Source organism: Kushneria avicenniae, assembly GCF_900112585.1.
In the GTDB taxonomy this organism is placed as follows: domain Bacteria; phylum Pseudomonadota; class Gammaproteobacteria; order Pseudomonadales; family Halomonadaceae; genus Kushneria; species Kushneria avicenniae.
On the sequence record NZ_FOLY01000002.1, the window covers coordinates 229,585 to 688,232 of the forward strand.

Below are 458,648 nucleotides of genomic sequence, written 5' to 3' on the forward strand. Positions count from 1 at the left end.
CCTGCTCCCAGCCCAGCCGCCTGTAGTTTGTGGTGATGTTGGCCAGCTCCAGCAGCGCGGCCTGCTCGGTGGCCTGCATGGTCGCCTCGGTAATCTCCCCGCTGGCAAAAAAGTGTCTGGTGTAGGCCACACAGCCCATTTCCAGACTTTCCAGCGCCAGAGGGCGAGTGCCGGCACCCACGATCAGTTCGGTTGAACCGCCGCCGATGTCGGCCACCAGACAGTTGGCGGTCTCTTCCTGCCAGGCCGTCGAGGCGCCCTGATAGATCAGGCGCGCTTCCTCGCGTCCGGAAATGGTTTCGATGCGCTGGCCCAGGCACTGCTCGGCGCGAATAACGAAGTCGATGCTGTTGGCCGCCGAGCGCAGGGCGTTGGTGCCGACCACTCTTAGCCGGTTGACCCGGTGTTCGTCGATGATGGTGCCAAACTCTTCCAGACATTTCAGGGCGCGCGCCATGACGTCTTCATCAAGCCGGCCCTGATCGTCCAGACCGGCGGCCAGCTGTACCTTGCGGCTGCACTTTTCAAGCTCGGTAAAGTGGCCGTTGTCGACATCGACAATCAGCAGGTGGAAGCTGTTGGAGCCCAGATCCACGGCTGCCAGGCGCAGCGGGCCGGAAGAAGGTAATGTATGAGAGTAGGTCATGAGCCTGTATCCATGGCGTTGCTGCTCTTGCGGGCCCGGCGCATCAGGCCGCTCCGGTCAGTGGTCGGTTCGCCAAAGAGTGGTGCCAGGCTGATATCATGTCAATGGCCCGCACGGGCCGGCTGGGTGATGACACGATATGGATGAGGACAGGCATGAGCAGCATTGTTGAACTCGATGACCATCGTTTTGATCAGGAGGTCGCCGACAGGCACGAGCCGGCGCTGGTGGTAATGACAGCGGACTGGTGTCGTCCCTGTCGCACGCTGATGCCGGTGCTCGAGGAGGTGGCCGGCCACTATGTCGATCGGGTCACGATCTATCGTGTCGACATCAATGCCTCGCCGTCGCTGGCGGCGCGTCTGGGGGCCCGCGGCGTGCCGACGCTGTGTCTTTTTATCGATGGGACGCTGGAAACGACGCGCGTCGGGGCCCTGTCACACGATCAGCTGCATCAGCTGCTTGATGAGCATCTCTAGAGACGGCTTTGGTCGATAATGCCTGAAAGGGCGGTTTTCGATGCGATAAAAGGGCTTGCGTCGACGATCAGCGTTGTCTAACATCGGTGCGTTCGCCTGATTTCAGCTGCCTGTCGGCCACCGAGCGAGCCAGCAGGGTCTTACCGCTTTTCTCCCAGTCTGCCACGCCATTTTTCAAGCAGACGAACGGACCCTGATGCTGTCGGTGCTGAATTCTGGTTTTACCGTCATGTTACTTCTTTCCTTCGAACGAGGCGCTTTTCGGGGATATCTCCATTGCCGGGGTTTTAAAAACCATCGGGCATAGGGACCCCGCGGGCTCTGACGACAATTCAGGCGGTATTCAAGATACCGTTTCCTGTCCCGGCCGCATCTCTTACAGCCATGCTGACTAAAGCGATTTCCGAATCAAGCCGATGAATCTAACCGAACTCAAGCAAAAGACTGTTCCCGAGCTGTTGGAAGTTGCCCAGGAAATGGGCATCGACAATCTGGCTCGTTCGCGCAAGCAGGACATCATCTTCGCCATCCTCAAAAAGCACGCCAAAAGCGGTGAGGACATCTACGGCGATGGCGTACTCGAAATCCTTCAGGATGGCTTTGGTTTCCTGCGCAGCGCCGACTCTTCCTATCTGGCCGGGCCCGATGACATTTATGTCTCGCCGTCCCAGATTCGTCGCTTCAATCTTCGCAAGGGCGACTCGATCGCCGGCAAGATTCGCCCGCCCAAGGAAGGGGAGCGTTACTTTGCGCTGCTCAAGGTCAATCAGATCAACTTTGACCGCCCCGAAAATGCCAAGCACAAGATCCTGTTTGAAAACCTGACGCCGCTGTTTCCCCAGGAGCGTCTGGTCATGGAGATCGGCAACGGCTCCACGGAAGACATCACGTCTCGCGTTATTGATCTGACTTCTCCGATCGGCAAGGGCCAGCGCGGCCTGATCGTCTCGCCGCCCAAGGCGGGCAAGACGATGATGCTGCAGAACATCGCCAACTCGATCACCCGCAACAATCCCGAATGCCACATGATTGTGCTGCTGATCGACGAGCGTCCCGAGGAGGTCACCGAAATGTCGCGCACCGTGCGCGGTGAAGTGGTGGCATCCACCTTCGATGAGCCGCCGGCGCGCCACGTCCAGGTCGCCGAGATGGTCATCGAAAAGGCCAAGCGTCTGGTCGAGCACAAAAAGGATGTGGTCATCCTGCTTGACTCCATCACTCGTCTGGCGCGTGCCTACAACACCGTGGTGCCCAGCTCCGGCAAGGTGCTGACCGGCGGTGTCGATGCCCACGCCCTTGAAAAGCCCAAGCGCTTTTTCGGTGCGGCCCGTAATATCGAAGAGGGCGGCAGCCTGACCATTCTGGCCACTGCGCTGGTGGATACCGGCTCCAAGATGGATGAAGTCATCTTCGAGGAGTTCAAGGGCACCGGCAACATGGAAGCGCATCTGGACCGCAAGCTGGCCGAGAAGCGTGTCTACCCGGCGCTCAACATTCGCCGCTCCGGCACGCGTCGTGAAGACCTGATCGCCTCCGAGGATGAAATGCAGCGCATGTGGATTCTGCGCAAGCTGCTCAATCCGATGGAAGATGTGGCGGCCACCGAGTTTCTGATCGACCGGCTGAAGGACAGCAAGACCAACCTTGAGTTCTTCGAGGCCATGAAGCGCCGCTGATTCATTCGGTGGTGTCACGGGCGTCCACAGGCGGCGTCTGCATGAAGGGGGCAGCATGCTATGCTGCCCCTTTGCTTTATCAAGGGAGCAGGACCGGGCATGAAGTATCGCGATCTGCGGGAGTTTATCCACGAGCTCGAGAAGATGGGGGAGCTCAGGCGTGTGACCGCCGAGGTGGATCCCCATCTGGAAATGACCGAGATATGTGATCGCGTGCTGCGCGATGAAGGGCCGGCCCTGTTGTTTGAAAACGTGCGCGGCAGCCACATGCCGGTGCTGGCCAATCTGTTTGGCACTCCAAGAAGGGTGGCGCTGGGCATGGGTCAGGACAGCGTCGAGGCGCTGCGTGAGGTCGGGGAACTCTTGTCCTTTCTAAAGGAGCCCGAGCCGCCGAAGGGCTTTCGCGATGCCTGGCAGAAGATGCCCATCTTCAAACAGGTGATGAGCATGGGCCCCCGGCATGTCAAAAAGGCCGCCTGTCAGGAGGTCGTGCTGGAAGGTGATGAGGTCAATCTCGATGCCATTCCCATTCAGCATTGCTGGCCGGGTGATGCTGCGCCGCTGGTGACCTGGCCTTTGGTGATTACAAAGGGGCCTCACAAGGAGCGCCAGAATCTGGGCATCTATCGTCAGCAGAAGCTGTCGAAAAACCGCCTGATCATGCGCTGGCTGTCTCATCGAGGCGGAGCACTGGATTTTCGCGACTGGCAGCAGGCTCATCCGGGCGAGCCCTTTCCCGTGGCAGTGGCGCTGGGTGCCGACCCGGCGACCATTCTGGGCGCGGTGACGCCGGTGCCCGACACACTGTCCGAATACGCCTTTGCCGGGCTCCTTCGCGGGTCAAAAACCGAGCTGGTCAAATGTCATCACTTTGACCTCAGCGTGCCGGCCAGTGCCGAAATCGTGCTGGAAGGGTATATCTATCCTGACGACATGGCGCAGGAAGGCCCCTTCGGCGATCACACCGGCTACTACAACGAAGTTGATACCTTCCCGGTCTTTACCGTCGAACGCATGACCCATCGGCGCGATCCCATCTATCATTCCACCTATACCGGTCGTCCGCCCGACGAGCCGGCCGTGCTGGGCGTGGCGCTCAATGAGGTTTTCGTTCCCATCCTGCGTCGTCAGTTTCCTGAAATCGTGGATTTCTATCTGCCGCCCGAAGGGTGCTCCTATCGTCTGGCCGTGGTGTCGATGAAAAAGCAGTACCAGGGGCACGCCAAGCGCGTGATGATGGGGGTCTGGAGCTTTCTGCGTCAGTTCATGTACACCAAGTTCGTGATCGTGGTCGACGATGACGTCAACACCCGCGACTGGAAGGATGTGATCTGGGCCATCACCACGCGCATGGACCCCTCCCGCGATACGGTCATGGTGGACAACACGCCGATCGACTATCTCGATTTTGCCTCTCCGGTCAGCGGTCTGGGCTCCAAGATGGGGCTGGATGCGACCACCAAATGGCCGGGCGAGACCCAGCGTGAGTGGGGTACGCCCATTGCCATGAGCGATGAGATCAAGGCTCGGGTGGATGAGCGCTGGGCCAGCTACGGCATCGATCCCTGAGCCACCGCGGCCCGGGAGTTACTGACACAATGCACTGCTGCATTTCTACCGATTGAAGGAAGCACCATGTCTGCCAGGACGTTGACCTGCAGGGTCGAGACCATGGAAACGCTATCGGCCGATGTCTATCGCCTTTTTCTGCGTGGTGACCCGCAACAGATCCTGTTCGCCCCGGGGCAGTATCTGACGCTGGCGGTACAGGGCAATCAGCTGCCGTTTTCAATTGCCAATGCGCCCAACGGCGAGGGCATTCTGGAACTGCACATTCAGTATGTGGCGGGCAGCGACAACTCCCGGGCGCTGTTCGAGCAGCTTCACGTCGGCGCCGACATCGAGGTGTCACTGGCCGGGGGCGAGTCCGTACTGGAGCTTGACGACCCGCGACCGCTGCTGCTGATCGCTGCCGGTACCGGCTTTGCCCAGATGAAGTCCATCATCGAGGCGTCGCTGGCACTGCATCCCGAGCGCCCCATTCATCTGTGGTGGGCAGCGCGCGCGCGCAGCGAGCTCTACATGGAATCGCAGGCACGCCACTGGGCCGAGCAGCATGAGCACTTCAGCTTCACGCCGGTGGTCGAACTGCCGGGAGAAGAGGACTTTGACGGCGTGGTCGAGCGCATCGACAATGCCCTGCATGACCGGGTGCAGCGCGCCGATGAGGCCAGCATCTTCATTGCAGGCTCGCCCGGGATGGTATACGCCGTGGTGGATACGCTGGCGCGGATCGAGCCCATGGCGAAACGGATGTTTTCCGATGTCTTCAGCTATGCGCCCCGGGTACAGGGGGAGGTCGACGGCTCATGAGTCAGTCGCCCATTCTGGTCACCGGAGGCGGGCAGCGACTGGGCCGATACTGTGCCGAACGCCTGCATGATGATGGCCATCCGGTCATCATTACCTACCGCCGTGAGCGGCCGGCCATCGAAGCGCTGCGGGCCCGGGGCATTACCGCGCTGTACGCCGATTTTTCCAGCGAGGCGGGCATTCTGGACTTCGTGGCGCGGCTGAAGGCGCAGACCGGCGCGCTTCGGGCCATCATCCACAACGCCTCGCACTGGCAGCGCGATGAGGACAGCCCCTCCTGCGGCGAGGATTTTGCCCTGATGTTTCAGGTTCACATGCAGGCGCCGTATCTCATCAACCTGCATGCCCATGCGCTTTTGATGGCCTGCCCGGAGCCGATGCGCGACATCATCCACATTACGGACTACAGCGCCGCGCACGGATCAAGACAGCACATGGCCTATGCCGCCACCAAGGCCGGACTTGAAAACCTTGCCCTGTCGATGGCCGGACGCTTTGCGCCCGATATCAAGGTCAACGCCATCGCCCCGGCGGGCATCATGCTCAACGCCGAGGACGGCGACGATTATCTGGCACATCTCAATCGCCGCTCGGCCCTGCCTGCCGTGCCCGGGCCGAGGGTCATCTGGCAGGGCGTACGCTATCTGCTGGATAGTCCTTTTGTCACAGGGGCCACATTGCCTGTTGACGGCGGGCGTCATGTGAAGTGAACTGGCCATGGCGAGCGATTCGCCGGACAACAATCACATGTTCAAAACATCGGTGTTTCAACGACCGTGACAGGTGGCCATCATGACATCGCCGTCGACGCTATTGAAGGATCGTGCATTGCTGGTCGGTATTGTGGCAGGAGTTGTCATCATATCGCTGGCGGCAGCGCTACCGGCGCTGTTTATATGGAAGGAGTTTGTCATCTGAGCGCGGTATGCTGGTCTCGGATGATTGACTGCGGCGCTTCAGGCGCTGCATCATCGAATCAGAAAGTGTTCATCAGGATAACTCGACATGTTGCAGTCCATGTTCAATGACACGCTGACACCGCCGGCTCCAAAGGCCGCAGCGGCGTTTTTGTGTGTCCTGAGCATGTCCGGTTATCCCGTGGGCTATTGGTTTAGAGACAGGCACGCCTGATTTTTCAGGGCGTGCCGGTACCTACCGTGCTGCCCACCCTCAAAAACCCCGGTTGGCAGCACGCCACCGGGGTTTTTTGTTTTTCGCGTTACGACAAACGACCCGACAGACATGAGAGGGCGCATCATATGACCATGACCGATCAATACTATCCGATGGCTGACTGGCGATTTAATCACACGCTGGCGGTGCTTCGAGCGCTGACCGCCGGCGTGCTGGCACAGGGCGCTCCACACTCCCCCTTGTTACGCTGTTGAAGGATAGAAACAACGCCATGAACGCCTTGACCAATATTGCCGAATCCGCCACCACGCCTGCCGTGCAGGATGACAACGCCGATGGCCCGAGCGTTGCCCAGCCCCTGCCGGCGCCCGCAGCACTCAAGGAAGCCATCGGGCTCGAGCCCGTCATGAAAGCGCAGATCGCCGGACATCGTCAGGCGATCCGGGAGATCCTCGAGGGGCGCGATTCGCGCCTGCTGGTCGTGATGGGGCCCTGTTCCATTCATGATCGTGACAGCGCGCTGGACTATGCCAGACGTCTGAAACAGCTGGCCGACGAAGTAGGCGACAGCATGTTGCTGGTCATGCGGGTCTATGTCGAAAAGCCCCGTACGACCGTGGGCTGGAAGGGGCTGGCGTATGACCCGCACCTCGATGGCAGTGACAACATGGCTGAAGGCCTTGCCAGCACACGTCGACTCATGCGCGACATCACCGAGTTGGGACTGCCGATTGCCTGTGAGCTGCTCCAGCCCATGCTGAGCGCCTACATGGATGATCTCATCAGCTGGGCGGCCGTCGGCGCCCGCACCACCGAATCCCAGATCCACCGTGAAATGGTCAGTGCCCTGCCCATGCCCACGGGGTTCAAAAACGGCACTGACGGTGGCATTCAGGTCGCCATCGATGCCATGGGCACCAGCCGCCACGGCCATCGCTATCCGGGTTTTGATGACCAGGGCCGCCCGGCACTTTTGAGATCCCGTGGCAATCCTGATACCCATCTGGTTCTGCGCGGGGGGCATCATGGCGCCAACTTCGATGACAAAAGCGTCGAAAAGGCAGCTTTTGACCTCAGGGCGGCAGGCGTTTCAAGTGCCATCATGGTGGACTGTTCCCATGCCAACAGTGGCAAGGACCCCGCTCGGCAGCCGCTGGTACTCAATGAGGTCATTCGCCAGCGTCTCAATGGCATGTCCTCGCTGGTCGGCGTCATGCTCGAAAGCCATCTGGAAACGGGCAAGCAGCCCCTGGGCGCTGAACTGCGCTATGGCGTTTCCATCACCGATGGCTGTCTGGGCTGGGCGGAAAGCGAGCATCACATACGTTTTGTGGCGAAGCGGTTATCCGAACAGCCGGTTTGAGGCAGCCGGCATTTGCCCGGGGCAGCGTCGGGCCGCCCCGGGCCATCAGGGTGTCAAATCCCTGTCATGATATCGTCGTAATCTCGGCCATCGATCAACCCACGGGAGATGATGGCATGAGTCAGGAAATCGAAAATCATGACAACCACAATGATAGCGATAACCGCCCCTTTTCATCGGTCATGGCGCGCTACATGTCGCGTCGGCGCATGTTGCAGGGAAGCCTGGGTCTGGCGGCTGCCACACTCTTTACCGACTTTGGCCTCGGGGGCGTCATCCGTCAGGCCGGCGCCGAGCCGCGACGCCGGCTGACACTGGGCTTTGACTCGCTGCCCGGCAGCATGACGGATGGCATTGTGGTTCCCGAAGGCTATATCGCTCAGGTCCTTGTGCCCTGGGGCACGCCGATGGATGGTAGTACAGCCGGATGGCAGCAGGACATGCACATGACACCAGCGTTCCAGGCCCGTGCCATGGGCATGCATCACGATGGCATGTATCACTTTGCCCTCGATACCCAGCATGCCTCTCGTGATTTTCTGCTGGCGATCAATCACGAATATATTGATCAGAGTGTGCTCTGGGCACCACAGAACGGTCCGACCAATAATGATGAGGGCGCTCGCCCGGCCGATGAAGTCCGTACCGAGATCAATGCCCATGGCGTCGCAGTGGTACGCCTGCGTCGTGATGATCAGGGCCATTGGGCGCCGGTCGTTGATGACAGTCGCAATCGTCGCATTACCTCGGCGACGCCCATCGAACTGTCCGGCCCGGTTCGCGGCACTCCCTGGGTGATAACGGCCTGGTCACCCGATGGAACACGCATTCGTGGCACCAACAACAACTGCGCCTGCGGTTATACCCCCTGGGGGACCTACCTGACCTGTGAGGAGAACTGGCCCGAGGTGTTCATCAATCGTGGCGAGCTGACAGCCGATCAGGCCCGTCTGGGCATCAACGGCGAGCGTGGCCGCTACGGCTGGGAAAGTGCCGATGATGGCGAGCAGGGGGAATTCAGCCGTTTCGACAATACGCCACAGGGCGACGATCCTGCCCGGGACTATCGCAACGAAGCCCGTGGTTTCGGCTATATCGTGGAAATCGACCCCTACGACGCTGACAGCACCATCTACAAGCGCACGGCACTGGGGCGTTTTCGTCATGAGGGCTGCTGGCCCGGTCGAGTTGTCGAGGGCATGCCGCTGACCTTCTATACCGGTCATGACAGCCGCAACGAATACATCTACAAGTTCGTGACGAACAAGCGCTGGCAGCAGAGCGATGCCAACCGTCCCGGTGAGACCTATGATCGCCAGGCCATCGGTGCCAGCTACCTGGACAACGGCACGCTGTATGTGGCCCGTTTTGATGCCGATGGCGAAGGGGAGTGGCTGCCCCTGACCGTGGATGCCGTTATCCCAAAGGGCGAGCACAAGGGCCGGCGGCTGGGTGAGCTGTTCGAGGACCAGGCCGGCATTATCATCAATACCTGCGACGCCGCTGATCTGATGGGGGCCACCCCCATGGACCGCCCGGAGTGGGGAACGGTTGATCCGCAGTCGGGCATGGTGTACATGACGTTGACCAACAACTCCAGGCGCACCGATGAAGAAAGCTCGGCCAGCTTTACCGGTGACGGCAGCGATGTGTCTGCCATGGGCAGCGGTTATGCCACGGCGCCGGTCAATGCAGCCAATCCTCGTCCGGACAATACCTATGGTCATATCATCCGCTGGCAGGAGCGTGAGGATGACCCCACCCGTATGCGCTGGGAGCCTTTCGTATTTGGCGGCAGCCCCGATGATCAGGACGCCACCAACCCTTCCGGCCTGACCGACGTCAATGCCTTTGCAAGCCCTGATGGCCTCTGGTTTGACGAGCGTGACAATGGTGAAGGAATTCTCTGGATCGAGACGGACAACGGTCTGGACAAGGGGCGTGAAAACGCGGTGGCGAACATGACCAATGATCAGGTACTGGCCGTGGTGCCGGGCGCCATGAGTGAAGAGGGCAAGCCGGCCATCAATGCCCGAAATCAGGCGCAGCTCAAGCGTTTTGCCATTGGTCCCAACGAGGCTGAAGTCACCGGAATTTTTGCAACGCCTGACCGTACGGCACTGTTTATCAATATTCAGCATCCCGCCAACTGGCCGGCAGCCGATACCGACGATGCCACACAAACAGCACAGGGACAGGTGCGCCCGCGCTCATCGACCGTGGTCATTCAAAAGCGCGATGGCGGCAGAGTCGGTGTCTGACTTTCGATGAAGCCTTTCGATGCAGTCTTCCGGTAAAAGCACTCGGGCCGCTTATGCGGCCCGAGTATTGTGATGAACACTGAAGGGTATTGTCAGGGCCGTGCCGCGTAGGCGTACAGCAGGGTCTCCTGCGCGCTGATGGCAGCCTCATCCTTGCCCGGGCAGCGCTTTTCATAATGGCCGTCCGGCTGCAGCGTCCAGCTCTGGCAGTTGTCCAGCATGTAGGTATCGAGATCCTTTCTGACCCGCTGGGCAATCTTCTTGTCCAACAGCGGAAAGCAGGTTTCCACGCGCTGAAACATGTTGCGCTCCATGAAGTCGGCGCTGGAGCACCATACCTCCGGTTTGCCACCGTTATGAAAGTGAAAGACCCGGGTATGCTCCAGAAAGCGGCCCACGATCGAGCGTACCGTGATGTTGTCGGAGACGCCGGGAACGCCGGGGCGCAGACAGCAGGTGCCCCGGATGATCAGCTGGCAGATGACGCCGGCCTGGGAGGCGCGGTACAGCGCCTGAATCAGCCTGGGTTCGGTCAGGGAGTTGCACTTGATGGTCAGGGTGGCCTTGTGCCCCTTACGGGCGTATCCGGCTTCCCGATCGATCAGCTCCACCAGACGCTTGTGCAGCGTAAAGGGCGCATGCAAAAGATGCTCGGTATGGCGCGGTTCACCCATGCCGGAGAGCTGCTGAAAGACATGGTGGACGTCCTCGCACAGCGTCTCCCTGGCGGTCAGCAGGCTGTAGTCGGTGTAGAGCTTTGCAGTCTTGGAGTGATAGTTGCCGGTACCCATGTGGGCGTAATGACGAATGCGGCCCTCTTCACGGCGCACGATATGCAGCATCTTGGCGTGGGTCTTGTAAGCCATGACGCCGTAGATCACATTGGCGCCGGCCTCCTGAAGCCGTGAGGCCAGCGCGATATTGTCGGCCTCGTCAAAGCGGGCGCGCAGCTCGATCACGACCGTGACTTCCTTGCCGCTGCGGGCGGCATCCACCAGGGCGCTGACCACGCCGGAGTCGACGCCGGTGCGATAGAGCGTCTGCTTGATGGCCAGCACGGCAGGGTCCCGAGCCGCTTCGGCCAGCCAGTTTTCGATGACGCCGAACGACTCCCACGGGTGCAGCAATAAGATGTCCTGCTGCCCCACGATACTGAACATGCTCTCGTCCTTGCGCAGTGCCTTTGGCGTACCTGGCGCAAACGGCGTATAGCGCAGATCAAAGCGATCACTGTCGCCAATCATGGCCATCAGGCGGCTCAGGTTGACCGGGCCGTCGACCAGATACAGATCTTCCTGGCCGAGCTGGAACTGTCTGAGCAGAAAATCGCTCAGATGCGTCGGGCAGTTGTTGGCGACCTCAAGACGCACGCCATCGCCATAGCGGCGGGCCAGCAGCTCGCTCTTGAGGGCCGTGGCCAGATCCGAGACTTCCTCGGTATCCACTGAAAGATCGGCATTGCGGGTCAGGCGGAACTGGTAGCAGCCGCGGACGGTCATGCCGGGAAACAGCTCCTCGGCATGCGCGTGAATCATCGAGGAGAGGAAAACATATTCCTGACGTCCTTCACGCTCGAGCTCCCGCGGCAGCCTGATCAGTCGGGGCAGGGAGCGGGGCGCCGGGATGATCGCCATGCCACCCTCGCGGCCGAATGCATCGCGCCCTTCCAGCTCGACGATGAAATTGAGGCTCTTGTTGACCAGCCGTGGAAAGGGGTGGGAGGGGTCCAGTCCGATCGGACTGATGACCGGCATGATCTCATCATCGAAGTAGCGGTTGACCCACTCTCGCTGCGCCTTGTTCCAGACGTGGCGGCGCAGAAAGTGAATGCCCTGTTCGGCCAGTGCCGGAATCAGTCGGGTATTGAGAATGTGATACTGGCGCTCGACCTGCTCATGGGCAGTCTGTGACAGCTCGTTGAAGATGCTGGCGGTCGAGTGACCATCCATGCCGATCTCTTCATTGCCATAGGCGAGCTGTCGTTTAAGACCAGCCACGCGAATTTCAAAGAATTCATCCAGGTTGGAGGAGAAAATCAGCAAAAACATCAGCCGCTCCAGCAGCGGATGCGACTCGTCCAGGGCCTGCTCCAGTACCCGGATATGAAAGCGCAGCGTCGACAGTTCGCGGTTGAAATAGAGACCGGCATCGTCAAGGCTGCGCTCGGCGTTGGCGGCAGCGCGGGCTCGAATGCCGGCGTGGGTGTGATTGACTCTCAGCGCCGGAGTGGCGTCGTTGTCGGCGGATGTGCCGGTGTCCGACGTTTGGGAGGAAGGTAATTCAGACATCGGAAACTCTCCGGCAAATGGCATGTGGCGCCTCGGAACAGGCCGTATGCTCAAGTTTGAGAAATTCTCATGACATTTTCATGACATCTTCCGTCAGCTGCTCCCGGGAATCCGGGCGGCGCGCCCGGCAAACCGGGTCAGGATGCCGTCGGCGCTGGCGCGTTTGAAACCGCGCAGCGATGCCATCATCACGGTTTTCTTATCCCGCCAGCCGTTGGCAAAAGGGTCCTGAGGCATAGCGTACTCGCCGCTGGCCTGGTAGACGAAAGTCGGGACACGCAGCGCCTGCCCGACGCGATACAGTACATCCTGTCCGCACGCCCGGTGTGATCATGATGGCATCCGCCCCTTCCGTGATGTTCATGGCAGCCTCATGCAGTGCTTCATTACCATTGGCCGGGTGCAGCTGACAGGGGAGTCTGTCCGCACGCTCGGGATTAATGCTCGATCAGGATCTCGATCGTACGGTCGTTGAGAACATACCCGCTGTCATCAGAAATGCCGTCATGACCGTGCAGAGTATAGGCATCAAGGGCAACGTCTGTGATGATGCCGGATTCGGGGCGGCATCCTGGATCAACTGATTGATGGAAAGGCGTTCGACGCCCGGCATTGATAGGGTGGCGTCGCGGCGATTGTCCCCTTCCTGAACGAAAACAGGCAGAATCAAGTCATCCACCGTCAGCGTGGTTTCGTGCATCAAACGGCGCGAAAAGTCGTCATGACGCATGCGACGCATATGGGTGGCAGAACATCTACGTGATGGAATGGTGGTCACGAAGGGATGCCTCGAACGCGGAAATGACGTGAATAACTACAATGGCAACCGCTGGCCGATCCGGCAATGGCGACAATGGTCGCCCTGATCGATCAGGTTCGGCACAGTGCCGGTCAACAAGCCTCGCCCGGCAGGGTGGCTATCATGTATCTGATGGGAGCAGCAGCATGAAAAAGCGTGTAGCGGTCGTGATTTCCGGGTGTGGCTGGCTGGATGGCACCGATGTGCAGGAGCTGACGATGGTGCTGCTGCGCCTGGATCAGATGGGGCTTGAATGGAGCTGCTTTGCACCGGATGTTGCGCAGCATCATGTGATCGATCATACCAGCGGCGAGCCCATGGCCGATGAACAGCGTCAGGCCATGGTGGAGTCATGCCGCATGGTACATGAGCGCATCTATCCGCTGGATCGGCTTGAGGCGAATGCGTTTGGTGCAATCATCATTCCCGGCGGGCATGGCGCCATCAATCAACTGAGCGATTTTGCCGTCAGCGGTTCCTCCATGCAGGTGCTCGAGCAGCTGGTCTCCCGGCTCCACGAGTTTCACGAGGCGCGCAAGCCCATCGCGCTCATCGGCATGGCGGCGCTTCTGGTGCCGCGACTCTTCGAGCAGGCCATTCCGGTGACGCTGGGTCAGAGTGCGGCGCTTTCCGGGACCGTCAGCGCCATGGGTGGGCTGCACAAGAGTGCCGGCGTCGGCGAGATCGTGGTGGATATCGAGCACCGCGTGCTCACCACACCCGGCTGGCTGGTGGGCACGCGGCCCTCGGACATCGCGAAGGGGATTTTCAAGCTGGTGGAGCGGGTAGGGACGCTCATGGAGCAGCCGCGCTGAGGCGCGGCGACTGCTCAACTGCCGGTATCGTTCATCTCGACATCGTCGCGACCGCCGCGCGGGCGGCGGATGAGACGGGCAAAGAGAATGCCGACCTCGAACAGAAACCACATCGGGCCTGCCAGCAGCGTCTGGGAGATTATGTCAGGCGGCGTCAGCACCATGCCCACCACAAAGCAGGCAATGACCACATAGGGGCGCTTGGCCGACAGCGCCTGTACCGTGGTGGCGCCGGTGAGCACCAGCAGGAAGGTGGCGACCGGAATCTCGAAGGCCAGTCCAAAGGCCATGAAGAGCTTGAGCACAAAGGACAGATAGGCGTTGATGTCGGTCATGACCTGCACATTGGCCGGTCCAGCCGTGGTGAAAAACTGAAACAGCAGCGGAAACACCACGTAGTAGGCAAAGGCCGCACCGCCATAAAAAAGCAGCACGCTCGAGCCCAGAATGGGGAGTGCCAGCTTTTTCTCGTGCGCGTAAAGGCCCGGGGCGATAAAGGCCCAGGCCTGGTAGAGCACAAAGGGAATGGCCAGAAACAGCGAGACGATCAGCGTCAGCTTGAAGGGCGCCAGAAAGGGCGAGGCAACTTCCGTGGCGATCATCTGTGAGCCGGGCGGCAACAGCGCCATGAGTGGCTCGGCCACAAAGGTATAGATCTGGTTGGAAAAGGCATACAGCGCTGCAAATGCCACCACGATGACAATCATGGCGCGCAGAAGACGTGAGCGCAGTTCAATAAGGTGATCGATCAGCGGCGTCTGCGACTGATTATCGTCCTGTTGGCTCATCGATCGTGTTTATCCCTGTCATGGCTGTCCGACTGCGATTCCCGTGAAGACGCAGGATCGGAAAGTGTCTGCTCATCGGATGCCGTATCAAAAGCCGGCGCCGGGGCGGTGGACGGGTCGGCAGTGCCGGCGTGACGATCCAGTGCGGGCTCGGTTGATGGCGCCACGGCACGCTCGCCCTGATCCGGCCCGGACTCGGGGCGTTCATCCTCCCGGGGAGATGAGCGCTCGCTGGAGAGCGCCCTGTCCGACAGCTTCCGACTGCTGGCGGACGGATCATCTCCCAGGCTTTCGATATCATCCCGGGCCTTTTTCAGCCCTTGATCGAAACGATCCTGCTGGCTTTTCATCTTGCGCTGCAGCTCTTCGGCTTCGAGCTGGGAGGTAATCTCCTGCTGCATGCTGGAGACCGTGCGCTTGATCTTGCCCAGCCACAGTCCGGCCGTGCGCGCTGCCGTTGGCAATCGCTCGGGGCCCAGCACCACCAGGGCGATGGCGCCGACCACGATCAGCTCGGGAAAACTGATATCGAACATGACGGCTTATTTCCGGGTATCTTCTTTTTCGCGCGTGTCCGTATGGCCATCGATGGTGTCGTTGCCCTGGGTCTCGTCATGCTTGACGCGCTGCTGAGGCTTGTTGCTCGTCTCGTCGTCTTCATTGACGGCCTGCTTGAACCCCTTGATGGCGCCGCCCAGATCGCCGCCCAGATTGCGAAGCTTCTTGGTTCCAAAAATCAGGATGATAATGCCCAGAACGATCAGAAGCTGCCAGATACTGATACCACCCAACATGGCGTTTCTCCATTGTGCCCGTGTCGGACACGTGTGTTGATAAATCCGGTGCCGACTGCGGCGACACCCATCATTTTAATGGTATGACAGACAAAAGAAACAAATGTTACCCCTGCGTGCGCGAGGCCTTTTCCTCGAGCCCTGAAATGCCCTGACGGCGTGCCAGTTCCTCAAGCACGCTGCGATGGTCCAGACCCAGGTGCGACAGCATGACCAGCGAGTGGAACCAGAGATCGGCCGTCTCACGGATCAGTGCCTGTCGGGCCTTGTCATCACCATGCTCGGCATCGCGGGCCGCCAGGATGGCTTCGACGGCTTCCTCGCCCACCTTTTCCAGAATCTTGTTGAGACCACGCTGGTGCAGCCCTGCGACGTAGGAGGTGCTGGCGTCACCGTGGCGTCGGTCGGCGAGATTTTGATCGAGCTGATCGAGGATAGTGTCCATTGAGAAGGGTTCCTGATTGTACATGCCGGACGTATTCAGGACGATGGGAGCTTATATCATCACCGCCCGCAATGTGTCGATGTTATCGGTGGGGCTCAGCGCCAGATGACCAGTACCAGTCCGATACCGGCGGCGGCGAGGATGCTCCAGTGCTGCTGCATCGCCCACTGGGAGATGGGCTGCCAGGCCAGGGCACCGGCAATCAGGGCCAGTCCGATCCTGATGCGACGCGCGCCCTTGCGTACGCCCGAGAAGGAGCTCTGGAGCGTCATGAGTGCCGCGGTCTGCTGTTCGCGATGCTTGCGCTCGTGATCGACCTGGGAGAGCGCCTGATGCGCCAGTACCGGCAGCTGGGGAATGCGCTGGGCCAGATCCGGTGCCTGTCGCTTGAGCTCCTCCCAGAACCCCCTGGGCCCGGCCCGCTCGTGCATCCAGCGCTCCAGAAAGGGCTTGGCGGTGTGCCACAGATCAAGTTCGGGGTAGAGGGTGCGCCCCAGCCCTTCGATGTTGAGCAGCGTTTTCTGCAGCAGGACCAGCTGCGGCTGCACTTCCATGTGAAAGCGTTGCGCCGTCTGGAAAAGCCCCATCAGTACCTGGCCAAAGGAGATGTCCTTGAGTGGTTTCTCGAGGATGGGCTCACAGACCGAGCGAATGGCAGCAGCAAACTCATTGGCACGAGTGCCTTCGCCGACCCAGCCCGACTCGATGTGCAGCATGGCCACTTCGTAATAGTCCTGGCGGAAGAACGCGATGATGTTGCGCGCCAGGTAGTCCTGATCCTCGCGGGTCAGGCTGCCCACAATGCCACAGTCGATGGCAATATAGCTCGGGTCGCTCGGGTTGCTGATATCGACGAAGATATTGCCCGGGTGCATGTCAGCGTGGAAAAAGTTGTCGCGAAACACCTGGGTGAAAAAGATCTCCACGCCGCGCTCGGCCAGCAGGCGCATGTCGACGCCCGCGTCCTCAAGCGCATCGGTGTCGGCCACCGGCACGCCGTTGACCCGCTCCTGGGTCATGACGCGCTTGCGCGTCAGCGGCCAGTAGATGGTTGGGACGTGCAACAGGGGGGAGTGCTGAAAATTGCGCTTGAGCTGGGAGGTGTTGGCCGCCTCCTTTTGCAGATCCAGCTCGTCAAAGAGCGTTGATTCGTAGTCCTTGACCACCTCCACGGGGCGCAGGCGCCGCGCTTCGGGCCAGACCTTCAAAAGCACCCTTGCAAAGGTATATAAAAGCGCCATGTCGTTGCGCATGACATTGTCAATGCCGGGGCGGATGACCTTCACCACGACCTCTTCACCGGAGTGAAGGCGCGCGGCATGGACCTGCGCGATCGAGGCCGAGGCCATCGAGTCGGCCTCGAAGTGGTCAAAGAGCTCGCCGACCGACGCGCCCAGCTCCTCTTCGATAATGGTACGGGCCGTATCGCTGTGAAAGGGCGGCACCTGATCCTGCAGCCGCTTGAGCTCGACGGCGATATCCGGTGGCATCAGATCACGGCGGGTCGAGAGCATTTGCCCGAACTTGATGAAAATGGGGCCCAGATCCTCCAGCGCCAGTCGCAGGCGCTCGCCACGCGTTTTGTTTCCTTTCGGAAACAGCCTGATGGGCGCAATGCTCATCAGAAAGCGGGCATAGCCCGGCAGGCGGTCGGTCGGAATCAGGCTGTCGAGCCGATAACGGGTCACCACCCAGGCAATACGGATCAGGCGCCATAGCGTCATCAAGAGTGTTGCCCTCGCAGACGACGGTTGAGACGTTCAAGCCGGGCTTCCAGCCGATCCGTCGCAATTTCGAGTTCGGTCAGGTGTTCGCGGGCCACATCAAAGCGAGCGCGGCCGGCGAGCCACTGGCCCTCTTCAAGGATGTACTCGCGCAGATCCTGCTCAAGGCTTCTGGACGAGTGGACGCCGAAATGCCCCAGACGCCGCAGCCCGGTGGCCAGACTGTGGGCCGGCGCGTCACCGAACCATTCGGCGAAGGCGCCTTCCCAGTCGATGTCGAGATCCATCAGCAATTCACGGGCCTGCATCAGAAGACCGAGCTGACCGCGCACCACCAGCCGATGGCTGGTCATGAGCGACTGGATCGGCATGCCGCCCAGCAGAGCGCCCAGCGTATCGGCATCGATCTCGATGGTCGTGTCGGCGTCCCGGTCTTCACCATCGGGCAGCGAGGCAAGCGTCAGGCCGTGAATATGAAAGATGACCAGCACTTCGATCCGGGGCGACTCGAGTCTCAGCAGCAAGCGCTGCCCGGCCATGGCCGCCAGACGTGACGGCGCCGCCGGGTCACGCGCCAGCAGGCGATTGACGCTTTTTTCGATACCGGCCAGCAGTACAGGAGTTAGAAAGGACATCAGTGCGGTTGCCCTTGAGGTATGCAATGACGAAAAGTCATGAGATACGCGTGTGTCATGCCATTGACCCTGTCGGGAAAGCGGCCCGGCGGGTGATGGCGAACATGAGACACCACCCGCTCAGGGCGTTCAGAACTTGATACCGCGGTGCAGGGCGACCACACCGCCGGTCATGTTGGTGTACTCGACGCGCTCGAGTCCTGCATTTTCCATCATGGCCTTGAGGGTCGGCTGATCGGGGTGCATGCGAATCGACTCGGCCAGATAGCGATAGGAGTCGGCGTCGTTGGCCACCCATTTGCCGATGCGGGGCAGGACATGAAAGGAGTACTGGTCGTAGACTTTCTCGAACACCGCGTTGACGGGTTTCGAGAACTCCAGCACCAGCAGTCGTCCGCCCGGCTTGAGCACGCGCGTCATGGACGCCAGCGCGGCATCCTTGTCGGTGACGTTGCGAAGGCCAAAGGCCATTGTGATGCAGTCAAAGGTGTTGTCGGGGAAGGGCAGGGCCTGAGCGTCGGCCTGCACGATTTCCACCTGCGCGCCGATGCCGCGGTCCATCAGGCGGTCGCGACCGACCTGCAGCATGGAGGCGTTGATGTCGGCCAGTACCACTCGACCTGAAGGGCCTACCCGTTCCACGAATTTGGCGGTGAGGTCACCGGTGCCGCCGGCAAGGTCCAGCACGGTATGGCCGCGACGCACGCCGGAGCGCTCCATGACCACGCGCTTCCAGAAGCGATGAATGCCCATCGACATCAGATCGTTCATGACATCGTAGCGGCGTGCCACGCTGTCAAAGACCTGCTCGACGCGGCCGGCCTTTTCCTCGACAGGGACTTCCTCATAGCCGAAGTGCGTTGTCTGCTTGTCCATGCGATCCCCTGTCAGCGTTTTCAAAATCGTGTGTTCCGGTATCGGTGGCGGCGCTGCCTGCCCTTCGGGGCGGGTGCGTGATCAAGCCGGTCGGGAGGGGCGCGCCTGTCGACAGCCATTGTAGCTTTCAGGACGTCATTTGTCCTGACGCCCATATCGGCTGCCCTTACTGTCGCTGCAGTGGTATGCCCAGCGGCTCGCGCGAGGCATTGGCCTTCTTGAGTTCATGAAGATAGTCGTCCCACCACAGCTCGCGGTTTTCGATCATCTCCCACAGATAGGCATAGGTATACAGCCCGCTGTCGTGGCCGTCATCAAAGTGCAGCTTGAGCGCGTAGTTGCCCACCGGTGTGATGTTTTTAAGACCCACGTATTTCATGCCGGTCTGCAGCACGGCCTGCTCCGGGCTGTGGCCTCGCACCTCGGCCGAGGGCGAGTACACTCGAAGCATTTCGGCACCCAGGCGAAAGCTCTGCTGCTCACCGTTGATGTCATAGGTCAGCGCCAGCTCGCGGCTGCGCTGATGATAGTGAACGCCGGTTGGCATGGGGGCACTCATGGCATGTCTCCATGATATTGAGTATCACATCGATGATGTCGGTCACACCGGGCCGCCGACATCAGGTCAAAAAAAGCGGGCGGCCCGTGTTCGGGCCGCCCTCCAGGATACGCTGTTGGCGTCAAACGATAAAGATGCTCAGAGGATGTAGCGCGACAGGTCCTCATCGCGGGCCAGTTCACCCAGACGCTCGTCCACGTAGGCGCCATCGATCACCAGCGGGCCTTCCATGTCGCTGCCGTCAAAGAGGGCCTCTTCCAGCAGGCGCTCCATGACCGTATGCAGACGACGCGCGCCGATGTTTTCGGTGCCCTCGTTGACCTGCCAGGCCGTCTGCGCAATGCGCTCGATGCCATCGTCGGTAAACCGGATATCGAGACCTTCGGTCTTCATCAGCGCCTCGTACTGGCGCGTCAGCGAAGCAGAAGGCTCGGTCAGGATACGCTTGAACTCGTCTGGTGACAGCGCTGACAGCTCCACGCGAATCGGCAAGCGACCCTGCAGCTCCGGAATCAGATCCGAGGGCTTGGAGAGGTGGAACGCGCCCGACGCGATGAAGAGGATGTGATCGGTGTGCACCATGCCGTGCTTGGTGGAGACGGTTGACCCCTCGATCAGCGGCAGCAGGTCGCGCTGCACCCCTTCGCGAGAGACGTCGCCACCGCTGCCGGATTCGGCACGCTTGGCCACCTTGTCGATTTCGTCCAGGAACACGATGCCGTTCTGCTCGACCGCCTCGATGGCACGCGCCTTGAGATCCTCGTCGTTGACCAGTCTGGAAGCCTCTTCATCACGCACCAGCTTGTAGGCTTCCTTGACGGTCAGACGACGGCTCTCCTTGTTCTGCTTGCCCATGTTCGAAAACATGCTGGAGAGCTGGTTGGCCATGTCTTCCATGCCGGGAGGCGCCTGAAAATCCATGCCCTGGCCGGCCGGCGACAGTTCGATATCGATCTCCTTGTCATCAAGCTTGCCTTCACGCAGCTGCTTGCGAAAGGTCTGACGCGTGGCGCTGTCGCGCCCCTTGCCGCTGTCGTACTCGCTGCCACGGGCAGGCGGCAGCAGGGCGTCCAGAATGCGCTCCTCGGCGGCATCATCGGCCTTGTGACCGACCTGCGACTTGGCCTGTTCGCGGACCAGCTTGATGGCGGCTTCCACCAGATCGCGGATGATCGATTCGACATCGCGACCGACATAGCCGACCTCGGTGAACTTGGTCGCCTCGATCTTGATGAACGGTGCGTTGGCAAGCTTGGCCAGCCGACGGGCGATTTCGGTCTTGCCCACACCGGTCGGGCCGATCATCAGAATGTTCTTGGGTGTGACTTCCGGACGCAGCGTCTCATCAAGCTGCATGCGACGCCAGCGGTTGCGCAGGGCGATGGCCACGGCGCGCTTGGCATCGGCCTGACCGATGATGTATTGATCCAGCGCGTGCACGATCTCGCGCGGGGTCATATGGTTGCTGCTGGCGTTCTGCGGGGTGTTGGAGGTCTCGGTCATGATCAGTCCAGTGCTTCGAGCGTCACGTTGTGGTTGGTGTACACACAGATATCTGCCGCAATCGCGAGGCTCTTTTCAGTGATTTCACGCGCGGACAGGTCGGTATTCTGGACCAGCGCCCGCGCTGCGGCGTTGGCATACTGACCGCCCGAACCGATGGTGATGATGCCGTGTTCGGGTTCCAGCACGTCGCCCGTGCCCGTGATGATGAGGGAGGCATTGCGATCGGCCACGGCCAGCATCGCCTCGAGCTTGCGCAGCGCGCGGTCGGTGCGCCACTCCTTGGCAAGCTCGACGGCGGCCTTGGTCAGGTGGCCCTGGTATTTTTCCAGCTGCGCTTCAAAGCGCTCGAAAAGGGTGAAGGCATCTGCCGTCCCGCCGGCAAAGCCGGCCAGTACTTGGCCGCGATGGAAACGACGGACCTTGCTGGCATTACCCTTCATGACCGTATTACCCAGCGAGACCTGTCCGTCGCCTGCCAGGGCGACCTGTTCGCCGCGGCGAACGGAAACAATCGTGGTCATCGGCGCTACTCCAATGCGTGGGTGACATGCACCTGGTGACTTGCGCGCAGACGGTGCAAAAAGCGCAAAAACGGTCTGCGTTGTGAAAACTTTCCACTGAAGTGCGGGCGTTCGTGGCGCAAATCAAGCCATGACCGGCAGGGAAATTGTCCGAAGTGTGCATGCTGACCTGGTCAATGGTGGCTCCCGACCGTCTGGAGAGCGTCCACCGCATACAAAAAGGGCGCCGGCTGCATGGCAGCGGGCGCCCCTTGTGTCGGCAGCCGGGGGTCAGCGCTGCTGAATCTGCATCGGGTCGATGCCGCGGGTCTGCATCAGGCCCCGGGCGCGGGCAAGCTCCCCGGAATCCTGATAGGGACCGGCCTGCACGCGATACCACGTGGTGTTGTCCGCCGTCTGAACCTGGGTGACCTGCATGACAAGGCCCAGATCGCGCAGCTTGCCGGCCATGTTGTTGGCATCACTTTGTGACTTGAACGATGCCGCCTGCAGCATATATCTGGCGCCGGCACTGCTCGAGCTCTGCTGCTGGGCAGAAGCGCTCTGCTGGCGGCTGGACGTCTCATGACGCGAGGCCATCTGCTGGATGGCATCTTTGCTGTCGGCGCTGCTCTTCGGCTCGGGCTTGCTGGACGAGGCGCTCTGTTGTGACGAGGACGCCTTTTGACCCTCGGGATTACTGACCGAGGCACTGCCGTTGCTGCCCGCGATGCGTCGTGCGTGCTGTTCCAGCACGGCGCCTTCGGTGCCGGGCCGCGGCGGCGAGCTGTAGTCTTCCACGTTCGGCGCGATCACTTCCGACTCGGGCAGCAGGGTGTAGAACTCGAACGTCGGCATCTGCCCTTCCTCGGACGGCTGCTGGGCGTTCTCGCCTTCCTGCTTTTGAGCGTTGGCATCGGTGCGCTTTTTGGTGACCACGGCAGCCACCTGATCACGCTTGGGCGGCGCATCGCTTTGAAAGTACTGCGCGACAGCAAAGCCGGCGATGATGCCTACCAGCGCCCACAGCCAGCCGGGGATATGGAAACCGTCGCCGCTGCCGCTGCGTTTTGCCTTGTTGCGTGACGTGGCGCCCTTGCCTGAGGGCGCCGCCTTCTTGCTCTGGCGCTGTGCCATTTACATCTCCCGGGGGGCCGAAACGCCCAGCAGGTCGAGCCCGTTACGCATGACCTGACGTACGGCCATGCCCAGCGCCAGCCGTGCGTTGCGCAGGCTGTCGTCCTCGACCATGACCTTGACGGCGTTGTAGCAGGTGTGGAATTCGCTGGCCAGATCCTGCAGATACACGGCGATCTGCTGCGGCTCGCGCTGCTCGGCGGCACGGCGCACCGTTTCGGGCCAGCTGCCCAGACGGTTGATGAGGTCACGCTCGCGGGCATCCTCGAGCAGGTGCAGCGACGCGCGCGCCAGCGTTGCATCAAAGGGCTGGCCCTGGTCAATGGCTTTTGCCTCGACGCTGCAGACGCGGGCATGCGCGTACTGGGCGTAATAGACCGGGTTGTCGCTGGATTGTGAACGCGCCAGATCGATATCAAAGGTCATCTGCGAGGTCGCGGCGCGCGATACCAGGAAGTAGCGCGTGGCGTCACGGCCGACCTCATCGATGAGATCGCGCAGGGTGACGTAGCTGCCGGCCCGCTTGGAGAGCTTGACCTCCTGACCCGAGCGGGTGACCAGTACCATCTGGTGCAGCACGTAGTCCGGCCAGCCCTGCGGAATGTCGGCGTTGAGCGCCTGAAGACCGGCGCGCACGCGGGTGACCGTCGAGTGGTGGTCGGCGCCCTGTTCGTTGATGACGGTGGTAAACCCGCGCTGCCACTTGTCCAGATGATAGGCGACGTCAGGCAGGAAGTAGGTGTACCCCCCTTCGCGCTTTCGCATCACGCGGTCCTTGTCATCCCCGAAGTCGGTGGTTCGAAGCCACAGGGCCCCGTCGGACTCGTAGGTATGGCCGCCCTGGATCAGGCGCTCGACGGTCGCCTCGACCCTGCCGCTTTCGTAAAGGGCGGATTCCAGGAAAAAGACATCGAAGCCGACGCCGAAGGCCTTCAGATCAAGATCCTGCTCGTGACGCAGCCATGCCACCGCAAAGGCGCGAATGGCGTCCATGTCATCGGAGTCGGCAGCGGCCGTGACCTGGCGGTCATCGGCAGTGACGGTTTCGCCCTGCATGTAGGCGCGTGCCACGTCCTGAATGTACTCACCGCGATAGCCGTCGGCGGGCCAGGCCGGGTCGTTGGGCTCGATGCCCTTGATGCGGGCCGCCACCGACAGGGCCAGATTGTCGATCTGGGCGCCGGCATCGTTGTAGTAGAACTCGCGCGTGACCTCAAAGCCGTTGGCTTCCAGCAGACGGCACAGGCTGTCGCCCACCGCGGCGCCGCGGCCATGGCCCACGTGCAGCGGCCCGGTCGGATTGGCGGACACAAACTCGACCTGCACCTTCTGACCAGCCCCGTCACGGTTGCGGCCAAACGCGTCGCCGGCGTCGAGGATGTCGAAAAGCACCTCGCCGGCGGCGCTGGTGTTGACGAAGAAATTGATGAAGCCGGGGCCGGCAATCTCGACCTTCGAGATGGCCTCGGAGGCCGGCAGGGCGGCGATCAGGCGCTCGGCCAGATCGCGTGGCTTCATGCCGGCAGGTTTGGCCAGCATCATGGCCAGGTTGCTGGCATAGTCGCCGTGGGCCCGGTCACGCGCGACATCGACACGAATGTCGGGTCGGGTGTCGACGGGCAGGGCGCCTTCGGCCTTGAGGGCCTCCAGCGCCGTGTTGAGCAGTAGGGTGATCGTCTCTTTCATGCTGGCATCTATGGTCGTGGATGACTGGCCCGACGCATTCGGCCAGGTCTTGAGTGCGCTTCCCGTGATGACACATTCCTGCCGGTAGTGTTGACAGAATGGGCGATGGCAGGCGCTTTGGCGCCCGCCATTATCGTTCAACCGCGGGCCGTGTCAAAACCGGTATTGTGTCCGACGTGTATCGGGCCGTGCGTTGCCGCCGTCCGGCTCAGTACATTTCCTGCGGATCGATATCGATGCTGTAGCGCAGACGACGGGCATCGCTTTGCTGCGACATCCAGTCATCCAGCCAGGCGCCGGCCTCGTGCAGGGCGCTGCGGCGGTCAGCGCTGAGTAAAAGCTGAGCGTGATAGCGGTTCTGGCGCCGCTCCATGGGCGCCGGCACCGGCCCCAGACAGTGAACGGCCAGTCCGCGCTCGGCAAGCCAGGTCCGCATGGTCTCACCGGCACGGGTGAACAGATCAATGACGGCCTCCATGCGGGCACTCTCGCCGCGCATGAGCGCCATGTATCGAAACGGTGGCAGTCCGGCCAGACGGCGTTCGGTCAAAAGCGATTCGGCCAGGGCGTCATAGCCCTCTTCCACCAGCAGCCGCAGGCTCGGATCCTCGGGATGCAGGGTCTGGATCAGAACCCGCCCCGGATGCTGGGCACGGCCAGCGCGGCCGGCCACCTGGGTCAGCAGCTGCGCCGAATGTTCGAGCGCACGAAAGTCGGCGCTGTAGAGTCCGCCATCGGCATTGACGACCACCACCAGCGTGACGTGCGGAAAATGATGGCCCTTGGCCAGCATCTGGGTGCCGACCAGCAGGCAGGGCTCGCCCTGACGTATTTCATTGAGATGCTGCTCCAGCGCGTCGCGCCGGCGCGTGCTGTCACGGTCGATGCGCAGGATGCGGGTGTCACTGAAAGCCTCCTGCAGGGCTTCTTCGGTGCGCTCGGTGCCGGCACCCTGTGGACGCAGATCGGCACTGCCGCATTCGGGGCAGGCATCCGGGACGCCGCGCTGCTGCTCGCAGTGATGACAGATCAGGCGATGCGGGTCCCGGTGCAGGGTCATGCGGGCATCGCACTGCGGGCATTCGGCCAGCCAGCCGCACTGATGACAGGCCAGCGTCGGCGCAAAACCACGGCGATTGACGAATACCAGCACCTGACGCTGGGCTTCCAGATGCTCCCTGATGGCCGCCAGCGCCTGCGGTCCGAGGCCGCCACGCTGCGGCTTGCCGCGCAGATCCACCAGCGACAGGGTCGCAGGGGCGGCGTTGCCGGCACGGGTGTTCAGCCGCAGGTGGCGATAGTGGCCGTCCCGGGCACGGGCCAGGCTCTCGAGCGACGGCGTGGCGCTGCCCAGCACGATGGGAATGCCGTGGCGCTGGGCGCGTGCAATCGCCAGATCGCGGGCGTGATAGCGCAGGCTGTCCTGCTGCTTGAAGGAGCCGTCGTGCTCTTCATCCACGATGATAACGCCGGGACGTGCCAGCGGCGTGAAGACCGCCGAACGGGTGCCGATCAGCACGGCGGCGCGTCCGGAGCGGGCAGCTTCCCAGCTGTCGAGGCGCTCGCTGTCATTGAGCCCCGAGTGCAGGGCGATGACCGGGGCGTTGAAGCGTTTTCGAAAGCGCGACAGCGTCTGTGGCGTCAGGCCGATCTCGGGCACCAGCACCAGTGCCTGACGGCCCCGATCCAGCACTGCCTCGATCAATTGCAGATAGACCTCGGTCTTGCCACTGCCGGTGACACCGTGCAAAAGAGACACCTGAAACCGGTCCAGATCCTGATGCAGCTCGGCCAGCACGCCGGACTGCTCGCGGTGGAGCGGCAGGGTGGGCTCGGCAAGCGTTGTGGCATGGCGCTCGTTGAGCGGGGCCGCCACGCTCTCTTCGCGACAATCGATCAACCCCTTGTCGCGCAGGGCGTTCAGCTGCGCCCGGTTGAACCCCAGCGCGGTGATCGCCGAGGCCACCAGCCCGCGCGGATGCTGGGCGATGGCGGCGAGCAGCTCGGCCTGGCGGGGGGCGCGGGTGACGGTCTCACCCGGCGAGCGCCCCTGATCGGTGATCGACCAGCGGGTCCGGGTGCGCGCCTCCAGCGGCCGGCCCTGACGCAGCAGGGAGGGCATGGCCCCGATGAGCGTGTCGCCCAGCGAATGCTGGTAGTAGCGCGCGGCAAAGCGACACAGCCACAGCCAGTCTCCGGGCAGGGGACTGCGATCAATCAGGGCTTCGATGCGGCGCAGACGGTCGGGTGGCACGTCGCTGTGGTCTCTGATGTCGATCACCACGCCAATCACCGAGCGCTGCCCGAAGGGCACACGCACCCGCACGCCGGGAACCCAGCCGTCATCGGGCGTTTCACGATCGGGCAGGTAGTCGAACGCTCGCTTGAGCGGCGAGGACACGGCCACTGCCAGAATCACGCGGTCAGGTCCGGACGGGGACACGTTCGGCTTGCTCCAGAGATAAAAGGGGTGACACCGGCGCGCAGCCCGAAGGTGCGACACTCGGCGCGGCAGGGTAGCACGTTCCCGGTCTCGACCGGGACATCGCAGGCGCTGTAGTGGCTGTGTACCCTGATGGCGTCAGGGCCTGTCAGCTTGTAGGGGCAGGGCTTTTTGGGTAGGCTGCGCCGGATTGATCGTTGGTTTTCAATCGGATAAATATCATGTCTCAGGACAATAAACAGGCAGCACTGGATTATCACGCGCACCCGATTCCGGGCAAGCTGAGCATCGAAATCACCAAGCCCACCACTTCCTCGAAGCATCTCGCCATGGCCTACAGCCCGGGCGTGGCCGAGCCGGTACGTGAAATCGCCCGCGATCCCGAAACGGCCTATCGCTATACCGGCAAGGGCAACCTGGTCGCCGTAATTTCCAATGGCAGCGCCATCCTCGGTCTGGGCAATCTGGGCGCACTGGCCAGCAAGCCGGTCATGGAAGGCAAGGGCGTGCTGTTCAAGCGCTTTGCCGGGATCAACGCCATCGACATCGAGGTCGACAACGCCGATCCCAATGCCTTCATCGAGACCGTGGCCAATATCGCCTGCAGTTGGGGCGGCATCAACCTGGAAGACATCAAGGCACCCGAGTGCTTCCGGATCGAGCGTGAGCTCAAGGCGCGCTGCGATATTCCGGTCTTTCATGATGACCAGCACGGCACGGCGATCGTGACTGCGGCCGGACTGCTCAACGCTCTGGAAATCGCTGGCAAGACGCTGGGTGATGCTCGCATCGTCTGTCTGGGCGCCGGCTCTGCCGCCATCGCCTGCATGGACCTGCTGATCGCCTGTGGCGCCGCGCGCGACAATATTCGCATGCTCGACAGCAAGGGCGTCATTCACGACGGGCGTGACGACCTCAACGAGTTCAAGGCGCGCTACGCGGTCACTACCGAGCAGCGCAGCCTGGATGACGCCATCGACGGCGCCGATGTCTTTATCGGTCTGTCCGGCCCGGATCTGTTTGCCCCCGATCAGCTCGGGAAGATGGCCGCCAATCCGGTGGTGTTTGCCTGCTCCAACCCGGACCCGGAGATTCATCCCGACACCGCACATGCCACTCGTAACGATGTGATCATGGCCACCGGTCGCTCGGACTATCCCAATCAGGTCAACAACGTGCTGGGCTTTCCCTTCATCTTCCGTGGCGCGCTGGACGTTCGCGCGCGCGACATCAATGAAGAGATGAAGGTTGCGGCCGTTCATGCCCTCAAGGACCTCGCTCGCGAACCGGTGACCCGCGAAGTGCTGGCCGCCTACGAGCTCGAAACGCTCGAGTTCGGTCGGGGCTACATCATCCCCACGCCGATGGATTCGCGCCTGCTGGGCCGGGTCTCCTCGGCGGTAGCCCGTGCCGCAGTGGCTTCCGGAGCGGCCACGAAGGCCTATCCGTCCCACTACCCGCTGACCGGCGTCGAGGATGTCTACGGCGGCTGATTCCATGCTCCGTATCGCGTCAAACAAAAACCCCGCACCAGTGATGCGGGGTTTTTTTATACCAGCTGACCGGCGTCAGAAGTCGTAGACCACCGAGACGGCCGTGGTGGTATCGGTCTTGTGTTCGGCGTCTTCAGGTGGGTCGTCATTGAAGTCGACATCGTAGGACAGACGCATCGCCAGGACGTCATTGATGGCGACCGTCAGCGAGGTCTGGGAGCGCATGATGAGATTGAGCCCGGTGGCTTCCAGCACCAGATCCTGACCGAAGGTGGCGGTATCCGAGACCTGCCAGCGATAGTTCAGGCCGCTATAGGCCAGCGCTCGATATTTTTTCTCATCGCTATCGGTATAGCTGTCGCGGCGCACGCCCGGGCCGGCCTCGATCGACAGCGACTGCGGCGGCCCGCTGAGCAGCTGGCGGCCGTAACCGCCGGCCAGCGTGCTCTGGGAGTTGTAGCCAGCAAAACGGTCCTTGCGCCAGCGCGCCAGGCCAAAGAGGTAGTTGTCATCGTCGAGGTCATAGCGCGTGCGCCCGCCGAGATTGTAATTCTCGGCCGAGGTATCGTCTTCATCACTGGCGCTGTTGATGCCGGCATAGAGATTCCACGACCAGGGGCCGCGGTACCAGGTAAGATCGGCATTGGTACGCAGGCTGGAGCTGTTGCTGTTGCCTGACAGTTTCGTATAGCCCAGCGAGTATTCGCCGTCGAAATCCTCGTCGGCCTGACTGGCGCTTTCAAGCGTTGAGTAGCCGGCAAAGTTTTCGTTGTCGGCGGCCAGACTCTGCCCGGTGGGCAGCAACGTGATCAGAAGCGGTAAAACAGGAACAAAAAGACGTGTGTAGCGTGAACCCATGATGATGGAAATCTCTTGAATACCGAAGCGCTGCGAGGGCAGCGGTTGTAATTCCTGACGGCAGGGCGCTGCCGCCACGCGGTCTGATGACAGCAATGGCGCTGCGCGATGGCAGTGTGCCCGGAAGTAGCGAAGCCTACATGGGAAATCGCGTCATGTTTTGTGAGAAGTGATCACGGTGATGGAGAGAACGTTGAGCGGCGTTAGAAGTTGTAAACCACCGAGGCCGCTGTCGTGCGGTCGGTATGAGCGTCCGCCTCGCGCGGCGGATTGGAATTGCTCTTGATGTCGTGGGACACCCGCAGCGACAGGCTCGAGTTGATGGCCACCGAGATGGCTGAATAGGAGCGGATCGTCACGTTGTCATCGGCGCCTTCCACCGAAAACTGCTGAATGAAGCTGGCCGTATCCGACAGCGTCAGTGCGTAGTCGGCTGCCAGGTAGCCCAGAAGCATGTGTCGCCTGCCGCCGTTTTCGTAATCATCAAAGCGATAGCCCGGGCCGGCCTCCAGCGACAGGGCCTGAAGGTCATTGTCAAAGAGCTGGCGGCCATAGCCGATGATGGTCGTGAACTGATTGTTATAGCCCGAGAAGCGCTCCTTTTCATAGCGCGCCAGCCCGAAGAGGTAGTTGGGCGAATCTCCCAGCGAATAGCGCTCGCGCTGGCTGACCAGATACTGCTCGGCCGTGGTGTTTTCCTGGTCGCTGACGTTTTTGACCTCGGCGCGCGTCGTGTGCGTCCAGGCCTGGTCGTACCAGGTAATGCGGCCCTTGCCCAGCAGTGTGGTGGTATTGGTATTGCCGGACAGCGCCGTATAGCCCAGTTCGATGGCGCCCGAAAAGGGCACTGAGTCGTCGCTGGGCGGGGGCGGTGCGTAGAAAAGCGAGTCGGCGGCCCGGGCGCTGCTGTGCCAGCAGGCAAGCGTTACCAGCACGAGGGGAACGAGACACCGACGAAAAGGTGTCAGTGAGCGGGTCGGGACAATCGATGCGGATGCCATCAAGGCATCGCCATGCAAGTCAACAGATAAGCGCGTGGTCATGGTGTTTCACTGCGGTTTGAAGTCCTGCCCGGGCAGAGTGCCCGGACAGGGAGGCGCAATCAGGATCAGAAAATGGCGTCGTAGCTGCCGGTGCCCTGAGAGCCGCTTTCCGATTCAAGTTCAGGGCGAATCGAACGCTGCTGATAAGGCGGCAGATTGTCCTTGCGGAAAATCTCGGTAATGCCGCCGCCGTCTTCATCGTGGAGGCGCTTGCCGGTATCCGGATCGATGCGCACCGTCACGATGTCGTCAGGCGCGCTCGGGGCGGCTTCCGGTGTTCCCTTGAGGACCGTGCCCATGTAGTCCTTCCAGATCGGCAGGGCGGCCTGAGCTCCGTATTCGGCAATGGTCTCGTTGGTGTCCTTGCCGACCCAGACGCTGGTGACCACGTTGTTGTTGAACCCGGAGAACCAGGCATCACGCTGATCGTTGGTGGTACCGGTCTTGCCCGCGATGTCGTCACGGTTGAGCGACAGCGCGGCACGACCGGTGCCACGCTCGATGACGTCGCGCATCATGGTACGCAGCATATAGACCGACTCGGGTGAGGCCACCCGCTCGGCGATCGGATAGGTGCGATCGTCGATGGTGACCGTAGCGTCCATCGGATCACAGTCGCGACAGGCCGCCGGCGGGTTGGTCTCTTCCATCAGATTGTGGCCGTCCTCGCCCTGGCTGACGCGCTCGATGAACCACGGCTTGATGCGAAAGCCCCCGTTGGCAATCTCGGCGTAGCCGCGGGCGATCTCCAGCGGCGTCAGCTCGGCCGTACCCAGCGCCAGCGACAGGCCATGTGGCAGGCGGTTGCGCTCAAAGCCCATGTTGACCAGAAAATCGATGGTGCTGTCCAGCCCGATCGACTGCAGGGTGCGGATGGTCACTAGGTTGAGCGAGCGATACAGGCCCACGCGCAGGCGGGTCGGGCCGCCGAAGCTGCGTTCGGAGTTCTCCGGGCGCCAGGCGTCCTGATTGCCGATGCCGGCCTGCACGATCGGCGCATCGTTGACGATGGTGGCCGGGGTCATGCCGCTTTCAAGCGCCGCCAGATAGATGAAGGGCTTGAAGTTGGAGCCCGGCTGACGACGGGCCTGGGTGACGCGGTTGAACTTGCTGCTGGCGAAACTGAAGCCACCCTGCAGCGCCTTGAGGGCGCCGGTCTGCGGGTCCAGCGATACCAGCGCGCCCTCGGCCTGCGGCATCTGTGCCAGGCGCCAGCCGTCACCGCGGGTGCGCGCCATGATACGTACCAGATCGCCGCGTTTGGCGATCTGGCCGGCGCTGCTCGGCGCGGCCGCCCGACCGCGCGGGCTCAGGTAGCGTGCTGCCCATTCAAGGCCGGGCCACTCGATGGTGATGACCTCGTCATTGTCATCGAGCACGCGCATGGTGCGTCCATCGGTATCGATCACGATGGCCGGCTGCAGCGGCCCTAGACGCGGCGTGGCATCCAGCACGCGCTGCCAGTTGCTGACATCGCCGTCGATGCCGGGCACGGAGGTCTTGCTGCGGGCGGCGGCCTCGCGGGCGGTGCTTTCGACTTCCGGCGACTCGGAAAGCTCCTCTTCAAGGCCGGCACGGTCGGTGCGGTCCTGAGCCTCTGACAGACTGGCCGGAATGTCGCTCTGCTCGGCGCCGCGCCAGCCATGGCGGGTGTCGTAATCCACCAGGCCGTTGATCAGCGCATTGCGGGCAGCTTCCTGCATCCTGCTGTCCAGGGTCGTGACGATGCGATAGTTGCCGGTGTAGGCGTCATCACCGAAACGTTCGACGGCGTACTGGCGGGCCATCTCGGCCACCCAGGGCGCCTGGACGTCGGGCTGGCTGTGATGGCGTCGGGTTTCGATCGGCGCCTGCACGGCGTCCTGATAGGTGTCCTGATCGATCATGCCCAACTGATGCATGCGCAGCAGCACCCAGTTGCGGCGAATCAGCGAGCGCTGCGGGTTGCTGATCGGATTGAGACTCGACGGCGCCTTGGGCAGTCCGGCAATGGTGGCCAGCTCCGGCAGGCTCAGCTGGTCAAGCGGCTTGTCGAAATAGGCCTCGGCCGCCGCACCCACTCCGTAGGCCCCCTGGCCCAGGTAGATCTTGTTGACGTAGAGCTCGAGGATCTGCTGCTTGGAGAGGATCTGTTCCATCTGCAGCGACAGCAGGATTTCGCGGATCTTGCGGGTAAAGGTCTGATCCAGGGTGAGCAGATAGTTGCGCGCTACCTGCATGGTGATGGTGCTGCCACCGGAGCGAATGCGACCGCTGGTTCCCAGTTCGAGGGCCGCACGCATCAGGCCGCGCGGGTCCACGCCCGGGTGCTGGTAGAAACCGGCATCCTCGGCGGCCAGCAGCGCATTGATGAAGTTCTGCGGGATCTCGTCGCCCTTGACCAGCTGGCGGCGCTGGGAGCCGAACTCACCGATGAGCTTGTCATCGCTGGTATAGACCCGCAGCGGCATTTCGAGCTGGTAGTCCTGCAATTGGTGAACGTCAGGCAGGCTGGGAGCAAAGTAGAGCGCAGCGCCAGCTACAGAAAGCAGGATGCCTGCCGTTATGGCCAGCAGCAAAAAGAAGAGATGAAAGACCAGGCGCTTGATGAACGTCATGTAACACGTGTTCCGTCAATGAGGCGGGCTTGGGTCCGCAGGACATCGGTGACCGGCTGGTGTCGTTGTCGAAGACCGCGCGGGAAAATGGCATTGGCAAGCCGGGCATTATAAGTAGCCAGTGCCAGGGCGACCAGCGTTAATGGATAGTCGAGCACAGTCGTCGTGCTTTTAAAACCGTTTAAAGCGTGCGTAAACCCCGTTGTTTGCGTCTTCACGGCGCATTTCGACACGTTATAAACAACATCCGCATAAAGCGGGTCATGGGCTGGAGAGCTGACGTGCTGGGGTTTGGACGTGCAACAAAGGGCATGATCGGGGTGGATATTACCTCCGCCACCGTCAAGCTGCTTGAACTGGAACATTACAGTGATCACTGGCGGGTGGCCTCCTGGGCCGTACGCCCGCTGGTGGATCGCGCCGTGGTGGAGCGGCGCATTCGTGATACCGATCAGGTGGTCATGGCGCTGTCGCGAGCCCTTGACCATGCCGGCCCCCGTGCCCGTCGGGCCGTGGTAGCGCTGCCCACCGGTGCCGTGATTACCAAGGTGCTGAGCATGCCGGTGTCATTCAGCGACAACGACATCGCCCAGCGCATTGCCATGGAGTCGGACAAGCACATTCCGTTTCCGTTCAATGAAGTCACGCTCGATTTTCAGCGTCTGGGCGTCAACGCCCGCTATGACGATCAGCAGGACATCCTGCTGGTGGCCTGTCGCCGCCAGGACATGCAACTGCTCACCGATGTGCTGGACCAGGTCGGGCTCGAGCCCGCGGTGGTGGACGTCGAGATGTTCGCCATGGAGCGCGCCACCCGATTTGTACTCTCCCGGCTGACGCAACAACCCGATCACGGCACCGTACTGATCGACATCGGTGCCAGCATGACCGCCTTTCATATCGTGCATCGCGGGCGCATCGTGCATACCCGCGACAACGTCATGGGCGGTCGTCAGCTGACCGATGAGATTCGCCAGCACTACCGACTGACGTTTGACGAGGCCGGACGTGCCAAGAAAACCGGAGACCTGCCGGAATATCGCCAGCGTATCCTGTTTCCCTTTCGCGAGTCGCTGGTACAGCAGATCATGCGCTCGCTGAAGCTTTACTACACCACGGCGGGCGCCTGTCGTATCGAGCGCATGATCCTGGCCGGCGGCTCCAGCGTCATCGAGGGGCTGGCTGAGCGCCTGGCCGAGGAGACCCGGCTCGAGGTGGTGCCGGCCAATCCGTTTGCTTCCATGCGTGTGGCCGGTCAAATCGACAATGCCAGTCTCACGCTGGACGCACCGGCCATGATGACCGCCTGCGGCCTGGCCATGAGGTCGCTGGCATGAGCAACGTGATCGAAACGCCCGGCGATGTCTGCATCGACATCAACCTGTTGCCTTGGCGCGAGCGGGTGCGCGAGCGTCAGACCCGACGATTTCACCTGTGGCTGTTGCTCAGCGTGCTCGCCGGCGTGGGGATCGGTTTTTTGTGCCAGAACTACCAGCAGTATCGGCTGAGTCATATCGAGGACGATATCGCCCATATCCAGCAGCGTACGGCCGAGCTCGACCACGATATTACCCAGGGGCGCGCGCTGGATGAGCAGCGTCATCAGATGCAGGCGCGCATCGAACTGATTCGCCAGCTGCAGTTTTCACGGCCCCAGACGGTAGCGCTCTTTCAGGCGCTGACCGATACCCTCAATGATGGCGTGGTCTATGACCGGATCCAGCGTCATGACGGTCAGCTCGACATCAGCGGGCTGGCGGCCACCAACCGTCAGGTCTCCGATCAGATGCGCTCGCTGGCTGGCGCCGCGGTGCTGGGCGAGCCCCTGCTGCTGGACGTGCGCGCTGACAGCGAGCGCACCCGTCAGCGGCGCTTCAACCTGCAGGTGCCCGAGCGCGCCCTGCATGACGCGCCGTCAATCCCGGAGGCGCAGCCATGATCCCCATCGACTGGCGTCTTGAGTGGCAGCGCCTGCGTCAGGCCCGCTTTTCCGAGCTGAGTCTTGAAGAGGGCGGCAGCTGGCCCTGGCTTTTGCAGGTGGCTGCCTGCGCGGTGGTGGTGGTCATCGTGGCACTGGGGGCGCGGTGGTACCTGGCATCTCCCGTGGCGGATGAGGTGGCGGATGCCCGTGCCGAGGTGGAAACGCTGAAATCGCAGTACGCCACGCGGGCGTTTCAGGCGGCCAACCTGCCACTGCTGGAGCGGCGCATGCAGGAGCTTGATGTCCGCATGGAGACGCTTTTGAGCATGCTGCCCACGGACAGTGAAGTGCCGGCGCTGCTGGATGACATCAGCGATGCGGCCCGCGGTCAGAATCTGGAGATCGATTTTGTCCGGCTGGCACCGGTCGAGGCGCATCCCTTCTATGTGACCCAGCCGCTGGACATTCAGGTGCGCGGCGATTACCACCGGCTGGCCTCTTTTGTGTCGCGGGTGGCGGAGTTGCCGCGTATCGTGACGCTGCACGACTTCACCCTGGCGCTCGCCGATGGTGATACCGGCGGGGCGCTGGTACTGGCGCTGCAGGCCGAAACCTATCGCTATGAGCCCGAGGCGCAGACGGACACGGCATCAATCAAAGCGGTGTCGCCATGAGTATGCGGTCGCTGATCATGCTGGCACTTTGTCTGGGGCTCTGGGGCTGCGGGCAGGACAATACGGCTCAGCTCGACGACGAGCTCGACACGCTGCGTCACCGCCCTGTCGGGCATCTGGACGCCCTGCCGGCGCAGCCGGTGTATCAGCCCCTGCGCTATGACGACCACCAGCGTCGCAGCCCCTTTGCCACGCCGCCCGGAATGGTGACCGAAGCGCCTCGCGCCGCGTCGGTGACACCGGCCGTGCCGGACCCCGACCGCGCGCGTGAGCCGCTGGAGGGGTATGCGATCAACGCGTTGAAGCTGGTCGGCATTCTGAGTGTGGACGGGCGCACGATCGCGCTGATTCGCACGCCGGAGGGGCGTGTCGTACGCCTTATGCGTCAGCAGCATATCGGTGAGAACAGCGGACGGGTCACGCGTATCGGCAGTGACCATATCGAGATTACGGAACTCACGCCGGATGGCAGCGGCGGTTTCAGTGACGTCAGCCGCACGCTGACGCTGGGAGCAAAGTCATGACCCCAAGGGATTACCCACGCTATCCTGCCCGGATCCTCATCTCGCTGCGCCCCATCGCGGCCTGTATGGGGGCGCTACAGCTGCGGCGCTGCGCTGCGGTGCTGATGTCGGGGCTTTTGCTGATGCTGGTCGCATCGTTTTCAAACGCTGCCTCGCTGACTGATGTCGCGGTGCGGTCGTCAGGTGCCGGGCAGGAGGTGGTTCGGCTGACCTTTGACGGCGCCATCAATGTGCCGCAGTCCACACTTTTGAGCGCGCCGCAGCGGCTGGTGCTGGATTTCGACGATACCGGCAGTCGCCTGTTTTCGTCCCGGGTGCCACTTGGTGGTGAGCGTGCCAGTGATGCCGAAGTGCGCGTTTCCGGCCGTCATCTGCGTGTCATTGTCGCTTTGACACGGCCGACCGGCTGGCAGTTTGCGGCGGTGGGCAACGTGCTGGAGGTCCGGCTTGGCGATGGCAATCAAACCGCCGGTTCGGGGCAGGCGGGCAATCTTCTGCAGCGTATTGCTGCTGTAGAGGCCAGCGGGGCGCGCGCGCGCGCCGACAACGACAGCACGTCGACCGCCTTCAGCGATGCCCGTGCCCGAATCGAGAATATCGACTATCGCGCTGCCGGACAGGGCGCCGGCGAGCTGGTCGTGACGCTGGATCGTACCGGCATTTCGCCTCAGCTGGATGTTCAGAATGATCAGGCGCGTGTGCGTCTGAGCGGCGTGCGGCTGACCCCGCAGTGGCAGCGCATCGTGGATGTCAGCGACTTCGCTACGCCGGTGTCCCGCGTGACGCCTTCGCAGGCAGGAGATGACGTGGTGCTCACGCTTGCCATGGCACCGGGCGCGGTGGCCATGGCGACCCAGCGCGGCCGTGAGGCGGTGATTCGGGTGTCGCCCGCCGGCTCTGCCGCCGCCGACCGACAGCAGTCGCAGTTTCCCTTCGATGGCCGACGCATCTCGCTGAACTTCGAGGATATTGATGTGCGCACGGTGCTGTCGATTCTGGCCGATGAGGTCGGACTCAATCTGGTGGTCAGCGACAGCGTCAGTGGTAACGTGACAATCAATCTGCGCCAGGTCCCCTGGGATCAGGCGCTGGATCTGATCCTGCAGACCCGCGGGCTTGCCAGCCGGCGCAGCGGTAATGTGCTGCTGGTAGCCCCCGGCGAGGAGCTGGCCGGCATGGCGCAGCGCGTGGCTCAGGCCGATCAGGGCGTTGCAGCAAACGAGGCGCTGACCACGGACTATCTGCAGATGCGCTACGCCAAGGCGGTCAACATGGCTGCGTTGTTGCGCGGTGACCAGGGGCTGGGGCTGTTGTCCGAACGCGGTCACGTCTCGGTGGATGAGCGCACCAACACGCTGCTGGTGCAGGATACCCGCGAGCGCATCGACGAGATTCGTCGCACCATCGATCATCTGGATGTGCCGGTGCGACAGGTCCAGATCGAGGCGCGCATCGTGATCGCTCGTGACCGGGTGGTGAATCAGCTGGGGGTGCGCTGGGGGCTGTCGCGTCCGGGGACACCGTCAAGCGGCATCAACGTGGCCGGCGCCTCAAACGGTATCGCACCCAACGGCGGGCTGAGCGTGGATCTGGGCAGTGCCGTGGCGCCCACCACCGGTTTCAGCTTCGGTTATCTCTCCGGCGATGTGCTGCTGGATCTGGAGCTCAACGCGCTGGAATCCGAGGGCAAGAGTCAGACGATTTCCCAGCCCAAGGTGATCACGGCCAACCAGCATCCGGCGCTGATCAAGCAGGGCCAGGAAATCCCCTATCAGCAGGGCGGTGACAACACCCTGACCGGCACCACCGTGCAGTTCAAGGAGGCGGTGCTGTCGCTGGAAGTGACGCCGCAGATCACGCCCGACAATCGCATCATCATGGATCTGATCGTCAATAACGACGATGTGTCCAACAGTCAGTACAACGGCGTGCCGGCCATCGATACCAATCAGATTCAGACCCAGGTGCTGGTCAACGATGGTGAAACGGTCGTACTTGGCGGTATCCTCTCTACCGAGCAGGTCAACAATCTGTACAAGACCCCCTTTCTGGGTGACCTGCCGGGCCTTGGTCGACTGTTTCGCTATACCGAACAGTCCAATGAAAAGGTAGAATTGCTGGTGTTCATTACACCAAGGATCCTTGAGGACACCCTGACGGTGCGCTGATGCAGGCTTTACCCAATCTGTTTCTGATCGGTCCCATGGGGACCGGCAAAAGTACCATCGGTCGCGCGCTGGCCGCCGAGCTGCAGCGCGACTTCTTCGATAGCGACCACGTTATCGAGCAGCGCTGTGGCTGCAATATTCCCTGGATTTTTGATGTCGAGGGGGAGGCCGGGTTTCGTATCCGCGAAACCCAGGTCATTGATGAGATCACCCGTCGACAGGGCGTCGTGTTGGCGACCGGCGGTGGCGCAGTCATGCACCCGACCAATCGGCGCCTGCTGCGCGAGCGGGGCGTGGTGATCTATCTCTCCACGACCGTCGAGCAGCAGCTCCGGCGCACGGCCCGTGATCGCAACCGGCCGCTGCTACAGTGCGAGAACCCCGAGCAGCGCCTGCGCGATCTGCTTGAACAGCGCGACCCGCTCTATCGCGAGACCGCGACCCTGATGGTCAGCACTGATCGGCGCAGCCCGCGCTCGGTGGTCGCCGAGATTCGACGGCGCACCCGCCGCTACGCTGGCAGCACCGCCTATGATTGTCCCTCGAGCCTGTCGGGCTATTCATTCTAGCCTTGCCCCGCCCGTGACGGTGTCTTCACCGTCATTGATGCCTACTGATAACGGATGCCAGAGATGCAGACCCTCGCGGTAGAACTACCGGATCGTCACTACCCCATTCATGTCGGTCCCGGCCTGCTTGACGATGTATCGCTTCTGACCCCGCATCTGGCCGGGCGTCAGGTCATGATCGTCACCAATGAGACCGTGGCGCCGCTGTATCTCGACCGACTGAAAACCGCGCTTGCGGATTACGATGTGAAAGAGGTGGTACTGCCCGACGGCGAGGCCACCAAGAATCTGGAGCACGTTGAGCGCATCTGGGATGCCCTGCTGGCGGCCGGCTTCAATCGGCGCGCGACCCTGATCGCCCTCGGCGGTGGCGTCACCGGCGACATGACCGGCTTCGCAGCGGCCTGCTATCAGCGCGGCATCGCCTTTATCCAGATGCCTACCACGCTGCTGGCACAGGTGGACTCCTCGGTGGGGGGCAAGACCGGCGTCAACCATCCCCGCGGCAAGAACATGATCGGTGCTTTCCATCAGCCCCGCGTGGTGATTGTGGATACCGATACGCTAAAGACGCTGCCGGCACGCGAGCTGACGGCAGGACTTGCTGAAGTCATCAAGTATGGCCTGATTCGTGATGTGGATTTCATGGCGTGGCTCGAGGACAACATGGCCGGCCTTCGCGGGCTGGACGCCCCGCTTTTGACCGAGGCCATTCTCAGAAGCTGCGCCGTCAAGGCCGGGATCGTGGTCGAGGATGAGACCGAGCAGGGCGTGCGCGCGTATCTCAATCTGGGACATACATTCGGCCACGCCATCGAAACGGCGATGGGTTATGGGAAGTGGCTGCACGGCGAAGCTGTCGGGGCCGGCATGATGATGGCCACGGCCCTGTCGCACCGTCTCGGCTGGCTGGATGATACCGCCGTCGAGCGCGTGGCGGCCCTGCTCGAGGCGGCAGGTCTGCCGCGTCATGCACCGGCCGATGTCAGTGCCGAGCGCTTTCTGGAGCTGATGCATCTGGACAAGAAGGTCATGGATGCGCGCCTGCGGCTGGTACTGCTCAAGGCCCTCGGCGACGCCTGTATTACCGACGAGGTCGATGACGCGCAGGTTCACGAGCTTCTGGCGCAGTGGGAACGACAGTAACCCTGTCAGCAGGCGTGGTGTCCTGATCGATGGCCGGTGCGACAGCGCGCCGGCCATTTTTTTGTCTCTACTTTGGTAGTATGACTACAACGTCTGAAGCTTTCATTGCTGAAAGGTTCGGGAGGCAAAAGCGGTCACCGATAGTAATGGTTATCATTAACCGGTGGCGCTCTAAGACCAAGGTCTTATTGTATCGCCGGCCTGTCGATCAGGATTCCTTTCCTTTCAATTCTGTAAGCTTTGCCTTGCCGGTATCCGGCCCTCTAGTCTCGCCCGATGGTCCCCGACCGGCTCCATGTCGGCCGTGCAGTTTCCCATCATGACACCAACCGCGGGAGAGGAAAGGTGCTGACCCTTATCGGCCTTGCCATCATTATCACCATCGTGACCCTTTTACTGTTTGAAAAGGTCATTCCGATCATCGCGCTCAGCGCCATTCCCTTTATCGGGGCGCTGCTGGCCGGCTTTGGTATCAATGAGATCTCGGAGTTTTTTCAGCAGGGTGTGAACAAGGTGGCAGGCGTTGCCTTCATGTTCATGTTCGCCATCCTGTTTTTCTCCATCATGAAGGAGCGCGGGCTTTTTGATCCCCTGATTACCGGTATGGTGAAGCTCACCCGCGGCAACGTGGTAGCCGTGGCGGTGATGACGGCGCTGGTCTCGGCCTGCGTGCACCTGGACGGTGCCGGCGCCGCCACCTTTCTGATCGTGATGCCGGCGCTGATTCCGCTCTATCGCCGGCTGGGCATGAGCCCCTACCTGATGCTGACCCTGATGGCGACCAGCATGGGGCTTTTGAACATGGTGCCCTGGGGCGGACCGATCGGACGTGCCGCAGCCGTGACCGATATCTCTCCTGACGAGCTCTGGCACGGGCTGATCCCGGTACAGCTGGTTGGCGTAGTTCTGGCCGTCATCGGTGCAGCGCTACTGGGGTGGCGGGAAAAGCGGCGCATTGAGCGCCTTGGCGGAATGGAGGCGGCCATCGCGCACAACTACCCGCCGGGCAGCAGCATGGATGTGGCTTCCAGCGGTACGGCGACCGATGCGGTGGCTGACGATGCTGAAAGCGAGGGTGAAGCTTCCGGAGTGGCGCAGGGCATGCCGCGCTTTTACTGGATCAACGCTGCGCTGACGCTGGTCACGGTTGTATCGCTGGCGCTTGGGCTGATGGCGCCCGCCTATATCTTCATGATCGCGCTCTCGGTGGCGCTGCTGCTCAACTACCCGAGCCTGTCCGAGCAGTCGCGTGTCATCACGCAGTACGCGCCGCAGGCCTTCAACATGGGCGCCATCATTGCAGCGGCCGGTGCCTTTCTGGGCATTCTCAACGGTACCGGCATGCTGGAAGCGATCGCGCTGGACGTGACGCGTATCCTGCCCGGTCAGGCCGTGGGGCTTCTGCACATTCTGGTCGGCATCATGGGCGTGCCGCTGGAGCTTCTGACCAGTACCGATGCCTACTATTTTGCGCTGCTGCCGGTCATTCAGCAGATTACCGCCAGTGCCGGGGTAGACCCGATAGCGGTGGCGCATGCGATGTCGATCGGCAGCATTGTGGGCACCTTCATCAGCCCGTTTTCCCCGGCGCTGTGGCTGGCACTGGGACTGGCCGGTCTCGAGATGGGCCGCTATATCCGCTACGCCTTTCTCTATCTGTGGGGCTTCAGTCTCATCATGATGATGTTCGGCGCGCTGTTCGGTCTGTATTGACCCCTCATCGACAGCGTTTTTGGGACGGTAACGATCATGGCCCGGACATCGCGTCCGGGCTTTCTGTGTCTGGCAAGAGAGACCGGTAAATGCCCTATAGCCAAAAAAGGCATGGCTCATGCATAAACGGCATGGGGTGGCACGCACTTTTATAGGGCGAAAAAAACGTGTTGGCGCCATGGGGGTGCAGACCTAACGTCTTGAGAAGGCTGTCTTTTTTGATCGGGAAAGGGGTGTCGTTCTGCAAAAATGAGAGATTTTTGACGGGCTTATGAGAGTGGCAGGGGGTTTGCCTCGAAGACCGACTATCGTATGCTCGAATCAGCTCTTTTCCCACCTCGGGCGCTCAAAAGGCGCTGTCTGAAACAAGAACAACCGGGCAGAGTATCCTTCTTTTAGACCCATTACAACCGTGTCAATTTCTTGATGCTTCGCTTTCTAGCGTTTACGGAGAGGCATGTTCATGACAAGAGGTCTTCATCGGCCCGACGAGTTCCGTGACAACTGCGGCTTTGGCCTGATTGCTCACATGGAAGGGCAGGCAAGCCATGACCTGCTGGCCACGGCCATCGAATCCCTGACCTGCATGACCCATCGCGGCGGCATCAACGCCGACGGCAAGACCGGTGACGGCTGTGGCCTGCTGCTGGGCATGCCCACCGGCTTTATGCGCGATATTGCCCGGGAGTCCCTGCAGACCGAGCTGGGCGACAATTTTGCCGTGGGCGTGGTGTTCTTCCCCGACGACGACGATCGTGAAATGAAGGCGCGAGGCGTTGTCGAGGAAGAACTCGCCGCTCGTGGCCTTGTCTTCCATGGCTGGCGCGATGTGCCGGTGGATTCAAGCGTGTGTGGACCGCTGGCGCAGTCCTGCATGCCGCGTATTCGGCAGATGTTCGTATCGCCCGCCGACGAACGCCACGGTGATCTCGACTTCAACGTCGATCTTTATATGGCGCGTCGGTTTGCCGAGCAGAAACTCAAAAGCGAGGAGGAGTTCTATGTCTGCTCGCTCTCCTCGAAAGTGGTCTCCTACAAGGGTCTGATGATGCCGGCGGATCTGCCGACCTTCTATCATGACCTGGGCGATGAGCGCCTCGAGACCTCGATCTGCGTCTTTCACCAGCGCTTTTCGACCAACACTGCGCCGCGCTGGCCGCTGGCCCAGCCGTTTCGTTTTCTGGCCCACAACGGTGAAATCAACACCATCGAGGCCAACCGCAGCTGGGCCAACTCGCGCAAGGAGAACTTCGCGACCGAACGGCTCAAGGAAATCGAAGGCCTCGAGGAGATCGTCAATACCACCGGCTCCGATTCTTCCAGCATGGACAACATGCTCGAGCTGTTGCTGACCGGCGGCATGGAACTCTACCGCGCCGTACGTCTGATGGTGCCGCCGGCGTGGCAGAACGTCGAGACCATGGACAGCGAGCTGCGCGCCTTTTACGAATACAACTCCATGCACATGGAAGCCTGGGACGGCCCGGCCGGTATCGTGCTGACCGACGGTCGCCACGCCGTGTGCATGCTCGACCGTAATGGTCTGCGTCCGGCGCGCTGGGTGATCACTGACAATGGCTATATCACGCTCTCCTCTGAAATCGGCGTGTGGGACTACAAGCCGGAGTCCGTAGTGGCCAAGGGTCGCGTCGGGCCGGGGCAGATCCTGTCGGTGGATACCCACACCGGTGAAGTGCTGCACACCGCCGATGTCGATGATCGTCTCAAGCGGGCCTGGCCCTACAAGCGCTGGCTCAAGGATAACGCCCACTATCTGGAGTCGGCGCTGACCGAGCTTGCCGAATTCCAGCCGGTGGACGACAAGCAGCTGCTGGCGATGGAGAAAATGTTTCTCGTGACCAACGAGGAGCGTGATCAGGTACTGCGGCCGCTGGCCGAGACCGGCCAGGAAGCGGTCGGCTCGATGGGCGACGATACGCCCATGGCGGTGCTGTCGCGTCAGCCGCGACTCTTGAGCGATTTTTTCCGCCAGAAGTTTGCCCAGGTCACCAATCCGCCCATAGATCCGCTGCGTGAAGCGATCGTCATGTCGCTGGAGACCTGCCTGGGTGCCGAGCGCAGCGTTTTCCAGGCCACGCCCGATCACGCCCATCGCCTGATCCTGACCACGCCGGTACTGTCGCCGCGCAAGTTCACAGCGCTGACCGAGCACGAGGACCCGGCCTTCGCCAGCTGCCGTTTGCCGATGATGTACGACGGTGAGGCGATTAGCCTGAAGGAGGCCATCCTGCAGCTGCGCCAGCAGGCAGAAGAGAAGGCGCGCGCCGGCTGCGTGGTGCTGGTGCTCTCCGACAGCGGCCTCGAGAAGGGGCAACTGCCGATCCATCCGGCACTCGCCGTGGGGGCAGTGCATCAGCATCTGGGCCGTCTGGCGCTGCGTCCGAAGATCAATATCGTGGTCGAAACCGGCTTTGCCCGCGACGCGCATCAGATGGCAGTGCTCTTTGGCGTGGGCGCCACGGCGGTCTATCCGTGGCTGGCCTATCAGACCATGGCGGACATGTATCGCAGCGGCGAGCTGACCGGCAACCCGGCAGATGGTCGCGAGAACTATCGCCGCGGTCTACAGAAGGGGCTTTTCAAGATTCTCTCCAAGATGGGCATCTCGCACATTGCCTCCTATCGCGGTTCGCAGCAGTTCGAGGCGGTCGGGCTCTCTTCCGAGATCATGGATCTATGTTTTCACGGCATGGCCTCGCGCATCGAGGGCACCGGCTTTGCCGAGCTGCAGCTTCAGCAGGAGCTGCTGGCCCGCGATGCCTGGACGGCGCGCAAGCCGATCCGTCAGGGTGGCATCTACCGCTATGTGCATGGCCACGAGTACCACGCCTACAACCCGGATGTGGTCAAAAAGCTGCAGGAAGCCGTGCAGGAGAGCAGCTACGAGAAGTGGAAGGTGTTTGCCCAGCTGGTCAACGAGCGTCCGGTGGCCACTATCCGCGACATGCTGAAACTCAAGTTCGGCGCCGAACCGATTTCGATCGACGAAGTCGAGCCGGTTGAAAACCTGCTGCCGCGCTTTGACAGCGCCGGCATGTCGCTGGGGGCGCTGTCGCCCGAGGCGCACGAATCGCTCGCCCAGGCGATGAACGAGTCGGGCGGTCGCTCCAACTCGGGCGAGGGCGGTGAGGACCCGGCGCGCTACGGCACCATCCGCTCCTCCAAGATCAAGCAGATCGCCTCCGGGCGCTTCGGTGTGACGCCGGCCTATCTGGTCAATGCCGAGGTCATGCAGATCAAGGTCGCTCAGGGCGCCAAGCCCGGCGAAGGGGGTCAGCTGCCGGGCGGCAAGGTCAACGCGCTGATCGCCCGGCTGCGCTACGCGGTGCCCGGCGTAACGCTGATCTCGCCGCCGCCGCACCATGACATTTATTCCATCGAGGATCTGGCCCAGCTGATCTTCGACCTGAAGCAGGTCAACCCGGCCGGTCAGGTGTCGGTCAAGCTGGTCTCCGAACCCGGCATCGGCACCATCGCCACCGGCGTTGCCAAGGCTTACGCCGATCTCATCACGGTGTCGGGCTATGACGGCGGCACCGCGGCCAGCCCCTTGACCTCGATCAAGCACGCCGGCTCTCCCTGGGAGCTGGGTTTGCCCGAGGTGCATCAGGCGCTGCGCATCAATGGCATGCGCGGGCGGATTCGGCTACAGACCGACGGCGGTCTCAAAACCGGACTGGATGTCATCAAGGCCGCGATTCTGGGCGCCGAGAGCTTCGGCTTTGGCACCGCGCCGATGGTGGCGCTGGGGTGCAAGTTCCTGCGTATCTGCCATTTGAACAACTGCGCTACCGGTGTTGCCACTCAGCACCAGGGTCTGCGTGATGAGCATTTCCGCGGCACCGTGGACATGGTCAAGAACTACTTCCGCTTTATCGCCGAAGAAGTGCGCGAGCTGATGGCGATGCTGGGCGTGCGTCAGCTCACCGATCTGATCGGGCGAGTGGATCTGCTCGAGAAGATCGAGGGCGAGACCCGTTCGCAGCGCGCGCTCGAGTTCGAGTCGCTGTTGCATAACGATTTCGTGCCGGATGACGCGCCACAATTCTGTCAGGTGGAGCGCAACGTGCCCCACGACGGTGGCGAGAAGAACCTCGAAATCATGGACCTGACGCGTGACGCGCTCGAGGATCAGAGTGGCGGTGAATTCCATCTCACCACCACCAACTGTGACCGCTCGATCGGCGCGACGCTCTCCGGGGCGATCGCCAAGCGCTATGGTGAGGCCGGCCTTGAAGACACGCCGATCACGCTGCGCCTCAAGGGCGTGGCCGGTCAGAGCTTCGGCGTGTGGAACGCCCGCGGGCTCAACATGTATCTCGAAGGCGATGCCAACGACTACGTCGGCAAGGGCATGAACGGCGGCCGGCTGGTGATTACCCCGCCGAAGGAGAGCCGTTTTGAAAGCCGTCACACGGCGATTATCGGCAATACCTGCCTGTACGGCGCCACCGGCGGCACGCTCTACGCGGCGGGCACGGCCGGCGAGCGCTTCGGGGTGCGCAACTCCGGGGCCTTTGCCGTCATCGAGGGCGCCGGCGATCACTGCTGCGAGTACATGACCGGCGGTGTCATCACGGTGCTGGGCCGAACCGGACTCAACTTCGGAGCCGGCATGACCGGCGGCTTTGCCTTCGTGCTCGATCTGGATCGCGAGTTCGTGGACAGTTACAACCACGAGCTGGTCGAGATTCAGCGCGTCAACACCGAGTACATGGAAGCCTATCGGCGCTATCTGCGTGAAACCCTCGAGGCGTACGTTGCCGAGACCGGGTCCGCCTGGGGGCAGGAAATTCTCGAGGATTTCGCCGAATTTGTCCGCTATTTCTGGCTGGTGAAGCCCAAGGCCGCAAGCCTTGGCAGTCTTCTTGCCGAATCCCGCCGCCGGCCCGAATAAGGAGTGACCTGAAATGGCAGAACAGCTCTCCAACGATTTTCAGTTTATCGACGTGGGTCGTCAGGACCCGCGCAAAAAGGAAGCCCACCTGCGCGTGCAGGAGTTCGGCGAGATCTATGAAGAGTATCGCCCGCGCGATGCCGCAAGCCAGGCACATCGCTGCCTGCACTGCGGCAATCCGTACTGCGAGTGGAAGTGCCCGGTCCACAACTATATTCCCAACTGGCTGAAGCTGGTCACCGAAGGGAATATTCTGGAGGCCGCCGAGCTGTCACACCGCACCAACTCGCTGCCGGAGGTGTGCGGACGCGTCTGTCCGCAGGATCGCCTGTGCGAGGGTGACTGCACGCTCAACGATGGTTTCGGGGCGGTCACCATCGGTTCTATCGAGAAGTACATCACCGATACCGCCTTCGCGATGGGCTGGCGTCCGGACATGACGGGCGTGGAGTGGACCGACAAGCGCGTAGCGGTCATCGGGGCGGGCCCGGCGGGTCTGGGCTGCGCTGATGTGCTGGTACGCAACGGGGTCAAGCCCGTGGTTTATGACCGCTATCCGGAAATCGGCGGGCTCTTGACCTTCGGTATCCCCGAATTCAAGCTCGAAAAACACGTCATGCAGCGCCGTCGCAAGGTGTTCGAGGAGATGGGCGTCGAGTTTCGTCTCGGCGTGAACATCGGCACCGATGTCGCCATCACTGAGCTGATGTCGGAGTTCGATGCCGTGTTCATGGGCATGGGCACCTACAAGTACATGGAAGGCGGATTCCCCGGCGAGCAGCTCGACGGCGTCTACAAGGCGCTGGACTATCTGATCGGCAACGTGAACCATAATCTGGGCTTTGCCAGCGCCGACTTTGACTTCGTCTCGCTCGAGGGCAAGCGGGTCGTGGTGCTGGGTGGTGGCGACACGGCGATGGACTGCAACCGTACTGCGCTGCGTCAGGGCGCCGAAGAGGTCACCTGCGTCTATCGTCGTGACGAGGCCAATATGCCCGGCTCGCGTCGCGAGGTGAAAAATGCCCGCGAGGAAGGCGTCGAGTTTCTCTTCAACCGCCAGCCCATTGCCGTGGTCGGCGAAGAGGGCCGGGTCGAGGGCATCAAGGTCGTACGCACCCGCATGGGCGACCCGGATGAAAACGGACGCCAGCGTGCCGAGGTCGTGCCGGACTCCGAGGAGATCATCGAGTGCGAGGCGGTCGTGGTGGCCTTTGGCTTCCAGCCCCATGAGGTGGACTGGTACAGCGACCATCGCGTCGAGATTGATGATCGTGGTCGCGTGCTGGCCCCGGAAAAGGGCGATATGGAGATGAAGCGCTTTGCCTATCAGACCAGCAACGAGAAGATCTTTGCCGGTGGTGATATGGTGCGCGGCTCGGATCTGGTCGTGACCGCCGTGTTTGAAGGCCGCCAGGCCGCGGAAGGCATTCTGGACTATCTGCAGGTCTGATCAGGGCCAGGCAGTGCAAGGGGGCGCCGGGCCTTGTGTCGGCGCCCCCTTTTTGTCTTGAAACCGCCGGTGTTCGTGCCCACGTCGGTGGTATGTGCGTCCCTTAATCTATACAGTGGCGCCCTCGCAACACACCGCAACGAATCACCAGGGGTAAAAAACATGATCAGGCTGGAACGCAATATTCTGGATCAGGCCAATAATCATCTGCGTGAGCTGGAAGATCATGTCATGGGCAACGACGACGGTGATCAGGACAAGGCACTGGATACCTGCAGCCAGCTCAAGGCGCTGCTGGCGCTGGCCGAGATCAACGACAGCGGCATGTCCGATGAGTGCGCCGGCATGCTCGAGGAGATCGAGCGCCGCTCGAAGCTGGTCGTCTCCAGGCTTCAGGATAGCCGCTTCAGCATTTAAGGTCTTCGGCAGGCCTTTTGAAAACGGGCGCCCCGCTAGCGGGGCGCCCGTTTTTTATGCGGCGCCATGACTGTATTTTAAAAGAGAGCGTCGATTCAACACGGGTGAGCCGGGTCATGACCAGCGTTTGCCGGGTATTGAAGCATTCAGGAGAGAAGAGCGTGGCAATGACCTTCAGAGCGTGCGGGCCGGAAGATGCACTGGAAGTGGCGAGCATCGGGCGCGACACCTATCGCCAGACGTTTGAGGGCCATTATGACCCTGACGTCATGGCGCAGTATCTTGACCAGGCTTTTAATCCTGACGCCGTGACCAAAGAGCTTGACCATCCACAGTCGAATTTCTGGCTTCTGGAAACAGGCGGCCATGTGGCCGGGTATCTCAAGATGAATCAGGGGCTGGCCCAGACCGAGGCGCAGGAAGAGGGCGGTATCGAGATCGAGCGGATCTATCTTCTCAAGGCGTTTCAGGGACAAGGGTTTGGGCGAGCGCTGTTCGACAGGGCAATGGACTTTGCCAGAGCCTGCGAAAGCCGGTTTGTCTGGCTGGGCGTCTGGGAAAACAATCACAGGGCGCTGGCGTTTTACCAGTCGATGGGATTCAGGATTGTAGGGGCCCACGACTTCCGGATGGGAGAGGTCGTGGATACCGACTATATCATGCGTCTGACACTCTAGCGCCCGTCGACCTGCAGGTGCTCATCGCTCAGGCGATCTCGATGCGCCCGATCAGGGTCTCTTCACTCTGCTCCGAGGTGTCGGCCAGCACCCGGCGGGCCTCATGGAGCTTTTCCGGGTCCATGTTGAGCTGCAGGACCCCCTGAACCTTATCCGCATCAAGGTAATACACCACGCCCTGCTCCTGCGGGGTGGCCCAGTCCTCGATGGTATCGAGTGAGCTGTCGAGCGTGCCGACCGCCCTGTAGGCCATGTCGAACACGGTGGAGTAGAAATAGGGCGTGTGGTCGTAGGTCTCGCTGCTGCCGGCCATGATGTGGCCCACGGTCATGCCGGACTGGTTGGCGTGATCGACGTGTTCGATGCGCCGACGGCCCAGAATCCGGTCCGGATAGCAGGCCACATCGCCGGCGGCGAAGATGTTCTCGTCAACAGTCTGCAGACGCTCGTTGACGACCACGCCGCCATCCACTTCCAGGCCGGCGGTTTCTGCAATCTCCACGTTGGGCGTCACGCCCAGCCCGAACACCACCGCGTCGGCTTCCAGCGTGCTGTCATCATCCAGTGACAGGGTCACATGGTCGCCATTGACCCGACCGCTCTCGACGCTGCGACCGCCGAGCAGCTTCACGTCGTGGTCCAGATAGCTCTGATGGTAGCGGCTGGCCAGCGACGGCGGGAACATCTTCCCGCCCAGCACCTCTTCGGGATAGACCAGCGTCACCTGCGTGTCGTTTTGCACCAGCGCCGCGGCGATCTCGGTACCGATGTAGCTGCCGCCAACCACCACGATGTGACGCTGACTGCCGGCCAGTTCCCGCAGTCGGTCATAGTCGCGCACGGTGCGAAAATAGAGCACGCGATCACCGGCAGGCAGGTCTTCAAGCGTCACGGGCGTGCCGCCGGTGGCCAGCAGCAGTTTGCCGTAGCCGTGAACCTCGCCCGAAGCCGTGGTGACGGTCCTTTCATCGCGATTGATGCTTTCAACACGCGTATCGATGTAGAGCGTGGTGTGCTCATCCTCTTCCGGCGTCATCCAGATCTTTTCGTAGGTGAAATCGGGATCGGTCCAGAGTTTCTTGGACAGCGCTGGGCGCGTGACGGGGCCGTCGGGCTCGGCGCCCAGAATGGCAATGCTGCCCGTTTTATCGTGCTCTCGAATGCCGTCGACGGCATTGGCGGCCACCATGCCGGCCCCGATAATCAGATAATCATGGCGTTGCATATCGACTCCCTGTCGTGAAATGCGTTGAGTGCAGTTCCAGCCTCCGGCCGGCAAACCTGATAGTTCAAGCGTAGTTCAGGACAGACGGGCATGTCGGGCTCAAATCAGATCGAGCGGGGCGTCAGCCCCTCCATGATGATGGCCTGAACGTTGCTGACGGCGCTTTCAAGAAACACCGGGTCTTCCAGCGTGCGCCCGGAGATGGCCTCGATCTGGGCAGCAAAGTCGGCGTAGTGCTGGGTGGTGGCCCACAGCAGATAGAACAGATGCCAGGCATTGACCGGGGCCAGATCGCCGCGCGCGACCCACTGCGCGATCACGTCGGCCTTGTCATCGACCAGCGTGCGCAGGCTGCCCTGGAGCATGCCGCTCAGGTGCGGTGCGCCCTGTACCATTTCCAGACAGAAAAGCCGTGAGGCTTCGGCGTGATCACGCGAGAGCTCCAGCTTGAGGCGAATGTAGTGGCGGATTGCGGGCAGAGCATCGGCATCGGACTGCAGCGCCTGAAAGGGTGTGATCCAGATGTCGAGCATGTCACTGAGCACCGCGGTATAAAGCGCTTCCTTGGTAGGGTAGTGATAGATCAGATTGGTCTTGGAAACGCCGGCCCGCTCGGCCACCTGATCCAGGCTGGTGCCGTGCAGACCAAATTGCGAGAAAAAGTGCAGTGCCGCGCGGCGCATGCCGGCGCGGCGCTGTTCGATGGCGCTACGGTGTTTGCTTCCGGCGCCGCGGCGTGAAGGATCATCTGTCATTGGGGCGTGGCTCGGGGTCGCCTGTGAAGGTGCCAAGATATCAGACCCGGCCGGCAAAACGATGATGGCGCAACAATTTGGTTTATACCGTTAAGCTATGGCCAAGTGGCTTTTGCGAAGTGACTGCTTCGCGCTGACGCAGTGTGGCGCCCTTGTCTGCTGTGCAGACGATCGCACGAAACGCTTTGCGCGGCCCGGTCGGCTTCCGGGGGTATTTCGATCCCGCAGGAGCATCACGACGTTCGGAACGGTAGAATGCGCGCCGGATCGCTTACCAAGACAAGGCTGGAGAAGACAAGCAATGGCACAATCCTGGTTTCCACGCTGGCAGCCGGCCGATGCGAGCAGGGGTGGACTGGTCGCACCCGATGAGCGCCTGAGCGCCGGTCAGACGCTGGTCATGGGCATTCAGCATGCGGTCGCCATGTTCGGCTCAACCGTGCTGGCGCCGCTTCTGATGGGGTTTGATCCCAACCTTGCGATACTCATGTCGGGCATCGGAACGCTTTTGTTCTTTCTGGTCGTGGGCGGGCGCGTGCCGAGCTATCTGGGCTCGAGCTTTGCCTTTATCGGCGTGGTGATCGCGGCCACCGGCTACGCCGGCAGCGGCGGTAATCCCAATATCGGCCTGGCGCTGGGCGGTATCATTGTCTGCGGGGCGATCTACGCCCTGGTGGGGCTGGTGGTCATGGCGCTGGGCACACGCTGGATCGAGATACTGCTGCCGCCGGTGGTGACGGGAGCAATCGTCATGACCATCGGCCTCAATCTGGCGCCGGTGGCGGTGTCGAGCGTGGCCGACTCAAGCTTTGACAGCGTCATGGCGCTGGTCACGATTCTCTGCGTGGGGCTTGCGGCGGTGTTTACTCGCGGCATGCTGCAGCGGCTTCTGATTCTGGTCGGCCTGGTGGCGGCTTATATCATCTACGCCGTGGTCACCAACGGTCTGGGCTGGGGCACGCCGATCGACTTCTCGGTCATCTCGCAGGCGGCCTGGTTTGGTCTGCCGACCTTCACGACCCCTGAATTCAGCGCCCATGCGATGGTTTTGATCGCGCCGGTAGCGGTGATTCTGGTCGCCGAGAATCTGGGGCATATCAAGGCGGTCGGCGCAATGACCCAGCGCAATCTGGACCCGTATATCGGCCGCGCGTTCGTGGGCGATGGGCTGGCCACCATGCTCTCCGGCTCGGCCGGGGGTACCGGTGTCACCACCTATGCCGAAAACATCGGCGTCATGGCCGTAACCCGCGTCTACTCGACGCTGATTTTCGTCGCTGCGGCCGGTTTTGCGATCCTGCTGGGCTTTTCACCACGTTTCGGGGCGATCATTCATACCATCCCCGGGCCGGTGCTGGCCGGCACCTCGATCGTGGTCTTTGGACTGATCGCCGTGGCCGGCGCGCGTATCTGGATCGAAAACAACGTCGATCTGGGCGATAACGCCAATCTGATCGTGGTGGCCGTCACGCTGGTGCTGGGCGCCGGCAACTTCTCGCTGAGCCTTGGCCAGTTCACGCTCGATGGCATCGGCACTGCCACCTTTGGCGCCGTGATCCTGCACGCCATCCTCCGCCGCGGCACGTCGCGCAGGGCGCTGGAAAGCGACCACTGATATCGGCGCTGACCGGCGCTGTCATGCTGCCGGCATGGCAGCGCCGGGATGTCATCACGCGTTGTGCTTTCGTTTTCAGGGCCTGGTCGCGTTAGGCTTGTGAGGTAACGATGACAGGCGAGGGCGCTCGATGAACGAACAGCCGGATGACGAACGACCGCTGGCCATGACGCGCGAGGTGCTTGAAGCGGATCGTCTGCGCGCCCACTACGAGCAGCACCACCCGCAGGAGGCGCTGCTGTCCAACGATACCTTTCGTGACTCGATCAATGACATGCTTGCCCATCGCCCGCCCTGTGCCGAACAGGTCGACGGCGTTTATCTGTTTGCCTACGGCTCGCTGGTGTGGAATCCGTGCATCGAAATCGAGGAGCGCCGGCGCGTACGCCTTGAGGGCTATCATCGCGATTTCTGTCTGAATCTGGAACACGGTCGTGGCACGCCCGAGTGCCCCGGGTTGATGCTGGCACTGGTGCCCGGCGGTGACAGTGAGGGCATGGCGCTGCGTATCGGGGAGCAGCATCTGGCGCACGAGCTGCTGCTGGTCTGGCGTCGCGAGATGCTGACGGGTGCCTATATGCCGCGCTGGGTGACGCTGGCCACCGAGAAGGGGGAGCTGCCCGGGATTGCCTTCATTGCCAATCCTGATCACCCGCGCTATCTGCCCGGGCTTTCGGATGCCGACATCGTGGGCCGGTTGGCCAGCGCCACCGGGGTGCTTGGGAGCTGTCTTGAGTATCTCGACAACACGGTCGCCGGGCTGGCGGATCTGGGCATCGAAGACGCCTATCTGGGGCGCATTCAGCGCGCCGTGCATGCCTGTCACCGAACGACACGCACTCGTTAGCATCGGTGCATATTTATCGCAGATCGAGCGATTTCCTGCTGTACTTGCCAGTCATGGCCATGGATTCCTGACCCCGGAGCGTGAATGAAAAAGCCGCAGACCCTGTTTTTCAAGGATGATGGCCATATCCCCAACAGCCGTTATCCCGTACTGCTGTATCGCGACATGGCCGCTGAAGATGGCCGGTCGCTGGTGGAAACGCTCGAAGCGTTGTTCGAGCACAACGACTGGCCGGTGCAGTGGCGCGGCGGCGTGTTCGACTATCACCACTTTCACAGCACGGCCCATGAGGTACTGGGCGTATATGACGGTGCCGCCACACTGCGTCTGGGCGGCGAGCAGGGTGAGGATATCGAGGTCAGTGCCGGGGATGTGATCGTGCTGCCGGCCGGCACCGGCCACTGTCGCATCAGCGCCAGCAACGATTTTGCCCTGACGGCGGGCTATCCGCGCGGGCATGGCGACTGGGACATCTGCCGTCACGGTGACTATACGCCGGACGTTCAGCGTCATATTGCCTCCCTGCCGCGGCCGGCGCTCGACCCGGTGGCCGGTGAGGCCGGCGGCGTGGTCAGCGACTGGACCTGACCCCACAACCGCGCGCTGCCGCAGCGGAGCGCATTCGTTTACTCCAGGAGGATATGTCGTTGACGAACGAGCATCGCCAACGCGCCAGCGCGGAAGATCGGGAAACGCAGGACAGCAGTGCCATCGTGTTTGAAGGGGTGACCAAACGCTATGGCGATGGGACGGTGGCGGTCGAGTCGCTTGATCTGACCCTGCCGGCCGGGGAGCTGACCGTGCTGGTCGGACCGTCCGGCTGTGGCAAGACCACCACACTTCGCATGATCAATCGACTGGAGACCCTGAGCGCCGGGCGTCTTTTGATCGGTGAGCGGGACGTGATGTCGGTGGATGCCACTCGGCTGCGCCGTCAGATCGGCTATGTCATGCAGCATTCGGGCCTTTTTCCCCACAAGACAATTGCCGACAACATTGCCGTCGTGCCGCGGCTTCTGGGCTGGGACAAAAAGCGCCTCCGCGAGCGGGTGGCAGAGCTTGTCGAGATGGTCGGCCTCGATGAGGCGCTTGCCGCGCGCTATCCGCATCAGTTGTCCGGCGGTCAGCAGCAGCGCGTGGGACTGGCGCGGGCACTGGCCGCCGACCCGCCGATTCTTTTGATGGATGAGCCCTTTGCCGCGGTCGACCCCATTGTGCGCGCCCGTTTGCAGACCGAATTTCTCGATCTGCAGCGCCGGGTTCAGAAGACCATCGTGATGGTGACCCACGATATCGACGAGGCGATGAAGCTCGGCGATCGCGTGGCGATTTTTGCCCAGGGGGGCAGGCTGGCCCGGTTTGATACGCCCGCCCGGATTCTGTCGACACCGGCCAGCGACTTCGTGGTGGATTTCATCGGCGCCGATCGTGAACTGCGCCGTCTGGCACTGGAGCGCCTCGACAGTCTGGAGCTGGACGCCGGGTTGACGGCGCCGCGCGACGAGATCGTGGCGCGGGCGCGCAGCTATCTGCAGCAGGCTGGCAGCAGCGGTATCGTAGTACTCGATGAGCATCGCGCGCCGCTGGGCTGGCTGGACTGGGACACCCTCAAGCAGGCCGATGACCGCGCGCGTATCGATTCATTGGCCCTGAAACCCTGGCGCCATCGTCTTTATCTGCACGACAATTTGCGCAGCGCGCTCAACGCGCTGATCAGCGCACCGGGCGAGGTCATGCCGGTGCTCAACGCCCAGGGGCGCTATGTGGGCGTGATCGATCAGCTGCAGCTGACAGGGCGGTTGACATGAACTGGGGCTGGGTCGCGTCCAACACGCATCAGATCACGGCGGCGCTGTTGCAGCACGTGCAGCTGGTCGGTCTGTCGCTGCTGTTCGGCTTTCTGATCGCCTTTCCGCTGGCTCTGCTGGCGGTGCGCTGGCCACGGCTTTACGGCCCGTCGCTGGCCGTCACGGGGGTGATGTTTACCATCCCGTCGCTGGCGCTGTTTATCCTGTTGATGCCCTTTACAGGGCTTTCAATGGCGACCTCGCTGATCGGGCTGACGCTTTATACGCTCCTGATCCTGTTTCGTAATATCGTTCAGGGGCTGCGCGGCGTATCGCCCAGCGTACGCGAGGCGGCGCGGGCGCTGGGCTATACCCGGGCCCGGCGTCTATTTGCCGTGGAACTGCCGATCGCGCTGCCGGTCATCGTCGCCGGTATTCGTATCGCGGCGGTGACCATTATCGGCATGGTGACGGTGACTGCGCTGATCGGGCAGGGTGGCCTGGGCCAGCTCTTCATCACCGGCTTTACCCTGAGCTTTACCACGCCGCTGATCGTCGGCTTCGTTCTGTCAGTGGCGCTGGCGGTGGCGGTGGATCTGGCGCTGGTGGCTGTCCTTTACTGGCTGACGCCCTGGCAGCGGGGGATACGCTGATGAACAGCGATTTCATGAGCCTGATGGCGGGGGTGATTCACTTTTTCTCCCAGCCGATGAACTGGCAGGGCCCGGGCAGCATTCCGGCTCACATCATCGAGCATGTCACCTATGTGCTGATCTCGACGCTGATCGGCGCGGCGATCGCGCTGCCCGTCGGTATCGGGCTGGGGCATAGCGGGCGTGGCGGCCTGATGGCGATCAATATCTCCAATATCGGGCGCGCCATTCCTTCCTTCGGGGTGATTATTCTGGTCTTTCTGCTGGTCGGTTACGGCGTGATCCCGGTGATCGTGGCGCTGGTCGCGCTGGCGATTCCCCCGATGGTGACCAACAGCTATGTGGGCATGCGTGAGGTGGACCCGACCGTACGTCAGGCCGCCGTGGCGCTGGGGATGACCGGCTGGCAGCGGCTGTGGCAGGTGGAGCTGCCGATCGCTCTGCCGCTGATCATGGCCGGCGTTCGCACCTCGGCGGTGCAGGTCATGTCGACGGCCACGCTTGCCGCCTATGTGGGGCTGGGCGGTCTGGGACGCTATCTGATCGATGGCCTTGCCGTGCGTGATCTGGCTCAGGTACTGGTCGGTGCGATTCTGGTGGCGGTGCTGGCCGTGGTCACCGAACTCCTGTTTGCAGGACTGCAGAAGCTGATCACGGCCAGGGGATTGCAATAGCCCAATAACGGCAATGGCAGGATGCACGCGGCGCCGGTCTGGGCCAGAATCGAAAGACTCACAATGGACACAAGGGAATGAACGTCATGACCAAAGGGATCGGGACCATGTCGATGGGGCGTGGCTGGAAAATGGGGCTCGGGGCGCTGGCGCTGGCGGCGCTGGCCGGCTGTTCCGGCGGCGATGATAACAGCACCGAGCAGGACACCGCTCAAGACAACGGCAATAATCAGGCGAGTCTCACCATCGGGTCGACCAACTTCCCCGAGCAGCTGATTCTGGCCAACATCTACGCTGATGTACTCAGAAACGATGGGGTCAACGTGACCACGCGGCTCAATCTGGGCTCGCGCGAGGTGGTCTTCCCGGCGCTCACCAACGGCGAGATCGATCTGCTGCCGGAGTATTCCGGGGCGCTGATGACCTATCTCGACCAGGACGAGGCCCACGCTGACGCCCGCAGCAACGATGACGTCATGTCGGCCCTGCGTGAAGTACTGCCCGAAGGCATCGAGGCGCTGGACGCCTCGCCGGCCGAGGATCGCGATGCGCTGGTCGTCACGCGGGAGACGGCTGACAGATACAACCTCAAGACCTTCTCTGATCTGGCGCCGGTCTCCGATGAGCTGACCCTGGGCGGACCGCCGGAGACGCAAACGCGTGACGTCGGCATTCCGGGGCTCAAGCGGGTCTACAACATCGAGTTTGCCAACTTCCGCTCACTGGATGCCGGCGGCCCGCTGACCCGGGGGGCGCTGGCCAATGGCGATATCGATGTGGCGCGGATGTTCTCCTCGCAGGGCGCGATTGCCGAAAACGACTGGGTCGCGCTCAGGGATGACAAGGATCTGGAGCCGGCCCAGAACATCGTCCCCGTGGGTCGCAGCGAGGCATTGACCGATGAGATACGCGAGTCTCTCAATCATGTTTCAGAAGCCTTGACCACGGAAGAACTGCAGGACATGAACCATCGCGTCGAGATTGACAAGGCCGACCCGGCGCAGGTGGCCGGGCAGTGGGTCGATGAGCATATGGACAGTGAGCAGCAGAGCGCCAATTAAGCATCGACCTTTCTCGATGCCTTGCTGACAACGCCGCCCTTCGAGGCGGCGTTGTCGTATCTGCAGGACAGAGGGCTGCACCGTCATCACCCGAAAAAAGACCAGGTTGCACCACGGACAAGGAAAAAAACACATTGCGGCGGACGCCGGGACAGAAAAAAGCAGATCGCAGGGGCTGCCATGCTGAAGATCAGATGACAGCAGTGCTGCGGTGCTGATGTCACTGCTTCTTTCATGACGCATCCACGACGCCCAGGGGTTCAGGAGGTGACATGCAGCTCAACGATCCGCGTCTTTTCCGCCAGCTCGCCTACATCAACGGACAATGGACGGCCGGCGGCCGCAATCAGGACGAGCCCGTACTGGACCCGGCCAACGGCGAAATTATCGGGCACTGCGCGCTGCTGGACGCCGAACAGATCGCCGGCGCCGTCACTGCCGCCGAAGACGCCTTTATCAGCTGGCGAGCGCTGTCGGTAGAGGCGCGCGGCACTCGACTGACCCGGTGGTATCAGCTCCTGCATGAGCACCGTGAGGATCTGGCCCATCTGATGACGCTGGAGCAGGGCAAACCGCTGCGCGATGCTCGCGGCGAAGTGGACTATGGCGCGAGCTTCATCCAGTGGTTTGCCGAGGAGGCCCGCCGCGCCTATGGCATGACGATCCCGAGTCATATCCCCAACGCCATGCTGGGCACGCTCAAGGAGCCGGTCGGGGTCTCGGCGATGTTCACACCCTGGAACTTCCCGCTGGCGATGATCACCCGCAAGGCAGGGGCGGCGCTGGCAGCGGGCTGTCCGGTGATTGTCAAACCGGCCAACGAGACCCCGTTCACGGCGCTGGCCCTGGCAGAACTTGCCGAGCGCGCTGACATTCCACCGGGTGTCTTTAACGTGGTCACCGGGGAGCCGGCGACCGTCTCCGAGGTGCTGTGTACCGATAGCCGGGTGCGCTCGATCTCGTTCACCGGTTCCACCCGCGTGGGCAAACTGTTGATGCGTCAGAGCGCCGGTAGCGTCAAGCGCATGTCGCTGGAGCTGGGCGGCAATGCGCCCTTTATTGTCTGTGAGGATGTCGATGTGGACGAGGCTGCCCGCGAGGCGGTGGCGGCGAAATTCCAGACCGCCGGGCAGGACTGTCTGGCGGCCAATCGCATCTTCGTGCATCGGCGCATTTACGACCGCTTTCTGGAACGTTTTGCCGTGCACATGAAGGCGCTACGGGTCGGCAGCGGCATGATGGAGGTCGATATCGGCCCGCTGATTCACCGTCGCGCCGTCGAGGCGGCTCAGGCCCTTGTCGAGGACGCGCTCGACAAGGGCGCGCGGCTGGTAGCCGGTAACCAGTCGATGGCGCCGGGGGCCAACTTCTTCATACCCACGCTGCTGGCCGACATCACTTCCGAAATGCGTGTCTTTCGTGAGGAGACCTTCTCGCCGGTGGCGGGCGTGTGCGCTTTCGACGATGACGAGGCGGTCGTGGCGGCGGCCAATGATACCGAGTACGGGCTGGCGGCCTATGTCTACAGCAACGACGTCAAACGCATCTGGAAGATGATGCGCGGACTCGAGTACGGCATGGTCAGCGTCAATACGCTGAAAATGACCGGTGCTCCGATTCCCTTTGGTGGGATCAAGCAGTCGGGGCTGGGCCGCGAAGGTGGCGCTCAGGGGCTGGAGGAGTATCTGGACACCAAATACTTCTGCTTGGGCAACATGCCGGGCCCGTCAGGAAGCTGAGCCGATGCCGCTTGACCGGGGCGCCTTGAAGCGCTCCGACACAGGCGCCAGGGTAGAACGGTTTTAGAGCAAGACACTCTGGCGCACCTGCCTTCACCGATCGAGCCTCCCATGATCTGCGAGCCTGTCACCCTGCATGATATCTATCTCGCCCGTGCCCGGATCGCGGGTCAAGCGATGAGGACGCCGCTGGTGAAGTCTGTCTCGCTCTCAGAGCGTTTCGAGGCCGAGGTCTATCTCAAGCTCGAGACCCTGCAGCCCAGCGGCGCCTTCAAGCTGCGGGGAGCGCTCAACGCCATCGCTGCGCTGGATGAGGCCACGCTGTCGCGTGGTGTGACCACGGCTTCGACCGGCAATCATGGTCGGGCGGTCGCCTGGGCGGCCTCCCGGCTGGAGACGCGCGCCATCATCTGCGTCTCCGGCCTGGTGCCGGCCAACAAGATCGCCGCCATCGAGGTGCTGGGTGCCGAGGTTCGAACGGTCGGGCGCAGTCAGGATGACGCCTTTGTCGAGGCGCGGCGGCTGGTCGCGGAGGAGGGAATGACGCTGATCGAGCCCTTCGATGATCCGTTGACCGCGGCCGGGCAGGGCACCATCGGTCTGGAGCTGATGGAAGATGTCCCTGAACTGGACCGGGTGCTGATGGGGCTTTCCGGCGGTGGCCTGCTGGGCGGTATCGGTCGCGCCGTGCGCGCCATCAACCCGCAGGTGCGCGTCACCGGCGTGAGCATGACAGAAGGCGCGGCGATGATCGAAAGCCTGGCGGCCGGTCATCCGGTGATGGTCGAGGAGGTCGAGACGCTGGCGGATTCGCTGGGCGGCGGCATCGGGCTTGAAAATCGCTGTACCTGGTCGCTGGTTCGAGAGGTGATGAGCGATCACTGTCAGGTCAGCGAGCGCGCCATCGCTGCCGCCATGGTGCACTTTCTGGACGTCGAGAAGATGCTGGTGGAAGGGGCGGCAGTCGTCGGGCTGGCGGCGCTCGAAGAGCATGCCATCGATATTCGCGGCGAGAAGGTCGCGCTGATCGTGTCGGGGAACGGCGTAGACATGGCCACCTGGCAACGGGCAAAAGCCATGATCGATACCAGCACCATTACGCAGGAGACCGGGAGCGAACATGGAGCTTTATAACCGCACGCAGATTCAGGAGGTCGTTGAGCTCGACCAGGCAGCGCTTGAGGCCGTGGAAGCCGGTTTCCGCGCGCTGGGGCAGGGCCGGGTAGTACAGCCGCCGATTCTCTCCATGGCGATCGAGGAGTCCAACGGCGAGGTCGACGTCAAGACCGCTCATATTCGCGGCAATGAGCGCTTTGCCATCAAGGTCAGCCCCGGCTTTTTTGATAACCCTTTGATCGGCCTGCCGAGTCTCAACGGACTGATGATCGTTTTCTCGGCAAAAACTGGTCTGGTCGAGGCCGTGCTTTTTGACGAGGGCTATCTCACCGACATCCGTACGGCGCTGGCCGGTGCCATTGCCGCGAAGCATCTCGCGCGCAAGGACAGCCGGCGCGCGGCCGTCATCGGCGCCGGGGTTCAGGCCGAGCTGCAGGTGGCCGCGCTCAAACTGGTCCGTGATATCGATACCGTCGATGTCTGGGCGCGCGACACCGACCGTGCCGAGGCGTATGCCGCACGCATGCGCGCGCGCTTTGAAGGGCTCACCGTCAACGTGCACGGTGACATTGAAAGCGCCTGTCGTGAGGCGGATGTCATCATCACCACCACGCCGTCGAAGTCGCCGCTGCTCAAGGCCGAACACCTGTCCAACGGCGTACATGTCACCGCGATGGGCTCTGACAGCCCGGAAAAGCGCGAACTGGACGTGTCGGTGATGACGCGCGCCGACGCCTTCGTGGTCGATACCCGCGCACAGAGCGAGACCAACGGCGAGCTCAAAGTCTGGGCCGGTAATACGGTGCCCTTTGAGGCACACGAGATGGGTCAGGTCATCGCTGCCGGGTCGTCACCGCGCATCGGGCGTGATCAGATCACGGTGTGTGATCTGACCGGCACCGGCGTACAGGACACGGCGATTGCCGGGTTTGCGCTGAAAAGGCTGACGGCGTAGCGCACAGCGCGTTCGGAAGCGGTCCGTCAGCGTCAGGCGAGCGCTTTGTTGACTGGCGCACCCGGCCGCGCCTTGCCAGGGTGTCATGACTGTTTCATCCGTCAGGAGAACTCATGCGCATTCTGTTTACGGGCGGTAGCGGCAAGGCCGGCCGCCACGCGACCGCCTATCTTCGCGACCAGGGGCATCAGGTCACCAATCTGGATTGGGCGCCATGCAATGTGCCCGGCATCGCCACTCTGACCACCGACCTGACCGATGCAGGCCAGGTCTTTAACGCCTGCCGGGCCTACGCCAGCCTTGATGAGCTGGAGCCGGGCACTGGCGTGCCGCACTACGATGCCATCGTTCACTTTGCGGCTATCCCGGCCATCCTGCACCGGCCGGATAACGAGACGTATCGTATTAACACGCTGGGCACCTACAACGTGCTGGATGCCGCCACCATACTGGGCATCCCCAAGGTCATTTTTGCCTCCAGCGAAACCACCTACGGCATCTGTTTTGCCGATGGCGAGGTCAAGCCGGACTATTTGCCGGTGGATGAAGCGCATCCCACCGTGCCGCAGGACAGCTATGCCATGAGCAAGGTGGTCAACGAGGTCACCGCGCGCTCCTTTCAGGCGCGCTCCGGCATCGATATCTATGGCCTTCGCATCAATAACGTGATCGAACCTCACGAGTATCGCGAGCTGTTTCCGGCGTTCATGGAGAATCCCGCTCTTCGTCGGCGCAACATCTTTGCCTACATCGATGCGCGTGACCTGGGCCGAATGGTCGACTGCTGCCTGCAGACGAGCGGTCTGGGTTATGAAGTGTTCAACATGGCCAATGATGATCTATCGGTAAGTCTGACCAGCGCCGAGGTGATCGAACGCTTCTACCCGGAAGTGCCCCTCAAGCGAGAGATGGGCGAGTTCGAAACCTTTTACAGCAATGAAAAGGCGCGCCGACTGGTCGGTTTCGTGCCGCAGCACTCCTGGCGGAATGAGCTGGATCAGTAGCTCCGGCATGGTAAATGGGGCCGTACCACAGGGATGCTGTGAGCCCGGCTTCCGAGCTAACGAAACAGGGAGGGCGCGCGATGGCGTCCTCCCTGTTTTTCTGCCGGCTTGAACGCTTTGCTTTCCGATCACCGAGCGGCGGTCAGTGGTGCTGACTGACCTTATTTCCGTCTTGAGCTGCCCGGGACTGGTGCCACGCCCGGGCCGGTCACCTCGCCGATCTTGTGCCACTGACGGCCATCACGCTCAAGTAGCTCGCTCGCGCTCTGGGGGCCTTCAGAGCCGGCCTCGTAGCCTTCGACGCTGTTATCCTCGGCCCAGGCATCGAGGAAGGGCTGTACGGCGCGCCAGCTGTTCTCGATCGTATCCACACGCTGAAACAGCATCTGATCGCCGGTCAGACAGTCATAGATCAGGGTCTCGTAGCCGGTCGCCGCCGGCAGATCGAAGAAGTCCTTGTAGGCGAAGCCCATCTTGACGGTATCCATTTCAAGCTCCGGTCCCGGGCGCTTGGCCTGGAAGTCGAACCACATGCCCTCGTTGGGTTGAAGCTGAATGATCAGCCAGTTGGAGTTCATTTGCGCCACATCGGTACCGCGAAACTGAGCATAGGGGGCGGGTTTGAAGCAGATGGCGATCTCGGTATCACGCGCGCTCAGGCGTTTGCCGGTGCGCAGATAGAAGGGCACGTTCACCCAGCGCCAGTTGTCGACCATCATCTTCATGGCGACATAGGTTTCGGTGTTGCTGTCCTCGGCGACATCGGGCTCGTCGCGATAACCGGGCACATCGCTGTCATTGACGTGGCCGGCGCGGTACTGGCCTCGCACCGAGTTATGGTGCACTTCTTCCCGCGGCCAGGGGCGCAGGGCACCCAGCACCTTGGCCTTTTCGCTGCGCAGCGCGTCAGCGCCAAAGGCGGCCGGCGGTTCGATCGCGACCATGGCGAGCAGCTGGAACAGGTGGTTGGGCACCATGTCCCGCATGGCGCCGCTCTTTTCGTAGAACTTGCCGCGGGTCTCGACGCCTACGGTTTCGGCAGCCGTGATCTGGATATGGTCGATGTAGTGATTGTTCCAGAAGGGCTCGAACAGCACATTGGCAAAGCGGGCGACCAGAATGTTCTGCACGGTCTCCTTGCCCAGAAAGTGATCGATCCGGTAGATCTGCTCTTCCTTCATGACTTCCAGCAGCTGCGCGTTGAGCGCTTTCGCCGATTCCAGATCGTGGCCGAAGGGCTTTTCCACCACCAGGCGGCGATAGCGGTTATCGCCTTCCTTCATCAGATCGGCCTTGCCAAGTCCGGTGGCAATGTCGCCGAAAAAGCGCGGCGCGGTGGCGCAGTAAAACAGGGCGTTATCGCTGTCGGCCTGCTCGAGATGGCTTCTGATCTGTTCAAAAACGTCCGATTGGGTGAAATCGCCCTGCAGATAGTGAATGCGCTGGGCAAAATCCTGCCAGTGGTCTTCATCGAGTTCATGACCGCCGCCTTCGGCGTGCTTGTCGGCGGCCTTGTCGGCGATAAAATCCTTCAGGTGCGTGCGAAAGCCGTCATCGTCGTGCTCGGCAATATCGACCCCGACGATGGTCATGCCGCGGTCCAGCAGGCCGTCGCGGTCCAGGTTATAAAGCGAGGGGACCAGCAAGCGCTTCACCAGATCGCCACTGGCACCGAAGATGAACATGGTGGTGTTATCGGCCGGAGGGGCATTTTTGGGCTGCTGACTGTCGGTCTGGGTCATGAACTCGCCTCATGCATTGCGTACGTATGGACGGGGCGGCGCGGTGCGCCCTTTTATAAAGCGTAATGCAAATGCGAGGTTATGCCTCATCGATCAATCGCCTGAAGGGTCAGGTGTCGCGATCGGCGGGATCCCTGGCGCTTTGAGAGTGTTCGGGAGGCGACGCATCGTCACCGTTCATGCGATCCAGTCGGGTGCGCAACTCGCGGACTTCCTCGGTCAGTTCACATATCTGGTGATAGAGCGCCCGGGTCATGTCACGCTGGGCGCGTGCCTCGCGGGACTCACGCTCGCTGTCATCGGCAATGAAGATCGAGCTGATGTAGGCAGCAAAGCTGCCGAATAGCCCCACGCCGCCAATCATCAGCAAAACGGCGACCACACGGCCCAGGGTGGTGATCGGATAGTAGTCGCCGTAGCCCACGGTCGTGACGGTGACGATCGCCCACCACAGCGCGTCCTCGGCGGTTTCGATCGGGCTTTGCGGGTTGGGGCTTTCCACCATCAGCATGGTGATGGCGCCAAAGGCCACCAGCAGCACGGTGGCAGTAGCGGCCGAGGCGAATACACCCTCGGCGCGGTTGCGAAACAGAAGGCGCCAGATCATCTCCATCGATTTGACCGCTCGCAGCACTCTGAGCACCTGCACCACCCGAAACATGCGCGCGCCCTGAAACAGGCCGGCCGGAATGCACGCCAGCAGATCGATCCAGCCCCAGCGCATATAGGCCAGTTTGCTCTCGGCGCGCACGAAGCGCTGGCAAAAATCGATGAAAAAGAAGAAGCAGACGATGTAGTCCATGTACTGGAGCAGGCGGGCAAGCTCGGGAGGCAGCCTGAACAGCAGACTGGCCGCCATGGCAGCGATCACATAGATCGACAGGACAAGAATGAACAGCTGAAAGGGGGTGACGCGCTCTTTCATCGAGGATTTCCGTCACGGCTGATCGGGATAATGGCCTCCCGCGGCGCTGCCAGCGCCGTGGGAGGCCGTCAGACAGGGTCTGGTTCAGCGAGAGAGGCCGGTGGTCTCTTCAAGCCCCAGATGAATGTTCATGTTCTGAACGGCGGCGCCGGCGGCGCCCTTGCCCAGGTTATCCATGCGCGAGACGAGCGCCAGTCTTTCGTCGTTGCCGAACACGCACAGATCGACGCGATTGGTGCCGTTGCAGGCTGTCACGTCAAAGAAACCATTGTCGAGTGCCTCGCTGTCCTGCGCGGCCATGACGTTGACGAAGGAAGCGTCGTCATAGTGGGCCTGCCAGGCTCGGGTAATGCTCTCGACAGTCGTGCCTTCGGGCAGATGCGAGCGCTGAAGCGGAATGTTGACCGACAATCCTTTCAGGAAATGGCCCACGATCGGGGTAAATACCGGCGAGCGCTCGAGACCGCCGTGAATGCGCATCTCCGGAAGGTGCTTGTGGACAAGCGTCAGAGCGTAGGGGCGCGGGGCATCCAGAGAGCCATCCGTTGCGGCCTCGAACTCGGCAATCATCTTCTTGCCGCCGCCGCTGTAGCCGGTCAGCGAAAAGGCCGAGAAGGGATAGTCCGGCGGCAGCAATCCGGCATCAATCAGCGGGCGCACCAGCATGATGAAGGCGCTGGCATGACAGCCCACGTTGGCGATGCGCTTGCTTTCGCGGATGCGCTCGCGCTGGCCCGGCGTCATTTCCGGCAGGCCATAGGTCCAGTCGGGGTCGGTACGAAATGCGGTGCTGGCATCGATCAGGCAGGTGTCCGGATTGTCCACCAGCGAGGCAGCTTCCCGCGAGGCCTCATCCGGCAGACAGAGAAAGACGACATCGGCCTGATTGATCAGGCGTGCGCGCTCGTCACGCTCCTTGCGGCGATCGCTTGCGATGCGCAGCACTTCGATATCGTCGCGCGTCTGCAGATAGTCAAAGATTCTCAGGCCGGTCGTGCCTTCCTGACCATCCACAAATACCCTGAACGTCATGGTCTACCTCGCGCAAGTGATGATATGCAGTCGTTGATTCATGACATTGTACGCCTTCAGCACACATGTGCACCCGACGTTGCGCTGGTCCTGTCCCGGGGGATTGATGATGTGATCAACATCTCCACAAGACAGGCGACGACACCGCATGGCATGACCCCCTGAACTGGTATTGACCTGCTGAAACAAAAAGCGCCTGTTGAAACATCGCCGTGACTTATGGTGAGTCTTTTGGAATCGCATTCATTCGAGGATGACGGGCATGTCGCTGCCAAAAGAAGGGTAACCATGTCATTTCAGTGACCTGGTGAGACAACAAAACGGCCGATCGCTGGTCTACAAGGACTGGTTTATAACATTGGTGACCGGGTCGTCGGTGCCTTTAAACCGGCAAATCCGTATTCAACGACTTGAAAGGCGCATCCTTGAAGGTATGGCAGTGTCAGAGGTTACACAAAGAGGTTGCACAACGAATGACCATCAAAACGACATTATTGACCCGTCACCCGCCGGGCAAGAGTTGCCCGGCGCATGATTAACCGGAAAAAGTGCTTTCAAAGTGCCTGTTTTCCCATTTTTTTGACTGATCAGGACGCTTTGTCTCATCACTCCTTCGCTTTATCCCGTACTCGATAGCTCCATACCTTTGTATCGGCATCACTCATGTCGCTTGTGCCATTTGCACTCTTTGCGCTGCGTTTTTGCGCCAGAAATGATTAATGCATCGATCAGACAGGAAGCAGATGGAGGGGATGTTCATAATGTCACCATGAGTAATGCTTACGTAACCAAAGGTAGTCATCAAGAGATGAGTCATTGTCTGCCGCCCCCTGACGACAGCCTGTCCATCGAAGCGCTCGACAAGCTGAATATTGCCGCACTGGTCTACCGGTGTGATGAACACATTACGCTTGAAGGTGCCAATCATTCGGCCAGAAGGCTCTTGAGCCATTTCGCACCGCTTGAAGGTGGCGAAGAGCCCTGGCAGTGGTGTTCCGGACAGGAGAGTGGCCATCCTGCCCGCTACTGGTGCTGTGGTGATGAAGCCTCCGATCGTGAGCAGACCCCCCGTGTGCGCTGGCTTCGCTTTAACGAGGGCGGGCGGCGCATGGCGCTTGCCCTGACCGGCTGTCGGCTTGACGGCGATGGCACATCGAATCGGGTCATGATGGTGCTGCAGGATTGTACCCGTCAGATTATTCAGCACGAAGAGCTCAAGCGCAGCCAGGAGTGCATCTCCAGCATTATCAACGCTACGCCCATGGGCATCTGCGTTCTGACCGAGGATGGCCGCTTTGAAATGGTCAACCCGGCCTACTGCCGCTTTCATGGCTATGAAGAGCACGAGCTGGTCGGGCGGCCCTTCTCGATGGTCGTGCCCTACAGCAGTCATCAGTATCTGCGACGCCAGCATCAGGGGGCGCTTGGCAGCCGCCACGGCCATGTCCAGCAATTTGGCGAATGCGAGCTGGTATCGCGCAGCGGCGAGCGACACACGGTCATTGTCGAGAGCGTGCGCATTGAAGGTGAGGACGGTCGTCCGCGCGACGTGATCTTTCTGGTCGATATCAGCGAACGCAAGAAGCTCGAAATGGCGCTGGAAGAGAAGAACGTGCGCCTTGAGTATCTCGCCACCCATGATGAGCTGACCGGCATTCGCAATCGTCGCTTCGGCGTCAGCAGTCTTGAAGCCGCGCTCGAACAGGCCGAGCGTCAGGGCCTGGACATCAGCGTGGCCCTGCTCGACATCGATCACTTCAAGCGGGTCAACGACGATCATGGCCATACCGTCGGCGATCGTGTGCTTCAGCAGTTTGCCGAGGTGCTGTCACGTCAGCTGCGCGTCAGCGATATTCTGGTGCGCTGGGGTGGAGAGGAGTTTCTGCTGATTCTGCCGGGGATTGATATGGATGGCGCTCGTCAGGCGCTTGAGCGGCTGCGCCACTCCCTGTCACTGGAGTATCTGAGCCCGCGTGGCCTGCAGGTGACCTTCTCGGCAGGCATCATCAATGCGCGCGGCATGAACAGTAACGCCCTGTTGGAGAGCGTGGATCAGAAGCTCTATCAGGCCAAGGGGCGAGGGCGCGATCGGATTGTCTTCTGAAGACCGGGACAGTTGGGCGGGACTCGACTACGTTTGCCTATAGCCATACAGGGACAGGACCTGATCACGTTCAGGGTCGTTAACGGTAAACGGGGGCGCGTCATGAAAAGGGCTTTTTCCGGCAGCATCATGCTGGCAGCAGCAGGTCTGGCACTGGGAGGCTGCAGTCAGCAGCCGGAAGTGTCGTCGGCACCACAGGTCATGTCCGTGGCCCAGAGCTGGGAGGGCGTGCTGCCCTGTGCGGACTGCGAAGGCATCGACACCCGACTGACGCTGGTCTCTTCCGGCATGACGGGCTTTGGCTCGACCTACACGCTTCAACAGCGCTATCTGGGCAGCGGCAATGAACAGGACGTGCAGACACGCACGGGGGACTGGGTGGTGGCACGCGGCAATCAGGTCGACCCGCAGGCCAGAATCTATCGACTCGATCCGGAAAGCGATGACAGCTGCATGAGTTTTCAGGTCATCGGCGAGGATCGTCTAAGGCAGCTGAACTGCAACGGCCAGCCCATCAACACCACGCAGAACATTGAACTGCGTCGTGTGGCCGAGCCGATGCAGCCCGCCTCGGGGTCGGCGGCGCAGTCCATGCCCTATCGTCAGTAACCAGTACAGCGTCAAGGCGTGCTTTTCGGTAAAAAAATGCTTACTACTTAGCAAGTCGAGCGGATATATCTCCCAGAAGCTGCTCCCATTGCTCGACAATGGGAGCCTGCTCGAAACGTGTCACGCTGCGAAGACCGCTTTCTGACATGGCCTCACGTGTACTTTTGGAACGCATCAGCTCCTCTAATGCCTGCGCCAGGGCGTCAACATTGCTGTTTTCTACCAGAAAGCCGTTTTGGCCATGTTCGATGATTTCATCCGGGCCGGTATCACAATCAAAGGAAATGCAGGGCAGGCCATGAGCCTGGGCCTCTATAAGCACCATCCCAAAGCCTTCGAAGCGTGAGCTGAAACAAAATATCGAAGCATTCCTGTAGTAACTGGCAACATCCTTTGTGGCTGGCGGCATCTCGACACTGTCTTCTACACCAAGTGTTCGTGATAATTGTTCCATTGCTGGCTTGGTATCTCCATTGCCAACAATTTTTAGAGTCCAGCCTTCCTGTATGAGGTCTTTCGGTAACCTTGACCATGCTTCCAGCAAAAGATCATAGCCCTTTTGCGAGTCAAACCGGCCTACATTTAAAACAACCTTGCTGTCAGCATTATAATTGACATCGGGGACATTGAATGGGAGAGGGTTATAGATGGTTGTCACATGACCCTTGACTCTGGATCCCTGAAGCCAGTATTGACGGTCGCGCTCAGTCAACACGACGATGCTATCCACCATTTCAGCCAGTTTCTGACGGATCTTTCTTTTTTTGCTGCCGGCAGGGTCTACATTGAAATTGATATGCTCCCAATGCATCTTGTAGATACTTTTTCCCTTGAGAGCGATGGCTGCCATGAGCCCAAGCACATGTTCGGTGTCAATAATCAGGTCGTAATCATGACGCTCAAAAAAATATCTGATTTTTACTATTGAACTTGCAAAACGCCAGGACCGCTTTATAGATAGCGGTATTAGCCCGTTTCTTGAAATTCTGTCCTTGAAAAGCTGATAAAGTTGAACACCTGGATCAAGTTCATAAGCGGGTTCCAGGCCTCTCGAAAGACTAAGAATATCGATATCGTGTCCCCGGGAAGCCAATGCGTTAACAATGCTGCTAATGACGCGTTCCGCCCCTGTTTGATAAGAAAAATCATTAGCAAATACGCAGATCTTCATCCTATGCCCCATGATCGATCGATGTTAGTGTGATAATCGTAACAATATGTGATCAAAACGCTATGCATAAGTGATCTTTAACGTAAAGAATGGCTAATTTTTCAATTGGTGACCGGGTTGACAAAAAGAAAAAGTAAATCTTGCACCTTCATGATAAGCCGATTCGCATGCACTTTTGATGCAGATCAATGCTATTGCCGACTGAATAAATTTTAATTTATCGTCACCGATATCGGTGCAACGCGTACTATCCAGCTGTTCTAAAAGTTCTCGTATATAAAGAAAAGCTGCAGCTTTGATTGATCGAGGTGATTTGCAAAATCTGGAACAGTATATGATTTATTTATTTATTTATTTGGCTGGCTATATGGATGAAACTGGGAATTCAGTGTTGAGTATTGGCTTTCGCCATGCCAATGGTAGGAGCTTTGAATTAATTGTCTTAAAAAATTAAGCGCTTTTTTGACTTGTATGGCGGAAAGATACTATCGATGTTTGACTACGATAATATTAAGTGCAGATCAGCGGTTAATAATATCAGCTGTTCTGAAAGCAAAAAAACCGGCCACTGAGGCCGGTTTTTTTACATCTGGCGGAGAGGGAGGGATTCGAACCCTCGGTGGGCGCGAACCCACTCCGGTTTTCGAGACCGGCGCCTTCGACCACTCGACCACCTCTCCGAAGGCCGCATATGGTACTGATCTCGTAGCGCCTTGTCCATGCCCGGGTGGCGAGATACAGGTCTGGCCAGCAGGGCCCTGACGCCAGTGGCTCAGATTTCGTCGAAATCATCGAAGCCACCGGCATCACCGCCATAGAACGAGTCATTATCGTCGAAACCGCCCTGATCAACTCCGCCGGTATTTTCCTGCGGTGAATAATCGGTTTGTTCGAAGCCGCCTTGGCCGTCACCACTATCTCCCGGCGCCTGGGTGTCCATTGACTCGCCATGATCCGTGCCGGCTGGATCTTCAATGACATCGACGATCTCTTCGCTGTTGTGATGGCCGAACATGCCCATCAGCATGTTGCCCAGCATCACCCCGCCGGCCACGCCCGCGGCCGTCTGCAGGGCGCCGCCCAGAAAGCCACCGCCGCCTCGCATGGCATTGCCGGGCGCGCTGGAGGCCGGGCCATTGGTCTGCCAGTTCTGACCCGGGCCGCTGCTGCCTGGTCGCCCTGATACACCGGGTGTCTGGCGACGCTCGGCGGCGGGCTCATCGCGCTGGTCGGCGCCGAAGATACCGGCCAGAAAGCCGCCGCTGCTGCGTTTTTCGCTTTTCTGCCTTTCGAGCGCTTCGACCCTGGCGTTGAGCCGTTTGATGGCTGCTTCCTGAATCAGAATGGTCTGCGCCATATAGTAGGGCGCGCCGGGCTGCTCGCTGACATGGGTATCGATACGCCGCTGGGCCTGTGCGTCGCGCTCGCCGGTCTGCGCCTCGGCCTCTTTCAGGCGGGAAAAAAGATCGTCGATCATTTCCTGTTCACTGCGTGCCATGGTGGCGCTCCCTGTGTGATGCATGAGATCAATGACTGCTTTGACCCCCGTCCGGGGCGAAGGTGCCCGGTTCAGGTTCGATCGAGCGTGCGTACCAGCGCTGGCAGGTCCTTCATGTGCAGCAGCTCATGAGCGCGTGCGGGCGTCTGTTCATCTTCGGGGAAGTGATTGATGTGCGCCACGTGCATGCCGGCCTCCAGTGCCGCCGTCACCCCAACGGGGGCGTCATCAATCACCAGACACTCTTCGGGCGAGGCCCCCATGGCGTGGGCGGCATGCAAAAAGAGACCGGGGTCCGGCTTGAAGTGGCCGACTTCATAGGCCGAGAAGAGATGATCACCGAAAAAGCGTCCGAGGCCGGAGACCTCCATGGACTGGCGAATCTTGTTGAGCGGGCCGTTGGAGGCCACGCAGCAGAGATATTCCGGCTGCAGCACTTCAAGGGAGGCCTCGATGCCCTCGATCACCAGCAGATTGTCCTTGAGACCGGCCATCAGGCGGGCTCGCATGCGCGCTTCGGTGTCCTTTTTCACCGTTTCGTCAACGGTGCCATGGCGCCGTTCGAGTTCCGCCACGATATGGGCATAGACCACGCCGCGAAATTCGTTCATATAATCATGGGCCTCGAAGGGTAGACCAGCCTCGGGCAGGGACTGCGCCAGCACCTCGGCGAGCAGCGGCTCGCTGTCGACCAGCGTGCCGTCGCAGTCGAAAATCAGACATTTGATACGTGCCATGGGGGCTCCTGAACCTGTGCTCTCGGGAATGTCGTGACGTTTGAAGGTATCGCTTGCAAAGTGTCGGTGTGGCTTGAGTCCTGACAGCTTCGGGTGCATCGTCGCAAAACACAATGCCGGAAAGGGAGAACCCTCTTGTCATCAACCATCGCGCTCATGGGCGAATGCATGATCGAAATGCATGGCCGGCCGGGACAGTCGGTCCATCAGACCTTCGGCGGCGACAGCTTCAATACGGCGGCCTATCTGGCGCGTCTGGCGGGCGATACCCTGGATGTGCAATACGTCACGGCGCTGGGCAGTGACGGTTTCAGCCAGGCCATGCGCGAGCGCTTTGCCCGGGAGGGCGTGGGCACCGACAATGTCAGGACTCTGGAGGCGCGTCTGCCGGGGCTTTACTTCATCGAAACCGATGAGGCCGGAGAGCGGCGCTTTCACTACTGGCGAAGCGAGGCCGCAGCACGGTTCATGCTCGATGGTGAGAAGGGCGCACAGCTGATCCAGCGCCTGGCGCACTGCGACACGCTCTATTTAAGCGGCATCAGTCTGGCCATTCTGACCGAGGAAGGACGCGAGCGGTTGCTGGCGGGGCTGCTCGGACTACGTGAGCAGGGCGTCAGGATCGTCTTTGACAACAACTATCGCCCCGGGCTCTGGCAGGATGTCGAATCGGCCCGGCAGGCACATCAGGCACTGCTGGCGCAGGTGGATCTGGCCATCGTCACCTTTGAAGATGATCAGGCCCTGTTCGGTCTTGAAACGCCCGAGGCGCTCTTTGCATTTTACCGCGACCAGGGCGTGAGCGAAATCGTGATCAAGCGTGGTGCCGAGAGCTGCCTGATCGAGCATGACGGGGTGCGTCACGAGGTCGACGGAGAGCGTGTCGAGAAGGTGGTGGATACCACTGCAGCGGGGGATTCCTTTAGCGCCGGCTATCTGGCCTGTCGCCTGACCGGTGGCGATGTCGAGCAGGCCGCGCGGTGGGGCCACCGGCTGGCAGCTACCGTGATCGGCCATCGCGGTGCGATCATTGATGCCGAGTACATGCCTGACATGCCCTGACGTCTTCAAGAAGGCATGTCAAAACGGTATGGGCGTGACATGAAAACGGGAGCGCTCCGATGGAGCGCTCCCGCAGTCGTTCCTGCGTCTGCCGGCAATGTGGCCGTTTCGGCAGGTTCGAGCCTCAGGCGCCTTCCTGCATGTGGGCCTCGATGAACCACAGGTTGCTGTCGAGCGTTCGTGAGACGCCGGTCAGCAGGTCGGAGGAATCGGCATCGCCAAGCTCGTCGGTGTCATCAATGGACTTGCGTACCGTGGCACCCACCCCGGCATAGTGATCTGCCAGCGCTTTGAGGTGATCCTCGATGCGATGAATGTCGGCTGGATAGGTCTCAAGGCTGGTGTTCTGAGAGACCTGCTGTACCGTACCCAGTGCCGTGCCGCCCAGCTGGACCAGACGTTCGGCGACCTCATCAACGTGGGCATCAATGCCGCTTCTGAAGCCGTCAAGCATTTCGTGGACGGCGATAAACTGCGGTCCCTTGAGGTTCCAGTGCGCCTGCTTGATCACCAGCGCCAGATCGATCAGTTCGGCCAGCCTTGCGTTCATGACGGCCACAACCTTCGCACGCTCTCCTTCAGGGAGATCGTTGCGCGTTGGGTAAAGCCTGGTGGCGGTTTTCTGATTGGCTTCCTTGATGTTGCGTGTAGTGGCACCGCTCATGAGTCACATCCTTTTGTTCAGACCGGTTAAACACAGCCCGCGCCTGCGGGCAGCCTGGCATATCGCCATGACCTGCCAGGCTTCCTTCAAATGAATTTTGGTACGTTCTGCCTTGATATCAAGGTCGGATTTACAAATCCACCGATTGTGTGTCAGTCCAGAAGCGTTGGCAGCCACATGCTGAACACAACAATGACCATAAAGAACGCGCACAGTGTTGCGACTGTGGGCACATGAAAATCCAGCACGGGTCGGGGCATGACCTCGCTGCGAGTGCGACGATGCGTCACGGCACTGGTAATCAAGGCGACGGCCAGCATGGTGATGGCGCCGGTCACGTTCCACCAGAACCAGAAAAGCTCCGGCACGAACAGCCACAAAAAGGCATTGAGGCCGACACCGGCCACCAGTCCGAAGTTGGCGCCCGTTCCATTGATGGGCCTGATCAGGATGGCGGCCAGAAAGGTCGCCAGCATCGGGCCAAAAAAGAGCGATCCCACCTTGTTGATGGCCTCGATAATGGTGGGTGCAATGTTGCCGGTAAAAAAGGCCATTGCAATGCAGACCACACCCCAGAACACCGAGGTGAGCCGGGACAGGCGCATGTAGCGCTGTTCGTCGATCTTTCGACCGCGCACAAACAGATCTTCCACACTTGCCGCTGACAGCGAATTGATCGCCGAGCTGACCGAGGACATGGCCGCTGAAAAGATCGCGACGATCAAAATGCCGGTCAGCCCTGCCGGCAGATAATCGCGCATGAAAAGCGGCACCATCAGATCCGGTTCATCGGCGGGGATCAGTGCGCGAAATTCTGGATGCGTGACGGCCAGCGTCCCCAGCACCAGCCCGAGCAGGCAATAACACAGCGTGACCGGAAAGCGCAGTAGCCCGTTGGCCAGCAGGGTGTGACGCACCGTGCGGGCATCGCGAGCGGACAGCAGACGCTGGGCCTGACTCTGGTCGGCGCCGTAATAGGCAGCGTAGAGAAAGAGCCCGCCGATGACCATGGGCCAGAAGCCGAACCCGTTACTGTCCTGTCCGATACCGATGTCATCAAAGCGCACGGTTTCAAGACGCGCCGGGTCCACGTTGGCCAGAAAGGCATCCCAGCCGCCAAGCAGCGACAGGGCAAACAGCAGACAGACCACCAGACCGATGACCAGCAGCACCATCTGAATGACGTCGCCGTACACGACCGCCTTCATGCCGCCCTGACAGGAATAGATCAGCGTGACCACGCCGATGATGACGATGGTGGCCCACAGCGGCAGTCCGATGGCGTGGGTGAGAATCAGGGCGATGGCATAAACCATCACACTGGTCGCGAAGGCACGCGACAGCTGAAAGACCAGACTCAGAAGAATGCGGGTGCTGCGGCCGAAGCGTTTTTCCAGATAGCTGTAGATGCTGACCACGCCGGCGGCATAAAGCGTCGGGAAAAAGAGGACAATGAGTACGATCATCGCCAGCGGTACAGCGAACTCGTAGGTCAGCCAGATCAGTCCGCCGCCTTCTTTCATGCCGACAAAGGCGGGCGCCGAAATGAAGCTGACCGCCGACAGCTGTGTAGCGGCGGCCGATAGCGACAGCGGAAACCAGCCAAAGCCGCGGCTGCCCAGAAAGTAGTCTTCTCCCGAGTGCTGATCCTTGAAAAGCTGACCCAGCAGTAAAAAACTGCCCAGATAGACCGCGATGACCACGTAATCCAGCCAGACCATGCCACCCTCCCGTACCGGCCAGCCCGGTGGCGCTGGCGGTTATCCGTATTGGTGTTGTTGTTTGGCGTCGATACCCAAAGCGAGCGCTTTGGGTATTTACATTAGGTCAGGTGCATGAGGCTGGCGAGTCGGCGATACAGGTCGGGCCAGGATCCGGCAGGAAAGGTCAGGAAGGCGAACGCTCGATGCCGCGGGTAAAAAGATAACCGTCAAAACTCGGGTCATCGGTATCGGAATGAGTGAAAAGTGTGTGCATGACATGCTCAATGTGGTCCCACATCGCGTCATGCGCGCCGACGCTGTCGCGTTTTTTAAGGCAGGCGAGAATACGGTCGTGATCGGACAGCCAGCTGCGGCGGTAGGAGAAGTCCATGATGCGCCCGTGCAGCCGTCGCCACATGCGGCTGCGGTCGCGCTGCTCCCAGAGCCGATCAACGGCGTCTTCCAGCAGGGTGTTCTGACTGGCCCGTGCAATCAGCAGATGAAAGGCCCGGTCAGCCTGGTCGGCGGCGTTGGTCAGTTCCTGTCCGCCAGTAGAGCTCTCCAGCGCCTGGCGCTCTTCGGCCAGCAGTGCCGACAGGGCGCGAATGTCGGCGGGTGTGACCAGCTCGGCTGCGGCTGATGCCACGGCACTTTCCAGGACCTGACGCGCCTTCAAAAGCTCGAAGGGCCCGATATCTTCTGCCGGCGCGGGCATCGTGATGGCGGTAGAAGAGGCCGGCCGGGCATTACCACTGGAAGCACTGACATAGGTCCCCGAGCCCTTGCGCACCTCTACGCGTCCGGCCAGCTCGAGCATGATAAAGGCCTCGCGCACCACTGTACGGCTGACGTCAAAGCGTTCGGCATATTCGCGCTCCGTGGGCAGTCGGTCGCCGGGGGTATAGCCGTCACGGTCGATCTGCTGACCGATCTGCTCGCCAATGATCTGATACTGTCGGCGCATCCCCACCTCCCTGATGTTTCAAGCCTGTGAGCGGTCACGACCTGTGCTTGTTTCGATGCTCATTGTGGCATGCCAGTTTTACCACGATGTGCTGATAGAGCCTATCTGACAATACTTTAAAGTCCGATGTGAAGCTTTATGACGCCGATGTATACCAATGTCTATTTGGTATGCCAATCACAATACAGGTAGCCTGGCGACATTGATGAACACAGGCAGAGTCATACTCATGAAGATTGTGGATGCACGCGTCATCGTGACCTGTCCGGGTCGTAACCTGGTGACACTGAAAATCGAAACCGATGACGGCATTCATGGCATCGGGGACGCCACACTCAACGGTCGTGAACTGGCGGTCGTGGCCTATCTCGAGGAGCACGTGGCGCCGGCGCTGATCGGACGCGATCCATCCTGTATCGAGGATATCTGGCAGTTTTTCTACCGCGGTGCCTACTGGCGGCGTGGGCCGGTCACCATGTCCGCGATCGGTGCCGTGGACATGGCGCTGTGGGACATCATGGGCAAGGCGGCCGGTCTGCCGCTTTACAAACTGCTGGGCGGCAAAAGCCGTGACCGGGTCATGGTCTATGGCCATGCCACCGGCCATGACATCGAAGGCTGTCTCGAAGAGGTGGCCCGTCACGTCGAGCAGGGCTATCGCGCTGTACGCGTACAGTGCGGCATTCCCGGCATCGCCTCGACCTATGGCGTGGCCAAAAGGGCCGGCGAGCGCTATGAACCGGCGGATTCGAGCCTGCCCAGTGAAAACGTATGGAGCACCTCGAAGTATCTCAATCACGCGCCGAAGCTCTTTCAGGCGGTGCGCGAGCGCTTTGGTGACGACCTGCACGTGCTGCACGACGTGCACCACCGCCTCACCCCCATCGAGGCGGCGCGACTGGGCAAGGAGGTCGAGCCCTATCATCTGTTCTGGCTCGAAGACTGTGTGCCGGCTGAAAACCAGGGCGCCTTCCGCCTGATTCGCCAGCACACCACCACGCCGCTGGCCGTGGGCGAGGTGTTCAATTCGATCCACGACTGCCGCGAGCTGATCGAGTCGCAGTCGATCGACTATATCCGCGCCACCCTGACCCATGCCGGCGGGATCACGCACGTACGTCGTATCGCGGCGCTGGCCGAGCTCTATCACGTGCGCACCGGATTTCACGGACCGACCGATCTCTCGCCGGTCTGCATGGGGGCGGCGCTGCATTTTGATACCTGGGTGCCCAACTTCGGCATTCAGGAGCACATGCCGCACAGCGAAGAGATTGAAGAGGTCTTCCCGCACGCCTATCGCTTCGAGGATGGCCACTTCACGCCTGGCGAGGCCCCCGGACACGGCGTGGATATCGACGAGGGTCTGGCGGCGAAGTACCCCTACAGGCGCGCCAGCCTGCCGGTCAACCGCCTCGAGGACGGCACGCTCTGGCACTGGTAGAGCGATGAGTACGGGCTGCTACGCAGCCGATGATTTCACCGCTGGATTTGATCAGGACCCGCGTCCTGGAGGAGCAAGGTATGTCGATGCGTCAAATGTCACGTCTGCGTCTGTCACAGTTGATTGGTGCCGGCGTTCTGGCTGCCGGGGTTCTGGCGATGGCCACCCCGGTACAGGCCGCCGATTACACGCTGAAATTCGGGCACCTGGCCAACGAGCAGAACATCTGGAACAAGGCCGCCATGCACTTCAAGGAGGTGGTCGAGAAAAACTCCGACGGCCGCATCGAAGTGCAGGTCTATCCCAACGAACAGCTGGGCAACGAGATGGACATGATCAACTCCATCCAGCTGGGCACGGCCGACATGACCATTACCGGCGAGAGTCTGCAGAACTGGGCACCCAAGGCCGCCATGATGGCCGTGCCCTATGCGTTTCGTGACAGCGAACAGCTTGAAAAGGCGGTCGATGGCGACATCGGCAGCGAAATCGAGGCCCAGATCACCGAGCGCACCGGGCTGGTACCGCTGACCTGGTTTGAGCGTGGACCACGTGAACTGACGTCCAATCGTGAAATCAGGACACCTGATGACCTGCAGGGGCTGCGTCTTCGTGTCCCCAACGTGCCGCTGTTTGTCGATACCTGGCAGGCGCTGGGCGCCCGCCCGACGCCCATGGCCTTCAGCGAAGTGTTCACCTCGCTGCAGCAGGGCACGATCGACGCTCAGGAAAACCCGCTGTCACTGATCGAGAGTGCCAGCCTCTCCGAGGTGCAGAAATACGTCAACATGACCAATCACGTCAGAAGCTGGATCTATGTCGTGATTGGCAAGCGCAAGCTCGACAGCATGCCGGACGACCTGCAGAAGGTGGTGCGTGATGCCGCCGGCGACATGCAGAGCTATGAGCGCAACCTGTTCGCCGAGGATCAAAAACGCCTTGAAAAAGCGCTCAAGGACAAGGGCATGACCTTTGTCGAGGTCGACACGAAAGCCTTTGCCGATAAGGCCATGCCGGCCGTCAAGAAGGCGCTCGATCCCGAGCAGACCGAGCTTTTCGAGCGCATTGAAAAGCTCTGAAGCCCTCCAGCCACGGCCTGAATGCGGATTGCCATCCCCCTTTGACTGGCGCCAGAGGGGGATGACAGCAGGGAGACATACAACGTGAGCGATACTGAAAAGCGAGCCAGCGACGCCCTTGAAGCGCTCGACGTGCTGGGGCGCGTACCGCGACTGGGCGGCGTGTTCGGTACCCTGGTAACCCTTCTGGATCGAGCGCTGGCCACGATCGCCGGTCTGACGCTGATCGCGATCGCCGGTGTGGTCATCGTACAGATTCTGGGACGTCTGATTCTGCCGGCGGCGCCGGTATGGACCGAGGAGCTGTCGCGTTATCTCTTTATCATGATGATTGCTGTCAGCGCTGGCCTGGTCATGCGCCGCGGCAAGCACATCAGTCTGGAACTCTTTCATCATCGCTTCGGCGTCAGAGGTGCCTGCTGCTATCAGCTGCTGATCAGCGTGGTGCTGGTCGGCTTTGCCTGGCTGATCGTGCCCTATGCCTGGCAGTACGCCAGCATCGGGGCCTTTCAGACCTCACCGGCCCTCAAGGTCTCGATGCAGTGGGTATTTGGCGCCACCGTGGTGCTGTTTGCCATGGTCATCCTGTACGGCGTGATCGGTGTCATTGAAGCCGTGGCCGGGCTCCTGGGCCTGTCCCGTCACGACAAGGCAGCGCCTGGCGGCGAGCGGAGGTAACACCATGGAAGTATTGATGCTGTTTGCGGTGTTTTTTGTCCTGCTGTTCGCCGGTATCCCAATTGCCTTTGCCCTTGGCATCTCCTCGGCGGCCTATCTCTTTACGGCCGGCATTCCGCTGACCATCGTGCCGCAGCGCATGTTTGCCGGCATGGATTCGTTCGTACTGCTGTGTATTCCCGGCTTCATTCTGGCCGGTAATCTGATGAACGTGGGCAACATTACCGAGCACATCGTGCGCTTTTCCAACGCGGTGGTCGGCCATATCCGCGGCGGTCTGGGCCTGGCCAACGTGGGCGGCTCGATGATCTTTGGCGGCATCTCCGGCACGGCTGTGGCCGATGCGGCAAGCGTGGGCGCGGTCATGATCCCCGGTATGGCGAAATCCGGCTATGACAAGCCCTTTGCGGCGGCCGTCACGGCGGCGTCTTCAACGATCGGCCCGATCATTCCCCCCAGCGTGCCGATGATCATCGTGGGCTCGCTGTCCGGCATCTCGGTCGGGCGCATGTTCATGGCCGGCGTGGTGCCGGGCATTCTGCTGGCGCTGGGGATGATGATTACCGTCTACGTGCTGGCGGTCAAAAGGGGCTACCCGAAGGAGAGGCGTGCCTCGCTCAAGGAGATTCTGAGTGAAGGCAAGAGTGCGTTCTGGGCGCTGCTGATGACCTTCATCATCCTCTACGGCATCATTGGCGGCTTCTTTACGCCTACCGAAGCCTCGATCGTGGCCTGCATCTACGCCCTGGTGGTGGGGATGTTCGTCTACAAGGGGCTGAACTGGCGCAACCTGCCGGGACTTTTTGTCGACGCGGCCCTGACCTCGGCGGCACTGATGATGCTGGTGGGGCTGGCCAATCTGTTTGGCTGGATCCTGACCAGCGAGCGCATTCCGCAGATGATCGCCGACGGCATTCTCGGCATCAGCGACAATCCGCTGGTGGTCATTTTGATTCTCAACCTGATCCTGCTGTTTGTCGGCACCTTCATGGAAACCATCGCCGCACTGATCATCCTGTTCCCGGCGCTGCTGGGCGTGGCGACCGGCGTCGGGGTCGATCCGGTGCACTTTGGCATCATGGCGGTGCTGAATCTGATGATCGGACTGACCACACCGCCGGTGGGCATCTGCCTGTTCGTGGTCTCCGGCATCGGCGAAATCCGCATGAGTCAGGTGGCGCGCGCCATCATTCCGTTTTTGTTGTGCAATCTGGCAGTACTGGTGCTGGTGATGTACATCCCGGCCATCTCGCTGTGGCTGCCCGATCTGGTCATGGGGCCGGCAGGATAACGCGGCGCTGATCATTTCGGCGCTGCCGAGCAAGGAGAGAAAGTGATGAGTCCATCCGAGGCCCGTGACACGATTGATGTCGTCCGCATCGACTCAAAGCATGCGCCGGAGCGCATCGGCATCGTGCACCTGGGGCTGGGCGCTTTTCACCGGGCCCATCAGGCCCAGGTGGTGGAGCAATGCATCGCCCGCGGCGAACGCGACTGGGGCATCTGCAGCGTCAATATTCGCGGCAACCGCGCGCTGGTCGAGACCCTGCGTGACCAGGGCTTTCGCTACCATCTGGCTGAATATACCGACCGCGCCCATGTCACCCTGCGCGAGATTGGCGCCATCAACGAGACGCTGTTTACCGGCACGGACTCGCAGGGCCAGCAGGGCGAGGATCTTTCAGTACTGCTGGATCGCTTGAGCAACGTCGATACGCGCATCGTGACCCTGACGGTCACCGAAAAGGGCTACTACCTGAGCCCCAGCGAGGGCACGCTTTTAAGCGATGATCCGGCCATTGCTGCCGATATCGCTCACCCTGAAGCCCCTCGTACGGCGCCGGGCATTCTGGTCGAGGCGCTGGTCCGTCGCCGGCAGGCCGGCCTCGCGCCCTTCACCGTACTGTCGTGTGACAACATGCCGGACAATGGCGAGCGCACCCGGCGTGCCGTGGTGGCGCTGGCCCGGCGGCGGGATGCCGCACTGGCCGAGTGGATCGATACAGGCGTGGCCTTTCCTTCCAGCATGGTGGATCGCATCGTGCCGGCGATGGACGAGGAGGCCTTTGGTCGTCTGCGGCGGCTTGGTGGTGACGACCCGGCGGCCGTGATCAGCGAGGCCTTTCTACAGTGGGTGATCGAGGATCACTTCCCGCAGGGCCGGCCCGACTGGGCCCACGCCGGCGTCGAGATGGTCGAGGACGTCGCGCCCTTTGAGACCATGAAGCTTCGCATGCTCAACGGCGCGCACTCGCTTCTGGCCTACACCGGTCCCTTGATGGGTCTGGAGACGGTGGCCGAAGCGGTCACCGACCCGCTGATGCAGCGGCTTCTGCGCCGCTACATGCGGGAAGAAGCGGCGCCGACCCTGTCGATGCCGGAGAGCGTGTCGCTGGAAGACTACGCTGACGCGCTGATGGCGCGCTTTGGTAACGACAGTCTGCGCCACCGGCTGCACCAGATCGCCATGGACGGCTCACAGAAGCTGCCCCAGCGTTGGCTGCGCGGCGCCGAGGAGCGTCTGGCGGCCAGCGATGACGAGCAGGCGCTCAAGGCCACCGTGTTCGGCGTGGCGGCCTGGATTCGCTACACCCGCGGCGTGGACGAGCAGGGCCGGAGCTATCCGGTCAGCGACCCGATGGCAGATCAATTGACGCAGTGTCATGCCCTTGAGCGCAGCGCGGATCGAGCGGCCGCCGTGATGGGGCTCGAGTCGATCTTCTCGCCAGCGCTGGTCAGCGCGCCGCGCTTTGGCCAGCAGGTACAAAAGGCGCTGGAGGTCATTGAGCAGCTCGGCATGCGCGCAGCGCTTGAGCAGCATCTGGCGAACGTCTGAACGGGTTTCGGGGTTTGCCGGGCAGTTTTCACGGTTTTACGGTACAGGGAGAAAAAGGGCATGGAACATACCTGGCGCTGGTTCGGCCCGAATGACCCGGTGACGCTGGCCGAGATTCGCCAGGCCGGCGCAAGTGGCATTGTCACGGCACTGCACGGTCACGATCCGCAGTCGCCCTGGTCGGTCGAGGAAATTGCCGAGCGCCAGCGCCTGATCGACGCCGCGGGGCTGTCGTGGTCGGTGGTGGAAAGCGTGCCGGTGCCGGAATCGATCAAGCAGGCGCTGGATCTCCCGGCCCGCGATCGCGCCATCGAGGTGTTCTGCAAAACGCTGGAAAACCTGGCGGCCTGCGGCATCGATACGGTGTGCTACAACTTCATGCCGATTCTGGACTGGACGCGCACCGAGCTTGAATGGCCCACCGAGACCGGTGGGCGAGCGCTTCGCTTTGATCAGACCGCTTTTGCCGCCTTTGAACTGTTCATTCTTGAGCGCCCGGGCGCGCAGGCGCTCTATAGCGAGGCCGAAATCGAGGCGGCTCGCCGATGTTTCGAGGCCATGGATGACACCGGGCGTGAACGGCTGGTGACCACGCTGATTGCGGGGCTGCCGGGGGCGGATCAGCACTACACGCTGTCACAGTTTCTCGAGCACTTGAAGGCCTACGAGACCATCGATGAGGACCGGCTGCGGGCCAATTATCGCCACTTTCTGCAAGCGGTGGTGCCGGTGGCCGAACGGTTGGGGCTGCGTCTGGCCGTGCATCCGGATGATCCGCCGCGCCCGCTGCTGGGGCTGCCGCGAATTGTCTCGACCGCCGAAGACGCCCGCTGGGTGCTGGAGCAGGTCAAGAGTCCGGCCAACGGCCTGACGTTTTGTACCGGCTCCTACGGGGTGCGTGAGGACAACGATCTTGTCGCCATGGCGCGCGAGTTCGCACCGCACATTCATTTCATCCATCTGCGCGCCACGCGCCGTGATGCCGATGATCCCTCAAGCTTTATCGAGGCAGAGCATCTCGACGGCGATGTCGACATGGTCGGGGTGATTTGCGAACTGGTGAGCGAGGAGCGGCGTCGTGCCGGGCACGGCGGCGCCCGCCTGCCGATGCGGCCTGATCACGGCCATCAGCTCTGCGATGACAGAGCGCGTCAGACCAACCCCGGCTATCCGCTGATCGGGCGCTTGAAGGGGCTGGCCGAACTGCGCGGCGTGGAGTGCGCCGTGCGCGCGCTCACCTGATCGGCCACGAGGATTCGTTGCCCTGTCGTTCAGGAGGACAGGGCAGCGGATGCTCGGCGCCACAGAGCGCGAGGCGCCCGGGCAAGTCGACGCAGGTGCCGGGTGCGATGACGTCGCAGCGCCTTTTCCGGCAGGCGGTACTCCATGCCTTCCTCGATGGTGTAGCGGCAGGGGTTGCAGAGCCCGCAGGGCGCCTGATCGATCGGACTGTAGCAGAACCATGATTTTTCCAGCGCCTTGATAAAACCGTGGCGTTCGGCCTCGGCCTTCATCTGCATCTTGGAGATCTGCAGCAGGGGGAAGTCGAAAAAACGGAAGATGGCTTCGTCGCCCTCGGCGCGATCATCGAAAGTCCAGCTGCCGTTCCCGGTGGCCACCACCCGGCCCTCCAGAAAGTGATAGGCCTTGTCATCGACGTGGACGCTCAGCTCAAGGTGGTTGATCCCCTTGCTGCTGGCATAGCGGGCCAGCCAGTCGTACTGGCTGCCCAGATGCGCCTGCTGCGTCAGCCGGTGATACGCCGCGCTCAGCTCGGTATCTTCTGCAATTTCAGTGACCGGTGTGATTCGAAGTGGTTCGATCCGGGCTGCTGCTTTCGGATCAATGCCGGCCAGAGTGGCACGTACCTCTGAAATGGCCTGCAGTTCGCGCAGGCTGGAGCCCCGACCCAGATCGACGATGTAGTGAGGGACGACCGTTCTCTTTTCGATCGTCGCCGCCGAGAGGACTCGATAAGTCGAGTCCCAGCCGCCCGTCCACAGCACATCGATCCGGGATTGCATAAGTCGTCCTTTAGCTGAATTTAATAAAATTGCGCAGACGCTATCGCATCTTCCGCTACGGTTATTATGCTGATTCGCGTATTTTCGAGCGGACAGACAAAGGGGATTCGATGGCAACATACGGATTCATTCAGACAGGCGCTCGCCTGCGGGTCTATGCTCTGAGTGACCGATGCACTGATGCCTGTTTGCCTGTCAGGAGGTCTGATGAACCCTGCACCCCGCATAATGACGCTGCTCTGTCTCTCACTGGTGGCCCTGCCGGCCTGGGCGGCGACGCCGATGGCCGTCGAGGACGGGATTCTGATCGTCATGCTGGGGCTGGTCTTGATCGCCATCGAGGCCATTACACCGACCTTTGGTGTGGTGGGGTTGCTGGGGCTGCTGGTCTTTGTCATCGGTGCCTCGATGATGGTCAACGCGGGCCTTCTGCCCGGCGGTGACAGCATGCTCGGCATGGCGATGGTCATCGGCGCGGCGCTGCTGCTCGGGGGCTTTCTGCTGTGGGTCGTGATGCGCTTTTTGCGCTTTCGCCGTATCACGCCGATGGGCGGACGCGAGGAGGTGATCGGTGCAGTCGCCGAAGCCACGCGCCATTTTACCGAGCACCATCAGGGCGACTATCACGGCTATGTTCACGTCCGCGGCGAGCGCTGGCAGGCGCGCAGCACTACTCCCGTGGCCGAAGGTGAGCATCGCCGTATCAGCGAGGTGCACGGTCTTGTGCTGATACTGGAGCGCGAAGCGGTCCTGCCGGCCAGTCCTGCCCCCTCAACGAACAAATAATTCTGTCCGATCCAGCCTGGGAGAAGTTGCATGCTGACCTATCTGATTCCCATTGTTGTCGTGGTGTTTCTTCTGGCCGCCTCGGTCAAGGTGCTGCCCGAGTACAAGCGCGGCGTGGTGTTCTTTCTGGGGCGCTTTCAGGGCGTGAAGGGGCCGGGTCTCTTTCTGATCCTGCCGGTGATCCAGAAAATGGAGTCCGTGGACCTTCGTACCGTCACGCTGGACGTGCCGGGACAGGACGTCATTTCCCGCGACAACGTCACCGTACGGGTCAATGCCGTGGTCTATTTCAAGGTGGTGGATCCGGAAAGGGCAATCATTCAGATCGAGAATTACGGCATGGCCACCAGCCAGATCGCGCAGACGACGCTGCGCTCGGTACTGGGCAAGCATGATCTTGACGAGATGCTCTCCGAGCGTGACCGGCTCAACGATGACATCCAGGTCATCCTTGATCAGCAGACGGAAGCCTGGGGCATCAAGGTATCCAACGTCGAGATCAAGCAGGTTGATATCAGCGAGGACATGGTGCGTGCCATTGCTCGTCAGGCCGAGGCCGAACGTGAGCGTCGCGCCAAGGTCATCGCAGCCGAAGGCGAGATGCAGGCCTCTGAAAAACTGGTGGAAGCCGCCGAAATCATGTCGAAAAATCCGGCCGCCCTGCAGCTTCGCTATCTGCAGACCATGAGTGACATGAGTAACAAAAATGCCTCGACTATTGTGTTCCCGCTGCCGCTGGAAATCACAAAAATCTTTGAGCAGATGCGCGGCAGGGACTGAGCGTTCGACGCTGTCCCGGATCTGAAATCGTGCCGCAGTGATCACTGATTTAACCTATGCTGTATGACGTCGTATCAGGAATCATCGAGGGAGAGTGTCACGTGCAAAAGACAACCACACTAAGCGCCGCCGTACTGGCAGGTATGCTGAGCATCACACCGGCCATGGCTGATCAGCAGACGCCTGAAACCGACAATATCAACGAGGTGCCGGCCGGCAACTACACGATCGATCCGCTGCACTCCAAGATCACCTGGGGCGTGGATCACTATGGCTTTTCCCGCTACGAAGGCCAGTTCGTGGATCTTTCCGGTTCGCTCAGACTCGGTGAAGACCCGGCCGACAGCAACCTGAAAATCGAGATTCCGCTGGACAAGGTGCTGACCGGCAGCGGTCTGACCGAGCATTTGCAGGGAGAGGATTTCTTCAACAGTGCCGAGCACGGCACGGCGACCTTTACCTCTACCAGCATCGAAATCGATGGGGATGACGAAGCCACGATCACTGGCGATCTGGCGCTCAACGGTCAGACTCATCCGGTCGAGATCGAGGCCGAATTCAATCGGGGCGGCGTCTACGCCTTTGACGAGAAATACCACATTGGTTTTAACGGGGAAGCCACCATCAAGCGCAGTGATTACGCCATCAACTATCTGATGCCCGAGGATGACAAGCAGGGCATCAGCGATGAGGTCACGCTGCGCATCGAGGCCGAGTTCGTTCCTGAAAAGGCTCAGTAAGGTCTGCCATCAGGGTGCGAGGCTGATGTTCAGGGCCTGTGATCGAGGGTGATCACGGGCCCTTTTGGCATCAGGCATCGGTTCCCGACAGGTTATTTCGGGATGCACGATGTGTCTGCGACTGTTAGACTTCGCCGCCATTGATGACCTCAACAGCTGGTTAAAGCAATGATCCCGATGCCTGTCACGACCCTCTGGCGCCTTACGCCACCCTGAGCCTTTCAGGGATCACCGCTCACCCGAGCGGCGCACTCGCACGAGTGCTGTCGTGACGTCTCTGGCGTCAATTCTCCTTGTGTTTCAAAAATCAATGTCACCATGCCTACATGGATCGCCCATGGCGTTCATGCATTGGTCATGGCGCTGACATGACCATGATGGCGTTGCCGCATGGTATGACATTCTTATCGCGAGCGGCCGGCGCGATATGGACATGATGTGACCGGCCGCTTCGTCCAGTAAAGGCAGAAACGTTCGGGACAGGACGAAATGCTCGGGACAGAACGGGACGTTCGGCTTCAATCACGACCGGCGCTGGCAGGGCGCCACGGATTTTCAACGACAAAAGGAAGCGATGAGCATGATGGGCTCAATAAAACAGAACTGGTTTTCCAACGTGCGCCCGGATGTGCTCTCGGGACTGGTGGTCGCGCTGGCGCTGATTCCCGAGGCGATTGCCTTTTCGATTATTGCCGGCGTTGACCCGCAGGTCGGGCTCTACGCATCGTTCTCGATAGCGGTCGTGATCTCGATTGCCGGCGGACGCCCGGCGATGATCTCGGCGGCTACCGGGGCCATGGCGCTTTTGATGGTGACTCTGGTACGTGATCACGGCCTTGAGTATCTCTTTGCCGCGACCATTCTGACCGGTCTTTTACAGATCCTCTGGGGCGTGTTGAAGCTGGGCAGTCTGATGCGCTTTGTCTCCCGGTCGGTGGTGACCGGCTTCGTCAATGCGCTCGCCATTCTGATCTTCATGGCGCAGCTGCCGGAAATTACCGGCGCCAACGCTACGCCGACCGTCTATGCCATCATGCTCGGTGGCCTGGCCATTATCTATCTCTTTCCGTACGTGCCGAAGGTCGGCAGGGTCATTCCTTCGCCAATGGTCTGTATCGTGGTGATGACGGCGATCTCCATGATCATGGGGCTCGATGTGCACAAGGTCGGCGATATGGGCGAGCTGCCCGACAGCCTGCCGGTCTTTCTGATTCCCGATATTCCGCTCAATCTCGATACCTTCCTGATCATCCTGCCCTATGCCCTGACGCTCTCGGTGGTGGGGCTTCTGGAGTCGATGATGACCGCCACGATCGTGGACGATCTGACCGACACGCCCAGCGACAAGAACCGCGAGTGCCGCGGGCAGGGCATTGCCAACGTGGCGACCGGCTTTCTGGGTGGCATGGCCGGCTGCGGCATGATCGGTCAGACCGTGATCAACGTGAAATCCGGTGGGCGCACCCGGCTCTCCACCATGACCGCCGGCATCGGACTTTTGATCATGGTGGTCTTTCTGGGACCGCTGGTGGCACAGATTCCGATGGCCGCGCTGGTGGCCGTCATGGTCATGGTCTCGATCGGTACCTTTGACTGGGGCTCGATTCGCGACCTGCCCAGAAAGCCGCTGACCACCAACATCGTCATGCTGGCCACCGTGGCAGTGACCGTAGTCACCCATAACCTGGCGATGGGCGTACTGGTGGGCGTGCTGCTGGCGGCCCTGTTTTTTGCCAACAAGATCAGCCGTATCCTGCAGATCGACAGTGTGGTCAGCGATCACGAGGGCGTGCAGCAGCGGGACTATCACGTGCGCGGTCAGGTCTTTTTTGCCTCGACCACCCGCTTTGCCGATGCCTTTGACGTCAAGGAAGGCGTGGACCGTGTCTGCATCAATGTGACCCACGCTCATTTCTGGGACGTGACGGCTGTCGAGGTGCTCGATCGGATCGTCATGAAGTTCCGCCGCGAGGGCATCGAGGTCGAGGTGGCAGGCCTCAACGAGGCCAGTCAGACCATGGTCGATCGCTTCGGCGTGCACGACAAGACCGATGGCATCATGGAGCCCGGCGGCCACTGAGCGGCAGTTTCCTGATCCCGGAGGGCGTCAACGCCTTTCGGGATGAGCCACAATCGAACCAAGATATGCGTTTCGGGAGAGTCTCATGAGCAGAACCATCATTGCCTGCTTCGATGATCAGGCGCGTGCCGACTGCGCCATCGGCGATTACGCGGCATGGGCGGCGCGCCAGATCGAGGCGCCGCTGTGTCTTTTGCATGTGCTGGAGCAGCGCGCCATGACGCATGAGGACTATTCCGGTCAGATCGGACTGGGCACTCGCGAGCGAATGCTGGAAGAGCGTACCGAGGAGGAAGGCCGGGCTGCCCGTCAGGCGCGTGAAGAGGGCAAGCGCATGCTCGAGGCGCTGAAGGCGCGCCTTGCAGATGATACGCTGACGCTGGACGTGCAGCAGCGCCACGGCGCGCTGGCGCCCACGCTGCGCGGGATCTGCACCAGCGAGGATCTGCTGGTGCTGGGGCGCTGCGGCCGCGACCACAACCACGGTGACGGGACGGCCTCGCTGGGGGCCCACCTGGAAGACCTGGCGCAGCATCTGGATATTCCGATGCTGATCGCCCCGGCGCACTTTCGTATGCCGGCGCGCGCCATGGTCGCCCTTGATGGCAGCGAGCGCGGGCTCGAGCAGCTCTCGCGCCTGGTGGAGCGCGGCTGGCTTCGGGGGCTGGAAACCCATGTGGTGCATGTCGGCGAGCCGGCCAACGCTACGCCTGCCGAGCGTGGCGCTGAATTCCTGAAGGCGGCAGGGCTCGATGCCCGCGCGGTCAGTCTGGAGGGCGATGCCGGGCGCAAGCTGCCGGCCTATGCACGCGAGCAAGAGATCGATCTCGTGGCGATGGGCGCCTACGGCCACAGCTCGCTGCGCCGCTTTCTAATGGGCAGTACGACTCACACCCTGCTGGAAGCCATGCCCAGTGCCGTGCTGTTGATGCGACACCTTTGAGGCTGCGGCCCCGGTCCCACAGCGGCACCGGTCCAATTCGAATCAAAAAGAGGCGCCCCGATGGGCGCCCCTTTCAATACTGACAGATCGCGTCGACAGGCATTGCCGAAGGCTTACTGACCAAGCGTGACCATATCGCCCTTGAAGGCCACTTCCGTGACCACGTTGCCGGCGCGGCACTCATAGCGCTGGCTGTCCGGATTGGCGCGCTGCTCGTAGTAGCTGGTGATATTGACGACGGCGTTGGCGCCGACCTGACGGGCACGCTCCTGCAGGGCCAGCAGCGACTGAAGCGCGGCCAGACGGCAGGACTCATCATCGGTACGCAGTGCTGCCCGCACCTTGTTGGAGCTGAAATAGCCGCCGCGGCGCGTCTGGATCGCCGGATGCTGCTGATCGGCAAAATAGAGCCGAATCGAGGGATCAAGCTTTTCCTGCGCCTCGGGCTGGGTCATGACGTCGGCCAGCGGCTGCATCAGAAAGGTATTACGTGCCTGTGCCGGGCCTGCCGTGGCCAGCATGATCAGGGCGCCTGTCATGGCGGCGGCCATGGAGATTTTAAAGGGCAGGTGGAAGGTCATCGAACGTCCTCCGGGAGGTATCAAAAAGGCAGGGGGCACAATGTAGCCTTTCAGGCAGGTTTGCGAAAGACCGCGCATGGGCGCGGCCGTCATCCTCAGCCTGACAGCGGCTTTCGAAAGGCCTGAAAACAGTGCTGATTTCGGGGCAGTGCCACGACCCTATGGGCGTCCAGCCCCGGTACCCGGATGGGCTCGAGCTGCGCGAATGCCGGAATATCCTCGGGGCTTACCCGGTTGTAGGGCGGATGATCGTTCCAGCCCAGCAGCAGCAATCCACCGGGGCGCAGACAGTCCACACAGGCGGTAAAGGCCTGATCGACGTCGTCCGGCTCGTTCAGACCCCAGCCGAGCACGCCGTTGCACAGTACGGCGTCGAGCCCCTCATGAGGGATGTGATCGCTCAGCGACGTCAGGTTGCCCACAATGTGGCGATCGCCGCCAAAGGGGCGCTTGGCCGCGTCCAGATCGATGGTCGTGACCTCGGCATCTCCCAGCAGTGACGGGTAGTGATGGGTATACCAGCCACAGCCCACCATCAGCACGCGCCGAATACTGTCATCACGCGCCAGCGCCGGCAGGATGGCGTTTTCAAACATGATGCGGTCACGGTAAGGGTAGCGCAGCCGTACACCATGGTGATCCAGTGTGCGAAGGGTCGTGGCCGTCCAGCCATACAGCGCTGCCTTGAAACTCATGTGGCGTCTCTCTGATTATTGTCATCCCTGATACGAAACACATACTGGCAGCTTTCTACCTGACTTTGGCCTGAAAAGGCACAATCAGAACAATTTTTCAGAAAAGCCCGCCATTGACGGCGATGACCTGCCGGGTCACATAGCTGCTGTCATCGGAGCACAGGAAGCTGATCACGCCGGCGACCTCTTCGGCCTGGCCCATACGCTGCATGGGCACGATTTTTTTGATGTCCACATCGACATCGTCGGTCATGTCGGTATTGACCCATCCGGGGGCAATACAGTTCACCGTGATGTTCCTCTTGGCCAGCTCCAGCGCCAGCGACTTGCTGGCCGCGATCAGCCCGCCCTTGGCGGCACCGTAGTTGACCTGGCCGCGATTGCCGATCACGCCGGCCGCCGAGGAGAGCACCACGATACGCCCGCCGCGGCGGCGCTGGATCATGGGCATCACCAGCGGCCTGAGTACGTTGTAAAACCCGCCCAGATCGACATTGAGCACGCTGTCCCACTGCATATCACTCATGCCGGGAAAGGGCGCGTCCTGGTGGAAGCCGGCGTTGAGCACCACGCCGTAATAGGCGCCGTGCTCGGCGACATCGGCTTCAAGACAGGCACGCGCCTCATCGCGCGATCCCACGTCAAACTGCAAAAGCCGCGCACTGCGCCCCATCGCAGTGATCTCGTCTGCCACGGCGCGTGCCTGCGCCTCGCTCTGGCGGTAGTGAACGACGATATCGAAACCGTCGCGGGCCAAGCGCAGGGCAGCGGCCCGTCCGATGCCGCGACCGGCGCCGGTAATCAGGATGGTCTGTGACATGTCATCTTCCGATAGCGTGATGGAGAGAAAAAAGGGCAGGCCGCCGACTATACGGCGTCGGCCTGCAGAACGCTCAGGCTCGCCCGGGCCAGCCAGTCGTGCTCGGGAGAGGCGCCGGGCCGGTAGAGACGGCCTTCAAAGGTGCCCAGGCCGCTGGCGGCGACGGTATCGACTCGCACCATTACCTCCAGAGGCGCATCGGGGACCAGATCATCAAGGCGAGCCTCGAACCGGCGTGCACCCAGCAGCATGCCCTGGCGGGGCGTGCCGCCCTCGCGGGGCTGCAGGGTCGACCAGGCCGCCGAGGCCTGGGCCATCCACTCCAGCGCTACCTGAACGGGAATGCCGTGATCGTCGGCGAACAGTGACGAAGCCGACGGTATCACAGCTGCGACGATGTGTTCGGCATTGGCCGCGACCACATGATCAAGCAGACACATTGGCCCCTGATGCGGTACCAGCGACGCCACGGGCGGCCAGGCAGCAGCGGACTCAGACATCACTGCGTTCCAGAATCAGGGCCGCATTGTTGCCGCCGAAGGCAAAGGCGTTGGACATTGCCACACGGGGCTGTCCGGTCGTTTCGGCATCCACCAGCGATAGCGGCATCAGCGTGTCATCGAGTGGCTGATCATGCACGTGACGCGGCAGAAAGCCGTGTTCCAGCGCGAGCCAGCAGAAGGCGGCCTCGAGCGCACCGGCCGCGCCCAGGGTATGTCCGGTCAGCGCCTTGGTCGAGCTGGCGGGTGGTTGATGATCGCCAAAGACATCATGAAGGGCCAGCGCTTCCATGGCATCGTTGTGCGCCGTGGCGGTGCCGTGCAGGTTGAGATAATCGACATCACCGGGGCTTCGCCCGGCCATGTCCAGCGCCTGGCGGATGGCGGCGATGGCGCCCACGCCGTCCGGAGCAGGTGCCGAAATGTGGTGGGCATCCGAGCTTTCGCCGTAGCCGGTCAGCTGAATGCCGTCGGGGTCGCGGGTAACGATGAACAGTGTCGCCGCCTCGCCGATATTGATGCCGCGTCGTTCGGCCGTGAAGGGCTGACACGGCGCGTCGCTGACCGCACCCAGCGCGTCAAAGCCGTGTACGGTCAGGTGACACAGGGTATCGGCGCCGCCGGCGATCACGGCATCTGCCTGACCGGAGCGCAGCAGACGTCGCGCCGCGCTCAATGCCCGGGCACCGGAGCTGCAGGCCGTGGAAATGGTCCAGGCAGGCCCTGCAAGCCCCAGATGGTCGCGAATGAAGTGGGCCGGTGCGCCGAGCTCCTGATGGGCGTAGCGGTAGCGCTCGTCAAAATCGTTGCCGGGCCCGGTGCGGGCAATGGCTGCCTCGGTTTCCGAAATGCCCGAGGTGCTGGTACCCATGACCACCGCGATGCGATGCGGCGCGTATCGTGACAGCACCTCGTCAAGCTGCGGGCCGAGCGCCTTCAGCGCGGTGGCGATCAGCCGGTTGTTGCGACTGGCAAGCTCGATCGGCCAGTCATCGGCGGTGACCAGCGACGTCGTGACATCACCCAGCGCCAGTGGCCTTCCGGGGGTATAGCGTTCGCTGTTGACCAGCCCGCGTCGCCCCGTAGCGAGGGCGTCGACAAGGGTGGCCCGGTCATCGCCGAGGCTGCAGATCACGGCGGGTTCAGAGAGTCGGCAGCCGTTGATCGTCATGGGGTGCCTCCGGCATCCGGCGTGTCTCCGAAGGGCGTAATGACCATGCGATAGCCGATCTGGAAATCGGTCAGCACGTCATGGGCCTGGCTGACGGGGCGCTCGATGGTATCGATCCGGGCCACGAGGGTGTCACCTTCAAGAATTTCGCGAACCCGGCCATGCTCAAAGCCCTGATCACGTACCTGCCATGCACTGTTCTGGAAGGCCGTTTTCAGGTCCGATTCGGGGCGCAGGCTCCACTCCAGGCGCTGGGCAAACCACTCGGCGGGAAAGGGCGGCTGATCCATGATCGACCGGGTATAGCGCGCGCCCTGATCGTCGCGCACCAGAGTGAATAGACGCTGGCCGGTGGGCGTGGCGATTACGACACGCAGGCCCTCATTATCGAGCCGAATGACCGCCAGCAGCGTTTGTGCTTCGCGGGCGTTGTCAAAAGGCGTGATGGTCAGTCGGCGCTTGAGCGTCTGCGTCTCGCCCTGCCAGCCGGGAGCGGCCTGGGGCGCCATGGCCGGCGCGCTGCAGCCGACCAGAAGGGTCAGCACCAGCAGGAGCGCGCAGGGCCACAAGCGGCGGGTGAGAGGCGAGTGTGGCAGGAAGGGCAGTGCTGTCATGCGGCGTGTCCACACAGTTGGGCCAGGGTGTCGAGGTGTCGACGCGGCTGGCTGACGAAGGGGTTGTCGTTATCCCAGGCGTAGCCTGCCAGCACGGCGCTGATCATGCGTCGCAGATAGGCCGGCGGCTCGGGATGGAAAATGATGGCCGGCAGCCGGCCGTCGTACCAGGCCTCCACAAAGGCGCGAAAGGTATCGATGCCGTGGCGCAGCGGCTGCTCGAAATCGTTTTTCCAGTCGACGCTTTCGCCTTCAAGCTGCGCCCTGACCAGCGGCACGGCCAGACAGGCCGAGCGTACTGCGACGGTGACGCCGGAGGAGAATATGGGATCGAGAAACTCACCGGCGTTGCCAAGAATCGCGTATCCCGGGCCGGTCAGACTTTTGACGTTGCGGCTGTAGCCGCCCAGTGACGCAATGGGACGATGGGGCGTTTCAATATCGAGCCAGTCGCCCAGCTCGTCAAAGGCCGTGAAACAGGCCTGAAAACCCTGCGTCTCGTCCGTCTCGAAACCGGTCAGGCGCGAGAGTTCTTCGGGCGAGCCGACGAAGCCGGTCGAGGCGCGGCCGTTGGCAAAGGGAATGACCCAGTACCAGACGCTGGCACGGCCGTGCAGGCCGATCTGGATCTTTGTGCGGTCGAAGTCCTGACGCTCGCAGGCCTCCGGTCTGAGCGACAGGTGGGTAAAAAGGGTCTTTCGCGGCGTCAGGTGAGACGTCTTCAGCGTGCCCTCCAGTCGCGCCAGGACCTGCGCAAGGCCGCTGGCATCAAGCACGAAGCGCGCCTTCAAGCGCCAGGCGCTGCCCTGCTCATCGGTAACGGTCAAGGCTGGCGTGTCGGGATGAGAGGCGAAGGCAGTGACGCGCTGACCGAAGCGTACCTCGGCGCCGCGGGCACAGGCAGCCTCGATCAGGCGCTGATCGAAATCGGCGCGCTCGACCTGCCAGGCCTGCCCCGTACCCTCGCTCGACTTGTCGCGAAAGTCGATGTCCACCCGCTCGCTGCCGCGGACAAAGCGGGCGCCGTTTTTCATCTGGTAGCCGGCTCTGTTGATCACCTCGGAAAGCCCGACGCTTTCGAGATCCATCAGACACTGCGGCAGCAGGCTTTCGCCGATGGAAAAGCGCGGGAAGTGCGATGCCTCGAGCACCAGCACCCGCAGGCCCGCCTCGGCCAGCATGGCGGCGGCCACGGCGCCGGCAGGCCCGGCGCCGATCACGGCCACATCAGTCTTTTGTTCGGGCAGCTCGCTCCCGAAGGATTGCGACGGGGAAGTTGTCATGGCGTTATCCATGGTCATTGTTGTCAGGCGTTGTCCGGTCTTCAGGGAGACGGTGCTGCACCAGGGCCGTGAGCAGCCAGACGCTGGCCAGGCCGATCAGGGTTGTCATGCCGATGTGGTGCAGCACCGGCGTGGCACTGAAGGCCAGAAGCCCGAAGGCCAGCAGGCTTGAAATGATCGACAGCGTGATCGCAAGCCAGGCGTGATGCGCTCTGGGATGTTCCTGCATGAAAATGCCGGCGTCCAGTCCGATGCCCAGCACCAGCAAAAGTGCCAGCTGATGAAACAGATTCAGCGGCACACCCAGCAGCGCGTAGAGAGTGAGCACGGTCAGAATCGCGCCGCCGGCGGGAGCGATGACTCGCCAGGTGCGCCACCGATAGCGCAGCGCCAGCAAAAGCGTCAGCAGCACGAGCGCACCGGCTACCCACTGCGCGATCTGTCGGCGCAGCTTGCCCAGCACCGTGCTGATCTGTTCGACCCGGTCGACCAGCTCAATGTGCTCGTCGCTGCGCGCCAGGCTTGCCAGCTGCTGGCGGGCGTGGTCATCGACGCCGCTCAGGGTGATCATGCCGGCCACCATGTCATGGTCGATGCGGCCAAGCCACAGGCGCTGATCGTTCTCGCCCAGCGGGCTTTCAAGCCAGTGCTCCGGCATCAGAGGCGGTGACTGATCCACCATGGTCATGGCGCGCTCATAGAGCGCCGGTGGCAGCCCTGCCGAGGCATAGACCTTATCGAGCTGCTGTTTATAGAGGTTGCGGGTGCGTTCCAGGTTGGCACTCTGACGCGCTTTCGAAGGCACATGGTCGGCCAGACTGGCATGACTGCCCAGGTGGCCCTCTTCGACCAGCCCGTCCAGCATGGGATCAAGTGATTCAACCCGGCCGAGAAAGCCCTCACTGTCGTGCGCCATGACCAGCAGATAGACGGTACCGGTATCCCGCCCGAGTTCGCGTTGAATCAGGGCCTCATCGTTCAGCAACTGGCGTGATGAGGTATTGATCAGGCGCAGGCTGTCGTCGCTCTGCAGTCGCCCTCCGGCGATGGCCACCGCCACCAGTGCCAGCACCAGCGCCAGGCGTGGCCCGAGTCGGCCCCGCAGTCGGGCGAGCAACTGCCAGAGCCTGGCGGCCAGCGCCTGAGTGCCGGGCGTGGTGCGCACGCGGGTCAGCGGCAGCCACAGCACTACGGTCAGCCAGGCGCCTATCAGGCCGCAGCCGGCAAACACGGCCATCTGGCGAAGCCCCGGCATGGGCGTGAAGGCCTGCACCACATAGGCCATGACGCTGGTCACGAGGCCGAGCGCCAGCCCCGGCAGCATGCGACGCATCCGAAAGCGATCGCCTGCCAGCGTGCGGGCACACTGCAGATGCAGCGCGTAGTCGATGGCGACCCCGATCAGGCTGCTGCCAAAGGCCAGGGTCAGCAGATGAATGCCGTTGAACCACCAAAGCGTGACGGCCAGCGCAAACACGGCGCCGGTAATCAGCGGCAGCAGCAGGGTGGCAATGGTGGTCGGCGAGCGAAACACCATCAGCAGAATGAGCAGTACGCCGATCAGCGACCCCAGACCGATGGTGCTGATCTCGCTTTTGGCCTGGTGGGCGCCGTCGGCGGCGTGAAAGACCATGCCGGAGCGCCACAGCCGCGCCTCGGGATGGTCTCCTTCAAACTGCGCGATGGCATCGGTCAGGCGATCCTGCAGCCCGGTATCCCAGGCACTGCCCGCAAGCGTTGCGGTCATGACGACCAGCGCCTGGCCATCGACCTGTAGCGTGACCAGATCGCCCCGGGTGTCGAAACGGGTGGAGAGCTGACTGTCGAGCCAGCGATTGAGCAGCCCGAAGGGGTCGCGTACCGGATGCTGATCAAGCCCGGTAGGCATGACCAGCGAGGCCAGCGCCTGACGTTGCAGCTCGTCGGTATCGCCGCTGTCGAGGGTGGCGCGCAGGTGGTCATCAAGCAGCCGATAGCGCGATGGTCCCAGCACCGTCAGCAGGTCGTCGAGCTGATAGTCCCCCGGGCGATAGCGCAGCTGACTGACGACATCGGCATTTTCAAGATCACTTGCCAGTGCGTCGGCCGCCTCACCCGGGTTATCAGCCTTTAAAAGCACCACGAAGCGATGGGCAAAGGGCGTGCTGAGCTGATCGTTGGCCCGGTCAATCTCATCGGACTGATGAGTATCGGGCAGCAGCGCCGTAATGCGGGTATCGAGACTTGCCCCGCGCAGCAGCTGGGCGCTGCTGAAGGCCAGACAGGCCAGCAGCACCAGACACCACAAAAGGGCCGGCAGGCGCGTTGCGCGCATCACGGTTACGGTGCCTGTCGCGAGGCAGTGTGGGCGACGGGATCGCCTTCATCCGGAGGCAACAGATGGATGTCGAGCCGGTCACCGTCGGCCATGGCCATGCGGACCTGCTCGAGGCGATCGTCGCCGCGCATGTCGATGCTGTCGAGATAGCTGGCCAGTGCCTGCTGTCGAGGGGTCAGCCTGGCATGCCAGTCCTTCTGATCTCCCTCGAGGGTGACCTCAAAGCGGTCGGACAGGGCGGCGAGCTGACCGTTGAGGAGCTGCATGATCAGAGTGGCGACCCCGGCCGGATCATCCTCGACCGGCTTGCCGTTGCGCTGAATGCCCTGATCCGAAAGCTCCATGGTCTCCTGCACCGGTGACTCCAGCGCCCAGACCACGCGGTCGCTCTGTTCGAAGCGGTAGCGACCGCGGCCGTCAATCTGCGTGTCCAGATCGGCCAGATAGCGGGTCTGCTCGAAGCGGCCGGCCACGTCGCCCTGAGCGGCCAGATGATCGGCCAGCGCCTCAAGTGTCAGGGCGTGTGCCGGCAGGGCAGCAAGCCAAAGCGCAAGCGAGGCAGCAGGTACAGACAGTGATCGTAAGCGCGTGCGACAAGACATGTAACTCAGGCTCCTGAACCGACAGGACAGCGGCTGTCCATGGTTAATGGGGGGGGCGTACGTTGTGCTGCTCGGACTGCCAGAACGAATAAAAGTTGAACCACTGTAGCGGATAATGACAGCAGAAATACTCAAGGCGTGTCACGAAGTGCGCCATGGTGTCTGTCATCCATGCTTCGCGCGCCTTGCGCGACAGCGTTCCGGCATCTCCGAGCAGTTCAAAATGCACGTGATGCGTTTGTCCCTGACGGGCGCAGACCAGCAGGTACAGCGGGCAGCGCAGCAGCGTGGCCAGCCGGAAGGCGCCTTCCGGAAAGGGGGCACTACGACCCAGAAAGTCAATCCAGCGCCGTCTGGCGCCCGTCTCGATGGGTTCACGGTCGGCGGCGATGACCACAAAGCCACCTTCGGCGACACGCGCTTGAAGGCGCTGCGCCGTGCCGGGGCCCATGTCGCTGACCTCGATCATCTCGACCGACAGGGGGCGATCGATCCCGGCGAACAGGGAGTTGAAGCGCTGGGCATGCTGCGTATGCATGACCACGCTCATTTTCAGATCACGGCGCAGCCGCCCCAGCGCCTGACAGACCTCGTGGCTGCCCAGGTGTGTGACCACGATGATGCCGCCATGGCCGGAATCGATGGCATTCCTGAGCGTTTCGCGCTGCTCGACCCGGATGGATTCGGGGGGAATACGCCCGTAAAGGGCCAGCACCTTGTCCAGAATGGCTGTCCCGAAGGTCGTGAAATGGCGCACGGTGGTCAGGCGCGGCAGCGACACTGAAGGGCAGAAGGTTTTCAGCCGGCGCTGATACTCCCTTGAGGCGCGTCGGGCAATCGGCCGGCGCAGCCAGTAATAGAGCCCGACGAAAAACAGCACCCCCTGATAGGCGCGTGCGCCGAAACGGTCGTAAATGGCGAGCATCAGCCGGATGCCACCGAGCGAGCCGGACTCGCTGATGGCTGACCAGTGACGTGTGGTGCGTCTGCGCTGCGATGATGTCATGAGGCACCCCTGTCGTGCGTGTCATGTAATGCCTGCCAGCGCCGATACAGCAGCCGCGGCAGTCGGATCAGCATGCCCAGCGTCAGGCGCAGATGCATGCGCGCCATCAGGACATTGTCACGAAACAGGCGAAAATGAGATACGCCGTCAGAGGGATAGGTCACCCGCACCGGCAGGTTATCGACCGGGTGGCCGGCCCAGAACCAGCGCACCAGCACCTCGGTATCAAACTCCATGCGATCGCCACAGCCATGGCGCGCCAGCATGGCATTGACGGGTACCAGCGGATAGAGGCGAACGCCGCACATGGTATCGCGCAGTACGGTGGACAGCGTATTGAACCAGACCCACACGTGAGTGATGTAGCGACTGATGAAGCGGTGCAGCGGCACGCTGTGATCAAAGCGCGGATAGCCGATCACCAGCCGTTCGGGCGCACGCCCGGCCATCTCGATAAATGGCGGCAGGCTTTGAGGGTCATGCTGACCGTCGGCATCGACCTGCAGAGCGTGGGTAAATCCGAGCGATCGAGCATGCGAGAGGCCGCAGCGCACGGCATTGCCCTTGCCCCGATTGCGATCAAGGCGCAGCAGATGGACATCGGGTGACTGCACCAGCCGGTCCAGTTCTCTGGCACAGGCGGTATCGCTACCGTCATCGACGAGCACGATGGGTAGATTCAGGCAGGCAAGCCCTTCACAGGTCGCTGCGATGGCGTGTTCATGGTTGTACACGGGCACCAGCACGCAGGGGGAAAATGCGGTGCCATCACGATCAGGATTCATGAAGACTCTCGAGGATCATCGGTTGCAGACGCGACTGACAGCAGGCGCAGTTGCAGATGCTGGCCGCGATGTGAGGTCACGCTGACGTTCAGGGCGTCATGCTGGCGAGTCAGCGTCATGACGGCGCGATCTCCGGGGAGCAGCGGTGCGGGAAAGCGCACCCGGCGCATGTCACGCCACTGGCCCCGGGCCCCGAACAGGCGCTCCGCCTGCTGTCGGGCCCAGTGGATCAGGGCAATACCGGGCACGATCGGGCGCTCCGGGAAGTGACCCTTCAGTGCGGCCAGGCGCTCGGGGATCTCCAGCGTGATCCGGCGCTGATCGGGGGTGGGTGACTCGATGTCCAGCCAGCGGGGCTGGCGGCGATCATCAAGGTCATCAAAGAGATGGCGCGCCATGGTATGGGTCAGCTTGCCCTGGGCGTTGACCGGCAGTGTCTCCACAAAGCGCCAGAAACGTGGCAGCACCACGGGCTCAAAGGCGTCGGCCAGATGCTGTCGCAGGGCGCTGATGAGCGCGCGACGCGTGTCATGATCCCGGGCGATGCCTTCCCGGGCCATGGCGATGACCGCCCCGATGCGCCCGCCCGAGTGATCGATGGTCAGACAGCGAGCGGCCAGCACGCCGGGAAAGGCCTCGATGTAATGGGCCAGACCCTCCAGCGATACGCGCTTGCCTCCCACCTTGACGATACGATCGGCGCGGCCGTGCAACGTAAAGCGCGGCGGATGCGTCTGGAGCAGGTGGATGTGATCGGCCTGTTCATGCCACTGCTCCGGGTCGGGCAGGCGGTTCGAGCGCAGCAGCGTGCGCTCGCCGTCGCAGCGAAGCCTGACGTCATCAAGCGCCTGCCAGGTGGTGTCCTGACTGGGCCGGCGCCAGGCAATGGCACCGCTTTCCGAGCTGCCGTAGATCTCGGTGAGCTCGCTGCCCATCAGCCTCTCTGCCTGTACCGCGGCGTCATGATCCAGCGGGGCGGCGGCACTGAAGAGGCGTCCCGGACCGTGATCCGGCATGCCGATTGCGGCCCCGGGCAGGCGGGAGAGCTGCGGCGGTGAGCTGATCAGGGCGCTGACCGGCATCTTCATGAGCCACTCGGCCAGCGTTTCGGGCCAGGTCACGATCGAAAGCCCGAACGGGTGCGAGGTGGCCAGTGCTCTCAGAAGCCCGGCCGTCAGTCCCCAGGTGTGCTGGTGGCTGACCTGACTGATCACGACGCCTTTGCCCAGTGGCCAGTGTCGCTCAAAGGCGGCAACCTCCGATTCCAGCTGGCCCAGCGTGCGAAAGATCGGCGTGGGCTCGCCGCTGGAGCCGGAGGTGAACAGCACCACGGCGTTATGATCCGGTGACAGCGTCGATGCGAGTGTGAATCCTGTTGCCGGCGGCGGTGCCGGCGGAGCCTCCGGCAGCTCACCCAGCAGAATCAGATGGCGCCGGCGCAGATGGTCCACGGTTTCGGGGAGATTGTCGCCGGGCAGCCAGACCCGACGCCCGGCATGCCAGAGTCCCAGCAGGGTGGCAGTAAAGCGCCAGGGATCGCTGTCGTAAAGCGCTACGTCCCGGTCCTCGGGCAGTGACAGGCTCGCCCAGGCTCTAATGGCCTCGCGCAGCTCACCGCGGGTACGCATTGTCTGGCCGGAGCAGGCCACAACGTCAGAGTCGGCGCCCGAAAGCCAGGGACAGCGCGTCAGCGAGGGTGGCAGATCCCGATGAGCGTTCATGCCTGTACCTCCCGGCGTCGAACGAGCTGTCGCACCAGCCACTCTCCCAGCATCAAAAGCGCTGCCAGCGCATAGCTGATGGCGCCAGTGTACATCTGCCAGACGTGCAGGGGCGCCCACAGCGCCAGGATAAGCGCCGCAAGCGCGTTAAGGCTCATGAAAACGCCCCATAGCCAGGTAACCCGGCGAGTGTAGCGCACCCCGCTGGTGGGCAGGTCAGGCTCTGAAAGACGCGCCAGCCGCTCGATCAGAGGGGTGGTGCGAAGGCTGCCCAGAAAGAGCAGCGCCAATGAGGCGTTGATCATGACCGGATAGAGGCGTACGCCCAGCTCTGCCTGACTGCTGATCAGCAGCACCAGCAGTGCTGCCAGCACCAGTGACCAGCGACGGCGGTGTTCGCCCATCAGCCAGTGAGCCCCGGCCAGCACCATGAAGATGATCAGGAGCGCTCGAGTGCCCCAGAGCGGCAGGACGATCCACAGAGCCGCGGGAAACAGCACCATCGACAGCATCGATGACCATTGGCGGGGGCCGGGGCGTTCGGCAGGCGTGACTCCCATCGTGAACCTCAGTCGCTGCGACGTTCGGCGACCAGCGCGCTGAGCTGTCTCAGACTGGCAAAGTGCTCGCGGTTTTCTTCGGCATCGCTGTCAAGGCGAATGCCGTAGCGCTTTTGCAGCGCCAGTCCCAGCTCCAGCGCATCGATGGAATCAAGCCCCAGCCCGTCGCCGAATAGTGGGGCGTCAGGCTCGATATCGTCTGCTGTAATATCTTCAAGTTCCAGCGCCTCGATGATCATGTTGGCGACATCGCGTTCAAGCTCGGTCAATTCGGTATTGGCCATGTATGTTCTCCAGAGATCCCTTGTTGTTGATGAACAGACGAATACGCCGCCGGAGCATCGTCAACCCCGTCCAGGCGGGTGCCATATGATGCCAGAACCGGCCGATTTTCGGGACGCTATCTGCCATGTGCTGTTCAGGATTCGCTGGTGACCTGCCAGCAAAGAGGCGGCGCCCGTGTGATCAGCTCGCAGCGACCCATCAGCCAGTCGGTGAGTCGTGGCGGCGTCACGATGGGTGTCGATGTTTCGGGCATATCAACGGGATTCGCCTCCAGACACAGGGCATCAGGTGCGTTCGCGCGCGAAAGCTCCATCAGCATGGCGGAGGGGCGCTGCGGTGCCTGATCCGGAATGCGATAGCGCGCGGGGACCGGTGAGTCGGTCAGCACCAGCATGACGCTGTCGCATCCATCGCATAGATAGCCCCGCGCCTCGCTCAACAGCGCCTCGAACTCCTCACCGGCGGCGGCCAGGGCCGCCATCGAGGCGTGGTTGTCAAAGGCGATCGAATAGACCCCCAGCACGGCGTTGTGCACCGAAAGGCCGAAGCGGGCCGGCGAGAGCGGCTCGCCCTCGAACAGCGTATCGAGCATGTCCAGTGGGCGATGGCCGTCGCCGTGACGCGAGGCGTGCAGCACGGGTGTGCCTGCCCGCTCATGGGCGCCCATGTCGCCAAGCAGCGTACAGACGGCGCGTCCCAGCGGCGTCAGGCGCCGTCGCAGCAGGGCCGGTACGCTGTTGGCCGCCGGCTTTTCATCGGTCATGACCCACGCCGGCATCTCCTCGCCGGCGCGCTCGGGAAGCCAGGCGCGCCAGCGATGGAGATAGAGCGTGGGGTGTGCCGTATCGGCATGGGGTGAACGGTCCATGCAGGCCTCCCGAAAAATGACATCTGATTGTAAGCGGCAGGCGTGGTTTCATAAACCGCAAGTATGACAAACGTTATCGATGCCCGTGACGCCGCCCTTCAAGGAAGGACCATCACAATGGCATGGCAGCATTGATCCAAAACGGGTGAGATACTGTCCTGATTCAGGCCCTGCAAGGCTTTATACGGAGTTTAAAATGGCGCTTTCTACAGACGATCGCAATCGCCGACGCTTCATGCGTCGTGCCCTGGCCCTGCTGCCTGCTGCCGGCATGGCGGGGGCGTTGACCGCCCCTGAGCGGGCACAGGCCGGCGAGTCGCGCGAGCGATCCGAAGCGCTCGACATGACCGCCCGCAACAACGTGATCTACTGGGGCGCTGACCCGACCGGCAAGCGCGACAGCTCGGCCGCCTTTGTGCGCGCCGTGCGCTCCAGCATCGTTAACAGTCTCTACGTGCCACCCGGTCGCTATGCGATTGGACAGACGGTCGATCTCAAGGGCAAGAATCTCATCGGCCCGGGCCGACGGCGCAACGGACGTGAAAAAAACGCCATGCTGATGCCCTTTCACTCATTGGGCGATGGTGTCATGTTTACCGGTCATGGGCCGGTAATGCGTGACCTCAGCTTTTCCAACGGTGATAGCAAAAGACGATGGAAAGGCACTTATATTGATAGCCACGGCTATAACACCGTCCTTGAAAACATCCATTTCTCTTCCGCCAGTCTGGCCATCCGGGTCAGAGAGATCATGGTCAATTACAGCCTGGTGCGTTGCACCTTCATCGGCCTGAGTGTGGGAGTGCAGGTTGATGACGAAAAGGGTGAGAATTCCACGACCGCTCGCTTTATCGGCAATGAATTCAACTACTCCGATAACGGCATCATCTTCAAGAAAAATGTCTACGGAGCAACCTTTCAGGACAATATCTTCGAGGCCATGAAGGGCGATGCCATTCTTGCCGGGTTAATCTATCGCTCCAGCTTTATCGGCAACTGGTGGGAGGGCCGTAATGGCGGTGAATCGCCCTGGCCCTGCGTACGTATCACCAATAATCAGCAGTTCATGGGGTGCTTTGCCACTTCCAATACCTGTGTCTATGGCTGGGATAACGTTTTCAAAAGCGATAAGCACAGTGGCAGCATGGGCGGCGTGTCGCTGGATGGCGGCGAGGTTATCGTTCGCAACTCGACCGGCAATGCGCTGCGTCTGACGCCGGATTCGCTGCGTGCTGAAGCCGATGCCTGGAAGCCGGCCACGCCGCTGGTCATCCAGTCGAGTCACTCCGTCCATACTCACCAGACCAATCCGATCGTGTTTCGCCACAGCGGTCCCGATGGTGCTGTGGTGTTTGATACCGACCCCGAGACCAAAAACAAGGGCGTCTGGGATGGTGCCCTGCGTTTTGCCACGCAGGTCGATGGTGACGACAAGCTCCTGTATGACGATTACCGCGTCAATCGCGGCCGTCCGGGCCTGATCGGGGAAACGTCACTGATTGATAAAAAGGGAAAGGTGCGTCACGCCCTGACCGGCGTTGCCCAGTTCGTTAAATGGCGCAAGGGCGGCGATGGCCCCGGCTGCGACTTCTTCGCTCGCTGCGAGGCCGTTGACAAGGGGCAGGTCGAGTTCTCCTTCCCTGATGGCGAGGTAGAGCTGCGCGATCCGATCATTACGGTCACGGTAGAGGATGCCGGGATCCTTCATGACGGCATCGAATATCTGTCGGCCTATTCCGGTTCGAGTAAATATCAGGCCTGGAAGGGGTTCCGGGTCCGCTTTGTCGATCGCCAAAGCGGACAGCCGGCGCTGCCGGAATGCTTCACCCTTTCAATCTTCCATCCCCGCTGAGGGAAGGCCCTGTCCGGCGTCGTCAGACACTCTCATTGACCGGCGCCGGTCGGGGCTGATCGCAGCGCTCGGGCAGTGCGCCCGGTCGCAGGCGTCGAGACAGCACATCCACGGTCATGTTGATCACGGCGGTGACCATTAAAAGGGCAACGGCCTGGTCAAACATCAGATATTCAAAGCTTGAGTCGATGTGAAACCCCAGCGTGACCACGCCCAGCATCCCCAGAAGCGCCGTTTCGCGCATGATGACCTCGGCGCGATAGAACAGCAGCGCCAGAATACCGGGATAGATGCGCGGCATCAGCTCATGGCTGTAGAGATCAACGCCCTTGATGCCGGGCAGGCCGGGGGTAATTCCGTCAGCATGGCGCGCGGCCAGAAAGGCGATCAGAGCGCCGTTGTGCAGTGACAGTGCGATCCATGCCGGCAGCAGCGACGGGCCGGTCAGCAGCAGCAGAATAAAGGCCAGCAAAAGCTCCGGCGTTGAGCGCATGACGATCAGCGTGCCGCGACCCATGGTGCGTGTGGCGCGGTTCCCAAAATGGCGGCTGACCAGCGGCCACGCCAGCAGGCAGACCAGCAGCGAGCCCACCGTACTCATCAGCCCGAGCAGCAGGGTATTACCGATGGCGGGCAGCAGATTCGGCAGTCCGGTAAACCAGGCCGGCAGCGCCCCGAAGTCGCCATCCAGCAGCGGCTGCGGCCAGATGTCATGGCTGATGAACTGCCAGAGCAGGGTCGGATTGACGCTGGGCCAGGGGCCCAGCAGAAAGGCCGTACCCACCAGCCAGGGCAGCAGCAGTCGACGATGGGCCCACCAGTGCAGCAGAGCGATCAAAAGATAAAAGGCCCAGAGCAGGGCGCCGCCCTCATGATAGCGCCCCTGGCGAAAGGCGCTTTCCAGGTAGTAGCCCAGCGTCGGCAGGCCGACAAAGCCCAGCAGCACGCTGGCGCGCAGGGCACATTCGAAACGATAGCGGGTATATCCCGACAGGCGTTGCCAGGCCAGAGGCAGCTCGGTGTAGACAAAGCGTGACAGCCGGTCGGTGTCGGGCGACAGCATGCGCGCCGGGCTGCGATCGATCTGGGCGAGAATCTCGGCATAGACCTTGGCAAAGGTGGCGGCGTAGGGCAGGGCGATGGCCGCCAGCGCCGTGATGGCGGAGAGGCCGAACACCTGAAGAAACAGCAGCGCCCAGAACAGCTCGTGAATGGCGCGTACGAAGGCACACAGGGACCGCACCAGCCGGGAGCGCATGAAGATCAGCGCCAGCGGAAACCCGAGCACCATGCCCAGCGCCACGCCCCACAGGGCAAAGGTAATGGTCAAAAGCAGGGCGTGCAGAGGCGATTCGGTGGCCGTCACATCGGGGAGCATCATCCCCTTGAGCATACGCCATAACTCGGTCCAGGGATCGCGCGTGGTGATCGATAAATCGGCCAGCGGCAGCAGCACCACCATGATGGCCACCATCGCCAGCGTCAGGCGTAGCAGTCGCGCTCCGATATTATCGCTGCGCAGCCAGTTGAACCCGCTGGCGGGGGCCTCATTCCGGGACATAGAGCACATCAAGATCGTCTGTGGTCAGGTCACGGGAAGGGGCGTCGATGGTAATACGACCGTCGTTCAGACCAATGATGCGGTCAAAGTGTTCCAGCGCCAGCTCGCGCTGATGCAGGGCCACCACACAGGTGGGATGACGCGCCTTGATCAGATCGAGCAGTCGCATTCCCTGACGCGGATCGACGCTCGAGACCGGCTCGTCACCCAGAAAGACGGGTCGGTTCTGATACAGCGCTCGCGCAATCGCCACCCGCTGCTGCTGACCGCCGGAAAGCTGATCCACCTGCCGATGCAACAGCCCGTCGAGCCCGAGCGTTTCGGCCAGCGCACTGATCTCCTGCCAGCAGGCCCGGTTGGGACGCAGAAGATTGATCAGGTTCTGCCAGCGAGAAAAATGGGCCAGCCGGCCCATATAGATGTTGTGATAGGCCGAAAGCGTCGGTACCAGTGCATTGGCCTGGGGGCACCAGGCGCTCTGGTCTCCAAGCTGGACCCGCAGGGCGTCCAGAAGGGTCGACTTGCCAACGCCGCTGCGACCCAGCAGGGCGATACGCTCGCCCTGAGAGATGTGCAGCGTCAGCTCGGGAAAGACCACATGCTGATCGTGACCCAGTCGGGCATGATCGAACCCGGCAAGCATAGGGCCGGCATAGGGCTCGGCAACGGTGGCGTACGGCATGAGGTTATCGCAGCAGCCCCAGTGCTTCACCGACGTTCTCGATGGGCGTGTAGTCATCATTGGAGGCCGGGATAAACCCTTCACGCGGGAAGCTGGCCAGAAGATCGGGGTCGGTCATGTCCAGCAATGCCTTCTGCACATGCTCTGTAGTGTTGGCGCCGTAGTGGCCATCGACATCGCCACGGATGGTCCACTGATAATCCGGGTAGCTCGGCGTTGACCAGATGACGTGGACCTTGTCGGTGTCCACGCGGCCATCTGCCACGGCAGCGTCCCAGACAGTGTAGTTGAGCGCGCCGATATCAAAGGCCCCCGACTCGACCAGCGCCATGGTGCGGGTGTGATCGCCCGAATAGCCCACGCGGGAAAACACTTTTTCTGGCGCCTCATTGAAACGCTCACGCAGGTAGTAGTCGGGCATCAGGCGACCGGAAGTCGAAGTCTTGGCGCCAAAGGTAAAGGTCTTGCCCTTGATCGCCTCTGTCAGCTCGGACTGATCGGTCTGTAATCCGGTATCGGCGTTGGCAATGAAATAGGTCTTGAATTCGGCGTCTTCCTTGCCCTGTGCAATGGCTTTCGAGCCGGGCACGATCCGGCGTGCCTGTACGCCGGTCAGTCCGCCAAACCAGGCCAGCTGGACCTGGTCGTTGCGAAAGGCACTGACCGCAGCGGCGTAGGATTTGACCGGGACATACTCGACATCCAGGCCCGTCTGCTCGGAAAGATAGTCGGCCACCTTGTCAAAGCGCTCGACCAGCCTTGCTTCGTCTTCGTCGGGAATGGCTGTAAATCGGAAGGTGTCGGCAGCGGCGGTGGTGCTCAGCAGCACGAGAGAGAGGGCAAAGAGCCTGCGCATCGGGGAAACTCCTCAGAAGCGTCGAGTAGGGGAGACCGCGAATGTTATCACGCTCCGCTGCTTATATACGGTACTACTTATGTGTTTGTGGCGTCAGGGCCATCGGGCAGACATGAAAAACCCCTCTCGCAGGAGAGGGGCAGATCGTAGCGGCAGTAGGAATGCTTTCAGCTGCCGATATTCTTGAGCGGTTTGCCGCTCATCAGATTTTTCTCGATCTTTTCCAGCGAAATCCCTTTGGTTTCGGGAATCAGCAGCAGGGTGAAGATGATGAAGACCACGTTGAGCACCGACAGGATACCAAACGTCATGGCCCCGCCGATGGCGGCAATCATGACCGGGAAGAACTGACCAATGGCGAAGTTGCCGACCCAGTTGGCGACCGTGGAGCAGCTCAGGCCGAAGTCACGGCCGTTGAGTGGCTGAATTTCGGCGCACAGGGTCCAGATCAGCGGTCCTGCCGACATGGCAAAGCCGGCCACAAAGATCAGCAGCGACGCCATGCCAGTGTACTGCAGAAGGGTCGTGGTGGGGCCGATAACCAGAATCGAGGCCAGAACGGCCATGCTGGCGGCCATGACGGTAAACCCGGCATAGAGAATCGGCTTGCGGCCCAGACGATCGACAAAGCCGATGGCAATGAAAGTGGCCAGCACGTTGACCAGACCGGTCGCCACGGTACTCCAGAGCTGGGCGGCGGTGCCTTCAAAGCCGGACATCTGGAAGATCTGTGGGGCAAAATACATGATGGCGTTCATGCCGGTGAACTGCTGTACCAGCTGCAGGCAGATGCCCAGCATCACCGAACGGCGGAAATTGGGGTTTTCCTTGAACATCTGGAAGCCGCGACTTTTCTGTTCGGCGTTGATGCTCTCCTCGATTTCCCCCATCTCGTAATCGATTTCGGTCTTGCTGCTGCGCAGCTTGTTGAGCACTTCGCGCGCTTCTTCAAAGCGGTCGCGCGAGGCCAGCCAGCGCGGGCTATTGGGGACCATGAGAACGCCGATGAACAGCATGGCGGCCGGAATCATCAGAACGCCGAACATCCAGCGCCAGCTCTCGATATAGCTGAAGGCCAGGTTGGACATGAAGGCGGCGAGAATACCGATGGTTACCATCAGCTGATAGAAGGAAATGGTGGTGCCCCGGATACGCTCGGGCGCCACTTCGGAGAGATACAGCGGCGCTGTAAAGGACGCCACACCTACCGCCAGGCCCAGCAGGATACGGGCAACGACCAGAATGTGCGGGCTGGTGGCCGCAACCGCCACCAGAGCGCCGACGAAAAACAAAAGCGAACTGTAGAGCAACGCCTTTTTACGGCCAAAGCGCTGCGAGATGGCGCCGGCACCCAGGGCGCCCAGCGCGGCACCGACCATCATGGAGCTGACGATCCAGCCTTCCATCAGGGTAGAGACATGGAATTCGTTGACGATAAAGGGCAGGGCGCCCGAAATGACCCCGATATCCATGCCAAAAAGAAGTCCGGCCAAAGCGGCCAGACCACAGCTCAGCCATACCATGGGGACAATATCGGCATTCCTGACAGCATCAGGTTTCGCCTGAGCCTGCTGGGCAGCGCCTGAGCTGCCCCCCGCGTGACCTACCATGTCATTCTTCCTTGTTCAGCGACAGTAAGAGAGATTTGCTTAATCGTGTCAGCCATAAGCTACCAGCGCCGCTGTCTGTGTACTGCGCCATTATGGGCATTTGAGGTCACATGCAGAGGGCGGTCCCCGGTGGGAAACCGTACTTTTGCGGTATCGAAAGGCGTGATCGCCGGTCGGCGGCTGGTGGCATCATGAATCATACGCACCATAATAAAATCGTTAAGGCAGGGTAAGGCCAGCGATTATCATGTCCTGTTAGACCAAAGGTGTATATCGCGGCCATAATGAGGCCGCCTTATTGCGCGGCAGGCTCTGAAAATCTCATCCCCAATGCGCAATAGTGCTGATATCATTAGGGCTTTATGCAGCCTGGATGTTGCCGAACTATCCTGTCACATGGCACACGGTCCGGATGGCACGTGACCATGACCGTGCAGACGGGCTGCCTGCCACGCCAGAGGTGCGGCGACAACAGTGCCTGCACCTGCAGGGGCGGATGAGAGCGCCGATGTCTGCTGCCCTGATGCAAGAAGCAACGTATTGCGAGGATGATGCCCTGATGTCTAACGTTGTCGGAAATCTACCAAACCGGGAAGGGAGCACGGCATGAGTGTGAATGACGACAACAGTACTGCTGTCGATCTGGCGCTTTTCGGTGCGCTGGGGGATCTGGCCCTGCGCAAGCTGTATGTCGCGCTTTACCATCTGGATCGCGAAGAGCTGATGGCGCCGGAGACCCGCATTCTGGGTCTGGCCCGTCAGGAGTACGATAACGATGCTTTCCGCGCTCGCGTTCGCGATGCACTGGAAACCCGGGTACGTGCCGATGAGCGTACCGAGGAGAGCATGAATCGGTTTCTGGCGCGGCTGGATTATATCGAAATCGACTTTTCCTCCCCCGAGAGTTACAACCGGATTGCCAAATGGCACGGCAACAGCCCGCGACCGCTGACCATCTATCTGTCGGTACCGGCGCGCCTTTATGGCGATATCTGCGCCAACCTGTCCAAAAGCGGCTGTCTGGACGATGAATCGCGCGTGGTGGTTGAAAAACCGATCGGCTATTCGCTGCAGACTTCCGAGGAGATCAACGACGCCATCGGCGCCGTCTTTGATGAAAGTCGCATCTATCGCATCGACCACTATCTGGGCAAGGAAACGGTGCAGAACCTTCTGGCCCTGCGCTTTGCCAACCCCCTGTTCGGTAGCCAGTGGAACCAGAGCCATATCTCCCACGTGGAAATTACCGTGGCGGAGACGGTTGGCATCGAGGGGCGCTGGGGCTATTTCGATCAGGCCGGTCAGCTGCGGGACATGGTGCAGAACCATCTGATGCAGCTTTTGTGCATGATCGCCATGGACCCACCTTCCAATCTTGATGCCGACAGCATTCGCGATGAAAAGGTCAAGGTGCTCAAGGCGCTGCGCCCGTTCGAGGGCGCGCGTCTGGATACCGATGTGGTCCGGGGTCAGTACATTGCCGGTACCATCAACGGTAAATCAGTGCCGGGCTATCTCGAGGAAGAAGGCGCCAACGTTGATTCGCGCACCGAAACCTTTGTTGCCTTCAAGACCGAGATCCAGAACTGGCGCTGGGCGGGTGTGCCCTTTTATCTGCGTACCGGCAAGCGCATGCCGGAAAAACTGTCGCAGATCGTGATTCACTTCCGGCCGCAGTCGCACTACATCTTTGACAATGATCAGCGAAACATGGCGGCCAACAAACTGATCATCCGCCTGCAGCCTGATGAGGGAATTGCCCTGCAGGTGCTGACCAAGGACAGCGGTCTGGACAAGGGTATGCGCCTGCGGACCGGTCCGCTGCATCTGGATTTTCATCAGGCTTTCCCGTCGGCACGTATTCCGGACGCCTATGAGCGGTTGCTGCTCGAGGTCATGAAAGGCCAGCAGTACCTGTTCGTGCGCCGCGACGAGATCGAATACTCATGGCGCTGGATTGATCGCCTGATCCAGGGCTGGGAAGCACGTGATATCGTGCCCAAGCGCTATCCGGCAGGCTCATGGGGGCCGGTCTCCTCCATCGGGATGATCACTCAGGACGGACGCAGCTGGTATGAAGACTATTGATCATGAAAACGACTGATGATTATGAAAACGACTGAGGCAGACACGCGTATTCGAGTGGCTCATGATCTGGCGGTCAGCGTAGCCGGCGCGCTCAGGGAAGATCTCGAGCAGCAGGAGCGAGTGACACTGGTGCTGTCGGGCGGCAGCACGCCAAAGCCGTTCATGCAGGCGCTGAGCCGGATGGAGCTGCCGTGGTCGCGGGTTGACATTACGCTGGCCGATGAGCGCTGGGTGCCGACCGATCACGAGGACAGTAACGATCGCTTCGTGCGGACTCACATGCTGATCAATGCCGCCGCCGAGGCCCGCTTTCAGCCGCTGGTCAACGATGAGGCAACGCCCGAGGCTGGCGCCGAAGAAGTCGGTCAGCGCCTGGCCGCCCTGACCTGGCCTGCCAGCGTGGTCGTTCTGGGCATGGGCGGCGACGGACATACGGCATCGCTGTTTCCGGACAGCGAGCAGCTGGCTGACGGTCTTGAAAGCGAGGCAATGGTGATCGCCGCTCATGCACCCAGCGTCGGGCAGCCGCGTATTTCGCTGACGCGTGAGCGCCTCATGCGTTCACGTCGTCGCTATCTCCATCTCAATGGTGGCGACAAGAAAGCGGTACTGGCACGTGCCATGTCCGGCAGCGACTGTCTTGAATTGCCGATCCGGGCATTTCTTGATGCGCCGCTGGCACTTTACTGGGCGCCATGACACGATAAAGCATGTTTCGACAGAGCGTCGGACAAACCAACAGGACCGGGTCGAGGACGGCAGTCGTCGGCCTGTTTGGCACGGCGTATATCGCCGGGGTGACGATCAGGAGGTTTCATGGCATCGGACAAGCAGCTCCCGTCCACACGTACGACCGAAATTGACAGTATCTGTCAGCGGACCACGGTGATTCCGGTGCTGACCATTCATCGCATTGAAGACGCCGTACCGCTGTGTCGTGCGCTCTATGAAGGCGGTCTCACTGTACTGGAAGTGACCCTGCGCACCGACTGCGCCATGGAAGCGCTGTATCGCCTGCGTGACGAGCTGCCTGAAGCCAGTATCGGGGCCGGTACGGTCCTGACGCCTGCTCAGTACCGCCGTGCAGAGGATGCCGGGGTCGATTTCGTGGTCACGCCCGGCACTACTGATCGTCTGTACGAATATGGCATTCAGAGCCCGGTACCGCTGCTGCCCGGAATCTCGACGGCGACAGAGCTTCTGACCGGCTGGCAGTATGGTTATCGCCGCTTCAAGTTCTTCCCGGCCGAGGCCAGCGGCGGTGTTGCGGCGCTCAAGGCGCTGGCCGGCCCGCTGGGCGACGTACAGTTCTGCCCGACCGGCGGCATCACACCTGACAATGCGGCCAACTATCTTCGTCTGCGCAACGTCATGTGCGTGGGCGGCACCTGGGTGACACCTAAGGAACTGATCGAGAACGAAGACTGGGACGGCATTCGCGCCATCGCCCGTGAAACCGTCGACACCATCAAGCACTGACCCTATCGAATATCACAACGACAGGATACTCCTGTCGCTACCGGCTCTCTCGGCAGCCTCGGCTGTTGCTTTGCCCGTCTCCCTTGAGGCGGGCTTTTTTTGTACTGCAGGGCCTGTTGGCTTAAAAAAACGGTACACAGAACTGTGCGGGCCGACAGGGGCGTGGCGCCGAGGTTAATGACGTCTGTCTTACTGAATGGAGGGGGAGTTGAAGAGAAGGCGCAGGCAACTAGAAGACGGCCCATTATTACAACTGGGCCGTCCTGAGGGCTCACGAGGGGAGGCGCGCATGACAGGCGCTCAGGGCACCCGATAGGCGCGTACGGCCTCCAGCAGGGCAAACCACTCCTGGCGACTCAACGTCAGGCCGGCATCACCGGCCAGCGTCTGCAGCCTTTCGGGACGTAGTGTCCCCACAACGGCTCTGGGTTGTCCCGGGATGGTGTGAAGCCAGGCCAGCGCAATGCCGGCAGGACTCACCTGATGGGTTTCGGCCATTGCCCTGAGCACCTGACCCAGCTGATTTTCGAAGATGCGTCCACCCCACAGCGGCGAGCCGGCCAGGCCTGACATGTTATCTCTCAACAGGCTGTCCCACAGGCCGTCAAACAGCATCTGGCTGCGGGCGACCGACATCTCCATCTGCTGACAGGCCAGCGGTGTCTGCATCGCAGACTGCAGATGACGCCACTGGGCGGGCAGGAAATTGGCCACGCCGATTCGGTAGGCTCGACCGCTTGCAATAATGGCATCCAGCGCCTGCCCAGTGGCTTCCACGTCCATCAGCGGATCGGGGCGCATGAGCATGAGCGTATGGAGCTGCTCCAGCCCCAGCTGCTTCAGAACGCGATCCACGACCTCGTCAAGATATTCCGGGCGGGTGTCATAGTACTTGGCCCCGAAGCGGTCATCGTTTTGCCGTGCCGGCACCACGCCGACACCCATGTCGAGCTTCAACTGCCGGGCACTGCTGCCCGGCAGTTGTTGGATCGCTCGGCCCAGCAGCACTTCCTGGTCTTTTGCGAGGTCACTGTGATCGAATTCACACAGACCCTCTTCAAGGCGTTGTTGAAGCCAGCCGGCAAGGGCCTCCGGCGTTTTCAGACTGTCGTAGTACGGCAGCTGACGCAGGCCGATCACGAAAGGGGCTGATGTCGTGCTCATCAGGGTTATTCGCCGTTTGAGGATTCAGGGCTGATATGCATGGACAGGACATGCTGGGCGCCGGGTGCAAGCCAGACCGGGTCCAGACGGGTGCAGGCCGGTTCAACGCAGAGAAAGTTCAGACGCTCGCGCGCCGGAATGTCGTCCGGAAGTTTGTCGCCCGGGTGCCAGACCACGCTCGAGTCGCTGCCCTGCTTGGCGATGCGCAGACGCCGATGGCCGTCATCAAGCACCAGCGGTCGGCTGGAGTGATGAATGCGATCCAGCGCACCGCGAATGCCCAGAACGCCGGTCTGTTCTGCTTCGGCATAGTCGGCCAGCTTGTCGAGATAGCGCGCGCCGCCCAGTCCTTCGATGCGACACTGGTGCGTATCGGGGACAGCGAAATAGGCATGCAGAGCCTGGGTCAGGCGCACCGGGGTTTCACCGGTGTGCTCGGTGACAAGCTCCATGGCAAGGCGCTGGGCATTGGCATGAATGATCAGTCGCGGCGAGAGCATCTCGTGCAGTCGGGTTTCGGGGGACAGATGAACTTCCACGCCGCCTTCCACGTCATCGTCAACGGCATCAATACGCCAGCTGGCGGTGCGTGCCAGACCGTGCATCGGGCCGTTACCATCGTCGGGCTCTCCGAACCAGGGCCAGCACAGCGGCACGCCGCCGCGCAGGGCACCCGGCGGCGCCTTCGGCGTCGAGGTCGTCCACAGCCAGCCGCGCTCACCGGCCGGCGCGTAGTGCAGCAGATGACCCCCGTGTCTCGAGATAATCAGCTCTCCCCAGTCATCGTTGATGACCAACAGCGAGCGACCCTCCCAGGTGGCGTCACGCTGCCCACGAGTGGCCGACAAAAGCTCGCTCAATGCATCCGGGATCATGTCACCTCCTCGTTGTGCAGTGCTTCGGCAGCGCCCAGCAGTCCGGTCCATTTGGCGGTCACTACCCAGGTCGCGATATCGGCATTGTAGGGGCTCATTCGCCCCTTGTCGGCAAAGGCCTTGCGAAAATCGCTGATTCGAAGGATGTCGAGAATACGCGGCAGAATACCGCCACACAGATAGACGCCGCCGCGGGCGCCCAGCGTCAGGGCCGCATCGCCGGTGGCATCGCCAAGAATCTTGCAAAAACGCAGCACGGCCTGGTGGGCCACCGTGTCCTGTTCCTTGCGCGCGGCTTCACTGACGCAGGCCGGTGTGCTGAGGTTGCATTCATGACCTTCGAACTCACACATGGCGGTATAGATGTCCAGAAGCCCCTGACCGCACAGCACGCGCTCGATCGAAACACGGCCGTATCGATCCCGGAACCACTGCAGCAGGCGAATCTCGAAGTCATCGACCGGGGCAAAGCTGGCATGGCCGCCTTCGGCCGACAGGGGAATCCAGAAGCGCTGACTCGGCGCAAGACCCGCCAGACCCAGGCCGGTGCCCGGGCCAATGACAAGACGAGCACGACCGGGCTCGCTGTGCCCGTTGCCCAGATTGACCAGATCCTCGTCCGGGATATGGGGCAGACCCAGCGCCATGGCGGTAAAGTCGTTGATGACCTTGAAATTATCCAGCCCGAGACTCTGTTTCATGGCGTTTTTTGAAAAACGCCATGGATTGTTGGTCATCTTGATTTCGTCATCATGTACCGGGCAGGCAAAGGCCAGACAGGCTTCGCTCGGGCGTTCGGCGTTGATGCCGTCAAGGTAGGCGTTGACCGCATCATCAAGGTTGGCGTAGTCGGCACAGGCCAGCGTCTGGATGTCATGCAGATCGAAGGCGCCGGGGGTCACCAGGGCGAAGCGGGCATTGGTGCCACCGATATCGCCGACCAGGGCGGGGCGTGTCATGGCGAAGGATACTCCTGAAGTTCTACAAGTCTTTGAAACAAATCCTGCTCGTTGATGCCGCCAGAATATCAGTCATTGTAGCGACTCGCTGATGCGAGGTGGTCGCACAGCATAAAGCATCTTTTGCCGTCGGGACTTTACCGGGTTGCGCCTTGTTTGACACGATTCACCTGTTTTGCCGAATACCCCGGGCAGCGTTTCGGCCACGGGCTGTCGTATCGAGCGTATGCAGAACTGCTCTCATGACGATGAGCTCTGGCATAAATGGCCGCGCCGGGCCAGACTGTTTCGACAGTCGGCCGGCATCGAACATCATGGTATTGATGCATGCTCGATCGATGGAGGGCATCAATGTCAGCGCTGCTTGATAACAGGCCATTGAGGTCAGAAGAAATGGCCCCACGTTAGAATTTCAAGAGCCGAAAACCGAGAGAATTGCGGCTCATTAACCTGTCGGTGATGAGCTTTATCCAATATCGCAGGAGGAGACAACATGACGCTTCGTGTCGCAATCAACGGGTTCGGACGTATCGGGCGCAATACCTTTCGTGCACTGTACGAAAGTGGCTATCGCGACCGTATCGAAGTCGTTGCCATCAACGATCTGGGCGACCCGGCGCTGAACGCGCTGCTGCTGGAAAACGACACCACGCACGGTCATTTCAATGCTGAAATCACTCATGATGATGAAAGCTTCACCGTCAACGGTGACCGTGTTCGCATTCTTTCCGAGCGTGATCCGGCCAAACTCCCCTGGGGCGATCTGAACGTCGATCTGGTCATGGAATGCACCGGCATCTTCACCAAGCGCGAGGCTGCAGCCAAACACATTGAAGCCGGCGCCAAACGTGTACTGATCTCCGGGCCGAGCGGCGACGCCGACGCCACCATCGTCTTCGGCGTCAACGAAAACGTGCTGGAGGCCGGCCACACGGTTGTGTCCAACGCTTCCTGCACTACCAACTGCCTGGCGCCCGTGGCCAAGGCCCTCAATGATACCGTGGGTATCGAGACCGGCCTGATGAACACCATCCACGCCTATACCAACGATCAGAATCTGTCTGACGTCTATCATTCAGACCCCTTCCGCGCACGCAGCGCGACCCAGTCGATGATTCCGACCAAGACCGGTGCTGCCTCGGCCGTGGCCAAGGTGCTGCCGGAGCTCGACGGCAAGCTGGACGGCTTTGCCATTCGCGTCCCGGTCATCAACGTCTCCGTGGTGGATCTGACCTTCACCGCCTCGCGTGAGACAAGCCGCGACGAGATCAACCAGATCATGCGTGATGCTGCCGAGAAGTCGGGCGTGTTGAACATCAACGAGAAGCCGCTGGTCTCGATCGATTTCAACCATAACCCCAGCTCCTCGACCTTTGACACCAACCACACCCGTGTCAACGGCAAGCTGGTCAAGGTCATGGCCTGGTACGACAACGAGTGGGGCTTCTCCAACCGTATGCTGGATACGGCGCTGGCCATGGGCAAAACGCTCTAGGTCTTGCATCGTCACAGGTCTCACATCGTCAATGACGGTCGTGTAAAGGGACGCCTTCGGGCGTCCTTTTTTGACCGCTGCGTTTTTTGATTTCACGGTCTCACGGAGGAGACATGACACAGACACTGCTGGCTTTTGATGTCTACGGCACATTGATCAATCCGGGCGCCATGGCTGACCTGCTGCGTCCGACCCTTGGCGACAGCGCTGAGGCCGTTGCCGCTCAGTGGCGCGCCAGTCAACTGCAGCTGGCCTTTCGCCGCGGACTGATGGGACGCTACGTCGAGTTTTCGGTCTGTACGCGCGATGCGCTTGACGTTGCCCTTGCCGCGCAGGGCGTCGAGGTCGATGCCAATACCCGGGATGAGTGGATGGATGCGTATTCCCGGCTGCCCGCCTTTGAAGAAGTGGACGGGGCGCTGGCGTCCCTGGTGGCTGCCGGCTATCGCTGCGTGGCCTTCTCCAATGGCACCGAGCGGGCCATGCACGAGGTGCTGGGCAATGCAGGGCTTGACCGTCACTTCGAGGCACTGGTCAGCGTTGACGACGTGCGCCGCTTCAAACCTGATCCCGTGGTCTATCACCATCTGACGCGTCGCATGAATGTGGCCCATGACCATGCCAGACTGGTGTCGAGCAATAACTGGGACATCCAGGGGGCTCGTCACGCAGGACTGAAGGCTGCCTGGATTCATCGCGACAAGACGGCACTGATCGAAGACCCGGCCCTGGCACCGGACATTGAAGTTGAAAGGCTTGATGAGCTTGCCCGTGAGCTTGAAAAAGGCACCTGATCATGAGGGTTTATCAGAAGGTTTTGATGTTCTGATATGGCATGAATGACGACGTCAAACGTCATGAAACTGTCGCATTATGGCGACAATTTAATTGACAAATAACGCGTGTTCTGATCAGTTGGTTATGTTAAGGTTGCGCTCTAAAACGAATAATTTGTCAATCCTGATTTATCTGTTTGCGTGCATAAACGCACCCGAAATGACTGCCGTTCAGTGGCAGCAACAGGTCAGCCAGCCATGCCATATGTATCCGGAAAACAATGTGTCAGCGGTGTGCATCAGCTTCTGGGATCAACACTGAAGGATGCACGCCGGGAGCGGCAGGGACGTATTGTCGGTATCGATCAGACACGGGAGCATCCGGTCATCGATGTGATCTGGCAGGGTCAGCCCCGTGCCGAGCGCATCATCATCACCTGCGATCAGCTTCGTGATCTGGTTCGGGCCAGTATTTCACGTGCGGCAGCACAGACACAGAAGGCAGCCCCAAAAGAAGTACAGACCGGGTCGGATGATCACGCCACGGCAGAACTTGCCGAGCAGCGTCGGGCCTGATCGTTTCTGAAAATTCTGTAACCAGTACCTGTCTAAAAACCCTGTCATTAGAAGGGGCCCTGCCATGATCGGCAGGGCCCCTTTTGCATGTTATCGGCCTCATACATCGATACGGTGATATCGCTTTGTAAACTGTCTTCTTATACTGGTTTTCTGGAACAGGACATAATGAATCGATAACAATGCAGGGGGAATGTCATGAGAACCATGTTTCTGGGACTTGGCATGGGGATGCTGCTGGCCAGCGTCAATACGTGGGGGAATGAAGGCACGCTGGGGCAGATGGGCCCGAAAGTCGAAACGCAGACGCTGACCTACAGTGTGGACGGTGAGCAGTACACCGGCTATCTGGCCCGGGATACTCGCAAGGACGGCAAGCGCCCGCTGGTGCTGGTGGTCCATGAATGGTGGGGCCTGAGCGACTACATTCGACAGCGCACCGAACAGCTGGCAGCACTGGGTTATGTGGCCTTTGCCGTCGACATGTACGGCAGCGGCAAAACGGCAGCCCATCCCGACGAAGCGGGCAGCTTTTCAAAAGCCGTCATGAGTGACTGGCCCGGCGCTCGACACAATCTCGAAACGGCCATCGATGCGCTCGAGGAGACACCGGGTGTGGATGCCTCGCGCATGGCCATCATCGGCTATTGTTTCGGTGGCGGTATCGCGCTCAATGCCGCGCTTGATGGCATGCCGTTCAAGGCCGCCGTCAGCTTTCACGGCAGCCCCGGGCAAGTGGTGGAAACGCCCAGCCACTTTGATGGACGGGTAATCATCCAGAACGGCCTGAACGATCAGATGGTAGCGCAGTCGGCGCTTGAATCCCTGCTGGATACCTTCAAGGGTGTGGAAACCGACGCCACGCTGATCCAGTATCCCGGCGCCATGCACGCCTTTACCAATCCATATGCCGATGCAAAGGCCAGTGAGTTCGACCTGCCGCTGGCCTACAACGCGGCGGCCGACGCTGCCAGCTGGCAGGTCATGCTCAACGTTTTCAACAAGGTGTTTGCCGCGCCACAGAGCAGCACCAAGTAGGGCGACCACCCATAAAAAAAGGGGCCGGTACGATCGTTATCGTGCCGGTCCCCTTGTCTGTCAGAACGCGTTTACTGCGGCAGGGACAGGATGCGCCGCGCCAGGTGGATCATGCCCGGATCGCCGGTGTTCTTGGCGCGAATGTCGGAGAGCTTGACCACCGGCAGCCACTGATCGCCTTCCGGACGAGTTTCGGTCATCTTGACCACCATGTTCATGGGCTTGAGACCGACATCGTTGGTGAAATTGGTGCCAATGCCGAACGACATGCCGATCCGGCCTTCACAAAAGCGCGTGATCTTCTCGACCTTGTGGGTGTCGAGCGCGTCGGAAAAGATGATGGTCTTGCTGCGCGGGTCGATTCCGTAGTGCTCGTAGTGATCGATGGTGGCCTTGGCGAATTCGATCGGGTCGCCGCTATCGTGACGGATGCCGTCAAAGAGCTTGGCAAACATCTTGTCGAAGCCCTCGAAAAAGACCTGGGTCGTGAAGGTGTCCGACAGTGCGATGCCCAGATCGCCCCGATACACCTCGACCCAGTGCTCCAGCGCGAGGGTATTGGCCATCTTGAAGCCGAAGCGGGCGGCGTGAAACATGAACCATTCATGGGCATGCGTGCCCAGCGGCTTGACGCCATGACGATGGGCCATGTGCACGTTGCTGGTGCCGGTAAAGGTGCTGCCCCCGTAGCGCTTGAGGGTGCTCACCACCAGATCATGTACTTCATAGGAGTGACGCCTGCGGGTGCCGAACTCGGCGATGCGCACGCCCAGCTCGCCGTAGTGCTCGATCTTTTCCCGCGTGCGTTGTGCCACCCGCTCGTCACTGTCACGCGGCTCGCCGAGCATCTCGTACCAGATCTGGCTGATCAGCGTCATCAGGGGCACTTCCCACAGGATCGTGCGATACCACAGTCCCTCAATGGTCACGCTCAGCTCGGTGCCGGTCTGTTCGATGGTGACCTCATGGGGCTTGTAGCGAAAGCCCTCGAGGAAATCGTGGTAGGTCGGGTCGAGATAGGGGCAGGTGACTTCCAGAAAATGGCGCTCTTCGCCTGTAAGCCGCAGCGCTGCCGTGGCGTCTACCTGCTCCCTGAGCCGCTCGCCAAAGCCCGGTGGAAAGTCATGCTCGCCACGATTGATAAAGCTGTAGCGCGCATGGGCGTTGGGAAACAGTTTCACCACGGCGTTTTGCATGGTGAACTTGTAGAAGTCATTATCAAGAATCGAATGCAGCATTGCGCGAGTCGGCATCTCTGTTGATGGCCATTTAAATGATAGCTTGACAGCATAGCGCAGCCGCTACGCTGACTCCATCCCGAAGCGTGGACGCCCAGGCGCCTGACCCGGACACGTCAGGGCCTTCTATTGTGTACCCTTGTCATGCACCCGGCTGGAGAAACGCCATGAGTCTCGATATTCGCGATATCGGCGCAATGGCCGATATCGACGCGCAGCAGTGGAATGCGCTGGCAGGCGTGGATTACCCCTTTATTCGTCATGAGTTTCTCAACGCCCTGGAAATGACCGGCGCGGTATCGTCCCGTACCGGCTGGACCCCGCATCATCTGACCCTCTGGCAGGATGACCGGCTGGTAGGCGCCATGCCGCGCTATTTAAAGGATCACTCCTGGGGCGAATATGTCTTTGACTGGCAGTGGGCCGATGCCTGGGAGCGTGCCGGCGGCACGTACTACCCCAAGCAGCTCAGCGCCATCCCCTTCACGCCTGCCACCGGGCCGCGCCTGCTCTTGTCAGGCGATGTCGATACTGACGCGGCGCTGGCCGCCATGGCCGAGCATCTTGAAAGCGCCGGGCTGCAGTCGTGGCACCTGCTTTTTCCCGAAGCCTCGCTTGCGCAGCAGTGGCGCCGATGCTGGCCCGAGCTACTCCAGCGCAGCGGCATGCAGTACCACTGGTTTGATCGCGACTATGGCGACTTCGAGGGTTTTCTGGCTGCCATGACCTCCAAACGACGCAAGGAGGTGCGCCGGGAGCGGCGCCGTGTGGCAGAGCAGGGGCTGACCATGCGTCGCCTGACCGGTCGTGAGATCGATCGCAGCGCCATTCAGCACTTCTATCGCTGCTATCAGATCACCTATCTCGAGCACGGGCAGCGCGGCTATCTGGATATCGAGTTCTTCTACCGTCTTGTGCAGGACATGCCCGAGTCGCTGGTACTGGTTCAGGCGCTGGACGAGACGTCGCGTCCCGTCGCCGCCGCGCTATGTCTACGGGGTTCGACTACGCTCTATGGACGCTACTGGGGCAGCGAGGTCGAGACCAGCTGCCTGCATTTTGAGGCCTGCTACTATCAGGGGATCGAGCACTGCCTGGCGACCGGTCTGTCGCGCTTTGATCCGGGCACCCAGGGAGAGCACAAGATCGCCCGGGGCTTTGAGCCGACCGTCACCTGCTCGCTGCACTGGCTGGCACACGAAGGGTTTCGCGACGCCGTGGCCGACTTTCTGGCGCGTGAAGAGACCGTCATGGATCAGATGCGTCTTGACGCGGCGACCATGCTGCCCTTTAGGCAGGCGCACTGATCCCCGGTGGCGACCGACTATTCGTATTCACGTCATGGAGAGATGATGAAAACCCTGTATCGCAGTATGTGGATGGCGGCCAGTCTGGCCCTGGTCGGCGGTGGCATGGCGTCGATGGCGCAGGCGCAATCGCCGTCACAGCAGGCGCCTCAGCAGCAGCCGGGTGATATCACCGAACACGAAAGTCAGACGCTGCTGGAGACGCTCAGAAACAGCGGTGACTTTAATACCCTGGTGCAGGCCATCGACAAGGCTGGCATGAGCGATATGCTCGACGGACACGGGCCCTACACCATGTTTGCGCCGACCGATGAAGCCTTCGCGCAGCTGCCGGCCAAGGAACGCCAGGCACTGCTCGGCGGTGATCACAACGAATGGCTTCGAAAGGTGCTCAAGTATCATCTGCTGCCGGGGATCGTGCCAGCCAGCGAGTTCGAGACGCTGGGTCGCCCCCAGGCGCTGGCAGGACAGCTCAGCCTGCGAGTGGACAACGGCCACTACCGCGTCAACGATGTGCCCGTTGAGCGCGAAGAAATTCGGGCGCACAACGGCATTGTCCATCCCATTGATGGCGTGTTGATGCCCTGGGATGCTACCGGCCTGCGCCCGGACGCCTGATATGCAAGCATGTCAGCCCAGCGGTCCTCGCATCAGCGGTGACAGCGCCGCATCGGGGGCATTGATCAAAAGGGCAATGCCCAGCAGGGTGATCAGCACGCCGCCCAGAAGGGCAAGGGTATAGCCGATGCCCAGTGGCCGTCGGGTGCCGGTCCGCTGGAAGAGATGGGCCATACGCACGCGTGCCAGCACGGTCAGGGTGGCCAGCAGTGAGGTCGACAGTGCCGTGCCGATCGACATGGATAGTACCGACAGTACTCCGGCCCACCAGAAGCCCAGCATGGCCGCCACCCCCAGCACCATGACCGCACCGCTGCACGGGCGCAGCCCGATCGAGACGATGGCAGCCAACATCTCGCGCCAGTGTCGGCCGCTGGTCATCGGATCGATATGATGAGCACCGCTACAGCAGTGACAGGCGTTGCTGCCGGCATGATGCAACGGCGTCATGACGCTGGCACCGGCGGGCTGTGTCGGGGTCAGGCGGAGGGCACCGGGCTGAAGGGGGCCGGCAGCAGGCGCTGAAGCGCTTTCCGACCTGAGTCGTTGCAGGCCGCGCCCGGCACGATATACGAGCCAGAGCCCCAGCGCCGTGACGGCCACAAAGCTTGCCTTCTCGATCCAGACAGTACCGGCCATGGCGTCGCGGGTCAGCCAGCCAAGCCCCAGCACCAGCACCGTGACCATGGCAATGGCCACCACGCCCTGGAGCAGGGCGGCGCTGGCAGTCATGACCAGCCCGCGCGTCAAAGCCGCACGATGGGTCAGCAGGTAGGTCGCCACCACCGCCTTGCCATGGCCGGGCCCGAGGGCATGGAAAACCCCGTAGCCCAGACTCAGGAGCATCAGATCCAGCCAGTCGCCGATACCCTCGCGTCGCGACAGCGCCATCATGGCGCTGGCCAGTCCCCGATGCAGCGTGCGCTGCAGGGCGATGATGTCCGCGACCAGTGAATGCCACAGCCCCTGACCGACGCCTGAAAACAAGAGTGTCGCCAGTGCGACCACGGCCAGCATGATACAGAGAGGTTTTATCCAGAGCGGCTTTACGGTGACTGGCACTTGATCACTCCGGTATCCGAGAACAGTTTGCCGATCCCGTCCGGCGCGTCGTCCGTCACATCGATGGCCGATACCCTGGCCACGACCGCCGGGTCCGGGTCGGCATGCACGATTTCGGCATGACACTGCGAGGGCGCGTTAAGAAGCTGAATGGGATGTTCGACCCGGTCGTCGTATAAAAATTCGATGAAGTAGGTGCCGTCGTAGATCTGCCAGCTCAGCGAATCGCTCAGCGGCTGCGGCTCGGCCAGCGTCAGGACAAAGGAAAACTCGACGCGGTTGTCATCCAGACGCGTGGTGTAGTCCTCGATGCCGCCCAGCGCCAGTTCCCGGTCGCCGTCATGGACGTGGGTCAGATAGTGCTGGGTGGCCAGATTGGCCGCGATCTCATGGCCCAGGGCGTCCAGCCGCTGCGCCATGCTGGTGTTGCCTTCCACGTTTTCCAGCCCTTCCACCATGGTCAGGCTCTGAAAAGGGTCCATCTTCCAGGACTGCTCGAGCGCCGTGACGCGCTGTTGATCATCGACCATGACCGTCACGCGGTAATCCACCCAGCCGTGAGGGTGCGCAGTAGCCGAGCTGGTTACCCACGACATGGCAAGTCCTGTCAGCAAAACAAAAACGTATTTCAAACGCTGGAAGTTGGTAGACACGAGAAGGCCTTTTCGGATCATCGAAGCGACATGTTGCATGGGTCATGGGGGAAGGCGCGAACCTGATATCGCCTGAATGAATTCTGGAGGTTAAGGCCTGTTTAAAAAATCCGGGACGTCGGGTTTGATACAGGGTCAGTCATGATGCTCGCCGGCAGCGTCCATGGGTAGATGGTGGATAGTGTCTTATTGCGCGTTACCGTGCTACCGACATATACCGGTTTGTCGAGTGTTTTCGTTTGGTAAAGATGGAGACAGGTGGCGACTCTCCGGTTTTATGAGGGGCATCTGATTGTGCGTAAAGATGCGAGGATTGTTCATCAATATGCTGTAAACAGTGTTTTTTCTGTCAATAAACTTAATCCAGATCAATCTGTTTAAAAAAGTTACAAAATTGGCAGGAGCGCTTTTAAAAGGGCTTTGACGCTGCTGTCAGTTCACGTTATATCTTGCTCATGGTTCCGGCTCAGGCGTGATGCTCCGGCACCTTTTTTCTGATGGATTTATCAGGTAGCGGTGGTGCCGGATGCACAGCCGACCATGAGCGATCGTTTATCGATAGGGAATGTCGATGGAAACGATGTCTGTACAGTGTCCGGGTGGTGCCGTCCAAAAGCGTCGGCGCCCTGAAGGGCTGCCCGCTGTATCGCTCAATGGTTCGAGACACTTCGGCGTCAGCGCACTTCGCGAGGAGGTTGCGCATGTCCCATTCAGCCGTTGATGCCACTCAGGCACACGCCACTCAAATCACAACAACCACAGCACCCGCCACTTCGGCACCTGCTTCCCTCGCACAGCATAGTGTCTCTGCCGGTCAGAGCGAGCCGGCTGATCCCGTATTATTTGTGACCTCGGAGCTGGCAGATTTCGTCAAGGTCGGCGGCCTTGGCGATGTCTCGGCGGCGCTGCCGCGTGCGCTTCTCAATCACTACGACATGCGTGTGCTGATGCCTGCCTATCGGGAGGTTCTCGAGAGCATCTGGCCGGTTCATGTCATCGGCCATCTGCCCGGTCTTGCCGACATTCCCGCCTGCGATCTTGGACGTATCGAGCTGCCCGAAGGGCTGACGGTCTATGTCCTGCTCTGCCCGGAACTCTATGAGCGCCCCGGAAGCCCCTATCTCGACGAACAGGGCCGCGAATGGGAAGACAATGCCATTCGCTTCGGCCGGCTATCGCTGGCGGCGGCGCAGATGGCGATGGAGTCTTCAGGGGAGCGTTTCGAGGATCAGGGCTGGCATCCGGATCTTCTGCACCTGCACGACTGGCAGACCGGTCTGGCTGCCGGCTATCTGCGCTGGAACAATGATGATACGCCCTGCGTCTACACCATCCATAATCTGGCTTATCAGGGGCTTTACGGTCCGGAATATCTGAGCCGGCTGGGGGTGCCCGAAAGTGCTTTCACGCCTGAAGGACTTGAGTTCTATGACCGGCTCTCCTTCATGAAGGCCGGCATTATCTACAGCGATCACATCACCACGGTCAGTGAAACCTACGCCCGCGAGATCACCACGCCCGCCTTTGGCTGTGGGCTGGAAGGGCTGCTGTCGGACTGTGCCGGGCAAAAGCGTCTCAGTGGTATCGCCAACGGCATCGATGACAGCTGGGACCCGCAGACGGATGCCTATCTGGCCTGTGCCTTTGCCACCAATGACTGGGCCGGCAAACGAGCCAACACCGATCACGTCCGACGCATGTTCCGCCTGGCGGTGAGTCACGGCCCGCTGTTCGCGGTGGTGTCACGTCTGGTGCATCAGAAGGGGCTTGATCTGACCATTGCGGCAGCCGAGTCCATCGTGCGCGCTGGCGGCCAGCTGGTGGTGATCGGCTGCGGCGAGCCGGCCATCGAGAATGCCCTGCGCAATCTCGAGGCGCGGTTCCCGGGTGCCATCGGCGTTCACATCGGCTTCAGCGAGCGTGAGGCGCGCTGCATCTTTGCCGGCAGCGATTTCCTTTTGATGCCGTCACGCTTTGAACCCTGCGGCCTGTCGCAGATGTACGCCCAGCGCTTCGGGTCGCTGCCGATCGCCCACCGTACCGGCGGACTGGCCGATACGATCGAGGACGGTGTGACCGGTTTTCTCTTTGACGAACTGTCGCAGCAGGACTTCCAGAAGGCCATCGACCGCGCCTTTCGCATCTTTGGCTGCACCGAACTGTTCTATGCCATGCGTCGCGCTGCCATGGCCATCCACTATCAATGGCGACTGTCGGTCACGCCCTATAGACGCCTCTATCACCAGCTGATGGTGCCTGCAGGGGCAGCTACCCACTCGTTAAGACATGTGAGCGTATAATGGCGACAGCATTTTCCAGCGCTTGCCCACGTGAGCGCGATGCCCTGTCGCGCCTTGTGCAGGCCCGACACGACGATCCGTTTCGCTGGCTGGGGCCGCACGAGGAAGGGGGCCAGACGCTGGTGCGGCTGCTGCTGCCCGGCGCTGTCGGCGTTGAACTGATCGATGCCGTACATCAGGTGCTGGCAGTGGCCGAACCCGGCGAGGGCGGTCTCTTTCTGGCACGCATCCCGCAGGATGTGCGTTATCGCCTGCATATCACCTGGCCGGATGGCGTCACTCAGATCAGCGAAGACCCCTATCGATTTGCGCCCATGCCGGGCGAGCTGGATCTTCATCTTTTCTGCGAGGGTCGCCACCGCGAGCTGGCACGCGTGTTCGGCGCCTGCTCGGCAGTGGTCGATGGCGTAGAGGGCGTACGCTTTACGCTCTGGGCGCCCAATGCCCGCCGTGTTTCGGTCGTGGGGGATTTCAACGGCTGGGACGGGCGTCGCCATGCCATGCAGCGTCACGAGGGCAGCGGCATCTGGGCCATTTTCCTGCCGCACCTCAAGGCCGGCGAGCGCTACCGGTTCGAGCTTCTGGATAACGAGGGCTGCCTTCGCCACAAGGTGGACCCGCTGGCGCGTCGAACCGATGCGGAGGCACTGGATGTTTCCGTGGTGGCCGGCAATCGCGCCTTCAGCTGGCATGACCATGCCTGGCTCAGGCGCCGTGATGCCAGCAATATTCGAACGGCGCCGCTGTCCATCTATGAGCTGCATGTCCTGTCCTGGCAGCACGATCAGAGCGGCAACACGCTGGAGTGGGACGCTCTGGCATCGCGGCTGATCCCCTGGGTGGCCGACATGGGCTTTACCCATATCGAGCTGATGCCCGTCAGCGAGCACCCCTTTGTCGGTTCATGGGGCTACCAGCCCATCGGCATGTTTGCTCCGACGGCCCGCATGGGCACCCCTGACGCCTTCGCCCGTTTCGTCAACGCCTGCCATGCGGCGGGCATCGGTGTGATTGTGGACTGGGTGCCGGCCCATTTTCCGGCAGATGAGCATGGGCTGGTGCGCTTTGACGGTACCGCACTCTACGAGCACGAGGACCCGCGCGAAGGGTTTCATCCCGACTGGAACACGCTGATCTACAACGTCGGGCGCAATGAGGTCAGGGGCTTTCTGATTGCCAGTGCGCTCGAATGGCTTGAACACTTTCACATCGACGGGCTGCGCGTGGATGCCGTGGCCTCGATGCTCTATCGCGACTACAGCCGTCCTGAAGGGGCCTGGCGGCCCAACGTTCACGGCGGCCGTGAAAATCTGGAAGTCATCGATTTTCTGCGCGAGCTCAACACCACCATCGCCGAGCGCTGCCCGGGCGTCATGATGATCGCCGAGGAGTCCACGGCCTGGCCGGGCGTGACGGCGCCGGTGGCGACCGGCGGACTCGGGTTTACCTTCAAGTGGAACATGGGCTGGATGCACGACACGCTCTCCTACATGTCGCGCGATCCGCTCTATCGCGCCTGGCATCATGGGGATCTGACCTTTGGTCTGCAGTACGCCTTCTCCGAGCATTACATTCTGCCGCTGTCCCACGATGAAGTGGTGCACGGCAAGGGCTCATTGCTGACCCGCATGCCCGGCGACGAAGTGCAAAGGCTTGCCGGTCTGCGGGCCTATCTGGCCTTCATGTGGGCGCATCCCGGCAAAAAACTCGTGTTCATGGGCACCGAGCTGGGTCAGTGGGACGAATGGAATCATGATCAGGAGCTTGACTGGGGGCGTCTGGATGAGGCCGGGCCTCGTGGACTGTCACGCGCCATTGCCGATCTCAACCGCATCTACGTCGAGGACCCTGCGCTGCATGTCTGCGATGGCGAACCGGCCGGATTTTCCTGGGTGGTCGGCGATGACAGCGACAACAGCGTCATCGCTTTCATGCGTCACGCCGAGACCGGGCAGGCGCCTCTGCTGGTGATCTGCAACCTGACGCCGGTCGTTCGCTATCAGTATCGCATCGGCGTTCCGGTCATGAGTGTCTGGCGCGAGATATTCAATAGTGACAGCGTCTTCTACGCTGGAAGCAACCAGGGCAACGGCAGTGCTGTCCATGCACACCCCGAGCCCAGTCATGGCCATCCGGCGTCGCTGCTGTTGACGCTTCCACCATTGAGTACGCTTTACCTGCGTCAGGGAGACTGGCCAACATGAGTGCTTCCACATCGAAACCCACCCACCAGCGATTCTCCTGGAGCTGTCATTACGGGGCAGCCGTACAGGATGATCAACGCACCCGCTTTACCTTCTGGGCCCCCGGCCTGGAGTCGGTAACGCTGGAGCTGTCACGCTCGCCGAACGAGGCCGTCGAAAGCCTTGCCATGAAGAAGGGCCGCGACGGCGACTTCACCCTTGACACTGAATGCCCGGCCGGGGCGCACTATCGCTATCGCATCAGCGACGAACTGGCCGTGCCCGACCCGGCCGCGCGCGCCCAGCACGAGGACGTGACCGGCCCCAGTGTGGTCGTGAATCCCGATGCCTACGCCTGGCAGAACGTGCTCTGGCAGGGCCGCCCCTGGCATGAAACCGTGATTCTGGAAATCCACGCCGGGGCGCTGGGCGGCTTTGAAGGCATTCGCCAGCGGCTGCAGGGCTGGGCCGCCATGGGCATTACCGCCATCGAGCTGATGCCCATCAACGAATTTCCCGGCGCGCGCAACTGGGGCTATGACGGCGTGCTGCCCTATGCCGTGGAAGCCTCCTATGGTACGCCGGAGCAGCTCAAGGCTCTGATCGATCAGGCGCATGGCCTGGGGCTGATGGTCTTTCTCGACGTGGTCTATAACCACTTCGGTCCCGACGGCAACTATCTGCCGCACTACGCCCCTGACTTCTTTACCGGTGAACGAACGCCCTGGGGCGATGCGATCGATTTCAACCAGCCACAGGTGAAGGACTTTTTCATCGACAACGCCCTGATGTGGCTTGAAGAGTATCGCTTTGACGGTCTGCGCTTTGATGCCGTGCACGCCATCGACAACGACGCCTTTCTGCGCGAGATGAGCGAACGGATCAAATCAGGCATCGGCGAGATGCGTCACGTGCACCTGATGCTTGAAAACGAGCGCAACAGCGCCTCGCTGCTGGAAAACGCCTACACCGCCCAGTGGAACGACGACGTCCACAACGTGCTGCATGCGCTGCTGACCGGCGAGCATGAAGGCTACTACGCTGACTACTGCGACCATGCCACCGACAAGCTTGCCAGCGCCCTGCACGGCGGCTTCATCTTTCAGGGCCAGAATGACCGTCGCGGCCACTCGCGCGGTGAGCCCAGCGGCCATCTGTCGCCCACCTCCTTCATCGCCTTTTTGCAGAACCATGACCAGGTCGGTAATCGGGCGATGGGTGAGCGCCTCGTCTCGCTGGTCGAGCAGGAGAAGCTCGAGGCGGCCACCGCGCTGCTGCTGCTGTGCCCGATGATCCCGATGCTGTTCATGGGCGAGGAGCACGGGGCGAAGAGCCCGTTCCTGTTTTTCACCGATCATCGCGATGAGCTGGCCGACGCTGTGCGTGAGGGCCGACGCAGTGAATTTGCCGATTTCTCCCATTTCAAGGACGAAGCCACGCGCGCGAAGATCCCTGATCCCAACGCCGTCTCGACCTTTGACCAGTCCGTGCCACCGGCCCCTGAAAATGACGATCCCGAGTCGGCCATGTGGCACACCCGCTACATGACGCTACTGGATATTCGCCATGCCGAAATCGTGCCGCGTCTGCCGGGCACGCGGCCCATGGGCGCCGTGGCGCTGGGTGAGGGCGCGGTGCTGGCCCATTGGCGCATGGGGGATGGCACCGTCCTGGGGATCGCCGTCAACCTGGGCGACCAGCGCGTCAGCATCGACGCTCCGGAAGGGCAGCGGCTTTATGAACTCGGCGAATCGGATGATGCCCATACGCTGGCACCGGGCGCGGTTCGTGCCTGCCTGAGCAGCCATCTATGAACCGTACACTGAGCGCGCTGGCCGAAGCCGCCGGTATCGTCATCGACTGGCAGGACAGTCAGGACCGGCCACAGCGACTGGATGACGCCACTATCAAGGGCGTGCTGGAAGGGCTGGGCTACGCCACCGGCTCGTCTGACGACATCGAAGAGAGTCTGGCCGCCATCAGGCGACTGCATGACCCCGACAGCGTGGCTGACTGGCCGCCCCTGATTGTCGGCGAAATCGATCAGGCCATCGAACTGCCCGGCTGGGTCGCGGCAGGCACCGCCTACATCCTGATCGACGAGCAGGGCAGCATTTCGCACGGGCATGCCGACCCGCGCGGACAGCTGGAAGCGATTACCACGCCAGGCTACTACCGCCTGCAGATCGAGGGGCAGGAGCGGCGCCTGGCCGTCGCGCCGCACCGATGCATGGATGTTGCCACGCTTGCCGGCGATGGCGAGCAGTCCATGGCTGGCCTTGGCGTACAGCTCTACAGCCTGCGTCGCGATCAGGACGGCGGCATCGGTGACTGTGAGGCGCTGGGCCGGCTAGCCGAACATGCCGGCCGCGAAGGGCTGGATGCGCTGGCCATCAGCCCGGTGCATGCCCTGTTCCCGCATCAACCCGAGCGCTTTTCACCTTATTCGCCCTCGACGCGGCTGGCCTTCAACCCGCTCTACGTCGCTTCCAGCAACGTGGCAAGCGACGATGAGGCCGCATCGCTGGTGGATTATGACCACGTCAGTCACAGGTGCTGGCAGACGCTCGAGCGTGATTTCACCGTGCTCTCCAGTGAGGACCGACAGGCGCTGGCCGCCTTTCGCCAGCAGGGCGGCGAGACCCTTGAAAATCACTGTCGCTTCGAGGCCATCAGCGAGGCGCTGGGACCGCTGCATGAGTGGCCGGAGGCCATGAAGGACGTTAAAAGCGACGCGGTAGCAAGCTTTTGTGATGAGCATGCCGACCGCGTCACCTTCTACGCCTTTGCCCAGTGGCAGATCGCTGGCGAGCTTGAAAACGTTCAGCGGCGCGCGCTTGAGGCCGGCCAGCGCATTGGACTGATTGCCGATATCGCGGTGGGCGTGGACCCGCATGGCAGCCAGGCCTGGAGCCGGCCGGAGGAGATGCTGGGTCAACTGCGCATCGGCTCGCCACCGGATGATTTCAACGCCAATGGTCAGGAGTGGGGCGTGACCGGGTTTTCGCCCCAGGGACTGATTAAATACGGCTTTGACGGCTTTATCGCCACGCTCAGGGCATGCCTGCACGGTGCCGGCGGTCTGCGGATCGATCACATCATGGGACTTTCGCGCCTGTGGCTGATTCCGGAAGGCGCTTCACCGACTGAAGGCGCCTACGTGCGCTATCCCGAGCAGTCGCTGCTGCGACTGATCGCGCTGGAATCCTGGCGCCATCGCGCCCTGATCATCGGCGAGGATCTGGGCACGGTAGAGCCCGCATTCCGTGAGCGGCTGGACAAAAGCGGCATTCTCGGCATGGGCGTTTTGTGGTTCGAACGCGATGAAGAGACCTTCACCCCTGCCGTTGACTACCCGTCACGGGCGGTTGCGATGACCAGCACGCATGACCTGCCGACCGTGGCCGGCTGGCGTGTCGGGCGTGATCTGGACTGGCGCATCGAGCTCGACATGCTCGGCGAGGGGGAAACGCCGAAGCAGCAGCGCGAGATGCGCGAGCAGGACATCGTCGCACTGGCACAGACCCTTTCCATCCAGCCGGATGCCGACAGCGAGACCTGGCTTGAAGCCGCAGCCCGCCACATCGGTGCCACGCCGGCACCGCTGGTGCTGCTGCAGCTCGAGGATCTGCTGGGTCTTGAAGAGCAGCCCAATCTGCCTGGAACGCTGGATGAACACCCCAACTGGCGCCGTCGGCTGCCATTGAGCGTTGACGAGATGTTCGAATCTCCCGCCGTTCTGGCAAGACTTCGAGCCATGACCACCGCACGCGCAGGAGCAGGGCTGAATGAGTGAACTATCCGTTGGTGCACCATCAGAAGTGCCGGGTCAGCAGCCGCTGCTGTCGTGTCAGCGCCTGCAGTTTCACAAGGACTTCACGCTCGAGGATGCCGAGGCGCTGGTGGATTACTTCGCCGGACTCGGGGTCACGCATCTCTACGCCTCGCCGCTGTGGGCGGCCCGCAGCGGCTCGACCCACGGCTATGACGGCGTCGACCCTACCCGGCTCAATCCCGAGATCGGTGACGAGGCGGCACTGACCCGTCTGGTGGGCAGGCTCAGATCCCGCGGCATGGGGCTGATCGTTGATTTTGTGCCCAACCATCTGGCTGTGGGTGGCCGGGAAAACCCGTACTGGCTGGATGTGCTGCGCTGGGGGCCGTCCGGTCGCTTTGCCGACATGTTCGACATCAACTGGCGCGATAATGGCGATCCGACGCTGGAAAACCGGCTTTTGGTGCCGTTTCTGGGTGAGCCCTATGGCCAGGCACTGGTGTCGGGTGACATGGCGCTGACGCTTGATGAGACCACCGGTCTGTTTCAGGTCGATTATTTCGAGCACTGCTTCCCCATTGATCCGCGCTGTCATGCGCTGATGCTGCTGGAAAACGGCATGGGTGAGCAGGCGCGGCGCTTTGAGGAGATCGAAGAGGCCATCTCCCTTGAAGAGGGCGCCGAGCGTGCCGGCCTTGCACTGGCCGAGCACGTGCGCACTGACAAGGGACGCGCGGAGCTTGAGGCGCTGCTGGCGCGCTACCATCCGGAAACGCCGGAAGGCGCCGAGCGTCTTCACGTGCTGCTGGAGCAGCAGCACTACCGGCTGGCCTGGTGGCGCACGGCCAATGACAGCCTCAACTGGCGACGCTTTTTCGACATTACCGAACTCGGTGCTCTGCGCGTCGATGATCCGGCCGTGTTTGCCCAGACCCACGTCTATCTGCTCGAGTTGATCGAGCGGGGGCTGGTGGATGGGGTACGTCTTGATCATGTCGATGGTCTGGCTGACCCGGCCGGCTACTGCCGTCTGCTGCGGGCCCGCGTTGACGAGGCCGCCACCCGGCGTCCCGGCGGGGCCCCCGAGATGCCGATTCCGATCTTCGTGGAGAAGATTCTGGAGGGCAACGAATCGCTGCCGCTGGACTGGGGCGTGACCGGCACCACCGGCTATGAATTCATGAACGCGGTCTCAAAGCTTCAGCACGACCCGGAAGGCGAGGCGCCGCTCAAGGCGCTGTGGCACGCCCTGTCGGGACGCGAGCACAGCTTTGAAAAGGAAGTCGCCCGCGCCCGTCGCGAGATCGTGGATACGGCACTGGTGACAGAGTTCGAGCGTGCCGTGAGGGCGCTGTCCGATGTGGCGCGTCATGACCCCATGACCCGGGACACCACGCCGGACATGATTCGCCGTGTTCTGCGTGAGCTGGCCGTACAGTTCCCGATCTATCGCACCTACGCCGACGATCAGGGGCTGGCACCGCGTGACGAGAACTTTTTTGCTCATGCCGTGGAGGCGGCACGCGACGGCCTGACGCCGCCGGATCAGGCGGTTCTGGATCAGGTCTACGACTGGCTGGGAGGCGAGGCGCCCGGCGATGACGACGAACCGGGCTGTCGCCTGCGCCGCAACGCCATCGTGCGTTTTGCCCAGCTGACCTCGCCACTGGCGGCCAAGGCTGTGGAGGATACGGCCGGCTATCGCAGCGCCGTGCTCATCTCGCGCAACGATGTCGGCTTTGACGGCGCCCACTTTGCCGCCTCGAGCGAGGACTTCCATCGCTTCAACGCCTGGCAGGCGCGGCACTTCCCCGCCACGATGGTGACCACGGCCACACACGACCACAAGCGTGGCGAGGACGTTCGTGCACGACTGGCGGCCCTGTCGGAGTGGGGCGATCGCTGGGCAGAGCAGGTGCGGGAGTGGCTGACCACCTCGTCATCGCTGCGCAGTGCCGGTGATGCGTCCGGTGCGCTGGCCGGCCCGTCCGCGGCGGAAGAGATGATGCTCTATCAGATCATCGCCGGGGCCTGGCCGCTGACGCTCTCTCCCGATGACGCCGCAGGGCTTGAAGCATTTGCCGGTCGCATCGCCGACTGGCAGGAAAAGGCGCTGCGCGAGGCCAAGCTGAACTCGCACTGGCTCTATCCCGACGAGACGCATGAAGCCCAGTGCCGCGAATTTGTCATGACGCTTCTGACCGATGAGCGGGGCACCGCGCTGCGCCACTCGATCTTTGATGTCGTGACCACGATCAGCCCGGCGGGTGCGCTCAACGCACTGGTACAGACCCTGCTGCGCATGACGGTACCGGGTGTGCCGGACTGTTATCAGGGCACAGAGCGCTGGGACTTCTCGCTGGTCGATCCGGACAATCGTCGCCCGGTCGATTTCAACGTGCGCCGCGAGCAGCTCTCACAGGAATCACCTCTGATCGAGCTGATCGATCACTGGCGAGACGGGCGCATCAAGCAGGCGCTGATCACGCAGGTGCTGCATCTGAGACAGCGCATGTCGGACACCTTCCTGCACGGCGACTATCAGGGGCTCGAGTTTGAGGGCGAACGCGCCGGACAGTTGATCGGCTTTACGCGCGAGCATGAAGGGCAGGCGGTGATGGTGATCGCCACCCGCCATGGCGGCTCGCTGCTGGAGGAAGATGCACTGCGTATCGCGCCGTCGCGCTGGGGCAATACTCATGTGAAGTATTCAGCGCAGGATACCGCCGGCTGGCAGTCGCTGATGACCGGCGAGAGCGTTGATCCGCGCGCCCCGGTGGGCGAGCTCATGGCATCCCTGCCGTTTTGCGTGCTGTATCGCGAGATGTCGACGATCACGTCAAATCACGAGCAGGCACTGGAAGCCGACACAACGCAGGCCGGCGTGGCCCGCAGCGATCAGCCGATGTCATCTTGATTACCGGCGCTGACAGCAGTCGGCGCCTTTCAGACAACACGGGTCTGCCGGACAACAGGGGCATGGCCCATCAAGGAGAATGGATTCCATGGCAGACGATCAGCTTCGTATTCGCTTGCTGGCCTACCGCATCTGGGAAGCCGAAGGCTGCCCCGACGGTGAGGCCGAGCGGCACTGGCACATGGCCTGTCGCATGGTTGCCGCCGAGCGCATTACCGATGTCCCCCAGGACGCTCAGCCGCGTCCCGCACCCCGCAGCAAAAAAACGGCCGAGCCGGTTGCCGCGTCCGCCAGCGTGGCGGACGCGTCCGAAGCCACCGGTGAAGCTACAGCCAAAAAGCCGGCGGCCAGACGCGCCAGTACGGCCAAACGGCGCAGCAGCACTGAAAAGACTGCTGAAGGCAAGGCAGCAGGCGCCAAAACAACCGCCTCCAAATCGACCACCACTCGAAAGACAACAGCAGCCAAAAAGGGCAGTGCTGCCAGATCGGCAACAACGACCGCACGCAAGAACAGCAGCAACGACGACAAGTCGGGTCAGTAATCGTGCTCTGCACGGCCTGAGTTCCTGTATTTCCCTTTCGGGAGTAACGCATGACGACAACACCAATTCATCCCGGTGCACCGACGCCTGGGATCAACTCCGGCGGACGCGAATCACCGCTCAATGCAGCCACCGGGCAGCAGCGCAGTCGGGTTCGTGAAGGTCTGCCCTATCCACTGGGCGCCAACTGGGACGGTCTGGGCGTCAACTTCGCCCTGTTTTCGGCGCACGCCACCAAAGTGGAGCTATGTCTTTTCAGCGATGACGGGCAGGAGGAGCTCGAGCGCATCGAACTGCCGGAATTTACCGACGAGGTCTGGCACGGCTATCTGCCGGACGCGCGTCCCGGTCAGCTCTACGGCTATCGGGTATATGGGCCCTACGAGCCTGAAAAGGGCCATCGCTTCAATCACAACAAGCTTTTGATCGACCCCTGTGCGCGCCAGCTGGTCGGCGAGCTTCAGTGGGATGATGCGCTTTATGGCTACACTATCGGTCACGAGGATGGTGACCTGAGCTTTGACGAGCGAGACAGTGCGCCGTTCATTCCCAAGTGCCGTGTTATTGACCCGGCCTTTACCTGGGGGCGCTCGCGCGAGATTCATGTGCCCTGGGATCGCACCATCTTCTATGAAGCCCATGTGCGCGGCCTGACGATGATGAACCCGAAGGTCAGCGAATCGAACCGGGGCACCTTTACGGGGATCAGCGACCCGGCCGTGCTGGATCATCTGCGCAATCTGGGCGTGAGCTCGCTGGAGCTGATGCCGATTCACGCCTTTGCCGATGATCGCCATCTGCAGGAGAAGGGGCTGCACAACTACTGGGGCTATAACACCCTGGCCTTCTTCGCGCCGCACCCGTCCTATATGGCGACCAACACCATCAGCGAGTTCAAGCAGATGGTGGCCTGCTGCCACGCCGCGGGTATCGAGGTCATTCTGGATGTGGTCTACAACCACACCGCTGAAGGCAACGAGATGGGGCCGACGCTCTCCTGGAAGGGCATCGACAATTTCAGCTACTACCGTCTGATGCCGGAGGAGAAGCGCTACTACATCAACGATACCGGCACCGGCAATACGCTGAATCTGTCTCATCCGCGCGTGTTGCAGATGGTGACCGACTCGCTGCGCTACTGGGCCGACGAGATGCGCGTCGACGGCTTCCGTTTCGACCTGGCGACCATTCTTGGCCGTGAGCCGCACGGTTTTGATGAAGGCGGCGGTTTCCTCGACTCCTGCCGTCAGGACCCGCTGCTGTCGCAGTGCAAGCTGATCGCCGAGCCGTGGGACTGCGGCCCGGGCGGTTATCAGGTTGGCGGTTTCCCACCGGGCTGGGCAGAGTGGAACGACAAGTTCCGCGACAACATGCGCGCCTTCTGGAAAGGCGACGAGGGGCAGCTGGCCGAGTTCGCCACGCGTCTGACCGGCTCTGCGGATCTGTTCAATCATCGCGGTCGCAAGCCGTACTCGTCGGTCAACTTCATTACCGCGCACGACGGCTTCACCCTGCGCGATCTGGTGACGTACAACGACAAGCACAACGAGGCCAACGGCGAGGACAACAACGACGGTAGCGACGACAACCATTCCTGGAACCACGGGGTGGAAGGCGAGACCGACGATCCGGAGATCCGTGCGCTGCGTATGCGTCAGATGCGCAATATGCTCGCCACTCTGATGTTCTCGCAGGGCACGCCGATGCTGCTGGCCGGTGACGAGTTCGGGCGCACCCAGGGCGGTAACAACAACGCCTACTGTCAGGACAGCGAGATTGGCTGGGTCAACTGGGAGTTCTCTCAGGAAGGGCGTGATCTGCTGGCCTTTACCCGCCACATCATCGCCCTGCGTCGGCGCTATCCGATGCTGCATCGCAGCCGCTTTCTCACCGGTGACTGGAACGAGGAGCTCGAGGTTCGCGATGTGAGCTGGCTGACGCCCGATGCCGAGGAGATGGATGTTGCCAACTGGGAGTCGGAGCACTCCCGCACCATCGGCGTGCTGCTGGACGGTCGTGCCCAGCCGACCGGCATCCGTCGGGCGGGCTCACACAGTACGCTGCTGATGATCGTTAACGCCCATCATGAGCCGGTCAGCTGGACACTGCCGGAAGTCTCCTCCGGCAGGCACTGGATCTTCCGGCTCAACACGGCCGAGCCCGATCTCAGAGAGGGCGGGTACTACGAGTTCGGCAGCACCTACGAAGTCGAAAGCCGGTCGATGGTGCTGCTGGAGCTGGTTCGTGACGACAGCGGTGCAGGCCGCAACGGGTAATCAAACCATGTCGCCGATGGCAGGTTGCCATCGGCGGATTGCCGCCAGCCCTTCGCATCGTTGAAGTGCGACGGGCTGCGCCCAGGGAGAGGAGCGAGCAGCAATGTCAATGGTGCAACGCAATACATCCCCCAGTGGTGCGCAAGAGGACGCACCGGTCATGCAGGCCGCAATGTCCGATCGCATCGCCATCGAAGAGATCAGCCCCGGTGTCGAGCAGGGGCGTTTTGCCGCCAAGGCCATTGCCGGACAGCCGGTCAATGTCACTGCGGTCATCTTTGCCGACGGTCATGACGTGCTGGCTGCGCGCGTGCGCTGGCGCTGCACGCAGGAAGGGGCGTCATCGGGTGCTTCCGAAGACGGCTGGCAGCGCGAGACGCTGACGCTGGTCAGACCGCTGGGTAACGACCTGTGGGAGGGTACCTTCACGCCCACCACGCCGGGCACCCATGAGTTCGTGATCGAAGCGTGGTGGGACCTTTATGGCACCTACCATTATGAACTGAGCAAGAAACACGCCGCTGGCGTGCCGATCTCGCTGGAGCTGCGCGAAGGCCATGACCATGTGGTCCGGGCGCTTGAGCGCGCCGTCTCGGGCAGCGAGCAGGCCGAACAGCTTGAATCGTTGATGACGCGGCTCAAGGCCACCAGCGATGAGAACGAACAGATCGCACTGCTGCTGGCCCGCGATACCCTGACGCTCATGCAGCAGTGTGATCCGCAGCGCCATCTGAGCACAAGTGCAGCCATGCCGCTGGAGGTTGATCGCACGCTGGCGCAATTCGGGAGCTGGTATGAGCTCTTTCCCCGCTCGGAAAGCCCGACCCCCGGACAGCACGGCACCTTCAACGATGTGCACGCCCGACTGCCGATGATCCGGGACATGGGCTTTGACGTGCTCTATTTTCCGCCCATTCATCCCATCGGCCATACCCACCGCAAGGGGCGCAACAACACGCTGACCCCGGGCCCCGAGGATCCGGGCAGCCCCTACGCCATCGGCAACGAGCATGGCGGTCACGAGGCCATCCATCCCGAGCTGGGCTCTCTCGAGGATTTCCGAGCGCTGGTGGCGGCCGCCCGTGAGCACGAACTCGAGATCGCGCTGGATTTCGCCATTCAGTGCTCGCCGGATCACCCCTGGCTTGCCGAGCATCCCGGCTGGTTTGCCTGGCGCCCCGACGGCACGATCCGCTACGCCGAGAACCCGCCCAAGAAGTACGAGGACATCGTTAACGTCGACTTCTACGCCGAGGACGCCGTGCCGGCGCTGTGGCTGGCGCTGCGCGATGTGGTGCAGGGCTGGGTCACCGAGGGCGTGAAGATCTTCCGCGTGGACAACCCGCATACCAAGCCCTTCCCGTTCTGGGAGTGGCTGATTGCCGATATCCGCTCGCGCGACCCGGACGTGCTCTTCTTTGCCGAAGCCTTCACCCGCCCGGCCATCATGGCGCGCCTGGGCAAGATCGGCTTCAATATGAGCTACACCTACTTCACGTGGCGCAATACCAAACCTGAGCTGACCGAGTATCTGACCCAGCTCAACGCGTCGCCGCTGCGCGAGTGCTATCGGCCCAATTTCTTCGTCAATACGCCGGACATCAACCCGACCTTTTTGCAGGGCTCGGGGCGACCGGGCTTTCTGATCCGGGCGGCGCTGGCGACCATGGGTTCGGGGCTCTGGGGCATGTACTCGGGGTTCGAACTCTGCGAAGCGGCGCCGGTGCCGGGCAAGGAGGAGTATCTCGACTCCGAGAAGTATCAGCTGAAAGCGCGGGATTACTTTGCCCCCGGCAACATCAGCGCCGAAATTGCTCGACTCAACTGGATTCGACGCCAGAACCCGGCGCTGCAGAGCCATCTCGGCATTCGTTTCTACACCATCGATAACGACCGCATCCTCTATTTCGCCAAAGCCACGCCCGACATGAGCAATGTGGTGCTGGTGGCGATCAGTCTGGACCCCTTCCACGCGCAGTCCGGTCACTTCGAGCTGCCACTGTGGGAGTTCGGGCTGGAGGATCACGCCGACACGCATGGCGAGGATCTGATGACCGGTCATCGATGGACCTGGCATGGCAAGTGGCAGAGCACACATCTGACACCGCAGATGCCCTTTGGCATCTGGCGCCTTCGCCTGGCGCAGTAATCCAGCAGCAGGCCGGGCCGGCGAGCACATCATGCTTGCGGTCCGGCGCGGAGGCGGGGCGGCAACTGTCCCGCCAGGCATGACGCCACATGACCGCCTGCGGCCGTCGGCCGGGGCGAGGAGGACACTGTCTCATGATGAATGCCAGCGATGTATCCGGTTCGTCCCAGCAGGCCATGGCGGCCGGAGAGGGCGAGCCCGCCTTTATCAACGATCCGCTGTGGTACAAGGACGCGGTCATCTACCAGGTGCACGTCAAGTCCTTTTATGATGCCAACAATGACGGCATCGGCGATTTTCAGGGCCTGATCGAGCGGCTCGACTACATTGCGGGCCTTGGGGTCAACACCATCTGGCTGCTGCCGTTTTACCCGTCGCCGCGACGCGATGATGGCTATGACATCTCTGAATACTGCGCGGTCAGCCCGGACTACGGCACTCTCGAGCAGGCACAGGAATTCATCAAGGCCGCGCACGACCGCGGGCTGCGCGTGATTACCGAGCTGGTCATCAACCACACTTCCGATCAGCATCCGTGGTTTCAGCGCGCTCGCCATGCGCCCAAGGGCTCTCCCGAGCGCGAATTTTACGTCTGGTCGGACAGCGATACCCATTACAGCGGCACCCGCATCATCTTTCTGGATACCGAGACTTCCAACTGGACGTGGGACCCGGTCGCCGGCCAGTACTTCTGGCATCGGTTCTATTCGCATCAGCCCGACCTGAACTTTGATAATCCCGTCGTATTCGACGAGGTCATGAAGGTCATGCACTACTGGCTGGAGATGGGGGTTGACGGTCTGCGTCTGGACGCCATTCCCTATCTGGTCGAGCGCGAAGGCACCAACAACGAGAACCTGCCCGAGACCCATGAGGTGCTCAAGCGCATCCGGGCGGTAATCGATGAGCATTTCCCCGACCGCATGCTGCTGGCCGAGGCCAATCAGTGGCCCGAGGATACGCGTCCCTATTTCGGCGAGGGCGACGAATGCCATATGGCGTTCCACTTCCCGCTGATGCCGCGCATGTACATGTCGCTGGCCCAGGAGGATCGCTTTCCGATCACCGATATCCTGCGTCAGACCCCGGAGATTCCCGAAAACTGTCAGTGGGCGGTCTTTCTGCGCAATCACGATGAGCTGACGCTTGAAATGGTCACTGACCGCGAGCGCGACTATCTCTGGAACCATTACGCCTCCGATCGTCGCGCGCGCATCAACCTGGGCATTCGACGCCGTCTGGCGCCGCTGCTCGAGCGTGACCGCCGTCGTATCGAGCTGCTCAACAGCCTTTTGCTGTCGATGCCGGGCACGCCCACGGTCTATTACGGCGACGAGATCGGCATGGGCGACAATATCCATCTGGGCGATCGCGACGGTGTGCGCACGCCCATGCAGTGGACCATGGACCGCAACGGCGGTTTCTCGCGCGCCGATCCGGCCAGCATGGTGCTGCCACCGATCATGGACGCCCTGTACGGTTTCCAGACCATCAACGTCGAGGCGCAGAATCGCGATCCGCACTCGCTGCTCAACTGGACGCGGCGCATGCTGGCGGTGCGTGGTCAGCAAAAGGCCTTCGGTCGCGGTGTCATGAAGCTCCTGTATCCCAATAACCGGCGCATTCTGGCCTACATCCGCGAATATACGCACGAAGAGACGGGCGAGGTCGACACCATCCTGTGCGTGGCCAACGTGTCACGCTCGGCGCAGGCGGTGGAGCTGGATCTTTCCAGCTGGGAAGGTCATGTGCCGGTGGAAATGCTCGGCGGCAGCAGTTTCCCGCCCATCGGACAGCTCAGCTACCTGCTGACCCTGCCGCCCTACGGTTTTTACTGGTTCCTGCTGGCACCGGAAACTGCCATGCCGCACTGGCATACGCCGGCTCAGGAGATGATGCCGGATCTTCTGACGCTGGTGATCAAGCAGCGTCTGGACGAGATCGGTGCTGGCAAGACACGGTGGTCTCTCGAGCACGAAAGCCTGGTGCAGTATCTGCCGCGCCGGCGCTGGTTTGCCGCCAAGAACAGCACGATCGATCAGGTCAGGCTGGCCTGGGCGGTGAGTATGGACGGCGCGGTCGTCAACGATCATGCGGTGGATACGCCCGCGGTGCTGCTGGCCGAGATCGAGGTGCAGGCGCATCAGGGCAGCGAGCCCTCATCCCGGGAGCGCTATGTGCTGCCACTGGGCATGATCAACGAGGACGAAAGCGCGCTGTTGCCCCAGCAGCTGGCCATGGCCCGCATTCGTCGCGGTCGGGACGTCGGGCTTTTAACCGATGCCTTTGCCATGCCGGGCTTTCCTCTGGCGGTCATCCAGGCGCTGCGGGCCGGTGCGGTGCTGGATCTGAGCCGCAGCGTGGTGGAAATGGACGCCGATGCTCCGCATCCGGGCGAGATTCATTTCCGCTCCACCTCGCTTCTGAGCGACATGGAGATGGTGCCGCACGCGGCCGATCTGCGCTATCTGAGCGCCGAGCAGTCCAACAGTTCCGTGATCATCGATGACCGGATGGTGCTCAAGCTGATCCGGCGCACCGAGCGTGGCGTCCATCCCGAGGCGGAGATGGGGCGCTATCTGACCGAGCGCGGCTTCACCCATACGGCGCCCATGCTTGGAGAGGTCACCCGTGTCGATGATCAGGGCGTGCCGCATGTCCTGATGGTGCTGCAGGGCTATATCGACAACCAGGGCGACGCCTGGGAGTGGACGCTCAACACACTCGAACGTGCCATTCGCGATATCAGCGATATGGTGCAGGCCGACCAGCACGATGCCTATGATCCGCTGGCCACGCTGACCGGCTTTGCTGGTCTGCTGGGACAGCGGCTGGGTGAAATGCACACCCTGCTGGCCATGGAGACCACCGAGGCTGACTTTGCGCCCGAGATCGCTGATGAGGCCCGCACGAGCGAATGGGCCGACAGCGTCTGTGCCCAGATCGAGCGGGCCATGGACATTCTGGCCGACCACAAGACCAGTGCCAGCGAAGCGGATCAGCAGCTGGCCGACTGGCTGTTGCAGCGTCGCGAGGCGCTTCTCGAAATGGCGCAGTCGTTTGCCCATGACGCCCGGGGCAGCCTCTGCACGCGGACCCATGGCGATCTGCACCTGGGACAGATCCTGGTCTCGCATGACGATGCCTACATTATCGACTTCGAAGGCGAACCTGCCCGCTCGCTTGATGAGCGCCGCATGAAGAGCAGTCCGCTGCGCGATGTGGCAGGTGTCGTGCGCTCGTTTGACTATGCCTCGGCCATGGCGCTGGACAATGCCCATCGGGCCGATGTGGCGCACGATCGCGAGGCGGTCAGCCAGGAGGTCATCGAGGATTATCGCCACCGCGTCACCCAGTCGTTCCTGCTGGCCTACCGTCAGGCCACCCACCAGGTCGCACACGAATGGGCATTCGAGCATGGTGCCAGCGCGGCGCTGTCGCTGTTCACGCTGGAAAAGGCCGTCTACGAGATCGCCTACGAGGCGGCCAATCGACCGGCATGGCTGAGTGTCCCCATGCGCGGGCTGGTCGCACTGTTTGACGAACTGAGCCCGGAATCGGGTGATGACATGTCCCAATCAGGGGAGGGTCACCATGACGACTCGCAGTAAACCAGACATTCGCAGCGCGTCAACTGACACGATATCCCTGCACCCTGACGCCGCTCAGGCGCTGGTCGAGGGCTCTCACGGCGATCCCTTCGCTGTGCTCGGGCCGCATGAAGTAGATCACGCCATGGTGGTGCGCGCCTTTCTGCCGCGTGCCATCGGTGTGGAGCTGCTCGAGCGCGACAGCGATCGCGTCATGACGCGTCTTCAGCCCGGACAGGTACCGGATCTGTTCGTGGGTCGCCTTGACCGGCTGGCGCCCTATCGGCTTCGCATCCGCTGGCCGCACGGTGAGGAGGTCGTCGAGGACCCTTATGCCTTCGGCCCACTGCTGGGTGAGCTGGACCTCTATCTGATCGGCGAGGGCAATCACCGTGAGCTGGGCACCTGCCTCGGCGCTCAGATGATGACGGTCGACGGCGTGGACGGCGTGCGTTTTGCCGTCTGGGCGCCCAACGCCCGACGGGTATCGGTGGTCGGCGAGTTCTGCATGTGGGACGGGCGGCGCTATCCGATGCGTCAGCGCCAGCCTACCGGCGTCTGGGAAATCTTCATTCCTGGTCTTCCTGAAGGCAGCGTCTATAAATACGAGATTCTGGGGCAGGAGGGGCTTTTGCCCCTCAAGGCCGACCCGGTCGCACGAGCCACTCAGGCCCCGCCTGAAACCGGCTCGGTCGTGGCCGCACCGCTGGCCCATGACTGGCAGGATCAGACGTGGATGGCGACGCGCGCCAGTCGCCATGCGGCGGATGCGCCCATTTCGGTCTACGAGGTGCATGCCGCTTCCTGGCGGCGTCACGGCGGGGATGAAGGCGAGCTCTACAGCTGGAGTGATCTGGCACGCTGGCTGATCCCCTATGTGCAGGAGATGGGATTTACCCATATCGAACTGCTGCCGATCATGGAGCACCCCTTCGGTGGCTCCTGGGGCTATCAGCCGCTGTCGCAGTTCGCGCCCAGCGGGCGCTTTGGCAAGCCGCAGGAATTCGCCGCCTTTGTCGATGCCTGCCACCAGGCCGGGATTGGTGTCATTCTTGACTGGGTGCCGGCGCACTTCCCGACCGACCCGCACGGTCTGGCCCGCTTTGACGGTACAGCGCTTTACGAGTATCAGGACCCGCGAGAAGGCTTCCATCAGGACTGGAACACCTACATCTACAATCTGGGGCGTCACGAGGTTCACGGCTTCATGCTGGCCTCGGCGATCTACTGGCTCAAGCACTTCCATGTCGATGCCCTTCGAGTGGATGCGGTGGCCTCGATGCTCTATCGCAACTACTCGCGTCAGGAAGGAGAGTGGATTCCCAACCGTCACGGCGGTCAGGAAAACCTGGAGGCAATCGACTTTCTGAGCCATCTCAACGAGGTGGTCGGTGAGGAGGCCCCCGGCGCCGTCATGATTGCCGAAGAGTCCACGGCGTGGCCCGGCGTCAGCCGACCGGTATCGGAAGGCGGTCTTGGCTTCAGCTACAAGTGGAACATGGGCTGGATGCACGACACCCTGAGCTACATGAGCGAGGACCCGCTGTATCGCCGCTACCATCACGGCGAGCTGACCTTCTCGCTGGTGTATGCCTTCTCCGAGCACTTCATGCTGCCGATCTCTCACGACGAGGTGGTACATGGCAAGGGATCGCTGATCAACAAGATGCCCGGTGATCGCTGGCAGCAGTTCGCCAACCTGCGCGCCTGCCTGTCATTGATGTGGACCCATCCCGGCAAGAAGCTCCTGTTCATGGGCTGTGAGCTGGCCCAGTTCCGCGAGTGGAGCCATGACCGTGAGCTGGACTGGTTTCTGCTGGCCCATGCCGAGCATCAGGGCATCTCGAATCTGGTACGCGATCTTAACGCTCTCTATACCCTGGAGCCGGCGCTGCATGAGCAGGACTGCGTGCCCGAAGGGTTTGAGTGGGTGATCGGCGATGATGCCCACAACAGCGTACTGGCCTGGCTGCGCTGGAGCCGTGACGGCCAGCCCGTGCTGGTGGTCCTCAATCTGACCCCCAATGAACTGTCGAATTACGGCGTCGGCGTGCCGGTGGCAGGCTACTGGCAGGAGTGCTTCAACAGCAACGCACGGCTCTATGGTGGCACCGGTACCGGCAACGACGGTGGACGTGAAGGGGAAGCGCGCGAAAACCACGGTCAGCCGTTTACGCTGTCGCTGCATCTGCCGCCGCTGGGCGCCGTCATGTTCAAGCCCGGCAGCACTGCCCTGGAATAGGTCTCGTGCCTGGACGGGACGCCAGCGTCGCACATGGCGTAGCACTGCTACGCCATGTGCGACAAAACGGGCATCGCGAGCGGGATTTAAAACTTCTTTAATATAGGAGAAGTCTTATAAAGACAGGAGCAGCCGCCTTGTCATGTCAGCCGCTGGTGGCTGTTTCCGATCAAGGAGACGGGAGGTCGCCATGCACCATCATCGACATTATCCCCTTGTCGATATCGCCATCTTCACACTGGTGATTCTGCTTGCACTTCTGCTTCTGTTCGGCGGGGATACTCTGACGCCTGATCGAGGCGATAATCTGCCCGCCTGGTGCGAGCACCATGACGGGCATTGTCCCGGCGTTTCAAGCGACCCGGTACGTAGTTTCAAGGGCTAGTTTACTGCGACTGGTCACCGTCCAGTGCTTCACCAGCGCGCTGCAGCAGACTGGACGTGGCTTGACGAGTATCCTGCCAGGCACTGCTGGCAGCATCACTGGTCTGTTGCCATGTCTGTGATGCCTGCTGACGCGCTTCCTGCCACCAGTCATTGCTCCAGGTCGGCTGCTGCTTGAGCGCGTCGCGATCAAGGTCGACGATCACGTTGTATTGCAGGTCGTTCAGGTCGGTGTCGTTGCTGGTTTCGACCGTAAAGTCGCCGCGCTGGATAACATAGCCCTGATCCTGCGGATCAAAGCTGTCGTCGTCGGTTTCGATCACGATGGCCTGAAGGGACATGTCATCGCCAAACAGCAGGTCTTCCACTTCGCCAATGTTTTGATCTTCATTTTGAAGGTGTACCTGAGCATCCATCAGCTTGTCGGCCGAGTAGAGGCCATCAGTGGTCTGCTGGTCGGCCTGGGCAACGGCAGCGGCGCTCATCATGGCGGCGCCGGCAAGAAGGGAACGATATCGCATGAGTGTCATCCTTGTGTCATGTTTCCCGAAAATCATGGCACTCGAGCGGTGGTTCTGCCCGCCATGACCGTCGAATGCCAGTTTCACTTAAGTTTTTGTAACCAATCGGTTACGACGATTTGAGCGGGTCATGGCCCCAGTTCATCAGAGAGTAGCGCCAGCGCGAAGTCTTTTTATCTTCCTTTTTGGGCGGCTGTTTGAGATGACGCGCCACGTACTGATTGACCTTTTTCATGTGGCCGTAGTCGTCATCAAGCTCTGCCTTGCGCTTTTTCTTGATCTCGACAATGCGCCGACCGGACTGATGACCGGTGGATTCGCCATCGCTGCTGTCGCCGACCGATTTTGATTCGTCGGTTTCGAGCCACTCTTCAAGTTCCTTCGGCGCCATGTTGACGCTTTCCTTGAAGTCCTGATAGATCGCTTCGTTGTCATCGCTCATGGTGTGTCCTCCCTGACACGGCTGAATGAAACGGTGCTGGCAGCAGGATGACTCAGGCCTTGCGCAGTTCCTTGTGCAGCTTGAGCACGCGGTCGCCGTCATCCTGCTTGATCATGTAGGCCGGCTCATCCTCGGTTGCGTTGCGGGTGACATCGCTGCCCTTGATGCGCCGAGTGACCTTTTCGGTGTACTTGCGGGTGATCTTGCCTTCGGTCCAGTTGTCACCCCATTTCCATTTCACGCGCTGGCGCTGGCGGTAGTGTTCACTCATGTCGACGCTCCCTGTTGGCTGTTCCGTGACAGCAATAGCCTGGCGCGCGCCAGAGGTTTGTACAAGAAAAACAGACGCGCCGCCCGGCTTGTACAACACTGGGCGGCGCGTTTGTATAATCGGGGACGTAATGAACGGGGTCACTCCCGGCGGACGTCCTCTTCCGGCGATCGGCCCGCTTCGGTAAAGGCGTTTTTCCCGATGTCGTGAGCATCGCGCGCCACGGTATCGGCCGCCCAGGCGCCACGCTTGCCCATCGGACGCGGTTTGCCGGTGGTCGTGTCCTCGCCGGTCTGACGCTCCAGCTCACAGTTCAACGCCGCGCCCAGCAGCACGATAAAGGCCGACAGCCAGAACCACAGCAGCAGCACCATCACCGCACCGATGGTGCCGTAGGTCTGGTTGTAGCTGCTGAAGTTGCGCACGTAGATGGAAAAGCCGATCGACCCCAGCGCCCACAGCAGGGTGGCGGTCACGGAGCCGACGCTGAGCCAGCCCACGCGCGAGGGCGCCCGATCCGGCCCGTAGCGGTAAAGAATGGTGATGGCGCTGATCACCAGCAGCAGCAGGATGGGCCAGCGGATGTAGGTCAAAAGCGTGGACAGCGTGTCCCCAAAGGGCAGCCAGGCAATCAGGGGCGGCAGCAGCGCAATGGTGCCCAGCGTCACGATCGTCATCACCATCATCGCGCCGGTGAGCACCCAGGTCACCAGGGTAAGCTTGATCAGGCCGCGCTCTTCCTTCTCGCCGTAGACGATGTTCAGACCGGCCATCAGACCGCGCATGCCCTTGGAGGCGCTGTAAACCGTAAATACCAGGCCCGCCACGGCGGTGATGCTCATGCCGGTGCCGGCATTGTTGTTGACCGACAGCGCCTGCTGTCGAATGATACTGGCGGCATCTTCCGGCAGCACGCTGCTGAGCATTTCGATCTGGCCCTGTACCTGTTGCGGATCAAAGGCCAGACCCCAGATCGAAATGAAGGCAGCAATGGCCGGGAAAATCCCCAGAAAGGCATAAAAGGCGATGCTGGCGGCAATCAGGGTGGCGTGATTGGCCTCCACCTGGCGCTTGACGCGCAGCAGGGTGTCCTTCCAGCCGCGCCCGGGAATGGTCAACGGAGAAATGGAATCCCGTCCCCGGTTATTGGCATGAGGCTTGTTGGTCGTGTCCTGCATGGTTTGTTTCCCCGGTCGAACGGTTCAGGTGGATGCTTGAAGTATCCGGGTGCCTGGCAGATAAATGAAATACCCTTTGAATGGGCTCTCCCGGTGTCATGACAACAATGCCATCATTGGGAGCCGAGCCGGGTTGCGACATGGGCGGGCCAATGCGTCCGACATGTCGACACCCTCATCACGTCATGCCTCAAGGGTCACGTTCTTGGTTAGTGTAGAGCGCAGGGAAGGTTTCAACATCAAGATCTCGCGGGTGCTTCGGGAAGCCACCGAGCATGGGCTGGACCTGTATCTGTTCGTGCCCGGCGAGATCGATCTGCATCGCAATGTTGTCCCGGAAAGCAGCTTTTATCATAACGCCATCCATCTCAAGCGCACCTACTACAGCAATCAGCGGCATCTGCCGCTGGCGCACAGCCGTCTGGCACGGCGGGATCGCAGTACGCCGGAGCGCTATCGCCTGAGCCTGAGTCTGTATGCCTATCAGTACGTGATTGCGCTGGAACGTCTGATCGCACCGCTGGAGGGCGATCAGCAGCGCGTCAGCGTCGAGGCGCTTGAAGAGGTGATCGAGCTTGCGCGCAGTGTGCCCCGACGCATGCGTCGCAATCGCCCCGGTGAGGACAATCAGCTCAAGTACTTCATCAACATCGACAATTACATGTCCTGGATTACCGAGCAGCGGCTTTTAAAGCTGGTGTCGTGTCTGGTAGAGGAAGAGGGGCCGAAGCAGCAGGCGCGCGACTCGCTGCTGGAGATCTGTCGGTTTGAAAACCGCTACCGTCAAGAGCACCAGTACAACTCGAGCCGCGCCGCCCAGAGCCCGTCACGCATCTCCAACAAGATGCGCCTGCTGCGCCGTCTGATCGAATATCCCGTGACCCTCAAGCAGAAGACCCGCGAGCTGGGCGCCTGGGAAGAGCGGGGCGTCAAGGCGCTGGCGACCGGTGTGGTGATGCTGGTGATTTCGGTCATGATGCTCGAGGCGCGCAATCTGGTTGGCGACCTGACCCTGCGTTTCGTGCTGATACTGGCACTTCTGTACGCCATGCGAGAGGTGTTCAAGGAGGATCTGCGCAACACGCTGTGGCGCTGGCTGCGTCGGGGGCGTGCCAAATGGATGCGCCAGTACTTCGACGTTCACAGCAATGAAACAGTGGGGCAGCAGCGCGAATGGCTCGACTACGTGCGCTTCAAACGCCTTGATAACGATATTCGTGCGGCCCGGGGCGGCAGCGTGACCCAGCGCGAAGAGGTTATCCTGCAGTATCGCAGCCGCTCGAAAATGCTGCCGACGCGCTTTCTCAGCGGCTACGAGGAGACCCGCGAAATCATGATGCTCGATCTTTCCGTCATCGCCAATCTGCTTGAAGACAGCCATCATCATGTCTATCAGCTCGAGGATGACGAGATCAGTCGGGAAGTGGTCGAGCGGCGCTATCAGCTCAACCTGATCGCGCGCAGCATTCGCGGTTCGCGTCAGACAACCTTGCAGCGCTGGAAAATCAACATGAGCCGCTCGGGGATCGTGGATATCGAGGAATCCGCACCCTGACGGCAGGTCATGTTTCCCCTTACAAGGAGGCTTCAATGCAGGACAATATGGATCAGGTCGTACGCACCCCTCAGGAACAGGCAGACGTGGATCAACAGTGCCGCAATCTGGCGCTTTACGAGTATGAAAGCTGCCCCTTCTGCCGTCGCGTGCTGCACGAGATCGAGCGGCTGTCGCTCAACATCGAGCTTCGCAACACTCGTGAGGATCCAACCGCCCGCGAGGAGCTGCGCGAGGGGGGCGGCCGGACCACGGTTCCCTGTCTGCGCATTACTCAGGAGACGGGCGGCGCACACTGGATGTATGAATCGGCCGATATCGCGGCCTGGCTGCGTCAGCAATTCGGTTGATATACCGTTATCGAAAGCTTTTCTTTAGCGAACTTAAATCCTTACATTCCTTTACAAAATGTTGGCTGACGCCTGTGACGCACTGTCTATGCTGTCAAAAGGCGCTGACACAGGCATCAGAACTCGCCGGCGCCATCATGCAGAACAGGAGGTTGGCATGGCAGAGTCAAAGGGCAGCAAGGCCGAAGGCATGATTGACAAGCTTGGCGGCAAAATCCAGAAGGAAACCGGCAAGGCCACCGGCGACAAGGATCACATCAAAAAGGGTGAAAAGGATCTGGCCAAGGGTGAGCGCAAGGTGAATTCCGACAGCAACAGCAAGAATTGATCGTTGCTGGCGGTATCTTTTGAGTCAATGACGATGACATTGGCAGTACGGCATAACCGTCTACACTGAATCATGCGTGTCACGGATACGCGGATACCGAACAGAGAGTCCGGTATCGTATTTTCTACACGGAGGTAACTGTCATGGCTACAGGTTCCAAGTCCGACAAGGCTGAAGGCGCACTCGACAAGGTCAAGGGCAAGGTCAAGAAAGCCGTAGGCAAGGCGACCGACAAGCCCGGCACCGAAGCTGAAGGCAGAGCCCAGCAGTCGAAAGGGCACGCCGAAAGCGCCAGGGGTAATGCCAAGGACGCTCTCAAGAAGTAATGCTTTTGACATCACGGGTTAGTCAGGGGGCCGCTCATTGAGCGGCCCCTTCTACTTTTCGCTCCATCTTTGGTATTCAATGTGCGCCCGACGCTATGGCTGGCCCGGCCTGCATCGTACAATCGCGGTTTTATTTTCTGGAGAAGCCCCATGGCCCAGGCAAGCGCACGTCACATTCTGGTCAACAGCGAAGCCGAGTGCGAAGCGCTCAAGACTGAAATCGAGCAGGGCAGGGACTTTGCCGAAGTGGCTCGTGAACACTCGAAATGCCCCAGCGGCAAGCAGGGTGGCGATCTGGGCACCTTCGGTCGCGGCCAGATGGTGCGTGAATTCGATGAGGTCGTCTTTACCGGAGATCTCAACAAGGTGCATGGTCCGGTCAGGACCCAGTTCGGCTATCACCTGCTGGAAGTGACCGGCCGCAGCTGATCAGGCCCTTGCGCCGTTGGATGTATTCGGGGCTGCCTGTCATGGCAGCCCCTTTTTCATGGCCACGCTGGCGCAATGGCGGTGCGAGCGCGACACCATGGAGCGGCTGGTTTATCCTGCCTGCTGTGAAACGACCCCGGTCGTATTATTTGATGAACCCTTCGGCACTCCGGTGCTGATTGACCGCAGGACGGTAAGGAAGCGCTCATGAAAGACTGGCTGAAAACGCTGCCCAAGGCGGAGCTGCATCTGCACATCGAGGGCACGCTGGAACCCGAGCTCATGTTCGAGCTGGCTGCCAGAAACGATGTGGCACTGCCTTACGCCTCCATTGAAGAGGTCCGCGCCGCCTACAACTTCACCAATCTGCAATCCTTTCTCGATCTCTACTATCAGGGCATGAACGTCCTGCATACCGAGCAGGATTTCTATGATCTGGCGATGGCCTATTTCGAGCGCGCGCACGGCGACGGCGTGGTTCATGTCGAACTGTCGTTCGATCCGCAGCCGCATCTGGCACGTGGTGTGACCATGCGGACCCTGTTTGCCGGTCTGGGCCAGGCACGCGAAGAAGCCTCGCGCCGCTTTGGCCTGTCAACGGCCCTGATCATGAGCTTCCTGCGCGATCGCAGCGCGCAGGAGGCAATGGACGTCCTCGAGCAGGCCGCGCCCTGGTATGATCAGATCGACGCCGTGGGTCTGGACAGCGCTGAGCTTGGCAACCCGCCGGAGAAGTTTACCGCCGTGTTCGAGCAGGCGCGCGAACTGGGCATTGCACGGCTGGCCCATGCCGGGGAAGAAGGGCCTGCCGCCTATATAAGCGGCGCGCTGGATGCGCTGGATGTCTGTCGTATCGATCACGGCGTGCGCTGTCTCGAGGACGAAGCGCTGGTGGCCCGGCTTGCCAATGAGCAGATCCCGCTGACGGTCTGCCCGCTCTCCAACGTCTATCTGAAGGTCTTTGAACGTCTTGAAGACCACACGCTGCCGGGGCTGCTTGACCACGGCCTGTGCGTGACGCTCAACTCGGACGATCCGGCCTATTTTGGCGGCGGCATGCTCAACAACTTCATGGCCTGCCATGAGGCCTTTGACTGGGATGAAGACGCCTTCCGCGTGCTGGCGCGCAACGCCATTGAAGCCGCCTTCATGGACGAGACTCGTCGTGAAGCGCTGTTGAAGACCCTGGCCGAGTGCTGATCACACACCTGTCTGGTGAATGAGCCAGATTGCGGTGCTGATGGTAAAAAAGGCGCCGGTCGTGGCGGCCAGCAGAGCCGCCGCGCAGAGCCCATCCATGGCAAAGCGCGTCCCGAAGATGGGATAGACGCTCAGCATGGGCGCGCTTGCAATCAGCAGCGCGCCGATCATCAACTCGGTGTTGTCGATGGGGAATAGCTGAAAGAACAACAGCACCAGCAGCGGATGAACCACCAGCTTGGCCAGCGTAATCTGCGCCACATCGCGGTACATGCCCTGTACTCTGAGCCCGTAAAGCGTTCCGCCAATCACGAACAGCGCCGCCGGTGCCGAAGCATTGGCCAGCATGTCGAGCGCCTTGTAAAGCGGCGCCGGCACGTTGATGCCGGTCAGCGAGATCGTGGCGCCGGTCACGATGGCAATGATGATCGGATTGCGGATCAGCTGGCGTAGCGTGGTCAAAAGCATTCGAGAAATCGACAGGCCCTGCTGTCGGCCCGCCTCGGCCAGCGCCAGACTCAACGGGATCATCAGCATGTTTTCGATCAGCATGCACAGCGCCAGAGCCACGCCGGCGGTGGGGCCGATGACCATGACCGCAATCGGATAGCCGATAAAACCGCTATTGGCCGTGCCCATGCCCATGGCCATGATGGCACCCTGATCGAGCGATTGACCCTGCAGCCGCGTCAATCCCAGCCCCAGCAGCAGGACCGACAACGAGCCCAGCCCATAGGCCAGCAGATAGTGGGCATTGAAGACATCCGTCAGCGCTTGCTGGCTCAGCGCGCGTACGATGAGCGCCGGCAGGGCCAGCGTGACCACGAAACGCCCCACGCCGTGCACGTGATCGCGTGCCACCACGCCCCCCATGACGGCAAGATAGCCCAGCGCGATCAGCATGAAGATGGGGGCGGTAATGGCAAGAACTTCCAATCACGCGTCTCCAGGATGGGGTGTCATGGCCGCCTGTGTCTGGCGCTCTGGCCACGGCTCGGACAATGGATGATGGCGTGCGGGGTTGTATTGACTTGATGCCGACGTCAGACAATGGTGATCGAATCACTTTCATGGAGGAGCCTACCATGCAGGCACGTCAGTTATATCACAATACACTGCACTGTTTTCCGGTCGGATTGACCGATGAGCAACAGCAGCTGGTGCATGCCGAAATTTCCGCTGTGGTCCATGATGGCGAGCGTCTGATTCTGGGCAGTGACAAGCCGATCCCCGGGGCCGAGCGCTCCTCTGTTTTTGCCATTGATATTGATGATCAGGGGCGTCCGCAGGAAGAGACACTTTCCTACTACACTCAGCCGCTGATTCGTCAGGCGATCAAGTATGAGGATTTCGCCTTGACCGTGGATGGCCGCCATGTACTGGCCACCACCGGCTTTGATCGCATTCATCCGGAAGACCACTCGCTCAACGATTATAACCACCTGCTGATCTGGCCGCTCGGAGACCCTGACCGGGTACAGGTGGTGGACCCGGACCCGCGCGACGGTGTCGAGGGGTCGCTCGAGCTGCGCCAGCGTCTGACGGCCGCTATCGGCATGCCCTATTACAAGATTGAAGGCCTGGCGGCCATTCCTGGCGATAAAGGTGATGGCCTGTTGCTGTTCGGCGTGCGTGAACAGGGGCAGCACTTTGATGATTTCAACTATGTCTGTCGCGTGGTCGGTGCCCACTACCGGACCAACGAGCAGGGGCAGCTGATATTTGTTGACGAGATGCGCGAGCACTACGCGTTCGACCCCGGGCAATTCGAGGCCGTTGAGCACCTTTGTGGTCTGTCGAGCCTTGAATATGACCCGTATAACCACCGGCTTTATCTGATGACCAGCTTTGAAAACGAGCAGGGGGGTATCGACAGCATCGGTGGCTATCTCTGGGTGATCGACATGGCGGATTTTGCTCGGGGCAGGGCACCATCGCTGGTGGAAGATGAAACCGGTGGCCCGTTGGTGTTTACCCACAAGGCCGAGGGGCTGGCGGTGCTGGATCACGACCGTTTGTTTGTCGCCTATGACAATGACCGGGAGCTGGCGCTGGGTAATGACCCAGAGCGCGAGCAGAAGTATGCCTGTGAAGCCCCCTGGACGCTTTTGAGGATGATCCAGTAACGCTGGGGTCAACCGCAGCGTTCGGGGCTGATACCATGAGCGCCGTCCCTTCGTTTTATTTCCCTACGGTGTCACCATGAAAATCGTCATGCGCTACTTTTTCAAAACCGTGCGGCTGGTGCTGGCGCCTGTCATGATCGCCCGCGACCGCTTTGGTCGCCCCGAGCCGATCACCCGCCCCCCGCAGGCACAGGCCGAGGTGGATCGCGCCTGCGAGCAGCTGTCCCTGTATCAGTTTCGTACCTGCCCCTTCTGCGTGAAGGTGCGCCATGAGATGCATCGACTGGCGCTGCCGATCGAATTGCGCGACACCCAGCATGACGATGCTGCCCGCCAGGCGCTGAAGGCCGGCGGCGGACGCGTCAAGGTGCCGTGTCTGGCCATCGAGGGTGAAAATGGCCAGACCGAATGGATGTACGAGTCCGACGCCATCAAGGGCTATCTGCAAAAGCGTTTTGAGCCCGAGACCGCCACGGCGTAACGTTCAGTGGTTCCTGCATGATAAAAGGCCTCGATTCGTCGGGGTCTTGTTGCGTTTAAAACATGATTCCTGACGCTTCGACCTTTCCGTTGTTGCTGGCTTTTTTGCAGCTCTGAAATTGCAAGGGCCATATTGGCATCAGGTCAGATCCATCGAACAAAATCCTGCCTTTTGATAAATGTTCTGAATTGTTGGACATTTACAATACATAAGTAAGACAAATTGAGAATGGTCTGCTTTTTTCGCCACGATAGACTTGGCGATTTCCTTTAGCCATCTCCTTTTTGTCTCTATAAGGCAATGTCATGAATGCGCTGACTCTGGTGTCGTTTTTCTTTTTTACTGCGCTGGTCGCCTTTATCACCTGGCGTCTGACGCGCCATGATGATCATCGCCATTCCAGCAGCTACTTTCTGGCCGGTCGCAGTCTGACCTTCCCGATCATTGCCGGCTCGCTTTTGATGACCAATCTGTCGACCGAACAGATGGTCGGGCTTAACGGCGCCGCCTTTACTGATGGGCTTTCGGTCATGGCCTGGGAGGTGGTTGCAGTAGTCACGCTGGTCACCATGGCCATGTTCTTTCTACCCCGCTTCCTCAAAAGTGGAGTAACGACCGTGCCGGAGCTTCTGGCACTGCGCTTTGATCGTACAACCCAGCTATTGGCCAATATCATTTTCGTGGTCGCCTACGCCGCCATCCTGTTGCCCAGCATTCTTTACTCCGGGGCGCTGGGCTTGATGGGGCTTTTGGATCTTCAGACGCTGACCGGCATCGAATCCAACGCGGTATTGCTGGTGTTGACCATCGTGGCGGTAGGGGTTGGCGGGGCCATTTATGCCTTGTTCGGCGGACTTCGCTCGATCGCAATTTCCGATACCATCAACGGCGTAGGACTGTTGATTGGCGGGCTGATGATCGTCTATTTCGGCCTTGACGCGATCAGTAACGGCCATGGCATTCTGGCGGGATGGGAAATGCTCAAGACCAGCCATCCAGAAAAGCTGCGCTCCTGGGGTACCGAGAATCAGTCGGTGCCTTTCTCTACTATTTTTACCGGAGTGCTGCTTTTGAACATGTTCTATTGGTGCACCAACCAGCAGATCATTCAGCGAACCTTTGCTGCCAAAACGCTGGCGGAAGGACAAAAGGGCGTCCTTTTGACCGGCCTGCTCAAGCTGCTTGGGCCGCTGTATCTGGTGCTGCCAGGCATCATTGCCTTTCACATGTATACCGGCGAAAGCGTCAAGGCCGATGCCGCCTATGGGCAGCTGGTGCATGACGTGCTGCCGGCACCGCTGACGGGCTTTTTTGCTGCGGCGATGGTGGGCGCCATCCTGTCGTCTTTCAACTCGGCGCTGAACTCCACGGCCACGCTGTTCAGTCTTGACGTCTACAAGGCTCGACTGAAACCGGATGCCACGGATGCTCAGGTCGTGCGCGCTTCAAAATGGTCGGGCTGGCTGATGGCCATCGCCGCCATGAGCATTGCACCGCTGATGGCCAGTCAGGAAAGCCTGTTTGTCTACGTACAGAAGGTCAATTCACTGTATTACGTGCCGCTGCTGGCGGTCATTCTGGTCGGCTTTTTGACCCGTCGCGTACCGGCCATGGCCGCCAATCTGGCACTGGTGCTGGGCTGTGTGATCATCGCTGCCTTCTATTTCGTACCGCCGCTGACCGGCGTGGTCGACATCGTCTCCAACTTCCATTTCATCGCGATTGTCATGGTGCTGCTGGTGCTGATGATGCTGGCGATCGGCAAAATGATGCCGCGTACCGAACCCTGGGTACAACAGGACGCCGGCGCGATCGACATGACGCCCTGGAGCAAGGCCTGGCCGGCCAGCATCGCGCTGCTGGTATTGGTAGTCGCCATCTATCTGGCCTTTGTTTAGCCTTTTCATGCAGCGCCTGTAGATCGCAGGCGCTGATTCAGTCTCCACTGATGCTTGGCCCACAGTGCACAGCCCTCGCCTCGGGACCCGAGGCGAGGGCTGTGCGTTATTCGGCTATCGGTGCCATGGCGTGATCGACCAGACACTGACGCCGGCGGGAGGTAGCGTTGCGCCGCCAACCAGGTAGCCCGAGTCAGGTATCAGACGATCCGGTAGATGGCGGGGCTCGGGCGCATAGTTGAAGGCAAAGCAGAGCGCGCGGCGACGACGCAGCCTGATCCCCTCGGGCAGCAGGGTAGTGCCGATATTCGCTTTTCGGCACGCCTCGTTGAAAATCGCTACCATGCTGTCCTCATCCAGCCAGGCGGTGAGATAGGTGACGCCCTGATGGTCGGTCACCGCCGGCATACCATCCTCGAAGCGATGCGCAACGCGCGCCTTCTGGCGGTTCTCATCCAGATGCTCGCGCCAGCGCAGGCCGTGGCCTTTCGGACTGCTGGGCAGGTTCAGGCGTGGGTGGGTACCGGGGCGCAGGCCATCAACCTGATCGACCGTGATACCGGTCAGCGGAGTCAGTGACCCGGGGGCCAGCTGTGCCGGGATCTGAAAATCAACCGTGCGCGAGCCGGAACGTGCCCCGATGATCAGCCGCGTGCCAGCGGTTCGTGCCGCACTGAGTCTTTCGGCCAATGCCTCGTCGGCGATGACCTGACAGGGCAGGACGACCATGGCATAGCCATCAAGCGCGGCCGTCGGCGGGATAATATCGACATCCAGACCCAGCCGGCGCAGGGCGCTGTACCAGCTCAGATGCAGCTCGAGGGCATCAAAGTCGGCGGCGTGCGGTTGAATCTGGCAGGCCCAGACGGCGCTATAGTCAAACATCAGCGCCACCGATGCCGGGGTCGTGGTGATGTTTTGCTGCGCCAGCCCTGGGAGTTCATCACGCACGGCCAAAAGCTCCTGCCAGGCCCTGGATTCACTGCCGTCGGGGCGCAAAAGGCCGGCATGCATCTGCTCCTGAGCGAAGGGGGCCTGACGCCAGCGGAAATAGGACACCACTTCAGCGCCATGGGCGAAGGCTTCATGGCTCCAGAGCCGTACCATGCCGGGCAGCGGTGCAGCATTGCTGACTGCCCAGTTGACCGGCCCGGGCTGCTGCTCCATGACCCACCAGCGCCCCTGACACATCGCTCGGTAAAGGTCATGGTGAAATCCGGCGAAATCCGGGTGGCCCTGCTGGCGGTAGCGATCCCGGGTGGTCTCATCATGCGCACCGCGCTCCAGAAAGCCCAGCGGGTAGCTGTCCCAGCTGGCGATATCGAGATCGCGGGCGACGTCGAAATGATCAAACTCCGTAAAAAGGCCCATGAAGTTATGAACAATATCCACGGACACGCCGGCGCCACGCAGGGTATCGACCTGTAACCGGTTATAGGTCACCACCAGATCCGAACAGTAACGGCGATAGTCGAGCACGATGGCCGGGTGGGGTTCGGTCACGGTACCGACCGGCGCCTCGACCTGATCAAATCCGGTAACTTCCATGCTCCAGAACACGCTGCCCCAGGCATGGTTCAGCGTCTCGACATCGCCATAACGCTTCTCGAGCCAGTGGCCGAAGCCTTCGCACGCGGCCGGCGAGTAGCTGAGGATGGTGTCATGACAGCCGTATTCGTTGTCGGTCTGCCAGGCGATGATGGCCGGATGGTTCGCGTAACGCTCGGCCATCAGCCGAACAATGCGCTCGCTCTGGGTGCGATAGACCGATGAGGCGAAGCAGTAGTGACGACGTGACCCGAAACCCCGGGGCCGGCCATGCTCATCCACGGCGAGAATCTCCGGGTGGGCATCGACCAGCCATTTGGGCGGCGTCGCGGTGGGTGTGCCCATGACGATGGAAAGGCCGGCGTCGGCCAGCGTGGCCACGGCCTTGTCCAGCCACTCAAACTGCAGCTCGCCCGAGCGTGGCTCCAGTCGGCTCCAGGCAAATTCACCGATGCGTACCACGCTGATGCCGGCCTCGACCATGGCGCGTGCATCGTCGGCCCAGCGCTGTGACGGCCAGTGTTCGGGGTAGTAGCAGACACCTAATTGCATGAGGGGCTCCATGGAGATGAGTGGGTAATGGGGCTTTCACATCAGATCCGGACATGATGGGCGTGAAAGCTCTGAAAATGGCTTTGAGTGCGTCAGGTCACGGCGTATGGACAAGGTAATGCGCGTCAGGGAGTGATGTTGACCCCGGGGCGCAGTTCGGGGGGGCGTCCTGACAGTTCGAGATCAGTGGCCGTACGCGCCAGCACATGTTCAGTGGCTTCACGAGCCGCGTCGGGCTGGCGCATGCGAATGGCTTCCAGCACCCGGCGGTGCCGCTCCAGGCTGTCGTCAAGGCGATCAACGCGATGGTGGGAGCGTTGAATCAGGGCCACAATCGAGGGGCGCAACAAAATGCCCATCTGGCGCCATACCAGATTGTGACTGGCGCGATAGATGGCGTCATGAAAGGCCACATCATGATCGATATGAGCGCTGCGCTGCGCCGGGTCATGGGCGGTATCACACATGCCGTTGAAGGCGCTTTCAATCTGCGCCAGATCCAGCGCCGTGGCCGCACGGGCTGCCAGTTCGCTGACATAGGGCTCGGCCGCCAGGCGAAAGGCAAACACTTCATTTACCAGTCGCGGATGTGGGGTTTCCAGCCTGGAGAGCCAGAGACTCATGTTGGGATCAAGCAGGTGCCATTCCGAAATATCACAGACCACGGTTCCGCGACCGGCGGTGCGCTCGATCAAACCACAGGCGCTTAGCGTTGCCAGAGCATTGCGAATCCGATTGCGACTGACGCCGAAATGCTCACAAAGATCCAGCTCGCGGGGGACGGTATCACCGCAGGCCCATCGGCCTGACAGGATGGTATGTGCAAGAGCGGCAGCCAGTGTCGCGGCATCGGCATTGGCGGGCGCATGGGGCAGGGACTGTCTATCGGACACGAGCGTCTCCAGATATCAGATATAAATATAATAATGTCTGATATTTACCTCAACGCCTGTCTGACAATGGACCTATAGACATTGGTTGGGTGCAGCAAGCACGAAAAGTGGTTTTAGAAGAGGTGGCCTTACGAGAAACGAAAGCCCCGGTTTGCCGGGGCCTTTTATTGGCGGGTTAAACTTCCTTGTAAAGCTCGCTGCCTTCCTCCTTGAACCGCTCGGCCTGCTCGCTCATGCCGCGCTTGAGGGTTTCCTCGTCGGTGGTGCCTACAAGTCCGCGCTCCCGGGCGTGATCTCGGACCTCCTGGCTGATCTTCATCGAGCAGAACTTTGGCCCGCACATGGAGCAAAAGTGCGCCACCTTGGCCGAGTCCTTGGGCAGGGTTTCGTCGTGATATGCCCGCGCGGTATCCGGATCAAGCCCCAGATTGAATTGATCCTCCCAGCGAAACTCGAAGCGCGCCTTGGAAAGGGCATTGTCGCGGCGCTGCGAGGCCGGGTGGCCCTTGGCGAGATCCGCGGCGTGGGCCGCGATCTTGTAGGTGATGATGCCGGTCTTGACGTCATCCCGGTTGGGCAGGCCCAGATGCTCCTTGGGGGTGACGTAGCAGAGCATGGCGCAGCCGTACCAGCCAATCATCGCTGCACCAATACCGGAGGTGATGTGGTCATAGCCCGGGGCGATGTCGGTGGTCAGCGGCCCCAGGGTGTAGAAGGGCGCCTCATCACAGCACTCGAGTTGCTTGTCCATGTTCTCCTTGATCAGGTGCATCGGCACATGCCCAGGCCCCTCGATCATCACCTGCACGTCGTGGCGCCAGGCGATCTGGGTCAGCTCACCCAGGGTTTCCAGTTCGGCGAACTGGGCGGCGTCGTTGGCATCGGCAATCGAGCCCGGGCGCAGGCCGTCCCCCAGCGAAAAGGCCACGTCGTACTGCTTGCAGATCTCGCAGATCTCTTCAAAGCGGGTGTAGAGAAAGCTTTCTACATGATGGGCCAGACACCACTTGGCCATGATCGAGCCGCCGCGTGACACGATGCCGGTGGTGCGGCTGGCGGTCATCGGTACATGGTGCAGCCTGACGCCGGCGTGGATGGTGAAGTAATCCACCCCCTGTTCGGCCTGCTCGATCAGCGTGTCACGAAAGATCTCCCAGGTGAGGTTTTCGGCCACGCCATTGACCTTCTCCAGTGCCTGATACAGCGGCACCGTGCCGATCGGCACCGGCGAATTGCGGATGATCCATTCGCGGGTCTCGTGAATGTTCTGACCGGTGGAGAGATCCATGATGGTATCGGCACCCCAGCGGATGCCCCAGGTCATCTTGTCGACCTCTTCTTCGATCGAGGAGGTGACCGCCGAATTGCCCAGATTGCCGTTAATCTTCACCAGGAAATTGCGGCCGATGATCATCGGCTCACTTTCCGGGTGATTGATGTTGTTGGGAATGATGGCGCGCCCGCGGGCCACTTCCTCGCGCACGAATTCCGCCGTAATCTCTTTCGGCAGGCGGGCGCCAAAGCTCTCGCCACTGTGCTGATGACCCAGAATACGCTCGACCTCGTCAGTGCCGAGCTGCTGGCGGCGCTGGTTTTCGCGCAGAGCGATAAATTCCATCTCGGGGGTGACGATACCCTGGCGGGCGTAATGCAACTGGGTCACGTTCTGGCCTGCCTTCGCGCGGCGCGGCGTGCGCGTCAGGGCAAAGCGCAGGGTTGACAGGCGCGGGTCCTCGGCGCGGCGCTGGCCGTACTCACTGGTCGGGCCGTCCAGCCACTCGGTGTCATCGCGCTCATCGATCCAGGCGCGGCGCAGGTCCACAAGACCGCGACGGATGTCGATCTCGGCATCCGGGTCGGTGTAAGGGCCGGAGGTGTCATAGACCAGCAGCGGCGGGTTCTCTTCGATGCCGTCACTGGTCGTGGTGGGCGAGAGGCTGATCTCGCGCATCGGCACCCGAATATCCGGTCGCGAGCCTTCGATGAAGACCTTGCGCGAGGCGGGCAGTGGGGCAATGGCGGCACCATTCACCCGGGCGGTATCGGCCAGAAAGGTCGGGGATTTCCGGTCGCGGCGCGCAGAGCGTGCGCCGTGAGCGGCGGTGGTATCGGTCATGGTGTGCTCCAGAGCGTGACATCAGTCAGCCGGCGCACCGCGTAGGTAGAGAAGGGGAGATGTTGCGAGATGCCATGATGGCAGCGCGGACCCTTCGCTTGATCCCTACGCCGGTATTAGCCGGATCAGGTTCATCGGGATCCACCGTGGTATCGCAGAGCGACACAAGGTGATCTCAGCCGGTTCCACCGGCACCCCGTCAAGCAGCAATGGCCAGGCCATTGCCGGGTCAGTCTGTGCTGTCCGGCGCCGGACGGTCAAGTGCCATCAATCGGCATTTAACACCGGTTAAGGGCGTCGCATTCAGCACTATCTGCCAGAAGGCCGTTTCAAGATGCGGGGCTTTGCGGAAAGTGATGATCAGCTGAAAAAATGGTTGCCGGTCCCCAACACGTAGCGTATTCAGGCCATTGCCGCCTACTCTTTGGACAGCTCCTCTTTCCCAATACCCGCTCGCGGCAAAATTTGCTTTGCCGCCTTTATAATCGATGGGATAGTTTTGTACGGGGTGGCTGCATAATCACTGTTATATCCCAAGGAGAACCATGGCACATTTAAATGAGAAAGAAGGTTCTATTGTTAGTCATTGCCCTAGTTGTCGTGGTGGCCGAAGTACTTTCGAGTGGCACGTTAACGGCCGTGAAATTGGAGCGCATGAGAGAAGGGAAGAAGATCGTTACTGGGGAGACTGTGTTGTCTCCTACAGGGTTTTTAAATGCGCTGGCTGCGGAATGGGGGCGTTTGGCGTCATAAAAATGGGAGGTGGAGGGAGCTATCCTGGCTCGTATAACCGTTTATTGAAATTCTTTCCCGAAACAAAGCAACGCCTATCAATTCCAAGTTCAGTGCCACAGGGAATAGCTACGGAATTTCGTGAAGCTGAGACATGCTTGGAAAATCAGTGTATTAGGGCTTCTGCAGGACTAGTCCGTTCTGTACTTGATAAGACACTACGCGCCAATGGCTATAAAACTAAGAAGGAATTCAATCTATACAAACAAATTGAGGCAGCTGCTGAGGATGGTGTCATAACGCAAGCGAGAAAGCGTAGAGCTCATGATGAGGTTCGAGTTTTGGGTAACGACGTTTTGCATGACGATTGGCACGAAATTCCGGAGGAAGATGTAGAAGCAGCAAGACATTATTGCCAGAGAATACTTGAAGATTTCTATGACGATCGTGAATCCGTTCTAATTCTTTTAAGGGAGGCAGGAAGGGTTCCAGAAGAAGATCGCGAAACAGAGGAAGTGAGTGAGAACTAACAAAAGCATGTTGCCAGACAGGTTTTTCATTGTACTCTGAATCAGCCGAAAATTCGGGCGTTAATAATACGAGGGGCCTTCTGTGACAACAGAAACACCGCAGCAAAGAATAATGAGGCTTCAGTATGCTGCAGATGCAGTAATAATGCATAAGACTTCGGATAGCTTTAAAAATCTTATCGAGAACAACAAAAACTTGTTTTGTGGGTTTAGAATAATATATTCCACAGATGCTCTGGAAGAAAAATTTTCGCATTCATCTTTGAAAAAGATAGAGCAACATTGCCCAACGTTAAAAAAATATTTCTATGGCACAGGACTGTTATTCTATTCAGAAAAGCTTTATGAAGAAATCAAAGCAAAAGGGCGCATTGAAATATCGCTTGATTATTCGCTTAGTTTTGATTCCAATGTTGCAGAGAAATTTAGAATATGGGAGAGAGGCGGTTCTTTAGACAAGGATGAAAAGCGATTTGAAGGACTTGTCAGGTTCATAAAGGAGGGGGAAGGACAGGGTTTTAATTTTGATTATTCTTTTTTTATAATCGAGAACTTGATTGATTCAATGAAACTAGAAAATCACAGGCCATTCAATACTATCAGAGCATTGAAGAGGTTTGATTACTTGGAATATGAAAAAGAATTTTTTGATGTTCGTAATCCAAGATTTTATGAGAGTAAAGAGTGTTCTGGGCAAAGGGCGATAAGGACATTACATGCTTTTCATTCTAGCAGTGAGGTTAAAGGCTTTCTAAATAGAAGAATGGCACTTTATCTTATTCTTCTCAAGGCTATTATTTTGAAGGAGCAAAAAAATCTTTGCTTGAGTAAGAAGATTGAATTATTAATTGAGTTTTCTTTAGATGCTTTGGGTGCCTTTGCAAAAACCGAAATTTATTTTGCGTGGAAATTGCTGAAGCACGGTAAAAGTTTCCGTTTTTTTGATCCTGTTGCTCAGCTGGGCAAAAAATCGCTTCAGAAAATAAAGGGGATGTCTTGGGATTTGTTCGCTATAAGATACCAAGAGACACTCGCAAGCAAGTCAAATGTCGGTGATTTTTATGTGCCCTTCTTTGCGTCTTTTGATAGCAGGTTTGTCGAGCTTGCAAAAGCATGCCCTATTAGAGCGGTCATAATAGATGATATCGGTAAGCGCGTTATAACTATTTATTTAGATGAATGCGAATTCATGGTTGATTTGAGCAAAGCAATTTCTCCCGAGCTAAATCACCGGCTGCAAGATCCGTGTGAGAAGATAAAACGCATGTCGAGGAAGCCAACGACAGCAGATTTAAAGATAAAAGCCGATGAGTTAGAGTTAGCCTTAGATAAGTATTGTTAATAAGTCAAAGCACTCAGACGCAGCTAGGTTGCGCTAGTGTTTGAGGCGTTGGGTATTAAAGGGGGAGAAACATGCTCTAACCCAGCTGTCTATAGTCTCCGATCTTCCCGAAATTGAAAAAGAAACAAAATCCCAAGCCTTGGCGACTTGAGCTGACGTTACGCACTTAAATATTGATACCGTCGAGCAAGCTGTACGTGACGGCCGCCACATCCCTATCTATCGCCAAGGACTCCAGTAAAGGCCTCACCTTCGTTCCTGCCATGAGGAAGGCCGCTCAGCCCGCAGCATCAAGCCCCATCTGCCAAAACGCGGCTTCAAGACGCGTGGCATCACGAAAGGTGGTGGTCAGCTGAGCGAAGCGAGCCGGTGACACTTCGGCGAGGCGTTCATCCAGCCACAGGCGCTCCCGACGTACGGCTTCCAGATAGTCCTCATCGCGATACATGTCGATCCACGCCTGGTAGGGGTTATCAACGGTCACGGTCTGTGAGCGCGTGGCGATCCACTCGGCCACCTCGGCGTAGCCGATCAGGCACGGCGCCAGTGCCACGTGCAGATCCAGCAGGTCGCCGCGGTGGCCGCAGTCCAGCACGAAGCGGGTGTAGGCCAGCGTTTCCTGCGCCTCGGGCAGGTCGTGAAGGCTTGCCTCATCGATGCCCCACTCCCGGCAATAGGCCACGTGCAGGCCCATCTCGGTATCCACGATGGTCTTTAAATTGTCCAGCGAGTGACGAAGCTCGTTCATGTCGCGGCTTTTATACACCGCCAGCCCCCAGGCGCGGGCAAAGTGGATCAAAAACAGATAGTCCTGCTGCAGATAGTGTTGAAAAGCCGGAGTGGGCAGCGTCGCCTCGCTGATGCCGGCCACGAAGGGGTGCTGGATATAGGCCTGCCATTGATCGCTGCAGGCGTTTTTCAGCGTGTCGAAATTCTGAAGCATGTGGCGTCTCCGTAAAGGCAATGGTTGAAGGGGCCAAAATAACTCATGAGCAGGTGTTTTGGGGACGTGTTGTCAGGCAGGCAGCGGCACGAAAATGCCGAGTCGTCTTATAATGTGGGCTTTAACGATTCATGTTCTGACGCCGCCAATCGGTGCCAGTGATCACAGGGAGAGGGCATGTCCCGCACGGATTATCCGGACAGCAGCGACGTCAAAACGTCCGGTGAAGAGACACCGTTCATCGAGCGCGGTGATCGCAGCTATCGTCCCACCATGCTGGCGCTGTTTCTGGGCGCTGCTTCTACTTTCGCACTGCTCTACTGTGTGCAGCCCATGCTGCCGATTTTGTCCGAGGCCTTCGGGATCGACCCGGCCAGTACCAGCCTGGTGCTGTCGGTGTCGACCGGCATGCTGGCGGTGGGGCTTTTGATCACGGGGCCGCTGTCGGACGCTATCGGGCGCAAGAAGATGATGTCGCTGGCGCTTTTAAGCGCATCAACGCTGACCATCGGGGCGGCGTTCATGCAGCACTGGGGCACGATTCTGGTCATGCGGGCACTGGCAGGATTGTCCATGGCGGGGCTGTGCGGCGTGGCGATGGCCTATCTCAACGAAGAGATTCACCCGAGCTTTATTGGCGTCTCGATGGGGCTTTATATCGGCGGCAACGCCATCGGCGGCATGAGCGGACGCTTGATCAGCGGCGTGATGGTGGATTTCGTCCACTGGCGGGTAACGCTGGCCACCATGGGCATCATCTCTCTGATCAGCGCGATCGCCTTCATGAAAATGCTGCCGGCCTCGCGCCATTTCGAACCCCGGCGGCTCAGTATGGCCAATCTGGTGGGCGCCTTTCGACTGCACTTTCGTGATGCCGGGCTGCCGTGGCTGTTTCTGGAGGCGTTCCTGCTGATGGGTAGCTTCGTGACGCTGTTCAACTATATCGTCTATCGGCTGCTGGACGCGCCGTATCACTTCAGTCAGACGGTGATCGGGCTGTTGTCGATTGTCTATCTCTCGGGCATCTACAGCTCGGCCTGGGCCGGCGGTCTGGCTGACCGGCTGGGGCGACCGCGTGTGTTCTGGATTTTTGTGGTCGTGATGCTGACAGGGCTTGCGCTGACGCTGGCCTCACCGGTGGTAATGATCATGATCGGCATGCTGATCTTCACCTTCGGCTTTTTTGCCGCGCATTCGATCGCCAGCGGCTGGGTCGGGCAGCGGGCCACCCAGGCCCGTGGTCAGGCCTCGTCGCTGTATCTGTTCAGTTACTATCTCGGCTCGAGTCTGGCCGGCACGCTGGGCGGTGCCTTCTGGACGATGGGCGGCTGGAACGGCGTGGCCGCCTTTATCGCCGCGCTGCTGTTGATCGCGCTGCTGGCGGGACTGCGGCTGCGGCGACTGATCGAAGACGCCGCAGGGTAGCGGCGTCTTCGGCGGACGATCGCGGCACAGTGCAGGGATGTGTCTTACAATTGTGAGCATTAATGTTTCATTTAACGACAGGACACTACACCCATGACTGCGCGCAAAGTGAGACATCTGCATACCGCCATTCGCGATGATATTGGCGATCTGATCACGCATCGCCCGCTGCCCGGACCCTCGATCGACTATCTCGATCCCTGGCTGTTTCTCAATCATCACGGGCCGCAGGTGTATCGTGAAAACAATACCGGGCTGCCGTTCGGCCCGCACCCGCATCGTGGCTTCGAGACCGTGACCTTTATCCTCGATGGCTCGCTGGCACATTCGGACAGCGACGATCATCAGAGCATCATCGAGGCCGGCGGCGTTCAGTGGATGACCGCCGGGCGCGGACTGGTGCACTCGGAAATCTCGCCCGAGGCCTTTCGCCGCGAAGGCGGGCGCATGGAGATTCTCCAGCTCTGGATCAATCTGCCCGCCGAGCTCAAGATGACCGAGCCGCGCTATACCGGGCTGCAGGCCGATGAGCTGGTGCAGGTCGAACTCGATGAAGGCCGTGGGCACATGACGCTGATTGCCGGTGATTTCGACCAGCAGGGCAGCACCTTCCGCGGCCCGATCGAGACACTGACGCCCACCTTCATGTCGGTGATCACCATCAGTGAAGGCTCGCTGCTTCATCTGCCGGTACCCGAGGATCATGAGATATTCTGCTACGTGGTGCGCGGTAACATCATGATTTCTGAACAGGCGATTCGGCCCTGTCACCTGATCGAATTCGAGACGCAGGGCGATTGCGTCGAGATTCGTGGGTCAGGAGATGCCACCCTGCTGTTTGGTCACGCCCCGCGGCTGAAAGAGCCGATGGTCTCCCATGGCCCGTTCGTGATGAATACGCGTGAGGAGATCGAGCAGGCCGTCAGCGACTACCGCGCCGGCCACTTCGGTGGGCTCACGGCCGACTGATGTGTTGAAGGAACGACCTGTCAAAATGCCCGCAGCCATCGCTGCGGGCGTTTTTATATCGATGCGATAGAGAGGCTTACCAGGCCCAGTTCATCAGCGGCGAGGGAATGCGCCGCCGCTCGAGCTCGCGCCAGCCGCGCGCGCAGCGCACGATAATCCACACCGTGATCAGCGGGTAAAGCAGCAGTCCGACGCCCAGCGGTGACAGGATCGTCGCCAGCACCATGTACAAAAGCCCGATCCAGAAGGTGCGAATCAGGAAGGTATAGTGATCACGCAGCCAGTCTGGAGCGCGGCCGCGATAAATGTAGGCGATGACCAGCCCCGCCAGCGCCGTGATGCCGGTCAGCAGGCTGGCCAGATAGAGGGCATAGCCGATGCGCACCATCATCGGGTCGTCATCGCGGGCGGGGTCTTCATGAAGTACCGGGTCCCTGTCGGTCACGAAAGGCTCCTCGAAAAGGCAAGAGATTTTCATCATAACCCGACAGGGGCAGAACTGTCCGCGCAGACCCGAATCAGCGCCCTTGCGGCGAGGGCATCACGCCGTGCGGAATCGAGCAGGGCGGTGCCGCTGGCTGGCCGACAATCGGGCGCTGGACATTCCCCTGCCGCCGGGGCGGTTTTATCTGATTCTCTACCACGAGCGCCCCCTGACGCCGGCCGCCGAACAACTGGCGCAGCCGTGTGAATACGAAAGCCGCGCTGGAGCCATGGGCCCGGCCGGTGGACTCGGCTAGAATCAGCCCTTTGGGTGCATTCAGGAGACCATGCCATGCCCTCGTTCGATATCGTGTCCGAATTTGACAAGCACGAAGCGACCAATGCCGTCGACCAGGCCAACCGCGAGGTGCAGACGCGCTTTGACTTTCGCGGCGTGGACGCCAGCTTCACGCTGGAAGGGGAGAAGGTATCGCTGGAAGCCGATGCCGACTTTCAGCTCAAGCAGATGCTCGATGTTTTGCGCGCCAAACTGATCGCCCGCGGCATCGATGCGCGCTGCATGGACGAGCAGGCGCCGGTGCTGTCCGGCGTCAAGGCACGTCAGGAAGTGCAGCTCAAACAGGGGCTCGAGCAGGTGGACTGCAAGGCGATCGTCAAGCAGCTCAAGGAGTCAAAGCTCAAGGTGCAAAGCGCCATTCAGGGCGACAAGGTGCGCGTGACCGGCAAGAAGCGCGATGACCTGCAGCAGGCCATTGCGCTGCTGAAAAGCGAGGAGGGCCCGGACCTGCCGCTGCAGTTTGATAACTTCCGCGACTGATCCCGGATCCGCCTCCTAGAGCTTGCGGCCGCTGCGTCCCTGCTTGTAAAACCGTCGCGCCCGCCAGCCGGGCGCGTTTTCGCGCTGGCCGGGCGTGCGCCGATAGCGCTTGTACTCCCACTGATACTGCATGGGGTCCAGCGCAACGGCGGCCTCGACGCTGGCATTGACGCCACGCGCCGACAGCGCGTCATCCTCCTGGGCGTAGACGCGCTCATCGGCTTCCAGAAAGTGAATATCAAACCCCTGGCGATCCTCGCGCCGTCTGGCGACGCCCGTGACCACACGTGCATCGGTACGCGAGACCAGCCGCGGCAGCAGGGTGGCGGTGTAGGCCGGATAACCGAAAAAGTCGGCAAATTCACCGCTGCCCCAGTTCGGCACCTGATCCGGCAGAATGCCGATGGCCTCGCTGCGCTTGAGCGCCTTCAACAGTGCCGCCACGCCTCGGGAAGTGGTGGGGACCAGCTGGGCCCCCATCCGCTCGCGACCGTGTCGAATGACCGGGTCGAGCGCGCTCATCTTGGGCGGCTCATACATGGCGGTGAACGGAAAGTGGCTGGAGAGCCAGAAGTTGAGAATTTCCCAGTTGCCAAAGTGCGGCGCCAGCACGATCACGCCACGGCCTTCGGCGCGGGCATTATCAAGCAGGTCACGACCGTGGACCTCGATGATCGAGCGGGTCACCGCCTTCGGCTCGCCCTGCCAGGCAAACCCCAGCTCCATCATGGTGGCGATCGAGTGGCGCAGGCTGTCGTGAATCTGTGCTCGGCGCGCCTCGTCGCTGGCCTCTGGAAAGGCCTGACGCAGGTTCATGCGGGTGACGCGGCGCTCGCGCACGCCGATCAGGCTGTAAACGGGTTCAAATCTCGAGGCCAGACGCCACAGCGTGCGCGGCGTGCGCCGTGAGAGCACTTGCCAGAGACGCATGATCAGGCGCGCCTGCCAGTTGTCTTTTGTCGTCATTGCTACGCTTTAATGGTGTTGGAATCGACGGGGAGTATAACCAGTTGAATCGGTGCCTTCATGGTCAGGAGGGGGCAATCGCTTATGATCCCTTCGTATCCGACCCGTCGGGGTGGTCTGATGGGCTGCCCGTTTCGTTGAGGACAGAGTGGCGGTGGCAGAGCGTGTGATGCGTCATCTCCATTCGCGATTTGTGAGGACTTCATGGCTCGTCCACTGCTGACGCTGATACTGCCGCCGCTGCTGGGGCTTTTCATTCTGGCCCTGGGCAACGGGTTTCTCTCGACGCTGGTGACACTGCGACTGGACAACGCCGGGGCGTCGGTCGAGACCATTGGCTGGGTTTCCTCGGCCTACTATGTGGGGCTGGCGCTGGGGGCGGTACTCAACGACCGGCTGTTGCTGCGTATCGGCCATATTCGCGCTTATGCCTGTTTCGCTTCTCTGGTAGCGGCGGCGGCCCTGGCTCAGGCGCTGTGGCTCAACGCCGGCTGGTGGTTTGCCATGCGTCTGGTGGGCGGCTGGGCCACGGTCGGGGTCTATCTGGTCATTGAAAGCTGGCTTCTGACCAGCAGTGATGCGGCTCGGCGCGGACGTATTCTGGCCTTCTACATGATCTCGCTCTACGCCGCGCTGGCGCTGGGGCAGCTGCTGCTGGGCCTTTTCAAGGCGCCCTTTGACGCCATGCCCTACGTGGTGATCGGCATGCTGGCGACGCTGTCGCTGCTGCCCCTGTGTATCATTCCCCGCGTGTCACCGCTGCTGGAACATGCCGTACCGCTGCCACCCTGGCGTCTGGTGCGGGTCACGCCGACCGGCGTCATGGGGGTGTTCGGCTCGGGGTTGATCGTGGCGGCACTTTACTCGCTGCTGCCGCTGTATCTGCAGCAGGCGGGGCTGTCGGTCGAGCGGCTGGGGCAGTTCATGGCGATGGTCATCGTGGGCGGCATGGCGCTTCAGTACCCCATGGGGCGCTGGTCGGATCGCAATGATCGCCAGATCGTGCTGATCATTCTGGGCATGGCATTGATTGCCCTGTCGCTGGCACTGCCGATGGCGGCGGCCATCAGCGAACTGGCACTGGGGATCGTGCTGTTTGTGTTCGGCGGCGTGGCGTTTTCGCTCTATCCGGTGGCGATGAGCCACGCCGCTGACCGGGCCCCGCCTCAGGCATTGGTGGGCATGAGCCAGGGGCTTTTGCTGATCAATGCGGTGGGCTGCACGATCAGCGCGCCGATACTGACCGGCCTGATGGGCCGCACGGGAGACAATGGTCTTTTCTACGGATTTGCCATCATCTCCACGGTCATGGCGCTCTTTTTCATGTGGCGGCGCAGCGTGCGCCCGGCACCGCAGCCGGTCGCGCCCTTTGCCGCGCACCCGGTGCAGTCCGTAATGGGAGCCGAGCTTGAAGTGACCGAGGAGATGGTGACCGGCGCCGAGATCCAGGCAGAAAAGGACGAGGCCGAGGTGGCTGCACATCAGGACAACGCGCGCTTTGACGCCGAACATGCCATTGATGAGTCGCGCCCGTGACAAGCGGCGCGCTCGATCAGATATCGAAGGCGAGGTGTCGGTCATGAAAGCGCAAGGTGTTGCGGCCTTCGCGCTTGGCCCGATACATGGCCTTGTCAGCCAACTGCACCAGCGTCTGGACGTCGCGGGTGTCGCTGCCCAGTATCGCAATGCCGATACTGATGCCCAGTCGAACCTGCTGGCCGTTCTGCAGCGTCAGGGGCTGATTGATGCTGTTGATCAACCCCTGTGCGATGACGGCGAGATCGTCCCTTGGGGTGCGATGGTCGAGAAGCACCACGAATTCATCGCCGCCCAGTCGGGCCGAAAAGTCATGCTGGCGTGATATCGCGCGCAGTATATCGGCGATCTGTCTGAGGACTTCGTCGCCGGCATGGTGACCATGGGCATCGTTAATCTGCTTGAAATGGTCGAAATCAAGCATCATCAGAGCATGGCGATGATCAGGATGAAGGCGGTGATAGCGTTCGATGACGCTTAGTCGGCGCTCAAACCCCAGTCGATTGCCAAGCCCTGTCAGCGGGTCAGTGACGGCCAACTTCTCGGCGGCTTCAGCGGCGCGCCGGCGCTCGGTAATGTCGTGGGCCACGCCCTGTAGACGTCCTTCCTCCAGACGGCTGACCATCACATTGACCCAGCGCCGTTGATCGCCCTTGCCTACAGCCATTTCCCACTCACGGACGCTGTCCCGGCGCGCTCTTCGGGTAGTGAGTTCCCGTAGCGTAGGGCCGCCTTCACTGATCAGTGTCGTAAAGACCCTGGGCTGCGCTTTGATATCAAACGGCTCGCCGGCCATGAACAGGCGGCAAAAGGCCGGGTTGGCCGACAGCAGTCGTCCCTGGTCATCCAGTTCGAAAATGCCGACCTCGACGTTGTCGAAGAGCGTGCGGTAGCGCCGTTCCTCGACTTCCCGAGCCAGTCGTTGCCGTCGCTCCTCGCTCAGACTGTTGACCAGCCGGTCGATCATGGTATTAACGCTGGTCACCAGTCGCCCGATTTCGTCGCGACGATGGCCGCCAGGCGTGGCCAGCTTCTGGCCGGTTTCGGCTTCCAGCGCATGCAGCTTCTGCGAGATATCACTGATAGGGCGGGTGACGAAATAAAACACCACCAGAATCACGCTGAGTCCAATGCATAAAAGTTGCAGCAGCAGTGCGACAGAAAGAAAACGGGTCGCTTCATTGATCTGGCCATCGATCCAGTCCTGATCCGGCACCAGTGTCAACTGACATACCGTCCTGTCCGGTTCGAAGGGGGAGGCAATCTGGCGGGTCAGCGGTGTGCCACTGCTGTGATCGGAGTTCGTGATGTGATCGGCCAGCAGGCTGCCATCGTTTCTTGAAAGGCTCGCCCGGCGCACGATGCGGTTGCTCAGAAGTCCCTGCGTGACCTCACTGGCCAGCTGGGTATCCTCCAGAAAGCAGGCAATCTGAGCTGTACGCTCAACGGTGGAAACCAGCCCTTCCAGACGCGTTTGCTGAATATCCTTTTCGGATTCGGCGCGAAAATGTACTGCCAGGTGTAAAAAGCAGACGCCAAGAAGACCGACGATCAGCATGATGGCGGCAGCTGCCCGGAGGGCAAGACGGCTGTGAGCGAGCGTCGACAGGCACTTCATGACCTATTCTCGCAGTGTCATGAGAACACGCATGCTGGCCGGTACCTGATCACTATCGATGTAACCAAGAGCGTTTGTATTGTGCGTAATGATGTCAACGAGCTCTATGGTGCTTGCGGCCTGCTGCGGAGGTGAACTCTGGCCGGAGAAGACCAGACGTGCCCAATAGGAATTGATTTCGGCCATCTCCTTGTTGACCAGCGATCGATAAAAACGTGCCCGTAGGGGCGTTTGATCGATCGGCAGTGCCACACTGCCGTCCGGCAGCTTGCGATAGCGTCCCATGAAGATATTGATGGCTTCGCTGCGATTGATCTGTTGTACGTCGCTATCACTGTTGATGACGATGGCAATGTCAGCCCTCGCGGCCGCGGCGCTCAGCAAAAGAGTGAACAGGATGATGCGCATGACGCGGGTCATGGAGATATCCCTAAAAGATGAAATCCAGCCCGAGGCTGACCATGGTTGACCAGCCGCCGTTCCAGCTGTCGTCAGTGTTACGCCAAAGCAGGCCGGGAGAGTGTGTATGAATGCGATCGACCTGAGTCTTGATCGCCAGATCGTTGGCTACGTCATAGCGCAGACCGACCCCCCAGGTGCGCTGCTCGATATTGGAGTTCAATGGGTCGTCGCGATCGTCATGCGTTCTGACAGCTGACAGGACGGTATAGGGTGACAGATCGTTGAAGCGCCAGGCGGCCGAGACAAAGGCTGAATCTACCCAGATTTCATTTCTGATCAGTATGTCGCGATTCCATATGGCCTGAAGCTGCAAAGGACCCGGATTATAGATGGCCCCCACCGAATAGACTTCAAGCTGTTCAAACCCGGTCGCTGCATTAAAAAAGCGTCGGGTATTGAAGCCGGGAATCTGGGCCACCTGATCGGCCAGTGTTCCGCCATAGTCCACATCGGATTCGATTCGGGTATAACCTGCGCGAAACCGCCAGGCGCCTGTTTCATAGTTGAGATGGCCACCGTAAATGTGGTCGGCATCAAAATTGGCGTACAGCTCGTCCGATAAATAGGCGCGGCTGTTGGTGCGCCCAGTGAAAAATCGCGCCCAGATCAGATCGCTGCCCATCGGACGTTTGAACGTCACATCGGCACCATCGATATAGGTCAATTGCAAAACGCCAAAATGATCCACCGGTGGCCGAATCCATGGATAGGCGTAACCGACGTAGCGTGAATCCGACACCAGATCGACATCCCACCCCAGCCGGCCGACGCGAAACTGAAATCCCGGGTCCGGTGAGTAGCGCAGGAAGGCCAGCATCAGTTCGGGGCTGAAATCCCCGCTGCTGTGATACTGACTCATGCCCTGTATGACGCCGGTCAGCTTCTCATCGAATCTGATATCGGCCTGCAGGCCCAGGCGTGTATCGATTCTACTGCTCCAGCCTTGTTCTGCGCCTTTGGGCTGACCGATATCGCGCACAAAATCGGCATGCTCCTGATTGCTGTGCAAAAGTCCCAGTGTGCCGAAGCCGCTCAGGGTTACCCGGTCGTCAAGAAAGCGGGTCTGTGCCTGTATGTCAGCACTGCCTGTCCATAAAAGCACTGCAAGCAGAGGCAGAATGCGTTTCATCGATTGATGATCTCGCCATTTTTGGAGGTGATTCAGCCAACAGAACCCGTATTGATACGAGCAGCATATGTCGGCTGTGATGGCATCAACTTTAATGGCAGGACCGGAACGAGAATTCGATGAAAAGCGTCCATCCGGCAGGCTTTATCTGAAGGTCATGATAAAGGCACGATCATTATCAATGGGCCGGATCGACCACGCCGTTGATCGAGGCGTTGCGCCGGAACCAGCCGGCAATGCTGGCCCGCGGCAGGCGGGTCGGCAGCACCTCATGAGGTACGGTGTCCGACAGGAAGCAGGCCAGGGTGCCGGCTTCCGGGCGTACCCGGGCCATTTCGCGACTCGGCGCCTGTGGGTCGAAGCCGTCCGGGCCCTGCTGCTGGCTTTCGAACATCACCATCTCGCCGCCGCCATCGACGGGCCAGTCGCGGTTGAGATAGGTCACCGTGGAAATCACCCGATTGGCACGCCCCTGGAAGCTGTCCACGTGACGCTTGTAAAAGGCGCCCGGCGGGTAGCGGGCAAAATGAGCCTCGAACTCGAAAAGGCCGATAAACAGCGCCCGGTTGATCAGCTCGCGAAGCTCTTCCAGACGCTGAAGATAAACCCGCTGGGCGGGGCTTTCGTGATTGAGCCAGCGAATCGCATCGCCGCGAATGCTGGCGGCCAGCTGATGCTCCTTGAGTCGGCCAATACCGGCATCGGCCAGTGCATCGTCGGCTTCAAGCTGTTCGAGATCAGACAGCAGGGCATCGATCAGCGCCGGTGAGAAAAAGTCACGCTGACAGCTGAACCCCTGTTCGATCAGATCCTCGATGAGGGCATCAACGCGCTCGGGGATCAGCGGCGAGGCTGCCAGCAGGGCCCGGGTCTCATGGTCGAAATCATTGCGAACGGTGCTCATGTCGGACGCCTTCGTGACGGTCGAGGAGGGAGATGGCGAAGTATCGAGCTTTCAGGGTAACGGTCAAGGCCGATATCCACCTGAAAGGCCACGTTGAGGAGCTCGACGACCATCATCGCCGAAAGACCCCAGAGCGTATGCTCGAGAATCGAGTAGCTGGGCACATACCAGCAGGTCTCGTCATCGCGGATGACATCGGTGTGCTGGCGCGGGTCGGTCATCAGTCGGGCCAGCTCGACCTCGAAAATGGTGTCGATTTCGTCCGGGTTGGGGGTGAAGGTGGTGTCGGGCTCGATCAGGCCCACAAAGGGCGTCACGATCATGCCGTTGGCCGAGAAACGGTCCGACAGCCGGCCCAGCAGACTGACCCGCTCGGAGGGCAGGCCGATCTCCTCGAAGCTTTCCCGCAGGGCACAGGCTTCAAGGCTTTCGTCTTCCGGGTCCAGCTTGCCGCCGGGGAAGGCCACCTGACCGGCATGAGAACTCAGGCGTGCGTTGCGCCGCGTCAGCAAAAGCGTTGGCGCGTCGTGATTGATGATCGGCATCAGCACGGCCGCGCGGGGATGACGGCCATCAATCTGCGCCGGCCGATGATCCTTGAGTCGATGTTGGGCCTTTCGCAGCATGACAGACACCATCCTGAAGAGAGATCAGAGCATCATGGCGAAATCGCCAATCGACACATGAGATGATCAAACGTAGTGTAAAGCGTTCGGCCACTCGCCGTAAGTGACGAGGACAGCATGAATTTTTGCAGCCATTGCGGCGCGCCAGTGCGCTTTGCCATCCCGGCAGACGATGATCGTCCACGCTATCTGTGCGATAACTGCGGCACCATCCACTATCAGAATCCACGTATCGTGGCCGGCAGTCTACCGATCCTGAAGGATCAGGTATTGCTGTGTCGCCGCGCCATCGCCCCGCGAAAAGGGTGCTGGACCCTGCCGGCCGGGTTCATGGAAAACGGCGAAACCACGCCCGAGGCCGCCATTCGCGAAACCCGTGAAGAGGCCTGCGCCGAGATCGAGATCGGTGGGCTCTATACCATGGTTGATCTGCCCCACATCAATCAGGTCTACATGATCTATCTGGCACGGCTGCGTGACGACCTGACCCCCGCCTTCGCGGCCGGTCCGGAAAGTCTCGAAGTGGCGCTTTTTTACGAAGAAGAGATTCCCTGGTCCGAGCTTGCCTTTTCGACCATCACGAAAACGCTCGAGAACTATTTCCGTGATCGAGCGCGGCTCGAAGATGAGGTGCGCGATGTTCACCGCCTGGCGCACTACGCGCTGCATACCGACGTGATCCGTCGCTGGTAGCCTCCGGGGCAGGTCGCATCGTCCGCTGGACGACCTGCTGGCAGATGATGGCATAATTGCGGCTTTTCCCAGGGGCCGGCTCGGCCGACAACGATATAGATCACGATGCTCAAATGGATTTCAATCGCGCTGGTCGTCGCACTGGCGGCGCTGCAGTATCAGCTCTGGCTGGGAGATGGCGGTCTTCTGGAACACAGCCGCGTCAAATCACGCGCCGATGAACTGCAGGAGAGCAATCAGCTGCTGACGGATCGCAACGACCGCCTGGCCGCCGAGGTGGTGGATCTGAAAAACGGTCTCGATGCGATCGAGGAGCGCGGTCGCAACGACCTGGGCATGATCCGCAACGACGAACAGTTTTTCTGGGTGCCCAGTGAGAAGGCCAGTCACAACCCCACGAAAGTGGCGCCGCCGGGGGCTGACCAGAGCGCCGACGAAGCTCGTGACGACTTTACCGGGAGGCAGGGATGAGCGCCCCGCAGTGGCTGATCGTCCCGGCGGCCGGGCGCGGTACGCGCATGCGCGCGGCCTGTCCCAAACAGTATCTGCTGCTCGAGGAGCAGGCGGTGCTGGCCTGTACGCTCTCGCGTCTGCATGAGGCCTTTCCCGAGGCAAATCTGCTGCTGTGTCTGGACCCCGAGGATCAGTGGTTTCATGACGCCATGGTGCCCTTTGCGACATGGCAGCGTCTGGATGGCGGCGACGAACGGGTGGATTCGGTGCGCGCCGGTATCGACTGGCTGGCCGGAGAGGCTTGCGATGACGACTGGGTGCTGGTCCATGACGTGGCGCGTCCCTGTGTGACGGTCGCAGATCTCCATCATCTGCTGGCATCGATCGAGGACGACCCGGTGGGCGGTCTGCTGGCCGCTCCGGTAACCGATACCCTCAAGCGTCAGGACAGTGATCAGCGCGTCCATGAAACCGTACCGCGTCAGGGCCTCTGGCGCGCTCTGACGCCGCAGGGGTTTCGCTATGGCGTGCTGCGCGAGGCCTTCGAGCGCGCCGGCCATGACCGGTTTCTGATGACCGATGAAGCCTCCGGCGTCGAGCAGCTCGGTCATGCGCCCAGGCTTGTGACCGGACGCAGTGACAATCTGAAGATTACCCATCCCGAGGACCTGGCGCTGGCGGCACAGATTCTGTCTGCCCAGCGCGCCAGTTTCCATCCATCCCTGTCCGACAAGGAGCCCGGCCATGAGCCTGTCTGATCCTTCCATGCTCGCTCGGCTGCGTATCGGTCACGGTTTTGATGTGCATCGCTTTGGCGAGGGCGATCATCTGATGCTCGGCGGCGTACGTGTGGCGTTCGACCACGGCTTTGTGGCGCACTCCGATGGCGATGTGGTGCTGCACGCCCTGAGCGATGCCCTGCTGGGCGCGGCCGCGCTGGGCGATATCGGCAGGCACTTCCCCGATACCGACGAGCAGTGGCGCGGCGCCGACAGCCGCGCGCTGCTGCGTCACGTGGTGTCACTGATCAAGGCAGAGGGGTTTGCCCTGATCAACGTCGACGTCACCATTCTGGCCCAGGCGCCCAGGATGGCACCGCATATCGACGCCATGCGCGAGGTGATTGCTGGCGACATCGCGCTTGAAAGATCCTGCGTCAACGTCAAGGCCACGACCACAGAGAAGCTCGGTTTTACCGGACGCGGCGAGGGCATTGCCGTGGAAGCCGTGGCGCTTCTGGTGCGCGTTGACGAGGCCTCATGACCCTGGAAACAAGCGGGGTGCCGGTGCTGCCTGACTGGGCCAGAAGTCTCGGTACACCGCCGCACTCGGGACGATTTCGTGAATTTCCCGAAGCCTTTCGGGTCGAAGAGCAGATGGCCTTTACGCCCGAGGGCGAAGGCGAGCACCTGTGGTTGCACTGTGAAAAGCGCAACCTGTCCACGGCGCAGCTGATTCGTCATCTGTCGCACCGGCTGGAAGTGGCGCCGCGTGATATCGGCGTGAGCGGTCTCAAGGACCACACCGCGCTGACGCGTCAGTGGGTGTCGGTAGCCCTGCCCGGGCAGGCCACGCCGGCAGCACTGTCCGAGCTGGTCGAAATGGAGGGCCTGCGGCTTCTAGGCTTCGGTCGGCATCCGCGCAAGCTGCGGCGTGGCGTTCATCGGGCCAACCGGTTTGCGCTGTATGTGACCGGCGATGCCGTGGCGCAGGGCTCGCTCGAGACGCGCTGGCATGCGCTTGTCGCGCACGGTGTGCCCAACTATTTCGGGCCGCAGCGCTTTGGGCATCAGGGCAGCAACCTTGCGCGGGCCCGGGCACTGATGGCGCGAGGCTGGAAGAAGAAGCAGGACCGTGACGGTCTGCTGCTTTCGAGCGCGCGCAGCTTTTTGTTCAACCAGGTGCTGGATGCCCGTATCCGACAGGAGAGCTGGGCCAGCGGTCTGGAGGGCGATGTGTTCAATCTCGAGGGCAGCGCCAGCCGGTTCGCCGGCGAGACGCTTGATGATGCGCTGCAAACGCGGCTGGCCGCGCTGGATATTCATCCTACCGGTCCGCTATGGGGGCGCGGCGCCAGTGAGGTCAGCGGTGAGGCACAGGCGCTTGAGCAGACCATCGCCGAGCGTGAATCAACGCTTTGTGACGGCATCGAAAAAGCGGGCGCGACGCCCATGCGACGTGCTATGCGCCTCGCACTTCAGTCGCCGGCGCTTGAGCGTGACGGTGACGGCATCTGGCTGCATTTTTCGCTGGCGCGCGGCGGTTTTGCCACGGCCGTACTGCGTGAACTGTTTCAACATCCTGCGCTCTAGCGTTGTGAGCCGCCACGGCGACGAGCCGGATCAAATTTCATTCACTGTCATGCCACAAGGCACAGGGACGTCCAATGCGCAGACTGCTTCTCTCCAACGATGACGGTGTCCATGCCCCGGGGCTCAGGGCGCTGCATGAGGCACTGACTGATCAGGCCAGACTGCGGGTGATTGCCCCTGACCGCGACCGCAGCGGAGCCAGCAACTCCCTGACGCTGTCCTATCCGCTGTCGCTGACGCCGATGGACAGCGGCTTTTACAGTGTCGATGGCACACCGGCTGACTGCGTCTATCTGGGCGTGAGTGATATCTTTGATGAGCCGGTGGACATGGTGATCTCCGGCATCAACCACGGCGCCAATCTGGGTGATGATGTGCTCTATTCCGGCACTGTGGCCGCCGCCATGGAGGGGCGCTCGCTGGGACTTTCGGCCATTGCGATGTCGCTGGCAGGTCATCAGTATTTTGAAACGGCCGGACGCGTGGCAGCCACTCTGGTCAGCGCCGTCGAGCAGCTGGCACTGCCGCCTCGCAGCCTTTTGAACGTGAACGTGCCCGATGTGCCCTGGGAGGCGCTCAAGGGCTTTCGCGTGACCCGACAGGGCCAGCGCGGTCAGGGCAATCAGCCCCTGCGCCTTCAGGACCCGCGAGGCCGTACCCGCTACTGGATCGCGGCCTCGGGTGCCAGCTCCGATATGGGCGAAGACACCGATTTTGCGGCCATCGAGGCCGGCTATGTATCGATTACGCCGCTGCAGACGGATCTGACCCGTCACGCTTCGATCAGCGACGTGCAGGGCTGGCTCGAAGCGCTGACGGGGCAGCGTCGGCAGAGCGGTGATCTGTCCTGAGAATGGCTTGAACGTTGCGGGGCAGACAGCCATCAGGGGGGATGCGATACTCGCGCCCCTTGAATCAGGGGCACGACAGGCGCTGATATTGCATCGGTGCTGCCATGCGGCCTCGTACCTGTCCCGAGTCGGTACCTGTACCGCCCATCGATCTGGAGTAGAGCAATTGAAAAGGCATGTGACGCTTTTTCTGAAAGGAATGGGCATGGGGGCGGCGGATTCCGTTCCCGGCGTGTCCGGCGGTACCATCGCGTTTGTAACCGGCATCTATGAAGAGCTGATCGAAACCATTCGTCGCTTCGGTCCCGGCGCGATCGGCGTACTGCGCGAGCACGGTCTGAAAGGGCTGATCGTACATCTCAATCTCGATTTTTTAATACCGCTTCTGGCCGGTGTGGCCGCCAGTGTGCTGAGTCTGGCGCACCTGGTGAGCTATCTGCTGGAACACCAGACCCTGCTGCTCAATGCCTTCTTTTTCGGGCTGGTGGTCGCGTCTGCGATCGTGGTGGCACGGCGGCTGGATCGCTGGCGACTGGTGTTTCTGGTGCCGCTGGTACTGGGAGGTCTGCTGGCGCACTATCTGCCGGTCATCCTGCCCAGCGGCGGCGGTGCGCTGATGCTTGTCGTGGCGGGTGCCATCGCGATCAGCGCCATGCTGCTGCCCGGGGTGTCCGGCAGTTTCCTGTTGCTGACCATGGGCATGTACAACACCGTGATCGAGGCCATCAAGGCGTTTGATATCGTCACCATGGCACAGTTTGCGCTGGGGTGTCTGGTAGGGCTTTTTACCTTTTCTCGCGTTCTGTCGTGGCTTTTCCGGCATCACTATTCCACCACGCTGTATCTTCTGATCGGCTTTATTCTGGGGTCACTGCCGGTACTGTGGCCCTGGCGCTCGCTGGAAAGCTATACGATGTCGCCGGATGGCGAGGTCGTGCCGTTGCAGTACCGGCTGATGTCGCCGGAAGGCTATACGGCGGTGACTGGTGAGCCGGCGCATCTGTGGCTGGCGCTGGCACTGGCACTGATCGGGTTTGTGGTGGTAGTGGCCGTGGGAGAGCGCTCCGGTGCTGACTCGTCACGGCTATCGACAGACAGTCAATCAATGTCAAGGGAGTAGCAAAGAGACATGATTCGATTTCATCCGCGCATGCGGCAGGTCACACTGGGCAGCAGCGTTGTTCTTATGGCTGTACTGGGCGGCTGCGCCCAGATCAGCAACACGCCTGCCGTGGAGGAGGCATCGTTCAACCAGAGCTCGATGGCCAACGGCATTTACCACGTGCAGCGTGGCGACACGATCTACTCGATCGGCTGGAAAACCGGCATCGATTTCCGTCGTCTGGCGTCATTGAACAATCTCGAGCCGCCCTACAATATCGAGCCCGGCCAGGCGCTGCGGCTCAACGACAGCGTCAGCGCACCGTCAGGGCCGTCCTCATCGATGGCGTCCTCGGGGGGCACCAGTGGCACGCATGCCACGGCGCTCAGCGGCGCTCAGGGCAGCGACAGCGGCGGCGGTGATGACAGCTGGCTGGCGCCCGATGAGGACAGCATTCAGCGCAATCGCACCACCGGTGGCGGTGATGGTGCGCCAGGCCAGGTCTCACAGAGTGCGGTCGGTGCTGCAGCGGGCGTGAGCGCCGGCAGCGGTGGAGCGGGGGGGCAGCAGAGTGCTTCCAAAAGCTCAACGTCGTCGCAGGGCGGCGCTTCTGCATCGACCGGCGGAAGTACGCCGTCAGGAAGTGCCTCGTCAGGAAGTGCCTCGTCAGATGGCAGCAGTGCCGGCAGGGAAGACAATGGCGGCACGGCCGTGGCCGGCAAGACCACCAGTGAAGACCGCTCCGATCGTACTTACACCCCCACCAGCAACATCCAGTGGCAGTGGCCTACCGACGGCAACATTGTCGGCAGCTTCGGCGACAAGACAAATCTCACGGCCGGGATTGATATTGCTGGTCAAAAGGGGCAACCTGTCAAGGCAGCCGGTCCCGGTATTGTCGTCTACGCCGGTAATGGCGTTCGCGGCTATGGCAACCTCATCATCCTCAAGCACAATGATCACTTCCTCAGCGCCTACGCGCATAATGACGCCTTGAACGTCAAGGAAAACGATGTTGTCCGCAAGGGTGAAACGATTGCCACCATGGGGTCGACCGACGCCGATAGCGACAAGCTGCATTTTGAAATACGCCAGGATGGCCAGCCGAAGGATCCACTGCAGTTTCTGCCGGATCGCTGAGGACCAGGGAGACCGCTCATCCCTATCGAGATGAGCGGTGTTATGAGACCCGGGGAAGCATCGACACCGTCGATGAAACGGGAACCTCAAACGAAAAGGGGAAGTCGATATGAGCGTGGTTGAACAGGGATTGCACGACGACGTTGAACTGGAAGAGAACGAAGACGAGCTTTCGCTCGACGATAATAATGACAAGGAAGTGGACAACGAAGACGCGTTCGAAAAGGCGCTGAATCGGGAAGAACGCCAGCAACAGCATCAAAGTCTTGATGCCACCCAGATTTATCTCAATGAAATCGGATTTTCCCCACTTCTGACACCGGAAGAGGAAGTCCACTATGGTCGACTGGCCCGCCAGGGTGATCCTGCCGGACGCCAGCGCATGATCGAATCCAACCTGCGTCTGGTCGTCAAGATTGCACGACGCTACCTCAATCGCGGTCTGACCCTGCTTGATCTGATCGAAGAGGGCAACCTGGGTCTGATCCGTGCCGTGGAGAAGTTTGATCCCGAGCGCGGTTTCCGTTTCTCGACCTACGCCACCTGGTGGATCCGCCAGACCATTGAACGGGCGCTGATGAATCAGACCCGCACCATTCGTCTGCCCATCCATGTGGTCAAGGAGCTCAATGTCTATCTGCGTGCCTCGCGTGAGCTGACGCAAAAGCTTGATCATGAGCCCACGGCAGACGATATCGCCACGCATCTGGACCGTCCGGTCGAGTCGGTCAAGCGCATGATGGGGCTCAACGAGCGCGTCTCCTCGGTGGACTATCCGGTCGGCACCGAAAACGACAAGCCGCTACTGGACACGCTGGCCGACGAAAACGAGGCCGGCCCGGAGTCCGAGCTGGTCGATTTCGACGTCAAGGCGCATGTCGATGAATGGCTCGGCGAGCTGACCGAAAAGCAGATGGAAGTGGTTGTGCGTCGCTTCGGGCTGCGCGGGCATGAAGCCGCCACGCTTGAAGAAGTGGGCGAAGAGATCGGACTGACTCGTGAGCGGGTGCGCCAGATTCAGGTCGAGGCACTCAAGAAGCTGCGCCGTATGCTGGAGAAGCAGGGCCTCTCGATGGATGCCATCTTCGAATAGGCCGCCAATGGCCTGACACCATCAGGTCGACCAATGCCTGCCTTGAGCAGAGTGAACAAAAACGGCGCCAATTCGGCGCTGTTTTTTTTGATTCACTTGCTTTCATGCAGCAAATCCGTAGGCATTGGCCACCTTTAAACATTCAGGGATGTATGTAAAAACCTGCAATGTGCTAAGCTCGCACCCTATCAAGAGCGTTGTACTATGGTCATGCCGGTGCACTTCAGATGCTACAGGTTTGCCAGCCGGTCACGGCATACTGACCAGAGACGGCCATAACCGTTTTAGACAGGAAATCATTTGATGCGTAAGTTCAGAGTACTGCCACTGGTGCTTGCCGTCTCGCTCGCGGGCCAGGCTCAGGCCGCTGATCTGATGTCCATCGCACGCGATGCGCTGGTCAACAATGCCGATCTCGCGGCCTCAAGATCCGGCTACAGCAGCGTACAGGCCGGTGAGGACATCGAGCGTGGCGATCTGTTGCCCCAGGTCAGTGCCAGCGGTGGCGTCACGCGCTACAACATTACTTCTTCCCAGAGCCGTAACATCAGTGGCGCCGGTGGGGGTGCCGGTGGGGGTGCCGACCTCCCTGTTGGTAGCGGCAGTGACAATCACTACACCGGCACCACGGTGCAGGTTCAGGCCACTCAGGCGCTGTTTGATGCCACCAACTGGTATCAGCTGGAGGCTTCGAAGCGACAGACCGCCCAGGAAGCCCTGAACCTCCGCGTCGACCGCCAGCAGCTTCTTTACAACGTTTCTCAGGCCTATTTCGACGTACTGCGTGCCAAGGAGCAGCTCGACACCCTGCGCGCCGAGGAGCAGGCCGTCTCGCGTCAGCTCGAGCAGGTGCGTCAGCAGTTCGATGTCGGCATTGTGGCGGCGACCGATGTTTATGAAGCTCAGGCGTCCTACGACCTGACGCGTTCGCAGCGCATCTCCCAGGAGAGCACCCTGCAGGTCAATTTTGAAGCGCTTGAGCAGCTGACCGGCAAGCAGTATTCCAGCATCGACGGTCTGGCCGACGACATGCCCATCGAGCGCCCCACGCCGGCCAGCCAGCAGGCATGGGTCGAAATGGCTTCCAGCCAGAACCTGAATCTGCTGGCCGCTCGCGCCGCTGTCGAGGTGGCACGTGCCAACCTCGATACCTCGCGCGCCGGCCATCTGCCGACACTGTCCGCCTTTGCCAACTACCAGTATGGCGACAGCGATCAGGATACCCTGCGCGGGCACAACGAGCAGAACCAGATCGGTCTGGAAGCCACCATTCCCATCTATACCGGTGGCTCGACAAGTGCTCAGGTTCGTCAGAGTACCTATTCGCTTGAGCAGACCCAGTATCAGCAGGAGTCGCAGCTGCGTACGGCCGTTCAGCAGGTGCGCTCCTTCTACGCTCGAACACTCAATAATGTCCTGACCGTCCAGGCGCAAAAGCGCTCCATCGAGTCCAACCGCAGTGCCCTTGAGGCCACCCGCAACGGCTATGAAGTCGGGACGCGTAATATCGTTGATGTGCTGCAGGCCCAGCAGAATCTCTTTACCGCGATCTCCAACTACGCCGATGCGCGCTATGATTATGTCCTCAACCTGCTGAGCCTTCGTCAGGAAGCCGGTATTCTGGATGTGGATACCCTGCAGGTGCTCAACAGCTGGCTGCGTCCCGACAACGCGGTAATGCTGAACTTTGAATCGCAGAGTACGACAGGGCTTGGCATCGGTGATGATCAGCCCGATCCGGGCATGAACGGCCCCAGCCCGCTGGAAGGCAGTCAGGGGCGCAGCGGTCAACGAGCGCTGCCGCCGCCCAATCGCACGGCCATGCCCGATGACAGCGATCTCAACGGTCTGGGACGTGGTGGACCGGGTCGAGAAATGCCCGGTAATATCGGCTACTGATACTCATCTCATTGCACAGGGCTTGATCACATGAGGCCGCTGACGGCGCATATTGATCTGGATGCGCTGCGTCACAACTATTTGCAGGCGCGTCGATCTGCTCCTGACGCCCGTGCCATGGCGGTGCTCAAGGCCAATGCCTACGGCCATGGCGCTACGGCCTGTGCCGAGGCGCTGAATGATCTGGCGCCTGCCATGGCGGTGGCCTGCCTGGAAGAAGGTCAGGCGCTGCGTGCGCATGGGATCCAATGTCCGATCGTGCTGCTGGAAGGTTTTTTCGAGGCTGATGAGCTCGATGAGATCATTACCGGCGACTACTGGAGCGTGCTGCATACACGCTGGCAGGTCGAAGCGCTGCTGGCGCGGCTTGCGCACTGGCCCCGACACCGGGTCACCGTGCTGATCAAGTGCGACAGTGGCATGCATCGGCTGGGATTTTCTCCCGATGAAGTCGAGGCCATCTGCCAGCGTCTGCAGGCCCATGGGGGCATTGAGCAAACGCTGCTGATGACGCATTTTGCGACTGCCGATGCTCCCGACAGCCCGCTGCTGATCTCACAGCTGCAAACAATCAATACCCTGCGTCGCCGGCTTGATCTGCCCGGCTGCTTTGCCAATTCTCCGGCGACCCTGAGCGTACCGGCCGCCCACCACGACTGGGTACGTCCCGGCGTCATGCTCTATGGCGTCAACCCGCTCGAGACTGACCACGCGCAACATGACGACATTGATCAGGTTCTGAAGCCGGTCATGACGCTGCAAAGCCGGATTATTGCTGTGCGCGATCTCCCGGCCGGTGAACCCATCGGTTACGGCGCTCGTCACGTGACCGATCGCCCCACGCGGGTCGGCGTGGTGGCCTGTGGCTACGGGGATGGGTATGATCGCCATGCCGCGGAAGGAACGCCGGTACTCATCGACGGACAGCGTGCCGGCATTGCCGGGCGGGTGTCGATGGACATGCTGACCGTGGACATTACCGGCATCCCCGGAGCCGGCATCGGCTCACGCGTGACCCTGTGGGGGCGTGACGCCAGCGGTGCCGTGCTCGACGTCAGTGAAGTGGCGCAGTGGTGCGATACCATCGCCTACACCCTCCTGACCGGTATAATGCCGCGCGTCCCGCGTTGTTATCATCAGGATGGCGCTTTCGATACATCCTGCGATGCCAGCGCACTGTTCTGAGCGGATTGTTCTGAACGGACTGCTCTGAACGGATATCGTTATCCGGGGGTAGTCGCCCGTCACCGTGATTTCTGGTGGTGCTCGCAGCGTCTCGGCTGTCTGCTGCGGGGTGTCCGAACGCTATCGCGTCTGTCCGCAGGGAGTTACACAGGCTGATTGATGAGTAAACGCAAACGTCACGAATATCCCGAATCCTTTGCGCATCCGCGCTATTGGCCGACCTGGTGTGCGATCGGTCTAATGCGTGCGGGTGCCTTTCTGCCCTGGCGGCTCAAGCTTTGGGTCGGTACGGCCATTGGCGAGCTGGTGTGGCGATTCGTCAAGCGCCGTCGTCATATCACCGAGACCAATCTGCGGCTTTGCTTTCCGGAGCTTGATGAGTGCGAGCTGCAAAAGCTGGTGCGGCGTACCTTTCATGCCAACGGTATCGGTATTCTGGAAACCGCGACCGGCTGGTGTCGCGATCCGGAGCACCTGCGTCACCGGGTCAGCTTCAAGGGCACCGAGCACATGGAAGCGGCGAAGGCGCAGGGGAAGGGCGTGCTGATCATCGGCATCCATTTTTCGACGCTGGATCTGGGGGGCGCGTTGCACTCGCTCTTCTTTGATGCCGACGTGGTCTATCGCCCGCACAACAATCCGCTGTTCGAGCGCTTCATGACGAAGGCGCGACGCGGCATCTTCGGGGCGGCCATTGATCGTCACGATCTTCGCGGCGTGGTGCGGCGCATCAAGGGTGGCCATGCGGTATGGTACTCGCCGGATCAGGACTTTGGTCGCGAGGCCAGCGTGTTCGCGCCGTTTTTTGGCATCGATGCTGCCTCGATCCGGTTGACCTCCAAGATCGCCCGCATGACCGGCGCGCCGGTCATGCCGCTGATGTTCCATCGCAACCCGGACAACCGCACCTATACGCTCGAGTACCTGCCGGCGCTGGAAAACTTTCCCAGCGGTGACGAGGTGGCTGATGCCAGCCAGGTCAATGCCTTCATCGAAATGGCGATTCGCAAGCATCCCGAGCAGTATCTGTGGCTGCATCGGCGTTTCAAGACCCGACCGGAAGGCGAGGCGTCCTTCTACGACTAGCCTGACGAGCGGCAAAGCGGTCTGGCAGTCACCGCCGTGGTGTGACCGTCAGCTGCGCCAAACAGACAAAGGGCCACCCCATGGGGCGGCCCTTTTCAATGGTGCAGCGCGCGACCCGGATCAGGCGTCGATGCGCTTGTACTTCACGCGTTTGGGCGTGTCGCTGCCCACGCGCTTGTGGAAATCCGCCTCATATTCGGTGTAGTTGCCCTCGAAGAACGTCACGTGGGAGTCGCCTTCATAAGCCAGAATATGGGTGGCCACACGGTCCAGGAACCAGCGGTCGTGGCTGATGACCATGGCGCAGCCCGGGAAGGCCAGCAGCGCTTCTTCCAGTGCGCGCAGGGTCTCGATGTCCAGATCGTTGGAGGGCTCATCGAGCAGCAGCACGTTGGCGCCCTGCTTGAGGGTCTGGGCCAGCTGTAGACGACCGCGCTCTCCGCCGGAAAGATCCTTGAGATACTTCTGCTGATCGTTGCCCTTGAAGTTGAAGCGGCCTACATAGGCGCGCGAGGATACTTCATAGCCGTTGATGCTGAGCATGTCCTGGCCGCCGGAAACGGCTTCCCAGACGGTCTGGCGATCGTCCATCGCATCGCGCAGCTGCTCGACGTAGGCGATATCAACGGTCTCACCGATAACCACTTCGCCGCTGTCAGGCTGCTCCTGACCGGTAATCATGCGAAACAGTGTCGACTTGCCGGCGCCGTTGCCGCCCACGATGCCCACGATCGCGCCCGGCGGTACGGACATCGACAGGTCCTCGATCAGCACCTTGTCGCCAAAACGCTTGGTGACGTTGTGCAGCTCGATGACCTTGTCGCCCAGACGCGGTCCCGGCGGAATGTAGATCTCGTTGGTCTCGTTGCGCTTCTGGAAATCACCGGACTGCAGTTCATCAAAGCGATTCAGACGCGCCTTGCTCTTGGCCTGACGGCCCTTCGGGTTCTGGCGTACCCACTCGAGCTCCTGTTTGATGGCCTTCTGGCGCGAGGCCTCCTGTTTGGCCTCCTGCTCCAGACGCTTTTCCTTCGCCTCAAGCCAGGTCGAGTAGTTGCCTTCCCAGGGAATGCCCTGACCGCGGTCGAGCTCTAGAATCCAGCCGGCGGCGTTGTCGAGGAAATAGCGGTCGTGGGTAACCGCCACCACGGTACCCTCGAACTCGGTCAGAAAGCGCTCCAGCCAGCCCACGGATTCGGCGTCCAGGTGGTTGGTCGGCTCATCGAGCAGCAGCATGTCGGGGCCGGAGAGCAGCAGTCGGCACAGGGCAACACGGCGACGCTCACCGCCGGAGAGATGCTCGACGCGGGCGTCCCACGGCGGCAGGCGCAGCGCCTCGGCAGCCACTTCGAGCTTGCGCTCGAGGTTGTGGGCGTCGCTCGCCTCGATCATGTTCTCAAGACGCGCCTGCTCGGCCGCCAGCGCGTCAAAGTCGGCGTCCGGCTCGGCGTAGGCAGCGTAGACGGCTTCGAGCTTTGTCTGGGCCTCGGTAATTTCAGCCAGCGCTTCCTCGACGGTCTCGCGGACCGTCTTGCTGTCATCAAGCTCCGGCTCCTGCGGCAGATAGCCCACGTTGAGATTGGGCATGGGCCGGGCTTCGCCGTGATAATCCTGATCGACGCCCGCCATGATTCTCAGCAGTGATGACTTGCCCGCACCGTTGAGTCCGAGCACGCCGATCTTGGCGCCGGGAAAGAACGACAGGGAAATATCCTTGAGGATGTCACGCTTGGGGGGCACGGTCTTGCCCACCCGATTCATGGTATATACGTATTGCGCCATGGGATTGGATCGAGCCTCGTATTGAATGGTGAGCAGCAGGGTACCAGAGGCAATGGCCTGCCAGTACCGTGATGATAGTGATCGGCGCCTGTCACGGCCAGCGCGGTGCGGACAATGCCCCTGGTCTCAATGAACAGGGCGCCGCGAAGGGCGCCCTGCTGGACAAGCTATCGGTCGTCGGCGAGGCTACTCCTCCTCATCCCACGACGCCCAGTCATCGGTCAGGTCACGCTCGAGCCGGCGCTGTTCCAGCAATGCTTCCACGCGTCGGCGCGCGCAGAGGCTGCCTTTTTTGGGCCGGCTTGCAGATGTCCAGGTGTCATCGTTGACCGCGTCCAGCTCATCGGAGGCTTCTTCATACAGCTCGGTACTCATGGCGGCTGCCCTCAGCTGCAAAAAAAGGCTATATAACGCCGTTTGGCGGGGCGGGCAAGCGGTTTTTACCTCTGGTTTCGACTCGGATTTTTAGCCTCTTGAAGAGAAAGCGATTCCTGACGCGGCAGTTGCCCTGAAAACAGCGAAGCCCGCACATGGCGGGCCTCGACGGATATCGCTGATGCCTTTTAATCAACGATGATTTTCAGGCAGCGATGGTTTTCAAGCAAAGATGTCAGGACATCTCTTCGACGCGGGCACGCAGGCGCTCAAGCTCCTGCTGGGCCTCGACCAGACGGGTCACGTCCTTCTGAACGCCGATGAAGTACAGCAGCTGGTCTTCTTCATCGTGGACGGGCGTAATGGAGAGCTCGTTCCAGAACAGTGAGCCGTCGCTTTTGTAGTTGCGGATGACCTCGCGGCAGGCATGGCCTTCCTTGAGTGCATCACGAATGCGATCAAGTCCCGGCTGCTGGTTATCGCCGTTTTGCAGGAAGCGACAGTCGCGATAGAGGATCTCATCGGCACTGTAGCCTGTCAGCGCTTCAAAGCCGCTGTTGACGTAGATCAGGATGTTCTCGTTGCCTTCCTGTTCTGCCACGACAATACCGTCACCCGAGGCATTGACGACACGTTCGAGCAGCTCGGGGCTGATCATCCGCTGTGTTTGCATGATCGGTGCTTCCTCAAATGAAAATGCTGCCCTGACATGCAGGTAGCGCCTTTTCGGTCATGAAAGATAGGCTGACATGATAAGAAGTCCAGCAGCCTCGATGCCAGCATAATAAGTAGTAATATCGCTTCGTGCACGGGGTTGTATTAATTTTTCTAATGTCGAGCCACGGTTTTTAAGGGTTCCTGTTGCTCGATGTCACCGGGTTTTGCTGTATGCCCATTATCCAGTCGGTCATTACCCTGAAAGGAGCAGACCATGAAAGTTGTCATCCACTACTGCACCCAGTGTCAGTGGCTTCTACGCGCCGGATGGTACGCGCAGGAGCTGCTTTCCACCTTTGGTGAAGGGCTTGAGCAGGTGTCACTCGCCCCCGGTCACGGCGGTCATTTCGAAATTGAGGTCATTCTGGATGACCAGAGCGCCCCCGAGGTGATCTGGGAGCGCAAGCGTGATGGCGGTTTTCCCGACATCAAGGAGCTCAAGCGTCGGGTGCGCGACCGGCTCGACCCGGACCGCGATCTGGGCCACATCGACCGCTGAAACGGTCAGGCGCTACCACCAGCGCCACTTTTTCAACAGGGCCATGACGCCGGCGCCGACCAGCATTGACAGCATTACCACCACCACAAAGCCGGCCGGGCTTTCGGCGCCGGGAATTCCGCCGACGTTGATGCCCAGAAGGCCGGTCAGAAAGGTCAGGGGCAGGAAGACGGCGGTAATGATGGCCATCAGATACATGCGCTGGTTGAGCCGTTCGTTGTGCATGTTGGACAGCTGCTCCTGCAGGACCAGAGCGCGCTCCTGCATGGCGCGAAAGTCCTCGACGTAGCGATAGAGCTGGTTGGACGCTTCACGCAGCCACAACCTGGCGGTCTCATCGAAGATGTCATCTTCGGCAAGGCGGGCCAGACAGTGATACTGCGGCTCCATGAAGCGTCGCAGGGTAATCAGGGGCTGGCGAATGTCGGTCAGCTCTTCGTTGGTGATGGCGGGCGCGTCCTGGGTTGTCTCACGCTCCTCCAGTTCGCCCAGCGCGTCATCCAGCTGATGGGTCAGATCGCCGACCCGATCCACCAGCGTGTCGGCCATTCCGGCCAGCAGCTCGCCGACGTTGCGAGCCCCTTCACCGGCCTCGAGATAGGCCCTGACCCGCGTGACTGACTGCAGGGGACGCCTGCGGACGGTGATCAGCCGATTCTCGGTCAGCCAGACCCGCAGTGAGATCAGATCGTCCGGATCGGCGCCCGGGTTCAGATTGATGCCGCGCAGGGTGGTGATTCTGCCGTGTTTGAAAACGGCCACGCGTGGTCGCGTATCCTCTTCGGTCAGCGCCTCGATGATGTCCTCATTGAGGGCGGCGATGGTGTCGAGAAAGTGGTCAACATCCTTGTGGGTAAAGTCCAGATGCATCCAGAGCTGCGCCTCGTCCTGATGCCAGACGCGTGACAGCTCTTCGGGCGTCAGGGGCGATCCGTTGCCCTGACCATCCAGACGATAGGCCGCTACAAAGGAGGAAGGAGAAGCAGAGGACATGTGGCGCATTCCATCGTGAGTCGAAAGGGATCGAATATTGCGGCCGGGCCGCAGCGTTTGAATCAGTACTTAATGACGGCTGGCGTGGTTGGTCTCGCCCGGCGATGCTTCATCGAGCATGGCCGCTACGGTCGGCCAGATATTGTCGAGGATGATGGGCTGACCCTTTGCATTGGGATGAATACGGTCGTCCTGCATCAGATCATCGTTGAGCGCCACGCCGTCAAGAATAAAGGGCACCAGCGGCACATCGTACTGGCTCGCAAGCATCGGAAACACGTCGGCGAACGCCTTCGTATAGGCCTGACCGTAGTTGGGCGGAATCAGAATGCCCAGAAGGGCAACGCGAGCGCCGCTGGCCTGGCTCTTCTCGATCATTTGCGCCAGGTTGTTCTGCATGCGATCGGGTGGCAGCCCCTGCAGGCCGTCGTTGCCCCCCAGCTCCAGCAGCACGAGATCCGGCGAATAGCGCTCAAGCGCTTCGGGCAGTCGCTCCAGGCCACCTGCCGTAGTGTCGCCGCTGATGCTGGCATTGACGACCGTGTATCGATCGGGTGCCTGTGAGGCCAGTCGCTGACGCAGCAGGTTGACCCAGCCCTCGTCACGATCGATCCCTCGCGCTGCACTCAGGCTGTCGCCCACGACCAGCAGCGTTTCGGCATGGACCGGCTGCAGCGCGGCGGCCAGTACCACCATCACCATCAGCCACAAACGGCGGATACCCGGCATAACGCGACGGGACACACTCCTCCAATTCAGGTAGCGCAAGATGTCGACTCCAGAAGCCAGAAAACAGGATGTTGAGCACCCCGGCCAGGACAACCGCCTGCAGGGCACTCATGAGCAGACTCACCGTCCACAGAATAGAACACCGATTCTGCTGGCGCGCCAGCTTGAAAAGACGGTCGACAGTGGCTCGGGCCGGCTGACCATCCTGAACGCGCTGGATCTCGAGATCCACGCGGGGGAAAGCGTGGCGATCGTGGGCAGTTCCGGTGCCGGTAAATCCACGCTGCTGGCTCTGCTGGCGGGGCTGGATACGCTGACTCGGGGCGAGCTGGCCCTGTTTGGAACCTCCCTGTCATCGCTGGATGAAGACGGTCGCGCTCGACTGCGGGCCGGGCAGGTCGGCTTTGTGTTTCAGAACTTTCAGCTGCTGCCGACGCTGACGGCACTGGAAAATGTGCTGCTGCCGCTGGAGCTGAGCGAGGCCGGCGTGGATACCCGACAGGCGCAGCAGTGGCTGACGCGGGTGGGGCTCGAGGCGCGCGTCCAGCATCTGCCCAAACAGCTTTCGGGCGGCGAACAGCAGCGCGTGGCCATTGCGCGTGCCTTTGTCACCCGCCCGGCGCTGGTGTTTGCCGATGAGCCCACCGGCAACCTTGATCGCGCCACGGGCGACCGGATCGCGGATCTGCTCTTTACGCTCAATCGCGAATCCGGCACCACCCTGGTGCTGGTGACGCACGACCCGCAGCTGGCCGCGCGCTGTGATCGCACGCTCACGCTGGATGACGGGCGACTGCACGAGACGGACGCCAGCGGTGCTCCAGATCATGCGACAGACGGAGCCGTGCGCCCATGAATGTTCGACCGACCTCCCGTTCGCGACCGGCGCTGTCGGAATGTCTGCATACGCTGAGTCTGGGATGGCGCGGGCTCAGGCGCGATCTGCGCGCCGCCGATGTCCGGGCGCTCTTTCTGGCGCTGGTGCTGGCGGTGGCGGCCACCACCATGATTGGCTTCTTCCTGGATCGCATCGGCAGTGCGCTGGAACGTCAGTCCGGTCAGCTGCTGGGGGGCGATCTGGTGCTGGTGCAGGGCAATCCCTTCGAGACGCAGATTCTCGATACGCTGGAAGATGCCGGCATGACCACGGCGCGTCAGGTCAATACGGTGTCGATGGCCGGGTTCAACGACCGCTTCCAGCTGGCAAGCCTCAAGGGCGTGGCGCCGTCCTATCCGCTGTATGGCAGCTTTCAGGTGGATATTGGTGACGGCCCGGAAACCACCACGCAGCTGCCGGCGCGACACACCGTCTGGGTCGAGCCGCGGCTGGGCACAGCGCTGGGGCTGATGCTGGGAGATGCCGTCACGCTCGGTGACGAGCAGTTCCGCGTCAGCGGCTGGATTCTCGAGGAGCCCGATCAGGATGTGGGGCTTGCCAGCTTCAACCCGCGGATCATGATCAATATCCCGGACCTGGAGCGCTCGGGGCTGCTGGCCCCCGGGGCGCGCCTGACCTGGCGGCTGCTGGCGTCCGGTCCGCCGGAGGCGGTGAGCTCGCTGGACAGTCAGCTGGAAGCCTGGCAGGACCGTGGCATTCGTGTCATTGATGTGCGCAAGGACAGTCCACGCATCGGTCGGGCGCTGGAACGCTCCCAGCAGTATCTGAGCCTTTCGGGGCTGGCCGCCGTGCTGCTGGCGGGGGTGGCGGTGGCCATGGCCACCCGACGCTACGTTGATCGACACCTGGATACGGCGGCCCTGATGCGTTGCTTTGGCGCCAGTCAACGGCAGCTTGCGCGCATCTTTGCCGCTCAGCTGGCGATGCTGGCCCTGACCGCGGCGGCGGTCGGTGCCGTGCTGGGGCTGATGGGGCAGTGGGCGCTGCTGACCCTGCTGGTACAGTTCTTGCCGCTGGAACTGCCGCCACCGGGCATGCTGCCGCTGCTGCTGGGCATGCTGACGGCAGTGGCCATTCTGATCGGGTTTGCCGGCCCTACGCTTTTGAGGCTCAAACAGGTCAGTGCCCTCAAGGTGCTGCGCCGGGAGCTGGCACCACTGCCGGCCGCCGGCTGGGTCATCATTGGTTGCGCCAGTCTCATGTTCGGTGCGCTTTTGTGGCTCTATAGTGGCGACTTTCTGCTCTCGGCCGGGCTGCTGGTCGGCGGATTGATCGCGCTGGTCGTGCTGTGGGTCGTGGCGCAGGGGATGCTGTCGCTGCTGCTTGGGGGCGCCGGATTACTGCCGCAGCACTGGCGCATGGGCAGTCGCCAGCTGGCGCGGCGGCGTCAGTCCAGCATCGGTCAGATTCTCGCCTTCGCCGTGACCTTTGCGCTGATGGCCCTGATTGCGCTGGTGCGCACCGACCTGATCGACGACTGGCAGTCAAAGCTGCCCGCCGATGCGCCCAATCAGTTCGCCATCAACATCCAGCCCAGCCAGCGCGAGGGCTTTATCAATGCACTGGATGACATTACCGAAAGTCGTTCGGCGGTATATCCGATCGTGCGGGGACGGCTGGTCGACATCAACGGCGTGACCGCGAGAGATGCAGTGCCGGCAGAGGCTCGCAACGACGGCAATCTGCGCCGCGAGATCAACCTGACCTGGTCGTCTACCATGCCCGACAACAATACGCTCATTGAAGGTACCTGGTTTTCAGATCGTGACGGAGCGGGCGACAGGGCGGCCAGCCGCAGTGATCCGGTGTCCGTTTCCGTAGCGCAGAGCATGGCGCAGGATCTGTCGCTCAAACTCGGTGATCGTCTGACCTTCGACATCGGCGGGCGCGAGGTCACCGCCGAAATAGCCAGTCTGCGCCAGGTCGACTGGGAGTCATTTCAGCCCAATTTCTTCGTGATCTTTCCGCCCGGGGCACTGGAGCGTTTCAGCCACAGCTTCATTACCGCCTTTCATCTGCCCACCGATCAACAGCAGGCGCTGGGACCGCTGGTCCAGCAATATCCCTCGGTATCGCTGCTGGATATCGACGCCATTCTGCAGCAGGTACGTGATCTGCTGAGCCAGGTCTCGCGTGCCGTGGAGCTGGTGCTGCTGTTTGTCCTGCTGGCGGGCATTGCCGTGCTGTATGCCGCACTCACAGCGTCCCTGCCTGCTCGCGCGCATGAATGGGCGCTGCTCAGAGTGTTTGGCGCCGGCGACAAACGGCTGGTGCACACACAGCTGGCAGAATTCGGCTGGCTGGGGTTTGCCAGCGGTCTACTGGGGGCGATGCTGGCTGAAGGCGCCAGTGCGCTGCTGTATGGCGTCTGGCTGGATCTCGACGTGCGTCTACACCCTGGCATCTGGCTTTTGATGCCGCTGGGCGGGGCGCTTCTGATCGGCGGTGTCGGCTATCTGCTCAGCACACCGCTGAGGCGTCAGGCGCCGATGGAAAGCTTAAGACTGCTGGGGGAGGGGTAGTAACGAAACATTTCTTGAAAAAAAGCCTCCAAGCTCTCATGTTTCGGCATATCTGATGACTGCATCAGAGTTATGCTGTTTTAAAAGAATAGTTTTAGTTCTTTTAGCGATAAAAAAGTTTTGAAGCGCTAAATAAACTTTTCTTTTTACAATGTTTTCGTATCAATCAGAAGTCGCAGGACTAATGATTGGCGGAAACTGATGCAGGCCATACGTGTTTCGATGGTGAAAGGGCGCTCCTGCATAGCGGAAGTCCAGGCGGTTGCGTAGATTGCTGCCGCTCTGCGTCCTTCCCTCGCCAAGCCTTTTCTTCAGGAAACAGGATAAGAGGATCTGTCAAGTCGCAGGATACCGACAGATACTTCAAGTCTGTAAAATAGATGTGACGATCCGCCATTATTTTTCAGGAGGATTTGTCATTAGCGTTGAGACCATCGAGGGGCATGAACGTATGAGAAAGCTGCGAAGCTTGATCTACCAGTTATTGAAAAAGTCGCCGGACACGATCTATTTTCATGCAATCTACCTGTATCTACACAGGCGTTTTTGCAACTTTAGATCGCCTACAAGCGTCAGTGAAAAAATATTTTATCGCATGCGCTATCCTGATCCAGCGTTTTCAATCCTTGCCGATAAAGTGGCGGTACGTGACTATGTCATCGAGCGTGCCGGTCAACAGTATCTGGTGCCTTTCATCGGGGTTTACGATACGGTCACGGAAGATCAACTGAAGCAGATTCAGGAACCATTTGTCATCAAGGCCAATCACAGTGCCGGCCAGGTCAAGGTGGTCAAGGAGCCCGGGCAGACCGACATGGCGGAATTGGCTCAAGAGGCCAATCAGTGGTTGAGCTATGACTATGCCGGTCAGCACCGTGAGAAGCACTACCGTAATATCAAGCCTCAGCTGGTGATCGAAAAGGCGCTGCTGGTCAATGGTGAAGTGCCGGCAGACTATAAGGTACTGGTGCTCAACAACGGCAACGAGCAGGAAATTTATATTCAGCTGATCGCCGGGCGCTTTACCGATATTCGCTGTCAGTTCTTTACTGAAGACTGGCAGATTGCGCCATTCAATCGCCGTGGTTATAAACCCCTTCAAGGCGACGATCTCAAGGCGCCTGCATGTCTTGAAGAGATGATTCAGGTCGCGAAAGCGCTTTCCGAACCGTTCAGCTTCTGTCGCGTGGATTTCTTTGTGGTCGGAGAGCGCTGCTATGTCGGAGAGCTGACTTTTACGCCTGTTGCTGGTGAGTTCGTGCTTGATCCGGTCAGCGCTGATTTCGAACTAGGGCGCAAGATTGACTTCCCGGAGCATATCGATTTGAAAAAACCGTCCCGCTATTCCATGACGTCATCCATGTCCGGGAATGCCGGGCGTGCTTCGATATAGATCAGCTATTAAAAGAATATTAAAAACGGCAGCCCATGGGCTGCCGTTTTTTAATCACGACTTCGATTGATATCATAGATGATTTCCTTTTAATTACAGGTAGCGCAATAGAAACGTTCTGGCCCAATTTTTTTTCAGGGATTTTTTCTGGCTTTCAAAGTTTTCCTTCCAATACTCTTCATCTTTCAGATTTTTAGATCCCTTGTTTAGGTCGCGATAATCCATTATGTCACTTGAGATGATGCTTTCGGGCTGCTGCTGAGAAATAATCGGGTAACAACTATATGCCTTGAATTTCCGGCAGAAGTAGCTGTCTATCGCAATGCCCTCATATTTTGAGCTTGCGAGTTTCTGGCACCCCTTTCTTGAGAGAATATACGCATGCGTCCCTGTTAAACGACAGCGAACCACACCTGGCCAAGGGATAAGCCACATACGGCCGATCATTCCACCAAGGTAAAATAATGAAGGGTTTCTAATTCTCAGGAAATTATTTATACGTGAGACTTGTTTTTGCTCAGGTGCGAAGAAAGTGGCATCATCTTCCAGTATTAATACTCTTTTATAGTTATGTTTTAGCGCTAGCCTTGCACAATGCACATGAGAGTCATAACAACCCTTCTCCGGATTTTCTTTGTTTCTATCAACCAGTATGAATTCTATAGGGTTTTTAATGCTTGAAAACTCTTTGATGATTGAGTCTCTTCGGTCGCTACGATTCTTGATGCTGATACAAAAAACCTTGTCAACGTCAAAATAAACACTCTTTTCTGCGCTACTCATTTCGATAAATCCAGGGTAATCTTTATGTTGTGCCAAGTTTTAATATTAAATAGATTTTAATCGGCTTTTTTAAGCATCACAACACGTTGTGTATTGTTTCCTTTTTCAAATGTCGATATGACCTTGGTTTCAAGTGAAAGCCCCAAAGGCGTTGTGTATGATGGCGGACAACGTCTTTTCCGCCGCGCGCCTGGTCAGCTTGCCAGGTGCGCTCTCACCCTTCTGGTATCGAGGAAGTTCATGTTCACACGCGATATGACCATTGCCGGCTACGACGACGCCCTCTGGCAGGCCATGCAGCAGGAAAACGGCCGCCAGGAAGATCACATCGAGCTGATCGCCTCGGAAAACTACACCAGCCCGCGCGTCATGATCGCTCAGGGCTCTCAGCTGACCAACAAATATGCCGAAGGCTACCCCGGCAAGCGCTACTACGGTGGCTGCGAGTTTGTTGACGTGGTCGAAGAGCTGGCCATCGCCCGTGCCTGCGAATTGTTCGACTGCGACTATGCTAACGTTCAGCCACATGCTGGCTCTCAGGCCAACAGTGCTGTCTTTCAGGCGCTGGTCAAGCCGGGTGACACCGTATTGGGCATGAGCCTGGATGCCGGCGGTCACCTGACCCATGGCGCAAAACCCAACTTCTCCGGCAAGCACTACAACGCCGTACAGTACGGGCTCAACGACCAGGGCCTGATCGACTACGACGACGTCGCGCGTCTGGCCCGTGAGCACAAGCCGAAGATGATCATTGCCGGTTTCTCGGCCTACTCGCAGATCATCGATTGGGCGCGTTTCCGTGAGATCGCCGATGAAGTTGGTGCCTGGTTCTTCGTCGATATGGCCCACATTGCCGGTCTGGTGGCGGCAGGCGTTTACCCGAGCCCGCTCAAGCACGCTCACGTAGTCACCACAACCACGCACAAGACCCTGCGCGGCCCGCGTAGCGGCCTGATTATTTCAGCTGCCGGCGATGAAGACCTCTACAAGAAGCTCAACTCTGCCGTATTCCCGGGCGGGCAGGGCGGCCCATTGATGCATGCCATCGCCGCCAAGGCCGTGTGCTTCAAGGAAGCACTGGAGCCCGAGTTCAAGGCCTACCAGCAGCAGGTCGTCAAGAACGCCAAGGTGATGGCCGGTGTCTTCATGGAGCGCGGCTTTGACGTGGTCTCTGGCGGTACGGAAGATCATCTGTTCCTGCTCTCGCTGGTCAAGCAAGGTCTGACAGGCAAGGACGCTGACGCCGCCCTCGGCCGCGCCCACATTACGGTCAACAAGAACGCTGTGCCGGGGGATCCGCAAAGCCCGTTCGTCACCTCTGGCCTGCGCATCGGCACCCCCGCCGTGACCACCCGCGGCTTCAAGGAAGACGAATGTCGCGAGCTGGCCGGCTGGATCTGCGATATCCTTGATGCCATGCAAAAGGGTGACAGCGCTGATGCAGAAGAAGCGGTGAAGCACCAGGTCGCCAGGGTCTGTGAAAGGCTTCCTGTCTATTCATGAGCCGTTAATTTTGCTACAAAAGCCACGCCTTGTGCGTGGCTTTTTTTATAGCTGTTATGTTGGTTTAACCGGACGTGTCTTACGCTTTCGAGATCGTAGAGATTGAACCGTCATAAAAAAGGAGGTCTGGCAGCAGGCACTCCAGAGCGGTAGCGTGTTTATTGATTTTTTATCGGGTCGAGAATTGACGATGCAGGTGTTGAACGGCAAGTTCAAAAATTTTCTGGGTAGTTATAAGACACTGATGTTTATAAGCCTGCTCAGTCTCCTGCCTGCCATGTTATGGCAGGGCGAGATCAGCGCTGGCGCATATTTTGCTGCTCTGGCGGTATTGGCCTTTCAATATGTACTTTCGGTGCACGGTCGAATACACACGCTCTGCCTACCGCTTGAGCGGTTAACCGACGGGGGAGATCATCTCTATGGCACCTTTAATAAACGCTGGTATCGACCGACTGCACGAAAGCTTGCCCGGACGTCAGCCCTGTGCCCGCTGATTACCGCTATAAGCGGTAGTCTGGGCATTATCTATCTAGTGGTGCTCGTGGCATTTTACTTGCCACGCGGCCTATACCTTTTCAACCTGATGAGAAACACCGAGAAGATTCGAGAGAGGCAATGGCAATACCTGTTGGATGAGAAACCGCAGGTTGCTGTTCATATGGCTGGGACCCAGAACGTAGCCTATCAGATTAATCAATGGCTTCCTGTTCTGGAAAAAATGCCGTTTCAAATTGTGATTGTCCTTCGTGAAAAACATATACATCGTTCGATGCTGCCGACGTCTCTTCCTGTCTTTTTTGCAAAAACGTTGCGTGAACTCGAACATTTTGAAACGGCTGGCATAAAAACCGTGCTCTATCCGGCCAATCCACAAAAAAATGCACAGTTTTTGCGCCTGCATACCATGAGCCACTTTTTCATTAACCACGGTGAAAGTGATAAAGCCGTCAATCAGAGCAAAATGCTGTTGGCTTACGATAAGTTACTGGTGGGGGGCCCGATGGCAGAACGCCGCTTGCGCGGTAGCGGCCTGCGTCTCCATGACGGCCAGGTCGTACACGTTGGGCGCCCGCAAACAGAGCTTCGGCTTGACAAGATCTCACCACATGCAACGCAGACAAATATCACTGTTTTGTATGCCCCGACCTGGGAAGGCTTTACTGAAGATAGTAATTATTCATCAGTCAGCGATTTTGGCATTGCCCTGCTGGAATCGCTGGTAGGCAGTTCCAATATTCGGGTTATCTTCAAACCCCATCCCTGGACCGGAAGCGTCAACGGTGCTACAGCCCGAGCCTATCAACAGATGCAGGCGATTTGCGCTAAGCACGATTTCCAGCACGCGGGCAGTGACCATGATCTCTATGATCTCATGAATCAAAGCGACATCCTGATCTCTGACGTTTCAAGCGTCATGAACGAATATCTGTACACTGAAAAACCCATCATCATGACCAACACACGTCATCTGGACGAAAAAATGCTGCACGAGCAGTTTCCCAGTTCCTGCGCCGCTTATATTTTAAGTACCGGAGAAGCTGGCCTGTCGCTGCTTCAGCGCATCGACAGCCACGACAGCATGGTCGACCGGCGACGGCAGGTCTGCAACGATTCTCTGGGCGATTTTCCGGGCGGGTCACTGGAGCGGTTCAGTGAAGTCATCATGCAGAGCCTGTCCCGGACGACACAGCCTCCCTCAACCAATGGCGAGGTGGGCGCATGAAGCTCAGAAAAGGGTTTCGTATTGTCAGCTTTCTTAATGGGCCGCATGGATGGCTGAAAAGAAACGTCTTTGCCTGCGCCGGCTGGCTTGGCACCATGCTGGTAACAAGTCAACCGGTACTGGCAAGAGAGGTCTTTACCGGCTTCAGGCATAGCGAATTCAAAACGACCATGCGCCGTACCGGCTGGTACGCCCGCAAGGGCTGGCCCGGCAGGGAATTCATGCATGATCCGCTGTTTGATTTCACCGACGGCCTTGAAACCAGGGAGCTTGATGCCCTTCAGGCTTTTCTTGATAAACGTCGCTGCGCCATTGGTGAAGAAAATTACAGCATCGATATGTTGTACCTTCACGGTAAAAAGGCGCATCTGGCGCTGGAAGAGGGGGATCAAAAGCAATTTGATCGTCTATTCGAGCAATACCAAAACTACGCTGGCACCATTCTTGCCTGGTTTGATGAGCGCTCGGCAGGCAGCAAGACTTCACTGGAAAAGGCGCCGGCCATCATTGCGGATTTCTCGACGGCACATGCGGCCAGAAGCCTCGAAGATTTTGCCGAGTTAATGAAAGAGGAAGGTTATAATTGGTATGTGATCTCGGGCACGTTTCTGGGGCTGATCCGAGATAAGGGCTTTATTCCGCATGACTACGACATTGATGTTGGTATCAATGCCGAAGGGCTTGATTTCGAGCAACTTTGCAATACCGTTCGACAGAGCGAGAAGTTTGAGCTGGTCAAGATTGAAAGGGCTTCGGTATTGAAGACCGATAACAACGGTACTCGAGGGATCGAATATATACCAACCATTATCAAGGCCGTTCATCACAACAGCATCATGATGGATATTTTCGTTCACTATAAAAAAGGTCAAATTCGATGGCATGGTACCGAAAAACATTGCTGGTCCAATCTTGACTACTCGCTAAAGGATTATGAGCTTGCGGGTATACCGGTCAAGGGGCCTGCAGATGCCGACATCTATCTACGTGAAAACTACGGGGACTGGCGCACCCCCCGATCGGATTTCAATAGTTCGGTGGATACCCCCAACCTAGTGCCGACCAAAAACCTGCTATCCATTGCTTTTTTTCTCAGCAAAAGCATGCAGCTTCAAAAAAAGCAGCCAGACGCGGCCAGTCAACTGCTCGATATGCTGACAGCACGGCAAATTATCACGACAGATTGCAGGCTGCGTGAGCACTGGTTTTTTGAGCCATCGGAAGTTTTTTCACAGGATAGTGAGCATCTAACAAAAAAGTGTGATGCTCGCTGACCTTGTATCCAAATAAACAGGTTTGTTGCATTGAAAGAATTGACCCCCGTACTGATCTGGCTTTATAGCCTGTCAAAAAAAATTATCAAAATGGTGCCGGCTCATACAGCCGGCATTGTTGTCATGAACCTTGTATCGCAGTTTACCCTGACCATTGCATCGTTTATGCCCCTCAAAGTGGTGATTATTCTGGGGGCCAATCGGATACCCCACTATTTTCCGGCTTCCTTTCAGAACATAGACAAAAACATGCTGGTGTTATGGCTAACCCTGGCTGCCGGAATGTCCTACCTGCTGCACCTCCTTTCTGAAAAAATCATCCGTAACCTTTCGGCCGGGGGAGGCCGGCTTATTGGATTGCGCAATGACAAGATTGCACTGTTCGATAACCAGGAAGAGCTGACGGCCAATAGCTACGCCCGGTTTTCGGATGCGTTATCAAGCCTTGTGTTTATGGGCATGGTGTTTGCATTAATGGGCTATTTTCATGGTCGAGCACTCTGGTTCAATCTTTTTTTCATGGCACTAATAACAGCCGGATTCATTATCGCAGCTAGCGTGTCGAAGCATATAAACAAGGTTTTATCTACCCACCTTGTCTTTTATGTCGATATTGCTACAACAGCAGGCTTTCTAGGACTGTTCTGCTTTATTGTTTTTGAATTTTACGTCGATCAGATTCCGTCATTTATGGTGGCGTTGGCCACGTTTATTCTGTCCAAACAGTTTTATGGCAAGATAACCGGTATGGTCAAGGATGTCGTAAAGCTGCATAAACGCAAACCGGCGATCGATGCGCTTTTTTTCAAAACAAAAACGTTTACGGGCAAACGCAAAAAGGGCGAAGACATCTTTTGGTCGCTCATGGACAAACAGCAAAGGCAGCTATGGGTCAAAAATGTTTTGCCTATGGATATCAAGGAAAATGCGAAATTAGAAGTTAATTTTTTGCAGTCTAATATCGTCAATATTTTGGCTTTCGATGTTAAAGTTTCTTCTGATAAAATCAATAAACGTTATTTGGTAAAGCTATTCCATGGCAACCGAACCGCTGCTGCCACTCACGAGGCGCTGCTGCTCCAGGAAGAGGGCATTGTGCTCCCGACGCTGAAACTGGTCATTACTGACCAGGTAGAAGGCTTTCGCTGTCACGTGTTCGAAGTACCTGTAGAAGATGACAGTTTTTTGCACGACTCCGAGGCTAGACAAGCTTCGGAGCGCCTTTTCAACGAGATCGCAAGGGCAGAGCTGAGTAAAACCTTCGTGTCGCGATATACCCGATCACGGCCCGGGCTGGGGCATCAACTCGACAAGGAAAGGTTGAAAAACGCCAGCAATCGCCAAGACGTTCATGACGACATCGACGTGTTTTTCAGTCATGTTGATGACATCAACGCGCGACTGAAAAAGCTGCCGCTGATCATCATCAACCCTGATGCGAATAAAATGGACCTAGTACGCAAGAGGGGAGACGTCCTGCTGTGTAGCCACTGGGGCGGATGGAGCCTTGTACCGTTTGGGTCCACGTGGCCGGCCAGAGAGGAAAGTCTGGAAAAGATACAGGGATGGATCGAAAGTCACGGTACTGACAAGTTAAAAAAAGTCAATATTGAGGATGCACTGCTGGCAGCTTATATTAGAGAAATTGAAGGGTTGTATCAAAAGCAGCGATATAGAGATTTGTTTACAGTTATACAATCCCTGAGTACGCAATTCTATAATCGGAAAAAATAAAATTTACGACGCGGTCGAAAAAGGACAGGGGAATGGATGTTGCAAGTGTAAAAATAGAAAACGGCTCGGTATTTGTCACGGTAGCTTCACCTAGTGACGATACACGGTTGCTGGCAATGATAAGAAACGGAAAAAAAGTAACTTATTTTGAGAAGCTGTCAAGCGACGTCACCAAAACTACTTTCAAACTGAATGCAAACAGAGTCGGCAAGGAAGGTTATTACAATCTATATTTTGAAAAAAATGATGAAAGGGTTAGAGCAGGCAAAAACCTGTACCAAGAAATTTCAAATAATAAGGATAGATTTTTAGGGCAGACAGAATTTAAAGCCGGTAGAAAAACATTATTTCTTAATTGTTATTTGACCTACCCGGGCACAGGATTGTCATTGTATGTTAAAAAAAACAAAAATTATTTTAACGAGCTCATTGGGATCAATGAGCCCCCGCGGGTAATTTCATTGAGCAGAGAAAAAACAAGATTAAATATAACAGGTGAGGGGTTTTTTTTAGGGCCAATAAAAAGCTCTGAAGATGTTTATGTGCTGGCTTCCTCAAGACATCTGGACAAGGGCAAAAAAATAAGTGCGGATGTGTCCTACATCAAGGAAAAACAGGGCGCTTTTAGATTTTCGTCGTCAGTGAATATTCAAAATCTTTTTAATGAAGGGTTTTTTGAAAATAGATTTGTAGATCTTTTTCTAGTAATTATAGATGAAGATGGCAAGCCTCATAAAAGGCGGCTGACCGATCGTCAAAACAGGCTGGAATATATTTCCGGCGACGATATTTTTCTTTACAAGAAAATAGCAGCCCGCAAGGATTTCTATCCTTACCTGACGCGTAGCATACATCGCGGGGTTTCGATCATGTATCGTGACCACCGTTCGGCTGACAGTACCTGGTGTCAGTTAAAAGAAAAATGTGCTGTAGCTCTTGATAATCTGCTCCCGGCGTCTCGAAAAAGCCGCTGGGTATTGTTTGAGCACGAATCGCAAACCGCCCAAGATAACGCTTTCGTTTTTTTTAAATGGTTAAAAGAAAATCACCCGGAGCAAAAAAGCTATTACATAATCGATAAAAAAGCCAAGGATTATAACCGGGTTTCAGGATACGATGGTGTAGTAAGCTACTTTAGTTTTAGGCATTTGATGCTCATGCTGCGGTGTTCGCTGATTGTATCGTCGCAAAGCAGGTTTCATGGATACAAGTTCAGGCCACTGAAATCTCCGATGCGCGAAAAAATAATAGAAAAGAAAAACGTTTTTTTGCAGCATGGGGTAACCGGTCTCAAAAAGAATGCTTCATTTGATCGCAAGCATTTTCGCGATGCTGCGGATCTGATAACGGTGTCAAGCGAAACTGAGTTAGAGATAGTTAGAGATAACTGGAATTTTGAAGAGGGTGCCATTGCTTTAAGTGGGATGGCACGGTTTGATAATTTAGTTGATAAATCATCAAGCAATATACTACAAGTCTTGGTTATACCTACATGGCGGCTTTGGCTTGAAGGAACTACAAAAGAAGAATTCAAAAAAAGCGAGTTTTTTGAGTTTTATAGTTCACTTTTGGGTGAAAAGAATATAAAAAAAACTCGAGATGGCAAGCCAATCGAGTTTATATTTTATCTGCATTCCAAGATAGCAGAGCATCTAAATGCTTTTAAATGCGCTGATAACGTCAAATGTATAGAGATGGGAGCTACGCCAGTCAATGAACTGATGATGCAATCCAATATTATGGTTACGGACTATTCATCAGTGGCTTGGGACTTTTTATACATGAATAAAAAAGTGATTTTTTCTCATTTTGACGCTGATCGGTACTTGGCAACTCACGGTTCTTACATGGATTTTTCAAACGAGTTATTTGGCCGGCAAGTATTCAGTGTTGATGAGTTAAATAAAGCAGTTTTAGATAATGGCAATGAAAAAAATTTTGATGCCGGTGAAAATTTTTTTGAGTATCAGGATAGAAAAAATTGTGAAAGAATATATGACTCCATAAAAAACAGTTTTCCTTGTTCATAAAATTTGCCATCATAATTCTTACTTATACGATATAACTTTTTGAGGCTGGTATATGGCATGCTCAAAGTAGAAGGGTTTTTTAATGGATGAAGTTAGAAAAGTAGTCCTTACATATGGGACTTTTGATCTTTTTCATGTGGGCCATTTGAATCTTTTGGAGCGATTAGCTGATTTGGGCGGCAAACTAATCGTTGGCGTGTCCACCGACGAATTCAACGAGCTCAAGGGCAAGCGGACCGTTGTGGACTATCAGGATCGCGCGCGCATCGTGGCCGGTCTCAAGTGTGTCGATGCGGTGATCCCGGAAGAAGGCTGGGAACAAAAGCGCGCCGATATAGTCAGGTACGACGTTGATATTTTTGGCATGGGGCATGACTGGGAAGGCAAGTTTGATGAGCTGCGCGACCTGTGCGAGGTAGTGTACCTTCCCCGTACGGACGGCGTCTCCAGCACCCAGATCAAGGAGCTGCTGAGAGTGCTCGACAAATCCCATGTGGATGATCTGAAAAAGGCGCTGGATCTAATCCAGTCAATTGTGCAGAAATTTGAGTGAGGCTTATGGTTTCCCGACATGCCGGCTGATTCCTACAACCATTATGCGGCGCTAGTATCGCGCGCCATCGATGTGGTCGCGATCGCACTGGCTGGCTGGCTGGCATATTGCTATCTGTTTGGCGAATGGTACATCGAGTCGGAGCGTTACACGTGGGCCATCACGGCCGGCGTTCTGATGGTGCTTGCCATTCTGCCGGGGTTTGGTATCTATCGTTCATGGCGGGGTCAGCTGCGTGCCACTCTGGTATTTCGGCTTGCCCTTGGGTACAGCATTATTGCGCTGTTCGTCACGGCCATACTGTTTTTTTTCAACCTGTCGCTGACGTTTTCCCGCCAGTGGATCGGTTTCTGGTTGGTAACAGCGTTTGGGCTATCGGTGCTGTTTCGGTTCGTGGCGTTCAGCATCCTCTCCGGCCTTCGGTTGCAGGGGCGTAATCGTCGTCGGGTTGTGCTGATCGGAGATATCAGCTCCTGCAAGACCGCTTTCAAAAGCCTTCAAAGCAATAGGGCGCTGGGGTTTGAAGTCAGTCGTATTCTGGTGACCAACACGCGATTGGGAAAGAGCCTGCACCGCTACCCGGGCGTCATTGACAACTACGAAGCGGGTCAGCCCCTGAGTATCGTAGAAGATGAGGTGTGGATATGCCTGCCGCTGTCCTCCGGGCAAGAGGCGCAGCGAATCCTGCGTGCCATGGGTCACGTGACGGCCAATGTCAGGCTTTTGCCAACCATGCAGGATCTGCTTCTTATTAATCACAATATTTCTAATATTGCAGGTCTACATCTGGTTGATGTCAGCTGCTCACCGATGTCTGAAGTCAGCCGTTTCTTAAAGCGCAGTGAAGATGTGGTGCTTTCTCTACTGATACTGTTGTTAACGCTACCTGTACTGATCGGTGTCGCTATTGGTGTCAAGCTAAGCTCACCCGGGCCAATTCTTTATCGACAGAAACGAGTAAGCTGGAATGGAAAGCCTTTTGACATCATCAAGTTTCGCTCCATGCCTATAGACGTTGAGCGGGAAGATGTACGGTGGGGGGCTTCAAAGACGAAAATAAAAACGCGATTTGGTGCTTTCATACGTCGATCCAACCTTGATGAATTGCCACAGTTTTTCAACGTGCTCAAGGGTGACATGTCTGTGGTGGGCCCAAGACCCGAGCGCACAGTGTTCGTGGAGCGCTTCAAGGGCGAGATTCCGGGGTACATGCAAAAGCACATGGTCAAGGCTGGTATTACCGGCTGGGCACAGATCCACGGCTGGCGTGGCGATACATCGCTTCAAAAGCGTATTGAGATGGATTTATGGTATATTGAAAATTGGTCGATTTTTTTAGATGTCAAGATAATAAGCATGACTTTGTGGAAAGGTTTTAATGGATCAAAATAGCCATGGAGTAGATGTCATGGATTCTCAAGGCGATACTTGGGCAGTAATAAGTACTGTTCGTGCAGCGAATTACATTATCGAAAGCTTTATAAGTCACTATATTGCAATGGGCGCTAAAGAAATACATCTTTTTTTAGATGATGTCAGCTTTAACGAAGTTGAAACATTGTCTAGATATAAAAATGTATTTTATTATGAATGCGACGATTGTTATTGGTCTCGTATTGGTAGTAAGCCTGAAAGCATAGAAAAAAGGCAAAGCGAAAACTTTAAGTTTGCTAGGGGTAGAACTACCGCTGGATGGACTTTGCATGTGGATATTGACGAGCTGCTGATTTCTAGGGTAAAAGTCGAGAAAGTATTAAAGGCTGTACCCAGTAAAGTATTTTCTATCTTAGTTCGCAATCTGGAAGCAGTTTATTCAAAAGAGATATCTGATAAAGAAATTTTTGAAACAAATCTTTTTAAAAAGAAAATAACTGATAAAGTCTTTTTGGAAGACATTTTTGGGAAAGAGCTTTTAGGAGTTTGCAGAAAAGGGTTCTGGGCTCACGATAAAGGTAAATCCTTTGTTAGGACTGCATTTGGTATTTCTGGATGGTGGATCCACTCACCTGATCCGATCGAAAAGTCACTAATGAAAATGGTAGAAACTTCAGATATGGAGTTGTTGCACTATGAGTCTTCAAGTTATTCATCTTTCAAAGAGAAAATGTTTAGAAGGTTGAACAAAAAATCTAAAACTAGCAGGCTTAGCGAGATAGAGACAAAAAAACTGGGGGTTTTTGAGTACGTTTTTTTAAAAGAAGGCGATTCTGGATTAAAGCAAATATATAAAACAATGAATGTTTTAAGTGGAGATAGGCTTAAAAAGTGTATATCCAAAGGGTTTGTTGTTGAAAGAAATTTAAAAAATGAAAGTGTGAGCAAAAGCCCTTTTTGCATGCCGATTTATAATTGGCGTTCTGAAGTGCTGGTATATGATTTTGCATCAAAAAAAATAAAGTTTGTTACCTCTGATTTTTTGGTTGGCAATGATGGGTTTTCTCAGGTTTATATTTTGCTAGGTGCTGAATTTTCTATTCTGTTTTTTAGAGTCAATGAAAGAAATTTTTATTTGTTTTTAAAAGAAGGTGGCAAGATAGAAGAAAATGATTTTTTTTCTATAAAATGTGTTTTAAATACTGAAAGGGATGGAAGTATAAAGTTTTCTATATTGACCAAAGATGGGTACATGAGTAGTGACAAGCAAGGCGTTGTTACTTTTGATAAAAAGCTAAAGAATAAATGGGAAGTTTTTAAGACTTCTTACGAGGAATAAATTTGAAGGCATTCTCCATGGACCAGCCTATTGATGTGGTCATTGCCTGGGTGGACGGCGATGATCCTGCGCTAAAGGCCAAAAAGGATCGTTTCCTGGCCGAACAGCAGCAGAAACAAAAGCTTTCTAACAGTGGCAAGGCGACAAGGCGCTGGGAGAACAGGGACGAGATTCTGCTTTGCCTCCAGTCCATTGAAAGCCATGCGCCCTGGGTTCGAAAGATATGGATCGTGACGGACAACCAGTCTCCTGATCTGAGCTCACTGAATGTCCGACTGCGTAAAAAAATTGCAATCGTCGATCACAGAGAGATATTTCGCGGCTTCGAGCAGTATCTCCCCACCTTCAATTCGCTGTCGATCGAGACGGTACTGTGGCGCATCAAGGGGCTGGCGGATCGGTATCTCTACTTCAATGACGATTTTTTCCTCGTGGGCGATCTTGCTCCGGAAGATTTTTTTGAAGGCGACAAGCCCGTCATTCGTGGCCGCTGGACAGACTGGACCGGCTCGAAATTCAGCATGTACCGCCGAAACAAGCTGAACGCAGCCGAGGCGATGGGCTACACCATTGATAATGTCTTCTCCAACGCGCATGTGGCGTATACCTTCAACAAGAAAATTCTCGAAGCGTATTACGATCAGCATCCCGAGGTGTTGGAGAAAAATCTTTCCCATCGTTTTCGCGAGCATTCACAGCTCTCGTCAATCTCGCTGCAAACACACTGGGGCATTCCCCGCGACCTGGTTGTTCTTAAAACCCAAAAGGACTGGCTCAATGTGTCTGTTGGCGTGTGTCAGAGCGGTGATGCCGAACTGATCAAACAAAAGCTGACCGCGCTTCAAAAGCCCAAAATCAAGCTGGGCTGTATCAACGATCTTGCAGCGGCGCAGGAAACCTGCCCGGAGACTCTGGAACTGCTGCATCGGGCCATCGGCATCGAACCTGCCAAAAAAAAGCCTCGGCCTGATAATGCTAAACAGCACAGGCCGCCGAGCTCTCTGTTCAGGGCAAAGCGCAAGCTTTTCAAACTGCTGAAGCTCAAAAAGCGGCAGTAACGACTGCCTTCCAAGGGCACTGCAAGTTTGATGAGTCGGTCGGCAGCCGCGCTGTCTGGGTCAAAGACCGTAGGTGATCCCCTGCGTAGTGGTCATGTGTGACGGGGCAACAAGGAATTGCTCCGTCTACGCTTTTTTAGAGCCTTCTGCCGACCGAGCCCGTCATGTCGAATACTTCCCGCAATGCCTCCGATCCGCTCATTCCCGTGGTGCTCTCCGGCGGGTCAGGCACGCGACTCTGGCCGATCTCCCGCCGGGATTACCCCAAGCAGTTTCTGCCCCTGATGGACGCTGAGCACTCCCTGCTGCAGCAGACTCTTCAGCGTCTTGAAGGAATATCGGACATCAGTGCGCCCATCGTGGTCTGTAACGAGATACACCGTTTTCTGGTGGCCGAACAGCTGCGTCAGCTCGACATGGTGCATGGCGGTATTCTATTAGAGCCTGCCGGTCGCAATACGGCGCCGGCCATCGCGCTGGCCGCACTTCAGGCGCTAAAAGCTCACGATGATGCACTGCTTCTGGTCATGCCGGCCGATCATGTCATCGGTGATATTACGGCCTTTCATCGGGCACTCGAGAACGCGAGAGCGATGGCAGGGCAGGGAAAGCTGATGACTTTTGGCATCACGCCGACATCACCCCATACCGGCTATGGCTATATTCGCACGGGTGAACCAACAGGCCACGGATTTGCGGTAAATGCCTTCGTGGAAAAGCCGGACAGTGAAACGGCGCATCAATATCTTGCAGAAGGCGGGTATTACTGGAACAGCGGTATGTTCATGTTCAGCGCGCAGGTATATCTGTCGGCACTTGAGCAGCATGCACCGGAGGTTTTAAGCGCTGTCACCGGCGCCTGGCAACAGCATGCCGGCGATCTGGATTTTACCCGGGTCGATCAGAAAGCCTTTGAGCAGAGCCCGAACATTTCGATCGACTACGCCGTTATGGAGCATACCGATCAGGGCGTTGTGCTGCCGCTGGATAGCCCATGGAGTGACATCGGTGCCTGGGACGCGGTGCTCGAAGCGCGCGCCAATGAGCGAGACGAACACGGTAACGTTTCAACAGGCGATGTTTTACTGCATGACACCACGGATAGCCTGGTCATGAGCCAGTCACGACTGGTGGCCACTCTGGGGCTTTCCAATATCGTCGCCATCGAAACCGAGGATGCCATCCTTCTTGCTGATCGAGACCGTATGCAGGATCTCAAGCATGTGGTGGCAAGGCTTGAACGCGATGGCCGTACGGAAAGCCGTGCTCACTGCCGGGTCCATCGGCCATGGGGCTGGTATCGCTCCATGGTTCGAGAGCCGGGTTTTCAGGTCAAGGAGATCATGGTCAATCCGGGCGCGGCCCTGTCATTACAAATGCATCACCACCGTGCCGAGCATTGGGTTGTGGTGCAGGGGGCTGCAAAAGTGACCCGCGCCGATCGCGATGACCCGCACATGACCTCGCTGCGCTCAATGCTGGTGACAGAGGATGAGTCCATCTATCTGCCACTGGGGACGGTGCATCGATTGGAAAACCCGGGCAGGATACCGCTCAAGCTGATTGAGGTGCAGACCGGCCGCTATCTCGATGAAGATGACATTGTCCGGTTTGAGGATAGGTATAATCGCTCGGGGTAAGATATATGCCGTCTTGCTACGCTTGGGTCTTAAGAAATCGTATCGGAGCAATGGTTTGAAATTCCTGAATTATTACAACAGCGTTGCTGTTTTTTTGCTAAGTGCAGTTTCACTGGTTGTATCATCCGGGTACTCATTGGGTGCCGGTATGCTTGTCTTGGGCAGCCTCATTCTTTTATTTAAGCGACCTGATGTCTCCTTTGGTCGCCAGGAATGGATGTTGTGCGCTGTGTTGGCGGCTTATTTTTTGGTATGTGCACTGGAAGTCTATTGGGATGGGCAATCCTCACGAGGCCTGGACAAGCCCATCCGCTTTTTACTTGCCATACCTGCTCTGTATTTATTGCTTGCTTACCCGCCTCGTGCCTCCTTTATATGGTCAGGTTTTGCCGTGGGGGCGATCAGTGCCGGTAGTTGGGCGCTGTGGCAGCGGCTTATAGAAGAAGAAGCCCGTGCCCGAGGGTTTACACACGTTATTCAGTACGGCGATATCAATATGCTGCTGGGGATAATGTGTATAGCGGGCATGGGTTGGGCATCCAGCCAGTTTAAATCACAAAGGTGGATGTGGCTGTTGGGTGCTGGCGCCATCATGGGTATTCTCGGCTCATTGATGTCAGGGAGCAGAGGGGGCTGGGTAGGTTTTCCTATTGTTCTGTTTGTGATTTACAAGACGTATAAGGATTTTCTGCCCAGAAAAAAATTGATAAGTCTTGGTGCCGTAATCGCTTTGGCCGGTGTGGTGCTATACGCCGTACCCCAGACAGGGGTTCAGCACCGCGTTCATGCCGCCTTTCATGATGTTGCAGGCTTTATGCATGATGGCAATGCACACTCTTCTCTAGGAGCGCGTTTCGAGATGTGGCGCGGTGCGATTATCCTCATCCCGGAAAAGCCATTATTCGGGCATGGTTCTCTAGGGTATGAGCATGCCCGCGATAATTTGATTGCCGATAACAGGCTTGATCCTATAGTAGGTAATTATGGCCATGTGCATAATGAATACTTGGATGCCTTGCTAAAGAGAGGTGCCGCTGGGCTGGTGGTGTTATTGCTTCTCTATCTTGTGCCTTTAAAACTTTTTGCCCAGAGAATAAGCAGCAAGTGTATAACGTTAAGGTCTTTTGCCCTGGCAGGTATGCTTTTGCCCATTTCCTATATAGATTTTGGGCTTTCACAGGTTCTGCTTGTCCACAACAGTGGCGTGATGATGTATGCCTTTGTCCTGGTAGTGCTCTGGGCAGGTCTACGGCAGGCCGAAAAAAATACGCCATAAAATGATGTATCTTTTTTGAAGATTGCTTGTACTTTTTCAACACATGAGCAGAGAAAAACGGCACCTTTAGGGGTGCCGTTTTTTGTACCGATTCAAACGCCGCTCAGGTGTTTTCCATTGACTCGGTCGCTTCTTCGCGATCCTCATCAATGGCCTTCTTGTTATTGCTTTCCTGCCCTCGCGCGAGGGCCTTGAGCGCTTCAATGCGTTCGATGTTATCAGGCGTGGGCTGAGTATCGCCCAGCTCCAGAACGCTGCTGGTGTAGGCACGAATCTCATTGGTGAGCTGTTCGTTGCCGTCCAGCTTCTGGCCGAAGGAGGGGATCATGCGCTTGAGTGTCGCTTGCCACTGATCTGATGCCAACTGCTCGGGGAAGATCCTTGCCATCAGGTTCAGCATGATGCCTGGAGCCGTGGAGGCGCCGGGAGAGGCGCCCAGCAGGGCCGACATGGTGCCGTCTTCGGAGGTCACGACTTCGGTGCCAAACTGCAGAACGGAGCCCTTTTCAGGATCCTTTTTGATGATCTGGACACGCTGGCCGGCATTGATCAGTTTCCAGTCTTCACGCTTGGCTTCCGGATAGTACGCCTTGAGCGCTTCGAAACGATCGTCTTCCGACTGCATGACCTGACCGATCAGGTATTTGACCAGGCTGAAGTTATCCAGACCAACCTTCATCATCGGCAAGGTATTGCTGGTGGTCATGGAGCCAAAGAGATCAGTCCAGGAGCCGTTTTTCAAAAACTTCGTCGAAAAGTTGGCGAAGGGGCCAAACAGAATGCGTTGCTGGCCGTCCAGTTTACGGCTGTCCAGATGGGGGACGGACATCGGGGGCGAGCCACTCGCGGCCAGACCATAAGCCTTGGCATGGTGGCGATGCACAATCTCCGGATTGCTGGTCACGAGGAACTGGCCACCGACCGGGAAGCCGGCATAGATATCCCCTTCAGGGATGCCGGATTTCTGCAGCAGGGGCAGGGCGGCACCGCCGGCACCAATGAAGACATGACGGGCATTGATGCTGTGCTCTTCACCATCGTTGTCCAGATCCGCCCAGGTGACCTTCCAGGTGCCGTCATCATTGCGCTCGAGATTGCGGACTTCACTACGGGTGCTCAGGCTGAAGTTGTCATGCTGCTCGGACAGGGCGCTGACGAGCTGGCGGGTGACTTCGCCCCATTCGGCGTCGGTGCCCGCTTCCATGCGAGTGGCCGCCACCTTTTGAGAGGAATCACGCCCTTCCATCATCAGCGGCGCCCACTCGCGGATGACCTCGGGGTCTTCCGAGTACTCCATGCCCTGATACAGACTGCTTTTCTGCATGCCTTCATAGCGCTTGCGCAGGAAGTCGATGTGATCATCGCCCCAGACAAAGCTCATGTGCGGCGTGTTATTGATAAAGGCGCCCGGATCATGCATGACGCCATTGAGCACCTGATAGGACAGGAACTGTCGGGTGATCTCAAAGGCTTCCGTAATTTTGGGCGGACGGGAGACATCCACGCTGCCGTCTTCACGCTGCGGGGTATAGTTCATTTCCGCAAAGGCGGAATGCCCGGTGCCAGCATTGTTCCAGCCGTTGGAGCTTTCCTCGGCCACATGGTCCAGGCGTTCATACATGTTGACCTTCCAGTCGGGCTGAAGCTCTTCCAGAAAGGTACCCAGAGTAGCGCTCATGATGCCGCCGCCAATCAGGGCGACATCAATGGTCTCGCGGCTATCTTCAGCCATCGCCACACCTGAGAACATGCAGAGATTCAGGCACAGCACCGCTGTCAGTTGCTTTTTCATGAAGCGTTGTCTCGACTTGCAGGATGGGGCCCACCGACAAGGGCAAGCCACCCGTTGCGACCGAAAAAAGGGAAGAAACGGGCAAAAAAATGCAAAAAGAAGTGCGGCACTTTAACGCAGCTTTGACTGGGAGGGGTTTATGGACTTATAAAAAATCAGGGTCAGCTTTATTTAATTCAAAAAATAAAGATGTTCGTAACGGGTGGCAGCTGAGGCTGTTGCTCAAGAGAGGCTGATGCAAAAAGAAAAATCCGCATCAAGCGGACTGAATAGAGGCGTTTTGTTTAGCAGGTTGGCTGTTGCGTTATTCCGGTAAACCATTCTGATTTAACGACACATGCGTTGAATCCGGAGATGCACCATGGATTAGAGAGCAGTCCAGTCTCGTTGGATGCGGCGCAGCGGCGAAGCGTCGTATTCATCGTCGTTGGCGCTGTCGGGATTCGAGCGTGGGCTGGCAGCACCCAGAATGATCAGGGCGTGTTCATCGCCGATAAGGCGATGTTGTGCTTGTGCGGCGCGACCGAAACGACTGGCGATCCACAAACTGATACCACACCAGATCACTACTGCGACTGCCATCGTCATCAATAAGGAAGCCATGAGCGTTCTCCTGCGTGGGGGCTTGAGACTCATGGTGACGGTGTGACGTGACACTGCGGCGTCAGGTAGATGACGCTTTGATGAAGACTGTATCGAAAGCACTGTGCCGAAAGCACTGTACTGTCATGTTTTGACAGGATGGGTATGAAAGGCCCGGTCGAGAATGGAATTGAAGGACCACACCCCGAATGTCCGGCTATCGGGGAAGCCCTGTGCTTTTGAAACCATCAATCACATCAAGGCGTTATTTCAATGGCTAATCCTGGGGCAGGGAATGGAATAATTCTTTCTGGTTTTTAATCAGTCATGGGTATGGAGTGACTGAAAAAATACTCGTTCTTTTGTTCAGTGTGATGAATGAGGTGGTGGCTATTCTTCTGGCACAAACCGGTTAAAGAACCTGATAACCCCTTTGATACTGCTGGCTTATTTTGACGATTAGCCCGCAAATCTGCACATATTGTTACCTCGTGTTTCGCCATATTTCCCTTGTTCACATTTACCGCATCAGACGGTGGAGACAGGGAAAATGAGTCAGGCAACCATTGCACTTCTTATCATCTTGTTCCTTGGCGGCGGCGTTGCCTGGTGGAACAGCAATCGACATGACAGTGGTAGCCATGGCGGTCACTCCGGCTATCATCAGGACAACGGTCACGGTGGCGGCAGCGGCGGCGGTGGTATTCACTTCCCCGATCCGCAGCAGTGTTCCTGAGCGGACACCGACTGACAGAATTCAGCCGTTGTTGATCTCACACTGTTGTGACATCAACAACCTTGAAGGGCCCATCGCACCGCGATGGGCCCTTTGCGTATGAGGGGGAAAGATCAAAACGGGCAGCAGTCGTACTTCCGGGTAAGTACTGATGTCCGTCGCATATGGTGTGTTTGAGGCCAAAGGGGCTATTCTCATGAGCCTGCTGCCAATAACGGCCTTTTCTTATAGAGCTGACACCATGACAATAACGTCACAACAATTGCTGCTGGTGTTTACGGATCTGGATGGCTCCCTGCTGGACCATGCCACCTACGATTACACGCCTGCAAAGCGCTGGCTTGCGTGTCTTGCACAGCGCTCGGTGCCGTTGATCATCAACACCAGCAAGACGGCGGCCGAGGTCATGGTGCTGCACCAACGTCTCGAGCTTGAGGCGCCCTTTATTGCTGAAAACGGCGCATCTATTCATCTTCCGGCGTCCTGGTGTCTTGATGAAACGCCCGATGAGCATGGCTGGGCGAATATCGTGCTGGGAGAGTCCTATCGCCGGATTCGCAGCGTGCTGGAAGCCATCAGGGGCACCGAGAGGTTCCGGTTTCGTGGCTTTGGCGATTTCAGCATCGAGGAGGTAGCCGAGCACACCGGACTGGAGATGCATGATGCCGAGCTTGCCCATGTTCGCGACGCCTCCGAGCCGTTGATCTGGGAGGACAGCGAGGAATCGCTGGAGCGTTTTCGCCTGCTGCTGATCGGTGCCGGGCTATCATTGACTCAGGGCGGGCGTTTTTATCACGTGCTGGGTGATAACAGCGGCAAGGGCCGTGCCATTGCATGGCTGGTAGATCGCTATCATCTTCTCAAGGGGCAGCGGCCACTGACGGTGGGATTGGGGGATGGCCCCAATGATGTGCCGATGCTGGAAAGCGTTGATCGGGCGGTACTGATTCGCGGCGAGCATGATCTTTCGATCAGCATCGCCGACACTGTCAATCTCTATACAACAACACAAAAGGGTCCGGCAGGCTGGTCGGAGGGTCTTGATCACTGGCTGGGCTGACAGAACAGGGGAAGGACGCCATGAGCGATTTTTATCAAAACGGCATTATTACCAACTTCCACAATCTGACCCGGCGCCCGCTGGAGGCGCTGGAAAGCGATCTGATGGGATTTTCAAAGCGCCGTCCGATGGGGCTGATTCTGCCGTCGCTTTATTCCGAGCTTGAGGGGCCGGCGCTCACCCGCATCATCGACCATCTCTCGCAGGTCGAGTACCTGAGTGAAATCATCATCGGTCTTGATCGCGCCGATCGCGATCAGTTTCTTCACGCCCGGGAGTTCTTCTCCCGGCTGCCGCAGCGCCATCGCATTCTCTGGAATGACGGCCCTCGCCTGAGGGCCCTGGACGACGAACTGGCCGCCGAGTCGCTTTCGCCGCAGGCCCCGGGCAAGGGACGCAACGTGTGGTTCTGCTCGGGGTATGCCATCGCCTCCGGTCGTACCGAAGCGGTCGCGCTGCATGACTGCGACATCACCACCTATGACCGCTCGATGCTGGCGCGGTTGCTGTATCCGGTCGCCAATCCGCATTTCAACTACGAATTCTGCAAGGGCTATTACGCCCGCATCGCCGATGGCAAGCTCAACGGGCGGGTCGGGCGGTTGATGGTGACGCCGCTGCTTCGGGCGCTTAAAAGGATTCATGGGCCGCTGGACTATCTGAACTACCTCGACAGCTATCGCTATCCGCTGTCGGGTGAGTTCGCCATGCGCGCCGATGTGTTGAACGATATCCGCATTCCCAGTGACTGGGGCCTCGAAATCGGCGTGCTCTCCGAGGTGCATCGCAACTATTCCACCAAGCGGCTGTGCCAGGTCGATATCGCCGACAACTACGATCACAAGCACCAGCCGCTGTCTCCTGAAGATGCCTCCACCGGTCTCTATCGCATGAGCACCGACATCGCCAAGGCGCTCTATCGCAAGCTGGCCACGCTTGGCGTCACCATGAACGAGGCGCACTTTCGAACGCTCAAGGCAACCTACTACCGTACCGCCCTCGATATCATCGAGAACTACTACCACGACGCCATGATGAACGGTCTCAAGGTTGATCGTCACAGTGAAGAGCAGGCCGTGGAGCTTTTCGCCCAGAGCATCATGGAGGCCGGCGTGGCCTTTCTGGAAAGCCCGCGTGACAAGCCCTTCATCCCGAGCTGGAGCCGGGTGCAGTCGGCCTTTCCGGACATGCTCGAGCGCATGTTCGACGCCGTCGAGGCCGACAATCGTGGTGAGGTCTAACAATAAGCTGTCTGCGTCAGTCTCTCTTGAAAAGACGGCATCAGAAAGGGCGCCCCGCGGCGCCCTTCCTGACGTCTTTCTCATTTGAGCCGGCCTTGGAATCCGGCAGATTGCTGAGCCTTGCTGCTTGGGTCGATGCCGATAATGATGGGGTCATGATCCGAGGCGCGGAAGGGGCCGTCACTATAGAGCGCGTTGACCTGTTCCGAACTCTTGTACTCGGTGTTGTAATCGAGCACCGTCGGCTCATCGGCGTTGATGTGCCAGGTGGTCACACCGGTGACCTGATCGCTCATCGATTCACTGGCCAGGGCGTGATCCAGTGAGCCCCACTGGCCGTCATGGCTATAGGAGTAGTCTTTATCCAGTAGCGTATAGCCCTCGTTTTGCAGAGTAGTGATGGGGTCTTCCATGGCGTAGCTGTTGAGATCGCCGATGATCAGGACATCGCTGTCACCGCTACCGGTCGGGTCCGTCCCGATCCAGGCAGACAGCTGTTTGGCGGCCTCGACCCGGGTCGGGTTGTTGTTGCCCTGACCGTCCCCGGTCGCCTCCTCACCGTTGATCACGCTCCCCTTGGACTTGAAGTGGTTGACCGCGATCGAGAAGGTCTCGCCGCTGCCGTTATCCTGAAAGGTCTGCAACATGGGCGTGCGATTGCCGGTGGCAAAGGCACCGCTGGTGTTGACGGCGGCGTTTCCTGCCGGGGTGACGCTGTCGCCTTGATAAATCAACCCGACGGCAATGGCGTCGCTGCCGGGGGAAACCACGTTGCCGCTGTCATCGCGCGGCGTAATGTAGTCCCACTGCGCGCCCCCTCTGGCGTTGAGCGCCTCGACCAGGCCGGCAATCGAGCTGTCGTCGCCATAGCCGTCGTTGGCGAGTTCCATGAGACCGACAATGTCGGCATCGCTGTCGATGATGGCGCTGACCAGCTTGTCCTGCTGGCGGGCCAGCTCCTGTTCGCTGTTGGCGCCGCGCGGTGAGTGCTCGGTGCCCTCGGGGGTGGTGATCTGATGGCCTGACCGATCGAGCGTTTCGAAATAATTCAAAACGTTGAAGGAGGCCACCTTGAGTGGGGCATCCTCCAGCGCCTGGGCATCGGGCTGCTCAGGGCGTGGATTGGCGGGCTGGAAGTCGAGCCCCTGATCGCTTTGAACGCGCCACTGCTGGTGGGCAAAGTCGAGCACGCCGGTCGCGCTTGCCAGCGTGTCGCCGCCACGCAGGGTGTTGTCGGCCGACAGCGGTTCGCCGCCGCGGCCGAACAGAATTCTTTCCGGGTTCTGTGCGTTGCTGGCGTCATCAAGAAGGATCGAACGGCTCTCGATCTGATCCAGCCACTGCTGGTAGCCGGCCTGATCCGGCGCGTTGATCTCGGTGTACTGCGCCAGGCGCCCGCCGCTTGAGAGTGTGGTGGTGCCGTAACGGCCGAGCTCATGGGTGTCAGTGACGGCCAACGGTGTGCCGTCTTCCCCCGTGATGCGCACGAGCATGCTTTCGCGAGCGGAGAGCGTCGACTTGTCCTCGATGGGCAGGTCCAGCTCGGTGAGGGTGGGCAGCGGCTGATCCCTGGCGGTAACGTCCAGTGATCTTACATCGGTCAGCTCGGTCTTGCCCTGGTACTGTTCGACCGTGCCGGTCAGACGCATCCGATCCCCCACGGTGAAATCGGCGACGCTGCTGTCGTCAGGCAGGTAGACAAAGATTCCTTCGGAGGTGGTGTCGTCGCCGTCATTGTCGGCGTCCTCTTCCTGCAGGAAAAAGCCATCCAGACCGTCGCGGGCATCCAGCGTCACGATCGCTTCGACGCTGACCTCATCGCCCACGCGCTCGCTGCTCATGGTGCTGCCCTGGATGGTGGAAATCAGCTCTACGGGCGGTAGATCCATATCATCTCCGTTGTTGTCGGGGGTATCCGGGGGCGTCTCGCCCGGGGCGGCGTCCGCGGATGTATCGGCATTGCCGGTGCCCAAACCATCGACGGTGTCCTGCGTGTTGCCCTCGGCGTTGGTCAACACGATGGCGTCATTGCCGTTGTGGTTGATGACACCGCTGGTGTCATCGCTGCGATCCAGCACGTTCCGGTCGGCCGTTGTTGCAGCCGGTGACGCGGTCATGGCCCCCCTTTTTTTGAGCTAGTCCCGAGTGACCAGCCAGCAGCTGCGATAGGGTTTGAGCACCGGCTTCTCGCCTTCCGGGTCGATCCGCTCGAGAAGATCGTGCCAGCGGTGCCCGGCATAGGCTTCGGGCAGGTTGAGAGGATGGGAGCGGTCGGTCACGTTGTGGATGGCCAGCAGGCGCCGACCATCCGGCAGTGGGCCGCGCAGGAAGGCAAAAAAATGTGGGCCCAGATCGATGATCTTCTGCGGCACGTCAGGGTGAAAACAGGGTTCCTGACGGCGGATTTTCAGTCGAGTGGACAGTGCCTCGAACACAATGTGGGTCGGGGTGCTGTAGGCCTCCAGCAGTGGCTCCAGCGCCTCTCGTTGCCAGCGTTTGCGGTTGATCGCCCGCAGCCGGCCGGTGCGGGTCACGCCTTCGTGGTCATTGAGCGTGGCCAGAAGGCTGTGAACATAAACCGCCGGGATGCCCTGCAGGCCCAGCATGATGGTCTGTGAGCAGATGAAGCGCGCAATCTGCCACGGGTCGGCGCCGCGGCGGGTGCCCTTGAGGGCATCGAAATAGGTGATGTTGATCTCGTAGGGCGAGTCCTGCCCGTCCGGGTCGGTTTTCATGCTGATAAAGCCCCCAAAGCGCTGCATCAGCTCCAGCAAGGCGTCGATGTCATGACGCGGCAGCAGCCCTTCAAGCGCGCGAACGCCAACGCCGTCGTGGCTGGCGGTAAAGTTGAGATAGGTGCAGCCCTTTGGCAGCGGGGGCAGGGTGGCGGCCCATTCGGTCATCGCCCCGGCATCGCCGGCGGTCAGGGTATGCAGCAGCAGCGGCGGCAGGGTGAATTGATAGATGATGTGTGCTTCATCGCCGTTTCCGAAATAGCTCAGGTTTTCGTGATGCGGCACGTTGGTTTCGGTCAGCAGCAGCGCACCAGGGGCGACACGCTCCATGACGGCACGTAAAAGCCGCACGATGGCATGCGTCTGGGGCAGATGAATGCAGCGCGTACCCAGCTCCTTCCATAGATAGGCGATGGCATCAAGTCGAATCAGGCGCGCCCCCTGGCTCAGGTAGTAGAGCAAAACGCCGACCATCTCGATGAGGACGTCCGGGTTGGCGAAGTCGAGATCGATCTGGTCTTCCGAGAAGGTGGCCCAGACGTGTCGCATGCCGCGCCGTGTCGATACCGGGGCCAGCAGTCTGGTATTGCGCGGTCGGGTGACGCTGGTCACGTCGGTCTGCTCGGGCAGCTCGATGAAATAGTCACAGCCCGGCTTTGTGCCGGCGAGATAGTCGATGAACCACAGCGATTCGCGCGAGACGTGGTTGATGACCAGATCGAACATCAGGTTGAAGCGCCCGGCGAGATGGCGCACCTGGGGCCAGTCACCCACGGCGGGGCTGACCTTTCGGTAGTGGATGACCGAGAAACCGTCGTCACTGCTCCAGGTGAAAAAGGGCAGAATGTGCACGGCACTGAAGGTGTCCTCGAGATGTTCGCGCATGAAGCGCTCCAGTGCTTCCAGCGGGACGCTGTCTTCGCCTTCGATGACACTGTCACCGTAGGTGATCATCATCTGCGTCTGCTCGTTCCACAGCGGTGTCGGCTCACAGGTGATCTCTTTTTGATGCTGGGCGATCAGGGCTTCCAGACGCTGCAGGATATCCGGCGCCTGCTGGCCATAGACAAACGTGAGCTCGGCGTCGGCGCGGGCATGAAAATCATCGCGGGAGAGGGCTGAGACCAGAACAGCGGACATGGCAGGACTCCGGCATCTATTATTGTTGAGTCTCTAAGCAAAGCCCCTGATGCGAAGGAATTCAAACTGTATCCGGTTTGAAAAAAGATTAAGACTTGATTATCAGCTTGCGCTGATGTCAAAGCTGATGAACACTGGCGGCTGAAGGAGGGGAGTATTCCCTGCAGGGCGCAGTGCTCGTAACAGGTCTGCGTTTTTCTATGGCGGTGTCGTCATCACGGTGGATGGTCTCTGAGGGGTGCCCTCTGGAGACGGTTACCCGGTGCCGCTGGCTCGAGAAGTTGCCACTGAAAGTGTGGCGGGCATCGGGCGGAAGAGACCTCCGGTAAATCTTCTTTGCCGGAGAACCGTGCATGAACGTTCCAGCCTGGATCTGGGAAGCCACTATTGCGGGCTTCGCTGCCATCTTTATCTTTGATTTCTTCTCGCATGTGCGCAAGCCGCACGCGCCTACCCTGCGGGAATCCGCGCTGTGGTCCGTGTTCTATATCACGCTTGCCGCCATTTTCGGCGTCGGGCTCTGGATGATCTGGGGTCATGATCGCGGGGTGGAGTATTTTGCCGGCTTCATCACCGAGAAAAGCCTGTCGGTGGATAATCTGTTCGTCTTTGCCATCATCATGGCCAAATTTGCCGTCCCGCGGATTTATCAGCAAAAGGCGCTGCTGATCGGCATCATCATGGCGCTGATCATGCGTGGCATTTTCATTGCCGTGGGTGCGGCGGCCATCAACCAGTTCAGTTGGGTCTTTTATATCTTCGGGCTGTTTCTGCTCTATACCGCCTTCAAGCTGGCGATCGAAAGTGCGCAGCACAAGGAGAGCGGGGACGACGAGTTCGAGCCCAATGCGCTGGTGAAATTTGCCCAGCGTCATCTGCCGGTGACCGATCAGTTCCACGAGCAGCGCCTGCTGGCGCGTGAAAACGGCAAGCGGGTACTGACGCCCCTGTTTCTGGTCATTTTGACGCTGGGGGTCACCGATCTGCTGTTTGCGCTGGACTCCATTCCGGCCATCTATGGTCTGACCCAGGAGCCCTACATCGTCTTTACTGCCAATGCCTTCGCGCTGCTGGGGCTTTTGCAGCTCTATTTTCTGCTGGGCGGGCTGCTGGACCGGCTGGTATATCTGGGCTTCGGGCTGTCGCTGATACTGGGCTTTATCGGCGTGAAGCTGGTCATGCACGCCATGGTCGAAAACACGCTGCCCTTTATCAACGATGGTCAGCCGCTTGAGTGGGTGCCACACATCTCGACCGTGCTGTCACTGTTGGTCATCGTCGGCATTCTGCTGATCACGACCGTGGCCAGTCTGCTGAAAACCCGTCATGACCGTCAGGCAGACAGGCCCATCGATACCAACGGCTAGTCCATCATCATGTTTGAACGGGTATATAAAAACGTCGCCCCGCAACTGCGGGGCGACGTTTTTTAACAACATGGCTGTTTTCTTGACCACGCGGCTATTTCTTGACCACTCGATAAAGAAACAGCAGCACCAAGGCACCGATCACGGCGATGGCAAAACTGCCTATATTGAAACCACTCACGCTGCCAAAGCCCAGCGCAGTACCGATCCAGCCGCCGACGATGGCACCCAGAATACCGATGACGATGGTCACGATGATGCCGCCGGGGTCCTTGCCGGGCATCAGAAACTTGGCGATAGCGCCTGCAATCAGGCCAAAGATGATCCACGCGATAATACCCATAGTCAGCTGCTCCTTGCTGTTCTGTCCTGCATATTCAATCGTTTAGAGGCCGCAGAAGGGCGATGTGTTCAAGCGCTATCCTTGGCTGAACTCAAGATTAGATGGGGCAGGGGAAACTGGCAAGCAGGCGGTATTGCAGTATGTCACTGATTGCAAAGTATTATCGGAGCTGACGCCGGCCGTGGCTCAACGAGGGTGGTAGCGCACCATCCACAGCGTCATGACGGCAATGGCGCCCAGCGCGCCGATGACGGCAGCAACAAGGCTTCGAACATCAAACTCGAGCTCGGCGGCAAAGCCAAAGACCGTTACGAGAAAGGCCAGTACTACCCCGCCCAGTACGCCCATGCCGGCAGTGCCAAGAAAGCCGACACTCAGTCGCCGGGGAATGATCAGATTGATCAGCATGCCCACGACGATGCTTGCGAAAATCCAGGAGATAATGTTCATGTGCTGTCTCTGTCGGTGTCCATCCACGTCGTCAAGATAGCGTGACGCAGCGAGGGGCTCAACTGCGCAGGTACTGTCTCGGCGTTGGCACGGGGCCAGGCATTATCGGGTTTTCGAGCGCACTTTTCGTGCACAATCATGCCCGTTCGCCCCATGCGGCCGGGCGTGCGTTTCCGAACCCGGGGTAAAACGTTACAATAATGCGCTTGAGTATGCGTCGACATGTCGCAATGCCGGCCTCCGGTGCCAGGGCTGCCATGCGTTTGCGGTGCAGGCCGGTGACCGGCTCCTTTATCGACGGGACAGAGAACAGTCATGCATTGCCCCTTTTGCGGTGCGCAGGATACGCGAGTCACTGACTCCCGGCTGGTAGCCGATGGGGATCAGGTGCGCCGACGTCGCCAGTGCCTGGCCTGCGGTGAACGCTTCACCACGCATGAAGCCGCCGAGCTGGTCATGCCGCGGGTCGTGAAGGCCGATGGGTCGCGGGAAAGCTTTGACCCTGCCAAGCTGCGCGCCGGCATGCTGCGGGCACTGGAAAAGCGTCCGGTCTCCAGTGAGCATATCGAGGCTGCCATCGAGCGCATTCGACAGCGTCTCCGGGCCCGCGGCGAGCGCGAAATCAACGCGCTGGCCATCGGAGAAGAGGTCATGGGACAGCTCAGGGCGCTGGACCAGATCGCCTATATCCGCTTTGCTTCAGTGTATCGGCGCTTTCAGGACATTGACGAGTTTCGTGCCGAGATCGAGCGCCTGTCCAGTGAGTCTGCGTCGCCATCCGGCGCTGATGCCCCGGGCAGGGATCAGGAGTCTCATGAGCATTGAGGATACCGCAGGCCATGCGGTAATACCCTTTGGCAGCATAGAGGGAAGGTCGGACGTGACACGGCAACCCGAGGACTACATGGCTCGCGCGTTGCATCTGGCGCGTCGCGGTCTTTATACGACCGATCCCAACCCGCGTGTGGGCTGTGTGCTGGTGCGCGGCAATCAGATCGTGGGCGAGGGATGGCACGAGCTGACCGGTGAGCCGCACGCCGAGATTCATGCCCTGCGCGCTGCCGGTGAGGCGGCGCGCGGGGCCACGGCCTATGTCACGCTGGAGCCCTGTTCACACTATGGACGCACCGGCCCCTGTGCCAAGGCGCTGGCCGAGGCTGGCGTGGACAGGGTCGTGGCGGCCATGCTGGATCCCAACCCGCAGGTATCCGGTCGCGGCATCGCGATGCTGGAAGCGGCGGGCGTAGGCACCCGTGTCGGCATGCTGGAAGCCGATGCCCGCGAACTCAACGTGGGCTTTATCTCCCGTATGGCGCGCTCCCTGCCTTATGTCCGGCTCAAGATGGCGATGAGTCTGGACGGTCGTACAGCGATGGCCAGCGGCGAATCCAAATGGATTACCGGCGAGCGCTCGCGTCGCGACGTGCAGCACCTGCGCGCGCGCTCGAGCGCGATTCTCAGCGGGGTGGCCTCGGTCATTCGCGATGACAGCCGACTGACCGTGCGGCCCGAGCAGCTCGGCAGCCGCTCGGACAGCCAGGCCGTACAGGTCTCCCACGAAAGGGGCGTACGTCAGCCGCTGCGTGTCATCGTCGACTCGACCCTGTCGCTGCCCCCCACCGCCAGCTGTCTGACGGAGCCGGGGCGCACGCTGGTCGCCACGATATCGCCGATCGGCCCCGGAGCACTGGACAATCGCGATCATTTTCGTCGGCGTGAAGCGCTCGTGGCGGCGGGTGCTGAAGTGGTCACGCTGACCTCGAGTCCGGGCGGGCAGGTCGATCTCGAGGCCCTGCTGCACTATCTGGCCGATGTCGAGCAGTGCAACGAGGTGCTGCTCGAAAGCGGCTCGCGTTTGAGTGGTGCCATGCTGGATGCCGGGCTCGTCAACGAGCTGGTCATCTACATGGCACCGATTCTGATGGGCGATGAGGCGCGCGGGCTTTTGACCCTGCCGGGCCTTCAGAAGCTGTCCCAGCGGCGACAGCTTTCGATTGTCGATGTTCGCGCCTTCGGGCCCGACTGGCGTATCATCGCGCACCCCGTCAATGATCAGGCATCATCCTGACGCATGCAGGCTCGCTGCCAGCGACTGCACGTATTCATCCCAGCTACCCTGCATCGAAAGGAGCGGCCTGGCCGGCAAGCATCATGACTCAGTCAACGGGCAACCTCGCTTCCGTGGAAGCGCTGATTGAAGATATTCGTCAGGGGAAGATGGTCATCCTCATGGATGACGAGGATCGCGAAAATGAAGGCGACCTGATCATGGCCGCTGAATGCGTTGAGCCCTCGCACATCAATTTCATGGCCCGCTACGCCTGCGGCCTGATCTGTCAGCCCATGCTGCGTGAGCGCTGCGAGCAGCTCGGGCTGTCGCTGATGGTCAACGATAACGGCTCCGGCTTTGGTACCCGCTTTACGGTGTCCATCGAGGCGGCTACCGGCGTCAGCACCGGCATTTCGGCGGCAGACAGGACGCGAACCATCCGGGCGGCGGCGGCTCATGACGCTGGCCCCGGCGATGTGGTTCAGCCCGGCCATATCTTCCCGCTGATGGCCGAAGCCGGCGGCGTGCTGCGCCGGGCGGGGCATACCGAGGCGGCCTGCGATCTGGCCGCGATGGCCGGTTTCGAGCCAACCGGGGTGATCTGCGAGATCATGAACGAGGATGGCACCATGGCGCGGCGTCCAGAGCTCGAGCGGTTCGCGGCCACGCATGACATCAAAATCGGCACCATCTCCGATCTGATTCACTATCGGATTCACAACGAGCAGACCGTCGAGCACGTCGAGTCTCATCCGGTGGAGACGGATGCCGGCCCCTTTCAGCTGCACTGCTTTCGCGATCGTATTCAGGGCTCTCATCATCTGGCCCTGGTCAAGGGCTCGCCCGAAAGCGATCAGGCCACAACGGTACGCGTTCACGTCGCCGATGCCCTGCGCGACCTGCTGGGGCTGCGTCGTGACGGGCACCAGAGCTGGTCTTCGCGCGATGCACTCGAGGAGATCGCGGCCAGCGATACCGGCGTGCTGGTTCTGCTGGCCGACCAGCGCGACATGACGGATTTTCGCGATCAGCTGGATCTTTTCCTGGCGCGCCGTCCAAGTGCGCGGGATCCGCAGACCGACGGGGCGGGCAACTATCTCAGTATCGGTACCGGGGCGCAGATCCTGCGCAGCCTTGGCGTGGGTCGCATGCGGCTTTTGAGTTCGCCGTGGCGGTTTTCGGCGCTGGCGGGCTTCGGTCTTGAGGTCATCGAGCAGATCAGCAGCGTGGATGACAGCCACGAGGCGCGACACTGACAACACCCCCTTTGCTGAAGGGCCCGCCAGACGACGGGCCCGATGGCTTAACATGACACGCTGATGCGTTTTATCAGAGACAACAGGATTTTTTGACATGCAACCGATTGCACAGCTGGAAGGTCAGTTCACCGACATTGATGGCCGTTATGTCATCGTGGTGGGGCGTTTCAATCATCACGTGGTGGATTCGCTGGTGGAAGGCGCCGTGGATGCGCTGGTGCGTCATGGCGTTGACGATGCCAACATCGATATCCTTCACGTTCCCGGTGCATGGGAGCTGCCGCTGGCGGTCAAGCGTGCGCTGAACCGTCTCAAGCCGGATGCCATCATTGCGCTGGGCGCGGTCATTCGTGGCGGCACGCCGCATTTTGAACATGTGGCCGGTCAGTGCAATGCAGCGCTCAATCGTCTTCAGCTGGATTTCGATACGCCCATTGCCAACGGCGTGCTGACGGTCAACTCGATCGAGCAGGCCATCGAGCGTGCCGGCACCAAGGCCGGTAACAAGGGCTTTGAAGCCGCCATGGCAGCCATCGAAATGGTCTCCCTGCTGCGCCAGCTGGGCAGCGATGAGACTTCCGGGAATGATGATCAGGGAGGTGTGGCGTGACACAGCAAAAACGTGCACCTTCAAAGCAGCAGCAGGCCCGAAGGGCAGCACGCGAGCTGACAGTACAGGCGCTGTATCAGTGGGAAATGACGGGAACCTCGATTACCCAGCTCGAAACCGAGTTTCGCGCCCAGACGGCCGACGATGATCTGGAGCCGCATGAAAACTGGGTTCAGGTCATGAAGATCGCGGATCTGGGACTGTTCCATCAGCTTCTGCATGGCGTTGCCAGACACTGCGGCGAGATGGATGAGCTGATTGCGCCGGCGCTGGACCGAAAGCTTGACGAGCTGGATCGCATCGAGCTCTCCATTCTGCGGCTGGGAGCCTATGAGCTGGCACACCGTCCGGAGGTGCCCTATATCTCGGTCATCAATGAAGGCATCGAGCTGGCACGCTCCTTCGGTGCTACCGAGGGGCACAGGTACATCAACTCCATTCTCGATCGGCTGGCCGGCAGGCTGCGAGAGGTCGAGGTCCGTGCACGCAGGCGCCGTGACTGATCATGGTCCCCGTGACGCATGACTGGCGCATGATGCCCATCACTGATCAGCGCTTTCCTTCACCTGTCTGGGAGAACTCCGGGCGATGAGCGATGCAGCTGCTCCTGGTGAGTTCGAACTCATCAGGCGTTATTTCATGCGGGACGTTGAACACGCCAGCCGCTCGGATCATGTGTCGCCGCACCAGGCCCGTGCCGGTGTCGTACTGGGGCAGGGCGATGACTGTGCGCTGCTTGCCCCTTCGAGCGACTGCCGGCTGGCCGTCAGCGTGGACACGTCGCTGGCCGATGTGCATTTCCCGCGCGATGCCTCGGCCGGGGCGATCGGCCATCGGGCGCTGGCGGTCAATCTGAGTGATCTCGCCGCCATGGGCGCCAGGCCGCGCTGGTTTGTGCTGGCACTGACGCTGCCCGAGGTCAACGAGCAGTGGCTGGAAGGCTTCGCGCGCGGTCTTTACGATCTGGCGCATAAGCATGATATTGCCCTGGTCGGGGGCGACATTACCCGCGGCCGGGAGCTTTCCATCACCATTACCGTTCATGGCGATGTGCCGGGTGACGATGCCATTACCCGGCACGGCGCTCGCCCCGGCGATCTTCTGGCGGTGACCGGTACGCTGGGCAACGCCCACGGCGGTCTGCGGGCCTGGTTCGAAGGCCAGCGCGATGAGTGCCATCCGCTGGTGGCGGCCTATCTGCGTCCCGCGCCGCGCGTCCATGAGGCCATGTCGATCCGCGGAAAGGTAACGGCGGGTCTTGATATTTCCGATGGCCTGCTGGCGGATCTGAATCACCTGTGCACGCGCTCCGGCGTCGGCGCGCATCTTGACGCTTCGGCCATTCCGCTGGATCCGGCGCTGGTGGCGTCGCTGGGGGCGTCGGATGCGCTGGAAGCCGCGCTCAACGGCGGGGACGACTACGAGCTTTTGCTGGCACTGGCCCCCGAGCAGGAGGCTGCGATACGCGAGGCGCTGGGCGGAACGCTGCACGTCATCGGCCGGGTGACCAGCGAGTCCGGCATTACCGGTATCACGTCCACGGGACAGGGCTGGCAGCACTTTCAGGGCCAGGGTCTTCAAGGCCAGGGTCAACGCTCGAACGATCACGGTACGGGAGCCACACCATGAACCGTGCACCGCCCAGCGTCTGGCGTCGTCCCGTCCACTTTCTGGCCTTCGGGCTCGGCAGCGGTGCCGCGCCCTTTGCCCCGGGCACCTTCGGGACCCTGGCGGCCATTCCCTTCTATTGGCTGATGTCGACGCTGCCGCTGGGGATCTATCTGGCGATTCTGGCCGTCGCCACCATCATCGGTATCTATCTGTGTGATCGCACTTCGAAGGATCTGGGCGTACACGACCACTCGGGCATTGTCTGGGATGAGTTCGTCGGCTACTGGTTGACCATGGCCGCCGTGCCGTTTTCCTGGCAGTCCGCCCTGTGGGGATTTGTCATCTTTCGAATCTTTGATGTCATCAAGCCCTGGCCGGTACGCACGGTCGATCGGCGTGTGGCCGGTGGCTTCGGCATCATGGCCGATGATGTTCTGGCCGGTATCTATGCCTGGAGTGTGATGCACGTGTGGCTCTGGCTACATTAATAGCATGTGATGCAGACGTTTGACGTCCTTAGGTTATCGGCGCTGGTATTGCCCATATCGGTCCGGTCTACCGTGGTGGTCCCGGGGGAGGGTTGATGAAAAAAAAGGTCGCAATATCGCTGATGGCGCTTGTCGTGCTGGCAGCAGCGTTATGGCTGGGGGCGATGGCCTGGAGCCGTCATGAAGTGCAGTCCCGCATGGCCGACAGGGTGGCCGATATCGATGCGCTGGCGGGCATTCGCGCCATCAACACCATCGACGATGACGGTTTTTTCTCCTCTCGCGGCACGCTCAGAATTTCGGCCTCTGATGGGGACGCGCAGGCGCCCGCCGCCGTGATCGACTGGCGTATTGCCTATGGCGTACTGAAAACCCGCCTGTCGGGTCAGGGCGATATTGAAACCCGTAACGGCAGGGCGCTGCTGGCCGATGCGCTCTCCGGCAGCGAAAAGATCAATTTCAACGCGCGTATCGGACATCTCAAGCAGGATCTGAGACTTACGGCGGCTTTCCCCGACAGTCTTCACTATCAGGCCCGTGACATGGCGCTTCGTCTGTCCGGCGCCCGGATCAATGTAACCGATAACGCACAGGGGCTGCGTCTTGAAGGCCAGTGGTCCGGGCTGGAGCAGGAAAGCGATCTGCGCCGAATGCATCTGGGCGACACGCACTGGTCGATGCTGTTTCCCCCCCATGAGGATGACAACAGGGCGCAGGCCGCTGCAGACGATCGTTTCGGTCGTCTGGACACTCTGGATATCGATAGCGTACGGCTGCAGCGACAGGATGGGCTGCCGCTGGCGTTGAGCGATCTGCACGTCGAGGGCAGCACGCATCATGCCGACCAGGAACTCAGCTATGTCCTGAAGGCAAGGCTGGGTAACGCCGCATTCTCCGAGCAGCAGCTGGGCAGCGCCACGCTTGATGCCGAACTCCGACGGATCAATGAGCAGGCCGCACGCACGCTGCTGCAGACCATTGCCGGCGATATCGAGCAGCGCTGGAAGTCGGGGTCTTCTCCGGCAGGTGTCTTGAACAGCACTTCCGGGTCAGTCGCTGAGGGAAAAGGTATCGAGGCCGGCGATGTGCATGATATTGCCTTGCTGATGGCGCCGTGGCAGGAGGCTTTTTTTGCCGTACTGAGCGATTCGCCTCGGCTGGTGGTCAATAGCCTGAAGCTGGACAGTCCGATGCTGGAGCAGCAGATGCATCTGGAGGGCGAGCTGACACTTGATGGTACCGATATCGGTGCCACCCGGATGGCGCGGCTGCAAACGTCCTGGGGGCGGGCGGCCTTCAAGCGTCGGCTTGATGGGCAGTTCACGCTGCATAATACGCCACCGCTTCTGGCACTGGTGGCTGGTCAGGCACCGGACCAGGGGACGCTCGAGCTGGCAATTCGAAAGGGCGTTTTTCTGATCAATGATGAGCCCTGGTTTTTATTGAACTAGGCTTTCGGGAACGTGACGGACCTTTCAGAGACGTATCGCGCGGCTGCCATGGGCAGCCGCTGTCGTTTTGGTGGGTTGGTGCCTTTAACGCGACATCGGACTTGATAACGCTGTCCGGTGCCCGCATTGCCAGAAACAATGGTTTTCGTCAGGCGTGGGCTGCTTCATGGCTGATGCCCGGCGAACGGTTTTGATATGCAAGAGCAGGTAGCCCATGAGTGAAGAAGATCAGTCCGATTACACCATCGAGCCCGGTGACGATCACGGCAGCGCCATGACCCAGGCGGTGGTGCCGGCCAGTGAATACCTGCCGGAAAGGCTCTATCTGCTGCCGGTACACAACCGCCCCTTTTTTCCGGCCCAGGTGCAGCCGCTGGTGCTCAACCGCAAGCGCTGGAGCGATACCCTCGAGCAGGTCGGCAACACCTCGCATCATATTGTGGGCCTGACCTTTATCGGTGATACCGGTTCGGACCCGTCACCGGAGGAGTTTCCGGTCTATGGTACGGCGGTACGGGTTCATCGTGCGGAAAACAATGACGAGCAGCTGCAGTTCATCGCGCAGGGGCTGCGTCGTTTCAGGATTACCCGCTGGCTCTCACAGGAGCCGCCCTATCTGGTCGAGGTGCATTACCCAAGGGAGCCTGTCGAGAAGGAAAGCGACGAAACCCGCGCCTACGCGATGGCCATCATCAATGGCATCAAGGAGCTTTTACCCATCAACCCGCTTTACGGGGAGGAGCTCAAGCACTATCTCAACCGCTTCAGTCCCAATGAGCCGGGACCGCTGACCGATTTTGCCGCGGCCATTACCTCGGCGCGAGGCCCGGAGCTTCAGTCGGTACTGGAGACCCTGCCGGTACTGGAGCGCATGCAAGTGGTGCTGCCGCTGCTGCGCAAGGAGATCGAGGTTGCCCAGCTGCAAAGCGAGATTTCAGAGCAGGTCAACGCGCAGATGCAGGAGCGCCAGCGCGAGTTTTTCCTGCGTGAGCAGCTCAAGGTCATCCAGAAGGAACTGGGCATCTCCAAGGATGACCGGGAAAACGATGTCGATACCTTCCGCGAGCGTCTGGAGGGCAAGGTCGTGCCCGAGCGCGTGCAGGCGCGCATTGATGACGAGCTTGGCAAGCTGTCCGTGCTGGAAACCGGCTCGCCCGAATACGGCACCACGCGTAACTATCTGGACTGGCTGACGTCGCTGCCCTGGGGAATCACGTCCGAGGATCAGCTCGATCTACCCCACGCGCGCCACGTGCTCGACCGTGATCACGATGGCCTGCAGGACGTTAAAAGCCGCATCATCGAATTTCTTGCCGAAGGTGCCTTCAAGGGTGACGTTGGCGGCTCGATCCTTTTGCTGGTAGGGCCTCCCGGCGTGGGAAAGACCTCCGTTGGCCGTTCGATTGCCGAGGCGCTGGGACGCAAATTCTATCGCTTCTCGGTCGGCGGCATGCGTGATGAAGCCGAAATCAAGGGTCATCGCCGCACCTACATTGGCGCCATGCCCGGCAAGCTGGTGCAGGCGATGAAGGAAGTCGACGTCGAAAATCCGGTCATCATGCTTGATGAGATCGACAAGCTGGGCCAGTCGTTCCAGGGCGACCCGGCCTCGGCGCTGCTGGAGGTGCTGGACCCGGAGCAGAACGTCGATTTTCTTGATCACTACCTCGACGTGCGCATGGACCTTTCCAAGGTGCTGTTCGTCTGCACGGCCAACCAGCTCGATACGATTCCCGGGCCGCTCATCGATCGCATGGAGCAGATTCGGCTGGCCGGCTATATCGCCGAAGAGAAGGTGGCGATTGCCAAACATCATCTCTGGCCGAGGCTTCTGGAGCGCGATCGTATCCCCAAAAAGCGCATCAATCTGACCGATGCTGCCCTCAAGCACGTGATCGAGGGCTATGCGCGCGAATCGGGCGTGCGCCAGCTCGAAAAGCAGCTGCACCGCATCGTGCGCAAGGCGGCTGTCAAGCTGCTGGAAGAGGACGTTGAGACAGTCAAGGTGTCGGTCAATAACCTTGAAGAGTTCCTGGGCGCGCCGATTTTCCGCAAGGAGAAGGTGCTCAAGGGCGTGGGCGTGGTGACAGGGCTTGCCTGGACAGCGATGGGCGGGGCGACCCTGCCCATCGAGGCCACCCGGGTTCATGGCCTGCAGCGCGGCATCAAGCTGACCGGCAAGCTGGGCGACGTCATGCAGGAGTCCGCCAATCTGGCCTACAGCTTTGTGCTTGGCCATCTACAGGAGTATGGCGCCCAGCCGGGCTATTTCGATCAGGCCTTCATCCACCTGCACGTGCCGGAAGGTGCGACGCCCAAGGACGGTCCGTCCGCGGGGGTAACCATGACCACAGCGCTTCTGTCGCTGGCTCGCGGTCAGGACATTGATCGACCGCTGGCCATGACCGGTGAGATCACACTGACCGGGCAGGTGCTGCCGGTGGGTGGCATCCGTGAAAAGGTCATCGCAGCTCGACGCAGTGCCATCTTCGAGCTGATCCTGCCGCAGGCCAACCAGCGTGACTTCGATGAGCTGCCGGATTTCCTGAAAGAGGGCATGACCGTCAACTTTGCCCGTACCTATCAGGATGTGGCGAAAGTCGTTTTCGGCTGACCTGGCACCGTTGCCGGAATGACAAGGCCGCCCTGATGGGCGGCCTTTTTGATGCCACAAAGCTGTCAGGCGTGGCGGCCCTGATCGGCCAGCGCTTCGAAAAGACGGGCCACGGCTTCGGCGCCGGGGTCCACCACGCCATCAAGCGCCTGTTCGGGTACCAGCGAGGAGCGCCCGGCGCCTGCCTTTCGCATGCTGGCAGTGTCGTCGGCACCCGAGCGTGCCGCATCTGCTGCTGCCTCGAGGCTCTGGCCGTCTACCAGCGCCTTTACCGCCGGGATCAGCGCATCCAACATGGTGCGATCGCCCTGCTGTGCGCCGCCGTAATGCTGCATGCGCTCGATGCCTGCCTGCAGGGCCGTGGGCCAGTCGGCACTTTCCTCAAGCCGCTGTGCGGCACTGGTCATCAGAATCGACAGCAGGACACCGCTGGACCCACCCATGGCGGTGGCAAAGAGATGCCCCAGTTCGCTGGCCAGCCGAGCGTCTTCACCGGTCGAAAGCCGCTTGTCGTCCAGCGCCTTCAGGACCGCGCGAGCCCCGGCGGCAAAGGTTGCACCAGCATCGCCGTCACCGACTCTGGCATCAAGTTCGTCCAGTGCCTGTTCGCTGTCTCTGAGTGTGGTGGCAAGGCGAGCGATCAACTGGCTGCGGTCATCATTGTGCCGGCCTTCGCCCAGCGGGGGCCGCTGACTGAAGCGTGGTGAAAAGGTCTCGATAGCGTGTACGGTCTGCGGCGTTGGCCAGGCTGGCGCCTGAGTCGGGGCGTTCAACGCCTCGAGCGTTGCTTCATCTGCCGAGGTCAGCGTGATGGAAAACCCGTGCATGTCCAGTGACGTCATCAGCGCGGTCGGTCCCACCATCAGCACCACATTGTCACGACCAAGCTGCTCCAGGCAGGCGCGCTTGAGAATCTGCATTTCCTGCGGCGCACAGCCGCCCAGGTTATTGAGCAGCAGCACCCAGGGGCCGTGATCGGGGCGTCCCAGTGCTTCCAGCACCTGTGTCACTGCCTCATCAGCACTGTCAGGCGTGACCTGGCGAACGCCGGGTTCGTTGTGAATGCCCAGCCCCAGCTCGGGCGTTCTGCGCGCGGACGCTTCCTGTCCGGGCAGAGTGGCGCTTGACAGGGCCATCCCCATGGAGCGTACCCGTGCCGCCATATCGCTGGCCGCCTTGTGGACGGCTTCAAGGTCATCACCGCGGTCGGCACGGTAGCCGGCGATCTTATGAACCAGCAGGGTGCCGGCCAGCCCGCGCGGCTGGGGGGCCTCCGGCAGGGCGACATCATCAGCCACGATCACCGTGGCCACCTGAAAGCCTTCCTCGCGGGCCCGCTCGGCAGCCAGGCCGAAATTGAGCCGATCGCCGGTGTAGTTCTTGATGATCAAGAGACAGCCCGCTTCTCCGCAGCAGGCGCGAATGCCGGCCAGAATGGCCTCTACGCCCGGGGAGGCAAAAACATCGCCTGCCACGGCGGCGGTCAGCATGCCCTGACCGATAAAGCCTGCGTGTGCCGGCTCATGGCCCGAGCCTCCGCCCGAGATCACAGCGACCTGCTGGCGACCTTCGCGTTCGGGGTGCCAGTCCGAACGCATGGCAATGCGCGCGTCCCTGTGATCGGAGAGGGTGATCGCAGCCGACATGGCCAGCCCTTCCAGCAGTTCGCTGACCAGATTATCCGGATGATTGTAGAAACGATGCATAAAAGGCTCCTTTGATAGGGCACTTTCAGCGTAGAGCGTTCCGGGCATCAACAGGAAGGCTACGAGTCACTCAGGTGGTAGAGCAGGACCGTCAGTTTTGATCTACCGGTGCAGGCCATTTGATCGGCCCCTGGTCGGTGACGGGATCAAGCCGGCCGGCGCGCTGTTCGGGGGGGCAGCGTTCAAGCGCCTTTGCAAGCCGATCCAGAGCGGTCTGTCCGGTCGTGTTTGCCGTGACGCTCTCCCACCATTGACGGTGTACGGCGCGTACTTCAACCGGAATGGAGGGCAGCCCGATGCGCTGCGCCATTGCCAGACGGTGCAGACCGCGATTGACCTTGAGCAGGCGCCCTTCACGCGTGACCACCACACCCAGCGCATCCTTGCCTCGATCGGCATCAAAGCCGTCTTGGGCCATGTCATCGAGAAAATCCAGATAGATCTTCAGGTAGGCCAGAATTTTCTCTTCGCTGTCGAGCAGGATGCCTTCGTGCGCCGAAGCCCAGGGCGTCCCCGCCTTCAGCTGCCTGGCATGTTTCTGAAAGCGCTGTGTCCGTCTGAGGTCATCGCGATGTTCGTCCAGATCGGTAATGAACTCATAGCGCGAGCCGTGTCGCAGATCGCCACGGCTTTCGTCCCATTCGCCGTCCCAGAGAAATCTGGAAGAGGAGGGGCGTTTGCCGCCAACGCCCTTGAAATTGACATCACGGATCATGTCACGTGGATTAATGTGCACGATCAGGCGATCGCCCAGACGTTTTTCGATGGAGCGACGGGGCAGGCCCGCCTTTTCAAGCCAGGCCGCGCCGGGCTGATTCTTCAGCCAGCGCTTGAACCAGAATTCCTCGACCGGAATGCCCACGCGCTGCTGAAACGAGGTCTTGACCCATTCCTGCAGGCGAACGCGCCGCGTTGACCAGCGAAGATGCTCACTACCCAGGCAGGCAAAGGCAGGCTCCTGCCGGTCGGACGTAGAGGTGTGAAAGGGCCTTGAAGACATGCTGTGGACCGATAATTTAAAAAGGAAGGCAATAAAAGATTATCACGTCAAAGTTTATTGATGACGATCAAGAAATTTGAAATAACCCATTTGCGTATCATCGTTTAAATCTATTCATTTCTTTACCCATCCTTTATCTGTCTTTATACAGCCCTTTGACGAGAAGCGTTTTGTGTCCTAACTTTACGGTCACTTACCCGGTAGACCCGATCAAGGCTGCCGTGGCTGCCTTCACTGCCCTGCAAGGCAGACTGCAATACGCCAACCATTTATTGCAGAAAGTATTCGGCCAACCGTCAACGATGCACGGACGTATCTGACGCACCGGCTCGACAATCAGAGTTATGGAGAACGTTATCATGAAGAAAATGATTGCTACCGTATTCTGCGCAGCTTTTGTTCTGCCCGCGATGTCTGCCATGGCGTCGACTGAAGCGACTCAAAACAGTGCCGCCAATGATGGTCAGGAAATGACCGGTGCAGCCTCTACTGAGTCTACTTCAACCATGGATAACAGCGCGACCAGCGCCGAGACCACCTTGACAGGTCAGGCCGGTAACGGTGGTTCCGCTCAGATGAACGACATGGAAGGCATGAGTGACTCCAGCGGCGGTTCAACCAGTACCATGGGCGCTGAAAATGCTGATGAAACCATGACGGGTCGTCAGGGGCATTCCGCACAGATGCAGTCTACCGAGCCAATGGAAAACGGCGACACGACTGAACACGGTGCCAGTCCGTCTACCAATTGACTTCTGTTGTTCATTGCGGCTGCGAATGTAAACAATCGGCCGTAACATGATAACAAGAGCCCGACAGTAATCGCTGTCGGGCTCTTTACGTTACTGCCTGCGCTATTTCCTGTGTCACTCGATGCGCTTTTCAATGGGTGGGCGCGCTACCAGAACATGGGGTCGGGTGTCTCCTGGCGTTCGCGAAGGCGCTCTCGGGCAATAAAGAGTGCTGCGATGGCACGTCCTTCGTGGAAATCGCCCCTTGCAAGTAGTGCGCCAATATCTTCGATGCCGTGCTTTTCGACAATCAGCGGTTCGGGTTCATCGCCGGGAAGGCTTTCTTCATAAAGCTGAGTGGCCATGACGACGTGAATGCGGTGGGTCATGTAGTTGGGCGCCAGCGTCAGCTCGATCAGAGGTTCGATCACGTGAGCGCCATAGCCACACTCTTCGCGAAGTTCGCGGTTGGCGGCCGTGATGATGTCCTCACCCGGATCGACGACGCCCTTGGGCAGCGTCAGGACGTAATCCTCGACGCCCACGGCATATTCCTGAATCAAAAGGACATGATCCGGATCCGGCATGGCCACGATCATGACAGCGCCCGCACCATGCCCGTTGCCGGTCAAACGCTCGAAAGTGCGCTGTTCGCCGTTGGAAAATTCAAGCTCCAGCGCTTCGATTGAAAACAGCCGGCTCTGGGCGATGCAGCACCGCCGTCCGATTTCGGGCTTCCCAGTTGGGGACATGTCTTTACCTCCGGAGGCTTCAAAAACGGCAGCGGTGAATACAGCGTAATGTCGATGCTTCCCAGATTATCGCATTGTAGGGCCACTGACACCCGTTTGACCTCTCACGACCGGGGCTTGAGAGCACGGCTTTTGTCCCCATATTCCCCTCATGAAATGGCGCGCAGAGAGGGCAGGACATGAGCGAGCAGATTCGACTCGATAAATGGCTCTGGGCGGCCCGGTTTTTCAAGACGCGCGGGCTGGCCCAGAAGGCCATCGACGGGGGCAAGGTTCACTACAACGGTGCGCGAACCAAGGTCAGCAAGATCGTGGAGCCCGGGGCGCTGCTGGCGCTCCCTCAGGGCTGGGACCGTATCGAGGTCGAAGTGGTTGATGTCAGCGACAAGCGTCGCGGTGCTCCTGAAGCCCAGTCGCTTTATCGTGAAACGCCGGAAAGCATCGAGCGCCGTACCCGAGAGGCCGACATCCGGCGCATGGACAAGAGCATGCAGCCTCCGAAGGGGCGTCCGGATCGCCGGGCCCGACGCGATATTCAAAAGTTCCAGCGCCACGAATACGACGGCTAGCGACTAGATAATGCACCCCCGGGGCCTGCCATTCGCAACGTCCTTGAATGGCCTGATGTTCGGGTCTTTTGCCTGCCGCGCCGATTACTTTCCTTTTTCTTCGGATAACCCATGGATCATATTCAACGTTTTATCTTTGACGACACCAATGTCCGCGGCGAGCTGGTCAAGGCCGATGAAACCTGTCGGGAGATCATCGACCGTCACGGCTATCCCCAGGTGGTCAATCGCCAGCTCAGTGAGATGCTGGCGGCCGTGGCGCTTCTGACGGCCACCATCAAGCTGGATGGCGTGCTCACGCTCGAGGTCAAGGGCAACGGGCCGGTCAGCCTGTTGATGGCCGAGTCCAACCCGGGCCATGGCGAGGGTGGACAGCGCCTGAGAGCGATCGCTCGCCTTGACGACGCGCAGGCGCTGCCCGAGGACGGCGCTTCCCTCAGGGCGCTGATGGGCGATGGCCATATCGTCATGACGCTGGACCCCAGCGACGGCCAGCGCTATCAGGGCCTTGTCGCCCTGGAGGAAGAGACCCTGGCGCGGTGTCTTGAACACTATTTCGAGCGTTCCGAACAGCTCCCGAGCCGCCTGTGGCTCTCTGCTTCTGCCAATCAGGCGGCGGGGCTGATGCTTCAGACATTGCCTGGTGATGACAGGCTCCAGGATACGGATGCATGGCCGCGGCTTAACATGCTGGCCGATACCCTCAAGTCCGAAGAGCTTCTGGAGTTGCCGGCACGCGAGACGCTGGTACGTCTGTTTCATGAAGAGCAGATTCGGGTTTTTGAGCCTGATCCGATCGGCTTTGGCTGCACCTGTTCACGCGAACGCTTTGCAAGCGCCCTGCATCAGCTGGGCGCCGAGGAGCTGCGCTCGGTTGTCCAGGCGCAGGGTGAGCTGAGTACCACCTGTCATTTCTGCAATACGGATTACACCTTCAGCGCCGCTGACATCGAGGCGCTGATCGAGTCCCCGGACGCTTCTTCTCCAACGCTGCACTGAACCATTGCCCTGTCCGGCAGCGCGGCGCTGTGCCTTTTGAAACAAGGCCGGCGCGATGCGTTCTCTACTCAGGACGAACCGGTCATAATAAGGTGTCCCTGTTGGCGCACATTGCCTGTTGACAGGGCATAAAACACCAGAGGCAGCCATAAGTGCCCATTTGACCAACGAGAGAGAACGGCTCAGGCCCGGGATGGACATGACCACAAACACAAACACGAACACCCCCCGTATCAATGCAAGTGCCGCCGAACTGGTCGAGTACGCCATCGCACGCGGGGAGGCAAGGCTTGCGGCCAATGGAGCGCTGGTAGCAGAAACCGGCCGGCGTACCGGCCGCTCGCCCGTTGACCGCTATATCGTTGATGAGCCCTCCACCAGTCACGAGATTGACTGGGGCAGCGTCAATCGTCCCTTCTCCGGGGAGCACTTTGATGCGTTGTGGGAGCGGGTCGAGGAGTTTCTGGCCGACAAGGGAGCATTTGAGACCGAGCTTCATGTCGGGGCGGACCCCGAGCATTATCTGCCGATTCGTGTCACGGCCCAGTATGCCTGGCACAGCCTGTTTGCCCGCAACCTCTTTGTACGAGCGCAGCCCTTCAATCCGCACGACAAGCGTGAATGGCAGGTCATGAGCGCGCCGGAGTTTGTCTGCCAGCCCGAGCGTGACCATACCCATTCCGATGGCACGGTGATCATCAATTTTGCTCGTCGTCGCGTGCTGATTGCCGGCATGCATTACGCCGGTGAAATGAAAAAGGCGATGTTCACGGTGCAGAACTTTCTGCTGCCGGAAAAGGGTGTGCTGCCGATGCACTGCAGCGCCAATGTCGGTGACAACGGCGAAACCACGCTCTTTTTCGGGCTTTCGGGCACCGGCAAGACCACGCTGTCGGCTGACCCGTCGCGCTATCTGATCGGTGATGACGAGCATGGCTGGGGGGAGGGGACCGTTTTCAATCTCGAAGGCGGCTGCTATGCCAAGACCGTTGACCTTAGCGACAAGAACGAGCCCATTATCTATCGGGCCATCCGCTTTCCGACCGTGCTTGAAAATGTCGTGCTCGATGACGACCGGATACCGGTTTATGAGGATGCGTCGCTGACCCAGAATGCTCGGGCGGCCTATCCGCTGGAGCACGTCGACAAGCGAACGGCGGACAACAGGGCTGGCGAGCCGAGCGCGATTGTCTTTCTGACCTGCGACATGAGCGGTGTTCTGCCACCGGTGTCGATCCTGTCGCGCGAAGCGGCCGCCTATCACTTTCTCTCCGGCTATACCGCACGCGTGGGATCCACCGAGATCGGTGCTGGCAGCGCACTGGAGGCGACCTTTTCGACCTGTTTCGGGGCGCCGTTTTTTCCGCGTCCGGCTCATGAGTATGCCGAGCTTTTGATCAAGCGCATCGAAGCCTTTGGTTCGCGCGTCTATCTGGTCAATACGGGCTGGACCGGGGGCGCCCATGGGCAGGGTGGCGAGCGTTTCAGCATTCCCACCACCCGGGCCATCATCAGTGCCATCCAGAGTGGCGCGCTCAAGGAGGTCGACACGACCACGATACCGGGGCTCAACCTCTCGGTGCCGGTGGCCGTCAAGGGTGTGGAATCGTCGCTGCTGGATCCGCGTCGTGCCTGGCAGGACAGGACGGCCTTCGAGGAGCAGGTTCGCCTTTTGATCCAGAAGTTCATCGACAATTTCAGCCGGTTTGACGGCGTGGATGACGCCATCACGCGCGCAGGGCCGGAGCTGGTCTGAAACGCATCGATTTGAAGCACGCTCCCGGCGCTTTTCGTCACTTCTGCTGACAGGCAGATCTTCATGGCGACAGCTCCCTGGCTGTTGCCATGTCATTGCAGCCCTTCCCGCAGTAGCGGCGCTGTCCCGTCACTTCACGGTTTGTGATACCCTGGCGCCCTGTTCGGAAGGGAAGGCGTTTTCATGACTCAGATTTCTTCGATGGCAGCGCGTCTGGCCGCAGAGCTTGGTGAAGCTGCCGGAGCCACTGCCGTTCGACCTGCCCAGATCGAGGCCACCATCGCCCTGCTGGATGAAGGCGCCACCGTGCCGTTCATCTCCCGCTATCGCAAGGAGGCCACCGGCGGTCTGGATGACAGCCAGCTGCGTCTTCTCGAGACCCGTCTGCGCTATCTGCGTGAGCTCGATGAGCGTCGCGAGACGGTGCTGTCCTCGATCGAGGAGCAGGGCAGACTCGACGAGACGCTGCGTGCCAGCATCCTGGCCGCCGATACCAAGCAGCGGCTGGAAGATCTTTATCTGCCCTATCGCAAAAAGCGGCGCACCAAAGCGCAGATTGCCCGTGAGGCCGGGCTTGAGCCGCTGGCTGATGCCCTCATGAATGATCCGTCTCTGGTGCCCGAGCAAACGGCGGCCGATTATCTCAGTGATGAGCACGGTATTACGGATGCTCGTGCTGCACTGGATGGTGCCAGACAGATTCTGATGGAGCGCTTTGCCGAAGCGCCGGCGCTGGTGGGTCGGCTTCGGGATCGTCTGTGGCAGGAGTCCGAGCTGGTGGCCACGGTGCTGGCCGGGCAGGAGAGCAGTGGCGCCAAGTTCTCCGACTACTTTGATCATCGTGAAAGCCTCATCAAAACGCCCTCTCATCGAGCGCTGGCCATGTTTCGCGGTCGACAGGAGGGCGTGCTGGGGCTGGCCCTCAAGCTGCCCGAGGAAGACGAGGCGAGTGTGCATCCGTGTGAGGTCGAAATTGCTCGCGAGTTTGGCATCAGTGACCATGCCCGGCCTGCCGATCGCTGGCTGAAGGACGTCGTGCGCTGGACCTGGCGGGTCAAGCTTTACACGCATCTGGAAACCGAGCTGCTGGGGCAACTGCGTGAGCAGGCCGAAGCTACAGCCATCAGTGTCTTCGCCGATAACCTGAAGGATCTGCTGCTGGCGGCGCCGGCCGGATCGCGTGCCACGCTCGGGCTCGACCCCGGGCTTCGCACTGGCGTCAAGGTGGCGGTGGTGGATGCCACCGGCAGGGTAGTGGATCACACCGCCATCTATCCGCATGCGCCGCGCAACCAGTGGGAGGCCTCGCTGACCACGCTGACAGCGCTGTGCAAACAGCACGATGTCGGGCTGGTCGCGATCGGCAACGGTACCGCCAGTCGTGAAACCGATCGTCTGGCCGCGGATCTTCTGGAGCGGCTCAAGGGACGCGACATCGCGAAGGTTATGGTGAGTGAGGCGGGGGCCTCGGTCTATTCGGCCTCCGAGTTTGCCTCGCGCGAACTGCCGGAGCTGGATGTCACCATTCGGGGCGCCGTGTCGATCGCGCGGCGACTGCAGGATCCGCTGGCGGAGCTGGTCAAGATTGATCCCAAATCGATCGGGGTGGGGCAATATCAGCACGACGTGTCGCAGGTGATGCTGGCCCGCTCGCTGGACGCCGTGGTCGAGGACTGCGTCAACGCCGTCGGGGTGGATCTCAATACTGCCTCGTCGGCCCTGCTGGCCCGGGTCTCCGGACTCAATACGACTCTGGCCGACAACATTGTGGCCTGGCGCGAACAGCACGGCGCCTTCGATAACCGCCGACAGATTCTTGAGATAGCAAGGCTGGGGCCAAAGACCTTCGAGCAGTGCGCGGGCTTTCTGCGCATCAATGGCGGCAGCAATCCGCTGGATGCCTCGGCCGTTCACCCCGAGGCCTATCCGGTGGCGGAGCGCATCGCACAGGCCAGTCGTCGCAATCTGAAGACCCTGATCGGCGATAGCGATTTTCTGCGCGGCGTCCGCGCTGCAGACTACGCCGATGATCGCTTCGGCCTGCCGACGGTGAGCGATCTTCTCAAGGAGCTGCAAAAGCCCGGACGTGATCCGCGGCCCGAGTTTCGCGCTGCGCAGTTCCAGGAGGGCGTGGAAAAGGTCAGTGATCTGGTCACCGGCATGGTGCTGGAAGGTGTGATCACCAACGTGACGCACTTTGGCGCGTTTGTGGACATTGGCGTGCATCAGGATGGTCTGGTGCACATCTCGGCGCTGTCACATCAGTTCGTGCAGGACCCGCGGTCAGTGGTCAAGGCGGGCGATGTGGTCAGGGTCAAGGTCATGAGCGTGGATCAGGCGCGCGGGCGCATCGGGCTGTCCATGCGTCTTGACGATACCCCGGAGGCCGAGCAGGGCGGCAGCACCGACCGTGCGAAGCGATCCGGGCGTGACAGGCCAAAGGCACAGGGCAGGGAAAAGCCCTCCTCGCAGGAGCCGGTCGGGTCACTGGGGGCTGCGCTGTTGAAGGCGGGGGCCGGCAAGTCGGGCGATCGCCGGCGATGAGATGCTAAACTCGTTAGCATGCGCACTTTGGCGCTTGAAAGGCTGAAGTCGCGCTTCATAATGAGCACACTATTGGCAGATATCGGCGCCTGATCAGGCAGTCTCATCAGGTGCCGGTCGACGAAAACAGTTCCGGAGCCCGATATCGGCCAACGGCCGGCACACGTGCGATCAGATCCCTGACGTACGGGCTCCCGCAAGAGAAGGTGTTCAACCTTGTCCGAGCAATTCACTCGCCGCATCGATGGACTGAGCGCACCGGCGCAGCAGGGCCTTTTTGGCCGCATTCGCCGGGGCATTGAAAAGGAAGGGCTGCGCGTGGATTCTCAGGGGCGCATCGTGTCAACGCCTCATCCGCATGCTCTGGGCTCGAAGCTGACCCACCCCTATATCACGACCGATTATTCGGAATCGCTGCTGGAGTACATCACGCCGGTATTTTCCCGACCTGCCGATGCGCTGGCGTTTCTGGGAGACCTGCATCGTTACAGCTATCGCTATCTGGGGCAGGAGCTGATCTGGCCGGCCAGCATGCCCGCCGAGCTCGATGGGAACGACAGCATTCCGATTGCGGATTACGGCAACTCCAACGTGGGGACCATGAAGCGGGTGTATCGTAACGGTCTGGATATGCGCTACGGACGCATCATGCAGTCGATTGCCGGTATCCATTACAACTTTTCACTGCCCGATGAACTCTGGACGCATCTACAGGAGATCGACGGTCATCAGGCGGTGTCAGCACAGGCGTTTCGCTCGCGGGCCTATTTTGATCTGATTCGCAATTTCCGCCGCAACAGCTGGGTGCTGATGTATCTGTTTGGTGCATCGCCTGCCGTGGATCGCAGCTTCCTTGAAGGGCGGGATGCCGGACTGGCCCCCCACGGCCGGCAGACCCTGCTGTCGGACACGGCATCGACGCTGCGCATGAGCGATCTGGGTTATCAGAACAAGGTACAGTCACAGCTGCGCATCTGCTTCAACTCGCTTGAAAACTACATCGGCACCCTGCGCCACGCCATTGTGACACCCTGGCCCGACTACGAGCGCGAAGGCGTCGAAGTCGACGGGCAGTGGCGCCAGCTCAACGCCAACATGCTGCAGATCGAAAACGAGTATTACAGTGATATTCGTCCCAAGCGCGTGGCACGTCACGATGAAACGCCGACGCAGGCCATGGAGTCGCGCGGTGTGGAGTACATCGAAGTACGCTGTCTCGACATCAATCCCTTTACGCCCCTGGGCATCGATGAGCAGCAGATTCATTTCATCGACACCTTTCTGGTCTGGTGTCTGCTCTCTCCCAGTCCCTGGATCAGCGATCAGGAGTGTGACCGTCTCGACGATAATCGGGCGCAGGTGGTACGCCGTGGGCGGGAGGCGTCCTTGATGCTCTCGTTCGCGCAGGGCGATCGGCCGCTGGCGCAGTGTCTGGAAGAGATCTTTGACGCCATGGCGCCCATTGCCGAGCTGATGGACAGTGCCGACGAGGCGGCCCCTCATCAGAGGGCACTGTCCGGGCTTCGGGAGCGGATTCATCATCCCGAAACGACACCGGCCGGTCGCATGCATCAGCAGATGCAGGACAGTGGCGATGATTTTGTCACCTGGTCACTGGCGCGAGCGCGTGAACATGCGCAGTGGTTTGCAGACACCGACATGGATCCGGCACGCGATACGCTGCTGAATCAGCTGGTAGAGACTTCTCACCAGCAACAGCAGGAAACAGAAACGGGCGACGAGGTTGATTTCTCGACCTTTTTGCAGCGTTATTTCGAACATGCGCGTCGCTTGAAGGTCAATAGTGACGCCTCATAAAGAAGTAACAACGTAAACTGGTGGAGCCACACATGTCGAAACTGTTGAACCGGTCAGCACGCCAATGGTGTCTTGCTGGCAGCGCCTTTTGTATTTTCATGCTGGCGTTTGCGCTGGTGCTGCAGTATGGCTTCGGGCTTGAGCCGTGCCCGCTGTGCACCTTTCAGCGCGTCGCCGTGCTTGTGGCGCTGGTGCCCCTGATTGTGGGTGCCCTGCACAATCCGAGGGGATGGGCGGGGAGCCTCTACGGGGTATTGTCACTGATCGGTGCTGGTGCCGGTATCTTTCTGGCCGGTCGACATGTCTGGCTGCAGAACCTGCCCGCTGATCAGGTGCCCAGCTGCGGTCCGGGCCTGAATTACATGATGGAAGTACTGCCGCTGCAAAGCGTAATCGCCATGGTGTTGAACTCTTCCGGAGAGTGCGCCGAGGTCAAGGGCAGCTTTCTGGGGGTTTCCCTGCCGGGGTGGACGCTGCTCGGCTTCGTTGTGCTGGCCCTGATCACGATTGGTCTGATAGCAGGTGCCATCAGGCGTCAGCGTTTGATCGCCAGCGCCTGACGGCATCGTCTTCAGGCCGGTCCCGGTCGATAACAAAAAAGGCACCCGTTCGGGTGCCTTTTTTAATGTTTCCAATGCTTCTATCGATCAGCGCCGGTCAGGCACCGGGCCCGACGCTCTTGCCAGCTTTTTCCTTTTCCTGCTCGCGGTCGAGATTTTCGCCGTGGGACGACTTTTCAGGCGACATCTGAGGCGCTTCATCGAGGCCTCGAAGTTCGACTTCACCCATCAGCAGGTCGCGCTCGAAGGCTTCCTTGTCGATATTGAACCCAAGGTACTGCTGCGCCAGGTAAAGATCCTTCTCGGCGTTACCCAGACAGCTGGTGCCGCCGGGCGAGGGTGTCATGTTGAAGACAATACCGGTGCCCGGATCAATCTTGGCCTCACCCATCACCAGCTTTTTGGCGCTCTTGTCGATCAGCTGTGGGCGCACGCCGCCAAAGCCCTTGGCGAATTCGACGTCCTCGGAACGAAGGCTGGGCACGATGCTCTTGATGCTCTGATAAAAGAGTTTTTCGCGCAGTACCGGCACTTCATACAGGAAGTTCTTGAAGACATAGTTGCGAATGTCGCGAACCTTGAGCAGGTCCCAGAAGACTTTTGCCACGCTGCTGTCGAAGCGGAACACGCGCAGAAATTCCGTAAAGGTCTTGCTGTTGTAGCGCTCCAGCAGCGGCAGCATCAAAGCCGTGGGTCCGAAACGGGTCTTGCCGTCGACCAGCACGTCCGGGTCGCCGTGAACGGCGGCAAAGGGCAGATTCTCGTTTTGAATGGTGTAGACCTTGCCGTTGAGCACTTTGGGCGTGAAATAAAATGACCCGGCCATCGGCAAACAGGACTTGTCCAGGCCATAGCCCATCTGGTGGGCAAACAGCAGCGAATGGCCACCGGCGGCCACGACCACATAGCGTGCCTGCAGGGTGCCCCGGTTGGGCGTGGTGACCTTGAAAAGATCGCCTTCCTTCTCGATACCGTGAACCGGCGTCGACAGGTGCAGGTCGCAGGTCATGCCCTTTTTTGCGGCATCCTGCTCGGCATATTTCACAAAGGCTTCTGACAGCGTGGTGTAGTTGACGGCCGTGTATTCGTCGGTCGAACCGAGCGCCAGAATCTTCTCGGAGGGATCACGGCCCTCAACAACCTTTGGCTCCTGAGCGGCGATGTCGTCGCGCTCGAGAAGGCGCATTTTCGGGAAGAGTTCGCTGAAGGTGTCAAAGCGCTTGCGCAGGAAGTCGCACTGCTTGTCGCCTACCCCCAGTACCATCTTGGGATAGCGATAGATGATATGGTCGCGCTCTTCATCGGGCAGTTTGGTCCCGAAGTTGATCACCATGCCGGCGGTACGCTTGGTCGTACGGGCCTTTTCCAGCGTGTAGTTGGTCTCGATATCACCACAGTGAATGGTCTGGCTGTTGTTGCGACCATGCGAATTGACAATGGCAACCTTGTCATATTTCTCGACCAGACCGATGGCCTTCAGATCGGTGTATCGGGCCAGTTCGTACAAAAGGGCAGTGCCGGATACGCCGCCACCCACGATAAGAACATCATACGTCGTTGCTGCCATGGCTTCTCACGCTCGGTTTGATGCGAGATTTGCGCTCTGCTTTGTCGGTCCGACATGACACGAGGCCTTGAGCGTCGGAGGGTCATCGTCGTGGATGGACAGGCGACGAGCAGAACGCGCTGGGTCAAACGGCATTTCCATTGTCTGATGTAGAGGCCGGAGTCGCGATCGGAAGGTCCCGAGGGCGTGGCCTGTCGGCTCAGTCAAGGGTGTCAAAGTGACACGCTCCGCGATGGATAATGCCGATTATAGGGAATCGCGCCGTTCGTCGCGATCCCGCAGGGTAATGATTTGCCAGTTTCGTTGCCCGGCAATGTCGGCCAGCACGGGGTCCGGATCGACAGCAACGGGGTGGTCGACCCGCTCAAGCAGCGGCAGATCGTTTTGAGAGTCGCTGTAGAAAACAGCGCCTTCAAGAGAGATACCCTGTGCCTCGAGCCAGTGCTCCAGGCGGGTGATCTTGCCCTCCCGAAAGCTTGGAATACCGTCGACACGCCCGGTATAGCGACCTTCCACCATCTCGGGCTCCACGGCGATCAGATGCTCCACGCCCAGCCGCGCTGCGATCGGGCCGGTGACGAAGCGATTGGTGGCGGTAATGATCAGAATCCGGTCGCCACGGGCGCGATGACTTTCCAGCAACGCCTCGCCCTGAGACAGGATGATGGGCTCGATGCGCTCAGCCATGAACTGTCGATGCAGCTCGTCGAGCTCTTCTCTGGTGTGACGCGTCAGTGGTGCGAGGGCAAAGGCGAGGTATTCATGGATATCCAGCGTGCCGGCGTCGTAGGCGCGGTGGAAACGGTCGTTTTCGCGTCGGAAATGATCGCGATCAACGATGCCCTGTTCGACCAGAAAATCGTTCCATGCGTGATCGCTGTCGCCGCCCAGCAGTGTGTTGTCAAGATCGAAAATGGCCAGCGTCAAGGGGAAGGCTCCCATCAAAGGCAAGGGTCGGTTTGTTTAATTTCATTATTACAAAGATGCCCGAGCTTTAATATGTGCGCGCAACAACTCGACTGCCTGTGCGCAGCATATTGATGCGCTTTCTCGCTTTGTGGAAGAATGCCTGTAATCTATTTTCAAAAGGTGGCAAGTCGTGATCGATCCCGACGGTTTCCGGCCCAACGTTGGCATCATTATTGCCAACTGCGGTGGCCAGGTGCTGTGGGCACGACGGGTGGGACAGAATGCATGGCAATTTCCACAGGGTGGGATCAAGGAAGATGAGACACCTCATGACGCCTTGTATCGAGAACTGAAAGAGGAGATCGGCCTGCATCCCGATGACGTCGATATACTGGCCTGTACACGTGGCTGGCTCAGATATCGGTTGCCAAAGGGGTTGATTCGCACCCATTCGCGCCCGCTTTGCATTGGTCAGAAGCAGAAGTGGTTCCTGTTGCGCATGCGATGTCAGGAATCAAGCATTTGCGTGGACACCACGCCCAAGCCCGAATTCGATGGCTGGCGATGGGTCAGCTACTGGTATCCGCTGGGTCAGGTGGTGTCCTTCAAGCGTGACGTCTATCGGCGCGCCCTGCGAGAGCTGGCGCCACGTCTGCCGGGAGAACGTTCGGTAGATGCGGCCGGTCAATAGCGGCCATGGCCGTGTCCGGGTGCCTGTCATGACAGGAGGCCCGGCCATGGCAGATATACAGGGATGAAAACATAACGCCATGCTCGAAATTCTTCGCCGCATTGTTCAGGAGGTGAACGGCGCCCGCAGCCTCGATGCGGCGCTGTCGATCATTGTGCGGCGCATACGCAAGGCCATGCAGACGGATGTCTGCTCGGTATATCTGCGCGACGATGAACGTGACTGCTTCATCCTGATGGACACCATCGGTCTGAATGCCTCGGCCATCGGACAGGTCACTCTGAAGCCGGGCGAAGGGCTGGTCGGGCTTGTCGGTCAGCGCGAAGAGCCTCTCAATATCGAAGAGGCACTATCCCACTCCCACTTTCGCTACTTCGCCGAAACCGGCGAGGAGCGCTATTCCAGCTTTCTTGGCGTTCCCATCATCCACCAGCGTCGTGTGCTGGGCGTACTGGTCGTGCAGCAGCGTGAAAAACGCCAGTTCGGTGAGGGTGAAGAAGCCTTTCTGATCACCATGGCCGCGCAGCTGGCCGGGGTGCTGGTACATGCCCTTTCCACGGGCGCGCTGGCGCGCTTGAGCGACCCTGGCACCCAGGCGCTGCTCAACGGCATCGCGGCCGCGCCCGGGATGGCCATCGGCGAGGCCTTTGTGGTAGTGCCATCGGCCAATCTCGAAGCGGTGCCCGAGCGGGTGCCCGACGACATCGAGGCCGAGGTGCTGCGTCTGCGGGAAGCCATCGACTGCGTGCGCCACGATATCCGCCAGGCGGCCGAGCGACTGGCCAGTCGCATTTCGGAGCAGGAGCAGGCGCTGTTTGATGTCTATCAGCAGATGCTGGGAGACGCGGCGCTGGGTAACGAGGTCGAGAAGCGCATCCGGGAAGGGCAGTGGGCCCCCTACGCGCTGTCGCGGGTTGTCCAGCGCCACGTCAACTATCTTGAGCGGGTGGATGACAACTATCTGCGCGAGCGCGCCGCGGATATCCGTGATCTGGGACGTCGCGTGCTGGCGCATCTGCAAAAGGACAGCGAGGCCCGCAAGCCGGTCTATCCCGACCGTACCATCCTGGTCGGTGACGAGATCAGCGCCGCGCAGCTGGGAGAAATTCCTCGCGACAAGCTGGTGGGTCTGGTGGCGCTGAGGGGGTCGAGCACCTCCCACGTGGCGATACTGGCCCGTGCCATGGACATTCCTGCAGTAATGGGCATGAGCGATCTGCCCATTTCGCGGCTGGCCGGCACGCCGATGATCGTGGATGGTCACCGGGGGCGACTGATTCTGCGCCCCCAGCAGGATCTGCTGGTGCGCTATGAGAACATGATCGAGGAAGAGCAGGCGCTGACCTCGATGCTTGAAAGCGAGCAGTCCCTGCCCAGTGAAACCAGTGACGGCTACCGCATTCGTCTGATGATCAATACCGGGCTGGCGGTGGAAATGAGCGGCTCACCGGCCGCCCGCATCGATGGGGTCGGGCTCTATCGCACCGAAGTGCCCTTCATGATGCATCAGCGCTTTCCCAGCGAGAAGGAGCAGACGCGGATCTATCGCGAGCAGCTTCAGGGGTTTGCGCCCCTTCCGGTGGTCATGAGAACGCTGGATATTGGCGGCGACAAATCGCTGCCCTATTTCCCCATCGAAGAGGACAACCCGTTTCTGGGCTGGCGCGGTATTCGGGTCACGCTGGACCACCCCGAGGTGCTGATGGTGCAGCTGCGGGCCATGCTTCGGGCGGCCGAGGGGCTGGATAATCTGCGTATCCTGCTGCCCATGGTGACCAGCATTGAAGAGGTCGATACGGCCAGTCGTCTGCTGGATCGCGCCATCGGCGAGCTTCGTGACGATGGCGTCAGGGTCGAGCGGCCGCTGCTGGGCGTCATGCTGGAGGTACCTGCCGTCATTTACCAGCTGGAGGCGCTCTCCACGCGCGTCGATTTCTTCTCGGTCGGCAGCAATGACCTGATTCAGTATCTGCTGGCGGTGGATCGCAACAACGCTCGCGTCATGAGCCTTTATGATGCCTGTCAGCCGGCGGTGCTCAGAGCCCTTGATCATATCGCTCGTGAAAGTCGGCGGCTGAACGTTTCCGCTTCGGTATGCGGCGAACTTGCGGGGGATCCGGTGGGCGCGCTGCTGCTGACGGGCATGGGGTATCGGGTGCTCTCCATGAATGCGCCCAATCTCTCGCGTGTGCGTGCCGCGATACGCCGCGTGTCGCTGGAGGGTGTCCAGAACCTGGTCAGCGACGTCCTGGCACTGCATTCGCTGACCGAAACACGTGAGCTGGTCTATCAGCGCATGAAGGAGTGGGAGCTGGTCCATCTGCTGCCGCCGCGGGACTGAGATGTGTCTCGTCCTGACCCACCCTGTGCGTGTGTCGTGACGCCCCATGTGTCGTCATGACACACGCCTTGAACGCTTTTTTGGCAATGCCTCGTCCAGATCCTGCCAATAAAAACGCTTAATAAACAAAAGGGTATTCTTTTTTCATGGCGATGCGTCATGTTGGCATGAACGTTGCTCCAATCGGAGGTAACGTCGTCAACGGATAGTGACTGGACCCATGGTCAAAAAACTTGAATGGATCAACATCCTGAAAGGGCTCGGCATCATGATGGTCGTCTATGGCCACATGACCACCGGATTCTGGCGAGACTTTTTCTTCCTGTTTCACATGCCGCTCTTTTTCATCATTGCCGGCTACCTGTTCAGACCCAACGCTGATCTCAAGGCGTATCTCAGCCGCAAGAGCCTGCATCTGCTGGTGCCCTACGGTTTTTTCATGCTGCTGTTGTACGCACCGGTGCTTTACCAGGCGCTGGGGGAGGAGCGAACACTGTCCGGGGCACTGCTCGATATGGTGCTGGGTGGGCGTGAGCTCGTCTCGGGACTGTCGCCGTTCTGGTTTGTCACCTGCTTCTGGGCCGCGCAGCAGCTGGTCAACCTGCTGCTGACGCGTCTTTCGGTGCGTGCCACGGGCGGTGTCATGCTGGTCATGCTCGGACTTGCCACGATCAACCAGTACTTTTTCAGGGAGCTGTGGCTGATCGGTAACCTCAACGTGGTGTTGATCGCGGTGCCCTGTTTTTATCTGGGGTATCTGGTTGCCCACTATCGAATCGATGTCGAAAGGCCACGTGTACTGCTGCTGAGTGCCGGGGTGAGTGTGCTGTCGATGTGGTGTGTTCATGCCTGTCCGGATTTTACGATGGACATGAAATATGCTGACTACGGAATACCGGTACTGAGCCTGTTGGCTGCGTTTGCCGTGACCCTGGTGCTGATGGCGCTATCGCGTCAGCTGGCGCGTGTGCCGGTCGTGGCCAGAGCCGTGGGGCTGGCGGGAGAGGCGTCGATGGTGATCATGTTCTTGCACCTGAGCATTCAGGTCACGCTCGATCATCATGGCATGGTGGAGGCGCTGGCACCGCGCTGGCTTTTGATGATGGCACTGCCGATCCTGTTTTATCTGCTGGTACGCCAGAACGGCTGGGCGCGGCTGTTGTGCCTTGGAGACGCCACCGTGCTTTCCCGGCGTCGCGCACGCCGCCAGGAGGTACCGGCGCTGGCTTCCGGTTGACATTGAACGGGTGCCTCGAGGGTCGGGAAAGGATCAGTCCCGTGCCTCGAGGCGTCGGTACAGTGTCTTGCGGCCGATGCCCAGAATGTCGGCGGCGCGGCGCTTGTTGCCGTCCACGGCATCAAGGACACGCTGGATATAGCGCTGCTCCATCTGCTCCAGGCTCAGCCACTCCTGTGTCTGCGCGTTCTGGCTGTCGCTGCCGGCGGTGACGTGGCGAAAGCGTTCGGGGAAGTCGTCGGGTTCCAGTACGCTGGTGTTCGCCAGCGTGACCGCTCGCAGGATGGCGTTATCGAGCTCTCTGACGTTGCCGGGGAAGGGGTAGGCCCGCAGCAGCGAGAGCGCTGTGGGCGACAGTGACATGGCGCCATGCCCCTGTTCACGGCTGTAGCGTTCAATGAAATGCTCGGCGAGCAGGGCAATGTCGTCGGGTCGCTCACGCAGGGGCGGCAGGGTCAGGCTGAAGGTTTCCAGTCGATAGAACAGATCTTCGCGAAAAAGGCCTGACTCGATCAGCGCGTCGAGCGGGCGGTTGGTCGCCGCCACGATGCGAATGTCGATCTGCTGCTCCTCTTCACTGCCGACGGGTCTGACGCGATGCGTCTGTAGAACACGCAGCAGCTTTGCCTGCAGGGCAAGCGGCATATCGCCGATTTCATCGAGAAAGAGCGTGCCGCCATGTGCCTGTTGAAACAGGCCGCGGCGGTGAGCAATGGCGCCGGTGAAGGCTCCCTTCACGTGACCGAAGCACTCGCTTTCCATGACATCGGGGGCGATGCTGGCACAGTTGACGGCGACAAACGGCCCCGAGTGGCGAGGGCCTTCCCGATGCAGAGCATGTGCCAGAAGCTCCTTGCCGGTGCCGCTTTCGCCCTGAATCAGTACGGCGGCCTGCTGCGCGGCCAGACGTCGGGCCTGATCAAAGAGCTGTGCCATGGCTGGCATACAGCTGGTGAGCTCATCCAGATGACAGATGCCATGTGTCTGCCGGGTCTGCTGGCGCGTTTTCAACCGGCGATGCTGACTCAGGCGGGCAACGCTGCCGCGCACCTGATCGAGATCCAGCGGCTTGGTCAGGAAGTCATCGGCCCCGCGCTGCAGGGCATCCACGGCCTGGTCGATGCTGCCAAAGGCCGTAATGATGATGACCGCTGGGTGATCGGGCTGCTGTACCAGTGTCTCCAGCAGGGTCATGCCATCCATGCCGGGCAGGCGAATGTCGCTGATGATGACGTCGACGTCGAGATCATGCAGCAGGGCCTGCTCGGCACTGTCGACGCCGGTCACGATGTGTCCCGCCTCCTCGAGCTCTTCGGTCAGGAGTTCGAGAATGGCAGGGTCGTCTTCAACGATCAGAATACGATCAGTCATGGGGGCGGCTTCGTGACATGGTCTCGTCCTTACTATCCGGCGTGTCTGCCTCGCGGTGTCTGGAGGCCGTGTCATCGACGGTGATTGCCTCCGGTGGCAACAGCACTTCCGGCGGCAGGGTAATGACAAAGGCGGCGCCACCGAAGGTGCTCCGTTCCAGCGTAATATGGCCGCCGTGATCCTCGACTGCGCGGTGAACAATGGTCAGGCCCATGCCGCTGCCCTTGCTGCTGCCCTTTGTGGTGTAAAAGGGATCGAAGATATGGCCGTGATGATCGGCATCAATGCCCGGGCCGTCGTCTTCGATGCGCAATATGACCCCCTGTGCCGAGTAGTCGGCTGAAATGGCGATCCGGTGACTGCCGGCCTGAAAGGCATTCTTGATCAGGTTATCGAGCAGCTGCTGGAAGCGTTGTCGATCCACGGTGATGCCATCCCTTGATGGCAGATCGGTCACGAGCGAGGGGGATGACGTGTCATGATGAAGCGCGTCGCGTGCCAGCTGTTCGGCGTCATCGATCATCTTTCCCAGCGAGTGCTGCGCCGGTTGCAGCGTGTGGCGCCGCCCCATGTCCATCAGCTGTCGTACGGTATCTTCCATGCGCCGGGTCTCGCGTCGAATGCGGGTCAGGCGCTGGCGAGCGTCATCGGGAAGGTCGTCGCGGCGCTGCAGGCGCTGGATCTGCCCATCAATGACCGTCAGCGGCGAGCCGAGTTCATGCGCCACGCCGGCGGCCAGCACCCCGATTTCAGCCAGGCGGCGGGATTTTTTCAGGCGGCGCTCCAGAGCGAGCTGCTGTTGCTGCTGTTCGCGCACCTCCTGCTCCTTGCCGGCCACGGCGTCGAGCATGGCATTGAACGCCTCGCCAAGCTCGCGAAATTCCCGTGCACCGCCCGGCGTAATGCGATGTAGGCGGTTACCGCCCTGAACGGCCTTCATGCTGCGATAAAGCCGGTTGACCGGGCGATTGACGTAGCGGCGAAAGCCCCACCAGACCATCAGCACCACCAGTATGCCCATCAGCACTGTCAGCAGCAGTGCCACGGTGGTCATTAAACTCATGTAGCGCTCGATACCGGTGGCCAGTCGGTTGATCTGCAATACCCCGAGCAGTTCGCCACGGGCGTCCGTCATCGGCAGCAGATAGGTATAAAAGCCCTGACCGTCCTGACGGAAGTCGCCGGCGGCCTCCTGACGGGTACTGACCGCCTTCTGCAGCAGGGTATCGTCCTGCAGACCGCCGGCCAGACCAACGCCGGCCATCTGTTGACCCGATGGTGACAGCACGAAGGCGCCGTATAATCGGGAGAGAGAGAAGGTGGCGCTCAGGCCTTCCTGCAGGGCCTGGGCGTCATGGCGGGCCAGGGCCTGCGTCAGGGGCAGGCGGATCCCGTGGGCGATGAGGCGCACTTCTTCCTGCTGGCGCTGCTGCATGTTGTCTTCCAGTACCCATAGCGCCACGGCACTGACCGTGATCAGCGTCAGCATCAAAGGCGTGATGATGGACAGCAGTATGGTGGTACGCAGTCGCATAAAGATCTTTTCCCGTAATCAGGCCGATACCTTAACGCGACGCGCGCAGGCAGACGAGTGCTGGCGGGCGAGTGCTGATAGAGGTAGAGAGGGGCGAGGCCTGCCTGCTTCTGATAAACTCGCCGCTGTCACTGGCATCGCCCGCTACGAGGGGATGTGATCGGGCCTTACAGGGCTCTTCGGCAGGGAAGGTTGCATGTTTCATCATCCGCAATTTGATCCGATAGCGATCTCGCTTGGACCGCTGGCCATTCACTGGTACGGCCTGATGTATGTGATCGGGTTTGTGGGCGCCTGGTGGCTGGCCCGCGTCCGTGCCGCGCGACTTGGGCTGACGAAGGACCAGGTCGGCGACATGATCTTTTACGGGGCACTCGGCGTGGTACTGGGTGGCCGCATCGGCTATGCGATCTTTTACGGCTGGGAACAGTTTCTGGCCAACCCGCTCTGGATCTTCAGGGTCTGGGAAGGCGGCATGAGCTTCCATGGCGGCCTTATTGGTGTGCTCATCGCTTCACTGCTTTATGCGCGTCGTCATCAGCTGACCTTCTTTCAGCTCACTGACTTTATTGCCCCCATGGTGCCCATCGGCCTGGGCGCGGGGCGGCTGGGCAACTTCATTAATCAGGAACTGCCCGGGCGCGTAACCGATGTGGCCTGGGGGATGGTGTATCCGCTCTATGGCCCGGAGCCACGTCATCCGTCCGAGCTCTATGAGTTTGCCCTGGAGGGTGTGGTACTTTTCTGCATTCTCTGGACGGTGTCGCACAAGCCGCGCCAGCGCGGCCTGATTTCGGGGCTGTTTCTGATGCTCTACGGTGCCTTTCGCTTTTTCGTCGAATTCTTTCGTCGTCCGGACCCGCAGCTTGGGTTTGTCGCCTTCGACTGGCTGACCATGGGCCAGCTGCTGTGCATTCCCATGCTGATTCTGGGCGCAGTGCTGGTGGTCTGGTCGCGTCGTCAGCGCGTTGACGATGCACGTTCTTCTTCACAGGTATAAACGGTTTCAAGTACATGCAGCCCTATCTCGAACTCATGCAGCAGGTGCTCGATCATGGCGTGGAAAAGCATGATCGTACGGGCGTGGGGACGCGCGCCATCTTCGGCCATCAGATGCGTTTTGATCTCTCACAGGGCTTTCCGCTACTGACCACCAAAAAGCTGCATCTGCGCTCGATCATTCACGAGCTTTTGTGGTTTTTAAGCGGTGATACCAATATCGGCTATCTCAGGGACAACGGCGTCTCCATCTGGGATGCCTGGGCCGATGAAGAGGGCGAGCTGGGCCCGGTCTACGGGTATCAGTGGCGCAGCTGGCCGTCACCCGGCGGCGGTCATGTCGATCAGATCAGCCGGGTCATTGAGCAGATAAAGGCGACCCCGGACTCCCGGCGTCTGATCGTATCGGCATGGAATCCGGCGCTGGTCGATGAAATGGCGCTGCCGCCCTGTCACGCGCTCTTTCAGTTCTTTGTGGCTGACGGCAGGCTTTCCTGCCAGCTCTATCAGCGCAGCGGCGATATCTTTCTGGGGGTGCCCTTCAATATCGCAAGCTATGCGCTGCTGACGCATATGGTGGCGCAGGTATGTGATCTGGCACCAGGTGAGTTCATCCATACGCTGGGCGATGCGCATCTCTACAGCAACCACATCGAACAGGCGCACCTCCAGCTGACGCGCACCCCGGGGGACAAGCCGACCCTGCGGCTCAATCCCGAGGTGAAGGACATCTTCGCCTTTCGCTTTGAAGATATCGCCATCGAGCACTATGACCCCCACCCGCATATTCGCGCCAGCGTGGCCGTTTAATGCGATCGGAGAGGACTACCATGCAGGACACACTGGTGCCCGTCGCCATGATCGCCGCTGTATCACGCAATCGCGTCATTGGCGTTGAGGGAAAACTGCCTTGGTATCTGCCAGAAGATCTGAAGTTCTTCAAGGCAGTCACATTACACAAGCCCCTGATCATGGGACGCGCTACCTTCGCCTCCATCGGCAGAGCGCTGCCCAACCGCCTCAATATCGTGGTCACTCGCGATACCACCTTTGAACACCCCGGCGTCCGGGTCTGTCATGATCTGGAGAACGCTCTTGCGCTGGCAGACGATCAGGCCATGATCGAAGGCGTGGAGGAGATCATGGTGATCGGAGGTGGCGAGATCTATCAGCAGATGCTGCCGTGTGCCGCTCGGCTTTACCTGACAGAGATTGATGCCGAGGTAGCAGGGGATACTCTTTTCCCCGAGCTGACAGACGACTGGCAGGAAGTGGAGCGGGTCGCCGGCGCCCCGAAAGAGGGGCAGCCGGGCTACGATTTTGTGCGCTATGAAAAAGCCGGTGCTGCAGAAGGTTAAAGTTTTGTTGACCGGCGATGGGGATAGGCGTCATAAAACAATTCATGGCCGGTGATGCTGGCGGCAGATGGCACGACGGGAAGTTTCGGGAGATGGGTGTGAGCGAGCGTTTTGACGAAGTGTTCAGCGCGCTGGAGCAACAGGCCAGTGATCTGACAGCGCGACTGGAAAGTGCAAGAGCCCGCATCAGGGAGCTTGAGGACACCAATCGCCAGCTGACGGCACGGCTGGGGCGCATTCAGCAGATGTCGGAGGCCGAGGATACGCATTCGGCGGCTCCTTCTGCGATGCCCGATAACGATATGGTATCTGTCGCTGTGGCTTTCGAGGGCGCAGAGAGTGGCGTTGAATCGGACGATAGAGAAGCCTCCTGTGTCGCTGCTCCCGACGTTGCCGGGGCATCAAAAGAGCTGCATTCCGCTGCACCGGAATCGGAAGATGCCTCGCTTGCTTCTGAAAAGCCGTCGATATCCGGACATTCGGCGTCTGCTGCCCCCGGGGCCGTCGAGGATATTTCGCCTCAGGCCCTGCTCAAACAGTGGTATAAACGCTATCCCAAAACCTTTTTCGAGCGCCATACCCGTCCGCTGGCCATCGGCATCCATGAGGCTCTGTCGGTCAACGAGCCCTACAGTGAAAAACTGATTCGCCGGGCGCTGGCGGGCTACGTCAATCTGCCGCGTTATCTCAAGTCCGTACGCGCCAATGCAGCACGTATCGATCTCGAGGGAAATGAGGCCGGTCGGGTCGAGGAAGAGGACGCCCGACACGCTCAGGAACAGCTCAAGCGGTTACAGCAACGTCAGCAGGAACGAGAGGCAGAAAAGCAAAAGCGCAGATTGGCACAAAAAATGTCCGAACTGGCGCATCGCCACCAACGATAACCTGTGCAAAATTCGCAGGGTTAATCGTTATAGTGCAAACGAAATGGCACATGTTTTGCCTGCAGTGTCGGCATGATGTAAGGCCTTGATGATTTTTGTTTTAAACCAAAAAGAGCGTCCCAAAAGGACGCTCTTTTTTTGATTGGTACAGGGTGGCTGTCATACGAAAGTAACGTTTTTATTCAAAAATATCGGCCTGACAGAGGCGTCATAGTCCAATAGTAAAAAGAACGAAAACGCTGTTTTTTTCTTGTTGCGTTAGTGAAAACGCCGTTATAAGGTAGCCCGGCGAGCAACAAATAAAAAAAGCTCGAACGCCACCGGCGTCGGGCATCTGCTGCGGCAGACAATCGAACAGTTAGCCAGTTAAGGAAAAATCACGATGAAAAAGACGCTCTTAGCGACTGCGATTGCCGGTGCGCTCGGCACGATGGCGGCCGGTGCCCAAGCGGCCACGGTTTACAATCAGGACGGTTCCAAACTGGACGTTTACGGCAACGTTCAGATTGGGTGGCAGAACACTAAAGATAGTTCTGGTGAATCCACAGACGAACTTTTCGACAACGGCTCGACCATCGGGTTCCGCGGCGAACACATCATTAACCCGGATCTGACCGGTTATTTTCGCGCAGAATTTGAATTCAATGCCGATCGTCAGAAGGGCTATTATGGCGCCTATAATGACGATGGAGATCTTGAAGGTACTCGTTCCGGGCTTTCACGCGGTGACCAGGCGTACTTGGGTCTGACCGGCAACTTCGGTGATCTGCGTATCGGTTCCTGGGATAATCTGATTGATGATTGGGTTCAGGATCCGGTCTCCAACAATGAATACTTTGATAACACCGACAGCAGCGGTGATATCGGCGGTAGCACTTGGCAGGAAGCCAATAAAATCACCTATACCTCACCGGTGACTGGTGGATTCCAGTTCGCTATCGGCACGCGTTATTACGGCGATGCCGAAGACACCAACGATTTTCTTGATGCCTACGCCAATGGTACGACAGTCCGGAACGATGATGGGACTGTCGCTGATCCGGCTACCCAAAATGGGGACTTCGTAGTTGATGACGGTGGTAGTGCCTCCCTGTTTGGTGGTCTGCGTTACATGGTGGGCGACTGGACGCTGGCTGCCGTTTACGATGACTTGAAAAACTTTAAATATGTAGAAGTTGGTGGTGACGAGCATGACTACGGTCAGCAGTTTGGTTTGAACGCGACCTGGCAGATGAATGATGATCTGCGGGTTTCTGCCAAGTGGGAACAGCTGCACGGTCAGTGGGCTGATGATGCTGACGCCAATCGTTATGGCATTGGTGCGCGTTACAGCTATGGCGTGGGCGATATCTATGGCTCCTATCAATACGTTGATGCTGACCGCAATGCGGTGGCGCTGGTCGATCCGGGTGCCTTCAACGGCGTTGATCAGGGTGACGACGAGAGCTACAACGAATTCATTCTGGGCGCGACCTATAACCTGAGCAGCCAGATGTACATCTGGCTGGAAGGCGCCAAATATGACCGTGAAGCTCACGAAGGTGATGGTGTCGCTACCGGTATCGCCTACAGCTTCTAAGTCTCTGTCCTGATCAGTCTTATTGACTTCAGGGTATCCAAAGAACCGGCCTCCTCAGGAGGCCGGTTTTCTTGTGTCAGGATTCTGGCCCTGATCTTGATAGAACGGATACACAAAGGGCGATACAGTGCCTTTTTCTGCGATGCCCTCTCATGACATGGCGCGTACAATACTGCGATAGTCACTTGAGCCATTTCCAATAGCGCCAAATGGATGACGCTACACTATGCTGATATCACCTCATGCCGGGTAAGCCGGTCATCATGAGCCTTCCTATCAAGATTGAAACGTTTGAAAAAACCGGGACGGGAGAAGGGCGTGTTGCTGCGTGAACTTTCCATTGGCGGTGTTTTCATCAGTCCGATGCTGCTGTTTACGCTGGTGTCTCTGGTGATTTCAGCGTTGCTGCGAACCATGATGCACAAGGCCGGTCTGACACGCTGGGTGTGGCAGGAAGCGTGGTTTGATGTCAGCCTGTTCGTGATTGTGCTGGCCGTGGTGACCTACCTTTCAAGTCATGTGTTGTAAAAGCGAAATCTGAATGCGCACGATTATTAGAGTCTTCGTTACGCTGGTGCTGGCGGCCATTGCCATCGCACTGGGTGTCTGGCTATGGCAGTACTACATGTATACCCCCTGGACGCGCGATGCTCGCGTTCGCGCCGATATCGTCACCATTGCCCCCGATGTCTCGGGCTGGGTCATGGACCTTGACGCCCATGACAACCAGCAGGTCAAGGCAGGCGATGTGCTCTTTACCGTCAACCACAAGCGCTACGAAGCGGCGGTGCGTCAGGCCGAGGCAACACTGGCCAACAGGCAATACTCTTTCCAGCTGAGCGAACATGAGTATGAACGCCGTCGTAATCTTGGCAGCAATGCCATCAGTACCGAGGACCGTGAGACCGCAAGGCTCAATGCGCAGATTGCGAAGGCGCAGCGCGATCTGGCTCAGGCACAGCTCGACAGCGCGAAAATCGATCTGGAGCGCAGTGTGGTGACCTCACCGGTCGATGGCTCGGTCATCAATCTGCAGCTGAGACAGGGCAACTATGTCAGTCAGGGCAGTGCCCAGATGTCGATCGTGCGCGATGGCTCGTTTTACATTACCGCCTATTTCGAGGAGACCAAGATCCCCTCGATCGACATCGGCGACAGTGCCAGTCTCTGGCTGATGGGCGGTGATCAGGAGATGAAAGGGCACGTGGTCAGCATCGGGCGCGGCATCGCCAATACCAACACCACGCCGGACGGACAGCTTCTCCCTCAGGTGCAGCAGACCTTTACCTGGGTGCGTCTGTCCCAGCGCATTCCGGTGGATATTGCCATCGATCATATTCCTGATGGCGTGTATCTGAGTTCGGGCATGACCGCCAGCGTGCGCATCAACGATCAACATCGAAAGGATGAGGGCGTGGATGGTGTGCGCCCGCAGGGCATGGGGAATGGCGGCGAGCAGGCCCGTGACCCCGACATTCCGCCAGCGGTCACCGATAGCGCCAAGCGGCAGACTCCCTGACCATGGCGCTGGGGACCTGGGGGCGCGTTTATCTGACGCCTGACATCAAGACGCTCAAGTTTGCGACCAAGGGTCTGGTGGCCATGACCCTGTCGCTCTATCTCGCCATGGAGATGCAGCTGGACCGTCCCTACTGGGCGCTGATTTCGGCTGTGTTTCTGCAGATTCGTCCCCAGAGCGGACTGGTCATCGAAAAGGGACTGTGCCAGATCGGCGGCACCCTCATCGGTGGAAGCGTTGGTGTTCTGATCATGGCGCTGAGCATGCAGACGCCGGCCATGGCGCTGATGCTGTTGATGGCCTGGGTGTTTATCTGTGCGACTTCCTCGGCGCTGACCCGCAATTTCAACCTGACCTATGGCTTTGCGATGGGGGCGGCCACCGGCATCCTCGTGGTGGTACTGACCATCGTCAATGACAACTCGAGTCAGGGAGTCTTTGATATCGCCGTAGCGCGCGTCAGCGAGATCGTGCTGGGTGCGACCTGCGCCACGCTGGTCAGCATGCTGCTCTGGCCCGAGCGCGTTCGATACATCATTCATAATCACGCCAACACGGTGATCGATCAAACCTTCCAGGCGCTCAGCATGCATCTGGATGCCAGCGTTTCAATGTATGACGCAAGAGCACAGATCATGTCCGCGCTGAACCAGGCGCTGACGCTCAACAATGACAGCAGTGCCGTGATCTATGAGGGGCCGCACGGTCCCGGCCGGGCCCGGGCGGCTTATCTTCTGTCACAGCGTGCACTGTCGATGATGGCCGAAATGCAGACCTACGGTCGTCTGGTCCGTGAGCATCCGGAGCTGACCGGTGAGGCGTTTGAAAATGCCCTCAAGGACATCCGCGATACCATGGAGCGCGTGCGTTCGCGCCAGACCTACAGCGAGCGCAAGCGGGAAATCAACAGCCTGCGACAGCGTATTCAGAAGGCAGACCTGCAGCGCCGCGGTACACCGCTGGCACGTCGCATGGCGCAGGGCCTGATGCTGCTGCTGGGCTATGCCAGTGTCATGATCGAGGCGCATCACGCCATCAACGATGCCGAAAACACCCGGCTCAAGGCGCCGCGACTGTCGCGCCATCGCGACTATATGCCGGCGCTGACCATCGGTATTCGCTCCAGTCTGCTGTTTGCCATCGGCGCGATCATCTATGTGTCGACCCAGTGGGGCTCCGGCGTGCTGATGATGGTGATGCCCGTGATCTTTGGCACCATGTTTGCCTCCTTTCCTTCTCCTACAGCCATGCTGGAAAAGGTCATGAAAGGCGGTGTTGTCGGTGCCCTGACGGCATTCGTGTTCGGCAACATCCTGCTGGCTCAGGCCCCTCATGAGTACATCATGCTGATCATGGTCTTCGGGACACCGCTCTTTCTGGGGCTGATGGCGCTCAATAACCTCCCGGTACTGGCCAACGGACTGGGCTTTTGCATCATTTACACCATCCTGACCATGCCCAGTAACAGCATGAGCTTTGATATCAGCAGCTTCATGGATCGTACGCTGGCGATCGGGCTGGGATTGACCATTCTGTACTGTGTTTTCCGCGTGGTGCCTTCTCCCAACGCACTGGTGCTGCGCCGTCGCGTCATTCGAGCAACGACCGATGACATGAAACAGCTCTGGACGCGCTCCTGTCAGCAGTCGCGGGAAAGAGCCGCCGACTGGTTCAATGGCCGCATGGTGGAGCGCGTGCAGCGTCTGGCCAACTTCGACAGTCAGCTGCCTGAAGAAGATCGCTATCTGCTGGACCTGGGTATGACCGGCATGAACCTCGGCCATCTGATTCTGGCCAACTATCGTCGTGTGACCAGCCTGGATAATACGCCGGACACCCGGGAAGCCCTGAGACAGTGGCAAACAGCGCTGGCACATGCCTATCAGGCCTGCGCCTGGGGGGATTTCGATGAGCGCTTTACCGATGCCAGCCAGGCGCTTTTAACCCGGCTGCGCGAGTCCGGCGAGATGGAAGATGAACAGATCGAGCTGGTCGAGGGCATGGTCAGACGGCTGGACATCACCCTGCATCGTTTTGCAAAAATGAGCAGCAGTCGCGACCAGCGCGATATCACCAGCGTGCTGGAGTAACCAGTACAGGTTCCGATTCGGTGTAGCCTGATTCGCTATGGATCGATTCGTTGTGGACTGGTTCGCTGTGGACAGTGACAGGCGGTGCTTCCAGGGGCGCCGCCTTTTTTGATGCGTAACCGGGGGTAGACGTTACTGCATGATATTGCAGCCGGAGGCAAGGTTCGCTGAAGACTGCCCTCGCGAAATCCTGACGGTGTGTCCATGATGCAGTCAGGCCGTAAAAAAGGGGCCGATGATGATCGGCTTCTTGTGCTCATGTGAACCGACCGCCATGTGATCTGACGGTGTCCGCCATCAGAGATCGTCCGGGTCGCGGCTCTCCATGTCCGGACGGATGCGCTGCGGATCAACATGATCGCCACCGTCGGGCTCTTCAAAATCGAGCGACTTGATGCTGGCCTCGATGCCTTCCTCGTCGGCCTCGGTCACTTCCAGCTCGTTTTCAAGCTCGGCGTCCTTTTCTTCGATCAAACGCTCGTCCTCGTCCAGCACACCGGTCTCTACCAGATCGGCGTATTCATCATTTTCATCGGGCAGGACTGAGGCATCCTCCGTGGAACCCGTGCCGTCGTTGATGTATTCAAGATCATCGGTCCAGGCATCCGTTTCCGGCGTGGCAGCGGTCACATCACGGCCATCGCGTGCCGGGCGGTTGTCGCTGGGACCCTTCTTTTCCTCATCCATGAGTACACTCCATCGTTGTCAGGGAAATTGAATGGCGTTGCCTTGAGTCTAGAACATTACGGGCCATTACCGGCAGGGAAGTGGTGATCCTGAGGCGCTTCTTCAACGTGGCGGGCCATTCGCTCACGCCGGAAATGCCAGTACACCATGATGCTGATCAGCGCGGCGTAAAAGCACCACACCGAGGTAAAGGCCCAGGTGCGAAAGAGGGCCACGACCGTCAGTCCTGCCAGATTGGCCAGTCCCATGATCACCAGCCAGCGCCGGCGCGAGGCCAGCAGGGCGCCGCAGGTCGCAATCACGTAGACGATGGCGACCAGCATCTCGCGCGTGCGCGGGTTGTGATAGGTAATGCTGTGTCCGCACTGGCCGATGTCGGTGGGCAGGGTGGCGAGAAACCAGAGATTGTAGGCCGACAGCGACGCTCCCAGCAGCAAAAAGGGCACAATGCGCCGACGCTCGCCCGAGGGCAGCAGCAGCCAGATGGCCATGGGCATGACCACGGGCAGCAGCCCCTGGGCATAAAAGACATAGAGCTGACCCGCCAGCTGCGGCCAGGGCGGCGTCAGCCTGCCGTCCATGCCCAGCCAGACGATGCCTTCCAGCAGCTGATGCAGGGCAAACAGGATTGGTATGGCAGCAAACAGCAGCGTCCTGGGCGTTCTGACCTGCATCAGTGTGGCCACGCCCACCAGGGCGATGCCGGCGCTGCCGACAAAACTTGCAGAAGCGGAAAAGCACATGGTGATGTCCGAAGGCCGGCAGCGGTTCGGATGACCCCAAAGCGCTGCCGGTGATATGGGGAATAAGGAGACAGCCCCCAAGAATAATTGAAAGATGATGATTCTGCCTCGGCCGTTTAGAATGGCCGCTTTTGATCATCACCCGAGGAAATGAACCGATGGACGACCTTTCTACTGCAGGCGTGGTTGTTGCGGGCGTCGTTGTTGCGGGTGTAGTTGTGCTCGAAGGTGAACATATCGTGGCTGCCGGGCTGAACGAGCAGGACGCCATGGCGAGCGTGCCGTCGGCGTGGCAGGCCAGTCCGGCGCTGAAGTGCGTCCCTGCTTCCATGAAGCTGGTACGCCAGGTCCAGAAGCATGGCAGCGTGCCCTTTGTCGTGGTGGAAGGCGTGCTGTGCACGATCGATGACGCCGATGCCCTGCTGGATGCTGACGAGAAGGCCGAAGAGCCCGGCAGCCCCGAGGTGGAGAATCTGTTGCGTCGCACCGACGCGCTGGTGGCCGACAATGATGAAACGGATGCCGAGCACGTCGGCTGAACCGTTTGATGCTCTCCATACCGCATCGATGAAGCAGGAGAGTGTGTTGCATGATCCGGAATGACTTCTCACTTCGCTGTGGCGACGCTTTTGAAAGCGATCAACCGATCTGGCTGTTCGGCTATGGCTCGCTGATTTACAAGGTCGGCTTTGACTATCAGCAGCGCCGACCGGCCAGTATCCACGGCTGGACGCGTCGTTTCTGGCAGGGCTCCCATGACCATCGTGGCACGCTCGAGTCGCCGGGAAGAGTGGCGACCCTGGTCGCCAGTGAAGGTGCCATATGCCACGGCATGGCCTATCGCATCGCGCCGGAGGTGCTCAAGGCGCTCGATATCCGCGAGAAAAACGGCTATGTACGCGTCATCACCGATCTCTATTTCGAGGATGGCACTCGTGATGAGGCGCTGGTCTACATGGCCACCCAGGGCAATGAAGCCTGGCTGGGGGAAGCCACAGCGTTCGAGATCGCTCAACAGATTTCAACAGCCGCCGGGCCCAGTGGCCCTAATCGGGACTACCTGCTGCTGCTGGCCGATGCCCTGCGCGACATGGGTCACGATGATCCCCATGTCTACGCGCTGGAAGAAGCGCTGCTGGCGCTAGAGGCCGGTGCGGGCTGAGGCGTTGTATTCATGCGCAGGATTCAAAAAAGGGGCCGCATCAGCGGCCCCTTTTTTATGGCGGATTTTATGGCGGATCCGTGTGATGACAGATCCGTGGAGGGTCGTCAGAACGTTCAGAACGTCTCCCACTCATCCTCGTTGTTGGTCACGCGGCTGCTCTTTGCCGCTGGTGCAGGATGCCCGGCTCTGGTGGCAGTTGTTGACGGGGTGCCGGTCGAGGCGTTTGACCCTGCAACCCTGGTGGTTTCGTCACTATCGTGTGACGTCGCCGCGGGCCGCGTCGATTGATGGGCGCCGGTTGGCGCCGTGGTCGCGGTCTTTGCGCGAGTGTCAGGCCTGCCGCCGGTTTTGGCAGATTTTGCAGTCCCTGCGGATTGAGCCTCGTGATGACCTGCTGCGGGCGTGTCACTGCCTTTTGACGCCACGCTGTCTTCGTCTGTCAGAGTGAACAGATCGACCGAATCGCGTAGGGCATGGGCCTGACGCTCGAGCTCGCTGGCCGCGCGAGCGGCGTTTTGTACCAGCTCGGCATTTTGCTGGGTAACCTGATCGATCTGGGAGATCGCCTGATTGACCTGACCGATGCCGCTGCTCTGTTCCTGCGAGGCCGAGGCGATTTCGGCGATGATTTCGGTGGCGCGCTGAACGGATTCCACGATCACCTGCATCGTGCTGCTGGCCTGTTCGACCAGCTCCGAGCCGTCACCCACTCGCTTCAGTGAATTATCGATCAGTTCGCGAATGTCGCCGGCGGCGCTGGCTGAACGCCCTGCCAGCGCGCGGACTTCGCCTGCAACCACCGCAAATCCCTTGCCCTGTTCACCGGCACGCGCCGCCTCGACCGAGGCGTTAAGCGCGAGGATATTGGTCTGAAAGGCAATGGAGTCGATCAGGGCAATGATATCGCCCATCTGCTGGGAGCTCTGATTGATCCCCTGCATGGTCTGCTGAACTTCTACAATGACCTCGCCACCGCGCTGCGCCTGACGGGAGGCCTCTTGGGCCAGCTGGCTGGCCTGACGCGAGTTTTCGGCATTTTGTGACACTGTGGCCGTCAGTTCCTCCATGCTGGCCGCCGTCTGTTCAAGAGACGCGGCCTGCTGTTCGGTGCGGGCAGACAAATCCATGTTATCGCGGGCAATCAGGCGCGCGTCATCATTGATACGATGACTGCCTAGGCGAACGGTACTGACCGTATGTGACAGGCTCTGCTGCGTGGCCGACAGTGCCTTGAAAAGGCGGCCGATCTCGTTGTCGCCGCGCTGTTCGGCGCTCTGAGACAGATCGCCTTCGGCCATGCGCTCGAAATGGGTCACCAGCCGCTTGAGCGGATTGATGACATTGACCGTCACCCCCCACATGACCACGGCGCTGACCGCGACCGCCATCACCATGGAAAGCCCCATGATCGTGCGCAGCAGGGTGGCGGTCGTGTCAAAACCGGCCTGCAGCCGGGCGGCGTCATCGATCGCGAGACGTGAGACGATGCCTTCACTGTAATGCAGACCGTAAAGTCCGAGGGCGCCAACGCCCATGATCAGTGCCAGAAACACTGCAATGACCAGTGTCCAGCTTGTTCTGACGGTCATGTCGTCGATCAGCTTCATGTCGGCTTTGCACCCTTTTTCAAAGTCACGGGGAGGTATCTGGTGATGCAGTGTTATCGGCGATGCAGGACAGATCTGAAGTTGACCGCATCGTGTGATGCATGACGGTGTGAAATACACTTTAGAAAAGCGCGTCGAGGCCGTTATTCACGAAGCAGGCTCAAAAGAGACGATTGATTCGCCATGACCGTATTCTACGACCACAAGGATGTTCCGGTGCTACAGCAGCTGTTGCGTAGCGCTGCTCATGCTGCCGACTGCGCGTGCAGCGTTTTCTATGGCACCGGCGGTGATGTCGTGGCCGATTATGGCAGCACGCCCGCAGCCGGGATGTCCGCCGGGATGCTCGTCATGCTGAGGCAGTTGATCGAGGGCAGTGGCGAGGGATATCTGTGTATCAAAGATGTCCGCTGCCTTCAGGCGCCACTTGTAGATCTGCCTTGGCCCGATAATGCCGTCTTTGCGGCGCTGACCCTGGTGCGATCAGGCAGCGAGGCACTTCCGGGCGTTCTTGTGGTCTGCGATGACCGGCCACGGTCGGGGCTGAGCACAGCGCAACGCTATGTACTGCATACCCACGCCACTCAGATTGCCCACTATGGTGACTGCCACCAGGTGCGCGAATCGATCGAGATTGCCAACACCAGTAGCAGCGAGCGCCTCAGACTGCTGGAGTCAGTGGCAGTACATGCCAACGATGCCATTTTGATTACCGAAGCCGAGCCGATTGCTTTGCCGGGGCCGCGCATTGTCTATTGCAACGCCGCCTTTACCCGTACCACCGGCTATACCGAAGCCGATGTGATAGGCAAAACCCCGCGCATCCTGCAAAACAAGCGTACCGATCGCAAGGCGCTGGATCGCTTGAGAAACGCGCTGGAAAAGTGGCAGCCCGTGGAGATCGAGCTATTGAATGCACGCCGTGACGGCAGTGAGTTCTGGGTAGAGCTCAGTATCGTCCCGGTGGCCAACGAGCGAGGCTGGTTTACCCACTGGGTGTCTGTTCAGCGCGATATCAGTGAGCGCAAGCGCGCCGAGGAAGTCGAGCTGCAGGCGCGACGAACGCAGGCGGAAAACATGGCGCTGGAGGCGCGGCTGCTGGAGCGCCAGCGCATCGAGCAGGAGCTCTCCTGGGCGGCGACCCACGACAACCTGACCGAGCTTTACAACCGTGCCTGGATCATGGGGCGGCTTCACGAGCTGCTCTCGAAAGCGCCGTCATCGCAGCCGGAAGCGGCCGTGCTGTTCATGGATCTGGATCGTTTCAAGCTCGTCAATGACAGTCTTGGTCATCGGGCCGGCGATCAGCTGCTGACCGATATGGCCCGGCGGCTCGAGTCCTGTCTGCGCAGCGCCGATACCCTGGCCCGTGTGGGCGGGGACGAATTCGTGGTGCTGATCGAGGACGACACACCAGAGCGCGCCGCCGGCGAGGTGGCCCATCGTATTGCCCAGAGTCTGCAAAAGCCCTTCAGGATTCAGGGACAGAACATCTTTTCTTCCAGCAGTATCGGCATCGTGGTGCTGGAGGCGCATTACCATACGCCCGAAGAGCTTTTACGCGACGCCGATACCGCCATGTACGTGGCCAAGGAGGAGGGCGTCGGGCGCTACGTTTTCTTTACCCCTTCCATGCGTGAGAACGTGGTCGAGACGCTGGCGCTGCAAAATGATCTTCGTCATGCCATGAAGCGCGACGAATTCACGCTGTGCTATCAGCCCATTCACGAGCCGCATTCGCGAACGATCCGGGGCATTGAGGCGCTGCTGACCTGGCAGCATCCCAAGCGCGGCAGTGTCGCCCCCGAAGTCTTTATCGGCATGGCCGAGGAGCTGGGCATTCTGCGCGATATCGGCCACTGGGTCGTGCACGAGGCCTGTCATCAACTCGCGGCGTGGCGTCGAGCGCATCCCGGGCTTTGTGAACACATGACGCTGAACATCAATGTTTCGGCGCAGGAGCTCAAGCATCACAGCTTCACCCACGATCTTGTCTCGGCGCTGGAAGGCAGCGGCTTGCCGGCGCATCTGCTGCAGCTTGAAATCAACGAGGGCGTGTTTCGCCATCACCCCGAAATCATCGGTCAGATCCTGCACGACATTCGTGCGCTGGGCGTGAGCATCGTGCTGGATGACTTCGGCACCGGCTATTCGGCACTGAGCTATATCGATCAGTACGAGATTGATGCCATCAAGGTGGATCGCGCTTTCGTGCTGCGCATGGTGATGCATCAGCGTTCCATGGCCATCATGCAAAGCCTTTTGTGGCTGGGCCGGACTCTGGGGCTGGATATCGTGGCAGAAGGGGTGGAAACCCTGGAGCAGCTTGAAATGCTTCAAGCGCTTGGGTGCCCGCTGGCGCAGGGCTATTTTCTTTCCCGCCCGATGACCCCCGATCAGATCGATCTACTGCTGAGCAACCGCGCCGAGAGGCCTGCCGGTGCGCGTTCGGTGCTGCCCCGACTGACGCCGTGGTCTTCAGCCGACCCTGACCCGGGCAAGTACCTCTGACGCGATTGAAGGGAAACGGCCCGTTCACCGCTGATTTTGAGCAGCATTGAACGGGCCGTTTGTCTTTTTAAAAGAAAGGCAGGTTAAAAGAAGAGCAGGTTAAAAGGGGGCAGGGTGACGCCCGTCTGCCCCCTTGATCAATCAGTAATGAATGACCGTACGGATCGACTTGCCTTCATGCATCAACTCAAAGGCTTCGTTGATCTGTTCCAGCGGCATGGTATGGGTAACGAAGGGATCAAGGTCGATCCTGCCGCCCAGATAGTCGTTGACCATGCCCGGCAGCTGCGAACGGCCCTTGACGCCACCGAAGGCGGAGCCTTTCCAGACGCGCCCGGTCACCAGCTGGAAGGGACGGGTGCGGATCTCCTGACCGGCACCGGCCACGCCGATGATGATGCTTTCGCCCCAACCCTTGTGACAGCACTCCAGTGCCGAGCGCATGACATCGACATTACCGATGCATTCAAAGCTGAACTCCACGCCGCCATCGGTCATTTCGACAATCACTTCCTGAATCGGACGGTCGTGATCCTTCGGGTTGACGAAATCGGTCGCGCCCATGGAGCGTGCCAGATCGAATTTGTTCGGGTTGGTGTCGATGGCAATGATGCGTGACGCCTTCGCCTGCACTGCGCCCTGAATGGCAGCCAGGCCGATGCCGCCCAGACCGAAGATGGCGACGGTATCGCCTTCCTTGACCTTCGCAGTGTTGTGCACCGCGCCGATACCGGTCGTGACGCCACAACCCAGCAGGCAGGCCTTTTCCAGCGGCGCGTCTTCATTGATGACGGCCAGCGACACCTCGGCGACCACGGTGTACTCACTGAAGGTACTGGTCCCCATGTAGTGATAGATCGGCTCACCGTTGTAGGAGAAGCGCGTGGTGCCATCCGGCATCAGGCCCTTGCCCTGAGTGGCACGAACGGCCGAGCACAGGTTGGTCTTGCCGGAGCGGCAGAACTTGCACTCGCCGCATTCGGCGGTATAGAGCGGGATAACGTGATCGCCCGGCTTGACGCTGGTCACGCCTTCGCCGACGGCCTCGACGATACCGCCCCCTTCATGGCCCAGCACGGCCGGGAAGATGCCTTCCGGGTCATCGCCGGAGAGCGTAAAGGCATCGGTATGGCAGACGCCGGTGTGCGTAATGCGCACCAGTACTTCACCCTTGCGGGGCGGTTCAACGTCAATTTCAACGATTTCGAGCGGTTTGCCCGGCCCGAAGGCGACAGCAGCACGTGATTTCAAGTGACTCTCCTTGAGGTTGCGAAGGGTCCGGTTATCGGACCACAGGCTATTTCAAATAGGAACGGATCAGGGAAGCCGTTTCATCGGCGCGTGCCGTGCGCTCTTTTTCGCTGGCAGCGGCGTCCCCAAAGGTTTCACGAATATGCGTTTCCATCATCTCTGACATCAGCCCGTTAATGGCACCGCGCATGGCCGCGATCTGTTGCATGATCGGAGCACACTCGGCACCGGCATCCAGCTGACGTTCCAGCGCCTCGCACTGGCCCCGAATGCGGCGCACCCGAGCAAGAACACGCTTTTTGGCAGCAGGTGAATGCGGCATGACAGCGCCTCAAGATACTATACCCCAGTATGGTAAAAGCATTCGGCAACGGATGCATCCCTCGATGGTCGCCGCGAATGGCATGTTGATCGAAAACAAGGGGAAATCTGCCGGATCAGTCATCAACGGTCACATATTAATGTAAAAATACTTGAGACCGGCGGCTGGCAAGGCCATCATCGGCGCCTTCTCGCCACTGTGCCCATCGGGTCGGCGAGACCAAGACCGGGGTGGCATCGGGTCGGGGTGCGCTGAATCTTGCAGGAAGTTAGTTGCCCACTACCGATAAGACCTTATCACTGTTGACTTTTCCCGATCTGGAATTGAATTCATGAGCAAAGTCCTGATTATCGGCGCCGGCGGCGTCGGCGGTGTCGTGACCCACAAGTGCGCACAACACCCTGAAGTGTTTGGCGAGATCTGTCTGGCCAGCCGCAATGAAGCGAAGTGCCGGGCGATTGCCGATCAGCTCTCGCGTCCCATCCAGACCGCTCAGGTCGATGCCGACGACGTCGAGGCGCTGGTCGCGCTGATCGAATCCTTCAAGCCGGATGTCCTGATTCACGTGGCGCTGCCCTATCAGGACCTGACCATCATGGAAGCCTGTCTGCGTACCGGTGTGCCCTATCTGGACACGGCCAACTACGAACACCCCGATGAGGCGAAGTTCGAGTACAAGGAGCAGTGGGCCTTTCAGGACCGTTACCAGAAGGCCGGCAACATGGCCACACTCGGCTGCGGCTTCGATCCGGGCATGACCAACATCTACTGCGCCTATGGCCAGAAGAATCTGTTCGACGAGATCCACCGCATCGACATCCTGGATGCCAACGGCGGCGACCACGGCTATCCGTTTGCCACCAACTTCAACCCCGAGATCAACATTCGCGAGATCACCGCGAACGGTCGCTACTGGGAGAAGGGCGAGTGGGTCGAGACCGCGCCGTTGGCGGAAAAGCGCACCTTTGATTTCGACGGCATCGGCGAAAAGGACATGTACCTGCTCTATCACGAAGAGCTGGAATCGCTGGCGCAGAACATCAAGGGCATCGAGCGCATTCGCTTCTGGATGACCTTCTCCGAGAAGTATCTGACGCATCTGAAGGTGCTGGAAAACGTCGGGATGACCAGCATCGAGCCGATCAACGCCAACGGTTGCGATATCTCGCCGCTGCAGTTTCTTAAATCCGTCCTGCCGGACCCGGCATCGCTCGGGCCGCGCACTAAAGGCAAGACCAACATCGGTGTCATTCTTGATGGCATCAAGGATGGCAAGCGTCGCAAGGTGTACATCTACAACATCTGCGATCACGAGAAGTGCTATGAGGAAGTCCAGTCCCAGGCGATCTCCTTCACTACCGGCGTACCGGCAGTGACCGGCGCCATGCTGATGCTGGAAGGCCTGTGGAAGGGCGAGGGCGTGTTCAACGTCGAGCAGCTCGATCCGGATCCCTTCATGGCGCGCATCGGTGACATGGGTCTGCCCTGGCAGATGGTCGAGCTCGATCCCGACCACGATCCGCTGGGCTGAGGGCCGATGAGCGACAACCGCATCGACTTCGACATCCACACCTGCCCGTCACCGGCCTATGTGGTCGATGACGCGCTGCTCCGGCGCAATCTCGAGCGGCTCGCCCGGGTGCAACGCGACAGCGGGGCGAAAATCCTGCTGGCGCTGAAGGGCTTTGCCCTGTGGGACAGCTTCCCGTTGGTGCGAGAGTATCTGGTAGGCACGACGGCCAGCGGGCAGGATGAAGCGCGCCTGGGAGCCGAGACCTTCGGCGGTGAAGTGCATGTCTACTCGCCGGCCTTCAGCGAAGCCGAGATGGCGGAAGTGCTGCGCCATGCCGATCACCTGAGCTTCAACTCTCCGGCTCAGTGGCGGCGTCATCGTGAGGCGGTCGCCGCAGCACCGCGCCATATCTCCTGTGGTCTGCGGGTCAACCCCGAGCACTCTACCGGGGCCGTGGCGCTTTATGACCCCTGCGCGGCGGGGTCACGGCTGGGCACGCGCGCGGGCGATCTCGCTTCAGGCGATCTCGACGGCCTTGAAGGACTGCACTTTCACACCCTGTGTGAACAGAACAGCGACGCGCTGGAAGAGACGCTGGCCGCGTTCGAGCAGAAGTTCGGTCACTATCTCAGTGAGATGCGCTGGGTCAACTTCGGCGGCGGGCACCACATTACGCGTGACGACTACGACGTAGACAGACTGGTGCGGGTAATTCGTGATTTCCGGGCGCGTTATCCGCATTTGGAGGTCTATCTGGAGCCGGGTGAGGCGATCGCTCTCAATACCGGCTATCTGATCGCTACCGTGCTGGATATCGTCGAGAACAACGGGCCTATCGCGATTCTCGATACCTCTGCCACCGCGCATATGCCGGATGTGCTGGAGATGCCGTATCGCCCCGAGATCATCGGTGGCGCGCATCCGGGCGACAAGGCGCATACCTATCGTCTGGGGGGCATGACCTGTCTGGCCGGTGACGTGATCGGGGACTATGCCTTTGACGCCCCGCTCAAGATCGGCGACCGGCTGGTGTTCACTGACATGGCGCATTACACCATGGTCAAGACCACCACCTTCAACGGCATCCGGCTACCCTCGATCTGCCGGATCGATGAACAAAGCCGCGATGTTCGAACGGTCAAAACCTTTGGGTATGTCGACTATATGCAGCGTCTGAGCTGATCCTTGATCTGTCATGGCATGACCCGAACGCCCCGCACCAGCGGGGCGTTTTTTATGGGCCAGCCCGCATCGACAACAATCAGGCGCAACCTCGCTCATCGCTGATACGCTCTGTGTTTCATCCACGGCATTGCGAGTGCTCCTCATGAGCCAGATCCACATCTTCGGCCCGCAGTTCATTACTTTTGTGCGCAGCGTACAGCTGTGCTGTGAAGAGAAAGGAATTCCCTACACGGTCGGCACATGCGTCAGCGGTGAGGACATCGCGTTCAGGGGCACGCAGCATCTTGAATGGCATCCCTTTGGCAAGGCACCTGTCCTGCTTCATGGCGAGCGCCATCTATACGAGACCGCGACCATCTGCCGGTATCTTGATGCCATGTTTGAGGGGCCGGCGCTTCAGCCCGAGGACCCCTGGCAGCGAGCACAGGTTGATCAGTGGGCTGCCACCCTGTCGCTGTATATCGATCAGGTTCTGGTGCGTGACTATCTGCTGGAATTTGCCTTCCCGAAAGGAGAAGGGGACACGGTCAGGATGGAACGGATCAAGGAGGTAGAGCCGGAAGTGAAACGCATGCTGGCCCTGCTGGAAGCGCAGCTGGAGGGCAGTGAGTACCTGGTAACGGATGCCTTTACCATTGCCGATGCCATCGCGGCCCCCATGATCGACTACGTCTTTAATCTGCCCGTGGCTGCATCAATGACGGCTGAAGCGCCGCTCTTGAAGGCCTATCTTCAACGGTTGCGCGAGCGGCGCTCGGCAAAAGGGGTGCTCATCGATGCAAAAGGCGCAGGCGATTAAAACGCTGGCGACAGTATGGGCCTGACTCGGCCCGCCTTTGCGGGATATTTCTGTTGCCTTGCCCGTCGCCGTCAGTGACCGGCCACGCGCCGCTCAAGACGTGACAGCAGCCGCACCAGCGGCCAGAGCATGAGAAAATAGATCAGCGCTGCTGCAATGAGTGGTGTCGGGTTATAGGCCATACCCTGCACGATACGCGCCGAGCGCAGCAGTTCAGGCAGGGTAACCACCGAGGCCAGCGAGGTGGCCTTCACCAGCTCGAGGGTGTTGCTGACAAGTTCCGGCAGTACGTTGCGAAGGGCCTGTGGGGCAATGACATGGCGTAACGCCTGCAGCCGGGAAAGCCCGGTAGAGCGTGCGGCTTCCATCTGACCGCGGGCAATGGAGGCCAGGCCCGCGCGTAGTATCTCGCCATAGTAGCCGGCGCTATTGAGAGTCAGCGCGACCACTACCGACATGAAGGGTGATAGCGTCACGCCCAGAAAGGGCGCTCCGTTGTAGATGAAGATCAGCAGCACCAGCGGTGGAAAGGCGCGGAAAAAGTCCACGTAGGCGATCAGAAAGGGCGTCAGCCATCGCTGACGCAAAAAGTCGAGCGTGGCGATCAGCATGCCGGCGGCCAGCCCCATGGGCACGATGATCACGGCCAGCAACAGTGTCCAGCCCAGCCCGCGCAGCATGATCGGCCAGTATTCGGCCAGTGTCTGCAGATTGAAAAACAGCTCCGTGAAAGACCCCATCGACCGGCTCCCTTAGTGCTGCCAGCGATAGCGGCGTTCGACCCAGCGACTCGTCATCACCAGCGGCACAAAAAGCACCACATACATCAGCGCTGCCAGAGTCAATGGCGATGGATTGGCGACAATGGACTGTGCACTGGTGGCCTGATTGAGAATATCGGCGACCGAGATGGCGCTGCCCAGCGAGGTGGCCTTGCCTATCTCAATGGTTCGATTGGTCAACAGTGGAACAGCCAGCCGCACGCCCTGTGGCAGAATAATGTGCACCAGTGTCTGCAGAAAATTCAGGCCGGTAGCGCGCCCGGCCTCCCATTGGCCGCGATTGACCGAGGTAATGCCGGACCAGAAAATTTCTTCGGCGAAAGCCGCCAGAATCAGCGCCAGACTGGCCACCGTCGCCACGAAGGGAGAAAGACGCATGCCGGCATAGGGCAGTGCAAAATAGGTACACATGATGACCACCAGCGGTGGTACGGCGCGCAGGAAATCCACCAGAAACTGCATGGGCCAGTTGATCAGACGCACACCAAAGGCGCGCACCAGCGCCAGTAGCAGCCCGGTGCTGATGCCGATGCTGACCACCAGCAGCGTCATCTGCAGCGTTAGTACAAACCCTTCCCGGAGCATCGGGAAAAAGCGCTGCATGGTCTCGAGGTTAAAATACAGATCGAGCAGCTGATCCATCAGCGCTGCTCCATCAGGCGACTCAGGAACTCACGGGTGCGCGGCTGTGATGGCGTTGTGAACAGCGCCTCGGGTGATCCCTGCTCGATGATGGCACCTTCGTTCATGAACACCACCCGATCGGCGACGTCACGGGCAAACCCCATTTCATGGGTAACGATCACCATGGTCATCTTTCTATCACGCAGCCGGCGCATCACCGAAAGGACTTCTCCGACGAGTTCCGGGTCCAGTGCTGATGTCGGCTCGTCAAAAAGCATGATGTCAGGCTCGAGCGCCAGTGCGCGGGCGATACCGACACGCTGCTGCTGACCGCCGGAAAGCTTTCCCGGGTGTGTGTCATGGTGTTCGACAAGGCCGACCTCTTCGAGGGCGGCCATGCCGCGTGCCCGGGCATTTTCTCTGCTCATGCGATGAACCCGACGCAGCGCCAGCGTGACGTTATCCAGCGCTGTCATGTGCGGATAGAGATTGAACTGCTGAAAGACCATGCCGATCGACCGACGCACCTGGTTCAGATTGACGCCCCGTTCGGTAATGCACTGCGCTCTGAAATGGATATCGCCACTATCAGGGGGCGACAGCAGATTCAGACAGCGCAAAAGTGTGGACTTGCCCGAGCCTGAAGGGCCAATCAACACCACGACTTCTCCTGGAGCCACATCAAGGTCGGAAGGTGCCAGCGCCGTGACGCTGCCAAAGCATCGACTGATGCCCCGAGCGCTCAATATCGGACTCATGGGGTCGTCTCCATGCTTGTGATCTTTGGACCGTCACGCCATCAGGGGGTCGATCGACCCTGGTCAAAGGTCAGCTCATAGCCGGGCATGCCGGGCTCGCCACGGCCAACCGAGATCATGGTCATTGCCCCGCCCGGACGCGGTTCACTGCCAAACCAGTTTTCGTAAAGTCCGGCCAGGGTACCGTCGGCCTTCATCTGCTCGATTGCGTGGTCCGCACGGTCACGCAGCTCGCGATTTTCCTTCGAGAAGGCCAGGCCGACCCGAGAGCCGGTATCGATATCAAAGGCTACCGCCAGGCGCGATTGCTGCTGGGCAACGTAATCGGCGGCCGGGCTGTCAGTAACGTTGGCATCTGCCTGGCCGCTCATGACCGCCTGTACGGCGTCGGTGTTCTGATCGTAGCGCTGGACGTCAAAACCATACTGCTCCTGATGCTCGTTGGCCCAGTCTTCTGCTACCGAACCGCTGTTGACGGCCAGCGTCATGCCCTCCAGTGCCTTTGGTGCTTCAACGTCAGCCTCCGCCGACATCAGAACCCCGAGCTGATTACTCATGTAGCCTTCGGTAAAGAGCATTTTTTCGGCGCGTTCGCGGGTGATATCGGTGGGTGCCAGGATCATGTCGTAGCGGTCGGCATAAAGTCCGGAAAAGATGCTGCTGAACTGCACGTCCATGACATTGACATCGTCATAGCCCAGACGGCTGGCCAGCTCATTGACCAGGTCAATCGAAAAGCCTCGATAGCCACCATCCGGATTTACCATGGCGAACGGTGCCAGTCCGACATCGGAGGCGGCACGAAGCGTCCGTGATGCCGGTTCGGCCTGCGCGCTCTGAGCAATGAGAGGAAAAGCGGTGGCGCCGGCCAGCGCCAGCATGCGAAGTGTTCTGCCAAGGGTCATGAGCGTTCCCCGAATGTTTTAAAAACGTTTTGAAAGGCATATCGGACGATATGGCCCTGTCGGTGCGTTACAGTGCGACCCGCCGGGCCCGTGCCCTTTCGCGATCGATGGTAAAAAGGCTGCCCAGATAGTGATCTACCTGACGGTCGATCAGCTCCATGAAGCCGCCGCCGGGCGTGAAGGTCATCTCTCCGAAAAAGATGGCGTCATCAAGGATGTAGAAATCCACGCGGACGTAATCGAAGCCTTCCGACAGCGTCTCGGCAAGCGCCAGCGCCCGATCAAAGCCTGCCGGTTTCTCGACGGTCGAAACATCCTCGATTTCCCGGGTTTCAACGCGCACGGGCTGCCAGTCCGGCGTAATGCAGACACGCTGATGCCCGCCGGCCTGAAAACGTCCTGTAATGATCTGCACGATGATGGTCAGCTCGCCGTGACGACGAAAGCAGTGAAACTTGTAGTCATTGGGCGGCGTCACGGCATCATTGCCCAAACGCTTTTCGAACAGAAGCCGGGGCTTGATGGCGCGATACTGGGTTTCGCGATTGACGCGCGAAAAATCGTCATCCAGCCAGTTCCGGGAGATGTCGTAGAGCTCGGGAAACGTCCATTGGGACTTGTCTTCGACCAGCAGGTTATAGCCGCTGCCGTGGTTGCCCTTCATGACAAAGCGGTCGGGGAGGGCCTTGAGAAGCTCCGGCGTCAGCTCATCGGCGGTGGCATGGCAGGGGATCAGGTACTGCTCGCCAATACGCTCACGCACATAATCGCGCACGGCGATCTTGTCGCTCAAAATCGACATCGACGGCGTCGGGTGAAGCTTGCGATAGCCGATCTTTTCGCTGAAGGTCCGGGGGGCTGAAAGGTCGGGCAGTACGCCGAAAGCACGCCAGTGGCGCAGCATGGTGAAATGACGATCGGAAAGACGCGCCATGACGAATCGGATGAGTGTCTGTCGCCAGGAGACTGAGCGCAAGAGTTCCTCTGATAGTCGTTGTTATATTGGTAAGGACACGCAGCAGTGTAGAACAGATTTTTTTGAGGCAAATGCCGGTATTGTGCCGATATGGGCGTTATCTGCTCGGCCAATACCATGGGTAAATGACCGCTGCGATCCAGGATTCGATCCTCTCGCGATACGGCCTGTCGACAGAAAACCCTGATACCTCGCTGGTAATTTGACCGGATGACAGCACAAGAGGAGAGAAGATGAGGCCGAAGTGAATCGATCGATTCGACGCCATGGCCTGCATCAAATGCTGCAGCCCCGAAAATGTTGCAACAGTAGAGATGGCCACCGGGGCGCATGATGTGCCCCGGTGAAACAGCGATTGGGTGAAACAGCGATTGGGTGAAACAGCGATTGGGTGAAATAACGATTGGCTCAGTCGTGCTGCCTGACCAGGCGATCGCGCCCGGCGCCCAGTGCCACAATGATGGCTCCCACACCGATCAGTCCCAGCAGGATACCCACCACGTTCCAGCCACCGGACCAGTCATGCAGCAGGCCCACCAGAAGCGGGCCGAAGGCGGCCAGCACGTAGCCCACGCCCTGCGCCATGCCGGATAGTTCGGCGGCAGTATCGGCATCCGGGGCACGCAGGGCCAGCAGCGTCAGGGCCATACTGAAGGTACCACCCTGGCCCAGCCCCAGAATCACGATCCACAGCCACAGGCTCTGTGTCGGGGCATACAAACAGCCCGCCAGGCCACACAGGGTGAGCAGCATCACGCCGATCAACACCGCGCGCTGATCCTTCATGCGCCCGCCGAGCAGCGGCGCCACGATGGCGGTAATGACCTGGCACAGAATCGAGACCGACAGTGCCAGCCCGGCGGTGACCGGGACGACACCGCGGTCCTGCAAAATGGTCGGCAGCCAGCCAAACACCGTATAGGCCAGTGACGACTGCAGACCCATGAACAGCGTGACCTGCCAGGCCAGACCGTTGCGATACAGCGAGTGGCCGCCCCGTGGGCGCATGCGAACGGTATGTTGGACCCGAATCTGTGGAATCCAGACCAGTGCAGCGACCACCGCCGGCACCAGCCAGAAGGCCAGCGACGGCTGCCACTGATCCCCAAAGGCCTGACGCAGCGGCTCGGTGGCGCCGGCCGCCAGCGACGCGCCCAGATTGAGTGCCACGGTGTAAAGGCCGGTCATCAGGCTGACCCGGGTCGGGAAGTCGCGCTTGACGATACCCGGTAACAGCACGTTCATGATGCCGATACAGGCACCGGCCAGTGCCGTGAACACGAAAAGCCCCAGAGTGCCGCTCAAGGGACGCGCCAACAGTGTCACGGCCAGCAGGAGCAGAATCGCGAAAATGGTGCGCTCGGGCCCGATGCGCCGCGACATCCTGGGCGCCAGCGGCGCGGCCAGACCGAGACAGATCACCGGCAGTGTGGTCAGAACGCCCTGAGCGGCCGGAGACAGTGACAGCCCGGCGGCGATATTTTTGAGAACGGGGGAGACACTGGTCAGTGCCGGGCGCAGGTTGAGCGCCACCAGCAAAAGCCCCACCAGTGCCAGCGCACCCTGATAACCCTTTTTCGTGAAGCTGACCGATGACATGCAACCAGAGTTCCTGTGAGATAAAAAGCGCCCTATTTTGGGGCAAAACGTCGCGACAGGATAGATGAATGCACCATCAGGCGTCATGAATAATGTCGGATGGGGCTTGTTGCAGACGGTGCCAGCACGCCCGCCGGCCCCATGAGGCAGGCCATGTTCAGTGGTGTGCTGTTCCGAGCCCTGGTGTCGCCGGGCTCAAGGCGAGAACAGCGCTGCTTTCAGCGCATGGCAATCCTCCAGATGATGGTCGGTCTGCTCGGGGCAGGGGTTATCCGGCACATTGACCAGCACGGTCCGGGTGCCCGCGGCACGCCCACACTGCATGTCCAGCGGGCTGTCACCCACCATCACGATATGAGAGGGCGACACGCCCCACCGCTGTATAAAGTGCTCAAGCCCCTCCGGGTGTGGTTTGGGAGCGGCATCCTCCCGGCCCAGCACGTCCGCGTGATCAAAGCACGCCGCAAGACCAATCACCTCCAGCGTGATATGCGCCAGCTCACGGGCATTGCGAGTCAGGATGCCCAGCCGATCACCGCGCTCGCACAGTTCGCGTATCAGGGCCACGGCGCCTTCTGCTGGGGTCGAGCGTGCAGCCAGTTCGCGCTCATGCGCCATCAGCCACTCATGGCAGGCTCGGCGCTGCGCCTCGGGCAGAGATTCGAGATATTCGAGAATGTCGCTGTCATCCGGTACTTCCAGCTGGCGTCGGATGAACCGGAAATCATGCACGCCCACGGTCAGCGTGCCATCCATATCAAATACCCAGTGCCGACAGTCGTTGAGAGAAGCGATGGTCATGAAACACCGATGGTGAGAAGGATGAGGTCATGGTGGCACGTCAGAGCAGAGTTGGCAGAATCTGTTTTGCAGATTTCTTTTAACACAGGGATAGTTGAATATGAGATTAACCTTGATAACAGTCTTCAGACACCAAAGGAGCCCTTATGAGCATCGCAAAAACATTGTTGCTGACCTGTGCCCTGATATTGACGGCAACGGCCGGGCCGGTACTCGCGAATGATCGTGCTGCAGATTGTCATCAATTGAATGGTGCGCCGGGAGAAGACGGGCAACACGGCACGGCAGAATGCCCACGGGGCGGTGACGGTGGCGCGGGCGTTGCCGGGAAAAATGGAGGGAACGGCGGCGACGGGGGTGACGGGGGCAATGGTGGTAACGGCGGCGCCGGCGGTAGAGGGGGAGATGGTGGCGCTGGTGGTCAAGGCGGTGACGGTGGCCGGGGAGGCGATGGCGGTCACGGGGCCAATGGACAGGATGGCCAGGATGGAGTTGACGGGAAAAATGGGTAAATGAAGGGTGCCGGAGGAAGGGCCCGTCAGGATTCTATTTAAGTTTTAAATCATTGTTTCTATTGATCTATTTTTGGGTTGAAAAATCGATTATACCAATCGATATACCATTAGATCTTGCTAGACTACTCACTAGGTTGTCCGAATCATGACAGTACAAGGGGGTGGCCGTTTACGCCCATAAGAATATATTTATAAAAACCAATATATGCTAAGCGGATGTTGACTGTAGTTAATAAACTACAGTTCATCGTCTCGCAGCTGTGTGCTCTTTGAACTCGATGTGCAACTCACCCTGCGGGAAGACAAAGGCTCTAACCGGTCGTTCGCCGCCATACCGCGCTTGGCCAACGATCAGCATCACAGGCTCTCGACAACTGTAGCGGGAATCGGCATTGATGTCGTACATCTGAGCCAAGTCATCGCCGCTTGGTTCTACAATATTAGCTGGGTGGTAGTGCCATTCGCCGATGTAATAGGTACGAACTTTGCTATCCCAGCGCTTCTTTAGTAGTCCATGCAATCCCCTGACTCCTCGATGAAACCAGCTCCGGCCGCGAGCTGAGTCCTTGGGCGGGGATAGTGCTTCTATCACAACGGCCGTCGACTCATCGGTCGTGTAGTGTCCGATCAGTATGCCGCCTGTTTCGATTTTTCCGGAGTATCCACACTCGCGATCAATTTGATTCCATGATGCGACCGTCAATCGGAGGGCATATCTCCGGCATGGTGTGATCCATTCGCGACCGCAACTCATCGAGTAACCCCGTTATTGGCCAGGTTCAAGTGTGTATGACGACGAATCGTCACATGCTCCCTCCAACTCAGCGAGCTGGTAGCCCGCAAGACCTTCATCAAAGCGTTGCTCAAGAACGCGAAGACCTTCAGGAAGCATTCCCATTTCAGCTCGCTCCAAGTATTTCACCGTCGCAACGGCTGCAAGCCACACGTCGTCGCTTCGCGCCGGAAACAAAGGTGACCAACAGCCCGCGCCCTCAAGCGTCTCCCCACCTGCTGTCCATTTGGTACGCTCTTCCTCAAGCCATGGTTCAACGGCGCCCGTGAACTCCTCTAATGGAAAACAGCACGCGTGCGCTCTAAATAAAAACAAACGAGCTGCGGAGAACCCTAGAGAAGCTGAAAGAAATAGTCTGGGGACAGACCACCAGGCTGCGTCAAGACGTCTGAGGACATCATCGTCACCAGTGCAGTCCAGAACGATGTCGAAGGGCTCCAAGAGCGTTTGAAGTGCGTGGTCTTGAGGGAGTGGTTTCGCCAACGATTTGACTTGCGACATCGGAGCAGCTGCTTGGAGCCTCGCTGCTACGGCTTCAGCCTTGTTGTGTCCGAGGGCTTCACCGGTAAGCGTGTGACGCACAAGGTTTCCAGCCTTGAGATCGTCATGGTCGATGATGATGATCTCGGCTACACCACCGCGCACCAAGAGTTCGGCGACGGCAGAGCCGAGGGCACCGGCACCGATCAAGGCCACTGAGCGTTTACGGACTTCTGCGTGCAGTCGCCCACGCGCCTGCAGTCGGTCTGGATGCCAGTTCTCAGTTGTCAAATATGATAATTTCTTGCCCCCGCTGAAGAATTCCCAGCGCAGTCGCTCATAACGTCCGCGCATGTTGTCCCGAAACCCTTTCATCGGCTTGGTATTTTTAGGAATTTCAGGCGACGAGATAGCCTGCCAATGAACCTCAACTGGTGCACCGTTCCAACGCGAGGGAATCGGATACCCGAGGAGAATGATCACGTCCTCCTTTCCTCGGGCTTGGTGGACCATCCAACGAAAAAAACCGTCGACATCCACATTGAGCCTCGCACCGGCTCGTCGGAGCTCGGCCCACGTACCTGGAGTATGCCACGGCGGAGTCACGATTGGTGATGGCCATAGCCACCAATAGCCGATCCACGGGTTTTCACTTGATTGATAGCCGCGACGACAACTTCGAATCCAATCACCACGCGTGTCGAAAAACTTCTCCGCGACAATTGTTTTATCAAGGTTTGGAATCGCGCTCCAGTGAACTTCACCGTAGTGTCCTACGTGCTTCCCCCAAGCTTCCCAAGAGTTTTCATCCTCATCATGAATCACTTTGAAGCAGGGGTTGATAAGATCAAAAGGACACTGCGGAACTTCAAACGGCTCGTCTCCCACCATCAACTGGTCATTTGCAGCAACCTCTAGCCAAGCGAGACAGCGCTCGACGTGCCAGCGTAACCGTTGTTCTACATCGTACTTGGGCTCCGGACCTCCAGCGATGCGCCCGAGGCGTTGAGATGGACTATCGAGACACAGCTTGCCGGTGCGCCAAGTTGCGTGATTCGAGGTGGACACGACGTTCCGATCTTGATGCGGAAACGTGTGAATAATGCCACCGTCCTGAGCTGGAAAGATGCGTATTCTACCGGCAGGATAGGAGCCATCAATGAGAATGACCCAGCGCGTTTGCTCGGGCACGAAGTCAGAGGATTGCGGAGAGGTTAGTCGAAGCCGAACTGCCCAGGCAGACTCAGCCGAGATGAACTCTGGGTGCGAGTCCAATGCTATGCCGGGCGCGCCTAACAGTCGATTAAGTGCGACCCGAATGGATCTTGGCGCCTCGTCCACCATTCACTCTCCTCTACGCGAACCGGCCAGTGCCAGGCGTAGCTGGGTCTGTGGGCGGGGTGAAGCCTCCCTTCTTTCCCGACCCATTGTTCGGCGGCTCGGGAAACTTGGAGCCGAACATCTCACGCCAGAGGTTACCGCTCTCAGTGCGGTCTTCGGAATCGAAAGCCCGCCTTGATAGGTCAGCTCCAGTCTTAACCTGGTCGTAGAACGTGCAGAAGTCCTCTCTGGTAATGCGCTTGAACACATCATGCGACGGAACGCCGTAATCTGGGAGTGTCGGTTTATTCTCGATAAGCACTAGGAAAGAGTAGCTACTTACAATCGCTTCGAGCGTTTTCACTACGCCCTCTGACACGGACTCGATGCCATCAGGACAGTGCTCTCCGATCAAGCGCTCGAGTGGGAACCCTTTCGGGTGTGCGGGGGCGGCATAATGCTCGAGCCTCCACCACTTGATGCATTTCACTACGTTAACGAAGTGCCTATTGCACCGTAAGTTCTTATCGCGGGTCCAGCGAATTTGCTCAAGGGGATGAGTATCATCCCACTCGTCTGCATCGCGATCCGGGATCCGAAGTGGTTTCGCCTGCCATTCTGCTTCGCTGGCGGCTTGATCAAGCAGCAAATTTGCGTCGATGCGCGAGCGGTTGTGTAGTGCAAGCCAAGATTGATGCAGACGCCAGTCTCGGGCTTCGAAGATGTCGTCGTCAGAAGTGACAGCATCAGATTGAAGTATTCCGTATTCCTGCTTCGCCGGAGCGGAAGTCGGAACAATATCGAGGTCTACACAGCTCATCTCGATGCCGAAGGAGCGGCCTTGGGGGCGCCACTTCCCATTGTAATGCTTATTCAGGAAGGGCTCGAAGAGATCCATAGCTTTCTTTGGTGTGTACTCAGTCTCGTCCAGCTTGGTGACAATAATGAGGTCGACATCCGAGCGCTTGTCGCCTTTGGGGCGTACAGCGGTGTGTCGGCGGTAGCTGCCTTGCAGGAAGTCGCTGACCATGATTGGCTTGAGGTCCTCATCCGCGTTGAGGCGATCGCGCAGTGTCTTGTGTCCTGAGATCAGTTGATCTCGCATCGGCTTCGTCGGCCGGATTTCCTGCAAGAACTTGTTAAAATCAGACTGAAGAATCATCAGGAACCTCATGTGCTTCGTTTTGGGAGCTCGGTAAGACAGGAAGAGAAAGGGAGTGGCTGTACGACCCGTTCCGCTCTATACCGAAGTCGAACTCGTACAGCGCAACCCGCCCAATCGCTTCGCGCTGCTGGCCTATGAAGAACATCAGCGCGTTCGGGCATGCGAAGAAGATATGGGCACGAGCCGCACGGGACGGACGAGCTTCGGCGAGTACGCCAAGAAACTGCGCGGCGAGCCGGTACGCGTGGTCCGGCCCCTTGATGCTCTGCGGAGATGGGCCACCGGCTGGACTCACTGACACGAGGCGGCCCACTTGAGGCGTGCCTTCCGATGCTAGAAACGCCTCGACATCCGCACGCACATCATGCGTAACCGATAGGCAGATGGCGATATCCTGATGTTCCGCCGCCAATTCGAATGTCTGGGTTATCCAATAAGCATCGCACTCGGCATCCGACGATGGCCTCCAGATTTCTAGGCTGGGTTTTTGGATCGGTGCGAGGTCTACGCCCGAGTTCCGGCTCAGTTCCCATCCAGCCAAAAGCGCAAATGAGCCGTGGCACTCTAGGGCGATCGCGGACGGAACGCTTCGTAGTCGTGCGCGACGGTCAGGATTGCCCAGAAAGGCAAGCACCTGGGATGTGGCGTTGTGCCACGAGCCCCCAGATGCCAGATGCCGTCCCTCGAAGTTGTCCGAGACACAGATGATCTCGTCGGCCTCGGATTCGAGCCGTTCCGCAAAACGAAGGAAGCTTCGAATGCCGATCGCTGGCGGTTGAGGATTGCCGCTGGAACCGTTGGTCAGCAGACCCTCGCGCTCGCACAGCTCCCGAAATGACTCCTCATCGAAGGAGTTCGGACCGTTCATCAAGAACTGCTGTATCAAGCTCTCGTATGGGCACGCGGCCCGATCGGCACTCGGTGTCTTTAGACCGACCACCTCCAGCGTCGTGTAGACGTAATCCTTGAAGTCTCGGCGTCCGAAGTGGTCCAGTTGAAATCGCAGCGTCTTCGCGAATGCTCTGAAAGCGCCGTCCTCAAGCCCAAGGTGGATTCGCCAATTCTCACGTACTTTGCCAAGGTCGCTCCGAGGGCCGTCATCAAAGAACTTCCGAGGCAGTTCGCCATCGTACTCGCGCAACAGCTGCGCCAGTTTGTCGTCATCTTTCCAGCGCCAGTTGGACGCAAGATGCAGTCTGAAGTCGGCATGCTTTGACGCGAGGTTGGTATAGGCGGAATAGAATCGCTGGAGGAGGGAGGACTTCGCTTTAATGAAAGCTGGATCGATCAAGGCGTCGGAGCTGTACGAATCTCTGTTATCGACATGGTATTTGAGCTGAAAGTAGTCTGCGCTCACCATCCAGCCGCCGCCGGCGTTAACACCAGGCTTGCGATAGAACACGGCCACGTCATCCACGCCGTCAGCCTCGTCGTGCTCCAGTACTACACATTCAACCTTTGAATTAGGTCGAAGAAGATCGGCAGCCTGTCGCCAAAAGAACAGGCCTTGGAACACGTCGCCTTCTGTTCGGGCTCCGACTTGATTCAGCGCCATTGAGGTCGCCTCCATGCCCGCTGTTTCTTTGTTGTCATAGCTATGTCCTCGTGGGCCCAGGATCGATTATCGCGTATGCAGCATATACTGAATGAACATCTCCCCCGGCGCGCTGTCGACTCCCCGCCCCGCCTGCGCTCTAAATGGGTCGGTTTTATTGCACCCTTGCAGAGGCGGCCGGACCGCCACAGTACTGGGCCGCGCGGCGGTTTTGGACCCCAAAAAAATTACGCGTTTTCTTGCATTTCACACCGCCGTTGGAGGGTGGTGCGGGGTGAAAAAGCGGCTTTCTGGTCACCGTGCTGGGCACGGCCTCAAAACAGGTGTCTCCTGCAATGCCCTCCAAGCTCTTGCGGTCTTTTCATCACAATATTCGAGCGCACTGATTAAGTAAAGTTGTGTAAAGAAAGAGTGAGACAAAAGCAGCATCCACCACGAACTCCTTTCGCTCGCCAGAATGAAATGATCACGCCCCGATCCAGCTATTTCTGGCCCCTCCTTTGCTGAGACTGATTCCCATTACCCTGATACGTTTTCATACCTGTGATTTTTGAGTGGGAACACCGGGAACAGTGGGAACAAGGCTCAACCATGCGGGTTCCAGCGTGGGAACATTGTTCCCACTGAAAAATCGAGTGGGAACAGAAAAGGGCAAAAACACCCCTATACAGGTAGGTGTTCCCGTTTGTTCCCACTCTTTAGTGTCTTACCGGGAACAAGCGAGCCCGCCTGTGGCGCGGCTTCCAGCGAGGTGTTCCCACTGTTCCCGCTGTTCCCGGTCGTTTTCAGGTTCCTGTAAAAACCTTCCTCACCATTCCCGCCCTTGATGGGAGTCGTCTGGCCATCATCGCCGCCGGTCGTGCCGATCCTTTTCTCTGGAAAGCGAAAGGGGTTTGGAGTCGTGGCCACCATGCAAAAAGCCCTGCCCATGGCGCGATACTCTTATCCGTTTTCACACCTGTGATTTTTGGGTGGCAACACTGGCAACAGTGGCAACAAGGCTCAACCATGCGGGTTCCAGAGCGGCAACACTGTTGCCAGTCAAAAAGTCACTGGCAACAGAATGAGGGTGAAAAGCCCCCTTATGGTGTGGTGTTGCCAGTTGTTGCCACTCTTTAGTGTTTTACTGGCAACACGGGAGCCCGCCTGTGGCGCGGCTTCCAGCGATGTGTTGCCTTGTTGCCACTGTTGCCACTCGATTCAGGTTCCTGTGACGATTCTTCCTCACCGTTCCGGCGCTCGATGAGGTTTGTCTGGCCATCATGGCCGCCGGCTTTGCCGATCCTTTCCTCTGGCGAGCGATGGGGTTTGCAGGCCGTGGCCACCACGCAAAAAGGCCCCGCACATGGCGGGGCCTTCTGCTGTCGTTTGTGGGTCAGTGCTGCGTCTTGCCCGGCACATATTCCATGGTGGCTTCCAGCTCCAGCTGGCGACGGCGGCGTCTGATCGTGTTGCCCAGCTCGCCCTTGCCGGCTTCACATGCCAGCGGGGTAATGCCCTTGAGCGTGTCCGGTTGTTCTGTCTGCGTTTTCGGCATCAGGTGCCAGACCAGTTCGCCCAGCGCGGCATACTGACGTTTGCGGATCTCATGGCGCACTGCCCGAGTCTGTTCGTTGTTGAGGTGGGAGAAAATGGCTTCGCCCGGCTCACTGGAGACGTCCAGATTGTACTGGGCCATGTACACCACGTTATTGCACAGGTCGTCGGTGATGCGCTGGAACAGCCCCTTGAGTGCCGCTCGGAAATGATCGCTGTCGAGCCCTTCGAACAGCTTCTCTGCTTCGGCCAGCAGGCTGTGGTGACTGATGACTTCCCGTGTGGCCTTCAGGCTGCGCTGGAACTGCTCCCGGGCGACCTGTGTCTCGATTTGCAGCCACTCGACCTGCGGTTTTAAAAGCTCGATCATCTCGCGCTTCTGCTCGGCCTCGATGCGCCACTGGCCGGCCTGCTTCTGCTGATCGCGTACTTCCTTGCCCTGCTTGCCGGCCCCTTCCAGAAAGGCCCTGCGCCAGCTCTGGCTGGCCTGCTGCTCCTGTGCCTCGGCGGCGCTGACGGTCTTTTCGATCCGGTCCAGTTCTTCTCGGGCCTGTCTCAGCCGCTCGCGCTTGTCCAGATAGTCGGCGCGGGCGGTGGTCAGTTTCTCCTGCGCCTTTGACGGCGTCAGGGCATTGATGGCCGCCGTGGTGGGTTGATAGTCAAAGATGGCGTCCAGCAGACGCCGTGATGGCTGAGGGAGCGGCGCAGGGCTGTCTGTGGCGGTCGCGGTATTTTGTGTTGCAGTGTTGGCAGTCATGGCGGCGTTGTCCGTGGTGGTGGTCTGGGTATTGGCGTTGGTGTCGGAATGGGTTGCGGTCATGGGGTGGTGGCTCCAGGCGATGGATGAGGGAGCGGCCCAAAGGCCGCCCCGGGTTGCGGGGGTGAAGGTGAGTGCGGCAAACGGCACCTTGATTGGTGGATTCATCGGGCGCCGCCCTCCGGCTCCAGCTTGTCGGGATCGATGACAAAGAAGCGGGCACTGCCGCCGCCGGGCAGGCGGTAGTTCTTCTGCTTGCGCCCTTCATCCATACGGGCCAGCACGTCATGCGTGCCCAGGGTGCGCAGGATGCGGTCACGGCTGTAGCCCTCGACCGCCTCGACCAGTGCGGCGCGGTTGAACAGATAGAGCCTTCGCCCGTTGTCGATCTCGTAAAAGCCGGCCCGATGCGAGACGTGGGCGGCCAGCTGGGCGTTGACGTCGGAGAAACGGCTATCGCCGTGCAGGGCGATGAAGTCGGCCAGTGCGGTGAGAATTTGCCGGTCCTCGGCGTTGCCGTCGCCGATGGTGGCCAGCCACTCCATGAACAAGAGCCGGCAAGCCTGAATGGCGGTTTCCGGTGGCCACGGCAGGATCTTCCATTCACTGGCCAGTTCCCCGGCCAGTGCCATGACCGCAAAACGGTCCGCGACGCGCCCGGCCTGTGCGCTGGCCACGTTGAACGTGCGCCGGATCTCGCCAAAGCGCCACGGCAGCCCGTGGGCGGTGTCCTCGTCGATCAGGTGTTCCACCAGTGCCGGACCGGCATGACCGAACTGGCGCGAGACGGCGCCGGTCAGGGTGCGGTGGAAGGTTTCCCCATCCATGCCGTGCACGTCATCAAAGGCGCGATAGGTGCGGGTGCCGGCGTTGATGTCCACCATGCGCAGTTCGGCGCCGGCGTGGGCGTTCTGACCCGAGATGCCGGTATGGTCGGCGGCGCTGCGCTCGCCGCTGGACAGGATCGGAATGCACCAGTGGTTTTTCGGGCGTCCCTCGCGCTCGCGGGTCATGGTGCCCTTGCCCGAGCCGTTGGCCAGCGCGTAGATATGCTCCTGAAGGCGTTTGGGGTTGGCGCGGCTGATCTCGTCGGCAATCAGCACGGTGTCGTTGCGGGTGGTGGCCTCGATCTCGACCCCGCCGGCGGACATGTCCCATGACACCTTGAAGCCTTCCGGGCGGCCCCAGACCGTGGCGCCCACGTCCTGCGCCAGTGACTTGCCGCTCGATGAATCGCCCACCAGGTGGATGCCGCCGCCGTTGACGCCGACCTTGCGCAGCAGCGGCCCCGACAGGGCGCAGCACAGCGCAACAATCAGCACCGGGTTGCCCAGACACGGCGTGGCCACCTCGGTCTGCCAGTCCTCCAGACTGCCCCGGGTATCGAACACGCGGGCTTCCAACCCCGAGCCGTGATAGCGCACCTGATCGCTGCCGATCACCCGATGCGGCATGACAAAGGCTCCGGTGCCGGCGTGCCAGCCGGTGCGGGTTGTGGTGGTCAGCACCACATCAGGGGTGTGGTGGCTGGCCACGAACGCCGGGATGTACTTGCGGTGGTGATAATCGACGATCAGGCCCTGACGCATCAGCGGCTTCAAGACGTCATCGCCCTTGCCGGCCAGCGCCTCCATGGGGATGACGTATTCCAGCTCCCGGCCCCGGTGATAAAAGCGCACCAGCCGCCCGATGCTGCCGTCGTCGCTGTCGATGGTCTCGGCCTCGATATACAGCGGCGAGCAGATCCACAGGTCGAATGGCTGCCCCGGTTCGTCCGGCGAGGTCTGCTTGATGCCGTGATACCAGGTGCCGGCGCGATAGAGGCGCCCGTCGATGTTCACCGGGCCGTCATAGGTGGCAAAGCCGGGACGGGTGATGCCTTCCCGCTCGGGCACGTTGGGATTGCCCACCAGTGAAAGGTGCGAGTCCTGTTGGCTCATTGGGCACCTCCTGTCTGGCCGGTGCCTCCGGCCTTGCCGGTGCCCTTCTTCTGGCGAGCGTGGGGTTTGCGGTGTTCTTCCGGTGACTGGCCAGACTGCTGCCGGTCGCGGCGGCGTTCACCATCGATGCGCTGCCGATGCCAGCAATACAGATCGTTGAAGTCGGTGGCGTCCTCCGGCGCGCCTTCCGGCCACTTGGGGTACAGCACCAGCGCGCCGGCGGCGACCGCGGCGTCATTGGCCATTTTTTTGCCCGGGTTGCCTTCGGTGTGCCGGTCGTCGTCGCCGGCGATCACCAGTTCCAGCGAGCCGTTCAGCGCCCTTTTCATGTAGAGCGCCACGGCTTCCAGATTGCCGGCGTTCATGGCGCAGGCCACGGGGTCACCGGTCAGCCGGTGCAGGGTGGCGCCGGTGGCCCAGCCCTCGCAGACGAACAGCCGCCCGCCGGGGATCAGATCCCCGATCAGCGAATAGGCGCCGGTGACGCGACCGCCTTTCAAAAAGCGCTTGCGCCCGTTGGGCATGATCCATTGCAGATTGACCATCTCGCCCTCGGCGTACAGCGGCACCATCAGCCAGCCGCGCCCGGACTGGCGCAGGTTATAGACCGGCAGGCGTTTGGCGATCAGGTAGGGATGGTGGGCGCTGGCACGTTTTGCGCTGTCCCAGTAGCGCTTGGCGCGTTCGGCGGCGGCCTCGCGGTTGCGGGCCTGCTCCTGCTCCATGGCCTTTTGGCGGGTATCGAACGCCTCGATCGCAGCGGCATCCAGTACCGGCGAAGAAGGGGCAGGCATACCACTGCGGGAAGACCGGAACACACCGAGCCCCAGCCGCGCATCGATCTCCATGGCGGCATCGACCTGCCGGCGATAGCTGCGCAGGTAGCACAGCAGTGACACCAGATCACCGCCCCGGGCGTCACTGTCGGCAAAGTCGTTCCACTTGCCATTGGCCAGCGATACGCCAAACGACCCGGCGTGGCGGTCGCCCCGCACGGTATTGCGGGCCTGCCACTCGCTGCCCTGTCGCTTGCCCTCGGGCAGCCATTCGGAGAGCAGCAGTTCGGCGTATTCAAGGGCCGCCGCGCTGACGCGGCGGATTTTGGCGATGGTCTCGTGTTCAGCCATGGGCCACCTCCCGGCGGTACGCATGACCCGCCACATTCATCAGGTCGTCGGCATCGTTGAGCAGCAGGTAGGCAGCGTGGGCGATGCTGGACAGGTCGCGGCCATCGATACCGCCGCCCTTGCTCTCGCCGCCCAGGGTGGTGACGGTGAACAGCATGTCACGGGCTGCCGAGAGGCGCAGGCCGGCGCAGTCGTGCAGTTCGTCAAAGCTGGCGTGACGGTCGATCAACAGCGCCGGGCGCTTGTGGGTCGGGTGAGCGGTCAGCGGGACGTATTGATCAGCCACGAGCCACCCCCTCACCGATCAGGTCATTCAGGTCAGAGAGCAGGTCGGCGTAATCGGCGGCAGAAATAGCGCCCAGCGTGTGGGCCATGCGAGCCATACCGACCAGTTCGGCAAACTGTTCCGAACGGCGATTGACACGCAGCTCGATCAGGCGCGAGCCGATCAGGGCAATGGCTTTCTGGGAAGCGGGTATTTCAGATTGAACGGGGTTTTTAAGACGTGCGGACGCACTAGAGGCGTGAATAGCCATGGGACGGACTCCTTTCGTTGACTCGGAGTCGTCGCCAAACGTTCTCACGCGTTTGGAGACGACTGTACGCGGGGTGAGAAACCGGCACGAAAGGAAACCGGCCGAGCCGAAGCCCGCCCACGCACAGCCGCCATAACAGCAGGGTGCGGACGCAAAAAAAGCGCCTGCATTGCTATAGAGGGCGCTACTGCACCTTCCGTCTTCCGGGTTCTCACGCCCGGTCGCAGATTTTGCTGCGACCCTTTCATCATAATCAGACCGGCCAGGACGTGGCAAGCCATGCCGGGACGATTTTGTCCCGGTGGCCAGTGCCGGATCTCGAAAAAAGTGCCCGGCGGCCCGTCGTGTCCCGGTTTTTTCGCGTGTCATGGGCACAAAATCTCCCCAACCCCACCCGGTGACTACCGGGCAGCGGTGAATATTGATCAGTTCAGAGGGTCAGGCGGTGGCGCGGCCTAGCAATCGGTCTCGATGCTGGGGCCCCGGTGCAGATCGGTCAGCAGGTGACGGTTCGCGGGGTGTTCGGCATGATGGCCGGGTGCGGTGCTCGTCTTGTGCTGCGTGACCGACACAAAGCGCTCGCTGCCGCCGCGCACGATCTCGCGGCCCGGCAGGTTGACGGCGCCGGTCAGGGCCGAATCCATCGACTCCATATCCGCTTCGGTAAAGTCGATGCTCTGTTCGCCGATCTTCATGGTGAAGCGTTTCATGCGCGGGCCTCCGGTCGAGCAGTGGTGTTCAGGGTGGTGTTGCGCTGGGCCAGTCGCTCGGCGATCCAGCCGTCGATCTCTTCTTCCAGCCAGGCGACGCTGTTGTCGCCAATCGGGACCGGCGCCGGAAAGGTGCCATCGCTGACGCCCTTGTAGATCGATGAACGGCTCTTGCCGGTCTTGAGTTCCACCTCACGGCGACGCAACAGGCGATTGCCCAGCTGGATGCGCTCGACGTGCCGGCAGGCACTGGTGGTGGATGATGTTGATGCCGTCATGGGCGTTTCCTGTCGTGGTTGATTCGAGCGGCGCAGGTGCCGCCGGGGACAGGATCAGCTTGCCAAGGGATGGTGGGGACTTCGAGCAGCGCGTGTTGTAAAACCGGCCTTTACAATAGGAACGGCAGAACGAGGCATGCACATGGCCACAAAAAACCGCGACAGCATCAGCGGTCGCGGTTGGATCGTTGAGCAGTGCCAGCTTTAGCCGGTCGTCCGGTTTTCACTGTTGGCACTGTCATTCACGGCTTGAACGGTAAAATCGCCTCTACAGCGGTAATCACACGCAGGGCGCGAGCATTCCAGGTAAAAGCGTGAATAGTACGGGTGAAGCCTTCGGCTGGTGCGAATGCGCATACGGCTGCCGCAGCGCTCACAGTGCAATCCCAGTCCTTGCATGGTGTTTATCCAGTAGTTCGCCTGTGTGTTGCCGGAACGCAAAGCAGTGCTTCTGCCTTCCCGAGCGGGCCTGTCCCGCTTCACCAACCACTGTATAGAACACTGTATAAATAACCAATATGGAAAATTAACAAATGTTGTATAAACCAGCGCGCATGCTTACAACGTTAGCTGCATGTGAAGGAGCGGATAGGGCTTGCCTTGACCATCAAGCGGGGAACGCCCGATCACCTTAAAGCCCAGGTGCTTATAGAATCCCAGTGCCTGCTCGTTCTGCTCGTTGACGTCTACCTTGGTGACACCTTGAGTGCTTATGACATGTCGGGCAAGTGACGCCCCGACACCCTGGCCGCGAGCTTCCGGTGCAATGAAAAGCATCTCGATATTGCCATCGCTCACGCCGCAGAATCCCAGAATTTTCTCGTCATCGCTCTTGGCCACGTTCAGGCTGACGGCCTTGAAATACTCATTCAGGATAAGCGGCTTCAGTTCAATGAGGTCACTCTCTGCCAGAAAATCGTGCGTCGCTCGAACCGAGGCTTCCCATATTTCTATAAGCCGCTGATGCTCTGAACTTATTGCGCTTTCGATTTTCACTCATCGCTCTCCTGCTTCACCCGATTTTCTAATCACAAAGCTTTCAAGCTTATCTGCCCATGCTTGCATCATGGCCGGCCTTTGCTCGGCGGCCATATGCTCTGCATGGGTATAGACGCCCTCGATCCCCGGCAGCTTGTGTGAAAGCTGCATCTCGATCCACTCACGCGGATAGCCCATCTCTTTCAGGCCAGTGGCCACCACATGGCGAGTACCGTGGGGAACGTGCCGGCCTTCAAAACCCATGCGCTTCAGGGCCATGCCGAAAGCCGCATCGGAAATCGGTTTGGTCGCGTCATTACGCCCCGGGAAAAGCAACTTATAGCGTCCGGTGAGCCGGTGGAGTTCGTGCAGGATGGCGACAGCCTGAAAGGGGAGTGGGACCTGGTGGGGGCGATCCATCTTCATTCGCTCGGCAGGGATCTTCCACACGCTGGCTGTCAGGTCGAATTCTTCCCAGCGAGCGTTGCGCAGTTCCCCTGGACGAACAGCGGTCATCAGCAATAGCTGAAGGCCACAGCGCACCAGAGTGCTTTTGTCGTAGGCGTTGATCGCCTGCACAAGCTCTGGCAGTTCCTGTTGCGGTATATGAGCGAAGCTCTGCTTTTTCTGACGTTGCAGGGCACTGCCCAGCTCGGCAAGCGGGTTATAGGTCGCCCGACCCGTGATGATGGCGTAGCGGTAGATCTCGCGGCAAAAAGAAAGGATCTTGCGGCGCTGCTCGAATTTGCCGGCGGCTTCCAGGCGTTTGAGAAGATCCAGCCATTCAAGCGGTTTGATATCGTCGATGGCGCGCTGGCCAAAATGCGGGAAAACATGCGTTTCAAGGGCTGCCCAGCTTTGTGTGGCGCGCTTGGAGCTTTCCTTCCAGCGGGGCACCATCGTGGCGTGCCACTCGCCAGCCAGCACCTGAAAGGTATTTTCGGTGGCGTAGCGCAGCTCGCGCTTTTCCTGCTTGCGTTGCTCTACGGGATCGATGCCTTGGGCTACCAGACGCCGCGCATCGGTGCGCTTCTCTCTCGCTTCGGCCAGAGAAACCTCGGGGTAATTGCCCAGGCTCATCATGTTGCGCTTGCCGTTCGGTCGCACGTAGCGAAAGCGCCAGCCCTTGCTGCCGTTGGGTGAAATCCTGAGTTCGAGTCCCAACCCGTCCGAAAGCGCTATCGGTTTTTCACCCGGTTTGGTTTTTTCGATTTTTCTGACAGTTAGCGACATCGTGGTATAGCGAGCATCTTCGAATCTGGAATATGCCTGCCTGTATACCATTTTTATGCCGGATTCGGGAAGAACGCTTGGGACTGCTTGGGAACGTAAGTTCGCTTAAATCAAGGGTTTGAGGCGGTTTTAAAGGCTTGGAGAGGACTGCTTGGGAAGGTGCGGTGGCGCCCCCGTCAGGATTCGAACCTGAGACCTTCCCCTTAGGAGGGGGACGCTCTATCCAGCTGAGCTACGGGGGCGAAGTGGGCGCCATTATAGGGATTTCACGCGTATAGTGAAACCCTGATGCCCCAACGCCTTCCAGAGCCTGCATGAAAGAACGTATTACGACAGATCGCCACTTCAACGGCATGGCCGAGAAATTCGAAAACGCCCTGTACAATCACTCCCGCGGGCGGCTGCGGCTGGCGCTGTTGACGCGGGCCATCGAGTCTTCCATCCCATTGACCGGGCAGCCGCTGGTCGATGTCGGCGCGGGCCTGGGCCAGATGGCGCACTGGGCCGCGGAAAAGGGCCATCCGGTGACGCTGCTGGAGCCGGCCGAGGATATGCTGGCAGCCGCGCGCGAGCGTCTCGCCGGCCACGATGCCCGCTTTTTCCCGAACGATTTGCAGGGTTTGTCTGATGTGGCGCCGGGGCCATGGTCGTTGATGTTCTGTCACGCGGTGCTGGAGTGGCTGATCGAGCCTGAAGCGGCGATTCATCGGTTGGCCGAGCAGCTGGCGCCGGGCGGGTGGCTGTCGCTGATGGTGTTCAATGAAGATGCACTGCGCTTTTCCAACGTGGTGAAGGGCAACCTGCAAAGGGTGCTCGATGATCAGCTGGCAGGCTTTGGCAAACGAAAGCGCCTGACGCCGATTTCACCGCTGCGCCATGAGCAGGTGGTGCAGTGGTTGAATGAGGCCGGGCTGGAAGTTCGAGCGGTAACGGGCATCCGTGTGTTTCATGATTACCTGCGCGAGCGTGACCCGGATGAAGCCACGCTGGAACGGCTTTTCGAGCTGGAGCATCGCTACTGCCGGCAGGAACCCTACTGGCGGCTGGGCCGCTATCTTCATTACAGCGTTCATCGCCCGAGCTGATATTCTTCACCCCATTCGACGTATGTTGCCGGGCAGGTCCGGAGATATACCGTTATCTTTTGGGCTGTGCCACAGGCAGGTCCGTCATTCATTATTTGAGTAGAGCAGGGGATTCATGAGTTTTTCCACGCCCATGGGGCAGTTGCTGGACCGACAGACACCCGCCATCAGAGACGATGAATGGCTGATTGCGCCGCCGCTGGATGAAGGGTTGTTGAACGGTGCAAAGCACCGTATATGGAGTCTGGACCATCTGATCGCAGAGGTCTGGCGTCAGCACGGCCACGACGTGGTGGAAGGGCTGACACCGCCGGCGGACATGACGACCGCGCTGCTGTTCTGGCCCAAGACGATGGATCTGGGCCGCTGGTGGCTGGATCAGCTCAACGCCCACTGCGCCCCGGGCAGCACGCTGCGCATCGTCGGCGAGCACCATGGCGGTGGCAAGCGGGTGCCGGGGGAACTGAAAACGCGCGGCATGACGCATCAGCGCCTGGATAACGCGCGGCGCTGCTCGCTGTATCAGGCTGCCACCATTGCGGGTGAAGTCGGCGATCACTGGTCCACGTTTGAGGCGCTGGATCTCACCCTGGTCAGTCATCCGGGGATCTTCGGGCATGGGCGCCTGGATGACGGTACTCGTATGCTGCTGGAGGTGCTGCCGACGCTGGAAGGGCAGGTGCTGGATGCCGGCTGCGGCGATGGCGTGATCAGTGCCTGGCTGGCACGGCAGGGCGCCGAGGTGACCGCCGTGGACATCAATCATCTGGCGCTCGAGGCGACGCGTCGCACGTTGGCGGCCAATGATCTGAAAGGCGAGGTATTGCCCAGCGATATGCTGGCAGTCGTTGAAGGCCCCTTTGACGCCATCGTCAGCAACCCGGCCTTTCATCAGGAGCGCAATGTGTCGATTGATCCGGCGCGCAAGCTGATCGAGCAGGCCAGCAAAAAGCTTTCGCCAAAGGGGGCGCTCTATCTGGTCGCCAACAGCTTCCTGCCCTACATGGATCTGATGAAAAAGCACTTCGGGCGTGTCGAGGTGCTCAAGGAGAGCAGTCGTTTCCGGGTCTATCGCGCCAGCCGGCGTTGAGGGCGGGGCCACACCGGTCGCCGGGTGTTCTGATCGGCATCAGCGCTCGGCGTAGGCGATGTCGGTAATAATGTAAGTGGTCTCGCCACCCGGGGCGTCGACGGTGACTTCGGCGTCCAGCGCCTTGCCGAGCAGGGCGCGCGCCAGTGGGGCATCGACGCTGATCCAGTGCTTTTTGTTGTCGGTCTCGTCGGGGCCGACAATACGGATGCGCATCTCTTCGCCGTCATCATCTTCCAGCGTCACCCAGGCGCTGAAAAAGACCTTGTTGCGGTCCTCGGGCAGGCGATCGACCACGGTCAGCGCGTCGAGTCGCTTTTGTAGATAGGCGATTCTGGCAATGGTGCCGTTGAGCGCCTTCTTGTTGTAGGTGTAGTCGGCGTTTTCGCTGCGATCGCCCTGGGCGGCGGCCTCGCCGGTCTTGCGCGACAGCTCGGGACGACGCACGCGTACCAGATGATCCAGCAGGCTCTGGATAGAGGCGTAGCCTTCCGGTGTGATCAGGTCGGTTTTCTTCTCCTGGCGCGGGTCCCTGGCCGGATCGCGCCAGCGCGTCATGTTGCGTCCTTTCATGCCGAGAGTGTCCGTATGACGATGGGGCGATTACCTTAATCGTCTCGCATTGTGCTGCCAAGACTGCCGGCAGGTGTGATCTTGAAAGTCTCTGGCGCAGCGTCCATAAACAGTCCCACACTCTTTTTGTGTTCGGTGCCTGCCAGCTGCCCGTCACCCCAGACTGTCCGCTTGTGATCCGGCGGCCGTGTTCATGTTTTTCAGGGAAAAGCCGATGAGTCAGGATAGAACGCTTCAGCCGTGCTTTGATGCCAGCGATGTTGAACGCCTGGAGGAGATACCGCTGCATCGCGGATTTTTCAATCTGGACCGCGTCGATGTGCGCTATCGCCAATATCAGGGCGGTTGGAGCGAGACCGTTTCGCGCGAAGTATTCCGTCATCATGACGCCGTGGGCGTGCTGTTATATGACGTGGAACGTGACGAGGTTGTGCTGGTCGAACAGTTTCGTGCCGGCGCGATGGGGCGCTCGTTCAGTCCGTGGCTGCTGGAGCCGGCGGCCGGGCTGATCGATTCCAGCGAGTCGCCGGAAGAGGTCGCTCGTCGTGAAGTCTCCGAGGAGACCGGGTGTCGGGCCGAAGAGCTATTGGAAATTCATCGCTATTTCCCGAGTCCCGGTGCCTGTGACGAGTACATCACGCTGTTCTGTGCGCTGGTGGATGCCGGCAATGTGGGCGGCATTCATGGGCTTGAGGAGGAGCACGAGGACATCATGGTGCGTGTGCTACCCTTTCGTGACGTCTGGGGATTGCTGGAAGACGGCACCATCAACAATGCCATGTTACTGATTGCGCTGTACTGGCTGGCCCGGGAGCGCCCGGCCCTCAGAGCAAGGAGATAGTCATTTGAGTCAAAGAACCGCTTACGTTACCGATCTTCGAACGCTACAGGCCGAGTGTACGGCCAACTTTGTGCGTCTTGACCGGCTGCTGGGCGATACCGTGGCCGGTGAGCGGGTGGAGCTGCCGCTGGCCAGCAACACTACGCGCTTTGGGACCCTGCATCTTGAAGTCGTCGAACGCGCGCCCTATACAACGATCGTGCGCGTGTTTCAGAGCGGCGTGCTGGATGACATGATTGATGCACCGCGCATGGTGGTGCATCTGTATCACGATGTGCAGATGGCGGAAGTGACCGACTTTCAACGCAAGCGTCACTTCGAGGGGCGCTACCGCTATCCCAACGCCCACATGCACCAGCCCGACGAGAAGCTGCAGCTCAACCGGTTTCTGGGCGAGTGGCTGGAGCACGGCCTGGCCCACGGTCAGGATACGCGTATTTTCGAGACGCCCTGAGCTCGGCGGTAGCGCCCGATTTATCGCTGTGCATGCCTGCGTTCATCTCGCCTGTCATATCGCGCCACTGTCTGTCGCTTCCCCGTGATGACGTTGTTTTCTGGAGTATCCCATGCTGATTGTTCAGCTGTCGGACAGCCATTTGAGCGCTGACCCGGCCCGGCATTACCGCGGTGTTGATGTTCAAAAGCGTCTGGGGTCGATTCTGGCAGACGTTGTCCGTTATCAGCCGGATCTGGTCGTGGTCAGCGGCGATGTCAGCGATGACGGCTCGGTCGAATCCTATCAGCGTGCCGCTGAACAGCTTGATGCGCTTGGCTGTCGCTGGGTGTGGCTGCCGGGCAATCATGATCACCCGGCCACCATGGCGAGCGTGCGTGAGCTGGTGCCGGTCGTCCATCCAGGCGGATGGCAGATCATCCTGCTCAACAGCTGGATCGAGAATGAGGAGGGCGGACGGCTGGGGGAAGCGCAGCTGGCGCGCCTCAGGGCACAGCTGGCAGATGATGACACGCCGACACTGATTGTGCTGCATCATCCACCCGTAACGGTGGAGTCGGCCTGGATGAACGAGATTGGTCTCGAAGACCGCGAGGCGTTCTGGGCCGCACTTGACCAATATGACCACGTACATGCCGTGCTGTGCGGTCATATTCATCACGAGCGCACCTGTCTGCAGGATCGGATACCGGTCATGTCAGTACCGGCCATCGCCGCCCAGTTCGTTCCCGATAGACCCGATTTCGCCGTGGATAACGACGCACCGGGCGGCTTTCGCCTGATACGCCTGTCCGACAAGGACGCCTCCAGGCCCTTGTTGTCGAGTCGAGTGGCATATGTTTACGACGATTGAGCCGATCACTCTGGCGTTGACGGTTCAATTTTTATAGCTTTAATGTCTAAAGGAAGAAAAGTTGATTCTTTGACGTTATGAAGGCAGCTCGCTAACGTGAGCGCATCATTTTGCTCGTGACGCTATCCATCGCGAGACACCCCGTTTACAGCGTCATCGTCTCCCGGCGATGGCGTTTGGTCATGAGAGGTTGTGACACGCATGCTTTCTCCCGAGCGGCAAACACATCTGAAACAGCTTGAAGCCGAGTCGATTCATATCATACGAGAGGTTGCCGCCGAGTTTCGCAATCCCGTCATGCTCTATTCGATCGGCAAGGACTCCTCGGTCATGCTGCATCTGGCGCGCAAGGCGTTCTATCCCGGTACGCCGCCGTTCCCGCTGATGCACGTCAACACCACGTGGAAGTTCAAGGAAATGATCGAGTTTCGCGACCGCATGGCGGCCGAAACCGGCATGGAGCTGATCGAGCACATCAACGAGGAAGGCCGTGAAGCGGGCATCAACCCGTTTGACCACGGCAGCTCCAAGTACACCGACATCATGAAGACCCAGTCGCTCAAGCAGGCGCTGGACAAGTACGGCTTCGATGCCGCCTTTGGCGGGGCGCGTCGTGATGAAGAGGCTTCGCGCGCCAAGGAGCGCGTCTACTCCTTTCGCGACAAGTACCACCGCTGGGACCCGAAGAATCAGCGTCCCGAGCTGTGGAGCCTGTATAACGGCCACGTGAACAAGGGCGAGTCGATTCGTGTCTTCCCGCTTTCCAACTGGACCGAGCTGGATATCTGGCAATACATCTATCTGGAATCGATTCCGATCGTGCCGCTGTACTACGCCGCCAAACGTCCGGTGGTCGAGCGTGACGGCACGCTGATCATGGTCGATGACGAGCGCATGCCGCTGGAAGAGGGTGAGGTGCCCGAGATGAAATCCGTGCGGTTCAGAACGCTGGGCTGCTATCCGCTGACCGGGGCGGTCGAGTCCGAGGCGGCAACGCTGCCCGACATCATTCAGGAAATGCTCCTGACCCGTACCAGTGAACGCTCCGGGCGCGCCATCGATCACGATCAGGCCGGCTCCATGGAACGCAAGAAACGCGAAGGTTACTTCTGAGGCGCATATGGCACACCAATCATCTTTGATAGCCGACAATATCGAGGCGTATCTCAAGGAGCACGAAGCCAAGGATCTGCTGCGCTTCATTACCTGCGGGAGCGTCGATGACGGCAAGTCGACCCTGATCGGGCGACTGCTGCACGACTCGAAAATGATCTATGAAGATCAGCTGGCGGCGCTGACGCGGGATTCAAAGACCCGCGGCACCACCGGTGAGCGGGTGGATCTGGCACTGCTGGTGGACGGTCTGCAGTCCGAGCGCGAGCAGGGCATCACCATCGATGTGGCCTATCGCTTCTTCTCGACCGACAAGCGCAAGTTCATCATCGCCGATACCCCCGGGCATGAGCAGTACACCCGCAATATGGCCACCGGTGCCTCCACCGCAAGCCTGGCGGTCATCCTGATCGATGCGCGCTACGGCGTGCAGGTGCAGACGCGTCGCCACAGCTTCATCGCCGATCTACTCGGTATTCAGCACCTGGTGATCGCGGTCAACAAGATGGACCTGGTCGATTACTCCCAGGAACGTTTTGAAGAGATCAAGCGCGACTACCTGAACTTCGCCGAGAATCTCAAGGCGCGAGACATCACCTTTGTGCCCATGTCGGCGCTGGAAGGCGACAACGTCGTCAACCCGAGTGCCAACATGCCCTGGCATGACGGCGTGCCGCTGCTGGAGCAGCTGGAAAACGTCGAGATTTCTCGCGATCAGAACCTGACGGACCTGCGCTTTCCGGTACAGTACGTCAATCGCCCCAACCTGGATTTTCGTGGCTATGCCGGCACGCTGGCCGCCGGGGTACTGCGTCCAGGACAGACGGTCAAGGTGCTGCCCTCCGGCAAGATCTCCACGGTTGAACGCATTGTGACCTTTGATGGCGATCTCGATGAGGCGTGGCCCGGTCAGGCCATTACCGTGACGCTGGCCGATGAGGTTGATATCTCGCGCGGTGACTGGCTGGTGGCCGCCGATACCGAACTGCCGATGTCCAACGCCTTCAGCGCTGATATTGTCTGGATGAACGAGCGTGAGATGACGCCCGGTCGTGGCTACGACTTCAAGCTGGCCACCCGCGATGTCAGCGGCCAGATCAGCGCCATCGATTACGGCATCGACGTCAACACGCTGGCGCATCACGACGCCGACCGGCTGGCGCTCAACGAAATCGGCCGCTGTCAGGTCACGCTGACCCAGCCTGTCCCGGTGGATGCCTATGACACCAGCCCCGGTACCGGCAGCTTCATCGTGATCGATCGACTGACCAATCTGACGGTCGGTGCCGGCATGATCCGAAGCGCCGCCGATCAGACGCAGGGCAGCGACAGCGTTGACTGGCAGGCCTTTGAGGTCGAACTCAACGACCTGATCCGTCGTCACTTCCCGCACTGGGAAGCCAAAGACGTGCGCGATATCTTCAAGCGCTGACGCGAGCCGCTGAAGTGATCCACGCCCGGCCATGTGCCGGGCGTTTTTGTGTCCGGCTTTCCGATATGACGCCAGCTTCCGGAGGTGTTCCGCTGGCCTGTCAGGCGTTGCCGTGGATACGGCACTGAAAGCGCTGCTCGCCGATGGCATGGCCCCACCGTGGCGCTTTTCATGGGAGAGGCGTTGACCGGCAGACAGCTCGATATATCAACGTCTCGCAGGCTCTGCGAGACGTTTTTTTATGTGGGCTTTTATATGCGCGGTTAACAGGTTGTCGCGCTGCGAAGACGACCCAGTAGCATGATCGGGTACTCATTTTTCCTTAAGATTCATTTCAAATAGTAGCGTTGCCTCATTATAATGGCCCCGCCTTTCATGCCGTCAGGCAGCGTACGCCCTGTTTCGGGCGGTGTTTTTTATCTTATCGATCAGGATGGAACATGGTTATTGGAAAGGGGCAGCGTGCGCTGTGGGTGATGACGGGCAGTCTGGCACTGGCGCAGGCAGGCACTGCCAGAGCAGAAGTCAATCTGGTATCGCCTGATGAGACGCCGCGCGGCCCGCTTGATCGAGTCGAGGTTCAGATCGGCGGTAGCATCAGGGCACAGTATTTTAACGAGATGGGCGGTTCCGACGACGGCAGCTACAGGCACCGTGGCTATGACGGCGGCACGCGCTTTCGTCTGCACGTCAACTACCATGTCAACGATGATCTGAAGCTTTTAAGCTATGCCGAGCTGGGTGTCGACACGGCTCGGGTCATGGGCTGGAAGGACCACTATGACCGGAACAGCGATGACAGCGCGACCAACCGCCGACAGGTCTATTTCGGTTTTGACAGCGCCCGTTACGGCCGACTGACCGTCGGCAAGCAGAACAGTATTTATTACGATACGGTCGGCGTACGTACCGATCTCTGGGACCACGACATGCTCGCCCAGGCGCCCGGTGTTGGCGTCAGCGGTGACCACGACGGCAGCTATCGCGCGCGCCGCAGCCTGAAGTATCTCTACCCGATGGGCGATTTAACCTTCTATCTGGGTTGGCTCTTTCCGGATGAGGCGCTTCATCTTGCCGATAACATTGACTACCAGCGCCATCATGGCGGCTCTGTCGGCATGGACTGGGCGTTTGCGCCGGACTGGCTGCTGAGTGCGGCCTATAGCAACGTCAAGGCCGATACGCGCGACGGCAGCGACAGGAACACCTGGCATCAGCAGATCACCGGCAGTGCCCTGACATGGACGCCTGGCCCGTGGTATGCCTCGGTGGGTGGCGGCTATTACAGTGATTTCGTGCCCGGTGACGAGCTGCGCCCGGACCGCTATTTTGCCGGTGATGCCTATGGCGTCGAGTACGTGGTCCGCTACACCATTCCTGTTGATGCCGACTGGCTCGTCAACCTGCAGCCTTATGTGGCTGGTGACCGGCTGAGCCAGCAGGGCCGCAACGACTATCAGAGCAATCACCAGGTGGTGGGGCTTGTGACCCAGTTTCCCTGGAAGCTGCGCCTTGATCTGGAGCACACCTTTGCCAATACCAGTGACCATGAAGCGGACGTGACGCTGGCAAGGCTTCGCTACGACTTCTAACGCAAGCGCCCAGGCCACATGTCCGCAAACGGCGAGTGACGTCGCGCTGGATGAGATACATTAGGGATATGAACCTTGCCCCCGATGTCTGCTATCAGGCGCTTGCCTCCCGCGATCACCGCTTTGACGGCCAGTTTGTCGTCGGCGTGACCTCGACCGGCATCTACTGCCGGCCGATCTGTCGCGTGCGCTGCCCGAAGCTTGATCACTGCCGCTTTTTTGTGCATCCGGCGGCTGCCGAGCGGGCCGGGTTTCGCCCGTGTCTGCGCTGTCGACCGGAGCTGGCGCCGGGGCTGGCCATTCAAGCCGCAGGGATAGCGTCTGACATCCCGCCGGCGTTATCAGAAGAGGAGGCATCGTCATGACGCAGTACGCCGTTATGCCCTCTGCGCTGGGTGATATTGTCCTGCGCGCCGAATCGGAGTCCCTGACCGGGGTCTTCTTCCATGATCAGAAGCATTTTCCACTCTCGGTGAGCGGTCCTCTTGTACCGGCCGCGGAGAGTCACTCGCTCGTGATTCGCCAGGCCTTTGAGGAACTTGAGGAGTACTTCGATGGCATCCGGCAGCGCTTTGAACTGCCGCTTTCAATGCCGGGCAGCGCCTTCCAGCAGCGGGTCTGGCGGTGTCTGGCTGACATTGGCTTCGGTGAGGTGCTGAGCTACTGTGCGCTGGCGCGAGCGCTCGGCCTGTCCCGGGGCCATGCACGGGCGGTCGGCAGTGCGGTCGGACGCAATCCGGTGTCGATCATCGTGCCCTGTCATCGCGTGCTGGCTGGCAGTGGCGGTCTCAACGGTTACGCTGGCGGGCTCGAGCGCAAGGCGCACCTGCTGGCGCTGGAAGGGCGCCCGGAGGGCTCAGCTGCCCTCCGCCAGATCGAGGGCGAGCATCATCTCGCCGCTGGCGTCAAAGGCTTCCAGTGATGTCGTAAGCCCTTCGGGGCCGGGGCGAACCACCTGCCAGACTTCCTGCAGGGCGCTGCTGTCGAGTGACAGGGTCAGATGATCGCTCTCGAGCTGCAGTGTGTCCTGGCGCCCCTGATGAAAATGATGGAAGCGAACGCGGTGGTGGTGCGCGCCGCCGCCGTGAATCAGGCTGGCGCGTGTGGGCTGGGTACGACGGCAGGCGCCGGCAAGCGCCATGATAAAACGCTGCGGTGGCAGGGGCGTGCTGAAGTGTCCGGCCACGGCGCGGTTGGCATCGATGCGTCGCAGACGATGCCGGGACAGCAGTCGCGAAAAATCACCAGTGTCGCGCATGGCGCGCCACGTCTTGAGCAGGGCCGGGCGGTGATTGTCGGTGCAGTCGTTGGCGATATCGATGCAGTGCGTGAATCCGGGCGTTTTCAGTCCAGCGAAGTACTCGAGCAGTTTCCAGCCGGTAGCTTCAGGCGTCAGGCCATACAGCTGATGAAGTACCCGGCCGAAGCGATCGAACACCTGCAGGCAGGGTGCCGGCTCGGCGCCCGGCGCTGGTGCTTCCCGGGACAGGCAGACCCAGTACCAGCAGGGCAGCAGCAGCTGCATGGCCAGCGCCTGATGATCGCGGATGCTGGCATGGCGCTGGTCGGCGTCGATGCGACAGTCTCCGAGCCGGCTTGAAAGCGCAGCGTGGGCGGTCCGGGTCACCATCCTGACCTGACCCAGCTGCGGCAGCATCATGACCAGATCGCAGGGCGTCAGGGTCAGCGAATGCACGCCACGACCCAGGCGCGAGGCCTGAATCTCGCCTTCACTACAGCCCAGCAGTTCCGCCAGTGCGCGGCATTCCAGATGCGGGGCGCGCAGGCGCGCCTCTTCAAAGGCTTCAAATACAACATTGGCCTGGCGCATGGGAAAGCCCTCGTGGCGTGACGGATCGGCAAGATGGTAAATTTATGCTAATGATAACCATTCACATCGCGACATCAAGACATATGCGTTAAAAACGCATTAATACCTTTTGATAGGGAGCTCTTTTCAAGGGCCCTGAGCGCTTCAGGGCTTTTGGGCAATGATCACGGCGCGTCGGGGAGCCGGATAGCCTTCGACCGTTCGGCTCGTGTCTTCAGGGTCAAGAAAGTCCGCCAGCGACTGGAAGGTCATCCACTCGGTCGCACGCTGCTCTTCCAGCAGGGTGTCGGCTTCGTCCACCACGCGGGCATTTTGAAAGCCCACTCGCGACAGCCAGTGGATCAGGGCGCTTGAAGAGGGTAGAAACCAGACGTTGGGCATCTGCGCGTAGCGCTCGCCCGGGACGAGCACCTGATGCTCGTCGCCTTCTACCACCAGGGTCTCGAGCACCAGCTCGCCGCCGGGTCGCAGCGTGTCATACAGCTCGCGCAGGTGGTCGATGGGGGAACGACGGTGATAGAGCACGCCCATGGAAAAGACCGTGTCAAAGGCGGCCAGCCCTGGCGGGACTTCCTCGATGCCGACCGGTAGAAAGTGCACCCCGGCGTCGCCGATGAAATGGCGCATGGCGTGGAACTGCCAGTAAAAGCGCGGTGAAGGGTCAATGACCAGCACGAAATCGGCGCCGGCACCGGCCATGCGCCAGCCGTGATAACCGTTGCCGCCGCCGACATCGAGCACGCGCCGCCCGCGAAGATCGCTCAGATGCGGCGCCAGGCGCTGCCATTTCCAGTCCGAGCGCCACTCGGTATCGATGGTGATCTCACCGATGCGATAGGGCCCCTTGCGCCAGGGCGCCAGAATTTTCAGCAGGTTGTCGCACTGTCGGCGGCTGGCATCATCCATCACCACGTCCACGCTGACCGTATCCTGCGTCAGGTGGACGCCCTGTCGCTCAAGCGTCGGCAGCCGTTTGACCGCGCGCTCCCAAGCAGGCAGATCACCAAAGCGCTGGCGATCCAGCCCGCGGGCAAGCTGTTCGGGCAAACGGGCCAGCCAGCTCTCGAGCCCCTGCTCGAGAAAGGCGTGATAAAGGGGAAGATGGCGGTCATCGATCGACATGCAGGGATCCGGCTAAGCAGAAGACAGGGCAGAGGCGTTATTTGAAGGCCAGTATCGAGGCGAAATTGAGATACTGAAACCAGGTGTCATGGCGGGTGAAACCGGTGCGCGCCAGCCGCTCGTGATGGGTAGAGAGCCGATCCGGAATCATGACCTCCTCAAGCGCCGTGCGTTTCTGGCTGATCTCGAGATCGGAGTAGCCGTTGGCCCGCTTGAAGTCATGGTGTAGATCGATCAGGAGCTGCTCCTGACCCGGTTCGCCCAGAATCTTTTCCGACAGCAGCAGCACACCGCCGGGCTCAAGCGCCTGATACAGACGAGCGATCACGGCATCGCGCTCGCTCGGGTCAAGAAACTGTAACGTAAAATTGACCATGATCATGCCGGCAGAGGGCAACGGGCAGTCGCGAATATCGCCCTGACGAACGTCGATGCGGTGCTCGGGAGCCTGCTGTGTGAGCAGGGTGCGGGCCTTGTCTACCATGGGGCCTGAAAGATCAATGGCTTCCAGCGTGAAGGCCCCGGGCGCCAGGCGCTGACAAATGGAGAGCGTCGAGGCGCCCAGCGAGCAGCCCAGATCCAGCACATGCGCACCGGGACTCAGGTGGCGTGCCGCGATCACACCGGCCATGCTGGTGATCTGGGCATAGCCCGGCACCGAGCGTCGAATCATGTCGGGAAAGCAGTCCACCACGCGCTCGTCGAATGAAAAATCGGCGACCTGATCCAGCGGTGTCGAAAAAAGGGCGTCGCGTCGGGAGACGTCGGTCATCGGGGTACCCAAGGTCTATCAGGCTCTGGAGAAGGTTGTTCGGTCATGCAGACAGTGGTCTGATAGGGACCCGCTGCGTGCCAGACACGCCATCTGTCAGAATGAACATCGAACAGGGCGGTCTTGATAGCCGACCATGTTACGCTTTGAGCGCTAAAGCTGCACCCATCACGGAGGAAGAGCCAGGATGTCGATTCGTCATAACAAGGCGTGGAAGGCGCTTGAAAGTCATCGCGATACGATGCGTGATGTGCATCTCACGACCCTGTTCGAGCAGGATGGGCGTTTTGATGCCTTCTCTCGCCGGGCCGCCGGGCTGACGCTGGATTTTTCCAAGCAGCGCATTCAACGTGAAACGCTGGATCATCTGCTCGATCTGGCCCGCGAAGCGAAGGTGGAAGGCGCCATCGAGCGTTTGCTGTCGGGTCGTCGCGTCAACCTGACAGAAGATCGTCCGGCCCTGCATACGGCGTTGCGATTGCCGCAGGGCGGCGAGTTTCATGTCGAGGGCGAAGACGTTCAGGCCGCCGTGCATGACAGCCTTGATCGCATGCAGCAGATGGTTGAAAAGCTTCAGGCCGGTCAGTGGCGTGGTGCGAATGGCCATGCCATCAAACAGGTCATCAACCTCGGGGTCGGTGGCTCCGATCTGGGCCCGCTGATGGTGGTCAAGGCGCTGGAAGACGCTTTCGTGTCACCCAACGCGCTTGACGTCCATTTTGCCTCGACCATTGATGGTTCCCAGCTGGCCGAGCTGCTGCCGACGCTGGATGCCGACGAGACGCTGTTCATCTACTCCTCCAAGTCGTTTGGCACCATCGATACCTCGGCCAATGCCGATACGGCGCTGGCCTGGCTTGCCGAGCAGACCGGCAGCGATATCGAGCGCATCAAGCGTCACCATTTCATCGGTGTCTCCACCAAACCCGAGAAGATGACCGAGTGGGGCATTGCCGCCGATCATCAGCTGCTGTTCTGGGACTGGGTCGGCGGTCGCTACTCCTTCTGGAGCGCCATCGGTCTGCCCATCGCCATTCGTCTGGGCATGGACAACTTCCGTCGCCTGCTCGCCGGCGGCCACGCCATGGACGAGCACTTCGCCTCGGCACCACTGGAAGACAATCTGCCGGTGCTGTTCGGCCTGCTGGGTATCTGGAACACCAATTTCCTCGATATCGAGTCGCTGGCGGTGCTGCCCTACGACGGTCGCCTCAAGCATCTGCCGGGCTATCTCCAGCAGCTCGAGATGGAGTCCAACGGCAAGTCGTCGACCAATGAAGGCGACAAGGTCGACTACAACACCTGCCCGATCCTGTGGGGCGAGATCGGTCCCAACGGCCAGCATGCCTTCTATCAGCTGCTGCACCAGGGCACGCGCTCGGTTGCCTGCGACTTCATTGCTCCGATCAAGCGCTATGACCATGTTGAAAGCGCGCCGGTCCGCGAAAGTCTTGAGCGTCAGCATCGCTTGTCACTGGCCAACTGCTTTGCCCAGTCGCGCGTGCTGATGCTGGGCGATGACGCCATCGACAGCAGCGAGACGCCGCCGGCGCACAAGCGCTATGCCGGCAATCAGCCCTCTTCCACCATCCTGTTCGACACGCTGTCGCCCGAGTCCCTCGGGGCACTGGTCGCGCTCTATGAACACAAGGTATATGTCCAGGGCGCCATCTGGGACATTGATTCGTTCGATCAGTGGGGCGTGGAGCTTGGCAAGAAGATTGCCAATGAAACGGCCGATATTCTGGAAAGCGGCCATGGTGCCGACAAGCTGGATGACTCGAGTCGTCATCTGATCGAGACCGTTCTGGGCCGGCACGACAGTGTCTGAAAAAATGGCTGTTTATTTATACAGTGATTGCGTTATCCTGATGTCATGATTGATCACGTCAAAGCCGTCGACAACGTGCTTTATCTGCACGGTTTCAATAGCCATCCCGGTTCGGCCAAGGCCGAGCTGACGCGTCGGGCCTGTGAGCAGGCCCGACCGCAGCCGCGCTTTATCGTACCGGCCCTGTCGCATCACCCGGGCCCTGCCTGGGAGACGGCTCAGGAGGTCATGAGCTCGCTCAGGGGACGTACCATGGTGATCGGCAGTTCCATGGGCGGGTTTCTCGCCATGGGGCTTGCCCGTACCCATGATGTCGAGCGGGTGGTGCTCATCAATCCGGCCGTTGATCCGCTGCAGATTGCGCTGGCGCGTATGGGCAGCGAAATCGAGCATGTCGAGACCGGTGAGATGTTCGTGATCGACGAGAGCTATGCCACGGCCCTGCGCGAGCAGCAGGCCGAGGTGGTCAATACCGACCGCTTTCTGGTGCTGCTGGGCAGCGAGGATGAAATTCTCGACTACCGTCAGGCGCTGGAAATGCTGGAAGGCAGCCGGTTTGTCATCAATGAAGGTGATGATCACGGCCTGAGCCGGTATCCTGAGCTGCTCTCGACAGTGCTGGCCCATGGTGGCCTGACGCTGCCGGAAGATTTCAATCCCGTGCCCTGAAACGTTGCGCTGACGAATCGGCCACATTGACATCACGGGTCGGGCAGGGTGCCCGACCCGCCGTGACAGCGCTGATCGTTTCCGATAGCCCCTTCGGCGCTTGACGATGAGCGCTTCTCGTTCATTTCTGACGCGATTTCACGTATGACCCAGTACAGTGCCAGTTCCATTGAGGTGCTTTCCGGTCTCGAGCCGGTTCGCAAGCGCCCCGGTATGTATACCGATACGACCCGCCCCAATCACCTCGTGCAGGAGGTGGTGGACAACAGCGTCGACGAGGCGCTGGCCGGTCACGCCCGCAGGATCGCCGTCAACCTGCGCAGCGATGGTGCCATCGAAGTCATTGATGATGGCCGGGGCATGCCCATCGATATTCACCCCGAGCACGGGGTGTCCGGCATCGAGCTGATCCTGACCCGCCTGCATGCCGGCGGCAAGTTTTCCCAGTCCAGCTATCGCTTCTCCGGCGGCCTGCACGGTGTCGGGGTGTCGGTGGTCAACGCGCTTTCCGAGCGCCTTGAGGTCGAGGTGTGCAAGGCCGGCAAGCGCTACCGCACCGCCTTTGCCTTCGGCGAGAAGATCGAAGAGCTCGCCGTCATTGGCGACTGTCCCAAAAAAATGACCGGCACCACGGTGCGCTTCTGGCCTGAGGCAGCCTATTTTGACAGCGCCTCGGTATCGGTGGCCCGCCTGTCGCACCTGCTGAGGGCCAAGGCTGTACTCTGTCCGGGGCTTGAGGTCGTTCTGACCGAAAGCAATGGCAATGTCAGTACCTGGCACTACGAGGATGGGCTGCGCGACTACCTTGCCCAGTCCACCGACGGGTTCGAACCGCTGCCGGCCACGCCCTTTGTCGGCAGCTTCGAGGATGACGAGCACAGCGTTGACTGGGCGATCCAGTGGCTGCCGGAGGGCGGCGAGGCGCTGGTCGAATCCTACGTCAACCTGATCCCCACCACCCTGGGCGGCACGCACGTCAACGGCTTTCGCACCGGTCTGCTGGAAGCGCTGCGCGAGTTCTGTGACTACCGCAGCCTGCTGCCGCGTAACGTCAAGCTCTCCGGCGATGACCTGTGGGAGCGGGTGGCCTTTGTGCTCTCGATCAAGATGTTCGAGCCGCAGTTTGCCGGTCAGACCAAGGAGCGCCTCTCTTCACGTGCCGTGGCGGGCTTTGTGTCGGCCGTGGTCAAGGACGCCTTTTCCCTGTGGCTCAACGAGCACACCGCTCAGGCCGAGCAGCTGGCTGAACTTGTCATCAGTGCGGCCCAGCGCCGACAGCGTTCTTCCAAAAAGGTCGCGCGCAAGAAGGTGACCCAGGGGCCCGCCCTGCCCGGCAAGCTGGCGGACTGCTCCAGCCAGGATCCTACGGTCGGCGAGCTGTTTCTGGTCGAGGGCGACAGCGCCGGTGGCAGCGCCAAGCAGGCGCGCAATCGGGAAACCCAGGCGATCTTGCCACTCAAGGGCAAGATCATGAACACCTGGGAGGTCGATCCGCAGGAAGTGCTGGGCTCGCAGGAGATTCACGATATCGCCGTGGCGCTGGGCATGGACCCGGGCAGCGACAACCTCGAGCGTCTGCGCTATCACAAGATCTGCATTCTGGCCGATGCCGATTCTGACGGTCTGCACATTGCCACGCTGTTGTGTGCCCTGTTCGTGCGTCACTTCCCGTCACTGGTCGATGCCGGTCACGTGTTTGTTGCCATGCCGCCGCTGTATCGCATCGACCTGGGCAAGGAGGTGCATTACGCCCTCGATGAAAGCGAAAAGGCCGCCATTCTCAAGAAGCTGGCCAGCCGTCGCGGCACGCCGGGCGTGCAGCGCTTCAAGGGACTCGGCGAGATGAGCCCGGTACAGCTTCGCGAGACCACCATGGCGCCGGACACTCGACGACTGGTGCAGCTCACGCGGGAGGCCGGTGACGACACGATGGAACTCATGGATATGCTGCTGGCCAAAAAACGCGCCGGCGATCGTCGCGGCTGGCTGGAACGTTACGGCAACATGGCTGAGGTGGACGTCTAAAATGACCATGGATATTCACGTCCGCGAAGGGGACGTCGAGCGCCTGGCGCTTCGAAGCTATACAGAAAAGGCGTATCTCGACTACTCGATGTACGTCATTCTCGATCGCGCGCTGCCCAACATCGGTGATGGTCTGAAGCCGGTGCAGCGCCGCATCGTCTACGCCATGCGCGAGTTGTCGCTGACGGCGAATGCCAAGTACAAGAAGTCGGCGCGTACCGTCGGCGATGTACTCGGCAAGTTTCATCCCCACGGTGACAGCGCCTGCTATGAAGCCATGGTGCTCATGGCGCAGTCGTTCAGCTATCGCTATCCGCTGGTGGATGGTCAGGGCAACTGGGGCAGTCCGGATGATCCCAAATCGTTCGCCGCGATGCGCTATACCGAATCGCGTCTGACGCGCTTTTCCGAGGTGCTGCTCTCGGAGCTGGGGCAGGGCACCGTGGACTGGATACCCAACTTCGACGGCACCATGAACGAGCCGGCGGTGCTGCCCTCGCGGCTGCCGCACGTGCTGCTCAACGGGGGCTCCGGTATCGCGGTCGGCATGGCCACCGATATTCCGCCGCATAACGTGCGTGAAGTCATCGAGGCCACCATCCATCGGCTGCGCCATCCCGACTGCAGCGTGGAGGAACTCTGCGAGCGGCTGCCGGCACCGGACTTTCCCACGGCGCCTGAAATCATCACGCCGGGGGCTGACCTGCAAAGGATGTATACCACCGGTCGCGGCTCGGTGAAGATGCGAGCGCGCTACACGCGGGAAGACAACGACATCATCATCAACGCGCTGCCCTGGCAGGTCAGCGGTGCGCGCGTGCTGGAGCAGATGGCCGCACAGATGCAGGCCAAAAAGCTGCCGATGGTGGCAGATCTGCGTGACGAGTCTACCCATGAAGAGCCCACGCGGCTGGTGATCGTCCCGCGCTCCAATCGCGTCGATGTCGAGGCGCTGATGGATCATCTCTTCGCCACCACCGATCTGGAAAAGAGTTCGCGCGTCAACATGAACCTGATCGGGCTGGATGGTCGTCCGCAGGTCATGTCGCTGGATCACCTGCTCGATGAGTGGCTGACGTTTCGGCGCAACACCGTGCGCCGGCGTCTGGAACATCGCCTGGGCAAGGTGGAGGATCGTCTTCACATTCTTGAAGGTCTGCTGATCGCCTATCTCGATATCGACGAGGTGATTCGCATCATTCGTGAGGAAGACGAGCCGAAACCGGCCCTGATTGCCCATTTCGGTCTCAGCGACCGCCAGGCCGATGCCATCCTGGAGCTGCGTCTGCGCCATCTGGCAAGGCTCGAGGAGATGAAGCTCAAGAGCGAGCGCGATGAGCTGGAACGCGAACGCGAACAGCTCCAGAAGCTTCTGGGCAGTGAACGTGAGATGACGAAACTGATTGAGCGTGAACTGAAGGCCGATTCAAAAGCCTATGGCGATGATCGTCGCAGTCCGCTGGTCGAACGGCAGGACGCGAAAGCGCTCTCCGAGGCCGATCTGCTCGGGGCGGATCCGATTACCGTCGTGGTTTCCGAGAAGGGCTGGATTCGCGCCGCCAAGGGGCATGACATCGATCCGAAAAGCCTCTCCTACAAGTCCGGCGACAACTACGCCTTTTCTGCCCACGGCAAGACCAATCAGCCGCTGGTGCTGCTGGAAGACAGCGGGCGCGCCTATACGCTCGCCGCGCATCAGCTGCCCTCGGCGCGCGGACAGGGCGAACCGGTCTCGGGCCGGGTCAATCTGGCGGCCGGCTCGAAGCTGCGGGCTGCCATGATCGGGGCGCCCGATCAGCGCTATCTGCTGGGCAGTGACGGCGGTTACGCCTTCAGCATTGCGCTCGAGGAGATGACCGGGCGCAGCAGGTCCGGCAAGGCCGTTCTGAGCATTCCCAAGGGCTGCGATGTGCTGCTGCCACTTCCCCTCTCCGGCGATACGCAGAAAGTGGCCGTTGTCTCCAGTGAAGGGCGGCTTCTGGTGTTCGAGGCAGGTGAGCTGCCGGCCATGAGCAAGGGCAAGGGCACGCGCATGATGGACATTACCGGGACACGTGCCGCCAATCGTGAAGAGTTCGTGCGGGACTGGATCGTGCTGGAATCGGGCCAGGCGCTCGTGGTTCACGCCGGCAAGCGCAAGAAGCGCCTGACGGGCGAGGAGCTTGACGGCTATGTCGGCAGCGCCGGCAAGCGCGGCACAAAGCTGCCGCAGGGCTTTCAGAAGGTGGATCGGCTGGCGGCCGAGTAGCTCTTGTTCCTGCAGGAAGGTCCTGATCAGGGGCCGGCGGGCCAGCCCGTCGGCCTTGAGCCCTTTTTTTGAAGTATGCGAGACAACGACATGACGCAAAGGCTGCTGGTACGTGCCACCGGTCAGGCCAGACCGGGCCAGCTGGCGAGGGTGAGCCGACTTCTGGATGACGGCGGTATTCAACTGCTGGACATCAATCAGCGTGTCACGCTGGATCAGGCAGTGCTGGAAGTGCTGATCGAGAGCGACGATGACAGCGCAGTGCTGTCGCTGCGCTCAGGACCCTCATGGCAGGCGGTTGAAGACGAGACAGGCCTTGAGCTGTCGCTGCATCAGGTTGATCAAGCGGCAATGAAACGTGCGCCGACGCCGTCCTCCGATCTGATCATGACGCTCATGGCGGATCGGCTTTCGGCGACGCTTCTGGCGCAGGTGGATGAACTCGTGAGCCAGCAGGGGCTGGTGGTCGAGTGTCTTCAGCGTCTTTCGGGCTTTAATGCCTCAAATGATGCGGCATCCGCCGGCGGGGTCTGCCTTGACTACCATCTGCATGGCGAGTCGGTCGATATTGAGGTACTGCGTCAATCCCTGCTGGCGCTGGCCACCGAGCAGGGCATTGACATCGCGCTGCAGGAAGACAGCCCCTGGCGCCATCAACGCCGTCTGATCTGCTTTGACATGGATTCGACCCTGATCAAGGCCGAGGTCATTGATGAGCTGGCACGCCGTCACGGCGTGTTTGATGCCGTCGCGGCCATCACCGAGCGGGCCATGCGGGGTGAAATCGACTTTCAGCAGAGCTTTCGCGAGCGCATGGCCATGCTGAACGGTCTCAGTGAATCGGTGCTTGAAGACATCGCCGGCAATCTGGAACTGATGGACGGCCTTGAACGTCTGATGACCCACCTCAAGCGGCTGGGCTATCGTACGGCCATCCTCTCGGGCGGCTTCACCTACTTCGCCCGCTATCTGCAGCAGCGCCTTGGTTTTGACGAGGTTCACGCCAACGAACTGATCATCGATGCGGGTGTGGTGACCGGTGAGGTTCAGCTGCCGATCGTGGATGCCGGGCGCAAGGCCGAGCTGTTGCTGGACATGGCCAAGCGTCACGGCATTGCCCCCGAGCAGACCGTGGCGGTAGGCGATGGGGCCAACGATCTGAAGATGCTGGCCTGTGCCGGCATGGGCGTGGCTTTCCACGCCAAGCCGCTGGTTCGTGAGAAGGCACGTATTTCACTGTCGCATCAAGGGCTTGATGCCCTGCTTTATCTGCTGGGTCACGACGACGCTGCCTTGCAGGCGCAATAACACAGGCGTCGGATTCACTGCTCAAGTCAGGCGGTAACGTGCCGATATCACGGGCATTTAGGGCATTCCGGCCCGCTCGGTGGATAATCTCATGTTTCCGGACTCCAATCTCAATTCAAGCAAGGCGCGACATCTCGACATCAATGCGCCTGACCAGATCGTCGAGACCTTCGCCGACCTGACCGGTCATGACGCCCGGCTGTCGATTCGTTTTGAAGGTCTAGAGGTTCAATATCCCGTGACGCTGGCGCTGCTGGATCGTGACCTGCATCAGTGCGTGCTCAGGGCCAGCGATCTTACGGACCTCAACGAGCATCTGAGCCAGCGCCTTCCCTTTTATCTGGAGATTCAGCACACCTCGATGTCGATGACCAGCGCCCTGATGCGTCCGCTCAAGACGAGCGGACAGGCAGACTGGGTCGATATCCGTGCGGCGCTGCCCGTGTCGTTCAAGCTGACCCGCCAGCGCAATCTGTTTCGGGCCACGCTCGAGCGCGGCATGAAGGTCAACATGCTCATGACCGCGCAGCGTGGCGGCAACGAGGTAGAAGGGCGATTGGTGGATCTCTCCATTGGGGGCTGTTTGATTGCGGTATCGGTCAACGACGCCATTCACTTCCAGATCGGCATGCCGCTGTATCGACTGCGTGCGGTTTTCCCGAGCTCCGAGGCCTTTGATGCCAGTGGCTGCGTGCGTCACATGCGCTGCAGTGACAATAGCGGCGATGTGATGGTGGGCGTGGTCTTTGATGCAAGCCTTGCCGATTTCGAACGACAGGTCTGGTTCTACGTGCGCGAGATCGAGCGAGAGGCCGTGCGTCTGGAAGCGCCCCCCGAACGTGAGGTGGCGCCGTCCCGGCTTTTTAATGAAGGCGGTGCCGCCATCGAGGTAGAGGCGATAGCCACGCCTCAGGAAGAAGCGCTGGCCACACTGCCGCTTTTCGATAACGTCAAGAACATCGCCCGCGCGCTGGGCGTTCAGCTGATCAATCTGCAGGCCGGCATGAGTCTGGAGACAGCGGTGCTGTCCGAGCAGGCGCGCCGTCTGCTGGCGCTTTTACAGGAGGATCGCCAGGCGCTTTTATACGCACTGGCCTGCGTCGAGCGCCATTCCACGCCCCTGGTGTGTCACGGCATGACCGTGGCAGCGCGGCTGGCCGATCTGGAAAGCGGTGCTCGCACCACCGAGCAGATCGTTCAGATGATGGCATGTGCGATGGTGCATGACTTCGGCAAGATACTGCTGCCCGAACAGGTACGACTGCATCAGGGCAGCATGGACGCCGCAACGCTCTTCCATCTGCATCCGCACGTCGAGCTTCTGCGTTTTCGCATCGAGCGCGATGCCTTTGCCGCTGACGTGCGCCGCGATGTGCTGCTGAGCATCAATGAACGTCTCGACGGCAGCGGCTATCCGCGCGGGCTGGATGGTCATTCGATGAGCCGGCTGGCGCGCATGGCGGCGGTGGTGGACGCCATTGATGCCATGGGTCGGCCCCGCAGCGATCGCCCGGCATGGCTGGCGCTGGATATCTATCGCCACATCTTCAATGCCGGCAGCTGCTTTGACACCGGTTGTGTCAATCGATACGTCAAGCGTTATGGATTTACCCCTATCGGCTCACTGGTAGCCTTTTCAAGCGGCTTCCAGGGCTGGGTCATGCGCCTTGATGGCAAGGGGCAGCCCTCTCGGGTTCGGGTCGTGCGTGAGCTGACGCATGACAAGCGCATGGATCAGGTGCTTGAAGGTGCCGATCTGGTACAGCTTGGAACGCTCGAGGGCTGCGTCGGGCGTCATGACAGTGCCATGATCCCCTGGTAAGCAAAAGGGTGACAAAGGCCTGTCAGCCGTAGGCGCGCTGATGGGCCTTTTTGCGTTTCAGGTAATCCTCGTCCTCACGGACCTGTATCCAGACCTTCTCGAATATGGCCGCCGACTCGGCCTTTTCCTGGTCAATGTCGCGCTTGCGAATTTCGCCGTTGTCATTGTATTTGCGCCCGCCGGGATAGTTGGCATAGCGCCGGGCGCGCGTGTGGCCCATCTGAATGAACTTGCGCGCCATGTCCATGCCGACAAAATCGTCGCGCGAGCGGTAGTCTTCGAACATCTCCAGAAGCTTTTGCGATGAGGCGCGAGCATCCTCCGGCGTCTTGAAACGCCAGTGGGGCAGCAGTTCGCCCTTATAGGGTTCGACGGTCAGCACCCCCTGTTCACCGCGGCCGACGCGGTAGTGTTCGGGATGCTGTCGACAGTTCGGTTTTTCGCCATCATCCTGCTGTGGCTGACCGGTCAGGGCGTCCTTTGAACGGCTCATGCCTTGTTTGTCCTTTGTCATGCTGCGCTGCCGTCCTTCCATGAAGTCATGCTGAAATACCGGCACCGGCCACGGATTTGAAAGTGGTCAACGTCATGCGTTATCAGCCATGATAGTTCAGCTCAACAGACAGGAAAGCGGTAATGCCATTACGATTCCAGGAAAAAGGGTTGTCACCTCTCGGCGCCGGAGTATCGGCGGCACGAGTCCGCACGCTGATGCTGACGCTACTGCTGGGCAGTGGGGCCATGCAGGGCTGTCAGGCCGGCGCTGCGCCGTCGGCGCAGGCGTCACCTGCCTCGTCGCAGGAGGCGTCGCAGGGCGCGGAGACTCAAAAATCCGCCTCGAATGACGAGACTGCCACTGTCAACAGCGAGGATCAGACGCCTGCCGAGCGTGAATCCTTTGAGCAGTGGGTCAACGAGTTCCGACAGAAGGCGCGCTCGGAAGGCATCACCGCGACCACGCTGGATGAAGCGCTGGCAGACGTGCGCTATCAGCCGCGCATTATCGAGCTCGATCGCTCGCAGCCGGAGTTCACCCGGGCCATCTGGGAATATCTCGACAGCGCGGTCTCTTCGAGCCGGGTCGACAACGGCCGCCGGAAACTGGATGAGCATCGCAGCGCCGCCGATCAGGCGCAGTCGCGCTACGGCGTACCGGGGTCGGTGATCACGGCCATCTGGGGAATCGAAAGCAACTACGGTGGCAACTTCGGCAGCTTTTCGACCATCGACGCCTTCGCGACGCTTGGCTATGAGGGGCGCCGTCACGCCTTTGCACAGGAGCAGCTGATTGCGGCCCTGCGCATCATTCAGGAAGGCGATATCGACCGCGAGCACATGCTGGGCTCCTGGGCCGGTGCGATGGGGCATACCCAGTTCATCCCCACCAGCTTTCTGGCCTACGCCGTGGACGGCGACAATGACGGCCGCCGCGACATCTGGGGCAGCATTTCCGACGTCATGGCCTCCACCGCCAACTATCTGGCCAGAAATGGCTGGCAGCGCGGCCAGCCCTGGGGTGTTGAAGTCCGCCTGCCCGATGACTTTGACTACTCCCGTACGGAGCTGTCCACACGTCAGTCCACCTCGTCCTGGCAGTCACAGGGCGTTCGTGCCGTCCAGGGGCAGTCACTGCCTGACTTCGAGCAGGCATCGGTCATCGCACCGGCCGGCGCCCAGGGCCCCGCCTTTCTGGTCGGTCCCAATTTCCGCGTCATCATGCGCTACAACAACGCCACCAGCTATGCCCTTGCCGTGGCGCTTCTGTCTCAGCGTATCGATGGTGGCCCCGGCGTACAGGCGGAGTGGCCTCGCGACGTCCGGCCGCTGACGCGTTCGCAGACAAAAGAGATGCAGAGTCTTCTGAATCAGAAGGGCTTTGGCACCGGCACCCCGGACGGCATCATGGGCCCCAACACCCGGGAAGGGCTGCGGGCATGGCAGCGCAGCGTGGGAAGAACGCCGGATGGCTTTTCCAGCACCAGCGTTCTGGAAGCATTGCGTCAGCCATGACCCGGATGAGCGGAATTAGACGAAAGTCGGTGTTACGATTCATCACACGTCAACGCGTCATCAATCCGTGATCGACTAGGCTTACCGGTGAAGGGAATCACTGGTAAGCATCGTCAGCCGGGCGATAGTCCGACACTGTCGCCGCCACGCACAGCCGGAGAGTTACCATGAAGGCAGCGCGCAACAATCCGTATGGGGTCATTCCTCCTCACCTGCTCAACCGTTTGATTGAAAACGGCAACGACCGTCATCGCCGCTGCGCGTTGAACACGCTCACCGTTGATTCGCGTTTCAGGGCTCGTACCGAGCGTCATACGGCCGCGACCGATGCCCGGCGTGGCCAGCAAGGGCAGCCGCTGCGCTATATCTTTGATGCCGGCAATACCATGGAGCTGCCCGGACGTCAGGTGCGACGCGAGGGGCAATCGGAGACCGGCGATGAGGCGGTGGATGAAGCCTATCGGGACCTTGGCGCGACCTATCGCTTTTTCTGGGAAGTACTCGAGCGTAACGCCATCGATGATGAAGGCGGTGCGCTGGTGGGTACGGTGCATTACGGCGAGGAGTATCAAAATGCCTTCTGGAACGGCTACCAGATGGTCTTTGGCGACGGCGACGGGGAAATCTTTCTCTCTTTCACTCGTGCGTTGGACGTGGTGGCCCACGAGCTGGCGCACGGGATCACCGAGCGCGAGGCCGGGCTTGTGTATTACAACCAGCCCGGGGCCCTGAACGAATCCGTCTCGGACGTCTTTGGCGTCATGGTGGCGCAATATGATGCCAACCAGACGGTGGAAGAGGCCGACTGGTCCATCGGGCGGGATCTGCTCGGACCCGGGATCAATGGTACGGGGCTACGCTCGATGTCCAACCCCGGCACGGCCTATGACGATCCGCTGCTGGGACGCGATCCGCAGCCGGGACACATGCGCGATTTCGTCGAGACCAACGAGGACAACGGCGGGGTCCATATCAACTCGGGCATTCCCAACCGCGCCTTCTATCTGACGGCCATGGCGCTGGGCGGTCACAGCTGGGAGCGCGCCGGCCGGGTCTGGTATGCCACGCTCATCGATGAGCGACTGGCCAATGATGCCGAGTTTGCCGATTTTGCCCGCTTGACGATCGATAATGCCGAACGCCTTTTTGATGGCAGCGAGGTTCGCGACGCCGTTCGCGACGGCTGGCAGGGCGTGGGGGTGGATGTATGAGCTATCAGCACTCTCTGGGCGAGCGCGCGCGCGTTCGTCTGGCGCGTGAGGGTGGTGTGGCCTACATGCCGGCACTGGCGAGCCCTCGCGAGATTGCCTTCCACGAATGTTCGCTGTCGCAGCGCAAGAAGGTCTGCAAGCTTCTTGATGAGGCCGAACGACTGAAATGCCCCGGGGATCAGGCAGGGCAGGGCGATCAGCGCTACTTTCGTATTCTGATCATGCCGGTGGGCAACGACAGCGACGTGATCACTCTGCACGTGCCCGAGCGTCGGGCGCCGGAAGCGCTGGTGGCCCTGTGGAAGAGCGGCCCCAGCGATTGACGCGCCGCCGATCAGTTCGGTGTCAATGATGCGTCAAGGGCTTCAACCGGCGTCTTGGCGCCGGCACCCGGCACTTCACGCACCAGACGCGGCAGCAGAAAGCCCGGCAGCGCCTCCCTGAGTCTGTCATGCAGCTGATGGGCTTCGTGGTCCGGCACATCAAAGTGCGCTGCGCCTGCCACCGGGTCCAGCACATGAAGGTAGTAGGGCAGAATGCCGGCCTCGAAAAGCCGTTCCGAAAGCGTCCTGAGCACCTCGACATCATCATTGACGCCGCGCAGCAGCACGCTCTGATTGAGCAGCGTGACGCCCGCGCCCTTGAGTTTGACACAGGCCTGCACCACGGCGTCATCGATCTCGTTGGCGTGATTGATGTGCAGCACCATCACTTTTTGCAGTCGCGTGCTCGAAAGCCACGCCAGCATGGCGTCATCGACACGATCAGGGATGACGACCGGCAGGCGGGTATGCAGACGCAACCGCTTGAGATGAGGGATGGCGTCAAGCTCACCAACCAGCCACGCCAGTCGTGTGTCGCTTGAGAGCAGCGGATCGCCTCCAGAGAGAATCGCCTCGATCAGCGAGTCATCGTCACGCAGATAGTCCAGCGTCCTGTGCCACTGCGCGCGCGAGGCGGCGTGATCCTCATAAGGAAAATGACGCCTGAAGCAGTAGCGACAGTTGATGGCGCAGGCGCCGCTGGTGATCATCAACACCCGCGCGGCATATTTGTGAATCAGTCCGGCCGCGGGGGTATGGTCAGCTTCTTCCAGCGGGTCGGTAACGTAGCCCGCCACCGCACGTGTTTCATGCGCCAGCGGCAGTACCTGACGCAGCAGCGGATCATCGGGATTGCCCTTCTGGATGCGCGACAGATAGGCCTGCGGCACCCGCACCTCAAAGGCCTCATGGCCGCCCATGGCGCCCGGCAGCCAGCGTTCGTCGAGACCGACGGCCGCCAGCAGCGCCTTCGGATTGCGAATGGCGCCGGAGAGCTGAGCCTGCCAGCCCTGTTCCGGGGCGCGGTCAACGGTGGAAGAAGAGATAGTCTGCACAGGCTGCATGGTTCGCGTTATCATCGCACACATTCTGATGCGCCGGGCTCGATGCGGTCACCTGACCGATGCCTCGGCGCCTAGTGGTCATTCACTGTCCCAGCAGTACCCGAGGCTCCGGGCGGCTGCGAACACAACGAGGCGTTATGGCAAGCTATTCTACCAACGAATTCAAGGGCGGTCTGAAAGTGATGCTCGACGGCGATCCCTGCAACATCGTCGAAAACGAGTTCGTCAAACCCGGCAAGGGTCAGGCCTTCAACCGCGTCAAGCTGCGTAACCTGATGACCGGTCGTACCTGGGAGCGCACCTTCAAGTCCGGCGAATCGCTGGAAGCCGCTGACGTGCTCGACATCGACATGGAGTATCTCTACAACGATGGCGAGATGTGGCACTTCATGAGAACCGACGGCTCCTTCGAGCAGTTCGCTGCCGACAAGAAGGCCGTGGGCGACACGTCCAAATGGCTCAAGGAGCAGGTGGTCTACACCATTACGCTCTGGAACGATAACCCCATCTCGGTCACGCCGCCCAACTTTATCGAGCTGGAAGTGATCGAAACCGACCCGGGGCTCAAGGGTGATACGGCACAGGGCGGCTCCAAGCCGGCGACGCTGTCGACCGGTGCCACGGTTCGCGTCCCGCTGTTCATCAACCAGGGCGAAACGCTCAGGGTTGATACCCGCACCGGCGAATACGTCAGCCGCGCCTAGGGCATGGTGTAGCGTACGGCAAGCGCCGGGCCCCATGGCCCGGCGCTTGCGTTGGGCCCTGTTTCATCAACGGATGATCTGTCATGAAGGCCGATGACTGGCGCCCCGGCGCCACCATGGACGCCCTGCGCGCGCGCGCCGGTCTGATGCGTCATATACGCGACTTCTTCCATGCCCGCGACGTACTCGAGGTGGAAACGCCCGTGCTGGGTCGTGCCGGCAGCAGCGACGTGCATCTGGACTCGCTCTGCCTGGACGCGCGGACCATGCACGGTGACGAGCGGTTCTGGCTGCAGACCTCGCCGGAATATCATATGAAGCGTTTGCTGGCGGCCGGTAGCGGCCCCATCTTTCAGCTTTCCAGGGTCTTTCGCGATGGTGAAACCGGGCGGCGTCACAACATTGAATTCACCTTGCTGGAGTGGTATCGACCCGGGTTTGCCCTTGAAGCGCTGATTCATGAAGTGGCCGCCCTGATCGAGACCGTGCTGGGCACCACGCTGCCGCAGGTGCGTTTTCGTCGCTATCGCGAGCTTTTCAAGGAACATTTCTCGGTCGACCCGCTGCAGGAGAGCCCTGACACGCTGGTGGCACTGCGTGATCACGCTGCCCGCCACGCGGGAGCCGATACGACGTCGTGGTCATGCGATGACTGCTGCGATCTTTTGATGTCGCTGGTCATCGAGCCGCTGCTGGGGCGAGAGGGGCTTGATGTCGTGATGGATTATCCGGCCTCCCAGGCAGCGCTGGCGCGCCGACGCACTGATCATGACGGTGCGATGGTGGCTGCACGCTTTGAGGTCTATCTGGAAGGTATTGAGCTTGCCAATGGCTTTGATGAGCTGACCGATGCCGATGAGCAGCAGGCGCGTTTTGAGAAGGACAACCGAATGCGCCGTGAACTGGGCAAGCCGCCGGTGGACGCCGACCAGCAGCTGATTGCCGCGCTTCGCACCGGGATGCCTCAGGGCTGCGGCGTGGCGCTGGGCGTGGATCGACTGATCATGCTGACGCTGGGCCTTGAGGACATCGATAGCGCCATGGCCTTTGGCACGGCCCGGTGCTGACCGGATCAGCGTCACATGATGATTCGAGATGCCCCGTCGTCCTTCCGACCCGGGGCGTTTCAGCTCCTTGAATCAGGCGTTCGGGTCGAGCAGTTTGATCTCACGGATCTCGATATGCTCCCACACCCTGTCCCTGACATAGGGCTCGGTCTCGAGCCAGGCATCCATGGCCGCCCGGTCTTCAAACTGGAAATGAGCGTTGGAGCCGATCATCCTGCCGTCATCATCCAGGATGACGCCACCACTGATGAAGTGCCCCTGATGATAGAGCTCGCGCAGGGCCTTCAGATGCTCCTCCCGACAGCCCATGCGGCGCTGGAGCGCTCCCTCATCGGTATAGTCCCGTGCCATTAGAGTGAACTGCTTCATGGGGTGCTCCTTTCAAGAGGGTGAAAATCGATCAGCAGGATGCCGCACATCTTCCGATATTCGGCACTGCTGCTCTCGGATAAAACATTCAAACATCAGGAAAGCTCTTCGGGAGTGAGCGTATCGGTCGGGATATCGGGATCAGGGGCCAGCTGCTGTCCCAGACGAATCTTCATGCCGGGCGTGAGCGACTCATTGAAGGTGTAGGCCTTCGGCAGGCACATGACGACAGAAGAGCCGAGGTGAAAGCGGCCCATTTCATCGCCCTTGCCAAGCGTGACGTCGCCCCTGGCCCAGTCATTGCTGTGGGGTTGGCGCGACAGAGGGGTGACCTGACCCGACCAGACGGTTTCAATGCCGGCGACAATCATCGCGCCGACCAGTACCAGCGCCATCGGGCCCAGTTCGGTTTCAAACAGGCACACCAGCCGTTCGTTGCGGGCAAAAAGCCCCGGGACTTCGCGAGCGGTGGCCTGATTGACCGAAAAGAGCCTGCCGGGGACGTAGATGGTGCGGATCAGACGCCCTTCAAGCGGCATATGCACGCGGTGATAGTCCCGCGGTGAGAGATAGACAGTGGCGAAGCTGCCATCACGCAGCTCGGCGGCAGCGTCTTCATCGCCGCCCAGCAGAGCGGTCAGCGAGTAGGCATGGCCCTTGGCCTGCATCAGGGTGCCGTGATCGATGCGCCCGAACCGCGAGAGCACGCCATCAGCAGGCGAGACGATCCCGGAGTCAATGGGGCGGGCATCGGGCTTGAGCGCGCGGGTAAAGAAGTCGTTGAAGCTCTGGTAGGCGCCGAGGTCGGGTTCGAGCGCTTCGCTCATGTCGATATCGTAGTGGCTGGCAAAGCGCTGGATGAACGTATCCCTGATCCAGGGCGTGCGCGAATCGGCAAGCTGTCCGGCAAGGCGGGAAATGGCGTGCTGGGGCAGCGGATATTGCAGCAGGGCAAACAGACGATCACGATTCAAAGGGGCACCTGAAGACAGTCATGAATGAGGGCAATGTGTCATACCCCTGACGACGGCTCAAGAAGACGGCCATCAGGGGCGGTGGATCAGGTCTCGATGGGCGTATCGTCGCGGTTGCCCCACTCCTGCCATGAGCCGGGATAGGCGCGAATGTTGTAGCCCAGAAGATAGCCGATCATCCAGGTCAGACCGCTGCGATGATGGCTCTGACAGTGGGTAGCAATCTCGCCGTCGGCATCGATCTCCAGGGCGGCGAGTTCGGTCACCAGCTCCGAGAGATCCCGCATGCGTAGATGGCGGCTCTTGTCCATGGTCTCGGTCCACTCAAGATTGACGGCGCCGGGAATATGGCCAAGACGCTGATTGTTGCCCTTGACCCCGTCATACTCCTCGGGGCTGCGCGCATCCCAGATCACAAGCCCGGGGTCATCAAGACGCTCGATCAGCTCCTCGCGTCGGATGATCAGCTCCGGGCGCTGAATGCGAGCCTGATAGCGGGTGGGCGTGGGCATTGTCGCATCCCGTGATTCGGGCAGGTTCTCCGCGCGCCAGGCGTGAATGCCGCCGTTGAGATAGGACCATTGATCGTGCCCCAGCAGGGTCAGCGTCCAGGCCAGACGGCCGGCCCAGCCGCCACCTTCGTCGTCGTAAACGATGACGTGGGTCTGTGGCGTCAGTCCCAGCTCGGAGAAAAGCGTTGACAAGGCTTTTTCGTCGGGCACGTCGTTGGCGACCGGCGCCTGACCCGACAGCAGGCGACGATAATCGAGCAAGACAGCGCCCGGTACGTGGCCCTCCTGGTAGCTTTGGGCATTGGCCGGCACATCGATGATCAGAAGATCGGGCGCCTCGAGATGCTCGGACAGCGCCCGGGGCTCGACGATTCGGGGAAACCTTGGCTCATCCTGTGACATCCTCACTCTCCTTTTGATGACGCGAGCGGGTTAACATGGCACAAGCATTGCACACTCGATGGCCGCTCGCGAACGGTGGCAGTGCCGGTCTTCAGGGACAGCGGTGTTTTAGTGACACCGACGGCAGGGATATGTCGACAATCAACCAGGTATCATGACGGACAACAGTGCAAGTGGAGAGTCAGCGTGCTCGAATCGTATTTTAAAATAACAAGTCAGGGCAGCAGCGTACGTCGCGATATCCTGGCCGGTATTGCCACCTTTCTGGCGGCCATGTACATCATTGTGGTCAACCCGACCATCATGAATGCGGCAGGCATTCCCTTTGCCAGCGCTCTGACCGCCACCGTGCTGGTCAGCTTTTTTGGCAGCCTGATGATGGGGCTTTATGCGCGCAACCCGATCCTTGTCGCGCCGGGCATGGGCATCAACGCGCTCTTTACCTACACCATGGTCGTTGGAGCAGGCATCCCCTGGCAGACGGCACTGGGATGCATCTTCTGGGCCGGCATTCTTTTTGCCGTGCTGGCAGTGCTCAACGTGCGCCGCTACATCATTGATGCCATTCCGGCGCAGCTGCGCTATGCCATCTCCTGCGGCATCGGGCTTTTCATTACGGTGATTGGCCTGGTCAATGCGGGCTTTCTGGTCAGTAATCCGGCAACCGTGGTGGGCCTGGGCGAAATGACGCCGACGCTGGTGACCTTTCTGATCGGCCTTGCCATCACCGCCGTTCTAGTGGCGCGCAACATGCCGGGAGCACTGATCATCGGCATTGTGGCCACGACGCTGATGGCCACGGCCATCGGTCGGTTCTGGGGCGATGCCAGCGCATTTTCGCCCACGGGGAGCGCGACTCTGGTCAACTTCAACGGTATCTTTGCCTTGCCGGATTTCAGCGCCGTGGGGCAGCTGGATCTGATCGGGGCGCTCAATATCGCTTACTGGCCGTTTATCTTCGTGGTGCTGTTCACCACGTTCTTTGATGCCCTGTCGACCTTTATGGGCGTGTGTCAGGCCGGCAAGCTGCTGGATCGCAACGGCGAGCCGCGCAATATTCGCCAATCCATGATGGTCGATGCCATGTCGGCTGTCATTTCCGGCCCGTTGGGGACCAGCCCGGCGAATGCCTACGTCGAGTCGGCGGCGGGCATCAGCCAGGGCGGGCGCTCGGGCCTGGTGGCCGTCACCGCGGCGCTGCTCTTTCTGCCGTTTCTGTTCCTGTCACCGCTTTTGTCGCTGGTGCCCTCGATTGCCACGGCGCCGGCGCTGATCATGGTGGGTGTGTTCATGCTCGACCCGATCCGTCATATCAACTGGTACGAATTTGACGATGCCATTCCGGCCTTTATCGCCATGATCCTGATTCCGCTGACCTATTCGATCACACATGGCGTGGTCTTCGGCTTTCTGGCTTTCGTGGTGGTCAAGGCAGGCGTAGGCAAGCGTCATGAGATTCATCCGACCATGTGGATTCTGGCCGCGTTGTCACTGCTGCTGCTGTTTCAGGAATAGGTAGCACCCGGCTTGAGTGATGACTCAGGGGCCGCCTTCGGGCGGCTCCTTTTTTGTCGATGCCTGAAGTGTCGAGAGTTCAGCGGGGCGGGGCATTGAGTTCGTGCACGATCCGCCGAAAGCTCTCCAGACGCTCGGGAGAAATCTCGCCGTTTTCTGCGGCGGCCAGAATGGCGCAGCCGGGCTCATGGCGATGGCGGCAGTCGCGAAAGCGGCAGTGACCCAGCCAGGGACGAAATTCGATAAAGCCGTTTTCGACCTGCTGCTCGTCGAGATGGCCCAGACCAAACTCGCGGATGCCGGGAGAGTCGATCAGGGCGCCGCTGCCCTGACGAAAATGATAGAGGCGGGCGGTGGTGGTGGTGTGGCGCCCCTTGCGGCTGTCCACGGAAAGCTCGCCCACGGCCAGTGACTCTTCGGGCAGCAGGGCATCAATCAGGGAGGACTTGCCTACGCCGCTCTGGCCGACGAACACGGCCGTGGTGTCATCCATGGCCGCGATCAGATCCTCAAGCCCGCCATCATGTCGGGTCGAGGCGCCAATGACCGCATACCCCAGCGCGCGATAGCGACCGGCCAGTGCATGCAGCGCATGGTGTTCATCGAGCAGGTCCATCTTGTTGAGGACCAGCGCCGGGGCGATCCCGGTGGCTTCAGCGGCCACCAGATAGCGATCGATCAGAAACGGATGCGGCTCGGGTTCCACGGCAAACACGATCATGATGCGGTCAATGTTGGCCGCCACGCTCTTGAGCCTGCCTCGGGCGTCGGGGCGCTCCAGCGTCGAGTCACGCTCAAGGCGCGCCTCGACCACGCCGCTGCCATCGCCTGCTTCCCGCCAGCTGACCCGGTCCCCGGTGACCAGGGTGTCGAGATTGGCCCGCAGATGACACAGATGATGCACGCCGTCGCTGCCTTCCACTTCCATGTTACGACCAAAATGGGCTACCACGCGCCCGAGCTGCTCGTCGCCATATTCGCCTTGGGCCAGCTGACGCTGATCAAGCTGCTCGCGCTTTTCGGCGCGTCTGGCCCGCTCGGCCTGGACCTTCTCGACACGCCAGCGCTGCTGGCGGGATAGCTTGCGTTGACTCATGAAACTCCTGGACGGTGGTGGGCCTGCGCGCCGGGGCCGATCCCGGCTGGTGGAAAGCGTCGCGCAATTGTACGCTTTAGGGCATTCGTCTTTCATCCCGGCCGCGGTTTTACGCATCGGGAGAAATCTTTTTTCAAGTCTATCCGGAAAGTGTCATGAGTACTCAAAACGAACGTCTGATCTGGATCGATCTCGAGATGACCGGTCTGGACCCGGCGCGGGATCGTATTATCGAGATCGCCACCATCGTTACCGACAGCCAGCTCAATGTGATCGCTGAAGGCCCGGTCATGGCCATTCATCAAAGCGATGAGCAGCTCTCGCTGATGGATGACTGGAACACCCGCACCCACGGCAACACGGGCTTGACCGAGCGGGTGCGTCAAAGCCGCGTCTGCACGCAGGAAGCCGAGCAGGCGACGCTGCGCTTTCTGGAGCAGCATGTTGAAAAGGGCGCCTCGCCGATGTGCGGCAACAGCGTGCATCAGGATCGACGCTTCATGCAGCACGAGATGCAGGCGCTGGAAGCCTTCTTTCACTACCGCAATCTGGATGTCTCGACGCTCAAGGAACTGGCGCGCCGCTGGAAGCCCTCGATCCTGTCCGGGATCAGCAAAAAGGGCACGCATCTGGCGCTGGATGACATCCGCGACTCCATCGAGGAGCTGCGCCACTACCGTGCCAATCTGCTGGCGCTGTAGTTTTTTTTCGATCTCCGGCCTTTCCGGTCAGGTCGACTGGCGGGCGATGATGTCCTTGAAGCCGGCCTCGATCAGTGGCGCTGACGCCGCTTCCCGAGTGGCGTCGCGCTTTTGAGCCTGCTGTGACAGCGCCCAGCGGACGTGCTCGCGCACTAGGTCGCTGGGCCAGGACAGCCGTGCCTTCAGGGCCGAGACAATCTCGTCGCTGAAGGGCGCGTTACCCAGCCCCACTGCCAGGTTGCGCAGCCAGCGCTCATAGCCCAGCCGCCGAATGGCACTGCCCTGAGTGTGTTCGAGAAATTCAGGCTCGCTCCAGTTGAAAAGGTCGATCAGTCTGGCACGATCCAGCGCATGGCGTGGGGCAAAGTCCTGCTCGCGAGTCGCGCGCGTGAATCGCGTGAAGGGACAGACAAGCTGGCAGTCATCGCAGCCGAAGACGCGATTGCCCATGGCGTGGCGGTATTCCAGCGGTATGGCGCCGTGCTTTTCGATGGTGAGATAGGAGATGCAGCGCCTTGCATCGATCACCTTGTCATCCACGATGGCCCCGGTAGGGCACCAGGTCTGACAGCGCGTACACTTGCCGCAGTGGTCGCGTTCAAAGGGGGCATCCACGGGCAGTGGCAGGTCGGTGTAGAGTTCGCCCAGAAAGAACAGTGACCCGGCCTTCGGATTAAGGATCATCGCGTTTTTGCCAAACCAGCCGATGCCGGCCTTTTGCGCCAGCGCGCGTTCCATGACCGGCGCGGAGTCCACGAAGGCGCGAAAGCCAAACGTTCCGATCTCCTTTTGCAGCTTTTGCGCCAGCTGGGTCAGGCGCTTGCGGATCAGCTTGTGGTAGTCGCGCCCGAGCGCGTAACGTGCCACGTAGGCCCGTTCGGGCTGACCCAGTACCCGGGTGCTCTCGATTTCGGGCGGCAGGTAGTCCATGCGCACGCTGATGATGCGAAGCGTGCCGGGCTCCAGTTCAGCCGGGCGCGTACGTCTGGTGCCGTGGCGCGCCATGTAGTCCATCTCGCCGTGGTAGCCCGCCTCCAGCCACCGGTTGAGATAATCTTCGTGGGCATCTAGGTCGGTGTCGGTAATACCGAGCTGCTGAAAGCCCAGTTCGCGCCCCCAGATTTTGAGTTTTTCGGCCATTTCGGCCGGGTCGAGCGCGCGGGAAGCCTCACGGGGCATCGGGTCGTCGATGTTGCCAGGTTCGGGGCTATGGGGAGACACGGTGTTCATGGCCTTCGAGCCTCGGGGCTCGGTATTACGGAACGTGGGGCAGGCCGGGCAGATAATGCGCGGTATGACAGGGTATTATGACAGCGCAGATGCCTTTGGGCCAAAGAGACATGCCGAGCATGAGAAAGCGCCCATGATCGGAACCTGCCAGACGCCACAGGGTCACAACAAGGACTTGCTGCCCGTGGCGAACAATGGATGACAACCGTCGGTCTGACAGGCCCCAATCAATGACACGGACAGTCTGGAAGGAGAACGCCATGATGGCGAACGCACGACTCTACAGCGCAGGGCAGGTGCAGGCGCTGGATCAAAGCACCATTGCGCAGGGCGTGCCTGGATTCACTCTGATGATGCAGGCCGGGCGCGCTGCGCTTGACGAGATCGTCAGGCGCTGGCCTGCGGCGCGTCGCCTGTGCATTCTTTGTGGCGGTGGCAACAACGGCGGGGATGGCTATGTGGTGGCGGCACTGGCCCGTCGACAGGGACTGGAGGTGCAGCTTCTGGCGCTGCGCGCGCCGGATCAGCTCCAGGGCGAGGCGGGCGAAGCGGTGCGTTTTGCGCGTGAAAGCGGCGTGATCATTGAGAACTGGCATCAGGATGTCGAGATTCCGGTCGACACCGATGTGATCGTCGATGCCCTGCTGGGCACCGGTACCCGCGGTGAGATCCGCGCGCCATTTGATGACGCCATCGCCTGTATCAATCGGTCAAGTGCACCGGTCGTGGCGCTGGACATTCCGTCCGGGCTCAATGCCGACACGGGCGCCCTGCTGGGCGAGACGGTCGAGGCGGTGCTGACGGTGACGTTTATCGCGCGCAAGTTCGGGCTCTATACCGGCCAGGCACCTGATGTCACCGGTGAGATCGTACTGGCGCCACTGGCTGTTGCCGAGTCGACGCTTTCAGAGAGTGATTACGTGGGTGAGCTGCTGGAGGCCGCGCGGCTTCAAGGCACGCTGCCTCGCCGGCGGCCGACTACCCACAAGGGCCACTGTGGTCATCTGCTCGTGGTCGGTGGTCAGCCCGGTTTTGGCGGCTCGACCATCATGAGCGCCGAAACCGCGGCGCGGCTTGGGGCCGGGCTGGTCAGCCTGGCCACGGCCAGCGTGCACATTCCGCCGGCGCTGACGCGCTGTCCGGAAATGATGGTGCATGAAGCCCGCAACGGGCTGGACCTCGAATCGCTGGTCGACAAGGCCACGGCTGTATTGATCGGCCCCGGGCTGGGACAGGGCGCCTGGGGCCAGGGTCTGATGCAGACCGTCATGAACGCCGCCGGCCCCAGGCTGGTGGATGCCGACGGGCTTCATCTGCTGGCGGCAGGCTACGCCGGTGAGCGACGTGATGACTGGATTCTGACGCCGCATCCGGGAGAGGCCGCCATGCTGCTGGATTGCAGCGTGGCCGAGGTGCAGGCGGATCGCTATCAGGCCGCGCTGAATCTGCATCGTCGTTACGGCGGGGTCATCGTGCTCAAGGGCGCTGGGACGCTGGTAATCGGTGGCGAAGGCCCTGAAGCATGCTTTATCAGTCCTTTTAGCAATCCGGGCATGGCCTCCGGCGGTATGGGCGATGTGCTGGGCGGCATGATCGCCTCGTTGCTGGTTCAGGGCCTGTCGCCGCTGGAAGCGGCGGCCAGTGGTGTCCTGATCCATGGACTGGCGGCTGATGATGCAGCGCGAGAACATGGCGAGCGTGGCCTGCTGGCGAGCGATCTGGCATGCTACGCGCGCCGTCGCGCTAATCCCGGCAGGTAAAAGGATGTCATCGACATCGCGGCCTGCCGATAATGGGGCACGGCCTTGATCAGTTTTAAAGTGGGATAACGTGAGCAAGACAACCATTATTCTTGAAGCCGGTGATGAAGCCGCCCAGGTGGCTATTGGTCGCCAGCTGGCCGAGGCGCTGGGTTACCGCGGCATCGTCTATCTCAACGGCGAACTGGGGGCGGGCAAGACCACCCTGGCCCGGGGCGTATTGCGCGCCCTGGGCCATGACGGCGCAGTCAAGAGTCCGACCTATACACTGGTCGAGCCCTATGATCTTGAGAGCGGCCGGGTCTATCACTTTGACCTGTATCGGTTGGCAGACCCCGAGGAGCTAGAGTTTCTCGGGGCGCGCGAGATGTTTGCCGATAATGCGCTGGCGCTGGTGGAGTGGCCGATACGCGGTGAAGGCTGGCTGCCCGCGGCCGATGTTGTCATTACGCTGTCGCTGATCCAGCAGGGGCGACGCCTGGTGCTTGAAGCCGGCAGTGATCACGGGGTGCAGGCGTTGCAGGCGCTGGCGGTGGCTTCACGGGCGTTTTCATGATGGCTGTGGATGTGTTGTCGAGCCGGCCCGATGTACCCGCCATGAACATCAATACAGTGACAAGACAGTGATGAAGTATCCGGCAGTCCTTTGGACCCTTTTTGCCATGATCATGATGAGCGTCATGGCCAGTGCCGCTCAGGCCGCACAGCTCGAGGGCCTGCGCCAGTGGACCGACAGTGACGGCACGCGTCTGGTCTTTGATCTCTCGAGCGAGGCCAAAGCCGATGTGTTCACGCTCGATAGTCCGGATCGACTGGTCATCGATCTGGCCGATACGACCCTGAACACGACGCTGGGCAGCGCCGTTGACGGTCGCGGGATGGTTCGGGATGTGCGCTCCGGCGTGCGTGACGGGACCGATCTGCGGGTGGTCGTTGAGCTGGATCGCAAGGCCACCCCCAATGCTTTCAAATTGCCGCCCGGCGGCGGACACGGTTATCGGCTGGTGGTGGACCTGGCGCCGGGAGAGAGTGGCGGTGGAACGTCGTCGTCCGGCGGTGGTGACCCCATTACGGCCATGATTCAACAGCAGGAGCAGGCGGCCCGCAGCCGGTTGTCCGGCAATCGCACGGGCAGTACGCCGCCGGTCAGCAACGAGCCGACGGCCGAGTCGCGTCAGACGGCCAAACCGCATCCGCGGCGTGACATCGTCGTGGTCGTCGACCCCGGACATGGCGGCAAGGACCCGGGCGCTTCCGGTCCCGGCGGCACCCATGAGAAGAATGTGGTGCTGCAGATCGGCAAGCGGGTCAAGGCCAAACTGGATGCCATGCAGGGCTTCAAGGCCTATCTCACACGCGATGACGATACCTTTATTCCGCTTCGTGGCCGCACGCGAATCGCTCGCAGGCATCATGCCGATTTCTTCGTGTCGGTGCATGCCGATGCCGGTGGCTCGACCTCGCCGCGCGGTACCTCCGTTTATGCCCTTTCCCAGCACGGTGCGACGTCCGAGCGGGCGCGCTGGCTGGCACAGAGCGAGAACCGCTCCGATCTGATCGGGGGAGTGGATGGCGATCTCAATCTCGACGACAAGGATCAGGTGCTGCGCGGTGTGCTGCTGGATCTGAGCATGACGGCCACCGTCAATGACTCGCTGTCGGCGGGAACGGACGTGCTCGGACGCGTTTCGAACTTCAACAAGCTCTTCCATTCGCGCGTCGAGCAGGCAGGGTTTGTGGTGCTCAAGTCGCCGGATATTCCCTCGCTTCTGGTCGAAACCGGCTTTTTGACCAACCCGTCCGAGGAGCGTCTGCTTAATTCACCGGCGCATCAGGACAAGCTGGCCACGGCCATCGCTCAGGGCATTCGACAGCACTTTCTGCGCAGCCCGCCGCCCGACAGTCTGCTGGCCTGGCAGCGCGACCAGAACCGCGGCGGTGCCTCCAACGAGTATCGTGTTCAGCCCGGCGATACGCTTTCGGGCATTGCGGCGAGCAAAAACGTCTCTCTCGCCGCGTTGCGTCGGGCCAATAATCTGGACACCGATGTACTGCGACTGGGGCAGGTGCTCAAGATCCCATGAGGGTGCCGACGTTGATGACCAGGGGAGGACATGAATGAATCAGACAGCCGTTTACGATGCCCGTCGCATTCAGTCCCTGGCCCCGCGTCTGGCCAACCAGATCGCGGCCGGGGAGGTGGTCGAGCGCCCCTCGTCGGTGGTCAAGGAGCTGGTTGAAAACGCCATCGATGCCGGCAGCTCGCGCATCGAGATCGAGCTGGAGTCCGGTGGCAGTCGCCTGATTCGGGTGCGCGACAACGGTCACGGTATCGAGCACGACGATCTGGGACTGGCGCTGTCGCGTCACGCCACCAGCAAGATCACCTCGCTGGACGATCTCGAGGGTGTGGCAAGCCTCGGGTTCCGTGGCGAGGCGCTGGCCGCGACCAGCGCGGTATCGAGACTCGAGCTCTACTCCAACACCAGTGATGATCCGGTCAACGGCTGGCGGGTGGTCGCCGAGGGGCGCGAAATGTCGCCGCGGCTATCACCGGCGCCGCACCCGCGCGGGACCACGGTGACGGTACGGGATCTCTTCTTCAATACACCGGCGCGGCGCAAGTTTCTGCGCACCGAAAAGACCGAGTTCAATCACGTCGAGGAAGCCTTTCGCCGGCTGGCGCTGTCGCGTCAGGACGTTGATCTGGTGCTGCGTCACAACCAGAAGACCGTGCATCAGTTGACGGGGGGCAGCAGTCAGACGGTGATGGAGAAGCGTATTGCCCAGCTTCTCGGCCGCAGCTTTCTGGACAACGCCATCCACATCGATATGGCTGCCACCGGTCTGGCGCTGAAAGGATGGGTTGGACTGCCGTCTCATACCCGTAGTCAGGCCGACCAGCAGTATTTTTTCGTCAACGGTCGCGTCATTCGCGATCGGCTGGTGGCGCACGCCGTGCGTCAGGCCTATCGCGACGTACTCTTTCATGGTCGCCATCCGGTATTCGTCCTCTATCTGGAGCTGGATGCCCACGGCGTGGATGTCAACGTGCACCCCACCAAGCACGAAGTCCGCTTTCGCGATGGGCGACTGGTGCATGACTTCCTGTTTTCAAGCCTGCATCGGGCGCTGGCAGAGGTGAGGCCGCAGGGACGACATGAGCCGGCGGTTGAAGCGCCTGCAGCGTCGCCAGCCCCCGAGCCGCAGTTTGATCAGCAGCGCATGGCACTCGGTGACACTTCCAGCGAACCGGCAACGGCCCGAACCGGCGGCGAGTCATCGACCGATCAGTATCGTGGCGCCGGCCGGCCTGGAGAACGGCAGGTCCGGGAGTTCATGGCCGGCTATCGTGCGCTGCACCCGGATCACGAAGATCGGCTGCTGACCGCCCGTACGGCTACCCGGGACGCTGACGCCTCGCGAGGGACGCCGTCGCCTGAAAGCGGTCAGGTGTCACCACCTTCTGCCTCAGCCGTCGAGCCGTCGGTTGATGCCACCCGGGCGCCGCCGCTGGGCTACGCCGTGGCGCAGCTGCACGGCGTCTATATCCTGTCGCAGACCGAGCGCGGCATGGTGGTGGTCGACATGCACGCCGCACACGAACGGATTACCTATGAGCGCATGAAGGCGCAGTATCTGGGCGAGGGGATCGATACGCAGCCGCTGCTGGTGCCGGTTTCGATGTCGGTCAGCGAGGCGCAGGTCGAGCTTGCCGAGCGCGAGCACGACACGATCAGTGCGATGGGGGTGACGCTGGCGGCAGCAGGACCCGAGACGCTGTTGATTCGGGAAGTGCCGGCGCTTTTGAAAAACGGCAGCGTCGAGGCGCTGGTCCGCGAAATGCTCGAAGAGCTCGAGCGCTATGGCCGCAGCCAGGTGGTCAGGGACCATCTTTTCGATCTGCTGTCGACCATGGCCTGTCACGGCAGCGTGCGTGCCAATCGGCGCCTAGGGATCGAGGAGATGAACGCTTTGCTGAGGGACATGGAGCGTACCGAGCGCAGCGGGCAGTGCAATCATGGACGGCCGACCTGGACGGAGATGTCGATGCGTGACCTTGACCGTCTCTTTTTGCGTGGCCAGTAGGGTGGGTGTGTCATGACCAACGATGCACCGCGACCGCCGGTCATCATGCTGATGGGCCCCACGGCCGTCGGCAAGACGGATCTGGCCATCGAGCTTCACGAGCGTCTGGGGGTCGAACTTGTCAGTGTCGATTCGGCGCTGGTCTACAGGGGCATGGACATCGGGACTGCCAAGCCTTCGGCGCAGGAGCTGGCACGTGCTCCGCATCGTCTGATCGATATACGAGATCCGTCACAGCCCTATTCGGGCGTGGCCTTTCGTGACGATGCGCTGGCATGCATCGAGGAGATTACTGCCCGTGGGCGGGTGCCGCTGCTGGTCGGGGGCACCATGCTCTATTTCCGACTGCTGACGGAAGGGGCGGCAGACATGCCCCGGGCCGATCCCGGCATTCGCCGGGCGCTGGGCGAGCTGCTCGAGCAGGGTGGCCCGGGAGCGCTGCATGCCGAGCTCGCCCGGGTGGATCCCGAGTCCGCGGCACGGCTTCATCCCAACGATCCACAGCGATTGATGCGGGCGCTGGAAGTCTATCGTGCCAGCGGGGAAACCATGAGTGCCCACTGGGCGCGTCAGTCAGCAGTGACTCTGCCATTTACGCCGCATCCGATTGCGCTATTACCCAACAATCGGTCGCTTTTGCATGAGCGCATTGAGCGGCGTCTTGACAAAATGTTTGCCGAGGGCTTCGTTGAAGAGGTGAAAAATCTTCGCGCGCGCGGCGACTTAAGTGCCGATTTACCTTCGATGAAAAGTGTGGGCTATCGTCAGGTATGGGAAGGACTTGATCGCGGCGATGACTGCCCCCAAATGGCGTTCAGGGCGCTGACCGCTACCCGGCAACTGGCCAAGCGCCAGATCACCTGGTTGCGGCGCTGGCCGGGCGCCCTGCAACTCGACCCGCAGGAGGCCGACGCTGCGCAACGGTTGTTGAAAATCGTGCGCAACATCGGTACTTAGCGTAATATGATCGGTTACCAGTGAGCTTCTCGAGAGGCTCCGGGACGTGGATCTTTCTTGCGCTTGCAGCAAGTTAAAAACCGATAAACATACAGCAATTAATATTTCTGGGAGAGCCACATGTCCAAAGGACAATCCCTTCAGGATCCGTATCTGAACATCCTGCGTAAGGAGCGTATCCCCGTCTCCATCTTTCTGGTCAACGGCATCAAGCTTCAGGGCCAGATCGAATCCTTTGACCAGTTTGTCATTTTGCTGCGCAATACCGTCAGTCAGATGGTTTACAAGCACGCCATTTCCACGGTTGTGCCCGCGCGTAACGTTCGTCTGCCGGCGCAGGACAGTGCTGCCCCCGCTCAGGAAAGCTGATAGAGAGGCGCTGATTGTTTTTTGAACGTCCCGATTCGGGAGAAACGGCTGTCCTGGTGCATATCGATTTCCAGGACAGCACCGAGCGCGAAGACACTTCAGAGTTCATGGAGCTGGTACGAAGCGCCGGTGCCGTGCCAGCGGCGCTTTTAACAGGCACTCGGCGCTCTCCCAGCCCCAAGACCATGATTGGCGAGGGCAAGCTTGAAGAGCTGCGCGAGATGCTGAGCACGCATCACGCCGAGCTTGCCATCTTCAATCATTCGCTTTCGCCCTCTCAGGAACGCAACCTTGAGCGAATTCTGCAGTGTCGTGTGCTTGACCGTACCGGTCTGATTCTCGATATCTTTGCCCAGCGTGCCAGAACGCACGAAGGCAAGCTGCAGGTGGAACTGGCTCAGCTCGAATACATGTCGACCCGACTGGTTCGCGGCTGGACACACCTTGAGCGTCAAAAGGGTGGTATCGGTCTGCGCGGTCCGGGTGAAACCCAGCTCGAAACCGACCGCCGCCTGCTGCGCGGTCGCATCAAGTCCATCCACAAGCGCCTTGATCGGGTGCGCAGCCAGCGCGATCAGAACCGTCGCTCGCGGACGCAGGCAGAAATTCCCTCCGTCTCGCTGGTGGGCTATACCAATGCCGGCAAGTCAACGCTTTTCAATGCGTTGACCAATGCCGAGGTGTACGCCGCCGATCAGCTCTTTGCCACGCTGGACCCCACGCTCAGGCGTCTCGAGATCAGTGATGTCGGGCCGATCGTCATGGCGGATACGGTAGGGTTTATCCGTCATCTGCCTCACAAGCTGGTCGAGGCGTTTCGCGCCACGCTTCAGGAGGCGGCCGAGGCCAGCCTGCTGGTGCATGTCATCGATGCGGCGGACCCGCAGCGTGAAGCGCACATCGAACAGGTCAATGCGGTGCTTGACGAAATCGGCGCCGGTGACGTCCCCAGACTTCTGGTCATGAACAAGACCGACCTGCTGGGCATGTCGCCACGTCTTGAGCGCAGCGGCAGTGATGAGGTTGCCACGGTCTGGCTTTCGGCACGCGATGGCACGGGCTTTGATCTGCTGGAACAGGCGCTTTCCGAGCGTCTGGCGCCGGATCTCGTGGAGACCACGATCATGCTGGCACCTTCGCAGGGCTGGCTGCGCGCTCAGCTGTTTTCCCATGACGCCGTTCGCGAAGAGAGCTTTGATGAAGAGGGCAGAACGCATCTTAAGGTTCGTCTACCGCGTCGTGACCTGATGCGTCTGCTTTCCCACGCCGATGAAAATCCTGATGACTACCTTTCCCGGGCCGAGCAGGGCCGGGAAGAGTGGTAATCAGGAACGCCACCCCGTCTTGCCAGGAAGAATTTCAGGTCTTCAGCATGACGGCATGTTACAAATAGGAACGCTTCCGGCATTATCAGGATGATCGGATATTCAAAGCGCCACCGTAAGAATGGCGCGTAATGTTGTTATGAGACTGGCGTTTCGCAACTCTTGCCCAGTGGAGAAGATGTATGGCCTGGAATGAGCCTGGTGGTGGCGGCAACAATAACCAGCAGGACCCCTGGAGTGGTGGCGACCGCCGCGGCAGCGGCGGCGGTGGCAACAACCAGGGGGGGGGACCCCCTGATCTTGATGAAGTGATCAGGAAACTGCGCAACAAGCTCAATGGGCTGCTGGGGCGTCGTCCGCTTCGCTCGGTAAACAACAACGGCGATGACAACGGTGGCCAGCAGGGCGGTGGCGGCAGCGGCCGCAGTGCGCTGCTGCTTCCCATCGTGGTGCTCATCGTGGGTGCTGTGGTCTGGGCCGGCTCCGGATTCCATCTGATCGACCAGTCAGAGCGCGGTGTTGTTTTCCGCTTTGGCAAATATACCAATACCATCGGACCGGGCCTGCACTGGAATCCGCCGCTGATCGATCGGGTCGAGAGTGTCAACGTGACCCGGATTCGCTCGGCCAGCCAGACGGACTCCATGCTGACACGCGATGAAAACATCGTACGCGTCAGTATCTCTTCCCAGTATGTGGTGTCGGACCCGCACGCGTTTCTGGTCAATGTTCGTGGCCCTGAAATGACGCTGCAAAACGCCATGGACAGCGCCCTGCGTCAGGAAGTGGGCAACATGAATCTCCAGCAGATACTGACCACCGGTCGTGAAGAGCTGGCCGGCGACATTTATGATCGGCTGGCGTCGTATCTGGAAGCCTATGGCACCGGTATTCGACTGCAGACGGTCAACATGGAGTCCACCTCGCCCCCGGATCAGGTTCAGGACGCCTTTGATGACGTCATTCGTGCGCGCGAGGAGCAGCAGCGTACGATCAACCGTGCCAATGCCTACCGCGATGCCATTCTGCCGGAGGCCGAAGGTCAGCGTCAGCGCATGATCGAGGAAGCACAGGGTTACAAGGCGGCCGTGGTGGCCGATGCACAGGGTGATGCCAACCGCTTCACTTCCCTGCTGGGTGAGTACGAGAAAGCGCCGGGCGTCACGCGTCAGCGCCTGTACCTGGACACCATGACCCAGATCCTGAGCAATACGCCCAAGGCACTGGTCGATCTGGGTGAAGGCAATGATGCCGTCACGGTTCTGCCGCTCAATCAGATGGGACACGGTGGCAACAGCGACAATCGCAGCGGCAACGGCAACCAGAGCAATGTGGATGCACGTCAGCTTGAGCAGCTCTCTCAGCAGGTCGTCGAGCACATGAGAAGCAATCAGCAGCAAAACAACAGCCGCAACAACAGCCTGCGGGAGGGTCGCTAATGTTTAACAATCGCGCCCTTGTTCTTGTGATCGTGCTGGGCATTCTGGCCTGGGTCGGCAGCGCCAGCCTTTACACGGTCAACGAAACCGAGCGGGGCATCAAGCTGCGCTTTGGCGAAATCATCGAAAACGACATTCAGCCCGGACTGCACTTCAAGTGGCCCATACTCAACACCGTCAGGATCTTTGACACGCGTGTGCTCTCGGTGGATGCCAGTGCCACGCGCTATCTGACCAGCGACTCCAAGGCCGTTATCGTGGATTCGTTCGTCAAATGGCAGATCATTGATCCGGGGCAGTACTATGAAGCCACCCGGGGTAACGAACAGGCCGCCGAGCGCTTGATCGCACCGCGTACTGACGAGGCGCTGCGTAACAAGTTCGGTCAGACAACGCTGACCCAGATTGTTCGTGAGCGTCCCGCGACGCAAAGCGACAATCAGGATGTCGTCAAGAAGGTGCAGGAAGAAAACAGCGATGTGGCGACCGAGCGTGACGAGCTGATGGTGGATCCGATCTCCCAGCTTGATCAGGCCATGCGTCGTGAACTTGGCGTACGCATTCTCGACATTCGCGTCAAGCGTATCGAGCTGCCCAATGAAGTGACTCAGGCCGTCTATGAGCGCATGAACTCCCAGCGTGAACAGGCCGCTCGCGGCTATCGCGCCGAGGGCACGCGTCAGGCAGAGGAAATTCGTGCCGATGCCGATCGTCAGCGCGAAGAGCTCCTTGCCGGCGGTCGTCAGATTGCCGAGACCACCCGCGGTGAAGGTGACGCGGCAGCGGCAGCCATCTATTCGGCGGCCTATCAGCAAAATGCCGGTTTCTTCGACTTCTATCGCACGCTTCAGGCCTATCGCGAAAGCTTCAAGGGCCAGAATGATCTGATGGTGCTGAGCCCTGCAAGCAACCAGTTCCTGCAGCTTTTCAAGCAGGGCAACGGTGATGCTGCCGCCTCGACGGCGCCCTGAATCAAGTAAAGATCTCGGGGCGGGATTTCCCCGCCGACGAGTTGTGATAGTATTCTTCAACCGGGGGACTCCCCCGGTTTTTTTGTGGCTGTCGTTTGTCGACGGCCGTGCTGTGGTGCCTGTTCGGGTGCCTCCGTACTACCGATTTTTTACTTCTGTCAGGGCATTTTCGATGACCATTGCTGATCGCTGGCTGCTGCCGGACGGTATGGATGAAGTGCTGCCGCCTCAGGCACTGCGTATGGAGTCGCTGCGTCGCGGCCTGATGGATCTCTACTATCGCTGGGGCTATGACCTGGTCATGCCGCCGCCGGTAGAGTTTCTGGATTCGCTGCTGACCGGCGCCGGTACCGACCTTGATTTACAGACGTTCAAGCTGACCGATCAGCTGACCGGTCGCCTGATGGGCGCCAGTGCCGACGTGACACCTCAGGTGGCCCGAATGGATGCGCACTCCCTGCGTCGTCAGGGGCCGGTCAGGCTGTGTTACTGCGCCCATGTGCTGAGGGCCAGGGCCGACGAACATCAGGGCGGACGCAGTCCGGTTCAGGCAGGGCTCGAACTGTTTGGTCATGCCGGTATCGAGGCCGATATCGAGATTGTGAAACTGGCTCTGGCCAGTCTCTCCCTTGCCGGTGCCGATGATGTCCATCTGGCCATCGGCCATATCGGTATCTACCGTGCGCTCGCCGAAGAGGCCCGGCTGGAAGACGACGTCGAGGCGTTGATTTTCGAGGCCCTGGAGCGCAAGGCGGTGTCGGAAGTTGATGCGCTGATCGAACAGCATATCGATGATGCGTCGCTGGCCGCCATGTTCAAGCAGTTGCCCCGTCTGCATGGCAGCGCTGATGTGCTCGAGCGTGCCCGGGAGGTCTTTGCCAATGGCTCCAGGGCCATTGGTGATGCGCTGGATCAGCTGATCTCGCTACACGAAATTCTGAGCGCGGCGCATGACGAGGTCACACTCTATTTTGATCTGGCCGAGCTGCGTGGCTATCAGTATCACACCGGGCTGGTCTTTGCGGCCTATGTCCCGGGATACGGTCAGGCGCTGGTCAAGGGCGGGCGCTACGACGATACGGGCCATGCCTTTGGGCGGCCACGACCGGCCACCGGCTGCTCGATGGATCTGAAGCAGCTGGCAACGCTTTGCCAGCGCTCACCTTCCCATGATGGTATCTGGGCGCCCGTCGCCCGGGATGCGACCCTGAGCCGGCGCATTCATGAGCTGCGTGATGCCGGTGAGCGCGTCGTTCAGCAGCTGCCCGAGCAGTCCACCGATGCACAGGCACACTTTTGTGATCGCCAGCTTGTTCTGCGCGACGGTGCCTGGCAGGTCGAGCCGCTCGACAACCGAATTTGACACCCGGTGTCTGCCCGCACCGGGCAGGCCTTTGAATCAGAGATGAAACAATGGGCAAGAATGTCGTAGTACTGGGGACGCAGTGGGGCGATGAAGGCAAGGGTAAGGTCGTCGACCTGCTGACGGAATCGGCATCCGCCGTGGTGCGCTTTCAGGGCGGGCACAACGCCGGCCATACGCTGGTCATCGATGGCAAGAAGACCATCCTGCGCCTGATTCCTTCGGGTATTCTGCGTCCGGATGTGACCTGCGTCATCGGTAACGGCGTGGTGCTGTCACCGGAGGCCCTGCTCAGTGAGATGGCCGAGCTGGAAGACAGCGGCGTGCCCGTACGCGAAAGGCTGCGCCTTTCTCCGGCCTGCCCGCTGATTCTGCCGTATCACGTGGCGCTTGATGTGGCGCGTGAAAAGGCCCGCGGCGTGGCCAAGATCGGCACTACCGGTCGCGGCATCGGACCGGCCTACGAAGACAAGGTCGCCCGTCGTGGCCTGCGTCTGGGGGATCTGCTGCATCGCGAGCGCTTTGCCAGCAAGCTGGGCGAAGTGCTTGATTACCACAATTTCGTACTGACCCGCTATCACGGCGAGCCGCCCGTGGATTTCCAGGAGGTGCTGGATCAGGCCATGGCCATGGCCGACGAGCTGCGCCCGATGGTCTGCGATACCGTCTCCTTTGTGCATGATCTGCGCAAGCAGGACAAGAACATCATGTTTGAAGGCGCTCAGGGCTCGTTGCTGGACATCGACCATGGCACCTATCCGTTCGTGACCAGCTCCAACACCACGGCCGGCGGTACGGCGACCGGTTCAGGCGTGGGACCTCTTTATCTGGATTACGTGCTGGGCATTACCAAGGCCTACACTACCCGTGTCGGTTCCGGACCGTTCCCGACCGAGCTTTTCGATGAGTTCGGCCGCCACCTGGCCGAACATGGCCATGAATTTGGCTCCAACACCGGCCGTGCCCGTCGCTGCGGCTGGTTTGATGCCGTGGCGCTGCGCCACGCAGTGCAGATCAACTCGATCTCCGGACTGTGTCTGACCAAGCTCGACGTGCTGGACGGCCTTGAAAATATCCGCGTCTGCGTCGGCTATCGCTCCAAGGATGGCGAGCTGATCGATAACCTGGTCGACAGTGAAGGTTACGAGACAATCCATCCGGAATATCACGATCTGCCGGGCTGGAGTGAATCAACGGTTGGTGCGCGTTCGCTTGATGATCTGCCTGCCAATGCCCGCGCCTACATCAGCTTTCTCGAAGAACAGATCGGCACGCCCATCGATATCATTTCGACCGGGCCGGATCGGGTCGAAACCATCGTGTTGCGCAACCCCTTTGACGCCTGAGTCTTCGCACGCTGCGCTGACAATCCCTGATGATGCATCAGGGATTTTTAATGTCCGGCCGTTGCGGCAGCGTTTTCAAGGCTGAAGCTATCATGTTGATTGGCAAGGCAGTGGGTTCACACCGCGTGCAATGAGGACTAAAATAGTACGCAATCAGTCAGGCAAGAGGCCGACATGCTGAAGCTGTCAAAAATGAGCGATTACGGAGCGGTGGTGATGGCGCAGATATCGCGCCATCCGGACTGTTCTCATGCTGCTGCCGATATCGCCGATCGCGTCGGACTGCCTCGACCTACCGTCAGCAAGACACTCAAGCTTTTACTGCGGGCGGGACTCTTGAACTCGCAGCGCGGTGCCAATGGTGGCTATCGCCTGGCGCGCTCGGCCACCGCCATCACGGTGCGGGACATCATTACCGCCATTGATGGCCCGGTAGCCATGACCGAGTGCAGTCACGGCCATGGCGACTGTGACCTGATGGCCAGCTGCGGCGTGGCCACCAACTGGCAGCGGGTATCGATGGCTGTACGTCAGCTGCTTGATAGCGTCACGCTGGCCGATCTGGCCCATGATGCACCGATCAAGCTGCCCGTACAGCTGCCCATTCAGAGTGTGGCGCTCGGTGAGGCGCACGGCATCTGACAGACCGCAGACGATATAACACGACGGTTTTGACCAACGACCGATGAGACGAACACTACCCGTTTGAGGGGAGAGGATCATGGCAACCGAAGCAATGGAGCAGCTCGCTCGCCGCGAGTACAAGCAGGGTTTTGTAACCGATATCGAAAGCGATACGGTACCGCCCGGACTCGACGAGAGTGTTATCGCCTTTATTTCCGAGAAAAAGGGTGAACCGCAGTGGATGCTGGACTGGCGTCTCGAAGCCTACCATCAGTGGCTCAAGATGACCTCGCCGTCCTGGGCGCATCTGGATTACCCGCCGATCGATTATCAGGCCATCTCGTATTTCAGCGCGCCCAAAAAGCCCGAGGATCGCCCGCAGAGTCTTGATGAGGTCGATCCCAAGCTGCTGGAAACCTACGAAAAGCTGGGGATACCTCTGCACGAGCGGGCCGCACTGGCCGGTGTCGCTGTAGACGCCGTGTTCGACTCGGTCTCTGTCACGACGACCTTCCGGGAAAGGCTGGCCGAAGCCGGTGTCATCTTCTGCTCCATCTCGGAAGCCATTCGTGAATACCCGGAGCTGGTGCGCCAGTATCTGGGGTCAGTCGTGCCGCAGGGTGATAACTACTTCGCTGCGCTGAACTCTGCTGTCTTTACCGACGGCTCATTTGTCTACATCCCGGAAGGCGTGACCTGCCCGATGGAGCTGTCGACCTACTTTCGCATCAACGCTGCCAACACCGGTCAGTTCGAGCGGACGCTGATTGTCTGTGACAAGCGCGCCCAGGTCTCCTATCTGGAAGGCTGCACCGCACCGCAGCGTGACGAAAACCAGCTGCACGCCGCCGTGGTCGAGCTGGTGGCGCTTGAAGATGCCTATATCAAGTACTCCACCGTACAGAACTGGTATCCCGGAGATGAAGATGGCAAGGGCGGTATCTACAACTTCGTGACCAAGCGTGGTGACTGCCGTGGTGATCGCTCACGCATCAGCTGGACACAGGTTGAAACCGGCTCTGCGATCACCTGGAAGTATCCGTCATGCCTGCTGCGCGGTAACGACAGCAAGGGCGAGTTCTACTCGGTCGCCGTGACCAACGGTCGCCAACAGGCTGATACCGGCACCAAGATGATCCATATCGGCAAGAACACCTCGTCCACGATCGTCTCCAAGGGCATTGCCGCCGGCAAGAGCAATCAGTCCTACCGTGGACTGGTCAAGGTCTCGCCAAGAGCCACCGGCTCGCGCAACTTTACCCAGTGTGATTCGCTTCTGATCGGTGACAAGTGCGGCGCGCATACCTTCCCCTATCAGGAAATCGGTAACAGCCGCTCGACCATCGAGCACGAAGCGACGACTTCCAAGATCGGCGATGACCAGCTCTTTTACTGCAAGAGCCGCGGCATTTCGGAAGAAGATGCGGTCAGCATGATCGTCAATGGCTTCTGCAAGGACGTCTTCCAGGAGCTGCCGATGGAGTTTGCCGTGGAAGCCGAGGCCCTTCTGAGCGTCACACTTGAAGGCTCGGTCGGCTAATCAGCTGGAACAGGGGCAGCCCTGACAGCTGCCCGTGCGGATCATTTTTCTGCAGCCGCTCGACGGCGCATCATTACAGAATCAGGGTTACAACATGCTCGAGATCAAGGACCTTCACGCCACGGTAGAAGGCAGCGAAATTCTCAAGGGAATCACGTTGACCATCAATCCCGGTGAAGTACACGCCATCATGGGCCCCAACGGCGCGGGAAAATCGACCCTGTCAGCCGTGCTGGCCGGTCGCGATGGCTATGAGGTGACCCAGGGCTCCATTACCTTTGACGGCAAGGATCTCATGGAGATGGAAGTCGAAGAGCGTGCTCAGGCAGGCCTTCTGATGGGCTTCCAGTACCCGGTCGAAATTCCGGGGGTCAAGAACATCTATCTGCTCAAGTCGGCGCTTAATGCCCAGCGTGCGGCTCAGGGCCTTGACGAGATGCCGGCGCCGGAGTTCATGAAACTGATCAAGGAGAAGATCAGCTTCATGAAGATGGATTCGAGCTTTCTGCACCGCGCCGTCAACGAGGGGTTCTCCGGTGGTGAGAAAAAACGCAACGAAATCCTTCAGATGCTGGTGCTCCAGCCGAAGCTGGCTCTGCTTGACGAGATCGATTCCGGTCTCGACATCGACGCCATGAAAGTGGTGGCCGAGGGCGTCAATTCGCTGCGTGACGAGAATCGCGCGATTTTGATGGTGACCCACTATCAGCGTCTGCTGAACCACATCACGCCGGATCAGGTGCATGTCCTGATTGATGGTCGCATCGCCAAGTCCGGTGATCGTCACCTGGCCGAAGAGCTTGAAGCACGCGGTTATGAATGGGTTATCGAGGAGCCGGCTGCATGAGTCTGCCTGAAACGCTCATCAAGCGCCTGCATGAAGCACCTTCCGGTGAGCCCGAGTGGCTCTCCGAGAAGCGCCGTGCCGGAGCTTCACACTTTGAAACGGTCGGCTTTCCCACGCGTCGTGACGAGGCGTGGAAGTACACCGACATGTCACGACTTTCCAGTGCCGATTTCGCTCAGGCAGACAGCGCCGAGCTGGATCACGCGCGCTTTGACGCGCTCAGGCTGGATATCGATGCCTGCCGACTGGTCTTTGTCGATGGCCTCTTCAGTGAAGCGCTGTCCGATCTTCACAGACTGCCGGAAGGTGTTGAGGTGTCGCCGCTGTCCCGGGTCATGGCCGGTGATCAGCAGGCCATCAGCGAGCAGCTGGGACGGCTGACTGCCATCGATTTCTCCGCCTTTGCCGCGCTGAATACCGCGCTGACCGGCGAAGGTGCCGTGATCAATATCGGTAAAGGCAAGGCAGTTGAAACGCCGATCTATCTGCTGTTCATTTCGCGTAACAACACCACGCCGGTGATGAGCCATCCGCGCATTCTGGTGCGCTGTGAGGCCGAAAGCGAAGCAACCCTGATCGAGCACTACGCGGGCGAGCAGGGCGCTGCCAACCTGACCAATGTCGTCACGGAAATCGAGATGGCACCGGCCTCGAGGCTTTCGCACTACAAGCTGCAGGAGGCGAGTCAGAGTGAATATCACGTTGCCAGCATTCAGGTGGACCAGCAGCGCGACACCAACTTCACCTCGCACAACCTGAATCTGGGCGGTGCCGTGGTGCGCAACGACCTGATCAGCGATCTCAACGACGAGAACGCCACGGTGGATCTGCTGGGGCTCTTTTTCGGTCAGGATCGACAGCACATCGATAACCACACCAAGGTCAACCACAACGCGCCGCGCACGTATTCCAACGAGAATTACAAGGGTATTCTCGACGGTCGCGCCCGCGGGGTCTTCAACGGCCGGGTGTATATCAAGCGGGATGCACAGCAGGTGCTGGGCTATCAGAACAACGCCAACCTGCTGCTTTCCGATCGTGCCGAGATTGATACCAAGCCCGAGCTCGAAATCTACGCCGATGACGTGCAGTGCTCTCACGGGACGACCACCGGTCAGCTTGACGAGAATGCCATCTTTGCCCTGCGTGCCCGGGGCATCGACGAGCAGATGGCGCGCGGGCTGCTGACGCTGGCCTTTGCCAACGAGGTCATGGAGCGCATTCGCCATGGCGAGCTGACCGATCGGGTCGAACGTGCGGTTGCGGGCAAACTGCCTGACCGCTTCAATCTCGAAAGTCTGGTAGAAGATACTTCGCTATGAGCATGACTGACGAACTCACGCTGGATGTCGAGGTCCTGCGCGCGGAATTTCCCGTGCTGGGCCGCAGGGTCCACGGGGACAAGGCGCTGGTCTATTTTGATAATGCCGCGACGACCCAGACCCCGAAAGCCGTGCTGGATACCTGGGTGGATTATTTCGAGCGCTACAACGCCAATATCCATCGCGGGCTGCATCGTCTTGCCGATGAAGCCACGCAGGCCTATGAGCACAGCCGTGACACCGTACGTGAGTTCGTCAATGCCGAAGATGTTCGCGAGATCATCTTTACGCGTGGTACCACGGAAGCCATCAATCTGGTCGCTCAAAGCTGGGGGCGCAGCCAGCTCGTCGAGGGCGACGAGATTCTGATTTCCCGGCTCGAGCACCACTCCAACATTGTGCCGTGGCAGATGCTGGCGCAGGAGAAGGGGCTCACCATTCGGATCATTCCGGTGGATGAGCGCGGCGAGCTGGACATGGATGCCTATCGGGCGCTGTTCACGTCCAGAACCCGTTTGGTGTGTGTGGCGCATGTCTCCAACGCGCTGGGGACGGTCAACCCTGTCGCCGAGATGGCCCGCATTGCCCATGAACATGATGCGCGCATTCTTGTGGATGGCGCTCAGGCGGTCGCGCATACTCGTGTTGATGTTCAGACTCTCGACGTTGACTTCTACGCCTTTTCTGGACACAAGCTCTACGGGCCGACCGGTATCGGCGTGCTCTATGGCCGTTTGTCCCTGCTGGAGGCGATGCCGCCCTGGCAGGGCGGTGGTGAAATGATCAGGACCGTCAGCCTTGAAGAGGGCACCCGCTTTGCCGAGCCTCCCCATCGCTTCGAGGCCGGCACCCCGGCCATCGCCGAAGTGATTGCGCTGGAGCGCGCCATTCGCTGGGTAACCAATCTTCACTTCGAGCTGCTTGAAGAGTGGGAGCAGCGTCTTTTGAAGCATGCCACCGATCGCATGAAGGGCATCGACGGCATGCGCATCATTGGTGAGGCGCCGCACAAGGCGGCGGTGATCTCCTTTGTGGTGGAAGGCGCCCACTCTCAGGACATCGGTCTGCTGGTCGATCAGTTTGGCGTGGCCATCCGCACCGGGCATCACTGCGCGCAGCCTCTGATGCATCACTACGGGCTTGATGCCACCTGCCGGGCCTCGTTTGCCGCGTACAATACGCTTGAAGAGGTCGATTACTTTGTCGATGCCCTCCAGCGTGTCGTGACCATGGTCCGGGACTGAGCATATCAAAGAGGGTTATTGATGAGCGCGATCACGTCCCTGCAGAAGGGGCAACAGCTGCCGCTGCAGCGTAATGTCGAGGCCATTTCGATTCCCTTTGGCAAGCCGGTCTGGCTTGACGAGGACGAGACGGTTCAGGTCATGCAGGCGCTCGGAACGTCGGTGTCGGTGCTGCACAAGGGCAACATGTTCCTGATCGAGGGCTTCAATCTGGATGCCTTCGGAATGGAGCCCATGGAAAGGCCCCATCTGGCTGACGGCGCAACTGATGAGGCGCTGGAGGCCTTTGCCTGGGCGCAGCTTCGCACCTGTTTTGACCCCGAAATCCCGGTCGATATCGTCGAGCTGGGTCTGGTCTACGGCTGTCGAATCACGACCCTGATCGATGGCCAGAAAATGGCACAGATCAAAATGACGCTGACGGCGCCGGGCTGCGGCATGGGCGAGGTGATTGCCGAAGACGCCAGGCACAAGATTCTTGGCGCCGAGCAGATCACTCGCGTCAATGTCGAGCTTGTTTTCGACCCACCGTGGTCCCGGGACATGATGAGCGATGAGGCAAGGCTTGCGCTCAACATGTTTTGAACCTCACAAAAGGCCTTGTTTGACGCCCCGAGAGCATTACTCTCGGGGCGTTTTTGCATGGGGATTGCTCGGTTACGGGCACTCGCTTAAGCTGACGGGCGGTCTGTTTCGGTGATCTCCCCACGCATGAACAAATACATGGCAGGATTGCTCAAGGCCATGGCCATCATGGGGGCCATGGCACTGGTGCTGGCCGTCGTGATAACGGCAGGTGCCAACTACTGGGTATGGCGCAAGACTCATGCCAGCATCACGCTTGAGAGCGAGCAGTGCGTGCATGAACCGGTCGGGCTGGTCTTTGGCACGTCTTACGGACTTCGCGGTGGAGGGGAAAATCCCTGGTATCGAGCCAGACTCGATCTGGCAGCGCGTCTCTGGAAATCGGGGCAGGTGGATCATCTGCTGCTGTCGGGGGATAACCACACGCGCTACTACAACGAGCCCATCAGAATGTGGCGTGATTTGCGTCGAGTGCAGATCCCGGATGCGGTCATGACGCTGGACTACGCCGGTTTCAGTACCTTCGACACGCTCACCCGCAGCCGGGATGTCTTTGGCGTCTCGAGGGTCACACTCATTTCACAGCGCTGGCATCTGCCGCGGGCGTTGTTCATTGCGCAGTATCTCGGGCTGGACGCCAGGGGGTGCGCCACGCGCCAGCGCTCGATCATCGATGATCGCTGGATGTGGGCAAGAGAGGTATTTGCCCGGGTACAGGTGATTGCTGATCTCTACCTGCTGGATCGTCACCCCTACTTTCTGGGGCCCAGCATTGCGCTGCCCACCGGCGACGCCGACGGCGCCATCATTCCCGTTTATCAGCGTGTATCCATGCCGGCACCGGTGGAAAGCGCCCTGAGTGATGTTCGAAGCCTTCTCGATACTCGTCCAGACGAGGCGTCGATGAAGCACTGGCGGGCATTCGATCCAGTCGATCAGCGTCTTTTTTGATGCTGATACTGGTGCAGAATCCGGATGGTGGCGCGGCAGTTTTTCCATAGCCGCTCCATGACAGGCTCGATCTCCTCGGGCAGAGCGTGGGTCATCATGGTCGACAGGGCCTGCATGATGACGCGCTCCTGCTCAAGCAGCTCGTTGATCAGTACGTGCTCGTTATTGACCACAAAGCTTTTGAGACGACTCCAGAGCCAGAGATAGTCATCGCGCTCGACATCGGCATCGCGGGGAAGAAGATCAAGATGACGTCGCGCCTGCTGCTGTAGCAGACGCATGTCCTGACGACGTTCCTCGAAACAGGGGGTGAGTGCCTCACGCATGTCATTGCGCAGGCGGGCAGTATTATCCTGATAATAGTCAAGGCTATCGGCCAGAGCCTCGAGCAGGTTATCCATCGCCGCCTGGCGATTGTCGAGAAACATGAGGGGCTATCTCCACTGATGCCAGAAGAATTGGGAAAGCGTTGAAATTCTAACGCGCCCGGGAGATTTGTAACATCCATCAGCAGGGATTAATCCTGCAAAATACCTGCCGATGGCGCCGCGCGCTCTTGGTGGTGGCCTGATGCCCCGTCAGGCTGTCAGCCCCTGGGCCGTGGCGGTGCCTTTTTGGCCGGTGCGGCATTGCGAGCGATATGCTCGATAATGATGCCTGCCACATCCTTGCCGGTGCTGGTCTCGATGCCCTGAAGCCCCGGCGAGGAGTTGACTTCCATGATGACCGGCCCGTGGTTGGAGCGTAGAAGATCCACACCCGCCACCTGAAGACCCATGGCCTTGGCTGCGCGAATTGCGGTGGAGCGTTCCTCCGGGGTAATGCGAATGCTGCTGGCGCTGCCGCCGCGGTGCAGGTTGGAGCGAAACTCGCCTTCGGCCGCCTGGCGTTTCATGGCGGCCACGACCTTGTCTCCAACCACAAAGCAGCGTAGATCCGCACCACGGGCTTCCTTGATGTATTCCTGCACCATGATGTTGGCGTTGAGCCCCATGAAAGCCTGGATCACGCTCTCGGCCGCCTGCTGGGTTTCTGCCAGTACCACACCGATGCCCTGAGTACCCTCCAGCAGCTTGATGACCAGTGGCGCACCCTTGACCATCTTGATCAGGTCAGGGATGTCGTCAGGGGAGTGGGCAAATCCTGTAATCGGCAGCCCCAGCCCCTTGCGCGACAGCAGCTGTAGCGAGCGCAGCTTGTCACGCGAGCGGGTAATGCCGACCGAATCATTGAGGACATAGGTACCCATCATCTCGAACTGACGCAGCACCGCCGTGCCGTAAAAGGTGACCGAGGCACCGATACGCGGGATGACGGCATCAAAGGGTTCGAGTTCCTCACCACGGTAGTGGATCGTGGGGTGGTGAGAGGCGATGTTCATGTAGCAGCGCAGGGTATCGATCACGCGTACCGTATGCCCACGCTGCTCGGCAGCCTCGATCAGTCGTCGTGTGGAGTACAGATTACGATTGCGGGACAACAAGGCGATATGCATGAGAAGTCCTTTTGAACCGGGCTCAGGGGGTGCCATGCAAAAAGGACGCGCCCGGGGCGACCAGCACCCTTTTCATGGCACGACGTCCCAGCAGCATGGGATGTTTCATGGCTGCGCGATCCACCAGGGTCAGATCCAGATCCTGGGTCAGTTCTCCCAGCCGCATGGCCGTGCGAATCACGTATCGCCAGCTGGCATGGCCGTTGGAGCTTCTGATCTTGCGTCGATCACTGAGCGGCAGGGTGAAACGACCGGCATCCTGCAGCGCATCGCCGCTCAACGTATTGAAGCTGATCCACCACTGACCATGCTGCTCGAAGGCATGAATGTTTTCGGCATGCAGGGCAGACGTTCTGGCACCAGTGTCGATCTTGCAGTTCAGGCGTAAATCGAGTTCAGGCAGGGTCACCATTTCACGACGACCCACGATGGCTCTTGGTGTATAGGGTAGCTCATCCATGCTGTTCTCTCTGTATCGCGTCAATCTGCTGCCACAGGCTGGAGCCGGGGCTTGCCTGTTTCATGGCCATGATCAGGGGCAGCCGAAGGCGCGGAATCCGGGTAAGGTCACGAACCAGTACCCTGAAATCGTGTGCTTCAAGCTGCGAGATAGTGACAAGATAGCTGATGGAGCGACGCTCGTGTTCGAGATGATGCCAGCCGCGGGCGGCCATGACGGCAAGCTCTGCAGCGTCTGGCGCACCGTCAAGCCGCTGTTCAAGCCAGATACCGGCGCGCTCGAGCGGGCTGGAGAGAATGGCGCCCAAAACAGCCTGTTGCAGAGAGGCACTGTTTTCGGTCTCGTAGTGCGTGATCAGCGCCTCGAGCAGCGCTTCCTGCTGCACGCAGGCATGGGCAAGAGCGTCGCACAGGGCGATCAGTGCCTGATCAGGGAGATCCGAGACGCGGGTTGCCAGACAAAGCTCATCTTCATTTGTTCGACGCACGACAAGATCGGCGATGCCCTGTAGCCCCAGCTCCTGCCATGACGGCTCATCATTGTCTGAATCATCATCCCCCAGGTAATAGGCACGCGCGCCATCATGGTATTGGCTGGGTGGCCGGGCCAGGTCATGCGCAATGCGTGCGTGCAACATGGCTCTGGTGAAATCATCAGGTTGATGGGCAATGGCAACGTTTTTGAGCGTTTCTGCAGCGCTGTCGAGCGACAGGCTGCCGTCGGGTGAGCGCTGGACGGTGCCTATCAATTGATCAAGGAAATTATCGCGCATTGCCGGCACCAGCATGGACTGCTCATCCAGAGGCAGTGCCAGACACCAGATCATGGGCTCGCTCCCGGGTGCGGGAGTGAACACCAGTGCGACTCTGGCCTGTGATTGCCAGGGCTGGGACCACGCTACCTGCTGCGCCTCGAAGGCCCTGAAGTGCTCGATATCGCAGGGCGCCACTCGGCGACCGAGATGGTAAATGCGGGGCGTGATATCGGCATGGGCAAAAAGGTCGACGAGCGTAGGCGTTAACATCAAGGCATTTCCAGAGAGATTCATGTCGGCGCGGGCGCGCAATGTATCGTGTTGACGGTCAGTGCGCCAGTAGAGTGCTGTGCAAAAAATAAACAATTTTCCGGAGCCGGCGAATCAACAGGGGCGGGCAAAACTATCCATGGCTTATCCACAATCTCGTTCAGTCGATCTGTGCAAAAGGTGATGACCATTTAATGGCAGCTTCGTGTCAGGCGTTCATCATTTTATTCATCCTGCCGCGCCCGCATAATGATCAACATCATTTCTTCAATGGGAGTTTCAATGACGCAACATGAATCGCTGGATATCGCTCTGACGCGGCTCGAAGCTGCCATGCGCGCGGGGGATCTGTGGCAGAACCAGATCGAGCCGGACCCCTCCGCCTTTGACAGTGAGCAGCCCTTTTATGCCGATACCATGACGCTGGGTCAGTGGCTGAAATTTGTGTTGATCCCCCGGCTGCGACGGCTGATGGAAAACGAGCACTCGCTGCCGGCCAGCGCCAACATCGCGCCGGCAGCCGAGGTATATCTGCAGGAAAGCAGGACCAGCGTTCGGCTGCCGATTCTGGAAGCGCTGCGCGATGTGGATAACGTGCTGGTTCATGGCGAGCTGCGGGCACAGGAGGAGCAATGAGCAGCTCGACGGCCGACAGTGGCGTGGAGGTGCATTACTACTTTGCCTACGGCAGCAACATGAACGTGGCCAGAATGCAGGCTCGCGTCGGCGCCACTCGGCGCATGCTGTCGGCGACGCTCAAGAACTGGCAGCTTTATTTCGACAAGGCTTCTCGTGTGGACGGCGTGGCGCATGCCAATGTCAGAATGGAAGAGGGCGGGCAGGTCGAAGGGGTGCTGTATGAACTGAGCCATCCCGCGCAGATTCGGGAAATGGACCCCTTTGAGGGTCATCCCACCGAATACTGTCGTCAGGTCGAAACGGTAGAGACGCTTCACGGTCCGCTGGCAGCATGGGTTTATGTGGCGTTGCCAGAAAAAACGGCATCCGATCGGCTGCCCGCACGCGAATACCTGTCACATCTTCTGGCTGGCAGGGACTTTCTCAGTTACCCCTATCTTGAACAATTGAATGCTCAGGAGTGTATCGACAGCCTTGGAGACGAGGCGCTACTGACGCTGGGTATTTCCAGAAGCACGCCAAAATAAGCGCAACCGGTATAAAAGGACAAGAAAAAGGCCACCCGGTAGGGTGGCCTTTTGTATTCTGCAGTAACCTGCGCAGAAGATGTCGTGTTCAGCCGCTTAGAAGCGGAAGGAGACACCGCCACCTACAGTCAGCGGATCGATATCACGATCACCGCCATCGGTGTAATCAGCTTTCAGATCAGTGTACTGGACAAAGCCATTCAGCGCCCAGTTGTCAGTGATCATAAGATCGGTACCAACCTGTGCAGTCGGTGCCCACTGACGCTTCTCGAAGCTGTCAGCGCCGCCGTTGAGGCTTGAATCATTAAAGGTAACGTAGCTGGCGCCCAGGCCGGCATACGGCTGAACGCGCGAATCAGTGCCGCCCAGCGGGTAGTACTGCGCCATGATGTTGTACTGCTTCATCTTGAAGCTGTCACCATTGTTACCATCGTAATCATTGCTATTGCTGCCGCTGAGTTCAACGCCCAGCTTGTCAAACGGCATGACACCGATAGCGCCGTTCCAGGTGTTTTCGTCATTGAAGCCGCCGCTGGCCGTAATGTCGGATTTGACGACATCGGCGCGGGCATAGACATCACCCTGGCCATAAGCCATGGCAGACTGAGCGGCGAAAACGCTGGTACCTACCAGAACAGAAGCTGCGAAAATTTTGTTCAGAGTCATGATCTTCTCCTTGCTCAAGACGAGGGGGTGTCTCGCTTGATTCTGATTAGAAAACGGTGTTTCTTAATGCATGACGAAACTATAGAAAACACTGTTTTATTTGTCACGTATTTTTTTTGCAGTTTTTATCATTGGTTTAATAGATAAAGACTATGGTGAGTATGGTAGACGTAATCGGCATATCTGGATCAGGTCTATCCAGAGGGGCAAGCACTACAGCCAACTGGAGAGGGTGACAACGCCAAAGTAGTCATCTCCATCCTGTTGTTCGAATTCGCGGCTGCGTTTCAGGGTTATCAGACTTAAATTGTAGCGATCCCATGAGATCGCGCCACCAATCTCCAGATCACCAACCCACTGTCGCTTGTCAACGCTGTGACTGTCTTCGAAGGTGTTGCCATCCAGCAGCATGTTGTGGGCCACAAAGCGTCCCTGAACATTGCCGAACAGGTACCAGTTGAAGGCGCGATCGCGGGAAAACATCATGTCCGAGGATGTATAAGGGGCCATGCTGGGGGTGGTGTACAGGTCATCCAGTCGTCGACCCAGTCGAATGCCCAGTCCGGCGGAAGCGTAGTCGTACAGATTCCCCAGGGCGAAGCCTGCATTGGGACCATATTCCAGTGCCAGGCTGCCCAGACTGTCGCGATACCACCAGCTGCGCTGCATGGCGAGTGTGACAGTAGGCTCATTATGCAATTGATTATGCCATCCCCTGGGATCGTCGCTATCGACCAGGTGATGAAAGTTTTTCTGTACTGCCTTGGCCCCCGAGCCCGGGCCGACAAGACCGACATCCAGTGAGAAGGCATCATCAATACGCCATTTTGGCGTCATATTATGGCGATAAAGCGACAGCCCACCGTAAAGATAGCCTGCATAGGGGCGGTCATCGGTGATCAGGTCGCGGCGTTTGGTATCTTCCGGTGTGTACATCTGCTGTCCGAACCGGTAGGAGGCGGCATCCACATCTCCAGCGGCCCAGCCCGGGATCCAGCTGGCGACCGAGCGGGTCCAGTGATTGCCTTCCGGTTCGAAACTCCAGCTGCCCTCAAGCCCGTTCGTGTAGTGACCGTCATCGCTTCGAGCCGCAAGGAAGTCGTTGGTGAACTTGAAGGTCAAAACGCCATCTGCCATGGCAGAAGCGGAAAAAAGCAGGCTACTGCCCACCAGTATCGCGCAACGGATCATGAGAAAAGTTCCCTTTTTGATGACATTATTTTCCTTAACGGGCTTACTTTAACCGATGATCGAACATCCTGCTTTCCCTTATGTTTATCGGATGTATTAAAAAAACCGCCTTGATGGCGGTTTTTTTACGTGCGCAACGATGTCAGGGGTTGAGAAGGCTTATTCCGGTGCAATGCTCATGCTGTTGCCGGAGCCGATCAGCCGGACCCGCTGACCGGGCTGGTAGGGCGTATCTGCCTTCTGGACCACCACAATGTCCTGGCCGCTGTCGGTTCGGACCTGAATCTCGTAGGCGCTGACCTGATTGGCACGATCTTCAACCTTGCTGCCGGCGATGGCGCCGCCAATGCCGCCTACTGCGGTCGTCAGAACACGTCCGGAGCCACCGCCGAACTGGTTGCCCAGCAGGCCGCCGAGTACGGCGCCGCCGATGCCGCCCAGACCCGAATTGTTTTCATTGCCGGCCTGAATGGTGACCGGCCGCACACCGGTAACAGTGCCGTAGGTCACGTTACGGGCGGTCTTGGCCTGATTACCGGTATAGGTGTTGCCGGAATAGATATCGCTATTGGCACACCCTCCAAGAGTCAGGGCGCCAAGGGCTGCAACAACAAGATAACGCTTCATGGGTAACTCCTGCGTCGGCAAGGGAAACCGACGGGCTGTTTGTTCTGGAACACTGTTTGACAATCAGAATGAATAGAGGTTTCCACTACCTGCAACGGCATTACGGTGACTGTCCAATCGATTGCCACAAGGCATCTGCAACACTGTAGCCTGCAGACATATCCACTGCCACCGATGATGCGTCAATGCTCAGGCAAGTCTCAGGGTCATGTCGCGATGATCGATGCCGGCCTCGCTGTAGACCTCTCCATGGGCGACAAAGCCCAACTGCTTGTAAAAGCCCAGAGCATGGGTCTGGGCGCTGAGCTCGCATCGGGTAAACCCGCGCGCGCGGGCACTGTCGATCACATGATACATCAGCTGTACGCCAAGCCCGCGGCCGCGATGGGAGGCCAGAATAGCAACACGCCCGATATGACCATCAGGCAGCAGTCTGGCAGTGCCGCAGGCAACCGCACCGTCATGCATTAAAAAATGAAGGCACTCGGAGTCAAGGTCATCAAGCTCATCGCTTTCGCTCACGCCCTGTTCCTGAATGAACACGATGCGTCGAATATGGCTGCAGGCCTCGTTCAGCGAGGCCCAGTCACCGCTTTCGATCACGATGCCCTCACGCATGCTCAGTCATCCGCAGTGTCATCGTCATCATCGAAATCGTCATCATCTTCCACCCAGCGCAGGCTGCCACGATTAACGAGGGTGGCCAGCAGGGCAGTAGCGCCTTCCATTGCAAGCACGTCCTGATCGATGGATCTGGTAGCAGAGAGTCGCTTTGCCAGTGCCGGGCTGCAGGCGTAGCCGTCGCCATCGACAAAAAGCGTGGCGCTTTCCCCATGCGGGTGCCATGCCATGCGCGAGCCCGGTGCCGGTTCCAGCAGATCACCCTCGACGAGCGCCTGATTGAGGGTGTCCTCGCTGGCCGGTGTCATCGGCGGCATGAGTTGATCGGGGTATTTGACCTGGGTCATGGTGCGCCCGAACCACTGCGCCATCTGCTCGGGGTTATCCAGCGCGGCCAGCATCTGCTGACGGACGCGGGCCAGCGTCGTGTCATCGATCAGGGCGCTGTCATCGGAAGCATTGAGGTCGCCATCCTGATACCGAGAGGATTCATCGAGCTGCTCGCCCAGATAGTCGGCCCAGGACGTCACCATTTCATCCATGGAAGGCGCGCGAAAGCCAACCGAGAAGGTCATGCAGTCCTCGCTTTCGCTGACGCCGTGATGCGCCACGCGCGGCGGCAGATACAGCATGTCGCCGGGCTCGAGCACCCACTCCTGATCATTGGAGACCTGAAAGTCGGCCAGAATGCGCAGATCGATACCATCAATGATGGGGGCATCCTCGGGCATGACATCGCCAAGCTGCCAGCGACGCTGACCGCTGGCCTGAAGGAGAAACACGTCGTAGTTGTCAACGTGCGCGCCCACATTGCCGCCCGGTGGGGCAAAACTGATCATGATGTCATCAAGGCGCCAGCGTGGAATGAAGGTGAAGTGTTCCAGCAGTTCGTCCACTTCCGGCACGTAGTGGTCCACGGCCTGCACCAGCAGCGACCAGTCGCGCCGTCCAAGCCGGGCAAAGGTCTCTTCGTCAAAGGGACCATGAGAGACCTGCCAGACCTTGTCCGGCCCCTCCAGCTCGACCAGACGGGCTTCGACGTTGTCTTCGCAGGCCAGCCCCGCCAGATCGTCGGGATCAAGCGGTGACTGGAAGTCCGGGAAGGCGCCCCTGATCAGCAGCGGTTTTTTCTGCCAGTAATCGCGTAGAAAGGTCTCGGCCGACATGCCTCCCAGCGGGAGTTGGGTATGATCTGTCATGATCTGTTGTGCCTCATGATAGTTGTGCCCCGTAATGGTTGTGCCCCGTGATGGATGTCAGGTGCGTGTAAGGTCGTGTGCCTGTTCGGCGGCGTTACCGGTGTAGCTGGCCGGTGTCATGGTCTTCAGACGCGCCTTCACCTCTTCGGGCAGCTCGAGCGTATCGATGAATTCGGCAAAACCTGCCTGATCGATCCGGCGCCCGCGGGTCAGTTCCTTGAGCTTTTCGTAGGGTTTTTCGATACCGTAGCGGCGCATGACGGTCTGTACCGGTTCCGCCAGCACTTCCCAGCTCTGATCCAGGTCGGCGTTCAGTCGTTCCGGGTTGCTTTCCAGCTTGCCGATGCCCTTGAGCGTGGCCTGATAGGCGATCAGACCGTGCGCCAGACCCACGCCCAGGTTGCGCAGCACGGTGGAGTCGGTCAGGTCACGCTGCCAGCGGGAAATCGGCAGCTTCTGTGCCAGATGCCCCAGAATGGCATTGGCCAGTCCCAGATTGCCTTCGGAGTTCTCGAAGTCGATCGGGTTGACCTTGTGCGGCATGGTTGAGGAGCCGATTTCACCTTCCACGGTGCGCTGCTTGAAATAGCCCAGCGAGATATAGCCCCAGACATCGCGGTCGAAGTCGATCAGGATGGTGTTGAAGCGACAGACACTGTCGAAGAATTCGGCAATGTAGTCATGCGGCTCGATCTGGGTGGTATAGGGGTTGAAGGTCAATCCCAGACGGTCAATGAACACGCGTGCGTTGTCGGCCCAGTCGATCTCGGGATAGGCCGCCAGGTGGGCGTTGTAGTTGCCGACCGCACCGTTGATCTTGCCCAGCATTTCGATGGACTCGACCTGCTTGAGCTGACGGCGCAGGCGATGCACCACGTTGGCCATCTCCTTGCCCAGCGTGGTGGGGCTGGCGGTCTGACCGTGAGTGCGCGACAGCATGGGCTGATCAGCATGTTCCTGCGCCAGACGGGTTACCGCCTCGACGATCTCGCGCATGGTGGGCAGCAAAACGTTATCGAGACCGGCACGCAGCATCAGCGCGTGTGACAGGTTGTTGATGTCTTCACTGGTGCAGGCAAAGTGCACGAATTCGCTGATGGCTTCCAGCTCTTCGTGGCCCTCGAACTTCTCCTTGAGGAAGTATTCGATGGCCTTGACGTCGTGATTGGTGGTGCGCTCAATGGTCTTGACGCGCTCGGCGTCTTCAACGGAGAAGTCGCTGATCAGCTGATTTAGATACTGGCGCGATGTTTCCGACAGCGGCGGGACTTCCTCGATCTGCTCGTGTTCGGCCAGACGTTCCAGCCAGCGCACCTCGACAATGACGCGAGCGCGAATCAGGCCGTATTCACTGAAGTGTTCACGCAGCGCCATTGTCTTGCTGCCATAGCGGCCGTCAACGGGAGAAAGAGCGGTCAGTGCTGAAAGTTCCATCGTGAGTCCCGGGTCCATACCCAATCGTTGTGAAATTAAAAAGGCAGCCCGGGAAGGCGCTGCCCGTAAAGCCGTAATTACCTGTCGAGCGATTTGAGCGCGCGTCGAATGCCGCTGCGTCCGGCGATCAGTTTCCAGCGCCGGCCACCCTGCTGGTGCCAGAGCAGGGCAAAGCGCACGCCGGACAGCAGGATCGCCCTGACCCTTTCGGGCATCTGGCGGCTCTGAAGCAGTGAAGGATCACCCTGTACCACGATGCGATAACGAAAGGTGGAAAGGGTGTCCTGATAGATCTCTCCAAGGCTTGCCACCACGTTTTCGTGCAGCTCGCCGAAATGCTCGGACTGCGCCTGAACCCGGTTCAGCCGCTGGCCCAGCGTGTTCATCATCTCGGTGTTCTTGCGCAGACGATGCATGAGCAGAATCAGCGAGAAGCCGTAGCGCATGACGTTGGGAGAGACCTGCTGGCGTGTGAGCACACCGTCAAGCGTTTCGATGCCGGGGCGCAGATTGTTGATCTGATGGCCGTAGATGTCCTCGAACGAGGCAGGGTCGGTATCCAGCGTGGCCCTGATCAGGGTCGACCAGGCACGCTCATTGGTATGCCCCGTGCGGGCGAGTTCATCGACCACGGTGGCGGCCTGAAACACGCCGGCCAGCGCCAGCGCCTGCCGCGCCTCACTGTTCATGCTGCACTCTCCAGCGCCTGACGAAACGTTGTGGCAATCACCGCACCGCCCAGACAGACACCGCCCTCGTAAAGGACCGCGGACTGACCGGGCGTGACGGCGCGCTGGGGTTCGTCAAAGATCAGCGTCACGCTCTGGTCCTCATTGATGATCACCCGGCAGGGCTGATCGCTCTGACGATAGCGAATCTTGGCACTGGCGCGAAAGTCACGTGTTGCCGGCGGCTCGCCGATCCAGTGCATGACTTCGGTGGTCAGCGACTGGCGATACAGCAGGTCGTGATGCTTGCCCTGTACCGCGATCAGAACGTTACGCTCGAGATCCTTGTCCGCCACATACCAGGGCGCTTCGGGATAGCCGTTGATACCCCCGATGCCAAGCCCCTGGCGCTGGCCCAGGGTGTAATACATCAGCCCCATGTGCTCGCCGATATCCTCGCCCTCCGGCGTCTGGATCCGTCCGGACTGTGCCGGCAAGTACTGGCGCAGAAAATCGGCAAAGCGACGCTCGCCGATAAAGCAGATGCCGGTGGAATCCTTCTTGCGTGCCGTGGCCAGGCCGTGCTGTTCGGCCAGTGCCCGCACCTCGGACTTTTCCATTTCACCGATCGGGAACAGGGTGCGACTCAGGGCCTGTTCACTGACCGCATGCAGGAAATAGCTCTGATCCTTGTTGGCATCGATACCCTTGCACAGCAGGGTATGTCCGTCACGATCCTCGCGGCGGACATAGTGGCCGGTGGCGATCAGGTCGGCACCCAGCATGGCGGCGTAATCAAGAAAGACCTTGAACTTGATTTCACGGTTGCAAAGGATATCCGGGTTGGGCGTTCGACCGGCCCGGTACTCTTCAAGAAAGTGTTCGAAAACGTTATCCCAGTACTCGGCGGCAAAGTTGGCCGTGTGCAGGCGAATGCCCAGCCGATCGCAGACGGCCTGGGCATCGGCCAGATCGGCCTTTGCCGTGCAGTACTCGGTACCGTCGTCCTCGTCCCAGTTCTTCATGAAAAGGCCTTCCACGTGATAGCCCTGCTCGAGCAGCAAGAGGGCGGTCACGGAAGAGTCCACACCGCCGGACATGCCCACGATGACCCTTGAAGGGGTGGAAGAGGAGGCTGTGTTGTTGACAGGAGAAGTCATGGCGTACCCGTCGTCAGAAATCATTTGGCCGCCATTATACGCCAGCCGCCCCCTGCCTTGACAGGCGCGAGCCAACGATACTGACGTGGCGCTCGATCAGGCTGTTCATGGCGTCATGTCGGATGGTTCAGATCCCGAATCAGGTCCAGCGGATAGACAGGATCTTCAAGTGCATCGCGAATGCGTCTGGCCACCAGCGGGCTTCTGAGTCGGCCGTGACGCTCGAGCGTCTCGATATCAGTCAACGAGTACCAGTCAGCCCGGGTAATGCCTTCATCAAGTATCTGGCTGACCCGGCGCTCTGGCCGGGCCAGAAAGGTATGGCTGTGATAGACCACGCCATTGGGGGCCGTATTGATGTAAAGGCCCAGATAGCCCACCAGCGTGATCTCCCAGCCGCTCTCTTCGAGGGTCTCCCGATATACGGCGTCGATCAGGGATTCCTCGGCTTCCAGGTGGCCGGCCGGCTGATTGAACAACGTGATGGTAGAAGCCGTATTCATGCGATCGTGCTCCTCGACCAGCAAAAAACGGTCGCGGTCGGCCACGACGGCGGCGACCGTCACGTGAGGCAGAAATCGATTCATTCGGGTTTCCTTCGTGGCCTGTCACGTCTGGCACGAGCAGGCGTTGATCGAATGGTGCGGGGCATATGGATGGTCTCGCGTCGCCATTCGCCCGGCGCGAGGGTTCCCAGCGTCCACTGGCCGATGGCAGTGCGGATCAGACGCAGGGTAGGGTGGCCCACGTGCGCGGTCATGCGGCGGACCTGGCGGTTACGCCCCTCCGTAATCGTGATTTCAAGCCATGTGTCAACAATGTTGGCCCGATAACGCACCGGCGGGTCCCGGTCTGAGACCCGTGGCGATGTGATTCGCCGCACTCTGGCCGGCCGGGTCGGGCCATCCTTGAGGGTCACGCCTTTAGTCAGCGCTTTAAGGGCATTGTCATCAGGCTGACCTTCTACCAGTACAAGATAGGTCTTGGGCTGCTTGTGATCCGGATGTGTGATCCGATGAGACAGCTGGCCGTCATCGGTCAGCAGCAACAGTCCCTCACTGTCATGATCCAGACGGCCGGCCGGGTAAATGTCAGGGATGTCGAGCCAGTTGGCCAGCGTGTCGCGCCCCCGGGAATCCGTGAACTGGGTCAGCACCTGAAAGGGCTTGTGAAAAAGATAGAGTAGGCTCATTAATACGTTCCGATTGTCGACAACCTCTACGCGATGACGGGCTCTGGATGCTATATTGAGGTCATCTTTCAGTACGACACCCTGTGTTCTCATTACTTCACGTCGGAGTATCGCCATGCCCAGCGGCAATATCAGCATTCCCGAAAACGGTCGTGTTATCACGGTCAACCATGATGCCACGCTTGACGTGCCGGATCGGCCCATCATTCCCTTTATCGAGGGAGATGGTATCGGTGCCGATATCACTCCGGCCATGCAGCGGGTGGTCAATGCCGCCGTGGCGAGCGCTTACGGCAGCCAGCGTGAAATCCAGTGGATGGAAGTGTATGCCGGCGAGAAGGCAACGCGTGTCTACGGTGATGATGTCTGGCTGCCGCAGGAGACGCTCGAGGCCGTCAGGGATCATGTGGTGTCCATCAAGGGGCCGCTGACCACGCCGGTCGGTGGCGGCATGCGATCACTGAACGTGACGCTGCGCCAGACGCTGGATCTCTATGTCTGCGAGCGCCCGGTGCGCTGGTTCAAGGGCGTCCCCAGCCCGGTGCGTCAGCCGCAGAATGTCGACATGGTGATCTTTCGGGAAAACGCCGAGGACATTTACGCCGGGATCGAATGGCAGGCCGGAACCGAGGAAAACCGCAAATTGATCCGGTTTCTGCAGGAAGAGATGCAGGTCGACAATATCCGTTTCACCGAACAGTGCGGTATCGGCATCAAGCCGGTGTCGGAAGAGGGCAGCAAGCGGCTGGTGCGCAAGGCGATCCGCTACGCCATCGACAACGGTCGTGACTCAGTGACGCTGGTGCACAAGGGCAACATCATGAAGTTCACCGAAGGTGCCTTCAAGCAGTGGGGCTATGAGGTGGCGCGTGATGAGTTCGGAGCGATACCGCTGGATGGTGGCCCGTGGCTCTCCATGGAAAACCCGCGCGACGGTACCAGCATCGTCATCAAGGACGTGATCGCCGATGCCATGCTTCAGGAGGTGCTGCTGCACCCCGAGCAGTTTGATGTGATCGCCACGCTGAATCTCAACGGCGATTTCCTGTCCGATGCTCTGGCGGCTCAGGTGGGCGGTATCGGTATTGCGCCCGGTGCCAACCGCGGTGACGCCGTGGCCATGTTCGAGGCCACCCACGGTACGGCGCCTAAGCTGGCAGGTCACAACAGCGCCAATCCGGGATCACTGATCCTGTCGGCGGAAATGATGCTGCGCTATCTCGGCTGGGACGAGGCGGCAGAGCGCATCATCAACGCCATGGAGGCAACGATCGCCAAAGGTGACGTCACCGGTGACTTTCATCAGGTCATGACGCAGGCAAGGCTTCTTGGGACTACGGAGTTCGCCGAGGCTGTGGTGCGCAATATGCCCGCCTGACCATGAGCGTCTGATGCCGTCGACATCGAGGCGGCGTTGTCCAAACGTCTACTGCATGGCGCATTGTGGTGTCTCTCGTGGCACCATGACGTCATGAGATACTGATTTTCCTGCCACGCGCTTGCATCGCCGGCAGGCCAGCACCATCTTTAAGGGGAACACAGAGGCTTGTTAGCGCTCTAACTGTTGGCTCGATGAGTGCAATCAATCATCTTTCCGCTTGTTTTCATTGATCCGGGCACATATGTTCAAGATAGATAGTGAGGCACTTCACTGCGATTTTCGTAATACGGTCGCACACGCAGGCATGACACCTCCTGACCATGATCATCAGGAGCAGGGGGATGTTTCCGAGCAGACCAGCGATCCGGAGCTTGAAGAACCGCCACTTTACAAGGTGGTACTTCACAATGACGACTACACGCCCATGGAGTTTGTCGTCGAAGTACTTCAGACCTTTTTTGCCATGGATCACGAGAAGGCGGTACAGATCATGCTGGCCGTACACACTCAGGGTAAGGCGACCTGTGGCATCTATACCCGTGATATTGCGGAAACCAGGAGCCAGCAGGTCAATCAATACGCTCGAGAATGCCAGCATCCATTGCTGTGCGATATCGACCGGGCAGACTGACTCGTCTGCAGCGGCCAAGAGGGGACTGCCATGTTGAGCAAAGAACTTGAATTGACCCTGAACACCGCATTTACCGTGGCGCGTTCAAAGCGCCACGAGTTCATGACTGTTGAGCACCTGCTGCTGGCATTGCTGGACAATGCTTCGGCGGCAGATGTATTGCGGGCCTGTGGTGCCAACCTCGACAAGCTCCGTACCGATCTGCAGGACTTCATCAATACCACCACGCCGCTGATCCCCGAGGATCAGGACGACCGTGAAACCCAGCCCACGCTGGGCTTTCAGCGTGTGCTGCAGCGGGCAGTCTTCCACGTTCAGTCGTCCGGTAAATCGGAAGTGACCGGTGCCAACGTGCTGGTGGCCATTTTTTCCGAGCAGGAAAGTCAGGCCGTCTATTTCCTCAAGCAGCAGAACGTGGCACGCGTTGATGCGGTCAACTACATCGCGCACGGCATCGCCAAGGTGTCGGGTCACAACCAGCAGAGTCAGCACAATAGCAGCAGCGAGTCCGAAGACGCTGAAGAGGCCTCGGGAGATGCGTCTTCTCATCCGCTGACCGGCTATGCGACCAATCTCAATGAGCAGGCCCGTATCGGTCGCATCGATCCGCTGGTCGGCCGTGATCACGAGCTTGAGCGTGTGGTGCAGATTCTGGCGCGTCGTCGCAAGAACAACCCGCTGCTGGTGGGCGAGGCCGGTGTCGGCAAGACCGCCATCGCTGAAGGGCTCGCCAAGCGCATCGTTGAAGAGGATGTGCCGGACGTCATCAGCGACGCCGTGGTGTATTCACTCGACATGGGCGCGCTGCTGGCGGGGACCAAATACCGCGGTGACTTCGAGAAGCGCTTGAAGGGGTTGCTGGCCGAGCTCAAGAAAGAGCCCAACTCGATTCTGTTCATCGACGAAATCCACACCATCATCGGTGCCGGTGCGGCCTCCGGTGGTGTGATGGACGCGTCCAACCTGCTCAAGCCCATGCTGTCCTCGGGTGAGCTGCGCTGCATCGGTTCGACTACATTTCAGGAATTCCGCGGCATCTTTGAAAAGGATCGAGCTCTGGCACGGCGTTTCCAGAAAGTGGACGTACTGGAGCCGACGGTTGATGATGCCATTCGCATCCTGAAAGGGCTGCGAGGCCGTTTCGAGGAGCACCATCAGCTCAAATACACCGATGCGGCGATGGAAGCGGCCGTTCGCCTGGCCTCGCGCTACATCAATGATCGCTATCTGCCTGACAAGGCCATTGATGTCATTGATGAGGCTGGCGCTCACCAGCGTCTGCTGCCGGCCGAGGCGCGTCTGTCACAGATTGACGTCGAGCAGATCGAGTCGATCGTGGCTTCCATTGCACGTATTCCGCCCAAGAGCGTCTCCAGCTCTGATCGCAAGCTGCTGGCCGATCTGGATCGTAACCTCAAGATGCTGGTCTTCGGGCAGAACGAGGCCATCGACAGCCTGTCGTCGGCCATCAAGCTCTCCCGTGCCGGGTTGGGATCTCCTGACAAGCCGGTGGGCAACTTCCTGTTTGCCGGCCCGACCGGGGTGGGCAAGACCGAGGTGGCTCGACAGCTGGCCCAGATCATGGGTATCGAGCTGGTGCGTTTTGACATGTCCGAGTACATGGAGCGTCATACCGTATCGCGGTTGATCGGTGCGCCTCCGGGTTATGTCGGCTATGACCAGGGCGGTCTGCTGACCGAGGCCGTCACCAAGAACCCGCACTGCGTACTGCTGCTTGATGAAATCGAAAAGGCGCATCCGGATGTCTTTAATCTGCTGCTGCAGGTGATGGACCACGGCAAGCTGACTGACAACAACGGTCGCGAAGCGGACTTCCGCAACGTGATCCTGGTGATGACCTCCAATGCCGGTGCCGAGCAGGCCTCGCGTCGTTCGATCGGCTTCCAGACCCAGGACCACTCGACCGACGCCATGGAAGTGATTCGCCGCACCTTCACGCCTGAGTTCCGTAACCGCCTCGACAGCATCATCCAGTTCAGCCACCTCGACGCCGAAGTGGTGCGCAGCGTGGTCGACAAGTTCCTGGTCGAGCTTCAGGCGCAGCTGGACGAAAAGCGTGTGCAGCTGGATGTGGATGAAGAGGCTCGCGGCTGGCTGGCCGAGCATGGCTACGACCCGCAGATGGGGGCACGCCCAATGGCGCGACTGATTCAGGAAAAGCTGAAAAAGCCGCTGGCAGAGATGATTCTCTTTGGGGATCTGGCCGAGCAGGGTGGCACGGTACACGTCACACTGGAGGATGGAGAGCTGCAGCTGTCGGCTGCTGCCGAGCAGCCCGCCTGATCGGCACGCCGTGCCTGCAGTCACTGACGCCCTGTCTTCGGACGGGGCGTTTTTTTGTGCGCGAGAATGGACGTCGGATCAGACGCTATCCATCAGGGGATGAGCTATCGGTCGGTCCGAAAAAGTCGGTGTCGCGAGACGACAAGGGAGGCGAGGAGGGGCGTGCCGGGAAAAGGACGCATCGCGTCCTTAGCGAGAGCGGTAGACGATACGGCCCTTGGAGAGGTCGTAAGGCGTCAGTTCTACCTTGACCTTGTCGCCGGTCAGAATGCGGATGTAGTTCTTGCGCATCTTGCCGGAGATGTGCGCAGTCACGACGTGGCCGTTTTCAAGCTCGACGCGAAACATGGTGTTGGGAAGCGTATCGACAATCACGCCTTCCATTTCAATATGATCTTCTCTTGCCATATGATGTAGTCCCCGATAATCGTAATAAGAGCACGCCATCAGGGCATTCCTGCCGGCCGAAAGGTCAGGCAATGTGAATGATGGCGGACTGAACGAGCGATATTTTGCCTGATACCTGCCTGAAGCGCAAAGTCGCTGCAGGATGGCGTGTCAGTGATGGGTCTGAACGAGGGTAATGTTGCGGTGCCAGCGATGCCCGTGCAAAAACTCCAGTGGTTTGAAGCGCTGCTTGTAGCCCATCTTCCGACTTTCCCTGATCCAGTACCCCAGATAAACGTGCTTGAGCCCCAGTGCCTGTGCCCGGCGAATCTGCCAGATCACTGCCCAGCTGCCCAGCGATCTTGACTGAAAGGCATCGTCGGGATCGAAAAAGGTATAGATGGCGGAGAGACCATGAGTCAGAAAATCCACTGCTGCTACGGCCACAAGCCTTCCCGACAGGCGAAATTCCACCAGTCGTGAAAAGTCGTTGGCGACGTTCAAAAAGGCGCGGTACTGATTTTCGCTGGGTGGATACATTTCGCCATCGCTGTGGCGCGCCCCGATATAGCGTTCATAGAGTGCATAGTGTTCATCGTCAAACAGGGCAGGGCGCTCGATGGCGATCAGATCCTGATTGTTGCGCTCGGTCCGCTTGAGGGAGCGATCGGGCGTAAAGTCACCGACCGGCACCCGTACCGAAACGCAGGCGTTGCACGTCTGACAGTGTGGGCGATAGAGATGCGTACCGCTGCGCCGAAAGCCCATCAGGGTCAACGCACTGTAGACGTCGTGATCCACGGGCGTCTGTGGGTCCATGAACAGCGTTGTGGCCTTGTGGACGCCCAGATAGCTGCAGTCATGGGGTTCTGTCAGGAAAAATCGCAGTTCCTGAAGCGGGGAATGAAGGCTTGAGCTGTTCAATGGGCGCAACGTCCAAAAAGGGAATCCGGGGCCTGCAACGTCAATGATCTGGTCACGGCTATCGTTATCGGCGCGATACCATGGGTTCTTGAAGGGCGTTCGGAATATGACGCCTGAGCAGGGTGTTGAACTGCTCCCGCGAAATATCACGTGCCCCCATGCTGGCCAGGTGTGAGGTATGCATCTGGCAGTCGACAAGCGCCAGATCATGCTGATCAAGCAGCCACTCTACCAGCTTTACCAGCGCAATCTTGGAGCTGTCCGGACGTATCGAGAACATTGACTCACCAAAAAATACGCGTCCCATCAGGATGCCGTAAAGTCCTCCCACTAGCGTGTCACCTTCCCATATTTCGACGCTGTGGCCATGACCCAGCTGATGCATGGTCACATAAGCGTTGATCACCTCAGAGGAAATCCATGTGCCTTCCTGCGCCTGTCGCTGAGCAGCGCACTGCGTGATCACCGCTTCGAATGCCTGATCAAACGTCGCCTCAAGACCCGAATTGCGAAGTCGCTTGGACAGACTGCGCCGCACGCGAAGTTCGTCGGGGAACAGCACCATTCTGGGGTCGGGCGACCACCAGAGAATGGGGTCGTCCTCGTTGAACCACGGGAAAATGCCACGTCGATAGGCTGCCAGCAGCCAGTCCGGCGTCAACGAGCCACCCGCGGCCAAAAGACCATTGGGCGTTTCCAGTGCGTTGTCCAGCGGTGGAAAGTCGACATTTTCGGGGTGGAGCCAGTCAATCATGATCACCTTCCATGGATGAGCGATCGGGCGCTGCGTTCTCCCGGTGGCACACCAATCTCTCTTTAGTTTTGTCCGTCACGGCCGAAATGGTTTGTGGAAAGGTTTGCCGGATTCTGACAACAACATTATCCATCATCGGACATTCATCATGGGAAGTTATCTGAGGCGCATGAGTATCGGCTCACGCCTGGCGCTGATCATCGGTCTGGCAGCTGTTGCAGGCTTTGTTGCATTGAGCTGGGGCTTATCATCTTCAAGTGCCCGTGCGCTTCGTGAGCAGGCCGCGAGTAGCATGCAACAACAGACGCAGCAGTTTACCGATTCCGTTGCGCTTTTCGATCAGAGCCTGCAACAGCAGAGTGCGCGCTTTTTAAAGCTGTTTCAGACCGACGGTCTGGCCCCGCCCTTTGTGCTCGATGCTGATCAGACCATGGAGATCAATGCTCGTCAGACGCCGTTGTTGATGGACCAGCGTGGAGTGATCAACATGGACACTCAGAGGGTGGATGACTTTACCCAGCGTACTGGCACACCGATTACCATTTTTGCCCGCACCGGTGATGATTTTGTGCGGGTGAATACTTCTCTCAAAAATGATCAGGGCGCTCGTGCCATAGGCACGCTGCTTGATCGCAATGGCGCAAGCTATCGTGCCCTGATGGAAAACCGTGTCTACTCGGGAATTGCCACGCTGTTTGGCACGCCCTACATCACTCGCTATGAGCCCATTCATGACGCCCAGGGGCGTGTGGTGGGGGCGAGCTTTATCGGGGTGGACATTACCGAAGATCTGGAGAGCTTCAAGGCCCGGGTGCGTGCGCTGAGTATCGGAGATAACGGTTACTTCATGATCATCAATGCCGACAATGGCAGTGTGGTCGCCGGTAGCGACAGCGAGGGTCATTCCCTGAACGATGTGCTTGATGTCGAGGGCAACCCTGCCTTCAAGCCGCTTTTTGAAGGGCAGCGTGGCCTTTTTGAATATCAACTGGCCAATCAGGATCATTCACGCCGCACCACTTATTTCATGCAATACCCTGACTGGCAATGGATCGTAACGGCCACGGCCATCAATGATGATATCGATGGGCAGATTGCTACCGCGCGCAACTGGTCTTTGCTGATAGCGCTGGGACTGGCGCTGGCGGCGGCGCTGGGCGTTTATATCATGCTGCGCCGCAGTCTGAGCAACCCGCTGGCGCGGGTACAGGGAATGGCCGGTCATCTGGCCAGCGGCGATCTAAGGCAGCATCTCGATAGCCATCGCAGGGACGAAATCGGCGCATTGGTTGGTGCCATGAACGGTATCAGTGACGGGTTGCGCGATATTGTCACTCGTGTGCGCCAGTCGGTGGAGAGCATCGGCCACGCTTCGGGTGAAATTGCCAGTGGCAACATGGATCTGTCGCGTCGTACCGAAAGCCAGGCTGCCAGTCTCGAGCAGACGGCGGCCAGCATCGAAGAGCTGACCGCCACCGTTCGTCAGAACACCGAGCGTGCCCGACAGGGAGACGCCATGGCTGAAGAGGTGGTGACGTCTGCAAGAGAAGGGCAGCAGCGCCTTGGGCGTGCCATGGTAACGCTCAGGGACCTAGACGCTACTGCCTCGAAAATGTCCGACATTATTGCCACCATTGACGGCATTGCCTTTCAGACCAACCTGCTGGCGCTCAATGCCTCGGTCGAGGCCGCCCGTGCCGGTGCCCACGGCCGAGGTTTTACCGTGGTGGCCGATGAGGTCAGGCGTCTGGCGACCCGCTGCAGCGAGGCTTCTGCCGATATCGGTCAGCTGATTCGCCATACCATCGAAGAGGTCACTACCGGCAACGCGCATATTCAGCAAAGCGGCGAGCAGATCGAGGAGATCACTGCGCGCATGGAGCGTCTCGGGCTGATCGTCAAGGAGATCAGTCACGCCAGCGAAGAGCAGCTGGAAGGCATTGAGCAGGTCAGCAGCGCCCTGGCGACGCTGGATGAAACCACACAGCATAACGCCGCGCTGGTCGAGCAGTCGGCCGCTGCCTCGGGCCATCTGGACGAGCAGGCCCGCAGACTCGGCGAGGTTGTACGGGTCTTTCATCTGCCGGCCTGACATTTCCCTGATTTCCCGGCTGCAATTGCCGGGTCTGTGCCGTACCATCGTCTCCAGGTATGATACCTGCCTCTGGCAGGGTGTGACCTGATGTCATTACCCTGCCAATATGCCTTTATCAGGCCTTCGAACGCTTCATCAGAGTACAGCCATAACACTCGCATGAGTGCAGGGGGGATGGCCGTTGAGCGCCAGCAAGTCCAGACAGTCGCAGTCACAGGCCCGTCGCAGCAAAAGCGGCGCCAGCCCGCGGAAAACGCGCCAAAGCGCCACAGCACAGCGCTCCCGACAGCGTGTGACCAAAGCACGGGATAATGCCCGCCATTTCAGTGCCCGACTTCAGGGCGCCGCCAAGGAAGGGGTCGCCATCGTCATGCTGGCGCTTTGCGCCTTTCTGCTGCTGGCGCTTTTCAGTTACATGCCGGCCGATCCCAGCTGGTCGCACAGCGGCCCGGATCAGCAGGTGACCAACTGGATGGGGCCTGTCGGCGCATGGCTTTCCGATGTCCTTTATTCCCTGTTCGGCGCCAGCGCGCTGTGGGCGCCCGGCATGCTGGGGCTGGGTGCCTGGCGGCTGATGCGGACGAAGGAAGCCCACGTCGTCTGGGACCCCGTGGCGCTGGCCGTACGCGGTGGTGGACTGCTGCTGGTGATGCTGGCCACCTGTAACGTGGGGGCGCTGCATTTTCAGGACGCCAGTAGCGACCTGCCCTACGGATCGGGCGGCATTATCGGTGAGGGCGTCTCGGCGGCGCTGGCATCGCTGGTAGGCCGACACGGCACCACGCTGCTGTCGCTGGCAGCGTTTCTGTGTGGCATGCCGCTTCTGACCGGCATGTCCTGGTTTTCCATTATCGATGAAGCCGGCAACGGCATCTGGCGGGGCGTACGCTGGTGTGCACGTCGACTGGGCATGGCCGGCGCGCAGATTGGCAGTGCAGGCACGAAGCTCCGGGAGCGCCGCCGTGAGATGGCACAGGAGCGTCGTGAGGCTTATCTGGCCGCTCAGGCAGAGGACGAGTTCGACTTCGGCCACGACGATGACGACGTCGATACCGGCATGAGAGCGGATGTCGACGATGCCCGCCCCCGACGTGAACGAAGTGGCCTGTTGAGTCGCTTCATGCCCGGACGTCGAGACGATGCTCATGACGACGAAGACTTCTTCGAGGATGAGGCAGCGCCGGAGACGTCAGCACACCAGTCACGTCATCGCGGTCCCGATGACATCCCGGCACCGGTTTCCAGCATGCATACCGGTGATGATGACATTCCCTGGGAGCAGCCCTACGAGTCCCCCTCGGCGCGTGAAACGGCCCGTAAAGACCGCGCGCCTGCACAGCCGGCCCCTGCAGTGGACGAGCCGCGCGCTCCGGCAGATACCCCCGAGAGCGCCTCATCGGAAGCGCCGCTGACCCCATCCTCGAAAGCCAGTGACGTGAGTCTGCGTACCGATTCAGCGGTAGCGTCTGCATCTGCCTTCGACGCTGCGGCGCCTTCACCGACGCCGTCTGCCGATGAAAGGGATTCTTTTGGAACACCGCCTGTAGAGGAACCGCTGGTTCGTCCTGTAGAAGAGGATGAGGCTGCTTCCAACGCGGTAGAAGACGACGCTGGCGATAACGTGCGCGCAGCAGATGTGCCGGCGCCCGAGCAGGCACCACAGCAGCCGATGGAAACGCCTCGACCGGCCGCGTCACCGTCCCATGACGTCACGCGTCGCAGGATTCCGGAGGTCATTCCCGAGCCGCGTCTGGCCGAGGATGACGACGACAGTTCTGATATTCCGGCAGCGCCGGCGTTCGAGCCAGCCGAGCGTGAGCCGCAGAGAGTGTCAGCCGACAGCGCCTTTAAACATGACGCGCCGGTACCGCCTCGGCCTGCCGAGCCCACGCCGAAAGACATGACGCTGGAGGACGTAACCTCCGCTGGGGAGCACACCACCTCGCCGGTCGATGATCTGCAGGATCAGAAGAACGAGGGCCCGGTGTTGAGCTGGGAAGATGATGAGCCCGAACTCTCGACGCCGCTGAGCGCGCGTGAAGAGATCGAGCCATCGGCCGGCGCTTCTGCGGCCTCGACGCTGACCTTTGAAGACGACGATGATCAGCACACGGCTTCGACGGCACCTGCAGCGTTTGAGGCGGCACCGTCGCCATCTTCTCCGCAGGCGCCGACGCCATCAGTGCCGGAAGAGCCGGTCGCTGTACCCTTTGATGAGCGCGCCACTGACACATCGGAAAGCGTTGCCCCTCCCGCACCGCGTCCGGCGCCGGAGAGCGATGTGGATGACAGTAGCCCCACACTCTGGACCGTGCAGCAGATGCAGACCCAGCGTCCGGCACACGACTCCGACGATGAGCCGCTGGGCGAGCTGCCGTCCCTGTCGCTTCTGACGCCGCCATCATCCCACGAGCCGACCTATACCGAAGAGCAGCTTCAGGAGATGGCCGAGCTTCTGGAAGTGCGCCTGCGCGAATACGGCGTCAAGGCGGAGGTGGTGGACACCTGGCCCGGCCCCGTCATCACACGCTTCGAGATCAAGCCGGCCCCCGGGGTGAAGGTTTCCAAAATCAGCAATCTGGCCAAGGACCTGGCGCGCTCGCTGATGGTCAAGAGTGTGCGTGTGGTCGAGATCATTCCGGGGCGCCCGACGGTCGGTATCGAGATTCCCAACCCCAATCGGGCGATGATCCGCCTGCGGGAAGTATTTGATTCCGATGTCTATCAGGATGCCGGTTCCCCGGTCACGGTGGCGCTGGGTCAGGACATCGGCGGCAATCCGGTCGTGGCCAACCTGAACAAGATGCCGCACCTGTTGGTGGCGGGCACCACGGGCTCGGGCAAGTCGGTCGGCGTCAATGCCATGCTGATCTCGATGCTTTTGAAGGCCACGCCTGATGAAGTGCGCATGATCATGGTGGACCCCAAGATGCTGGAACTGTCGGTCTACGATGGTATTCCGCATCTGCTGGCCCCGGTCGTCACCGACATGAAGGAGGCCGCCAACGCGCTGCGCTGGTGTGTGGCCGAAATGGAGCGTCGCTACAAGCTGATGGCGGCCATGGGTGTGCGCAACCTGGCCGGCTTCAATGCGCGTATCGACGAGGCGACCGCGGCCGGCGCGCAGATTGCCGACCCGCTCTGGGAGCCCCAGCCCTGGGAGATGCACGAGCAGCCGCCGGTGCTGGAAAAGCTGCCCTACATCGTGGTGGTCATCGACGAATTTGCTGACATGTTCATGATCGTGGGCAAAAAGGTTGAGGAACTGATCGCACGTATCGCCCAGAAGGCGCGTGCCGCCGGCATTCACCTGATTCTGGCCACCCAGCGCCCATCAGTGGACGTGGTGACCGGTCTGATCAAGGCCAACATCCCCACGCGCATGGCCTTCCAGGTGTCCTCACGCATCGATTCGCGCACGATTCTGGACCAGGGCGGCGCCGAGCACCTGCTCGGTCATGGTGACATGCTCTACCTGCCTGCCGGTGCCGGTATCCCCATGCGCGTACACGGCGCCTTCGTGGATGACGATGAGGTGCATCGCGTGGTCGATGACTGGAAGCGTCGCGGCGAGCCCGAGTATATCGATGAAATTCTCTCCGGCGGTGTTTCTGCCGATGCGCTGGCGGGGCTTGAAGCCGAAGGGGAAGGCAACGATGATCCGGAGCAGGATGCACTTTACGATGAAGCGGTGGCCTATGTGACTGAATCACGTCGCGCTTCGATCTCTTCGGTCCAGCGTCGTTTCAAGATTGGTTACAATCGTGCTGCTCGACTCGTCGAGGCAATGGAAATGGCCGGTGTGGTGTCCTCCATGGGCAGCAATGGTGCCCGGGAGGTGCTGGCATCCCCGCCGGCACACTGATGGCGCGATCCATGGCGTCTCGCTGAATCTTAAGTTTCAGCGAGGCGGTCGTTAGAACCTGCCTTTCAATGGCAGGTCAAAGGGACACCACGGCACGCTCTGCCAACAAGGACAGGATGTTTTGATGACACTGATGACTCATGGCCGTAAAGGCCTTGCCCGTAAACTGGGTCTGACAGGGGCTGCCCTCATGGCGGCCTGCATGACGCTGCCTGCTCAGGCAGCCTCCAGCGATGCCGAGCGACTGACGTCACTGCTCAAACCGCTCAAGACCTATTCGGCTGATTTCAATCAGCAGATCGCCAGCGGCGGCGGCAGTCTGCAAAACGCTAGTGGTCACATGTGGCTGTCGCGTCCGGGACGCTTCAACTGGGAGGTTTCCGACCCCTATCGTCAGACCGTGGTGTCCGACGGGCAGAAGGTCTATCTCTATGATCCCGATCTCGAGCAGGTCAGCATTCGCCCGCTGGATCAGCGCGTTACTCATACGCCAGCACTTCTGCTTTCAGGGCAGGCCAGTGAGCTGACCGAAAATTACAACGTATCACGGCGCCAGCAGGGAACCACCGAGTTCTTTGCACTCTCGCCGCGCTCCAACGACACGCTGTTCGAATCGCTTGAGCTGGTGTTCAACAACGAGCGTCTCTCCGGCATCGACCTGACCGATGGCACCGGCCAGCGTACGGAAATTTCGTTTCGCAACATCGAGGTCAATCCCGACATCAGCCAGTCGCAGTTTCAGTTCAAGATCCCGGAAGGGGCTGACGTGATGCGTGAAGGTACCTGATGGAGCTTGCATGATCTGTCATGATGGAGGCATGACCCGCACAAAGGTGCCTTTCTCATGAGTGATCTGTTTGATCGTGACGCGCCGCCCGGGCAACCGTTGGCGGCGCGCTTGCGTCCGGCCCGGCTGGAAGACTACATCGGCCAGTCCCATCTGCTGGGGGCGGACCGACCTCTGACGCGAGCGCTGGCGCGGGATCAGCTCTATTCGATGATCCTGTGGGGGCCACCCGGCGTTGGCAAGACCACGCTGGCACGGTTGATCGCGGGCTATACCCGCTCGCATTTTGCCACGCTTTCGGCCGTGTCGGCGGGGGTCAAGGAGATTCGTGCCGCGGCATTCGAGGCACAGCAGCGTGGCCAGACCGGGCAGCGCACGCTGCTGTTCGTCGATGAGGTGCATCGCTTCAACAAGGCGCAGCAGGACGCTTTCCTGCCGTGGGTCGAGGAGGGTGTATTCACCTTTGTCGGCGCCACCACCGAAAACCCTTCCTTTGAGCTCAACAACGCCCTGCTGTCGCGGGCGCGCGTTCATGTGCTCAAGCCGTTGAGCATGGAGGAGCTGCGTCAGGTGATCGATCGGGCGCTGATCGAGCCTGCCGGTCTGGGTGACGCCGGCATCGAGGCCTCCGACGACGTGCGCAATCTGTTGGCTCAGGCGGCCGACGGTGATGCCCGCCGGGCACTCAACCTGCTCGAGATTGCCGCTGACATGGCAGAGGCGGGGTGTGATGGCGAGAGATCGGTGCTGTCGCAGGCCGTGATCGAGGAGGTGCTGGGTGAAAGTACCCGGCGCCTCGATCGCGGCGGCGATCTCTTTTACGACCAGATTTCGGCGCTGCACAAATCGGTGCGCGGCAGCGCCCCGGATGCTGCCCTTTACTGGTACTGTCGCATGCTCGATGGCGGGGCGGACCCGCTTTATATCGCCCGCCGCGTGGTGCGCATGGCCAGTGAAGAGATCGGCAATGCCGATCCTCGAGCGCTGCGTCTGGCGCTCGATGGCTGGGAGGTTCAGGAGCGTCTGGGCAGCCCGGAAGGCGAGCTTGCCGTCGCTCAGGCCATTCTCTATATCGCCAGCGCCGCGAAGAGCAATGCCGCCTATGTTGCCTACAATCAGGCGCGTGCGCATGTGGCCTCGACGCCCGGCCATGAAGTGCCGGTACATCTGCGTAATGCTCCCACGTCCCTGATGAAATCGCTGGGGTACGGGCATGAATATCGCTATGCCCATGACGAGCCGCACGCCTATGCCGCCGGTGAAACCTATTTTCCCGAGCCGCTGGTGGGCACCCGCTATTATCAGCCGGTGGAGCGCGGTCTTGAAAAACGCATTGCCGAAAAGCTGGAGTGGCTGGAAGGGCTTGACCGGGCTGCGACGCATCGACGCAGCGGCGAATCATCATGAGAAAGTATTAACGCGCCATGGCGGCCATCTCATGCCCGCCATGGCGCGATCGAGGCCGTGTCTAACGCGGGCACGGGCCTGCTGGCTGTGGCGGGTATTAAATTTTCTGAACCCCGTATGCGACCAAAGTCAGTGGCGTGCGCCTTCAAAAAGCACAAGACTGGTATCTCGTCAAATCTGCCGGAGACGCCGCCATGCTCAAGTTGACCCAGCTTCGCCAGGATCATGCGCATATGGCCCGACTGCTTCATGTGCTATCGCTGCAGCATCGTTATCTTGTGACCGGAGAGCGCCCCAGCTTTCGCCTCATGCGTGAAGCCTGTGATTACATCATGGACTACATGAATGATTACATCGTGCCGCTGGAGACACTCTGCGGAAATCGCCTGACCGAGCGCGGCGCGCATACCGGACAGGAAATCTGCGAGCTGGCCGGTGAGTATCGCGAACTCAGGCAGCGCCTGAGACATCTGGAAGATGATCTCGACAATATCCTGATGGACGCCATCATGCCCATGACGCTGTTTGGTGAGCGCCTCAAGACTTATCTGGACGCGCATCGGCATGTGTTGCGCATGGAGCGTGAGCATCTGTTCCCGCTGCTGGATGCAGGTCTTGATGAAGACGAATACGTCGAGCTGCGCGATACCCTGCCGCTTCAGGCCCGTACGCAGCTGGCGCGTCTGCAGCAGGAGTATCCGGACCTCTACGCCGAGTTTCGCAACATTCGCCCGGCAGTCGCCTGAGTGCCGGCTCACCGGGCGCAGGCCCGGCCTTCCAAGCCAACGACAGTCCACGCAGCGACAGGGCAGGAAACGACGGTACAGACATGAGCGAGGCGGCATCGATATGCCGCCTCGCTCCTTTGTCATTTTCCCTGGTCACCGTGTCGGATACTTAAAGCCGCTCGTAGGCGTACCCTTCATTGCCGTAGATGGCCAGCGTGCTCAGCGCCGAGGGGGTAATGGCGATGTCGTCATTGACTTCGGAATCGGCGATCTTCCAGTGGCTGAGGACCTGACCACAGACGGCCACCTGAACGCCTGCCTTTTTCAGGGCACTGACCAGTGCCACATTGGGATTTTCAAGCCCGAACCATTTTTCATAAAGCTCGGAATTCACCACGCTGCGTGTCGCGTTGCCATGAATGATGGCCACAAACTCCAGGTTCTCCAGCGGCACGCCGGCATCGGCAAAGACATTGACGGCGCGGGCCACGCGCATCAGTCCCGGGTTGATGATGCGCGGATCATCGCTTTCGCTGACCACATCAAAGATCACTCGGTAGTGCTTGTCAGGGTCCGGCACATCTACCGTGTCATGACGATCGGCGATGCCGCCGAATTTTTCGATCGCGGGAAAGCGGGCATGATCGAGTCCCGCTTCCGGCTTGCGAGGCATGATCGCGGCAAAAATCACCATGAGAAGGGCGGCAGCTACCAGTGCCGTCAGCATCCAGTACCGCTTGAGAAGAGTCACCATGTCGAGTCCCTGAAATCGAAAAGCATTGTGGTTGTGTGACAAAAGCGCGCCTGATGGGGCAACGGTCGAGGTATAGCCAACAGGGCGTGGCGAGTCTACCGATTTCGTCAGGGCAGTGCAGTGTCGTCCCGGTTGTCGCCGGGCAATGGACCGTATCGACACTTGAGCTGCGTCGGCCAGGCGCTACACTGGCGAGCTCTTTCATCATGACCGTTATTGCAACGGCCGGACCAGGTATTTCACATTGAGCGTACCCGTCGTTGACCCCGACCAGTACTCCGCGCAGCTGGACGTCAAACGCCAGCGCATGACCGAACAGTTCGCGCGTTTCAAGGCGCCGCCACTCGAGGTATTTGCCTCACCGGCCAGCCATTATCGTATGCGCTGTGAGTTTCGCCTCTGGCATGAGGGTGATGATCTTTTTCACGCCATGTTTGAAACGGGTACAGACGGCGTTAAACAGACTGTGCGCATGGATCAGTATGACGTGGCGAGCCGACGCATCAACACCCTGATGACGCAGCTGGTGGAGGCCATCCGTGATGTTCCGGCGCTGCGTCATCGTCTGTTTCAGGTGGAGTATCTCACCACCCGGGAGGGGGAGGCCCTGATGACGCTGGTCTATCACCGAAAGCTTGACGACGAATGGGAACAGGCCGCTCGCGAGCTCGAAAAAACACTGGATGTCGCCATTATCGGCCGGGCGCGCAAGCAGCGTCGGGTGCTGTCGCGCGAGTCGGTCACCGAACACCTTGAAGTGGCCGGAAAGGTATTGAGCTATCAGCAGGTCGAAAACAGCTTCACCCAGCCCAATGCCGATATTGCCGAAAGCATGCTCAACTGGGCCAGAGCGGTCACCCGCAGCGAAGATGGCCAGCGTCGGGACACGGATCTGGTCGAGCTGTACTGCGGCAACGGCAACTTCACGATCGCGCTTGCCGACAATTTTCGCCGCGTGGTGGCCACCGAAATTTCACGCACGTCGGTGGCCTCGGCGCAGCACAATCTGGCCCTGAACGATACCGATAACGTCCATGTGGCCCGCATGTCGAGCGAGGAGTTCGCTCAGGCCCTCTCGGGTGAAAAAACGGGGCGACGGGTCAGCGAGATGGCCCTTGAACGCCATGATTTTTCGACCGTGCTGGTAGACCCGCCCAGGGCAGGCCTTGATGCCGACAGCTGTGAGCAGATCGCCCGTTTTGACGATATCGTCTATATCTCATGCAATCCCGATACCCTGGCGGCCAACCTCGAGCAGCTCGGGCAGACGCATGCCATCCATCGCTTTGCGCTTTTTGATCAATTTCCCTACACCGATCACTGTGAGTGCGGGGTTCTGCTCAGGCGGCGCTGAGCGCACGATGTGAAGGATGGTCCGGCCCTGCCATTGCGGGGCCGGCGCGTTTTTGGCGCCGCCATGCCGATCATGTCATTGTCGATCATTTGCCCATGCCACTTGCTCATGGGGCATGATAAAAATGGGTATACAGTAGGGATAAAGCGTTTGCTGAACTAGGATGTCACGGTGATCATCCCCATCAGAATGCATGGGCATTTTCGGGATACAAGGAGAACCGATGCAGAGTACAGTGCCGGACAACAAGGAAGACTTTTTCAAGGCGCTCGAGGCGCTGCTTGACGAGCGCCTGGCGCCGGAACAGGCACGCAATATCAGCGCCTTTGCGCGCCACTATTACGCTGGTGCCAGCCATGAAGACCTGCGAGAGCGTCACTTCGAAGACCTTTACGGTGCCACGCTCTCGACCTGGTTTTTCCTGCAGCAGCGCGAGCGGGACGGCCGTCCGAAGGTGCGCGTGTTCAATCCCGAATACGAGGAACATGGCTGGCAGTCGACCCACACGGTGGTGGAAGTCGTCAGTTCCGACATGTCCTTTCTGGTCGATTCGGTCCGCATCGAGCTCAACCGCCTCGGTTTCACTGTCCATGCCATTCTGAACACGGTCATCGCCACCGAGCGCGACGATCAGCAGCGGCTGGTCCGCCTTGCGCCGCCGCGCGACACCGAGGCGCCGGCAGGGCGTGAATCGATCATTTATATCGAGATCGATCGCCACTCCGACCCGACCATGCTTGATGAGCTCCGGAATAACATCCTGGATGTGCTGACCGACGTGCGGTCCGCCGTTTCCGATTTTGACGCCATGCGCGATCAGGCGAAGGCTGCGCTCGAGGAGATGAACACGCATCATCCGCGCGTTGTCGAAGAGCGTGATATCGATGAGGCGCGTGACTTTCTGTCCTGGCTGCTCGACGATCACTTTACCTTCCTGGGCTTTGAAGAATACGTACTCGAGACCCGTGACGGTCATTCGCAGCTGGTTCGCGCCGAGGGCAGTGAGCTCGGGGTGCTGACGCTGGATCGGGAGCGCTACAACGAAGAGCCGCATCAGTTCAACGACAGCGACGCCGAACAGGGCGAATATGTTCTGATTCCCGAGCTGATCTCCTTTGCCAAGAGCGCCTGGCCGTCGCGCATTCATCGTCCGAGCTATCCGGATTACATCATCGTCGAGCGTCACAACGAGCAGGGCGATGTGATCGGTGAGCGGCACTTCCTTGGGCTCTATACGCTGTCGGTCTACAACGAGCGCCCGGTCAACATTCCTGTGCTGCGCCGCAAGATCGATGCCGTTCTCAACGCCTCCGGCATCGACCCGAAAGGGCACAATGCCAAGCAGCTGCAGCAGATTCTGGAAGTCTATCCCCGCGACGAACTGTTCCAGATGAGCACGGATGACCTGTGTCGCACGGCCATGGGCATCTTCAGCATCCGCGAGCGTCGCCGCGTACGGCTGTTCATTCGCGAAGACCGCTCCGGGCGTTTTTACTCCTGTCTGGTTTATGTGCCACGCGACGTCTTCTCGACCGATCTGCGTCTGCGCATCCAGAACATGCTCTGTGAAGAGCTTGATGCCAGCTTCGGCGACTTCAATACCTACCTGTCCGAATCGGTACTGGCTCGTATTCAGCTGATCCTGCGCTTCAACAACGACAGGCCGGTGGCCTATGACAATCGGGCGCTGGAGAAAAAGGTCATCGCCATCGCCCGTGGCTGGCGTGATGATCTGCACGAAGCGCTGGTAGAAGGTTACGGCGAAGAGCCGGCCAATCGCCTGATGGAGCGCTATCGCGACGCCTTCCCGAGCAGCTACCGCGAAGACTTCACTCCGCGTACCGCCATCTATGATATCGGCCACATGGAGGGGCTCGATGACTGTGCGTCGATCGGTCTGAGCCTCTATCGTCAGCTCGAGCATGAAAGCGACGTCAACCTTAAACTCTTTCATCGCGATGATCCGGTACCGCTGTCCGATGTGCTGCCGATGCTGGAGCACATGGGGCTGCGGGTCATCAGCGAGCGCCCCTACGAGATCGAGCGCGCCGATAACGCGTTCTGGATTCACGACTTCAATCTGGAAACCTCGGGACGCGAGCCGGTCGATCTTCACGGCATGCGCCACAACTTCATCGATGCCTTCACGCGCATCTGGTCGGGGGCGGCCGAAAGCGACAGCTTCAATCGGCTGATCATCTCGGCAAGGCTCGACTGGCGCGAAGTGGCCATGCTGCGGGCCTATGCACGCTATCTCAAGCAGGTGCGTTTTGGCCTGTCACAGGACTACATCGCCACGGCCCTGACCCAGCATGCCGGGATCACCCGTGAGCTGGTCACGCTGTTCCGAGGTCGCTTCGATCCGCAGGACCAGCTCGACGACACGGCGCTTGCCAAAGTGCGCGAGCGCATCGAGGGCTATCTGGAAGAGGTCACCAGCCTTAACGATGACCAGCTGATTCGCCGCTACATGGAGTTGATCGACGCCACGCTGCGGACCAACTACTTCCAGCCGACGGCGGATGGCGGCCCCAAATCCTACATCTCCTTCAAGCTGGCCACGCGTCGGATCAGCGACGTGCCGCGTCCGCGCCCGCTCTATGAGATCTTTGTCTACTCGCCGCGCATGGAAGGGGTGCATCTGCGTACCAGCAACATCTCCCGTGGCGGCATGCGCTGGTCGGACCGTTTCGAGGATTTTCGTACCGAGATTCTTGGACTGGTCAAGGCGCAGCACGTCAAGAACTCGGTTATCGTACCCAGCGGGGCCAAGGGCGGCTTTATCTGCAAGCAACCGCCGATCGGCGGCAGTCGCGAAGAGATTCAGAAGGAGGGCATCGCCTGCTATCAGACCCTGATTCGCGGCATGCTCGATATCACCGATAACCTGGTCGACAAGCAGGTCGTGCCGCCCGAGCATGTCGTGCGCCATGACGAGGACGATCCCTATCTGGTCGTGGCCGCCGACAAGGGCACGGCGACCTTCTCCGATATCGCCAACGCCCTGGCGCGTGAATACAACTTCTGGCTGGGCGATGCCTTCGCCTCCGGCGGCAAGAATGGCTATGACCACAAGGCCATGGCGATTACCGCTCGTGGTGCTTGGGAAGCGGTCAAGCGCCACTTCCGTGAACTGGGCGTCAACACCCAGGAAGACCCCTTCACCGTACTCGGGGTTGGCGACATGGCGGGGGACGTCTTCGGCAACGGCATGCTGCTGTCGGAAAAGATCCAGCTGGTAGCGGCTTTCAACCATCGTCATATCTTCATTGACCCCGAACCTGACTGCGCCGCCTCCTTCCAGGAGCGCAAACGTTTGTTCGGACTGGCGACCTCGAGCTGGGAGGACTACGACACCTCTCTGATCAGCGAGGGCGGTGGCGTGTTCTCGCGCGATGCCAAGTCGATCGAGATCACCGAGGCCATGAAGTCGCGCTTTGGCATTACGGCTTCTCGTCTGTCGCCGGTCGAGCTGATCCATGCGCTGTTGAAGGCGAAGGTGGATCTGTTCTGGAATGGCGGGATCGGCACCTACGTCAAGTCGAGTGAAGAAAGCCATGCCGACGTGGGCGACAAGTCCAACGATACGCTGCGGGTCAACGGTAGCGAGCTGGGCTGTCGCGTGGTCGGTGAAGGCGGCAATCTGGGCGTGACCCAGCTCGGCCGTCGTGAGGCCGCCCAGCACGGAGTGCGTCTCAATACCGACTTCATCGATAACGCCGGCGGCGTGAATTGCTCCGACCACGAGGTCAACATCAAGATCCTGCTGGACGAGGTGGTCGAGCGGGGCGATATGACCAACAAGCAGCGCAGCGATCTGCTGGCGCAGATGACGGATGAGGTTGCGGATCTGGTGGTCGGTGATAACTACCGTCAGACCCAGGCGCTCTCCCTGTCACGGCTGCTGTCGACAGAAAATCTTGAGCCCTATCGACGCTTTATCCGCGATCTGGAGGAGACGGGGCAGCTTGATCGCGAGCTTGAGGCCCTGCCGGATGATGGGACTCTGGCCTCGCGTGCCGAACGCGGCGAGGGGCTGACGCATCCGGAACTCTCGTCACTGATCTCGCATGCCAAGATCGATCTCAAGAGCCTGCTGGTCGAGTCCGACGTGCCCAGCGAGCCGGGCATCGTCGACCATGCCGAGCGCGCCTTCCCGGCAACCCTGGTCGAGCGCTACGGCAAGGAGATTGCCAACCATCGCCTGCGACATCAGATCGTGGCGACCAAGGTGGCCGGTGACGTTATCAACCACATGGGCATTTCGTTCGTACGGCGGCTGATGGACATTACCGGAACCAGTGCCGGTGAAGTAGTCAGGGCCTATGTCATGGCGCGTGACAGCTTCGGGCTGGAGCCGCTGTGGCAGCAGATTGAAGAACTGGACAGCCGGGTCAATACCGATATCCAGTACAACATGATGCTGGCTCTGGTGCGTCTGCTGCGTCGCGCCACGCGCTATTTTCTGCGCTATCACATGCAGAGTGACGCCCGGCAGGTGGTCAGGCAGTACGCGCCGGATCTCGAGCGGCTTCAGGCAAATATCGGTGACAGGCTGCGCGGAGAGTCCCAGCGTCAGTGTCTGGCGTTGCGGGATCGCTATATCGAGGCCGGTGTACCAGAAGCGCTGGCCGAGCGGGTGGCCGCGACCGAAAACCTGTATGCCGGTCTTGGCATCATCGATACCGCGCAGCTCACCGACGTCTCGCTGGAGCGCGTTGCCGATACCTACTATCTCATTGGCGAGAAGCTCTCGCTGCCCTGGATGCTCGAGCAGGTCAATCGCCTCGAGGTCAGCGACAGCTGGCAGACCATCGCACGTGAAACGCTTCGTGACGATCTTGACCGTCAGCAGCTGACGCTGACGGCAAGCGTTCTGCGCGGTGAGGAATACCAGGAGGTCGATCGCTGCGTCGAGCAGTGGATGAGCCAGCACAAGTCACCGGTCGAGCGCTGGTGTGCGCTGCTGGAAGAGGTTCACTCCACCGACGAGCTGGGCTATGCGCTCTTTACCGTCGCGGTACGCGCGCTGGGAGAACTTGCCGAGCGCCCGCCGTCAGGCGTCTGAAGCAAATGGTCCAGCCTTCGCCTGACCCAACGCCGCCCCACGGGGCGGCGTTTTCATGTGTTAAGGTCTGTTTTCCCGCACTGACTCTGGATGATGGCTCATGACGCCCTGCATCAGCTCCCTGCATATCTATCCGGTCAAGTCGCTGGCCGGCATCGATGTCTCCCGATCCCTGCTGACGGCAGAAGGGCTGGCCCATGATCGTCGCTGGGTCATCACCGATGAGAAGGGCGAATTCATGACCCAGCGAAGCTGCGCGCGCATGGCTACCCTGGTGCCTGCCATCGATGACCACCATCTGATTCTTGAGGCGCCGGACGGACGCCATCTTTTCATCGCGCTCACCCCGCCCGAGGTGGCGCCTTCACGCGTACGCATCTTTGGCACCGAGTGTCAGGGCCTGGATGAGGGCGACGAGGCGGCCCGGTGGCTGAGCGATTTTTTTGAGCGCTCGGTCAGGCTCAAGCGGGTGCCACGGGACAATCAGCGTCGCGTCAGCCCAGAGCGGCTGGGCGATCATGTCGCCCGTACCGGCTTTGCCGATGGCTATCCGCTGCTGGTGACATCCACCTCGTCGCTGGCGGCGCTCAATGAACGTCTGAAGGCGCGCTCGCTGCCGCCGCTGCCCATGTCCCGCTTTCGGCCCAACATCGTCATTTCGGGCACCCCGGCCTTTGCCGAGCACGAGAGCACAACGCTTGCTGGTGATCAGCTGTCACTGTGGCTCTGCAAACCCTGCGAGCGCTGTCGGATTACCACCATCAATCAGAGCAGCGGCGATATCGCCGTGCCCGGTGAGCCCCTGAAAACGCTGATGACGATGGGTCACGTCGCTGGCGGCGGGGCATTTTTCGGTGAGAACGCCGTTGTCATGCAGGGCGACGGCCAGTGGCTTCATAAGAGTATGTCGATACGGATGGACTAGCCAAAAGCATCGCCAAATACGCAGGCTTTGTTATGCTGTGCCCGTTTTGCCGAGTGGCCGAGATTACATCCGCTGTCTGCATCGGTATCCATGGATCATTCCAACGAGAGACATCATGAAAAATACAATCCTGTATCTGGCACTGGGAATGGGCGTAGGACTTGGCACGCTTTCCGGGCAGGCACTTGCCGACAAGAGCCCGGCGCTCAAGCGTGCCGAGCAGGCCGCAAGCCAGGTGGATATCTCCGATGCCCTGCAGCGCGATACGGATTCCATGAGTCGATCCATCTACCTGGGGTCGAAGCCGGCATCGCACGATTTCGACGTCACTCAGGGCGGCGAATACATTATCGAAGCACGCGCCTTTCACGGCACTTCCGGGCTTTATGAGGTCAATGCCGAGCTGCGCGATGACAGCGGGCAGACCCTGGCGACGGCCAGCGGCAACAATCAGACCAACGGGCTGATGATTCGCCATCAGCTCGAACCGGGCACCTACCACGTAGTGATCACCGGTCAGAGCCGTAGCCCGGCACGCGATCAGACCCGGTCCGTGACCGTCTCTGTTCAGCGCTCCGATGCCGATATGCGCGGTGAGGGCCTGGCCGATGCCAACCGCATCGAGCGGCTGGGCAGTGCCAGCGCGGCTGCCGCCAGCAACAATGCCGATACGCCGGCTCGACTGGGCAGGGAAGGTGCTGTTCAGGGAGATGCCACGCTGGCCGGCGTGGGTACGTCACAGCGCAGCGCCAGTAAAACGGCAGCTCCCGATGATACGGTTTCGCAGCCCGGTCCCTCGGGACAGGCGCTGGAGCAGGCCGCGCAGTCAACCACCGCTGATCAGGCCGAGGGCATGACGGCAGGTCAGGGCGACATCCGCACGGCGCCCCGCAGCGAGCGGGACGATACGGCCCGCTCGGCACAGTCGGCACAAGGTCAAGGCACCGAAAACGCTTCCCCGATCCGCGAACGTATCCTGCGCGATGTACCGATTCGTACCGACGGTGAGGTGCTCAAGTTCGAAGTGGTCTCTGCCGGTACCGTTACCGTTGACAGCTTCACAATGGATTCCAGCGGCAACTATCGCATTTCCGGTGAGCTTGTCGACAGCAACGGCAATGTTGTGGCCAGCGACAGCGGCAGTGGTTTCCAGGGCGATTTCCATCTGCGTGAATCGCTTGAGCCCGGCATTTACAGCGTGCGCGTGCGCGGCCAGAAATTCGGTGGCGTCCGCGGCGGGGCCAACAGCTTCACGCTGCGTATCGAGCAGCCAGGCGATTAATCCCTCCTGCAGGGCCCAGGGCATAGCCCGGGCCCTTCGCTTTCGTTTTCAAGGACATGCCGTTCATGTACAAGGCCGCTCGCGCGCTGCTGTTTCGTCTCGACCCTGAAACGGCGCATGATCTGACGCTGTCATCGCTGGATCTGGCGCATCGTCTGCACATGCAGCGTGCACTCGCCGCTGCTCCCGTCGAAGACCCCGTGACGCTGATGGGCCTTCGCTTTGCCAATCGGGTCGGACTGGCGGCGGGGCTGGACAAGAATGCCGAGCATCTCGACGCGCTGGGTGCGCTGGGATTCGGTTTTGTGGAGGTGGGTACGGTGACGCCCAGGGCGCAATCGGGCAATCCGAAGCCGCGCCTTTTTCGCCTGCCCGAACATGGGGCGATCATCAATCGCATGGGGTTCAACAATCAGGGGGTCGATCAGCTGGTGGCCAATGTGGTCCGCAGTCGCTATGACGGTGTGATCGGCATTAACATCGGCAAGAACCTGACCACGCCGGTCGAGCAGGCCGTCGATGACTATCTGACCTGTCTGCGCGCGGTGCATGCTCACGCACATTACGTGACCGTCAATATCTCCTCGCCCAATACACCTGGGCTTCGCAGCCTGCAGTTCGGTGAGCAGCTCAATGGATTGCTGTCGGCCCTGCAGGAGGAAAACCGGGGGCTCAATCAGCGTGGGGGCAGGCGGGTACCGCTGGCGGTCAAGATTGCGCCCGACATGAGCGAGCCGGAAACGGACCTGGTGGCCGAATGTCTGAAGGCGTGCGGCATCGAAGCGGTCATCGCGACCAATACCACAGTCAGTCGCGAAGCGGTGACGGACAGCCCGCATGCCGATGAGGCCGGTGGTCTTTCCGGACGCCCGGTCAGGCAGGCCTCCACCACGATTGTCAGACGCTTGCGCGATAAATTACCGGACATCACCATGATCGGCGTTGGTGGTATCGACAGCGGTGAGGCAGCGCTTGAAAAGCGTCAGGCCGGTGCCGATCTGGTGCAGCTTTACAGCGGATTGATCTATGAGGGCCCGGCACTGATCGAGCAGTGCGCTCGAGTGCTCAAGGCGAGGCGTTGATGCTGAAAGACCGGGTGTGCAATTACACACCCGGATGTCATGCGATGGGTTCAATGGTCTCGATGGCGGATCAATACGGCGCCATCGGATTGACATGCAGACCCGAGACCCCTGTCATACCGGACCATTGCGCTTCGCGACCTTCGCGCCAGCCGCTCATCCAGGACTCGCGCATCTCGACGCCCTGACTGGGGCAGTCGTCTCTGGAACGCCCGGTAACACCGGCCTTGTAACCACTGACATAGGCTTTCTGGAAGGGATCACGTTTCTGTCTTTTCATTGGATAACCTCGCTTCACACAAAATAGTGTTTCGTCCCGGGGCAGTGGTAATAGCACGTCCTCGGGGGTCGTAGGTTGACAGCGATCGTGCGATCTTTCGTAGCTACCCCTATACCTTTACAGCAGCGACAGGATGCTGTCGAAAATCATTTTCATCTAAGCAAATCGCTCATTAATCTTTTCAGGAATATGACACCGCATGATGCCTGCCAGCACTGAACATTCATCGGAGACGGCTCATGAGGAGCACGCTTTTCTGGCCACCTGCCCGCGCAGCATGGAAGTCCTGCTGGCCGATGAGCTGGCTGCTCTGGGCGCCAGTATCGAGCGCACCAGCGTGGCCAGCGTGCACGGTATGGCCACAAGGGAGACGCTTTATCGCCTGTGTCTGTGGTCGCGTCTGGCCAATCGCATCATTCTGGTGGCTGGTCGCTTTGATGACGTTGAAGATGCGCCCGCGCTGACCGCTGCCGCCAACAGTCTCGCGTGGGAGACCATGGTGGCTCCGGGCACCAGCCTGCGGGTCGATTTTCACGGTGAAAGTGACGGCATTCGTCACACCCGTTTCGGGGCGCAGTGTGTCAAGGATGGTGTGGTCGACCGCTTTCAGGATCTTGGCCGGGCGCGCCCGATCGTTGACCCCAAAACGGCGGATCTGCGTCTTTATGCCCATCTGCATCGCGGCCGGCTGGTGCTGGGCATCGATCTCTCCGGTGACAGCCTGCATCTGCGGGGCTATCGCCTGGACGGTGCCAGTGCACCGCTCAAGGAGAATCTGGCGGCCGCACTGCTGGTGCGTGCCGGCTGGCCGGCGCGCGCGGCAAAGGGTGAGAGCCTTTTCGATCCGATGTGCGGCTCCGGCACGCTGGTGATCGAGGCGGCGCTGATGGCCTGTGACGTGGCGCCCAATCTAAAACGCGTGCGTTTTGGTTTTCACGGCTGGGCAGCACATGACGACACGCTCTGGCAGGAGATACACGGCGAAGCGGCGCATCGGGCACGCATCGGGCGGCGTGACTGCCGGCTCACCCTGTGCGGTCGCGATCACAATCGCCGGGCAGTCGAGGCGGCACGCGCCAATGCCGAGCGCGCTGGTATGCAGGCGCTGGTGCAGATCGAGCAGAATGATGCGCTCTCGGAGCCTCCGGCCATGTCGACCGGCCTTGTCATCACCAATCCGCCCTATGGCGAGCGCCTTGGCGAACTGCCGGCCCTGATCAGTCTTTATCAGGGGCTGGGCGCGCTGCTGCGCGAGCACTTTACCGGCTGGTCGATCGCGCTTTTGACCGGTGACCCGAAGCTGGGGCACCGGCTGGGAATGAAGGCCCATCGCCAGTACGCCTTCAAGAACGGTAGTCTGGATACCAGACTCCTGCTGATTGACGTGCACGAGCGTGCGCGTCCGGAGAAGGCTCCCCGGGAGACGACCGCGGAGAGCGAAGATACCGGCGCCGTGACTCACTCGGCCGGCGCGCAGATGTTTGCCAATCGCCTCCGGAAGAATCAGAAGCGCCTGTCGAAATGGCTCAAGCGCTCGGGTGTGGAATGCTACCGGCTCTATGATGCCGACATGCCCGAATATGCGCTGGCCATCGATCTTTATGGCGCCTGGGTGCACGTGCAGGAGTATGCTGCGCCGCGCTCGATCGATGCCGGTCAGGCCGAGCGGCGCCTCATGGAGGCGGTAGGTGTGCTGCCGGAAGTGCTGAACGTGCCGGCGGATCACATCTTTTTGAAACGCCGCGAGCGCCAGTCCGGTCGGTCACAGTACGAGCGTCGCGACAGCTCGGGACAGCGTTTTCAGGTCAACGAGGGCGATGCGCGGCTGTGGGTCAACCTGCGCGACTATCTGGATACGGGGCTCTTTCTGGACCATCGGCCCGCGCGGCGCTGGCTGAAGGACAATGCCGACGGCAAGCGAGTGCTCAACCTGTTCTGCTATACCGCCACGGCCAGCGTTCAGGCCGCACTCGGCGGGGCGACCGAGAGTCTGAGCATCGACATGTCCAATACCTATCTGGGCTGGGCCGAGGACAACTTAAGGCTCAATCGGCTCGACATGTCACGTCATCGGCTGGTGCGCGAGGACTGCATGGCCTGGCTGGAACGGGCGGGGCCGCAGTTTGATCTGATCTTCATGGACCCGCCGACCTTTTCCAACTCCAAAAAGATGGACAGCGTGCTGGACGTTCAGCGTGATCACGGACACATGATCGAGCGCGCCATGGCGCATCTGGCACCAGACGGGACGCTTTTGTTCTCCAACAACCTGCGGCGTTTTCAGATGGATGACAGTATCAGCGAGCGCTTTGAGGTGAAGGCGTTGTCAAAACAGATGCTGGACCCGGATTTCGAGCGCCGTCCGGACATTCATCACGTCTACCGGATTGCGCACCGCAAAGGCTAGTGAGCGTCCAGCAGGGAGAGCTGGCGTACGGCGTCCCGGGCTTCCGGGGCATCATCGCTGGTCTCCAGCACCTTGGTGAATCCGCGCAGGCGCTGAATGTGATCCACGTCGCTGACCCAGGTCATGGCCTGGGTATAGTCTTCTGCCAGTGCGTGCTGGATGCCGCCGTAGGCGGTGCCGGTCTGTCCCCAGGCGCGGACAAAGATCCAGTCGCCGAACATGTCCTGATGGACGTGTACCAGCACATAGTCATGCTCGCTTTCCCAGCGGATGATCACGGCGGTGCTCCTGTGTAGTATTGGGTGCGAAAGAGGACCAGAGCAGGACTGGCGTCGACGCGACAGGGTGGAGATTGTAACGGTCACGGGCGTTTCGACAAAGCAGGGCGCACACCGGCGATGGGCCGATGTGTTCTTCATTCACGGCAGTGCAGGTATCGATTGAATCATGCGTATTGTGGCAGATGAGAACATTCCGCTGGCCGAGGCCTTTTTCGGTGAGCACGGCGAGCTGGTACGGCTGCCCGGCCGTGAAATGAGCCGCGAGCAGGTTCGTGACGCCGATATTCTGCTGGTGCGCTCCGTCACTCGCGTGGATGCCGAGCTGCTGGCCGGCTCGCGCGTCCGGTTCGTGGGCACCGCAACCATCGGATGTGATCACGTCGATCAACAGTGGCTGGCGGATCAGGGCATCGGGTTTGCCAGCGCTCCGGGCTGCAACGCCGACTCGGTCGGCGACTACGTCATCTCGACGCTGCTGCTGTTTGGAGAGCAGGACGGCGTGGCGCTGACCGATCGGGTAGTGGGCATTGTGGGGGCCGGCAATGTGGGCGGGCGACTCGTCGAGCGACTTCGTGCGCTCGGTATTCGCTGTCTGATCTGTGACCCGCCACGGGCCGAGCAGGAGGGCGGTGAAGGCTTTACGGATCTTGACAGCCTGATCGCGCAGGCCGATGTCGTCTCGATACACACGCCCCTGATTCGGGACGGCGATCACCCCACGCAGCATCTTCTGGGGGAGCGACACATCGAGGCGCTGCGCACCGACCAGATTCTGATCAGCGCCGGGCGCGGCGACTGCGTGGATAGCCGGGCACTGAAGGCGCGTCTGGCGCGCGATCCGGACCTGCGCGTGGTGCTGGATGTGTGGGAAAACGAGCCCGATATCGATGAAGCCCTGTATCGTCAGGTCGCCATCGCGACCCCCCACATCGCCGGCTACAGCCTGGATGGCAAGCTTCGCGGCACCGAGATGCTCTATCAGGCCATGAGTCGCCATTTCGGTCTGCCCCTGCGCAAGCGGCTCGGTCAGCTCAAACCCGAAAACTGGCTGCGTCGTATCGCTGTTTCCCGCCGCGCACCGCCGCAGGAGGCGCTGCTGCTGTGCGCGCGCACCTGCTATGATGTACGTCGCGATGCGTTGCTGTTCGAGCGCTATCGGCGTCAGTACGGCATGGAGAAGGGATTTGATCTGATGCGCCGCGAATATCCGACGCGTCGCGAATTCTCCACCCTGCGAGTGGAGCTCAAGCACAGCGCCGGTGCGGTCAGGGAAGTACTGGAAAGCGCCGGTTTTGCCATCCGCGCCCCGCGTAAATCATGAGCTATCCGGACGATGGATTTTTCTCTGCTGTATCGGTGTGCTGCGGACAGGATAGAACCCGGTCAGAGCCATATGGCCGGCGCCAAAAGGGCGGCTGAAAGCAGGGCCTGCGGGAAATTGCCCGGGCCCAGCACCAGCAGAGCCAGGGCTGCGGCAATGACCACAAGACCACCGGTATGCGTTACGATCGCTTCAAAGCGGGCGATGAGGTCACCAACGCTGCCACCCGCCAGATCGCCGCGGCCAACGGCCAGCCACGGTTCACGCGTTACCGATGACAGTGCGGCCCGTCACGGCGGTACGGGATGTCATCAATACATGGATCGATCCATCCAGATATAAGCACCACATGCCTTCCAGCAGGCATGCTGGTCAATCAGATCCTGGGCGTTTGGGTGGCAAACGCCGGAAAGTGATGGTTCACAAGGAAAGTCTTGAGGCATAGAAAAAAACCACAAAAAAGCCCGCCATTTGGCGGGCTCTCGTCATGCGTGCGTTGTTACTGCTGATAGGCCGCTTTTTTCAGCGCCGCGATACGATCATCCAGCGGTGGGTGGCTGGCAAACAGTTTTTCCATCAGCTTGCGGGTCTGACCGGTCGTGATGGCAAAGGCGGTCAGGGAGTCCGGCATCTGGTCGGGCATCTCCTGCTGTGCCTTGAGACGTGCCAGCGCGTTGATCATGGCGCCGCTGCCGGCAAGGCGTGCCCCGGCTTCATCGGCGCGGTATTCGCGGTAGCGTGAAAACCAGGCAACGATAATGGAGGCCACCAGGCCAAAGACGACTTCCAGCGCCATGACCACGGCGAAATAGCCCATGAAACCCAAGCCGCCGCCGTCATCATCGCGGCGCAGAAAGCTGTCAATCAGCTGGGCGGCCACACGGGCAAAAAACATTACAAAGGTGTTCAGGACACCCTGAATCAACGACAGGGTCACCATGTCGCCGTTGGCCACGTGACCGATCTCGTGACCCAGCACAGCGCGCACCTCTTCAGGGCGCATCTGGTTGAGAAGGCCGGCCGATACACACACCAGTGCGTCGTTCTTGTTCCAGCCAGTCGCAAAGGCATTGGCCTGCTGCGCCGGAAAAATGCCTACTTCCGGCATCTTGATACCCGCATCACGCGACAGCTCGGCCACGGTGTCATACAGCCACTGCTCGTTGGCATTGCTCGGGCGATCGATGATCTGCGCCTTGGTGCTCCATTTGGCCATTTTCTTGGACAGCAGCAGCGACACCAGAGAGCCGACCATGCCGAATACGAAGCAGAAGATCAGCAGCGAGGTCAGGTTGAGCCCGCTGCCGGCAAGATAACTCTCCACGCCGAGAAGGCGCAGCGTGATGCTTGCCACCAGCACTACTGCCAGGTTGGTGGCAAGAAAGAGGACGATCCTCATCATGACCGGTGGTCTCCATTGGAATGATACGTCAATCGGTGGTGCGTCCATCGGGACGGCAAGGTCACCGACAACAGACCTTTAGATAAGTGCTGTCGTCGGGAGTTTCAATCACGCGTTAAGCATCGTTTAGGTGATCAGGCCTGGCGACGTCGGGCCAGAAAGCGTCCCAGTCGATCGATGGCATCTTCCAGCTGATCGGCCCAGGGCAGGGTCACGATGCGAAGGTGATCGGGCGTCGGCCAGTTGAAGGCGGTGCCCTGGACCAGCAGCATCTTCTCTTCAAGCAGCAGATCCAGCACCATCTGCTGGTCGTCCTTGATGTCATACATCGCCGGATCAAGGCGCGGGAACATGTAAAGGGCACCAAGCGGCTTGACGCAGCTGACGCCCGGAATCTCGTTGAGCTTTTTCCAGGCGGCGTCACGCTGGGCCAGCAGACGGCCGCCGGGCAGTACCAGATCATTGATCGACTGATAGCCGCCCAGTGCGGTCTGGATCGCATGCTGAGCCGGTACGTTGGCGCACAGACGCATGGAGGCGAGCATATCCAGACCCTGGATGAAGTCGCGGGCATGACGCTTTTCGCCGGAGACGATCATCCAGCCGGAGCGAAAGCCGGCGCAGCGATAGCTCTTGGAAAGGCCGTTCATGGTGATGATCAACAGATCGTCGGCCAGCGACGCTGTCGGGGTATGAAAGGCCCCGTCGTAGAGAATCTTGTCGTAGATTTCGTCGGAAAAGACAATCAGGCCGTGCTCGCGCGCCACCTGTAGCACGTTTTCGATCACTTCTCTTGAATAGACTGCGCCGGTCGGATTGTTGGGATTGATCAGCACGAGTGCCTTCGTACGGGCCGTGACTTTCTGGCGAATATCCTCGATATCCGGCTCCCAGCCCTGATGCTCGTCGCAGAGGTAGTGCACGGCCCTGCCGCTGGCGAGATTGGCGGCAGCCGTCCAGAGCGGGTAGTCCGGTGCGGGGACCAGCACTTCGTCACCGTCATCAAGCAGGGCCTGCATGGCCATCACGATCAGCTCGGAGACGCCGTTGCCGACATAGATGTCCTCGATGCCGACGCCTTCGACACGATTGCGCTGACACTCCTGCATGATCGCCTTGCGCGCCGAGTAGAGCCCTTTCGAATCGCAGTAGCCCTGCGCGGTGGGCAGATTGCGCATGACATCCTGCAGGATTTCTTCCGGTGCCTCGAAGCCGAAGGGGGCCGGGTTGCCGATATTGAGCTTCAGGATGCGATGCCCCTCATCCTCGAGCCGTTTGGCGTGCTCAAGTACCGGACCGCGAATGTCATAGGAAACGTGGTCTAGCTTATGGGATTTCTTGATCGGCGTGGTCATGCTGCTCAGGGCGTCCGCTGAAATGAAAGGGGGCAGTCATCGGTCGGCAGGGCGGGCTGCGACGTATCTGCCATAACCATGAAAGATGACAGGCATCATGGAGATGCCTGTCAGTCCAGCATACCGTGCCGTCTGCCCGTGATGCTATCGCTGTCTTGTCGCATCGCAATGATGACACGGGCGGTGTGATTACGGCGCGGGCGGTGTGTCGTCATCGGGAAAACTTTCGCCTCGATTGAAGCGCTCGCGTTCGGCGCGCATGGCTTCAAGTGCCTCTTCATCGGCGATGTCGGCAGGCGTTTCCAGCGTGATGCGCCCGAGCTTGCCGCCGCGCAGGTCCATCAGCAGCACCTCGGCCCCGCGGTGCAGGTCGACCTCACCACCGGCACGCAAACCGCCACGACGGGTGGCGATCTCGCGCACGATGGACTCGCCGGTGTCACCGAGATTTTCCAGCTTGTAGCGGGATCGAAGCGCCTCCGGATAGCGCTCGGCCAGCGACAGGGCAGCGACGGAGGCCACATCGACATATTCCAGTGCGGTGTCACGGATGGCGCCGCTGGCGGCCAGCCGGTAGGCGCTATTCTGATCCTCGATGCGTGGCCAGAGCACACCGGGGGTATCGGTCAGGGCGATGCGCTGGCCGATGCGGATTTTCTGCTGACGCTTGGTCACGGCCGGTTCGTTGCCCGTTTTGGCAATCTTCTTGCCAGCCAGCGTGTTGATCAGCGTGGACTTGCCCACGTTGGGAATGCCCATCACCATCACACGCACATCGCGATCTTCACGGATATGGCCGGCGAGTTCATGGCATAGCTTGTAAAGCGGCTTGAGCGCTCGCGTGTCAGTCGTGACCACGGCCATGGCGCGCACGTCGGGCTGGGCGTCAAAATGCTCGATCCATTCCCGGGTTTTGTCCGGGTCGGCCAGGTCGGCGCGTGACAGCAGCTTCAGCGACGGCTTGTGGCGAATCAGATCGCCCAGCATGGGATTGGCGCTGGAGTAGGGCAGGCGCGCATCCAGCACTTCGATGACCACATCGATTTCGGGCAGGGCTTCGTTGATCTGGCGTCTGGCCTTGTTCATGTGCCCCGGGAACCAGCCCAGCATAGGTCTCTCCTGTTGCAATGCGGTGGGCGGGCACACGGCGCGCCCCGTGATAAGGTCCGCGCAGTGTACCCTGTCAGACGTCGAGGCCGAAGCGCTCTGCGGGAAAACGTGCAAGGGCTACTCGCCCTGATGAAAGGTCATCGCCACCGAGTTGATGCAGTAGCGCAGTCCGGTCGTGTCACGCGGGCCGTCAGGAAAGACGTGGCCCAGATGGGCATCGCAGCGTCGACAGGTGACCTCGATGCGGCGCATGCCGTGGCTTTCATCGACATGCTCTTCCAGTGCGGCATCGGCCAGCGGACGATCAAAGCTCGGCCAGCCGCAGTGCGACTCGAACTTGTGCTCGTTTTCAAACAGCGGCGCGTTGCAGCAGATGCAGTGATAAATGCCCTGGACCGGCTCGACCTGATAGTCGCCGGTATAGGGGCGCTCGGTGCCTGCCTGCCGCGTGACCCGATACTGCTCGTCGGTGAGCTGCTCGCGCCATTCGCTGTCGCTTTTTTCTACCTTTTCCATGACATTCTCCTCAATCCCGGGTCATGCCGGCCTGCGGGTATTCGGTCAGGCCGGCATCCTGACAGCATAGAACGACGCAGGCCAGTTCGCGGCGATGACGTGCATCAGGTGAAGAGATCAGTGCCATGTCAAGCGGCGTAATGCGGACTACAGGCTTGCGGCGCCGCCATCGCTTCGCGGGTCGTGGGCACTTTCGATCAGCCCGTCAGGGTGATGCACGAGGGCACCGGCATGGCCCGTGGTGTCAGTGAAGGTCTCGGACAGGACTTCCACATCATGACCGGCCCTTTCGAGTTCGGCTACCAGTGGCGTGTAGACGCGCGACTCGAGTTTCAGATTGGTGCTGTTCTCACCCCAGGTGCGCCCCAGCAGCCAGCGAGGCGCCGCAATTGCCTGCTGAAGCGGCATGCCGTGCATGGCATAGCGCGAGAAAATGGCCGCCTGCGTCTGCGGCTGGCCTTCGCCACCCATGGTGCCATACACCATGGTGCGGCCATCCTTGAAACGGGCCAGTGCGGGGTTGAGGGTGTGAAAGGGCTTGCGCCCCGGGGCAAGGCCTCGCAGATTGTCAGGGTCAAGAGAGAAGCTGACGCCGCGGTTTTGCCACAGTACGCCGCTTTTCGGCAGGACCACGCCGCTGCCGAACTCCCAGTAAAGGCTCTGGATAAAGCTGACCGAGCGTCCTTCGCTGTCGACCGTACCCATCCAGATGGTATCGCCGGGCTCGGGGGTGTGCGGCCAGGTCATGGCCTTTCGGGGGTCGATCATGGCGGCTTCACGATCCAAGCGTTCCGGAGTTAAAAGCGTCTGGAGATTGGTGGTCATGCGCCCGGGGTCAGTGATGTGTTGATCGCGCAGCAAAAAGGCGCGCTTGGTGGCCTCGACCAGACCGTGCAGATGGGCAAACCCTTCGCCACTGTCGATATTGAGCCGTTCATAGAGGCCCAGAATCATCAGGGACGCCATGCCCTGGGTGGGCGCAGGGAGGTTATAAAGCGTGGCACCCCCGAGCTCGACTTCCAGGGGGGGGACGACCTGTGCCTGATAGTCATGAAAGTCCTTGAGGCGCAGCGGGCTGCCCAGCGCTTCAAGATCTCCGGCCATGCTGCGGGCCAGCTCGCCGCGATAGAAGTCATCAAGTCCCGCCTGAGCAAGACGTCGCAGCGTGGCCGCCAGCCGTGGCTGACGCAGGCGCTGACCTTCCCGGGGAATCTCTCCATCAAGCAGGAAAGCGTCGCTGAAGCCAGGGCTGTGTGACAGGCGCTCGAGATGCTTGCGCGTCAGCGCTTCCTGACTTCTGGAGACGGCAACGCCCTGCTCGGCATAACGGATGGCATCGCCCAGAATGGTGCCCAGTGGCAATGGCGTGCCCCAGGCTGCACCAATATCGAGCGCCTTCTGCCAGCCGCCGATGGTACCGGCCATGGTCAGGGCAGCCTTCGGGCCGCGCTCGGGAATGCTCGATTCACCCGCATAAAAATCGGGGCTCGCCAGTCCTGCGGCACCGCCACAGGCATCAATGGCGACCGGCGCCTTGCCGGGCTCGTTGATCAGCCAGAAGCCATCACCGCCCAGTGCATTCATGTGGGGGTAGGTCACCGCAATGGCCGAAGCAGCCGCGACCATGGCTTCGATGGCGTTGCCGCCCTGTTTAAGAATATCGCGTCCGGCGCTGGCGGCGAGGTGATGCGGGGCAACGCAACTGCCACCTCCATAGCTGCGCTGGGTATTGAAGGCGGCATCGGGATGAAAGTCCGTCGTGGCCGGTGCCTCTTGAGCCCCCCCGGATCGAGCGATGGCCATATTATAAGGAAAGTCCGGCATCGCACCGGCTGTGGTGGAGATGGCGGCAGCGCCCGGGAAACTGTCATGTGTCATTGACATCGAATACCTGTAATCCGTGTGGATGAACACGACTGGATGCAAAAAATGCGCCAGATATCAGGTGAGTAGAAAGAATGCCGGTTGAACGGCCCGATTTCTGGTTTCGTCGCCGTTTGATTTGAAAATCGATGTCGCAGGTGTTGACACTCCGGGAGGGTATGGGTAATATGCGCGCCACTCGGTGAGGCGAACCGGATACGTCCCATTCGTCTAGTGGTCCAGGACACCGCCCTTTCACGGCGGTAACAGGGGTTCGAACCCCCTATGGGACGCCACTCGCTTCATTGATGACCGGTGCGGGAATAGCTCAGTGGTAGAGCATCGCCTTGCCAAGGCGAGGGTCGGGAGTTCGAATCTCCTTTCCCGCTCCAACTTTTGGTAGCGCAAGTCAGGCAGTATGGGTCGTGAGCTGGAACGCCAGCCCGGTCGATCTCCTTTACCGCTCCAATGCGTCCCATTCGTCTAGTGGTCCAGGACACCGCCCTTTCACGGCGGTAACAGGGGTTCGAACCCCCTATGGGACGCCACTTCTTTATGCGGGAATAGCTCAGTGGTAGAGCATCGCCTTGCCAAGGCGAGGGTCGGGAGTTCGAATCTCCTTTCCCGCTCCAACTTTTGGTAGCGCAAGTCAGGCGATATGGGTCGTGAGCTGGAACGCCAGCCCGGTCGATCTCCTTCCCCGCTCCAATTCTGGTGGCACAGGTCGAACAGCATGGGTTGTGAGCCCGTGTGTCGGTCCAGTGGAACGCCGGTCCGGTTGATCTACTTTCCTATTCCGGATTTCGGTTGTCAGGATCAGATGGCTTGAATTGTTGCCTGAAGGGCAAAATCAGATTTTCTGTTCTCTTCAGTATGTCCCATTCGTCTAGTGGTCCAGGACACCGCCCTTTCACGGCGGTAACAGGGGTTCGAACCCCCTATGGGACGCCATATCTTCCGGTGTTGTCTTTTCCATCCAGGTTTGTCGCACGGCATTGCTTCTGTCGATGGCGTAGCGTCTGCGATTGGCTTTTTTGTGGCTGAACAGTGCTGTCATTCGCGTGTTCGACTATCATTGCTGCCTGGTATTACGCATCTCTTTAAGCGCCGCTGAATGGCGTTTCGATAAACGATGCTTTCATTTCAGCGCCCCCGTATCGGGCGTCCCCCTATCGTCGCCTTTTTTACCCTGTCCTGCAGGGTGACGTGGCTCACCAACACGGTGCACGTGCTTGCGGCGATACTTCTGATCGTCATGGAGTTCTGATTGTGCATGCTGCCCTCTCCATAAGAGGCCTGACCAAGGTTTACGACAACAGTTTTCACGCCCTCAAGGGCATTGACCTGGAAGTGCCCCAGGGCGATTTCTTTGCGCTGCTGGGGCCCAACGGCGCCGGCAAGTCGACCACGCTGGGTGTGGTCAGTTCGCTGGTGCGCAAGACAGCGGGTGAGGTGTCCATCTACGGCATTGACGTCGATCGCGAGTTTGCCCGTGCGCGTTACTACCTCGGCGTCGTGCCTCAGGAGTTCAACTTCAACCAGTTCGAGAAGGTTGAAGACATTATTCTGACTCAGGCTGGCTACTACGGTATTCCGCGCCGCCAGGCCGAGGATCGCGCCCATCAGTTGCTGGAAGATCTCGGGCTCTGGGAAAAACGTCATGACGCCGCGCGTATGCTCTCCGGCGGCATGAAGCGACGTCTGATGATCGCCCGCGCCCTGATCCATCGCCCACGGCTCTTGATTCTCGATGAGCCTACCGCCGGCGTGGATATCGAGCTGCGTCGCAGCATGTGGGAGTACATGAAGCGCATCAATGAACAGGAAGGCACCACCATCATCCTGACCACTCACTATCTGGAAGAGGCCGAAAGCCTGTGTCGCAACATCGCCATCATCAACCATGGCGAGATCGTGCATAACACCAGCATGCGGGAGCTGCTCGGACAGCTCAATCGCGAGACCTTCGTGCTGGATCTGGCCTCGCCGGTGGCGCAATGCCCGGTCATTGAAGGCTTTGATGTAGAGCGCCTTGATGACAGTCAACTGACGCTGTCGATCGATAAGGGGCAACGCATCAACGACGCCTTTGCCCGACTCAGCGAGCAGAATATCGAGGTGGTATCGATGCGCAATCGTGCCAATCGGCTCGAGGAGCTTTTCGTGCGCATGGTGGAAGGCAGCAAGACAGAAGCAGGGCAGCAGGGGGGCATTCGCTGATGAACAGTCGACAGATGATGGTGGCGCTGTGGACCATCGTACGCAGCGAAATTCGCCGATTCATGCGTATCTGGCCCCAGACATTGCTGCCCCCATCGATCACGATGACGATGTATTTCATTATCTTCGGCAACCTGATCGGTGCCCGGATCGGCCAGATGGATGGTGTCGATTACATGGACTACATCGTGCCCGGTCTGATCATGATGTCGGTCATCACCAACAGCTACTCCAACGTGGCGTCCTCGTTTTTCGGCAGCAAGTTTCAGCGCAGCGTCGAAGAGATGATCATCTCGCCGATGCCCAACTGGCTGGTACTGTCGGGTTTTGTGATCGGCGGCGCCGCCCGTGGCCTGGCCGTGGGCATTATCGTGACCGCTGTTTCGCTCTTTTTTACCGATCTGGACATTCGCCATCCGCTTCTGACCACGCTGGTGGTGATCATGACGGCAGTTCTCTTTTCCATCGGTGGTTTCATCAATGCACTATTGGGCAAGAAGTTTGATGACATCTCGATCGTGCCCATTTTTGTGCTCACCCCGCTGACCTATCTGGGTGGCGTGTTCTACTCGATTCACACGCTGCCGGAGTTCTGGCAGAACGTTTCGCTGGTCAATCCGATTCTGTATATGGTCAATACGTTCCGATACGGTATTCTTGGCGTTTCCGATATCAACGTTGGCGCAGCTGTCGGAGCCATTGCGATTTTCATCGTGATCTTTTTCTCCGCGGCCATATGGCTGCTGCGCCGTGGCAAGGGGCTGCGTAGCTGATCATGAGCGACGACCTGAAGGATGCACCGCTGGGACAGGCCAGTGCCTACATCACCGAATACGATCCGTCACTGCTGTATCCCATTGCACGCAACATCAATCGGGCGTCGCTGGACCTGGATGAGGACGATCTTCCCTTTGAAGGGGAGGATGAGTGGCAGGCCTTTGAGCTTTCCTGGCTGACGCCCACCGGCAAGCCGGTGGTGGCCATCGCCCGCTTCCGGGTACCGGCCGATTCGATGAATCTGATCGAATCCAAGTCATGGAAGCTTTATCTCAACAGTTTTAACCAGACCCGGTTTGCCTCCTCGGTGGAGGTGCGTCGGGTGCTCAGGCAGGATCTGTCCCGGGTAGTGGATGCTGAAGTCGAAGTCACCCTCTTCGGGGTGGATGACATGGCGCTGGCGCCCGGGCGCCTGCCGGGCCTGTGTCTGGATGATCTTGAGGTCGAGGTGGATACCTACCAGCCCGACCCTGAGCTGATCATCACCGACAGCGAGATTGTCGAGGAGACCGTGCATTCGCATCTGCTCAAGTCCAACTGTCCGGTCACCGGTCAGCCCGACTGGGGCAGTGTTCTGATCCGCTATCGTGGTCCGGCACTGGATCACCATGCGCTGCTGGCCTACATCATCTCCTTTCGCGAACATCAGGAGTTTCATGAGCACTGCGTAGAGCGCATGTTCATGGACATTCTGCGCGAAGCCGAGCCGGATCAGCTGCTGGTCATGGCGCGCTATGTGCGCCGCGGCGGACTTGATATCAGTCCCTGGCGGGCGCTGCCCGGCGAGACGCCGATCAAAACGCTGCGGCTGATGCGCCAATGAGCCAGGAGAGCGCTATGGAGGCCATGACACTGCTGCTGGATCGTCAGTCGCACGGCAGGCTGGAAGAGCCGGCCCCTTCGACCGAGCAGATGGACGTGATTTATCGGGCTGCCCTGCGAGCACCGGATCATGGTGAACTGCGTCCGTGGCGCTTTATCGAATACAGCGGGGAAGGGCGCAGCACACTCGGGACGATGTTTGCCGGTGCCGAGCGCGAAGACAACCCGGAGGTCAGTGACAAAACGCTCGAGAAAGCGCGCAGCAAGCCGCTGCGAGCTCCTGTCGTGATTGCCGTGATTGCTGCTGTCAGGGTCAATCACAAGGTGCCGCGCATCGAACAGGTCATCTCGGCCGGCTGTGCGGCCCACGCCATGCTGTATGCCGCGCATGCGCAGGGGCTTGGCGCCATGTGGCGTACCGGTGACCTTGCCCGTCATCAGCACGTGCGTCAGGCCATGGGTCTTGAGCAGGATGATGAGCTGGTGGGCTTTCTCTATCTTGGTCACTGTGCCACGGGAGACCGAACGCTCAAATCGCTTGATCCCGGCGATTTTGTCGAGCGAATCAAGGCATAGGCGCATTCAGGCTTGCAATCAGCGCATCCTCGTGTCAGGATGTGCGCCGTTCTCGCAGCCAAGCCTGTGCGGACAACAATGCGGAGGGGTGTCCGAGTGGTCGAAGGAGCACGCCTGGAAAGTGTGTAAGTCGAAAGGCTTCGAGGGTTCGAATCCCTCCCCCTCCGCCACGTATTCTGAAAAAGCCGGCTACCCAAGCCGGCTTTTTTTATATCTGGAAAAAATGCCACCTACTGGAAGCTCCGGCAGTAAAGAAGCCTCTGTCGAATATTTGGCGGCTTTTTCGCAACGCTCATCGATTTTCAGTCGTTGACGTTTACGACCAGTCGGCCGCGGATCCGGCCGGCAAGAAGCTCATCAGCGGCCTCGATGGCCCCGGACAGGCTCACTTCCCGCGTCGTGGTTTCCAGCAGATCGATATTGAGCTCACGGGCAAGTCTCGACCAGGCGGTCCCGCGCTCGATCTGTGGCCTTGTTACGCTGTTGATGCCTGAAAGCGTTATGCCTCTGAGAATGAACGGCGCTACGGTAGCCGGAAAGTCCATGCCCTGCGCCAGCCCACAGGCCGCCACCACCCCGTCTTCATGAGTATGGGCGCAGGCGTTGGCAAGCGTATGACTGCCCACGGAGTCGATGACCCCTGCCCAGCGCGCCCTGCCCAGCGGTCGGCCCTGACCTGACAGTTCGTCACGGTGAATGATACCGGCAGCGCCCAGCGCCTTGAGATAGTCCTGTTCTTCAGTGCGTCCAGTAGCGGCAATCACGCGATAGCCATGACGGGCCAGCAGCATGGTGGCAAACGTCCCGACGCCGCCACTGGCACCGGTCACCAGCACCTCTCCCTGATCGGGCGTCAGGCCGTGACGTTCGAGTGCCATGAGACTCAGCATGGCCGTATATCCCGCCGTGCCGATCGACATCGCCTGTCTCGCGCTCAGCGGCTCGGGGAGTGGTGTCAGCCACTGCGATTTCAGGCCCGCCATTTGTGCCAGCCCGCCCCAGTGACGCTCACCGATGCCCCAGCCATTGACCAGTACGCGATCGCCGGGTGACCAGTCCGGACTACAACTGTGTGCCACTACGCCGGCCAGGTCGATGCCCGGTACCATCGGGAAATGACGAACGATGGCGCCTTTGCCGGTGATGGCAAGAGCGTCCTTGTAGTTAAGCGTGCTCCAGTCAATGCGTACCTGTACTTCATTTTCCGGAAACGCATCAGGGGACAGCTCGGTGACCGCTGCTCTGGTGGATTGGTCCTCTATCTGATGAAGCTGCAGGGCACGAAACATGGTGCTTTCCTCTGTCAGGGAATAGGCCGGCACGAATCACGCAGTGCCAATGACATCAGCCGTGATACTGGAAGACACGTTCAGCGGAATTGCTGTCTTTTGAGCGTATCAAACCAGAGCAGGAGAAGGAGAACGCTATTCCGTATTCATGTCATGTGATGACGACATGGTGATCGATATGGCGGGTTTTCGCAGCAGGAAGACTTTTAGCGTAACGCTTTGTAGGGTCTTGACGTATATCAAATATGGCTGAAGTAGATGGTGGATACTGCCAGTGGGCAGGATGCCTGGACGGTCACGGAAAACCTTCTGCACAGGGATGTGCCTGCTCTTGTCCCGGGTTGAAGAAAGAAGCTCGGTTTAAAGAAAAGGTTTCGGGTTCAAGAAAGGGTAAAAGACCGCTAGCTGGTTCAAGGCACAAAAAAAGGCCGGATGCGAGGGGGCATTACCGGCCTGAAAATTTCGTCGCGGTTGTTCACCACCAACGTGACCCTATTGTGACACAAAATGTTTATTTTGGTAACTAAAGTTTAATTCAGAATGTCTTTTTTCAGTGTCATGTGTGAACTCCGGGATGACTGGTGTCAGGCATGTCTCTCAAACATTCTCGAAGTAGTGCGTTTTTCCCGGTTCAAAAGCCTGTTCTGAACGAAAAGGCGCGTCCGATTGACCAGCTGCTCCTGAAACAGTACGCAGACCACGATCACGCCTGCCAGAAAGAAGGGATACATCCAGAGTTCGCGGGTCTGATCTCCGGCCAGGTTCAGCAGCGACGATATGGACACGGGGGCCTGTGTTGTGAGCATCTCGATGCCGCCAAGTACCAGCTTTTCGATCTTTGAAGAGATCATGTTGAGCGGCGTGTGCAGCGCGAAGATGGACAGTGACGCCAGGCCAAGTCTGCCTGCCAGCTTTGCCTGAGCCGTATTGCTGTCGGGTTGAAACCAGGCACACATGAGTACCAGCAGCAACTGCGAAGGCAGCAGCAGGCCATTGTGCAGCAGGTAATACCATCCGCCCCGAACTTCGGCATGGATCCAGGCGCTGAAAGCAAAGCAGCCCAGAATGAAGGCAAGACAGAGGATCGTGCCGCGAGCACTGAAAAGTGCCGCCATCAACAGTTTATGACGCAGATAGACCTGATGAAGTACGACACCTGACAGGAACTCCGGAAGTCTGATCAGGGGATTGCGATGCATGATGCCGTGCGCGATGACATTGTCATTGATGCCGGCCAGAAACATGTAGAGGGCGGGCACCGCATAGACCAGGCCGATGGCCACAAGCGCCAGCAGAGGGCGATGCATGCGTGCCAGCGCCGGACCGATAAACGGAAAGACCAGATAAAAGAACAAAAGGGCCGAAAGCGACCAGGTTGCAAAATTAAAGGTGGTGTAGAACGGACTCCATGCGTGCAGAAGACTGACATGCAGCAGGAGATTGCCCATAAAGCCGCCCATGCCAAGCATGTGAGAGGCGGCACTGACGCCTTCTGACCAGTCGTTGGTATTGGGTGTCACCGTAATCTGCGTGATGCCTCCGGCATTGATGACCGCCAGCGGCAGGACAATGATCAGCGCAAGAATATGAATCGGGTAAAGCGAGGCAAAGCGTTTGATCCAGAAGCGCTTGTAGTCGAGTCCCTGGCCTTGGTTTCTACCAATGTACACGTGAGCCAGCAGAAAACCCGACAGTACGAAGAAGGTGCTGGTGGAATAAAAGCCCAGACTCATGCTGCTGTAAATCCACTGTACGGCTTTGATGTCGCCGTACTCCTTGAGGGTATGGAAAAGCACCAGGTAGATGGCCAGTGCAAAACGCAACCAGTCCAGAGCAACAAATTTTTCCCGGTGCATAAACACTCCTGCTGGACGTGTACGGAAGAAAGAACATCGTCCGATTGTTAAGAAATGATTGTTAAGGTCATTTTTAGTAAACATCCTTGAGTCACCTTAATGTATAGATTGCGGGATATGAACGGGTACTCTGTGCCAGGCTGAGCGCCCGTCACACTGCATTAAGGCTGATCTCAAATGTCGAGCGCATCGGCATAATGGCCAGGCTTTTGATAGTTAAATGCTATCGAAGGGCGCCGGTCGCAAGAGCTGGCAAGAGGCGGGAAACCGGCTCATTTGTTAAACTCGCTGTCACGATACTGATGTGGTCGGACCGGGCGGTTCGACTCGCCACGAGACGGGAGTGCGACAGTGAAGCTAGGAATTGTTGGTCTTGGCAGAATGGGCGGTAATATTGCGCGCCGTCTGATGGATGCCGGTCATGAATGTGCCGTGTTCGATACCAGTGATGACGCAAGGCAGGCGCTTCAAAAGGACGGTGCCGATAGCGCGGACTCCCTGAAGGCTCTCGTGGAAAGGCTGCCTGCGCCGCGCAGTATCTGGCTGATGCTTCCTGCCGGTGACATTACCGAATCCACCATCAGTCAGCTTTCTGACCTCCTTGAACCCGGAGATACGCTCATCGAAGGAGGCAACGCCTTTTTCAAGGATGACGTCCGTCGCGCCCGAGAGCTTGGCGACAAGGATCTGCATTACGTTGACGTCGGCGTCTCGGGTGGTGTCTGGGGCCGTGAGCGTGGCTATTGCCTGATGATCGGCGGTGAAAAGGACGTTGTTGACCGCCTTGATCCCATCTTTCAGACGCTTGCGCCTGGTACCGGCGATATTGAAAAAACGCCCGGCCGCGAAGGCGCGCGTTTCGATGGCCGTGCCGAAGAGGGATATCTGCACTGCGGTCCGGCCGGCTCCGGTCACTTCGTCAAGATGGTTCACAATGGTATCGAATACGGCATGATGCAGGCCTATGCCGAAGGGTTTGATATTCTCAAGAATCGTAACCTCGAGACGCTGCCTGAAGGCGAGCGATACGAACTGGATCTGGCGGACATCGCCGAGCTGTGGCGTCGCGGCAGTGTTATCTCCTCATGGCTTCTGGATCTGACCTCGATTGCTTTGTCCGAGGATCATGAGCTGGAGCAGTACAGCGGTCAGGTCAATGATTCCGGTGAAGGGCGCTGGACCATCGAGGCCGCTATCGAAGAGGCCGTGCCTGCCAATGTATTGACCAGTGCGCTCTTTACGCGCTTTCGCTCGCGCAGCGATAATACCTATGGGGAAAAACTGCTGTCCGCCATGCGCCAGCAGTTTGGTGGTCACGTGGAAACGCCCGTACCTCCCGCTGATTAAGCCTTTAGCGTATGCGATGAACAGGGGCCGCTTTTGCGGCCCCTTTCTCTTTTATCTGAAAGGCTCAAAAAATTGTCGAGGAAGAGATGAAAAGCGAATGAATCACTGGGATGTGGTGATTGTCGGTGCCGGCGCTGCGGGCATGATGTGTGCCCTGCAGGCCGGATATCGCGGCAGACGGGTACTGCTGCTGGATCACGTCAAGCGCCCCGGCAAGAAGATCCTGATGTCGGGAGGTGGTCGTTGCAATTTCACCAATATGGCCACGACACCCAACCATTTTTTTTCGCGTAATCCTCACTTTGTCATTTCTGCCCTGAAACGGTATACGCCGCTCGATTTTGTGGAAATGGTCGAGCGTCACGGCATCGAGCCCATCGAGAAGGCGCCAGGCCAGCTCTTTTGTGCCGACTCCAGTCAGCCGATTGTGGACATGCTGTTAACCGAGTGTCAGTGGGCCGGTGTCGAGCTCAGGCTGTCGACAGCAATCGAACATGTCGATGCCGGCGAGGAGGGCGTCGCGCTTTCAACCTCGAGCGGGCGTGTGCTCGCTGATCGTCTGGTCGTAGCCACCGGGGGGCTCTCCATCCCGACCCTTGGTGCCACCGGGTTTGCCTATGATGTCGCTCGCCAGTACGGGCTGGATGTCATCACGCCTCGGCCTGCTCTGGTGCCGTTGACGCTGGATATGCCGTGGAAGGAGCGCATGGCGGCACTGTCAGGCGTTTCGGCGTCCACCATCGTGCGATGCGGTGATGGGCGCTATCGTGATGCGACACTTCTGACGCACCGTGGGCTGTCCGGGCCTGCGATCCTGCAGGCATCGAGTCACTGGCAGGGTGGCGACGACGTTCACATCAACTGGTTGCCCGACGTGGACGATCTTTTTACCACCCTCAAGGGTGCCAGGCAGGATATGCCCAAAAGAACGCTGGGCGGCTGGCTGGGTGAGCATCTGCCCAAAAGGCTGGCGCAGGCTCTGGAAGAGTGGCTGGGGTGCTCTAAAAGCATGGCCGATTACAATAATCGGGCGCTTGAAGCGCTGGCGCGACAGATTTCGAATTTCACGATCAAGCCGGCAGGTACTGAAGGATGGCGGACGGCCGAGGTCACCATGGGCGGGATCGATACGCGCGCCATCTCGTCAAAGAGTTTTGCGGTTCAACATCAGCCAAGGCTGCATTTTATCGGCGAAGCACTTGATGTCACGGGACAGCTGGGCGGCTTCAACTTTCAGTGGGCATGGGCGTCAGGGTATGCCTGTGCACAGGCACTCTGAAGCCGCCTGCGCACGGGCAGTATTGATTTTTACCCTGCGACGATCATGTCAGCGGCCGATTAGCTTTTTGGCGCGTCGAAACATCGTGTAGATGACAACACTGCGCTTGAACAATCTGCCAACGCGCCCCTTGTTGCGCGACAGCATGGTGACAGTCAGCCCCGATCCCAGAAGGATCGGGCCCTTGTAGCGTGCCAGCTGTTGCCAGCCGTGATCGATGGGCGCCGTGGCTTCCTGCCATTCACGCACAGCGCCTGCAAGCTGCAGGCGCTCCTGAATGATGCGTTGTTCGAAACGATGGCGTCGGGTGGCGAGATCATCTTTCTTCATGCTTCTCTCCCACACGGGTGTGGTCGATACGCGTCTGATCCAGCAATTCCTTGTCTTCACTAAAACGTGCCAGTGTCGACCGTAGAAGGCTGGGTTCACGCGAGACGGCACGCACGCGCAGTGCTACCAGAATACCTGACAGGATCAGAACAGCAGCGGCAATGCCAATGGCCAGCAGGCGGTGGTCCTGCCAGAAGGCCACAATCACCAGAAGCATCAGCATGCCGATGCCGAAGGCAAGCAGCAGCAGGGCAATGCCTGACAGCAACAGCAGCGAAAAAAGCCTTGCGCGTTCTTCCTGAAGTTCAATAACGGCGAGACGCAGGCGCGTCTCACCGGTATCCATCAGGTTTTTCAGAAGACGCTGCGCGGCCAGAATAACGCGTTGGGCCGGGCCGCTACCGGAAGACATCAGCTGCGACCGAGAATCAGACCTACCACAACACCGAGCGCTGCACCGTAGCCAACACTTTTCCACGGGTTGCTGCGCACGTACTGGTCAGCACATTCCATGCTGTCCTGTGCCTGGTGACGAACGCGCTCGCTGCTCGCCGAGAGACGTGCACGAGTTTCTACCAGCCTGGCTTCTGCGCGTTCACGAAGGCGGGCCACGTTTTCACGAGAGTCATCGGCGGTTGCATGCATCAATTCTTCGATCGTGCTTGATAGTTGACGCAGATCTTCACGCAGCTGTTCCTGACTATCGTTTTCATTACCGCTGATAGGCTTCATGGCCATGCTATGTCCCTCCGTTGACAATAAGATTGCATCCTCATCATAGCAGCCTGGGCGTCGGCTTCAATGCGCGCATGACAATGCATTTGCCCACAGCCTTACAGGGTGTCCGGTATGCCCAGAAATGACGTGTTGAGCGAGAAACCCAGGCCGATACGACGGTTGTAATGATCGTAATCGATCAGGCTCTCGCCGTAGCCTTCGTAATATTGAAGAAAGCCGCGGATCTTGCCATGCAGCGGAAATGAGTAATCCAGCTGATTACCGAAGTTCCCCTTGCCGGGATTGCCGCGAGCAAGCCATGTCACTTCGTGGCCGTTATCAAAAAGATAATTCAGAGTGATGTCGGCGTAGCCGACATAATTTTCGATATCCGGATTGTCATCATCCTTTTCGGATTCCGGTACACGCCAGAACGGTGCGACAGACAGTGTCAGGTTGCCCTTTTGCCAGATGCTGTCGACGTAGATACGATTCCAGCTGCGTGAAAGGGGATCCGAGCGGCCATTGGACTGATGCACCAGACCAACGCGGTTGGCCGTATTGGTCCAGCCACCCAGCATGCTGCTGTTATCGAAGCTCAGGAAAAGCTCCGGTTCATAGTTGGTTTCCCGGAATGGAGAAGAAGCGTCCGCATTGTAGGCCTGCCACCAGGAGCGCTGGGTATAGGCAAAATAAAGGTCACCGTTGTCGCCAAATATGTCATCGAGAATGCCTACCTTGACGCTGAACTGGAACTTCACTTCGCCCTTGTCGATGCCGGCATCGTCAATTTCCCTGAAGTCATCGGCATTGGGGCGAGCGTTATAGGTATACGGCATCAGGTAGTTGCGCTTGTACACCGTAATGGCCACGGGATTCAACATGGCCTGACGTTCCAGCGCCTGGCGGTCGCGTTCCCTGACGGATACATCGTCACCGTCGGTATCGGCATGTGCCTGAGAAGTGATCATCAAAATGCATGGCAGCAGTGCCAGCAACAGACGTTGAACACGGTGAGTCATAAGGATCCATTCCAGAGGTGACAGGCGTCGTGATGAGCTTATCATGGCGCCCTGAATTCGGCATGTTCGGCAGGTAACGCACCCGGCCGGGATAGCCATCGTTATCGGCATCTTCCGACAGGGTTTTAGTTATTTTGCCCTGGATCGATATTATGTATTTGCACAGGGTTCTAATCCAGAGATGTGTCTTTATGTGGGGTAAGGCCAGCGTGGTAACACCCGTCAAGGCCCCGATGCGCCGGGGCATGCTGTGTTTAATGATATTGATGCTGTGGCTGTCAGCCCCCTGGGTGCTGGCCTCCGAGCAGGATATTCCCTCTCGTCAGTCGATCGACGAGCAGATACAGGCAATCGAGGGCAATGACAATCCAAGTGCGAGTGATCAGCAAGTGCTGGACACGCTGGGTAAAACGCGTGATGCCCTTGAAGCGCTCGAAAATACACGACAGGAACAGATAGCGCTTGAAGACCGGGTGAATCAGGCCGATCGACAGCGGCGCCAGTACCAGAATCAGCTGCAGGGACTGGACAGTGATCAAACGCTGGACAGCGATACGCTGGGCAGAAGCTCGCTCGAGCAGCTCGAGCAGCGGCTGGGCAGCACCGTTGAAGATCTCAAGCGTCAGCAGGATCAGCTTACCGACGTCACACGGGCCTTGATCAGTGCGCAGACCCTGCCGGAGCGGGTGCAGGCCACCATCAGCGATGCGCGGCGAGAGCAGCAAAAGCTCAGTGATTCGCTGGAACCCAGCGAGGGCAGCGCGCCGAGTGCCGAACAGAGACAGCTCATCAGTGCGCGCATGGCGCTGCTGGATGCCCGCATCGAGCTGGGACAGCGTCAGCTGTCCAACAGTACGGTGCTGCGCGACGTCAATCAGATGCATCGGGAACTACTGTCACGCCAGATCGATGTCAATCAGAACACGCTGCTGGTGCTGCAGGAGGCAATCAACCAGAAGCGCCGGGATGCCTCCGAACAGGCCATTGCCGAAGCGGCCCACATCGGCGACAACGACCGGATCAGCAACCCTGTCGTCGATGAGGCCCGTGCTCAGAACCAGTCGCTGGCCCGGGAGCTTTTGAACACGACCGATCGTGCCAACACGATGATTCGCGACGGCATCAATACGCGTGCCCGGCTCGAGCAGGTCAGACAGGTCGAGCGCACGCTCAACGAGCAGATAGAGGCTTTGCGGGGAAGCCTTTTGCTGTCACGCGTGCTGCGCCAGCAGCGCGGCTCACTGCCGGATGTTCAGGATCAGAGCAGTCTTCAGGAAGAGATCGGCGACCTGCGACTGCGCCAGTTTGATATCGGACAGTCGCGCCAGGCGCTGGCCAACCCATCAAGCTATATCGACACTCAGCTGGAAAGCGAAGAGCCGCTGACTCCCCGGGCACGGCAGGTGCTGCTCCAGACGCTTGAGATGCGACGCGATCTGCTGGACCAGCTGGATCGGGAGTACGGCAACCTGCTGAGCCGGGCCATCGACGTTCAGCTCAATCAGCAGCAGCTGGTGGACATCAGCCGCTCAGTGCGTGACACCATCGAAGAGCAGCTTTTCTGGGTCGCCAACGGCCAGCCGCTGGGCCTGTCCTGGCTCAGGGAACTGCCGATGCGAATGGGGCAGCAGCTGCTGGAAGGGCAGTGGTTTCAGACGCTGGGAACGCTCTGGGAAGTGCCGTCACCGCGCGCGCTGCTGGCCGTGCCGCTTTTGGTCGTGGCCGGCCTGATGGCCTTTTTTCGGCGGCGCATCAAGGCCTATCTACTGGAGCTGCACAACCAGATCGGCCGTCTCAAGCGTGATACGCAGCTGCATACGCCTCGAGCCATCCTGCTCAATCTGATTCTCTCTTCTACCACGCCGCTGATACTGCTCACGGCAGGCATTGGCCTGTGGCTGGGTGGAGAAGGCTTTGCCGTCTCGCTGGGGCGCGCGCTGTTGCAGCTGGCGCTGGCCTGGCAGGTCTTCGGGCTGATTCGGCGACTGCTGGTGCCCGACGGCGTGGCCACACGCCACTTTCACTGGCCTGCGCCTTATGTGGATCGGCTGCGACGCAATATCTTCTGGCTGGGCTGCAGTGTGGCGCCGGTGGTTGTGGTGGCCAGCATTGCCGAGCAGGCCGATAGCCGGCTGTCGGAGCAGCCGCTGGCGCTTTTGATCATGCTGGCGGGACTGATGGGTATGAGCGTTTTCATGCTGCGTCTGATTCTGGCGCACGTACCCTGGATGGGGGTGCGGCTTTTCCGGCTGCTGCTGGGTGTCACGCTTGCCATGGTACCGCTGGCGCTGATCGGCATGATTCTCTTTGGCTATGAATACACGGCCCTGCGTCTATGCGGCCGCTTTATTCTGACGCTCTACATTCTGGCGCTGTGGTTGCTCGTCGAGGCCAGCGTGGTGCGCGGGCTGGCAGTGGCCGCTCGGCGGCTGGCCTATCGTCGCGCCGTGGCGCGTCGCCGGGCGCAGGGGCGCGACGGCGCCGCCGAAAGCGGCGTGGATCTGGTCGAGGAGCCACCGCTGGACATGGAGCAGGTCAATCAGCAGTCGCTGCGATTGTCCAAGCTGATCCTGTTTTTGATCTTTATCAGCGTGCTGTATCTGGTCTGGGCCGATCTGCTGGGCGTGCTCTCCTATCTGGATAACGTCAGCATCGGTCAGATCAGCGAAAGCGATGCCGCCGGCGGCAGCGTCAACGTGGTCACGCTTGCTGATCTCATGACCGCCCTGATCATCATCGGGTTGATGGTCATCATGGCGCGCAACCTGCCCGGGCTTCTGGAAGTCATGGTGCTGTCGCGGCTCAATCTCAAGCAGGGCAGTGCCTACGCGGTCACTTCGCTTTTGTCCTACACCATTGTCGGTAGTGGCATCGTGGCAGCGCTGGGGACGCTGGGGGTCACCTGGGACAAGCTGCAGTGGCTGGTGGCGGCGCTGTCGGTCGGTCTGGGTTTTGGTCTTCAGGAGATCTTTGCCAACTTCATTTCGGGTCTGATCATTTTGTTCGAGCGCCCGATCAGAATCGGCGACACCATTACGCTGGGCAACCTGCACGGTACGGTCAGCCGGATCCGCATCCGGGCTACCACGGTGACGGATTTTGATCGCAAGGAGATCATCATCCCCAACAAGACCTTCGTGACCGATCAGCTGATCAACTGGTCGCTGACCGACAACATCACCCGGGTTGTGCTGACCTTCGGCGTGGCGCACGGTACCGATCTTGATCTTGCCCACCGGATTCTACGTCGCATTGCCGATGAGCATCCCAGGGTGCTGACCGATCCCGAGCCACAGGTGTTCTGCATGGCCTACAGCCAGAGCGCCTTCAACTTCGAGCTGCGCGTATTCGTCAACGAGCTGATCGATCGTCTGGTGGTTACCGACGAGATCAACCGTCGGGTCGATGCCGAGTTCAAGGCCAACAAGCTGCGCGTGGCCTTCCAGCAGATGGATGTCTGGCTGCACAACGAGAAGGGCGAAAAGCGTCTGGTCCAGCAGCAGTCGGCGAAGAACGGGCGACCGCTGCCTCATGCCAGCACGCCTCATGACAATGACCCCGGCGACGCCGACACCGGAGAGGCCGGGCAGACGCCCTGAGTATCGACTCAGTCAGCGGCTCGCGTGGCGTGCATTAAAAATTCCCGGTTGCCGTCACCACCGGTAATCGGGCTGTCGCCCCAGTAGTGCAGCTCAAACCCGACCTGTCGGCAGCACGTGCGCAGACGCGTTTCGACCTGATCAAAGTGGCGCGCATCGCGCACGATGCCGCCGCTGCCGATCTGCTCGGGCGACAGTTCGAACTGCGGTTTGACCAGACTGAGCAGATGCGCGCCTGTCGGCAGCAGGCGCGCCAGCTCCGGAAGGATCAGCGTCTGCGAGATAAACGACACGTCCATGACGGCGCCTGTCAGTCCGTCGGGCGCCAGTCCCATGATGGTGTCGATTGGCAGCTGGCGCGCATTGACGCTTTCCAGACAGTGCACGCGTTCGTCTTCGCGCAGTAGCGGGTCCAGCTGGTCATGGCCGACCTCGATGCCGATGACGCGCGCGGCGCCGTGCTGCAGCAGACAGTCGGTAAACCCGCCCGTCGACTGGCCGACATCCACAAACGCGCGCCCCTCGGGCGCCATGCCGGAGGCCGCGAGCAGGGCCTCGAGCTTGAGCCCCGCCCGCGAGACGTAGCGCTCCTCGGGGTCTTCCACGACATGAAACTCACTCTCTTCAGGCAGCTTCTCGCCGGGGCGGGTCAGGGTGCGTGACTGACCCTGCTGGATCAGCTGGACCCGGCCGTGGCGAATCAGGCGCTGGGCGCGTGTGCGTGATCGGACCAGCGCCTGAGCCACCAGCAGCTGATCGACACGTAACATCCTGCTCATGATCAGGTCCTGCAATACAAGGGGGAAATGGATCGGGCGCAAGTGGCAGGGCGCCTTCGGGCCGCTATTCTACATCGCCTTTCACGGCCTGCGGGGGAAAAGCGCCATGACGGCCAAAGATCGTCTGCCAGCGATCCAGCACGGCCTCGCGCTTGAGCGGGTCGATCAGTGCGAGCAGTCCCGGTGTCAGTGCAATGGGGGCCAGCGATTCGTCATGTTCTGCCGAGGCGCGCCGGATCAGCAGCGGACTGCCCAGCGGCGTTTGCGTGGTCATGATCTGCTGGCCTTCGCTTGAGGTGATAAAGCGCAGGAAGCGCCGCGCCGTTTCGGGATGTGGGGCGCTGGCGGGGATCAGTGCCAGCCGCTGCAGCGCCAGTGCGTAATCAGTCGGTACCTGCAGCGCCAGTTCGGGATGCTCGCGCACGACGCGACGGGCGTAGGAGCCGATCAGGTTGTAGCCGATCAGATAGCGCCCCTTGATCAGGCCATCGAGCATGTCGGCCGTAGTGTCCTGCAGTCGGGTATCGGTGTCGCCCATGGCGTCGAACAGTGCCCAGGCTTCCTGAGAGCGCGCCACATCCTGAGCCACCGCCATGAATCCGGTCGGGCTTCGGGCAGGGTTATAGGTGACAACGCGACCTCTCAGCGCTTCGCGCTGTTGCGTCAGAAGGGCCAGCAGGCCGGCGTGATCTGCCGGGGGCGGGGCGATATCGGCAAGTTCCCGGCGATAAACCATGACCAGGGATTCATGGGTCAGCCCGATCAGTTCATTCCGCCAGCGAGCGTCCTGTGGCCAGTCGGGATTGATGGCGCCATCGCCCAGCGGCCGGGCCAGCCCTGCGTTGGCCAGACGGTACTGCTGGGCCATGGCCGAGGACATCAAAAGATCGACATTGGGCGGTATACGGTCGGGTGTCGGCCGCGGGCCGAGCGACGCGTCGCGATAGTTCAGCGTGATCTGCGGAAAGCGTTGATGAAACGCCTCAAGTACCGGACGCAGAATTTCGGCCTCTACAACGCCCTGAATGTTGAGACGCTCGCGGCGGCTGCCGGGAAAGTGCAGGTGCCCTCTTGAGCGTGTGAGAACATCATCCGAGGGCGCAAGGGCGTCATCGGCACCGGCGGCCGTGACAGAAGCCAGCAGCGCTGTGGCCAGCACGAGGCCGACGACAATCCTGGAAAGTCCCGGCATCAGGAATGCTCCTCGGGCAGGTGCAGGCCGATCATGAAATGACCTTCAGACGTATGGCGCATGACGATGTGGCCACCGTGAGCCCGGGCCACGCCATCGGCAATGGCCAGTCCCAGCCCGCTGCCAGTGCCCTGTTCCTCACAGCGGTGAAACGGACGCAGAGCGTCTGTCTGCGCCTCGGCGCTGATACCCGGGCCGTCGTCCTCGACATAAAGGGTGCGGGTTGCGGCATCGATGCCCACGGTGATCTGACTGCGGGCATGGCGCAGGGCGTTGTCGATCAGGTTGCTCAGCGCTTCTTCAATCTGCCAGGCATCGGCGTTCACCGACATTGCCGGGCATGGATCGATGAGCCCCAGGTCGATACCGCAGCGATCGGCGGCGGACAGAAGGCGCAGTACCTGCTCGCGGGCCAGCGTCTCCAGCGCTACCGGGTGACGCGTCAAGGGCGCTTCGGGCGAGTCGAGGCGCGTCAGCGACAGCAGCTGCTCGGCCAGCCGGGTAGCGCGATGGGTGCCGTCCTGTATCTCCTGCAGGGCCTGCTGCCAGCGAGCGGCATCATGACTTCGAAGGGCCAGCTCTGCGCTGGCGGCGATACCGGCCAGCGGGGTGCGCAGCTGATGCGAGGCATCGCCGATAAAGCGCTGCTCGTGGATACGTACCTGACGCTGTCGGGTGAGCAGGGCATTCAGCGCGGCGAGCAGCTCTTCAAGCTCTCTTGGAACACGGACATCGATTGAAGAGAGATCGTGCGCCGCGCGCGCCCTGAGTCGCACACGCAGGTGTTCAAGCGGGCTCAGCGCCAGCCGCAGGGTGATCAGAAGTCCCGCGACGGCCAGCATCACAATGCCGATCAGGCGCAGGCTGCTGTCGCGAAAGAGCTGAAGCGCCATGGCACGACGCGCCTCCAGCGTATGGGCCACCAGCAGGGTATAGGGTTCTCGATGATGCCAGCCGGTCAGACGCGCGCCCAGTGCTCCGACCCGTAGCGACAGGCCGTCAAGCGTCGCCGAAAAGGCTTCAAAGGTACCCGGCGCGGGGAGTGCTTTTGTCAGTGCTGCCAGATCCGCATTGCCGCTGATGGGGTGGCCTGCATGATCGACAAGCGTATAGAAAACGCGCTCGTCACCTTGTGGTGCCAGCATGTTCAGCGCCGAGGCGGGCACATCGAACCAGAGACGGTTGTCGCGCCAGCTGACGTGATCGCTCATGACCTGTGCCGCCGATGTCAGCAGACGGTCATGGGCACGATCAGCGCTGCGCCGGGCACTGTGCCACGACTGAAGCAGCAGCAGTGAACAGATCAGCAGCAGGATCAGGGAGAGTCCGCCCAGCAGGCGGCGGTGCAGACTGGCGGACGGCTTCATGAGTCAGTGCTGCTCCAGACGATAGCCCATGCCGCGCACGGTGCGGATCCGAAGGTCGCTACCGTCAAGACGACGGCGCAGCCGGTGCACATATACTTCCAGGGCGTTGTCGCCCGGCGTCTCGTCATCGCCAAAGGTATCCGCCATCAGCTCGGCGCGGCTGATGATCTGCTCACTGCGGCGCAGCAGACACGCCAGCAGACGTTGTTCGCGGGTCGGCAGTGCCAGCGCTGTTCCCTTCAGCTCAAGACGCTGGGTTGAAACGTGCAGCGCCAGCTGGCCCAGCCGGATAGTATCCGGCGCCGTTGGCCGGGCGCGGCGTAAAAGTGCACGTACCCGGGCCTCGAATTCGTCGAGCGAGAAGGGTTTGGTGAGATAGTCATCGGCCCCCAGGTCGAGGCCCGCCACGCGGTCCTCGATCGAGGCACGTGCGGTCAGGATCAGCACCGGGGTCTGGACGTCGTGCTGGCGTAGCGTGGTCAGCACTTCAAGCCCGCTGCGGTGGGGTAGGTTCAGATCCAGAACGATCAGATCAAACTGTCCGGGCGTGGCGAGATGATCGCAGGCGTGATCGCCTCGGGTGATGACCTTGAGCTGCTCGTCGTGGGTCAGCAAAAGGGTTTCAAGGGATCGTGCCAGCAGCACGTCGTCCTCAATGAGCAGTAGCGCCATGAAGGCTCCGCAGCAACTGAACATGAAACCGTCAGTCTACCCTGGTCGGCCCGTGTCTCACGACGGTTGTGATCCCCGAGCGGCATGGCTTGCGATGGGTCGGTTGCGCTGATAAGATGCGCGCTCGGTTGATCGGGGCAGGTCGCAGCCCGGCCTTTAAAGCCTTCTGATCTCCGGTAATGGTGGCCCTTAATGGTCCTCTCGCAACGCGATATCGCGAACCCCGCCAGGCCCGGAAGGGAGCAACGGTAGTGATGGATGCGTGTGCCGGGATGTGGCTGTTGAGGGTCGCCACCCTCTCCTGCGAATGATCTCCCCTGTATCTGTTTCCCGATGACGGCTTGCTGGCCGGCATACCCGTATTGCCCGCATTCCATCGCTCGCCCATGTCGAAATATTGCCCGCATCATGTCGAAACACTGGCCACTTGTCGGGATCGATTGGCGCATGTCCGTCCAGCCGATAGAATGGGTTGTCCTATCCATACCGGATCGACGTCCATTGCTGGCACGTCGACACACCACCGCTTTATTACAGGCTATAGCGCTGCATGAGCTATCAGGTACTGGCCCGCAAATGGCGGCCGCGCACATTTCATGAGCTGGTAGGGCAGGAGCATGTCAGCCGTGCGCTGGTCAACGCGCTTGATCAGGGGCGGCTGCACCATGCCTATCTGTTTACCGGGACGCGTGGGGTGGGCAAGACCACGCTGGCCCGTATTCTGGCCAAGTGCCTGAACTGTGAAACCGGCGTTACCTCCCGCCCGTGCGGGCAGTGTCGGACCTGCCAGGACATCGATCAGGGGCGCTTTGTCGACCTGATCGAGGTAGACGCTGCCTCGCGGACCCGGGTCGAGGATACCCGCGAGCTGCTCGACAATGTCCAGTACGCCCCCACCCAGGGACGCTACAAAGTGTATCTCATTGACGAGGTGCACATGCTGTCGGCGCACAGTTTCAATGCGCTGTTGAAAACGCTGGAAGAGCCGCCGCCGCACGTCAGGTTCCTGCTGGCGACCACCGATCCGCAGAAACTGCCCATCACAGTGCTGTCGCGCTGCCTGCAGTTTGCGCTCAAGCGCATGACGCCCGAGCGCATCGTCGAGCACCTTGATCATGTGCTGACCCAGGAGCAGACCGCCTTCGATACGGCGGCGCTATGGTTGTTGGGACGCGCCGCTGATGGTTCGATGCGTGATGCCATGTCGTTGACCGATCAGGCCATCGCCTTTGGGCATGGCGAGGTGCGTGAAAACGATGTCATCGCGATGCTCGGCACGCTCGATCACCGCCAGATTCTGGCGCTGGCCGAATCGCTGGCCGGCGGGGATGCTGCCGATGTGCTGGCAAGAGTCGCGCATCTGGCCGAGCAGGGGCCGGATTTTGCCGGCGTGCTCGACGCCCTGTGCGGTGTCTTTCATCGGCTGGCCATCGCGCAGATGGTGCCGGCAGCACTGGACAACGCTCAGGGCGATCGCGATGCGCTGGTGGCCCTTGCCGCGCATTTCACCGCTGAAGACGTACAGCTTTACTATCAGATCGCCCTCAACGGGCGTGGCGACATGGACAACGCCCCGGAACAGCGAACGGCGCTGGAAATGACGCTGCTGCGCATGCTGGCTTTTCGCCCTCAGGGCGCGCCGGCGCTTGAGGGCAAGCCACTGCCGATTCGTGGTAGTGACAGCTCGACAACGCCGCTGTCATCTGCCAGTGAGGCATCGCCTGCACCGGAGGCACCGGGCCAGAGCGCGCCCGTCGTAGACGCGCCGCGCGATCAGGCCTTGCCGCAGGGCGAGTCCTTTGACAATGAGGCGGTCACGGCATCGGCCGAGCCGCCGGCGCCTGTCGAGCCGGCAGCGCCCGAACCGGCACCGCCCTGGAACGACGATGATGCCACCGTGTCGCTGGTGGATGCGGCAGAAAGCGCGGCCTACGGTGAAGCGCTTCATGAGGAAGTGGGCGAGACCACGCCTGCCGATGACGTTCAGCCGTCAGTCACGCCGGACGTACCGACAGTGGCGGATACGCATCAGGCCCTGTTTGAGTCGGGACCTGCCGGCGCTGCAACTCCTGCCCTCGAGGAAGGCGACGAGGATGAGCAGGACGACGCGCTCGACGAGTACATGAACGAAGCGGTAGGAGAGAATGCCGGCGGTCAGGCCCGGGCGCTGGAAGCCATGGTGGAAGGCCTTTCCGAAGAGGTTGACCCATCGGCGCCAGAAGCCCCGGAAGCGCCGGCAGAAGAGGCATCGACACTTGATCGAACGCCTGCCCTGCCTGTTGAGGCAGATCATACGCCGATCGACAACGCTCGCTGGCTTGAGCTGTTTCCCGGGCTGGGGCTTTCCGGCATGACGGCCAACCTGGTGGCGAACTGCGTTGTGCACCATGATGATGGTGACAGGCTCGACATGTGGCTGCACCACTCCCAGAGCGCCATGAACGCGGAAGTGCACCGCGAGCGTCTTGAAAAGGCGTTGGTGGCACGCGGGCTGTCCCGCCGGGTCACCATTGAGGTGGGAGAGATTGCCGAACATATCGAGACTCCGGCGCGCCGCCGTGCCCGTCTGGAAAAGGCGCGATTGCAGCGTGCCATTGAAGCCCTGCGTGATGACCCGCATATTCAGTCCCTGCAGGAAGTTTTCGGTGCTCGTCTGGTGGAGCGCAGTGTCACCTCGTTCGAGCAGGATGATGTCGACGCTGGCAGATGAACACGGTCATTGATCACGGTTTGAGAGACGACTCTCGAGGAAGGCAATCATGATGAAGGGTGGCATGGGCAACCTGATGAAGCAGGCCCAGGAAATGCAGGACAAGATGCAAAAGGTCCAGGAAGAGATTGCCGACACCGAAGTGCATGGCGAGTCCGGTGCCGGCATGGTCAAGGTCACCATGAACGGTCGACACGATGTGACCTCGATCGAGCTTGATCCGGCCGTAATGCAGGAAGAGAAGGAGTTTCTCGAAGACCTGCTGGCAGCCGCCGTCAACGACGCCGTGCGCAAGGTGGAAGTCAACTCGCGCACCAGAATGGAAGAGGTTACGCAGGGCATGAACCTGCCGCCCGGCTTCAAGATGCCGTTCTAGGACACGCGTATTTCATGGCGACATTTTCACCGCTGATCGATCGGTTGCTGGAAACGCTGCGGGTACTGCCGGGCGTCGGTCCTCGTACCGCCCAGCGCATGGCCTTTCACCTGCTTGAGCGTGATCGCGAAGGCGGGCGCCGGCTGGCGGAAGTGCTGGGCGATGCGCTTGAGCACGTGGGCTACTGCGACAGCTGTCGCAACCTGACGGAGAGCCAATACTGCAGTATCTGCGAGGACGCGCGCCGCGATGATCGCGCCCTGTGCGTGGTGGAATCGCCAGCGGATCTTCTGGCCATCGAGGAGGCCGGTGGTTTTCGCGGACGCTATTTCGTACTGCATGGTCATCTTTCTCCGATCGATGGCATCGGTCCGAATGATCTGGGGCTTGATCAGCTGGAGGCACTGGTGCACCAGCGTCAGATCGAAGAGCTGATTCTGGCCACCAACCCTACCGTGGAAGGCGAGGCGACCGCGCATTACATCGCCGAGCAGCTTCGAACGCTGGGCGTGCGCTGCTCGCGGCTGGCCTATGGCGTGCCCATGGGCGGTGAGCTCGAGTATGTGGACGGCGGTACGTTGTCCCGTGCTTTCATGGGGCGTCAGCCCTTTGGCGAGCGGGAGTAGGACGTCATGCCCTGATCGGCGCCGCGTGACGACGATGCCCATGATGGATGCAACAAGCCGCCACGCGGCTTGTTTTATTTTATTGCCGTCGGCCCGAGTGCCGGCGAGCTGCTTTAAACGGAATCACCATGCCCACTGATGTCACCTGGCATTTTATCGATACCGAGGAGGCGCTGGAGCGCGCCTGCGCCGATCTCGCGACCCGCGAGGCCATCGGCGTGGATACGGAATTCATGCGTGAAACCACCTTCTACCCGGTGCCGGCACTGATTCAGCTGGGCGATGCCGATGTGGTCTATCTGATTGACCCCACGCTGGTGGCACCCACTGCCGCGCTGCGCGTACTTATGGGAGATGACGGCCCGCTGAAGATCCTTCACGCCTGCAGTGAAGACATGGAAATCTTCACGCGCTGGGCCGGAGATGTTCCCTCGCCGGTAGTGGACACTCAGCTGGCTCACGCTCTGCTGGGCGAGGAAAGCGCCATCAGCTATCAGCGTCTGGTGAGCCAGTGGGTCGAGCAGCATGTGCCCAAGGGGGAGACACGTTCCAACTGGCTGCAGCGGCCGTTGACCGAAGAGCAGTGTCGCTATGCCGCGCTGGACGTGGTCTGGCTCCCACTGATCTGGCAGCGCCAGCAGGCACGTCTGCGCGAGCGGGGCCGTCTTGAATGGCTGCTCGAGGACTGCGAAGCGCTGGTCGAGGCGGCGCGCGGGGGGCGCGATGACGAACGCTGGTATCTGCGCCATCGCAATGCCTGGCGGCTCGAGCCGCGTCAGCTGGCCGCTTTTCAGCGGCTTTGCGTCTGGCGTGAGCGTGCCGTACGCGATCGCAATCTGCCCCGCAACTGGCTGGCCAGTGACGCGACGTTGATGGAAATCGCCGCGGCAATGCCGACCAATCGCTACGAACTTTCCCGGGTGGATGGCGTCAAGCCATCGCTGATCAAGCGGGAAGGCGAGACGCTGCTGGGGCTGATTCAGGAGGCAGCGCAGCTGGACGATGCCGTGCTGCCTTCGCCACTGCCTTCTCCGATCAGCGACGCCTACAAAAAGCGCATGAAGGCATTGAAGGCCGCCGTCAATCAGCGCGCGAAAGCGCTGGCCCTGCCCGTTGAGGTGCTGATCACGCGCCGTGAGCTGGAGCGCTGGATCAGTGCGGATCTACATCGCACGGACTGGCCGTACATGCCGGGTTGGCGCGGCGAGGCGCTCAATGACGCTCTGGTCTCGGCACTGTCAGCACCTGGGCACGCTTCAACGTCGTGTTCCGAAGGGCTTTGAGATGCCTCTGAATTTGTGGAGAACGCCATGACCCCGACACCGTTACTGTGTCAGATCTACAAGAGCCTGCGCCATGAGGAGATGTTTCTCTATGTGGATCGCACGCGCGGGCTGGAGGTCGTGCCGCAGGAGCTTCTGACCCACTTTGGCACGTCGCAGGCCGTCATGATGATGATCATGACGCCTGAGCGAACCCTGGCCCGTGTGGAGACCGCCCGGGTCATCGAGGCGCTGAAGGAGAAGGGATATTACCTGCAGATGCCGCCCGGTGGTGATGCCAGAACGCGTGATCTTGCCTTTGATGTCAGCGCTCGGGAAGATGACAGTGCCACCTGATGAGTGCTCCGGAGAGTGATATGCGCGAGCGTTTCTGGGAAAGATTTCCGCTCGAGGAACTGACCCCTCGAGAGTGGGAGGCCGTCTGCGATGGCTGTGGGCAGTGCTGTCTGGTCAGACTCGAGGATGAGGAGAGTCAGGAGATCGTGACGCTCTCGGTGGCCTGTCGACTGTTCGATATCCAGGCCTGTCGCTGCAGCGATTACGAGCACCGTTTTGACAGGGTGCCGGACTGTCTGCAACTGACCCCCGAGCGGGTGCGCGCCTTTCACTGGCTGCCAGAGACCTGTGGCTATCGACGCCTGGCACAGGAAAAGTCACTGCCGAAGTGGCATCCGCTACGCAGCGGTGACTCGAGCGGTGCGCGTCGCGCCGGCGTCAGCATGCATGGCATGGCCGTCAGTGAAGCGCTCGTGCCCGAAGAGGATTACGAGGACTACATCATTGCCGTGATGCCCTGCCGGACCTGACGTCGAGAATACGCTGTACCCGCCATGCAAAAGGGGCGCTTTTCATTAACGAAAAGCGCCCCTTTGCGATTCTCCCGGTCGGGAAATCAATGCCTATTCATCAGCGTACGGGTGCGCACCGGGGGTCGGCTCGGTTTCCGACAGTCCCAGTGCCCAAAGGATGAAGGCATCCTGTCGCGCCACGTCATGCCAAGCATGAAAGCGCCCCGAGGCGCCACCGTGACCGGCACTCATGTCCGTACGCAGCAGTACGGGGCCGCGGGCGCTGTCGAGCTCGACCAGGCGCGCATAGAGTTTGGCCGGCTCCCAGTAGGGCACTCGGGAATCGTGCCAGCTGCCCTGAAGGTAGACGGCCGGCCAGGGGGCCGGTACCAGGTTGTTCACCGGTGAATAGCGCTTGATGCGCCGGCGCGCTTCAGGCTCCTCCGGATTGCCCCACTCGGTGTATTCCGCCGTGGTCAGCGGTAGATCGGGGTTTTCCATGGTGCGCAACACGTCGACGAAGGGCACATCCAGAACGGCAGCACAGAAGGCGTGCGGATCAAGATTGACGCTGGCTGCGACCAGCAGTCCGCCGGCGCTGGCACCATAGGCTGCAATGTGGCGCTCATCGGCGAGGCCATGTTCCACCAGTACATTGCGGGCTGCCAGGAAATCGCGAAAGCTGTTTTCCTTGTGCTCCAGCTTGCCGCCCAGATACCAGGGTTCGCCCCGGTCACCGCCGCCACGCACGTGTGCCACCGCAAAGGCGCCGCCGCGGGCCAGCAGCTCCAGACGTGAAATCGAAAACCAGGGGTCCAGCGTCTGCCCATAGGCGCCATAGCCGTAGAGCAGGGTCGGCAGGGGGCCCCGGTTGATCAGGTCGGCGCGCGCGACCACGGATACCGGCACGCGCTCGCCATCAAAGGAGGTCGCCCAGACGCGACGACAGGCCAGGTGGCCGGGCTGAAGATCACCGTAGACGGGCTGCTGGCGCAAAAGGCGCCGTTCTCCGCTGTCGATATCGAACTCGACCCAGTGGGGCGGTGTGGTAAAGGACTCTTCGTGCAGCCGAAGATGACGAGTGTCGAAGTGGGGCGTGTCGGCCAGTCCAAGGCTGCAGGGCGTCTCTGCGATGGGCAGCCATTCATCATGGGTCACATCGTGCTGCTCGTTGAACTGCATCAGGCGCAGATGCACCTGGGCCGTATCATGATCCCGCTCGGTCAGCACCAGCCCCCAGGAAAAGGCGTCGACATCTTCAAGCGTGGTGTCACCACGATGCTCGATCATCGGCAGCCATTGATCCAGTGCCTCCTCCGCGGCGCGCTCGAGACAAAAGTGCACGGCGTTGCGGTTATGGAGCACATAGAACATGCCCGGACGGTGGTCGAGGCCATACTCCACCCCGGTTTCGCGCGGATGAAAGCATATTGGTGCGGTGTCCGGTGCCGCGGCGGGAACCAGATGGGTTTCGCTGGTGTCCTTTGATGCACTGTGAATGACCAGCCACTCCCGCGAGCGGGTCTTGTCGAGGCCGACCCAGAATTCGACGTCGCTCTCTTCAAAAATGCAGATGGCATCATCATGGTGACGATGACGACGCCAGACCGTGGCCGGGCGCTGGGTGGTGTCATAGCGCGTAAAGAGGATTGTGGCGTTGTCTTCTGCCCAGCACAGGTCAGGCCCGATGCCGCGTTCGAGCCGGATCGTTTCACCATCGGGCAGACGGCGCAGATAAAGATCGAAATACTCGTTGCCCTGGGTGTCCAGCGTCCAGGCCATCCACTGCTCGTCCTCGGACAGGGCCAAGTCGCCCAGCTCGAGAAAGCTGCTGTGTCGGGAGAGTTCCTGAAGATCGATCAGGCACTCATGGCCGCGGCGCTCGATATCAAGGTGATCAAATGCCTCACCGATCGGATGGCGCCAGAATACCGGATAATCGGCATCGGCGGCCGTCTCGCTCCAGTACACGAAATGATCAAAGGGTGTGGCCAGACCCGTAACGGCCAGCTCGCGTCGGGCAAGATGGCTGTCAAAAAGTGTCTGAGTGAGTGAATTCAGTGGGTCAAACCACTGATCACATTCGAGATTCACGGCTTCAAGAAATTCGGCCACCTGCTGGTTATCCCGGTTTTCAAGCCAGTGCCAGTGGGGGTCCTCGACTTTTCTGAAGCGTGCGACAGGCGCGGCGGATGGGTGTTCTTTCATGATGTGCAGTGTAACATTGATCGCTGTATTTAACCCGGAGGTATCAAGGGCGTGCTGATTTCAGACTCGATTCCACTTTTGTGGCTATGCTGGTTCGTATTATCCGTTGCGGTACTGGTATTTGGCTATTTTGCCATCTCATTTCTGCCTCGGTTGCCTCGCTGGCTGGTCACGGGCGCCGTTGCCGGTCTTTTGTGGATGCCGGCCTTCTTTTCGGTTCCCGGTCCGGAATCCCAGCTGGGCTATTCGGGCTGGGCCCCGTCGCTGGTGGTCACGGCGGTCGGCTTTTTGCAGCATAACGGTGGCCAGATATTTCTCGGTGGCGTATTGATGGCCATCGGTGCTCTTCTGGGCATGCTGATCACCTTCTTTATCGGTCGACGTGGCCGGCAGGACGCGGGCGACGATGAACGCGCCGACGGTGGCGGCAACAGTGGTGGCGGCCACAATGGTAACCGCGACACCGTGCGTCGACGCCAGGAGGGCGGTGCAAAGGCGCGTCGGGAACCTTCGCTCGGGAGATAGGCCCTATGCTGTATCGATGGCTGGTGACAGGTGCGTGGTTGCTGCTGATGCTGATGGCGCTGCCTGCTCAGGCATCGTCACAGGCCTCGCCCGAACAGGGCGATGTTCGACTGGCCATCGATGTTTCCGGCAGCATGAAGGATAACGACCCCGATAACCTGCGTGCCAGCGGCATCCGCCTGCTGGTCGATCTGTTGCCTGACAGCAGCCGTGCCGGTCTCTGGACCTTCGGTCAGCACGTGGCCAATCCGCTGGGCATGGGCACCGTCAACGATCAGTGGCGCCAGCGGGCACTCGACGTGCTGCCCCGTATGACCCGCTACGAGCAGTTTACCGATCTTGAGTCGGCGCTGGATATGGCCACGCAGGGGGTCGCGGGTGATCGCAAAACTCATCTGATCGTGCTGACCGATGGCATGGTGGATGTCCCGGCCATCAACGACAAGCCGGCCCGGGATCGTGCCTCGCGTGAGCGCATCATCAGGACGCTGGCGCCTGATCTGGCCGAGCGCAACGTGGTTATTCACACCATCGCGCTGTCGCGCAACGCCGATACCGATCTAATGCGGACCATCTCGCAGGAGACCGGCGGACTGGCCTCGGTGGCAGAAGACTCCCGGGCGCTTCTGCGCTCCTTTCTGGATGTCCTGAATCAGGTGGCGCCGCGTCAACAGCTGCCGCTGGAAAATGGACGGTTTCAGGTCGATGATCAGGTGCGTGAATTTACGGCGCTGATCTTTCATGAGCAAAATGATGGACCGGTGACCCTGATCAGTCCCGATGGCGAGCGGCTGAGCATCGATGCGCCGGGCGTGGCAGGTCGCTGGCGCCACGACGACCGCTACGAGCTGATTACCGTCCCCGAGCCGGCCGTCGGAGAGTGGCGGATCGAGGGCCCTGTAGGTGCAGGCTCCCGTATCCTGATTGACTCAAGCCTGCAGTTGCGAAGCGCTACGATACCGGCCACGCTGTATGCCCACATCGATCAGCCCCTGGACGTCTGGCTGGAGGGTCGCAATGAGCAGGGGAGTGCCTCCTCAGCGCCCACCGTTGATGCCACCCTCAGAGATGCGGACGGCGACATTACCAGCACCCGTTTGCAGCCGGAATCGGACGGACATTACCGTGGTCGCCTTGAGCAGATCGACCGGGTCGGCAATGCCGAACTGGCGCTTCGGGCCCGGGGTGATGGCTTCTCGCGGCTTCTGACACACAGCGTCAATGTTGTGCCGGTCATCGATGCCGTGCTGGCCGGCGATCAGTCTCATATTGCCATGACCGCCGCCTGGCCACGCCTGACACGTGACAACACCCGAATCGAGGCGACCCTTCTGGGAGAAACGCTGGATGTCGCGCCTGCAGGAGAGGGTCGCTGGCAGGTGACACTGCCCGACACGCTTCCCGAAGAATCCGTATCGGTCGCCCTGACGGCCACAGTGGCGCTGGACAATCGCATCCTCGAGATCCCACTACCGCCGGTGGCGCTTAACAGTGATGCGGCGACCAGTCTTTCCGGAGCGCGACTTGATCGTGATGCGATCAGCGGCGAACGGATGATCGATCAACAAAGTGACGACCAGGATCAGCCGTGGTCGCTGCAGCGTCTCTGGGGGCTGGCACAGGATAACTGGCCTGCTGCCAGAGCGCAGGCCATACAGTGGCTCAAGGACCCGCGGGCATGGTGGGTGGCTGCAGCGTTATTACTGCTTTATGTATTGCTTGCCTTCAGGCGGCGTCGACTGCGGCATCGGCGTCCCCCACAAAGGAGAGATCCGAGTGTGTGAACTCCTCGGCATGAACGCCAACAAGCCGGTTGAGACCGGCTTCAGCTGGCGTGGTTTCAAGCATCGAGGTGGCGTTAATGGTCCTCATCGAGACGGTTTCGGGGTCGGCTTTTATCGCCGCGATGGCTATCACGACTTCCATGATGTGCGCGCGTCCGTTGAATCACCGCTGGCAGATCTGCTTGGGCAGGACAATATTCCGGCGCTGATCATGCTGGGGCATTTGCGTCAGGCCAATGAAGGCAGCGTTGAAATCCGCAATACCTATCCGTTCACTCAGGCCATGAAAGGGCGCCGCTGGTGCTACACCATGCAGGGGCAGCTTGAGGAGTTCGAGGTGCTTGAACTCTCCGGCCGATTCACACCGCTGGGGACTACCGACGGTGAACACGTCTTCTGCTGGCTGATGGATCAACTGTGGCAGGCAGAATGTGACGATGTCTCCGGCGTATGCGAGCTGCTGCGCCAGTGCGGCGATCGACTGTCACGGATGGGTGTTTTCAACATGATGCTCAGCGACGGTCGGACGCTTTATACCTACTGCAGCAAAAAGATGTGCTGGCTGACGAGACGCGCGCCCTTTGGCACCGTGACGTCACTGGACAGCGGTGAGCATATCGACCTTGAGGCGCATTGCGACAGCGATACGGTTTATACCCTGCTGGCCACGACCCCGCTGACCAGCGAGTCGGACTGGCAGGACATGCATCCTGGTGAAGCAATGGCCTTTTGCAATGGCGAGCGGTGTGATGTGAGCTCACCGGAAGCCGTACTGGCCTGATCCTCACGAAGCATTGATAACCTTTTAAATATTAAAACGCCGCAAACATCAGAAGTGTCTGCGGCGTTTCTGGCAGTCATTGCACGTCTGTCAGCTCAGTTCTTCTTCGGTGAACATGCCCTCAAAAAGAGCGGTGGAGAGATAGCGCTCCCCGCTGTCAGGCAGGATCACGGCAATGGACTTGTCCCGGTAGGCCGGGTCTTCGGCCAGACGCAGGGCGGCGACCATGGCCGCGCCGCAGGAGATGCCGACCAGCATGCCTTCCTCGCTCATCAGACGACGCGCCATGGCCATGGCCTCTTCGCTGCTGACGGCTTCCACCTGATCGACAATGTCCAGATCAAGGTTGGCCGGAATGAAATTGGCGCCAATGCCCTGAATCCTGTGGCCGGCGGGTGTCAGATCCTCACCACGCAAACGCTGACCGATAATGGGCGATTCAAGCGGCTCGACGGCCACACTGTGCAGGGCCTTGCCCTTCGTGGTCTCGAAATAGCGGGAAATGCCGGTAATGGTGCCGCCGGTACCGACGCCGGCCACCAGCACATCCAGATCCCCTTCGGTGGCGTCCCAGAGTTCTGGTCCGGTGGTCTTTTCGTGAATTTCGGGGTTGGCGGGGTTTTCAAACTGGGCCGGCATGAAATAGCGCTCGGGCTCGGCATCGCGCAGTTCGGTGGCGCGTTCGACGGCGCCTTTCATGCCGCGGGCCGGTTCGGTCAGCACCAGCTCGGCGCCCAGTGCCTTGAGGACCTTGCGACGCTCGATGCTCATCGACGCGGGCATGGTCAGCTTGACCTTATAACCGCGGGCGGCGCCCACAAAGGCAAGTGCAATGCCGGTATTGCCGGAAGTGGGCTCGATGATCTCCATGCCGGGTTTGAGCACGCCCCGCTTTTCGGCGTCCCAGATCATGTTGGCACCGATACGGCACTTGACCGACAGCGCCGGGTTGCGTGACTCAAGCTTGGCGTACACGCGAGGATGGTCGGTCAGGTGTCTGACCCGAACCAGTGGTGTCTGCCCGATTGCCTGGGAGTTGTCTTCCAGAATCCTGCTCATTGCATGCTCCGTGTCAATGAACTGCCTGAAGGGCAGCAAGGGGTTGGTTCTATTGTGTCGAGGGCCGAGGGCGCCGTCGAGTCCTGAAGCATTCGTTCGGTTGGCGGGCTTTCATGCTATTTTAGGGTCTTTCCATGAAACGGTATTTGGCCGCAGGCGCCATGATGATCGGGAGAGGGCATGAGCGATACGACAACAGCACCGGCAATGCTTGAAGGGCCCGCACTCGAAAAGGATGACGATTACCGCTCCATTCTCGATGTGTTTGAAAGGGCCTGTACGCAATATGCCGAGCGTCCTGCCTTTACCTGCATGGGAAGCACTCTGACCTACGCTCGCATGAAGGACCTGGTCGATCGCTTTGCATACTGGATCGAATCGCAGACGGATATGGCGCCCGGCGATCGTCTGGCGATCGTGCTGCCCAATCTTCTGCAGTACCCGGTGGCCGTTTTCGGTGCCCTTAAGGCCGGGCTGGTGGTCGTCAATACCAACCCGCTGTATACCGCCGACGAGATGCATCATCAGTTTGAAGATGCCGGCGTCACCGGGGTGGTGGTCTTTGCCCATATGGCCCACAAGCTGGAGACGGTGCTCAAGCGTCTGACGATTGCGCATGTGATCGTGACCGAGGTGGCGGATCTTCACCCCTGGCCGTCGCGTCTCAAGTACAATCTCGGCGCTCGCTATATTGCCCGCCAGGTGCCGAGCTATCATCTGCCCGACGCTGTCTCGATGCGTCAGATTCTGAAACACAAGGGGCCGGTGACTCAGGACCGCCGGGGCCGCGATGATGATCTGGCCATTCTTCAATATACCGGCGGCACAACAGGGACGCCCAAGGGCGCCATGCTCTCTCACGCCAATCTCGTGGCCAATATGCGCCAGACCGGGGAGGTGCTGGGCAGTGCCGTGATCCGTGGTCATGAAACCATCATTGCGCCGCTGCCGGTCTATCACATCTATACCTTCACCGTGAACTGCATGTTCGGCTGTGAAACCGGCAACCACAGCGTGCTTATTCCCAATCCCAAGGATATCGACGGCTTCGTCAAAACGCTGGCGAAATACCCTTTTTCCGCTTTCATCGGGCTCAATACGCTGTTTGCCGCCCTGTGCCGGCGCGATGACTTCAAAAAGCTGGATTTCAGCCATCTCAAGCTCAGTGTTTCCGGTGGCATGGCGCTCAATACCACTACGGCCAGTCGCTGGCAGGAGATCACCGGCTCTGCCGTGCTGGAAGGCTACGGCATGACCGAGACATCGCCGGTGGTGTGCGTCAATCCGCCCGACCGGATTCAGCCTGGCGCGATCGGCCGGCCGGTGGCCGGTACCCGGTTGCAGGTGCTCGATGACAACGACCGGCCGCTGGGTTATGACACTCCCGGAGAGCTGTGCGTGCAGGGGCCGCAGGTCATGAAGGGCTACTGGAATCTGCCCGAGGAGACGGCCAGAACCCTTTCCGAGGATGGCTGGGTCCGGTCGGGAGATATTGCCGTGCTGCAACGTGACGGCTTTGTGCGCATCGTGGATCGCAAGAAGGACATGATCGTCAGCTCGGGCTTCAATGTATATCCCAATGAGGTCGAGGACGTTCTTCTGCGTCACGAGGATGTTCATGAGGCGGCGATCATTGGCGTCCCGGACGAGGACTGCGGCGAAAGCGTGGTGGCATTTATTGTGCCGCGAAACGGCGCCAGTCTTGATGCCAATGCCCTGAAACAGTGGTGCCGGCGCGAGCTGACCGGTTACAAGGTGCCAAGGCGTTTCGAGTTTCGCGACCAGCTGCCACGCAGCAATGTCGGCAAGGTGCTGCGTCGCGCCCTGCGCGACGAGCTGGCCGATAACGGCGAGTCAAAACGGTAGCATGCGCCTCGGGCCCGTTGGCTGCCGGCCCCTGATTGGCGCTACAATACAGGCCTGTTGATGGACCACTTTTCTCTTTGACGGCCATGGCGGATGCCATGGCCGTTGTCACTACCGCCCCGGCGGTTTCAAGGATCCAGAGGGTAGCTTGAGCGATAACGTGACTTACTCTGGTGAGTCGGCGCAGGAGGCGCTTGAATCCCTGCGTCGCCGCCTCGATGACGCGCTGATCAGTGATGCCACAGCGCAGCGGCAGCGACTGGACCGGCTGACCGGCCGCATTCGACGTGGCCAGCCCGTGGACAAGGCACTCAAGGATATCGATGCCCGGCTGACACGCTCGTTGGCGCTTGTGCAGGGGCGCCGTGAGCAGCCCGTCACGCTCGACTATCCGTCGGAACTGCCGGTTGCCGAGCGTCGTAACGACATTTTAGAGGCCATTCGTGATCATCAGGTCGTGGTCGTGGCGGGCGAGACCGGTTCCGGCAAGACGACCCAGCTGCCCAAGATCTGTCTCGAGCTTGGACTCGGTGTGCGCGGTGTCATCGGCCATACCCAGCCGCGCCGGCTGGCGGCCCGCAGCGTGGCGCAGCGTCTGGCCCAGGAGACAGATACCGCACTGGGAGGCGCCGTCGGGTATCAGGTGCGCTTTACCGACCAGACCGAGGCGACCACACGGGTCAAGCTGATGACCGACGGTATTCTGCTGGCCGAAACCCAGCACGATCCGCAGCTTCTGCGCTATGACGCGATCATTATCGATGAGGCGCACGAGCGCAGTCTCAATATCGATTTCTTGATGGGCTATCTCAAGCGGCTGCTGGCGGATCGCCCTGATCTCAAGGTCATCATTACCTCGGCGACTATCGATGTGGATCGCTTCTCGCGCCACTTCGGCCAGCATCACGATGATGGCACCGTTACGCCGACGCCGGTCATCGAGGTGTCCGGACGGACCTATCCGGTGGAGACGCACTATCGTCCGCTGGTGCGCGACGAGGAGGAGGAAGATGACCGGACGCTGCAGGAAGGCATCGTGGCCGCGGTCGAGGAGGTCGAGCGCATCGAGCGTGAAAAACGCTGGTATACCGGTCCGCGCGATATCCTGATCTTTCTGCCCGGTGAGCGTGAAATCCGTGAGACCGCCGATACGCTCCGTCGGCTTGAACTACGCGACACCGAAGTGCTGCCGCTATATGCGCGGCTTTCCAATAGCGAGCAGAATCGGGTATTTGCACCGCATACCGGACGACGCATCGTGCTGTCGACCAACGTGGCGGAAACGTCGCTGACCGTTCCCGGCATTCGCTACGTGATCGACCCTGGGCTGGTACGTATCAGCCGCTACAGCTATCGCGCCAAGGTGCAGCGCCTGCCGATCGAACCGATCAGTCAGGCCAGCGCCGACCAGCGCCGCGGGCGCTGCGGTCGTATCGCCGAGGGCGTATGTATCCGCCTTTACAGCGAAGAAGATTATCTGTCGCGTCCGGCCTATACCGAGCCCGAGATTCAGCGTACCAATCTGGCCTCGGTCATTCTCTCCATGCTGTCGCTGGGGCTTGGTGATATCGGCAGGTTCCCCTTTGTCGACGCCCCTGACAGCCGTTTTATCAAGGATGGCTTTCGACTGCTCTTTGAGCTGGGCGCCGTGGACGAGCGTCAGCACCTGACCAGAACCGGACGTCAGCTGGCACGGCTGCCGATCGACCCGCGACTGGCACGCATGGTGCTGGCCGCCAGCGAGTTCGGCAGCCTGCGCGAGACGCTGATCGTGGTCAGCGCACTCTCCATTCAGGACCCGCGGGAGCGCCCTGCGGACAAGCGTGACGCCGCCGATCAGAAACATCGCCAGTGGCTGGACAAGGATTCCGACTTCACTGCCTGGATCAATCTGTGGCAGGGGTTTGAGGCCAGTCGCGCCGAGCTTTCGGGCAACCAGCTGCGGCGCTGGTGTCGCGATAACTACCTGAGTTATCTGCGCCTGCGCGAATGGCACGATACCTATCGTCAGCTCAAGCAGCTGACCCGCGAACTCTCATTGGTCGAAAACGAGGGCGAGCCCGATCTTCCCCGGCTGCATCAGGCGCTCTTGACCGGGCTTTTGTCCAATCTGGGCCTTCATGCTGCCTCCGACAAGGAGCCCCGGGAGTACCTGGGGGCGCGTAACCGCAAGTTCATGATCCACCCGGGCTCCGGCCTTGCCAAACGCAAGCCCAAATGGATCATGGCCGGCGAAATGGTGGAGACCACGCGCCTGTTTGCTCGTCAGGTGGCGGGCATCCGTCCTGAATGGATCGAGCCGCTGGCGACGCATCTGACCAAACGCAGCTACAGCGAGCCGCACTGGGAGATGAAGCGCGCCCAGGTCGTGGCGTACGAGCAAGTCACCCTGTTCGGGCTGCCTGTCGTGGCCCGGCGCAAGGTCCACTATGGACCCATTGCGCCCGAGGAGTCCCGCGAACTGTTTATACGCCATGCGCTGGTGGAGGGGCAGTTCCAGACGAAGGGCGCGTTTTTCGAGCACAACCGCGCGCTGATCGAGGAGGTCGAGGATCTCGAGGACCGAGCCCGTCGTCGCGACATCATGGTCGACGAGCAGACGCTGTTTGAATTTTATGAGGCGCGTCTTCCGGCCGATATCTACAACGGCAAGAGTTTCGAGCGGTGGCGCCGCCACGCTGAACAGCACGACAGCAGCATCCTGTTTCTTGACCGTGAGACCCTGCTGGCGCGTGAAGCCAGTGAAGTGACGGTCGAGCAGTATCCCGATACGCTCGAGTTGAGCTATCAGGGGGGCGGCATTCGCTATCCGCTCTCGTATCACTTTGCACCCAACGAGCCCGACGACGGCGTTACCGTGACGGTGCCGGCCTCGATGCTCTCCACTCTGCCCGGGGAGCGCCTTGAGTGGCTGGTGCCGGGGCTTCGGCGCGACAAGGTGATCGCGCTGATGAAATCACTGCCCAAGCAGTATCGCCGCCAGGTGGTGCCGATTCCCGACTGGGCGGATGCGGCGCTATCGGCGCTGACGCCGGGCAGTGTGCCGCTGACTGCGGCGCTGGCCGAGTTTCTGCGTCAGAAGACTGGTATCCGGCTGGGGGCAGAAGAGTGGCGCTCCGAGCAGCTGCCGGTGCATCTGATCATGAATATCCGGGTGGTGGATCATGACGGCCACGTGCTGGGTGAAGGGCGCGATCTGAATGCCCTGATCGAGCGCTTTGAGCGTGAGGCCGAAGCGGGTACTCGCGCCATGGCCGGTGATGCGCTGTCGCAGCAGGGGCTGACGCAGTTTCCGCAGGGGCAGCTGCCGCAGTCCCACGTTCGTGATCAGGCCGGCATTCGCGTCGAGGCCTGGCCGGCGCTGGTGGATGAGGGCGACACGCTGGGCGTGACGCTTTTTGACCATCCCGACAAGGCGCACGAGCAGCATCGACATGGCATCAAACGTCTGGCCATGCGCCGTCTGCCGGATCAGGTTCGCTTCCTGGCGCGGGATCTGCCCGGTCTTGAGCGCTGTGTTCTGCTCTATGCCAATGTCGGTACGCGGCGGGATTTGATAGATGATGTCATCGAGGCCGTGTTCTTGAAGGTGTTCGCCTTTGACCCGCTACCTCGGGACCAGGCAGCTTTCGAGACGCGTCTTGAGCGCGAGCGTTCGCAGGTGCATGAGACGGCCGAGGCACTGGTGGCCCTGCTGGAGCGTATTCTCAAGCGGCATCTGGAGGTCAGCAAGGCGCTCAAGGGGCGCGTGGCTTTCAATCTGGCCCTGAGCTGGAGTGATGTGCGTGCCCAGATGCAGCGGCTGGTGTATCCGGGGTTTGTCAGCGCCGCCGGCGAGTGGCTGGCGCAGTATCCCCGCTATCTGGAAGCGGCACAGATTCGACTCGAAAAGGCGCCGCGAGAGGTGCGTCGCGACCAGCTGTCGATGGAAGAGGTCAACGAGTTTCAGCGTCGGCTTGATGAGCGACGCCATAAAACCGGGGCGCCCTCTGTTCAGGATCAGGCGCTGGAAACGTTCGGCTGGTGGCTTGAAGAACTACGGGTATCGCTTTTCGCCCAGCAGCTGGGAACGCTGGCACCGGTGTCGGCCAAGCGCCTGGAGCGTCAGTGGCAGGAGATTACCGCTTCCTGACTCTGGACTGATGATCGATAGGCTGTACAGTGACCTGAAATCGGCTGACAATGCGGCGTCATAATGCTTTGCGCGCTATCAATCAGGCCGGTGGATAACAGCAGGGATCGGTCGCTGCAATACAATACGATGCAGTGTTCTTTCATGCTGCAGACAAAAGAGGGACAGGGTGAACGAATGAAAACATGGACGAATATTGCTGCGACAACCCTTGCCTGTGTCACGCTGGCAGGCTGTGCCGGTACGCAGACACAGGACAGCAATCCCCAGGACCCCTGGGAGGGCTTCAACCGCGGGGTATATTCCTTTAACGACACGCTGGATCGTTACGCGCTCAAGCCGGTCGCTCAAGGCTATGACTACATCACGCCGACACCGGTTCAGGAAGGCGTTGGCAACTTCTTCTCCAACCTGGGGGAAATCAGCAACTCCTTCAACAGCCTGTTGCAGTGGAAGCTGACCAATGCGGGCACGTCCATCGGGCGTCTGCTGATCAACACGACCCTGGGGCTGGGTGGTTTCCTCGATCCGGCCACGCGGATGGGCATTGACAAACAGGATGAAGACTTCGGTCAGACGCTGGCGGTCTGGGGCGTAGGGTCAGGACCCTATCTGGTACTGCCTTTCCTCGGGCCAAGCACGGTACGCGATACCGCCGGCCTGCCGGTGGACTGGTACACCGATCCGGTCACCTATGTTGATGATGACGTGACGCGCTGGAGCGTGCGCTTTATCGACCTGGTGCAGGCGCGCGCCTCACTGCTGGATCAGGAGAAGCTGATTCAGGGCGATCGGTATACGTTCATTCGTGATGCCTACCTGCAGCGCAGAGAATTTTTGATCAATGACGGCCGCTCCGGTGAAGATCCCTTCGCCAGTGACAACATCGAGTTCGATGACAGTGATTTTGCGGACTGAATTTTTCAAATGACCATGGCAGAAAAGCGTTCATGCCCGTAATCACGGATAGGATAGCGCTTGTCGATCAGCCTGGCGCACGTCGCGATGCGCTCCATCAGGCGCTGCTGGCGTGTGATCGATTCAGGCTGCTGGTCGCCGACGATATCGAGTCGCTGCCGGAGGGCCTTGATGGTCTGATCGTGCAGGCCGATATCGTGGCGGTCTCGCGCTGGCCGTCGCTGGCACAGCGTCTGCCGACGGTGGTTCTGTGCGATCACCGCGACAGTCAGAAGCTGCTGGCGGCGGTGGATGCCGGCATTCTGGATTACATGGTCGAGCCCGTGGGGCAGGAGGCGCTATTGACGCGCCTCATGCTCCGGGCAGTAGAGCGCTGGCGTGTTCAGACCTCGATGCTGCGTGACCGGGACCGTCTGGAACAGCTCAACGAGCAGCTTCAGACGCATCTGAGTACGCTGCGCACCGACCTTCAGGCCGGCGGACAGATTCAGCGGCGCCTGCAGCCGATGCCGTGTACCAGGCTTAACGGGATCGAGGGCGACTACTGGATGGCGCCTTCGCTGTACCTTTCAGGCGATTTTCTCGACTATCAGGCCCACGGCGAGCGTCACGTCCTGTTCTGTTTTGCCGATGTCGCCGGGCATGGGGCCTCGTCTGCCTTTGTGACGGTACTGCTCAAGGCGCTCTTTCAGCGCTGGCTGTCGCGCTGGAATGCGCGTCTGCCGGAGAACCTGCCGGCCAGATGGCTGGCACGACTCAATCGGGAGCTGCTGGATACCGGCGTTGGCAAGCATGCTGCCATCATGGTGGGCGTTATCGATTGCCATACCCGCGTCATGCATTACTCGCTGGGCGCCCAGATGCCCATGCCGATTCTTGCGACGAATGAGGGGGTACGTCAGCTCGAGGGAGAGGGGCCCGCCGTTGGCCTTTTCCCGGATGTCGAATATCCGACCTATCACTGCGAGCTGCCAGCGCAGTTCAGACTCTGGCTCTGTTCGGATGGCGTCTTTGACTGTCTGCCGGGCGACAATATTGAAAGTCGGCTGTCGGCGCTGTGCGAGCACATCGGCAATGCAGAGAGCATCAGCGATCTGAAATCATCGCTGGCCCTGTCCGATGCCCTGCCGGACGACATTACCTTTCTCACCCTGAGCGGTTTCAATGATGGATGAAGGACGACTTCAGGCGGCTTTTGAAAAGGGCACCTTCGTGCTCAGACTGGCCGGCGATGTGCGCCTGACACTGTGTGCCACCCTGGACCAGCAGGTACAGCCGCTGGCGGAACTGCCGGGGCTCGAGCGCGTTATCATCGATCTGCGCCAGGTCAGCAACATGGATTCCACGGCGCTGGGGTTTCTGGCCAAGATAGCGCTGGCGGTGCGGCATCGCATTCCCGGGCAGCCGCTGGTGGCGGTGGATCATCCCGATGTCAGACGCATGCTCGACGTCATGGGCTTTCAGCAATACGTCACCATCATCGATATCCCCTGGGCAGAGCCTGCTGCCTTTAGTGATCTTCCCGCCACGGAAACCAGCGAGGAAGAGCTGCGCTCTCGGATCATCGAAGCCCATCAGACCCTGGCGGCGATGAGCGAGCACAATCGAATCGAGTTCCAGCCGCTGATCGATCTGCTGGAGTCCCAGCGAGACATCTGATCATAAGGGCACCCATCAGGCGATGGGGAGCGCTGTTCATGACTCGACCCGGAGAATGCCTTGGTTATTATCGGGGCCAGACGCCTGGCGTTACTGGTGGCCGCCAATACGGCGTTGGCGCCCTTTGCCATTGATGCCTACCTGCCTGCCATTCCTGCTCTTGCATTACACATTGATGCCAATATCCATCTGACCGAGCTGTCGATCAGCATCTTTTTGCTGGGGATGGCGCTGGGACAGCTGATCTTTGGTCCGCTTTCGGACCGCCTCGGACGCAAGCCGGTGCTGCTGGGCGGTATCGTGGCCTTCACGCTGTCCAGCCTCCTGATCACGCAGATCGAGACCTTCGGCGCCCTCATGGTGCTGAGATTTCTGCAGGCGCTGGGCGGCGGTGCCTGTGTGGTCAACTCACCGGCCATCGTGCGCGACTGTTTCTCGGGGCGAGAGGCGGCGCGGGTGCTGTCAACGATGGTCATGATCCTGATGCTGGCACCACTGGTGGCGCCGACGGTCGGGAGCATGCTGCTCACCCTGGTTGACTGGTGGGCCATCTTCCTTTTTCTGGCGCTGTATGGCGCTGCGTTGTTGTATCTGATCACCCGTTATCTACCCGAGACACGGGTGCCGGATCAAAAAGCGCCCGGCGGGGCAGGACAAATGCTGCGCAACTATGTGCTGGTGCTCAAGCATCGTGAGGCTATGGGCTATATTGCGGCCGTTTCGCTGTCCTTCGCCGGCATGTTCTGCTTTATCAACAGTTCTCCCTATGTCTATATGGAGTATTACGGTGTCTCCAGTCAGGTGTATCCATTCATTTTTGGCGCCAACATTATCGTCATGGCGCTTTCCAACCGGTTGAACATCCGGTTGCTGGCACATTACTCACCCCGGCAGCTGCTCAGGCTCGGGCTCGGTATTCAGCTCGGCGCTGGCATGTTGATTGTGCTGTCGGTACTGATGGGTATGGATTCGCTATGGTTGATGGTGCTGCTGGTCATGTGCTTTGTGGGTGTTAACGGACTCATCTCGCCCAATGCCGTTTCCTCCATGCTGGATCATTTTCCCGGCATGAGTGCCACGGCCAATGCCGTGCTGGGCAGCCTGCAGTTTACGGCAGGCGGATTGGCAGGCGCGCTGGTCAGTGGGCTTCAGATGGCCAGTATATGGCCGATGGTACTGGGGATGGTCGGTGCCAGTCTCTGCGCCAATACGCTGTTGCGGGTGCTGACGCCGTTTGTTCGTGCCGGAAAGACAACATCATGAAACGCGCATTGCATGAGCGATGCAGATTATTGCAATGCGGGACCCTGGTACCCGGGAGGCTGACATGGAACACGATCCCGAACAGGATCAGCACCATTTTCCCTATCATCTGATACTGACCTTTGCATCACTGGTCATTATCGTGACAGGGCTGAAGCTGGGGGCAGGGCTTTTCATTCCGGTGCTCCTGTCACTGTTTATCGCCATTTTATGTTCCCGTCCGGTCAAGTGGCTTCATGGGCGTGGCGTCAGCGTCAACCTGTCGATTCTTTGTGTGCTGCTGGTCGTGGCGCTGGTGAGTGCCTTGCTGATCTGGATGGTGATGGCGCGTCTGGGGGATCTGGTCGATCAGCTGCCCGAGATGGAACAGGCGCTGGCAGAACACTATACCGGGCTGCTGCAATGGTTCGATGCGCTTGGACTACCCTTTGATGCGAAAGCACTTCAGGAAGCGCTCGACCCGGGCATGATGATGGATTCCCTGCCATCGCTTCTGGGCGGGATCGGCAACTTTATTACTCAGCTTGGCATCATCATGATTCTGGTCATTTTCATTCTTTATGAAACGCTGGATTTTCCCTACAAGCTTGCTCAGGCCATCAAGCAGCCGCACGGGAGTCTGGCACGCTTTACCCAGTTCTCCAGAACCCTACAGCGTTATCTGCTGGTCAAGACCGTCATCAGTGCCATTACCGGGGGACTGATTGCGACCTGCTGTCTGGTGCTTCAGGTCGAATTCGCGCTTTTGTGGGGTGTGCTGGGCTTTTTCCTCAACTTTATTCCCAACATCGGGTCCATCATTGCCGCCGTGCCAGCAGTGCTGTTGACCCTGATCATGCCGGAAGGCGGTATCGTCAAGGCGGCCATCCTCAGCGGGGCCTACATCATGATCAACTTTGTACTGGGCAATCTTGTCGAGCCGCGCGTCATGGGGCAGACACTGGGAATGTCGACGCTGGCTGCCTTCATGTCACTGGTGTTCTGGGGATGGCTTTTCGGACCGGTCGGGCTTTTTCTATCGGTACCTCTGACAATGTCGCTCAAGATTCTGCTCGACAGTCATCCCGATACCCGTTGGCTTTCGATACTGCTGGGTCCCAATCGGGAGCGACGTCGCCGCGCCCGTGAGGGCCTTTCAGGAGACTGATGGCCTCCTATACGGACATAAAAAAACGCTCCCGAAAGGAGCGTTTTTTTGCTACCGGATGTGTTCTGAATCAGGCGTTCTGATCGATGAACTGCACCAGCTGCGTCTTGGACTGTGCGCCGACCAGAGAGGCGACCTTGGCACCGTTTTTGAACATGACTACGGTTGGAACACCACGTACACCCTGTTCAGCAGCGATGTCCTGAGCGTCATCAACGTTGATGCTGACGACCTTGAGTTCGCCGGACTTCTCTTCGGCCACTTCGTCAACAACGGGGGCCATCATTTTGCAGGGACCACACCAGGGCGCCCAGAATTTCAGCAGGACAGGCTTGTCAGCCTGCATGACTTCCTGGTCGAAATTGGCGCTGGTAACGTCAACATTATTAGCCATTATTTACTCCAGTGATTGCATGTACAGGCTGTATACAAGGGATGTTAGCGGGTCGCTGTAAGTGAGGCAAATGTGTCTCTGCGATGATGGTCATTGAACAAAGCGATTAACCCGGCCTCGACCCTAGAAAAAAGCATATCGAATGCCCATGCTCAAAAGCAGCAGCGTCAGCATGGCGCGCAGCAGGTTGTCAGGCAGATATTTTGACAGCCACGCACCGAGATGAATGGCCGGCACGGAGCCTACCAGCAGCGCCAGCAGAAGGGCAAAGTCAACGTTGCCCAGAAACAGGTGGCCGCCACCGGCAACCAGCGTCAGGGGGACGGCGTGGGCAATATCCGTCCCCACGATGCGCCCCGAGGTAAAGAGGGGATAGAGCAGCATCAGCACGGCCGTACCGAATACGCCGGCACCGACCGAGGACAGCGTGACGCAAATGCCCAGGATAACGCCGGCCAGGAGCGTCAGCGGCACGACGTGGCGATTGACCCAGCGATCGCCCTGACTGGTCCAGCGCTGAAGGGGCGTCTTGAAGATCAATACCATGGCGGTGAGGATCAGCATGATGCCCAGGGTGGTGGTAATCAGCCCGCTGTAGTCATGCGCTCCGGTAAAGAAATGATTGAGCAGCAGGACGGTGACGATCGCGGCAGGAACGCTGCCGGCCGACAGGCGCAGCATGACCTTCCAGTCGATATGCCCCTGCCTCTGGTGGCTGGCAATACCGCTGATCTTGGTAAAGGCGGCATACAAAAGGTCGGTCCCGACGGCAATATGCGGAGGAAAGCCGAAGGTCAGCAGGATAGGGGTCATCAGTGAACCACCGCCGATACCGGAAAGACCCACGGCGACGCCGACACCTGCGCCGGCAAGTACATAAAGCAGAAAATCGATAAGTGACATGCTGAATCTCGTGGCGTTGGCAAAAACCTTGCGCTGCAGGAATCTAGGGGTAATTTTTTATTCTGAAAAGGAATGATTGTTCATTATTTTAGACCCTGATAGCATTAGCGCTCGATTTTGCGCTCTTTGTATTCCGGCTATCGGGCTTGCTTTGCAGGAGGTTAATGCCTTGAAACTTCAGCAGCTTCGCTATATCTGGGAAGTTTCCCGGCATAATCTGAACGTTTCTGCCACGGCGCAGAGCCTTTTCACTTCTCAGCCGGGTATCTCCAAACAGATCCGTCTGCTGGAAGATGAGCTGGGCGTCGAGATTTTTGCACGAAGCGGCAAGCATCTGACGAGAATTACGCCGGCCGGCCGGCCCATCGTGGAGCTCGCCGGTGAAGTGCTTCGCAAGGTGGATGATATCCGCCATGTGGCTCAGGAGTTCAGTGACGACCGGCGTGGCAGCCTTTCCATTGCCACGACGCATACCCAGGCCCGCTATGCGCTGCCTGCCGTCATCAGCGAATTCACCCAGCGCTATCCCGATGTGGCCCTGCACATGCAGCAGGGCACGCCCCGCCAGATTGCCCAGATGGTCTGTGAGGGCATGGCAGATTTCGCCATCTGCACGGAATCACTGGATCTTTTCAACGATTTGATTCTACTGCCGTGCTATCGCTGGAACCGGTGTGTGCTTGTGCCGAAGGATCATCCGCTGGCCGGAACGTCCCATTTGACACTTGAAGCGCTTGGTCAGCATTCGCTGGTCACCTATACCTTCGGGTTTACGGGGCGTTCCCAGCTCGACGATGCCTTCAAGGCGCATGGCATCACGCCCAACGTGGTGCTGACGGCGGCGGATTCAGATGTCATCAAGACCTATGTGCGGCTGGGGCTGGGCGTGGGCATTGTGGCCCATATGGCCGTTGATCCGGTGGCGGATCATGATCTCGTGGCCATTGATGCCAGCCATCTCTTTGCAAGCTCGGTGACTCGAATCGGTATTCGCCGTGGGACCTTCATGCGTAATTACATGTTTGACTTCATTCATGAGTTCGCCGCTCATCTTGACCGCGATACGGTCGAGGCAGCGCTCGAGTCGAGCCCGCATGGCGACAATGCCCTGTTTGAAAACATGGAGCTGCCGGTGCGCTAGTCATCGGTCGTTTCTGAAAGCATGATGCAAAAAGGCTCGCCATTCACATGGCGAGCTTTTTTGATGCCCTGCGACAATGTGTTGCCCGAAGTCAGTGCTGCAGGTGCAGCCCGCATTCGCGGGTTTCTTCACCCTTGGTGGGATCGAAATAGTCAAAGTTGTTGGGCAGGTCGTGTTTGACCAGATACTCGTGCATGTCCTTGCTGCTCCAGTGCAGCACGGGCGCAACCTTGATCAGGCCGTCCTGGTTGATGCTGACCGGCTGCATCTGCGCACGGGTAGCCGTATCGGAGGCACGCAGGGCGGTAAACCAGACGCCAGGGCTGGTTTCTCTAAGGGCACGCTCGAAAGGCTCCAGCTTGACCTCCTGGGTGAAGGCTTCGTGCCGGAAATCATCCAGAGCCGGTGTCGCACCCTCGACGGCCTCGCGATGCGCACGGGTACGAAGGGGCAGGTAGATGATGCGATGGAGACCGAGTTGCTGGCTTACTTCATCGGCAAACTGATAGGTAGCAGGCGTGTTGTAGCCGGAATCCATCCAGACAATGGGGATGTCGGGGCGAACACGGGTCACCATATGCAGGATGACCGCTTCAAAGGGGCGAAAGTTGGTGGTGCAGATCGGGCGCTTGTCGAGTGATAGTGCCCATTCCACCAGTGCCTGGGGATCGTTGCCCAGTCTTGAATTGATCTCGTCAATATTCAGCGACATTTACTGTCTCCATCTTCGGTAACGGCAGGCCTCGTGGGCGATATGTCAGGCACGATAGCAAATCACCCGTGTTCCGCCCCAATACCATTTGGTTTGAAGTTTAGAAGTCCTGCTGGCCGGTCGGCGTGCCCAGCTGGCGCGTGGCGGCCAGCGGCGTCACGCGCGGCGGCTCGCCCTCGGGCCACTCAACGTGTGCCTTGATGGCATAGACTTCCCGAAGACGTTCCTCGGTCAGCACCTCTTCCGGCGCGCCGGTAGCACGGACCACGCCTCCGGCACCCATGAGCCACATGTGGCGGGAAAAACGCGCCGCCAGACTCAGGTCATGAATGGCAATGACGATGATCATCTGCTGTTCCTGCGCCAGGGCGACCAGCCACTCGAGCACCTGCAGCTGATGATGCAGATCCAGCGCGCTGGTGGGTTCGTCCAGCATCAGCACTCGGGGTTCCCTGACCACGGCCTGGGCGATGGCGACCCGTTGGCGCTGACCACCGGAAAGCTGGCCGAGATCGCGCTCGGCATACTGATCAAGTTCCAGCGTCTGGAGGGTGCGCTGCACGCGTTGCAGATCCTGCTGCCGGTCTGACCGATGCGCGGTGCGTCGTGCCAGCAAAACGGCTTCGAAAACACTGAGCGCTGCACGGGAGGTAATGTCCTGTGGCAGGTAATAGATGCGTCCAGCGCGCTGAGCGATGTCCAGCGTGTTCAGTGCCGTCTCGTCAAGGCTGATGTGGCCGGTCGACTTCTCGATGCCGGCAATGGATTTCAACAGTGTCGATTTGCCGGCGCCATTGGGGCCGATCAGGGCCGTCAGTTCGCCCGGGCTTGCTATCAGACCGCTGACATTGTCGAGAATCCGGGTACGACCAAAGCGAACCGACAGTGATTCAACCGCAAGACTCATCCCCACACCTCACGTCGGCTTTTCAGAATCAATGAGATGAAAAACGGCAGTCCGATCAGCGCCGTAATGATGCCGACCGGCAGTAGTACCCCGGGCACCAGTGTCTTGGACACGATGGACGTCAGCGACATCAAAAGCGCGCCCGTCAGCGCCGACATGGGTAGAAAGACGCGCTGATCCTCGCCAACCAGCATGCGGGCGATATGGGGGCCTACCAGCCCGATGAAACCGATGATGCCGACAAAGGCCACGGCCGTGGCGGCCAGCAGTGAGCTGCAAAGCAGTACGGTCAGGCGCAGGCGGCCGACATTGACGCCCAGTGCTCGTGCCTGCAGATCCCCCATGCGAAGTGCTGTCAGGCGCCAGCCGGCAAAAAAGAAGATGGGCAGCGTAATGACAAGGGCGGCGGTCACGATGCCGATTTTTGACCAGCTGGACCGTGACAGTGACCCGAGCGACCAGAACACCAGCTGCTGCAGGGATTCTGCCGAGGCCACATATTGAAGAATGCCGAGCGTGGCATTGAAAAAGAACATCAGGGCAATGCCCATCAGCACCATGGTCTGTACACTGACGCCGCGCAGGCGGCTGACCAGCCAGATCAGCAGCGAGGCCACCATGGCCATGATGAAGGCGTTGAGCGTGGTCAGCAGCTCACTGGCCGCTGGAAAAAGCGACACGCCAAGCACGATGGCAAGCGCCGCGCCAAAGCTTGCTGCTGCCGAAATACCCAGCGTAAAGGGATCGGCCAGCGGATTGTTGAGAATGGTCTGCATCTCGGCGCCCGCGCTGGCCAGCGACATGCCGACCGTGATGGCCATCAGTGCCACCGGAAGACGAATTTCCCAGACGATGACGGCGATGGCCCGAGGGGCGTCATCCGGTGACACGATGGCGCGCAGAACATCGCCAAGCCCGTATTGTCCGGGACCGGTGGCAACATCGATCACCAATGAACACAGTGTCAGTACTGCCGTGACGACCAGCAGCCAGTAGTGTCGTCGCCGCCGTTGAAGATACTTGTTGATACTCGAGTCTGTAGTAGGGGCGGTGACTGTCATGTAGGGCTACCAGCGCTCATCGGCATTCTCGTGCAGCGGGCAGCATGGCCCGTGGTGATTGGAATGGTTATCAATCATAAACATCGCCCGCCTGAGCGTACAGGCGAGTTTATGCCAGTGCCTGCATCAGATGACGAATCTTGTCCAGTGTCTCGCTGTATTCGCTCTCTTCATCGGAATCGGCCACCAGTCCGCCGCCACCCCATACATAAAGGGCATCGTCTTCTCTATACAGGGTGCGAATGGTGATCGAGGTGTGCATGGCGCCGCGCTGATCGATATAGCCGATGCTGCCGCAGTAGGGGCCGCGCCGAGTGCCTTCCAGCTCATCGATGATGTCCATGGCGCGAATACGGGGGGCGCCGGTAATGGAGCCGCCGGGGAAGGCGGCGGCCAGTGCATCGATGGCATCAAGCGTCGGTGATAGCTCGCCTGTAATAGTGCTCACCAGATGATGCACGTTGCGATAGCTCTCAAGCGCGGCGAGCGCCGGTACGCGTACCGTACCCGAGCGGCAGACCCGGCCAAGATCGTTGCGGAGCAGGTCCACGATCATGACGTTTTCGGTACGATCCTTGAGACTTCCTGCCAGTTCATCGGCCAGTTGCTGATCCTCTTCGGCCGTTTGGCCCCTGGCGCGTGTGCCCTTGATGGGGCTGGTGGTCAGCTGCCGATCCTGCAGATGTAAAAAGCGCTCGGGAGAGAGGGACAGGATGCTGCGCTCGCGGCCGTCGCGACCACTCCATGAAAGCAGGGCTCCGAAGGGCGCAGGCGTTGCCTGGCGCAGTCTGCGATACGCTTCCCAGCTGTCTCCCTGACATCGCGCCTGAAAGCGCTGGGCCAGATTGACCTGATAACAGTCGCCGGCGTGCAGATAGTCACTGACCCGTTGAAAGCGATCGCCATAGGTGGCGCGATCAATGTCTGCCTTGAAAGGCGCGGTTAGCGTAAAGGAACGCTTCTCGGCCTCGTCCGAGGCTTCAAGCCATGCCAGTACCTGATCGCGCCGTTTGGCCGTAGCGACAAGATAGCTGCACTGCTTGTGATGGTCCTGAATCAGTGCCCAGTCATAAAGGCCGAGACGAGCCAGCGGTAGATCGATATCGGCAGCGGCACGACTGTCCAGTCGTTCCAGCAGGCGGCCGAAGTCGTAGCTCCAGTAGCCCATGAGTCCGCCGATAAAGGGAATCTCCTTGCAATCGTCCGGCGGTGTCGTCTCAAGCTGTTGCAGGAGTTCACGCTGGGCGTTCAGTGCTGTGGTGGCATTCAGCTTTCCCGTGCAGTAGTAGTGGCCCTTTGCATCGACTTCAAGAGTGTCGAGCGCATCGCTGCTCATGATGTCAAAGCGTCCCGACTCGGTGTAAGGCCGGCCACTGTCAAGCAGTATCGCCTCGGGTCTTTGACGCAGTCTCTCGAACCATGAGGCAGGATCAGCCCGGTAGGGGAGGGGATGAATCAATAATGGATAGGCAGACATGATCGTGTATCGCAGGCATTAACGGGGCGAGCAGTTTAGCAGTACCGGAGCAATACCAGGCTTGCCTGTTCAGGGAAAGAACACCATCTGACGAGGGAACTTTGGTCTTTGTCGCTGCGATGTCGTACTGTGATGGCATTTCCCTGATTGTTGACAATGCCATGACTTCAACAAACTCTTCCAGTGAGCCGCCTCTTGAGGCACGAACGCTTGCCGAGCGCGTTTTTCAGCAGCTTCAGGACGCCATCGTACGCGGCGAGCTGCCGGCAGGCAGCAAGATTACCGAGCCCGGCCTTGCCCAGACCTATGGCATTTCGCGTGGTCCGCTGCGCGAGGCGATGCGTCGACTGGAAGCACACCGGCTTATTGAGCGAGAACCTCATGTCGGCGCCCGAGTGGTCAAACTGTCAATGCGTGAGCTGCTTGAGCTTTTCGACATGCGTGAAGCGCTGGAGAGCATGGCGGCCAGGCTGGCGGCCAGGCACATGACGGCAGAGGAAGTACAGTCACTGCGTGATGTGCTGGTGGCCCATGAAGAGCAGGGCGATCTGGATCAGGCCGAAGCCTACTATCAGCGTGAGGGTGATCTCGATTTTCACTATCTGATTGTGCGTGGCAGCCACAATCGAATGCTGATGACCACGCTATGCGATGATCTCTACTATCTGGTAAGGCTGTATCGCACTCAATACAGTGCCAGGGGAGGGCGGCCGCAGCGGGCCTTTATGGAGCATCACCGCATCGTGGATGCCATCGCATCCGGTGATGAAGAGCTGGCAGAGCAGTTGATGCGTCGACATGTGATTGCTGCCAGGCAGACAGTGGCAGAGCGCTATGCCATGTCGCTTGATGATCAGGAGGCCCCGGCAGGTCGCAGGAAAAGCCTGCCACGCCGCGCATTGCGCGATTGAGCCATCGCCATTGATATGGCTTCAAGACCTCAATGTGAAATCTTTTTGAAAAAAGGGGTTGCGTCCCCGGCGGGTGATCTATAAAGTACGCATCCGCTGCCACGGAGCACACGGCGACGAGGCAGCGGGGAAGTCTGCAGGTGATTGTTTTGACTTGAGTTTTGGTTACTTCAATCGGATTCGATTCCAGCCGCTTGCTTCCGCATCGAAAAAAAGAGATTGACTTTTCGATGCAGGGCTGTAAAATGCCCACTCTCTCGAAGCAGCCGCCAACGGCGCTGACAACATCTTCGAGATGCTCTTTAACAAGTCGATCAGGCAATTTGTGTGGGCGTCTGGCTCGCGTGACACCAGTCACATAGATATTCGAGCAGACGAACACTCGTCAAGAG

The 458,648-nt window shown here is 60.0% G+C and carries 402 protein-coding genes, 8 tRNA genes, 1 other RNA gene, 2 pseudogenes and 1 riboswitch (1 of these 414 running past the window's edge); of the genes and pseudogenes, 239 read left to right on the forward strand and 174 right to left on the reverse strand.

What is annotated here, in order from left to right:
• A protein-coding gene (locus BM079_RS04380) for a Ppx/GppA phosphatase family protein (RefSeq protein ID WP_090131204.1) crosses the window boundary here: on the reverse strand, nucleotides 1-646 show its 5' portion. 869 nt of this gene lie to the left of the window's left edge; only the first 646 of its 1,515 coding nucleotides appear in the window; the start codon lies at nucleotides 644-646; its stop codon lies beyond the left edge, outside the window.
• Between the two features lie 155 nt (nucleotides 647-801).
• On the opposite strand from BM079_RS04380, the gene BM079_RS04385 reads away from it, so the two are divergent.
• The 9 genes from BM079_RS04385 to BM079_RS04415 all read left to right on the forward strand — a co-directional run bounded on the left by BM079_RS04385 (nucleotide 802) and on the right by BM079_RS04415 (nucleotide 9,932).
• Nucleotides 802-1,125 (forward strand): thioredoxin family protein, encoded by a 324-nt coding sequence (locus BM079_RS04385; protein WP_175489595.1) that lies wholly within the window; start codon nucleotides 802-804, stop codon nucleotides 1,123-1,125.
• A 416-nt stretch (nucleotides 1,126-1,541) separates the two neighbouring features.
• A complete protein-coding gene (rho, locus tag BM079_RS04390; protein ID WP_090131208.1) occupies nucleotides 1,542-2,801 on the forward strand; it encodes a transcription termination factor Rho in 1,260 nt (419 codons plus the stop codon).
• Between the two features lie 99 nt (nucleotides 2,802-2,900).
• Complete coding sequence (gene ubiD, locus BM079_RS04395) at nucleotides 2,901-4,370, forward strand: 4-hydroxy-3-polyprenylbenzoate decarboxylase (RefSeq protein WP_090131210.1); 1,470 nt, start codon at nucleotides 2,901-2,903, stop codon at nucleotides 4,368-4,370.
• A 66-nt stretch (nucleotides 4,371-4,436) separates the two neighbouring features.
• A complete protein-coding gene (locus BM079_RS04400; RefSeq protein ID WP_090131212.1) occupies nucleotides 4,437-5,174 on the forward strand; it encodes an FAD-binding oxidoreductase in 738 nt (245 codons plus the stop codon).
• On the forward strand, nucleotides 5,171-5,884 hold the full coding sequence (gene folM / locus BM079_RS04405) for a dihydromonapterin reductase (protein WP_090131214.1): 714 nt from the start codon (nucleotides 5,171-5,173) through the stop codon (nucleotides 5,882-5,884). Before BM079_RS04400 ends, folM begins: the two co-directional genes overlap by 4 nt.
• Nucleotides 5,885-5,966: 82 nt before the next feature.
• On the forward strand, nucleotides 5,967-6,092 hold the full coding sequence (locus BM079_RS16930) for a hypothetical protein (protein WP_281243931.1): 126 nt from the start codon (nucleotides 5,967-5,969) through the stop codon (nucleotides 6,090-6,092).
• A gap of 341 nt (nucleotides 6,093-6,433) precedes the next feature.
• Complete coding sequence (locus BM079_RS16935; RefSeq protein WP_281243932.1) at nucleotides 6,434-6,562, forward strand: hypothetical protein; 129 nt, start codon at nucleotides 6,434-6,436, stop codon at nucleotides 6,560-6,562.
• Nucleotides 6,563-6,579: 17 nt separating this feature from the next.
• Entirely contained in the window at nucleotides 6,580-7,671 is a 1,092-nt protein-coding gene (locus BM079_RS04410) for a 3-deoxy-7-phosphoheptulonate synthase (protein WP_090131216.1), read from the forward strand.
• A gap of 116 nt (nucleotides 7,672-7,787) precedes the next feature.
• Nucleotides 7,788-9,932 (forward strand): PhoX family protein, encoded by a 2,145-nt coding sequence (locus BM079_RS04415; protein WP_090131219.1) that lies wholly within the window; start codon nucleotides 7,788-7,790, stop codon nucleotides 9,930-9,932.
• 92 nt (nucleotides 9,933-10,024) lie between these two features.
• On the opposite strand, the gene ppk1 is transcribed toward BM079_RS04415, so the two are convergent.
• Both ppk1 and BM079_RS04425 read right to left on the reverse strand, forming a co-directional pair.
• The gene (gene ppk1 / locus BM079_RS04420; protein WP_090131220.1) at nucleotides 10,025-12,220 is read right to left on the reverse strand and encodes a polyphosphate kinase 1; all 2,196 of its coding nucleotides are present in this window, start codon (nucleotides 12,218-12,220) and stop codon (nucleotides 10,025-10,027) included.
• Nucleotides 12,221-12,313: 93 nt separating this feature from the next.
• Nucleotides 12,314-12,959, reverse strand: a pseudogene (locus BM079_RS04425) (hypothetical protein).
• A 206-nt stretch (nucleotides 12,960-13,165) separates the two neighbouring features.
• On the opposite strand from BM079_RS04425, the gene elbB reads away from it, so the two are divergent.
• Nucleotides 13,166-13,834: an isoprenoid biosynthesis glyoxalase ElbB gene (gene elbB, locus BM079_RS04430; RefSeq protein ID WP_090131222.1), complete on the forward strand. Its 669-nt coding sequence runs from the start codon at nucleotides 13,166-13,168 to the stop codon at nucleotides 13,832-13,834.
• A 14-nt stretch (nucleotides 13,835-13,848) separates the two neighbouring features.
• Here the strand turns inward: elbB and tatC are convergent, their stop codons facing one another.
• The 13 genes from tatC to BM079_RS04495 form a co-directional block, all read right to left on the reverse strand.
• Nucleotides 13,849-14,622: a twin-arginine translocase subunit TatC gene (gene tatC, locus BM079_RS04435; protein ID WP_090131224.1), complete on the reverse strand. Its 774-nt coding sequence runs from the start codon at nucleotides 14,620-14,622 to the stop codon at nucleotides 13,849-13,851.
• A complete protein-coding gene (gene tatB / locus BM079_RS04440; RefSeq protein ID WP_090131226.1) occupies nucleotides 14,619-15,158 on the reverse strand; it encodes a Sec-independent protein translocase protein TatB in 540 nt (179 codons plus the stop codon). The genes tatC and tatB overlap by 4 nt, the downstream gene beginning before the upstream one ends.
• Nucleotides 15,159-15,164: 6 nt before the next feature.
• Complete coding sequence (gene tatA, locus BM079_RS04445; RefSeq protein ID WP_090131227.1) at nucleotides 15,165-15,416, reverse strand: Sec-independent protein translocase subunit TatA; 252 nt, start codon at nucleotides 15,414-15,416, stop codon at nucleotides 15,165-15,167.
• Nucleotides 15,417-15,522: 106 nt separating this feature from the next.
• Nucleotides 15,523-15,861 carry a phosphoribosyl-ATP diphosphatase gene (locus tag BM079_RS04450; RefSeq protein WP_090131228.1) on the reverse strand — a complete coding sequence of 113 codons (339 nt, stop codon included), beginning with the start codon at nucleotides 15,859-15,861 and terminating at the stop codon, nucleotides 15,523-15,525.
• Nucleotides 15,862-15,956: 95 nt separating this feature from the next.
• Nucleotides 15,957-17,585: a ubiquinone biosynthesis regulatory protein kinase UbiB gene (ubiB, locus tag BM079_RS04455; RefSeq protein WP_090131230.1), complete on the reverse strand. Its 1,629-nt coding sequence runs from the start codon at nucleotides 17,583-17,585 to the stop codon at nucleotides 15,957-15,959.
• The gene (locus BM079_RS04460) at nucleotides 17,585-18,220 is read right to left on the reverse strand and encodes a ubiquinone biosynthesis accessory factor UbiJ (RefSeq protein WP_090131232.1); all 636 of its coding nucleotides are present in this window, start codon (nucleotides 18,218-18,220) and stop codon (nucleotides 17,585-17,587) included. The genes ubiB and BM079_RS04460 overlap by 1 nt, the downstream gene beginning before the upstream one ends.
• Before the next feature lie 129 nt (nucleotides 18,221-18,349).
• Nucleotides 18,350-19,096 carry a bifunctional demethylmenaquinone methyltransferase/2-methoxy-6-polyprenyl-1,4-benzoquinol methylase UbiE gene (ubiE, locus tag BM079_RS04465; protein ID WP_090131234.1) on the reverse strand — a complete coding sequence of 249 codons (747 nt, stop codon included), beginning with the start codon at nucleotides 19,094-19,096 and terminating at the stop codon, nucleotides 18,350-18,352.
• A 166-nt stretch (nucleotides 19,097-19,262) separates the two neighbouring features.
• Nucleotides 19,263-19,655, reverse strand: coding sequence for a gamma-butyrobetaine hydroxylase-like domain-containing protein (locus BM079_RS04470; RefSeq protein ID WP_090131236.1), 393 nt, complete (start codon nucleotides 19,653-19,655; stop codon nucleotides 19,263-19,265).
• A 138-nt stretch (nucleotides 19,656-19,793) separates the two neighbouring features.
• On the reverse strand, nucleotides 19,794-21,158 hold the full coding sequence (gene hslU, locus BM079_RS04475; protein WP_245742818.1) for an ATP-dependent protease ATPase subunit HslU: 1,365 nt from the start codon (nucleotides 21,156-21,158) through the stop codon (nucleotides 19,794-19,796).
• 2 nt (nucleotides 21,159-21,160) lie between these two features.
• Nucleotides 21,161-21,682 (reverse strand): ATP-dependent protease subunit HslV, encoded by a 522-nt coding sequence (gene hslV / locus BM079_RS04480; RefSeq protein WP_090131238.1) that lies wholly within the window; start codon nucleotides 21,680-21,682, stop codon nucleotides 21,161-21,163.
• 270 nt (nucleotides 21,683-21,952) lie between these two features.
• Nucleotides 21,953-22,798: an SPOR domain-containing protein gene (locus BM079_RS04485; protein WP_090131240.1), complete on the reverse strand. Its 846-nt coding sequence runs from the start codon at nucleotides 22,796-22,798 to the stop codon at nucleotides 21,953-21,955.
• Nucleotides 22,799-24,484, reverse strand: coding sequence for an arginine--tRNA ligase (gene argS, locus BM079_RS04490; protein WP_090131241.1), 1,686 nt, complete (start codon nucleotides 24,482-24,484; stop codon nucleotides 22,799-22,801). It abuts the gene before it with no gap.
• Nucleotides 24,485-24,692: 208 nt separating this feature from the next.
• Nucleotides 24,693-26,927, reverse strand: coding sequence for a primosomal protein N' (locus BM079_RS04495; protein WP_175489596.1), 2,235 nt, complete (start codon nucleotides 26,925-26,927; stop codon nucleotides 24,693-24,695).
• A 221-nt stretch (nucleotides 26,928-27,148) separates the two neighbouring features.
• Between BM079_RS04495 and BM079_RS04500 the strand changes: the two genes are divergently transcribed.
• Nucleotides 27,149-28,420, forward strand: a complete 1,272-nt coding sequence (locus BM079_RS04500) for a malic enzyme-like NAD(P)-binding protein (RefSeq protein ID WP_090131243.1) — start codon at nucleotides 27,149-27,151, stop codon at nucleotides 28,418-28,420.
• Nucleotides 28,421-28,495: 75 nt separating this feature from the next.
• Here the strand turns inward: BM079_RS04500 and BM079_RS04505 are convergent, their stop codons facing one another.
• The 3 genes from BM079_RS04505 to BM079_RS04515 form a co-directional block, all read right to left on the reverse strand.
• Nucleotides 28,496-29,374 (reverse strand): DUF481 domain-containing protein, encoded by an 879-nt coding sequence (locus BM079_RS04505; RefSeq protein ID WP_139215255.1) that lies wholly within the window; start codon nucleotides 29,372-29,374, stop codon nucleotides 28,496-28,498.
• Nucleotides 29,375-29,481: 107 nt separating this feature from the next.
• Nucleotides 29,482-30,213, reverse strand: coding sequence for a DUF481 domain-containing protein (locus BM079_RS04510; RefSeq protein WP_245742819.1), 732 nt, complete (start codon nucleotides 30,211-30,213; stop codon nucleotides 29,482-29,484).
• A 173-nt stretch (nucleotides 30,214-30,386) separates the two neighbouring features.
• Nucleotides 30,387-32,918, reverse strand: coding sequence for a penicillin-binding protein 1A (locus BM079_RS04515; RefSeq protein ID WP_090131246.1), 2,532 nt, complete (start codon nucleotides 32,916-32,918; stop codon nucleotides 30,387-30,389).
• A 281-nt stretch (nucleotides 32,919-33,199) separates the two neighbouring features.
• On the opposite strand from BM079_RS04515, the gene pilM reads away from it, so the two are divergent.
• The 12 genes from pilM (at nucleotide 33,200) to BM079_RS04575 (ending at nucleotide 49,095) form a co-directional block, all read left to right on the forward strand.
• Complete coding sequence (gene pilM, locus BM079_RS04520; RefSeq protein WP_245742820.1) at nucleotides 33,200-34,255, forward strand: type IV pilus assembly protein PilM; 1,056 nt, start codon at nucleotides 33,200-33,202, stop codon at nucleotides 34,253-34,255.
• Entirely contained in the window at nucleotides 34,252-34,857 is a 606-nt protein-coding gene (locus BM079_RS04525) for a PilN domain-containing protein (RefSeq protein ID WP_090131249.1), read from the forward strand. Before pilM ends, BM079_RS04525 begins: the two co-directional genes overlap by 4 nt.
• Entirely contained in the window at nucleotides 34,854-35,513 is a 660-nt protein-coding gene (locus BM079_RS04530) for a type IV pilus inner membrane component PilO (protein WP_090131250.1), read from the forward strand. The genes BM079_RS04525 and BM079_RS04530 overlap by 4 nt, the downstream gene beginning before the upstream one ends.
• Nucleotides 35,510-36,037, forward strand: a complete 528-nt coding sequence (locus tag BM079_RS04535; RefSeq protein ID WP_090131251.1) for a pilus assembly protein PilP — start codon at nucleotides 35,510-35,512, stop codon at nucleotides 36,035-36,037. The genes BM079_RS04530 and BM079_RS04535 overlap by 4 nt, the downstream gene beginning before the upstream one ends.
• Complete coding sequence (locus BM079_RS04540; RefSeq protein ID WP_245742821.1) at nucleotides 36,034-38,205, forward strand: type IV pilus secretin PilQ; 2,172 nt, start codon at nucleotides 36,034-36,036, stop codon at nucleotides 38,203-38,205. The genes BM079_RS04535 and BM079_RS04540 overlap by 4 nt, the downstream gene beginning before the upstream one ends.
• Nucleotides 38,205-38,774, forward strand: a complete 570-nt coding sequence (gene aroK / locus BM079_RS04545) for a shikimate kinase AroK (RefSeq protein ID WP_090131253.1) — start codon at nucleotides 38,205-38,207, stop codon at nucleotides 38,772-38,774. The genes BM079_RS04540 and aroK overlap by 1 nt, the downstream gene beginning before the upstream one ends.
• Before the next feature lie 63 nt (nucleotides 38,775-38,837).
• A complete protein-coding gene (gene aroB, locus BM079_RS04550; RefSeq protein ID WP_090131254.1) occupies nucleotides 38,838-39,920 on the forward strand; it encodes a 3-dehydroquinate synthase in 1,083 nt (360 codons plus the stop codon).
• Between the two features lie 345 nt (nucleotides 39,921-40,265).
• The gene (locus tag BM079_RS04555) at nucleotides 40,266-41,633 is read left to right on the forward strand and encodes a CitMHS family transporter (RefSeq protein ID WP_090131255.1); all 1,368 of its coding nucleotides are present in this window, start codon (nucleotides 40,266-40,268) and stop codon (nucleotides 41,631-41,633) included.
• 463 nt (nucleotides 41,634-42,096) lie between these two features.
• A complete protein-coding gene (gltB, locus tag BM079_RS04560) occupies nucleotides 42,097-46,551 on the forward strand; it encodes a glutamate synthase large subunit (protein ID WP_090131981.1) in 4,455 nt (1,484 codons plus the stop codon).
• 13 nt (nucleotides 46,552-46,564) lie between these two features.
• Nucleotides 46,565-48,001 carry an FAD-dependent oxidoreductase gene (locus tag BM079_RS04565; RefSeq protein ID WP_090131256.1) on the forward strand — a complete coding sequence of 479 codons (1,437 nt, stop codon included), beginning with the start codon at nucleotides 46,565-46,567 and terminating at the stop codon, nucleotides 47,999-48,001.
• A gap of 162 nt (nucleotides 48,002-48,163) precedes the next feature.
• Nucleotides 48,164-48,418, forward strand: a complete 255-nt coding sequence (locus tag BM079_RS04570) for a hypothetical protein (protein ID WP_090131261.1) — start codon at nucleotides 48,164-48,166, stop codon at nucleotides 48,416-48,418.
• Nucleotides 48,419-48,585: 167 nt separating this feature from the next.
• Nucleotides 48,586-49,095 (forward strand): GNAT family N-acetyltransferase, encoded by a 510-nt coding sequence (locus BM079_RS04575; RefSeq protein WP_245742849.1) that lies wholly within the window; start codon nucleotides 48,586-48,588, stop codon nucleotides 49,093-49,095.
• Between the two features lie 28 nt (nucleotides 49,096-49,123).
• Here the strand turns inward: BM079_RS04575 and BM079_RS04580 are convergent, their stop codons facing one another.
• Together BM079_RS04580 and rutR are read right to left on the reverse strand one after the other, a co-directional pair.
• The gene (locus BM079_RS04580) at nucleotides 49,124-50,320 is read right to left on the reverse strand and encodes an NAD(P)/FAD-dependent oxidoreductase (RefSeq protein ID WP_090131264.1); all 1,197 of its coding nucleotides are present in this window, start codon (nucleotides 50,318-50,320) and stop codon (nucleotides 49,124-49,126) included.
• Nucleotides 50,321-50,424: 104 nt separating this feature from the next.
• The gene (rutR, locus tag BM079_RS04585) at nucleotides 50,425-51,075 is read right to left on the reverse strand and encodes an HTH-type transcriptional regulator RutR (RefSeq protein WP_090131265.1); all 651 of its coding nucleotides are present in this window, start codon (nucleotides 51,073-51,075) and stop codon (nucleotides 50,425-50,427) included.
• Between the two features lie 301 nt (nucleotides 51,076-51,376).
• Here rutR and BM079_RS04590 point away from each other — a divergent pair, with 301 nt between their 5' ends.
• The 11 genes from BM079_RS04590 (at nucleotide 51,377) to BM079_RS04640 (ending at nucleotide 62,526) form a co-directional block, all read left to right on the forward strand.
• Complete coding sequence (locus tag BM079_RS04590; protein WP_090131267.1) at nucleotides 51,377-52,690, forward strand: solute carrier family 23 protein; 1,314 nt, start codon at nucleotides 51,377-51,379, stop codon at nucleotides 52,688-52,690.
• A 130-nt stretch (nucleotides 52,691-52,820) separates the two neighbouring features.
• On the forward strand, nucleotides 52,821-53,537 hold the full coding sequence (locus BM079_RS04595) for a gamma-glutamylcyclotransferase (protein ID WP_090131269.1): 717 nt from the start codon (nucleotides 52,821-52,823) through the stop codon (nucleotides 53,535-53,537).
• Between the two features lie 84 nt (nucleotides 53,538-53,621).
• Nucleotides 53,622-54,125 carry a cupin domain-containing protein gene (locus BM079_RS04600; protein ID WP_090131271.1) on the forward strand — a complete coding sequence of 168 codons (504 nt, stop codon included), beginning with the start codon at nucleotides 53,622-53,624 and terminating at the stop codon, nucleotides 54,123-54,125.
• A gap of 59 nt (nucleotides 54,126-54,184) precedes the next feature.
• Nucleotides 54,185-55,345, forward strand: coding sequence for an ATP-binding cassette domain-containing protein (locus tag BM079_RS04605; protein ID WP_245742822.1), 1,161 nt, complete (start codon nucleotides 54,185-54,187; stop codon nucleotides 55,343-55,345).
• Entirely contained in the window at nucleotides 55,342-55,977 is a 636-nt protein-coding gene (locus BM079_RS04610; RefSeq protein WP_090131275.1) for an ABC transporter permease, read from the forward strand. The genes BM079_RS04605 and BM079_RS04610 overlap by 4 nt, the downstream gene beginning before the upstream one ends.
• On the forward strand, nucleotides 55,977-56,651 hold the full coding sequence (locus BM079_RS04615) for an ABC transporter permease (RefSeq protein WP_217639641.1): 675 nt from the start codon (nucleotides 55,977-55,979) through the stop codon (nucleotides 56,649-56,651). Before BM079_RS04610 ends, BM079_RS04615 begins: the two co-directional genes overlap by 1 nt.
• Before the next feature lie 86 nt (nucleotides 56,652-56,737).
• Nucleotides 56,738-57,712, forward strand: a complete 975-nt coding sequence (locus BM079_RS04620) for an ABC transporter substrate-binding protein (RefSeq protein ID WP_090131985.1) — start codon at nucleotides 56,738-56,740, stop codon at nucleotides 57,710-57,712.
• A 272-nt stretch (nucleotides 57,713-57,984) separates the two neighbouring features.
• Nucleotides 57,985-59,451 carry an NAD-dependent succinate-semialdehyde dehydrogenase gene (locus BM079_RS04625; protein WP_090131277.1) on the forward strand — a complete coding sequence of 489 codons (1,467 nt, stop codon included), beginning with the start codon at nucleotides 57,985-57,987 and terminating at the stop codon, nucleotides 59,449-59,451.
• 111 nt (nucleotides 59,452-59,562) lie between these two features.
• Nucleotides 59,563-60,585, forward strand: a complete 1,023-nt coding sequence (eutB, locus tag BM079_RS04630; RefSeq protein WP_090131279.1) for a hydroxyectoine utilization dehydratase EutB — start codon at nucleotides 59,563-59,565, stop codon at nucleotides 60,583-60,585.
• A complete protein-coding gene (locus BM079_RS04635) occupies nucleotides 60,572-61,522 on the forward strand; it encodes a cyclodeaminase (RefSeq protein WP_090131281.1) in 951 nt (316 codons plus the stop codon). Before eutB ends, BM079_RS04635 begins: the two co-directional genes overlap by 14 nt.
• A gap of 113 nt (nucleotides 61,523-61,635) precedes the next feature.
• Nucleotides 61,636-62,526: an NAD-dependent epimerase/dehydratase family protein gene (locus tag BM079_RS04640; protein ID WP_090131283.1), complete on the forward strand. Its 891-nt coding sequence runs from the start codon at nucleotides 61,636-61,638 to the stop codon at nucleotides 62,524-62,526.
• A 161-nt stretch (nucleotides 62,527-62,687) separates the two neighbouring features.
• Here BM079_RS04640 and zwf (BM079_RS04645) read toward each other — a convergent pair whose 3' ends face one another.
• The 3 genes from zwf (BM079_RS04645) to argC all read right to left on the reverse strand — a co-directional run bounded on the left by zwf (BM079_RS04645) (nucleotide 62,688) and on the right by argC (nucleotide 66,225).
• On the reverse strand, nucleotides 62,688-64,268 hold the full coding sequence (zwf, locus tag BM079_RS04645; RefSeq protein WP_090131285.1) for a glucose-6-phosphate dehydrogenase: 1,581 nt from the start codon (nucleotides 64,266-64,268) through the stop codon (nucleotides 62,688-62,690).
• A 109-nt stretch (nucleotides 64,269-64,377) separates the two neighbouring features.
• Nucleotides 64,378-65,193: an ion transporter gene (locus tag BM079_RS04650; protein ID WP_090131287.1), complete on the reverse strand. Its 816-nt coding sequence runs from the start codon at nucleotides 65,191-65,193 to the stop codon at nucleotides 64,378-64,380.
• A gap of 84 nt (nucleotides 65,194-65,277) precedes the next feature.
• Nucleotides 65,278-66,225, reverse strand: a complete 948-nt coding sequence (gene argC, locus BM079_RS04655) for an N-acetyl-gamma-glutamyl-phosphate reductase (RefSeq protein WP_090131289.1) — start codon at nucleotides 66,223-66,225, stop codon at nucleotides 65,278-65,280.
• An 808-nt stretch (nucleotides 66,226-67,033) separates the two neighbouring features.
• Between argC and BM079_RS04660 the strand changes: the two genes are divergently transcribed.
• Nucleotides 67,034-68,329, forward strand: coding sequence for a sensor domain-containing diguanylate cyclase (locus BM079_RS04660; protein ID WP_175489598.1), 1,296 nt, complete (start codon nucleotides 67,034-67,036; stop codon nucleotides 68,327-68,329).
• A 102-nt stretch (nucleotides 68,330-68,431) separates the two neighbouring features.
• A complete protein-coding gene (locus BM079_RS04665; RefSeq protein ID WP_090131293.1) occupies nucleotides 68,432-68,938 on the forward strand; it encodes a copper resistance protein NlpE in 507 nt (168 codons plus the stop codon).
• Nucleotides 68,939-68,981: 43 nt separating this feature from the next.
• Here the strand turns inward: BM079_RS04665 and BM079_RS04670 are convergent, their stop codons facing one another.
• From BM079_RS04670 to BM079_RS04685, 4 genes are all read right to left on the reverse strand, one after another.
• Entirely contained in the window at nucleotides 68,982-70,109 is a 1,128-nt protein-coding gene (locus BM079_RS04670; RefSeq protein ID WP_175489599.1) for a glycosyltransferase family 4 protein, read from the reverse strand.
• A gap of 590 nt (nucleotides 70,110-70,699) precedes the next feature.
• Nucleotides 70,700-70,789: transfer RNA gene (locus tag BM079_RS04675), tRNA-Ser, on the reverse strand.
• A 92-nt stretch (nucleotides 70,790-70,881) separates the two neighbouring features.
• Nucleotides 70,882-71,607 (reverse strand): DUF2076 domain-containing protein, encoded by a 726-nt coding sequence (locus BM079_RS04680; RefSeq protein WP_090131296.1) that lies wholly within the window; start codon nucleotides 71,605-71,607, stop codon nucleotides 70,882-70,884.
• Between the two features lie 71 nt (nucleotides 71,608-71,678).
• Nucleotides 71,679-72,344: an HAD family hydrolase gene (locus BM079_RS04685; protein ID WP_090131297.1), complete on the reverse strand. Its 666-nt coding sequence runs from the start codon at nucleotides 72,342-72,344 to the stop codon at nucleotides 71,679-71,681.
• 135 nt (nucleotides 72,345-72,479) lie between these two features.
• Here BM079_RS04685 and kdgK point away from each other — a divergent pair, with 135 nt between their 5' ends.
• Complete coding sequence (kdgK, locus tag BM079_RS04690; protein WP_175489600.1) at nucleotides 72,480-73,406, forward strand: 2-dehydro-3-deoxygluconokinase; 927 nt, start codon at nucleotides 72,480-72,482, stop codon at nucleotides 73,404-73,406.
• A 124-nt stretch (nucleotides 73,407-73,530) separates the two neighbouring features.
• On the opposite strand, the gene dps is transcribed toward kdgK, so the two are convergent.
• The 3 genes from dps to BM079_RS04705 form a co-directional block, all read right to left on the reverse strand.
• Complete coding sequence (gene dps, locus BM079_RS04695) at nucleotides 73,531-74,070, reverse strand: DNA starvation/stationary phase protection protein Dps (protein ID WP_090131300.1); 540 nt, start codon at nucleotides 74,068-74,070, stop codon at nucleotides 73,531-73,533.
• A 152-nt stretch (nucleotides 74,071-74,222) separates the two neighbouring features.
• Complete coding sequence (locus BM079_RS04700) at nucleotides 74,223-75,791, reverse strand: sodium:solute symporter family transporter (RefSeq protein WP_090131302.1); 1,569 nt, start codon at nucleotides 75,789-75,791, stop codon at nucleotides 74,223-74,225.
• 166 nt (nucleotides 75,792-75,957) lie between these two features.
• On the reverse strand, nucleotides 75,958-76,737 hold the full coding sequence (locus BM079_RS04705) for an FCD domain-containing protein (protein WP_090131304.1): 780 nt from the start codon (nucleotides 76,735-76,737) through the stop codon (nucleotides 75,958-75,960).
• Nucleotides 76,738-76,966: 229 nt separating this feature from the next.
• Between BM079_RS04705 and manD the strand changes: the two genes are divergently transcribed.
• The 6 genes from manD to uxuA all read left to right on the forward strand — a co-directional run bounded on the left by manD (nucleotide 76,967) and on the right by uxuA (nucleotide 84,013).
• Nucleotides 76,967-78,178, forward strand: coding sequence for a D-mannonate dehydratase ManD (manD, locus tag BM079_RS04710; RefSeq protein ID WP_090131306.1), 1,212 nt, complete (start codon nucleotides 76,967-76,969; stop codon nucleotides 78,176-78,178).
• A gap of 158 nt (nucleotides 78,179-78,336) precedes the next feature.
• Complete coding sequence (locus BM079_RS04715; protein ID WP_380059415.1) at nucleotides 78,337-79,257, forward strand: TRAP transporter substrate-binding protein; 921 nt, start codon at nucleotides 78,337-78,339, stop codon at nucleotides 79,255-79,257.
• Between the two features lie 84 nt (nucleotides 79,258-79,341).
• On the forward strand, nucleotides 79,342-79,935 hold the full coding sequence (locus tag BM079_RS04720; RefSeq protein WP_090131308.1) for a TRAP transporter small permease: 594 nt from the start codon (nucleotides 79,342-79,344) through the stop codon (nucleotides 79,933-79,935).
• A 4-nt stretch (nucleotides 79,936-79,939) separates the two neighbouring features.
• Nucleotides 79,940-81,226, forward strand: a complete 1,287-nt coding sequence (locus BM079_RS04725) for a TRAP transporter large permease (protein WP_090131310.1) — start codon at nucleotides 79,940-79,942, stop codon at nucleotides 81,224-81,226.
• A gap of 45 nt (nucleotides 81,227-81,271) precedes the next feature.
• On the forward strand, nucleotides 81,272-82,771 hold the full coding sequence (locus BM079_RS04730) for a mannitol dehydrogenase family protein (protein WP_090131312.1): 1,500 nt from the start codon (nucleotides 81,272-81,274) through the stop codon (nucleotides 82,769-82,771).
• A gap of 60 nt (nucleotides 82,772-82,831) precedes the next feature.
• Complete coding sequence (gene uxuA, locus BM079_RS04735; protein ID WP_090131314.1) at nucleotides 82,832-84,013, forward strand: mannonate dehydratase; 1,182 nt, start codon at nucleotides 82,832-82,834, stop codon at nucleotides 84,011-84,013.
• Between the two features lie 29 nt (nucleotides 84,014-84,042).
• On the opposite strand, the gene BM079_RS04740 is transcribed toward uxuA, so the two are convergent.
• On the reverse strand, nucleotides 84,043-84,795 hold the full coding sequence (locus BM079_RS04740; protein ID WP_090131316.1) for a 7-cyano-7-deazaguanine synthase: 753 nt from the start codon (nucleotides 84,793-84,795) through the stop codon (nucleotides 84,043-84,045).
• A gap of 207 nt (nucleotides 84,796-85,002) precedes the next feature.
• Between BM079_RS04740 and BM079_RS04745 the strand changes: the two genes are divergently transcribed.
• The 5 genes from BM079_RS04745 (at nucleotide 85,003) to BM079_RS04765 (ending at nucleotide 90,124) form a co-directional block, all read left to right on the forward strand.
• Nucleotides 85,003-85,581, forward strand: coding sequence for an NfeD family protein (locus tag BM079_RS04745; RefSeq protein WP_175489601.1), 579 nt, complete (start codon nucleotides 85,003-85,005; stop codon nucleotides 85,579-85,581).
• Nucleotides 85,582-85,611: 30 nt separating this feature from the next.
• On the forward strand, nucleotides 85,612-86,361 hold the full coding sequence (locus tag BM079_RS04750; RefSeq protein ID WP_090131320.1) for a slipin family protein: 750 nt from the start codon (nucleotides 85,612-85,614) through the stop codon (nucleotides 86,359-86,361).
• Nucleotides 86,362-86,462: 101 nt separating this feature from the next.
• A complete protein-coding gene (locus BM079_RS04755) occupies nucleotides 86,463-87,101 on the forward strand; it encodes a YceI family protein (protein ID WP_175489602.1) in 639 nt (212 codons plus the stop codon).
• A 580-nt stretch (nucleotides 87,102-87,681) separates the two neighbouring features.
• Entirely contained in the window at nucleotides 87,682-89,181 is a 1,500-nt protein-coding gene (locus BM079_RS04760; protein WP_090131989.1) for a SulP family inorganic anion transporter, read from the forward strand.
• Nucleotides 89,182-89,266: 85 nt separating this feature from the next.
• Entirely contained in the window at nucleotides 89,267-90,124 is an 858-nt protein-coding gene (locus tag BM079_RS04765) for a universal stress protein (RefSeq protein WP_090131324.1), read from the forward strand.
• Between the two features lie 113 nt (nucleotides 90,125-90,237).
• Here the strand turns inward: BM079_RS04765 and BM079_RS04770 are convergent, their stop codons facing one another.
• From BM079_RS04770 to BM079_RS04840, 15 genes are all read right to left on the reverse strand, one after another.
• Nucleotides 90,238-90,705: a hypothetical protein gene (locus BM079_RS04770; protein WP_090131326.1), complete on the reverse strand. Its 468-nt coding sequence runs from the start codon at nucleotides 90,703-90,705 to the stop codon at nucleotides 90,238-90,240.
• Between the two features lie 95 nt (nucleotides 90,706-90,800).
• Nucleotides 90,801-91,400 (reverse strand): methyltransferase domain-containing protein, encoded by a 600-nt coding sequence (locus BM079_RS04775; protein ID WP_090131328.1) that lies wholly within the window; start codon nucleotides 91,398-91,400, stop codon nucleotides 90,801-90,803.
• A 97-nt stretch (nucleotides 91,401-91,497) separates the two neighbouring features.
• A complete protein-coding gene (fabG, locus tag BM079_RS04780) occupies nucleotides 91,498-92,220 on the reverse strand; it encodes a 3-oxoacyl-ACP reductase FabG (RefSeq protein WP_090131330.1) in 723 nt (240 codons plus the stop codon).
• Between the two features lie 47 nt (nucleotides 92,221-92,267).
• Complete coding sequence (locus BM079_RS04785; RefSeq protein ID WP_090131332.1) at nucleotides 92,268-92,720, reverse strand: ApeP family dehydratase; 453 nt, start codon at nucleotides 92,718-92,720, stop codon at nucleotides 92,268-92,270.
• Nucleotides 92,713-93,891: a beta-ketoacyl-ACP synthase gene (locus BM079_RS04790; protein WP_090131334.1), complete on the reverse strand. Its 1,179-nt coding sequence runs from the start codon at nucleotides 93,889-93,891 to the stop codon at nucleotides 92,713-92,715. The genes BM079_RS04785 and BM079_RS04790 overlap by 8 nt, the downstream gene beginning before the upstream one ends.
• On the reverse strand, nucleotides 93,888-94,505 hold the full coding sequence (locus BM079_RS04795; RefSeq protein WP_090131337.1) for a DUF3261 domain-containing protein: 618 nt from the start codon (nucleotides 94,503-94,505) through the stop codon (nucleotides 93,888-93,890). Before BM079_RS04795 ends, BM079_RS04790 begins: the two co-directional genes overlap by 4 nt.
• A complete protein-coding gene (locus BM079_RS04800) occupies nucleotides 94,502-95,788 on the reverse strand; it encodes an NAD(P)/FAD-dependent oxidoreductase (protein ID WP_090131991.1) in 1,287 nt (428 codons plus the stop codon). The genes BM079_RS04795 and BM079_RS04800 overlap by 4 nt, the downstream gene beginning before the upstream one ends.
• Before the next feature lie 4 nt (nucleotides 95,789-95,792).
• Nucleotides 95,793-98,102: an MMPL family transporter gene (locus BM079_RS04805; protein WP_090131338.1), complete on the reverse strand. Its 2,310-nt coding sequence runs from the start codon at nucleotides 98,100-98,102 to the stop codon at nucleotides 95,793-95,795.
• Between the two features lie 5 nt (nucleotides 98,103-98,107).
• Nucleotides 98,108-98,707 carry an outer membrane lipoprotein carrier protein LolA gene (locus tag BM079_RS04810; protein WP_090131339.1) on the reverse strand — a complete coding sequence of 200 codons (600 nt, stop codon included), beginning with the start codon at nucleotides 98,705-98,707 and terminating at the stop codon, nucleotides 98,108-98,110.
• A gap of 43 nt (nucleotides 98,708-98,750) precedes the next feature.
• Complete coding sequence (locus BM079_RS04815; protein WP_090131341.1) at nucleotides 98,751-99,713, reverse strand: LpxL/LpxP family acyltransferase; 963 nt, start codon at nucleotides 99,711-99,713, stop codon at nucleotides 98,751-98,753.
• On the reverse strand, nucleotides 99,710-100,498 hold the full coding sequence (locus tag BM079_RS04820) for a glycosyltransferase family 2 protein (RefSeq protein WP_090131343.1): 789 nt from the start codon (nucleotides 100,496-100,498) through the stop codon (nucleotides 99,710-99,712). Before BM079_RS04820 ends, BM079_RS04815 begins: the two co-directional genes overlap by 4 nt.
• Nucleotides 100,495-102,219, reverse strand: a complete 1,725-nt coding sequence (locus BM079_RS04825; RefSeq protein WP_090131344.1) for an AMP-binding protein — start codon at nucleotides 102,217-102,219, stop codon at nucleotides 100,495-100,497. The genes BM079_RS04820 and BM079_RS04825 overlap by 4 nt, the downstream gene beginning before the upstream one ends.
• Entirely contained in the window at nucleotides 102,216-102,779 is a 564-nt protein-coding gene (locus BM079_RS04830; RefSeq protein ID WP_139215258.1) for a COG4648 family protein, read from the reverse strand. Before BM079_RS04830 ends, BM079_RS04825 begins: the two co-directional genes overlap by 4 nt.
• A gap of 8 nt (nucleotides 102,780-102,787) precedes the next feature.
• A complete protein-coding gene (locus BM079_RS04835) occupies nucleotides 102,788-103,063 on the reverse strand; it encodes a phosphopantetheine-binding protein (protein ID WP_175489603.1) in 276 nt (91 codons plus the stop codon).
• A gap of 134 nt (nucleotides 103,064-103,197) precedes the next feature.
• Complete coding sequence (locus BM079_RS04840; protein ID WP_090131348.1) at nucleotides 103,198-103,932, reverse strand: beta-ketoacyl synthase chain length factor; 735 nt, start codon at nucleotides 103,930-103,932, stop codon at nucleotides 103,198-103,200.
• Between the two features lie 196 nt (nucleotides 103,933-104,128).
• Between BM079_RS04840 and BM079_RS04845 the strand changes: the two genes are divergently transcribed.
• The gene (locus BM079_RS04845; RefSeq protein WP_090131349.1) at nucleotides 104,129-105,784 is read left to right on the forward strand and encodes a right-handed parallel beta-helix repeat-containing protein; all 1,656 of its coding nucleotides are present in this window, start codon (nucleotides 104,129-104,131) and stop codon (nucleotides 105,782-105,784) included.
• A 22-nt stretch (nucleotides 105,785-105,806) separates the two neighbouring features.
• Here BM079_RS04845 and BM079_RS04850 read toward each other — a convergent pair whose 3' ends face one another.
• The 4 genes from BM079_RS04850 to BM079_RS04865 form a co-directional block, all read right to left on the reverse strand.
• The gene (locus tag BM079_RS04850) at nucleotides 105,807-107,345 is read right to left on the reverse strand and encodes a PhnE/PtxC family ABC transporter permease (RefSeq protein ID WP_090131350.1); all 1,539 of its coding nucleotides are present in this window, start codon (nucleotides 107,343-107,345) and stop codon (nucleotides 105,807-105,809) included.
• A complete protein-coding gene (locus tag BM079_RS04855; RefSeq protein WP_245742824.1) occupies nucleotides 107,332-108,027 on the reverse strand; it encodes an ATP-binding cassette domain-containing protein in 696 nt (231 codons plus the stop codon). The genes BM079_RS04850 and BM079_RS04855 overlap by 14 nt, the downstream gene beginning before the upstream one ends.
• Nucleotides 108,028-108,031: 4 nt before the next feature.
• Nucleotides 108,032-108,883 carry a putative selenate ABC transporter substrate-binding protein gene (locus tag BM079_RS04860; protein WP_090131351.1) on the reverse strand — a complete coding sequence of 284 codons (852 nt, stop codon included), beginning with the start codon at nucleotides 108,881-108,883 and terminating at the stop codon, nucleotides 108,032-108,034.
• Nucleotides 108,884-109,050: 167 nt separating this feature from the next.
• Entirely contained in the window at nucleotides 109,051-110,493 is a 1,443-nt protein-coding gene (locus BM079_RS04865; protein ID WP_281243935.1) for a sugar porter family MFS transporter, read from the reverse strand.
• Nucleotides 110,494-111,099: 606 nt separating this feature from the next.
• On the opposite strand from BM079_RS04865, the gene zwf (BM079_RS04870) reads away from it, so the two are divergent.
• The 3 genes from zwf (BM079_RS04870) to BM079_RS04880 all read left to right on the forward strand — a co-directional run bounded on the left by zwf (BM079_RS04870) (nucleotide 111,100) and on the right by BM079_RS04880 (nucleotide 114,060).
• Complete coding sequence (zwf, locus tag BM079_RS04870) at nucleotides 111,100-112,581, forward strand: glucose-6-phosphate dehydrogenase (RefSeq protein WP_090131353.1); 1,482 nt, start codon at nucleotides 111,100-111,102, stop codon at nucleotides 112,579-112,581.
• 21 nt (nucleotides 112,582-112,602) lie between these two features.
• Nucleotides 112,603-113,280, forward strand: coding sequence for a 6-phosphogluconolactonase (gene pgl / locus BM079_RS04875; RefSeq protein WP_090131997.1), 678 nt, complete (start codon nucleotides 112,603-112,605; stop codon nucleotides 113,278-113,280).
• Nucleotides 113,281-113,397: 117 nt separating this feature from the next.
• Nucleotides 113,398-114,060 (forward strand): bifunctional 4-hydroxy-2-oxoglutarate aldolase/2-dehydro-3-deoxy-phosphogluconate aldolase, encoded by a 663-nt coding sequence (locus BM079_RS04880; RefSeq protein ID WP_090131355.1) that lies wholly within the window; start codon nucleotides 113,398-113,400, stop codon nucleotides 114,058-114,060.
• Between the two features lie 300 nt (nucleotides 114,061-114,360).
• Here BM079_RS04880 and BM079_RS04885 read toward each other — a convergent pair whose 3' ends face one another.
• The 3 genes from BM079_RS04885 to glk are packed head-to-tail and all read right to left on the reverse strand — an operon-like array spanning nucleotide 114,361 to nucleotide 117,058.
• On the reverse strand, nucleotides 114,361-115,224 hold the full coding sequence (locus BM079_RS04885; protein ID WP_090131357.1) for an aldo/keto reductase: 864 nt from the start codon (nucleotides 115,222-115,224) through the stop codon (nucleotides 114,361-114,363).
• 5 nt (nucleotides 115,225-115,229) lie between these two features.
• Nucleotides 115,230-116,099, reverse strand: coding sequence for a D-hexose-6-phosphate mutarotase (locus BM079_RS04890; protein WP_090131360.1), 870 nt, complete (start codon nucleotides 116,097-116,099; stop codon nucleotides 115,230-115,232).
• On the reverse strand, nucleotides 116,096-117,058 hold the full coding sequence (gene glk / locus BM079_RS04895; RefSeq protein WP_090131364.1) for a glucokinase: 963 nt from the start codon (nucleotides 117,056-117,058) through the stop codon (nucleotides 116,096-116,098). The genes BM079_RS04890 and glk overlap by 4 nt, the downstream gene beginning before the upstream one ends.
• Before the next feature lie 493 nt (nucleotides 117,059-117,551).
• Here glk and gap point away from each other — a divergent pair, with 493 nt between their 5' ends.
• From gap to BM079_RS04915, 4 genes are all read left to right on the forward strand, one after another.
• Nucleotides 117,552-118,553: a type I glyceraldehyde-3-phosphate dehydrogenase gene (gene gap, locus BM079_RS04900; protein WP_090131366.1), complete on the forward strand. Its 1,002-nt coding sequence runs from the start codon at nucleotides 117,552-117,554 to the stop codon at nucleotides 118,551-118,553.
• A 113-nt stretch (nucleotides 118,554-118,666) separates the two neighbouring features.
• Nucleotides 118,667-119,347, forward strand: a complete 681-nt coding sequence (locus BM079_RS04905) for a haloacid dehalogenase type II (RefSeq protein WP_090131368.1) — start codon at nucleotides 118,667-118,669, stop codon at nucleotides 119,345-119,347.
• Nucleotides 119,348-119,587: 240 nt separating this feature from the next.
• Nucleotides 119,588-119,905 (forward strand): hypothetical protein, encoded by a 318-nt coding sequence (locus BM079_RS04910; protein WP_139215259.1) that lies wholly within the window; start codon nucleotides 119,588-119,590, stop codon nucleotides 119,903-119,905.
• A gap of 198 nt (nucleotides 119,906-120,103) precedes the next feature.
• Complete coding sequence (locus BM079_RS04915; RefSeq protein ID WP_090131372.1) at nucleotides 120,104-120,943, forward strand: dienelactone hydrolase family protein; 840 nt, start codon at nucleotides 120,104-120,106, stop codon at nucleotides 120,941-120,943.
• A gap of 71 nt (nucleotides 120,944-121,014) precedes the next feature.
• Here BM079_RS04915 and pncB read toward each other — a convergent pair whose 3' ends face one another.
• Nucleotides 121,015-122,181, reverse strand: coding sequence for a nicotinate phosphoribosyltransferase (gene pncB / locus BM079_RS04920; protein ID WP_090131374.1), 1,167 nt, complete (start codon nucleotides 122,179-122,181; stop codon nucleotides 121,015-121,017).
• Nucleotides 122,182-122,348: 167 nt separating this feature from the next.
• Between pncB and BM079_RS04925 the strand changes: the two genes are divergently transcribed.
• Nucleotides 122,349-123,488 carry a GNAT family N-acetyltransferase gene (locus BM079_RS04925; protein WP_090131376.1) on the forward strand — a complete coding sequence of 380 codons (1,140 nt, stop codon included), beginning with the start codon at nucleotides 122,349-122,351 and terminating at the stop codon, nucleotides 123,486-123,488.
• Nucleotides 123,489-123,533: 45 nt separating this feature from the next.
• Nucleotides 123,534-124,106 carry a fasciclin domain-containing protein gene (locus tag BM079_RS04930; RefSeq protein ID WP_175489604.1) on the forward strand — a complete coding sequence of 191 codons (573 nt, stop codon included), beginning with the start codon at nucleotides 123,534-123,536 and terminating at the stop codon, nucleotides 124,104-124,106.
• A gap of 12 nt (nucleotides 124,107-124,118) precedes the next feature.
• Here BM079_RS04930 and BM079_RS04935 read toward each other — a convergent pair whose 3' ends face one another.
• Nucleotides 124,119-125,168 carry a nickel/cobalt transporter gene (locus BM079_RS04935; RefSeq protein WP_245742825.1) on the reverse strand — a complete coding sequence of 350 codons (1,050 nt, stop codon included), beginning with the start codon at nucleotides 125,166-125,168 and terminating at the stop codon, nucleotides 124,119-124,121.
• A complete protein-coding gene (locus BM079_RS04940; protein ID WP_090131382.1) occupies nucleotides 125,153-125,764 on the reverse strand; it encodes a DUF1007 family protein in 612 nt (203 codons plus the stop codon). The genes BM079_RS04935 and BM079_RS04940 overlap by 16 nt, the downstream gene beginning before the upstream one ends.
• A gap of 758 nt (nucleotides 125,765-126,522) precedes the next feature.
• Between BM079_RS04940 and glgA the strand changes: the two genes are divergently transcribed.
• From glgA to BM079_RS04995, 11 genes are all read left to right on the forward strand, one after another.
• The gene (gene glgA, locus BM079_RS04945) at nucleotides 126,523-128,121 is read left to right on the forward strand and encodes a glycogen synthase GlgA (protein WP_090131384.1); all 1,599 of its coding nucleotides are present in this window, start codon (nucleotides 126,523-126,525) and stop codon (nucleotides 128,119-128,121) included.
• Complete coding sequence (glgB, locus tag BM079_RS04950) at nucleotides 128,121-130,325, forward strand: 1,4-alpha-glucan branching protein GlgB (RefSeq protein WP_090131387.1); 2,205 nt, start codon at nucleotides 128,121-128,123, stop codon at nucleotides 130,323-130,325. The genes glgA and glgB (BM079_RS04950) overlap by 1 nt, the downstream gene beginning before the upstream one ends.
• Nucleotides 130,322-132,118 carry a malto-oligosyltrehalose trehalohydrolase gene (gene treZ, locus BM079_RS04955; RefSeq protein WP_090131388.1) on the forward strand — a complete coding sequence of 599 codons (1,797 nt, stop codon included), beginning with the start codon at nucleotides 130,322-130,324 and terminating at the stop codon, nucleotides 132,116-132,118. The genes glgB (BM079_RS04950) and treZ overlap by 4 nt, the downstream gene beginning before the upstream one ends.
• On the forward strand, nucleotides 132,115-134,100 hold the full coding sequence (malQ, locus tag BM079_RS04960) for a 4-alpha-glucanotransferase (RefSeq protein ID WP_090131390.1): 1,986 nt from the start codon (nucleotides 132,115-132,117) through the stop codon (nucleotides 134,098-134,100). Before treZ ends, malQ begins: the two co-directional genes overlap by 4 nt.
• Complete coding sequence (gene treY / locus BM079_RS04965) at nucleotides 134,093-136,996, forward strand: malto-oligosyltrehalose synthase (RefSeq protein ID WP_090131392.1); 2,904 nt, start codon at nucleotides 134,093-134,095, stop codon at nucleotides 136,994-136,996. Before malQ ends, treY begins: the two co-directional genes overlap by 8 nt.
• 88 nt (nucleotides 136,997-137,084) lie before the next feature.
• Nucleotides 137,085-137,540 (forward strand): DUF2934 domain-containing protein, encoded by a 456-nt coding sequence (locus tag BM079_RS04970; protein ID WP_175489605.1) that lies wholly within the window; start codon nucleotides 137,085-137,087, stop codon nucleotides 137,538-137,540.
• A 50-nt stretch (nucleotides 137,541-137,590) separates the two neighbouring features.
• A complete protein-coding gene (gene glgX / locus BM079_RS04975) occupies nucleotides 137,591-139,816 on the forward strand; it encodes a glycogen debranching protein GlgX (protein WP_090131397.1) in 2,226 nt (741 codons plus the stop codon).
• A gap of 103 nt (nucleotides 139,817-139,919) precedes the next feature.
• A complete protein-coding gene (locus BM079_RS04980; RefSeq protein ID WP_175489606.1) occupies nucleotides 139,920-141,965 on the forward strand; it encodes an alpha-1,4-glucan--maltose-1-phosphate maltosyltransferase in 2,046 nt (681 codons plus the stop codon).
• A gap of 134 nt (nucleotides 141,966-142,099) precedes the next feature.
• Nucleotides 142,100-145,576, forward strand: coding sequence for a maltose alpha-D-glucosyltransferase (gene treS / locus BM079_RS04985; protein WP_217639642.1), 3,477 nt, complete (start codon nucleotides 142,100-142,102; stop codon nucleotides 145,574-145,576).
• On the forward strand, nucleotides 145,560-147,797 hold the full coding sequence (gene glgB / locus BM079_RS04990) for a 1,4-alpha-glucan branching protein GlgB (RefSeq protein WP_090131399.1): 2,238 nt from the start codon (nucleotides 145,560-145,562) through the stop codon (nucleotides 147,795-147,797). Before treS ends, glgB (BM079_RS04990) begins: the two co-directional genes overlap by 17 nt.
• A gap of 190 nt (nucleotides 147,798-147,987) precedes the next feature.
• Complete coding sequence (locus BM079_RS04995) at nucleotides 147,988-148,182, forward strand: hypothetical protein (protein ID WP_090131400.1); 195 nt, start codon at nucleotides 147,988-147,990, stop codon at nucleotides 148,180-148,182.
• Nucleotide 148,183: 1 nt separating this feature from the next.
• Here the strand turns inward: BM079_RS04995 and BM079_RS05000 are convergent, their stop codons facing one another.
• The 4 genes from BM079_RS05000 to BM079_RS05015 all read right to left on the reverse strand — a co-directional run bounded on the left by BM079_RS05000 (nucleotide 148,184) and on the right by BM079_RS05015 (nucleotide 150,593).
• Nucleotides 148,184-148,702 (reverse strand): PRC-barrel domain containing protein, encoded by a 519-nt coding sequence (locus BM079_RS05000; RefSeq protein WP_139215260.1) that lies wholly within the window; start codon nucleotides 148,700-148,702, stop codon nucleotides 148,184-148,186.
• 109 nt (nucleotides 148,703-148,811) lie between these two features.
• Complete coding sequence (locus tag BM079_RS05005) at nucleotides 148,812-149,144, reverse strand: DUF3140 domain-containing protein (RefSeq protein WP_090131403.1); 333 nt, start codon at nucleotides 149,142-149,144, stop codon at nucleotides 148,812-148,814.
• A 52-nt stretch (nucleotides 149,145-149,196) separates the two neighbouring features.
• A complete protein-coding gene (locus tag BM079_RS05010; protein ID WP_090131405.1) occupies nucleotides 149,197-149,415 on the reverse strand; it encodes a hypervirulence associated TUDOR domain-containing protein in 219 nt (72 codons plus the stop codon).
• A 140-nt stretch (nucleotides 149,416-149,555) separates the two neighbouring features.
• Entirely contained in the window at nucleotides 149,556-150,593 is a 1,038-nt protein-coding gene (locus BM079_RS05015; RefSeq protein WP_090131406.1) for a YihY/virulence factor BrkB family protein, read from the reverse strand.
• A gap of 205 nt (nucleotides 150,594-150,798) precedes the next feature.
• Here BM079_RS05015 and BM079_RS05020 point away from each other — a divergent pair, with 205 nt between their 5' ends.
• From BM079_RS05020 to BM079_RS05045, 6 genes are all read left to right on the forward strand, one after another.
• Nucleotides 150,799-152,148 carry a hypothetical protein gene (locus tag BM079_RS05020; protein WP_090131408.1) on the forward strand — a complete coding sequence of 450 codons (1,350 nt, stop codon included), beginning with the start codon at nucleotides 150,799-150,801 and terminating at the stop codon, nucleotides 152,146-152,148.
• Between the two features lie 35 nt (nucleotides 152,149-152,183).
• Nucleotides 152,184-152,498 carry a glutaredoxin family protein gene (locus tag BM079_RS05025; protein ID WP_090131409.1) on the forward strand — a complete coding sequence of 105 codons (315 nt, stop codon included), beginning with the start codon at nucleotides 152,184-152,186 and terminating at the stop codon, nucleotides 152,496-152,498.
• A 157-nt stretch (nucleotides 152,499-152,655) separates the two neighbouring features.
• Nucleotides 152,656-152,826: a hypothetical protein gene (locus tag BM079_RS16705; protein ID WP_175489607.1), complete on the forward strand. Its 171-nt coding sequence runs from the start codon at nucleotides 152,656-152,658 to the stop codon at nucleotides 152,824-152,826.
• A 143-nt stretch (nucleotides 152,827-152,969) separates the two neighbouring features.
• Nucleotides 152,970-153,152 (forward strand): CsbD family protein, encoded by a 183-nt coding sequence (locus BM079_RS05030; protein ID WP_090131410.1) that lies wholly within the window; start codon nucleotides 152,970-152,972, stop codon nucleotides 153,150-153,152.
• 150 nt (nucleotides 153,153-153,302) lie between these two features.
• Nucleotides 153,303-153,581 (forward strand): peptidylprolyl isomerase, encoded by a 279-nt coding sequence (locus BM079_RS05035; RefSeq protein ID WP_090131412.1) that lies wholly within the window; start codon nucleotides 153,303-153,305, stop codon nucleotides 153,579-153,581.
• Between the two features lie 207 nt (nucleotides 153,582-153,788).
• Entirely contained in the window at nucleotides 153,789-154,781 is a 993-nt protein-coding gene (locus BM079_RS05045) for an adenosine deaminase (protein ID WP_090131415.1), read from the forward strand.
• Here the strand turns inward: BM079_RS05045 and BM079_RS05050 are convergent, their stop codons facing one another.
• Complete coding sequence (locus BM079_RS05050) at nucleotides 154,782-155,717, reverse strand: AEC family transporter (protein ID WP_245742826.1); 936 nt, start codon at nucleotides 155,715-155,717, stop codon at nucleotides 154,782-154,784. It abuts the gene before it with no gap.
• A gap of 149 nt (nucleotides 155,718-155,866) precedes the next feature.
• On the opposite strand from BM079_RS05050, the gene BM079_RS05055 reads away from it, so the two are divergent.
• The 3 genes from BM079_RS05055 to BM079_RS05065 all read left to right on the forward strand — a co-directional run bounded on the left by BM079_RS05055 (nucleotide 155,867) and on the right by BM079_RS05065 (nucleotide 159,286).
• Entirely contained in the window at nucleotides 155,867-156,907 is a 1,041-nt protein-coding gene (locus BM079_RS05055; protein ID WP_090131417.1) for a hypothetical protein, read from the forward strand.
• A gap of 76 nt (nucleotides 156,908-156,983) precedes the next feature.
• Nucleotides 156,984-157,388, forward strand: coding sequence for a glutaredoxin family protein (locus BM079_RS05060; protein WP_090131419.1), 405 nt, complete (start codon nucleotides 156,984-156,986; stop codon nucleotides 157,386-157,388).
• 305 nt (nucleotides 157,389-157,693) lie between these two features.
• A complete protein-coding gene (locus BM079_RS05065; protein WP_090131421.1) occupies nucleotides 157,694-159,286 on the forward strand; it encodes a solute:sodium symporter family transporter in 1,593 nt (530 codons plus the stop codon).
• A 114-nt stretch (nucleotides 159,287-159,400) separates the two neighbouring features.
• Here BM079_RS05065 and BM079_RS05070 read toward each other — a convergent pair whose 3' ends face one another.
• From BM079_RS05070 to thiC, 3 genes are all read right to left on the reverse strand, one after another.
• A complete protein-coding gene (locus tag BM079_RS05070) occupies nucleotides 159,401-161,386 on the reverse strand; it encodes a beta-galactosidase (protein WP_090131423.1) in 1,986 nt (661 codons plus the stop codon).
• A 125-nt stretch (nucleotides 161,387-161,511) separates the two neighbouring features.
• Nucleotides 161,512-162,279 carry a FadR/GntR family transcriptional regulator gene (locus BM079_RS05075; RefSeq protein ID WP_245742827.1) on the reverse strand — a complete coding sequence of 256 codons (768 nt, stop codon included), beginning with the start codon at nucleotides 162,277-162,279 and terminating at the stop codon, nucleotides 161,512-161,514.
• A gap of 175 nt (nucleotides 162,280-162,454) precedes the next feature.
• Nucleotides 162,455-164,395, reverse strand: a complete 1,941-nt coding sequence (thiC, locus tag BM079_RS05080) for a phosphomethylpyrimidine synthase ThiC (protein ID WP_090131425.1) — start codon at nucleotides 164,393-164,395, stop codon at nucleotides 162,455-162,457.
• Nucleotides 164,396-164,480: 85 nt separating this feature from the next.
• A riboswitch (TPP riboswitch) is annotated at nucleotides 164,481-164,604 on the reverse strand.
• 336 nt (nucleotides 164,605-164,940) lie between these two features.
• Between thiC and BM079_RS05085 the strand changes: the two genes are divergently transcribed.
• Together BM079_RS05085 and BM079_RS05090 are read left to right on the forward strand one after the other, a co-directional pair.
• Nucleotides 164,941-165,657 (forward strand): DUF4145 domain-containing protein, encoded by a 717-nt coding sequence (locus BM079_RS05085; protein WP_090131427.1) that lies wholly within the window; start codon nucleotides 164,941-164,943, stop codon nucleotides 165,655-165,657.
• A gap of 82 nt (nucleotides 165,658-165,739) precedes the next feature.
• Entirely contained in the window at nucleotides 165,740-166,999 is a 1,260-nt protein-coding gene (locus BM079_RS05090) for a hypothetical protein (protein WP_139215261.1), read from the forward strand.
• Nucleotides 167,000-167,276: 277 nt separating this feature from the next.
• Here the strand turns inward: BM079_RS05090 and tenA are convergent, their stop codons facing one another.
• Complete coding sequence (tenA, locus tag BM079_RS05095) at nucleotides 167,277-167,942, reverse strand: thiaminase II (protein WP_090131431.1); 666 nt, start codon at nucleotides 167,940-167,942, stop codon at nucleotides 167,277-167,279.
• Between the two features lie 177 nt (nucleotides 167,943-168,119).
• On the opposite strand from tenA, the gene BM079_RS05100 reads away from it, so the two are divergent.
• Nucleotides 168,120-169,367: an MFS transporter gene (locus tag BM079_RS05100; RefSeq protein WP_090131433.1), complete on the forward strand. Its 1,248-nt coding sequence runs from the start codon at nucleotides 168,120-168,122 to the stop codon at nucleotides 169,365-169,367.
• A gap of 93 nt (nucleotides 169,368-169,460) precedes the next feature.
• Complete coding sequence (locus tag BM079_RS05105) at nucleotides 169,461-170,336, forward strand: pirin family protein (protein WP_090131435.1); 876 nt, start codon at nucleotides 169,461-169,463, stop codon at nucleotides 170,334-170,336.
• Nucleotides 170,337-170,412: 76 nt separating this feature from the next.
• Here the strand turns inward: BM079_RS05105 and BM079_RS05110 are convergent, their stop codons facing one another.
• On the reverse strand, nucleotides 170,413-170,781 hold the full coding sequence (locus BM079_RS05110; RefSeq protein ID WP_090131437.1) for a DUF4870 family protein: 369 nt from the start codon (nucleotides 170,779-170,781) through the stop codon (nucleotides 170,413-170,415).
• Between the two features lie 103 nt (nucleotides 170,782-170,884).
• Between BM079_RS05110 and BM079_RS05115 the strand changes: the two genes are divergently transcribed.
• Together BM079_RS05115 and BM079_RS05120 are read left to right on the forward strand one after the other, a co-directional pair.
• Nucleotides 170,885-171,076, forward strand: coding sequence for a hypothetical protein (locus tag BM079_RS05115; protein WP_139215262.1), 192 nt, complete (start codon nucleotides 170,885-170,887; stop codon nucleotides 171,074-171,076).
• 35 nt (nucleotides 171,077-171,111) lie between these two features.
• A complete protein-coding gene (locus tag BM079_RS05120) occupies nucleotides 171,112-171,597 on the forward strand; it encodes a YajQ family cyclic di-GMP-binding protein (protein ID WP_090131441.1) in 486 nt (161 codons plus the stop codon).
• Nucleotides 171,598-171,612: 15 nt separating this feature from the next.
• Here BM079_RS05120 and BM079_RS05125 read toward each other — a convergent pair whose 3' ends face one another.
• Nucleotides 171,613-172,563, reverse strand: a complete 951-nt coding sequence (locus BM079_RS05125) for a lysophospholipid acyltransferase family protein (RefSeq protein WP_090131443.1) — start codon at nucleotides 172,561-172,563, stop codon at nucleotides 171,613-171,615.
• Between the two features lie 204 nt (nucleotides 172,564-172,767).
• On the opposite strand from BM079_RS05125, the gene BM079_RS05130 reads away from it, so the two are divergent.
• The gene (locus BM079_RS05130) at nucleotides 172,768-174,099 is read left to right on the forward strand and encodes an MFS transporter (RefSeq protein WP_090131445.1); all 1,332 of its coding nucleotides are present in this window, start codon (nucleotides 172,768-172,770) and stop codon (nucleotides 174,097-174,099) included.
• Between the two features lie 16 nt (nucleotides 174,100-174,115).
• On the opposite strand, the gene BM079_RS05135 is transcribed toward BM079_RS05130, so the two are convergent.
• From BM079_RS05135 to BM079_RS05155, 5 genes are all read right to left on the reverse strand, one after another.
• A complete protein-coding gene (locus BM079_RS05135; RefSeq protein ID WP_090131447.1) occupies nucleotides 174,116-175,717 on the reverse strand; it encodes a diguanylate cyclase domain-containing protein in 1,602 nt (533 codons plus the stop codon).
• A gap of 3 nt (nucleotides 175,718-175,720) precedes the next feature.
• Nucleotides 175,721-176,137, reverse strand: a complete 417-nt coding sequence (locus BM079_RS05140) for a hypothetical protein (protein WP_139215263.1) — start codon at nucleotides 176,135-176,137, stop codon at nucleotides 175,721-175,723.
• A gap of 10 nt (nucleotides 176,138-176,147) precedes the next feature.
• The gene (locus tag BM079_RS05145; RefSeq protein ID WP_090131451.1) at nucleotides 176,148-177,308 is read right to left on the reverse strand and encodes a porin; all 1,161 of its coding nucleotides are present in this window, start codon (nucleotides 177,306-177,308) and stop codon (nucleotides 176,148-176,150) included.
• 178 nt (nucleotides 177,309-177,486) lie between these two features.
• On the reverse strand, nucleotides 177,487-178,212 hold the full coding sequence (locus tag BM079_RS05150) for a 2OG-Fe(II) oxygenase (RefSeq protein ID WP_090131452.1): 726 nt from the start codon (nucleotides 178,210-178,212) through the stop codon (nucleotides 177,487-177,489).
• Nucleotides 178,209-178,838: a CoA pyrophosphatase gene (locus BM079_RS05155; protein ID WP_090131454.1), complete on the reverse strand. Its 630-nt coding sequence runs from the start codon at nucleotides 178,836-178,838 to the stop codon at nucleotides 178,209-178,211. The genes BM079_RS05150 and BM079_RS05155 overlap by 4 nt, the downstream gene beginning before the upstream one ends.
• A 117-nt stretch (nucleotides 178,839-178,955) precedes the next feature.
• On the opposite strand from BM079_RS05155, the gene BM079_RS05160 reads away from it, so the two are divergent.
• The 12 genes from BM079_RS05160 (at nucleotide 178,956) to lpxL (ending at nucleotide 190,652) form a co-directional block, all read left to right on the forward strand.
• Nucleotides 178,956-179,531: an NUDIX hydrolase gene (locus BM079_RS05160; protein WP_090131455.1), complete on the forward strand. Its 576-nt coding sequence runs from the start codon at nucleotides 178,956-178,958 to the stop codon at nucleotides 179,529-179,531.
• Between the two features lie 105 nt (nucleotides 179,532-179,636).
• Nucleotides 179,637-180,002, forward strand: coding sequence for a cell division protein FtsB (ftsB, locus tag BM079_RS05165; RefSeq protein ID WP_090131456.1), 366 nt, complete (start codon nucleotides 179,637-179,639; stop codon nucleotides 180,000-180,002).
• Nucleotides 179,999-180,742, forward strand: a complete 744-nt coding sequence (ispD, locus tag BM079_RS05170; protein WP_090131458.1) for a 2-C-methyl-D-erythritol 4-phosphate cytidylyltransferase — start codon at nucleotides 179,999-180,001, stop codon at nucleotides 180,740-180,742. Before ftsB ends, ispD begins: the two co-directional genes overlap by 4 nt.
• Nucleotides 180,729-181,247 (forward strand): 2-C-methyl-D-erythritol 2,4-cyclodiphosphate synthase, encoded by a 519-nt coding sequence (gene ispF, locus BM079_RS05175; protein WP_245742828.1) that lies wholly within the window; start codon nucleotides 180,729-180,731, stop codon nucleotides 181,245-181,247. The genes ispD and ispF overlap by 14 nt, the downstream gene beginning before the upstream one ends.
• Nucleotides 181,244-182,296, forward strand: a complete 1,053-nt coding sequence (gene truD, locus BM079_RS05180) for a tRNA pseudouridine(13) synthase TruD (RefSeq protein ID WP_090131460.1) — start codon at nucleotides 181,244-181,246, stop codon at nucleotides 182,294-182,296. The genes ispF and truD overlap by 4 nt, the downstream gene beginning before the upstream one ends.
• Before the next feature lie 74 nt (nucleotides 182,297-182,370).
• Nucleotides 182,371-183,147 (forward strand): 5'/3'-nucleotidase SurE, encoded by a 777-nt coding sequence (gene surE / locus BM079_RS05185; protein ID WP_090131462.1) that lies wholly within the window; start codon nucleotides 182,371-182,373, stop codon nucleotides 183,145-183,147.
• Nucleotides 183,148-183,313: 166 nt separating this feature from the next.
• Entirely contained in the window at nucleotides 183,314-184,267 is a 954-nt protein-coding gene (locus BM079_RS05190) for a DUF368 domain-containing protein (protein ID WP_139215264.1), read from the forward strand.
• A gap of 9 nt (nucleotides 184,268-184,276) precedes the next feature.
• Nucleotides 184,277-185,389 carry a peptidoglycan DD-metalloendopeptidase family protein gene (locus BM079_RS05195; protein ID WP_245742829.1) on the forward strand — a complete coding sequence of 371 codons (1,113 nt, stop codon included), beginning with the start codon at nucleotides 184,277-184,279 and terminating at the stop codon, nucleotides 185,387-185,389.
• A gap of 109 nt (nucleotides 185,390-185,498) precedes the next feature.
• Nucleotides 185,499-186,482: an RNA polymerase sigma factor RpoS gene (gene rpoS / locus BM079_RS05200; RefSeq protein WP_090131464.1), complete on the forward strand. Its 984-nt coding sequence runs from the start codon at nucleotides 185,499-185,501 to the stop codon at nucleotides 186,480-186,482.
• 303 nt (nucleotides 186,483-186,785) lie between these two features.
• Nucleotides 186,786-188,381, forward strand: a complete 1,596-nt coding sequence (locus BM079_RS05205; RefSeq protein WP_090131466.1) for a TolC family outer membrane protein — start codon at nucleotides 186,786-186,788, stop codon at nucleotides 188,379-188,381.
• Between the two features lie 30 nt (nucleotides 188,382-188,411).
• Entirely contained in the window at nucleotides 188,412-189,566 is a 1,155-nt protein-coding gene (gene alr, locus BM079_RS05210; RefSeq protein ID WP_090131468.1) for an alanine racemase, read from the forward strand.
• A 159-nt stretch (nucleotides 189,567-189,725) separates the two neighbouring features.
• Nucleotides 189,726-190,652, forward strand: a complete 927-nt coding sequence (gene lpxL, locus BM079_RS05215; RefSeq protein WP_090131470.1) for an LpxL/LpxP family Kdo(2)-lipid IV(A) lauroyl/palmitoleoyl acyltransferase — start codon at nucleotides 189,726-189,728, stop codon at nucleotides 190,650-190,652.
• Between the two features lie 120 nt (nucleotides 190,653-190,772).
• Here lpxL and ettA read toward each other — a convergent pair whose 3' ends face one another.
• The 3 genes from ettA to BM079_RS05230 form a co-directional block, all read right to left on the reverse strand.
• The gene (gene ettA / locus BM079_RS05220) at nucleotides 190,773-192,434 is read right to left on the reverse strand and encodes an energy-dependent translational throttle protein EttA (protein ID WP_090131472.1); all 1,662 of its coding nucleotides are present in this window, start codon (nucleotides 192,432-192,434) and stop codon (nucleotides 190,773-190,775) included.
• Nucleotides 192,435-192,620: 186 nt separating this feature from the next.
• Nucleotides 192,621-192,809: a PA3496 family putative envelope integrity protein gene (locus BM079_RS05225; protein WP_090131474.1), complete on the reverse strand. Its 189-nt coding sequence runs from the start codon at nucleotides 192,807-192,809 to the stop codon at nucleotides 192,621-192,623.
• 235 nt (nucleotides 192,810-193,044) lie between these two features.
• A complete protein-coding gene (locus BM079_RS05230) occupies nucleotides 193,045-193,482 on the reverse strand; it encodes a PAS domain-containing protein (RefSeq protein ID WP_090131476.1) in 438 nt (145 codons plus the stop codon).
• Between the two features lie 258 nt (nucleotides 193,483-193,740).
• Here BM079_RS05230 and BM079_RS05235 point away from each other — a divergent pair, with 258 nt between their 5' ends.
• Entirely contained in the window at nucleotides 193,741-194,025 is a 285-nt protein-coding gene (locus BM079_RS05235; protein ID WP_090131478.1) for a SelT/SelW/SelH family protein, read from the forward strand.
• 12 nt (nucleotides 194,026-194,037) lie between these two features.
• Here the strand turns inward: BM079_RS05235 and BM079_RS05240 are convergent, their stop codons facing one another.
• Nucleotides 194,038-195,018 (reverse strand): zinc transporter ZntB, encoded by a 981-nt coding sequence (locus BM079_RS05240; RefSeq protein ID WP_090131480.1) that lies wholly within the window; start codon nucleotides 195,016-195,018, stop codon nucleotides 194,038-194,040.
• Nucleotides 195,019-195,087: 69 nt separating this feature from the next.
• The gene (locus BM079_RS05245; protein ID WP_245742850.1) at nucleotides 195,088-195,720 is read right to left on the reverse strand and encodes an arylesterase; all 633 of its coding nucleotides are present in this window, start codon (nucleotides 195,718-195,720) and stop codon (nucleotides 195,088-195,090) included.
• Between the two features lie 67 nt (nucleotides 195,721-195,787).
• Between BM079_RS05245 and BM079_RS05250 the strand changes: the two genes are divergently transcribed.
• From BM079_RS05250 to BM079_RS05260, 3 genes are all read left to right on the forward strand, one after another.
• Nucleotides 195,788-196,603: an ABC transporter ATP-binding protein gene (locus tag BM079_RS05250; RefSeq protein ID WP_090131484.1), complete on the forward strand. Its 816-nt coding sequence runs from the start codon at nucleotides 195,788-195,790 to the stop codon at nucleotides 196,601-196,603.
• Nucleotides 196,600-199,167 (forward strand): ABC transporter permease, encoded by a 2,568-nt coding sequence (locus BM079_RS05255; RefSeq protein ID WP_090131486.1) that lies wholly within the window; start codon nucleotides 196,600-196,602, stop codon nucleotides 199,165-199,167. Before BM079_RS05250 ends, BM079_RS05255 begins: the two co-directional genes overlap by 4 nt.
• A gap of 382 nt (nucleotides 199,168-199,549) precedes the next feature.
• Complete coding sequence (locus BM079_RS05260; protein WP_139215265.1) at nucleotides 199,550-200,560, forward strand: ATP-grasp fold amidoligase family protein; 1,011 nt, start codon at nucleotides 199,550-199,552, stop codon at nucleotides 200,558-200,560.
• 93 nt (nucleotides 200,561-200,653) lie between these two features.
• Here BM079_RS05260 and BM079_RS05265 read toward each other — a convergent pair whose 3' ends face one another.
• A complete protein-coding gene (locus tag BM079_RS05265; RefSeq protein ID WP_090131490.1) occupies nucleotides 200,654-201,343 on the reverse strand; it encodes a glycosyltransferase family 25 protein in 690 nt (229 codons plus the stop codon).
• A gap of 240 nt (nucleotides 201,344-201,583) precedes the next feature.
• Here BM079_RS05265 and glyA point away from each other — a divergent pair, with 240 nt between their 5' ends.
• From glyA to BM079_RS05320, 11 genes are all read left to right on the forward strand, one after another.
• Nucleotides 201,584-202,846 carry a serine hydroxymethyltransferase gene (glyA, locus tag BM079_RS05270; RefSeq protein ID WP_090131492.1) on the forward strand — a complete coding sequence of 421 codons (1,263 nt, stop codon included), beginning with the start codon at nucleotides 201,584-201,586 and terminating at the stop codon, nucleotides 202,844-202,846.
• A gap of 154 nt (nucleotides 202,847-203,000) precedes the next feature.
• Nucleotides 203,001-204,572, forward strand: a complete 1,572-nt coding sequence (locus BM079_RS05275; RefSeq protein WP_139215266.1) for a CDP-glycerol glycerophosphotransferase family protein — start codon at nucleotides 203,001-203,003, stop codon at nucleotides 204,570-204,572.
• Nucleotides 204,569-205,846 carry a LicD family protein gene (locus tag BM079_RS05280; protein ID WP_090131495.1) on the forward strand — a complete coding sequence of 426 codons (1,278 nt, stop codon included), beginning with the start codon at nucleotides 204,569-204,571 and terminating at the stop codon, nucleotides 205,844-205,846. The genes BM079_RS05275 and BM079_RS05280 overlap by 4 nt, the downstream gene beginning before the upstream one ends.
• A gap of 30 nt (nucleotides 205,847-205,876) precedes the next feature.
• On the forward strand, nucleotides 205,877-207,580 hold the full coding sequence (locus BM079_RS05285) for a hypothetical protein (protein ID WP_090131497.1): 1,704 nt from the start codon (nucleotides 205,877-205,879) through the stop codon (nucleotides 207,578-207,580).
• 32 nt (nucleotides 207,581-207,612) lie between these two features.
• Entirely contained in the window at nucleotides 207,613-209,610 is a 1,998-nt protein-coding gene (locus BM079_RS05290; RefSeq protein ID WP_090131499.1) for a CDP-glycerol glycerophosphotransferase family protein, read from the forward strand.
• 82 nt (nucleotides 209,611-209,692) lie between these two features.
• Complete coding sequence (locus tag BM079_RS05295; protein ID WP_090131501.1) at nucleotides 209,693-210,163, forward strand: adenylyltransferase/cytidyltransferase family protein; 471 nt, start codon at nucleotides 209,693-209,695, stop codon at nucleotides 210,161-210,163.
• 18 nt (nucleotides 210,164-210,181) lie between these two features.
• A complete protein-coding gene (locus tag BM079_RS05300; RefSeq protein WP_090131504.1) occupies nucleotides 210,182-211,555 on the forward strand; it encodes an undecaprenyl-phosphate glucose phosphotransferase in 1,374 nt (457 codons plus the stop codon).
• Between the two features lie 16 nt (nucleotides 211,556-211,571).
• Nucleotides 211,572-212,876, forward strand: coding sequence for a glycosyltransferase family 2 protein (locus BM079_RS05305; RefSeq protein ID WP_175489608.1), 1,305 nt, complete (start codon nucleotides 211,572-211,574; stop codon nucleotides 212,874-212,876).
• A 2-nt stretch (nucleotides 212,877-212,878) separates the two neighbouring features.
• The gene (locus tag BM079_RS05310; protein ID WP_139215267.1) at nucleotides 212,879-213,934 is read left to right on the forward strand and encodes a Stealth CR1 domain-containing protein; all 1,056 of its coding nucleotides are present in this window, start codon (nucleotides 212,879-212,881) and stop codon (nucleotides 213,932-213,934) included.
• Nucleotides 213,935-214,098: 164 nt separating this feature from the next.
• Nucleotides 214,099-215,574 (forward strand): mannose-1-phosphate guanylyltransferase/mannose-6-phosphate isomerase, encoded by a 1,476-nt coding sequence (locus BM079_RS05315; protein ID WP_090131508.1) that lies wholly within the window; start codon nucleotides 214,099-214,101, stop codon nucleotides 215,572-215,574.
• A gap of 55 nt (nucleotides 215,575-215,629) precedes the next feature.
• Nucleotides 215,630-216,850 (forward strand): O-antigen ligase family protein, encoded by a 1,221-nt coding sequence (locus BM079_RS05320; protein ID WP_245742830.1) that lies wholly within the window; start codon nucleotides 215,630-215,632, stop codon nucleotides 216,848-216,850.
• Between the two features lie 103 nt (nucleotides 216,851-216,953).
• Here BM079_RS05320 and mqo read toward each other — a convergent pair whose 3' ends face one another.
• Nucleotides 216,954-218,642, reverse strand: coding sequence for a malate dehydrogenase (quinone) (gene mqo / locus BM079_RS05325; protein WP_090131513.1), 1,689 nt, complete (start codon nucleotides 218,640-218,642; stop codon nucleotides 216,954-216,956).
• Nucleotides 218,643-219,008: 366 nt separating this feature from the next.
• Nucleotides 219,009-219,245: a hypothetical protein gene (locus tag BM079_RS05330; RefSeq protein WP_090131516.1), complete on the reverse strand. Its 237-nt coding sequence runs from the start codon at nucleotides 219,243-219,245 to the stop codon at nucleotides 219,009-219,011.
• A 529-nt stretch (nucleotides 219,246-219,774) separates the two neighbouring features.
• On the opposite strand from BM079_RS05330, the gene BM079_RS05335 reads away from it, so the two are divergent.
• The 3 genes from BM079_RS05335 (at nucleotide 219,775) to BM079_RS05345 (ending at nucleotide 222,261) form a co-directional block, all read left to right on the forward strand.
• Complete coding sequence (locus tag BM079_RS05335) at nucleotides 219,775-219,960, forward strand: hypothetical protein (RefSeq protein ID WP_090131518.1); 186 nt, start codon at nucleotides 219,775-219,777, stop codon at nucleotides 219,958-219,960.
• Nucleotides 219,961-220,201: 241 nt separating this feature from the next.
• Entirely contained in the window at nucleotides 220,202-221,020 is an 819-nt protein-coding gene (locus BM079_RS05340) for an HAD-IIB family hydrolase (protein WP_090131520.1), read from the forward strand.
• 20 nt (nucleotides 221,021-221,040) lie between these two features.
• Nucleotides 221,041-222,261 carry a glycosyltransferase family protein gene (locus BM079_RS05345; RefSeq protein ID WP_090131522.1) on the forward strand — a complete coding sequence of 407 codons (1,221 nt, stop codon included), beginning with the start codon at nucleotides 221,041-221,043 and terminating at the stop codon, nucleotides 222,259-222,261.
• A gap of 80 nt (nucleotides 222,262-222,341) precedes the next feature.
• Here BM079_RS05345 and BM079_RS05350 read toward each other — a convergent pair whose 3' ends face one another.
• Both BM079_RS05350 and BM079_RS05355 read right to left on the reverse strand, forming a co-directional pair.
• Entirely contained in the window at nucleotides 222,342-224,378 is a 2,037-nt protein-coding gene (locus BM079_RS05350) for an ExeM/NucH family extracellular endonuclease (RefSeq protein ID WP_090131524.1), read from the reverse strand.
• A gap of 18 nt (nucleotides 224,379-224,396) precedes the next feature.
• Nucleotides 224,397-226,136, reverse strand: a complete 1,740-nt coding sequence (locus BM079_RS05355) for a sugar phosphorylase (protein ID WP_090131526.1) — start codon at nucleotides 226,134-226,136, stop codon at nucleotides 224,397-224,399.
• 353 nt (nucleotides 226,137-226,489) lie between these two features.
• On the opposite strand from BM079_RS05355, the gene BM079_RS05360 reads away from it, so the two are divergent.
• Nucleotides 226,490-227,503 (forward strand): TerC family protein, encoded by a 1,014-nt coding sequence (locus tag BM079_RS05360; RefSeq protein ID WP_090131528.1) that lies wholly within the window; start codon nucleotides 226,490-226,492, stop codon nucleotides 227,501-227,503.
• 94 nt (nucleotides 227,504-227,597) lie between these two features.
• On the opposite strand, the gene BM079_RS05365 is transcribed toward BM079_RS05360, so the two are convergent.
• Both BM079_RS05365 and BM079_RS05370 read right to left on the reverse strand, forming a co-directional pair.
• Entirely contained in the window at nucleotides 227,598-227,846 is a 249-nt protein-coding gene (locus BM079_RS05365; protein ID WP_090131530.1) for a GlsB/YeaQ/YmgE family stress response membrane protein, read from the reverse strand.
• A gap of 186 nt (nucleotides 227,847-228,032) precedes the next feature.
• On the reverse strand, nucleotides 228,033-228,296 hold the full coding sequence (locus BM079_RS05370; RefSeq protein WP_090131532.1) for a GlsB/YeaQ/YmgE family stress response membrane protein: 264 nt from the start codon (nucleotides 228,294-228,296) through the stop codon (nucleotides 228,033-228,035).
• 315 nt (nucleotides 228,297-228,611) lie between these two features.
• Here BM079_RS05370 and nrdR point away from each other — a divergent pair, with 315 nt between their 5' ends.
• The 9 genes from nrdR (at nucleotide 228,612) to lon (ending at nucleotide 238,379) form a co-directional block, all read left to right on the forward strand.
• On the forward strand, nucleotides 228,612-229,121 hold the full coding sequence (gene nrdR, locus BM079_RS05375; protein ID WP_090131534.1) for a transcriptional regulator NrdR: 510 nt from the start codon (nucleotides 228,612-228,614) through the stop codon (nucleotides 229,119-229,121).
• Nucleotides 229,111-230,364: a bifunctional diaminohydroxyphosphoribosylaminopyrimidine deaminase/5-amino-6-(5-phosphoribosylamino)uracil reductase RibD gene (ribD, locus tag BM079_RS05380; RefSeq protein WP_090131536.1), complete on the forward strand. Its 1,254-nt coding sequence runs from the start codon at nucleotides 229,111-229,113 to the stop codon at nucleotides 230,362-230,364. The genes nrdR and ribD overlap by 11 nt, the downstream gene beginning before the upstream one ends.
• 80 nt (nucleotides 230,365-230,444) lie before the next feature.
• Nucleotides 230,445-231,602 (forward strand): bifunctional 3,4-dihydroxy-2-butanone-4-phosphate synthase/GTP cyclohydrolase II, encoded by a 1,158-nt coding sequence (gene ribBA / locus BM079_RS05385; RefSeq protein WP_380059414.1) that lies wholly within the window; start codon nucleotides 230,445-230,447, stop codon nucleotides 231,600-231,602.
• A 97-nt stretch (nucleotides 231,603-231,699) separates the two neighbouring features.
• Nucleotides 231,700-232,215, forward strand: a complete 516-nt coding sequence (gene ribH / locus BM079_RS05390; RefSeq protein ID WP_090131539.1) for a 6,7-dimethyl-8-ribityllumazine synthase — start codon at nucleotides 231,700-231,702, stop codon at nucleotides 232,213-232,215.
• Nucleotides 232,212-232,718 carry a transcription antitermination factor NusB gene (gene nusB / locus BM079_RS05395; RefSeq protein WP_090131541.1) on the forward strand — a complete coding sequence of 169 codons (507 nt, stop codon included), beginning with the start codon at nucleotides 232,212-232,214 and terminating at the stop codon, nucleotides 232,716-232,718. Before ribH ends, nusB begins: the two co-directional genes overlap by 4 nt.
• Nucleotides 232,719-232,854: 136 nt before the next feature.
• Complete coding sequence (gene thiL / locus BM079_RS05400; RefSeq protein WP_245742831.1) at nucleotides 232,855-233,844, forward strand: thiamine-phosphate kinase; 990 nt, start codon at nucleotides 232,855-232,857, stop codon at nucleotides 233,842-233,844.
• On the forward strand, nucleotides 233,841-234,314 hold the full coding sequence (locus BM079_RS05405) for a phosphatidylglycerophosphatase A family protein (RefSeq protein WP_090131545.1): 474 nt from the start codon (nucleotides 233,841-233,843) through the stop codon (nucleotides 234,312-234,314). The genes thiL and BM079_RS05405 overlap by 4 nt, the downstream gene beginning before the upstream one ends.
• 95 nt (nucleotides 234,315-234,409) lie before the next feature.
• Complete coding sequence (locus BM079_RS05410; protein WP_090131548.1) at nucleotides 234,410-235,765, forward strand: DUF945 family protein; 1,356 nt, start codon at nucleotides 234,410-234,412, stop codon at nucleotides 235,763-235,765.
• A gap of 214 nt (nucleotides 235,766-235,979) precedes the next feature.
• Complete coding sequence (gene lon / locus BM079_RS05415; protein ID WP_090131550.1) at nucleotides 235,980-238,379, forward strand: endopeptidase La; 2,400 nt, start codon at nucleotides 235,980-235,982, stop codon at nucleotides 238,377-238,379.
• Between the two features lie 65 nt (nucleotides 238,380-238,444).
• On the opposite strand, the gene BM079_RS05420 is transcribed toward lon, so the two are convergent.
• Nucleotides 238,445-240,085, reverse strand: a complete 1,641-nt coding sequence (locus BM079_RS05420) for a dihydroxyacetone kinase subunit DhaK (protein WP_090131552.1) — start codon at nucleotides 240,083-240,085, stop codon at nucleotides 238,445-238,447.
• A 91-nt stretch (nucleotides 240,086-240,176) separates the two neighbouring features.
• Nucleotides 240,177-241,085, reverse strand: a complete 909-nt coding sequence (locus BM079_RS05425) for a hypothetical protein (RefSeq protein ID WP_245742832.1) — start codon at nucleotides 241,083-241,085, stop codon at nucleotides 240,177-240,179.
• A gap of 359 nt (nucleotides 241,086-241,444) precedes the next feature.
• On the opposite strand from BM079_RS05425, the gene BM079_RS05430 reads away from it, so the two are divergent.
• Nucleotides 241,445-241,837, forward strand: coding sequence for a hypothetical protein (locus tag BM079_RS05430; protein WP_139215268.1), 393 nt, complete (start codon nucleotides 241,445-241,447; stop codon nucleotides 241,835-241,837).
• Between the two features lie 146 nt (nucleotides 241,838-241,983).
• Here BM079_RS05430 and nudE read toward each other — a convergent pair whose 3' ends face one another.
• Nucleotides 241,984-242,568: an ADP compounds hydrolase NudE gene (gene nudE / locus BM079_RS05435; protein ID WP_090131557.1), complete on the reverse strand. Its 585-nt coding sequence runs from the start codon at nucleotides 242,566-242,568 to the stop codon at nucleotides 241,984-241,986.
• Between the two features lie 179 nt (nucleotides 242,569-242,747).
• On the opposite strand from nudE, the gene BM079_RS05440 reads away from it, so the two are divergent.
• From BM079_RS05440 to BM079_RS05465, 6 genes are all read left to right on the forward strand, one after another.
• Nucleotides 242,748-243,137: an RNA-binding S4 domain-containing protein gene (locus BM079_RS05440; RefSeq protein WP_090131559.1), complete on the forward strand. Its 390-nt coding sequence runs from the start codon at nucleotides 242,748-242,750 to the stop codon at nucleotides 243,135-243,137.
• Nucleotides 243,138-243,248: 111 nt separating this feature from the next.
• Nucleotides 243,249-244,136: an Hsp33 family molecular chaperone HslO gene (gene hslO / locus BM079_RS05445; RefSeq protein ID WP_090131561.1), complete on the forward strand. Its 888-nt coding sequence runs from the start codon at nucleotides 243,249-243,251 to the stop codon at nucleotides 244,134-244,136.
• 199 nt (nucleotides 244,137-244,335) lie between these two features.
• Nucleotides 244,336-245,892, forward strand: a complete 1,557-nt coding sequence (locus tag BM079_RS05450; RefSeq protein WP_090132016.1) for a phosphoenolpyruvate carboxykinase — start codon at nucleotides 244,336-244,338, stop codon at nucleotides 245,890-245,892.
• A gap of 183 nt (nucleotides 245,893-246,075) precedes the next feature.
• Nucleotides 246,076-248,436, forward strand: a complete 2,361-nt coding sequence (locus BM079_RS05455) for a Tex family protein (RefSeq protein ID WP_090131563.1) — start codon at nucleotides 246,076-246,078, stop codon at nucleotides 248,434-248,436.
• A 216-nt stretch (nucleotides 248,437-248,652) separates the two neighbouring features.
• Nucleotides 248,653-250,254: a glutamate--cysteine ligase gene (gene gshA, locus BM079_RS05460; protein WP_090131565.1), complete on the forward strand. Its 1,602-nt coding sequence runs from the start codon at nucleotides 248,653-248,655 to the stop codon at nucleotides 250,252-250,254.
• Between the two features lie 32 nt (nucleotides 250,255-250,286).
• On the forward strand, nucleotides 250,287-250,814 hold the full coding sequence (locus BM079_RS05465; protein ID WP_090131567.1) for a disulfide bond formation protein B: 528 nt from the start codon (nucleotides 250,287-250,289) through the stop codon (nucleotides 250,812-250,814).
• Between the two features lie 97 nt (nucleotides 250,815-250,911).
• On the opposite strand, the gene BM079_RS05470 is transcribed toward BM079_RS05465, so the two are convergent.
• Together BM079_RS05470 and BM079_RS05475 are read right to left on the reverse strand one after the other, a co-directional pair.
• Entirely contained in the window at nucleotides 250,912-252,381 is a 1,470-nt protein-coding gene (locus tag BM079_RS05470; RefSeq protein WP_090131569.1) for an FAD-dependent oxidoreductase, read from the reverse strand.
• Between the two features lie 246 nt (nucleotides 252,382-252,627).
• Nucleotides 252,628-253,308: a histidinol-phosphatase gene (locus BM079_RS05475; protein ID WP_090132018.1), complete on the reverse strand. Its 681-nt coding sequence runs from the start codon at nucleotides 253,306-253,308 to the stop codon at nucleotides 252,628-252,630.
• Between the two features lie 172 nt (nucleotides 253,309-253,480).
• Between BM079_RS05475 and BM079_RS05480 the strand changes: the two genes are divergently transcribed.
• From BM079_RS05480 to BM079_RS05490, 3 genes are all read left to right on the forward strand, one after another.
• The gene (locus BM079_RS05480) at nucleotides 253,481-253,981 is read left to right on the forward strand and encodes an RNA pyrophosphohydrolase (protein WP_090131571.1); all 501 of its coding nucleotides are present in this window, start codon (nucleotides 253,481-253,483) and stop codon (nucleotides 253,979-253,981) included.
• Nucleotides 253,982-254,060: 79 nt separating this feature from the next.
• Entirely contained in the window at nucleotides 254,061-256,322 is a 2,262-nt protein-coding gene (ptsP, locus tag BM079_RS05485; protein WP_090131573.1) for a phosphoenolpyruvate--protein phosphotransferase, read from the forward strand.
• A gap of 220 nt (nucleotides 256,323-256,542) precedes the next feature.
• Nucleotides 256,543-257,559, forward strand: a complete 1,017-nt coding sequence (locus BM079_RS05490; protein WP_090131575.1) for an acyltransferase family protein — start codon at nucleotides 256,543-256,545, stop codon at nucleotides 257,557-257,559.
• A gap of 33 nt (nucleotides 257,560-257,592) precedes the next feature.
• On the opposite strand, the gene BM079_RS05495 is transcribed toward BM079_RS05490, so the two are convergent.
• Nucleotides 257,593-258,930 carry a sigma-54-dependent transcriptional regulator gene (locus BM079_RS05495; RefSeq protein WP_090131578.1) on the reverse strand — a complete coding sequence of 446 codons (1,338 nt, stop codon included), beginning with the start codon at nucleotides 258,928-258,930 and terminating at the stop codon, nucleotides 257,593-257,595.
• Nucleotides 258,923-260,464 carry a sensor histidine kinase gene (locus BM079_RS05500; protein WP_090131579.1) on the reverse strand — a complete coding sequence of 514 codons (1,542 nt, stop codon included), beginning with the start codon at nucleotides 260,462-260,464 and terminating at the stop codon, nucleotides 258,923-258,925. The genes BM079_RS05495 and BM079_RS05500 overlap by 8 nt, the downstream gene beginning before the upstream one ends.
• Nucleotides 260,465-260,660: 196 nt before the next feature.
• Between BM079_RS05500 and lgt the strand changes: the two genes are divergently transcribed.
• The 8 genes from lgt (at nucleotide 260,661) to BM079_RS05540 (ending at nucleotide 268,893) form a co-directional block, all read left to right on the forward strand.
• The gene (gene lgt / locus BM079_RS05505; RefSeq protein ID WP_090131580.1) at nucleotides 260,661-261,464 is read left to right on the forward strand and encodes a prolipoprotein diacylglyceryl transferase; all 804 of its coding nucleotides are present in this window, start codon (nucleotides 260,661-260,663) and stop codon (nucleotides 261,462-261,464) included.
• Nucleotides 261,465-261,478: 14 nt separating this feature from the next.
• Entirely contained in the window at nucleotides 261,479-262,273 is a 795-nt protein-coding gene (locus BM079_RS05510; RefSeq protein WP_090131582.1) for a thymidylate synthase, read from the forward strand.
• 20 nt (nucleotides 262,274-262,293) lie between these two features.
• A complete protein-coding gene (locus BM079_RS05515) occupies nucleotides 262,294-262,821 on the forward strand; it encodes a dihydrofolate reductase (RefSeq protein WP_245742833.1) in 528 nt (175 codons plus the stop codon).
• Nucleotides 262,822-262,919: 98 nt separating this feature from the next.
• Complete coding sequence (locus tag BM079_RS05520) at nucleotides 262,920-263,705, forward strand: ProQ/FINO family protein (protein ID WP_245742834.1); 786 nt, start codon at nucleotides 262,920-262,922, stop codon at nucleotides 263,703-263,705.
• 382 nt (nucleotides 263,706-264,087) lie between these two features.
• Nucleotides 264,088-265,284, forward strand: coding sequence for a porin (locus BM079_RS05525; RefSeq protein ID WP_090131585.1), 1,197 nt, complete (start codon nucleotides 264,088-264,090; stop codon nucleotides 265,282-265,284).
• A gap of 318 nt (nucleotides 265,285-265,602) precedes the next feature.
• The gene (locus BM079_RS05530) at nucleotides 265,603-265,812 is read left to right on the forward strand and encodes a DUF1656 domain-containing protein (RefSeq protein ID WP_090131586.1); all 210 of its coding nucleotides are present in this window, start codon (nucleotides 265,603-265,605) and stop codon (nucleotides 265,810-265,812) included.
• A 13-nt stretch (nucleotides 265,813-265,825) separates the two neighbouring features.
• The gene (locus BM079_RS05535) at nucleotides 265,826-266,803 is read left to right on the forward strand and encodes an efflux RND transporter periplasmic adaptor subunit (RefSeq protein ID WP_090131587.1); all 978 of its coding nucleotides are present in this window, start codon (nucleotides 265,826-265,828) and stop codon (nucleotides 266,801-266,803) included.
• A gap of 2 nt (nucleotides 266,804-266,805) precedes the next feature.
• Nucleotides 266,806-268,893, forward strand: coding sequence for an FUSC family protein (locus BM079_RS05540; RefSeq protein WP_090131589.1), 2,088 nt, complete (start codon nucleotides 266,806-266,808; stop codon nucleotides 268,891-268,893).
• Between the two features lie 297 nt (nucleotides 268,894-269,190).
• Here BM079_RS05540 and BM079_RS05545 read toward each other — a convergent pair whose 3' ends face one another.
• Both BM079_RS05545 and BM079_RS05550 read right to left on the reverse strand, forming a co-directional pair.
• Entirely contained in the window at nucleotides 269,191-269,580 is a 390-nt protein-coding gene (locus tag BM079_RS05545) for a hypothetical protein (protein ID WP_090131590.1), read from the reverse strand.
• Nucleotides 269,581-269,636: 56 nt separating this feature from the next.
• Nucleotides 269,637-270,323 carry a DUF6629 family protein gene (locus BM079_RS05550; protein WP_175489609.1) on the reverse strand — a complete coding sequence of 229 codons (687 nt, stop codon included), beginning with the start codon at nucleotides 270,321-270,323 and terminating at the stop codon, nucleotides 269,637-269,639.
• Nucleotides 270,324-270,481: 158 nt separating this feature from the next.
• On the opposite strand from BM079_RS05550, the gene BM079_RS05555 reads away from it, so the two are divergent.
• Both BM079_RS05555 and BM079_RS05560 read left to right on the forward strand, forming a co-directional pair.
• Nucleotides 270,482-270,862: a hypothetical protein gene (locus BM079_RS05555; protein WP_090131591.1), complete on the forward strand. Its 381-nt coding sequence runs from the start codon at nucleotides 270,482-270,484 to the stop codon at nucleotides 270,860-270,862.
• Nucleotides 270,863-270,912: 50 nt separating this feature from the next.
• Entirely contained in the window at nucleotides 270,913-271,485 is a 573-nt protein-coding gene (locus BM079_RS05560; RefSeq protein WP_090131593.1) for a gamma-glutamylcyclotransferase, read from the forward strand.
• Nucleotides 271,486-271,601: 116 nt separating this feature from the next.
• Here the strand turns inward: BM079_RS05560 and BM079_RS16940 are convergent, their stop codons facing one another.
• Nucleotides 271,602-273,095 (reverse strand): methyl-accepting chemotaxis protein, encoded by a 1,494-nt coding sequence (locus BM079_RS16940; protein ID WP_090131595.1) that lies wholly within the window; start codon nucleotides 273,093-273,095, stop codon nucleotides 271,602-271,604.
• Between the two features lie 183 nt (nucleotides 273,096-273,278).
• Here BM079_RS16940 and BM079_RS05570 point away from each other — a divergent pair, with 183 nt between their 5' ends.
• Nucleotides 273,279-275,606 (forward strand): putative bifunctional diguanylate cyclase/phosphodiesterase, encoded by a 2,328-nt coding sequence (locus tag BM079_RS05570; protein ID WP_090131596.1) that lies wholly within the window; start codon nucleotides 273,279-273,281, stop codon nucleotides 275,604-275,606.
• Between the two features lie 141 nt (nucleotides 275,607-275,747).
• On the opposite strand, the gene BM079_RS05575 is transcribed toward BM079_RS05570, so the two are convergent.
• Both BM079_RS05575 and BM079_RS05580 read right to left on the reverse strand, forming a co-directional pair.
• Complete coding sequence (locus tag BM079_RS05575; RefSeq protein WP_090131598.1) at nucleotides 275,748-276,857, reverse strand: S-(hydroxymethyl)glutathione dehydrogenase/class III alcohol dehydrogenase; 1,110 nt, start codon at nucleotides 276,855-276,857, stop codon at nucleotides 275,748-275,750.
• A 46-nt stretch (nucleotides 276,858-276,903) separates the two neighbouring features.
• Nucleotides 276,904-277,179 carry a metal/formaldehyde-sensitive transcriptional repressor gene (locus BM079_RS05580; protein ID WP_090131600.1) on the reverse strand — a complete coding sequence of 92 codons (276 nt, stop codon included), beginning with the start codon at nucleotides 277,177-277,179 and terminating at the stop codon, nucleotides 276,904-276,906.
• A gap of 331 nt (nucleotides 277,180-277,510) precedes the next feature.
• On the opposite strand from BM079_RS05580, the gene BM079_RS05585 reads away from it, so the two are divergent.
• From BM079_RS05585 to BM079_RS05595, 3 genes are all read left to right on the forward strand, one after another.
• Complete coding sequence (locus BM079_RS05585) at nucleotides 277,511-278,710, forward strand: saccharopine dehydrogenase family protein (RefSeq protein ID WP_090131602.1); 1,200 nt, start codon at nucleotides 277,511-277,513, stop codon at nucleotides 278,708-278,710.
• 6 nt (nucleotides 278,711-278,716) lie between these two features.
• Entirely contained in the window at nucleotides 278,717-279,874 is a 1,158-nt protein-coding gene (nspC, locus tag BM079_RS05590) for a carboxynorspermidine decarboxylase (RefSeq protein WP_090131604.1), read from the forward strand.
• 145 nt (nucleotides 279,875-280,019) lie between these two features.
• A complete protein-coding gene (locus BM079_RS05595) occupies nucleotides 280,020-280,676 on the forward strand; it encodes a glutathione S-transferase family protein (RefSeq protein ID WP_090131607.1) in 657 nt (218 codons plus the stop codon).
• A 71-nt stretch (nucleotides 280,677-280,747) separates the two neighbouring features.
• Here BM079_RS05595 and BM079_RS05600 read toward each other — a convergent pair whose 3' ends face one another.
• From BM079_RS05600 to BM079_RS05715, 23 genes are all read right to left on the reverse strand, one after another.
• The gene (locus BM079_RS05600) at nucleotides 280,748-281,416 is read right to left on the reverse strand and encodes an amino acid ABC transporter permease (protein WP_090131609.1); all 669 of its coding nucleotides are present in this window, start codon (nucleotides 281,414-281,416) and stop codon (nucleotides 280,748-280,750) included.
• Between the two features lie 12 nt (nucleotides 281,417-281,428).
• The gene (locus BM079_RS05605; protein WP_090131611.1) at nucleotides 281,429-282,100 is read right to left on the reverse strand and encodes an amino acid ABC transporter permease; all 672 of its coding nucleotides are present in this window, start codon (nucleotides 282,098-282,100) and stop codon (nucleotides 281,429-281,431) included.
• A complete protein-coding gene (locus BM079_RS05610) occupies nucleotides 282,100-282,840 on the reverse strand; it encodes an amino acid ABC transporter ATP-binding protein (protein ID WP_090131613.1) in 741 nt (246 codons plus the stop codon). The genes BM079_RS05605 and BM079_RS05610 overlap by 1 nt, the downstream gene beginning before the upstream one ends.
• A 41-nt stretch (nucleotides 282,841-282,881) precedes the next feature.
• Nucleotides 282,882-283,745 (reverse strand): ABC transporter substrate-binding protein, encoded by an 864-nt coding sequence (locus tag BM079_RS05615; protein WP_090131615.1) that lies wholly within the window; start codon nucleotides 283,743-283,745, stop codon nucleotides 282,882-282,884.
• 67 nt (nucleotides 283,746-283,812) lie between these two features.
• Nucleotides 283,813-284,679 carry an ATP-grasp fold amidoligase family protein gene (locus tag BM079_RS05620; RefSeq protein ID WP_090131617.1) on the reverse strand — a complete coding sequence of 289 codons (867 nt, stop codon included), beginning with the start codon at nucleotides 284,677-284,679 and terminating at the stop codon, nucleotides 283,813-283,815.
• Between the two features lie 450 nt (nucleotides 284,680-285,129).
• Nucleotides 285,130-286,320 carry a CynX/NimT family MFS transporter gene (locus BM079_RS05625; RefSeq protein ID WP_090131619.1) on the reverse strand — a complete coding sequence of 397 codons (1,191 nt, stop codon included), beginning with the start codon at nucleotides 286,318-286,320 and terminating at the stop codon, nucleotides 285,130-285,132.
• A gap of 195 nt (nucleotides 286,321-286,515) precedes the next feature.
• Nucleotides 286,516-287,121, reverse strand: coding sequence for an HAD family hydrolase (locus BM079_RS05630; RefSeq protein ID WP_090131620.1), 606 nt, complete (start codon nucleotides 287,119-287,121; stop codon nucleotides 286,516-286,518).
• A 125-nt stretch (nucleotides 287,122-287,246) separates the two neighbouring features.
• The gene (locus BM079_RS16710; protein WP_175489610.1) at nucleotides 287,247-287,582 is read right to left on the reverse strand and encodes a hypothetical protein; all 336 of its coding nucleotides are present in this window, start codon (nucleotides 287,580-287,582) and stop codon (nucleotides 287,247-287,249) included.
• A 298-nt stretch (nucleotides 287,583-287,880) separates the two neighbouring features.
• Nucleotides 287,881-288,390 (reverse strand): Mov34/MPN/PAD-1 family protein, encoded by a 510-nt coding sequence (locus BM079_RS05640; RefSeq protein ID WP_090131622.1) that lies wholly within the window; start codon nucleotides 288,388-288,390, stop codon nucleotides 287,881-287,883.
• 12 nt (nucleotides 288,391-288,402) lie between these two features.
• Nucleotides 288,403-290,253 carry a ThiF family adenylyltransferase gene (locus BM079_RS05645; RefSeq protein ID WP_090131624.1) on the reverse strand — a complete coding sequence of 617 codons (1,851 nt, stop codon included), beginning with the start codon at nucleotides 290,251-290,253 and terminating at the stop codon, nucleotides 288,403-288,405.
• 10 nt (nucleotides 290,254-290,263) lie between these two features.
• Nucleotides 290,264-291,391, reverse strand: coding sequence for an SMODS domain-containing nucleotidyltransferase (locus tag BM079_RS05650; protein ID WP_090131627.1), 1,128 nt, complete (start codon nucleotides 291,389-291,391; stop codon nucleotides 290,264-290,266).
• On the reverse strand, nucleotides 291,375-292,949 hold the full coding sequence (locus BM079_RS05655) for an SAVED domain-containing protein (RefSeq protein WP_175489612.1): 1,575 nt from the start codon (nucleotides 292,947-292,949) through the stop codon (nucleotides 291,375-291,377). The genes BM079_RS05650 and BM079_RS05655 overlap by 17 nt, the downstream gene beginning before the upstream one ends.
• 1,375 nt (nucleotides 292,950-294,324) lie before the next feature.
• Nucleotides 294,325-295,305 (reverse strand): hypothetical protein, encoded by a 981-nt coding sequence (locus tag BM079_RS05665; protein ID WP_090131633.1) that lies wholly within the window; start codon nucleotides 295,303-295,305, stop codon nucleotides 294,325-294,327.
• A gap of 101 nt (nucleotides 295,306-295,406) precedes the next feature.
• Nucleotides 295,407-297,182 carry a DUF927 domain-containing protein gene (locus tag BM079_RS05670; RefSeq protein WP_090131637.1) on the reverse strand — a complete coding sequence of 592 codons (1,776 nt, stop codon included), beginning with the start codon at nucleotides 297,180-297,182 and terminating at the stop codon, nucleotides 295,407-295,409.
• Nucleotides 297,179-298,309, reverse strand: a complete 1,131-nt coding sequence (locus BM079_RS05675) for a toprim domain-containing protein (protein ID WP_090131640.1) — start codon at nucleotides 298,307-298,309, stop codon at nucleotides 297,179-297,181. Before BM079_RS05675 ends, BM079_RS05670 begins: the two co-directional genes overlap by 4 nt.
• On the reverse strand, nucleotides 298,302-298,595 hold the full coding sequence (locus BM079_RS05680; protein ID WP_090131642.1) for a hypothetical protein: 294 nt from the start codon (nucleotides 298,593-298,595) through the stop codon (nucleotides 298,302-298,304). The genes BM079_RS05675 and BM079_RS05680 overlap by 8 nt, the downstream gene beginning before the upstream one ends.
• Complete coding sequence (locus BM079_RS05685) at nucleotides 298,588-298,845, reverse strand: hypothetical protein (protein ID WP_090131643.1); 258 nt, start codon at nucleotides 298,843-298,845, stop codon at nucleotides 298,588-298,590. The genes BM079_RS05680 and BM079_RS05685 overlap by 8 nt, the downstream gene beginning before the upstream one ends.
• A 455-nt stretch (nucleotides 298,846-299,300) precedes the next feature.
• On the reverse strand, nucleotides 299,301-299,555 hold the full coding sequence (locus BM079_RS05690; RefSeq protein WP_090131645.1) for a hypothetical protein: 255 nt from the start codon (nucleotides 299,553-299,555) through the stop codon (nucleotides 299,301-299,303).
• Nucleotides 299,552-299,833, reverse strand: a complete 282-nt coding sequence (locus BM079_RS05695) for a helix-turn-helix transcriptional regulator (protein WP_090131647.1) — start codon at nucleotides 299,831-299,833, stop codon at nucleotides 299,552-299,554. Before BM079_RS05695 ends, BM079_RS05690 begins: the two co-directional genes overlap by 4 nt.
• Before the next feature lie 204 nt (nucleotides 299,834-300,037).
• Nucleotides 300,038-300,232, reverse strand: a complete 195-nt coding sequence (locus BM079_RS16995) for an ogr/Delta-like zinc finger family protein (protein WP_090131649.1) — start codon at nucleotides 300,230-300,232, stop codon at nucleotides 300,038-300,040.
• A 159-nt stretch (nucleotides 300,233-300,391) separates the two neighbouring features.
• Complete coding sequence (locus tag BM079_RS05705) at nucleotides 300,392-300,829, reverse strand: acetyltransferase (protein ID WP_090131651.1); 438 nt, start codon at nucleotides 300,827-300,829, stop codon at nucleotides 300,392-300,394.
• Nucleotides 300,830-302,044: a tyrosine-type recombinase/integrase gene (locus BM079_RS05710; RefSeq protein WP_175489613.1), complete on the reverse strand. Its 1,215-nt coding sequence runs from the start codon at nucleotides 302,042-302,044 to the stop codon at nucleotides 300,830-300,832.
• A gap of 165 nt (nucleotides 302,045-302,209) precedes the next feature.
• A tRNA-Arg gene (locus tag BM079_RS05715) sits at nucleotides 302,210-302,286 on the reverse strand.
• A gap of 72 nt (nucleotides 302,287-302,358) precedes the next feature.
• Here BM079_RS05715 and BM079_RS05720 point away from each other — a divergent pair.
• The gene (locus tag BM079_RS05720; RefSeq protein WP_090131656.1) at nucleotides 302,359-303,129 is read left to right on the forward strand and encodes a methyltransferase domain-containing protein; all 771 of its coding nucleotides are present in this window, start codon (nucleotides 302,359-302,361) and stop codon (nucleotides 303,127-303,129) included.
• A gap of 115 nt (nucleotides 303,130-303,244) precedes the next feature.
• On the forward strand, nucleotides 303,245-304,219 hold the full coding sequence (locus BM079_RS05725; RefSeq protein WP_090131658.1) for a methyltransferase: 975 nt from the start codon (nucleotides 303,245-303,247) through the stop codon (nucleotides 304,217-304,219).
• Nucleotides 304,220-304,258: 39 nt separating this feature from the next.
• On the opposite strand, the gene greB is transcribed toward BM079_RS05725, so the two are convergent.
• Nucleotides 304,259-304,792, reverse strand: coding sequence for a transcription elongation factor GreB (gene greB / locus BM079_RS05730; protein ID WP_090131660.1), 534 nt, complete (start codon nucleotides 304,790-304,792; stop codon nucleotides 304,259-304,261).
• Between the two features lie 214 nt (nucleotides 304,793-305,006).
• Between greB and BM079_RS05735 the strand changes: the two genes are divergently transcribed.
• From BM079_RS05735 to BM079_RS05770, 8 genes are all read left to right on the forward strand, one after another.
• Nucleotides 305,007-305,633 (forward strand): NUDIX domain-containing protein, encoded by a 627-nt coding sequence (locus BM079_RS05735; RefSeq protein WP_090131661.1) that lies wholly within the window; start codon nucleotides 305,007-305,009, stop codon nucleotides 305,631-305,633.
• Nucleotides 305,634-305,637: 4 nt separating this feature from the next.
• Nucleotides 305,638-306,087: a DUF1249 domain-containing protein gene (locus tag BM079_RS05740; protein ID WP_090131663.1), complete on the forward strand. Its 450-nt coding sequence runs from the start codon at nucleotides 305,638-305,640 to the stop codon at nucleotides 306,085-306,087.
• 112 nt (nucleotides 306,088-306,199) lie between these two features.
• On the forward strand, nucleotides 306,200-306,940 hold the full coding sequence (locus BM079_RS05745; RefSeq protein ID WP_090131665.1) for a phosphodiesterase: 741 nt from the start codon (nucleotides 306,200-306,202) through the stop codon (nucleotides 306,938-306,940).
• 201 nt (nucleotides 306,941-307,141) lie between these two features.
• Nucleotides 307,142-308,053 carry a sulfate adenylyltransferase subunit CysD gene (cysD, locus tag BM079_RS05750; protein ID WP_090131667.1) on the forward strand — a complete coding sequence of 304 codons (912 nt, stop codon included), beginning with the start codon at nucleotides 307,142-307,144 and terminating at the stop codon, nucleotides 308,051-308,053.
• Between the two features lie 7 nt (nucleotides 308,054-308,060).
• Complete coding sequence (gene cysN / locus BM079_RS05755) at nucleotides 308,061-309,485, forward strand: sulfate adenylyltransferase subunit CysN (RefSeq protein WP_090131669.1); 1,425 nt, start codon at nucleotides 308,061-308,063, stop codon at nucleotides 309,483-309,485.
• 440 nt (nucleotides 309,486-309,925) lie between these two features.
• Nucleotides 309,926-311,077, forward strand: a complete 1,152-nt coding sequence (locus tag BM079_RS05760) for a porin (protein WP_090131671.1) — start codon at nucleotides 309,926-309,928, stop codon at nucleotides 311,075-311,077.
• 68 nt (nucleotides 311,078-311,145) lie between these two features.
• Entirely contained in the window at nucleotides 311,146-311,442 is a 297-nt protein-coding gene (locus BM079_RS05765; RefSeq protein ID WP_090131673.1) for an Ada metal-binding domain-containing protein, read from the forward strand.
• The gene (locus BM079_RS05770; protein ID WP_090131675.1) at nucleotides 311,439-311,999 is read left to right on the forward strand and encodes a methylated-DNA--[protein]-cysteine S-methyltransferase; all 561 of its coding nucleotides are present in this window, start codon (nucleotides 311,439-311,441) and stop codon (nucleotides 311,997-311,999) included. The genes BM079_RS05765 and BM079_RS05770 overlap by 4 nt, the downstream gene beginning before the upstream one ends.
• Here BM079_RS05770 and BM079_RS05775 read toward each other — a convergent pair.
• The 3 genes from BM079_RS05775 to cmoA form a co-directional block, all read right to left on the reverse strand.
• Nucleotides 311,934-312,908: a ChuX/HutX family heme-like substrate-binding protein gene (locus BM079_RS05775; RefSeq protein ID WP_090131677.1), complete on the reverse strand. Its 975-nt coding sequence runs from the start codon at nucleotides 312,906-312,908 to the stop codon at nucleotides 311,934-311,936. The genes BM079_RS05770 and BM079_RS05775 overlap by 66 nt on opposite strands.
• Before the next feature lie 144 nt (nucleotides 312,909-313,052).
• Nucleotides 313,053-314,030 carry a tRNA 5-methoxyuridine(34)/uridine 5-oxyacetic acid(34) synthase CmoB gene (gene cmoB / locus BM079_RS05780; RefSeq protein ID WP_090131679.1) on the reverse strand — a complete coding sequence of 326 codons (978 nt, stop codon included), beginning with the start codon at nucleotides 314,028-314,030 and terminating at the stop codon, nucleotides 313,053-313,055.
• Between the two features lie 37 nt (nucleotides 314,031-314,067).
• Nucleotides 314,068-314,802: a carboxy-S-adenosyl-L-methionine synthase CmoA gene (gene cmoA, locus BM079_RS05785; RefSeq protein WP_090131681.1), complete on the reverse strand. Its 735-nt coding sequence runs from the start codon at nucleotides 314,800-314,802 to the stop codon at nucleotides 314,068-314,070.
• A 187-nt stretch (nucleotides 314,803-314,989) separates the two neighbouring features.
• Between cmoA and pgi the strand changes: the two genes are divergently transcribed.
• The 6 genes from pgi (at nucleotide 314,990) to BM079_RS05815 (ending at nucleotide 324,705) form a co-directional block, all read left to right on the forward strand.
• Nucleotides 314,990-316,633, forward strand: a complete 1,644-nt coding sequence (gene pgi, locus BM079_RS05790; RefSeq protein ID WP_090131683.1) for a glucose-6-phosphate isomerase — start codon at nucleotides 314,990-314,992, stop codon at nucleotides 316,631-316,633.
• A 45-nt stretch (nucleotides 316,634-316,678) separates the two neighbouring features.
• Complete coding sequence (locus BM079_RS05795) at nucleotides 316,679-317,302, forward strand: YqiA/YcfP family alpha/beta fold hydrolase (protein WP_090131686.1); 624 nt, start codon at nucleotides 316,679-316,681, stop codon at nucleotides 317,300-317,302.
• A 144-nt stretch (nucleotides 317,303-317,446) separates the two neighbouring features.
• Nucleotides 317,447-319,327 carry a DNA topoisomerase IV subunit B gene (gene parE / locus BM079_RS05800; protein WP_090131688.1) on the forward strand — a complete coding sequence of 627 codons (1,881 nt, stop codon included), beginning with the start codon at nucleotides 317,447-317,449 and terminating at the stop codon, nucleotides 319,325-319,327.
• Between the two features lies 1 nt (nucleotide 319,328).
• Nucleotides 319,329-321,575 (forward strand): DNA topoisomerase IV subunit A, encoded by a 2,247-nt coding sequence (gene parC, locus BM079_RS05805; RefSeq protein ID WP_090131690.1) that lies wholly within the window; start codon nucleotides 319,329-319,331, stop codon nucleotides 321,573-321,575.
• Between the two features lie 90 nt (nucleotides 321,576-321,665).
• The gene (serB, locus tag BM079_RS05810; protein ID WP_090132024.1) at nucleotides 321,666-322,883 is read left to right on the forward strand and encodes a phosphoserine phosphatase SerB; all 1,218 of its coding nucleotides are present in this window, start codon (nucleotides 321,666-321,668) and stop codon (nucleotides 322,881-322,883) included.
• Between the two features lie 91 nt (nucleotides 322,884-322,974).
• Nucleotides 322,975-324,705: an HD domain-containing phosphohydrolase gene (locus BM079_RS05815; protein ID WP_090131692.1), complete on the forward strand. Its 1,731-nt coding sequence runs from the start codon at nucleotides 322,975-322,977 to the stop codon at nucleotides 324,703-324,705.
• 22 nt (nucleotides 324,706-324,727) lie between these two features.
• Here BM079_RS05815 and BM079_RS05820 read toward each other — a convergent pair whose 3' ends face one another.
• Nucleotides 324,728-325,198 carry a DUF4385 domain-containing protein gene (locus BM079_RS05820; RefSeq protein ID WP_090132026.1) on the reverse strand — a complete coding sequence of 157 codons (471 nt, stop codon included), beginning with the start codon at nucleotides 325,196-325,198 and terminating at the stop codon, nucleotides 324,728-324,730.
• A 143-nt stretch (nucleotides 325,199-325,341) separates the two neighbouring features.
• Between BM079_RS05820 and BM079_RS05825 the strand changes: the two genes are divergently transcribed.
• The 3 genes from BM079_RS05825 (at nucleotide 325,342) to BM079_RS05835 (ending at nucleotide 328,249) form a co-directional block, all read left to right on the forward strand.
• On the forward strand, nucleotides 325,342-326,715 hold the full coding sequence (locus BM079_RS05825; RefSeq protein ID WP_245742835.1) for a lytic murein transglycosylase: 1,374 nt from the start codon (nucleotides 325,342-325,344) through the stop codon (nucleotides 326,713-326,715).
• Between the two features lie 167 nt (nucleotides 326,716-326,882).
• The gene (locus BM079_RS05830) at nucleotides 326,883-327,926 is read left to right on the forward strand and encodes a M4 family metallopeptidase (protein WP_090131694.1); all 1,044 of its coding nucleotides are present in this window, start codon (nucleotides 326,883-326,885) and stop codon (nucleotides 327,924-327,926) included.
• Nucleotides 327,923-328,249: a protealysin inhibitor emfourin gene (locus BM079_RS05835; protein ID WP_090131695.1), complete on the forward strand. Its 327-nt coding sequence runs from the start codon at nucleotides 327,923-327,925 to the stop codon at nucleotides 328,247-328,249. Before BM079_RS05830 ends, BM079_RS05835 begins: the two co-directional genes overlap by 4 nt.
• Before the next feature lie 11 nt (nucleotides 328,250-328,260).
• Here the strand turns inward: BM079_RS05835 and epmB are convergent, their stop codons facing one another.
• Nucleotides 328,261-329,313: an EF-P beta-lysylation protein EpmB gene (epmB, locus tag BM079_RS05840; protein WP_245742836.1), complete on the reverse strand. Its 1,053-nt coding sequence runs from the start codon at nucleotides 329,311-329,313 to the stop codon at nucleotides 328,261-328,263.
• Nucleotides 329,314-329,450: 137 nt separating this feature from the next.
• Here epmB and efp point away from each other — a divergent pair, with 137 nt between their 5' ends.
• Entirely contained in the window at nucleotides 329,451-330,017 is a 567-nt protein-coding gene (gene efp / locus BM079_RS05845; protein ID WP_090131698.1) for an elongation factor P, read from the forward strand.
• An 83-nt stretch (nucleotides 330,018-330,100) separates the two neighbouring features.
• Nucleotides 330,101-331,084, forward strand: a complete 984-nt coding sequence (gene epmA, locus BM079_RS05850) for an EF-P lysine aminoacylase EpmA (protein WP_090131700.1) — start codon at nucleotides 330,101-330,103, stop codon at nucleotides 331,082-331,084.
• A gap of 72 nt (nucleotides 331,085-331,156) precedes the next feature.
• Here the strand turns inward: epmA and BM079_RS05855 are convergent, their stop codons facing one another.
• The 3 genes from BM079_RS05855 to BM079_RS05865 all read right to left on the reverse strand — a co-directional run bounded on the left by BM079_RS05855 (nucleotide 331,157) and on the right by BM079_RS05865 (nucleotide 333,341).
• A complete protein-coding gene (locus BM079_RS05855; RefSeq protein ID WP_090131702.1) occupies nucleotides 331,157-331,453 on the reverse strand; it encodes a YciI family protein in 297 nt (98 codons plus the stop codon).
• Nucleotides 331,454-331,548: 95 nt separating this feature from the next.
• Nucleotides 331,549-332,427, reverse strand: a complete 879-nt coding sequence (gene asd / locus BM079_RS05860; RefSeq protein WP_090131704.1) for an archaetidylserine decarboxylase — start codon at nucleotides 332,425-332,427, stop codon at nucleotides 331,549-331,551.
• A gap of 86 nt (nucleotides 332,428-332,513) precedes the next feature.
• Nucleotides 332,514-333,341: a sulfurtransferase gene (locus BM079_RS05865; protein ID WP_090131706.1), complete on the reverse strand. Its 828-nt coding sequence runs from the start codon at nucleotides 333,339-333,341 to the stop codon at nucleotides 332,514-332,516.
• Nucleotides 333,342-333,527: 186 nt separating this feature from the next.
• Here BM079_RS05865 and BM079_RS05870 point away from each other — a divergent pair, with 186 nt between their 5' ends.
• Nucleotides 333,528-334,856, forward strand: a complete 1,329-nt coding sequence (locus BM079_RS05870; RefSeq protein ID WP_090131708.1) for an NCS2 family permease — start codon at nucleotides 333,528-333,530, stop codon at nucleotides 334,854-334,856.
• Between the two features lie 79 nt (nucleotides 334,857-334,935).
• Here BM079_RS05870 and rsgA read toward each other — a convergent pair whose 3' ends face one another.
• Nucleotides 334,936-335,952: a small ribosomal subunit biogenesis GTPase RsgA gene (gene rsgA / locus BM079_RS05875; protein ID WP_090131711.1), complete on the reverse strand. Its 1,017-nt coding sequence runs from the start codon at nucleotides 335,950-335,952 to the stop codon at nucleotides 334,936-334,938.
• A gap of 155 nt (nucleotides 335,953-336,107) precedes the next feature.
• On the opposite strand from rsgA, the gene orn reads away from it, so the two are divergent.
• Nucleotides 336,108-336,653, forward strand: coding sequence for an oligoribonuclease (gene orn / locus BM079_RS05880; RefSeq protein ID WP_090131713.1), 546 nt, complete (start codon nucleotides 336,108-336,110; stop codon nucleotides 336,651-336,653).
• A 27-nt stretch (nucleotides 336,654-336,680) separates the two neighbouring features.
• Here orn and queG read toward each other — a convergent pair whose 3' ends face one another.
• Nucleotides 336,681-337,832, reverse strand: a complete 1,152-nt coding sequence (gene queG / locus BM079_RS05885) for a tRNA epoxyqueuosine(34) reductase QueG (protein ID WP_090132032.1) — start codon at nucleotides 337,830-337,832, stop codon at nucleotides 336,681-336,683.
• A gap of 311 nt (nucleotides 337,833-338,143) precedes the next feature.
• Here queG and BM079_RS05895 point away from each other — a divergent pair, with 311 nt between their 5' ends.
• The 18 genes from BM079_RS05895 to BM079_RS05980 all read left to right on the forward strand — a co-directional run bounded on the left by BM079_RS05895 (nucleotide 338,144) and on the right by BM079_RS05980 (nucleotide 358,615).
• On the forward strand, nucleotides 338,144-339,643 hold the full coding sequence (locus tag BM079_RS05895; RefSeq protein ID WP_090131718.1) for an NAD(P)H-hydrate dehydratase: 1,500 nt from the start codon (nucleotides 338,144-338,146) through the stop codon (nucleotides 339,641-339,643).
• Between the two features lie 70 nt (nucleotides 339,644-339,713).
• On the forward strand, nucleotides 339,714-340,199 hold the full coding sequence (tsaE, locus tag BM079_RS05900) for a tRNA (adenosine(37)-N6)-threonylcarbamoyltransferase complex ATPase subunit type 1 TsaE (RefSeq protein ID WP_245742837.1): 486 nt from the start codon (nucleotides 339,714-339,716) through the stop codon (nucleotides 340,197-340,199).
• 106 nt (nucleotides 340,200-340,305) lie between these two features.
• Nucleotides 340,306-341,727 carry an N-acetylmuramoyl-L-alanine amidase gene (locus BM079_RS05905; protein WP_245742838.1) on the forward strand — a complete coding sequence of 474 codons (1,422 nt, stop codon included), beginning with the start codon at nucleotides 340,306-340,308 and terminating at the stop codon, nucleotides 341,725-341,727.
• A 34-nt stretch (nucleotides 341,728-341,761) separates the two neighbouring features.
• A complete protein-coding gene (mutL, locus tag BM079_RS05910; protein WP_090131722.1) occupies nucleotides 341,762-343,732 on the forward strand; it encodes a DNA mismatch repair endonuclease MutL in 1,971 nt (656 codons plus the stop codon).
• A gap of 12 nt (nucleotides 343,733-343,744) precedes the next feature.
• Nucleotides 343,745-344,689 carry a tRNA (adenosine(37)-N6)-dimethylallyltransferase MiaA gene (gene miaA, locus BM079_RS05915; RefSeq protein WP_090131724.1) on the forward strand — a complete coding sequence of 315 codons (945 nt, stop codon included), beginning with the start codon at nucleotides 343,745-343,747 and terminating at the stop codon, nucleotides 344,687-344,689.
• Between the two features lie 120 nt (nucleotides 344,690-344,809).
• Complete coding sequence (hfq, locus tag BM079_RS05920; protein ID WP_090131726.1) at nucleotides 344,810-345,058, forward strand: RNA chaperone Hfq; 249 nt, start codon at nucleotides 344,810-344,812, stop codon at nucleotides 345,056-345,058.
• Between the two features lie 14 nt (nucleotides 345,059-345,072).
• A complete protein-coding gene (gene hflX, locus BM079_RS05925) occupies nucleotides 345,073-346,383 on the forward strand; it encodes a ribosome rescue GTPase HflX (protein ID WP_090131728.1) in 1,311 nt (436 codons plus the stop codon).
• A gap of 182 nt (nucleotides 346,384-346,565) precedes the next feature.
• The gene (hflK, locus tag BM079_RS05930; protein ID WP_090131730.1) at nucleotides 346,566-347,822 is read left to right on the forward strand and encodes an FtsH protease activity modulator HflK; all 1,257 of its coding nucleotides are present in this window, start codon (nucleotides 346,566-346,568) and stop codon (nucleotides 347,820-347,822) included.
• Nucleotides 347,822-348,793 (forward strand): protease modulator HflC, encoded by a 972-nt coding sequence (hflC, locus tag BM079_RS05935; protein WP_090131732.1) that lies wholly within the window; start codon nucleotides 347,822-347,824, stop codon nucleotides 348,791-348,793. The genes hflK and hflC overlap by 1 nt, the downstream gene beginning before the upstream one ends.
• A gap of 172 nt (nucleotides 348,794-348,965) precedes the next feature.
• Nucleotides 348,966-350,156, forward strand: coding sequence for an ATP phosphoribosyltransferase regulatory subunit (locus BM079_RS05940; protein ID WP_090131734.1), 1,191 nt, complete (start codon nucleotides 348,966-348,968; stop codon nucleotides 350,154-350,156).
• 50 nt (nucleotides 350,157-350,206) lie between these two features.
• Nucleotides 350,207-351,502 carry an adenylosuccinate synthase gene (locus tag BM079_RS05945; protein ID WP_090131737.1) on the forward strand — a complete coding sequence of 432 codons (1,296 nt, stop codon included), beginning with the start codon at nucleotides 350,207-350,209 and terminating at the stop codon, nucleotides 351,500-351,502.
• Nucleotides 351,503-351,676: 174 nt separating this feature from the next.
• Nucleotides 351,677-352,144: an SUF system Fe-S cluster assembly regulator gene (locus BM079_RS05950; RefSeq protein WP_090131739.1), complete on the forward strand. Its 468-nt coding sequence runs from the start codon at nucleotides 351,677-351,679 to the stop codon at nucleotides 352,142-352,144.
• 79 nt (nucleotides 352,145-352,223) lie between these two features.
• On the forward strand, nucleotides 352,224-353,666 hold the full coding sequence (gene sufB, locus BM079_RS05955) for a Fe-S cluster assembly protein SufB (RefSeq protein ID WP_090131741.1): 1,443 nt from the start codon (nucleotides 352,224-352,226) through the stop codon (nucleotides 353,664-353,666).
• A 94-nt stretch (nucleotides 353,667-353,760) separates the two neighbouring features.
• Nucleotides 353,761-354,513 carry a Fe-S cluster assembly ATPase SufC gene (sufC, locus tag BM079_RS05960; RefSeq protein WP_090132037.1) on the forward strand — a complete coding sequence of 251 codons (753 nt, stop codon included), beginning with the start codon at nucleotides 353,761-353,763 and terminating at the stop codon, nucleotides 354,511-354,513.
• Nucleotides 354,510-355,835 (forward strand): Fe-S cluster assembly protein SufD, encoded by a 1,326-nt coding sequence (sufD, locus tag BM079_RS05965; RefSeq protein ID WP_090131743.1) that lies wholly within the window; start codon nucleotides 354,510-354,512, stop codon nucleotides 355,833-355,835. The genes sufC and sufD overlap by 4 nt, the downstream gene beginning before the upstream one ends.
• On the forward strand, nucleotides 355,832-357,079 hold the full coding sequence (locus BM079_RS05970; protein WP_090131745.1) for an aminotransferase class V-fold PLP-dependent enzyme: 1,248 nt from the start codon (nucleotides 355,832-355,834) through the stop codon (nucleotides 357,077-357,079). The genes sufD and BM079_RS05970 overlap by 4 nt, the downstream gene beginning before the upstream one ends.
• 21 nt (nucleotides 357,080-357,100) lie before the next feature.
• The gene (gene sufT, locus BM079_RS05975) at nucleotides 357,101-357,664 is read left to right on the forward strand and encodes a putative Fe-S cluster assembly protein SufT (RefSeq protein ID WP_090131748.1); all 564 of its coding nucleotides are present in this window, start codon (nucleotides 357,101-357,103) and stop codon (nucleotides 357,662-357,664) included.
• 138 nt (nucleotides 357,665-357,802) lie between these two features.
• Complete coding sequence (locus BM079_RS05980; protein WP_245742839.1) at nucleotides 357,803-358,615, forward strand: SanA/YdcF family protein; 813 nt, start codon at nucleotides 357,803-357,805, stop codon at nucleotides 358,613-358,615.
• Here BM079_RS05980 and BM079_RS05985 read toward each other — a convergent pair.
• The 4 genes from BM079_RS05985 to BM079_RS06000 all read right to left on the reverse strand — a co-directional run bounded on the left by BM079_RS05985 (nucleotide 358,600) and on the right by BM079_RS06000 (nucleotide 361,594).
• On the reverse strand, nucleotides 358,600-359,043 hold the full coding sequence (locus BM079_RS05985; protein WP_090131749.1) for a hypothetical protein: 444 nt from the start codon (nucleotides 359,041-359,043) through the stop codon (nucleotides 358,600-358,602). The two genes, BM079_RS05980 and BM079_RS05985, sit on opposite strands and share 16 nt — an antisense overlap.
• A 158-nt stretch (nucleotides 359,044-359,201) precedes the next feature.
• Nucleotides 359,202-360,110: a 30S ribosomal protein S6--L-glutamate ligase gene (gene rimK / locus BM079_RS05990; RefSeq protein WP_090131751.1), complete on the reverse strand. Its 909-nt coding sequence runs from the start codon at nucleotides 360,108-360,110 to the stop codon at nucleotides 359,202-359,204.
• Nucleotides 360,111-360,132: 22 nt separating this feature from the next.
• Nucleotides 360,133-360,570 carry an ATP-dependent zinc protease family protein gene (locus BM079_RS05995; RefSeq protein WP_090131753.1) on the reverse strand — a complete coding sequence of 146 codons (438 nt, stop codon included), beginning with the start codon at nucleotides 360,568-360,570 and terminating at the stop codon, nucleotides 360,133-360,135.
• Entirely contained in the window at nucleotides 360,563-361,594 is a 1,032-nt protein-coding gene (locus tag BM079_RS06000) for a DUF3549 family protein (protein ID WP_245742853.1), read from the reverse strand. Before BM079_RS06000 ends, BM079_RS05995 begins: the two co-directional genes overlap by 8 nt.
• A gap of 282 nt (nucleotides 361,595-361,876) precedes the next feature.
• Between BM079_RS06000 and BM079_RS06005 the strand changes: the two genes are divergently transcribed.
• Nucleotides 361,877-362,230, forward strand: coding sequence for a YqcC family protein (locus tag BM079_RS06005; protein WP_175489615.1), 354 nt, complete (start codon nucleotides 361,877-361,879; stop codon nucleotides 362,228-362,230).
• Complete coding sequence (locus BM079_RS06010; RefSeq protein WP_245742840.1) at nucleotides 362,227-362,760, forward strand: gamma-glutamylcyclotransferase family protein; 534 nt, start codon at nucleotides 362,227-362,229, stop codon at nucleotides 362,758-362,760. The genes BM079_RS06005 and BM079_RS06010 overlap by 4 nt, the downstream gene beginning before the upstream one ends.
• Nucleotides 362,761-362,856: 96 nt before the next feature.
• On the opposite strand, the gene BM079_RS06015 is transcribed toward BM079_RS06010, so the two are convergent.
• From BM079_RS06015 to BM079_RS06060, 10 genes are all read right to left on the reverse strand, one after another.
• Nucleotides 362,857-363,426 (reverse strand): OmpW/AlkL family protein, encoded by a 570-nt coding sequence (locus BM079_RS06015; RefSeq protein WP_090131759.1) that lies wholly within the window; start codon nucleotides 363,424-363,426, stop codon nucleotides 362,857-362,859.
• 213 nt (nucleotides 363,427-363,639) lie between these two features.
• Nucleotides 363,640-364,617: a lipid A deacylase LpxR family protein gene (locus BM079_RS06020; protein WP_090131762.1), complete on the reverse strand. Its 978-nt coding sequence runs from the start codon at nucleotides 364,615-364,617 to the stop codon at nucleotides 363,640-363,642.
• Nucleotides 364,618-364,776: 159 nt separating this feature from the next.
• Nucleotides 364,777-365,244 (reverse strand): outer membrane lipoprotein, encoded by a 468-nt coding sequence (locus tag BM079_RS06025; protein ID WP_090131764.1) that lies wholly within the window; start codon nucleotides 365,242-365,244, stop codon nucleotides 364,777-364,779.
• Nucleotides 365,245-365,433: 189 nt separating this feature from the next.
• On the reverse strand, nucleotides 365,434-365,862 hold the full coding sequence (locus tag BM079_RS06030) for a GNAT family N-acetyltransferase (protein WP_090131766.1): 429 nt from the start codon (nucleotides 365,860-365,862) through the stop codon (nucleotides 365,434-365,436).
• A 2-nt stretch (nucleotides 365,863-365,864) separates the two neighbouring features.
• A complete protein-coding gene (locus BM079_RS06035; RefSeq protein ID WP_090131768.1) occupies nucleotides 365,865-367,064 on the reverse strand; it encodes a ribosomal protein uL16 3-hydroxylase in 1,200 nt (399 codons plus the stop codon).
• Nucleotides 367,065-367,121: 57 nt separating this feature from the next.
• A complete protein-coding gene (gene purB / locus BM079_RS06040) occupies nucleotides 367,122-368,498 on the reverse strand; it encodes an adenylosuccinate lyase (protein WP_090131770.1) in 1,377 nt (458 codons plus the stop codon).
• Nucleotides 368,499-368,575: 77 nt separating this feature from the next.
• A complete protein-coding gene (gene hflD / locus BM079_RS06045) occupies nucleotides 368,576-369,187 on the reverse strand; it encodes a high frequency lysogenization protein HflD (protein ID WP_090131772.1) in 612 nt (203 codons plus the stop codon).
• Nucleotides 369,184-370,326 (reverse strand): tRNA 2-thiouridine(34) synthase MnmA, encoded by a 1,143-nt coding sequence (gene mnmA / locus BM079_RS06050; RefSeq protein ID WP_090132044.1) that lies wholly within the window; start codon nucleotides 370,324-370,326, stop codon nucleotides 369,184-369,186. Before mnmA ends, hflD begins: the two co-directional genes overlap by 4 nt.
• Nucleotides 370,327-370,439: 113 nt before the next feature.
• Entirely contained in the window at nucleotides 370,440-370,913 is a 474-nt protein-coding gene (locus BM079_RS06055) for an NUDIX domain-containing protein (protein WP_090131775.1), read from the reverse strand.
• Nucleotides 370,910-371,518 (reverse strand): pseudouridine synthase, encoded by a 609-nt coding sequence (locus tag BM079_RS06060; RefSeq protein WP_090131778.1) that lies wholly within the window; start codon nucleotides 371,516-371,518, stop codon nucleotides 370,910-370,912. The genes BM079_RS06055 and BM079_RS06060 overlap by 4 nt, the downstream gene beginning before the upstream one ends.
• Nucleotides 371,519-371,633: 115 nt before the next feature.
• Between BM079_RS06060 and icd the strand changes: the two genes are divergently transcribed.
• The 3 genes from icd to clpA all read left to right on the forward strand — a co-directional run bounded on the left by icd (nucleotide 371,634) and on the right by clpA (nucleotide 375,834).
• Complete coding sequence (icd, locus tag BM079_RS06065; protein WP_090131781.1) at nucleotides 371,634-372,896, forward strand: NADP-dependent isocitrate dehydrogenase; 1,263 nt, start codon at nucleotides 371,634-371,636, stop codon at nucleotides 372,894-372,896.
• A 244-nt stretch (nucleotides 372,897-373,140) separates the two neighbouring features.
• A complete protein-coding gene (gene clpS, locus BM079_RS06070) occupies nucleotides 373,141-373,530 on the forward strand; it encodes an ATP-dependent Clp protease adapter ClpS (RefSeq protein WP_090131783.1) in 390 nt (129 codons plus the stop codon).
• A gap of 30 nt (nucleotides 373,531-373,560) precedes the next feature.
• Complete coding sequence (gene clpA, locus BM079_RS06075) at nucleotides 373,561-375,834, forward strand: ATP-dependent Clp protease ATP-binding subunit ClpA (protein WP_090131786.1); 2,274 nt, start codon at nucleotides 373,561-373,563, stop codon at nucleotides 375,832-375,834.
• A 189-nt stretch (nucleotides 375,835-376,023) separates the two neighbouring features.
• Here clpA and infA read toward each other — a convergent pair whose 3' ends face one another.
• The 3 genes from infA to aat all read right to left on the reverse strand — a co-directional run bounded on the left by infA (nucleotide 376,024) and on the right by aat (nucleotide 377,899).
• The gene (gene infA, locus BM079_RS06080) at nucleotides 376,024-376,242 is read right to left on the reverse strand and encodes a translation initiation factor IF-1 (RefSeq protein WP_007111068.1); all 219 of its coding nucleotides are present in this window, start codon (nucleotides 376,240-376,242) and stop codon (nucleotides 376,024-376,026) included.
• Nucleotides 376,243-376,392: 150 nt separating this feature from the next.
• Nucleotides 376,393-377,145, reverse strand: coding sequence for an arginyltransferase (locus tag BM079_RS06085; RefSeq protein WP_090131787.1), 753 nt, complete (start codon nucleotides 377,143-377,145; stop codon nucleotides 376,393-376,395).
• Between the two features lie 64 nt (nucleotides 377,146-377,209).
• A complete protein-coding gene (gene aat / locus BM079_RS06090) occupies nucleotides 377,210-377,899 on the reverse strand; it encodes a leucyl/phenylalanyl-tRNA--protein transferase (RefSeq protein ID WP_090131789.1) in 690 nt (229 codons plus the stop codon).
• A gap of 265 nt (nucleotides 377,900-378,164) precedes the next feature.
• On the opposite strand from aat, the pseudogene BM079_RS06095 reads away from it, so the two are divergent.
• From BM079_RS06095 to BM079_RS06115, 5 genes and pseudogenes are all read left to right on the forward strand, one after another.
• Nucleotides 378,165-379,991 (forward strand): annotated as a pseudogene (locus BM079_RS06095) (methyl-accepting chemotaxis protein); the annotation flags it as partial.
• A gap of 184 nt (nucleotides 379,992-380,175) precedes the next feature.
• Nucleotides 380,176-383,859 (forward strand): DNA translocase FtsK, encoded by a 3,684-nt coding sequence (locus BM079_RS06100; protein WP_090131792.1) that lies wholly within the window; start codon nucleotides 380,176-380,178, stop codon nucleotides 383,857-383,859.
• 133 nt (nucleotides 383,860-383,992) lie between these two features.
• A complete protein-coding gene (gene lolA, locus BM079_RS06105) occupies nucleotides 383,993-384,646 on the forward strand; it encodes an outer membrane lipoprotein chaperone LolA (RefSeq protein WP_090132046.1) in 654 nt (217 codons plus the stop codon).
• A gap of 57 nt (nucleotides 384,647-384,703) precedes the next feature.
• Nucleotides 384,704-386,053 carry a replication-associated recombination protein A gene (locus BM079_RS06110; protein ID WP_090131794.1) on the forward strand — a complete coding sequence of 450 codons (1,350 nt, stop codon included), beginning with the start codon at nucleotides 384,704-384,706 and terminating at the stop codon, nucleotides 386,051-386,053.
• 194 nt (nucleotides 386,054-386,247) lie between these two features.
• Nucleotides 386,248-386,799 (forward strand): hemerythrin domain-containing protein, encoded by a 552-nt coding sequence (locus tag BM079_RS06115; protein WP_090131797.1) that lies wholly within the window; start codon nucleotides 386,248-386,250, stop codon nucleotides 386,797-386,799.
• Between the two features lie 151 nt (nucleotides 386,800-386,950).
• On the opposite strand, the gene BM079_RS06120 is transcribed toward BM079_RS06115, so the two are convergent.
• Nucleotides 386,951-387,535, reverse strand: coding sequence for a DsrE family protein (locus tag BM079_RS06120; protein WP_090131799.1), 585 nt, complete (start codon nucleotides 387,533-387,535; stop codon nucleotides 386,951-386,953).
• A 244-nt stretch (nucleotides 387,536-387,779) separates the two neighbouring features.
• On the opposite strand from BM079_RS06120, the gene trmA reads away from it, so the two are divergent.
• From trmA to BM079_RS06145, 5 genes are all read left to right on the forward strand, one after another.
• Entirely contained in the window at nucleotides 387,780-388,889 is a 1,110-nt protein-coding gene (gene trmA, locus BM079_RS06125) for a tRNA (uridine(54)-C5)-methyltransferase TrmA (RefSeq protein WP_090131801.1), read from the forward strand.
• A 223-nt stretch (nucleotides 388,890-389,112) separates the two neighbouring features.
• Complete coding sequence (locus BM079_RS06130; RefSeq protein WP_090131803.1) at nucleotides 389,113-393,957, forward strand: NAD-glutamate dehydrogenase; 4,845 nt, start codon at nucleotides 389,113-389,115, stop codon at nucleotides 393,955-393,957.
• A 100-nt stretch (nucleotides 393,958-394,057) separates the two neighbouring features.
• Nucleotides 394,058-394,882: an MOSC domain-containing protein gene (locus BM079_RS06135; RefSeq protein WP_090131805.1), complete on the forward strand. Its 825-nt coding sequence runs from the start codon at nucleotides 394,058-394,060 to the stop codon at nucleotides 394,880-394,882.
• Between the two features lie 115 nt (nucleotides 394,883-394,997).
• Nucleotides 394,998-396,164, forward strand: coding sequence for a hypothetical protein (locus BM079_RS06140; protein WP_090131807.1), 1,167 nt, complete (start codon nucleotides 394,998-395,000; stop codon nucleotides 396,162-396,164).
• A gap of 65 nt (nucleotides 396,165-396,229) precedes the next feature.
• Nucleotides 396,230-397,246 (forward strand): quinone-dependent dihydroorotate dehydrogenase, encoded by a 1,017-nt coding sequence (locus BM079_RS06145; protein ID WP_090131809.1) that lies wholly within the window; start codon nucleotides 396,230-396,232, stop codon nucleotides 397,244-397,246.
• Nucleotides 397,247-397,316: 70 nt separating this feature from the next.
• Here the strand turns inward: BM079_RS06145 and rmf are convergent, their stop codons facing one another.
• Nucleotides 397,317-397,526 carry a ribosome modulation factor gene (gene rmf, locus BM079_RS06150; RefSeq protein WP_090131811.1) on the reverse strand — a complete coding sequence of 70 codons (210 nt, stop codon included), beginning with the start codon at nucleotides 397,524-397,526 and terminating at the stop codon, nucleotides 397,317-397,319.
• Nucleotides 397,527-397,725: 199 nt separating this feature from the next.
• Between rmf and rlmKL the strand changes: the two genes are divergently transcribed.
• Nucleotides 397,726-399,933 carry a bifunctional 23S rRNA (guanine(2069)-N(7))-methyltransferase RlmK/23S rRNA (guanine(2445)-N(2))-methyltransferase RlmL gene (rlmKL, locus tag BM079_RS06155; RefSeq protein WP_245742842.1) on the forward strand — a complete coding sequence of 736 codons (2,208 nt, stop codon included), beginning with the start codon at nucleotides 397,726-397,728 and terminating at the stop codon, nucleotides 399,931-399,933.
• On the opposite strand, the gene BM079_RS06160 is transcribed toward rlmKL, so the two are convergent.
• The gene (locus tag BM079_RS06160; protein WP_090131814.1) at nucleotides 399,930-400,211 is read right to left on the reverse strand and encodes a hypothetical protein; all 282 of its coding nucleotides are present in this window, start codon (nucleotides 400,209-400,211) and stop codon (nucleotides 399,930-399,932) included. The two genes, rlmKL and BM079_RS06160, sit on opposite strands and share 4 nt — an antisense overlap.
• Before the next feature lie 169 nt (nucleotides 400,212-400,380).
• Here BM079_RS06160 and pdxB point away from each other — a divergent pair, with 169 nt between their 5' ends.
• Nucleotides 400,381-401,535, forward strand: a complete 1,155-nt coding sequence (pdxB, locus tag BM079_RS06165; RefSeq protein WP_090131816.1) for a 4-phosphoerythronate dehydrogenase PdxB — start codon at nucleotides 400,381-400,383, stop codon at nucleotides 401,533-401,535.
• Nucleotides 401,536-402,034: 499 nt separating this feature from the next.
• Here pdxB and htpX read toward each other — a convergent pair whose 3' ends face one another.
• From htpX to BM079_RS06190, 5 genes are all read right to left on the reverse strand, one after another.
• The gene (htpX, locus tag BM079_RS06170) at nucleotides 402,035-402,937 is read right to left on the reverse strand and encodes a protease HtpX (protein ID WP_090131819.1); all 903 of its coding nucleotides are present in this window, start codon (nucleotides 402,935-402,937) and stop codon (nucleotides 402,035-402,037) included.
• A gap of 134 nt (nucleotides 402,938-403,071) precedes the next feature.
• Complete coding sequence (locus tag BM079_RS06175) at nucleotides 403,072-404,292, reverse strand: pyridoxal phosphate-dependent aminotransferase (protein WP_090131822.1); 1,221 nt, start codon at nucleotides 404,290-404,292, stop codon at nucleotides 403,072-403,074.
• Nucleotides 404,293-404,481: 189 nt separating this feature from the next.
• Nucleotides 404,482-405,402, reverse strand: a complete 921-nt coding sequence (ylqF, locus tag BM079_RS06180; protein WP_090131825.1) for a ribosome biogenesis GTPase YlqF — start codon at nucleotides 405,400-405,402, stop codon at nucleotides 404,482-404,484.
• 117 nt (nucleotides 405,403-405,519) lie between these two features.
• Nucleotides 405,520-405,918, reverse strand: a complete 399-nt coding sequence (msrB, locus tag BM079_RS06185; RefSeq protein ID WP_090131828.1) for a peptide-methionine (R)-S-oxide reductase MsrB — start codon at nucleotides 405,916-405,918, stop codon at nucleotides 405,520-405,522.
• A gap of 147 nt (nucleotides 405,919-406,065) precedes the next feature.
• Nucleotides 406,066-407,796 carry a gamma-glutamyltransferase family protein gene (locus tag BM079_RS06190; protein ID WP_245742843.1) on the reverse strand — a complete coding sequence of 577 codons (1,731 nt, stop codon included), beginning with the start codon at nucleotides 407,794-407,796 and terminating at the stop codon, nucleotides 406,066-406,068.
• 205 nt (nucleotides 407,797-408,001) lie between these two features.
• On the opposite strand from BM079_RS06190, the gene BM079_RS06195 reads away from it, so the two are divergent.
• From BM079_RS06195 to BM079_RS06240, 10 genes are all read left to right on the forward strand, one after another.
• Nucleotides 408,002-408,077, forward strand: a tRNA-Glu gene (locus BM079_RS06195).
• A gap of 21 nt (nucleotides 408,078-408,098) precedes the next feature.
• Nucleotides 408,099-408,173, forward strand: a tRNA-Gly gene (locus tag BM079_RS06200).
• A gap of 80 nt (nucleotides 408,174-408,253) precedes the next feature.
• A tRNA-Glu gene (locus BM079_RS06205) sits at nucleotides 408,254-408,329 on the forward strand.
• A 9-nt stretch (nucleotides 408,330-408,338) separates the two neighbouring features.
• Nucleotides 408,339-408,413 (forward strand) — tRNA-Gly (locus BM079_RS06210).
• 243 nt (nucleotides 408,414-408,656) lie between these two features.
• Nucleotides 408,657-408,732 (forward strand) — tRNA-Glu (locus tag BM079_RS06215).
• 315 nt (nucleotides 408,733-409,047) lie between these two features.
• Complete coding sequence (locus BM079_RS06220) at nucleotides 409,048-410,001, forward strand: ABC transporter ATP-binding protein (protein WP_090132053.1); 954 nt, start codon at nucleotides 409,048-409,050, stop codon at nucleotides 409,999-410,001.
• Nucleotides 410,001-410,774, forward strand: coding sequence for an ABC transporter permease (locus tag BM079_RS06225; protein ID WP_090131831.1), 774 nt, complete (start codon nucleotides 410,001-410,003; stop codon nucleotides 410,772-410,774). Before BM079_RS06220 ends, BM079_RS06225 begins: the two co-directional genes overlap by 1 nt.
• A gap of 2 nt (nucleotides 410,775-410,776) precedes the next feature.
• Nucleotides 410,777-411,601, forward strand: a complete 825-nt coding sequence (gene queF / locus BM079_RS06230; RefSeq protein WP_090131833.1) for an NADPH-dependent 7-cyano-7-deazaguanine reductase QueF — start codon at nucleotides 410,777-410,779, stop codon at nucleotides 411,599-411,601.
• Between the two features lie 14 nt (nucleotides 411,602-411,615).
• Nucleotides 411,616-412,176, forward strand: a complete 561-nt coding sequence (locus BM079_RS06235; protein ID WP_090131836.1) for an NAD(P)H nitroreductase — start codon at nucleotides 411,616-411,618, stop codon at nucleotides 412,174-412,176.
• An 82-nt stretch (nucleotides 412,177-412,258) separates the two neighbouring features.
• Nucleotides 412,259-412,346: transfer RNA gene (locus BM079_RS06240), tRNA-Ser, on the forward strand.
• A 132-nt stretch (nucleotides 412,347-412,478) separates the two neighbouring features.
• On the opposite strand, the gene acuI is transcribed toward BM079_RS06240, so the two are convergent.
• Complete coding sequence (gene acuI, locus BM079_RS06245) at nucleotides 412,479-413,465, reverse strand: acrylyl-CoA reductase (NADPH) (protein WP_090131838.1); 987 nt, start codon at nucleotides 413,463-413,465, stop codon at nucleotides 412,479-412,481.
• A gap of 584 nt (nucleotides 413,466-414,049) precedes the next feature.
• On the reverse strand, nucleotides 414,050-415,321 hold the full coding sequence (locus tag BM079_RS06250) for an acyltransferase family protein (protein WP_175489617.1): 1,272 nt from the start codon (nucleotides 415,319-415,321) through the stop codon (nucleotides 414,050-414,052).
• A 351-nt stretch (nucleotides 415,322-415,672) separates the two neighbouring features.
• Between BM079_RS06250 and gnd the strand changes: the two genes are divergently transcribed.
• Nucleotides 415,673-416,668 (forward strand): phosphogluconate dehydrogenase (NAD(+)-dependent, decarboxylating), encoded by a 996-nt coding sequence (gene gnd, locus BM079_RS06255; protein ID WP_090131843.1) that lies wholly within the window; start codon nucleotides 415,673-415,675, stop codon nucleotides 416,666-416,668.
• A 97-nt stretch (nucleotides 416,669-416,765) separates the two neighbouring features.
• Complete coding sequence (locus tag BM079_RS06260; RefSeq protein WP_090131845.1) at nucleotides 416,766-417,947, forward strand: BaiN/RdsA family NAD(P)/FAD-dependent oxidoreductase; 1,182 nt, start codon at nucleotides 416,766-416,768, stop codon at nucleotides 417,945-417,947.
• A gap of 48 nt (nucleotides 417,948-417,995) precedes the next feature.
• Here the strand turns inward: BM079_RS06260 and BM079_RS06265 are convergent, their stop codons facing one another.
• The 4 genes from BM079_RS06265 to BM079_RS06280 all read right to left on the reverse strand — a co-directional run bounded on the left by BM079_RS06265 (nucleotide 417,996) and on the right by BM079_RS06280 (nucleotide 420,016).
• Nucleotides 417,996-418,277: a YqjK-like family protein gene (locus tag BM079_RS06265; RefSeq protein ID WP_090131847.1), complete on the reverse strand. Its 282-nt coding sequence runs from the start codon at nucleotides 418,275-418,277 to the stop codon at nucleotides 417,996-417,998.
• Complete coding sequence (locus BM079_RS06270; RefSeq protein WP_090131850.1) at nucleotides 418,264-418,689, reverse strand: phage holin family protein; 426 nt, start codon at nucleotides 418,687-418,689, stop codon at nucleotides 418,264-418,266. Before BM079_RS06270 ends, BM079_RS06265 begins: the two co-directional genes overlap by 14 nt.
• The gene (locus BM079_RS06275; protein ID WP_090131852.1) at nucleotides 418,689-419,015 is read right to left on the reverse strand and encodes a DUF883 family protein; all 327 of its coding nucleotides are present in this window, start codon (nucleotides 419,013-419,015) and stop codon (nucleotides 418,689-418,691) included. Before BM079_RS06275 ends, BM079_RS06270 begins: the two co-directional genes overlap by 1 nt.
• Nucleotides 419,016-419,110: 95 nt before the next feature.
• On the reverse strand, nucleotides 419,111-420,016 hold the full coding sequence (locus BM079_RS06280; protein WP_090131854.1) for a phospholipase A: 906 nt from the start codon (nucleotides 420,014-420,016) through the stop codon (nucleotides 419,111-419,113).
• Nucleotides 420,017-420,261: 245 nt separating this feature from the next.
• Between BM079_RS06280 and mscK the strand changes: the two genes are divergently transcribed.
• Nucleotides 420,262-423,615 (forward strand): mechanosensitive channel MscK, encoded by a 3,354-nt coding sequence (mscK, locus tag BM079_RS06285; RefSeq protein ID WP_281243937.1) that lies wholly within the window; start codon nucleotides 420,262-420,264, stop codon nucleotides 423,613-423,615.
• A gap of 8 nt (nucleotides 423,616-423,623) precedes the next feature.
• Here the strand turns inward: mscK and BM079_RS06290 are convergent, their stop codons facing one another.
• From BM079_RS06290 to BM079_RS06305, 4 genes are all read right to left on the reverse strand, one after another.
• Complete coding sequence (locus BM079_RS06290) at nucleotides 423,624-424,385, reverse strand: TlyA family RNA methyltransferase (RefSeq protein ID WP_090131860.1); 762 nt, start codon at nucleotides 424,383-424,385, stop codon at nucleotides 423,624-423,626.
• A gap of 73 nt (nucleotides 424,386-424,458) precedes the next feature.
• The gene (locus tag BM079_RS06295) at nucleotides 424,459-425,586 is read right to left on the reverse strand and encodes an ABC transporter substrate-binding protein (RefSeq protein ID WP_090131863.1); all 1,128 of its coding nucleotides are present in this window, start codon (nucleotides 425,584-425,586) and stop codon (nucleotides 424,459-424,461) included.
• Nucleotides 425,586-426,953 carry a sensor histidine kinase gene (locus BM079_RS06300; protein WP_090131865.1) on the reverse strand — a complete coding sequence of 456 codons (1,368 nt, stop codon included), beginning with the start codon at nucleotides 426,951-426,953 and terminating at the stop codon, nucleotides 425,586-425,588. Before BM079_RS06300 ends, BM079_RS06295 begins: the two co-directional genes overlap by 1 nt.
• A 3-nt stretch (nucleotides 426,954-426,956) precedes the next feature.
• The gene (locus BM079_RS06305) at nucleotides 426,957-427,625 is read right to left on the reverse strand and encodes a response regulator (RefSeq protein ID WP_090131868.1); all 669 of its coding nucleotides are present in this window, start codon (nucleotides 427,623-427,625) and stop codon (nucleotides 426,957-426,959) included.
• A gap of 190 nt (nucleotides 427,626-427,815) precedes the next feature.
• On the opposite strand from BM079_RS06305, the gene ffs reads away from it, so the two are divergent.
• The 7 genes from ffs to BM079_RS06340 all read left to right on the forward strand — a co-directional run bounded on the left by ffs (nucleotide 427,816) and on the right by BM079_RS06340 (nucleotide 433,426).
• An RNA gene (gene ffs / locus BM079_RS06310) (signal recognition particle sRNA small type) lies at nucleotides 427,816-427,912 on the forward strand.
• Between the two features lie 263 nt (nucleotides 427,913-428,175).
• Nucleotides 428,176-430,335, forward strand: coding sequence for a DNA polymerase III subunit gamma/tau (dnaX, locus tag BM079_RS06315; RefSeq protein WP_090131869.1), 2,160 nt, complete (start codon nucleotides 428,176-428,178; stop codon nucleotides 430,333-430,335).
• Nucleotides 430,336-430,384: 49 nt separating this feature from the next.
• Nucleotides 430,385-430,711 (forward strand): YbaB/EbfC family nucleoid-associated protein, encoded by a 327-nt coding sequence (locus BM079_RS06320; RefSeq protein ID WP_090131873.1) that lies wholly within the window; start codon nucleotides 430,385-430,387, stop codon nucleotides 430,709-430,711.
• 14 nt (nucleotides 430,712-430,725) lie between these two features.
• A complete protein-coding gene (gene recR, locus BM079_RS06325) occupies nucleotides 430,726-431,337 on the forward strand; it encodes a recombination mediator RecR (RefSeq protein WP_090131875.1) in 612 nt (203 codons plus the stop codon).
• Between the two features lie 128 nt (nucleotides 431,338-431,465).
• Complete coding sequence (rnd, locus tag BM079_RS06330; protein WP_090131878.1) at nucleotides 431,466-432,620, forward strand: ribonuclease D; 1,155 nt, start codon at nucleotides 431,466-431,468, stop codon at nucleotides 432,618-432,620.
• Between the two features lie 27 nt (nucleotides 432,621-432,647).
• Nucleotides 432,648-432,956: a YcgL domain-containing protein gene (locus tag BM079_RS06335; protein ID WP_090131881.1), complete on the forward strand. Its 309-nt coding sequence runs from the start codon at nucleotides 432,648-432,650 to the stop codon at nucleotides 432,954-432,956.
• Between the two features lie 20 nt (nucleotides 432,957-432,976).
• Nucleotides 432,977-433,426: a YcgN family cysteine cluster protein gene (locus BM079_RS06340; RefSeq protein ID WP_090131884.1), complete on the forward strand. Its 450-nt coding sequence runs from the start codon at nucleotides 432,977-432,979 to the stop codon at nucleotides 433,424-433,426.
• 93 nt (nucleotides 433,427-433,519) lie between these two features.
• Here the strand turns inward: BM079_RS06340 and BM079_RS06345 are convergent, their stop codons facing one another.
• On the reverse strand, nucleotides 433,520-435,616 hold the full coding sequence (locus BM079_RS06345; protein WP_090131887.1) for a S9 family peptidase: 2,097 nt from the start codon (nucleotides 435,614-435,616) through the stop codon (nucleotides 433,520-433,522).
• A gap of 51 nt (nucleotides 435,617-435,667) precedes the next feature.
• Between BM079_RS06345 and BM079_RS06350 the strand changes: the two genes are divergently transcribed.
• The 3 genes from BM079_RS06350 to BM079_RS06360 are packed head-to-tail and all read left to right on the forward strand — an operon-like array spanning nucleotide 435,668 to nucleotide 438,706.
• The gene (locus BM079_RS06350) at nucleotides 435,668-436,141 is read left to right on the forward strand and encodes a hypothetical protein (RefSeq protein WP_090131888.1); all 474 of its coding nucleotides are present in this window, start codon (nucleotides 435,668-435,670) and stop codon (nucleotides 436,139-436,141) included.
• A gap of 5 nt (nucleotides 436,142-436,146) precedes the next feature.
• Nucleotides 436,147-437,925: a VWA domain-containing protein gene (locus BM079_RS06355; RefSeq protein ID WP_090131890.1), complete on the forward strand. Its 1,779-nt coding sequence runs from the start codon at nucleotides 436,147-436,149 to the stop codon at nucleotides 437,923-437,925.
• A complete protein-coding gene (locus BM079_RS06360) occupies nucleotides 437,918-438,706 on the forward strand; it encodes a class II glutamine amidotransferase (RefSeq protein ID WP_175489618.1) in 789 nt (262 codons plus the stop codon). Before BM079_RS06355 ends, BM079_RS06360 begins: the two co-directional genes overlap by 8 nt.
• Before the next feature lie 90 nt (nucleotides 438,707-438,796).
• On the opposite strand, the gene cysK is transcribed toward BM079_RS06360, so the two are convergent.
• Nucleotides 438,797-439,765 carry a cysteine synthase A gene (cysK, locus tag BM079_RS06365; RefSeq protein ID WP_090131894.1) on the reverse strand — a complete coding sequence of 323 codons (969 nt, stop codon included), beginning with the start codon at nucleotides 439,763-439,765 and terminating at the stop codon, nucleotides 438,797-438,799.
• 180 nt (nucleotides 439,766-439,945) lie between these two features.
• Here cysK and BM079_RS06370 point away from each other — a divergent pair, with 180 nt between their 5' ends.
• The 7 genes from BM079_RS06370 to BM079_RS06400 all read left to right on the forward strand — a co-directional run bounded on the left by BM079_RS06370 (nucleotide 439,946) and on the right by BM079_RS06400 (nucleotide 450,750).
• Nucleotides 439,946-441,631 carry an AMP-binding protein gene (locus tag BM079_RS06370; RefSeq protein ID WP_090131896.1) on the forward strand — a complete coding sequence of 562 codons (1,686 nt, stop codon included), beginning with the start codon at nucleotides 439,946-439,948 and terminating at the stop codon, nucleotides 441,629-441,631.
• 160 nt (nucleotides 441,632-441,791) lie between these two features.
• Nucleotides 441,792-445,763 (forward strand): ATP-dependent RNA helicase HrpA, encoded by a 3,972-nt coding sequence (gene hrpA / locus BM079_RS06375; protein WP_245742845.1) that lies wholly within the window; start codon nucleotides 441,792-441,794, stop codon nucleotides 445,761-445,763.
• Nucleotides 445,764-445,940: 177 nt separating this feature from the next.
• Nucleotides 445,941-446,681 (forward strand): MlaA family lipoprotein, encoded by a 741-nt coding sequence (locus BM079_RS06380; protein WP_090131900.1) that lies wholly within the window; start codon nucleotides 445,941-445,943, stop codon nucleotides 446,679-446,681.
• 32 nt (nucleotides 446,682-446,713) lie between these two features.
• Nucleotides 446,714-447,856, forward strand: coding sequence for a PP2C family protein-serine/threonine phosphatase (locus tag BM079_RS06385; protein WP_090131902.1), 1,143 nt, complete (start codon nucleotides 446,714-446,716; stop codon nucleotides 447,854-447,856).
• Nucleotides 447,849-448,340 carry an STAS domain-containing protein gene (locus tag BM079_RS06390; RefSeq protein WP_090132056.1) on the forward strand — a complete coding sequence of 164 codons (492 nt, stop codon included), beginning with the start codon at nucleotides 447,849-447,851 and terminating at the stop codon, nucleotides 448,338-448,340. The genes BM079_RS06385 and BM079_RS06390 overlap by 8 nt, the downstream gene beginning before the upstream one ends.
• Before the next feature lie 60 nt (nucleotides 448,341-448,400).
• Nucleotides 448,401-449,603 (forward strand): Bcr/CflA family multidrug efflux MFS transporter, encoded by a 1,203-nt coding sequence (locus BM079_RS06395; RefSeq protein WP_090131903.1) that lies wholly within the window; start codon nucleotides 448,401-448,403, stop codon nucleotides 449,601-449,603.
• Nucleotides 449,604-449,667: 64 nt separating this feature from the next.
• Nucleotides 449,668-450,750, forward strand: a complete 1,083-nt coding sequence (locus BM079_RS06400) for an AI-2E family transporter (protein WP_090131905.1) — start codon at nucleotides 449,668-449,670, stop codon at nucleotides 450,748-450,750.
• Nucleotides 450,751-450,820: 70 nt separating this feature from the next.
• On the opposite strand, the gene trxA is transcribed toward BM079_RS06400, so the two are convergent.
• Both trxA and BM079_RS06410 read right to left on the reverse strand, forming a co-directional pair.
• A complete protein-coding gene (gene trxA, locus BM079_RS06405) occupies nucleotides 450,821-451,144 on the reverse strand; it encodes a thioredoxin (RefSeq protein ID WP_090131907.1) in 324 nt (107 codons plus the stop codon).
• Nucleotides 451,145-451,267: 123 nt separating this feature from the next.
• Complete coding sequence (locus BM079_RS06410; RefSeq protein WP_322787934.1) at nucleotides 451,268-452,047, reverse strand: sulfite exporter TauE/SafE family protein; 780 nt, start codon at nucleotides 452,045-452,047, stop codon at nucleotides 451,268-451,270.
• A 169-nt stretch (nucleotides 452,048-452,216) separates the two neighbouring features.
• Here BM079_RS06410 and cysB point away from each other — a divergent pair, with 169 nt between their 5' ends.
• Entirely contained in the window at nucleotides 452,217-453,188 is a 972-nt protein-coding gene (gene cysB, locus BM079_RS06415; protein WP_090131909.1) for an HTH-type transcriptional regulator CysB, read from the forward strand.
• A 91-nt stretch (nucleotides 453,189-453,279) separates the two neighbouring features.
• Here cysB and BM079_RS06420 read toward each other — a convergent pair whose 3' ends face one another.
• The 4 genes from BM079_RS06420 to pabB all read right to left on the reverse strand — a co-directional run bounded on the left by BM079_RS06420 (nucleotide 453,280) and on the right by pabB (nucleotide 457,345).
• A complete protein-coding gene (locus tag BM079_RS06420; RefSeq protein ID WP_090131912.1) occupies nucleotides 453,280-453,900 on the reverse strand; it encodes a phosphoadenosine phosphosulfate reductase domain-containing protein in 621 nt (206 codons plus the stop codon).
• 100 nt (nucleotides 453,901-454,000) lie between these two features.
• Nucleotides 454,001-454,807: an ABC transporter ATP-binding protein gene (locus BM079_RS06425; protein WP_090131915.1), complete on the reverse strand. Its 807-nt coding sequence runs from the start codon at nucleotides 454,805-454,807 to the stop codon at nucleotides 454,001-454,003.
• The gene (locus tag BM079_RS06430; RefSeq protein ID WP_090131917.1) at nucleotides 454,804-455,868 is read right to left on the reverse strand and encodes a FecCD family ABC transporter permease; all 1,065 of its coding nucleotides are present in this window, start codon (nucleotides 455,866-455,868) and stop codon (nucleotides 454,804-454,806) included. Before BM079_RS06430 ends, BM079_RS06425 begins: the two co-directional genes overlap by 4 nt.
• A 109-nt stretch (nucleotides 455,869-455,977) precedes the next feature.
• Nucleotides 455,978-457,345 carry an aminodeoxychorismate synthase component I gene (pabB, locus tag BM079_RS06435; protein ID WP_090131919.1) on the reverse strand — a complete coding sequence of 456 codons (1,368 nt, stop codon included), beginning with the start codon at nucleotides 457,343-457,345 and terminating at the stop codon, nucleotides 455,978-455,980.
• A gap of 161 nt (nucleotides 457,346-457,506) precedes the next feature.
• On the opposite strand from pabB, the gene BM079_RS06440 reads away from it, so the two are divergent.
• Nucleotides 457,507-458,256 (forward strand): GntR family transcriptional regulator, encoded by a 750-nt coding sequence (locus BM079_RS06440; protein WP_090132060.1) that lies wholly within the window; start codon nucleotides 457,507-457,509, stop codon nucleotides 458,254-458,256.
• Nucleotides 458,257-458,648: the final 392 nt, after the last annotated feature.

Bases quoted from the DNA above. Each gene is read 5' to 3' on its own strand.
- BM079_RS04385 (WP_175489595.1), top strand. From the start codon at position 802: ATGAGCAGCATTGTTGAACTCGATGACCATCGTTTTGATCAGGAGGTC.
- rho (WP_090131208.1), top strand. From the start codon at position 1,542: ATGAATCTAACCGAACTCAAGCAAAAGACTGTTCCCGAGCTGTTGGAA.
- ubiD (WP_090131210.1), top strand. From the start codon at position 2,901: ATGAAGTATCGCGATCTGCGGGAGTTTATCCACGAGCTCGAGAAGATG.
- BM079_RS04400 (WP_090131212.1), top strand. From the start codon at position 4,437: ATGTCTGCCAGGACGTTGACCTGCAGGGTCGAGACCATGGAAACGCTA.
- folM (WP_090131214.1), top strand. From the start codon at position 5,171: ATGAGTCAGTCGCCCATTCTGGTCACCGGAGGCGGGCAGCGACTGGGC.
- BM079_RS16930 (WP_281243931.1), top strand. From the start codon at position 5,967: ATGACATCGCCGTCGACGCTATTGAAGGATCGTGCATTGCTGGTCGGT.
- BM079_RS16935 (WP_281243932.1), top strand. From the start codon at position 6,434: ATGACCATGACCGATCAATACTATCCGATGGCTGACTGGCGATTTAAT.
- BM079_RS04410 (WP_090131216.1), top strand. From the start codon at position 6,580: ATGAACGCCTTGACCAATATTGCCGAATCCGCCACCACGCCTGCCGTG.
- BM079_RS04415 (WP_090131219.1), top strand. From the start codon at position 7,788: ATGAGTCAGGAAATCGAAAATCATGACAACCACAATGATAGCGATAAC.
- ppk1 (WP_090131220.1), bottom strand. From the start codon at position 12,220: ATGTCTGAATTACCTTCCTCCCAAACGTCGGACACCGGCACATCCGCC.
- elbB (WP_090131222.1), top strand. From the start codon at position 13,166: ATGAAAAAGCGTGTAGCGGTCGTGATTTCCGGGTGTGGCTGGCTGGAT.
- tatC (WP_090131224.1), bottom strand. From the start codon at position 14,622: ATGAGCCAACAGGACGATAATCAGTCGCAGACGCCGCTGATCGATCAC.
- tatB (WP_090131226.1), bottom strand. From the start codon at position 15,158: ATGTTCGATATCAGTTTTCCCGAGCTGATCGTGGTCGGCGCCATCGCC.
- tatA (WP_090131227.1), bottom strand. From the start codon at position 15,416: ATGTTGGGTGGTATCAGTATCTGGCAGCTTCTGATCGTTCTGGGCATT.
- BM079_RS04450 (WP_090131228.1), bottom strand. From the start codon at position 15,861: ATGGACACTATCCTCGATCAGCTCGATCAAAATCTCGCCGACCGACGC.
- ubiB (WP_090131230.1), bottom strand. From the start codon at position 17,585: ATGACGCTATGGCGCCTGATCCGTATTGCCTGGGTGGTGACCCGTTAT.
- BM079_RS04460 (WP_090131232.1), bottom strand. From the start codon at position 18,220: ATGTCCTTTCTAACTCCTGTACTGCTGGCCGGTATCGAAAAAAGCGTC.
- ubiE (WP_090131234.1), bottom strand. From the start codon at position 19,096: ATGGACAAGCAGACAACGCACTTCGGCTATGAGGAAGTCCCTGTCGAG.
- BM079_RS04470 (WP_090131236.1), bottom strand. From the start codon at position 19,655: ATGAGTGCCCCCATGCCAACCGGCGTTCACTATCATCAGCGCAGCCGC.
- hslU (WP_245742818.1), bottom strand. From the start codon at position 21,158: ATGACCGAGACCTCCAACACCCCGCAGAACGCCAGCAGCAACCATATG.
- hslV (WP_090131238.1), bottom strand. From the start codon at position 21,682: ATGACCACGATTGTTTCCGTTCGCCGCGGCGAACAGGTCGCCCTGGCA.
- BM079_RS04485 (WP_090131240.1), bottom strand. From the start codon at position 22,798: ATGGCACAGCGCCAGAGCAAGAAGGCGGCGCCCTCAGGCAAGGGCGCC.
- argS (WP_090131241.1), bottom strand. From the start codon at position 24,484: ATGAAAGAGACGATCACCCTACTGCTCAACACGGCGCTGGAGGCCCTC.
- BM079_RS04500 (WP_090131243.1), top strand. From the start codon at position 27,149: ATGTCTCAGGACAATAAACAGGCAGCACTGGATTATCACGCGCACCCG.
- BM079_RS04515 (WP_090131246.1), bottom strand. From the start codon at position 32,918: ATGACGTTCATCAAGCGCCTGGTCTTTCATCTCTTCTTTTTGCTGCTG.
- BM079_RS04525 (WP_090131249.1), top strand. From the start codon at position 34,252: ATGAGCAACGTGATCGAAACGCCCGGCGATGTCTGCATCGACATCAAC.
- BM079_RS04530 (WP_090131250.1), top strand. From the start codon at position 34,854: ATGATCCCCATCGACTGGCGTCTTGAGTGGCAGCGCCTGCGTCAGGCC.
- BM079_RS04535 (WP_090131251.1), top strand. From the start codon at position 35,510: ATGAGTATGCGGTCGCTGATCATGCTGGCACTTTGTCTGGGGCTCTGG.
- BM079_RS04540 (WP_245742821.1), top strand. From the start codon at position 36,034: ATGACCCCAAGGGATTACCCACGCTATCCTGCCCGGATCCTCATCTCG.
- aroK (WP_090131253.1), top strand. From the start codon at position 38,205: ATGCAGGCTTTACCCAATCTGTTTCTGATCGGTCCCATGGGGACCGGC.
- aroB (WP_090131254.1), top strand. From the start codon at position 38,838: ATGCAGACCCTCGCGGTAGAACTACCGGATCGTCACTACCCCATTCAT.
- gltB (WP_090131981.1), top strand. From the start codon at position 42,097: ATGACAAGAGGTCTTCATCGGCCCGACGAGTTCCGTGACAACTGCGGC.
- BM079_RS04565 (WP_090131256.1), top strand. From the start codon at position 46,565: ATGGCAGAACAGCTCTCCAACGATTTTCAGTTTATCGACGTGGGTCGT.
- BM079_RS04570 (WP_090131261.1), top strand. From the start codon at position 48,164: ATGATCAGGCTGGAACGCAATATTCTGGATCAGGCCAATAATCATCTG.
- BM079_RS04575 (WP_245742849.1), top strand. From the start codon at position 48,586: ATGACCTTCAGAGCGTGCGGGCCGGAAGATGCACTGGAAGTGGCGAGC.
- BM079_RS04580 (WP_090131264.1), bottom strand. From the start codon at position 50,320: ATGCAACGCCATGATTATCTGATTATCGGGGCCGGCATGGTGGCCGCC.
- rutR (WP_090131265.1), bottom strand. From the start codon at position 51,075: ATGACAGATGATCCTTCACGCCGCGGCGCCGGAAGCAAACACCGTAGC.
- BM079_RS04590 (WP_090131267.1), top strand. From the start codon at position 51,377: ATGGCACAATCCTGGTTTCCACGCTGGCAGCCGGCCGATGCGAGCAGG.
- BM079_RS04595 (WP_090131269.1), top strand. From the start codon at position 52,821: ATGAACGAACAGCCGGATGACGAACGACCGCTGGCCATGACGCGCGAG.
- BM079_RS04600 (WP_090131271.1), top strand. From the start codon at position 53,622: ATGAAAAAGCCGCAGACCCTGTTTTTCAAGGATGATGGCCATATCCCC.
- BM079_RS04610 (WP_090131275.1), top strand. From the start codon at position 55,342: ATGAACTGGGGCTGGGTCGCGTCCAACACGCATCAGATCACGGCGGCG.
- BM079_RS04615 (WP_217639641.1), top strand. From the start codon at position 55,977: ATGAACAGCGATTTCATGAGCCTGATGGCGGGGGTGATTCACTTTTTC.
- BM079_RS04620 (WP_090131985.1), top strand. From the start codon at position 56,738: ATGACCAAAGGGATCGGGACCATGTCGATGGGGCGTGGCTGGAAAATG.
- BM079_RS04625 (WP_090131277.1), top strand. From the start codon at position 57,985: ATGCAGCTCAACGATCCGCGTCTTTTCCGCCAGCTCGCCTACATCAAC.
- eutB (WP_090131279.1), top strand. From the start codon at position 59,563: ATGATCTGCGAGCCTGTCACCCTGCATGATATCTATCTCGCCCGTGCC.
- BM079_RS04635 (WP_090131281.1), top strand. From the start codon at position 60,572: ATGGAGCTTTATAACCGCACGCAGATTCAGGAGGTCGTTGAGCTCGAC.
- BM079_RS04640 (WP_090131283.1), top strand. From the start codon at position 61,636: ATGCGCATTCTGTTTACGGGCGGTAGCGGCAAGGCCGGCCGCCACGCG.
- zwf (WP_090131285.1), bottom strand. From the start codon at position 64,268: ATGACCCAGACCGACAGTCAGCAGCCCAAAAATGCCCCTCCGGCCGAT.
- BM079_RS04650 (WP_090131287.1), bottom strand. From the start codon at position 65,193: ATGAAAGAGCGCGTCACCCCCTTTCAGCTGTTCATTCTTGTCCTGTCG.
- argC (WP_090131289.1), bottom strand. From the start codon at position 66,225: ATGACGTTCAGGGTATTTGTGGATGGTCAGGAAGGCACGACCGGCCTG.
- BM079_RS04660 (WP_175489598.1), top strand. From the start codon at position 67,034: ATGAGTCATTGTCTGCCGCCCCCTGACGACAGCCTGTCCATCGAAGCG.
- BM079_RS04665 (WP_090131293.1), top strand. From the start codon at position 68,432: ATGAAAAGGGCTTTTTCCGGCAGCATCATGCTGGCAGCAGCAGGTCTG.
- BM079_RS04670 (WP_175489599.1), bottom strand. From the start codon at position 70,109: ATGAAGATCTGCGTATTTGCTAATGATTTTTCTTATCAAACAGGGGCG.
- BM079_RS04680 (WP_090131296.1), bottom strand. From the start codon at position 71,607: ATGGCACGCAGTGAACAGGAAATGATCGACGATCTTTTTTCCCGCCTG.
- BM079_RS04685 (WP_090131297.1), bottom strand. From the start codon at position 72,344: ATGGCACGTATCAAATGTCTGATTTTCGACTGCGACGGCACGCTGGTC.
- dps (WP_090131300.1), bottom strand. From the start codon at position 74,070: ATGAGCGGTGCCACTACACGCAACATCAAGGAAGCCAATCAGAAAACC.
- BM079_RS04700 (WP_090131302.1), bottom strand. From the start codon at position 75,791: ATGGTCTGGCTGGATTACGTGGTCATCGCGGTCTATCTGGGCAGTTTT.
- BM079_RS04705 (WP_090131304.1), bottom strand. From the start codon at position 76,737: ATGCGCCGACAGTATCAGATCATTGGCGAGCAGATCGGTCAGCAGATC.
- manD (WP_090131306.1), top strand. From the start codon at position 76,967: ATGAAGATTGTGGATGCACGCGTCATCGTGACCTGTCCGGGTCGTAAC.
- BM079_RS04715 (WP_380059415.1), top strand. From the start codon at position 78,337: ATGGCCACCCCGGTACAGGCCGCCGATTACACGCTGAAATTCGGGCAC.
- BM079_RS04725 (WP_090131310.1), top strand. From the start codon at position 79,940: ATGGAAGTATTGATGCTGTTTGCGGTGTTTTTTGTCCTGCTGTTCGCC.
- BM079_RS04730 (WP_090131312.1), top strand. From the start codon at position 81,272: ATGAGTCCATCCGAGGCCCGTGACACGATTGATGTCGTCCGCATCGAC.
- uxuA (WP_090131314.1), top strand. From the start codon at position 82,832: ATGGAACATACCTGGCGCTGGTTCGGCCCGAATGACCCGGTGACGCTG.
- BM079_RS04740 (WP_090131316.1), bottom strand. From the start codon at position 84,795: ATGCAATCCCGGATCGATGTGCTGTGGACGGGCGGCTGGGACTCGACT.
- BM079_RS04745 (WP_175489601.1), top strand. From the start codon at position 85,003: ATGAACCCTGCACCCCGCATAATGACGCTGCTCTGTCTCTCACTGGTG.
- BM079_RS04750 (WP_090131320.1), top strand. From the start codon at position 85,612: ATGCTGACCTATCTGATTCCCATTGTTGTCGTGGTGTTTCTTCTGGCC.
- BM079_RS04760 (WP_090131989.1), top strand. From the start codon at position 87,682: ATGATGGGCTCAATAAAACAGAACTGGTTTTCCAACGTGCGCCCGGAT.
- BM079_RS04765 (WP_090131324.1), top strand. From the start codon at position 89,267: ATGAGCAGAACCATCATTGCCTGCTTCGATGATCAGGCGCGTGCCGAC.
- BM079_RS04770 (WP_090131326.1), bottom strand. From the start codon at position 90,705: ATGACCTTCCACCTGCCCTTTAAAATCTCCATGGCCGCCGCCATGACA.
- BM079_RS04775 (WP_090131328.1), bottom strand. From the start codon at position 91,400: ATGAGTTTCAAGGCAGCGCTGTATGGCTGGACGGCCACGACCCTTCGC.
- fabG (WP_090131330.1), bottom strand. From the start codon at position 92,220: ATGTCACAGACCATCCTGATTACCGGCGCCGGTCGCGGCATCGGACGG.
- BM079_RS04785 (WP_090131332.1), bottom strand. From the start codon at position 92,720: ATGTCTGAGTCCGCTGCTGCCTGGCCGCCCGTGGCGTCGCTGGTACCG.
- BM079_RS04790 (WP_090131334.1), bottom strand. From the start codon at position 93,891: ATGACGATCAACGGCTGCCGACTCTCTGAACCCGCCGTGATCTGCAGC.
- BM079_RS04795 (WP_090131337.1), bottom strand. From the start codon at position 94,505: ATGACAGCACTGCCCTTCCTGCCACACTCGCCTCTCACCCGCCGCTTG.
- BM079_RS04800 (WP_090131991.1), bottom strand. From the start codon at position 95,788: ATGACAACTTCCCCGTCGCAATCCTTCGGGAGCGAGCTGCCCGAACAA.
- BM079_RS04805 (WP_090131338.1), bottom strand. From the start codon at position 98,102: ATGCGCGCAACGCGCCTGCCGGCCCTTTTGTGGTGTCTGGTGCTGCTG.
- BM079_RS04810 (WP_090131339.1), bottom strand. From the start codon at position 98,707: ATGTCTTGTCGCACGCGCTTACGATCACTGTCTGTACCTGCTGCCTCG.
- BM079_RS04815 (WP_090131341.1), bottom strand. From the start codon at position 99,713: ATGACATCATCGCAGCGCAGACGCACCACACGTCACTGGTCAGCCATC.
- BM079_RS04820 (WP_090131343.1), bottom strand. From the start codon at position 100,498: ATGAATCCTGATCGTGATGGCACCGCATTTTCCCCCTGCGTGCTGGTG.
- BM079_RS04825 (WP_090131344.1), bottom strand. From the start codon at position 102,219: ATGAACGCTCATCGGGATCTGCCACCCTCGCTGACGCGCTGTCCCTGG.
- BM079_RS04830 (WP_139215258.1), bottom strand. From the start codon at position 102,779: ATGGGAGTCACGCCTGCCGAACGCCCCGGCCCCCGCCAATGGTCATCG.
- BM079_RS04835 (WP_175489603.1), bottom strand. From the start codon at position 103,063: ATGGCCAATACCGAATTGACCGAGCTTGAACGCGATGTCGCCAACATG.
- BM079_RS04840 (WP_090131348.1), bottom strand. From the start codon at position 103,932: ATGGACCGTTCACCCCATGCCGATACGGCACACCCCACGCTCTATCTC.
- BM079_RS04845 (WP_090131349.1), top strand. From the start codon at position 104,129: ATGGCGCTTTCTACAGACGATCGCAATCGCCGACGCTTCATGCGTCGT.
- BM079_RS04850 (WP_090131350.1), bottom strand. From the start codon at position 107,345: ATGTCCCGGAATGAGGCCCCCGCCAGCGGGTTCAACTGGCTGCGCAGC.
- BM079_RS04855 (WP_245742824.1), bottom strand. From the start codon at position 108,027: ATGCCGTACGCCACCGTTGCCGAGCCCTATGCCGGCCCTATGCTTGCC.
- BM079_RS04860 (WP_090131351.1), bottom strand. From the start codon at position 108,883: ATGCGCAGGCTCTTTGCCCTCTCTCTCGTGCTGCTGAGCACCACCGCC.
- BM079_RS04865 (WP_281243935.1), bottom strand. From the start codon at position 110,493: ATGGTAGGTCACGCGGGGGGCAGCTCAGGCGCTGCCCAGCAGGCTCAG.
- zwf (WP_090131353.1), top strand. From the start codon at position 111,100: ATGAGTGTGAATGACGACAACAGTACTGCTGTCGATCTGGCGCTTTTC.
- pgl (WP_090131997.1), top strand. From the start codon at position 112,603: ATGAAAACGACTGAGGCAGACACGCGTATTCGAGTGGCTCATGATCTG.
- BM079_RS04880 (WP_090131355.1), top strand. From the start codon at position 113,398: ATGGCATCGGACAAGCAGCTCCCGTCCACACGTACGACCGAAATTGAC.
- BM079_RS04885 (WP_090131357.1), bottom strand. From the start codon at position 115,224: ATGAGCACGACATCAGCCCCTTTCGTGATCGGCCTGCGTCAGCTGCCG.
- BM079_RS04890 (WP_090131360.1), bottom strand. From the start codon at position 116,099: ATGATCCCGGATGCATTGAGCGAGCTTTTGTCGGCCACTCGTGGGCAG.
- glk (WP_090131364.1), bottom strand. From the start codon at position 117,058: ATGACACGCCCCGCCCTGGTCGGCGATATCGGTGGCACCAATGCCCGC.
- gap (WP_090131366.1), top strand. From the start codon at position 117,552: ATGACGCTTCGTGTCGCAATCAACGGGTTCGGACGTATCGGGCGCAAT.
- BM079_RS04905 (WP_090131368.1), top strand. From the start codon at position 118,667: ATGACACAGACACTGCTGGCTTTTGATGTCTACGGCACATTGATCAAT.
- BM079_RS04910 (WP_139215259.1), top strand. From the start codon at position 119,588: ATGCCATATGTATCCGGAAAACAATGTGTCAGCGGTGTGCATCAGCTT.
- BM079_RS04915 (WP_090131372.1), top strand. From the start codon at position 120,104: ATGAGAACCATGTTTCTGGGACTTGGCATGGGGATGCTGCTGGCCAGC.
- pncB (WP_090131374.1), bottom strand. From the start codon at position 122,181: ATGCTGCATTCGATTCTTGATAATGACTTCTACAAGTTCACCATGCAA.
- BM079_RS04925 (WP_090131376.1), top strand. From the start codon at position 122,349: ATGAGTCTCGATATTCGCGATATCGGCGCAATGGCCGATATCGACGCG.
- BM079_RS04930 (WP_175489604.1), top strand. From the start codon at position 123,534: ATGAAAACCCTGTATCGCAGTATGTGGATGGCGGCCAGTCTGGCCCTG.
- BM079_RS04940 (WP_090131382.1), bottom strand. From the start codon at position 125,764: ATGTCGTGGGTAACCAGCTCGGCTACTGCGCACCCTCACGGCTGGGTG.
- glgA (WP_090131384.1), top strand. From the start codon at position 126,523: ATGTCCCATTCAGCCGTTGATGCCACTCAGGCACACGCCACTCAAATC.
- glgB (WP_090131387.1), top strand. From the start codon at position 128,121: ATGGCGACAGCATTTTCCAGCGCTTGCCCACGTGAGCGCGATGCCCTG.
- treZ (WP_090131388.1), top strand. From the start codon at position 130,322: ATGAGTGCTTCCACATCGAAACCCACCCACCAGCGATTCTCCTGGAGC.
- malQ (WP_090131390.1), top strand. From the start codon at position 132,115: ATGAACCGTACACTGAGCGCGCTGGCCGAAGCCGCCGGTATCGTCATC.
- treY (WP_090131392.1), top strand. From the start codon at position 134,093: ATGAGTGAACTATCCGTTGGTGCACCATCAGAAGTGCCGGGTCAGCAG.
- BM079_RS04970 (WP_175489605.1), top strand. From the start codon at position 137,085: ATGGCAGACGATCAGCTTCGTATTCGCTTGCTGGCCTACCGCATCTGG.
- glgX (WP_090131397.1), top strand. From the start codon at position 137,591: ATGACGACAACACCAATTCATCCCGGTGCACCGACGCCTGGGATCAAC.
- BM079_RS04980 (WP_175489606.1), top strand. From the start codon at position 139,920: ATGTCAATGGTGCAACGCAATACATCCCCCAGTGGTGCGCAAGAGGAC.
- treS (WP_217639642.1), top strand. From the start codon at position 142,100: ATGATGAATGCCAGCGATGTATCCGGTTCGTCCCAGCAGGCCATGGCG.
- glgB (WP_090131399.1), top strand. From the start codon at position 145,560: ATGACGACTCGCAGTAAACCAGACATTCGCAGCGCGTCAACTGACACG.
- BM079_RS04995 (WP_090131400.1), top strand. From the start codon at position 147,988: ATGCACCATCATCGACATTATCCCCTTGTCGATATCGCCATCTTCACA.
- BM079_RS05000 (WP_139215260.1), bottom strand. From the start codon at position 148,702: ATGCGATATCGTTCCCTTCTTGCCGGCGCCGCCATGATGAGCGCCGCT.
- BM079_RS05005 (WP_090131403.1), bottom strand. From the start codon at position 149,144: ATGAGCGATGACAACGAAGCGATCTATCAGGACTTCAAGGAAAGCGTC.
- BM079_RS05010 (WP_090131405.1), bottom strand. From the start codon at position 149,415: ATGAGTGAACACTACCGCCAGCGCCAGCGCGTGAAATGGAAATGGGGT.
- BM079_RS05015 (WP_090131406.1), bottom strand. From the start codon at position 150,593: ATGCAGGACACGACCAACAAGCCTCATGCCAATAACCGGGGACGGGAT.
- BM079_RS05025 (WP_090131409.1), top strand. From the start codon at position 152,184: ATGCAGGACAATATGGATCAGGTCGTACGCACCCCTCAGGAACAGGCA.
- BM079_RS16705 (WP_175489607.1), top strand. From the start codon at position 152,656: ATGGCAGAGTCAAAGGGCAGCAAGGCCGAAGGCATGATTGACAAGCTT.
- BM079_RS05030 (WP_090131410.1), top strand. From the start codon at position 152,970: ATGGCTACAGGTTCCAAGTCCGACAAGGCTGAAGGCGCACTCGACAAG.
- BM079_RS05035 (WP_090131412.1), top strand. From the start codon at position 153,303: ATGGCCCAGGCAAGCGCACGTCACATTCTGGTCAACAGCGAAGCCGAG.
- BM079_RS05045 (WP_090131415.1), top strand. From the start codon at position 153,789: ATGAAAGACTGGCTGAAAACGCTGCCCAAGGCGGAGCTGCATCTGCAC.
- BM079_RS05055 (WP_090131417.1), top strand. From the start codon at position 155,867: ATGCAGGCACGTCAGTTATATCACAATACACTGCACTGTTTTCCGGTC.
- BM079_RS05060 (WP_090131419.1), top strand. From the start codon at position 156,984: ATGAAAATCGTCATGCGCTACTTTTTCAAAACCGTGCGGCTGGTGCTG.
- BM079_RS05065 (WP_090131421.1), top strand. From the start codon at position 157,694: ATGAATGCGCTGACTCTGGTGTCGTTTTTCTTTTTTACTGCGCTGGTC.
- BM079_RS05070 (WP_090131423.1), bottom strand. From the start codon at position 161,386: ATGCAATTAGGTGTCTGCTACTACCCCGAACACTGGCCGTCACAGCGC.
- thiC (WP_090131425.1), bottom strand. From the start codon at position 164,395: ATGACCGATACCACCGCCGCTCACGGCGCACGCTCTGCGCGCCGCGAC.
- BM079_RS05085 (WP_090131427.1), top strand. From the start codon at position 164,941: ATGGCACATTTAAATGAGAAAGAAGGTTCTATTGTTAGTCATTGCCCT.
- tenA (WP_090131431.1), bottom strand. From the start codon at position 167,942: ATGCTTCAGAATTTCGACACGCTGAAAAACGCCTGCAGCGATCAATGG.
- BM079_RS05100 (WP_090131433.1), top strand. From the start codon at position 168,120: ATGTCCCGCACGGATTATCCGGACAGCAGCGACGTCAAAACGTCCGGT.
- BM079_RS05105 (WP_090131435.1), top strand. From the start codon at position 169,461: ATGACTGCGCGCAAAGTGAGACATCTGCATACCGCCATTCGCGATGAT.
- BM079_RS05120 (WP_090131441.1), top strand. From the start codon at position 171,112: ATGCCCTCGTTCGATATCGTGTCCGAATTTGACAAGCACGAAGCGACC.
- BM079_RS05125 (WP_090131443.1), bottom strand. From the start codon at position 172,563: ATGACGACAAAAGACAACTGGCAGGCGCGCCTGATCATGCGTCTCTGG.
- BM079_RS05130 (WP_090131445.1), top strand. From the start codon at position 172,768: ATGGCTCGTCCACTGCTGACGCTGATACTGCCGCCGCTGCTGGGGCTT.
- BM079_RS05135 (WP_090131447.1), bottom strand. From the start codon at position 175,717: ATGAAGTGCCTGTCGACGCTCGCTCACAGCCGTCTTGCCCTCCGGGCA.
- BM079_RS05140 (WP_139215263.1), bottom strand. From the start codon at position 176,137: ATGACCCGCGTCATGCGCATCATCCTGTTCACTCTTTTGCTGAGCGCC.
- BM079_RS05145 (WP_090131451.1), bottom strand. From the start codon at position 177,308: ATGAAACGCATTCTGCCTCTGCTTGCAGTGCTTTTATGGACAGGCAGT.
- BM079_RS05150 (WP_090131452.1), bottom strand. From the start codon at position 178,212: ATGAGCACCGTTCGCAATGATTTCGACCATGAGACCCGGGCCCTGCTG.
- BM079_RS05155 (WP_090131454.1), bottom strand. From the start codon at position 178,838: ATGCTGCGAAAGGCCCAACATCGACTCAAGGATCATCGGCCGGCGCAG.
- BM079_RS05160 (WP_090131455.1), top strand. From the start codon at position 178,956: ATGAATTTTTGCAGCCATTGCGGCGCGCCAGTGCGCTTTGCCATCCCG.
- ftsB (WP_090131456.1), top strand. From the start codon at position 179,637: ATGCTCAAATGGATTTCAATCGCGCTGGTCGTCGCACTGGCGGCGCTG.
- ispD (WP_090131458.1), top strand. From the start codon at position 179,999: ATGAGCGCCCCGCAGTGGCTGATCGTCCCGGCGGCCGGGCGCGGTACG.
- ispF (WP_245742828.1), top strand. From the start codon at position 180,729: ATGAGCCTGTCTGATCCTTCCATGCTCGCTCGGCTGCGTATCGGTCAC.
- truD (WP_090131460.1), top strand. From the start codon at position 181,244: ATGACCCTGGAAACAAGCGGGGTGCCGGTGCTGCCTGACTGGGCCAGA.
- surE (WP_090131462.1), top strand. From the start codon at position 182,371: ATGCGCAGACTGCTTCTCTCCAACGATGACGGTGTCCATGCCCCGGGG.
- BM079_RS05195 (WP_245742829.1), top strand. From the start codon at position 184,277: ATGATTCGATTTCATCCGCGCATGCGGCAGGTCACACTGGGCAGCAGC.
- rpoS (WP_090131464.1), top strand. From the start codon at position 185,499: ATGAGCGTGGTTGAACAGGGATTGCACGACGACGTTGAACTGGAAGAG.
- BM079_RS05205 (WP_090131466.1), top strand. From the start codon at position 186,786: ATGCGTAAGTTCAGAGTACTGCCACTGGTGCTTGCCGTCTCGCTCGCG.
- alr (WP_090131468.1), top strand. From the start codon at position 188,412: ATGAGGCCGCTGACGGCGCATATTGATCTGGATGCGCTGCGTCACAAC.
- lpxL (WP_090131470.1), top strand. From the start codon at position 189,726: ATGAGTAAACGCAAACGTCACGAATATCCCGAATCCTTTGCGCATCCG.
- ettA (WP_090131472.1), bottom strand. From the start codon at position 192,434: ATGGCGCAATACGTATATACCATGAATCGGGTGGGCAAGACCGTGCCC.
- BM079_RS05225 (WP_090131474.1), bottom strand. From the start codon at position 192,809: ATGAGTACCGAGCTGTATGAAGAAGCCTCCGATGAGCTGGACGCGGTC.
- BM079_RS05230 (WP_090131476.1), bottom strand. From the start codon at position 193,482: ATGCAAACACAGCGGATGATCAGCCCCGAGCTGCTCGAACGTGTCGTC.
- BM079_RS05235 (WP_090131478.1), top strand. From the start codon at position 193,741: ATGAAAGTTGTCATCCACTACTGCACCCAGTGTCAGTGGCTTCTACGC.
- BM079_RS05240 (WP_090131480.1), bottom strand. From the start codon at position 195,018: ATGTCCTCTGCTTCTCCTTCCTCCTTTGTAGCGGCCTATCGTCTGGAT.
- BM079_RS05245 (WP_245742850.1), bottom strand. From the start codon at position 195,720: ATGGTGATGGTGGTACTGGCCGCCGCGCTGCAGCCGGTCCATGCCGAA.
- BM079_RS05250 (WP_090131484.1), top strand. From the start codon at position 195,788: ATGTCGACTCCAGAAGCCAGAAAACAGGATGTTGAGCACCCCGGCCAG.
- BM079_RS05255 (WP_090131486.1), top strand. From the start codon at position 196,600: ATGAATGTTCGACCGACCTCCCGTTCGCGACCGGCGCTGTCGGAATGT.
- BM079_RS05265 (WP_090131490.1), bottom strand. From the start codon at position 201,343: ATGAGTAGCGCAGAAAAGAGTGTTTATTTTGACGTTGACAAGGTTTTT.
- glyA (WP_090131492.1), top strand. From the start codon at position 201,584: ATGTTCACACGCGATATGACCATTGCCGGCTACGACGACGCCCTCTGG.
- BM079_RS05280 (WP_090131495.1), top strand. From the start codon at position 204,569: ATGAAGCTCAGAAAAGGGTTTCGTATTGTCAGCTTTCTTAATGGGCCG.
- BM079_RS05290 (WP_090131499.1), top strand. From the start codon at position 207,613: ATGGATGTTGCAAGTGTAAAAATAGAAAACGGCTCGGTATTTGTCACG.
- BM079_RS05295 (WP_090131501.1), top strand. From the start codon at position 209,693: ATGGATGAAGTTAGAAAAGTAGTCCTTACATATGGGACTTTTGATCTT.
- BM079_RS05300 (WP_090131504.1), top strand. From the start codon at position 210,182: ATGCCGGCTGATTCCTACAACCATTATGCGGCGCTAGTATCGCGCGCC.
- BM079_RS05305 (WP_175489608.1), top strand. From the start codon at position 211,572: ATGGATTCTCAAGGCGATACTTGGGCAGTAATAAGTACTGTTCGTGCA.
- BM079_RS05315 (WP_090131508.1), top strand. From the start codon at position 214,099: ATGTCGAATACTTCCCGCAATGCCTCCGATCCGCTCATTCCCGTGGTG.
- mqo (WP_090131513.1), bottom strand. From the start codon at position 218,642: ATGAAAAAGCAACTGACAGCGGTGCTGTGCCTGAATCTCTGCATGTTC.
- BM079_RS05330 (WP_090131516.1), bottom strand. From the start codon at position 219,245: ATGGCTTCCTTATTGATGACGATGGCAGTCGCAGTAGTGATCTGGTGT.
- BM079_RS05335 (WP_090131518.1), top strand. From the start codon at position 219,775: ATGAGTCAGGCAACCATTGCACTTCTTATCATCTTGTTCCTTGGCGGC.
- BM079_RS05340 (WP_090131520.1), top strand. From the start codon at position 220,202: ATGACAATAACGTCACAACAATTGCTGCTGGTGTTTACGGATCTGGAT.
- BM079_RS05345 (WP_090131522.1), top strand. From the start codon at position 221,041: ATGAGCGATTTTTATCAAAACGGCATTATTACCAACTTCCACAATCTG.
- BM079_RS05350 (WP_090131524.1), bottom strand. From the start codon at position 224,378: ATGACCGCGTCACCGGCTGCAACAACGGCCGACCGGAACGTGCTGGAT.
- BM079_RS05355 (WP_090131526.1), bottom strand. From the start codon at position 226,136: ATGTCCGCTGTTCTGGTCTCAGCCCTCTCCCGCGATGATTTTCATGCC.
- BM079_RS05360 (WP_090131528.1), top strand. From the start codon at position 226,490: ATGAACGTTCCAGCCTGGATCTGGGAAGCCACTATTGCGGGCTTCGCT.
- BM079_RS05365 (WP_090131530.1), bottom strand. From the start codon at position 227,846: ATGGGTATTATCGCGTGGATCATCTTTGGCCTGATTGCAGGCGCTATC.
- BM079_RS05370 (WP_090131532.1), bottom strand. From the start codon at position 228,296: ATGAACATTATCTCCTGGATTTTCGCAAGCATCGTCGTGGGCATGCTG.
- nrdR (WP_090131534.1), top strand. From the start codon at position 228,612: ATGCATTGCCCCTTTTGCGGTGCGCAGGATACGCGAGTCACTGACTCC.
- ribD (WP_090131536.1), top strand. From the start codon at position 229,111: ATGAGCATTGAGGATACCGCAGGCCATGCGGTAATACCCTTTGGCAGC.
- ribH (WP_090131539.1), top strand. From the start codon at position 231,700: ATGCAACCGATTGCACAGCTGGAAGGTCAGTTCACCGACATTGATGGC.
- thiL (WP_245742831.1), top strand. From the start codon at position 232,855: ATGCGGGACGTTGAACACGCCAGCCGCTCGGATCATGTGTCGCCGCAC.
- BM079_RS05405 (WP_090131545.1), top strand. From the start codon at position 233,841: ATGAACCGTGCACCGCCCAGCGTCTGGCGTCGTCCCGTCCACTTTCTG.
- BM079_RS05410 (WP_090131548.1), top strand. From the start codon at position 234,410: ATGAAAAAAAAGGTCGCAATATCGCTGATGGCGCTTGTCGTGCTGGCA.
- lon (WP_090131550.1), top strand. From the start codon at position 235,980: ATGAGTGAAGAAGATCAGTCCGATTACACCATCGAGCCCGGTGACGAT.
- BM079_RS05420 (WP_090131552.1), bottom strand. From the start codon at position 240,085: ATGCATCGTTTCTACAATCATCCGGATAATCTGGTCAGCGAACTGCTG.
- BM079_RS05425 (WP_245742832.1), bottom strand. From the start codon at position 241,085: ATGTCTTCAAGGCCCTTTCACACCTCTACGTCCGACCGGCAGGAGCCT.
- BM079_RS05430 (WP_139215268.1), top strand. From the start codon at position 241,445: ATGAAGAAAATGATTGCTACCGTATTCTGCGCAGCTTTTGTTCTGCCC.
- nudE (WP_090131557.1), bottom strand. From the start codon at position 242,568: ATGTCCCCAACTGGGAAGCCCGAAATCGGACGGCGGTGCTGCATCGCC.
- BM079_RS05440 (WP_090131559.1), top strand. From the start codon at position 242,748: ATGAGCGAGCAGATTCGACTCGATAAATGGCTCTGGGCGGCCCGGTTT.
- hslO (WP_090131561.1), top strand. From the start codon at position 243,249: ATGGATCATATTCAACGTTTTATCTTTGACGACACCAATGTCCGCGGC.
- BM079_RS05450 (WP_090132016.1), top strand. From the start codon at position 244,336: ATGACCACAAACACAAACACGAACACCCCCCGTATCAATGCAAGTGCC.
- BM079_RS05455 (WP_090131563.1), top strand. From the start codon at position 246,076: ATGACTCAGATTTCTTCGATGGCAGCGCGTCTGGCCGCAGAGCTTGGT.
- BM079_RS05465 (WP_090131567.1), top strand. From the start codon at position 250,287: ATGTCGAAACTGTTGAACCGGTCAGCACGCCAATGGTGTCTTGCTGGC.
- BM079_RS05470 (WP_090131569.1), bottom strand. From the start codon at position 252,381: ATGGCAGCAACGACGTATGATGTTCTTATCGTGGGTGGCGGCGTATCC.
- ptsP (WP_090131573.1), top strand. From the start codon at position 254,061: ATGCTCGAAATTCTTCGCCGCATTGTTCAGGAGGTGAACGGCGCCCGC.
- BM079_RS05490 (WP_090131575.1), top strand. From the start codon at position 256,543: ATGGTCAAAAAACTTGAATGGATCAACATCCTGAAAGGGCTCGGCATC.
- BM079_RS05495 (WP_090131578.1), bottom strand. From the start codon at position 258,930: ATGACTGATCGTATTCTGATCGTTGAAGACGACCCTGCCATTCTCGAA.
- BM079_RS05500 (WP_090131579.1), bottom strand. From the start codon at position 260,464: ATGCGACTGCGTACCACCATACTGCTGTCCATCATCACGCCTTTGATG.
- lgt (WP_090131580.1), top strand. From the start codon at position 260,661: ATGTTTCATCATCCGCAATTTGATCCGATAGCGATCTCGCTTGGACCG.
- BM079_RS05510 (WP_090131582.1), top strand. From the start codon at position 261,479: ATGCAGCCCTATCTCGAACTCATGCAGCAGGTGCTCGATCATGGCGTG.
- BM079_RS05515 (WP_245742833.1), top strand. From the start codon at position 262,294: ATGCAGGACACACTGGTGCCCGTCGCCATGATCGCCGCTGTATCACGC.
- BM079_RS05525 (WP_090131585.1), top strand. From the start codon at position 264,088: ATGAAAAAGACGCTCTTAGCGACTGCGATTGCCGGTGCGCTCGGCACG.
- BM079_RS05535 (WP_090131587.1), top strand. From the start codon at position 265,826: ATGCGCACGATTATTAGAGTCTTCGTTACGCTGGTGCTGGCGGCCATT.
- BM079_RS05540 (WP_090131589.1), top strand. From the start codon at position 266,806: ATGGCGCTGGGGACCTGGGGGCGCGTTTATCTGACGCCTGACATCAAG.
- BM079_RS05545 (WP_090131590.1), bottom strand. From the start codon at position 269,580: ATGGATGAGGAAAAGAAGGGTCCCAGCGACAACCGCCCGGCACGCGAT.
- BM079_RS05550 (WP_175489609.1), bottom strand. From the start codon at position 270,323: ATGTGCTTTTCCGCTTCTGCAAGTTTTGTCGGCAGCGCCGGCATCGCC.
- BM079_RS05555 (WP_090131591.1), top strand. From the start codon at position 270,482: ATGGACGACCTTTCTACTGCAGGCGTGGTTGTTGCGGGCGTCGTTGTT.
- BM079_RS05560 (WP_090131593.1), top strand. From the start codon at position 270,913: ATGATCCGGAATGACTTCTCACTTCGCTGTGGCGACGCTTTTGAAAGC.
- BM079_RS16940 (WP_090131595.1), bottom strand. From the start codon at position 273,095: ATGAAGCTGATCGACGACATGACCGTCAGAACAAGCTGGACACTGGTC.
- BM079_RS05570 (WP_090131596.1), top strand. From the start codon at position 273,279: ATGACCGTATTCTACGACCACAAGGATGTTCCGGTGCTACAGCAGCTG.
- BM079_RS05580 (WP_090131600.1), bottom strand. From the start codon at position 277,179: ATGCCGCATTCACCTGCTGCCAAAAAGCGTGTTCTTGCTCGGGTGCGC.
- BM079_RS05585 (WP_090131602.1), top strand. From the start codon at position 277,511: ATGAGCAAAGTCCTGATTATCGGCGCCGGCGGCGTCGGCGGTGTCGTG.
- nspC (WP_090131604.1), top strand. From the start codon at position 278,717: ATGAGCGACAACCGCATCGACTTCGACATCCACACCTGCCCGTCACCG.
- BM079_RS05595 (WP_090131607.1), top strand. From the start codon at position 280,020: ATGAGCCAGATCCACATCTTCGGCCCGCAGTTCATTACTTTTGTGCGC.
- BM079_RS05600 (WP_090131609.1), bottom strand. From the start codon at position 281,416: ATGGGGTCTTTCACGGAGCTGTTTTTCAATCTGCAGACACTGGCCGAA.
- BM079_RS05605 (WP_090131611.1), bottom strand. From the start codon at position 282,100: ATGGATCAGCTGCTCGATCTGTATTTTAACCTCGAGACCATGCAGCGC.
- BM079_RS05610 (WP_090131613.1), bottom strand. From the start codon at position 282,840: ATGAGTCCGATATTGAGCGCTCGGGGCATCAGTCGATGCTTTGGCAGC.
- BM079_RS05615 (WP_090131615.1), bottom strand. From the start codon at position 283,745: ATGACCCTTGGCAGAACACTTCGCATGCTGGCGCTGGCCGGCGCCACC.
- BM079_RS05620 (WP_090131617.1), bottom strand. From the start codon at position 284,679: ATGGCGCGTCTTTCCGATCGTCATTTCACCATGCTGCGCCACTGGCGT.
- BM079_RS05625 (WP_090131619.1), bottom strand. From the start codon at position 286,320: ATGTCATCGGTCAGCTTCACGAAAAAGGGTTATCAGGGTGCGCTGGCA.
- BM079_RS05630 (WP_090131620.1), bottom strand. From the start codon at position 287,121: ATGACCATCGCTTCTCTCAACGACTGTCGGCACTGGGTATTTGATATG.
- BM079_RS05640 (WP_090131622.1), bottom strand. From the start codon at position 288,390: ATGAGTTGCGGTCGCGAATGGATCACACCATGCCGGAGATATGCCCTC.
- BM079_RS05645 (WP_090131624.1), bottom strand. From the start codon at position 290,253: ATGGTGGACGAGGCGCCAAGATCCATTCGGGTCGCACTTAATCGACTG.
- BM079_RS05650 (WP_090131627.1), bottom strand. From the start codon at position 291,391: ATGATTCTTCAGTCTGATTTTAACAAGTTCTTGCAGGAAATCCGGCCG.
- BM079_RS05655 (WP_175489612.1), bottom strand. From the start codon at position 292,949: ATGGCGCTGAATCAAGTCGGAGCCCGAACAGAAGGCGACGTGTTCCAA.
- BM079_RS05665 (WP_090131633.1), bottom strand. From the start codon at position 295,305: ATGACCGCAACCCATTCCGACACCAACGCCAATACCCAGACCACCACC.
- BM079_RS05670 (WP_090131637.1), bottom strand. From the start codon at position 297,182: ATGAGCCAACAGGACTCGCACCTTTCACTGGTGGGCAATCCCAACGTG.
- BM079_RS05675 (WP_090131640.1), bottom strand. From the start codon at position 298,309: ATGGCTGAACACGAGACCATCGCCAAAATCCGCCGCGTCAGCGCGGCG.
- BM079_RS05685 (WP_090131643.1), bottom strand. From the start codon at position 298,845: ATGGCTATTCACGCCTCTAGTGCGTCCGCACGTCTTAAAAACCCCGTT.
- BM079_RS05690 (WP_090131645.1), bottom strand. From the start codon at position 299,555: ATGAAACGCTTCACCATGAAGATCGGCGAACAGAGCATCGACTTTACC.
- BM079_RS05695 (WP_090131647.1), bottom strand. From the start codon at position 299,833: ATGACGGCATCAACATCATCCACCACCAGTGCCTGCCGGCACGTCGAG.
- BM079_RS16995 (WP_090131649.1), bottom strand. From the start codon at position 300,232: ATGCAAGGACTGGGATTGCACTGTGAGCGCTGCGGCAGCCGTATGCGC.
- BM079_RS05710 (WP_175489613.1), bottom strand. From the start codon at position 302,044: ATGTCGCTAACTGTCAGAAAAATCGAAAAAACCAAACCGGGTGAAAAA.
- BM079_RS05720 (WP_090131656.1), top strand. From the start codon at position 302,359: ATGAAAGAACGTATTACGACAGATCGCCACTTCAACGGCATGGCCGAG.
- BM079_RS05725 (WP_090131658.1), top strand. From the start codon at position 303,245: ATGAGTTTTTCCACGCCCATGGGGCAGTTGCTGGACCGACAGACACCC.
- greB (WP_090131660.1), bottom strand. From the start codon at position 304,792: ATGAAAGGACGCAACATGACGCGCTGGCGCGATCCGGCCAGGGACCCG.
- BM079_RS05735 (WP_090131661.1), top strand. From the start codon at position 305,007: ATGAGTCAGGATAGAACGCTTCAGCCGTGCTTTGATGCCAGCGATGTT.
- BM079_RS05745 (WP_090131665.1), top strand. From the start codon at position 306,200: ATGCTGATTGTTCAGCTGTCGGACAGCCATTTGAGCGCTGACCCGGCC.
- cysD (WP_090131667.1), top strand. From the start codon at position 307,142: ATGCTTTCTCCCGAGCGGCAAACACATCTGAAACAGCTTGAAGCCGAG.
- cysN (WP_090131669.1), top strand. From the start codon at position 308,061: ATGGCACACCAATCATCTTTGATAGCCGACAATATCGAGGCGTATCTC.
- BM079_RS05760 (WP_090131671.1), top strand. From the start codon at position 309,926: ATGGTTATTGGAAAGGGGCAGCGTGCGCTGTGGGTGATGACGGGCAGT.
- BM079_RS05765 (WP_090131673.1), top strand. From the start codon at position 311,146: ATGAACCTTGCCCCCGATGTCTGCTATCAGGCGCTTGCCTCCCGCGAT.
- BM079_RS05770 (WP_090131675.1), top strand. From the start codon at position 311,439: ATGACGCAGTACGCCGTTATGCCCTCTGCGCTGGGTGATATTGTCCTG.
- BM079_RS05775 (WP_090131677.1), bottom strand. From the start codon at position 312,908: ATGCGCCAGGCCAATGTTGTATTTGAAGCCTTTGAAGAGGCGCGCCTG.
- cmoB (WP_090131679.1), bottom strand. From the start codon at position 314,030: ATGTCGATCGATGACCGCCATCTTCCCCTTTATCACGCCTTTCTCGAG.
- cmoA (WP_090131681.1), bottom strand. From the start codon at position 314,802: ATGACCGACGTCTCCCGACGCGACGCCCTTTTTTCGACACCGCTGGAT.
- pgi (WP_090131683.1), top strand. From the start codon at position 314,990: ATGTCGATTCGTCATAACAAGGCGTGGAAGGCGCTTGAAAGTCATCGC.
- BM079_RS05795 (WP_090131686.1), top strand. From the start codon at position 316,679: ATGATTGATCACGTCAAAGCCGTCGACAACGTGCTTTATCTGCACGGT.
- parE (WP_090131688.1), top strand. From the start codon at position 317,447: ATGACCCAGTACAGTGCCAGTTCCATTGAGGTGCTTTCCGGTCTCGAG.
- parC (WP_090131690.1), top strand. From the start codon at position 319,329: ATGACCATGGATATTCACGTCCGCGAAGGGGACGTCGAGCGCCTGGCG.
- serB (WP_090132024.1), top strand. From the start codon at position 321,666: ATGACGCAAAGGCTGCTGGTACGTGCCACCGGTCAGGCCAGACCGGGC.
- BM079_RS05815 (WP_090131692.1), top strand. From the start codon at position 322,975: ATGTTTCCGGACTCCAATCTCAATTCAAGCAAGGCGCGACATCTCGAC.
- BM079_RS05820 (WP_090132026.1), bottom strand. From the start codon at position 325,198: ATGAGCCGTTCAAAGGACGCCCTGACCGGTCAGCCACAGCAGGATGAT.
- BM079_RS05825 (WP_245742835.1), top strand. From the start codon at position 325,342: ATGCCATTACGATTCCAGGAAAAAGGGTTGTCACCTCTCGGCGCCGGA.
- BM079_RS05830 (WP_090131694.1), top strand. From the start codon at position 326,883: ATGAAGGCAGCGCGCAACAATCCGTATGGGGTCATTCCTCCTCACCTG.
- BM079_RS05835 (WP_090131695.1), top strand. From the start codon at position 327,923: ATGAGCTATCAGCACTCTCTGGGCGAGCGCGCGCGCGTTCGTCTGGCG.
- epmB (WP_245742836.1), bottom strand. From the start codon at position 329,313: ATGCAGCCTGTGCAGACTATCTCTTCTTCCACCGTTGACCGCGCCCCG.
- efp (WP_090131698.1), top strand. From the start codon at position 329,451: ATGGCAAGCTATTCTACCAACGAATTCAAGGGCGGTCTGAAAGTGATG.
- epmA (WP_090131700.1), top strand. From the start codon at position 330,101: ATGAAGGCCGATGACTGGCGCCCCGGCGCCACCATGGACGCCCTGCGC.
- BM079_RS05855 (WP_090131702.1), bottom strand. From the start codon at position 331,453: ATGAAGCAGTTCACTCTAATGGCACGGGACTATACCGATGAGGGAGCG.
- BM079_RS05865 (WP_090131706.1), bottom strand. From the start codon at position 333,341: ATGTCACAGGATGAGCCAAGGTTTCCCCGAATCGTCGAGCCCCGGGCG.
- rsgA (WP_090131711.1), bottom strand. From the start codon at position 335,952: ATGAGTCAACGCAAGCTATCCCGCCAGCAGCGCTGGCGTGTCGAGAAG.
- orn (WP_090131713.1), top strand. From the start codon at position 336,108: ATGAGTACTCAAAACGAACGTCTGATCTGGATCGATCTCGAGATGACC.
- queG (WP_090132032.1), bottom strand. From the start codon at position 337,832: ATGCCCCGTGAGGCTTCCCGCGCGCTCGACCCGGCCGAAATGGCCGAA.
- BM079_RS05895 (WP_090131718.1), top strand. From the start codon at position 338,144: ATGATGGCGAACGCACGACTCTACAGCGCAGGGCAGGTGCAGGCGCTG.
- BM079_RS05905 (WP_245742838.1), top strand. From the start codon at position 340,306: ATGATCATGATGAGCGTCATGGCCAGTGCCGCTCAGGCCGCACAGCTC.
- mutL (WP_090131722.1), top strand. From the start codon at position 341,762: ATGAATCAGACAGCCGTTTACGATGCCCGTCGCATTCAGTCCCTGGCC.
- miaA (WP_090131724.1), top strand. From the start codon at position 343,745: ATGACCAACGATGCACCGCGACCGCCGGTCATCATGCTGATGGGCCCC.
- hfq (WP_090131726.1), top strand. From the start codon at position 344,810: ATGTCCAAAGGACAATCCCTTCAGGATCCGTATCTGAACATCCTGCGT.
- hflK (WP_090131730.1), top strand. From the start codon at position 346,566: ATGGCCTGGAATGAGCCTGGTGGTGGCGGCAACAATAACCAGCAGGAC.
- hflC (WP_090131732.1), top strand. From the start codon at position 347,822: ATGTTTAACAATCGCGCCCTTGTTCTTGTGATCGTGCTGGGCATTCTG.
- BM079_RS05940 (WP_090131734.1), top strand. From the start codon at position 348,966: ATGACCATTGCTGATCGCTGGCTGCTGCCGGACGGTATGGATGAAGTG.
- BM079_RS05945 (WP_090131737.1), top strand. From the start codon at position 350,207: ATGGGCAAGAATGTCGTAGTACTGGGGACGCAGTGGGGCGATGAAGGC.
- BM079_RS05950 (WP_090131739.1), top strand. From the start codon at position 351,677: ATGCTGAAGCTGTCAAAAATGAGCGATTACGGAGCGGTGGTGATGGCG.
- sufB (WP_090131741.1), top strand. From the start codon at position 352,224: ATGGCAACCGAAGCAATGGAGCAGCTCGCTCGCCGCGAGTACAAGCAG.
- sufC (WP_090132037.1), top strand. From the start codon at position 353,761: ATGCTCGAGATCAAGGACCTTCACGCCACGGTAGAAGGCAGCGAAATT.
- sufD (WP_090131743.1), top strand. From the start codon at position 354,510: ATGAGTCTGCCTGAAACGCTCATCAAGCGCCTGCATGAAGCACCTTCC.
- BM079_RS05970 (WP_090131745.1), top strand. From the start codon at position 355,832: ATGAGCATGACTGACGAACTCACGCTGGATGTCGAGGTCCTGCGCGCG.
- sufT (WP_090131748.1), top strand. From the start codon at position 357,101: ATGAGCGCGATCACGTCCCTGCAGAAGGGGCAACAGCTGCCGCTGCAG.
- BM079_RS05980 (WP_245742839.1), top strand. From the start codon at position 357,803: ATGGCAGGATTGCTCAAGGCCATGGCCATCATGGGGGCCATGGCACTG.
- BM079_RS05985 (WP_090131749.1), bottom strand. From the start codon at position 359,043: ATGTTTCTCGACAATCGCCAGGCGGCGATGGATAACCTGCTCGAGGCT.
- rimK (WP_090131751.1), bottom strand. From the start codon at position 360,110: ATGCATATCGCCTTGTTGTCCCGCAATCGTAATCTGTACTCCACACGA.
- BM079_RS05995 (WP_090131753.1), bottom strand. From the start codon at position 360,570: ATGGATGAGCTACCCTATACACCAAGAGCCATCGTGGGTCGTCGTGAA.
- BM079_RS06000 (WP_245742853.1), bottom strand. From the start codon at position 361,594: ATGTTAACGCCTACGCTCGTCGACCTTTTTGCCCATGCCGATATCACG.
- BM079_RS06005 (WP_175489615.1), top strand. From the start codon at position 361,877: ATGACGCAACATGAATCGCTGGATATCGCTCTGACGCGGCTCGAAGCT.
- BM079_RS06010 (WP_245742840.1), top strand. From the start codon at position 362,227: ATGAGCAGCTCGACGGCCGACAGTGGCGTGGAGGTGCATTACTACTTT.
- BM079_RS06015 (WP_090131759.1), bottom strand. From the start codon at position 363,426: ATGACTCTGAACAAAATTTTCGCAGCTTCTGTTCTGGTAGGTACCAGC.
- BM079_RS06020 (WP_090131762.1), bottom strand. From the start codon at position 364,617: ATGATCCGTTGCGCGATACTGGTGGGCAGTAGCCTGCTTTTTTCCGCT.
- BM079_RS06025 (WP_090131764.1), bottom strand. From the start codon at position 365,244: ATGAAGCGTTATCTTGTTGTTGCAGCCCTTGGCGCCCTGACTCTTGGA.
- BM079_RS06030 (WP_090131766.1), bottom strand. From the start codon at position 365,862: ATGCGTGAGGGCATCGTGATCGAAAGCGGTGACTGGGCCTCGCTGAAC.
- BM079_RS06035 (WP_090131768.1), bottom strand. From the start codon at position 367,064: ATGACAGATCATACCCAACTCCCGCTGGGAGGCATGTCGGCCGAGACC.
- purB (WP_090131770.1), bottom strand. From the start codon at position 368,498: ATGGAACTTTCAGCACTGACCGCTCTTTCTCCCGTTGACGGCCGCTAT.
- hflD (WP_090131772.1), bottom strand. From the start codon at position 369,187: ATGAACAGTGAGGCGCGGCAGGCGCTGGCGCTGGCCGGCGTGTTTCAG.
- mnmA (WP_090132044.1), bottom strand. From the start codon at position 370,326: ATGACTTCTCCTGTCAACAACACAGCCTCCTCTTCCACCCCTTCAAGG.
- BM079_RS06055 (WP_090131775.1), bottom strand. From the start codon at position 370,913: ATGAATCGATTTCTGCCTCACGTGACGGTCGCCGCCGTCGTGGCCGAC.
- BM079_RS06060 (WP_090131778.1), bottom strand. From the start codon at position 371,518: ATGAGCCTACTCTATCTTTTTCACAAGCCCTTTCAGGTGCTGACCCAG.
- icd (WP_090131781.1), top strand. From the start codon at position 371,634: ATGCCCAGCGGCAATATCAGCATTCCCGAAAACGGTCGTGTTATCACG.
- clpS (WP_090131783.1), top strand. From the start codon at position 373,141: ATGTTCAAGATAGATAGTGAGGCACTTCACTGCGATTTTCGTAATACG.
- clpA (WP_090131786.1), top strand. From the start codon at position 373,561: ATGTTGAGCAAAGAACTTGAATTGACCCTGAACACCGCATTTACCGTG.
- infA (WP_007111068.1), bottom strand. From the start codon at position 376,242: ATGGCAAGAGAAGATCATATTGAAATGGAAGGCGTGATTGTCGATACG.
- aat (WP_090131789.1), bottom strand. From the start codon at position 377,899: ATGATTGACTGGCTCCACCCCGAAAATGTCGACTTTCCACCGCTGGAC.
- lolA (WP_090132046.1), top strand. From the start codon at position 383,993: ATGACTCATGGCCGTAAAGGCCTTGCCCGTAAACTGGGTCTGACAGGG.
- BM079_RS06110 (WP_090131794.1), top strand. From the start codon at position 384,704: ATGAGTGATCTGTTTGATCGTGACGCGCCGCCCGGGCAACCGTTGGCG.
- BM079_RS06115 (WP_090131797.1), top strand. From the start codon at position 386,248: ATGCTCAAGTTGACCCAGCTTCGCCAGGATCATGCGCATATGGCCCGA.
- BM079_RS06120 (WP_090131799.1), bottom strand. From the start codon at position 387,535: ATGGTGACTCTTCTCAAGCGGTACTGGATGCTGACGGCACTGGTAGCT.
- BM079_RS06130 (WP_090131803.1), top strand. From the start codon at position 389,113: ATGCAGAGTACAGTGCCGGACAACAAGGAAGACTTTTTCAAGGCGCTC.
- BM079_RS06135 (WP_090131805.1), top strand. From the start codon at position 394,058: ATGACGCCCTGCATCAGCTCCCTGCATATCTATCCGGTCAAGTCGCTG.
- BM079_RS06140 (WP_090131807.1), top strand. From the start codon at position 394,998: ATGAAAAATACAATCCTGTATCTGGCACTGGGAATGGGCGTAGGACTT.
- BM079_RS06145 (WP_090131809.1), top strand. From the start codon at position 396,230: ATGTACAAGGCCGCTCGCGCGCTGCTGTTTCGTCTCGACCCTGAAACG.
- rmf (WP_090131811.1), bottom strand. From the start codon at position 397,526: ATGAAAAGACAGAAACGTGATCCCTTCCAGAAAGCCTATGTCAGTGGT.
- rlmKL (WP_245742842.1), top strand. From the start codon at position 397,726: ATGATGCCTGCCAGCACTGAACATTCATCGGAGACGGCTCATGAGGAG.
- pdxB (WP_090131816.1), top strand. From the start codon at position 400,381: ATGCGTATTGTGGCAGATGAGAACATTCCGCTGGCCGAGGCCTTTTTC.
- htpX (WP_090131819.1), bottom strand. From the start codon at position 402,937: ATGATGAGGATCGTCCTCTTTCTTGCCACCAACCTGGCAGTAGTGCTG.
- BM079_RS06175 (WP_090131822.1), bottom strand. From the start codon at position 404,292: ATGACCACGCCGATCAAGAAATCCCATAAGCTAGACCACGTTTCCTAT.
- ylqF (WP_090131825.1), bottom strand. From the start codon at position 405,402: ATGCTGGGCTGGTTCCCGGGGCACATGAACAAGGCCAGACGCCAGATC.
- msrB (WP_090131828.1), bottom strand. From the start codon at position 405,918: ATGGAAAAGGTAGAAAAAAGCGACAGCGAATGGCGCGAGCAGCTCACC.
- BM079_RS06190 (WP_245742843.1), bottom strand. From the start codon at position 407,796: ATGACACATGACAGTTTCCCGGGCGCTGCCGCCATCTCCACCACAGCC.
- BM079_RS06225 (WP_090131831.1), top strand. From the start codon at position 410,001: ATGAACAGTCGACAGATGATGGTGGCGCTGTGGACCATCGTACGCAGC.
- queF (WP_090131833.1), top strand. From the start codon at position 410,777: ATGAGCGACGACCTGAAGGATGCACCGCTGGGACAGGCCAGTGCCTAC.
- BM079_RS06235 (WP_090131836.1), top strand. From the start codon at position 411,616: ATGGAGGCCATGACACTGCTGCTGGATCGTCAGTCGCACGGCAGGCTG.
- acuI (WP_090131838.1), bottom strand. From the start codon at position 413,465: ATGTTTCGTGCCCTGCAGCTTCATCAGATAGAGGACCAATCCACCAGA.
- BM079_RS06250 (WP_175489617.1), bottom strand. From the start codon at position 415,321: ATGCACCGGGAAAAATTTGTTGCTCTGGACTGGTTGCGTTTTGCACTG.
- BM079_RS06260 (WP_090131845.1), top strand. From the start codon at position 416,766: ATGAATCACTGGGATGTGGTGATTGTCGGTGCCGGCGCTGCGGGCATG.
- BM079_RS06265 (WP_090131847.1), bottom strand. From the start codon at position 418,277: ATGAAGAAAGATGATCTCGCCACCCGACGCCATCGTTTCGAACAACGC.
- BM079_RS06270 (WP_090131850.1), bottom strand. From the start codon at position 418,689: ATGTCTTCCGGTAGCGGCCCGGCCCAACGCGTTATTCTGGCCGCGCAG.
- BM079_RS06275 (WP_090131852.1), bottom strand. From the start codon at position 419,015: ATGGCCATGAAGCCTATCAGCGGTAATGAAAACGATAGTCAGGAACAG.
- BM079_RS06280 (WP_090131854.1), bottom strand. From the start codon at position 420,016: ATGACTCACCGTGTTCAACGTCTGTTGCTGGCACTGCTGCCATGCATT.
- mscK (WP_281243937.1), top strand. From the start codon at position 420,262: ATGCTGTGTTTAATGATATTGATGCTGTGGCTGTCAGCCCCCTGGGTG.
- BM079_RS06290 (WP_090131860.1), bottom strand. From the start codon at position 424,385: ATGTTACGTGTCGATCAGCTGCTGGTGGCTCAGGCGCTGGTCCGATCA.
- BM079_RS06295 (WP_090131863.1), bottom strand. From the start codon at position 425,586: ATGCCGGGACTTTCCAGGATTGTCGTCGGCCTCGTGCTGGCCACAGCG.
- BM079_RS06300 (WP_090131865.1), bottom strand. From the start codon at position 426,953: ATGAAGCCGTCCGCCAGTCTGCACCGCCGCCTGCTGGGCGGACTCTCC.
- BM079_RS06305 (WP_090131868.1), bottom strand. From the start codon at position 427,625: ATGGCGCTACTGCTCATTGAGGACGACGTGCTGCTGGCACGATCCCTT.
- dnaX (WP_090131869.1), top strand. From the start codon at position 428,176: ATGAGCTATCAGGTACTGGCCCGCAAATGGCGGCCGCGCACATTTCAT.
- BM079_RS06320 (WP_090131873.1), top strand. From the start codon at position 430,385: ATGATGAAGGGTGGCATGGGCAACCTGATGAAGCAGGCCCAGGAAATG.
- recR (WP_090131875.1), top strand. From the start codon at position 430,726: ATGGCGACATTTTCACCGCTGATCGATCGGTTGCTGGAAACGCTGCGG.
- rnd (WP_090131878.1), top strand. From the start codon at position 431,466: ATGCCCACTGATGTCACCTGGCATTTTATCGATACCGAGGAGGCGCTG.
- BM079_RS06335 (WP_090131881.1), top strand. From the start codon at position 432,648: ATGACCCCGACACCGTTACTGTGTCAGATCTACAAGAGCCTGCGCCAT.
- BM079_RS06340 (WP_090131884.1), top strand. From the start codon at position 432,977: ATGCGCGAGCGTTTCTGGGAAAGATTTCCGCTCGAGGAACTGACCCCT.
- BM079_RS06345 (WP_090131887.1), bottom strand. From the start codon at position 435,616: ATGAAAGAACACCCATCCGCCGCGCCTGTCGCACGCTTCAGAAAAGTC.
- BM079_RS06355 (WP_090131890.1), top strand. From the start codon at position 436,147: ATGCTGTATCGATGGCTGGTGACAGGTGCGTGGTTGCTGCTGATGCTG.
- cysK (WP_090131894.1), bottom strand. From the start codon at position 439,765: ATGAGCAGGATTCTGGAAGACAACTCCCAGGCAATCGGGCAGACACCA.
- BM079_RS06370 (WP_090131896.1), top strand. From the start codon at position 439,946: ATGAGCGATACGACAACAGCACCGGCAATGCTTGAAGGGCCCGCACTC.
- BM079_RS06380 (WP_090131900.1), top strand. From the start codon at position 445,941: ATGAAAACATGGACGAATATTGCTGCGACAACCCTTGCCTGTGTCACG.
- BM079_RS06385 (WP_090131902.1), top strand. From the start codon at position 446,714: ATGCCCGTAATCACGGATAGGATAGCGCTTGTCGATCAGCCTGGCGCA.
- BM079_RS06390 (WP_090132056.1), top strand. From the start codon at position 447,849: ATGGATGAAGGACGACTTCAGGCGGCTTTTGAAAAGGGCACCTTCGTG.
- BM079_RS06400 (WP_090131905.1), top strand. From the start codon at position 449,668: ATGGAACACGATCCCGAACAGGATCAGCACCATTTTCCCTATCATCTG.
- trxA (WP_090131907.1), bottom strand. From the start codon at position 451,144: ATGGCTAATAATGTTGACGTTACCAGCGCCAATTTCGACCAGGAAGTC.
- BM079_RS06410 (WP_322787934.1), bottom strand. From the start codon at position 452,047: ATGTCACTTATCGATTTTCTGCTTTATGTACTTGCCGGCGCAGGTGTC.
- BM079_RS06420 (WP_090131912.1), bottom strand. From the start codon at position 453,900: ATGTCGCTGAATATTGACGAGATCAATTCAAGACTGGGCAACGATCCC.
- BM079_RS06425 (WP_090131915.1), bottom strand. From the start codon at position 454,807: ATGAGTCTTGCGGTTGAATCACTGTCGGTTCGCTTTGGTCGTACCCGG.
- BM079_RS06430 (WP_090131917.1), bottom strand. From the start codon at position 455,868: ATGACAGTCACCGCCCCTACTACAGACTCGAGTATCAACAAGTATCTT.
- pabB (WP_090131919.1), bottom strand. From the start codon at position 457,345: ATGTCTGCCTATCCATTATTGATTCATCCCCTCCCCTACCGGGCTGAT.
- BM079_RS06440 (WP_090132060.1), top strand. From the start codon at position 457,507: ATGACTTCAACAAACTCTTCCAGTGAGCCGCCTCTTGAGGCACGAACG.